At 42.9% G+C, this 340,959-nt stretch carries 317 protein-coding genes, 7 tRNA genes, 2 rRNA genes, 1 other RNA gene, 3 pseudogenes and 1 riboswitch (2 of these 331 running past the window's edge); of the genes and pseudogenes, 210 read left to right on the top strand and 120 right to left on the bottom strand.

The window, feature by feature from the left end; translation table 11 throughout:
* From DK428_RS03900 to slyD, 10 genes are all read left to right on the top strand, one after another.
* A 23S ribosomal RNA gene (locus tag DK428_RS03900) occupies window positions 1-2,177 on the top strand; it begins 720 nt to the left of the window's first position.
* Between the two features lie 199 nt (window positions 2,178-2,376).
* Window positions 2,377-2,492 (top strand): 5S ribosomal RNA (gene rrf / locus DK428_RS03895).
* 113 nt (window positions 2,493-2,605) lie between these two features.
* The gene (def, locus tag DK428_RS03890) at window positions 2,606-3,118 is read left to right on the top strand and encodes a peptide deformylase (RefSeq protein WP_050692935.1); all 513 of its coding nucleotides are present in this window, start codon (window positions 2,606-2,608) and stop codon (window positions 3,116-3,118) included.
* A 69-nt stretch (window positions 3,119-3,187) separates the two neighbouring features.
* Complete coding sequence (gene fmt, locus DK428_RS03885) at window positions 3,188-4,144, top strand: methionyl-tRNA formyltransferase (protein WP_109064623.1); 957 nt, start codon at window positions 3,188-3,190, stop codon at window positions 4,142-4,144.
* Complete coding sequence (gene rsmB / locus DK428_RS03880) at window positions 4,144-5,499, top strand: 16S rRNA (cytosine(967)-C(5))-methyltransferase RsmB (protein WP_109064624.1); 1,356 nt, start codon at window positions 4,144-4,146, stop codon at window positions 5,497-5,499. The genes fmt and rsmB overlap by 1 nt, the downstream gene beginning before the upstream one ends.
* 23 nt (window positions 5,500-5,522) lie before the next feature.
* Window positions 5,523-6,899: a Trk system potassium transporter TrkA gene (trkA, locus tag DK428_RS03875; RefSeq protein ID WP_109064625.1), complete on the top strand. Its 1,377-nt coding sequence runs from the start codon at window positions 5,523-5,525 to the stop codon at window positions 6,897-6,899.
* A 119-nt stretch (window positions 6,900-7,018) separates the two neighbouring features.
* Entirely contained in the window at window positions 7,019-7,408 is a 390-nt protein-coding gene (gene mscL, locus DK428_RS03870; protein ID WP_050692939.1) for a large-conductance mechanosensitive channel protein MscL, read from the top strand.
* A gap of 100 nt (window positions 7,409-7,508) precedes the next feature.
* Window positions 7,509-7,955: a ribonuclease E inhibitor RraB gene (gene rraB, locus DK428_RS03865; protein WP_109064626.1), complete on the top strand. Its 447-nt coding sequence runs from the start codon at window positions 7,509-7,511 to the stop codon at window positions 7,953-7,955.
* 47 nt (window positions 7,956-8,002) lie between these two features.
* Window positions 8,003-8,722 (top strand): SIMPL domain-containing protein, encoded by a 720-nt coding sequence (locus DK428_RS03860; RefSeq protein ID WP_109064627.1) that lies wholly within the window; start codon window positions 8,003-8,005, stop codon window positions 8,720-8,722.
* A gap of 96 nt (window positions 8,723-8,818) precedes the next feature.
* Window positions 8,819-9,469 carry a peptidylprolyl isomerase gene (slyD, locus tag DK428_RS03855; protein WP_109064628.1) on the top strand — a complete coding sequence of 217 codons (651 nt, stop codon included), beginning with the start codon at window positions 8,819-8,821 and terminating at the stop codon, window positions 9,467-9,469.
* A gap of 58 nt (window positions 9,470-9,527) precedes the next feature.
* Here the strand turns inward: slyD and DK428_RS03850 are convergent, their stop codons facing one another.
* From DK428_RS03850 to rimO, 4 genes are all read right to left on the bottom strand, one after another.
* Complete coding sequence (locus DK428_RS03850) at window positions 9,528-9,746, bottom strand: HP1242/YdcH family protein (RefSeq protein ID WP_109064629.1); 219 nt, start codon at window positions 9,744-9,746, stop codon at window positions 9,528-9,530.
* Between the two features lie 127 nt (window positions 9,747-9,873).
* Window positions 9,874-10,347 (bottom strand): low molecular weight protein-tyrosine-phosphatase, encoded by a 474-nt coding sequence (locus tag DK428_RS03845; protein WP_109064630.1) that lies wholly within the window; start codon window positions 10,345-10,347, stop codon window positions 9,874-9,876.
* Between the two features lie 48 nt (window positions 10,348-10,395).
* Window positions 10,396-12,261: a UDP-glucose:protein N-beta-glucosyltransferase gene (locus tag DK428_RS03840; protein ID WP_109064631.1), complete on the bottom strand. Its 1,866-nt coding sequence runs from the start codon at window positions 12,259-12,261 to the stop codon at window positions 10,396-10,398.
* 18 nt (window positions 12,262-12,279) lie between these two features.
* Window positions 12,280-13,611: a 30S ribosomal protein S12 methylthiotransferase RimO gene (rimO, locus tag DK428_RS03835; RefSeq protein WP_109064632.1), complete on the bottom strand. Its 1,332-nt coding sequence runs from the start codon at window positions 13,609-13,611 to the stop codon at window positions 12,280-12,282.
* A 210-nt stretch (window positions 13,612-13,821) separates the two neighbouring features.
* On the opposite strand from rimO, the gene DK428_RS03830 reads away from it, so the two are divergent.
* The 3 genes from DK428_RS03830 (at window position 13,822) to DK428_RS03820 (ending at window position 19,325) form a co-directional block, all read left to right on the top strand.
* Window positions 13,822-14,106 carry an alternative ribosome-rescue factor A gene (locus DK428_RS03830; protein ID WP_109064633.1) on the top strand — a complete coding sequence of 95 codons (285 nt, stop codon included), beginning with the start codon at window positions 13,822-13,824 and terminating at the stop codon, window positions 14,104-14,106.
* Between the two features lie 16 nt (window positions 14,107-14,122).
* On the top strand, window positions 14,123-14,419 hold the full coding sequence (locus DK428_RS03825) for a DUF5377 family protein (RefSeq protein ID WP_204352461.1): 297 nt from the start codon (window positions 14,123-14,125) through the stop codon (window positions 14,417-14,419).
* Window positions 14,420-14,720: 301 nt separating this feature from the next.
* Window positions 14,721-19,325, top strand: coding sequence for a YadA-like family protein (locus tag DK428_RS03820; RefSeq protein ID WP_109064635.1), 4,605 nt, complete (start codon window positions 14,721-14,723; stop codon window positions 19,323-19,325).
* Between the two features lie 93 nt (window positions 19,326-19,418).
* Here DK428_RS03820 and arsC read toward each other — a convergent pair whose 3' ends face one another.
* Window positions 19,419-19,769 carry an arsenate reductase (glutaredoxin) gene (gene arsC, locus DK428_RS03815; RefSeq protein ID WP_109064636.1) on the bottom strand — a complete coding sequence of 117 codons (351 nt, stop codon included), beginning with the start codon at window positions 19,767-19,769 and terminating at the stop codon, window positions 19,419-19,421.
* A 73-nt stretch (window positions 19,770-19,842) separates the two neighbouring features.
* On the opposite strand from arsC, the gene DK428_RS03810 reads away from it, so the two are divergent.
* Window positions 19,843-20,904 (top strand): AI-2E family transporter, encoded by a 1,062-nt coding sequence (locus DK428_RS03810; RefSeq protein ID WP_109064637.1) that lies wholly within the window; start codon window positions 19,843-19,845, stop codon window positions 20,902-20,904.
* A gap of 76 nt (window positions 20,905-20,980) precedes the next feature.
* On the opposite strand, the gene udp is transcribed toward DK428_RS03810, so the two are convergent.
* Complete coding sequence (gene udp, locus DK428_RS03805; RefSeq protein ID WP_109064638.1) at window positions 20,981-21,739, bottom strand: uridine phosphorylase; 759 nt, start codon at window positions 21,737-21,739, stop codon at window positions 20,981-20,983.
* 16 nt (window positions 21,740-21,755) lie between these two features.
* Window positions 21,756-22,208, bottom strand: coding sequence for a transcriptional regulator AsnC (gene asnC / locus DK428_RS03800; RefSeq protein WP_109064639.1), 453 nt, complete (start codon window positions 22,206-22,208; stop codon window positions 21,756-21,758).
* A gap of 171 nt (window positions 22,209-22,379) precedes the next feature.
* Between asnC and asnA the strand changes: the two genes are divergently transcribed.
* The gene (gene asnA, locus DK428_RS03795; protein ID WP_109064640.1) at window positions 22,380-23,372 is read left to right on the top strand and encodes an aspartate--ammonia ligase; all 993 of its coding nucleotides are present in this window, start codon (window positions 22,380-22,382) and stop codon (window positions 23,370-23,372) included.
* Between the two features lie 56 nt (window positions 23,373-23,428).
* On the opposite strand, the gene dusA is transcribed toward asnA, so the two are convergent.
* Both dusA and DK428_RS03785 read right to left on the bottom strand, forming a co-directional pair.
* The gene (gene dusA / locus DK428_RS03790; protein WP_109064641.1) at window positions 23,429-24,412 is read right to left on the bottom strand and encodes a tRNA dihydrouridine(20/20a) synthase DusA; all 984 of its coding nucleotides are present in this window, start codon (window positions 24,410-24,412) and stop codon (window positions 23,429-23,431) included.
* Between the two features lie 3 nt (window positions 24,413-24,415).
* A complete protein-coding gene (locus tag DK428_RS03785) occupies window positions 24,416-25,807 on the bottom strand; it encodes a chloride channel protein (protein WP_109064642.1) in 1,392 nt (463 codons plus the stop codon).
* Window positions 25,808-26,036: 229 nt separating this feature from the next.
* On the opposite strand from DK428_RS03785, the gene DK428_RS03780 reads away from it, so the two are divergent.
* From DK428_RS03780 to rpsQ, 15 genes are all read left to right on the top strand, one after another.
* Window positions 26,037-27,041 (top strand): ornithine carbamoyltransferase, encoded by a 1,005-nt coding sequence (locus DK428_RS03780; protein WP_109064644.1) that lies wholly within the window; start codon window positions 26,037-26,039, stop codon window positions 27,039-27,041.
* Between the two features lie 10 nt (window positions 27,042-27,051).
* Window positions 27,052-27,984 carry a carbamate kinase gene (arcC, locus tag DK428_RS03775; RefSeq protein WP_109064645.1) on the top strand — a complete coding sequence of 311 codons (933 nt, stop codon included), beginning with the start codon at window positions 27,052-27,054 and terminating at the stop codon, window positions 27,982-27,984.
* A gap of 129 nt (window positions 27,985-28,113) precedes the next feature.
* Window positions 28,114-29,643, top strand: a complete 1,530-nt coding sequence (locus tag DK428_RS03770) for a YfcC family protein (protein WP_109064646.1) — start codon at window positions 28,114-28,116, stop codon at window positions 29,641-29,643.
* Between the two features lie 95 nt (window positions 29,644-29,738).
* On the top strand, window positions 29,739-30,206 hold the full coding sequence (locus DK428_RS03765; RefSeq protein WP_109064647.1) for an Lrp/AsnC family transcriptional regulator: 468 nt from the start codon (window positions 29,739-29,741) through the stop codon (window positions 30,204-30,206).
* Between the two features lie 311 nt (window positions 30,207-30,517).
* The gene (rpsJ, locus tag DK428_RS03760) at window positions 30,518-30,829 is read left to right on the top strand and encodes a 30S ribosomal protein S10 (RefSeq protein ID WP_001181005.1); all 312 of its coding nucleotides are present in this window, start codon (window positions 30,518-30,520) and stop codon (window positions 30,827-30,829) included.
* Between the two features lie 16 nt (window positions 30,830-30,845).
* Window positions 30,846-31,472, top strand: a complete 627-nt coding sequence (gene rplC, locus DK428_RS03755; RefSeq protein ID WP_005545484.1) for a 50S ribosomal protein L3 — start codon at window positions 30,846-30,848, stop codon at window positions 31,470-31,472.
* 14 nt (window positions 31,473-31,486) lie between these two features.
* Window positions 31,487-32,089, top strand: coding sequence for a 50S ribosomal protein L4 (gene rplD / locus DK428_RS03750; RefSeq protein WP_109064648.1), 603 nt, complete (start codon window positions 31,487-31,489; stop codon window positions 32,087-32,089).
* On the top strand, window positions 32,086-32,388 hold the full coding sequence (gene rplW, locus DK428_RS03745) for a 50S ribosomal protein L23 (protein ID WP_109064649.1): 303 nt from the start codon (window positions 32,086-32,088) through the stop codon (window positions 32,386-32,388). The genes rplD and rplW overlap by 4 nt, the downstream gene beginning before the upstream one ends.
* A gap of 20 nt (window positions 32,389-32,408) precedes the next feature.
* Window positions 32,409-33,230 carry a 50S ribosomal protein L2 gene (rplB, locus tag DK428_RS03740; protein ID WP_109064650.1) on the top strand — a complete coding sequence of 274 codons (822 nt, stop codon included), beginning with the start codon at window positions 32,409-32,411 and terminating at the stop codon, window positions 33,228-33,230.
* Between the two features lie 25 nt (window positions 33,231-33,255).
* Window positions 33,256-33,531 (top strand): 30S ribosomal protein S19, encoded by a 276-nt coding sequence (gene rpsS / locus DK428_RS03735; protein ID WP_109064651.1) that lies wholly within the window; start codon window positions 33,256-33,258, stop codon window positions 33,529-33,531.
* Between the two features lie 10 nt (window positions 33,532-33,541).
* Entirely contained in the window at window positions 33,542-33,874 is a 333-nt protein-coding gene (gene rplV / locus DK428_RS03730) for a 50S ribosomal protein L22 (protein ID WP_050692961.1), read from the top strand.
* 16 nt (window positions 33,875-33,890) lie between these two features.
* Window positions 33,891-34,598, top strand: a complete 708-nt coding sequence (gene rpsC, locus DK428_RS03725) for a 30S ribosomal protein S3 (protein WP_005701881.1) — start codon at window positions 33,891-33,893, stop codon at window positions 34,596-34,598.
* A 13-nt stretch (window positions 34,599-34,611) separates the two neighbouring features.
* Complete coding sequence (gene rplP / locus DK428_RS03720) at window positions 34,612-35,022, top strand: 50S ribosomal protein L16 (RefSeq protein WP_005539359.1); 411 nt, start codon at window positions 34,612-34,614, stop codon at window positions 35,020-35,022.
* The gene (rpmC, locus tag DK428_RS03715) at window positions 35,022-35,213 is read left to right on the top strand and encodes a 50S ribosomal protein L29 (protein ID WP_005701880.1); all 192 of its coding nucleotides are present in this window, start codon (window positions 35,022-35,024) and stop codon (window positions 35,211-35,213) included. The genes rplP and rpmC overlap by 1 nt, the downstream gene beginning before the upstream one ends.
* Entirely contained in the window at window positions 35,213-35,470 is a 258-nt protein-coding gene (rpsQ, locus tag DK428_RS03710) for a 30S ribosomal protein S17 (RefSeq protein ID WP_005539352.1), read from the top strand. Before rpmC ends, rpsQ begins: the two co-directional genes overlap by 1 nt.
* A gap of 86 nt (window positions 35,471-35,556) precedes the next feature.
* Here the strand turns inward: rpsQ and DK428_RS03705 are convergent, their stop codons facing one another.
* The gene (locus DK428_RS03705) at window positions 35,557-36,207 is read right to left on the bottom strand and encodes an IS1595 family transposase (RefSeq protein ID WP_109092121.1); all 651 of its coding nucleotides are present in this window, start codon (window positions 36,205-36,207) and stop codon (window positions 35,557-35,559) included.
* A 271-nt stretch (window positions 36,208-36,478) separates the two neighbouring features.
* Between DK428_RS03705 and rplN the strand changes: the two genes are divergently transcribed.
* The 17 genes from rplN to rplQ all read left to right on the top strand — a co-directional run bounded on the left by rplN (window position 36,479) and on the right by rplQ (window position 45,001).
* Window positions 36,479-36,850 carry a 50S ribosomal protein L14 gene (gene rplN, locus DK428_RS03700; protein WP_005619403.1) on the top strand — a complete coding sequence of 124 codons (372 nt, stop codon included), beginning with the start codon at window positions 36,479-36,481 and terminating at the stop codon, window positions 36,848-36,850.
* 10 nt (window positions 36,851-36,860) lie between these two features.
* Window positions 36,861-37,172, top strand: a complete 312-nt coding sequence (gene rplX, locus DK428_RS03695) for a 50S ribosomal protein L24 (protein WP_005548785.1) — start codon at window positions 36,861-36,863, stop codon at window positions 37,170-37,172.
* A gap of 20 nt (window positions 37,173-37,192) precedes the next feature.
* Window positions 37,193-37,732, top strand: a complete 540-nt coding sequence (gene rplE / locus DK428_RS03690) for a 50S ribosomal protein L5 (RefSeq protein WP_005548784.1) — start codon at window positions 37,193-37,195, stop codon at window positions 37,730-37,732.
* A 12-nt stretch (window positions 37,733-37,744) separates the two neighbouring features.
* Window positions 37,745-38,050: a 30S ribosomal protein S14 gene (gene rpsN / locus DK428_RS03685; RefSeq protein WP_109064652.1), complete on the top strand. Its 306-nt coding sequence runs from the start codon at window positions 37,745-37,747 to the stop codon at window positions 38,048-38,050.
* 36 nt (window positions 38,051-38,086) lie between these two features.
* Window positions 38,087-38,479, top strand: a complete 393-nt coding sequence (gene rpsH / locus DK428_RS03680; protein WP_109064653.1) for a 30S ribosomal protein S8 — start codon at window positions 38,087-38,089, stop codon at window positions 38,477-38,479.
* Between the two features lie 15 nt (window positions 38,480-38,494).
* The gene (rplF, locus tag DK428_RS03675) at window positions 38,495-39,028 is read left to right on the top strand and encodes a 50S ribosomal protein L6 (RefSeq protein ID WP_109064654.1); all 534 of its coding nucleotides are present in this window, start codon (window positions 38,495-38,497) and stop codon (window positions 39,026-39,028) included.
* Between the two features lie 13 nt (window positions 39,029-39,041).
* Window positions 39,042-39,395, top strand: a complete 354-nt coding sequence (gene rplR, locus DK428_RS03670) for a 50S ribosomal protein L18 (protein ID WP_109064655.1) — start codon at window positions 39,042-39,044, stop codon at window positions 39,393-39,395.
* 15 nt (window positions 39,396-39,410) lie between these two features.
* A complete protein-coding gene (gene rpsE, locus DK428_RS03665) occupies window positions 39,411-39,911 on the top strand; it encodes a 30S ribosomal protein S5 (RefSeq protein WP_109064656.1) in 501 nt (166 codons plus the stop codon).
* 6 nt (window positions 39,912-39,917) lie between these two features.
* Entirely contained in the window at window positions 39,918-40,097 is a 180-nt protein-coding gene (gene rpmD / locus DK428_RS03660; RefSeq protein ID WP_109064657.1) for a 50S ribosomal protein L30, read from the top strand.
* 3 nt (window positions 40,098-40,100) lie between these two features.
* A complete protein-coding gene (gene rplO, locus DK428_RS03655; RefSeq protein WP_109064658.1) occupies window positions 40,101-40,535 on the top strand; it encodes a 50S ribosomal protein L15 in 435 nt (144 codons plus the stop codon).
* Between the two features lie 3 nt (window positions 40,536-40,538).
* On the top strand, window positions 40,539-41,864 hold the full coding sequence (gene secY, locus DK428_RS03650; RefSeq protein ID WP_109064659.1) for a preprotein translocase subunit SecY: 1,326 nt from the start codon (window positions 40,539-40,541) through the stop codon (window positions 41,862-41,864).
* 24 nt (window positions 41,865-41,888) lie between these two features.
* Complete coding sequence (gene rpmJ, locus DK428_RS03645) at window positions 41,889-42,002, top strand: 50S ribosomal protein L36 (RefSeq protein WP_005548767.1); 114 nt, start codon at window positions 41,889-41,891, stop codon at window positions 42,000-42,002.
* A gap of 138 nt (window positions 42,003-42,140) precedes the next feature.
* Entirely contained in the window at window positions 42,141-42,497 is a 357-nt protein-coding gene (gene rpsM, locus DK428_RS03640) for a 30S ribosomal protein S13 (protein WP_109064660.1), read from the top strand.
* Between the two features lie 15 nt (window positions 42,498-42,512).
* Window positions 42,513-42,902: a 30S ribosomal protein S11 gene (gene rpsK / locus DK428_RS03635; RefSeq protein ID WP_005701868.1), complete on the top strand. Its 390-nt coding sequence runs from the start codon at window positions 42,513-42,515 to the stop codon at window positions 42,900-42,902.
* Window positions 42,903-42,931: 29 nt separating this feature from the next.
* Window positions 42,932-43,552 (top strand): 30S ribosomal protein S4, encoded by a 621-nt coding sequence (rpsD, locus tag DK428_RS03630; protein WP_109064661.1) that lies wholly within the window; start codon window positions 42,932-42,934, stop codon window positions 43,550-43,552.
* Between the two features lie 28 nt (window positions 43,553-43,580).
* Entirely contained in the window at window positions 43,581-44,570 is a 990-nt protein-coding gene (locus tag DK428_RS03625) for a DNA-directed RNA polymerase subunit alpha (RefSeq protein WP_109064662.1), read from the top strand.
* A 41-nt stretch (window positions 44,571-44,611) separates the two neighbouring features.
* Complete coding sequence (rplQ, locus tag DK428_RS03620; protein WP_005701863.1) at window positions 44,612-45,001, top strand: 50S ribosomal protein L17; 390 nt, start codon at window positions 44,612-44,614, stop codon at window positions 44,999-45,001.
* Between the two features lie 90 nt (window positions 45,002-45,091).
* Here the strand turns inward: rplQ and DK428_RS03615 are convergent, their stop codons facing one another.
* Window positions 45,092-45,853 carry a glycosyltransferase family 2 protein gene (locus DK428_RS03615; RefSeq protein ID WP_109064663.1) on the bottom strand — a complete coding sequence of 254 codons (762 nt, stop codon included), beginning with the start codon at window positions 45,851-45,853 and terminating at the stop codon, window positions 45,092-45,094.
* 98 nt (window positions 45,854-45,951) lie between these two features.
* On the opposite strand from DK428_RS03615, the gene waaA reads away from it, so the two are divergent.
* From waaA to DK428_RS03560, 11 genes are all read left to right on the top strand, one after another.
* Window positions 45,952-47,226 (top strand): lipid IV(A) 3-deoxy-D-manno-octulosonic acid transferase, encoded by a 1,275-nt coding sequence (waaA, locus tag DK428_RS03610; RefSeq protein ID WP_109064664.1) that lies wholly within the window; start codon window positions 45,952-45,954, stop codon window positions 47,224-47,226.
* Between the two features lie 9 nt (window positions 47,227-47,235).
* Window positions 47,236-47,712, top strand: coding sequence for a pantetheine-phosphate adenylyltransferase (gene coaD / locus DK428_RS03605; protein ID WP_109064665.1), 477 nt, complete (start codon window positions 47,236-47,238; stop codon window positions 47,710-47,712).
* Window positions 47,713-47,796: 84 nt separating this feature from the next.
* Window positions 47,797-48,333, top strand: coding sequence for a bifunctional pyr operon transcriptional regulator/uracil phosphoribosyltransferase PyrR (gene pyrR / locus DK428_RS03600; protein ID WP_109064666.1), 537 nt, complete (start codon window positions 47,797-47,799; stop codon window positions 48,331-48,333).
* A 71-nt stretch (window positions 48,334-48,404) separates the two neighbouring features.
* Window positions 48,405-49,331 (top strand): peptidylprolyl isomerase, encoded by a 927-nt coding sequence (locus DK428_RS03595; RefSeq protein ID WP_109064667.1) that lies wholly within the window; start codon window positions 48,405-48,407, stop codon window positions 49,329-49,331.
* 75 nt (window positions 49,332-49,406) lie between these two features.
* Entirely contained in the window at window positions 49,407-50,270 is an 864-nt protein-coding gene (rsmA, locus tag DK428_RS03590; RefSeq protein ID WP_109064668.1) for a 16S rRNA (adenine(1518)-N(6)/adenine(1519)-N(6))-dimethyltransferase RsmA, read from the top strand.
* Window positions 50,271-50,284: 14 nt separating this feature from the next.
* Window positions 50,285-51,112: a bis(5'-nucleosyl)-tetraphosphatase (symmetrical) ApaH gene (gene apaH, locus DK428_RS03585; RefSeq protein WP_109064669.1), complete on the top strand. Its 828-nt coding sequence runs from the start codon at window positions 50,285-50,287 to the stop codon at window positions 51,110-51,112.
* 8 nt (window positions 51,113-51,120) lie between these two features.
* Window positions 51,121-51,753, top strand: coding sequence for a glucose-6-phosphate 1-dehydrogenase family protein (locus DK428_RS03580; RefSeq protein ID WP_109064670.1), 633 nt, complete (start codon window positions 51,121-51,123; stop codon window positions 51,751-51,753).
* Window positions 51,754-51,874: 121 nt separating this feature from the next.
* Window positions 51,875-54,463, top strand: coding sequence for a leucine--tRNA ligase (gene leuS, locus DK428_RS03575; protein ID WP_109064671.1), 2,589 nt, complete (start codon window positions 51,875-51,877; stop codon window positions 54,461-54,463).
* A gap of 62 nt (window positions 54,464-54,525) precedes the next feature.
* A complete protein-coding gene (locus DK428_RS03570; protein WP_109064672.1) occupies window positions 54,526-55,029 on the top strand; it encodes an LPS-assembly lipoprotein LptE in 504 nt (167 codons plus the stop codon).
* Window positions 55,029-56,069: a DNA polymerase III subunit delta gene (holA, locus tag DK428_RS03565; protein WP_109064673.1), complete on the top strand. Its 1,041-nt coding sequence runs from the start codon at window positions 55,029-55,031 to the stop codon at window positions 56,067-56,069. Before DK428_RS03570 ends, holA begins: the two co-directional genes overlap by 1 nt.
* Window positions 56,070-56,169: 100 nt before the next feature.
* On the top strand, window positions 56,170-56,430 hold the full coding sequence (locus DK428_RS03560; RefSeq protein ID WP_032998009.1) for a DUF5339 domain-containing protein: 261 nt from the start codon (window positions 56,170-56,172) through the stop codon (window positions 56,428-56,430).
* 61 nt (window positions 56,431-56,491) lie between these two features.
* Here the strand turns inward: DK428_RS03560 and mutT are convergent, their stop codons facing one another.
* The 3 genes from mutT to secM form a co-directional block, all read right to left on the bottom strand.
* On the bottom strand, window positions 56,492-56,890 hold the full coding sequence (gene mutT / locus DK428_RS03555) for an 8-oxo-dGTP diphosphatase MutT (RefSeq protein WP_109064674.1): 399 nt from the start codon (window positions 56,888-56,890) through the stop codon (window positions 56,492-56,494).
* An 83-nt stretch (window positions 56,891-56,973) separates the two neighbouring features.
* On the bottom strand, window positions 56,974-59,673 hold the full coding sequence (gene secA, locus DK428_RS03550) for a preprotein translocase subunit SecA (protein WP_032995311.1): 2,700 nt from the start codon (window positions 59,671-59,673) through the stop codon (window positions 56,974-56,976).
* A 77-nt stretch (window positions 59,674-59,750) separates the two neighbouring features.
* Window positions 59,751-60,068 (bottom strand): secA translation cis-regulator SecM, encoded by a 318-nt coding sequence (secM, locus tag DK428_RS03545; RefSeq protein WP_109064675.1) that lies wholly within the window; start codon window positions 60,066-60,068, stop codon window positions 59,751-59,753.
* A 91-nt stretch (window positions 60,069-60,159) separates the two neighbouring features.
* Here secM and DK428_RS03540 point away from each other — a divergent pair, with 91 nt between their 5' ends.
* Both DK428_RS03540 and DK428_RS03535 read left to right on the top strand, forming a co-directional pair.
* Window positions 60,160-60,471: a DciA family protein gene (locus DK428_RS03540; RefSeq protein ID WP_005701842.1), complete on the top strand. Its 312-nt coding sequence runs from the start codon at window positions 60,160-60,162 to the stop codon at window positions 60,469-60,471.
* 37 nt (window positions 60,472-60,508) lie between these two features.
* Window positions 60,509-60,925 (top strand): MerR family transcriptional regulator, encoded by a 417-nt coding sequence (locus DK428_RS03535; RefSeq protein WP_109064676.1) that lies wholly within the window; start codon window positions 60,509-60,511, stop codon window positions 60,923-60,925.
* 68 nt (window positions 60,926-60,993) lie between these two features.
* Here DK428_RS03535 and uvrA read toward each other — a convergent pair whose 3' ends face one another.
* Window positions 60,994-63,825 carry an excinuclease ABC subunit UvrA gene (gene uvrA, locus DK428_RS03530; protein ID WP_109064677.1) on the bottom strand — a complete coding sequence of 944 codons (2,832 nt, stop codon included), beginning with the start codon at window positions 63,823-63,825 and terminating at the stop codon, window positions 60,994-60,996.
* Between the two features lie 169 nt (window positions 63,826-63,994).
* On the opposite strand from uvrA, the gene DK428_RS03525 reads away from it, so the two are divergent.
* Both DK428_RS03525 and ygiD read left to right on the top strand, forming a co-directional pair.
* Window positions 63,995-64,471 (top strand): single-stranded DNA-binding protein, encoded by a 477-nt coding sequence (locus tag DK428_RS03525; RefSeq protein WP_109064678.1) that lies wholly within the window; start codon window positions 63,995-63,997, stop codon window positions 64,469-64,471.
* Between the two features lie 489 nt (window positions 64,472-64,960).
* The gene (ygiD, locus tag DK428_RS03520; protein ID WP_109064679.1) at window positions 64,961-65,746 is read left to right on the top strand and encodes a 4,5-DOPA-extradiol-dioxygenase; all 786 of its coding nucleotides are present in this window, start codon (window positions 64,961-64,963) and stop codon (window positions 65,744-65,746) included.
* Between the two features lie 278 nt (window positions 65,747-66,024).
* Here the strand turns inward: ygiD and DK428_RS03515 are convergent, their stop codons facing one another.
* From DK428_RS03515 to DK428_RS03455, 13 genes are all read right to left on the bottom strand, one after another.
* Window positions 66,025-66,393 (bottom strand): rhodanese-like domain-containing protein, encoded by a 369-nt coding sequence (locus tag DK428_RS03515; RefSeq protein WP_109064680.1) that lies wholly within the window; start codon window positions 66,391-66,393, stop codon window positions 66,025-66,027.
* A gap of 436 nt (window positions 66,394-66,829) precedes the next feature.
* Entirely contained in the window at window positions 66,830-67,180 is a 351-nt protein-coding gene (locus DK428_RS03510) for a hypothetical protein (RefSeq protein ID WP_109064681.1), read from the bottom strand.
* A complete protein-coding gene (locus DK428_RS03505) occupies window positions 67,181-79,222 on the bottom strand; it encodes a two-partner secretion domain-containing protein (protein WP_109064682.1) in 12,042 nt (4,013 codons plus the stop codon).
* A 69-nt stretch (window positions 79,223-79,291) separates the two neighbouring features.
* Entirely contained in the window at window positions 79,292-81,055 is a 1,764-nt protein-coding gene (locus tag DK428_RS03500) for a ShlB/FhaC/HecB family hemolysin secretion/activation protein (RefSeq protein WP_109064683.1), read from the bottom strand.
* A 592-nt stretch (window positions 81,056-81,647) separates the two neighbouring features.
* Entirely contained in the window at window positions 81,648-82,352 is a 705-nt protein-coding gene (locus tag DK428_RS03495; RefSeq protein WP_109064684.1) for a DUF6882 domain-containing protein, read from the bottom strand.
* A gap of 223 nt (window positions 82,353-82,575) precedes the next feature.
* Window positions 82,576-83,430, bottom strand: coding sequence for a Dam family site-specific DNA-(adenine-N6)-methyltransferase (locus DK428_RS03490; protein ID WP_109064685.1), 855 nt, complete (start codon window positions 83,428-83,430; stop codon window positions 82,576-82,578).
* A gap of 5 nt (window positions 83,431-83,435) precedes the next feature.
* Complete coding sequence (gene aroB, locus DK428_RS03485; RefSeq protein WP_109064686.1) at window positions 83,436-84,524, bottom strand: 3-dehydroquinate synthase; 1,089 nt, start codon at window positions 84,522-84,524, stop codon at window positions 83,436-83,438.
* Window positions 84,525-84,545: 21 nt separating this feature from the next.
* Complete coding sequence (aroK, locus tag DK428_RS03480; RefSeq protein WP_109064687.1) at window positions 84,546-85,073, bottom strand: shikimate kinase AroK; 528 nt, start codon at window positions 85,071-85,073, stop codon at window positions 84,546-84,548.
* A gap of 215 nt (window positions 85,074-85,288) precedes the next feature.
* Window positions 85,289-86,713, bottom strand: coding sequence for a type IV pilus secretin PilQ (locus DK428_RS03475; protein WP_109090066.1), 1,425 nt, complete (start codon window positions 86,711-86,713; stop codon window positions 85,289-85,291).
* A gap of 9 nt (window positions 86,714-86,722) precedes the next feature.
* Entirely contained in the window at window positions 86,723-87,118 is a 396-nt protein-coding gene (locus tag DK428_RS03470; protein ID WP_109064689.1) for a competence protein ComD, read from the bottom strand.
* Window positions 87,118-87,651: a competence protein gene (locus DK428_RS03465; RefSeq protein WP_109064690.1), complete on the bottom strand. Its 534-nt coding sequence runs from the start codon at window positions 87,649-87,651 to the stop codon at window positions 87,118-87,120. The genes DK428_RS03470 and DK428_RS03465 overlap by 1 nt, the downstream gene beginning before the upstream one ends.
* Window positions 87,648-88,166, bottom strand: a complete 519-nt coding sequence (locus tag DK428_RS03460) for a PilN domain-containing protein (RefSeq protein WP_109064691.1) — start codon at window positions 88,164-88,166, stop codon at window positions 87,648-87,650. The genes DK428_RS03465 and DK428_RS03460 overlap by 4 nt, the downstream gene beginning before the upstream one ends.
* A 13-nt stretch (window positions 88,167-88,179) precedes the next feature.
* Window positions 88,180-88,983 (bottom strand): type IV pilus biogenesis protein PilM, encoded by an 804-nt coding sequence (locus DK428_RS03455; protein ID WP_165819761.1) that lies wholly within the window; start codon window positions 88,981-88,983, stop codon window positions 88,180-88,182.
* Between the two features lie 128 nt (window positions 88,984-89,111).
* Here DK428_RS03455 and DK428_RS03450 point away from each other — a divergent pair, with 128 nt between their 5' ends.
* From DK428_RS03450 to gorA, 3 genes are all read left to right on the top strand, one after another.
* A complete protein-coding gene (locus DK428_RS03450; protein ID WP_109064692.1) occupies window positions 89,112-91,673 on the top strand; it encodes a penicillin-binding protein 1A in 2,562 nt (853 codons plus the stop codon).
* A gap of 107 nt (window positions 91,674-91,780) precedes the next feature.
* Entirely contained in the window at window positions 91,781-92,626 is an 846-nt protein-coding gene (locus DK428_RS03445) for a 23S rRNA (adenine(2030)-N(6))-methyltransferase RlmJ (protein WP_109064693.1), read from the top strand.
* Between the two features lie 107 nt (window positions 92,627-92,733).
* Entirely contained in the window at window positions 92,734-94,104 is a 1,371-nt protein-coding gene (gorA, locus tag DK428_RS03440) for a glutathione-disulfide reductase (RefSeq protein WP_109064694.1), read from the top strand.
* 121 nt (window positions 94,105-94,225) lie between these two features.
* On the opposite strand, the gene crp is transcribed toward gorA, so the two are convergent.
* From crp to coaBC, 5 genes and pseudogenes are all read right to left on the bottom strand, one after another.
* On the bottom strand, window positions 94,226-94,870 hold the full coding sequence (crp, locus tag DK428_RS03435; protein WP_005701806.1) for a cAMP-activated global transcriptional regulator CRP: 645 nt from the start codon (window positions 94,868-94,870) through the stop codon (window positions 94,226-94,228).
* A gap of 37 nt (window positions 94,871-94,907) precedes the next feature.
* The gene (locus tag DK428_RS03430) at window positions 94,908-95,126 is read right to left on the bottom strand and encodes a YheU family protein (RefSeq protein WP_109064695.1); all 219 of its coding nucleotides are present in this window, start codon (window positions 95,124-95,126) and stop codon (window positions 94,908-94,910) included.
* Window positions 95,127-95,149: 23 nt separating this feature from the next.
* Window positions 95,150-95,734 (bottom strand): annotated as a pseudogene (gene slmA / locus DK428_RS03425) (nucleoid occlusion factor SlmA); the annotation flags it as partial.
* A 14-nt stretch (window positions 95,735-95,748) separates the two neighbouring features.
* Window positions 95,749-96,204: a dUTP diphosphatase gene (gene dut, locus DK428_RS03420; RefSeq protein WP_109064697.1), complete on the bottom strand. Its 456-nt coding sequence runs from the start codon at window positions 96,202-96,204 to the stop codon at window positions 95,749-95,751.
* A 153-nt stretch (window positions 96,205-96,357) separates the two neighbouring features.
* Entirely contained in the window at window positions 96,358-97,557 is a 1,200-nt protein-coding gene (gene coaBC / locus DK428_RS03415) for a bifunctional phosphopantothenoylcysteine decarboxylase/phosphopantothenate--cysteine ligase CoaBC (RefSeq protein ID WP_109064698.1), read from the bottom strand.
* 177 nt (window positions 97,558-97,734) lie between these two features.
* On the opposite strand from coaBC, the gene radC reads away from it, so the two are divergent.
* From radC to mutM, 4 genes are all read left to right on the top strand, one after another.
* Window positions 97,735-98,394: a RadC family protein gene (gene radC, locus DK428_RS03405; protein ID WP_109090065.1), complete on the top strand. Its 660-nt coding sequence runs from the start codon at window positions 97,735-97,737 to the stop codon at window positions 98,392-98,394.
* A gap of 210 nt (window positions 98,395-98,604) precedes the next feature.
* Window positions 98,605-98,841 (top strand): 50S ribosomal protein L28, encoded by a 237-nt coding sequence (gene rpmB / locus DK428_RS03400; RefSeq protein ID WP_005542826.1) that lies wholly within the window; start codon window positions 98,605-98,607, stop codon window positions 98,839-98,841.
* Window positions 98,842-98,852: 11 nt separating this feature from the next.
* A complete protein-coding gene (gene rpmG / locus DK428_RS03395; protein ID WP_005544948.1) occupies window positions 98,853-99,023 on the top strand; it encodes a 50S ribosomal protein L33 in 171 nt (56 codons plus the stop codon).
* 69 nt (window positions 99,024-99,092) lie between these two features.
* Window positions 99,093-99,908, top strand: a complete 816-nt coding sequence (gene mutM, locus DK428_RS03390; RefSeq protein WP_109064700.1) for a DNA-formamidopyrimidine glycosylase — start codon at window positions 99,093-99,095, stop codon at window positions 99,906-99,908.
* A gap of 20 nt (window positions 99,909-99,928) precedes the next feature.
* Here mutM and DK428_RS03385 read toward each other — a convergent pair whose 3' ends face one another.
* From DK428_RS03385 to rpmE, 4 genes are read right to left on the bottom strand one after another with little or no spacing between them, the layout of a single operon-like run.
* Entirely contained in the window at window positions 99,929-100,966 is a 1,038-nt protein-coding gene (locus tag DK428_RS03385) for a glycosyltransferase family 9 protein (protein ID WP_109064701.1), read from the bottom strand.
* Window positions 100,967-100,968: 2 nt separating this feature from the next.
* A complete protein-coding gene (locus tag DK428_RS03380; protein ID WP_109064702.1) occupies window positions 100,969-101,994 on the bottom strand; it encodes a glycosyltransferase family 9 protein in 1,026 nt (341 codons plus the stop codon).
* Complete coding sequence (locus DK428_RS03375) at window positions 101,991-102,686, bottom strand: glycosyltransferase family 25 protein (protein ID WP_109064703.1); 696 nt, start codon at window positions 102,684-102,686, stop codon at window positions 101,991-101,993. The genes DK428_RS03380 and DK428_RS03375 overlap by 4 nt, the downstream gene beginning before the upstream one ends.
* A gap of 60 nt (window positions 102,687-102,746) precedes the next feature.
* Window positions 102,747-102,959 (bottom strand): 50S ribosomal protein L31, encoded by a 213-nt coding sequence (gene rpmE, locus DK428_RS03370; RefSeq protein ID WP_109064704.1) that lies wholly within the window; start codon window positions 102,957-102,959, stop codon window positions 102,747-102,749.
* 255 nt (window positions 102,960-103,214) lie between these two features.
* On the opposite strand from rpmE, the gene DK428_RS03365 reads away from it, so the two are divergent.
* The gene (locus DK428_RS03365) at window positions 103,215-104,063 is read left to right on the top strand and encodes a glycosyltransferase family 25 protein (protein WP_109064705.1); all 849 of its coding nucleotides are present in this window, start codon (window positions 103,215-103,217) and stop codon (window positions 104,061-104,063) included.
* A gap of 8 nt (window positions 104,064-104,071) precedes the next feature.
* Window positions 104,072-105,076 (top strand): capsular polysaccharide synthesis protein, encoded by a 1,005-nt coding sequence (locus tag DK428_RS03360; RefSeq protein WP_109064706.1) that lies wholly within the window; start codon window positions 104,072-104,074, stop codon window positions 105,074-105,076.
* A gap of 6 nt (window positions 105,077-105,082) precedes the next feature.
* On the opposite strand, the gene yibB is transcribed toward DK428_RS03360, so the two are convergent.
* Window positions 105,083-105,946, bottom strand: coding sequence for a protein YibB (yibB, locus tag DK428_RS03355; RefSeq protein WP_109064707.1), 864 nt, complete (start codon window positions 105,944-105,946; stop codon window positions 105,083-105,085).
* Between the two features lie 164 nt (window positions 105,947-106,110).
* On the opposite strand from yibB, the gene priA reads away from it, so the two are divergent.
* The 11 genes from priA (at window position 106,111) to DK428_RS03300 (ending at window position 120,373) form a co-directional block, all read left to right on the top strand.
* Window positions 106,111-108,309 carry a primosomal protein N' gene (gene priA / locus DK428_RS03350; RefSeq protein ID WP_109064708.1) on the top strand — a complete coding sequence of 733 codons (2,199 nt, stop codon included), beginning with the start codon at window positions 106,111-106,113 and terminating at the stop codon, window positions 108,307-108,309.
* A 103-nt stretch (window positions 108,310-108,412) separates the two neighbouring features.
* Window positions 108,413-109,255 (top strand): cell division protein FtsN, encoded by an 843-nt coding sequence (ftsN, locus tag DK428_RS03345; RefSeq protein WP_109064709.1) that lies wholly within the window; start codon window positions 108,413-108,415, stop codon window positions 109,253-109,255.
* Between the two features lie 202 nt (window positions 109,256-109,457).
* The gene (locus tag DK428_RS03340; protein ID WP_109090069.1) at window positions 109,458-110,024 is read left to right on the top strand and encodes a TetR/AcrR family transcriptional regulator; all 567 of its coding nucleotides are present in this window, start codon (window positions 109,458-109,460) and stop codon (window positions 110,022-110,024) included.
* A 36-nt stretch (window positions 110,025-110,060) separates the two neighbouring features.
* A complete protein-coding gene (gene acrA / locus DK428_RS03335) occupies window positions 110,061-111,257 on the top strand; it encodes a multidrug efflux RND transporter periplasmic adaptor subunit AcrA (protein WP_109064710.1) in 1,197 nt (398 codons plus the stop codon).
* 13 nt (window positions 111,258-111,270) lie between these two features.
* Entirely contained in the window at window positions 111,271-114,369 is a 3,099-nt protein-coding gene (gene acrB, locus DK428_RS03330) for a multidrug efflux RND transporter permease subunit AcrB (RefSeq protein ID WP_109064711.1), read from the top strand.
* 147 nt (window positions 114,370-114,516) lie between these two features.
* The gene (locus DK428_RS03325) at window positions 114,517-115,317 is read left to right on the top strand and encodes a class I SAM-dependent methyltransferase (protein ID WP_109064712.1); all 801 of its coding nucleotides are present in this window, start codon (window positions 114,517-114,519) and stop codon (window positions 115,315-115,317) included.
* Window positions 115,318-115,738: 421 nt separating this feature from the next.
* A complete protein-coding gene (gene corA, locus DK428_RS03320; RefSeq protein WP_109064713.1) occupies window positions 115,739-116,686 on the top strand; it encodes a magnesium/cobalt transporter CorA in 948 nt (315 codons plus the stop codon).
* Window positions 116,687-116,700: 14 nt separating this feature from the next.
* Window positions 116,701-117,261, top strand: coding sequence for a YggT family protein (locus DK428_RS03315; RefSeq protein ID WP_109064714.1), 561 nt, complete (start codon window positions 116,701-116,703; stop codon window positions 117,259-117,261).
* Window positions 117,262-117,270: 9 nt separating this feature from the next.
* Entirely contained in the window at window positions 117,271-117,582 is a 312-nt protein-coding gene (gene yggU, locus DK428_RS03310; RefSeq protein WP_109064715.1) for a DUF167 family protein YggU, read from the top strand.
* Between the two features lie 88 nt (window positions 117,583-117,670).
* Entirely contained in the window at window positions 117,671-118,330 is a 660-nt protein-coding gene (locus tag DK428_RS03305) for an NAD(P)H-dependent oxidoreductase (protein WP_109064716.1), read from the top strand.
* A 69-nt stretch (window positions 118,331-118,399) separates the two neighbouring features.
* A complete protein-coding gene (locus DK428_RS03300; protein WP_109064717.1) occupies window positions 118,400-120,373 on the top strand; it encodes an LTA synthase family protein in 1,974 nt (657 codons plus the stop codon).
* Between the two features lie 172 nt (window positions 120,374-120,545).
* On the opposite strand, the gene pgeF is transcribed toward DK428_RS03300, so the two are convergent.
* Window positions 120,546-121,283 (bottom strand): peptidoglycan editing factor PgeF, encoded by a 738-nt coding sequence (gene pgeF / locus DK428_RS03295; RefSeq protein WP_109064718.1) that lies wholly within the window; start codon window positions 121,281-121,283, stop codon window positions 120,546-120,548.
* A 1-nt stretch (window position 121,284) separates the two neighbouring features.
* Window positions 121,285-122,259: a 23S rRNA pseudouridine(1911/1915/1917) synthase RluD gene (gene rluD / locus DK428_RS03290; protein WP_109064719.1), complete on the bottom strand. Its 975-nt coding sequence runs from the start codon at window positions 122,257-122,259 to the stop codon at window positions 121,285-121,287.
* Between the two features lie 106 nt (window positions 122,260-122,365).
* Between rluD and DK428_RS03285 the strand changes: the two genes are divergently transcribed.
* Window positions 122,366-123,160 (top strand): outer membrane protein assembly factor BamD, encoded by a 795-nt coding sequence (locus tag DK428_RS03285; protein WP_109064720.1) that lies wholly within the window; start codon window positions 122,366-122,368, stop codon window positions 123,158-123,160.
* Window positions 123,161-123,199: 39 nt separating this feature from the next.
* On the opposite strand, the gene DK428_RS03280 is transcribed toward DK428_RS03285, so the two are convergent.
* The 3 genes from DK428_RS03280 to DK428_RS03270 form a co-directional block, all read right to left on the bottom strand.
* Complete coding sequence (locus tag DK428_RS03280) at window positions 123,200-123,778, bottom strand: 5-formyltetrahydrofolate cyclo-ligase (protein ID WP_109064721.1); 579 nt, start codon at window positions 123,776-123,778, stop codon at window positions 123,200-123,202.
* A 15-nt stretch (window positions 123,779-123,793) separates the two neighbouring features.
* A non-coding RNA gene (gene ssrS, locus DK428_RS03275) (6S RNA) lies at window positions 123,794-123,977 on the bottom strand.
* Window positions 123,978-124,068: 91 nt separating this feature from the next.
* On the bottom strand, window positions 124,069-124,377 hold the full coding sequence (locus DK428_RS03270; RefSeq protein ID WP_005701766.1) for a cell division protein ZapA: 309 nt from the start codon (window positions 124,375-124,377) through the stop codon (window positions 124,069-124,071).
* A 130-nt stretch (window positions 124,378-124,507) separates the two neighbouring features.
* Here DK428_RS03270 and DK428_RS03265 point away from each other — a divergent pair, with 130 nt between their 5' ends.
* The 8 genes from DK428_RS03265 (at window position 124,508) to rplS (ending at window position 131,151) form a co-directional block, all read left to right on the top strand.
* Window positions 124,508-125,056 (top strand): YecA/YgfB family protein, encoded by a 549-nt coding sequence (locus tag DK428_RS03265; RefSeq protein WP_005701765.1) that lies wholly within the window; start codon window positions 124,508-124,510, stop codon window positions 125,054-125,056.
* A gap of 12 nt (window positions 125,057-125,068) precedes the next feature.
* On the top strand, window positions 125,069-126,370 hold the full coding sequence (gene pepP, locus DK428_RS03260; RefSeq protein WP_109064722.1) for a Xaa-Pro aminopeptidase: 1,302 nt from the start codon (window positions 125,069-125,071) through the stop codon (window positions 126,368-126,370).
* Between the two features lie 14 nt (window positions 126,371-126,384).
* Window positions 126,385-127,590, top strand: coding sequence for a 2-octaprenyl-6-methoxyphenyl hydroxylase (ubiH, locus tag DK428_RS03255; RefSeq protein WP_109064723.1), 1,206 nt, complete (start codon window positions 126,385-126,387; stop codon window positions 127,588-127,590).
* A 1-nt stretch (window position 127,591) separates the two neighbouring features.
* The gene (locus DK428_RS03250; RefSeq protein WP_109064724.1) at window positions 127,592-128,836 is read left to right on the top strand and encodes an FAD-dependent monooxygenase; all 1,245 of its coding nucleotides are present in this window, start codon (window positions 127,592-127,594) and stop codon (window positions 128,834-128,836) included.
* A 221-nt stretch (window positions 128,837-129,057) separates the two neighbouring features.
* Entirely contained in the window at window positions 129,058-129,306 is a 249-nt protein-coding gene (rpsP, locus tag DK428_RS03245) for a 30S ribosomal protein S16 (protein WP_005701759.1), read from the top strand.
* Between the two features lie 24 nt (window positions 129,307-129,330).
* A complete protein-coding gene (gene rimM / locus DK428_RS03240; protein ID WP_065294751.1) occupies window positions 129,331-129,858 on the top strand; it encodes a ribosome maturation factor RimM in 528 nt (175 codons plus the stop codon).
* 64 nt (window positions 129,859-129,922) lie between these two features.
* A complete protein-coding gene (gene trmD, locus DK428_RS03235) occupies window positions 129,923-130,675 on the top strand; it encodes a tRNA (guanosine(37)-N1)-methyltransferase TrmD (RefSeq protein WP_109064725.1) in 753 nt (250 codons plus the stop codon).
* 125 nt (window positions 130,676-130,800) lie between these two features.
* Window positions 130,801-131,151, top strand: a complete 351-nt coding sequence (gene rplS / locus DK428_RS03230) for a 50S ribosomal protein L19 (protein WP_005701755.1) — start codon at window positions 130,801-130,803, stop codon at window positions 131,149-131,151.
* A 154-nt stretch (window positions 131,152-131,305) separates the two neighbouring features.
* Here rplS and mreD read toward each other — a convergent pair whose 3' ends face one another.
* From mreD to DK428_RS03215, 3 genes are all read right to left on the bottom strand, one after another.
* Window positions 131,306-131,797 carry a rod shape-determining protein MreD gene (mreD, locus tag DK428_RS03225; RefSeq protein ID WP_109064726.1) on the bottom strand — a complete coding sequence of 164 codons (492 nt, stop codon included), beginning with the start codon at window positions 131,795-131,797 and terminating at the stop codon, window positions 131,306-131,308.
* Window positions 131,797-132,852, bottom strand: coding sequence for a rod shape-determining protein MreC (gene mreC, locus DK428_RS03220; protein WP_109064727.1), 1,056 nt, complete (start codon window positions 132,850-132,852; stop codon window positions 131,797-131,799). Before mreC ends, mreD begins: the two co-directional genes overlap by 1 nt.
* Before the next feature lie 65 nt (window positions 132,853-132,917).
* On the bottom strand, window positions 132,918-133,973 hold the full coding sequence (locus DK428_RS03215; RefSeq protein WP_109064728.1) for a rod shape-determining protein: 1,056 nt from the start codon (window positions 133,971-133,973) through the stop codon (window positions 132,918-132,920).
* Between the two features lie 259 nt (window positions 133,974-134,232).
* Between DK428_RS03215 and rnr the strand changes: the two genes are divergently transcribed.
* The 5 genes from rnr (at window position 134,233) to glpQ (ending at window position 141,230) form a co-directional block, all read left to right on the top strand.
* Window positions 134,233-136,623, top strand: coding sequence for a ribonuclease R (rnr, locus tag DK428_RS03210; protein ID WP_109064729.1), 2,391 nt, complete (start codon window positions 134,233-134,235; stop codon window positions 136,621-136,623).
* Window positions 136,616-137,353 (top strand): 23S rRNA (guanosine(2251)-2'-O)-methyltransferase RlmB, encoded by a 738-nt coding sequence (gene rlmB, locus DK428_RS03205; RefSeq protein WP_109064730.1) that lies wholly within the window; start codon window positions 136,616-136,618, stop codon window positions 137,351-137,353. The genes rnr and rlmB overlap by 8 nt, the downstream gene beginning before the upstream one ends.
* A 307-nt stretch (window positions 137,354-137,660) precedes the next feature.
* Window positions 137,661-139,103 (top strand): glycerol-3-phosphate transporter, encoded by a 1,443-nt coding sequence (gene glpT / locus DK428_RS03200; protein WP_109064731.1) that lies wholly within the window; start codon window positions 137,661-137,663, stop codon window positions 139,101-139,103.
* A gap of 114 nt (window positions 139,104-139,217) precedes the next feature.
* Window positions 139,218-140,129, top strand: coding sequence for a hypothetical protein (locus tag DK428_RS03195; RefSeq protein WP_109064732.1), 912 nt, complete (start codon window positions 139,218-139,220; stop codon window positions 140,127-140,129).
* Between the two features lie 18 nt (window positions 140,130-140,147).
* Window positions 140,148-141,230, top strand: coding sequence for a glycerophosphodiester phosphodiesterase (glpQ, locus tag DK428_RS03190; protein ID WP_109064733.1), 1,083 nt, complete (start codon window positions 140,148-140,150; stop codon window positions 141,228-141,230).
* A gap of 142 nt (window positions 141,231-141,372) precedes the next feature.
* Here the strand turns inward: glpQ and ilvC are convergent, their stop codons facing one another.
* Window positions 141,373-142,851 (bottom strand): ketol-acid reductoisomerase, encoded by a 1,479-nt coding sequence (gene ilvC, locus DK428_RS03185; RefSeq protein WP_050693070.1) that lies wholly within the window; start codon window positions 142,849-142,851, stop codon window positions 141,373-141,375.
* Window positions 142,852-143,530: 679 nt separating this feature from the next.
* Between ilvC and ilvY the strand changes: the two genes are divergently transcribed.
* Window positions 143,531-144,409, top strand: coding sequence for an HTH-type transcriptional activator IlvY (gene ilvY, locus DK428_RS03180; RefSeq protein WP_109064736.1), 879 nt, complete (start codon window positions 143,531-143,533; stop codon window positions 144,407-144,409).
* A 27-nt stretch (window positions 144,410-144,436) separates the two neighbouring features.
* Window positions 144,437-145,318, top strand: coding sequence for an EamA family transporter RarD (gene rarD, locus DK428_RS03175; protein WP_109064737.1), 882 nt, complete (start codon window positions 144,437-144,439; stop codon window positions 145,316-145,318).
* On the opposite strand, the gene aroE is transcribed toward rarD, so the two are convergent.
* The 3 genes from aroE to DK428_RS03160 are packed head-to-tail and all read right to left on the bottom strand — an operon-like array spanning window position 145,313 to window position 147,221.
* Window positions 145,313-146,113 carry a shikimate dehydrogenase gene (aroE, locus tag DK428_RS03170; protein WP_109064738.1) on the bottom strand — a complete coding sequence of 267 codons (801 nt, stop codon included), beginning with the start codon at window positions 146,111-146,113 and terminating at the stop codon, window positions 145,313-145,315. The two genes, rarD and aroE, sit on opposite strands and share 6 nt — an antisense overlap.
* 3 nt (window positions 146,114-146,116) lie before the next feature.
* Window positions 146,117-146,668, bottom strand: a complete 552-nt coding sequence (gene tsaC, locus DK428_RS03165; RefSeq protein WP_065294739.1) for an L-threonylcarbamoyladenylate synthase type 1 TsaC — start codon at window positions 146,666-146,668, stop codon at window positions 146,117-146,119.
* A 4-nt stretch (window positions 146,669-146,672) separates the two neighbouring features.
* Entirely contained in the window at window positions 146,673-147,221 is a 549-nt protein-coding gene (locus DK428_RS03160; protein WP_109064750.1) for a DNA topoisomerase family protein, read from the bottom strand.
* Between the two features lie 165 nt (window positions 147,222-147,386).
* Between DK428_RS03160 and DK428_RS03155 the strand changes: the two genes are divergently transcribed.
* Window positions 147,387-149,003 carry a DNA recombination protein RmuC gene (locus DK428_RS03155; protein WP_109064739.1) on the top strand — a complete coding sequence of 539 codons (1,617 nt, stop codon included), beginning with the start codon at window positions 147,387-147,389 and terminating at the stop codon, window positions 149,001-149,003.
* A 33-nt stretch (window positions 149,004-149,036) separates the two neighbouring features.
* Here the strand turns inward: DK428_RS03155 and DK428_RS03150 are convergent, their stop codons facing one another.
* Genes DK428_RS03150 through DK428_RS03135 form a run of 4 tightly spaced genes read right to left on the bottom strand, consistent with a single transcriptional unit; the run spans window position 149,037 to window position 155,801 of the window.
* The gene (locus DK428_RS03150) at window positions 149,037-150,272 is read right to left on the bottom strand and encodes an MFS transporter (RefSeq protein ID WP_109064740.1); all 1,236 of its coding nucleotides are present in this window, start codon (window positions 150,270-150,272) and stop codon (window positions 149,037-149,039) included.
* On the bottom strand, window positions 150,229-152,025 hold the full coding sequence (locus DK428_RS03145) for an ABC transporter ATP-binding protein (RefSeq protein WP_239493791.1): 1,797 nt from the start codon (window positions 152,023-152,025) through the stop codon (window positions 150,229-150,231). The genes DK428_RS03150 and DK428_RS03145 overlap by 44 nt, the downstream gene beginning before the upstream one ends.
* Window positions 152,010-153,734, bottom strand: coding sequence for an ABC transporter ATP-binding protein (locus DK428_RS03140; protein WP_109090064.1), 1,725 nt, complete (start codon window positions 153,732-153,734; stop codon window positions 152,010-152,012). Before DK428_RS03140 ends, DK428_RS03145 begins: the two co-directional genes overlap by 16 nt.
* A gap of 3 nt (window positions 153,735-153,737) precedes the next feature.
* Entirely contained in the window at window positions 153,738-155,801 is a 2,064-nt protein-coding gene (locus tag DK428_RS03135; RefSeq protein ID WP_109064743.1) for a TonB-dependent receptor, read from the bottom strand.
* Between the two features lie 170 nt (window positions 155,802-155,971).
* Here DK428_RS03135 and DK428_RS03130 point away from each other — a divergent pair, with 170 nt between their 5' ends.
* Both DK428_RS03130 and glpE read left to right on the top strand, forming a co-directional pair.
* Complete coding sequence (locus DK428_RS03130; protein WP_050693081.1) at window positions 155,972-156,568, top strand: TetR/AcrR family transcriptional regulator; 597 nt, start codon at window positions 155,972-155,974, stop codon at window positions 156,566-156,568.
* A 302-nt stretch (window positions 156,569-156,870) separates the two neighbouring features.
* Window positions 156,871-157,197: a thiosulfate sulfurtransferase GlpE gene (gene glpE, locus DK428_RS03125; protein ID WP_109064744.1), complete on the top strand. Its 327-nt coding sequence runs from the start codon at window positions 156,871-156,873 to the stop codon at window positions 157,195-157,197.
* Here glpE and DK428_RS03120 read toward each other — a convergent pair.
* The gene (locus tag DK428_RS03120; protein ID WP_005701735.1) at window positions 157,194-157,508 is read right to left on the bottom strand and encodes a DUF5389 domain-containing protein; all 315 of its coding nucleotides are present in this window, start codon (window positions 157,506-157,508) and stop codon (window positions 157,194-157,196) included. The genes glpE and DK428_RS03120 overlap by 4 nt on opposite strands.
* A gap of 41 nt (window positions 157,509-157,549) precedes the next feature.
* Between DK428_RS03120 and DK428_RS03115 the strand changes: the two genes are divergently transcribed.
* The 4 genes from DK428_RS03115 to DK428_RS03100 all read left to right on the top strand — a co-directional run bounded on the left by DK428_RS03115 (window position 157,550) and on the right by DK428_RS03100 (window position 163,489).
* Window positions 157,550-158,419: a rhomboid family intramembrane serine protease gene (locus tag DK428_RS03115; protein ID WP_109064745.1), complete on the top strand. Its 870-nt coding sequence runs from the start codon at window positions 157,550-157,552 to the stop codon at window positions 158,417-158,419.
* 65 nt (window positions 158,420-158,484) lie between these two features.
* Window positions 158,485-159,240 carry a DeoR/GlpR family transcriptional regulator gene (locus tag DK428_RS03110; RefSeq protein WP_109064746.1) on the top strand — a complete coding sequence of 252 codons (756 nt, stop codon included), beginning with the start codon at window positions 158,485-158,487 and terminating at the stop codon, window positions 159,238-159,240.
* Window positions 159,241-159,560: 320 nt separating this feature from the next.
* Window positions 159,561-162,335: a TonB-dependent receptor domain-containing protein gene (locus tag DK428_RS03105; protein ID WP_109064747.1), complete on the top strand. Its 2,775-nt coding sequence runs from the start codon at window positions 159,561-159,563 to the stop codon at window positions 162,333-162,335.
* Between the two features lie 47 nt (window positions 162,336-162,382).
* Window positions 162,383-163,489: a DNA primase family protein gene (locus DK428_RS03100; RefSeq protein WP_109092120.1), complete on the top strand. Its 1,107-nt coding sequence runs from the start codon at window positions 162,383-162,385 to the stop codon at window positions 163,487-163,489.
* Window positions 163,490-163,653: 164 nt separating this feature from the next.
* On the opposite strand, the gene DK428_RS03095 is transcribed toward DK428_RS03100, so the two are convergent.
* The 5 genes from DK428_RS03095 to rpsU form a co-directional block, all read right to left on the bottom strand.
* Window positions 163,654-164,850 (bottom strand): tyrosine-type recombinase/integrase, encoded by a 1,197-nt coding sequence (locus DK428_RS03095; protein ID WP_109064321.1) that lies wholly within the window; start codon window positions 164,848-164,850, stop codon window positions 163,654-163,656.
* 198 nt (window positions 164,851-165,048) lie between these two features.
* Window positions 165,049-165,125 (bottom strand) — tRNA-Ile (locus DK428_RS03090).
* Window positions 165,126-165,264: 139 nt separating this feature from the next.
* Window positions 165,265-167,136 carry an RNA polymerase sigma factor RpoD gene (rpoD, locus tag DK428_RS03085; protein WP_109064320.1) on the bottom strand — a complete coding sequence of 624 codons (1,872 nt, stop codon included), beginning with the start codon at window positions 167,134-167,136 and terminating at the stop codon, window positions 165,265-165,267.
* A 71-nt stretch (window positions 167,137-167,207) separates the two neighbouring features.
* Window positions 167,208-168,986: a DNA primase gene (dnaG, locus tag DK428_RS03080; protein WP_109064319.1), complete on the bottom strand. Its 1,779-nt coding sequence runs from the start codon at window positions 168,984-168,986 to the stop codon at window positions 167,208-167,210.
* A gap of 122 nt (window positions 168,987-169,108) precedes the next feature.
* Window positions 169,109-169,324 (bottom strand): 30S ribosomal protein S21, encoded by a 216-nt coding sequence (gene rpsU, locus DK428_RS03075; RefSeq protein ID WP_005701713.1) that lies wholly within the window; start codon window positions 169,322-169,324, stop codon window positions 169,109-169,111.
* A 224-nt stretch (window positions 169,325-169,548) separates the two neighbouring features.
* Here rpsU and tsaD point away from each other — a divergent pair, with 224 nt between their 5' ends.
* The 3 genes from tsaD to DK428_RS03060 all read left to right on the top strand — a co-directional run bounded on the left by tsaD (window position 169,549) and on the right by DK428_RS03060 (window position 171,463).
* Window positions 169,549-170,577: a tRNA (adenosine(37)-N6)-threonylcarbamoyltransferase complex transferase subunit TsaD gene (gene tsaD / locus DK428_RS03070; RefSeq protein WP_109064318.1), complete on the top strand. Its 1,029-nt coding sequence runs from the start codon at window positions 169,549-169,551 to the stop codon at window positions 170,575-170,577.
* Window positions 170,578-170,648: 71 nt separating this feature from the next.
* The gene (locus tag DK428_RS03065) at window positions 170,649-170,882 is read left to right on the top strand and encodes a hypothetical protein (protein WP_032995431.1); all 234 of its coding nucleotides are present in this window, start codon (window positions 170,649-170,651) and stop codon (window positions 170,880-170,882) included.
* Window positions 170,883-170,884: 2 nt separating this feature from the next.
* Window positions 170,885-171,463, top strand: a complete 579-nt coding sequence (locus DK428_RS03060; RefSeq protein WP_109064317.1) for a thymidine kinase — start codon at window positions 170,885-170,887, stop codon at window positions 171,461-171,463.
* 186 nt (window positions 171,464-171,649) lie between these two features.
* On the opposite strand, the gene ligA is transcribed toward DK428_RS03060, so the two are convergent.
* Together ligA and zipA are read right to left on the bottom strand one after the other, a co-directional pair.
* Window positions 171,650-173,665, bottom strand: a complete 2,016-nt coding sequence (gene ligA, locus DK428_RS03055) for an NAD-dependent DNA ligase LigA (RefSeq protein WP_109064316.1) — start codon at window positions 173,663-173,665, stop codon at window positions 171,650-171,652.
* Between the two features lie 104 nt (window positions 173,666-173,769).
* The gene (zipA, locus tag DK428_RS03050; RefSeq protein ID WP_109064315.1) at window positions 173,770-174,786 is read right to left on the bottom strand and encodes a cell division protein ZipA; all 1,017 of its coding nucleotides are present in this window, start codon (window positions 174,784-174,786) and stop codon (window positions 173,770-173,772) included.
* 144 nt (window positions 174,787-174,930) lie between these two features.
* Between zipA and cysZ the strand changes: the two genes are divergently transcribed.
* Window positions 174,931-175,761, top strand: coding sequence for a sulfate transporter CysZ (gene cysZ, locus DK428_RS03045; protein WP_109064314.1), 831 nt, complete (start codon window positions 174,931-174,933; stop codon window positions 175,759-175,761).
* A 117-nt stretch (window positions 175,762-175,878) separates the two neighbouring features.
* The gene (gene cysK, locus DK428_RS03040) at window positions 175,879-176,826 is read left to right on the top strand and encodes a cysteine synthase A (protein ID WP_109064313.1); all 948 of its coding nucleotides are present in this window, start codon (window positions 175,879-175,881) and stop codon (window positions 176,824-176,826) included.
* 73 nt (window positions 176,827-176,899) lie between these two features.
* Here cysK and DK428_RS03035 read toward each other — a convergent pair whose 3' ends face one another.
* From DK428_RS03035 to pth, 4 genes are all read right to left on the bottom strand, one after another.
* On the bottom strand, window positions 176,900-177,481 hold the full coding sequence (locus DK428_RS03035; protein ID WP_109064312.1) for a uracil-DNA glycosylase family protein: 582 nt from the start codon (window positions 177,479-177,481) through the stop codon (window positions 176,900-176,902).
* 196 nt (window positions 177,482-177,677) lie between these two features.
* A complete protein-coding gene (gene ychF, locus DK428_RS03030; RefSeq protein ID WP_005705014.1) occupies window positions 177,678-178,769 on the bottom strand; it encodes a redox-regulated ATPase YchF in 1,092 nt (363 codons plus the stop codon).
* A gap of 25 nt (window positions 178,770-178,794) precedes the next feature.
* Entirely contained in the window at window positions 178,795-179,388 is a 594-nt protein-coding gene (locus tag DK428_RS03025; RefSeq protein WP_109064311.1) for a hypothetical protein, read from the bottom strand.
* A 10-nt stretch (window positions 179,389-179,398) separates the two neighbouring features.
* The gene (gene pth, locus DK428_RS03020) at window positions 179,399-179,983 is read right to left on the bottom strand and encodes an aminoacyl-tRNA hydrolase (protein WP_050693098.1); all 585 of its coding nucleotides are present in this window, start codon (window positions 179,981-179,983) and stop codon (window positions 179,399-179,401) included.
* 387 nt (window positions 179,984-180,370) lie between these two features.
* Between pth and DK428_RS03015 the strand changes: the two genes are divergently transcribed.
* Window positions 180,371-181,735: a diaminobutyrate--2-oxoglutarate transaminase gene (locus DK428_RS03015; protein WP_109064310.1), complete on the top strand. Its 1,365-nt coding sequence runs from the start codon at window positions 180,371-180,373 to the stop codon at window positions 181,733-181,735.
* 95 nt (window positions 181,736-181,830) lie between these two features.
* The gene (gene ddc / locus DK428_RS03010) at window positions 181,831-183,366 is read left to right on the top strand and encodes an L-2,4-diaminobutyrate decarboxylase (protein WP_109064309.1); all 1,536 of its coding nucleotides are present in this window, start codon (window positions 181,831-181,833) and stop codon (window positions 183,364-183,366) included.
* 94 nt (window positions 183,367-183,460) lie between these two features.
* On the opposite strand, the gene DK428_RS03005 is transcribed toward ddc, so the two are convergent.
* Window positions 183,461-183,952, bottom strand: coding sequence for a YajQ family cyclic di-GMP-binding protein (locus DK428_RS03005; protein WP_021616827.1), 492 nt, complete (start codon window positions 183,950-183,952; stop codon window positions 183,461-183,463).
* 10 nt (window positions 183,953-183,962) lie between these two features.
* Entirely contained in the window at window positions 183,963-184,907 is a 945-nt protein-coding gene (serB, locus tag DK428_RS03000; RefSeq protein ID WP_109064308.1) for a phosphoserine phosphatase, read from the bottom strand.
* A gap of 76 nt (window positions 184,908-184,983) precedes the next feature.
* Between serB and DK428_RS02995 the strand changes: the two genes are divergently transcribed.
* A complete protein-coding gene (locus DK428_RS02995; protein WP_109064307.1) occupies window positions 184,984-185,661 on the top strand; it encodes a YtjB family periplasmic protein in 678 nt (225 codons plus the stop codon).
* 97 nt (window positions 185,662-185,758) lie between these two features.
* Here the strand turns inward: DK428_RS02995 and rpsT are convergent, their stop codons facing one another.
* On the bottom strand, window positions 185,759-186,022 hold the full coding sequence (gene rpsT, locus DK428_RS02990) for a 30S ribosomal protein S20 (protein ID WP_109064306.1): 264 nt from the start codon (window positions 186,020-186,022) through the stop codon (window positions 185,759-185,761).
* A 268-nt stretch (window positions 186,023-186,290) separates the two neighbouring features.
* On the opposite strand from rpsT, the gene murJ reads away from it, so the two are divergent.
* The 3 genes from murJ to ileS all read left to right on the top strand — a co-directional run bounded on the left by murJ (window position 186,291) and on the right by ileS (window position 191,827).
* On the top strand, window positions 186,291-187,862 hold the full coding sequence (murJ, locus tag DK428_RS02985; protein ID WP_109064305.1) for a murein biosynthesis integral membrane protein MurJ: 1,572 nt from the start codon (window positions 186,291-186,293) through the stop codon (window positions 187,860-187,862).
* Between the two features lie 83 nt (window positions 187,863-187,945).
* Window positions 187,946-188,965, top strand: coding sequence for a bifunctional riboflavin kinase/FAD synthetase (gene ribF / locus DK428_RS02980; protein WP_109064304.1), 1,020 nt, complete (start codon window positions 187,946-187,948; stop codon window positions 188,963-188,965).
* A gap of 39 nt (window positions 188,966-189,004) precedes the next feature.
* Window positions 189,005-191,827 (top strand): isoleucine--tRNA ligase, encoded by a 2,823-nt coding sequence (gene ileS / locus DK428_RS02975; protein ID WP_109064303.1) that lies wholly within the window; start codon window positions 189,005-189,007, stop codon window positions 191,825-191,827.
* 68 nt (window positions 191,828-191,895) lie between these two features.
* Here ileS and DK428_RS02970 read toward each other — a convergent pair whose 3' ends face one another.
* From DK428_RS02970 to DK428_RS02955, 4 genes are read right to left on the bottom strand one after another with little or no spacing between them, the layout of a single operon-like run.
* The gene (locus tag DK428_RS02970; protein ID WP_109064302.1) at window positions 191,896-192,843 is read right to left on the bottom strand and encodes an ABC transporter substrate-binding protein; all 948 of its coding nucleotides are present in this window, start codon (window positions 192,841-192,843) and stop codon (window positions 191,896-191,898) included.
* An 18-nt stretch (window positions 192,844-192,861) separates the two neighbouring features.
* Window positions 192,862-193,509: a thiaminase II gene (gene tenA / locus DK428_RS02965; protein ID WP_109064301.1), complete on the bottom strand. Its 648-nt coding sequence runs from the start codon at window positions 193,507-193,509 to the stop codon at window positions 192,862-192,864.
* Between the two features lie 8 nt (window positions 193,510-193,517).
* A complete protein-coding gene (locus DK428_RS02960) occupies window positions 193,518-194,264 on the bottom strand; it encodes an ABC transporter permease (RefSeq protein ID WP_109064300.1) in 747 nt (248 codons plus the stop codon).
* Window positions 194,261-194,983, bottom strand: coding sequence for an ABC transporter ATP-binding protein (locus DK428_RS02955; protein WP_109064299.1), 723 nt, complete (start codon window positions 194,981-194,983; stop codon window positions 194,261-194,263). Before DK428_RS02955 ends, DK428_RS02960 begins: the two co-directional genes overlap by 4 nt.
* 70 nt (window positions 194,984-195,053) lie before the next feature.
* Window positions 195,054-195,141, bottom strand: a riboswitch (TPP riboswitch).
* Window positions 195,142-195,318: 177 nt separating this feature from the next.
* Here DK428_RS02955 and lspA point away from each other — a divergent pair.
* The 9 genes from lspA to serA all read left to right on the top strand — a co-directional run bounded on the left by lspA (window position 195,319) and on the right by serA (window position 202,152).
* Window positions 195,319-195,810: a signal peptidase II gene (lspA, locus tag DK428_RS02950; protein ID WP_109064298.1), complete on the top strand. Its 492-nt coding sequence runs from the start codon at window positions 195,319-195,321 to the stop codon at window positions 195,808-195,810.
* Window positions 195,810-196,754, top strand: coding sequence for a 4-hydroxy-3-methylbut-2-enyl diphosphate reductase (ispH, locus tag DK428_RS02945; RefSeq protein ID WP_065294703.1), 945 nt, complete (start codon window positions 195,810-195,812; stop codon window positions 196,752-196,754). Before lspA ends, ispH begins: the two co-directional genes overlap by 1 nt.
* A 285-nt stretch (window positions 196,755-197,039) precedes the next feature.
* The gene (locus DK428_RS02940) at window positions 197,040-197,366 is read left to right on the top strand and encodes a helix-hairpin-helix domain-containing protein (protein WP_109064297.1); all 327 of its coding nucleotides are present in this window, start codon (window positions 197,040-197,042) and stop codon (window positions 197,364-197,366) included.
* A 109-nt stretch (window positions 197,367-197,475) separates the two neighbouring features.
* A complete protein-coding gene (rdgB, locus tag DK428_RS02935) occupies window positions 197,476-198,075 on the top strand; it encodes an RdgB/HAM1 family non-canonical purine NTP pyrophosphatase (RefSeq protein ID WP_109064296.1) in 600 nt (199 codons plus the stop codon).
* Between the two features lie 55 nt (window positions 198,076-198,130).
* Entirely contained in the window at window positions 198,131-198,454 is a 324-nt protein-coding gene (locus DK428_RS02930; RefSeq protein ID WP_005701684.1) for a YbjQ family protein, read from the top strand.
* Between the two features lie 13 nt (window positions 198,455-198,467).
* Window positions 198,468-199,625: a radical SAM family heme chaperone HemW gene (hemW, locus tag DK428_RS02925; RefSeq protein ID WP_109064295.1), complete on the top strand. Its 1,158-nt coding sequence runs from the start codon at window positions 198,468-198,470 to the stop codon at window positions 199,623-199,625.
* 148 nt (window positions 199,626-199,773) lie between these two features.
* Window positions 199,774-200,067 carry an Imm40 family immunity protein gene (gene imm40 / locus DK428_RS02920; protein ID WP_109064294.1) on the top strand — a complete coding sequence of 98 codons (294 nt, stop codon included), beginning with the start codon at window positions 199,774-199,776 and terminating at the stop codon, window positions 200,065-200,067.
* 172 nt (window positions 200,068-200,239) lie between these two features.
* Window positions 200,240-200,896 (top strand): ribose-5-phosphate isomerase RpiA, encoded by a 657-nt coding sequence (gene rpiA / locus DK428_RS02915; protein WP_109064293.1) that lies wholly within the window; start codon window positions 200,240-200,242, stop codon window positions 200,894-200,896.
* A gap of 23 nt (window positions 200,897-200,919) precedes the next feature.
* The gene (gene serA, locus DK428_RS02910) at window positions 200,920-202,152 is read left to right on the top strand and encodes a phosphoglycerate dehydrogenase (RefSeq protein WP_109064292.1); all 1,233 of its coding nucleotides are present in this window, start codon (window positions 200,920-200,922) and stop codon (window positions 202,150-202,152) included.
* A gap of 56 nt (window positions 202,153-202,208) precedes the next feature.
* On the opposite strand, the gene ypfJ is transcribed toward serA, so the two are convergent.
* A complete protein-coding gene (gene ypfJ, locus DK428_RS02905; RefSeq protein WP_109064291.1) occupies window positions 202,209-203,036 on the bottom strand; it encodes a KPN_02809 family neutral zinc metallopeptidase in 828 nt (275 codons plus the stop codon).
* 138 nt (window positions 203,037-203,174) lie between these two features.
* Between ypfJ and lysM the strand changes: the two genes are divergently transcribed.
* Window positions 203,175-203,618, top strand: a complete 444-nt coding sequence (lysM, locus tag DK428_RS02900; protein ID WP_109064290.1) for a peptidoglycan-binding protein LysM — start codon at window positions 203,175-203,177, stop codon at window positions 203,616-203,618.
* Window positions 203,619-203,700: 82 nt separating this feature from the next.
* Here the strand turns inward: lysM and plsY are convergent, their stop codons facing one another.
* Window positions 203,701-204,297, bottom strand: coding sequence for a glycerol-3-phosphate 1-O-acyltransferase PlsY (plsY, locus tag DK428_RS02895; RefSeq protein WP_109064289.1), 597 nt, complete (start codon window positions 204,295-204,297; stop codon window positions 203,701-203,703).
* 99 nt (window positions 204,298-204,396) lie between these two features.
* On the opposite strand from plsY, the gene folB reads away from it, so the two are divergent.
* The 3 genes from folB to DK428_RS11625 are packed head-to-tail and all read left to right on the top strand — an operon-like array spanning window position 204,397 to window position 206,358.
* On the top strand, window positions 204,397-204,756 hold the full coding sequence (gene folB / locus DK428_RS02890) for a dihydroneopterin aldolase (protein ID WP_083016327.1): 360 nt from the start codon (window positions 204,397-204,399) through the stop codon (window positions 204,754-204,756).
* 14 nt (window positions 204,757-204,770) lie between these two features.
* Complete coding sequence (gene mltF, locus DK428_RS02885; RefSeq protein ID WP_109064288.1) at window positions 204,771-206,243, top strand: membrane-bound lytic murein transglycosylase MltF; 1,473 nt, start codon at window positions 204,771-204,773, stop codon at window positions 206,241-206,243.
* Complete coding sequence (locus DK428_RS11625; protein WP_165819760.1) at window positions 206,212-206,358, top strand: hypothetical protein; 147 nt, start codon at window positions 206,212-206,214, stop codon at window positions 206,356-206,358. The genes mltF and DK428_RS11625 overlap by 32 nt, the downstream gene beginning before the upstream one ends.
* Before the next feature lie 47 nt (window positions 206,359-206,405).
* Here the strand turns inward: DK428_RS11625 and dsbB are convergent, their stop codons facing one another.
* Window positions 206,406-206,945 carry a disulfide bond formation protein DsbB gene (gene dsbB / locus DK428_RS02880; RefSeq protein WP_109064287.1) on the bottom strand — a complete coding sequence of 180 codons (540 nt, stop codon included), beginning with the start codon at window positions 206,943-206,945 and terminating at the stop codon, window positions 206,406-206,408.
* Between the two features lie 42 nt (window positions 206,946-206,987).
* Complete coding sequence (gene nhaB / locus DK428_RS02875) at window positions 206,988-208,538, bottom strand: Na(+)/H(+) antiporter NhaB (RefSeq protein WP_109064286.1); 1,551 nt, start codon at window positions 208,536-208,538, stop codon at window positions 206,988-206,990.
* A gap of 204 nt (window positions 208,539-208,742) precedes the next feature.
* Here nhaB and fadR point away from each other — a divergent pair, with 204 nt between their 5' ends.
* A complete protein-coding gene (gene fadR, locus DK428_RS02870) occupies window positions 208,743-209,468 on the top strand; it encodes a fatty acid metabolism transcriptional regulator FadR (protein ID WP_109064285.1) in 726 nt (241 codons plus the stop codon).
* Between the two features lie 108 nt (window positions 209,469-209,576).
* On the opposite strand, the gene DK428_RS02865 is transcribed toward fadR, so the two are convergent.
* On the bottom strand, window positions 209,577-210,791 hold the full coding sequence (locus DK428_RS02865; RefSeq protein ID WP_109064284.1) for a pyridoxal phosphate-dependent aminotransferase: 1,215 nt from the start codon (window positions 210,789-210,791) through the stop codon (window positions 209,577-209,579).
* Between the two features lie 116 nt (window positions 210,792-210,907).
* On the opposite strand from DK428_RS02865, the gene DK428_RS02860 reads away from it, so the two are divergent.
* The 8 genes from DK428_RS02860 to DK428_RS02825 all read left to right on the top strand — a co-directional run bounded on the left by DK428_RS02860 (window position 210,908) and on the right by DK428_RS02825 (window position 219,857).
* Window positions 210,908-212,215 carry an isochorismate synthase gene (locus DK428_RS02860; RefSeq protein WP_109064283.1) on the top strand — a complete coding sequence of 436 codons (1,308 nt, stop codon included), beginning with the start codon at window positions 210,908-210,910 and terminating at the stop codon, window positions 212,213-212,215.
* Complete coding sequence (gene menD, locus DK428_RS02855; RefSeq protein WP_109064282.1) at window positions 212,206-213,912, top strand: 2-succinyl-5-enolpyruvyl-6-hydroxy-3-cyclohexene-1-carboxylic-acid synthase; 1,707 nt, start codon at window positions 212,206-212,208, stop codon at window positions 213,910-213,912. The genes DK428_RS02860 and menD overlap by 10 nt, the downstream gene beginning before the upstream one ends.
* 51 nt (window positions 213,913-213,963) lie before the next feature.
* Window positions 213,964-214,713, top strand: coding sequence for a 2-succinyl-6-hydroxy-2,4-cyclohexadiene-1-carboxylate synthase (gene menH / locus DK428_RS02850; RefSeq protein WP_109064281.1), 750 nt, complete (start codon window positions 213,964-213,966; stop codon window positions 214,711-214,713).
* Between the two features lie 96 nt (window positions 214,714-214,809).
* Window positions 214,810-215,079, top strand: coding sequence for a 30S ribosomal protein S15 (gene rpsO / locus DK428_RS02845; protein ID WP_005540508.1), 270 nt, complete (start codon window positions 214,810-214,812; stop codon window positions 215,077-215,079).
* Between the two features lie 207 nt (window positions 215,080-215,286).
* Window positions 215,287-216,441, top strand: a complete 1,155-nt coding sequence (gene metK, locus DK428_RS02840) for a methionine adenosyltransferase (protein WP_005701662.1) — start codon at window positions 215,287-215,289, stop codon at window positions 216,439-216,441.
* Between the two features lie 64 nt (window positions 216,442-216,505).
* The gene (locus DK428_RS02835) at window positions 216,506-217,006 is read left to right on the top strand and encodes a SprT family zinc-dependent metalloprotease (protein WP_109064280.1); all 501 of its coding nucleotides are present in this window, start codon (window positions 216,506-216,508) and stop codon (window positions 217,004-217,006) included.
* Window positions 217,007-217,165: 159 nt separating this feature from the next.
* Window positions 217,166-218,404 carry an HAAAP family serine/threonine permease gene (locus DK428_RS02830; RefSeq protein ID WP_109090010.1) on the top strand — a complete coding sequence of 413 codons (1,239 nt, stop codon included), beginning with the start codon at window positions 217,166-217,168 and terminating at the stop codon, window positions 218,402-218,404.
* A gap of 88 nt (window positions 218,405-218,492) precedes the next feature.
* Entirely contained in the window at window positions 218,493-219,857 is a 1,365-nt protein-coding gene (locus DK428_RS02825) for an L-serine ammonia-lyase (RefSeq protein ID WP_109064278.1), read from the top strand.
* Between the two features lie 98 nt (window positions 219,858-219,955).
* Here the strand turns inward: DK428_RS02825 and ansB are convergent.
* A pseudogene (ansB, locus tag DK428_RS02820) lies at window positions 219,956-221,006 on the bottom strand (L-asparaginase 2).
* A gap of 301 nt (window positions 221,007-221,307) precedes the next feature.
* Between ansB and rlmN the strand changes: the two are divergent.
* The 7 genes from rlmN to DK428_RS02785 all read left to right on the top strand — a co-directional run bounded on the left by rlmN (window position 221,308) and on the right by DK428_RS02785 (window position 227,831).
* Window positions 221,308-222,462 (top strand): dual-specificity RNA methyltransferase RlmN, encoded by a 1,155-nt coding sequence (rlmN, locus tag DK428_RS02815; protein ID WP_162616588.1) that lies wholly within the window; start codon window positions 221,308-221,310, stop codon window positions 222,460-222,462.
* Between the two features lie 21 nt (window positions 222,463-222,483).
* Window positions 222,484-223,038, top strand: a complete 555-nt coding sequence (gene pilW, locus DK428_RS02810) for a type IV pilus biogenesis/stability protein PilW (protein WP_109064276.1) — start codon at window positions 222,484-222,486, stop codon at window positions 223,036-223,038.
* 218 nt (window positions 223,039-223,256) lie between these two features.
* Window positions 223,257-224,282 carry a RodZ domain-containing protein gene (locus tag DK428_RS02805; protein WP_109064327.1) on the top strand — a complete coding sequence of 342 codons (1,026 nt, stop codon included), beginning with the start codon at window positions 223,257-223,259 and terminating at the stop codon, window positions 224,280-224,282.
* 10 nt (window positions 224,283-224,292) lie between these two features.
* A complete protein-coding gene (gene ispG, locus DK428_RS02800) occupies window positions 224,293-225,396 on the top strand; it encodes a flavodoxin-dependent (E)-4-hydroxy-3-methylbut-2-enyl-diphosphate synthase (RefSeq protein WP_005703458.1) in 1,104 nt (367 codons plus the stop codon).
* A gap of 24 nt (window positions 225,397-225,420) precedes the next feature.
* Window positions 225,421-226,698 carry a histidine--tRNA ligase gene (gene hisS, locus DK428_RS02795; RefSeq protein ID WP_109064275.1) on the top strand — a complete coding sequence of 426 codons (1,278 nt, stop codon included), beginning with the start codon at window positions 225,421-225,423 and terminating at the stop codon, window positions 226,696-226,698.
* A 10-nt stretch (window positions 226,699-226,708) separates the two neighbouring features.
* Complete coding sequence (locus DK428_RS02790) at window positions 226,709-227,323, top strand: YfgM family protein (RefSeq protein ID WP_109064274.1); 615 nt, start codon at window positions 226,709-226,711, stop codon at window positions 227,321-227,323.
* Between the two features lie 55 nt (window positions 227,324-227,378).
* Complete coding sequence (locus DK428_RS02785; RefSeq protein ID WP_109064273.1) at window positions 227,379-227,831, top strand: methyltransferase family protein; 453 nt, start codon at window positions 227,379-227,381, stop codon at window positions 227,829-227,831.
* A gap of 9 nt (window positions 227,832-227,840) precedes the next feature.
* Here DK428_RS02785 and hda read toward each other — a convergent pair whose 3' ends face one another.
* From hda to DK428_RS02755, 6 genes are all read right to left on the bottom strand, one after another.
* Window positions 227,841-228,545: a DnaA inactivator Hda gene (hda, locus tag DK428_RS02780; protein ID WP_109064272.1), complete on the bottom strand. Its 705-nt coding sequence runs from the start codon at window positions 228,543-228,545 to the stop codon at window positions 227,841-227,843.
* Window positions 228,546-228,660: 115 nt separating this feature from the next.
* A complete protein-coding gene (locus tag DK428_RS02775; protein WP_065294675.1) occupies window positions 228,661-229,908 on the bottom strand; it encodes a nucleobase:cation symporter-2 family protein in 1,248 nt (415 codons plus the stop codon).
* Between the two features lie 125 nt (window positions 229,909-230,033).
* Window positions 230,034-230,660, bottom strand: coding sequence for a uracil phosphoribosyltransferase (upp, locus tag DK428_RS02770; protein WP_050332721.1), 627 nt, complete (start codon window positions 230,658-230,660; stop codon window positions 230,034-230,036).
* A gap of 107 nt (window positions 230,661-230,767) precedes the next feature.
* Window positions 230,768-232,615: a peptidylprolyl isomerase gene (gene ppiD, locus DK428_RS02765; protein ID WP_109064271.1), complete on the bottom strand. Its 1,848-nt coding sequence runs from the start codon at window positions 232,613-232,615 to the stop codon at window positions 230,768-230,770.
* Between the two features lie 127 nt (window positions 232,616-232,742).
* Window positions 232,743-235,160 (bottom strand): endopeptidase La, encoded by a 2,418-nt coding sequence (lon, locus tag DK428_RS02760; protein WP_420837005.1) that lies wholly within the window; start codon window positions 235,158-235,160, stop codon window positions 232,743-232,745.
* Window positions 235,161-235,365: 205 nt separating this feature from the next.
* Window positions 235,366-235,455, bottom strand: a tRNA-Ser gene (locus DK428_RS02755).
* A gap of 162 nt (window positions 235,456-235,617) precedes the next feature.
* Between DK428_RS02755 and dauA the strand changes: the two genes are divergently transcribed.
* Both dauA and DK428_RS02745 read left to right on the top strand, forming a co-directional pair.
* Window positions 235,618-237,363 (top strand): C4-dicarboxylic acid transporter DauA, encoded by a 1,746-nt coding sequence (gene dauA / locus DK428_RS02750; RefSeq protein WP_109064270.1) that lies wholly within the window; start codon window positions 235,618-235,620, stop codon window positions 237,361-237,363.
* Window positions 237,364-237,399: 36 nt separating this feature from the next.
* Entirely contained in the window at window positions 237,400-238,035 is a 636-nt protein-coding gene (locus tag DK428_RS02745) for a bifunctional 4-hydroxy-2-oxoglutarate aldolase/2-dehydro-3-deoxy-phosphogluconate aldolase (protein ID WP_162616587.1), read from the top strand.
* 64 nt (window positions 238,036-238,099) lie between these two features.
* Here the strand turns inward: DK428_RS02745 and DK428_RS02740 are convergent, their stop codons facing one another.
* Together DK428_RS02740 and DK428_RS02735 are read right to left on the bottom strand one after the other, a co-directional pair.
* Window positions 238,100-238,747, bottom strand: a complete 648-nt coding sequence (locus DK428_RS02740; protein ID WP_109064269.1) for a Fe-Mn family superoxide dismutase — start codon at window positions 238,745-238,747, stop codon at window positions 238,100-238,102.
* Window positions 238,748-238,894: 147 nt separating this feature from the next.
* Window positions 238,895-241,159, bottom strand: a complete 2,265-nt coding sequence (locus tag DK428_RS02735; RefSeq protein ID WP_109064268.1) for an NADP-dependent malic enzyme — start codon at window positions 241,157-241,159, stop codon at window positions 238,895-238,897.
* 227 nt (window positions 241,160-241,386) lie between these two features.
* Between DK428_RS02735 and rsuA the strand changes: the two genes are divergently transcribed.
* The 21 genes from rsuA (at window position 241,387) to DK428_RS02630 (ending at window position 260,988) form a co-directional block, all read left to right on the top strand.
* A complete protein-coding gene (gene rsuA / locus DK428_RS02730; RefSeq protein WP_109090009.1) occupies window positions 241,387-242,088 on the top strand; it encodes a 16S rRNA pseudouridine(516) synthase RsuA in 702 nt (233 codons plus the stop codon).
* A 4-nt stretch (window positions 242,089-242,092) separates the two neighbouring features.
* Complete coding sequence (locus tag DK428_RS02725; RefSeq protein ID WP_109064266.1) at window positions 242,093-243,286, top strand: Bcr/CflA family multidrug efflux MFS transporter; 1,194 nt, start codon at window positions 242,093-242,095, stop codon at window positions 243,284-243,286.
* A gap of 207 nt (window positions 243,287-243,493) precedes the next feature.
* A complete protein-coding gene (gene ccmA, locus DK428_RS02720) occupies window positions 243,494-244,129 on the top strand; it encodes a cytochrome c biogenesis heme-transporting ATPase CcmA (RefSeq protein WP_109064265.1) in 636 nt (211 codons plus the stop codon).
* A 4-nt stretch (window positions 244,130-244,133) separates the two neighbouring features.
* Window positions 244,134-244,799 carry a heme exporter protein CcmB gene (gene ccmB, locus DK428_RS02715; protein WP_005701623.1) on the top strand — a complete coding sequence of 222 codons (666 nt, stop codon included), beginning with the start codon at window positions 244,134-244,136 and terminating at the stop codon, window positions 244,797-244,799.
* A 10-nt stretch (window positions 244,800-244,809) separates the two neighbouring features.
* Window positions 244,810-245,550, top strand: coding sequence for a heme ABC transporter permease (locus tag DK428_RS02710; protein WP_005701621.1), 741 nt, complete (start codon window positions 244,810-244,812; stop codon window positions 245,548-245,550).
* 15 nt (window positions 245,551-245,565) lie between these two features.
* Window positions 245,566-245,772 (top strand): heme exporter protein CcmD, encoded by a 207-nt coding sequence (gene ccmD / locus DK428_RS02705; RefSeq protein WP_005701619.1) that lies wholly within the window; start codon window positions 245,566-245,568, stop codon window positions 245,770-245,772.
* Entirely contained in the window at window positions 245,769-246,287 is a 519-nt protein-coding gene (gene ccmE, locus DK428_RS02700; RefSeq protein WP_050693156.1) for a cytochrome c maturation protein CcmE, read from the top strand. The genes ccmD and ccmE overlap by 4 nt, the downstream gene beginning before the upstream one ends.
* Window positions 246,287-248,245 (top strand): heme lyase CcmF/NrfE family subunit, encoded by a 1,959-nt coding sequence (locus DK428_RS02695; protein WP_109064264.1) that lies wholly within the window; start codon window positions 246,287-246,289, stop codon window positions 248,243-248,245. The genes ccmE and DK428_RS02695 overlap by 1 nt, the downstream gene beginning before the upstream one ends.
* A 31-nt stretch (window positions 248,246-248,276) precedes the next feature.
* On the top strand, window positions 248,277-248,822 hold the full coding sequence (locus DK428_RS02690) for a DsbE family thiol:disulfide interchange protein (protein WP_109064263.1): 546 nt from the start codon (window positions 248,277-248,279) through the stop codon (window positions 248,820-248,822).
* Window positions 248,822-249,307, top strand: coding sequence for a cytochrome c-type biogenesis protein (locus DK428_RS02685; protein WP_109064262.1), 486 nt, complete (start codon window positions 248,822-248,824; stop codon window positions 249,305-249,307). The genes DK428_RS02690 and DK428_RS02685 overlap by 1 nt, the downstream gene beginning before the upstream one ends.
* Window positions 249,304-250,224 carry a c-type cytochrome biogenesis protein CcmI gene (gene ccmI / locus DK428_RS02680; protein ID WP_109064261.1) on the top strand — a complete coding sequence of 307 codons (921 nt, stop codon included), beginning with the start codon at window positions 249,304-249,306 and terminating at the stop codon, window positions 250,222-250,224. The genes DK428_RS02685 and ccmI overlap by 4 nt, the downstream gene beginning before the upstream one ends.
* Window positions 250,225-250,453: 229 nt before the next feature.
* Complete coding sequence (locus DK428_RS02675; protein ID WP_109064260.1) at window positions 250,454-251,071, top strand: DUF8095 domain-containing protein; 618 nt, start codon at window positions 250,454-250,456, stop codon at window positions 251,069-251,071.
* A 13-nt stretch (window positions 251,072-251,084) separates the two neighbouring features.
* Window positions 251,085-251,372, top strand: coding sequence for a DUF5018 domain-containing protein (locus DK428_RS02670; RefSeq protein WP_109064259.1), 288 nt, complete (start codon window positions 251,085-251,087; stop codon window positions 251,370-251,372).
* Window positions 251,373-251,848: 476 nt separating this feature from the next.
* Window positions 251,849-253,372, top strand: coding sequence for an ammonia-forming nitrite reductase cytochrome c552 subunit (nrfA, locus tag DK428_RS02665; protein ID WP_204352440.1), 1,524 nt, complete (start codon window positions 251,849-251,851; stop codon window positions 253,370-253,372).
* Between the two features lie 72 nt (window positions 253,373-253,444).
* The gene (nrfB, locus tag DK428_RS02660; protein ID WP_109064257.1) at window positions 253,445-254,101 is read left to right on the top strand and encodes a cytochrome c nitrite reductase pentaheme subunit; all 657 of its coding nucleotides are present in this window, start codon (window positions 253,445-253,447) and stop codon (window positions 254,099-254,101) included.
* The gene (gene nrfC, locus DK428_RS02655) at window positions 254,098-254,775 is read left to right on the top strand and encodes a cytochrome c nitrite reductase Fe-S protein (RefSeq protein WP_109064256.1); all 678 of its coding nucleotides are present in this window, start codon (window positions 254,098-254,100) and stop codon (window positions 254,773-254,775) included. Before nrfB ends, nrfC begins: the two co-directional genes overlap by 4 nt.
* Window positions 254,772-255,737 carry a cytochrome c nitrite reductase subunit NrfD gene (gene nrfD / locus DK428_RS02650; protein ID WP_109064255.1) on the top strand — a complete coding sequence of 322 codons (966 nt, stop codon included), beginning with the start codon at window positions 254,772-254,774 and terminating at the stop codon, window positions 255,735-255,737. Before nrfC ends, nrfD begins: the two co-directional genes overlap by 4 nt.
* A 563-nt stretch (window positions 255,738-256,300) precedes the next feature.
* Window positions 256,301-258,211 (top strand): heme lyase NrfEFG subunit NrfE, encoded by a 1,911-nt coding sequence (gene nrfE / locus DK428_RS02645; protein ID WP_109064254.1) that lies wholly within the window; start codon window positions 256,301-256,303, stop codon window positions 258,209-258,211.
* The gene (locus DK428_RS02640) at window positions 258,204-258,734 is read left to right on the top strand and encodes a DsbE family thiol:disulfide interchange protein (protein ID WP_109064253.1); all 531 of its coding nucleotides are present in this window, start codon (window positions 258,204-258,206) and stop codon (window positions 258,732-258,734) included. The genes nrfE and DK428_RS02640 overlap by 8 nt, the downstream gene beginning before the upstream one ends.
* Window positions 258,731-259,780, top strand: a complete 1,050-nt coding sequence (nrfF, locus tag DK428_RS02635; RefSeq protein WP_109064252.1) for a heme lyase NrfEFG subunit NrfF — start codon at window positions 258,731-258,733, stop codon at window positions 259,778-259,780. The genes DK428_RS02640 and nrfF overlap by 4 nt, the downstream gene beginning before the upstream one ends.
* Window positions 259,777-260,988, top strand: a complete 1,212-nt coding sequence (locus DK428_RS02630) for a BaiN/RdsA family NAD(P)/FAD-dependent oxidoreductase (protein WP_109064251.1) — start codon at window positions 259,777-259,779, stop codon at window positions 260,986-260,988. The genes nrfF and DK428_RS02630 overlap by 4 nt, the downstream gene beginning before the upstream one ends.
* A 24-nt stretch (window positions 260,989-261,012) precedes the next feature.
* Here the strand turns inward: DK428_RS02630 and DK428_RS02625 are convergent, their stop codons facing one another.
* A complete protein-coding gene (locus DK428_RS02625) occupies window positions 261,013-263,040 on the bottom strand; it encodes a BCCT family transporter (protein ID WP_109064250.1) in 2,028 nt (675 codons plus the stop codon).
* Window positions 263,041-263,348: 308 nt separating this feature from the next.
* Here DK428_RS02625 and DK428_RS02620 point away from each other — a divergent pair, with 308 nt between their 5' ends.
* The 6 genes from DK428_RS02620 (at window position 263,349) to DK428_RS02595 (ending at window position 271,362) form a co-directional block, all read left to right on the top strand.
* Entirely contained in the window at window positions 263,349-265,892 is a 2,544-nt protein-coding gene (locus DK428_RS02620; protein WP_109064249.1) for a TonB-dependent receptor plug domain-containing protein, read from the top strand.
* 69 nt (window positions 265,893-265,961) lie between these two features.
* Window positions 265,962-268,727, top strand: a complete 2,766-nt coding sequence (locus tag DK428_RS02615; RefSeq protein ID WP_162616586.1) for a M16 family metallopeptidase — start codon at window positions 265,962-265,964, stop codon at window positions 268,725-268,727.
* Window positions 268,728-269,079: 352 nt separating this feature from the next.
* Complete coding sequence (locus DK428_RS02610; RefSeq protein ID WP_204352441.1) at window positions 269,080-269,418, top strand: DUF4189 domain-containing protein; 339 nt, start codon at window positions 269,080-269,082, stop codon at window positions 269,416-269,418.
* Window positions 269,419-269,614: 196 nt separating this feature from the next.
* Window positions 269,615-270,724, top strand: coding sequence for a transglutaminase-like domain-containing protein (locus tag DK428_RS02605; RefSeq protein WP_109064247.1), 1,110 nt, complete (start codon window positions 269,615-269,617; stop codon window positions 270,722-270,724).
* Window positions 270,696-271,058: a hypothetical protein gene (locus tag DK428_RS02600; protein WP_050693170.1), complete on the top strand. Its 363-nt coding sequence runs from the start codon at window positions 270,696-270,698 to the stop codon at window positions 271,056-271,058. The genes DK428_RS02605 and DK428_RS02600 overlap by 29 nt, the downstream gene beginning before the upstream one ends.
* A gap of 10 nt (window positions 271,059-271,068) precedes the next feature.
* A complete protein-coding gene (locus tag DK428_RS02595; RefSeq protein ID WP_109064246.1) occupies window positions 271,069-271,362 on the top strand; it encodes a heavy-metal-associated domain-containing protein in 294 nt (97 codons plus the stop codon).
* 73 nt (window positions 271,363-271,435) lie between these two features.
* On the opposite strand, the gene sodC is transcribed toward DK428_RS02595, so the two are convergent.
* Window positions 271,436-272,005 carry a superoxide dismutase family protein gene (gene sodC, locus DK428_RS02590; protein ID WP_109064245.1) on the bottom strand — a complete coding sequence of 190 codons (570 nt, stop codon included), beginning with the start codon at window positions 272,003-272,005 and terminating at the stop codon, window positions 271,436-271,438.
* Between the two features lie 182 nt (window positions 272,006-272,187).
* Here sodC and DK428_RS02585 point away from each other — a divergent pair, with 182 nt between their 5' ends.
* Window positions 272,188-272,943, top strand: a complete 756-nt coding sequence (locus DK428_RS02585; protein ID WP_109064244.1) for a class I SAM-dependent methyltransferase — start codon at window positions 272,188-272,190, stop codon at window positions 272,941-272,943.
* 44 nt (window positions 272,944-272,987) lie between these two features.
* Here DK428_RS02585 and recF read toward each other — a convergent pair whose 3' ends face one another.
* The 3 genes from recF to dnaA are packed head-to-tail and all read right to left on the bottom strand — an operon-like array spanning window position 272,988 to window position 276,540.
* Entirely contained in the window at window positions 272,988-274,064 is a 1,077-nt protein-coding gene (recF, locus tag DK428_RS02580; RefSeq protein ID WP_109064243.1) for a DNA replication/repair protein RecF, read from the bottom strand.
* A 3-nt stretch (window positions 274,065-274,067) separates the two neighbouring features.
* Window positions 274,068-275,168 carry a DNA polymerase III subunit beta gene (gene dnaN, locus DK428_RS02575; protein ID WP_005701589.1) on the bottom strand — a complete coding sequence of 367 codons (1,101 nt, stop codon included), beginning with the start codon at window positions 275,166-275,168 and terminating at the stop codon, window positions 274,068-274,070.
* Window positions 275,169-275,178: 10 nt separating this feature from the next.
* Window positions 275,179-276,540: a chromosomal replication initiator protein DnaA gene (gene dnaA / locus DK428_RS02570; protein ID WP_109064242.1), complete on the bottom strand. Its 1,362-nt coding sequence runs from the start codon at window positions 276,538-276,540 to the stop codon at window positions 275,179-275,181.
* Window positions 276,541-276,970: 430 nt separating this feature from the next.
* Here dnaA and rpmH point away from each other — a divergent pair, with 430 nt between their 5' ends.
* The 5 genes from rpmH to mnmE all read left to right on the top strand — a co-directional run bounded on the left by rpmH (window position 276,971) and on the right by mnmE (window position 280,891).
* A complete protein-coding gene (gene rpmH / locus DK428_RS02565; RefSeq protein WP_005539760.1) occupies window positions 276,971-277,105 on the top strand; it encodes a 50S ribosomal protein L34 in 135 nt (44 codons plus the stop codon).
* Between the two features lie 12 nt (window positions 277,106-277,117).
* Complete coding sequence (rnpA, locus tag DK428_RS02560) at window positions 277,118-277,486, top strand: ribonuclease P protein component (RefSeq protein WP_065294648.1); 369 nt, start codon at window positions 277,118-277,120, stop codon at window positions 277,484-277,486.
* Window positions 277,441-277,704 carry a membrane protein insertion efficiency factor YidD gene (gene yidD, locus DK428_RS02555; RefSeq protein WP_109064241.1) on the top strand — a complete coding sequence of 88 codons (264 nt, stop codon included), beginning with the start codon at window positions 277,441-277,443 and terminating at the stop codon, window positions 277,702-277,704. Before rnpA ends, yidD begins: the two co-directional genes overlap by 46 nt.
* A complete protein-coding gene (yidC, locus tag DK428_RS02550; protein ID WP_109064240.1) occupies window positions 277,704-279,335 on the top strand; it encodes a membrane protein insertase YidC in 1,632 nt (543 codons plus the stop codon). Before yidD ends, yidC begins: the two co-directional genes overlap by 1 nt.
* Before the next feature lie 200 nt (window positions 279,336-279,535).
* Entirely contained in the window at window positions 279,536-280,891 is a 1,356-nt protein-coding gene (gene mnmE, locus DK428_RS02545; protein WP_109064239.1) for a tRNA uridine-5-carboxymethylaminomethyl(34) synthesis GTPase MnmE, read from the top strand.
* Between the two features lie 142 nt (window positions 280,892-281,033).
* On the opposite strand, the gene nrdG is transcribed toward mnmE, so the two are convergent.
* From nrdG to DK428_RS02530, 3 genes are all read right to left on the bottom strand, one after another.
* A complete protein-coding gene (gene nrdG / locus DK428_RS02540) occupies window positions 281,034-281,561 on the bottom strand; it encodes an anaerobic ribonucleoside-triphosphate reductase-activating protein (protein ID WP_109064238.1) in 528 nt (175 codons plus the stop codon).
* A gap of 483 nt (window positions 281,562-282,044) precedes the next feature.
* Window positions 282,045-284,171, bottom strand: coding sequence for an anaerobic ribonucleoside-triphosphate reductase (gene nrdD, locus DK428_RS02535; protein ID WP_109064237.1), 2,127 nt, complete (start codon window positions 284,169-284,171; stop codon window positions 282,045-282,047).
* A gap of 274 nt (window positions 284,172-284,445) precedes the next feature.
* Window positions 284,446-286,233, bottom strand: coding sequence for an AMP-dependent synthetase/ligase (locus DK428_RS02530; RefSeq protein WP_109064236.1), 1,788 nt, complete (start codon window positions 286,231-286,233; stop codon window positions 284,446-284,448).
* A 280-nt stretch (window positions 286,234-286,513) separates the two neighbouring features.
* Between DK428_RS02530 and dnaE the strand changes: the two genes are divergently transcribed.
* Complete coding sequence (gene dnaE, locus DK428_RS02525; protein WP_109064235.1) at window positions 286,514-289,990, top strand: DNA polymerase III subunit alpha; 3,477 nt, start codon at window positions 286,514-286,516, stop codon at window positions 289,988-289,990.
* An 83-nt stretch (window positions 289,991-290,073) separates the two neighbouring features.
* On the opposite strand, the gene DK428_RS02520 is transcribed toward dnaE, so the two are convergent.
* From DK428_RS02520 to DK428_RS02485, 8 genes are all read right to left on the bottom strand, one after another.
* Complete coding sequence (locus DK428_RS02520; RefSeq protein ID WP_109064234.1) at window positions 290,074-290,904, bottom strand: class II glutamine amidotransferase; 831 nt, start codon at window positions 290,902-290,904, stop codon at window positions 290,074-290,076.
* 201 nt (window positions 290,905-291,105) lie between these two features.
* Window positions 291,106-292,455, bottom strand: a complete 1,350-nt coding sequence (gdhA, locus tag DK428_RS02515; RefSeq protein WP_109064233.1) for an NADP-specific glutamate dehydrogenase — start codon at window positions 292,453-292,455, stop codon at window positions 291,106-291,108.
* 274 nt (window positions 292,456-292,729) lie between these two features.
* Window positions 292,730-294,103 (bottom strand): argininosuccinate lyase, encoded by a 1,374-nt coding sequence (gene argH, locus DK428_RS02510; RefSeq protein ID WP_109064232.1) that lies wholly within the window; start codon window positions 294,101-294,103, stop codon window positions 292,730-292,732.
* Window positions 294,104-294,214: 111 nt separating this feature from the next.
* Window positions 294,215-295,003, bottom strand: coding sequence for a glycosyltransferase family 32 protein (locus tag DK428_RS02505; protein WP_109064231.1), 789 nt, complete (start codon window positions 295,001-295,003; stop codon window positions 294,215-294,217).
* A gap of 111 nt (window positions 295,004-295,114) precedes the next feature.
* Window positions 295,115-295,190: transfer RNA gene (locus DK428_RS02500), tRNA-Val, on the bottom strand.
* 37 nt (window positions 295,191-295,227) lie between these two features.
* Window positions 295,228-295,303: transfer RNA gene (locus DK428_RS02495), tRNA-Val, on the bottom strand.
* 37 nt (window positions 295,304-295,340) lie between these two features.
* A tRNA-Val gene (locus DK428_RS02490) sits at window positions 295,341-295,416 on the bottom strand.
* A gap of 37 nt (window positions 295,417-295,453) precedes the next feature.
* Window positions 295,454-295,529 (bottom strand) — tRNA-Val (locus DK428_RS02485).
* 172 nt (window positions 295,530-295,701) lie between these two features.
* Between DK428_RS02485 and gltX the strand changes: the two genes are divergently transcribed.
* From gltX to cspE, 3 genes are all read left to right on the top strand, one after another.
* The gene (gltX, locus tag DK428_RS02480) at window positions 295,702-297,135 is read left to right on the top strand and encodes a glutamate--tRNA ligase (RefSeq protein ID WP_109064230.1); all 1,434 of its coding nucleotides are present in this window, start codon (window positions 295,702-295,704) and stop codon (window positions 297,133-297,135) included.
* A gap of 87 nt (window positions 297,136-297,222) precedes the next feature.
* Window positions 297,223-297,298 (top strand) — tRNA-Ala (locus DK428_RS02475).
* 310 nt (window positions 297,299-297,608) lie between these two features.
* Window positions 297,609-297,818 carry a transcription antiterminator/RNA stability regulator CspE gene (gene cspE, locus DK428_RS02470; RefSeq protein ID WP_005701571.1) on the top strand — a complete coding sequence of 70 codons (210 nt, stop codon included), beginning with the start codon at window positions 297,609-297,611 and terminating at the stop codon, window positions 297,816-297,818.
* Window positions 297,819-297,915: 97 nt separating this feature from the next.
* On the opposite strand, the gene rbsK is transcribed toward cspE, so the two are convergent.
* From rbsK to rbsD, 5 genes are all read right to left on the bottom strand, one after another.
* Window positions 297,916-298,848, bottom strand: coding sequence for a ribokinase (gene rbsK, locus DK428_RS02465; protein WP_109064229.1), 933 nt, complete (start codon window positions 298,846-298,848; stop codon window positions 297,916-297,918).
* A 161-nt stretch (window positions 298,849-299,009) separates the two neighbouring features.
* Complete coding sequence (gene rbsB / locus DK428_RS02460; protein ID WP_109064228.1) at window positions 299,010-299,882, bottom strand: ribose ABC transporter substrate-binding protein RbsB; 873 nt, start codon at window positions 299,880-299,882, stop codon at window positions 299,010-299,012.
* A gap of 22 nt (window positions 299,883-299,904) precedes the next feature.
* Complete coding sequence (rbsC, locus tag DK428_RS02455) at window positions 299,905-300,870, bottom strand: ribose ABC transporter permease (RefSeq protein WP_109064227.1); 966 nt, start codon at window positions 300,868-300,870, stop codon at window positions 299,905-299,907.
* A 12-nt stretch (window positions 300,871-300,882) separates the two neighbouring features.
* Window positions 300,883-302,373, bottom strand: coding sequence for a ribose ABC transporter ATP-binding protein RbsA (gene rbsA / locus DK428_RS02450; RefSeq protein WP_109064226.1), 1,491 nt, complete (start codon window positions 302,371-302,373; stop codon window positions 300,883-300,885).
* A gap of 12 nt (window positions 302,374-302,385) precedes the next feature.
* Window positions 302,386-302,805 (bottom strand): D-ribose pyranase, encoded by a 420-nt coding sequence (gene rbsD / locus DK428_RS02445; RefSeq protein ID WP_109064225.1) that lies wholly within the window; start codon window positions 302,803-302,805, stop codon window positions 302,386-302,388.
* A gap of 229 nt (window positions 302,806-303,034) precedes the next feature.
* Between rbsD and rppH the strand changes: the two genes are divergently transcribed.
* The 8 genes from rppH to hemN all read left to right on the top strand — a co-directional run bounded on the left by rppH (window position 303,035) and on the right by hemN (window position 309,301).
* Window positions 303,035-303,631, top strand: a complete 597-nt coding sequence (rppH, locus tag DK428_RS02440) for an RNA pyrophosphohydrolase (RefSeq protein ID WP_050693191.1) — start codon at window positions 303,035-303,037, stop codon at window positions 303,629-303,631.
* A gap of 2 nt (window positions 303,632-303,633) precedes the next feature.
* Window positions 303,634-304,431, top strand: coding sequence for a sulfite exporter TauE/SafE family protein (locus DK428_RS02435; RefSeq protein WP_109064224.1), 798 nt, complete (start codon window positions 303,634-303,636; stop codon window positions 304,429-304,431).
* Between the two features lie 8 nt (window positions 304,432-304,439).
* Window positions 304,440-305,237, top strand: coding sequence for a prolipoprotein diacylglyceryl transferase (gene lgt, locus DK428_RS02430; protein ID WP_109064223.1), 798 nt, complete (start codon window positions 304,440-304,442; stop codon window positions 305,235-305,237).
* Window positions 305,234-306,085 (top strand): thymidylate synthase, encoded by an 852-nt coding sequence (locus tag DK428_RS02425; protein WP_109064222.1) that lies wholly within the window; start codon window positions 305,234-305,236, stop codon window positions 306,083-306,085. The genes lgt and DK428_RS02425 overlap by 4 nt, the downstream gene beginning before the upstream one ends.
* 191 nt (window positions 306,086-306,276) lie before the next feature.
* On the top strand, window positions 306,277-306,801 hold the full coding sequence (gene tadA / locus DK428_RS02420; RefSeq protein WP_109064221.1) for a tRNA adenosine(34) deaminase TadA: 525 nt from the start codon (window positions 306,277-306,279) through the stop codon (window positions 306,799-306,801).
* A 101-nt stretch (window positions 306,802-306,902) separates the two neighbouring features.
* Window positions 306,903-307,463, top strand: coding sequence for a Der GTPase-activating protein YihI (yihI, locus tag DK428_RS02415; RefSeq protein WP_109058820.1), 561 nt, complete (start codon window positions 306,903-306,905; stop codon window positions 307,461-307,463).
* A 15-nt stretch (window positions 307,464-307,478) separates the two neighbouring features.
* On the top strand, window positions 307,479-307,913 hold the full coding sequence (locus DK428_RS02410; protein WP_005701561.1) for a DUF2489 domain-containing protein: 435 nt from the start codon (window positions 307,479-307,481) through the stop codon (window positions 307,911-307,913).
* Between the two features lie 20 nt (window positions 307,914-307,933).
* Complete coding sequence (hemN, locus tag DK428_RS02405) at window positions 307,934-309,301, top strand: oxygen-independent coproporphyrinogen III oxidase (protein ID WP_109092119.1); 1,368 nt, start codon at window positions 307,934-307,936, stop codon at window positions 309,299-309,301.
* 110 nt (window positions 309,302-309,411) lie between these two features.
* Here the strand turns inward: hemN and DK428_RS02400 are convergent, their stop codons facing one another.
* Window positions 309,412-309,855 (bottom strand): GNAT family N-acetyltransferase, encoded by a 444-nt coding sequence (locus DK428_RS02400; RefSeq protein WP_109064219.1) that lies wholly within the window; start codon window positions 309,853-309,855, stop codon window positions 309,412-309,414.
* Window positions 309,856-310,028: 173 nt separating this feature from the next.
* On the opposite strand from DK428_RS02400, the gene tpiA reads away from it, so the two are divergent.
* The 8 genes and pseudogenes from tpiA (at window position 310,029) to DK428_RS02365 (ending at window position 316,708) form a co-directional block, all read left to right on the top strand.
* Complete coding sequence (gene tpiA, locus DK428_RS02395) at window positions 310,029-310,820, top strand: triose-phosphate isomerase (protein WP_005704363.1); 792 nt, start codon at window positions 310,029-310,031, stop codon at window positions 310,818-310,820.
* Window positions 310,821-310,931: 111 nt separating this feature from the next.
* Entirely contained in the window at window positions 310,932-311,789 is an 858-nt protein-coding gene (menB, locus tag DK428_RS02390) for a 1,4-dihydroxy-2-naphthoyl-CoA synthase (protein ID WP_005701557.1), read from the top strand.
* 103 nt (window positions 311,790-311,892) lie between these two features.
* Window positions 311,893-312,183, top strand: a pseudogene (locus tag DK428_RS11770) (nucleotidyltransferase domain-containing protein); the annotation flags it as partial.
* A 21-nt stretch (window positions 312,184-312,204) separates the two neighbouring features.
* Complete coding sequence (gene menC, locus DK428_RS02385) at window positions 312,205-313,206, top strand: o-succinylbenzoate synthase (RefSeq protein WP_239493777.1); 1,002 nt, start codon at window positions 312,205-312,207, stop codon at window positions 313,204-313,206.
* 104 nt (window positions 313,207-313,310) lie between these two features.
* Entirely contained in the window at window positions 313,311-313,787 is a 477-nt protein-coding gene (gene aroQ / locus DK428_RS02380) for a type II 3-dehydroquinate dehydratase (RefSeq protein WP_109064217.1), read from the top strand.
* A gap of 124 nt (window positions 313,788-313,911) precedes the next feature.
* The gene (gene accB, locus DK428_RS02375) at window positions 313,912-314,382 is read left to right on the top strand and encodes an acetyl-CoA carboxylase biotin carboxyl carrier protein (protein WP_065294631.1); all 471 of its coding nucleotides are present in this window, start codon (window positions 313,912-313,914) and stop codon (window positions 314,380-314,382) included.
* A gap of 41 nt (window positions 314,383-314,423) precedes the next feature.
* On the top strand, window positions 314,424-315,770 hold the full coding sequence (gene accC / locus DK428_RS02370; protein ID WP_109064216.1) for an acetyl-CoA carboxylase biotin carboxylase subunit: 1,347 nt from the start codon (window positions 314,424-314,426) through the stop codon (window positions 315,768-315,770).
* A 215-nt stretch (window positions 315,771-315,985) separates the two neighbouring features.
* Window positions 315,986-316,708, top strand: coding sequence for a Slam-dependent surface lipoprotein (locus DK428_RS02365; protein WP_109090006.1), 723 nt, complete (start codon window positions 315,986-315,988; stop codon window positions 316,706-316,708).
* A 66-nt stretch (window positions 316,709-316,774) separates the two neighbouring features.
* Here DK428_RS02365 and era read toward each other — a convergent pair whose 3' ends face one another.
* The 5 genes from era to grcA all read right to left on the bottom strand — a co-directional run bounded on the left by era (window position 316,775) and on the right by grcA (window position 321,747).
* Window positions 316,775-317,683 (bottom strand): GTPase Era, encoded by a 909-nt coding sequence (gene era, locus DK428_RS02360; protein WP_109064214.1) that lies wholly within the window; start codon window positions 317,681-317,683, stop codon window positions 316,775-316,777.
* Entirely contained in the window at window positions 317,680-318,360 is a 681-nt protein-coding gene (gene rnc, locus DK428_RS02355; protein WP_109064213.1) for a ribonuclease III, read from the bottom strand. The genes era and rnc overlap by 4 nt, the downstream gene beginning before the upstream one ends.
* Window position 318,361: 1 nt before the next feature.
* The gene (gene lepB / locus DK428_RS02350; protein ID WP_109064212.1) at window positions 318,362-319,384 is read right to left on the bottom strand and encodes a signal peptidase I; all 1,023 of its coding nucleotides are present in this window, start codon (window positions 319,382-319,384) and stop codon (window positions 318,362-318,364) included.
* An 11-nt stretch (window positions 319,385-319,395) separates the two neighbouring features.
* Window positions 319,396-321,192 carry a translation elongation factor 4 gene (gene lepA, locus DK428_RS02345; RefSeq protein ID WP_109064323.1) on the bottom strand — a complete coding sequence of 599 codons (1,797 nt, stop codon included), beginning with the start codon at window positions 321,190-321,192 and terminating at the stop codon, window positions 319,396-319,398.
* 171 nt (window positions 321,193-321,363) lie between these two features.
* Entirely contained in the window at window positions 321,364-321,747 is a 384-nt protein-coding gene (gene grcA, locus DK428_RS02340; RefSeq protein WP_083016468.1) for an autonomous glycyl radical cofactor GrcA, read from the bottom strand.
* Window positions 321,748-322,030: 283 nt separating this feature from the next.
* Here grcA and ung point away from each other — a divergent pair, with 283 nt between their 5' ends.
* From ung to pfkA, 5 genes are read left to right on the top strand one after another with little or no spacing between them, the layout of a single operon-like run.
* A complete protein-coding gene (ung, locus tag DK428_RS02335) occupies window positions 322,031-322,699 on the top strand; it encodes a uracil-DNA glycosylase (protein WP_109064211.1) in 669 nt (222 codons plus the stop codon).
* Between the two features lie 27 nt (window positions 322,700-322,726).
* The gene (gene yaaA / locus DK428_RS02330; protein ID WP_109064210.1) at window positions 322,727-323,506 is read left to right on the top strand and encodes a peroxide stress protein YaaA; all 780 of its coding nucleotides are present in this window, start codon (window positions 322,727-322,729) and stop codon (window positions 323,504-323,506) included.
* Complete coding sequence (locus tag DK428_RS02325) at window positions 323,503-324,063, top strand: hypothetical protein (protein ID WP_109064209.1); 561 nt, start codon at window positions 323,503-323,505, stop codon at window positions 324,061-324,063. Before yaaA ends, DK428_RS02325 begins: the two co-directional genes overlap by 4 nt.
* On the top strand, window positions 324,063-324,986 hold the full coding sequence (locus DK428_RS02320; protein WP_109064208.1) for a cation diffusion facilitator family transporter: 924 nt from the start codon (window positions 324,063-324,065) through the stop codon (window positions 324,984-324,986). Before DK428_RS02325 ends, DK428_RS02320 begins: the two co-directional genes overlap by 1 nt.
* 56 nt (window positions 324,987-325,042) lie before the next feature.
* Entirely contained in the window at window positions 325,043-326,008 is a 966-nt protein-coding gene (pfkA, locus tag DK428_RS02315; protein WP_109064207.1) for a 6-phosphofructokinase, read from the top strand.
* Between the two features lie 74 nt (window positions 326,009-326,082).
* Here pfkA and DK428_RS02310 read toward each other — a convergent pair whose 3' ends face one another.
* From DK428_RS02310 to DK428_RS02285, 6 genes are all read right to left on the bottom strand, one after another.
* Window positions 326,083-329,097, bottom strand: a complete 3,015-nt coding sequence (locus DK428_RS02310; protein ID WP_109064206.1) for a TonB-dependent siderophore receptor — start codon at window positions 329,095-329,097, stop codon at window positions 326,083-326,085.
* A gap of 229 nt (window positions 329,098-329,326) precedes the next feature.
* Complete coding sequence (gene rlmC, locus DK428_RS02305) at window positions 329,327-330,502, bottom strand: 23S rRNA (uracil(747)-C(5))-methyltransferase RlmC (protein ID WP_109064205.1); 1,176 nt, start codon at window positions 330,500-330,502, stop codon at window positions 329,327-329,329.
* 13 nt (window positions 330,503-330,515) lie between these two features.
* Entirely contained in the window at window positions 330,516-331,643 is a 1,128-nt protein-coding gene (gene nagZ / locus DK428_RS02300; RefSeq protein WP_109064204.1) for a beta-N-acetylhexosaminidase, read from the bottom strand.
* 6 nt (window positions 331,644-331,649) lie between these two features.
* Entirely contained in the window at window positions 331,650-332,003 is a 354-nt protein-coding gene (locus DK428_RS02295; protein WP_109064203.1) for a YcfL family putative periplasmic lipoprotein, read from the bottom strand.
* Window positions 332,003-332,353, bottom strand: coding sequence for a purine nucleoside phosphoramidase (gene hinT / locus DK428_RS02290; RefSeq protein WP_109064202.1), 351 nt, complete (start codon window positions 332,351-332,353; stop codon window positions 332,003-332,005). Before hinT ends, DK428_RS02295 begins: the two co-directional genes overlap by 1 nt.
* Window positions 332,354-332,473: 120 nt before the next feature.
* Window positions 332,474-333,421 carry a helix-turn-helix domain-containing protein gene (locus tag DK428_RS02285; protein ID WP_109064201.1) on the bottom strand — a complete coding sequence of 316 codons (948 nt, stop codon included), beginning with the start codon at window positions 333,419-333,421 and terminating at the stop codon, window positions 332,474-332,476.
* Window positions 333,422-333,522: 101 nt separating this feature from the next.
* On the opposite strand from DK428_RS02285, the gene DK428_RS02280 reads away from it, so the two are divergent.
* The 5 genes from DK428_RS02280 to pflB form a co-directional block, all read left to right on the top strand.
* A complete protein-coding gene (locus tag DK428_RS02280; protein WP_109064200.1) occupies window positions 333,523-335,547 on the top strand; it encodes a TonB-dependent receptor in 2,025 nt (674 codons plus the stop codon).
* A 105-nt stretch (window positions 335,548-335,652) separates the two neighbouring features.
* Entirely contained in the window at window positions 335,653-337,386 is a 1,734-nt protein-coding gene (locus DK428_RS02275; RefSeq protein WP_109090005.1) for an ABC transporter ATP-binding protein, read from the top strand.
* 43 nt (window positions 337,387-337,429) lie between these two features.
* Complete coding sequence (locus tag DK428_RS02270; protein WP_162616585.1) at window positions 337,430-339,142, top strand: ABC transporter ATP-binding protein; 1,713 nt, start codon at window positions 337,430-337,432, stop codon at window positions 339,140-339,142.
* A gap of 356 nt (window positions 339,143-339,498) precedes the next feature.
* Entirely contained in the window at window positions 339,499-340,350 is an 852-nt protein-coding gene (gene focA / locus DK428_RS02265; protein WP_109064197.1) for a formate transporter FocA, read from the top strand.
* An 85-nt stretch (window positions 340,351-340,435) separates the two neighbouring features.
* A protein-coding gene (gene pflB, locus DK428_RS02260; protein ID WP_109064196.1) for a formate C-acetyltransferase crosses the window boundary here: on the top strand, window positions 340,436-340,959 show its 5' end (the start). It continues 1,789 nt past the right edge of the window; the window shows 524 of its 2,313 coding nt (coding positions 1-524); it begins with the start codon at window positions 340,436-340,438; its stop codon lies off the right edge, out of view.

Below are 340,959 nucleotides of genomic sequence, written 5' to 3'. Positions count from 1 at the left end.
CTGGAGGACCGAACCGACTAATGTTGAAAAATTAGCGGATGACTTGTGGCTGGGGGTGAAAGGCCAATCAAACCGGGAGATAGCTGGTTCTCCCCGAAATCTATTTAGGTAGAGCCTTGAGCGGACACCTTCGGGGGTAGAGCACTGTTTCGGCTAGGGGTCCATCCCGGATTACCAACCCGATGCAAACTGCGAATACCGAAGAGTGATACTCAGGAGACACACGGCGGGTGCTAACGTCCGTCGTGGAGAGGGAAACAACCCAGACCGCCAGCTAAGGTCCCAAAGTCTATATTAAGTGGGAAACGAAGTGGGAAGGCTTAGACAGCTAGGATGTTGGCTTAGAAGCAGCCATCATTTAAAGAAAGCGTAATAGCTCACTAGTCGAGTCGGCCTGCGCGGAAGATGTAACGGGGCTCAAATATAGCACCGAAGCTGCGGCATCAGTAGCAATACTGTTGGGTAGGGGAGCGTTGTGTAAGCGGAAGAAGGTGAATCGAGAGGTTTGCTGGACGTATCACAAGTGCGAATGCTGACATAAGTAACGATAAAACGGGTGAAAAACCCGTTCGCCGGAAGACCAAGGGTTCCTGTCCAACGTTAATCGGGGCAGGGTGAGTCGGCCCCTAAGGCGAGGCTGAAAAGCGTAGTCGATGGGAAACGGGTTAATATTCCCGTACTTGGATAAACTGCGATGTGGGGACGGAGAAGGTTAGGTTATCGACCTGTTGGATATGGTCGTTTAAGTTGGTAGGTGGGGAGTTTAGGCAAATCCGGACTTCCTTAACACTGAGAGATGATGACGAGGCTCTACGGAGCTGAAGTAACCGATACCACACTTCCAGGAAAAGCCACTAAGCTTCAGGTTTATCTAAACCGTACTGAAAACCGACACAGGTGGTCAGGTAGAGAATACTCAGGCGCTTGAGAGAACTCGGGTGAAGGAACTAGGCAAAATAGCACCGTAACTTCGGGAGAAGGTGCGCCGGCGTAGATTGTAAGGGCTTGCCCCTGAAGGTTGAACCGGTCGAAGATACCAGCTGGCTGCAACTGTTTATTAAAAACACAGCACTCTGCAAACACGAAAGTGGACGTATAGGGTGTGATGCCTGCCCGGTGCTGGAAGGTTAATTGATGGTGTTATCGCAAGAGAAGCACTTGATCGAAGCCCCAGTAAACGGCGGCCGTAACTATAACGGTCCTAAGGTAGCGAAATTCCTTGTCGGGTAAGTTCCGACCTGCACGAATGGCATAATGATGGCCAGGCTGTCTCCACCCGAGACTCAGTGAAATTGAAATCGCCGTGAAGATGCGGTGTACCCGCGGCTAGACGGAAAGACCCCGTGAACCTTTACTATAGCTTGACACTGAACATTGAATTTTGATGTGTAGGATAGGTGGGAGACTTTGAAGCAGTCACGCCAGTGATTGTGGAGTCGTCCTTGAAATACCACCCTTTAACGTTTGATGTTCTAACGAAGATTACGAAACGTGGTCTCGGACAGTGTCTGGTGGGTAGTTTGACTGGGGCGGTCTCCTCCCAAAGAGTAACGGAGGAGCACGAAGGTTTGCTAATGACGGTCGGACATCGTCAGGTTAGTGCAATGGTATAAGCAAGCTTAACTGCGAGACAGACAAGTCGAGCAGGTACGAAAGTAGGTCATAGTGATCCGGTGGTTCTGCATGGAAGGGCCATCGCTCAACGGATAAAAGGTACTCCGGGGATAACAGGCTGATACCGCCCAAGAGTTCATATCGACGGCGGTGTTTGGCACCTCGATGTCGGCTCATCACATCCTGGGGCTGAAGTAGGTCCCAAGGGTATGGCTGTTCGCCATTTAAAGTGGTACGCGAGCTGGGTTTAGAACGTCGTGAGACAGTTCGGTCCCTATCTGCCGTGGGCGTTGGAGAATTGGTTGGGGCTGCTCCTAGTACGAGAGGACCGGAGTGGACGCACCGCTGGTGTTCCGGTTGTGTCGCCAGACGCATTGCCGGGTAGCTAAGTGCGGAAGAGATAAGTGCTGAAAGCATCTAAGCACGAAACTTGCCAAGAGATGAGTTCTCCCAGATTATAAATCTGTAAGGGTTGTTTAAGACTAAGACGTAGATAGGCATGGTGTGTAAGTGGTGCGAGCCATTGAGCTAACATGTACTAATTGCCCGAGAGGCTTAGCCATACAACGCTCAAGTGTTTTTGGGGAGACCTGAGGCATGAGAGCGGAATTGGGTGGGTAGCAGTTAAGAGAGAATAAAGAGAGACTGTAGGTGATTCACCGGGAATAGAGGTGATGATACTAAGAGAAAGTTGAGAGTCAGCTTGTTTTGGTTTGAAGGATAGAGAATACGAGAAGACGGAAGTAAAGTCATCGACCGAATTTTGGCGGCGATAATGCGGTGGGCCCACCTGAATCCATACCGAACTCAGAAGTGAAACGCCGTAATGCCGATGGTAGTGTGGGATATTCCCATGTGAGAGTAGGTCACCGCCAAGCTGAATATAGACCCCTGATGTGCATGCATCGGGGGTTTTTGTTTATTTTGCTCGTATGAATTTCTATGAAAAAAAGCTACAATAGCGCACTTATTTAAGATTAAAAGAGAAACTATGACTGCACTTAATGTATTAATTTATCCTGAAGATCATCTTAAAGTTGTTTGCGATCCGGTTGCTGAAGTTAATGACGATACGCGAAAAATTATTGATGATATGTTCGATACTATGTATCAAGAAGAAGGCATTGGTTTAGCTGCACCACAAGTGGATATTTTACAACGTATTATCACAATTGATATTGAGGGCGACAAACAAAACCAGTTAGTATTGATTAATCCGGAAATTTTAGAGTCTGAGGGCGAAACCGGTATTGAAGAAGGTTGTTTATCAATTCCGGGTTTTCGAGCCTTGGTTCCGCGTAAGGAAAAAGTCACGGTAAGAGCGCTTGATCGTGATGGCAAGGAATTTACGTTAAAAGCAGACGGCTTATTGGCGATTTGTATTCAACATGAAATTGATCATTTAAACGGTATTCTTTTTGTTGATTATCTTTCTCCATTGAAACGTCAACGTATTAAAGAAAAGTTAATTAAAGTGAAAAAGCAGCGAGAAAAGCAAAAATAATTGTGAATCCATGAAAAGTGCGGTAATTTTTGACCGCACTTTGTTTATTTATCCATAACGTAGAACATTATGAAACCATTAAATATCATCTTCGCCGGCACGCCGGACTTTGCTGCACAGCATTTACAGGCTTTAATTGACTCTCCGCATAATGTGATTGCCGTGTACACCCAACCGGATAAACCCGCCGGTCGTGGTAAGAAATTACAAGCCAGTCCCGTGAAACAATTGGCTGAGCAATATCAGATTCCCGTCTATCAACCGAAATCCTTACGCAAGCCTGAAACACAAGCAGAATTGACCGCACTTCATGCCGATGTCATGGTTGTAGTCGCTTATGGCTTAATCTTGCCACAAGCCGTGTTAGATGCGCCGACCTATGGTTGTTTGAATGTGCATGGTTCGCTACTGCCACGTTGGCGTGGTGCGGCGCCGGTTCAACGGGCGATTTGGGCGGGAGATAAACAAACCGGCGTCACTATTATGCAAATGGATGCCGGATTGGATACCGGCGATATGCTACATAAAGTCTTTTGTGATATTGACTTGCAAGACACATCGGCCGATTTGTACCATAAATTAGCTGAAATCGCGCCAAATGCGTTGATTGAGGTGCTGAATCATTTAACCGATGGCACTTTCATTGCCGAACCTCAGGATGATATGCAAAGTAATTACGCCGAGAAATTATCAAAAGAGGAAGCAAAACTGGATTGGCAATTATCGGCAGCACAGTTGGAACGCAATATTCGCGCCTTTAACCCTTGGCCGATGGCATATTTGCAGTTAACTGATGAGCAAGGTAATCCGCAAACATTAAAAGTATATCAAGCTACCGTGTTGCCATCGGTCTCTCAAACACCGGGGACGATTATCAGCGCCGATAAAAACGGTATTCAAATTGCCACAGCAGACGGCGTATTGAATTTATTACAGCTGCAACCGGCAGGCAAGAAACCTATGTCGGCACAAGATTTATTGAACGGTCGCGCCGATTGGTTTGCAGTGGGTAAGGTGTTGGCGTAATGAATAAGGGCGTAAAAAAAACATCGCAAAAAAATACCGCACTTTCTGTGAGAACCGTTGCCGTACAGATTATTTTTCAGGTCTTGGAGCAAGGTAAATCCTTATCTGTTTTATTGCCTGAAGCCCAATCTTCTTTGAAAGCGCAAGACTTGCCTTTATTGCAGGAAATCTGTTTCGGTGTGTGTCGTGTGTTGCCGCGTTTGAAACAGATTGTGGCGCAGTTAGTGGACAAGCCGTTGCGTGGTAAAAAACGCATTGTGCATTGTTTGTTATTGGTCGGCTTGTATCAGATTCTATATACACGCATTCCGGCTTATGCGGCCGTGGATGAAGTGGTAAGTACTGCCAAATCTCTTCAATTACAAAGTTTTCAAGGCCTGGTGAATGCTGTGCTACGTCGTTTCTTGCGTGAACAAGATGGCATTTTGGCCAAAGTCGACAAACATTGGCAGACGCTCCACCCCGATTGGTTGGTGAATAAATTAAAGAAAGTGTATGCAAACTGGCGTGACATTATCGACGCCAATAACCAAAAGCCACCTATGTGGTTACGCGTGAATTTACAAAAAAACACGTTGGAAACTTACCGTACTTTATTGACGGAGCAACAAATTGACTCGCAAGCCACATCTCATCCGCAAGCACTGGGATTGGCTCAACCTACAGCGGTGCAACATTTGCCTTGTTTCGCTGATGGCGGTGTAACGGTACAGGATTTGCATGCGCAATGGGCCGCTTTATTGTTACAACCGCAAAATGGTGAGTTGATTTTAGATGCTTGCGCTGCACCGGGGGGCAAAACCACGCATATTTTAGAACTGGCACCACAGGCTGAGGTGATCGCTTTAGATGTGGAAGAAAGCCGTTTACAACGAGTGAAAGAGAATTTAGCCCGTATGCAACAACAAGCGACCGTGATTTGTGGTGATGCTACGCAACCGCAGGAATGGTTAGCGAAATTAGGCAAAAGTGCGGTGCGTTTTGACCGTATTTTATTAGATGCGCCTTGTTCTGCCACCGGGGTCATTCGCCGTCATCCTGACATTAAATGGTTGCGAAAAGAAACGGATATCGATCAGTTAGTGGCGTTACAAGAGCAGATTCTGCACGGATTATGGCAATATTTAAAACCTAACGGTGTGTTGTTATATGCCACTTGTTCTGTGTTAGCGGAAGAAAATAGCCAGCAAATTAGCCGTTTCTTGCAACAAACAGCGGATGCGGAATTGGTCGAGTTGGCCTTACCTGCAGAGGTGTTAGCGCAAAATCAAAGTGCGGTGGGTTTTCAGTTTATTCCGCAAGCAGACGGCGGTGACGGTTTTTATTATGCGAAATTGGTTAAGCGTCAAAGTTAACTTTTCGCTATGGAGAGAATCGAATGAAAATAATTATTTTGGGTGCAGGACAAGTGGGTTCGACGCTTGCGGCAAATTTGGTAAGCGAAGATAACGATATTACTTTGGTGGATAATGAGTCCGTCCGTTTGGAACATTTGCAGGATAAGCATGATTTGCGCGTCATGAAGGGGTCTGCTTCGTCGCCGAACGTATTGCGTGATGCGGGCGCATCGGACGCAGATTTATTAATTGCAGTTACCAGTTCTGATGAAATTAACATGGTGGCTTGCCAGATTAGTTATACGTTGTTTAACACCCCCACAAAAATTGCGCGGATTCGCAATAGCGAATATTTGAAAGAGAAAGATAAGTTATTTAATCAGGATGTGATTCCTATTGATCATATTATTTCGCCGGAAAATTTGGTTACGCAAGATATTGTGCGTTTGGTCGAGTATCCCGGCGCGTTACAAGTGGCCCATTTAGCTAAAGATAAAATCAGTTTGGTCGTGGTGAAAGCCTACTATGGTGGGCCATTAGTGGGGTATTCAATTTCAACCTTGAAGGAACACCTTCCGCATGTTGATTGTCGTATTGTGTCTATTTTGCGACAAGATAAAGTGATTCGTCCGCAAGGCTCTACGATTATTGAAGCCGGCGATGAAATTACCTTTATTTGTGCCACGGTGCATATTAAAGCGGTGATGAGCGAGCTTCAGCGTTTAGAAAAACCATATAAACGCGTAATGATTGTCAGTGGCGGGAATATCGGCGCCGGCGTGGCAAAGCATTTGGAAGAGCATTGCACGGTAAAATTAATCGAGCGCAATGCCGAGCGTGCAGCGACATTAGCAGAGAAATTGTCAAAGACCTTAGTGTTTCACGGTGATGCGTCCGATCAAGGTTTATTATTTGAAGAACATATTGAAAATATTGATGTGTTTTTGTCTCTGTCCAGTGATGACGAAGCCAATATTATGTCCGCCTTGTTAGCCAAGCGTTTAGGGGCGAAGAAAGCGATGGTGTTGATTCAACGCATGGCGTATATCAACCTAATTCAAGGTGGCACTATTGATATTGCAATTTCGCCGCAGCAAGCAACGATTTCTGCGTTACTTGGACATGTGCGTAAAGGTGATGTGGCCAATGTGGTGTCTTTACGTCATGGCTTAGCAGAAGCCTTAGAGATTATTGTCCATGGTGATGAAAACACCTCCAATGTGATCGGTCGCGAAATTGGCGAATTGAAATTACCTACCGGCGCGTTAATCGGGGCTGTTTTACGTGGTAACGATGTGCTTATCGGCAATAACCAAATGACTATTCAAGAAGGCGATCATGTTGTGGTTTATTTAAGTGATAAGAAATACATTTCTGATTTAGAGAAGCTATTTCAACCAAGTGCATTCTTTATTTAAGCAAGAAAAAATTGTGCTGCTTGCATAAACTGTCTATAATATGCGGTCTTTTTAAGCAGAAATGCAGTTTTTATGCATTATCTAACAAGTCAATCTTAACTTTTAATTAGGAGAGCTTTATGAGTTTCATTAAAGAATTTCGCGAATTTGCGATGCGTGGCAATGTTGTTGACATGGCAGTCGGTGTGATCATCGGTGGTGCATTCGGTAAAATTGTTAGCTCATTGGTAGCAGACGTTTTCATGCCGGTATTAGGTATTTTAACCGGCGGTGTTGATTTCAAAGATTTGAAAATCACGTTAGCTCAAGCCGTAGGCGAAACACCAGCGGTGACCTTAAATTATGGTGTATTTATCCAAAACGTATTTGATTTCATCATTATTGCTTTTGCGATTTTCATGATGATTAAAGCGTTAAACAAATTGAAAAAACCGGTAGAAGAAGCGCCGGCAGAACCTTCAGTAGAAGAAAAATTATTAACTGAAATTCGTGATTTGTTGAAAAAATAATATCGATTAAGCAAAAATCTTCTCCTTGTGAGAAGATTTTTCTTTTTATTCCTGTATCATATCCGCATCTGTCCCCTCTCACTTTTAGCAAGGAAACATTATGAGTCATTTAGACGAGTTAAAAGCCGAAACCCGCGAAATTATTGCCGATTTGTTAAATGACGGTAGCGATCCGAATGCGTTGTATATTATTGAACATCACATTTCTCATCGTAATTTCGATAAGTTAGAAAAAATTGCCATGGATGCATTTAAAGCCGGCTATGAGGTTTCTGAGGCGGAAGAATTTGAAGAGGAAAACGGCAATGTATTGTTCTGCTGCGATATTATCAGCGAAGTGGAGCTTAAACCGGAAATCATTGATGCCCAACAAAAAGAATTACTGCCGTTAGTGGAAAAATATCAAGGCAGTTATGACGGTTGGGGAACCTATTTTGAAGATCCGAATGCGGATGACGATGAATATGGTGATGACGGTGAATTTTTTGATGAAGACGATGACTTAGACGATGGCTTAGATGATGACGAGGATATCGTTAAACATTAAAAAAACGATCTGAAAATCGACCGCACTTTTATTTGTAGGAGATACTTATGAAATTAAAACATTTTGCTTTATTACTTTTGCCTTTAAGTATGGCCTTGACTGCCAATGCGGAAACAAAACCCGCTGCTGATCCGGAAAAAACGGTGATCTCTTTTAGTACGGAAGTGACTAAAGAAGTAGATTATGATGTCATGGAAGTGACGCTTTTCATCAAAGATGAAAATAAAAATTTAAAAGAATTAAACCAAATCATTAATCAGAAAGCGAATGCCGCGCTAGAGGTGATTAAAAAACAAAGTGCGGTGGAAATTAAGAAAAATACACGTAGCACACAAGTGCGTTATGATAGCAAAGGTAAGCAATCCGGATGGATTGAGCGTGCCGATTTAGTGTTGGAGAGCAAGGATTTTGTGGCGCTATCTCAAGTGATTTCCGATTTAAATGACACTTTCGCGATTGCCGATGTGGTTCATAAGCTATCTAAAGAAGCCACAGCAAAATTTGAAGATGAAATGATTAAAGACGTCTTGGCTCAATTCCAACATAAAGCGCAGTTGATCCAAACTTCCCTGAATGCGAAAGGTTATGAAGTGGTAAATTTGAATCTGGATAGCAAAAATGAGATACCGTATTTGTATGAAGGTATGAAATCGGTTCCTAAAATGAAATCTTTTTCTTCAGTGGTGGCTGATGAAGTGAATCTGGATAATAACGGTAAAGTGGAATTAAAAGCCTCGGTGAGTGCACAAATTCACTTATTAAACTAATCACTTTTTCCCGAATGAGATTTTTTATAAAATGACAACGCTTTTCTGCGGTTAAGATTGACGCAGAAATTCTCTTTTGAACAAATGAGGTAAACAATGAAAGTTGCAAAAAATGTGGTGGTAAGCATCGCTTATCAAGTTCGTACCGAAGATGGCGTGTTGGTAGATGAAGCACCGGCAAATCAACCGTTACAATATTTACAAGGTCATAATAACCTTGTGATCGGCTTAGAAAATGCCTTAGAAGGCAAATCTGTGGGCGACAAATTTGAAGTCCGTGTAAAACCGGAAGAGGGTTACGGCGAATACAACGAAAATATGGTACAACGCGTGCCAAAAGATGTGTTTGTCGGCGTAGATGAATTAACGGTGGGGATGCGTTTTATCGCCGACACCGATATGGGACCGTTACCTGTGGTGATTACCGAAGTGGGTGACAATGATGTGGTGGTTGACGGTAACCATATGTTGGCCGGCCAAGAATTACACTTCATTGTGGAAGTGGTCGATACCCGCGAAGCAACGCTGGAAGAAATTGCACACGGTCATTTGCACCAAGAAGGCGGCTGTTGTGGCGGTCATGATCATGATAGCGATGAAGCAGGACACTCTTGCTGTGGCGGTCACCACCATCACCATCATCACGACCACGATCATCACCATGAAGGTTGCTGTGGCGGTCATGATCATGATCACGAGCACGACCATCACCACGGAGGTGGTTGCGGTTGTGGCGGCAAACACTAAAAACATCAATAAAAAAGACCGCACTTCAATGCGGTCTTTTGTTTTTATGTCACTTTATTTATTTTGCACTTGCCTTTTTTAGTACATCATACATCGCATCTTTTAAACGTAATTTTTCCTTTTTTAACACTTCCACTTCACTGGGTGTTCCCAATTCAATATTGGCTTCAATGTTTTTGATACGTTGGTCCAGCTCGTTATGTTTATCAAATAAATTGACGAAATAAGCATCTTCGGTTTTAAGTTTAGTAATTAGGTCTCTAAATTCTGGAAACATGGAAATACCTCATAATAAGTGAATAAAGTATAACGAAAGTCACACTGCCGTTATCTTATCGAATTTACGTCCGCAGAAATGTGCGAGAGATCACAAAATGCATTATGCATAAAATTTAACATTGATGTTACAGGCTGTGTTCTTGTTTGATTTTGTTTAATAATGCATCACAGCATTTATCCAATAACGCGTAAGTTTGATTGAAGTCTTTGGTGTACCACGGGTCAGGAATATGATCGACGCCTAAATCGGGACAAAGTGCGGTGATTTGAAATAACTTTTTCCGATGTTGGCCAAACAGCTGTTCTAAATCCCGTAAGTTTTCGTTGTCCATGGCGATGATATAATCAAAATCCGTCCAATCTTTTGACCGCACTTTTCGGCTAACAAAATCGTTAGAGGCGATACGGTGTTGGTCTAACATATCGGCCGTGCCACAGTGCATTCCTTCGCCATCATGCCAGCCTGACGTGCCTGCGCTGTCGGTGCGTATGCGGTTTTGTAAGCCTGCCAGTTTGATTTTTTCCCGCATTAAATATTCTGCCATCGGGGAGCGACAGATATTGCCTAAACAAACAAAAAGGATGTTAATAGATTGCATGATTTTTCCTCACGTGAAATGAAAAATCCTCATAACGAGGATTTTCGTTTAAATTCCGTTAGCTTGTCGCCATTCGGTTAATTTGGCAAAGAGCGTTTTGCCCATTGGGCTTGGATCGCCGCTGAATAAGGTTTTTAACCCGTTATTTTCAATAATATGACGACGTAATGCCAGGCGTTCTTGGTGATTTTCTGCCAAGCGAATGGCGCGTTCGATATAATCCTCCACGCTGCCGGCGATGAGCCATTCCGGCAATCCTAAGCGCTTGAACAGACCTTCATCAATGTGCTCATGTACTTCCGGCCCGGTTTTACATACGCCTACCAAGCCGAGCGTGACCATGTCGATAATGCCATTGGTGTTGCCGAATGGGAACGGATTGAGCATCATGTCGCAGTTGTGCAGAATGTCTAAATACCGGTTGTAAGGTGAATGCGGATGTGCCGTTGCATCATCGCCCAAATAGGTGCGGATAAAACGCTCTATATAAGGATGCGTGATGCCGCTGGATTGACCAAGCGCGAAGTGGAAATGGATTTTCACCTTGGCGCGATCACGAATAACTTTGAGTGCTTCCAAGAAATACGGATTCAATTTCATGGTGGTGGCGGCAATACCAATATTCACAACTTCAGGGTTTTCCCGTAAGACATATTGCACATCGGTTGGCGCTAGTGAAGACGGCACATAAGGCAAGGCATCTTTTGGTAAACGGAGTAAGGTTTCGCTAAAGCAAGACTCCAAACCCACATAATCATCTTCCACAATCACATATTCAATAAATTCTGAATGGGTGGTGGCAGGATGACCTAAAGCGACGACTTGAATTGGCGCAAAGCGGGCGTTACTTACGAAAATATTCAGCAAATCCATACCAATGCTTGGCATATATAAAATGGCCGCACCATTTTTTTCACAAATCGTTTTTAATAACTCTAATTTTTCTAAAATATTGGTACCGTCAAATTCGTGGAATTCATCAAATACATCCCGTCCGGCTTGATCTACAACACTATTGCCGAAGCCAATTAAATAGAATTGTTCACGTGCGGCGATCATGGATGTGGAGTGCGTACGATAGATGGAGTGAGAGGAGTGGAAATGCTCTAAAACAACCACCATTACCGGTTTGCCGTTGCGCGTGCCGATGTGAGAAATTTGTCTGTCCTGCCAACCGCATTTTAAGAGGTGGCCACGAATAACTTGATTGAGCGCTTTCTTCACGTTGTGTTTGTTTTCTGCCGTGTCATAGCTGCAATGCATATACACATCGTGTGAAATACTACTCGGTAGGTTATCTAACGTTTCAAATTGCTCAAGTTTTGCAGGGAACCATTGCAGAATCGCACTACGCTTGGAAAATGCCGCCGGAGTACCGATAAAACGAGGTGCTTGCAAAGCAAAGCATAAGGAGCCACAAATGTCTTTATCGGCTTCCCACATGGCATCTAAGTTAAGGTTTACATTGGCCTCCGGGAGATAAAGCACGGCGAATTTCATTAGCGCATTTTTATTCGGTTCCAAGTAAATATCATAAATGGAATCACGTTCCGGGTTGCAATTATAGGTTTGCAAAATATGGTCGGCGTTAATGTAAGGCGAGCTGGCGAAAATTAAGTTTAACCAACGTTGTGCGACGAAGAAACGATTGGCGCCGGATTCCGATAAAGAAAATTGCGGGTCGCAAAAGAGTTGCGTAACAGCATTGGCCATGCGGGTGCAAAAATACACAATGAGGTCTTGCGTTAGCGTTTCCAATTGTTGCGGATAATCAAAGTCAATGCCCTCGATGCCACCGAAGTTGATATCGATTTTATGTAGAATATCTAATAATTCGGTGCAGGCCGCTTCGTAATCTTTTTCCGCAACGGCTTTTTCAAATTGTATTACGCTTGGATTTTTCTTTTCGGACATAAGTCCTCTCCTCTTGCTTTAACAGGTTCCCCACAAGTCGTATTCGTCTGCTTCAGTGATGGTGACGGAAATAATGTCGCCAATATTGACCGCACTTTGGCTTTGATTGTCCACATACACTAGGCCGTCGATTTCCGGCGCATCTGCCATGGAGCGGGCAATAATGCCTTGCTCATTGACTTCATCCACAATCACTCTAAGGGTTTTGCCGATTTTTTGTTGTAAACGGGCGGCAGAGATTTCTTGTTGCACTTGCATGAAGCGGTGGTACCGTTCTTCTTTCACCTCTTCCGGCACTTGATCCGGCATATCTGTCGCCGGTGCGCCTTCCACCGGGCTGAATTTGAAACAACCCACGCGATCCAATTGCGCTTCTTCTAAGAAATCCAACAACATTTGGAAATCTTCTTCCGTTTCGCCCGGGAAACCAACGATAAAGGTGGAACGCAATGTCAATTCAGGGCAAATCTCACGCCATTGTTTAATACGCTCTAAAGTGCGGTCGATTTTGCCGGGTCTTTTCATGGCCTTAAGGATTTTCGGGCTGGCGTGTTGCAGTGGAATGTCTAAATAAGGTAACAATTTGCCTGCCGCCATAAGTGGAATGAGTTCATCCACATGCGGATACGGATAAACATAATGTAAACGTACCCAAACACCCAGATTACCTAATTGTTGGCACAGGCTGATTAAATTATTTTTAATCGGCATACCGTTCCAGAACACGGTTTTATTTTGGTTTTCTTTCGTTTGATCTAAGGCGTAAGCGGAAGTGTCTTGCGATACGATTAACAGCTCTTTCACGCCGGCATCTACAAGACGTTTGGCTTCGTCTAACACTTGGGTAATCGGACGGCTATCCAAATCACCGCGCATAGACGGAATAATGCAGAAAGTGCAACGATGATCGCACCCTTCGGAAATTTTTAAATAGGCATAATGTTTTGGCGTGAGTTTCACACCTTGCGCCGGCATTAAACTTTCATACGGATTATAAGCCGGTTTTGGCACATATTTATGCACTTGCGTCATCACGGTTTCGTAGCTATGCGGGCCGGAGACTTCCAACACTTTAGGGTGTACTTGGCGAATTTGATCTTCTTTGGCGCCAAGGCAACCAGTGACAATGACTTTGCCGTTTTCTTCCAAGGCTTCACCAATAGCCTCTAAGGATTCTTGTACGGCGCTATCAATAAAGCCGCATGTATTAACAATAACCAAATCGGCGTTTTCGTAGCTTGGAATAATGTTATAACCATTGGAACGTAATTCGGTCAGAATACGCTCTGAATCTACTAAATTTTTTGGGCAACCAAGGCTGACAAAGCCGATGTTTGGGGTAGAACTCATAAATTTTCTCAAAAAGTCTATTACGGGTAATAAAAAAGGGGCTAATTCTACCTTTTTTTGTATAAAAAGGCGACAGTGAAATGCCAATAAAATCCTGCGTTGAATCCTGCGTTTTGGTACAACGACTTTTCATTTTAGCGAAATCCGCTATAATGTGTGCCGTTTTTTAGCCCTTAAAAAGCAATATTTTCATTCACAAGAGGAAAAAACATGGCAAAACACAAAAGCGCCTTGCAAACACCGTCTCAACATGTGCAGGGGACGCTGATCTATCAGCATCAACGCGGTGTCATTAAAGATAACGCCATTCATGCGTTATTGCACGATAAGCTATTCCGCCAGCGCGTAGAGCGCAACAAAAAAGGCAAAGGCAGTTATCAACGTAAAGCAAAACATATCAGTCGTTGGTGCGAAAAGCCCGATAATAAGATTTCTGTGATAAGAGATTTTATTATCGGGCTTTTTTCTATTCGTTTAGTTTGTGGAATATATTGATATTAATGAGGTTATTATGACAGTAAAAACAGAAGTCTTATTTAACAATACATGGAACGTCAGAATCAGCGATCCGGGTGAAGAAGGGGCAAAAAGTCATTTCTTTGAAACCATTTACATTACCTTGGAAGCGCATATCGATGGCGATGACGTGCAATATGAATTTACCCGCAAAGTGGAAGATCAAATTAAAATCAAAAAAATCTTCATCGAGTTAGACGAATTATTCATTTATCTTAGCGAACAGATTTCCCCTTTGGCACTGGGACATTTAGGCATTAAAATCGGCAATTTGGGCCTTGCCAAAGAGTAGAAAGTGCGGTCAAAAATATCCACGTTTTTTTATTGTTTTTATCTTTTAAAATTCCTCTTTTTAGGGGAATTTGGGGTTTCATCGATTGAATCGAATTAGCTCCTTTGATTCAAGAATATATAAATAATCTTCAAGTTATGTAAATTTTATCCCTGTAGCCTTCCCTTCCGATTTTCTTTTGTATTAAAATCCATCTGTTTTTCTATGGGGAAATGCTGTAAATCCCTTTCATTAAGTCACATCAAGTTTAGATTATCGTGGCTGTACTAATCTTGTTTTTATTCCTTAGAAGGTAATCAATATGAATAAAGTTTTTCGCGTAGTTTGGCATCATGCAACACAATCTTGGATCGCTGTATCAGAATTATCCCGTCAAAAAGGCAAAACTGCTGCAAGTGCGGATGAGCGAGCAGATATTTCTTCAAAAGGTATTCTAGCCTCTACAGTGGCTACCGCTTTGTTGGTGTTAGGTTCGGCTATGCCAGGTACTGTGATGGCAGCACCATCTAAAGCAAGCGATATTAAACCAAGTAATGAGCATTTCGTTAGTGTTGCAGCAACGCATAGTGATACCAATATTAGCGGAGAAGCAAATTATAATAATGATGCAGCCAAAGCGCCGGGTTCCGTTGCTATTGGAACAGGCGCTTCAGTGGCCTTCCAAGATGAGAATGGTGTGGGTTATGGTGCTCGTGAAGCGATTGCCATCGGTCAAAATGCAACGGTTAAATTAAAAGGTAAGATTTGTACCGATTGCACACCGGTGGAAGATCCTGCTTCTGAAGCCGCGATCGCCATTGGTCGTGATACGGTTGCTGCGGGTAAAGGCGCTACTGCATTAGGTGTTGGAGCAAATGCAGAAGCTCATGCTATTTCTATTGGTATGAATGCCTCAACAAATTTTAGTTCTATTGCCATTGGTGTTGAAGCCAAGTCTTCTGGCAAGAATGCGGTTGCTATGGGTAGTTCGGCGAAAACCGAAGCAAATAATGCGATTGCCATTGGTAACGGGGCTTCCGCAAAGAAACAATCTGATTTAGCCGTGGGTGATGGTGCAAAAGCATCAAATGGACAAGATGCGGCGTTTGGTGTGTCAGCGAATGCGAGTGGTAATGGTGCAACCGCAATTGGTGGATTAACCGGAGCATCTGGTTGGTTATCCACGTCTGTCGGTTATTTAAGCCAATCCGCCGGAAGTGGTTCCTTTGCCGGTGGTGCAAGAGCCAATGCGAATGGCTCAGGTGCAATTTCTATTGGTATGAATTCTACCTCAACAAATACCAATTCAACCGCGTTAGGTGCTTTTGCCAATGCAGCGGGGCCTCATTCAACCGCATTAGGTGTCAATGCAAGTACCGCCAGTGATGCATGGTATTCCTTAGCAAGTGGATCTTCGGCTAAAGCGAGCGCAAATTATACAATGGCAAGCGGTCATACTGCTAATGCTTCTGCCGAAGCGGCTATTTCCCTTGGTGCAAACACCACTGCAAGCCAGATTAATGCCGTTGCTTTGGGGGCAAATGCTACCGCAAGTCATATTAATGCTGTTGCTTTAGGCTCAAACTCTTCGACAAAAGAGGCGGTTGCCAGCAATGAAGCCACCGTCAACGGCGTTTATTATTCCGGCTTTGCTGCGAATAATGCGGCTAGCGTGGTCAGTTTAGGCGATGCAGGAAAAGAGCGTCAGTTAGTAAATGTTGCTGCCGGTCAAATTAGCGCAACCTCTACTGATGCTATCAATGGTAGCCAATTACACTTAGTTGCAAGCGGTTTGCGTGATCAAATGCCGGTGGTGTATACCACAGTAAATGGCAAAAAAGCGGTGAAAAAACCGGATGGCAAATTCTATGAGTTGGATGATAAGGGTAATGTTACTTCAACCGTTGTGCCAAATGGAGATGTGATTGCGTCCATGAATGATGGAAGCAATTCTGTGACTTCTCCTATGACATTGGCGAATATTAAAAGTACGTTGCCGGATACATTCAATACTACAATCAATCCGAAAGATGGTACTGCAGCAACGATCACCACGGCTCAACCTGCGCCACTCTTAACCGCAAATCAATATAATCATGCTGCGACCCTTGGTGATGTTTTAAATGCCGGTTGGAATTTGCAAGCAAATGGAAGTGCGGTGGATTTTGTAAAACCTTATGATAAGGTGAATTTTGCTAGCGCAGATGGCACGGTTGAAATTACACCAACCACAGATGGTTCAGCCAGTACGCTTGATTTCAAAGTAAAACACACTGACCTAACGGTAACTGATGGCAAAGTGGTTACTCCGGATAACACAAATGGCAGTAAATTTGTCAATGCTACGACAGTTGCAAACACAGTTAATAATTCCGGTTGGAAATTGGGTGGCAACGATAAGGCTATAGCCGGAAATTTAGTGAAACCTTCCAATAACGTGAATTTTATTAACGGAAAGGGCACTGAATCTGCAGTCGTTCATGATGCGACAACAGGTGATTCCACCGTAACCTTTAATGTGAAGCCAAATGGCACAAGCATTAATGTGACGAATGATGGCATTTCTGTGAATACCGGTAACATTACGGCCGCGCCAACAACCGGTAACGAAGCAGGTAAAGTGACTGTAGCTGCTGCTGAAACAGGCAAAGTGGCAACAGTAGACAATGTTGCGAAGGCGATTAATTCAGTATTCTGGAAAGTCGGCGATAACGAGGGAACGGTAAAAGCCAATGTTGGTGCGGGCAATCAGGTGAATTTCATAAATGGTGATGCAACCACTGCAACTGTTAAATCTGAAGGCGGTGTGACGAAGGTTGCCTATGATGTAGCTTACGATAACGATACGATTGTGAAAGATGCCAACGGTAAATTATCGGTGAACAAGTCTGCATTGCCTTCCGTGAAAGTGGAAAATACGGATAACACCATTACTGTGGCACCAACCGCCAATGGCTTTGGCGTTAAAGTGAATACCACGGAATTAAGCAATACTGATGGTAAGGTTAACACTCCGACAGATGGCGATAAATTAGTCAATGCAACAACCGTGACCAATGCTATTAATAATTCCGGTTGGAAATTAGGTGGCAACGATAAGACTGCTGAAGGCAGTTTGGTGAAACCTTCCAATAAAGTGAACTTTATTAACGGAATGGGCACTACATCTGAAGTTAAAACCGATGCGGCAACAGGTGATTCCACTGTGACCTTTAATGTGAAACCAAAAGATGCAACCATTAACGTGACGGATGAAGGCGTTTCAGTCAATACCGGTAACATTACGGCAGCGCCAACAACCGGTAACGAAGCGGGTAAAGTCAGCGTAGATGCTGCCGAAAAAGGCAAAGTGGCAACAGTAGACAATGTTGCGGAGGCGATTAATTCTGCAGGCTGGAAAGCTACTGCAACGAAAGATGGTGGTGAAGTTGAAGGTACATCCGAGCAATTAGTTAAACCAGGTGAGACCGTTAATTATATCGCCGGTAAAAATATTAAATTAAAACAAAACGGTGCAAATTTCACTGTTTCTACTACAGAGAATGTAACGTTTACTAATGCTAATGTGAATAGCGCATTAACTGTTGGTGAGGGCAATAACGCAACGCAAATTACGTCTTCGGCAGATGGCATGAAGGTGGCTAAAGCGGATGGCTCTGCAGCCCGCATTACTAACATCGCTGCCGGTGAGAATCCAACCGATGCTGTCAATGTTTCTCAGCTTAAAGCAGCGAAAACGAAAGTTGTTGCAGGAAATCAGGTTAATGTAACGTCTTCAATTGGAGACAATAAGCAAGAAATTTACACCGTAAATGTAAATACTACAGCGTTACCTGCAACGGTGACAGATGCTAATAAGCCGGCTGAGGACGGTAAATTGGCGGTGCCGACTGAAGGTGGTTTAGTGACAGCTTCTGATGTAGCAAATGCGATTAATGCCACTTATTGGAAAGTTGGTGATAATGCCGGTGTAGTACAAGGCAAGATCGGTGCCGGTAATCAGGTGAATTTTGTCAATGGTAATGGTACTACGGCAAATGTAGCGGTTGAAAACGGACAAACCAACGTTTCTTATGATGTCAATGTTGATGGTAGCACGGTAGTGATGAAAGAAGTTACCGATCCAAACAACCCGAATAAGAAAATTAAACAAATTGCCGGTAATTACGTCGGTCAAAATGGTGTTACTGTTAAGGGTAATGTGATTGAGGCTAAAACTGACGGTAAAACCGTTACGGTCAATAATGACGGTGCATTAACGGTTAGCGATGATGTCATGAACAACCTTACCAATTTTGAGGTGACCACCGGTGAACATGTTGATCAGTTTGTGACTAATACTGCAGCAAACAGCAAAAAAACGAGAGTGAAACCGGGCGATGTCGTTACTTATGCATCCGGTAAAAATATTGCTATTAAACAAGAAGGTACAACCTTTACGATTTCTACCACAGAAAATGCAACCTTTACCAATGCTAATGTGGGTAATACGTTAACGGTTGGTGAGGGCAATAATGCAACGCAAATCACCTCTTCGGCAGATGGTATGAAGGTGGCGAAAGCGGATGGTTCTGCAACCCGCATTACTAACGTCGCTGCCGGTGTGAATCCAACAGATGCTGTGAATGTAAGCCAATTGGGCGGGTTGAAAAATGATATTCATAATATGAATAATCGCCTTGGTAAGGTCAATCGTGAAGCTCGTGCCGGGGTTGCCGGTGCTAACGCCGCGGCAAGCTTACCGCAAGTATACATTCCGGGTAAATCCATGGTGGCGGCAGCCGGCGGTACCTTTAAAGGACAAAATGCATTTGCGGTGGGATATTCCCGTTCAAGTGATAATGGTAAATTGATCTTGAAACTACAAGGTAACGCCAATACCCAAGGTGATGTGGGTGGTGGTATTGGTGTAGGCTATCAATGGTAATTTACAACAACCTATAAAGATGAAACCCGACATGATGTCGGGTTTCTTTTTTGCTTTGAGGTGGTAAAAGTGCGGTCGTTTTTTCGGATATTTTTATAAAATCGTCAACACGGATTCCGGTGGGCGCCCGATTTTGGCCTTGTTGCCATGAATGACAATCGGACGCTCCAACAACGCAGAATGCTGGGAAATGGCTAGTAGTAAATCTTTTGTGCTAAGTGTCGGATTGTCTAAGCCAAGCGATTGGTATAACTCGTCTTTGGTGCGCATCATTTGGCGAATATCGGTAATGCCTAATTTATCGGCAATTTCTTGTAATTTCTCTACGCTATAACGCTGTTGTAAATAAAGCTCAACTTGCGGTTGAATATGGTGACTTTCCAATAATGCCAAGGTTTCACGGCTTTTGGAACAGCGTGGGTTGTGATAGATAATAACAGACATACAAATTCCTCTTGGTGTGTGATTTAACCTGATTTTACCTTATAATCAGCCAAGTTTTATAGAGGTATTCACTATGATTGAAATGTTAAAAAATTGGTATAACCGACGCTTTAGCGATCCGCAAGCCATGGGGTTGGCGGCGATTTTGCTATTCGGGTTTATTGCCATTTACTTTTTTAGCAACCTAATTGCTCCCTTATTGGTGGCGATCGTGTTGGCATATTTATTGGAATGGCCGGTGCGTTTATTAAATGAAAAGCTGAAATGCCCGCGTTTATTGGCAACGACCTTAGTCATCGGCACGTTTACCGGTTTGGTGTTTTTGGTGGTGTTGGTGCTGATTCCAAACTTATGGACGCAGATGGTCAATTTATTAAGTGATTTGCCACACATGTTTAATAAGTTTAACGAATGGCTGTTATCCTTGCCACAACGCTATCCTGATCTCATTGACACAAAAACCGTAGAATCGATTTTCGGCACGGTGAAAGAGAAAATTCTAGGGCTCGGCGAGTCTGCCTTGAAGCTGTCTTTGGCCTCTCTCATGAACTTGGTAACGCTAGGAATTTACGCGTTCTTGGTGCCTTTGATGGTGTTTTTCCTGTTGAAAGATAAACGTCAATTAATGGATGGGGTAAGTCGCTTCCTGCCGCGTAATCGCACCTTGGCATCGGCAGTTTGGGTGGAAATGCAACAACAAATTGCCAACTATATTCGAGGTAAGTTGGTGGAAATTTTTGTTGTGACGGCAGTGACTTATGTGATTTTCTTGATTTTTGGCTTGAATTATCCGTTATTATTGGCCGTTGCGGTCGGGATTTCCGTGTTGGTGCCTTACATCGGTGCCGTGTTGGTCGCTATTCCTGTGGTGTTGGTGGCGATTTTCCAATTCGGTGATACCTCCACATTTTGGTATATCGTCATTGCCTTTGTGGTGAGTCAATTATTAGACGGAAATTTACTCGTGCCGTTTTTGTTCTCTGAGGCGGTAAACTTACACCCTTTAGTGATTATTATTGCCGTACTCATCTTTGGCGGTTTGTGGGGGTTTTGGGGCGTGTTCTTCGCCATTCCGTTGGCAACGTTAGTTAAGGCGGTTGTTAACGCATGGCCTTCGAATGAAACCAACGGATGAAAAACATTATAGAAAATAACCGCACTTTGAATGATGAACTCAAAGTGCGGTTATTTTTTTAGGCATTTTTTCTTTGTTAAACCAACAATCCTGCCGCTTTCACCACCGCATGAATGGCTTTTTCTTCCGTTGACTTAATAGTTTCTTCATTCGGAATTTCCTGTTGGGTGCGGTTAACGATCGCGCCCGCAATCATACCCGCACGCAAACCAAGGGCGGAACACATGGTAAATAACGTGGCGGATTCCATTTCATAGTTCATTACATGGAGTTCTTGCCATTGTTTGAGCGAGCCTTGGAAGTGGCGATAGATTTTACCGGTGAATGTGTCGTAGCGCTCTTGCCCCGGATAGAAGGTGTCGGATGAGGCGGTGATGCCCACATGGACTTTATTGCTTGCGTCTTCTGAGGCCACCTTATAGAGCGCATTGGTACATTCGAAGTTAGCCACTGCCGGATATTCCAACGGTGCAAAATGGCGGCTTGCCCCATCTAAGCGCACTGCAGCGGTGGTAATCAGTAAATCGCCCACATTAATGTGCGGTTGAATGGCGCCGGTGGTGCCGATGCGTAAAAACGTGTGCACACCGAGCTGTGCCAATTCTTCTACCGCAATAGACACGGACGGACCACCGATACCGGTGGAACAAACAACGACGGCCTGTTCATCAATATAACCGAGCCAAGAGGTAAATTCACGGGTAGAGGCAAGGAATTTCGGACGATCCAACAAGCGTGCGATGCGTTCAACCCGTTCAGGCGCACCGGGAACGATGGCCAGTTTGGCTCCATCTAACATAGCTTTGGTTAGGCCAAGGTGAAATACTTCAGACATACTATTCTCCTTTTATTTAAGGTTTAATATCACGCAAAATCGGATTTTGCATGGAAATTAAGGTTTCGGTGGATTGAATCTCATCAATCAATTGAATCTTGGCTGAAAGCACCAAATGCAATTCTGCAATGGTATGCGTCATGACTTTAATGAAAATTGAATAATTACCCGTAGTGTAATAGGCTTCTACAACTTCATCAATGGCTTCCAGTTTCTTAATGACTTTCTCGTAATCTTTGGCGGATTTCAAAATAATGCCGATAAAACCACATACATCATAACCCAGCTTACGTTCGTTAATTTTAACTTTTGTCCCTTCAATAACGCCCGATTGACGCATTTTTTCCACGCGAACATGAATGGTACCGGGGCTAACGCCGAAGTTCTTCGCCATTTCAGCATAAGGTGTACGGGCATCCTTGGTGAGTACACGCAATATCTGCTGGTCTAAATTATCAATATTATGCATAACATGCTCCTTGCTTGAAAATTTTCCAATAAATGCGATTGGTTTTTGTATTTTTTGTAAATTATATCGAGTTTTATTTGAATTGTATCGAATAATGTTGCGCTAAATTTAAAAAATATGCAGAATTTGCCGCATTCAAGCCAACGTATTAAATAATATAGGATTAAAACAATGAAAAAGTCATTTATTTTGCAACAACAAGAGATTAGCTTTGTAAAAAACACATTTACCCAAAACCTCATCGAACAACTTGGCATCATTGAAGTTCAAGGTCCAATCTTAAGTCAAGTAGGCAATGGTATGCAAGATAACTTATCGGGTATCGAAAAAGCGGTACAAGTTCATGTAAAACAAATTCCAAATGCCGTGTTTGAAGTGGTGCATTCTTTAGCCAAATGGAAACGTCACACCTTGGCGCGTTTTCATTTTAAAGAAGGCGAAGGCTTGTTTGTACACATGAAAGCCTTACGCCCTGATGAAGATTCTCTTGACCCAACCCACTCCGTGTATGTGGATCAATGGGACTGGGAAAAAGTGATTCCGGAAGGTCGTCGCAACTTTGCTTATTTAAAGGAAACCGTTAATGCGATTTATCGTGCAATCCGTTTAACCGAATTGGCGGTAGAAGCGCGTTTTGATATTCCGTCTGTTCTGCCGAAACAAATCACCTTCGTACACAGTGAGGATTTGGTAAAACGCTATCCTGATTTAAGCAGCAAAGAGCGTGAAAACGCCATTTGTAAAGAATACGGCGCGGTATTTTTAATCGGTATCGGCGGCAAGTTGTCTGACGGCAAACCACATGATGGTCGTGCGCCGGATTACGATGACTGGACAACCGAGTCGGAAAACGGCTACAAAGGCTTGAACGGTGATATCTTGGTTTGGAACGACCAACTCGGTAAAGCCTTTGAGCTTTCTTCTATGGGTATTCGCGTTGATGAAGCCGCATTACGTTTACAAGTTAGCTTAACCGGCGATGAAGATCGTTTAAAAATGGACTGGCACCAAGAATTGTTGCAAGGCAAATTGCCGTTAAGTATCGGCGGCGGTATCGGTCAATCTCGTATGGCGATGTTGTTATTACGCAAAAAACATATCGGCGAAGTGCAATCCAGTGTCTGGCCGAAAGAAATGTTGGAACAATACCAAAACATTCTTTAATCTAAAATAAACAAGTGCGGTGGGTTTTAGAAACGTTTTTAAAACCTACCGCACTTTTACTCTTCCACAAAGCCTAATGCGGTTTCCACCACCTCAATTCCCGCACCTTCCTTATAAGCATTTTCACTTAAATACCGACGCCATTGACGGGCGCCTTTGCAGTTTTGGAAAGCCCCGAGCATGTGACGGACGATGTGGTTGAGATAGACGCCCTGGCTGAGTTGGCTTTCAATGTAAGGCAACATCCTTGCTACGGCTTGGCGCGGCGTAATTATCGGCGCGTTAGGATCAAACAGTGCCTGATCGATATGGCCGAGTAGCGATGGATTTTGATAGACCTCGCGTCCCACCATAACACCGTCCACGTGCTGCAAGTGCTGTTGTATTTCCTCAATCGTTTTGATTCCCCCGTTAATGCTGATAAGCAAATCGGGGAAATCCCGTTTTAGTTGATATACCCGTTCGTAATCCAACGGTGGAATTTCGCGATTTTGTTTTGGGCTTAGGCCGGAAAGCCAGGCTTTACGCGCATGGACGATGAATTCTCGGCAACCGACCTGTTTGACGGTTTGTACAAAATTATAAAGAAAATCATAGCTGTCAAAATCATCAATACCGATACGGGTTTTCACGGTGACGGGAATTTGCACCGCACTTTGCATTTGTTGGACGCATTCGGCAACTAAATTCGGTTTTGCCATTAAGCAAGCGCCGAACATGCCGTTTTGCACACGGTCGGAAGGACAACCAACGTTGAGGTTGATTTCTTGATAGCCGCGCTGTTCCGCCAATTGGGCGCAATGTTTCAGTTGTGCAGGGTCGCTACCGCCGAGCTGTAATGCCACGGGATGTTCTGCCGCATCAAAGTCAAGGTGATCATATTTGGCGTGAATGATGGCCTGTGCAGTCACCATTTCCGTGTAAAGCAAGGCGTGGCGGGAAAATTGGCGATGAAAATAACGGCAATGGCGCGTTGTCCAATCCAACATAGGGGCGACGGCAAAGCGGCCGCGATAAAAGTGCGGTTGATTTTGGGGCATTTTTTATGAACTTTCCTTCCTGTCTTTTTGCATTTCTTCTTGAATCCGATGGCGAAAACGCCCCGCCGCAAAATGGTAGAACGGCTTTGGACTAAATTGGCGTGAAATAATGGAGGAAATCAGACAGCAAATCAATAGCCAAATAAGCACCGGTTGGCAGCCCGTCATTTCCATCACGATGACGCTGGCGGTGACCGGTGATTGGGTAGCACCGGCTAAAAAAGCTGCCATGCAAAGCAACACGAGTAACCGTTGGTCTATTAAGCCGTCGCTGAAGGAGGCCACTTGTACGCCTAAGCCTGCACCGATGGTTAAGGAAGGGGTGAAAATCCCCCCTGCGATACCCGTCCAATAAGAGCCTACCGTGGCGAATAATTTCATGATACCGATATCTGGTTGTAGCGCTTCTCCGTCCAAAGCTTGGGTAACAACATGATAGCCTGTGCCGTAGGTTTGTCCTTGAGTGTAAACACCAAGTGCGGTCAAAATCAGACCTAAAATAAAAGCGGTAATAATTGGGTGGCGATGAACGCCATGACGGAAAATAGCAGGCAATGTACCGGCAATGCCTTTTGCCAATAAACGGGCGAAGATACCGCCGGAAACACCGCCGACTAAGCCGCACAGCAAGACCCATAAATATAGGTAAGGAATATCGGTGGCACCGTGATATTTCGGAAAGTAAGGGTTGTTGCCGTCGATGGCTACTAAAATAAAGCCCGCCGCCAGCACGCCTAATAATACGCGCCGTTCCCAGCGTAGTAATACACCACGTCCCAGTTCTTCAATTGCAAAAATGACACCGGCCAGGGGCGCGTTAAATGCAGCAGCCAAACCGCCGGCAGCTCCCGTTGCCATGAGCTCGTTGGCCGTTAATCCGTTAAATGCGATACCGTATCGACGACAAATATTACCCCACCATAACATTACTGCCGCACCCACTTGTACGGACGGCCCTTCCCGCCCAACAGACGCACCAATGAGCATGGCAAGAAAAGTTAGGGGAATTTTCCACAGGGTTTGTCCGAAGGCGACTAAGCGATGTTTATCGGCATGATTGGGCAAGCTGATAGAGGCGATGACTTGCGGGATACCGCTGCCTCCTACATAGGGTGTGTACTTCGCTATAAACCATGTCAACAATGCCAAGCCGCTTGGCAAAACGAACCACACAGCAAGCGGGTAGCGCTGTGTCCAATAGGCGTTCCATGCCAATCCTAAATCAGCCAATTTGGCAAAACCTAAGGAAAATAAGGAGACGAGCGCCGCGCCGATTAGTAGGCAGGAAAATTCAACGGTTTTGTGAGAGATTCGGTAACTTTGGCGTAATTTCTTGTGTAAAACATACCGCACTTTGGCGGTTGTATGGCGTAAAAAGGTGATGAAAGCGTCCATTACGTTCGATCTTTCCTCATTGAGGATTTTTGTTGCTTATAAATTGCTAAAGCAGAATTTTATACCAATAAAAAGGGAGTTGTTAGCTATAAATTCAAAATCTTTACACTTGAGTAGAAAATTAGCAACTATATTTCTTGGGGCTTCTCTTAAAATAATGGCATTCGCAATGCTGTAGGTCGTATGTCGAATAAACATCAATAAATTCATCACATTCAAGGAGATTATTATGGCTTTCAATCTTAAAAATAGACACTTATTAAGTCTTGTCAATCACTCAGAACGTGAAATCAAATATTTGTTAGATTTATCCCGTGATTTAAAACGGGCGAAATATGCCGGCACTGAACAACAAAAATTAAAAGGTAAAAATATTGCGTTAATTTTTGAAAAAACTTCCACGAGAACCCGCTGCGCTTTTGAAGTTGCTGCTTATGACCAAGGCGCGCAAGTGACCTACATCGATCCAAACTCTTCTCAAATCGGCCATAAAGAAAGTATGAAAGACACTGCCCGAGTGTTAGGCAGAATGTACGACGCCATTGAATATCGCGGTTTCAAACAAGAAATTGTGGACGAATTGGCCGAATATGCCGGCGTGCCGGTATTTAATGGCTTAACTGACGAATTCCACCCGACCCAAATGTTGGCAGACGTGTTAACCATGATTGAAAACTGCGATAAACCATTAAGTGAAATCAAATATGTGTATATCGGTGATGCGCGTAATAACATGGGGAATTCCTTATTATTAATCGGCGCTAAATTAGGCATGGATGTCCGCATTTGTGGACCAAAAGCCTTATTGCCGGATGCGGAACTTGTAGACATGTGTGAAGGCTTTGCAAAACAAAGTGGCGCACGTATTACCGTCACCGATGATATTGATAAAGCAGTGAAAGGTGTAGATTTCGTGCACACCGACGTATGGGTTTCCATGGGTGAACCGCTAGAAACGTGGGGCGAACGTATTAAATTATTATTGCCATATCAAGTTACCCCTGAATTGATGAAACGTACGGGTAATCCAAAAGTAAAATTTATGCACTGTTTGCCGGCATTCCATAACAGCGAAACCAAAGTGGGTCGTCAAATTGCGGAAAAATACCCTGAGTTGGCAAACGGTATTGAAGTCATCGAAGATGTCTTTGAATCTCCGATGAATGTGGCGTTTGAACAAGCGGAAAACCGCATGCACACCATTAAAGCCGTGCTTTATTCCAGCTTAATTTAAGAGGTGGCATATGAGAATTGTTATTGCATTAGGCGGAAATGCCTTATTGCGTCGCGGCGAGCCGCTGACTGCTGAAAACCAGCGATTAAATGTGCGTATTGCGTGTGAACAAATCGCCAAAATTTATCCTAATAATGAATTGGTCATTGCACACGGCAACGGCCCGCAAGTAGGTCTGTTAGCGCTACAAGGGGCAGCTTATAAAGATGTTCCGACTTATCCGTTAGACGTGTTAGGGGCGGAGTCTGTGGGCATGATTGGTTATATGATTCAACAAGAACTGGGAAATCTAGTTCCTTTTGAAGTGCCATTTGCGACTTTGCTTTCACAAGTAGAAGTAGATATTAATGATCCGGCCTTTAAAAATCCAACCAAACCGATAGGCCCGGTATATTCCAAAGAAGAGGCAGAACGGTTGGCAAAAGAGAAAAACTGGAGCATAGCACAAGACGGCGACAAGTATCGTCGCGTTGTGCCAAGTCCATTGCCAAAACGGATTTTTGAGATTCGTCCGGTTAAATGGTTGTTGGAAAAAGGCAGTATTGTTATCTGCGCCGGTGGTGGCGGTATTCCGACTTATTATGATGAACAACATAATCTGCAAGGCGTAGAGGCGGTTATCGATAAGGATTTATGTTCCGCGCTATTAGCCGAAAACTTGGATGCGGATTTATTCATTATCGCCACCGATGTGTCTGCCACCTTCGTGGACTGGGGGAAACCGACACAAAAAGCCATTGCATTAGCACCACCGGATGAGATTGAAAAGATGGGCTTTGTGGCCGGTTCTATGGGACCGAAGGTGCAAGCAGCGGTTAACTTTGCACGCAACACGGGCAAAGATGCTGTGATCGGTTCGCTTTCCGATATTGTGGACATTGTGAAAGGCAAGGCGGGTACCCGTATTACGCAGAAGGCGACGGAAATTTCCTACTATTCATAACGATGTACACAATAAGTAAAATACTTTGAGAATGTCAGCAGTTCAAAGTAGAATGCGCGGTCGGTATAACGGCATAATGTGTTATGCCGACTTGCCAAACAAAAACTGTTGTATCGAAAGGAGTCTGTTATGGAAGCGTCTAATCAAAAAAAGACCTTTAATTTCCCATCAGCGTTTAGCATTTTATTCCTTATTTTAATCCTTGCTGTGGGATTAACATGGGTCATCCCATCAGGTTCATATTCTAAATTGACTTATAATATGACCGATAAAGTATTTGTGGTAAAAACCTACGGCGAGCAAGACAAAACTTATCCGGCCACTGAAGAAACCCTCAATAATCTCAATATCAAAATTAAACTGACGAATTTCACCGAGGGTGTAATCAAAAAACCTATCGCTATTCCGGGTACTTATCAACGTATTGAACAACATTACAAAGGTATCAAAGATATTCCTATCAGCATGGTGGAAGGAACCATAGAAGCCGTGGATGTGATGGTGTTCATTTTCGTGCTGGGCGGTATGATAGGGGTCATTAATAGAACGGGCTCGTTTAACGCGGGGTTAATGGCTTTAGCGCGGCGCACGAAAGGCAATGAATTTATGATTGTATTCAGTGTTTCCGTGTTGATGGTGTTAGGGGGTACCACTTGTGGTATCGAAGAAGAAGCGGTTGCATTTTACCCTATTCTGGTCCCGGTATTTTTAGCCTTGGGGTATGATGCCATTATTTGTGTTGGGGCCATCTTCTTGGCTTCCTCCATGGGAACGGCGTTTTCCACCATTAATCCATTCTCTGTGGTTATCGCTTCCAATGCTGCCGGTATTCAATTTACCGAAGGGATTGGGTTCCGTGCCATTGGGTTAGTATTAGGGGCAACTTGCGTTATTGCTTATTTATATTGGTATGCTAAGAAAGTGAAAGCGGATCCGAGTTTTTCCTATACTTATGAGGATAGAGAAGAGTTTTATCATCGTTATATGAAAAACTTTGATCCAAATACGGTACTTGAGTTTACCTTAAGAAGAAAACTTATCTTAATTCTCTTCTGTATTGCCTTCCCAATCATGATTTGGGGGGTAATGGCAGGTGGCTGGTGGTTCCCGCAAATGGCGGCTTCATTCTTGTCCATCACCATTATCATCATGTTTATCAGTGGGTTGAAAGAAAAAGACATTGTGGAATCCTTTACCGAAGGGGCTTCTGAATTAGTTGGCGTATCCTTAATTATCGGTTTGGCACGTGGTGTTAACTTAGTACTTGAACAAGGCATGATTTCCGACACCATTTTGGACTATATGTCTAACTTGGTCAGTGGCATGCCGGGTAGCGTCTTTATTCTCGGTCAATTGGTAGTCTTTATATTCTTAGGTCTTATCGTGCCGTCTTCCTCCGGTTTGGCAGTGCTTTCCATGCCGATTATGGCTCCGCTTGCCGATGCTGTAGGCATTCCGCGTGACATTGTGGTTTCCGCCTATAACTGGGGACAATACGCCATGTTATTCTTGGCGCCGACAGGTTTGGTATTGGTTACCTTGCAAATGTTACATATTCCGTTTAACAAGTGGGTGAAATTCGTTATGCCGATGATTGGTTGCTTGCTAGTGATTGGATCAATCCTATTGGTTATTCAAGTTTCTTTATATAGCGTTTAAATACCTCTGTCATAAAGACCACTTATAACACAGACTTTTATAGGTGGTCTTGTTATAATTGCCACGTTTTTGTTCTTTCTAAAAAAGGATTTTTTATGCTAAAGAAACTATTTGATAACATTGATACGCGCATCTTGAAAGCTCTGCAGCGTAATGGGCAGTTACAAAATAACGAATTAGCAAAAGAAGTTGGCCTTTCTAACTCCGCCTGTTTGCGCCGTGTGAATAGTTTAGAAGAAAATGGCGTGATTGATGGCTATGTTGCTTTATTAAATCCGAAGAAAGTGAATTGCAATTTAACCGTTTATGTTCAAGGAACATTTTTTGAAGAGGATCCGGAACTAAAAGAGCGGTTCATTTTTGAGATAAAATTAATCCCGCAAGTATTGGAATGCCATTTAATGGCAGGGAGCTATGATTTTCTGTTAAAAATGTGCGTTGCCGATTTAGACCAATTTAATACCATCAAAAACACCTACCTCACCAAAAATATCGGCATCAAAACCCTCAAATCCGAAGTTTCCCTAAAAACCATCAAAAACACCACCGAGTTACCCTTATAAGACGCTAAAAGTGCGGTTGTTTTGGGGCGCGTTTTTATTGAGCAAACTGACCGCACCTTTTAGGTGATGATAAATATAGAGAAAATACTTGCAAAGCCTAATGGGTTTCGGTAGAATTTGCAGGCTTTTTATAGAAGCCGTTTAGTGTAATCATTTATTAAACGGGTGTTGCGATAGGTAACACTAACAATGTTCCCGATTTGGGGACTATATAAACAGGTAGCTTGCACCTCCTTTTCTTGTTGTTCTGATGTAAGAATTGTGATGGTGTTAGTTTTTTTATTAGCTAAATTTATTGGAGCTCTGGTCTCATGCAGAACCAAAGAATCCGAATCCGTCTTAAAGCATTTGATCATCGTTTGATCGATCAATCTACAGCGGAGATCGTTGAAACAGCTAAACGTACTGGTGCACAAGTTCGTGGCCCAATTCCTTTACCAACCCGTAAAGAGCGTTTCACAGTATTGATTTCTCCACACGTAAATAAAGATGCGCGTGACCAATATGAAATCCGTACTCACAAACGTTTAGTTGATATTGTTGAGCCAACAGAAAAAACTGTTGATGCATTAATGCGTTTAGACTTGGCTGCCGGCGTTGACGTGCAGATCAGCCTAGGTTAATTAAGAGGTTATTACAATGATTGGTTTAGTCGGTCGTAAAGTCGGTATGACCCGTATCTTCAATGAAGATGGCGTGTCTGTACCGGTTACTGTTATCGAAATCGAAGCCAACCGCGTAACTCAAGTTAAAACTCTTGAAAACGATGGCTATACTGCAGTTCAAGTTACTACTGGTTCTAAAAAAGCCAGCCGTGTAACTAAGCCTGAAGCTGGTCATTTCGTGAAAGCCGGTGTTGAAGCCGGTCGCGGTTTATGGGAATTTCGTACCGAAGGTGAAGAATTCACTTTAGGTCAAGAAATCAATGTTGACATCTTCGCAGATGTTAAAAAAGTCGATGTTACCGGTACTTCTAAAGGTAAAGGTTTCCAAGGTGGTGTTAAACGTTGGAACTTCCGTACTCAAGATGCTACCCATGGTAACTCTTTATCACATCGTGTCCTTGGTTCTATTGGTCAAAACCAAACTCCGGGTCGTGTGTTTAAAGGTAAAAAAATGGCAGGACACTTAGGTAATGAACGTGTAACCGTTCAATCACTTGAAGTTGTTCGTGTAGATGCTGAGCGTAAATTACTACTTGTTAAAGGTGCTGTTCCTGGCGCTACCGGTAGTGATGTTATCGTTAAGCCGGCAGTTAAAGCATAGTCTGGGAGATAGAGATGGAATTACAAGTTGTAGGTGCTAATGCACTCACTGTTTCTGAAACTACCTTCGGACGTGAGTTTAACGAAGCGTTGATTCACCAAGTTGTTGTTGCTTATGCAGCAGGTGCCCGTCAAGGTTCTCGTGCACAAAAAACTCGTGCTGAAGTGTCCGGTTCAGGTAAAAAACCTTGGCGTCAAAAAGGTACAGGTCGCGCTCGTTCAGGTGATATTAAGTCACCAATCTGGCGTTCAGGTGGTGTCACTTTTGCAGCGAAACCACAAGATCACAGTCAGAAAGTGAACAAGAAAATGTACCGTGGTGCAATTCAGAGCATTCTTTCCGAATTAGTTCGTCAAGATCGTTTAGTGGTTGTTGAGAAATTCGAAATTGATGCACCAAAAACTAAAGTTTTAGTACAAAAATTAAAAGAATTAGCACTTGAAGATGTGTTAATTATCACAGCAAGTTTAGATGAAAACCTATTCTTGGCAGCACGCAACTTATACAAAGTAGACGTTCGTGATGCTCAAGGTATCGATCCGGTAAGTTTAATTGCTTTCAATAAAGTAGTTGTAACTGTGGATGCTGTGAAGCAAATTGAGGAGATGTTAGCATGAGTCAAGAACGTTTGCTAAAAGTGCTTAAAGCACCACATGTCTCTGAGAAAGCAACAAATAACGCTGAGAAGTCAAACACTATCGTTTTCAAAGTGGCTTTAGATGCAAATAAAGTAGAAATTGCTAATGCAATAGAGCAACTTTTTGAAGTGAAAGTGGATTCTGTTCGTACCGTTGTGGTGAAAGGTAAAACTAAACGCCGTGGTGCTAAGATTGGACGTCGCAGTGACTGGAAAAAAGCTTATGTTACACTTCAAGAAGGCCAATCTTTGGACTTTGTTGAAGGCGCAGCAGAGTAATTACGGAGGAGTAGAAGATAATGGCTATCGTTAAATGTAAGCCGACCTCCGCTGGTCGTCGTCATGTTGTTAAAGTTGTTAACCCTGAATTGCACAAAGGTAAACCTTTCGCTGCACTTTTAGATACTAAATCTAAAACCGGTGGTCGTAACAACTATGGTCGTATTACTACTCGCCACATTGGTGGCGGTCATAAACAACACTATCGTTTAGTTGATTTTAAACGTAATAAATTAGATGTTCCTGGTGTTGTTGAGCGTTTAGAATACGATCCGAATCGTTCTGCAAATATTGCTTTAGTGCTTTATAAAGATGGTGAACGTCGTTATATCTTAGCACCTAAAGGTTTGTCTGCAGGTGATCAAATCCAAGCGGGTGCACATGCGCCAATTAAAGTTGGTAACTCATTACCAATGCGTAATATCCCGGTTGGTTCTACCGTACATAACGTTGAATTAAAACCTGGCAAAGGCGGTCAAATTGCCCGTTCTGCCGGTGCTTATGTACAGATCATTGCCCGTGAAGGTAACTATGTGACTTTACGTCTTCGTTCTGGTGAGATGCGTAAAGTATTAGCTGAGTGTTCTGCAACCATCGGTGAAGTAGGCAACTCTGAACATATGCTTCGCGTATTGGGTAAAGCTGGTGCTAGTCGTTGGAGAGGCGTACGCCCTACAGTTCGTGGTACAGCAATGAACCCGGTAGATCACCCACACGGTGGTGGTGAAGGTCGTAACTTTGGTAAACACCCAGTAACACCTTGGGGCGTTCAAACCAAAGGTAAGAAAACTCGCCATAACAAACGTACCGATAAATTTATCGTACGTCGTCGTGGTAAATAATTTTAATTAAATAAGAGGATAAGCCATGCCACGTTCTCTCAAGAAAGGTCCTTTCCTTGACCTACACTTGTTGAAGAAGGTAGAGAAGGCGGTGGAAAGCGGGGATAAAAAACCAATTAAAACTTGGTCCCGTCGTTCAATGATCATTCCTTCAATGATCGGATTGACCATCGCAGTCCATAATGGTCGTCAGCATGTTCCTATTTATGTATCTGATGAAATGATTGGTCATAAATTAGGTGAATTTGCACCGACTCGTACTTACCGCGGTCACGCTGCGGATAAGAAAGCTAAGAAGTAAGGGGTAAAAGATGGAAACTATAGCAAAACATCGTTACGCTCGCACTTCAGCGCAAAAAGCTCGTTTAGTTGCGGACTTAATCCGTGGTAAGAAAGTTGCTCAAGCACTAGAAATTCTTACTTATACTAATAAAAAAGCAGCAGCTTTAGTGAAGAAGGTTCTTGAATCCGCTATTGCCAATGCTGAGCACAATGACGGTGCAGATATCGATGATCTTAAAGTTGCGAAGATTTTCGTAGATGAAGGTCCAAGCATGAAACGTGTTATGCCACGTGCTAAAGGTCGTGCAGATCGTATTTTAAAACGTACAAGCCACATTACTGTGGTTGTGTCAGATCGTTAATCGTAGAGGAATAACAATGGGTCAAAAAGTACATCCACATGGTATTCGCCTAGGTATTGTAAAACCTTGGAGCTCTACTTGGTTTGCGAATACACAAGATTTCGCCAACAATCTTGAAGGCGATTTCAAAGTACGTCAGTTCTTAAATAAAGAATTAGCGAATGCTTCAGTTTCACGTATCACTATTGAGCGTCCTGCAAAAAGTATTCGTGTTACTATTCACACAGCTCGCCCGGGTATCGTAATTGGTAAGAAAGGTGAAGATGTTGAGAAATTGCGTAATGCAGTGGCAAAAATTGCCGGTGTTCCTGCTCAAATCAACATCGCTGAAGTGAAAAAACCTGAATTAGATGCAAAATTAGTTGCAGATAGCATCGCTTCACAATTAGAACGTCGTGTAATGTTCCGTCGTGCTATGAAGAAAGCGGTACAGAATGCAATGCGTTTAGGCGCTAAAGGTATCAAAGTTGAAGTTAGCGGTCGTTTAGGCGGTGCTGAAATTGCTCGTTCTGAATGGTATCGTGAAGGTCGTGTGCCTCTACATACATTGCGTGCGGACATCGACTATAACACTGCAGAAGCTCATACTACATACGGCGTAATTGGCGTTAAAGTATGGATCTTCAAAGGTGAGATTCTTGGTGGAATGGCTGCGCTAGCGCAACCGGAACAACAACCTGCCGACAAGCCTAAAAAGGCTCCGCGCGGTAAAGGTCGTAAGTAAGGAGAATCGCTAAATGTTGCAACCAAAACGTACAAAATTCCGTAAAGTTCACAAAGGCCGTAACCGTGGTATCGCGGGCGGTACAGAAGTTAGCTTCGGTACTTTCGGTTTAAAAGCAGTTGGTCGTGGTCGTTTAACTGCGCGTCAAATTGAAGCCGCTCGTCGTGCGATGACTCGTGCAGTAAAACGTCAAGGTAAAATCTGGATTCGTGTATTCCCAGATAAACCAATTACTGAAAAACCATTAGAAGTCCGTATGGGTAAAGGTAAAGGTAACGTTGAGTACTGGGTAGCCTTAATCCAACCGGGTAAAGTTCTCTATGAAATGGATGGTGTGTCTGAAGAGATCGCGAGAGAAGCGTTTGCATTAGCAGCTGCTAAATTGCCAGTTAAGACCACTTTCGTAACTAAGACGGTGATGTAATGAAAGCTCAAGAATTACGTACAAAAAGTGTTGAAGAGCTGAATGCTGAATTAGTAAACCTTTTAGGTGAACAATTCAAGTTGCGTATGCAAGCAGCCACCGGTCAGCTTCAACAAACCCATCAGTTAAAACAAGTGCGTCGTAGCATTGCACTAGTAAAAACTGTTCTAACCGAAAAGGCGGGTGAGTAATGACTGATAAAATTCGTAGCGTGCAAGGTCGTGTAGTAAGCGACAAGATGGAAAAATCTTTCGTTGTTGCGATTGAACGTAAGGTTAAACACCCACTTTATGGTAAGTTTATCCGTCGTACAACCAAGTTACATGTGCACGATGAAAATAACGAGGCTAAATTAGGTGATTTAGTAGAAGTTCGCGAATGTCGCCCAATTTCTAAAACTAAGTCATGGACTTTAGTTCGTGTAGTTGAAAAAGCAGTAATTGCTTAATTAATTACAAAGAATAAATTAAAAGCCAACAGTGCAAACTGTTGGCTTTTTGTTTTCTAAAATAATTTAGGGGCTGTACTAGATAACTAGACTAGAATCTCTTTAACCAATTGTTTTAGAATGGAAATTTGAGATTTTATTTCACTATTGTTAAAGCGCCATTCGCATTCCTTCAAATACAGCTCAAAATGCGCTTTTGGAATGCCATTAAACTTGCGCAAATGACGTTTTGCTTGGTTCCAAAAATTCTCAATTCCGTTTATATGGTTATGATTTTCAGCAAAATGCGTACTGTGATTGATGCGGAAATGACTAAATTCGCTGACATCAAGCACATCATAACTACGGTAAGTGTCAGTGTAAACAATGCTGTCAGGCTTAACTTTCTCACGAATAATTGGCAATAGTATTGCTGATTGAGCATTTGGTACAACTACGGTATAAACTTTACCATTTCTCTTGAGAAGTCCGAATACCGCGACTTTGCCTGCTGCGCCACGACCACGCTTACCTTTGCGAATACCGCCGAAATAGCTTTCATCGGCTTCAATTTCTCCTTCAAACATTTCCAAATGCAGGCTTGTTTGATAAATGAGTAAACGTAATCGGTGAAAGTAATAAGCGGCTGTATTTTTGTTTACATTTACCAACTCACTTGCTGTTCTAGCCGTAACACCTGCGACAAACAATTCAATGAGTTTATTTTGTTTATGCTGACTTAAGCGACTTTTTCTCATTTAAGCATTCTAATCTAAATGAAAGATTTAGTCGTTATCTAGTACAGCCCCATAATTTAAATTTTGACCGCACTTCCCTCTAAGGAAGTTGTTATCAAATCATTCATAAGAATTTTAATCTTATTAAGATAAACTCCCTTGTTATAAGCAAAATTTCATTGCTTTTCATTTATAATTTTGCTAAACTCCGCCACCTCTCCGTCATACACTTTATGTGTTACGGATAGGTTCGTCCCGTAAGGGTGGTTTTTTAATTTAACGGAGCACTAATATGATCCAAGAACAGACTATGCTGGATGTTGCTGATAATTCAGGCGCTCGCAGCGTAATGTGTATCAAGGTTCTAGGTGGATCGCACCGTCGTTATGCTGCTATTGGCGACATCATCAAAGTTACTGTAAAAGAAGCAATTCCACGCGGTAAAGTTAAAAAAGGTGATGTATTAAAGGCAGTTGTTGTGCGCACCAAGAAGGGTGTTCGTCGCCCAGATGGATCAGTTATTCGTTTCGATGGTAACGCTTGTGTAATTTTAAACAATAATACCGAGCAACCAATCGGTACTCGTATTTTTGGACCAGTGACTCGTGAACTTCGTTCTGAGAAATTCATGAAGATCATTTCTTTAGCTCCAGAAGTACTGTAAGGAGAATGTAATGGCTGCAAAAATCCGTCAAAATGATGAAGTAATTGTGCTTACCGGCAAAAGCAAAGGTAAGCGCGGTAAGGTAACAAAAGTGTTATCTAATGGTAAAGTGATTGTTGAAGGTGTGAATATCATCACTAAACATGAAAAACCGGTACCTGCTTTAGGTAAAGAAGGTGGTTTAGTGAAAAAAGAAGCTGCGATTGATGTTTCAAACGTTGCGATCTTTAACCCGACAACAAATAAAGCTGACCGTGTAGGTTTTAGATTTGAAGATGGTAAAAAAGTACGTTTCTTCAAATCTAATAATGAAATTATTTAATAATAAACTGGAGTAATGCGATGGCGAAACTGCATGATTACTACAGAGATCAAGTAGTAAATGAATTGAAAACTAAATTCAACTACTCATCTGTCATGCAAGTCCCACGAATCGAAAAGATAACCCTAAATATGGGTGTGGGTGAAGCATTGACTGACAAAAAATTGCTAGATAATGCGGTTGCTGATCTGGCAGCGATTAGTGGTCAAAAACCTTTAATTACTAAAGCTCGTAAATCTGTTGCCGGCTTTAAAATCCGTCAGGGATATCCAATCGGTTGTAAAGTGACACTACGTGGCGAACGTATGTGGGAGTTTTTAGAACGTTTAATTACAATTGCTGTTCCACGTATTCGTGACTTCCGCGGTTTAAGTGCGAAATCATTTGATGGTCGTGGAAATTACAGTATGGGTGTACGTGAGCAAATCATCTTCCCTGAAATCGACTATGATAAAGTAGATCGTGTACGTGGTTTAGATATTACTATTACCACTACAGCTAAGAATGATGAAGAAGGTCGAGCACTATTGGCTGCCTTTAATTTCCCATTCCGTAAGTAAGGCAGGTTACAAATGGCTAAACAATCAATGAAAGCACGCGATGTGAAGCGCGTGAAATTGGCTGAAAAATTCTATGCTAAACGTGTGGAGTTGAAAAAGATTATTTCTGACGTTAATGCCTCTGACGAAGAACGTTGGAATGCAGTGTTAAAGTTGCAAACTTTACCACGTGATTCTAGCCCTAGTCGTCAACGTAACCGTTGTCGTCAAACTGGACGTCCTCATGGCGTTCTTCGTAAGTTTGGTTTAAGCCGTATTAAGGTTCGTGAAGCTGCTATGCGCGGTGAAATCCCGGGTCTTAAGAAAGCAAGTTGGTAATTTACCACTTTAATTTGGAATCGGAGTAAAAGCACAATGAGTATGCAAGATCCTATCGCAGATATGTTGACCCGTATTCGTAACGGTCAAGCTGCGAATAAAGTTGCGATCAGTATGCCTTCATCCAAGCTAAAAGTGGCAATTGCCAATGTATTAGCTGACGAAGGTTATATCGAGAGCGTTAAAGTAGTTGAAGGTGTAAAACCTGAACTGGAAATTACATTAAAATATTTCCAAGGAAAACCGGTTGTAGAAAGCATTCAGCGTATCAGCCGCCCTGGTTTACGTATTTATAAACGTAAAGACGAATTACCAAAAGTAATGGGTGGTTTGGGTATTGCTATTGTATCTACATCCAAAGGTGTAATGACTGACCGCGCAGCTCGCCAGGCTGGTTTAGGCGGTGAGATCATTTGTTATGTAGCTTAATAGAGAGGTAGGAAAATGTCTCGTGTTGCAAAAGCACCTGTTAGTATTCCTGCCGGCGTTGAGGTAAAACTTAACGGACAGTTACTAACAATTAAAGGAAAAAATGGTGAGTTATCTCGCTCTATTCATCATTCAGTAGAAGTTAAACATGAAAACAATGAATTAACATTTTCACCACGTGAAGGTGTTGAAGGTGGTAATGCACAGTCAGGTACTGCTAGAGCACTAGTTAATTCTATGGTTATTGGTGTTACTGAAGGATTTACAAGAAAACTACAGTTAGTAGGTGTAGGTTATAGAGCTCAAATTAAAGGAAATGCTGTTGCTTTAAGTCTTGGATTTTCTCACCCCGTTGAGCATGTTTTACCTGCAGGGATTACTGCTGAGTGCCCTTCTCAAACTGAAATTGTTTTGAAAGGTTCAGATAAACAGTTAATCGGTCAAGTTGCTGCAGATATTCGCGCTTATCGTCGCCCAGAACCATATAAGGGTAAAGGGGTACGTTACGCTGATGAAGTGGTACGTATGAAAGAAGCTAAGAAGAAATAATTAAGGTAACACTATGGATAAGAAATCAGCTCGTATCCGTCGTGCAGCTCGTGCGCGTCACATGATGAGAGAGCAAGGTGTAACTCGTTTGGTTGTTCACCGTACTCCACGTCATATTTATGCACAAGTAATCGCACCAAACGGTTCAGAAGTGCTTGCTGCTGCTTCAACTGTTGAAAAGGCAATTAGTGAGCAAGTGAAATATACCGGTAATAAAGATGCTGCGGCTGTTGTAGGTAAAATTGTAGCAGAAAGAGCATTGGCAAAAGGCGTTAAAGATGTCGCTTTTGACCGTTCCGGTTTTAAATATCATGGCCGTATCCAGTCTTTAGCGGATGCTGCTCGTGAAGCTGGTCTACAGTTCTAATTGAGGTAATTTGAGATGGCAAACATCGAAAAACAAACTGGTGAACTGCAAGAAAAGCTAATTGCGGTAAACCGCGTATCTAAAACTGTAAAAGGTGGTCGTATCATGAGTTTTACTGCATTAACTGTAGTAGGCGATGGTAATGGTCGTGTGGGTTTTGGATATGGTAAAGCACGTGAAGTTCCAGCGGCTATTCAAAAAGCAATGGAAAAAGCACGTCGTAACATGATTAATGTGGCTTTAACCGAAGGTACATTACAACATCCTATTAAAGGTGCTCATACTGGTTCACGTGTTTTCATGCAGCCAGCTAGTGAGGGTACCGGTATCATCGCCGGTGGTGCAATGCGTGCAGTGTTAGAAGTAGCAGGCGTCCGCAATGTATTATCAAAAGCGTATGGTTCAACTAATCCAATCAACGTTGTTCGTGCTACGATTGATGCTTTAGCGAATATGAAGTCACCAGAAATGGTTGCTGCTAAACGTGGTAAATCTGTTGATGAAATTTTGGGGTAATTAATAATGGCTAAAACTATTAAAGTAACACAAGTTCGTAGTTCTATTGCTCGTTTACCAAAGCATAAAGCTACGCTACGTGGTCTTGGTCTTCGCCATATGCATCATACTGTGGAGTTAATTGATACTCCAGCAGTACGTGGAATGATTAACCAGATTTTATATATGGTTAAAGTGGAGGAGTAATAGATGCGTTTAAATACTCTATCTCCGGCTGAAGGTGCTAAGCATAGTGCTAAACGTCTTGGTCGTGGTATTGGTTCAGGTTTAGGTAAAACTGGTGGACGTGGTCATAAAGGGCAAAAATCTCGTACTGGTGGCGGTGTTCGCCGTGGTTTTGAGGGTGGTCAAATGCCTTTATATCGTCGTTTGCCAAAATTTGGTTTTACCTCAATGAAAGCGGCAGTTACAGCGGAAGTTCGTTTAGACGATTTGAATAAAATTGAGAATGGCATTGTAACTTTAGAAGCATTAAAAGAAGCGAATCTTCTAACTAAGGATATTCAGTTTGTTAAAGTTATTTTAGCAGGTGAAGTTAAAACTAAATTAGTTATTCGCGGTTTACGTGTAACTAAAGGTGCGCGCGCAGCAATTGAGGCCGCTGGTGGTTCAATCGAGGAATAGTTAATGGCTAAACAACCAGGTTATCAAGCTAGAAGTACTCAGAGCGGTACAGGTGAACTTAAGCGCAGATTGTTATTTGTTTTAGGTGCACTTATAGTTTTCCGAATTGGGTCATTCATTCCGGTTCCTGGTATAGATGCCGCTGTATTAGCTCAATTAATTGAACAGCAAAAAGGCACCATCATTGACATGTTTAATATGTTTTCTGGTGGTGCGTTGAGCCGAGCCTCAATTTTTGCATTGGGGATTATGCCTTATATTTCGGCGTCAATTATTATCCAATTATTAGCAACGGTTCATCCGGCGCTTGCAGAATTAAGAAAAGAAGGTGAGTCTGGTCGTCGTAAGATAAGTAAGTATACACGTTATTCAACGGTTTTACTTGCTACATTACAGGCCGTAGGGATTTCAACTGGGTTACCTAACATGTTACCTGATCTTGTTCCAAATTTAGGATTCGGGTTCTATTTTACGGCAGTGGTTAGCTTAGTGACGGGAACGATGTTCTTAATGTGGTTAGGCGAGCAAATTACTGAACGAGGTATAGGTAACGGTATATCTTTAATTATTTTTGCAGGTATTGTAGCAGGGTTACCTGCCGCAATTGGTCAAACAATTGAGCAAGCGCGTCTTGGTCAAATGCATGTTCTAGTTCTTCTTTTAATCGCTGTTATTGTATTTGCGGTAACTTACTTTGTCATCTTCGTTGAGAGAGGGCAAAGAAGAATTAAAGTTGAATATGCAAAGCGTCAGCAAGGTAGACAAATTTTAGGTGGCCATTCAACTCATCTACCATTAAAAGTCAATATGGCAGGCGTTATACCGGCAATTTTTGCGTCTAGTATAATTCTTTTCCCTGCAACGTTGACTCAATGGGTTGGGCAAGGTTCTAGCTTGGAATGGTTAACTGATTTATCAATGCTATTACATCCGGGGCAACCTTTGTACTTGGTTGTATATGCTGCAGCAATTATCTTCTTTAGTTTCTTTTATACTGCCATGCAATATAATCCTCGAGATACTGCGGATAATTTGAAAAAATCTGGTGCATTTATACCTGGAATTAGACCAGGGGAGCAAACATCTCGATATATTGATAAAATCATGACTAGACTTACGTTAATTGGTGGTCTTTATGTCACATTTGTATGTTTGGTTCCTTATGTTATGACATCAGCTTGGAATGTGCAGTTTTATTTTGGTGGCACATCTTTACTGATTGTTGTAGTGGTAATTATGGATTTCATCGTTCAGATTCAGAGTCATTTAATGTCGACAAAATATGAGTCTGCGCTGAAAAAAGCAAACCTTAAGGGGTTTGGGCAATAGCCCATTTATATAAAAGGATAAGCAATGAAAGTTCGTGCGTCCGTTAAGAAATTATGTCGTAACTGTAAAATTGTAAAACGCGAAGGTGTTGTTCGTGTACTTTGTAGCGATCCTAAGCATAAACAACGTCAAGGTTAATTGATATTTTTCTTGCAAAGAACCGGTTGGGTAATTATACTACTCAGCTCATTTATTTCCTTGACACTCTGTTTGAGTATCCTGAAAACGGGCTTTTCAAGATCAGAGTGTCAAACTAGTTAACAATAGGAGTGCATAGTGGCCCGTATTGCAGGCATTAACATTCCTGATCATAAACATGCTGTAATTGCTTTAACTGCAATTTATGGTGTTGGTAAGACTCGTTCAAAAAGCATTTGTGCTTCTGCGGGTATTGCTGAAGATGTTAAGATCAGCGAATTGTCTGAAGAGCAGATTGATAAACTGCGTGACGAAGTTGGTAAATTTACTGTTGAAGGTGACTTACGTCGTGAAGTAACACTTAACATCAAACGTCTATTAGACTTAGGTTGTTATCGTGGTTTGCGTCATCGTCGTAGTTTACCGGTACGTGGTCAACGTACTAAAACTAATGCGCGTACCCGTAAGGGTCCTCGTAAGCCGATCAAAAAATAGTCGGGGTAAATTAAGATGGCAAAAACACCAGTTCGTGCACGTAAACGTGTAAAAAAACAAGTTGTAGATGGCGTTGCACACATTCACGCATCTTTCAATAATACAATCGTTACTATTACTGACCGTCAAGGTAATGCCTTAGCATGGGCAACTGCCGGTGGTTCAGGTTTCCGTGGTTCTCGTAAATCTACTCCGTTTGCTGCACAAGTTGCTGCAGAACGTTGTGCTGAAGTTGTAAAAGAATTCGGCTTAAAGAACTTGGAAGTTATGGTAAAAGGACCGGGTCCGGGCCGTGAGTCAACTATCCGCGCATTAAATGCGGCTGGTTTCCGTATCACGAATATTACCGATGTGACTCCGATTCCTCATAACGGTTGTCGTCCACCGAAAAAACGTCGTGTTTGATGACGTCATAGGATAGTTGGAGAAAGAAAATGGCAAGATATTTGGGTCCTAAACTCAAGCTCAGCCGTCGTGAAGGTACTGATTTATTCCTTAAATCAGGCGTTCGTGCGATTGATTCAAAATGTAAAATTGATACCGCACCAGGTCAACACGGTGCTCGTAAACCACGTTTATCTGACTATGGTAGTCAGTTACGTGAGAAACAAAAAGTTCGCCGTATGTACGGTATTTTAGAGCGTCAATTCCGTAACTATTACAAAGAAGCGAACCGCCTAAAAGGGAATACCGGTGAGAACTTATTGGTATTATTAGAAGGTCGATTGGATAATGTTGTTTATCGTATGGGATTTGCAGCAACTCGTGCTGAAGCTCGTCAGTTAGTGAGCCATAAAGCAATTGTTGTAAATGGTCGTGTGGTAAATATCCCATCTTTCCAAGTTTCAGTTGATGATGTAGTTGCTGTTCGTGAAAAATCTAAAAAACAAGCACGTATTAAAGCATCATTAGAATTAGCAGAACAAAGAGAAAAACCAACTTGGTTAGAAGTTGATACTGCTAAAATGGAAGGTGTATTCAAACGTGTTCCTGAACGTTCTGATTTATCAGCAGACATTAATGAACATCTGATCGTTGAGCTTTATTCTAAATAATAGAGCTTAGAAGCAAAGAGAGGATAAAATGCAGGGTTCTGTTACAGAATTTTTAAAACCACGCTTAGTTGATATTGAACAAATTAGTTCTACACAAGCTAAGGTAGTCTTAGAACCATTAGAGCGTGGTTTCGGTCATACTCTAGGAAATGCATTGCGCCGTATTCTTCTATCTTCAATGCCAGGTTGTGCTGTAACTGAAGTGGAAATTGATGGTGTGTTGCATGAATATAGTAGTAAAGAAGGTGTACAAGAAGATATTCTTGAAGTGCTTTTAAATCTAAAAGGTTTAGCTGTAAAAGTGCAAAATAAAGATGATGTTCTTCTAACGCTTAACAAATCTGGAATTGGCCCTGTTGTTGCTGCAGATATTACCCACGATGGTGATGTTGAAATTGTAAATCCGGAGCATGTAATTTGCCACTTAACTGACGAAAATGCATCCATTAATATGCGTATTCGTGTACAGCGTGGTAGAGGATATGTGCCTGCATCAGCTCGTACTCAAAATCAAGATGAAGATCGTCCGATTGGTCGTTTATTAGTAGACGCTTGTTATAGTCCTGTTGACCGTATTGCTTACAATGTTGAAGCGGCACGTGTTGAACAACGCACCGATTTAGATAAATTGGTTATTGAACTAGAGACAAACGGGACTATTGATCCTGAAGACGCGATTCGTCGTGCAGCAACAATTTTAGCAGAACAACTAGATGCATTCGTTGATTTGCGAGATGTTCGTCAACCTGAAATTAAGGAAGAAAAACCAGAATTCGATCCGATTCTGCTTCGTCCTGTTGATGATTTAGAGTTGACAGTTCGTTCTGCTAACTGTTTGAAAGCAGAAACAATTCACTATATCGGTGATTTAGTACAACGTACAGAAGTTGAGTTATTAAAAACGCCTAATCTAGGTAAGAAATCACTTACTGAAATTAAGGATGTACTCGCTTCAAGAGGCTTATCACTAGGTATGCGCCTTGAAAATTGGCCACCAGCAAGTATTGCTGAAGACTAGTTTGGTCGTAGGTTTAAGATTTTTCTGAGAAGGATAAGGTTATGCGCCATCGTAAGAGTGGTCGTCAACTCAACCGTAATAGCAGTCATCGTCAAGCGATGTTCCGTAATATGGCAAGTTCTTTGATTGGTCACGAGATCATTAAAACAACTTTGCCAAAAGCAAAAGAATTACGTCGAGTAGTTGAACCGTTAATTACTTTAGCAAAAGTTGATAGTGTGGCAAATCGCCGCTTAGCTTTTGCTCGTACACGCAACACTGAAACTGTTGCTAAATTATTTAATGAATTAGGTCCACGTTTTGCACAGCGTGCTGGTGGTTACACCCGCATCCTTAAATGTGGTTTCCGTGCAGGCGACAATGCACCAATGGCTTACATTGAATTAGTTGATCGTCCGGAAGTTTCTTCTGAAGAAGCAACAGCGGAATAATCGTTAATTTAGTTAAACTTAAAAAGGCTGAATATTTTCATATTCAGCCTTTTTGTTATCAATACTAAGGAGAATTCTTAGTAAATAAAATTATCTATTTCTTGTTCTGACCCATAAGTCAGCATATTTTATAAAAGTAGAATGTGCTGAAAGTATAGCCAGTAATAAGCCTGCTTTACCATCTAAGAATCCCAGACGAATAAAATACATTTTTACAAAACAGCCTATAGCATGGCTGATTCCTTGCCATAATGTCGCTTTTTTACCTGCTTTTTCTCGTTGGTCCGCCCACGCTTTGGCATATCCGGCAGATTTAACTAAGTAATGATGAATATTTTGGTAAGTATAATGTAATAAATCACCATTCAGTTTTTGAATATTGGTGTTTATAGGCAGTTCTACTTTCTCATGAACCAGTTGCTCGCCATACTGAGTAAAGTCCTTACGATATAAACGAATAACATAATCGGGGTACCAACCGGAGTAGCGAATTTTACTTCCAAAAATTTCACTTAATCGCGGAATTTTGTAGACGGTATTGGGCGTATCTTGAGAAATTGCTGTCAGAATGGATTGACGTAGCTTAGGCGTTACCCGTTCGTCCGCATCTAGCCATAAAACATAGTCAGAGGTCACATACTGCTGTGCTAATTGCCGCTGTTTGCCAAATCCAGGCCAATCGGTATTTTGGTAGAATTTTGCGCCGTATTGTTCGGCAATTTGTTGGGTTGCATCGGTGCTACCGGAATCTAAAATAACAATTTCATCCACCCAATCTTTTATAGTATCCAAGCATTGTGCAAGGTGGTGCGCCTCATTTTTAACAATCATTGCAACGCTGAGAGTCGGCATATTTTTATCCTTTGTGAATCAGTGACAAACGCTTATACTAGGCGCTTGTTTGTCTTTATTAATTTTTTGCAATTCTAACATAAGCCGACACATTTTCTATGTTACGTTTTTTCTATACCTGTTTGATGTATTTTGTTCAGCCAATGCTATGGCTTTCAGTGTTTTTGCGTGGCTTTAAAGCACCAAATTATCGTAAGCGTCTGGCTGAGCGCTATGGCTTTTATGGCAATATCCGACCTCCGCAGCCCAATGGTGTCTTAATTCATGCCGCCTCTGTTGGTGAGGTGATTGCCGCCGTTCCTTTAATTAAGCGGATTCAGCAAGATTATCCGCAACTGGCTATTACCGTAACGACGATGACGCCTACCGGTTCCGATCGCGTAAAAGCTGTTTTCGGCGACAGTGTGACACATGTGTATTTGCCTTATGATTTGCCTGATGCCGTTTCCCGTTTTATTGGATTTGTAAGACCACGCTTAATCATTGTCATCGAAACTGAAATTTGGTTTAACCTGATTCACCAATTTGCACTGCGAAACATCCCCTTTATTATTGTAAATGCCCGCTTATCTGCACGTTCTGCTACACGTTATGGTTGGTTTAAAGATCAGTTAAAACCGGTATTGGATAACATTACGTTAATTGCCCCACAAGATGAGGTCAGTTGGCAACGTTATGCGCAATTAGGCATTGCGCCCGAACGATTAATATTAACCGGTAATATTAAATATGACTTAAATGTGAGTGATGGATTACTTCATAACATTGCAACATTAAAAGCACAATGGAATACACAACGATCTATCTGGATTGCCGCCAGCACACACGAAGGCGAAGATGAAATCATTTTAAAAAGTCACCGCACTTTATTGCAGCAATATCCTGATTTATTGCTGATTTTGGTGCCGCGTCATCCGGAACGTTTCAATTCGGTGGCTCAACTGATTGAACAAGAAGGCTTTTGTTTTATCCGGCGTAGCAGCCATGAGATACCTGCAGAAGAAACACAAGTCTTGCTTGGTGATACGATGGGTGAACTTATGTTGTTATACGGTATGGCCCATGTAGCGTTGGTCGGCGGCAGTTTAGTGGCGCATGGCGGGCATAATCCATTAGAACCTTTGGCGTTCAAATTGCCGGTTATCAGTGGGAAGCATACGTTTAACTTTCCTGAGATTTTCGCTAAATTAATTGAACGGCAAGGCGTGTTAATAACGGAAGACACTCCACAGGCCTTGGCTAAAGCGGTGACAACCTTTTTGCAGTCAGCCGAACTTGGTGAACGTTATGGCCAGGCCGGTTATGTCGTGTTAAATGAAAATCGTGGCGCGTTGCAACGCGTGATGGATTTATTAAAACCTTATTTGAACTAGGATAAAACAATGACAACGGTAATCTATCCCGGTACATTTGACCCGCTAACGAACGGGCATTTGAATATTATTGAACGAAGTGCGGTGCTTTTTTCAAACGTTTTGGTGGCGGTGGCCGAAAGCCCAAGTAAAAAGCCTTTATTTTCTTTAGACGAACGGGTCGCGTTGGCGCGTCAAGCCGTGACACATTTACCGAATGTTGAGGTTATCGGGTTTAATAATTTGCTTGCCCATACCATTGCCGAATATGAGGTCAAAGCGATTATTCGTGGTGTGCGTAGCACGACGGATTTTGAATATGAAGTACAGTTAGCTCATCTTAACCGGCTCCTCACTTACGGTGTAGAAAGTTTGTTTTTCCCGCCGGTGGAACAATGGTCTTACGTTTCTTCAACCATGATCCGTGAAATTTATCTACACAACGGCGACATGAGTCAACTCGTCCCGCCGGTGGTGTTAAAGGCGTTGCAAGAGAAACGGAAATAGCATTCCTTAGCAGAGAACAGTAACAACAATAAGGCATTTGTGCTATTTTAGTCCTACATTTCCTTAACTCGAGAACAACAACGTATGGAAAAAATCATTATTGACGAGAATCAGTTTTTAAGAACAATTTCCCGCATTTCTCATGAAATTATTGAAAAACACCAAACTTTGGATAATTTAGTCATCGTTGGTATTAAGCGTCGTGGCGCAGAAATTGCTGAGCTGATTAAAAATAAAATTAAAGCCCTAACGCAAACGGATATTCCGGCCTTTGATTTGGACATTACGTTTTATCGTGATGATTTGCAACCTGCACAGGCGGCACAAACACCGGTTTATCGCGGTGCTTCCGATTTTATCAACATTCAGCATAAAGATGTTATTTTGGTGGATGATGTATTGTTTACCGGCCGTACAATTCGGGCAGCATTGGATGCGCTAGTGGATTTCGGACGGGCGGCAAAAGTGGAGTTGGTGATTTTTGTTGATCGTGGGCATCGAGAGCTTCCCATTCGAGCCGATTATGTGGGTAAAAATGTGCCAACCAGTCGTAGCGAGAGCATTCAAGTGCGTACAATGAAGTTTGACCAATGCTATGAAGTGGCTTTGTTGTCTAAATAAAGTTTGTGAACCTTCGTCAAAATTGATAATCTAACCAGTAATTTCAATCTTATAACGGAATATTAGCGAATATGAATCTGAAGTCAGTTTTCTTTGCCGTAGTCGGTGTTTTGGCGCTTGTTGCGAATGTGCAAGCCGAGGAAAAAGTCGTTGCGACAGTGAATGGCATTCCTGTGTTGGAAAGCCAAGTGAGAGGGGCATTAAATAAGAAAACCAACGATCGCCAAGCGGCATTAAATAAAGTCATTGATGATATTTTGGTTGATCAGGCTGTGAAAGAATCCGGTGTGAAAGTTAACAACGCCCAAGTGGATCAAATCATCGAAGGTATTGCCGCGCAAAATGGCTTAACCTTCGGTCAGTTATTAGATGCTCTCGATTATCAAGGCATTAGTTATCGTGCTTATCGCCAACAAATTGCACAGCAAGTAATGATGTCTGAAGTACGTAATCATGCGATTAGCCAAAGTGTGGATGTTTCCCGCGAGCAAGTGGAAGCGCTCGCCAAGAAAATGTTAGATGAGGCTAAAGCGAAAGGCTCTGTGGCGAAAGTCTCTGATACACAATATGAAGTTCGTCATATCTTATTGAAATTAAATCCATTATTGAATGATTCGCAAGCTAAAGCACAACTTCAGCAAATTCGTGCAGATATTATCGACGGTAAAACGACCTTCGCCGATGCTGCATTGAAATATTCCAAAGACTATTTGTCCGGCGCCAATGGCGGTAATTTAGGTTATGCCTTCCCGGAAATGTATGTCGGCCCGTTTAATCAAGCCATTCGTACTACCAAACCGGGCGTTATTAGCGTTCCGTTTAAAACAGAATTCGGTTGGCATATTTTAGAGGTCACCAATACCCGCCAAGGGGATCGTACGGAAGATGCTTATCGCCAAAAAGCTTATGAGCAAATCGTGAACCAACAATTGCAAGATTCTGCCCGCGATTGGGTGCAAGCGTTGCGTAAACGAGCAGACATTAAATACTTAAATTAATCATCATCCCGGCCCAATGGTCGGGATTTTGCTTTATAATATGACCGCACTTTTTATTTTTATAAGACAGCATCAATGAATTCAAAAAAACACTTGGGCCATACGGCGCGTAAACGGTTCGGGCAAAATTTCTTGCACGACAACAATGTGATTCAAAATATCGTGGCGGCAATTTACCCGCAGTCTAACCAATTTTTAGTGGAAATCGGCCCGGGTTTGGGCGCGTTGACCGAACCGGTGGCGGAGCAGGTGGAGCGCCTGACCGTATTAGAGCTTGACCGTGATTTGGCGGAGCGTTTACGCCACCACCCGTTTTTGCATCAAAAATTAAATGTCATTGAAACCGATGCTATGCAGTTTGATTTTTCCGGCCTTTATGAACAAGAACATCTGGCCGAGAAAGGCCAAAAAATGCGTGTGTTCGGTAACTTGCCGTATAATATTTCCACGCCGTTAATGTTCCACTTGTTTAAATATCACCACATTATTCAAGACATGCACTTCATGTTGCAAAAAGAAGTGGTGAAACGCTTGTGTGCAGCCCCGAACAGCAAGGCATACGGAAGATTGACCATTATGGCGCAATATTTCTGCCAAGTGATGCCGGTGTTGGAAGTGCCGCCGAGTGCTTTTAAACCTGCACCGAAAGTGGATTCTGCTGTAGTTCGGTTAATTCCGCACACCACATTGCCACATCCGGTGAAAGATTTATATTGGCTGAATCGCGTCTGTTCGCAGGCATTTAATCAGCGTCGCAAAACGCTACGTAATGCATTGTCGGGTTTATTTTTACCGGAAAATCTGACCGCACTTAGCATCGATTTAAACGCGCGAGCGGAAAATCTCAGCATCGCCGATTATGCCCGTTTGGCGAATTGGTTGGCAGATAACCCGCCGGCGGATGTGAACAAAGATGATGTGATGGATTCGGAAGCATAAAAGAGCGGTCAAAAATGGCGACATATTTAGTGGGCGACCTACAAGGTTGTTATGACGAATTACAAATATTATTGGATCGAGTGAACTTCGACCCGGCGCAGGATACGCTTTATTTAACCGGTGATTTGGTGGCGCGCGGCGATAAATCGTTGGAATGCCTTCGCTTCGTAAAATCTTTGGGGAGTTCGGCTTATACTGTGTTGGGCAATCATGATTTACATTTAATTTCTACCGCACTTGGCATTAAAAAAATTAAATCCTGTGATCGGGTTGCACCGATTTTTTCCGCGCCCGATTTTTTTGAATTAATTAATTGGTTACGTGAACAGCCTTTACTTATCCATAATGAACAGCTGAATTTCGTCATGACGCACGCCGGTATCTCGCCCGATTGGGATTTAGCAACCGCCAAAGCCTGTGCTAATGAAGTGGAAAATGTGTTGCGCCATGGCAATTATCGCTATCTCATTGAAAATATGTATTCAGAGCAGCCCGATCGTTGGTCGCCAAATTTACAAGGGCTCGATCGTCTACGCTATATTATTAACGTCTTTACCCGTATGCGTTTTTGCTATTGGGATCATCGTTTAGATTTTGCGTGTAAACTGACTCTCAAGGATGCGCCGAAGAACCTTGCACCCTGGTTCTCCTTGGATAATCCGCTGTATCAAACAAAAAATCTCGTTTTTGGCCATTGGGCAAGTTTAGTAGATGAAACCACCCCATCGAATATTTATGCCCTCGACACAGGTTGCGTTTGGAACAACCGTCTCACTATGCTGCGCTGGGAAGATAAGCGCTATTTCACCCAAAGTGCGGTCAAAAATTACAGTGATTTTTAGGAATACCAATGAATTTAATTAACGCCGATACGTGCGATCTCTTCAACATTCCCTTTTTTCAATTCGCCCAAATGAAGAAATTTTGCCCGCAGGACATTCCTCGTATTAAGGCCGATTACAAGGCCCATTGGGATACGTGGAAAGCCACGATTTTACAGGTTGCCGCCGAGTTAGGTGCGCCATTTGCCAAGCCGCATATTGAAAGTTGGACGAACGGTTGGCAAGTGCGCGGGCATTTCTTTGCCTATTTCAAATATGAATATAACCTCAATTCCGCGGCGATTTTGTCGGTGTTGTTAAATCGCCGTCGTTTATCCGTAAGTTTGGATTGGCATTGTTATCGTGCCGATCGGTCGCAAATTAACGTGCAACAATATAACCAATGGTTGGAAAATTTTGATTTTGCGCGTTTTGCCGAGCTGGATATTTGGCGAGGTGATGAAAGTGAATACGATGATTTCCGTAAAGTCAGTGAACTCACGCAACAGGATTTAACGTTGCGTTCGGACGACGATTTTTGGTGTATTGGACGAAACGCGGAAAAAACCGAGTTGGATAAGCTGGATGCCACCCAATTTATTGCGGAGAGTATTCGTGGCTTATTGCCGTTATATGAGACTTGCCATCAGGTTAAGCCGTAAAAAATATCCGAAATTCCCACCGCACTTTCTGTTATTTTTCCCTATTTTACGCTATTCTATGCCGTATTTTCTAAGCTAAAACCCGCTATAAAGTGCGGTCTATTTTTAAGGTGATTTTTTTATGCAAGAACAATATCGTCCTGATTTACTTGAACCGGAAGTGCAAAAATTCTGGCAGGACAATAAAACTTTTAAAGCAGTACAAGATAACAACAAAGAAAAATACTATTGTCTTTCAATGTTCCCTTATCCATCAGGCCGTTTGCATATGGGACATGTGCGTAATTACACCATCGGCGATGTGGTTTCCCGTTATCAACGAATGAAAGGAAAAAATGTGTTGCAACCTTTTGGTTGGGATGCTTTCGGTTTGCCGGCAGAAGGGGCGGCAGTGAAAAATAACACCGCTCCGGCTAAGTGGACGTATGAAAATATTGCCTATATGAAGAAACAACTTCAACTTTTAGGCTTTGGTTTCGACTGGGATCGTGAAATCGCTACGTGTAAACCGGAATATTATAAATGGGAACAATGGTTTTTCACGGAGCTTTATAAAAAAGGCTTAGTCTATAAAAAAACCTCTACTGTGAACTGGTGTCCAAATGATGAAACGGTGTTGGCGAACGAACAGGTGCACGAAGGTTGCTGCTGGCGTTGTGATACCCCAGTGGAACAAAAAGAAATTCCGCAATGGTTTATTAAAATCACTGATTACGCTGAGCAGTTGCTAAATTGCTTAGATGATTTACCACAATGGCCGGATCAAGTAAAAACTATGCAACGCAACTGGATCGGCCGTTCCGAAGGGGTAGAAATCACTTTTGATATTAAAGATACCAATGAAAAATTAGCGGTTTATACCACCCGTCCGGACACGTTCTACGGCGTGAGTTATGTAGCGGTGGCGGCTGCTCATCCACTGGCAACACTTGCGGCGCAAAATAATCCTGAATTAGCAGAGTTCATTCAAGAAGCGAAAAACACTAAAGTTGCGGAAGCGGACATTGCCACCATGGAGAAAAAAGGCATGCCGACGGGGCTTTATGCCATTCATCCGTTAACCGGTGAACAAGTACCGGTGTGGGTGGCGAACTTTGTGTTAATGCACTATGGTACCGGCGCGGTGATGGCAGTACCGGCGCACGATCAACGTGATTTTGAATTCGCGCAAAAATATCATTTACCGATTAAACAGGTTATCGAACCGATTAACGGCGAAGCGATCGATTTAACCAAACAAGCTTTTACCGAACATGGCAAACTGGTTCATTCCGGCGAATTTGATGGCTTGGCATTTGACGCCGCGTTTAATGGCATTGCCAATAAATTGGAGTCCATGGACAAAGGCAAACGCCAAGTAAATTATCGCTTACGCGACTGGGGTGTTTCCCGTCAACGTTATTGGGGTGCACCAATTCCTATGCTAACCTTGGAAAACGGCGATGTGGTGCCGGTGCCAATGGAAGATTTGCCGATTATTCTGCCGGAAGACGTGGTGATGAACGGTGTGAACAGCCCGATTAAAGCGGATCCTGAATGGGCGAAAACCACATATCAAGGCAAACCGGCATCAAAAGAAACCGATACCTTCGATACTTTCATGGAATCTTCTTGGTACTACGCCCGCTATACTTGCCCGCAATATCAACAAGGCATGTTAAACAGCGAAGAGGCGAACTATTGGCTACCGGTGGATCAATATATCGGCGGTATCGAGCATGCGACCATGCACTTATTGTATTTCCGCTTCTTCCATAAATTATTGCGTGATGCAGGCTTGGTAAATAGCGATGAACCGGCCAATAAATTATTGTGTCAAGGCATGGTGTTAGCGGATGCTTTCTATTACACCAGCCCGACTAATGAACGTATTTGGGTCTCTCCGACTAAAGTCACATTGGAACGTGATGAAAAAGGTCGTATCGTGAAAGCTGTGGATGATGAAGGCCATGAATTGGTACACACCGGCATGACTAAAATGTCAAAATCCAAAAACAACGGTATTGACCCGCAAGAAATGGTGGAAAAATACGGCGCGGACACCGTACGTTTATTTATGATGTTCGCCTCCCCTGCAGAAATGACGTTGGAATGGCAGGAGTCCGGTGTTGAAGGGGCAAAACGTTTCTTGGCTCGGGTGTGGAATTTGGTGTTTGAATACAACAAAAATCCGACAAAAACAGCTGTAAATCCGACCGCACTTTCAGACTCACAAAAAGCCTTGCGCCGCGATGTGCACAAAACTATTGCGAAAGTAAGCGATGACATCGGTCGTCGCCAAACGTTCAATACCGCCATCGCTGCGGTCATGGAATTAATGAACAAATTGACCCGTGCGCCGTTGGATGACGAGCAAGATCGCGCCATTATGGCGGAAGCGCTGAGCGCGGTAGTCAGAATGTTATATCCAATTACGCCGCATATTTGTTTCCGTTTGTGGCACGAATTAGGCAATCAAGATGTCATTGATTTTGCCCCATGGGTAGAAGCCGATGAGCAGGCCATGGTGGACGATGAAAAACTGATTGTGGTGCAAGTCAACGGCAAAGTGCGTGGCAAGGTCACCGTGGCGGCAGATGCTGATGAAGATACGGTGAAAACCATGGCCTTCGCCGATGAGAATGTAAAACGCTTCCTCGACGGTATGCAAGTGGTGAAAGTGATTTATGTAGCTGGTAAATTGCTCAATGTTGTGGTGAAACCACAGTAATTTAATGAAGAAAATGACCGCACTTTGGTGTAAAAGTGCGGTCGGTTTTTAAGGTGAATTTTATGCTAAAACCCATCAAAACCTTATTGTTGACCGCCGGTGTGTTGGCGCTTTCCGCGTGTGGATTTCATTTCCAAAACGGCGAACTGATTCCTCAAGAATTACAAACGTTAAAATTGGAAAGTAGCGATCCTTATAGCGATATGACGTTATCCATGCGTCGTCAGTTACAGCTCAATAACGTGAATTTAGTGGAAGACAAGGCCGATGTTCCGGTGTTGCGTTTAAATAAAATTTCGAGCAGAGATCAAGTGGTATCGATTTTTAAACAAGGCCGTGAGGCGGAAAAACAACTGATTTTGGAGGTGGAAGCCAGCGTGAAATTACCAAATAAAGACAGTTTCCCTATCAGTACCAAAGTCAGTCGCACATTCTTCGACAACTCCCGTGCGGCATTGTCAAAATCAGCAGAAAAAGACGTGATTTGGCAAGATATGCGTGAGCAGGCTGCGCGTCAGTTAATTAACAAAATGGTTGCCTTACAGCACCAAATCCAAGCGAAATAATGAATCGTTTATTTCCTGAGCAGCTTACCCATTCGTTAGAGCGCAAATTAGCTGCGCTCTATTTTTTAGTGGGGGAAGATCCTTTATTAATTGAAGAAAGTCTGGATGCCATTCAACAAGCGGCAATGAAAGCGCTATTTGATGAAAAAATAGGGCTGGAGATTAACGCCTCCACTGATTGGAATGACTTGTTCGAGCGGGTGCAATCTATGGGCTTATTTTTCAATAAGCAGATTATCGTATTAGATTTACCTGAAAATTTGACCGCACTTTTACAAAACAAACTATCAGAGTTTATCTCTTTACTGACGCCTGATGTGTTGCCGGTGTTTCGTTTTGCTAAGTTGACCAAAGCCATGGAAAAACAAGCATGGTTTGTGGCGGCTAATCAATATGAACCGCAAGCTGTCGTCATTAATTGCCAAATACCAAGTGCGGAACAACTGCCTCGCTGGGTGGTTAATCGGGCAAAATTGTTGGGGTTAAGTATTGAGCAGGAAGCGGTGCAGTTGCTTTGTTATAGTTATGAAAATAATCTGTTGGCACTCAAACAAACGCTGCAATTACTGGATTTATTATATCCTGATCGTAAATTGACCTTTGCTCGTGTTAATAGTGTGGTGGAGCAGTCTTCGGTGTTTACCCCGTTTCAATGGGTGGATGCCATACTGGCAGGGAAAGCAAGTCGTGCTTGTCGGATTTTAAATGGTTTAAAAGAGGAAGATGTTCAGCCGATTGTTTTATTACGCACTTTGCAGCGGGATTTAATGACATTATTGGAGCTTAGCAAACCGGAGCAATCTACCAAACTTGATGAACCATTGCCGACCGCACAACTGCGCGAACACTTTGATCGTCTTAAAGTGTGGCAAAATCGCCGTCCGTTATTTAGCCAAATCATACAACGTTTAACCTATCGTAAACTCTATCTTTTTTTTCAGGAACTCGCCGATGTAGAACGCTGCGCCAAGCAGGAATTTAACGATGATATTTGGCAACAACTGGAAGCGTTGACTATTGAGTTTTGTGCTACCTCATAATGCCTAATGGTTATTATTTTTTCTCTTTTATCGCTAAAATTCGTATAATAGACCGTCGCCTGACTTGAGGCGATATTTTCAAACCATTATGGAGAAAAAAATGAAAAAACTATTAGTTGCAGTATTATTATCCGGTTTTGCAATGTCCGCATCTGCAGGCTTATCTAAAAGCTGCGAAGCATATTTTGCTGAAATCGATTCTTTTGTGAGTGCAGCACCTGCAGCACAACAAGCGATGTTGAAACAACAATATGACGCAAGCAAACAACAATTATCTGCTTTGCCAGAAGCTGCACAAGAGCAAGCTTGCTCCCAAGCAACTGAACAATTAAAACAAGTTAAAGCGGCAATGGGCAAATAATCCAGCTTTTTGTTTTTTTTCAAAGACCCGACATGTGTTGGGTCTTTTTTATGGGCGAGAGTTAGGATTCGGCTAATAAACGTTGAATGAGTTTGGCATTTGCCGGTGGAAATTGTCCCGCATCCAATTCATTTTGCGGTAGCCAAAAACCTGCCTGACCTTCCCGCCCAAAGGGTTCGCCCACCCATTCGTTAACCAAATAAAAATAGAATGAAATCACTTTTGTCGGGTATTCAAATTCAAAGCGTTCAAATAAACTTGCCTGTAATACCATAATGCCGATTTCTTCTTCCAATTCGCGTTTTAGCGCCTGTTCGGGCGTTTCATGTTTATCGACTTTACCGCCCGGAAATTCTAAGGATTGCGCGAAATCTTGCCCTTCCAAACGTTGGGTTAAGTAAAGTTGTCCGAATTCATTACGAATAATCCCTGCTGCGACCTGTACAAGCGGTTTCTTCATTTTGTGTCCTTTTAGCGACGTTGAATAGCAAAAGTGCGGTCGAAAAACGAATTATTTTCTGACCGCACTTAGGTTACCTCGGATTAGTGTTTGGCACGACTGCCGTGGCAATGTTTATATTTCTTGCCTGAACCGCATGGACAAGGCTCGTTACGGCCGATCTTATGATGCCCTTCCGTATTGCTTTGATTGCCCTGAGATTCCTCATTATTATATTGCATGGTAGCGGCTTCCCGTTGCGCCAACTCCTGACGGATTCTTTCCGCTTCTTCCATTTCCTCTTGGGTGCGGACTTGAACACGGCTTAAGGTGGTAATCACGCTTAATTTCAAGGCATCCAACATTTCTGTGAACATTTGGAAGGATTCTTTTTTGTATTCCTGTTTCGGATCTTTTTGTGCATAACCGCGTAAATGAATACCACGACGTAAGTGATCCATTGCGGATAAATGTTCTTTCCAGAGTTCGTCCAAGGTTTGCAACATCACGCCTTTTTCGAAATTACGCATGGTTTGCGCACCGGCCAGTTCTTCTTTACGTTTATATTCATCAGTTGCCGATTGAATAATGCGTTCACGTAAGGTTTCTTCATGCAGATGATTGTCTTCATCCAACCATTTGGTAATTGGCAAATCTAACGCAAAATCTTGTCTTAAGCGTTGTTCTAATCCCGGTACATCCCATTGTTCTTCAAGAGATTGCGGCGGAATATATTGATCGATAATGCTGTTGAATACGTCTTGACGAATGACTTCGATAGTGTCTGAAATATCATCGTTTTCCAATAATTCATTACGTTGTTCGTAAATGGCATGACGTTGATCATTCGCCACATCATCGAATTCAAGCAAGCTCTTACGACCATCAAAGTTATGGGCTTCCACTTTCGCTTGGGCGGAGGCAATCACTTTGGCCAATAATTTGGATTCCATGGCCTCACCGGGTTGGCTGAAGGCTTTGCGCATCATATTTAATTTGCCTTCGTTGAGGTAAATACGCATTAAAGCATCGTCTAAAGACAAATAGAAGCGGGACGAACCCGGGTCACCTTGACGGCCGGAACGACCGCGCAATTGGTTATCGATACGACGGGACTCGTGGCGTTCGGTACCGATAATGTGCAAGCCACCGGCTTGTTTCACAATATCATGACGTTCTTGCCATGCCGCTTTGATGGCATCAATTTGTTCCTGTGTCGGATTTTCTAATTTATCTATTTCCGCTTTCCAGTTGCCGCCCAACACAATGTCGGTACCACGGCCTGCCATGTTGGTGGCGATGGTAACGGCGCCCGGGTAGCCTGCGTTGGCCACAATTTCCGCTTCCTGTGCGTGGAATTTAGCGTTCAACACGTTGTGCTTGATACCGGCGCGCTCTAAGGCTTTAGAGAGTAGCTCGGATTTTTCAATGGAGATTGTCCCGACCAAAACAGGTTGGTTCCGTGCCACGCAATCTTTGATGTCGTCAATAATGGCGTTGAATTTGTATTCTTCCGTTTCAAACATCACATCGGTACGATCATCACGAATCATCGGACGGTTGGTTGGAATTACTACGGTTTCTAATCCGTAGATTTTTTGGAATTCAAAGGCCTCCGTATCCGCTGTACCGGTCATTCCCGCTAATTTTTCGTATAAACGGAAATAGTTTTGGTAAGTAATGGATGCCACGGTTTGGTTTTCGCTTTGAATACGCACGCCTTCTTTGGCTTCGATAGCTTGGTGTAAGCCGTCGGACCAGCGACGACCGGCCATCGTACGGCCGGTGTGTTCGTCCACAATGACGATTTCGCCGTCTTTTACAATGTAATCCACATCACGTTCAAATAAGGTATGGGCGCGCAATGCCGCCATCACGTGGTGTAACAAGGTAATTTTAGACGGTGAATAAAGGGATTCGGTGTCTTTCATGAAACCGTGTTGAATCAACCATTGCTCGCATTTTTCCTGACCACGTTCGGTTAAGTGCGCTTGTTTGGTTTTGAGATCTAAAGTGTAATCGCCGGTGCCCTGATATTCTTCGGTGTCTTCCTTATCTTGCTTAATCAGATTCGGAATGAGCTTATCAATGGCAATATAAAGCTCGGAACTGTCTTCCGCCTGACCGGAAATAATTAACGGCGTACGCGCTTCGTCGATTAAGATGGAGTCCACCTCATCCACCAACGCATAGTAAAGATCTTTTTGGAAACGTTCTTGCGGTGCGTGTGCCAAGTTGTCACGCAAATAGTCGAAACCCAACTCACTGTTGGTGGCATAAGTAATGTCTGCTGCGTAAGCTGCGCGTTTTTCTTCCGGTGACATGCCCGGCACATTGACACCGACAGTCATGCCTAAAAATTCAAATAACGGACGATTGGTTTCCGCATCGCGGCGGGCAAGGTAGTCATTCACGGTAACCACGTGCACCGCTTTACTCGGTAGAGCGTTTAAGTAACATGGCAAGGTGGCGGTTAAGGTTTTCCCTTCACCGGTACGCATCTCCGCAATACAACGACTGTTTAATACCATCCCGCCGACTAACTGTACGTCAAAGTGGCGCATACCAAGTACACGCTTACTGGCCTCACGTACCGTGGCAAAGGCTTCCGGAATTAGGCTTTCTAAGGTTTCGCCTTGCGCCAAACGCGCACGGAATTCTGCGGTTTTTGCTTTTAATTCATCATCACTCAAAGCTTCAAAGGTCGGTTCTAATTTATTGATTTTTGAGACGGTTTTATTTAAACGACGTAAGATACGATCATTACGACTACCAAAAATTTTGGTTGCAATAGTTCTAAGCATAATTTCTTCTTTTTAAAAACGGATAAAAGGGAATCGTTTAATATTCATTAAACGACGATAGCTATAAGGTTGTGAAATTAAATGAGCTCAGGGCCTGCGCGGATTGGCGCGTTAATGATGAAATACGAACGCACAAAGTGCGGTTCGTTTTTCGCAAGAATTTCAGCCTCAATCGGCGCATTTTGCGGTTGGAATTGCTGCTGTTGGGTTTGTTTGAGTAAGGAGACCGCGGTTAAAATCTGCGGCACATTTTGTTGTTGGGTGTTTTGATAATTTTCGTTAGCCACGTTTGCTTGGTATTGCCATTCCTGTGAGGCAGGTAAAGCAAAAATCGCAATCATACTGAGTAAGAGTTGCGACCAGAAACTGTGTTTGCTTTTATTTGAAATCATCATAACGGAATTGAATCTAAAAAATTGTCGGTATTGTAGCGGAAATTCGCTACAATGTCATAAATATTAGGGCGAAAAGGCGGAAAACAAGGCGATGCAATACAATCGGACAGTGAATATCAGCGAATTGTTACAAGATTCGGCACTCGCGAAAGTCATGCAAAAAGGCATTTGGTTGAATGAATTAAATCAGCAATTCAAGCGTCTTTTCCCGTCGCAATTTGAGGGATTGTATGGCATTGCGAATATCGACCAAACTACCTTGAGCATTGAAGTCGCCAATTCAGCTGTACGCCAAGGGCTACTTTTCAAACAGCAGGAATTGCTTAAATTAGTTCAACGACAACTGCCGCAAGTGACACAATTAAAGATTTACGTTAACCCGGAATTTAGCGCAAAACGTTAAAAGTGCGGTCATTTTTTGGGGCGTTTAGGGAGAACACATGAAAATAGGGAAGTTAGCTGACGCAGTAGGGTGTAGCGTAGAAGCCATTCGGTTTTACGAGCAAAAAGGACTGATGCCTCGACCGTCACGTTCCCTTGGGGGCTTTCGCTTATATAACGATGACCACTTGCAACGCTTATCTTTCATTTGTTATTGCCGATCGTTGGATATGTCCCTTGAGGAAATTAAATTACTGTTAAGTTTGGAAAGTGCGGGCGTTCAACAAAAAATCGAAATTAATGCTCTTATTGATCGTCATATTCAAGATATCGCCAAGCGAATCCACCATTTACAGCATTTGCGCATGAATCTGTTGCAATTGAAACAGCACTGCGGTGAAATCAACCCGCAACAAAGTTTGTTCCAAATTTTGCAACGCAGCCATGCCAAATTCAGACCGATAAAAACGTCGTAAAAAAACACCGCACTTTAGATTCAGGTTTAAAGTGCGGTGATTTTTCTCGGTGTTTTCCTTGTAGCTTTTTAGCCTTTTGCCAAAATACCTTTCAGGAATCGCGCGGTATGCGAGCCTTCCAGTTTAGCGACCTGCTCCGGCGTACCGGTGGCGATAATTTGTCCGCCGCCGCTACCGCCTTCCGGGCCGAGATCCACAATCCAATCGGCGGTTTTAATCACGTCTAAATTGTGCTCAATGACCACGATGGTATTACCCTGATCGCGCAAGCGGTGCAACACGGAAAGCAGTTGTTTGATGTCGACAAAATGTAGCCCGGTGGTGGGTTCATCCAGAATATACAGGGTTTTTCCCGTATCCCGTTTGGAGAGTTCCGTCGCCAATTTTACCCGTTGCGCCTCACCACCGGAGAGGGTGGTGGAGGATTGGCCCAAGCGAATGTAAGACAAGCCTACGTCCATTAGGGTTTGCAGTTTGCGTGCGATCATCGGAATCGCATCGAAAAATTCCCGCGCTTCTTCCACGGTCATATCCAACACTTGATGAATGGTTTTGCCTTTGTAGCGAATTTCTAAGGTTTCGCGGTTGTAGCGTTTGCCCTTACATTGGTCGCAAGGCACGTACACATCCGGCAGGAAGTGCATTTCCACTTTGATTACGCCGTCGCCCTGACAGGCTTCGCAACGTCCACCGCGTACGTTAAAACTGAAGCGTCCTGGGTTGTAGCCACGTGCTCGGGCTTCGGGTACGCCGGCGAACAGCTCACGAATCGGGGTGAACACGCCCGTGTAGGTTGCAGGGTTAGAGCGCGGTGTACGGCCAATCGGGCTTTGGTCAATATCAATAACTTTGTCGAAAAATTCTAAACCTTCGATAGATTTATACGGCGCTGCTTCGGCATTTTCCGCACGGTTTAACGCGTTTTGGGCAATCGGGAACAAGGTATCGTTAATCAACGTAGATTTACCCGAACCGGAGACGCCGGTGATACAGGTGAACAAGCCCACCGGAATTTCTAGGTTAACGTTTTTCAAATTGTTACCTGATGCGCCAAATAACTTGAGTGTTTTTTTCTTATCAAGTGCGGTGCGTTTTTTCGGTATTTCGATTTTTTCTGCGCCGGATAAAAACTTACCTGTAAGCGAGTTTGGATTTTGCATGATTTGTTGCGCTGTACCTTCGGCAATGACGTTGCCACCATGCACACCCGCGCCTGGGCCAATGTCGATAATGTGGTCGGCGCTTAAAATGGCATCTTCATCGTGTTCTACCACAATTACGGTGTTGCCGAGATTTCGTAAGTGAATCAAGGTATTGAGCAAGCGTTCGTTATCCCGTTGATGCAAACCAATGGACGGTTCGTCTAATACATACATCACACCGACCAAGCCTGCGCCGATTTGGCTGGCAAGGCGAATGCGTTGCGCTTCACCGCCTGAAAGAGTTTCAGCGGAGCGGGAAAGGGAAAGATAATTCAAGCCTACATTCACCAAAAATTGTAACCGCTCTTTAATTTCTTTCAGAATCTTCTCGGCGATTTGTGCTTTTTGCCCACTCAGTTGTAGCTCTCCAAAAAAGCTCAAAGCTTCCCCGATGCTTTTCTCCGATACATCAGGCAGATTGGTTTGCTCAATATAAACGTTGCGTGCTTCTGGGCGCAGACGCGAACCACCACAATCGGCACAAGGGCGATTGCTGATATGTTTCGCAAGTTCTTCCCGTACTGACATGGATTCCGTTTCTTTATAACGGCGCGTCATGTTGTTCAAAATGCCTTCGAATACATGGCGACGCAACACCACATCACCGCGATCGTTCATGTATTGGAATTCGATTTCTTCCTTGCCGGAACCGTGCAAAATAATCTGTTGAGTTTTTTTCGGCAGTTCTTCAAAAGGCGTTTCAATATCGAAATGGTAGTGTTTCGCCAATGACGTGAGCATTTGGTAATAATAGAAATTGCGACGATCCCAGCCTTTAATTGCGCCATTGGCAAGGGAAATACTCGGATTTTGTACTACGCGTTTTTCATCGAAATATTGTTGTACGCCCAAACCGTCACAAGTCGGGCACGCACCGGCGGGGTTATTAAAGGAGAAGAGACGAGGTTCCAGTTCCGGTATGGAATAGCCACAGTGCGGACAGGCAAAGTTGGCAGAGAACACCAATTCTTCCGCTTTCGGATCATCCATATACGCGACGACCGCCGTGCCGCCGGAAAGCTCGAGCGTGGTTTCAAAGGATTCCGCCAATCTTGTGGCTAAATCCGACCGCACTTTAAAGCGATCCACCACCACTTCAATGGTATGTTTTTTCTGTAATTCCAGTTTTGGCGGATCGGATAAATCACAAATCTCACCATCAATACGGGCGCGAATGTAACCTTGCGCGGCAATTTGTTGCAATAATTTAACGTGCTCACCTTTGCGCTCTTTTACCACCGGCGCCAACAACATCATTTTGCTTTCTTCAGGCAGAGAAAGCACTTTATCCACCATTTGGCTGATCGTTTGCGCTGTGAGTGGCACATTGTGATGAGGACAGCGCGGCTCGCCCACGCGAGCAAACAACAAGCGCAGGTAATCGTGAATTTCGGTAATGGTACCCACCGTTGAACGGGGGTTGTGCGAGGTGGATTTTTGCTCAATAGAAATGGCTGGTGAAAGCCCTTCAATATGGTCTACATCGGGTTTTTCCATTAATGACAAAAATTGACGCGCATAGGCGGACAAGGATTCCACATAACGGCGTTGCCCTTCCGCATACAGTGTGTCAAAAGCCAAAGAAGATTTGCCAGAGCCGGATAAGCCGGTGATTACAATCAGTTTATCGCGTGGAATGGTTAAGTTAATATTTTTCAGATTGTGGGTTCGCGCCCCACGAATATCGATGGTATCCATAATAGATTTTATAAATGAAAGAAGTATAAATTTGCGATAATTATCGCATATTCCTAAATAACTGTGCAAATATCCAGTTAATTTTGTTGAAGGCGTGGATTTATTCCGAATTTTCAGGCAGAATAGAGCAAATTTTTTTACAGCAAAATTGAATAAAGAAGAGGATATTATGGCTGGAGTAAATAAAGTCATTATTGTTGGTAACTTAGGTAACGATCCTGAAATTCGTACCATGCCGAACGGCGAAGCGGTTGCCAACATTACCGTTGCCACCAGTGAAAGCTGGAATGATAAAAACACCGGAGAACGTCGTGAAGTGACCGAATGGCACCGCATTGTGTTCTATCGTCGTCAGGCGGAAGTGGCGGGCGAATACCTGCGCAAAGGTTCTAAAGTTTATGTTGAAGGGCGTTTAAAAACCCGCAAATGGCAAGATCAAAACGGCCAAGATCGCTACACCACGGAAATTCAAGGCGATGTTTTACAAATGTTAGACAGCCGCTCTGACCGCCAATCTGGTGGTTATGCACCAGCCGCTCAACCAACTTATCCAAGCCAAGCACCAAGTGCGCCACGTGCAACACCGGCAAGCAAACCGGTAGCCGAAGCACCGATGGATAATTTTGATGATGATATTCCGTTCTAACGAATAAAGCACAAAAATGATAAAGGGTCTGATGTGATGTCAGACCCTTTATTTTTTGTTGTAGAGAATGAGGATATCTTCTTGCGCAAAAGTGCGGTCATTTTTCTGTGCGTTTTTCCAACTTGAATATCGCAAATTTTGACCGCACTTTTTTATCATAATAAGAAAATAGGGCATTTTAGGACGCAATTACTGGATACTACGACATTTCCAACGTAAGAGGGTTTTGGTAAGGCGTTTGCTCATTGATTAATCCTTAGGAAAACTGGCACAAGCGTGGACGCTTGCGCCATCGGAGCTAAAAAATACCAATTAAATAAGCAAAGGTCGTTTGAAACCATTTTCAGACGACCTCTTTTTTAATTTTGTAGTAAATCCAAAGAATATTTCATTGTTTCCTATTTGGAAAATATGTTGTTCATGAAGTGAGATTTATTGCTGAATAATTTATCCGTACAATCCGCCTCATTAGATATTGAGGAGAAAATGATGAAAAAAATGCCTGTATTGTTTGTTGGGCATGGTAGCCCGATGAATGTGTTGGATAAGGAAAATCCTTTCAACCAAAATCTTAGCCTAATCACACAAAAATTTGCCAAGCCAAAAGCGATCTTGATGATTTCGGCGCATTGGTACAGTAGCCGTTTGCAGGTGACATCGGGTGAGCATCCTGAAATAATTTACGATTTCTACGGTTTTCCTGAAGAACTCAGCCAAGTGCAATATCCGGCACCCGGTTCGCCTGAGTTGGCAGAACAAGTGTGGTCGTTATTACAACCGGAAAATGTCGAGCTGAATCCGACGCGTGGTTTTGATCATGGCGCATGGGCGGTGTTGAAGTTTCTGTATCCCGATGCGGATATTCCGGTAGTGCAACTCAGTCTTAACCGTTTGCAATCGGCGGAGTGGCATTTCAATTTAGCGAAAAAGTTGTCTGCTTTACGCGAACAAGGCGTGTTGATTATCGGCAGCGGCAACATTGTGCATAATCTAAGAGTGATAAGCTGGGAACATATAGATCAAATCGGTGCGGGTTATGATTGGGCGTATGCGTTCCGTGATCAAATTAATCACGCAATGACCACGCAAAATGACGAGGAATTGGTGCATTATGAGCAATTTGGTGAAAATGCGGCACTTTCTGTACCAACGCCTGATCATTATTTGCCGCTTTTGTATGTGGCGGCACTACGAGAGCCTGATGAAAAGGTGGAGTTTTTCAATGATAATTTGATTGCAGGCTCATTGAGTATGACTTCAATTTTAGTAGGATAAAAAGGCAAAATCACAGTGATTCAAAAATGCTTTCGAATCTGACCGCACTTTATTGTTCAAAAGGCCTAGGAATTTGATATAAAAGGCTATCTGACTTTTTCATGGCTATGGTGTGCAGTTTTGGGGATTATAGTCTTCCGCATCGGTATGAAAATATTGTGTTTACCCGGTATTTAGCGGTTTATTGAAAGAAAGTATATATGAAAAATCCCCTAAATATTCCGATTGGAGATTTAGGGGATTTTACAAAAGTCTAGAGTTTTTAGATTAGGTAATGTTTATTTTAACCCTTTTTTGAGCAAGTCTTCATAACCGCCATGGTTGGTGACATTAGTGTAGCCTGCTTTTTTCAGCTCGGTCAGAGCAACTTCTGCACGGCGACCGCTACGGCAATAAAGGTTGATCGGAGCATCTTTGTCCGGGCTAACCGCTTTGATACGTTCAACAATTTGGTCGTGCGGAATATTGATTGAATCTTGTAAATGGCCATCGTTAAATTCTTCGGCAGAACGTACATCAATCCAAATGCCTTTTGCTTTTTGCGCTTGAACTGCACTTTGTTCAGCCTTAGGCGTGGAGTCCGCAGAGACAGCTAAGGGCGCCGTAATGGCAGCAACGGAAAGGACAGCAGTTAATAATTTTTTCATTATTTAAATTCCTATTAGATAGTAATGAGTTTGAGGGTTGTATTCGATGAGTGGTTATATTACTCATAAACATGAAGATAATAAACTGTAAATTAAGCAAAAAGTGAGAAATCCTTTAAATTCTCGAAGTCTCCCAACGATGGCGCGCGTCTCCTAACGCGAGCCTAAAACATCAATTTCGTTTAATTCAGATTTTTACTATTTTCATGAATAACTTCAGTTTGTTGATTTTTAGTTAGATATAAGCACGCGTTAAGAAACGCGCGCTATCTAGGGGGTTTTTAAATTCACTAAAAATTGACCGCACTTGAGACCTAGATATTTCAAATTATGTGTCACACAGATATTTCATAAATTAGTATTTAGGTGGAACTAAAGGTTCACACTTGAATAAACAAAAATATAAAACTTGCGAGGTTTCTCCCGACTTTACTAGTTATGAAATTTCATCTTTTAAAATATCATCCATACAAGACTGAATATCATAGATAAATTGTGTTTTTGCTTCTCCTTTCTCATTGAGCGTTAAAATAAACTTTCGCCAATCACCACCTGTATGATTTTGCATTTCATCATGTAATTGCTGACATAAATCCATGATTCTATCTTCATCCTGTTCAGCTAATGTTATATATACAACTTTCCCTTGGAGCGTAGTTCCTAGTTTTGTTCCAACCCAATCCTCTTCAGGATTAAATTTATATTCATATTCTAACGAATCAAACTTTTCAGGTACTGAAAAAAATATTGAACAGATTTCATTTAATAAATCAAATTGCTTTTGCATTTATTTACCTCCACCATACTGGTTTTTAAATACATTAACATATCTATACTTACTGCCTTCTACCCCAATCGTAACTCTCAGTTTATCTGGTCTTGGTGAGTTAGGTGCTGAACGCTCGAATTTAATTACAACATCAACTGCTTTACCTTTATCTACAGCTTTTTTTACGATATTTTCAAAATATACTTTATAAGCTGAATTATTAAAGTTTCCATTTTGTGGAAATAAATTATAGCGGTCACATGTTCCACCATATCTACAAGCTTGAATATGCCCTCCAACATCACCAATTTCCCCCAAGTAGCCTATCGCTGTTTGCTGTGATGTTCTTGGCATCTTTTCATCTATTGGCTTAAAGGAAATTTCTTCAACATAACCGTAATCATTAGTTTTAAATTTTGTACCGTTACTTAATTCATAACGTGTATTTACATCTAAATTATTTACTATTTTATGTGCCTCACTATTTTTTATTCTAGTTTCATCAAAATCAACTTTAATAGTCTTTGTTTGAGAACCATTTAATGTTGGATCTAGTGCTTTTGGTTGATCTAACGTTTCAAAACGACGTTCTCCTGTTTGAATAACTGTTTTTGTTTCTCCATTTTCTGTAAATGTATAGGCTTTATACCCATTTATTTTACCAGCTTCCTTTGCCTCTTTAGGAATACCAATATAGCATTCATTATGCACCCAAACCCCATCAGAATCACTATTAGTTCCTTTAATAAAGTAAGTATGATCATTTTCAACCGTCAAGTTATATGCACTCAACTTCTCAGCTTTGATGCTCACTCCTTTGACTGTCTGCCAATGATTATTTTCTGACAATAGCTTATAACCAGATTTCAGATTTTGTGCATCTACCCACTGAGCATTTTGAATTTCACCTTTATAGAAATGCCCTTCCGAACTTGGCACTAATTCACCTTGACTTACTTGTGTAAAGAATGGGTGAATTTTGTTTGAAATAATCGTTTGCTGTTTTCCTTGCTCATTCATTACCTCAACATACACGGTAGAATCGTATAGATTATTATAATGCGCCTGCACACGCTGATAACTCATCCGTCCTGTCTGTTCATTTTTTGCATAAACTTTATCACCAACTTTAATAGACTGAATTGGCTTATAACCTTGCTCGGTTTTTACCTCCATATCTCCACGGAAAGAACAAGTTTTAAAATGTTCTGTTGCTTTAGCTGCATCTCCCCCACCTCGCACTCGATTTGGATTAGGAATACTGTAGTTAGCTAAATTCCCATCTTTATCAACTGGAATAGCGCCTAAAACTTGGTTTCCTGGAACAGGACCAGGAATAGCAATTTCTTTATCTGAAGGATACGGTGATTTAGCTCCTAATACTTTATTTACATCAACGCCATTTTCAGGTCTTCTAATGATATAAGCATGCCCATCACCCATTATATTTGTCGCATAATTAGCGGCAACATCACATGAAGTTGATGTACACACATATTTGCTTGGAGGAGAAGTGTTATCTACTGCATGCTTATAAATATCTTCCCCCTTTCCCCTAGGATTGAACCCTTTGTCAAAAGCATCTTCAGGTCGTTTATTAGTACCTCTATACACGACCTCAGGATAATCAGAATCACCAATCTTTCCACGTTGATAGTTATCCATGCCTGTTGATGGATAATCAACATTATTATGATTAAGGTTAACACCTGGATGAGTACGTCTTGATTTTTCTACGTTTTTTGATGCCACTATAACATTATCAACCGTATTGTTGACTTTAGTACCACTGGCTTTAGTATTATTGGCTAAAATACTACCTGATTTATTTGATAATCTTACGGCATTTGCTTTACTTTGCGTATTATTTACTGATTGGACAACATCTGTTGCATTACCTACCTTATTCGTAGCTTTAACACTATTAACTGAAACATCAGCAACGGCTCTATTTGATAGGTCTGTAATATTTGTTGCATTACCTATTTTATTTGTGGCTTTAGCTACATTTATACCAGAGGAACTACGTTGAATAGTTTTACTAAATATTGCCGCCCCACCTAAAGCTGCATCAGAAAGAGAATCTGCTATTCTAGCTGTTTCTGGAGACATCCCTAATTTTTGTAACCCCTTAACAGTATAGGTATCATTTTGCTCAGAGGGATGTTTACCGTAATTGGTAAATCCAGTTACTACATTGTCTAGACCTTTTGCTGCTGCTGCAATTCCAAGCCCACATCCTAAACCTGCAGAGGCAAAACATTCAATTACACCACCAGTAACTTCTGTTCCTCCAGAAATCACCTGAATTGCAGGTCTAAGTTTTCTGTCATCACGATCTTTCTCCGCAGATGTATAACCTGTCACAGTGATGTGATGCTTTCTATCAATATCCACTACCGAACGATAATTAGCAAAATCGTTACGTTCAGGATAGTTAGTATCATATATTTTTCCTTTAGGGACGCCTCGAGACACTGTAACTTGCGGTTTTTCAGCCAAGATACCTTGTGCCATTTTAAGATCATGTTCAGCCAAACCTCGTAGTGTTTGTAACATCTTACCTTCTTCAGAATAAGTCCATTCTGGATGTTTAGTTTGTTCTTCAATGTAGTAATATCTTGCTTCTTTCAGCATTCCAATATAGAACTTACATTGCTCAGCACTTACTTTACAAGCATCTCTAATCGCAAGACTATGTCTAGTACTTTCTGCACCCATTTCTCGAAGTAAGCGGTTTTTAGCTTCTGGATACTTTTTAATTTTTTGTAATTGCGCTAAATAATGCTCTCCTCTTGCTTTAAAGACCGCATTATTCTCCACAGCATTTTTCGCAATATTTCCGCTAATATCACTATTTTTAGATATAGCGTAAGTATCTCCGCCTTTAGCTGCGGATGTAATACCACCTATAGCCTTGCCAATTACACCACTTAATGCAATAACACGCTGCTTTTCAGATGAAGTTAACTCATTTGGCGCTTTGTCATAAAGCACTTTAGCAATCTGTGGTGCCACTAATTCAGCGCCACTTGCAGATAAAGCACCTGCTGTACCGCTTCCCCCAAGCGCATTACTTTCCACTGCACCCCATAGTGCATGGGCAGCAATGTTAGTGACTTTATTCACTTTACCTGTCTGTTCATCTGTTGTTGCATTTTTAATTGCTTGGTTAACGTAAGGTGAAGCTGCAGTCACCGCAATACCTTGTGCTGATTGCCCAGTTAATGCGGCTACGCCAGCTGATGTAATTGCATCCAGAGCACGACGATATTTACCTTCATTACCCCATTCTTCAGATTCTTTAAGAAGCGTTATTAATTTCTCATCAACTTTAGCTAATGCAACTTCATCATTGCGTTTAACCAATTCCTCTCTTTCTGCTTGTAATGCCGCCATTTCTTTTATTGCTGCGTTCTGTTGATTTGCCATGTATGTATTTACTGCATCACGAATATGGTCTGCAGCGGCAGAAATTTGGCGTTGTTCGCTCAATTGCTGTTTCACATCTTTTGGTGCATTCACTTGACTATTAGCTTGATTAATATCTGTATTAATGCCCAAAGCTTGTGCTGTGGTTTGAGTTGGTTCACTATCTTTATTTAAGGTAATTTTTCCTTCACTTAAGGTTGCTCGAGTAACTGAATTATCTGAATCAGATTCATTTATCGGCAATCCACCACCAAAGCTTGTAGAATTAACCTTAGACCCTTTTCCTTTTGCATTAGCACTAACCGAACCACTCATAGCGTTACTACTACTTTCGTTTTGAATATCTGCAAAAGTAAAGCTATTGGTTTTAAGTTCATTTGCTTGTGAATTAGTACCGGTAATGGCACCACCATTTAAGTGAACATTTTTAGCATCAACGTGATAACCGCCTTCTTCGGCAAAAATCCCTGCTTGTTCATTTACTTGTTTACGATGACTTTCACCTTTTTCACTATTGCCATAACCACCTACACTCCAGTTATTACCAAAACCAAATTCGACTTCAAGACCACCGCCTGAAGATTTAGTTTTGAAGTGCTCTTCATCTTGTAAACTTTCAATATTGAGATTACCACCAACATTGGCATTCACTGTTTTACCTTTAACTTGACTGCCAATAATATTAGTATCACCTTGGCTATTAAGAGTCACAGTTTCTGCATTTAGTTGGCTACTCTGATAAGTCTTACTTTCCCCATCTTCTTTGCCCGAGCTTCCACCAACTCTTGCGTAAATGCCTACGCCAGTTTGCGCCCCAACTGTTGCAGCAACACCAACCTCAACCCCCATACTAGAGTTTCGACCTTTAAACTGGGTATGATTCTCACCAGCTTTAATATTCAACTCATTGCCAGTTAACGTAATTCGGCTATCTTCAAGGCGTTTGCCTGTTTCATCTCGAGATGTAAGCTCGGCATGTGTTAAGTTGATATTACCTAACTTACGCTCACCTTTTTCATTCAAACTACCGTCGCCACGTGCGACAAGGTTAATCTCTTTCGCATTGATTCGGCTACCTTGACTAATATCTGATAACCCTTCTTGGCTTTGACGGCTATGAGCAATACCGCTACCAGATTCCGCTCTAAAGAGATATGTACCCGATTTTGGATCTTTTAGTTTGCTAATAGAGTTATATAAATTATAGCCCTGCGCAGCAATACTCATAGCATTTGCCGCTTTCAAGCGATCAGATGCTTTATCATTTTTTACGGCGCCTTCAATAGTATTAATTAAGTCGATTATCGGTGATTTAATTCGGCTAAATTGTCCAATTTTTAAATCGCTTTCACTATAACTATTCTCTTGATGATTAAGTGCATTATTAATAGTGATATTTTGTGCATTAATATCCACTTTCTCTTTCGCCAACACTTCACTTGCTGTTTGTTGGTAATCTTTACCTGCATATACCTCAACTTTGTTATTAAGGCTGGCTAGTTGGCTTCCGTCATGACTTACTTTAGTCCCATCTTGATTCATACGTGTACGATTATAGCCAAAGAATCTCTCTGTATCAGAGATGACAGCCTCTCCTACACCATGACCTTTACGAACTTGCAGGCTATTATCTGTCGTTTCGGCAGTCATCAACTTAACATTACCTTCATTAGCTTGAAGTCTGTTTTTACCTCCCGAAACAAACGTTGTACCTTTTAAAGTAACATCACCTTTCTCTGCGATGGTTGTACTGTTACCAGCAATAGAAATTTGGCTTCCAACCTCTTGGCTAAGACGAGTATCTCCATTTTCTCGCTGCGTGTGTCCTCCGACGACATATTTTGCTAATCCATCAATGCCCACTCCTCTTTGTCTAGAGGATGCTTGCTGAGATTGTTCGTGTACAGCTACTCCGAAATCAACATTTTGAGCCGCAATAAATTGCGCATCACCTTCAGCGCTGATACGACTACCTTGTGCACGAATATCTCCTTCTCGAGCTTGAATATTAAGCTTTCCTCCAGACTCAAGTGCGGTTGTTTTTGCCAGTGATTTTTGATTGTATTTATGTGATTCACTCCGATTGTGATTAGCATAAGGCTGAAGACCGCGCATCATTGATTCTGCTGAATCTACAACAGCATCTGATGCGGCCGTAGATTTACCAATAATGGATTTTGTTCCTCCTTGGGCTTCTTTTTGACGATAATTTTCTTTTGCTCTCGCTACAGGATCGTATACAAAACCCATTCCAATACCGGTTGATTTTTGGCTCTGATGACGTTCACTATTATGCTGCTCATTCACCGCATTCAAGTTCACATTTTTACCCTCAAGCACCATATCGCCACCCGAGGCCAAACGGGAGCCATTCACATTGATATTATCCTTCGCATTAAGCACTAAGGCACCGTTCTCTGCCACGAGTTGACTACCTATTACGTTCTCGTCATAACCTGTCATGTCTCGATTTGATTTATTGCGTTGATAACCAATTTGTGCAGTTCCATGAGAGAAAGAAGCACTTAAACCAGATCTTTTATGCTTATTCCACTTAATTTGTTCGTGACTATTTGTCACTGTTCCTACATCAAGTTCACCACCGGCTAAAGCTGTTATTGTCTGTGTCGCATTAGCCTGGGTTGCCTTCATACTCACATTGCGTCCAGCTGTCACCTCTATTTGCTCACCTTTTAGCTGAGCCACTTCATGAGCATTAAGTTTGTCATATGAATAACGCTCAGAAGAACGGGAAGATATGAGATTACGTTTTTTGGTTTTTGCATATTCCTCTAGACTTGCTGTTTTACCCGCTGCATCTAATACCAAATCATTTTCTGCGACTAATGCTAAACGTTTTTCAGATTCAAGCTTACCGCCATTAGCATGAATATCTTTGGCTTGTAATTGTACATCGCCACCACCTTTTACCGTTGAAGCGACCACATCCTGTAAATTTGCATTACGATAAGCATTAGAGTTCCCTAATTTCTCATCATACCCCACAGAAAGTGCGGTCAAATTTAAGTTATTTTTAGCATCAAGTAAGGTAAGCCCTTTACCATCATTACGCACTTCTGAGCCTTCAAGCGTCATGTTATTAGCACTTACGCTCAATAGGCCATTCTCACCTTTAACATGTAAAAGTGCTTTGCGATCAAGATTAGTTTCATGACGAGTTAAGCCATTAGCTTTAATATCGCTTGTTTGAGTGGTAGAACGATGATTAAAATCGCCTGCCACCTTCAATAACAAAGCCTTATCTGCTTCAAGTACACCACCGATATTATTGGCATTACCAGATACATTCGCACTCAATATCTCACTACTTAGAGTACCGCTATTTTTTAGGTTATCCACATCAATTTTGGCAATTTGTCTACCAGAAAGAGTTCCCTGGTTCTCAAACTCACTACCTTTTACATACAATTTCTCACCTGAAATCAATGTGCCAGTCCCGTTTAAATCACCTTTTTTCACCACGGCATATACTCGTGGAACTAATGCCTCCACCACTTTACCACTTGGTAGTGTTACCTTTTGTTTTTCTATCCATACAATATCAGAGGTCAGCTGAGCTACCTGTTCAGGTGTTAAGCTTACCCCTACAGTGAGATTAAATTTTTTCGCAAAGGTTAGTCCCGCATCCATTAAAGATTTATATTGCTCTTCAAAGGTCTGGTTATTCCCAGTAAAATGATGTCCAGTAAGACGATTCATTTGCTCACGTACAAGACGTTGCTCATAGTACCCATCTCCCAAACGCTTCATGGTAGCTTGCGGATTTATATGTAAAGAATTGAGGATATAATCCGAACTTAACCAGCGATTTTTATTTGTAAAATCAGAATCTGTTTCAACTAATACATGACTTTCTGCCGTCGGATTAATTTTATATAAACTTTGTGTTGGTAAACGGGTATCCGGTTGTATAGTACGAACTTCCAACTGATTATTAAACTGACTTTCAATTGTTTGCAAAGTCGGTGATTTACGGATCGCCTGCGTATCTATTTTACGAGTATCAATTGTGCCTAATACACTACTTTCTACTCCATTTCCTAGTTTAACTTTATGGGCACTTTGATCTTGGTAAAATGGATTATCTACTGTTTTATTTGCCTGAGATAATTCTGTAAAAATATTCATATCAAAGGTTGTATTTGTCTCACGGCGTTTGATTACGTCATTAAAACTTTCACCGTACCAACGCCAACCTTTTCTGTGACCACGCCATCTTGGTTCTACCCAACTAGCAGTACCGTAAATTTGATGAGACACCGTACCTTTCTCATCTAAATTTTTCAGTTCACCCTGTGCTTTATGAATAAGCCCACCAGATATTATGGTGCTCTTATCATTTTCTAAATAGCTATTACCTAGATCAATATCAGTGCCAGCAAGAATTTGTCCTGGCAATGATTTAGTCACGACACTTTTTGCCACTTTTTCTTCTGTTACATTCATAACCCAGCGTTCACGATAATGTCCTGGTAACAAGTCGTTGTTCGCCTTAATACGTTGGTTTAATTCTGTAAAAGAATCAGCATGCTTGTTCGCCCAGTCAGTATATTCCTTAATTGCTTTATTATAATTAGCAACATCTTGTTTATAAGCCTCAATCTCTATATCATACTGACGCAAAGCTTCTTCATGTCGGGCTTTAAGCCCTGGAAACTCAGAGTATCGCATCGGCAGTTTTCCTGGTTTACTAGGCTCTTTTCTTATCGTTGGTAAATTTTCAAGAGATGGTGCGTTTTGAGGCGCTTTAAGACCAAAACGTTCCCACACGCCATAATCCGTACCATAGAGAGTTGTTGGATAAATATAACAAAGCGATGGATCTACAGTTGAACATACCTTTTGATTTGCTAAAGGAATATAACCAACTTTCAACTCATCATTGTCTAATTTACGATGAAGTAATGTTTTCCAGACGAGATCATATACGCCCGGCTCATTTTTATCTGAGAGAACTCGCTGTTCGAAACGATCGCTTTTGACTTGTCCACCGGTATTAAAATCAATACCATTCGTCCCGATCATGACATATTGAATATTCTGTTTTTTCCCTTCTTCAGGAACCTCAATCTTTTCAGTGACAAAATGTTCATTTGTGTTAAAAGTTTTCTTAACACCACTTAGACCAATTCCGCCCTCAGCTTCAATGATACCGCTCTTATTACGTAAAACGTCAGCTTTCCCTTCAGCTTGATCCTGGGTATTTAAACGTTCGCCAAATTCAATATTCCCCCCACTGTAAAGAGTTGAACCACCTTTTTTGTCTTTCTCATAAAAAGCGGTACTATTAACGATTTCTTTTCCAGTAAGAGAAAGGCGATGACGAGCAGCAATAGTTGCCGACTTCACTTCACCGGCTATATTTTTCCCATCATGATTTTCAATTTTATCGGCTTGAAGTGCCACATGGTCACCATAAATACGCCCACTTCCTACATTATCAATATGGGTTGCTTTTAATACCGTTTTACTGTCGTTATTTTCTGTAAAAGAATTTATTAGCCCTTGGTTAGTAATCTTTCCACTTGCAGTAATGCGAGTTTCTGCACTGCTTAATCGTCCAGCTTCTTGGTTATCTACATTTTGAGCTGAAATAGTGAGACGTTTACCGGCTGAGAGTTTATTGCTATTAATTACACTACCTGAAGTCTCAATATTCAATTCAGTAGCCGCATTGATATCATTCGTAGAGTGAAAATCACTTTGTAGACCTAAATGTAATTTATCAGCTTCTAGATGTCCCTTTCCTGTTAATGATAACGAGTGCGTATGAATATCTAATGCATGGCTTGCTTGTAATCGTCCAAAGTCATTATCAATTGACAAATTAGAGCCAGAAATCTCTGTATCCTTCCAACTTAAAACTTCACCTTTTTGATTGTTTAAAGTACCGTTAATATGGAGTTTCGCTTTATCTTCTACATAAATCCCCCCTTCTACGTTATCAATATCTTGGGCATTTAAAAGTAATGTTTTCGCTGCAATTCCTTGTTGAATCGCTCCATTTGATTTATCAACTGTACCTTGATTATCAATCTTCTTCGCGTCAATCGTCAGTTTATTAGCCTGAATAAATGAACCATCTTTACCTGTTTTATTATTCAGAATTGTTGGAACAGTTAAAGCCAACTGTTGTGCAACTTGAGTAACTCCACCACGATTATCTAATTTTTCCGCCTGGAGCGTCATATCCCCTAAGCTAATTACTTTTCCATTATTTTGATTATCTAATTGGTTACTGACTTGAATCTGGCCAAGGTTTTGAGCATAAAGTACCCCTGAATTATTATTGATATCTTCTGCTTTAATAAAAGTTTTGGTACCTTTAATAATGCCCTGAGTATTATTAAGCATTGAAGCCACATTCAATGACAAACTTTCTGCAGAAAGTAGCTCACCTTGCCCACTATTATCAATTTGGTTAGCGCGGATCTGGCTATCTACTCCGCTAATACGACCTTGACGATTATCAATATCTTTCTGAACACTAACTTTTTGATGTGTTTGAGAAGAAACAATCCCATTGTGATTGTTTAATTGAGTTGCTTGGATAGATTGTTTCTCACCTGAAACAATATTCCCATCTTGATTTATTAATGTAGTACTTGAAATTTGCTGCTCACCACGACTCAGCACTTTTCCTTTTTGATTATCCAAAAGACCAGTGTTAATAATCGCACTCTTACCACTTTGAATTAAGCCATTACGATTAACGATGTTCTGGCTTGAAAGTGTCACGTTCTCGTCCGAAGCGATTACACCATCTGTAGAATCAAGTTGTTTAGTATCTAATTGAAGTGCTTTTCCACTTAACAGCGTTCCTTTGCTATTATTCACATTATTCGCTTCAATAAGCATGCGACCTTTAGTACTTATTCCGCCATCTTGATTATTTAACGTATTAGTATGAATCGTCAAATCATCACTACCACGTTGCGTCCAATGCCCACCTTTATTATCAAGTTCAGATTGAGATGTCTTAATAGTCTCAGCGCTTAACTCACTACCTTGTGTAGAAAGTAATCCTGACGATGAAAGAGAAAGTCCATTTGTCGCATAAACATTCGCTTGATTAAGTTGAATATCTCGTTGATCTGAAGATAAGGAAACATTATATCCCGTTGCTTGGCTTCCATCTAAATTTAACACGCCACCTTGTACTGCAATATGACCTGATGCAACCTGTTTCCCATGCATCGTGACACTATTATGGCCTTTTAAGGTAATACCACTTCCTTCAACATGAGCGGCATCTAAAGTACGAACAACTTTACCTTTATCTTCTGTAATATTCACACCAGCAGCAATAAATGCCGTTTTATCTGCGACAATTGATTTTGCATCATAGTCTACCCGACCTTTTGCAACAGTTTCACCTTTTTGACGAACAACATCGCCTTTTAAAGAAACATTCCCTTTACGGGCAATCACTGAACCATCTTGTGTAATGCTCTTAGCATTTAAATCAATCTGGCCTTGTTTAGATTCAATTTTGCCTGTATTAGTCGCAACAGCTGTATGGAGATGAATATTATCAACCCCATTAATCACGCCCTCATTGACAATCTTACCTTGACTATCAATCTTCACACTGCCCGCAGATGCACCAATATGGCCCGCATTGCGTACACCAAGACCTTGGCCATTATCCACTAAATGGATTTTTTCAGCATACATCCCACCCAATTGGCTCACATCGACACTGTAGCTTTGGTTTTCGTCTTGCGCGTCAGAAGTGTGGTCAGTTTTATCTGTATTTTTATCGCCAACATAAACCACTGAATCATTGGTGCGGTCAACGTTGTTTTTTCCAGTAGTCACTTTTACTTGTTTAGCCCATACGCCACCTTTGATTTCTGCTTTTTCCGCAATGATGTCAGTATAATCAGCTTTAGAGGTATCCATACCTTTTTGACCAACAGTCACTTTTCCGCCTCTTACGCGATAGCCTTTCAACTCACCATTTTCCACTTCCGCTTTACCGGTTGTCAGCGTTGTACGTCCAGCATTAATCACACCACAGCCATCACATTGAATACCATTTGGGTTGGCAATTACGACATCTGCTTTTTGGCCTGCAACTTCTAGATAACCTTTTAAATGGCTTGGGTTAGTTGAGTTTACTTCATTCAGAATCACTTTTGCTTCACCGTGAGCAAGATTCGGGTTACCTTGCACCCAACCCGCCATTTGCGTTTGTGTAGCTTGGCGTGCGTTGTTAAGAATCGCCCCTTTTTCAGCCACATCAAATTGTGAATACTGGTTACGTGATACCCCACCTGCACTTGGTGTTTGAATATTTACTTGCGGTAAACCATTCGCTGTTTGGAGTACAGTTGGTTGTTGATTATTCGGCGCAGATTTATCGGCTCTAATTGCCATATCTTCTGCATGAGCAGAAGGCGATAAGAAGACAAAGCCTAATGCTAACATTAAGCTAAAATGAATAGGATTAAGTGAAAGTGCGGTTGAAAATAGCCCTGTTTTTTCTTGTTCTGCGCTCACATTTTCACTTTGTGCTTTACCTTGAGATTTTGCCAGCTCAGATACTACGACAAGCTGGTTTAATACACGGCTAAAAATAACTTTATAGTGACGTTTATTCATTTTTTAATTTCCTTTAAATTTTAAATTCGGTTTGGGTTTAATCAATTTATTCATCTAAAAGCGTGAGCATTAAAAACGGTAGCTCACATTAAATCCGGTTGTCACATGACTGGTTTTAAATCCTTCCGGCTTTTTAATCGGAGTACCCACAAAATAATCATAATTTAATCCCCATAAATTACCGCGAAGCCCAACAACACCACCTATCAATGTATTACTAATATTCATTTCTTTTTGACTGGAATTAACTCTACCTTGGTCAATCCCTAAATAAAGCTCATGTCCCTTATTGGCGATATTCCAACCGAGCTCATTTCGCCATAACCAACCTTTTTCACCGGAAAGTGATAGCTCGCCATCAAATCCACGTACGGTATAACGACCACCAATACTAAATTTATCTTGTTGTGTTAAAGGTGTACCATTCCATTGTCCATTCAACGCTGTATTAAAACGGAAAGGTTGATTGCCAATAGTGAAAGGATAGGTAAAATCAACACCTGCAGTAAAAATTTGCATACGGGAAGTTCCTTCGCCAAACTCTTCTTCTGGAGCTGGTAAGGCATTATTACCCCCCGTACCACGTTTATAGTTCGCAAACAGTTGTAACACTGTTTCACCAATGTATTGGGTGTGATTAAGTCCCACTTCCCAACCCGCTGTACGACGACGTTGTACTTCTACCTCTGTGTCATTAATATAGTTATGTGATTTTTTCGTCCATAACGCTGCATTAACATAGGTTTTATGAAGACTTCCACGAGATAATAAGCGACTTAAATTCGCTTTCATTTGTTGGCTTTCACCGGAATACTCATAGGATTCAAAGGCACCGGCAACGGTTTGGTGATAGGTATAACGGGAGCCGGAAAGCGTCAGTAAATAGTTTTTCCACGGAATTGAATAATACAAACTCAGATTTTGGCTACCATAATCACCGTCGGCTGCATCGCTATGGCGTTTAAAACTACGGGTGCCACTAATATAAAACATATCGTTTAAATGAAACGGATTATCCAAAGAAAAAGTCGCGGAGCCCTGCATGCGACCAGTGGCTTTGGAACCCGAATCATCCACCCCTAAGGTTAAATGAAAGGGTATTTGTTGTTTATATGTTACCACTACATCCGTTTCTCCCATGGCTTCGCCCGGCTGAAGTTCAATATTAGCATCCGCCGTTGGTACTCGTTTGAGGTTTTCTAATCCTTGCTCAATGTCGCGTATATTCAATAAATCTCCTTGCGCCATCGGCATAGAAAACCAGAGCATACCTCTCGTTGCAAATGGAGTGACACTTTGATCTCGTAATTGGATGTGTCCAACTTTACCGGGAATTACCGTCAGTTTCAGTATGCCCGTACGCAAATCCTGTGGTTCGGCAACCACACGTGTAGTCACATAACCCTGCTCAATCAAGCGATTTTGAATTCGGCGTAATAGCACGTTAATTCCTTGCGCACCAACACAAGCAGGCAAAGCAAAATCGCCCTCAGAATAGACCGCACTTTTTGCCCAGGAAAATTGGCTTGGGGAAAATGGTATGGATTCTGAAACTGTATGTTGATAATCGGTTAGAACAAGCTGATGAATGGGAAAGCATTGCGCTTCATTTGCGGGGAAAGCGGTCGATTGGGTTTTTTCCGCTTCAAGACGCACATTCGGGGCTTGTACTTGTTGAGATTGAATAGCGGAATTTAATTCGGATTGCTGTTGTTGCTGACGAGTGGTAATTTGTTTTTCTGTCGCACTAGGTTCATAGTTAGGGTTTGCATAAAGCGATAATGGGAGGCTTAGGCTAAACCCAAAGGTCAATAAAGAAAATAGATGTTTCATAAAATAAAAGTTCTATACTACACAATGTGTTATTTGAAATTGAGGGATATATCATTAACAAAATAAACTAAAAAATCAATATTTATGACAACATTTATGAACGATTTTCTAAAAATGCTATTCTTTATATCACTACAAGGTATCCGTAATTGATTGACCTTATTCAAATATCTAAATGAAGGGCCGTGTCAAACTATTTATCTATCAAAGATACACATTTAAAATGTTTTTGATTTAAGCGGATTTTGGCTGTGCTCGGTTTAAGTTGTTGTAAATAAGTGTATTTATAATGGGTAAGGTAAGGCTAAATACATCTTATGTGCAAAATTTTATTGATAAAGCAGGCTAATGCTTTGGGTTTTCTATCGATGAAAATATGAATGAAAATCTTGTGTTGGAATGTAAATATAGTTATATGGAACCAAACGTTCTAACGAATATAAAATAAATAAGAAAGGGGCTGATGTAATATCAGCTCTTAGTTTTTTGGTAATATAAGGTCAGTGTATTTTTAACGTAAAAGTGCGGTCATTTTTTCGTGCGTTTTTTCGCTTTAAATATCGTAAAATTTGACCGCACTTTAAATGTGGAATTATCCTTTTAACTGAGTTAATCGGTCTTCTTCGTCAAAAATGCCGATAATTTCCTTTTCTCCACGGCGGGCGATTAAATGGGTTTCCGTATTTTCGATAATGCGATATTCCTTTGCTGTTACATAATTTTGGAGCACTTTTTTCTGTGCTTTAATTTCAAATAATGAAATGAATTGCGGATAAACAGACAAGATTTTCAAATGCGCCTCTTCCAAAGATGAAGCTTGGCGCAAACTGCGATCTTTCACTGTCACCAACAATGCGCCTGCGCCGAAGTTTCCTACATAATACCCGTCGGCCTCAAACATGCCCAATGCGACTAAGCCAAAACTATGCACATCATTCAAGGCTAATTCTCGACTTGCTTTTGTGAGTTCGTCAATTTTGTATTTTTTGCCGTAAGCGCGAAATTCCTTTGCCAGTTCCAACAACTTCGCAGGAATATTGGCGGCTTTATTCGCCCAACTCCAAAGCCAGGTTTTGTTTTCGAAAGAGAAAGACCCCAGCACCTGAACCGGGTAAGTGTATTGCTCGCCGAAGGTGATTTTTCCTGCTTTCAAATCCACGTTCCAATCTAAATTTTCCACCTGTTCGGCAAAATTAAGCTGTTTTTCAAACCCAAGAATCGCATAGTGATCATACAAACTTGAAAAACTTTTATAGCCGCTAAATTGGATCATGCCGAATAATTTTTTTAATAACACGAAGAGTTCTCCTTAAGAGTTAATAAAGTGCGGTGCATTTTTAAGTTGTTTTTGAATTCCGATGAAAACACCGCTTCAATTTGTCGTTATTTTATGTTTTCTTTAGTCAGATACAAGCGCGCGTGAGGAAATGCACGCTACTTTTAGCAACATATCATTCTCTATGCTCAAACTGATTGCGTTTGCCACTTTTAAACGGGGTAAAGTGCGGTCGATTTTCGGATTATTTTTTTGTTTTAAACAACGCAATTAATTCTTTCACCTTAATTCGCTTATGCGGCGATTGGCTGATAGAGCGTTGCACTTTTAGGCGACGGATTTTGGCGCCTTGGTAGATTTCGCGGGTGAAAGGGGTGTCGTGGTTGGAGATCAGCACTTGAATGTTGCGCTGTTCCGTGGTGTGTTTGGCAAGCGCGGCAAGTTCCTGTTGGTGATTGATGGAAAATAGCTTGCCGGAATAATTGGTAAAGTTGCTGTCTTGTGAGAGTGGGGCATAGGGTGGGTCGCAGTAGATGACGGAATTTTCATCTGCCATTTGAAAGGTTTGTTGAAAATCGGCGCAAATAAAGACCGCACTTTGCGCTTTAGCGGCAAAGAAACGTAATTCTTCTTCCGGGAAATAATGGGTTTTGTAATCACCGAAAGGCACGTTAAATTCGTTTTTAGAGTTGTAGCGACATAAGCCGTTAAAGCCGAAACGGTTTAAATACAGAAACAAGACGGAGCGTTGGAAAATATCCGTGCTTTGATTAAATTCATCCCGTTTGGTGTAGTAGTAGTTTTCCGTGTTGGCTTCAGGGTGAAAGAAAATCGGTTTGGCTGCCAAAATGTAGGCATCAACGTCTTGTTTTACGATGTTAAACAAATTGATTAAATCGGGGTTGATATCCGCCAGAATATAACGTTTGAAATTGCTGTTGAGAAATACCGCACCGGCTCCTACAAAAGGTTCTACCAAGCATTGTTTTCTTTTGGGCAATAATCGGTTGATCTCATCGGTGAGCCGAAATTTTCCCCCCGCCCATTTTAGGAAAGGGCGGCTTTTGGTTTTCACAACGGGTTTGGCGGGTTCAGGCATGTTGATTAGTCAAATTGGGAACAACAATGAATGGCGTCAACCACAAGATCTTGGTCTATTTCGGTGGCAACGTAGGCCTGTCCAAGGGCTTTTAGTAAGACAAAACGGAGTTTGCCGTTCAATACTTTTTTATCGCGCATCATAAGTGGCAAATAATCCTGTGCGGTCATGCCATCCGGTGAAACAGTAGGTAAATTGGCGCGTGCTAAGAGCTTTTCTAAACGCGCCACATCAGCCGGTGTTAAATCACCTAATTTTTCCGATAACACTGCGGCCATCATGCAACCTGCTGCTACCGCTTCACCGTGTAACCAGTTTCCATAACCTAGGTGGGTTTCAATGGCATGGCCGAAAGTGTGGCCGAGATTTAGTAAGGCGCGATCGCCTTTTTCCGTTTCATCTCGGGCGACAATATCGGCTTTTAGTTGGCAACAACGGGCAATACATTGTTTCAAGGCTGTTTGGTCTAACGCTACCAGTTCATCAATGTGTTGTTCCAGCCAGTCAAAGAAAGGTAAATCTAAAATTGCGCCGTATTTAATCACTTCCGCCAACCCGGCATTGACTTCCCGTTTCGGCAATGTGTTTAGGGTTAGCGTATCGATGATGACGGCCGTTGGTTGATAAAACGCACCGATCATATTTTTGCCGAGTTCATGGTTTACCGCAGTTTTGCCGCCGACGGAGGAATCCACCTGCGCCAATAAGGTCGTTGGGATTTGAATGAAGCGTACACCGCGTTGATAGCTTGCCGCCGCAAATCCGGCAACGTCACCGATCACGCCACCGCCTAGGGCGACAATAGTGGTATCGCGGCCGTGATTCGCTTTTAAAAGTGCGGTAAAAATGAGATTTAAAGAGTCGAGGGTTTTGTATTGCTCGCCATCGGGTAAGAGAACATATTCAACGATACAACCGATTTTTTCCAATGTTTCGGTAACGGTAGCCAAATAGTAGTGTGCAACGGTTGGATTGCTGACGATCATTACCTTATTGCCTTGTTTTAGTGGATAACAATCGGTATTTGTTAATAAACCTGCGCCGATATAAATCGGGTAGCGACGTTCTTTCAGTTCAACATTTACACACAGCATTTGATAGGCCTTTTACGTTATTTAACCGTTGTAGTTATCGATAAGATCAATAATTTGGGTTGCCATCACTTTAGCGCTTTGTTCATCTGTCGGGAGAGTAATGTCGGCCACTTCTTCGTAGAGTGGGTTGCGGATTTTTGCCAAGTCTTCCAACACTTGACGCGGATCTTCGGCATCTTGCAATAACGGGCGTTTTTTGTCCCGTTGGGTGCGTTGATATTGTTTTTCTACTGTGGTTTCCAAATACACGACAATGCCGCGTGCGGAGAGGTGATTGCGGCTTTCCTTAGATAAAATTGCGCCACCGCCGGTGGATAGCACAATACCTTGACGCTGGGTCAATTCGTTGATGATACGTTCTTCTCTTTTACGGAAACCGGCCTCGCCTTCAACATCGAAAATCCAGCCGATATCCGCACCGGCGCGTTCTTCAATTTCGGCGTCGGTATCAACGAAATCCATGCTTAATAATTGTGCTAACTGGCGACCTATAGTGCTTTTTCCTGCGCCCATTGGTCCCACCAAAAAAATATTACGTTTTTCTGCCATTGTTATCGTCTTAAACTTATATGGTCGGAAAGAATGTGATCTTTTATAAAATAAGAAACGACCGCAAATAATACAATGTGGCCGCATGAGAGTTTTTTTTTGAATAGAGTTGAAAAGATCACCCCAAAATTGTCGAGATTATCTCAATAAACGCCCCTCTTTTTCAACCTAAACAGGATATTTATTTCGCCTATTAATAGGAAATGCCAAATTAACTACGATTTTGTTGGATTTTTATGCGTGTTTTGTGTGGGGAGCATTTTAGTTTGCTGTGTTATGCCCTGTTCTTGTTTAAAGGATTCTAAGGTTTCTCCTTGGCGTAAAATATGCGGTGTGACGAAAATCACCAATTCCCGTTTTTGATGACGTTCGCTTTCTTTGCTAAACAAGTATTTTACGCCCGGAATGTCTCCCAACAAGGGCACTTTGTCCACGTTTTTAGTGATGGTATCGTGAAATACACCGCCCAACACGATGGTTTCTCCGTCTTTAGCAAAGACTTGGGTGTTGATTTCCTGTTTATCAATGGAGACGACTTCGCCCAAACCATGTGCTACCCGGCTACCGGGTGCATTTTGACTGACCACTAAATCCAACAGAATTTGTTTATCTTGTGAAATATGCGGTGTCACTTCCAAGCCTAACACGGCCTCACGAAATTCCACGCTTTGTGAGCCGCTTTTTTCATTCACCAAAATATACGGCAATTCCGTTCCTTGCTTGATGCTGGCGGCTTTTTTATTGGTTGTGAGCAATCGCGGGCTGGCAATAATTTCTACATTATTTTCCCGTTCAAGTGCGGTCAATTCTAAGTCCAAAAGTCGTCCGTTGATTTTCGCCACCTGCAGTGCGACGGATCCGGCAGGGGTGGTGGCTGTAGGAAAGTTGACGTTTAATTGGTTGGTGATATTGTCAAAGCCGTTACCCGCCAAACTTCCGCCGATACGATGTGCATTTTCGGTGGGGTTAAAAATGCCCCAGCGTACGCCCAATTCTTTTAGACTTTCGCCGTTCATGGTGACAATTCTGGCTTCAATGGCGATTTGTTCAATGGGCTTATCTAATTCTTTAATCAGCTTTTTCAGGTTAGCGATGGATTTCGGTTCGTCTTGAATTAACAACAAGTTACTGCGATCATCAAAAGTGAGGCTACCGTTTGGGGAAAGTAACGAACCGCTACCGCCGGTGAGTGATTTCATCACTTCCGAGGCTTTAGCAAAATTCAATTTAATGGTAGCGGTGGTGAGTCGCGTCGGTTCTTCCGTCATCACGGCAGGAAGGATAAAGGATTCGTCCATTTTGGTGGCAAATTTAGCGGAAGTATCGAGTTTGCTTAAATAATAAATCCCATTTTCCTGCCACAAATCCAACTGCTTAATTTTAGCAACGGAGCGAAACAGCTGATCTAAATCCACATTTTCCAGTTGGAGCGAAACCGTGCCTTGCAATTCATCATCAATAATCAAATTGACATTTTGCGCCAACGCCAATTGTTGCAGAGTGAGTACCAAGGGCGCTTGTTTCAGCCGAATGGAAAATACCTGATTTTGTTCCGCATGAACGGAAAGGCTCATGGCAAAACTCAAAAAACAACTGAAAAACAGACCGCACTTTACGCGGTAGAGCAGAGGTAATTTCATAAGGATTCCTTAAAACTTAAGCTGAAATGGGGTGGTCGCTTTGCAATGGGGATCATTGTCCCAACGTAAAAAATCGATGTGTTGTTTGCCGATTTTTTCAATTTGAATGTGTTCTGCCGCGATAACATCCCCCGCTTTGGCGAGGCTGACTTGATTCTCGGAAAATAACATGAGCTGCCAATCGGTTTTATGTTGTAGCACGCCGATGACTTGAATTTGTGCAAATGCGGTTTGCGGAAAAATCGTTGAATGTGTGGGGTGACACGCTTGGCTTGGCGCGCGGTCTTGTTTTTCCGCAGATGTTTGGGGGATAGCCTGACGGCGGGCTTTATCAAAGGGATCATTGGCGATGCCCGTATGACTTAATATCAGTCCCATCAGTAACCATAAAATTCGTCTTAACATTAGTTTTCCTTGGTATTTAATTGCAATAACAGTTCGCTGGAAATGGTGTTGCCGTTGTTTTGTCCGCTGAGTTTTTGAATTTGCCATTCCACCAATTCCAGTTCGTCGTTAGCGTTTAAAAGTGCGGTCAAAAATTGGCGTAAATCGTTAAAATGTCCTTCTAGGTGTAGTGTCAGCAAGGGCTTTTGACGAAAGTCCCATTGGCTATGTTCAATATGTAATTGTTGGGCAAGTTGTTGTATTTGTTGGTTTATGGGGGGGAGTTTGCCCGCCAATTGCGGCGTGAGTAACTGCTTAGCTGCTTTTTCTTTCAGCGCCGCTAAGATTTTTTGTTGATGACTTAACGTTGCCTGCTGTGTTTGCTGTTGTGTCATGAGATGTTCTAATTGTGAGCGCTGTTGCCAATAATGTTTCGCGGGAAGATAGAGCAACAATGCACCTAGAGCGCATAGCAACGCCATTTGCTGTCGGGACGAAAGTTGGTACCAATGGTTTAACGCATTGGCTAGTGCGGTTTTATCAATCAATTTCATGGCTGTGCCTGCAATGTGAGATCAAACTGAAACCGCATTTCTTGTTGTTGCGGTTTAAATTCTGTGAGTTTCACCTCTCGAAACAAGGCTTGGTCACTGAGAAAGCGGTTAAGCCGGGAAAATTCCTCTTGGTTGACGCTGTGACCGGTAAGCGTTAAATGCTGTTCCGAGAGGGATAATGCAGATAATTCACCTTGTGTGAGTGGTAACTCAGCTAATTGATTTAACAGTGAAAAAACGATTTCCTTAGCAATGGGTTGAGATTCCTTGTCGCTGTTTTGATGATCTCTTGCCTGCTGAATGTGTTGCTGTGTAAGTTGTAGCTCACGTTGCAACGCACGGTGTTCCAGTTGCAATTTTTCCGCTTGTTCTGCATGCTGTTCGGCGACATGATGTAGTGCCAGCCACCCGCCGGTGCAAATTACCGCCCCTACGGCAAGTGTTGTGAATAACGCCTTGGTTTGTTGGCGGCGTTGTTGAACCCGCCACGGCAGTAAATTAATGTCTTTTTTCATTCGTAAGTCCGCACTAAGAAAACGAACGAAAAAGTTCATCATCTTCTTTATGTATTTCTTGTTGCCATAAGGCATTGCCGAGCGCAATTAGCGGCAAATGGGTTTCCACCGGGCGCCAATGTTTTGGGACCACAGAATCATTTCGGACCATTTGATAATAGAAAAGCTGTTCCGGCTGTTCGTCATAACGTTGGCAATATTGCGCTAAAAGTGCGGTCAAATTTTTATCCGTTTGGAATAGGGTTTGGGTTTGCTGCAATTTATGTTGCACCGCCAATGCACCTAGTGCGTCCTGATATAACAACACAGCATTTGCCGGGAACGGTTTGCCCAGTACATATTCCGTTGCACGCAATATCGCCTTGGCGGTGTTGTCCAACACGTCAATTTGTAAAGGCGCAAATTGATGCAAATAATCTTTCGCGATTTGTTGTCTAATGGCAAAAATCTCTAGCCGAAAACCTTGTTTTAACGGCGTGGCGGCGTAGTCATACCAAATTTCATTAATGGGAATCGGTAGCTCGTTGGTTAAGGTGAAATGACATTGTTGTTCACATTCCGCCGGCGTGAGATTGTGCGGCAGAATTAACGTTTTCTGCCAAATTTGGTGCGGCATGATGGACGTTATGTATTTATACGACGCACTTCTGCGTAAATAATTTGAGTGGCGAGTTAAGGCGCCGGGTAAATCCAACAGGTCCACGTCATCGAGATGTAAACATTGTGCTTGGTTTTGTTTATCGAACCACACGATATCCACATTTTGGTTGTGATACCACAAGCCGATTTGAATAGAAGGTGTATGTTTTATGAACATAATTTTTATCCTAATTTACAATATTTCCGATAGTTTTCGCTTTTGATTTGATTGAGTAATCTTTATACTTACAAGCTAACTCTATTTTTAATTCCCTTAATTACCTTTAAGTAAGTGAGAAATTTTCGATGCGGATCGCAAAATTAATATTAAGTACCCTGTTAACCTTATTTATTTTGGGGTGCATTGCCATGGGGGTAGTGTATATCCAACTCAAATCCGACCTGCCCGATGTGGAAAGTTTGAAAACCGTAGAATTACAGCAGCCAATGCAAATTTATACGTCAGATGGCAAATTAATTGGTGAAGTGGGCGAACAGCGTCGTATCCCGGTGAAGTTGGAAAATATTCCTAAGAAATTGATTCAAGCCGTGTTGGCAACGGAAGATAGCCGTTTTTATGAGCACCATGGTCTCGACCCGATTGGGATCGCCCGTGCATTGATGGTGACGATTAACAAAGGTGGTGCATCCCAAGGGGCGAGTACCATTACGCAACAATTGGCACGTAATTTCTTTTTAACGCCGGAAAAAACGTTGATTCGTAAAGCGAAAGAAGCCATTTTGGCGATTGAAATTGAAAACGCGTTAAACAAACAAGAAATTTTAGAGCTGTATTTAAATAAAATTTATCTTGGCTACCGTTCTTACGGCGTGGCCGCAGCGGCAAAAACCTATTTTGGCAAAGAATTAAACCAATTAACCTTATCTGAGATAGCCGTCATTGCCGGCTTGCCAAAAGCGCCTTCCACGATGAACCCGCTATTCTCACCAAAACGTGCATTAGAACGTCGTAATGTCGTATTAGCCCGTATGTTGGATCAGAAATACATTACCAAAGAAGAATATGATGCAGCGCTTAAAGAGCCTATTGTCGCCAGTTATCACGGTGCGCAAATGGATTTCCGCGCAGATTATGTTACGGAAATGGTACGTCAGGAGATGGTGAAACGCTTTGGTGAGGAAAATGCCTATACCAAAGGCTATAAAGTGTATACCACCGTGCTTTCTAAAGATCAGGAAACCGCACAAAAAGCGGTGCGTGACAATTTAATCGCTTACGATATGCGCCATGGTTATCGCGGTGGTGCGCCATTATGGAAAAAAGATGAAGCTCCTTGGGATAACGAAACTATTATTGGTTTCTTGAAAAAATTACCGAATTCCGAACCTTTTATTCCGGCGGGTGCTGTAGCGGTGAGTAAAAGTGGGGTAGAGTTATTATTAGCCTCCGGCGAAAAAATGACATTGCCAAGCAGCGCTATGCGTTGGACGGGACAAGCCAATCCGGTGAAAGTGGGTGAGCAAATTTGGATTCGTAAAAATGACAAAGGCGAATGGGTTTTAGGACAGATCCCTCAAGCCAACTCCGCTTTGGTGTCATTAAATAGTGATAACGGTGCCATTGAAGCGATTGTAGGCGGTTTTAGTTTTGAACAAAGTAAATTTAATCGAGCCACTCAATCTTTGGTGCAAGTCGGCTCCTCCATTAAACCGTTTATTTATGCGGCAGCCTTAGAAAAAGGCTTAACCCTATCCAGCGTGCTACAAGATACGCCGATCATATTGAAAAAACCGGGACAAAAAGAATGGCGTCCGAAAAACTCGCCAGATCGTTACGATGGTCCGTTACGTTTACGCGTGGGATTAGGTCAATCAAAAAATATGATTGCGATTCGTTCCATGCAAATGGCCGGTGTGGATTTCGTAGCGGATTTCCTACAACGTTTCGGCTTCAAACGGGATCAATATTTTGCCAGTGAGGCCTTAGCGCTTGGCGCCGCCTCTTTCACACCGCTTGAAATGGCGCGTGCCTATGCGGTGTTTGATAACGGCGGTTATTTAATCGATCCTTATATTATCAATAAGATCTTAGATAATGCCGGGAAAGAAATTTTTGTGGCAAACCCAAAACTGGCTTGCCCAAGTTGTGATAACGTTCCGGTAATTTACGGCGAAACAGAAAAATTAGACGGCTTTAAAAATACCGATTTAACGCCGGCTGACGAGTTTGCCAAAACCGATGATTCTACCAACGGTGAAGAAACCGACCAAGGCGAAAGCGTGCCGGATATTCCGGAATTACAGCCGAGAGTGGATGCCGTAAAAGAAGATAATCCAAATCTTATGGCAGATGCGAAAACCAATTCTTCCGAAACTCAATATGCACCTCGTGTAATTAGTGGTGAGTTGGCGTTCTTGATCCGTAGCGCATTAAACACCGCTATTTATGGTGAACAAGGCCTTGGTTGGAAGGGAACCAGTTGGCGTATGGCAAATGAGATCAAGCGTAAAGACATTGGCGGTAAAACCGGTACAACCAATAACTCCAAGGTGGCGTGGTATGCCGGCTTTGGCGCGAATTTAACCACAGCCGTTTATATTGGTTTCGATGATAATAAATTCAGTTTAGGTAGTGGTGAAGCCGGTGCAAAAAGTGCAATGCCAGCGTGGATTAGCTACATGAAAACCATCTTAAAAGATACGCCTGAACGTGAATTGCCAACGCCGGCGAATATCGTTGAAAAACATATTGACTTGCGTTCCGGTCTATTGGCCAACGGCGGACGGGTGGAATACTTTATCAAGGGCACCGAACCGACCCGTGCTTATGTAGAAGAACGCGGCTATTATGTGCCAAGTGAGTTATTGGACGGTTCAACAGGCGGACAACCGGAAGAATTATTCTAGTCCGATTCATTACCACTAGGCCCGGCAAGCGTCGGGCTTAGTCTTTTTCCGCTAAAAGTGCGGTGCTTTTTACCAACGTTTTTTTAAGACTATTATAAGTAGGATTTATGCTAAGTTATCGTCATAGTTTTCATGCCGGCAACCATGCGGATGTGTTGAAACATATCGTGTTAATGCTGATTATTGAAAGTTTACAACAAAAAGAAAAAGGCTTTTATTATTTGGATACGCACGCCGGTGCAGGGCTTTATCGCTTGTTTAGTCAAGAGGCGGAGAAGACCGCCGAATATGCGGAAGGCATTGGGCGTTTATGGCAGCGCGATGATTTGCCGACAGAAGTTGACCGTTATGTTAAGCTGATTCGAAAGCTTAATTATGGTGGGAAAGAATTGCGCTATTATGCAGGCTCACCGTTATTGGCCGCCAATTTGTTGCGCCCACAGGATCGAGCGTTGATGATGGAATTGCACCCAAGCGATTTTCCTTTGTTACGCAATAATTTCAAAGAATTTGAGAATGTTACCGTGAAAATCGGTGATGGTTTTCAGCAAGTTAAAGCTACATTGCCACCGAAAGAGCGTCGTGGCTTGGTGCTGATTGATCCGCCTTATGAATTGAAAGAAGACTATGATTTGGTCGTGAAGGCCATTGAAGAAGGCTATAAGCGATTTGCTACGGGCGTTTATGCCATTTGGTATCCGGTGGTGCTACGACAACAAACTAAACGAATGATTAAGGGGTTGGAAGCCACCGGTATTCGTAAGATTTTGCAAATTGAACTGGCGGTGCGTCCTGATTCTGAACAACGTGGTATGACAGCGAGCGGCATGATTGTGATTAACCCGCCGTGGACGTTGGAAAAACAAATGAAATCCATTTTGCCTTATTTATCCACCGCACTTGCCCCTCAAGGCACGGGCAGTTGGTCGGTGAATTGGATTACTCCGGAATAATTCCGTTGACTGAGATAATACCGATTAAACCGATTTATTTATTCAGTTTGCGTGAAAAACGCGGTTTATTAGAGAATAAGCCGCATTTTATTGATTAAGGACAGACTATGACAAAACATTATGACTATATTGCCATCGGTGGTGGCAGCGGTGGTATCGCTTCTGTTAATCGTGCCGCAAATTATGGCAAAAAATGTGCCATTATTGAAGCAAAACATTTAGGTGGAACCTGTGTCAACGTGGGTTGCGTACCGAAAAAAGTGATGTTTTATGGCGCGCAAATTGCTGAAGCTATCAATCATTATGCGCCGGATTATGGCTTTGATGTGGATGTGAAAAAATTTGATTTCGCCAAGTTGGTGGAAAGCCGACAAGCCTATATTTCCCGCATTCATACTTCATACGATAACGTGTTGGCAAAAAATAACGTAGATGTGATTCGTGGGTTTGCCAAATTTGTCAATAAAAATACCCTTGAAGTGACTTTCGCTGATGGCACCACCGAACAGGTAACGGCAGATCATATCTTGATTGCCACAGGCGGACGTCCAAGTATTCCTGCAGTACAAGGCGCGGAATACGGTATTGATTCTAACGGCGTTTTTGCTTTAACCGAACTTCCAAAACGTGCAGCTGTTGTCGGCGCAGGTTATATTGCCGTGGAGTTGGCAGGCGTCTTGAACAGCCTCGGTGTGGAAACCCATTTATTTGTGCGTAAACATGCGCCGTTGCGTAATTTTGATCCAATGATGGCAGAAACTTTGATTGAATCCATGCAACAAGACGGCATTACGTTACACACCCATGCGATTCCAAAAGAGGTGGTGAAAAATGAGGATGGCTCGGTGACGATTAATTTAGAGGATGGTCGTGAGCAAAGGGTAGATTGCCTGATTTGGGCCATTGGACGTGAACCGGCTACCGATAAAATTAATTTACAAGCGGTTGGTGTAGAAACCAATGAGCGCGGTTTTATTAAAGTGGATAAATACCAAAACACCAATGTGCCGGGCATTTACGCTGTAGGCGATATTATTGAAGGCGGTATTGAACTCACTCCGGTGGCGGTCGCAGCAGGACGTCGTTTATCCGAACGCCTGTTTAACAATAAACCGAACGAACATTTGGATTATCGTTTGGTGCCATCCGTGGTGTTCAGCCACCCGCCAATCGGCACCGTCGGATTAACTGAACCGCAAGCCATCGCGCAATATGGTGCGGAAAACGTGAAAGTGTATAAATCCTCCTTTACCTCGATGTACACTGCGGTTACCCAACATCGTCAAGCTTGTCGCATGAAATTAGTATGCGTTGGCAAAGAGGAAAAAATCGTAGGCTTACATGGTATCGGTTTTGGCGTGGACGAAATGATCCAAGGTTTTGCTGTTGCTATTAAAATGGGCGCGACAAAAGCTGATTTCGACAACACCGTTGCCATCCACCCGACCGGTTCGGAAGAATTCGTCACAATGCGTTAATTGATGCTTATTAAATAAAAAAGGTCTGAATTTTCAGACCTTTTTTGTATTCTTAATTTGATATTTTTAATGCAAACTTCAGCGATTCAGCTAAAGTGCGGTCATTTCTCACCACATTTTTTTAACGGGTGCCGTAAACGACAATAGTCTTGCCGTGAGCGGATATGAGATGTTGATCTTCCAACATTTTTAAAATTCGGCCAACGGTTTCGCGGGAGCAACCTACCATTTGGCCAATTTCCTGACGGGTGATTTTAATTTGCATCCCATCCGGGTGTGTCATAGCTTCCGGCATTTTGGCTAAATTTAATAAGGTTTGCGCGATACGGCCGGTAACATCTAAGAAAGCCAAATTACTCACTTGGCGCGAGGTATTTTGCAAGCGTCGGGCAAGTTGCGCAGTTAAATACATTAAAATTTCAGGGTTAGCCTGAATGAGTTGGCGGAATTTGCGATAAGAGATTTCGGCCACTTCACAGGCGCTTTTAGCTTTGATCCATGCGGAACGGAGCTGACCTTCTTCAAATAAGCCTGCTTCACCAAAGAAATCCCCTTGGCCTAAATAAGTGAGAATCATCTCTTTTCCATCCTCGTCTTTCACCATAACGGAGACGGAACCTTGAATTAAATAATAAAGCGTTTCGGCTTTTTCGCCGGCGTTGATTAATGTGCTTTTAGATGGATATTTATGAATATGGCAATGTGATAAAAACCAGTCCAACGTTGGATCTGTGGGTTGTGTAGCTTGTGCGTTTTGTTCCTGCACGTGAAACCTCCATCTAAATAGGGAAAAACCAAAAAGCTTATCTGAAAAAGTCCGTTTTATCTTTTATATCAATAGATTCGTGTAGTTCTGACCAAACGATCACCGCGCTTCCTTGGCGGATTCTGTTGAGTAACGCTTTCTTTTTTTGTTCGAAAGTCTGTTCATGTAAACCGTAATCGGTTCCTTCGCGCAAGATAACACTCTCTATAATATTGATTAAAGTTTGTTCTTCCAATTCTTGCCAGGGAATAATCATGTCATCTTACCTAAATAAATAAATTATGCAAATAAGCTTTCAATAAGCTGCCATTGTTGATTAAATCCTTGATTTGGTGAGTGTCGGAAATTGGATCGTACATAACGCATAAATTGCCCTTCGCATAAGGTTACCAAATGGGCGGCAATAATACGTTCGTCAATGTGAAAACCGCGTCCTTCACGCAATTTTCGCATTTGCAAAATATTTACGAATTGTAATTCCAAACGGTCGAAAAATTTTGCTACGCGCGCCTGCAGTTGTGCATCTTCAAACATTAAGGCGTGACCGGTTAATACGCGGGTTAAGCCGGGGTTTTTACGGGCAAAATCCAAGATCATTTGCAGAATATCTTTCACCCGTTGCATGGTGTTGGTTTCGTTTTTCATGGATTGTGAAATACGATTAAGTAGGGTGCTTTCAATGTTGTCGATTAAGGCTTCAAAGATCTTGGTTTTGCTAGGGTAATAACGGTATAGTGCCGCTTCCGACACACCCACTTCCGCTGCCAGCCGTGCAGTGGTCATACGCTCCATACCGCGTTCGGAATGCAACATATGCGTGAGTACCGTCAACACTTGTTGGCGACGTTCTTTGATACTGCGTTTGTTTGCCTGTTCCATTAGTGTTTACCTGAATGGCCAAAACCACCCTCGCCACGATCGGTAGCGTTAAACTCGCTAACGATATTGAATTCTGCTTGCACCACCGGCACGAAAACCAGTTGAGCAATGCGATCACCCACTTCAATTTTGAACGGTTCGCTACCACGATTCCACACGGAAACCATGAGCGGGCCTTGATAATCGGAGTCGATTAATCCCACCAAATTGCCCAACACAATACCGTGTTTATGCCCTAAACCGGAACGTGGCAAAATTACGGCCGCTAAATTCGGATCGGCAATATAAATGGAAAGCCCCGTTGGAATTAATTTCGTTTCGCCCGGTTGAATTTCAACTCCTTCATCAAGTAACGCGCGTAAATCCAAACCTGCAGAGCCTTCGGTGGCGTAAGTTGGAAGCGGAAATTCTGTGCCGATACGGTTATCTAAAATTTTTACGTCAATTTTTTTCATGTGTCATGTTTTCCTTTAAAGAAATCTGTCATTTTTTTGCTATTTAAGTGCGGTCAAAAAATCCAACGGATTTTGAACGTTGGCTGTGCCAACGATCCCATTGGGCGAATAATCGAGCTTGATTCGATTGTGGGTAATTTTTGGTGCATTTTTTTATTGGCGATAACGCGCAACAATTTCACTCACCAATGCATCCGCTAATGTGTTTTTTTCTGCAAGCGGTAAGGTCTTCTCACCATTTTCCCAAAAGAGTTGTAACGCATTGTGATCCTGGCCGAACACCTGCCCGCCGGAGACATCATTGGCGCAAATCATATCCAAATTTTTGCGTTTAAGTTTGTCCTTGGCGTAATCGGCAACATTCTGCGTTTCGGCGGCAAAACCAACGGTGAATGGGCGATTTTCGGTTAAATGACCGACATCGGCAATAATGTCGGGATTTTTAATGAGTGTTAACGTCATTTCCTCGCCGGATTTTTTGATTTTTTGCTCGGCGACTTCCGCTACACGGTAATCTGCCACAGCGGCACAACCAATAAAAATATGATTTTTAACCGCACTTTCTAAGGCGGTTTGCCACATTTCTTGCGCGGAAGTGACATCAACGCGGTTGACATTGTTAGGTGTGGCAAGGTTTACCGGACCGGCAATCAAGGTGACATTCGCCCCGCGTTTTGCGAAGGCATCCGCAATGGCAAAGCCCATTTTGCCGGAGCTGTGATTGGAGATGTAGCGCACCGGGTCAATGGCTTCGCGGGTCGGGCCTGCCGTGATAGCGACATTCAGGCCGGCTAAATCTTGTTGCGTAGCAAAATGGTGACAAAGTGCGGTGAAAATTTCCGATGGTTCGGACATTCGTCCGGCGCCCACATCGCCACACGCCTGTTCGCCGCTATTTGGCCCGATGGTTTGAATACCACGGGATAAAAGTGCGGTCAGATTTTGCTGTGTTATGGTTTGGCGATACATTTGTTGGTTCATCGCCGGTGCCAGCAAAATCGGCGCGTTGGTGGCAAGGCAAATCGTAGAAAGTAAATCGTTCGCCATGCCGACAGTTAAACGGGCAATAAAATCTGCACTTGCAGGGGCAATAAGCACCGCATCCGCCCATTTCGCCAATTCAATATGCCCCATCGCGAGTTCGGCTTGCGGATCTAACAGGGATTGCGCCACCGCATTGCCGGAAATGGCTTGCAAGCTGAGCGGTGTGACAAATTCCGCTGCGGCAGGGGTGAGAACCACTCTGACTTGCGCCTGGGCTTTGCGTAATAAACGGATTAATTCGATTGTTTTATAAGCGGCAATACCACCTGTAATGCCTACTACAATACGCTTATTTTCTAGGTTAAACATAATGAAATCCCATGATTTGGCCAAGTCGGAGATGAACCGGGCTATTTTACTTGAATTATTATTTAATAAAAAATCTTATTTTGCGATCCGTCTTCCAACTTTAGCGTGTTATTTCACCATGAGGTTTAACATTATGAATTAATTGTCAATCCATAGGTTATGAGACGAAATAAAAAGATGAATGAACCATTAATGCCAAGAGAAAAATTATTGCAATACGGCGCGGCGGCGTTAAGCGATGAGGAGCTATTGGCCATTTTTTTACGTACGGGCATTAAGGATTGCCCCGTCATGCAATTGTCCCGCAATGTGTTGCAATATTTTGGCTCTTTACGCGGCTTAATTACGGCAAGTCAAAAGCAATTTTGTGCCGTAAAAGGCATTGGTGTTACCCAGTTTATTCAGTTACAGGCTTGTACCGAAATGACTAGGCGTTATTTGCTGGCGGAATTAAAGGAAGAACATTGTTTCACTTCAAGCGATGCGGTGAAAATGTATCTACAAACCGAGATGGAAGGCTTGGAACGAGAGGTCTTTTTAGTGTTATTTTTGGATACGCAACATCGTTTAATCAAGCAGGAAAACCTTTTCCTCGGCACCATCAATCAGGCCATGGTGTATCCGCGGGAGATCATTAAAGAAGCCTTAGCCTGTAATGCGGCGGCGCTTATTTTGGCACATAATCATCCCTCGGGCGTGGCTGAACCGAGCTTTTCCGATCGAAATATTACACAGAAAATCAAGCAGGCGGCTGAGTTAATGGAAATTCGGGTATTGGATCATTTTGTGATTGGTCGCGGCTGTTATTTTTCCTTTGCGGAACAAAATCTTCTCTAAAACCGACCGCACTTTTGGATAAATTTTGGATTTAATGCAAGCAAATTCAGTATTTAGGCTTGAGAATACAAGATAAAGTGAGTATAATGCACGACCTTTAATATAGTATGCGGGTCGGGTTATGCGACCTGACGAGGTCATTCAAAAAGTTTATTTTTGAAGTATTCCGAACCGTAAGCTCGAGCTTATATTTCATTATTGGAGATTAATATGTCTAGAGTCTGTCAAGTAACAGGCAAGCGTCCGGCAGTGGGTAACAACCGCTCACACGCAATGAATGCGACTCGTCGTCGTTTTCTTCCTAACCTTCACACTCACCGTTTCTGGGTTGAGAGTGAGAACCGTTTTGTAACATTACGCTTAACCGCAAAAGGTATGCGTATTATCGATAAAAAAGGCATTGATGCAGTTTTAGCTGAAATCCGTGCTCGTGGCGAGAAAATCTAAGGAGCTAACAAATGGCAGCAAAAGGTGCTCGTGAGAAAATCCGTTTAGTTTCTACCGCAGAAACAGGTCATTTCTACACAACAACAAAAAACAAACGTAATATGCCTGAAAAAATGGAAATCAAAAAATTTGATCCGGTTGTGCGTAAACACGTTGTTTATAAAGAAGCAAAAATCAAATAATTTTGCACGAATTGAAAAACCCGACATTGTTCGGGTTTTTTTGTATTCTGCGAATGCTGGAGGAAGATAATGCCGGAACTACCCGAAGTCGAAACCGCGCTGCGTGGTGTGAGCCCTTATTTAAAAGATTATGTTATTGAAAAAATTGTGGTGCGTCAGCCGAAACTTCGTTGGGCGGTGTCACCGGAATTAACGGAATTTCATCATGTAAAAATTTTAGATCTCACTCGTCGCGCCAAATACCTGATTATTCATAGCGAACAAGGCTATATTATCGGGCACTTAGGGATGTCGGGGACGGTGAGAATCGTACCGCATGACAGCCCTATTGATAAACACGATCATTTGGATATTGTGATGAACAACGGCAGATTATTACGTTATAACGATCCGCGCCGTTTTGGGGCTTGGTTGTGGACGAAGAAATTGAACGAATTTCATTTATTCCTAAAGCTCGGCCCTGAGCCATTATCTGATGAATTTAACGCAGACTATCTTTTCAAAAAATCACGCAAAAAAACGACCGCACTTAAAACCTTTTTAATGGATAATGCCGTGGTGGTTGGAGTTGGCAATATTTACGCCAATGAAAGTTTATTTTTATGTGGACTGCATCCTATGAAACTTGCCGCCAATCTAACGCGCAGGCAATGTGAACGCTTGGTAGATACCATAAAATCCGTGTTAGCCAAAGCCATAGAACAGGGTGGAACCACACTCAAAGATTTTCTACAACCTGATGGCAGACCAGGTTATTTCGCCCAAGAATTGTTGGTTTACGGCAATAAAGACAAACCTTGTCCAACGTGCGGGACAAAAATTGAAAGTTTAATCATCGGACAACGAAATAGCTTTTATTGTCCGATGTGTCAAAAGAAAAGTTAGGGGATATTATTTTCCATATTTTAGAATAAGCCATTTACCCATTCTGCTGCTTTATCCATGGGAAAATCACAGGTGTGATTATTTGAATTACTTTCTGTGTTGCTTAGAATGGCTTTGTAAGGAATATGGCTATTTCCTCTTGGTTGCCAACGGAAAAAATTCTGCATGTTTCGTGCATAAAATGCTAATACTTTTTTCTGCAACGCTGTTGCAATATGAATGCTTCCTCCATCAACTCCGATAATTAAATCTGCGGATGACGCGAGTTGAATATATTCTTGAATTGATGTCTTAGGTGATAGCTGAATTTTAATCTTATCTGAACAATGGGATATTAATTCTTCAAAATAAATATTACTGTCAATGGTATTGGTTAATACAAAAATAGCTCGTTCTAATAGATCCGGAGCCAGTTGATTAAGTAGCTCAGCAAGTTCTTTTGCCGGAATTTGTCTAGTACTTCCCTGTGGGGCCAGTAAAATTCGGGGTTTATCTCCCCCCCACAGAACATCAAATCTTATGCTTTCCTGATTTTCTAATACATATTCAGCTTTTTTAGGATCTAAATAATTAGAAAGAATAGTATTATTTAAGTAATCAGAGATATGTGTCGTATCATTTTGCGGGCAAGCAAAATTGTAGTTTTTTACTGTTTCGATATTATAGTGTTTTTTGTCTTTTTTATTGAAGATAACAATATATTTAGGTGACAGTAACTTCTCTAAAATAACAGATTTAGTTGTATATGTTGGCTGAAAATCTAAATATAAATCCCATTTATTATATTGAGTAATATAAGTAGAAGGTTTATCTTCAAGCAGTTGATCCACTAAACCGGAATAAGCAAAAATATCTCTATTTCTCTCTGTTACAATGACACCAATCACCAGATCTGGATTTGCTGATTTTAGTTGATTTAAATGGGCGGTATGTGCAATAGCATCACCAATAGCGTCCCCAATAGGTTTTAATAAAACAGATTTAATAGCCATTAAATCTATTGTCTGTGCAGAACGCTTACCTGCCAGTTTTGCAATGATTTTTTTTATGATTGACATAGTTAGTGAGTAATCCATTCTAATTCGATATCATCAGCAGATATTTCATTTACACTTTCAATGAAACTTAGTATATGTGTTTCATTTTTAGAGTTAGGATGCCAGTGTATAAAGTTTTCCTTATCTTCTAATTTATAAAATCCAATAATTTTTTTGTTTAATCCTGAAGCTATATGAATGATTGATGTATCAGGAGATATAACAACATTTGCATAACGTAGCAATTCAATTGTATCAAAAATATCTTGCGTATTTTCATAAATAAATGCATTAGAAAAATCTACAACAATATCTTTTAATAACGGTGTCATTTCAGGGTAGGTGAGTAACAAAACTTTTTTATTAAAAACCTTAAATCTTTCTATAAATTTTCTGATATTCTTCTCTGTAAACTTACGTGATCCTGCAGCCCCAAAGAAATTAATAGCAATATGGTTTTCAAGTTGGTTATCTTTGATGAAATTTCTGATTTCTTCTTTCTGCTGGCTATTATCAGGAATATCATATTCTGAATTAATATTCATAACACCACACTTTTTAATAGAATCAGCATAAATCTGTGAGAAATGAAGTTGTCCACCTAGGATATCGAGGTTAAATATTTTATAGTGTTGTTTTTGATAGCCAATATTATTCTTGGCATTAATTAAACGTGTTAGCCATAAATCACGATTTCTTAGTTGTATGGGCAAATTGATTAATACATCATAATTTTCTTTTGCTAGTTTTTCCCCCATCTTTGTATAAGCACATGGTGCTTTTTTATCAAGAACAAAAAAGTGGTCAATAAAATGATTTGTCTTAAATAAATTTTCATTTTTAGGTGAGCAAATGACATCTACTTGAGCTAGCGGATTATGTTTTTTTAACTCTCTAAAAATAAATGAACTGATAATATAATCCCCAATTTTCCCATCTTGCTGTAACACAATAATTTTAGGGTTTGTAGGTAATGGTTTACCTGGAATCTTTTTATCTAAGATTAACTTACCTAATGTTAAACGGATTTTTCTCAGTAGCGCTTTCATTTATGCTTTTTGTATCTATCTTCGATGGAGTTAATTTCGCTTTCAGTGGCCAATCCCTCAAAAACGCAAGATGGCTCAATGCCGTAAGCATGAATACGAGTTTTTTGTATAAATCCCGTGACAAAATCTGCCGGCATTCGCACAGGGTAAGCATAATTGAGTAATTTTTCTACTCCGGCTAAATTCACCATATATGCTGTTGCTTTCATAATTGAACGGCGAGAATTTGGGGATGGATAGCGATAACGTACTAATTTATAGCCTTCAGGTAAGTTTTTTTTAATTAACGGATAAGACTTAGCTTTGCCATGATCGAAAAATAGAATCTCATAGCGGGAAGGTAATTTTTCAAGTGTTGATTGTAAAATAGCTTTGAAATGGGTAGAAACAATTGCATCGTCTTCCAAGATAATTGCTTCGGGAATATGATTTTTTTTGATATGTTCATATACTCGAATGTGGCTTAAAGAACAGCCTATCTCACCAAGAGTTAAGCGTTTGTTATCAAAATCCTGGTAATATTGATAATCTACTTTAGCTAATTCAACCTCAGAGAGCTCTTTTCCATAAACCGCATCAAAAAATTCAAATTGCAATCCAAGCCCATTTAAGCGCTTTGCTATGAATTCACGACGGGAAGAGTTTTTTAAGCTGATAACGAAGATTGGTGGGAGATTGTATGCGCTATTCATAACACATTACCTTAAGTTGAATAGAAGTAACCCCCGCAATTGCGAGGGCTAAGATTCAGATTACTTTGTACCTGGAATTTTGAAACGGCTGTTAAAGCGTTCAACACGACCACCGGTATCAACAACACGTTGTTTACCTGTGTAGAACGGGTGGCAGTTACCGCATACATCAAGGTTGATGTCTTTACCTAAGGTAGAGCGAGTTTTGATCACGTTACCGCAAGAACAAGTTGCAGTAACTTCTTTATATTCAGGATGAATACCTTGTTTCATAGAAAACCTCAAATTTGAAGCCATGCCGCTATCAAGCCAATCGCAGAAGCAATCCCTGACACCGCATGAGATTAATATTACGCCATTACAAAATGGCACGCTTGTGTGTAAGGTTGCAAATTTTACAGAAAAAATTAGCGTAGTTCAAGCTGTGAGCCGGTCTGCCACTTTGATTTTTTGTGCATATTAAGATTCATTTCATTGCCTCAAAATAGTAAGATAACCCGTAACTTAAGACTAACTTAATATCTCCGTATGCATTTCATTGAAAATAAAAATTTTGTTATTAGCATTCCCACTGCGGATAAACGTCGAAATCACATCATCCAACAATTTGGCCAGAAGAAAATTCCATTTGAATTTTTTGACGCGTTTACACCTTCTGAGCGACTCAATGATCATTTACAGCGTTATCTTCCCAATGTTGCTGGAACATCCAAGCTCACCATGGGAGAAAAAGGCTGTTTGATGAGTCATTTCATGTTGTGGAAAAAGTGTGTTGATGATGATTTAGATTTCATCACGCTTTTTGAGGATGACATTTTGCTTGGTGAGAATGCCGAACAGTTTCTTGCTGAAGATGAATGGCTAAAAGTGCGGTTCAATTTTCAAGAGATTTTTGTCTTGCGTTTAGAAACCTTTTTGATGCCCGTTAAGATTGAAAAACAGCAAGGAATTTTACCTTTTCAACAGAGAGAAATTGATATTTTGAAATCAAAACATTTTGGTACGGCGGGATATGTGATTTCTCATGGTGCAGCTAAGTATCTAATGGAAGTGTTTGAAAAATTTTTCTCAGAAGAGATTAAACCCATTGATGAAATTATATTTAATCAGCTGATTGATGTTCCTAGATATCGGGTATATCAACTAAATCCGGCAATTTGTGTGCAAGAATTGCAGTTAAATCAAGAAAATAGTGTATTAGAGAGCGGGCTTCAGAAAGAGCGCAAAAAGAATACAGTCAGCCACACAAAGAAAACGTTAAAACAACGCTTTATTCGAATAAAAGATAATATCATACGGGCAATAAATAAAGAAAAATGGGAAGAAAAACAAAATGTTAATGAAAATCTGGGTAAAGAAATCGTTCGTTTTATGTAGATGATCTTATGAAAGAAAAATATTCCTCACTCTCAAATTTATTTTCAACTAACTCAACATTTTTTAATTTTATTACTAGGATAAGTAGTAAGCCTTATAAAATATTTTATACAGGTTTAATTCCCAAGCCTATTCGTAAATGGCTTGCAAGAAAAGCAGATTTATCTCAACAAAATCATGTTGCTAATTGTTGGAAGAAAATTATTTCTCTTTATATTAATGATGAATTGGATGAAATAATTATTACACCTAAAAAGGACTTAAAGGATAAAAAGATTATTTGGCAATATTGGGGACAAGGTTGGAATAGTGAGTCACTGCCTGACGTTGTTAAAATCTGTAGCCGTTCGGTTCAGATGAATAAAGGTGATTATGAGGTTATTTATTTGGATGATCAAAATGTAAGTGAATATATTGAGTTCCCTAATTTTATTAATCAAAAGAGAAAGAACCCTGAGTTTCGTCATGTTTTTTTCTCTGATTTACTTAGATTAGCTTTACTAAAAGTTTATGGCGGGGTGTGGGTTGATGCTACATTTTTATTTACGGCTCCTATTTCTGCTCATTTTAGTACAATGGAATTTTTTGTATTCCAACGTTCTATACAAACTAAATATAAAGAAAAATGGCAGAAATTAAATGGTAATTATTTTTCTTGGAAAGAAAATCATAGAGTAAATTTCTTAAGTAGCATTATGTTTTCAAAAAGAGAAAACAATACCGTAAATAAATTACTCCAATTAATGTTATTCTTTTGGAAAACCCAAGAATGCATCCCACACTATTTCTTCTTTCAAATTTTATTTGATGAATTAAAGAGAGAAGGGTTGATTTATGAATTTGAGATCATCGATGACACCTTACCGCATTTGCTATTTGCCGAGTTAAATAATCCTTTTGATAAAGATAAGTTAGACGAAATTTTAGCTCAATGTAACCAACACAAGCTAACCTATGTTAAAGATTGCTTGCCGAATAGTTTCTATGATTACTTAAAAGAAAAATATCGTTAGTATATTTTAGATAAAAAAGTCTTTTATTTTTTCTTTTAATGATATTTTACTGGTTTTATCAAATTTCTTAAATAGATGAAACCATCTTTCTTTTCCTAAATAATGAAGTTCGTAGAGATTTTTATGATTAAATAAGCTTAGTAAATATACTCCTTGATCATCGTCAATCATATTTTCTCTAAATAGGTGGTTTTGTGTGGATAGAATATTCTTAAAGAATGTTTTCCAATTTTCTTTAGTGCCTACTATTACACCACCAATAATAAAAGTACTATTATTAAAAATAGCGTGGTAAACATCATATTTAGAGTTTATCTTATATTTCCTTCTTATTGTAAATAGATGAATTTTATTGGGGTTGAAGTAATATCTCCATGTTTTTACATGATTTAATGTCTCCATTTTTCTTACATATCCAAAATCAACCCATGATACAAATTGAGTATTCACCAATCCTAACCTTATTGCTTTATAAACAAAAAAAGACTTTAGATTATTTACTAAAACATATGAGGGATGCCAATATTCGATATTTTTTAATAGATCTGGCCTTACTTTAGAAATGAATTCTTCACTATTTTGAATTTCCTGAATTCGTTTTAATGTTTTCTCAAATTTTTTAATATTAAACGGAATAATCATAGTGGGCTTATTTCCTCTGATATTCTTTATTCTTTCAATATGTTCATTATCAGAAAAAATAACCATTGGGTTATCTAGTGTTGCTAAATTAGAGAAATACTCAAAATAGGTGTCATTTGTTCTAGTCATATAGTCAGGTAATTCTTCTTTTGATTGAAGATTTCCTCTACCTATATCGAAAAATGCCGTTACGATGGTAATAAGATCATTGTTACTGGATGTGGTCATTGGGAATTACTCAGGCTAATAAATTGGAGTAATTATAAAGTTTTTTCAGTTTTCTCGTAATATAAAGTAGCGATTTTATTCTCTAGGCCAATCAATAATGATTTGTGTCTCAGCTACATATATAATGAACGCCAATAATTTTCATCCTAACAATTCTTGATCTTATGCCATTTGCCCGAATCGCACTTCCGGTGCCGCTACATCGCTATTTTGACTATGTCTTCCCTGCGTCAATGAAGGTTGTTGTTGGGGGGCGGGTGCTTGTGCCGTTTGGGACGCAGAAGCGAGTTGGCGTTGTAGTTGACGTAGTGGAACAGACGGAAGTGCCTGAAGAACAGTTGAAGCCTGTGTTAGCTTGTCTTGATGATACTTCATTGTTTTCAGCGGAAAGTTGGCAGTTCTTAAGTTGGGCGGCGAATTATTATCATGCGCCTTTGGGAGAAGTGTTGTCCCAAGCATTGCCGGTGAAGCTACGTCAAGGTGAAAGTGCGGTGGAGAAACAAAAAATTTTTTGGAAACCGACTGCACTTGGTGAGCAAGCGTTGGAGCAAGGCTTGTTAAAACGCTCGAAGAAACAGCTTGAAGCATTACAGGCGGCAAATGATGGGATGGAAAAAGGCAACAACCCATTTGGTAGCGGCATTTGGTCGGCGTTGAAAGCTAAAGAATACATTACCGAAATCGCTCAAGAACCGGAAATTCAAACCTGGCAACAGCAATTAGTTGATAAACCTATCGTCAATAAAGCTGATCGATTAACACTCAATAAACAACAAGCGTTGGTATTCAGCCAATTGAAATTTACCCAAGGGTTTGTCGCGTGGTTGTTGGACGGCGTGACGGGTTCCGGCAAAACGGAAATTTATTTGCAATTTATTGAAGAAATTTTAAATCAAGGCAAACAAGTGTTGCTCTTGGTGCCGGAAATCGGGCTAACGCCACAAACGGTAAGTCGTTTCCAAGCCCGTTTTAACGTGGTGATTGATGTGTTGCATTCCAATTTAAATGACACGCAACGATTACAAGTGTGGCAACGTGCGCGTAGTGGACAAAGTGCGGTCATTATTGGTACGCGATCAGCGCTGTTTACGCAATTTGCCGATTTAGGCGCGATTATTATTGATGAAGAACATGACGCGTCTTTTAAGCAACAAGACGGTTGGCGTTATCATGCCCGCGATTTGGCGGTGGTGTATGCAAAACAACTCAATATTCCTATTTTAATGGGATCGGCAACGCCTTGTTTGGAAAGTTTGAATAACGTGCAACAGGGAAAATATCAGCGCTTGTGCCTATCAGAAAAAGCCAATCAGTCCACCGCACTTCAACAACACGTCATTGATTTAAAACATCAGTCAATGCGTAACGGTTTATCGGAAATCCTGATAAAACGCATGCAGGCGCATTTAGAAAAAGGCAATCAGGTGTTGTTGTTTCTGAATCGACGCGGTTTTGCACCGGTTTTGCTGTGCCATGAATGCGGTTGGATGGCGGAATGTCGCCATTGTGATAAACCTTACACGTATCATCAACAACATAATGTCTTGCGTTGTCATCATTGTAGTGCACAAAAGCCAATTCCGCGCCAATGCGGCAATTGTGGTTCCACCCAATTAATCACCACGGGCTTAGGCACGGAGCAGTTGGAAGAAACCTTAAAAGCGGTTTTCCCAAATTACGGCATTGCCCGTATTGATCGTGATACGACAGCGCGCAAAGGCAAATTGGAAGGTTATTTAGCGGATATTCAACGGGGCAAAAGCCAAATTCTCATCGGGACGCAAATGTTGGCGAAAGGACACCATTTCCCGAATGTCACCTTAGTTGCATTGGTAAATGTGGATAGTGCGTTGTTTTCATTGGATTTTCGTGCGGAAGAACGGCTGGCTCAACTTTATATGCAGGTGGCAGGCCGTGCGGGGCGAGGGGCGCAGCAGGGGGAAGTGTTATTGCAAACCCATTATCCCGAGCATCCGCTATTACAAAGTTTATTGAAGCATGGCTATGATAATTTTGCCCAACAGGCATTGTCGTTGCGTCATAAAATGGGATTGCCGCCTTTTAGTTCGCAAGCATTATTTAAAGCCCAAAGTCGCCATAGCGAGGAGGCGGAACAGCTATTGGCGCAGTTTGCCGAGTATTTTTATGGCGTTAAGCAACATACTGCGCCCGAGTTACAAATTCTCGGTCCTATCACTGCGCCGTTCAGCAAAAAAGCGGGGCAATATCGTTGGCAATTATTGTTGCAACATCCTTCCCGCCTCATCTTGCAACAAGTGTTAAACGAATTTCAGACAAGTGGTTTAAATAAGCCCGTTCAAGTGCGGTGGGTTTTAGACGTAGATCCGCTAGATTTAGGCTAGTTTTGGCTTTGCTGTAGTCAATAAAGCAATTTTTCAGTAGAATTAGCGGAATTTTTTATTGTCATATAGTTAATTATTTTAGTTAGATTAAACAGGTTTTATTGTGGCTCAACGTGATTACGCCGCCCGTGGCGGTGCAAAGAAAAAGAAGAAACAGAAAAAAAATAACAAATCCTTGCTATTTATTATTGCGGCCGTTGTGGTAGCAGCTTTTGGTCTTGGGCTTTATTTATTAAAAGAAAAAGCGCCGGATCCTGTGGTTCAGCCTGTTGAAACGACAGAAAAAACGCAACCGAAAAGCGTGTTGCCAAATCGTCCGGAAGAAGTGTGGAGCTATATTAAAGCCTTAGAAACCCGCACTGTGCCGATTGATGATAATCCGAAGTCGTTAGATAAAAATATGCGTCTGACAGAAGAACAACGCAAGATTTTATCGCTCATGGAAGAAGAACAAAAACAAGCGGAATTGGCGCGTAGCAAAGCAGCCGAAGCTCAAGCAACCGCGCAACAACCCGCACAGCAGCCGACTCAGCAAGTCACACAGCAGGCGGTTCAACCACAAGCAAAACCGCAAGTGGTAGAGGCCAAAAAAACGACACCGCCAAAAGAAGAGAAGAAAGCGGAGCAAACCGTAAAAGTCGAGCCTCAGAAGAAACCTGAGCCGGTACCACAACCTCAGCCGCAGCAACAGGCTCCACAACCGGTGTCACAACAAACCACGAATAATGGGGAACGACGTTATGGCTTGCAATGCGGTGCATTCAAAAATAAAGCACAAGCCGATACATTACAGGCTAAATTAAGTGCTCTCGGTTTAAATGCTCGAGTTAATGCAAGTGCTGATTGGAATCGCGTGATAGTCGGTCCTGCAGGTGATCGAAATGCGGCAGTGAAAATGCAGGAAAAAGCCAAAAGCGTGATTAACTGCGTTGTCATTGGAATGTAATGAATGGGATTGCTATAAAAGTGCGGTGAAAAATCACCGCACTTTTTTATTTTTAACTTGCCAAAAGATAAAAAAACAATAAAATGAACGAACGTTCATTCAGTGGTATTGTATTTACTGTATGTGACCTACCTAAATGTGCAAATTAAAAGAAATTTTAACCGCACTTCTAACAATTAACCCAGTTTTATTAGTAACTTATATGAATCAGTCAGAAACCGATATGATCAAGCGGATTTTTACTGCTACGAATGACTTGATGGCGACAGTTGGCTTGCCAAACTTGTCCATGCACAAGATTGCCAAAGAAGCCAAGATTTCGCCGGGAACAATTTATATTTATTTCAAGAATAAAGATGAATTATTGGCACAGTTCGCACGGTATATTTTTAAATCTTTCCAAGAAACCTTGGGAAAAGATTACGATGAAAGCCAATCGTTTTTCCATCGCTATCGGCGAATGTGGTGGAATATTTGGCATTTTTTGGAACAAGATCCGACGATTGTTGCCAACATGGGAAAATATCAATCCCTACCCGGCTTTCACGAAATTTGCAGAGAATGGGAAAGCCAAGGCATTTGGCATGATTTTTGTACAAAAGCCGCAGAGGTAGATGAGGTCTGCGATTTGCCGCCTCACTTACTGTTTGCCATCTCGTTGGAAAGCTCGCTCAATATTGCATTTAAGTGCAAACAATTTGCTCAACGGGTTTCAATGGATATGCTGGAGTCGATTATCGAACGTACTTGGCGTGCCATTCAAAAATAATAACTTTAGTTACAGATAATATTCACGGAGTTTTTTATGAGTCAAACTCAAACCAATAGACCAAAGCGTTCTCACGTTTTTTTGTTGAAACTGACTTTAGGTATATTTGTACTCATTTTTATCGCAATGATTGTGATGAATTATATGAAATCAAAAGGCATTGCGGATTTCTTGGCAAATCAAGGTGAAACTCCCTCACCGGTAACGGCAATGACCATTACCACCCAACAATGGACGCCTGTGATTGAAACCACCGGTTTGGTTCGTCCTAATCAAGGTGCGATGTTAAGTGCGCAAAGTGCGGGTACGATTTCAAAAGTTTTGGTGACAAATGGCCAAAATGTGAAAAAAGGCGATTTGTTGGTTGAGTTGGATAGTTCCGTAGAACGTGCCAGTTTACAAGCTGCCGAATCGCAAGTGATTTCATTGCGCCAAACTTACCAACGTTATGCCAATCTGGCGAAAAGCGGCGGTGTTTCCCGTCAAGAGTTAGACAATGCGAAAGCGGCCTATGATGCGCAAGCGGCTAACGTGGAATCCTTAAAGGCTACCATTGAACGTCGTCAAATTGTTGCGCCCTTTGATGGTAAAGCCGGTATTGTGAAAGTTAATGTCGGTCAGTATGTGTCAAACGGCACGGAAATTGTACGTGTAGAAGATCGTAGCTCCATGAAAGTAGATTTTTCTATTGCGCAGAATTTATTGGATGAGTTGCGTATTGGTCAAAAAGTTACTGCGACCGCAGATGCCCGTTTAGGGGAAACCTTTGCGGCAAAAGTCACAGCCATTGAGCCTGCTATCAGCTCTTCAACGGGGTTGGTGGATGTTCAAGCGACGTTTGAGCCGGAGGACGGTGCAAAATTATTGTCCGGTATGTTTACCCGTTTGAATGTGGCATTGTCGACGGAATATGACCAAATCGTCGTGCCGCAAGTGGCGGTGAGCTATAACATGTATGGTGAATCACTTTATATTTTGACCGCACTTTCTGATGAGGAAAAAGAGAAATTTGCTAAACAAGGCGATGTGAACAAAATGTATCGCGCCAAACAAATTACTGTATTTACGAAAGACCGCCAAGGTATTTACGCCCAGTTAAAAGGCGATGAAGTGAAAATCGGCGATAAAATCATCACCGGCGGTCAGCAAAACTTAAGTAATGGCGCACTCGTTATTGTGAGTGATGAAGAGGGCGTTGGCACCACGCAACCGGCAAGTAAAACCAATCTCTAATTAGGAACAGCGAATGAAATTTACCGATATATTTATTCGACGTCCTGTTCTCGCAGTTTCGATTAGCTTGTTAATCATTATTTTAGGATTACAGGCAATTTCGAAACTGGCAGTGCGTGAATATCCTAAAATGACCACTACCGTAATTCAGGTTTCAACCGTCTATCCCGGTGCCGATGCAAACTTGATTCAGGCGTTCGTGACGTCCAAAATCGAGGAAGCGGTGGCTCAAGCGGACAACGTGGACTATATGTCTTCCAGCAGTAGCCCAAGTAGTTCAACTATTACGGTAAAAATGAAATTAAATACCGACCCGAATGCGGCACTTGCCGACGTGTTGGCGAAAGTGAACTCTGTGCGTTCCGAGTTACCGAGCGGAATTGAAGATCCATCGGTGACCTCTTCAACCGGCGGTTCGGGGATTATGTACATTAGTTTCCGTTCCAATAAATTGGATGCCAGCCAGGTGACCGACTATATTCAACGTGTGGTGAAACCGCAATTCTTTACCGTTGAAGGGGTGGCAAGCGTGGATATTTTCGGTGCGTCCGAATATGCCTTACGCATTTGGTTGGATCCGAAAAAGATGGCAGCACAAAACTTATCTGCCGCCACTGTTAGGTCTGCCTTATCCGCCAATAACGTGCAAACGGCGGCGGGTAACGACAATGGTTTTTATGTGGTATATAAAAACAAAGTGGATACCACCACAAAATCGGTAAATGAACTCGGCAATCTGATTGTTTCTTCCGATGGCGATAAACTCGTACGTTTACGCGATGTTGCGGATGTCGAGCTAAATAAATCAAGCGATACTGCCCGTGCAGTAGCCAATGGTTCCGATTCGGTGGTGTTGGGTATTAATCCGACCTCTTCAGCTAACCCGTTAACCGTGGCGGAAAAAATCCTTCCGTTATATGAAAGCATCAAAAATAACTTACCGGATGCTATTCAAACAGATATTTTATATAACAGTACCATCGCCATTAATAACTCCATTAATGAAGTGGTGAAAACGATTATGGAAGCAACCCTGATCGTATTGGTCGTGATCACTATGTTTATCGGTTCCTTCCGTGCGATTTTGATTCCGGTGATTACCATTCCGATTTCCCTTATCGGGGTAATCATGATGTTGCAGTCCTTGGATTTCTCCATCAATTTAATGACCTTGTTGGCCTTGATTTTGGCGATTGGGTTGGTGGTGGATGATGCCATTGTGGTGTTGGAAAACGTTGACCGCCATATTAAGCTGGGTGAAACGCCATTCCGAGCAGCGATTATCGGTACCCGCGAAATTGCCGTTCCGGTTATTTCCATGACCATCGCCTTGATTGCAGTATATTCTCCGATGGCATTAATGGGGGGAATTACCGGTACGTTATTTAAAGAATTTGCGCTAACGCTCGCCGGTGCGGTATTTATTTCCGGTATTGTGGCGTTAACCCTTTCTCCGATGATGACCAGTAAGTTGCTGAAAGATCACGATAAACCAAGTAAATTGGAAGAACGTGTTAACAACACATTAACCAAAGTCAACAACGCATATTCTTATGTCTTGGATTTGGTGATGGCGAATCGTAAGTGTATGTTGGCATTTGCGGGTGTTATTTTTGCCACATTGCCGGTGTTGTTTAATTCGCTCTCTACCGAACTTACGCCGACGGAAGACAAAGGCGCCTTCTTAGCTATCGGTTCTGCACCGTCTAACGTGAACGTTGATTATGTACAAGCGGCCATGGCACCGTATCAAAAAATCTTAACGGATACGGAAGAAGTACAATTTGCGATGACCATTTCAGGGGTGCCAAGCACTAACCAGTCCTTAAACGTGGTGACGTTGAAAGATTGGAGTGAGCGTTCCAGAAGCCAAACAGACGTGTTGAAAGAGTTAAACACCAAAGCTAAAGCCATTCCGGAAGTGTCCGTCAGTGGTTTCGCTTTCCCGGAAATTGATACCGGGGAACAGGGCCCGCCGATTGGTTTTGTGATTAGCACCTCAAAAGGCTATGAAGATTTGGCCAATGTTGCTGGCAAGTTTTTAGATGCTATGCAAAAGTCAGGCAAATTCGTTTATACGGATTTGGATTTGAAATTTGATACAGCACAAATGCACATCAAAATTGATCGTGAAAAAGCAGGGACTTACGGCATTACTATGCAACAAATTAGTGCTACGTTAGGGAGCTTCTTATCTGCCGCCACGGTCGAACGTGTAGATATTGACGGTCGTGCGTATAAAATTATTTCACAGGTGAAACGCGAAAACCGTTTATCGCCGGAAAGCTGGAATAGTTACTATGTTTCCGCTTCGAATGGAACTTCTGTGCCGCTCAGCAGCTTAGTGAGCATGACGTTAGAGCCACAACCAAGCTCTTTGCCGCGTTTCAGTCAGTTGAACTCTGCGGTGATTAGTGCCGTACCAATGCCGGGTGCTTCCATCGGGGATGCGATTCAATGGCTACAAGACAATTCAAAAGAATTGTTACCACAAGGCTATAACTACGACTTCAAAGGTGAAGCGCGTCAGTTGGTACAAGAAGGCAACGCGTTAGCGGTGACTTTCGTGTTGGCGGTGGTTATCATCTTCTTGGTGTTGGCGATTCAGTTTGAATCCATTCGTGACCCGATGGTAATTATGATTTCCGTGCCGTTGGCGATCAGTGGCGCATTATTGGCGTTAAACGCATTCGGTTTTGTCGGCAAAGCCGGTGCTACACTGAATATTTACTCTCAAGTAGGCTTGATCACACTGGTCGGCTTAATCACCAAGCACGGTATTTTAATGTGTGAAGTGGCAAAAGAAGAGCAGCTCAATCACGGCAAAAGCCGTATTGAAGCCATTACCGAAGCGGCCAAAGTGCGTTTACGTCCGATTCTAATGACGACTGCAGCGATGATTGCCGGTCTGATTCCGTTGCTTTATGCCACAGGCGCAGGCGCGGTGTCCCGTTTCAGTATCGGTATCGTGATTGTTTCAGGCCTGGCGGTTGGTACGTTGTTTACCCTGTTTGTGTTGCCGGTCATTTATTCCTATGTTGCAAGCGAACACAAACCGCTACCGGAATTTGATGAAAACATTAAACCGATTGAAGGTGAAATTAACCATTAATCCCGAATGTTTGTAGAACTTACCGCACTTTTGAGCAATCAAAGTGCGGTTTTTTTCTGCGTTAAATCTTTTTAACGTTATATTTCAAAGCATATAACATTGCAGTAAAATCTATCACCAAAATCAACCACATTTTTAGGATATGCCATGACCATTTACGACATTGATTTCAACCAGCTTTACAAACAACATCTCATTGCCTGCAACCATTACAATTTGCCACCTGAAAAATGGGACAAGAAAGCAGCCAAGATGGCGGAAAATCTGGTGGGGAAAGCCAGCCGTTATAATCAACAACTATTGGAAACTATGCAGGTGCAACCTGACGAAACCGTGCTTGATATCGGTTGTGGACCAGGCACGTTCACCATTCCTTTGGCACAGCAAGGCAGCCAAGTATATGCCTTGGATTATAGCACGGGGATGTTGGATGTATTGGCGGAATATAAACAAAAACTGCAACTGGCGAATTTAAATCTGATTCGTCGTTCTTGGGCCGAGGATTGGAACGATGTGCCGCAAGTGGATGTGATTTTAGCGTCGCGTTCCACCTTGGTGGACGATTTAGACGACATGATCGAGAAACTCTGTGCCAAAGCAAAAAAACGGGTGTATCTCACTTCCGTGACGCAACGTCATTTTTTGGATGAGGGCGTATTTGCCGCGATCGGACGCGAAGACATCGGTTTTCCGACCTATATTTATTTGCTGAATCGACTTTATCAAAAAGGCATTCAAGCGAACCTGAGCTTCATTGAAACGGAATCCGGTCGCTTTATGGGAGAAACCTATGAGGATTTGCTCGGTTCCGTAGAATTTTCTCTTGGCCCGTTAAATGAAAAAGAAAAGCAGGGCTTAACGGCATTTTATCGCCAAAAACAACAAAATAACGAACCTATTAAACACGGCCAGCGCAAATGGGCGTTGATTTGGTGGAATATCGATTAAAAGTGCGGTGAGATTTTGCGGTATTTTTTGAACCTGAACGTGTTATTCGGCGAAGGTGATTTTTTCTCCTTCGCCTTGACGAAGTAGCCTTTCAGGCGTAACATTGCGCGCGATTTAGTAACAAGAGGACACACACTTTGGACAGTCACAGTCGATACCGAATAGAGTTTTCACTGTAACTATCGCCCGTCTCACTTATCGGCGATGGTTTCGTTGGTAAGTTTCGTTTACCTTTCTCTTTTTCGGCATCTTTTCCGTCAGACGAAAATTTGCAATACCTTTATCATTACCGCTTTCTTTTTAGTCGTTGAAAAACACGCGTAAAAACGACCGCACTTTTGATCGCCAAACTTGGTAATGATTTATTCGTTTGATTGTTTGTTCATTGCGTTGTGCGTAGTCCAATCGGGAGTATGACAAAATGATAAATGCCTTTGCCCTTGAAGATGCTCGCTTAGTTCGTATCGACGAATCTGCCGAGCCGTTAAACACCGCCATTTGGCTTGATTTAATTGAACCGACCGTAGAAGAACGGGAAACCTTGCAGGAAAGTTTAGGCCAAAGTTTGGCCTCTTTCTTGGAATTAGAAGACATCGAAGCATCCGCGCGTTTTTTTGAAGACGAAGACGGTTTGCACTTGCACTCTTTCTTTTATTGTGAAGATGAAAACGATTATGCGGATTTGGCCAGCGTAGCGTTCACCATTCGTGACGGACGTTTGTTCACTTTGCGTGATCGCGAATTACCAGCGTTCCGTTTGTATCGGATGCGTTCCCGTAATCAGCGTTTAATCGAATGTAATTCATACGAACTATTGCTGGATTTATTTGAAACCAAAATTGAGCAGCTGGCGGATGTAATTGAAAACGTGTATGCGGATTTGGAAAAATTAAGCCGCGTGGTGTTAAACGGAACCCAAGGGGAAGCCTTTGATGAAGCCTTGGCGACTTTAACAGAACAAGAAGACACCAGTTCCAAAGTGCGTTTGTGTTTGATGGATACGCAGCGAGCGCTCAGTTTCTTGGTGCGTAAAACCCGTTTGCCGGCAAATCAGTTAGAACAGGCACGTGAAATTTTACGAGATATTGAATCTTTGCAGCCGCATAATGAATCCCTGTTCCAAAAAGTGAACTTCTTGCTCCAAGCGGCCATGGGTTTTATTAATATTGAACAGAACCGCATTATCAAAATCTTCTCCGTTGTGTCGGTCATTTTCCTACCACCGACGTTGGTTGCCTCTAACTACGGCATGAACTTTACCGATATGCCTGAACTTGGGTTAAAATTCGGCTATCCAATGGCGTTGGGGTTAATGGCGCTGGCGGCGTTTGCGCCGTACTGGTATTTCAAACGTAAAGGTTGGTTATAATTTAAGGAAACATAATGAATTCAATCCAATTTCTGATTTCTACCGCAATTAGCGTGTATAGCTTTATTTTAATTTTACGTGTGTGGTTTCAAGTGGCTAAAGTGGATTTCTACAATCCGTTATCGCAAACTTTAGTGAAAGCCACCCAACCGGCGATTAGCCCGTTAAGTAAATTTGCTCCGACCATAAAAGGCATTAATACCGCCGCGTTATTGGCGTGTTTTATTTTAGGCGTGGTGAAATTCCCTCTGTTAAATTTGTTTGGCACCCTTCTCGGCGCGTCCTTGTTTGAATATGCCATTATCGGCGCATTAAGCGTGGTGCATAGCATCGGCGAAGCAATTTTTTATGTGTTGTTGGTGGGGGCGATTTTAAGCTGGTTTAACCGTGGCGCAGGCCAGGCGCAATATATTTTGTATCAACTGAGCGAACCCGTATTAGGTCCCGTTCGTAAAATTTTGCCAAACACCGGCATGATCGATTTCTCGCCGATGGTTGTTGTCTTCGTGCTGTATTTGCTCAACCGCGTGTTATATGACATTTTTGGCGACCTTTGGGCCGCCGCTGCTTTTTAAGGACACATGATGGTGGCCGTAGAACAAATCGGTGCGGATTTGCGCCTGAGAATTTTTTTACAACCCAAAGCCGCCAAAGATCATATTGTCGGTTTGCATGATGACGAATTAAAAATCAGCATTACCGCCCCGCCTATTGATGGGCAGGCCAACGCCCATCTTCTCAAATTTTTAAGTAAACTCTTCAAAGTGCCGAAAAGTAGCATTGTGTTGGAAAAAGGCGAACTTAATCGCCATAAACAGATTCTAATCCCTAGCCCTAAGATCATTCCGTCCCAAATTGAATCCTATCTTGAGATCATAAAGCGTAGTGAACAATGAGGGTGTTTTTTTACTGGACAAAATAATAAATAAGCGGACAATCTAGCCGTTTATTTTTAGTCCTATAATTCATTACAAGGAGAATTCAATGAGCGTCACCAAGCAACAAGTATTAGATGCCTTCCATTTTCGTTGTGCCACAAGGTATTACGACCCTGCCCGTAAAATCAGCAAAGAAGATTTTGACTATATTTTAGAACTTGGTCGCCTGTCGCCAAGCTCTGTAGGGTCCGAGCCATGGCAATTTTTAGTGGTACAAAATCCTGAATTACGCCAAGCCTTAAAGCCTTTCTGTTGGGGCATGGCAACGCAGTTGGACGATGCCAGCCATGTGGTGGTGATTTTGGCGAATAAAAATATGCGTTATGATTCCGAGGATTTTCGTGCCAACCTTGTACGTCGCGGTTTAACTGAAGAACAAATTCAAGCCAATATGGCCATTTATCAACGCTTCCAAACAGAACACATAAACGTTTTAGAAAACGACCGCACTTTATTTGATTGGGCAAGCAAACAAACCTATATCGCACTTGCCAACATGATGACGGGGGCTGCCTTGATCGGCATTGATAGCTGCCCAATCGAAGGCTTTAATTATGCGGAAGTCAACCGTATTTTGGCGCAAACCGGTGCTTACGATGCCGACAAATACGCAGTATCTGTGGCCGTGACATTTGGCTATCGCGCTAAGGATATTCGTCCGAAAGGCCGTAAGCCGCTTAACGAAATCGTTCATTGGATCGAATAATCTTTCATCAAATCTGCTCGTCACTTTAATAGCCTAAAAGAGCGGATTTTTTACATTTTGGAGACTGAAATGTCACGACATTTATTTACGACAGGTAAACCTCGTTCGCTACTGTTCCCGATTTTTTTCTTTTCCTTGATTAACCTTATTGTGTTTACCTTGTCCCGTCTTGGTCTGTCTTTATGGCAACTGGAACGTGTCAATGCGGTCGAGGGCTGGAGCCAGTTATTCTTACAAGGCTTGCGCATGGATGTGGTGTCCCTGTGTTATTTATTTGGTGTACCGGCATTATTGACTGTATTGCTTTATCATCAAAACGCGTTAGGGCGCATTTGGCAGAGCATTTTACGCTTCTGGTTGACCGCTGGCAGTGTATTCATTTTGTTTATGGAACTGGCCACTCCGGCGTTTATTGAAACCTATGATTATCGCCCGAACCGCCTGTTCATTGAATATTTGATTTACCCTAAAGAAGTGTTCTCCATGCTGATGGAAGGGCATTTAAGTGCGGTCATTTTTAGCCTCGTTTTTACGTTCATTGCTGTGGTGGTGTATTGGAAACTGGCCGGTTGGGCGGTACGCAATATCACGCCAATGCGTTGGACGTGGCGCCCTGTGGTGGCGTTATTGGTGATTGCCTTGAGTTTTCTCGGTGCGCGTTCTAGTTTTCAACACCGCGGAATCAACCCGGCCATGGTGGCATTTTCCTCTGATGCCATGGTGAACTCTTTGGTGCTGAACTCAGGTTATTCTGTGATTTATGCGGCGCAACAATTTAAAGACGAAGGTACCTCGTCTGAAGCCTACGGTAAGATGGATGTGGAAGAAATGTTCTCCATTGTGAAAAATAGCGGAAGCCGTCCGGCGGAGGCCTATGTTTCCAAGGAAATTCCAACCTTGACCCGTAACCAGGCTACCTACCAAGGCAAACCGAAAAATATCGTGATTATTTTGGAAGAAAGTCTCGGTGCGCAATTTATCGGTACCTTAGGTGGTTTGCCGCTGTCACCAGAATTTGACAAGTTGGCACAGCAAGGTTGGTTGTTTGATAATTTATACGCCACCGGCACCCGTTCCGTACGCGGTATTGAAGCGGTTACCGCTGGTTTCACTCCAACGCCGGCACGTGCTGTGGTTAAACTTAACAACAGCCAACGCGGTTTCTTCACCTTGGCGCAATTATTAAGTCAACGGGGTTACGATACGTCCTTTATTTATGGTGGGGAAAAGCATTTTGATAATATGGCAGGCTTTTTCTACGGTAATGGCTTTAAACGTATTATCGACCAAATGGATTATCAAAACCCGAGCTTTACCGGGACTTGGGGGGTGAGTGACGAAGACTTGTTCACTAAAGCCAATGAGACCTTTACCCAATTACACAAAGAAGGCAAACCATTCTTCAGCTTGGTATTCAGCTCCAGCAACCATGATCCATTTGAGTTTCCGGACGGCAAAGTCGATCTGTACGAACAGCCTAAAGCCACTCGTAACAATGCGGCAAAATATGCGGATTATGCGATTGGACATTTCTTCAAATTGGCGAAGGCATCCAATTATTGGCAAGACACTATTTTCTTAGTGATTGCCGACCACGACTCCCGTGTTGCCGGCGCCAGCTTGATGCCGATTAAGCATTTCCACATTCCGGCATTGATTTTGGGCGAAGGCATCGAACCACGTCGTGATAACCGTTTGGTTAGCCAATTTGATATGCCGACTACTTTGCTTTCCTTGGCAGGGATTAGTGGCGATTACCCGATGATCGGTTATGACCTCACTAAACCAAACAATCCAAACCGCGCCATTATGCAGTACGACCAAGTACAGGCACTTATGCGCGGCAATGATGTGGTGATTCAATTTCCGAAAGTGGGCGCCAAAACCTACCGCTACGACAAAGCCACTGAAACCTTAACGGAAGCGGAAGTGCCGCAAAGCATGGTCAAAGAAGCCTTGGCTCACGCGCTGTTGGGTAGCTATTTGTATAAGCACCGCTTATACACAACGCCGGAAATTAAACAGGCGGAAAGCAAGCGCTAATTTTGAAATGAAAAGTGCGGTTGAAATTCACGATGGATTTTGAAATTGCCGTGGGTAATTTATTACCCACGGTTACGCATGGCTCAGCCCCTTTGGGGCTGTTTTCAATTTTCTAAGGGAGAATGATGACTTAATCCGAGCTAACTCATCACCCTGATCAAAAATGAGGATTTTATTCCTCAATCCAAATCACTGACGCCATTCTTCCTGTTGCATTATCTCTTCGATAAGAAAAGAAGTTTTCCGTTTCAAGATAGGTGCAGTGTTCGCCACCGCTGATTTGGGTGATGCCAAGGGCGTTGAGACGTTGAGTGGCGATTTGGTAAAGATCGCCGAGGAATTTGCCTTCGGCTACAGGATCAGCGATGAAGGCGGATGCTGCTTGGGGATCTTGCGCAACAAATTGATCGATAACCTCTTGTCCCACTTGGAAGGCTGTTGGGCCAATAGCCGGTCCAAACCAAGCTAAGATGTCTTCATGCGGGCATTCAAATTTAGCGATGGTTTGTTCCAATACGCCATCGCATAATCCGCGCCAACCGGCATGGGTAGCAGCCACTTCCGTGCCCTGTTTATTGGTGAATAATACGGGCAGACAATCGGCAGTCATCACCAAACACACTTGATTTGGTTGGTTGGTGTAAACCGCATCGGCATTGAAACTTTCTCCGTCATAAGGCAGGGTTAATACGCGCGTGCTATGAGTTTGGTTTAAGAACAACGGCATTTGTGGCAAATGGAATTTCTCCACCAATAAAGTGCGGTTGATTTTCACGGCGTTTTTATCGTCCCCTACATGATCACCCAAATTAAAACTGTCATAAGGCGCAAGGCTCACACCGCCATGGCGCAGGGTAGTGAATGCCTGAATCTGTTGAGGTGCGTTCCAGCTCGGTTTGATGGCTTGCATATTAATAATCCAATTCGTCTTTGTGTAACACGTAATCCGCTTTCAGCGCGGTGATTAATTCCACAAAATCTTCCGGTAACGGCGCGTACCATTCCATCATTTCACCACTGATTGGGTGTTGTAAACGTAACATTACGGCGTGTAATGCCTGGCGCTTAAAATTACGCAGGACGTTCATTAGCTCTTCGCTTGCATTTTTCGGGGGGCGCGGGCGGCCGCCATAGGTTTGATCACCTAATAACGGATGGGCGAGATGCGCCATATGCACACGGATTTGGTGGGTACGTCCGGTTTCTAAACGCAAACGTAGGCGGGTGTAATCGCGGAAGCGTTCCATAATACGATAGTGGGTGACGGCAGGTTTACCCATCGGATGTACCGCCATGTGCGTGCGTTTGGTAGGGTGGCGTGCCATAGGTTCATCCACGGTACCGCCTTTGGTCATAATGCCGCAGGCAACGGCTTCATATTCGCGGGTGATTTTGCGTTTTTGCAAATCACGTACCAACTGCGTTTGCGTGGGAATGGTTTTTGCTACCACCATCAAGCCCGTGGTGTCTTTATCTAAGCGATGCACAATGCCCGCGCGCGGCACTTCGGCAATTTGCGGGTAATGATAAAGCAGAGCGTTGAGCACCGTACCTTTGGGGTTGCCTGCGCCGGGGTGAACCACCAGATCTTTCGGTTTGTTAATGACGAGAATATCATCATCTTCATAAACGATATTTAACGGAATATTTTCCGGCTCGAAACGGGTTTCATCTTCAATTTCTACGGTAATTTCAATGTGTTCATCGCCGTAAACTTTGGTACGCGGCACATTTTGCACGGCACCATTGACCAGCACCAAGTCGTCTTCGATCCACGTCTTCAAACGGGAGCGGGAGTAGTCGGGGAACAATTCCGCCAAGGTTTGGTCTAAGCGCTGTCCCATTTGCTGCGGTTGCACGGTTGCCGAGAGAGTAATTTGTGCCATAAATAAAAAATCCGTTAATCAAGTTTGCTTATTTAGCAATGTTCTATACAATATCGGGCAATTGTAACTCATTTCTCATTTTTCGTAAAAATAAGGATTCTATTCAATGCGTAAACTTAAATCCTTTGCATTGCTTACCGCTATGGCGTTGGCGGTGACCGCATGTTCCGGTTCCAAGCAAGATGTAGAACAAGCGCCGGAGCAAACCTTATACAGTATCGGGCAAAACTATTTGCAAGAAGGGGATTATAGTCAAGCAATCCGTTATTTAACGGCGGTAAACAATCGTTTCCCGGGTAGCTCTTATAGTGAACAGGTGCAATTAAATTTGATTTATGCTTACTATAAATCACAAGATTACACCGAAACGTTAGTTACCGTTGACCGATTTATTCAACGTTTTCCTAACAGTCGCCATTTAGATTACGCCTTGTATATGGCGGGGTTAACCAATTCCGCGTTGGGCGATAATTTCTTCCAAGATTTCTTCGGTGTGGATCGTGCAACCCGTGAGAATACGTCTATTAAAACCGCATTTGCCAATTTCCAAACCTTGGTGCAACACTTCCCGAATAGCCCTTACACGCCTGATGCGTTGGCGCGTATGGCGTATATTAAAGCCAGCCTTGCGCGTCATGAACTGGATATTGCGAAGTTTTATTTCAAACGTGATGCTTACGTGGCGACAGCCAACCGCGTGGTTTCTATGTTGAAGCTATATCCGGACACACAAGCCACATTAGATGCGTTGCCGTTAATGAAAGAATCTTATGAAAGAATGAATTTAAAACAGCTGGCAGATCAAACCGCGAGAATTATTGCCGCCAATGAAGGCAAAAAATTTGATGAGCCGGAAAAACCAAAAGAGCCGGATCTCAAAGCGCCTAGCGCAGTGCAATAATCCAATCAAAAAACCTCTGACAAGTCGGAGGTTTTATTTTTAGCCCACAAAGATTCGCTCTAACGGCATATCCCAGCTTTCAACGGGTAAAGCATCCACCTGCTGACATTGATGTGCTAAACCTACCGGAATGAAACGTTGCTGTTGCCAATGTTGCAACGTGCGATCGTAAAATCCCCCTCCCATGCCTAGACGGTTTCCCTGCTTATCAAAGGCGACCAATGGCGTGAAGATCACATCCAATTGCTCAAGCGGAAGCACATTTTGTACGTTTAAGTGCGGTTCAAAAATCCCATATTTATTTTGTTTCATGGGGGTGTCGGGCAAATAATGCAAAAATAGCAAATGCCCTTTACAAAATGGATGAAGCACCGGCAAATAAACGTTTTTTCCCTGTTGCCATAATTGTTCAATGAGCGGTTGTGTAGCAATTTCGCCGTCCACGGCAAGATACAAGGCAATATTGCGTGCTTGATGTTGTTCAATGAACGAAAGGGCTTGTTGGGTAATGCGTTGGGCGGCTTGTTGTTGCTGAAGTGCGGTCAAATTTTGACGCGTTTTTCGAATGTGTTGGCGAAGTTGCTGACGCAGTTCAGTGGTTGAGGGCAGTGTCTGCATAGATGTTGTATCGGAGAGGAACCCGAGGTGCCGTTGTAGGTGGTCGGTCCTTGAACCCTACGGTTCAAGGGAATTAGTTGAAATCATTTTTAGGCTTCTTAGTCGAGCTAAGCCTGCACACCAATGACAGGAAACCAATTCATAAAATTAAAAGTATCGGCTCAGGGACGTAACCCACTGGCGAACACCTCAGGAAATTCTTTTATTTAATACTACTCGAAATTACACTTAATGACTAGCAATAATTCATTTTGTCACATTACTTTTAGTTATCCGAAATGCCTATAAAATCAATAGGAATTGAGCTTTTGACCGGTGATATTTTCAAGTGAATGATCGAGTGGTCGGAGGATTTTATTTTTCAAGACATCTTCAATCAAATGCGTTTTTTGTTGTTCTTGCATCAACTCAAAACTTAAATTTAAGGCAACGATGGAAAGCACTTTGTCAACTTGCAAAATTCCGGTACGTTCTTTCATTTCTGACACGCGTTGATCTAATTCGCGGGCGGCATTGCGCAATGCTTCGTGTTGTTCTTCCGGACAATTTAAGCGTAACAACTGCCCTAATACGGATAATTCAATACTTTTAGATGACATTTTTTGCCCCAAACTCGTTAATTAAAACTGTGCGCATTATGCCATAGGCGGGAAAACTTGCCAATTTCTAAACTGGTTGCCTACCGTGAAGAGTGATAAACTAAGGGCAATTTCAACAAGGATAATTTCAATGACAACAATTTCTTATCAAAATCTGAATCAACAACTCCAACAAGCCGGCATCCCGCTTTCTGCTGCTGAATTACACGGTTTTTTAAGCGGCTTAATTTGCGGTGGGATTCAAGATCAAAGTTGGCAACCGTTGCTTTATCAATTCACGAACGATAACCACGCCTATCCAACCACACTTTTAACGCAAATTACCGACATTTATCAGCAAACCCGCCGAGATTTGGCCGATAACGAAAGTTTTGATTTCGAACTTTGCCTGCCGGAAACGGATAATGTGTTTGAATTGGCGGATGGCTTGGCGGAATGGTCGAACCACTTTTTGCTCGGTTTAGGATTGGCACAACCGCATTTGGATAAAGAAAAAGGCGACATTGGTGAAGCGGTGGACGATTTACATGACATTTGCCAGTTAGGATACGAAGAAGATGATGATCCGGAGGAACTGGCACAAGCGGTGGAAGAGATCGTGGAATATGTACGTACCATCGCCACCTTGTTTTTTACCCATTTCACCAAACAAGAAGATAAACAACCGACGTTACATTAATAAGGACACAATATGGATCTCGCATACATGGCGGCGTTACCTAAGGAAGAATTTGCTCAACGCCGAGCCAAGGTTTTTGAACAAATGCAGGACGATTCCCTGTTTTTAGTATTTTCCGATATTGAACGCCGCCGCAATGACGGCTGTGATTATCCTTTCCGTCAGGACAGTTATTTCTGGTATTTAACCGGTTTTAATGAGCCGAATTCAGCATTGTTATTGCGTAAACAGCTAGGTGAACAGCAGGCGATCATTTTTGTACGCCCGTCCGATAAATTACTGGAAATTTGGAACGGACGCCGTCTTGGCGTGGACAATGCGCCGCAAACCTTGTTGGTGGATACCGCTTACGCCATCGAAGAGTTTGTACCGCAGTTTAAAAATTTAGCGCAAAAACAGACCGCACTTTATTACGCACCGAAGCAACAGCCTTGGGGCGATGCCTTGCTGGAACAAAGTGCGGTGGAATTTTTGAGTGTTTTTAATTGGAAGCCGATGCTCGGTGAGATGCGCCTGTTCAAATCGGAAAATGAAATTGCGCTCATGCAACAAGCGGGGCAAATCAGCGCGCTTGCACACATTAAAGCCATGCAACAAACCCGCCCGAACCGTTTGGAATATGAGGTGGAAAGCGATATTCTGCATGAATTTAATCGCTTCGGCGCGCGTTATCCTTCCTATAACAGCATTATTGCCGGTGGTGAAAACGCCTGCATTTTGCATTATTCGGAAAATGATATGCCGTTGCGCGACGGCGATTTGGTGCTTATTGATGCGGGCTGCGAATTTGCCATGTATGCAGGCGATATTACCCGTACTTTCCCGGTAAACGGTAAATTTAGCGAGGCGCAAAAAGCGATCTATGAGATTGTCCTACAAGCGCAAAAACGCGCCATTGAATTGTTGGTACCGGGCAGCTCCATTGCGAAAGCGAACGAAGAAGTCATTCGTATTAAAACCGAAGGTTTAGTGCGTTTAGGCATTCTGAAAGGCGACGTAGATGAATTAATCGAACAAAAAGCGTATCGTGAATTTTATATGCACGGTCTAGGGCATTGGCTCGGCTTGGATGTACATGATGTGGGCGAATATGGTGAAAATCGTAACCGCACTTTGGAACCGGGCATGGTGATCACTGTAGAGCCGGGATTGTATTTATCTAAAGACGCCGATATTCCGGAGCAATACAAAGGCATTGGCATTCGTATTGAAGACGATTTGTTGATCACCGACTACGGCAATAAAAATCTCACCTCTGCGGTGCCGAAAGAAATTGCCGACATTGAAAAATTAATGGCGGATGCGCGGGCTTAAGGAAGGATGAGGCGATGAAGTATGATGTGATGATTGTTGGCGGGGCGATGTCCGGTGCAACTTTAGCATTGGCGTTGGCATCACTGACGCGAGGTCAAATGCACATTGCGGTGATTGAAAAACAGCCACTACAGTCTCCGTCACAAAGCGGGCAAAAAAACGGTTTTGATGCCCGTCATATCGCCTTATCTGCCGGTAGTTGTCATCATTTCAGCCATATTCAATTACCGTCCCAACATTCTCTGTGGGATTACATTCAACCTATTACCACGCCTATTAAGCAAATTCACATTTCCGACAAAGGCCATAGCGGCATCGTAGAATTTAACGCGTCGGAATTCCAGCTTGAACAGTTGGGCGCCACGATTGCTTTAAATCAAGTGGGGCAATATCTACTCAATGCCATTGGACAATATGTCAACATTGACTATTTTGCGCCACATTCCGTACAGCAGATTGAACGTTGTGCGGAGCAGGTTGAGATCACCTTAGATAACCATCAAAAATTAAGTACGAAATTAGTTGTTGGTGCAGACGGAAGTCGTTCGGCGGTGGCAAGTACGGTCAATATTTCACAAGAAATTTTGCATGACTACGGTCAAACCGCCATTATTGCCAATGTGGAAACGCAACAACCTCATCACCATCGCGCTTTTGAACGTTTTACTGCCGAAGGCCCCATTGCATTGTTGCCGATTGGCGATAATTTGATGTCATTGGTATGGTGCGTTCGTGATCCGGAGCCTTTATTGGCACTCGATGATAAGGCATTTTTAAATGCCGTACAACGTACGTTTGGATGGCGTTTAGGTAAATTTACCCGTTGTAGCCGCCGTTTTAGTTATCCGCTGAGTTTATCGCGCGCTTCACAACACATTCAGGAGCGTGTTGCCTTAGTGGGCAATGCCGCGCAGACGCTACATCCGGTGGCGGGACAAGGGTTTAATTTGGGTATTCGCGATATTATACAGTTGGCCAATATGCTAAGTGGCGCCTTTATAGCGGAACAAGACCTGGGTGCCTATTCGGTTTTGCAAGCCTATGAACAACATCGTCAACAGGATCAGCGTCAAATGATTCATTTCACTGATAATCTGTTATCAATTTTTGCCAATAACTTATTGCCGTTACAAATTGCGCGTAATTTGGGGTTAATGGCGCTTGCTCAATCTTCTTGGTTACGTCAGGCCTTTGCAAAACCGACGCTAGGGTGGATTTAATATGAAAACATTTGATGTGGTGATTATTGGCGGTGGCATGACAGGCTTGGCACTTGCTGCCGCATTGCAATCAAGCGGGTTAAGTATTGCAATTATTGAGTCTAATCCGCCAAAAGGGTTTTCTCTTGAGCAATTCAGCCCGCGTGTCAGTGCGTTAAATCTTGCCAGCAGCCAATGGTTGGAGGAATTGGGCGCATGGCAACGTATTACACAACAACGGGTTGCGCCTTATGATGCTATGTATGTGTGGGAACGGGATAGTTTCGCCAAAATTGAATTCAATACACAGGGTTTAGGTGTACCACAACTGGGACATATCGTAGAAAACGAGTTAATTCGTCAGGCGTTATGGGAGCGGATGGCACAACAAAAAACACATGACATTTTACTTACAACCGAATCCGGTTTGGTTGTTCGCACCGTTAGCAGAGCTGATGTTCAAAAACCGGTGGATTTTGTGACCGCACTTCCGCGCAGTTTAGGCGTCACTGATCGTAATGCTATTCTGACCTTGGAAGATGGACAAATGTTGTCGGCAAAATTAGTGGTGGGCGCAGATGGTGCGAATTCTTGGGTACGCAAGCAGGCGGATATTCCGCTGACGTTTCGTGATTATGGGCATTCCGCGTTGGTGTGTCATGTGCAAACGGAGCAACCGCACACGCATTGCGCGCGCCAAGTGTTTAGCTCAGATGGCGTGTTGGCATTTCTGCCTTTGGCTCAGGATAATTATTGTTCTATCGTGTGGTCGTTGCCACCGGAACAGGCGGATTATTTGCTACATTGTGAGACATCCGAATTCAATAAAAAACTTACTGTTGCTTTCGATCATAAATTGGGTTTGTGTCAGCTACAAAGTAAGCGCTACACGTTTAAATTAACCGCTCGCTATGCCCGTAACTTCGCGCAAAATCGGATCGCATTGATTGGCGATGCCGCGCATACCATTCATCCGTTGGCGGGGCTTGGCGTAAATTTAGGTTTTCAAGATGCGAAAATGTTGGCGCAAGCTATTTTAGCCAATGAACAATTAGGCGTGGATTTTGGCGAATACCGTTATTTACGCCATTATGAGCGCAACCGAAAGGTTGAAGCGGCCAAGATGTTACTTGTTATGCAAGGCTTAAAAGACTTATTTAGCGGCGATCATCCGCTGAAAAAATTGGTTCGCGGTTTAGGGTTGAGCGCAACCGATAAAATGGGATTGGTAAAAGAGCAGTTGATTAAGCAGGCATTGGGGTTGTAAAAACGTCATAAAAAATGACCGCACTTTATCGCCGATTTGCGTTAAAAATTTCCCTTCCTAATAAAGCCTAAACATGGATTTCATCTTGCTTTTTACAGGGAAAAGAGTACAATCCACAGGCTTTTTGTCTATATATACAGAGAAAAAAGTAAGTTTAACTCTCATTTAACTTTCGATATTTGAGGGTTTTCTTTTTGTAATCAAATTATTAGAGGAAGGTTATGGTAACCATTCGTTTATCTCGTGGCGGAGCTAAAAAACGCCCATTTTACCAAATCGTAGTTGCTGACAGCCGTTCACCACGTGACGGTCGTTTCATTGAGCGTGTTGGTTTCTTCAATCCAATCGCACAAGGCAATGCAGAACGTGTTCGTATCAATTTAGACCGTGTTAACCACTGGGTTAGCCAAGGTGCTTCATTGTCCGATCGCGTTGCGAGTTTAGTAAAAGAAGCGCAAAAAGCCGCGTAATTTTACTTTTTTGAGGTGATGAATATGCAACAACAAAGAATCGAAACTGTCGGCAAATTAGGATCGACTTATGGTATTCGCGGTTGGTTACGTATTTACTCATCCACAGAACAAGCTGAAAGTATCTTTGATTATCAACCTTGGTTTTTGAAAATCAAAGGGCAGTGGCAGCCGACCGAACTGGAAAACTGGCGTCATCATAATCACGAACTTATCGTCAAGTTAAATGGTGTCGATGATCGTGAGGCGGCGCAAATCCTGGCCAATGTGGAAATCGGTGTCGATTTATCGGTATTTCCGCAACTGGAAGAAGGGGATTACTACTGGCACGATTTAATCGGTTGTGCGGTGGTGAATCTGGAAGGTTATGCCATGGGAACCGTAACCGAAATGATGGAAACCGGTTCTAATGATGTATTGGTGGTAAAAGCCAACGTAAAAGATGCTTTCGGGAAACAAGAGCGGTTAATTCCGTTTTTGTATGAACAAGTAGTTAAAAGAGTCGATCTCGCCACTAAGACAATTACAGTGGATTGGGACGCTGGTTTCTAATCTCAGGTATGCCGTAGCGCTTTGCGGTAACATTAACATAAGGCTCAAAAGTTAAGGCTAAATTATGTGGATTGGGGTAATAAGTCTGTTCCCTGAAATGTTTAAAGCAATTACGGAATACGGGGTAACCGGCAGGGCTGTTAAGCAAAGTCTGTTGCAAGTGCAGTGCTGGAATCCAAGAGATTTCACACACGATAAGCACAAAACCGTGGATGACCGTCCTTATGGCGGAGGCCCGGGAATGCTGATGATGGTGCAACCGTTAAAGGGTGCTATTGATTCGGCGAAGGCTGCGGCAGGCGAAGGTGCAAAAGTGATTTATCTCTCGCCACAAGGTCGTAAACTCGATCAGCAAGGCGTAGAGGAATTAGCGCAGAATCAGAAATTGATTTTGTTATGCGGCCGATATGAAGGCATTGACGAGCGTTTGATTGAAACGGTTGTTGATGAAGAATGGTCGGTAGGTGATTATGTCCTCACCGGCGGTGAATTACCGGCAATGACGTTAATTGACGCAGTTGCCCGTTTTATTCCCAGTGTACTCGGTAAACAGGCTTCCGCAGAGGAAGATTCGTTTGCTGACGGGTTACTGGATTGCCCGCATTATACGCGTCCTGAAGTGCTTGACGGATTAACCGTGCCATCCGTGCTGATGTCGGGACACCATGAGGAAATTCGCAAATGGCGGTTAAAACAATCGTTATTGAGAACATGGTTACGACGCCCTGAGCTACTGGAAGGCCTAGCTCTGACTGACGAACAACGTAAGCTGTTAAAACAGGCGCAAGCCGAATATCAGCAGTCTTTTGCAAAATAGTTTAATCAAGATACAAGTGGCAAGCTGAAGGCAGTACATCTAGTACGACGAAGCGTAGCCACGCAGTAAATTGATTAAAATATGAAGCAAGATATCAGTTAATTCTAGGATTAAGGATTATTAAAATGTCTAACATCATTAAACAACTTGAACAAGAACAATTAAAACAAAACGTACCTAGCTTCCGTCCGGGTGACACATTAGAAGTTAAAGTATGGGTTGTTGAAGGTAGCAAACGTCGTTTGCAAGCGTTCGAAGGCGTGGTTATTGCAATTCGTAACCGTGGCTTGCATTCCGCATTTACTGTGCGCAAAATCTCCAACGGTGTTGGCGTTGAGCGTGTATTCCAAACCCACTCTCCGGTTGTAGAGAGCATCGTTGTGAAACGTAAAGGTGCTGTACGTAAAGCGAAACTTTACTACTTACGCGCGCTTTCCGGTAAAGCGGCTCGTATCAAAGAGCGTTTGGGCGAATAATTTCGCAAACCAAAAGAAAAGGCTTGGGTTTCCAAGCCTTTTTTGTTTGTAAATAAAAGTTGCCTTAAGGAGCGTGATTAGGAAAGTCTGATTGGGGATAAAGTGCGGTCAAAAAATTAATTGGATTTCAAAAAATGCTAAGCCGGGACAGGACTTATTCGCCTAAATTCAATTGACGGCGGACTTTTCTCAGCAATAAGAAAACCCAAGGCCATAACACACCGCTAGCCAGTGAACCAAAGATTTCCTGCCAGTTAAAAGTAGCGCTATGAAGCAGAAATTCGATGAAGAAGATACTTAAGCGAATGGTGAAGACGAAAGCGACAATCAATAAACTTTGCATCCATAAAGACATATTACGCAAAATTAAGTGGCCGGCAGTGATTAAGTAAGCAAACATGGACATCACTAAGGCGTGCACACCAAGGGTGGAACCGAGAACCATATCCCAAATAATACCGATAATAAACGCCCATCCAATGCTGACTTTATGGGGGATGGATAACGCCCAGTAAGTGAAAACCAACACGATCCATGCCGGTTTGAAACTTTGGAATCCTACCGGCCAAGGGGCAATTTCCATAACCAAGGCGATAATAAAAATGGAGCTAAGCACGAAGCATTGAAAGATAAAACGACCTTGCATTAGTCTTCCTCTTTATGTTGTTCGTTAGGCATGACGGGCGCCGGTACATTTATTTCACCATCCGCCGGCGTATCTTGTGCCCCATCGTCTGTTGGTGGAGGATTATTGTTATCGTTGTCTTCCGGTACCACGGTTTTTTTCACTTTATTTGCCTCATTTCCTTGATTATCGATGCGTTGTTGTACTGCTTTGCGCACATCTTCCGGTGTAATGGAGTTCACTTTGCGCATATCTTCATTGGTTGGCCATAATAAGAGTACATAACGTAATTTATCAATGGATGCCAACGGCTTTGCCGTTACTGTAGCAAAATAATTTTTTCCGTCTCTGGAAACCGATTCCACAATCGCTACAGGATACCCCTCCAAGAAGCGCCCGCCTAAACCGGAAGTCACTAATAAATCACCTTTTTCAATATCAACAGAACGCGGAACATTATCTAACGTCAATTCGTCACTATGTCCCGTTCCGCTGGCGATTAAACGCACATCGTTGCGTAACACCTGGACCGGAATGGCGTGAGTAACATCGGTAATTAACAGAATGCGGCTGGTGTTTTCGCCTACGGAAATAATTTGTCCCACCACACCTTTTTCATCAATTACCGGTTGGCCGACATAAGCACCGTCTTTTTGACCTTGGTTAATCACCACTTGTTGACGATAAACATCCGTTTCTGCCGTGAGAATTTCGGCGATTTTTTTATATTCATCAATGCGTAACGGTGAGTTTAATAAAAGACGTAGGCGTTGATTTTCAACTTTAAGCTGATCCAACAACAACAAATCTGCGTTTTTTTCGCGTAATTGTTCTTTTAATACTTTATTTTCGATTTGCAGTTTGTTGGTGTCCACCAAGTTGTCGGAAAATCCATCGAGTACGGTGCGAGGCGTATTGGCAAGATAATAAAGGTTACCCACCGCCGTTTCGAGAAAACCGCGGGTTTGGATCATGGTGTTGGTTTGGCCGTCAGACAGGATTAAGCCAATGGATGCGATGATTGCAAGAAAAAGTTTTAATCCTAGAGGAGGGGTTTTGCCAAAAATAGGTTTCATTTATCGCGAATTCCGAAGAAATAAAAGTGCGGTGGAAATTGACCGCACTTTTATGCTTAGCTTAATTAGATTTCATCGCTGAAAATATCGCCACCGTGCATATCGATCATGTCGAGGGCTTCACCACCCCCACGAGCCACACAAATTAACGGATCTTCCGCAACAATCGCCGGTACACCGGATTCTTTGGTTAACAATACGTCAATGTTGCGTAATAACGCGCCACCACCGGTTAATACCATGCCACGTTCGAAAATATCGGCGGCGTGTTCCGGCTGACATTCTTCTAATGCGGTGCGCACTGCCGCGACAATGCCGCTTAACGGTTGTTGGATGGCTTCTAACACATCGCGGGAGGTTAAGGTGATAGAACGAGGAGCTCCCTCGGCAATATTGGAGCCGTGAATTTCCATTTCTTTGATTTCATCGCCTTCTTGAATGTAGGCGATACCGATTTCTTGTTTAATACGTTCGGCAGTCGGTTCACCGATAATGGAACCAAAGTTTTTACGCACATAAGACACGATGGCTTCATCGAAACTGTCACCGCCGATGCGTACGGAAGAAGAATACACAATGCCGTTTAAGGAAATCACCGCGACTTCTGTCGTACCACCACCGATGTCGATAACCATGGAACCTATGGCAGTGGAAACCGGTAATCTTGCACCAATTGCCGCGGCCATCGGTTCTTCAATTAAATACACTTCGCGAGCGCCGGCACCGATTGCAGATTCTTTAATAGCACGACGTTCCACTTGGGTGGCTCCGGCAGGAACGCAGATTAACACGCGCGGACTAGGGCGCATGAAGTTGCCGCTGTGAACTTGTTTGATGAAATATTGCAACATTTTTTCGGTAACGAAGAAGTCGGCGATAACACCATCTTTCATCGGACGAATAGCCTCAATGCTTTTCGGTGTACGGCCTAACATCTGTTTGGCTTCTTTACCTACGGCAGCAATGCTTTTGAGGGAGCCGGTGCGATCGCGACGAATAGCCACAACGGACGGTTCATCAAGTACAATACCTTGGCCTTTTACATAAATTAGCGTATTCGCCGTACCAAGGTCGATGGAAAGATCATTAGAAAATAAACCGCGAATTTTTTTAAATAACATAGGAATTCCGTTAAACTGAATTGAACAAAGAATGCTCACTTTTGAGCGTCAAAAAATTGTGCTAAATGTACCAAAAAATGAGAGGTTATAACAGAAAATTTTGCCTGAATATGGCAAAAAATCCGCTTGGTAATGCTGAAATGGCATTGAATTTTCGGATTTTTCCCTTTGATTTACATGAGTTCGCCACATCATTTCCCTTGCTTTAGTCAAAACAGGGTGTAAACTGACCGCACTTTAATTTTAATGATCGAAAAATATGGCGAGAAAAACCCGAAAGTCCCCTCCAAAAGACCCGAATTACGCAAAAGAATTAGCGAAATATGACAATCCGATCCCAAGTCGTGAATTTATTTTGCAGATTATCCGTGAGCAAAATTCTCCTATGAGCAAAGAGGAGATTTTTGCTGCCTTGAGTATTTCCGAAGAAGAGCAACAAGAAGCCATGCGTCGTCGTTTACGCGCCATGGAAAACGACGGGCAGTTGGTGTTCACCAAACGCAAATGCTATGCCTTACCGGAAAAACTGGATTTGCTTAAAGGTATGGTGATTGGGCATCGGGAAGGTTTCGGTTTTTTGCAAGTAGAAGGAAAAAAGGAAGACTTTTTCATTCCTAACGTGCAAATGCAGAAAGTCATGCATGGCGATTATGTGTTGGCACAAGCAAATGGATTTGACCGTAAAGGTCGTCCGGAAGTACGCATTGTGCGGGTGTTAGAAGCGAACAAAAAACAAATTGTCGGTCGTTTTTTCCTTGAGCAGGGCATCGGCTATGTAGTGCCGGACGACAGCCGCATTACACGCGATATTTTAATTCCCGATAATGCCCGTCTTGGCGCACGTATGGGACAAGTGGTCGTGGTGGAACTCCACTCGCGCACGGCACCATTCTTTCAACCGATTGGCAAAATTACGGAAATTCTCGGTGAAAATATGGCGAAAGGCATGGAAGTGGAAATTGCCATTCGCAAGCATGACATTCCTCATGTATTCCCAAGTGCGGTGGAAAAACAACTTAAAAAATGGGCTGAAGAGGTACCGGAAGAAGCTAAACGTGGCCGTGTAGATTTGCGTGACTTGCCGTTAGTGACCATTGACGGCGAAGATGCACGTGATTTTGACGACGCGGTATTTTGCCAAAAACAAGGCAAAGGCTGGAAGCTTTGGGTGGCCATTGCCGATGTGAGCTATTATGTACGTCCGAAAAGCGCATTGGACACGGAAGCCTATAATCGAGGCAATTCTGTTTATTTCCCGAATCGCGTCGTGCCGATGTTGCCGGAAAAACTCTCCAATGGTTTATGTTCGTTAAATCCGCAAGTGGATCGCTTATGCATGGTGTGTGAAATTACGCTCTCTGCTAAAGGCAAAATGACAGATTATCGATTTTACGAAGCGGTGATGAATTCCCACGCCCGTTTAACTTATAACAAAGTGGCAAAAATACTGGAAAAAGACACCGCACTTTGTGAACGTTACGCCTCGTTAGTGCCTCATTTGCAAGATCTGCACGACATGTATCAGGCATTGGTGAAAGCACGCCAGCAGCGTGGTGCCATTGAATTTGAAACCATTGAAAGTAAATTTATTTTCAATGCCTTAGGTCGCATTGAACGTATTGAGCCGGTCGTGCGTAACGATGCCCATAAAATCATTGAAGAATGTATGATTTTGGCAAACATTGCGTCTGCCAACTTTATGGCGAAACATCAAGAACCTGCGCTATATCGCATTCATGCCGTACCAAGTGAAGAAAAACTCACGGCATTTCGCAGTTTCTTGGCGGAATGTGGCTTGAGTCTATCCGGTGGGAATAAACCGACACCGACCGATTATGCGCAGTTGCTTGAACAGATTAAACCACGCCCGGATCACGAATTGATCCAAACCATGTTGCTACGTTCTATGAGCCAAGCGGTTTATAGCGCCGACAACATCGGGCACTTTGGTTTGGCGCTAGAAGAATATGCCCATTTCACCTCGCCGATTCGCCGTTATCCGGATTTGACGTTACATCGTGGCATCAAATATTTATTGGCGAAACAAAAGGGTTCTAAACGTAAAACGACCGACACCGGCGGATATCATTATCAACTTGAGGAAATGGATGTCTTTGGCGCGCATTGTTCTTCTACAGAACGCCGTGCCGACGATGCCACCCGTGAAGTCGCCGATTGGCTAAAATGCGAATATATGCAAGATCATGTGGGGGAAGAATTTGAAGGCGTGATTTCTTCCGTCACCGGTTTCGGCTTCTTTGTCCGTTTGAATGATCTGTTTATCGACGGCTTGGTGCATATTTCCGGTTTGGCGAATGACTACTACTTATTCGATATGCCGAAACAACGTCTGATCGGTGAAAACAGCGGCATGATTTTCCGTATCGGTGATGCGGTGAAAGTGCGCGTAGAAGCGGTGAGTTTAGAGCAAAAACAAATTGATTTTTCTTTAATTTCAAGTGAACGTAAGCCAAGACGTAGTGGCAAAACGGCACGAACCAAAGCAAAGAAAACTGAAGTAAAGCCTTCCAAAAAGACTTCGGCCAAGAAAAAGGCAAAAGCAGAAAAAAGTGCGCTCAAAAAAAGTCACGTTTCTAAAATGAAACCGAAAGCTGCCAAAACGAAAAAGGTAAAGAAAAAGCATGAGTGAAACAATTTATGGTATCCACGCAGTAAAAGCGTTTGTCTCTAATCATCCGGAACGTTTAATTGAAGTGTTGGCGTTAAAAGGCCGAGACGACCAACGTTTGCAACCCTTAATTAATGAAATTCAACGACTTGGTATTTCCGTTCAGTTTTTGAATCGTCAAACGTTGGACAAAAAAGCGGAGGGTGAAGTGCACCAAGGCATTATTGCCCGCATTCATCCGTTAAAAGAGCTAAATGAAAACGACTTGGATCAGATTCTCCAACAACAATCTTCTCCGCTATTATTGGTGTTGGATGGCATCACGGATCCGCACAATTTAGGCGCTTGCTTGCGCACTGCCGATGCGGCGGGCGTAAGTGCAGTGATTGTGCCGAAAGATAAATCTGCGCAACTCAATTCTACTGCGCGAAAAGTAGCATGTGGCGCAGCGGAAAATGTGCCGTTGATTCGTGTTACTAACCTTGCCCGCACGTTACGTGATCTACAAGAGCGACACAATGTGTGGGTTGTAGGCACCGCCGGTGAAGCCACCGAAACCCTCTATCAAACCAAACTCACGGGGGCGTTGGCGTTGGTCATGGGGGCAGAAGGAGAAGGCATGCGCCGCTTAACCCGTGAGCATTGTGATCAATTGGTGAGCATTCCAATGGCGGGAACGGTATCATCGCTAAATGTGTCTGTAGCGACCGGTGTTTGTTTATTTGAAATTGTTCGCCAACGATTAGGTTAATTTAGCCAAGGCAACGTTGAAAAAAAACGTTGCTTTTTTTGACCGCACTTTTACTTTTTATAGAGAAATAAGTGTTTGGAAAGCCGCTTATTTTTCCATTAAATCCCTAAAGTTTGTGAGCGAAAAAGAACATTAATGCGCATTTTCTATGCGTTGATATTTCGCATTCAACCAAAAGTGCGATATTTTTTGTGATATTTCTCACAAATTCACATAATTCTCCTTCCTTGTTTTTGTATTTCCCTTATCATTCCTTATGTTTTTTATTAAAAGACATTATGACTAATATTAACCTCTGGAGAATGATATGTTTGGTCCATTTAAACCGGCTCCGCACATTGCAGAGCTGCCGGCTGACAAAATTGATTCCACCTACAAACGCCTACGTTGGCAAGTATTCGCAGGGATCTTTTTTGGTTATGCCGCTTATTATTTTGTACGTGCAAACTTTGACTTGGCACAACCTGGCTTAATTCAAGCCAACTTATATTCTAAAGCGGAATTAGGGGTCATCGGCTCCGCCGCAGGTTTGGCTTATGGTCTATCCAAATTCGTGATGGCCGGGATGTCCGACCGTTCTAACCCACGCGTATTCTTACCGTTCGGTTTATTGCTTTCCGGTCTTTGTATGACCATGATGGGTTTATTCCCATGGGCAACCTCCGGTATCGCGATTATGTGGGTGATGATCTTCTTAAACGGTTGGTTCCAAGGTATGGGTTGGCCTCCATGCGGTCGTACCATGGTGCACTGGTGGTCTAAATCCGAACGCGGGACTATCGTGTCTATTTGGAACACTGCACACAACATCGGCGGTATGATGCCGGGAGCAATGGTGTTATTAGCCAGTGCGATTTTCTTTAGTACTCACGGCGTTGAAGCACAAGCAAAAGACATTTGGCAACAATCTCTTTACTATCCGGGTATTGCAGCAATGCTCTGTGCTATTCCTGTATATTTTGTCATGCGTGACACACCGCAATCTTGTGGTTTACCATCCATTGAAAAATGGCGTAATGACTATCCGGATGACTATAACGAAAAAACTTACGAAAACGATTTAAGCACAAAAGAAATCTTCGTTACTTACGTGTTGAAAAACAAATTGTTATGGTACATCGCAATTGCTAACGTGTTTGTTTACTTAATTCGTTATGGTGTATTGAAATGGTCACCGGTTTACTTAAGTGAAGTAAAACACTTCAACATTAAAGGTACCGCGTGGGCATATACGATCTATGAATTAGCAGCAGTACCGGGCACATTATTGTGTGGTTGGGTTTCTGACCATGTGTTCAAAGGTAAACGTGGTTTAACCGGTTTCATCTTCATGATCCTAACCACAGTAGCCGTTGCCGCTTACTGGATGAACCCGGCTACACCGGAAGCCGAATTAGCAAATTATGCTGCGTGGTATGAAAACCCATATCAATTAACCGACTTCATCTTAATGACTTTGATCGGTTTCTTAATCTACGGTCCGGTTATGCTTATCGGCTTACATGCTCTTGAACTTGCACCGAAAAAAGCGGCAGGTACGGCAGCAGGGTTTACCGGCTTGTTCGGTTACTTAGGTGGTACCGTGTCAGCTTCCGCCGTTATCGGTTGGGCTGCTCAACATTACGGTTGGGACGGCGGTTTCTACGTCATGATCGGTGGTGGTATTATCGCGGTGATCTTGCTCTTTATCGTAATGATTGAAGAAGGCAAACACAAAGCGAAACTAGGTGATACTTACGGCACCAAATAATTAATCAATTCAAAGGCGCAGGCGAAAGCTTAGCGCCTTTTTTGTTCGATTTTTTGGTAGGGGCAAATCAAAAAACACCCTCAAAATCAACCGCACTTTCAAGGAGAAATGCTTATGAAATTATCATCAATTGCTATTGGATTAAGTTGTTTCCTTACCGCAATTTCGGTATCTGCTAATCAAACTTGCGAAGAGCCTTACCGTTCGGCATTGCCGGCCTATACTTATACATTAAATAACGTGTTGGAAGTGAATGGTCGCCAAGGCATTACCACCGACGGTAAATATCTCTATGTTTCCGGCAGTAAAACTTTGGCGAAATATGATATGCAGGGCAAGTTAATTGCTGAGAATAAGGATCCGTTTGTCGGTTACCAAAAAGAGGCCAACCATATTGGCGATATCGATATTTATAACAATGAATTGTATGTTTCCTCCGAATGGTTTGAAGATGGCGTAGGTAAGAATATTCAAATTGCGATTCACGATCCTGACACATTGGCACTAAAAAGAGCGGTGGATTTTAATCCCGAATCGGGTCAACTCGAAGTTTCCGGCATTACGGTGGATAAAGTACATAACAGCGTTTGGATGGCCTCTTGGGTTGGAGAGGAAAGCGGACGTTATCTCTATGAATATGATTTAACCAGCGGTAAATATAAACGTAAAGTGCATCTACAACCGGTACCGCAATGGATTCAAGGGGTATTGGCGCATAACGGACAACTTTATGTCACCGCCGATGATGGTACGGCTGATGAGAAAGAACCCGATCATATTTATCGGGTAGAAATTTCTGATAAAACCAATGCCGCCCGTGTGGTACTTGAAAAGACACTTGATGATATTAAAGATGTTGGGGAAGTGGAGGGGCTGGCCGTTAATCCGCAAACCAAACAATTATTGGTACATGCTAATCGTGGCAAACAAATTGTACTGGGAATGCCTAAAGGTTTTTATCCGGGGTACGATCGTGAAATTAGCGAAATCTTTTTTTACGATATGAAACCTCGATGTGACAAATAATCTCAACAGGAGAGTTCTATGAAATTAAAACATTTGGCCCTTGGCTTAATTGCAGTAACAGTATTAGCCGGTTGTAGCGCAAATCATCATAAAGGTTCCGATATGGATAAAATTATTATTGCCCACCGTGGTGCAAGCGGTTATTTACCGGAGCATACGTTGGAATCCAAAGCCCTTGCCTTTGCTCAGCATGCGGATTATTTGGAACAAGACTTAGCAATGACAAAAGACGGTCGCTTAGTGGTGATTCACGACCACTTCTTAGACGGGTTAACCGATGTCGCGAAAAAATTCCCGAATCGCCACCGTAAGGACGGTCGCTACTATGTTATCGACTTTACGTTGAAAGAAATTCAAAGCTTAGAAATGACGGAAAACTTTGAAACCAAAAATGGCAAACAAGTTGCTGTTTACCCGGGACGCTTCCCACTTTGGAAATCTCATTTCAAAATCCATACGTTTGAAGATGAAATTGAATTCATTCAAGGTTTAGAAAAATCTACCGGTAAAAAAGTGGGGATTTACCCTGAAATCAAAGCGCCTTGGTTCCATCACCAAAATGGCAAAGACATTGCAGTTGAAACGCTTAAAGTGTTGAAAAAATACGGTTACGATAAGAAAACCGATATGGTTTACTTACAAACCTTCGACTTCAATGAGTTAAAACGCATCAAAACTGAATTGTTACCCAAAATGGGCATGGATGTAAAACTGGTTCAGTTAGTGGCATATACCGATTGGCATGAAACTGAAGAAAAAGATGCGAAAGGTAAATGGGTGAACTACGATTACGACTGGATGTTCAAACCGGGTGCAATGGCTGAAGTGGTGAAATATGCCGATGGTGTTGGACCGGGCTGGTATATGTTAATTGACAAAGAAAAATCCAAACCGGGCAAAATCGAATATACGCCTTTAGTGAAAGAGTTGGCGCAATATAAGGTTGAATTGCACCCATACACCGTGCGTAAAGACGCGTTGCCTGAATTCTTTACTGATGTGAATCAAATGTACGACGCGTTGCTCAATAAATCCGGCGCTACCGGTGTGTTTACCGACTTCCCGGACACCGGCGTGGAATTTTTGAAAAAACAGAAATAATTCAAGATTGAATGAAACAATGAAAAGAACGGATCCATAAGATTCGTTCTTTTTTTATAAGAAAAACCGACCGCACTTTTATCGAATTAAGGGTATAAAAAAGCCGACAATGCTGTCGGCTTTCTTGTTATGAATGTTTCAATTAACCTTGTAATGAAACGCGTTTCATATCTTTCATGTAACCACGCAATTCTTGACCGATTAATTCTACCGGATGATTACGGATTTCATCGTTCACATCGCGTAAGGTGATGTTGTCGATTTCCACGGTTGGTGTTGGTTCACCGATGTCGCCTTTGCGTAAGGTTGGCACCAATTCTTTTTGCATAATCGGGCCGGCAACATTAGCGAATAAGTAGTTACCGTATTCTGCGGTGTCGGAAATCACCACATTCATTTCATATAAACGTTTACGCGCAATCGTGTTGGCAATTAACGGCAATTCGTGTAAGGACTCGTAGTAAGCGGACTCTTCGTAAATGCCGCTGGCCACCATAGTATCGAATGCCAATTCAACACCGGCTTTAACCATCGCAATCATTAACACGCCATGGTCGAAATATTCTTGCTCGCTGATTTTGCCATCGTATTTCGGTGCGTTTTCAAAAGCGGTTTTGCCGGTTTCTTCACGCCATTTCAATAGGTTGGCATCGCCGTTTGCCCAGTCTTCCATCATCACACGGGAGAATTCGCCGCTGATGATATCGTCCATGTGTTTGGCAAATAAGAACGCCAATTCTTCTTTGATTTGTTCCGCTAACTCGAACGCACGCAATTTTGCGCTGTTGGATAAGCGATCCATCATCAACGTGATACCGCCTTGTTTTAAGGCTTCGGTGATGGTTTCCCAACCGTATTGCACTAATTTGCCCGCATAAGCCGGATCTTTGCCGTCAGCCACTAATTTGTCGTAGCAAATGATAGAACCTGCTTGCAACATACCGCAAAGGATGGTTTGTTCACCCATTAAGTCGGATTTGACTTCCGCCACAAAAGAGGATTCCAACACGCCTGCACGATGACCACCTGTTGCCGCCGCCCAAGCTTTGGCAATTTCTAAACCTTCGCCTTGTGGGTCATTTTCAGGGTGAACAGCGATCAACGTCGGCACGCCAAAACCACGTTTGTATTCTTCGCGAACTTCTGTACCCGGGCATTTTGGTGCCACCATCACGACGGTGATGTCAGGACGGATTTGTTCGCCCACCTCAACAATGTTTAAACCGTGGGAATAGCCCAATGCCGCGCCTTTTTTCATTAACGGCATAACATCAGCAACCACTTTGGAGTGTTGTTTGTCCGGGGTGAGGTTAATCACTAAGTCGGCGGTTGGAATCAGTTCTTCATAAGTGCCCACTTTAAAGCCATTTTCACTGGCACGTTGGAATGACGCACGTTTTTCTGCGATAGCTTCGGGACGTAATGCGTAGCTGATGTCTAGACCTGAATCACGCATATTTAACCCTTGGTTTAACCCTTGTGCACCGCAACCTACGATAACGATTTTCTTGCCTTTCAAGAAATCTGCTTCAGTTGCGAACTCACTGCGATCCATAAAACGGCAACGACCTAATTGATCTAATTGTTGGCGTAAGTTTAAGGTATTGAAATAATTAGCCATGATGTTTTCCTTTTGTATGGGAGTGTTTGTTTAGGTTTGGGTGATTATAGAGTGTTTTGGTGTTGCGTAAAGTGATATTATTGGGATTGTATGTTGCGGTTTTTGCAATTACTCACATTTAGAAGAATCGGTTTCGCCGATGGCGACCTTCTTTCTTTTGCTTGCCCAAAAGAAAGAAGGCAAAGAAAAAGGCACTCCGACTAAGCCGCTTATCCTTATTCCAATGCAATTTTTTTCACGCTAAATTTCGAACTCGCTTCGCTCAAACAAAGCGAAATTTAGCTAAAAATTGCATTTCCATAAGGGCGTCTTACACGGAGGAAATAATTTGTTTTTTTTTAAAGTGCGGTTGAATTTTTAGATCTTTTTTATTTCAAAAAACATTTTTAGAAATGACCGCACTTTTGAATCTATTGACAGAATACACTTTAAGTAGCGCTCGAATAAAATGGGGGCCCCATCTGAACCGTCTGAGCGATTTGCAATTTTTAGGAAATTTTCGTTTGTCTGAGCCGCTGGCGGCGAGTTCGAAAATTTTCGTAAAGAAAATTGCAAGTGAGTGAAGATAAGCGGTGAAGCTGGGGTGTGTTTTCTTTTGCCTACTTTGCTTTGCACAAGCAAAGAAAAGTAGGTCATTCTCAATGAAATTGAGAATGAAACCTAACTTAAGATTAAAAACATGACTTTTAACGATCTCAAAATCTTCATCACCCTCACCCAAACCCAAAACTTCGCCAAAACGGCGGCGTTACATCATATGTCGCCGTCAACCTTGTCCCGCCAAATTCAAAAAATCGAAGAGGAATTGGGGCAACAGCTTTTGTGGCGGGATAATCGCCAGGTGTCGTTGACGCCGAATGGTGAGGTGTTTTTGGCGTTTGCACAGCAGCAGTGGCAGAATTGGATGCTATTTCAACAGCAGCTGCATACCCAAGGGGAAGAGCTTAGCGGGGAGTTAAAACTGTATTGCTCGGTGACGGCGGCGTATAGCCATTTGCCGGGGATTTTGGAGAAATTCCGTGCGCGTTATCCGAAAGTGGAAATTCAACTGACCACAGGCGATCCGGCGCAGGCGGTACATTTGGTGCAGGCGCAACAGGTGGATTTGGCGTTGGCGGGGAAACCGCCGGTATTACCAAGTGCGGTGACGTTTCATTATATCGATGATATTGCGTTGTCGATGATTGCGCCTCGTGTGGCATGTTCGGCGACACAGTTATTGCAGCAAGATCCCATTAATTGGCAGCAGGTTCCCTTCATTTTACCCTTAGATGGTATGGCTCGGCAGCGGATCGAAGAATGGTTTAAACAAAAAGGCATTAAACACCCGAAAATCTATGGCACCGTGGCGGGGCACGAAGGCATTGTGTCCATGGTGGCACTCGGGTGTGGTTTAGCCTTATTGCCCGATGTGGTGATTAAAAATAGCCCGTTGAACAGCCAAATTTCTACCTTGCAGTTAGAGGAGCCGATTACCCCTTTTGAACTCGGCGTGTGTGCTTTAAAACCTGCCTTGGAACGCCCTTTAGTGCGTGCATTTTGGCAGTTGTTGGAGTAAAGTGCGGTCATAATTTAAGGAGTTTTTATGCTAAAAGGCGTCGCGTTTTCATTATTTGCCTCTCTGCTATTTGGCTATATGTATTATTTTTCTACCTTGCTGTTGCCTTTGAGCGGAACGGATATTTTCGGCTATCGCATTGTTTTTACATTGCCTTTTGTCGCAGCTGCCGTGGTGTTATTTAAGCAGAAAGCAGCGCTCATCGCCCATTTAAAACGCATTCAGGAACGACCGCTCTTTGTTTTGGCGTTTATCTTCACCAGTGCCTTAATGGGCTTTCAAATGTGGTTGTTTCTGTGGGCGCCGAATAACGGCAGTTCAATCAGCGTTTCCTTCGGCTATTTATTGTTGCCGTTGGTGATGGTGGCGGCAGCGCGGATTATCTTTAAAGAACGCATCTCCCGCATTAAATTTCTGGCGGTGTTGATCGCTGCCGTCGGGGTGATTTCGAATATTGTCTTGAAAGGGGAAATTTCCTGGGAGGCGTCGGTGATTTGCGTGGGTTACACGACTTACTTTGTGGTACGTCGGATTCTGAATATGACCGATCTCGCCGCATTTTTCTTAGAAATGCTACTACTTTTGCCTTTTTGCATCTATTTTGCGTGGCAGGTGGATATTGCGCAAGTGCAACAAAGCAATCCGAATATTTTGGTTTTATTACTGATTCTTGGTTTAATCAGCGGCACTGCACTTAATTCCTATATTCTCGCCAGTAACCATTTGCCGATGAACCTGTTGGGGTTGCTAGGCTATGTGGAGCCTTGTTTGATGGTGGGTGTTTCCTTTTTAATCGGCGAAGAAATCGATGCGCAAAGTTACCCGCTGTTTATTTGTTTGGTCATCGCCATGTTATTGATTATCGCCGATGGTGTGTGGCACACCAAACATAGTCCGATCCGCTTATAAGGCTTCAAATAACGGCGCAATGTTCGGCATCACGCCACGCCATAAATGGAAAGCATGCGCCGCCTGCGCCAATAACATGCCGAAACCGTCGCTTCGGTTTTGTACGCCTAACGCACGACAGCGTGCTAAAAACGGCGTGTCTTTTTGTCGGTCATATTGCATGTCGTAAACCGCTTTTGCTACACGTAGAATCTCATCGTTAATCGCTACTGTGCCACCATGCAGACCTGAGGAGGTCGCATTGATAATCACATCAAAGGATTGCGCGGGAAGTTGACCAAGTTCGACGGCACGAATATTGCCGTAAGGCGAAAATTTCTCTGCCAGTTGTTGCGCTTTGGCTAAAGTGCGGTTGGCAATCACAATGTTTTGCTGTGCATGTAAAAGCGGTAACAATACGCCTTTTGTGGCACCGCCTGCGCCTAAAATAAGTAGGGTTTGATTCGGCTGAAGCCAATTCAACCGTTGCAAATCCGTCACCAATCCTGCGCCGTCAGTATTGTCCGCATACAGCGTGCCATCGTCTAATTTTTTCAACGTGTTACAGGCTTCCGCCATCAGACAACGCTCACTATGTGCATCTGCCAGCTTGAATGCGCGTTCTTTGAAAGGCGAGGTGATATTACATCCCGCCGCACCCTGCGCAAAAAACGCCAATAATTGCCGTTCAAAATCCTGTTCGTCGCCTAACATGGCATCGTATTGCACGTCTTGTGCGGTTTGTTTGGCAAAAATGCGATGAATTTGCGGCGATTTGCTTTGAACAATTGGGTTGCCCCAAACGGCATATAACATGATTTATCCTTGACGAAAAACTTGGTTGGTGAAAATGTCGCGAATTTCGGACGGATTCACTGCGCCGCCCACAGGCATATCCAGCACCGGGAAATTCGTGCCGAATTGTTGTGTCACTTCTTGTGCTGTGCGGCAAGGCGGCTGTCCGGTTAAGTTGGCGCTGGTGGAGGTGAGAGCAAAGCCCGCCTGTTCGCATAACAGCTTAACGGCAGGGTGTTGGCTGATGCGCACCGCAATACTGTCAAAATCACCGGTAAGAAATTTTGGCGTCGTCGTTTTTGCAGGTACGACCCATGTCGTTGGCCGATCATATTGCGTGGTTAAACGTTGCCAATGTTCTTCCATCAAACGGCGTTCATCCATAAAAGGCAACAAAAAATCCAAACTCGGCGCAATTAAAATCAGCCCTTTTGACATCGGGCGTTGTTTTAAAACTAGTAAATTTTCCACCGCACTTTGGCTGTTTGGATTACAACCTAATCCAAAAACCGCTTCGGTAGGGTAGGCAACGACTTGCTGATTTTTTAAATGGTTAACAATCTCTTGTAAATTCATGAGGTTACTCGGTTGTAAAAATATGGCGGCAGGTTTTATTCACACATAGCCAAGTGCGTTGTTCGCCCTGTTGTTTTTTTAATAAGGCTAAATTGCCATGGCATTGCGGGCAATCCACTAAATAGGGTTTGGTTGGCACGGAAAACTTGCAATGCGGAAAACGGTTGCAGGCGTAAAATAGCTTGCCGGCACGTCCGCGCCGCGCCACTAACTGCCCTTCTTTACATTCCGGGCAAGGTACGTGTTCTTCCGTTTCCTCTTCTGTTTCCTCATGCACCACAAAATGACACTCAGGATAATTGCTACAACCGATAAACATGCCGAAATGCCCTTGTTTTAACGCCAATAAATAGCCGCATTGGGGACAGGTTTGTTCCAATATTTTGAGGGTTTTTACCTCAAGGGAGGCTTGTAACGGTTTCAAATAATCACATTGCGGATAGGCAGAACAGCCGAGAAACAGCCCTTTTTTGCCTTGCTTTATTTGCAATAACGCACCGCACTGTGGGCAGTGTTCCTCGTGTTTGGTAGGCTGAAATAAAGGTTGGTTCATGGCATGCCCTAAAAGTGCGGTGATTTTTCTCGACAAATATTCAAACGCTTCAAGCGCCATTCTACCGTAAGTTTTGCGCCTTTTGCCACCCATGAAATGAAAAAGCGAAAGGTCGGCAAAGGCCAGGGATTTCCTTTATACTAACGCCCAACATCAGGAGGGAACATGTTTGCATTGGATATTGATTTAAATCTGTTATTGGGCGTTTGCGTCGCATTGGGCGTGCTTTGCCTTATTTTGCTTTTTATCAGCGCCCGCCGGAAACGGGATAGCTTGGAATTACAACAGGATTTAAATAAAAACATTGAGGATTTTAATCATTTATTAGAAAAATTTGATGCCGTTACTGCCCGTAAAAATCAATTAGAACAAGAGGTAGTGAAAGCGCAAACTACGGCGGATGGATTACAAATTCGCTTAAACGAACGGGATGAAAAAGTACAGTATCTGCAAACGGAACTGAATGAAGAACAGGCGCGCCATTCTGCTATTGCAGAACAAATGACGACGTTGAAAGAACGTTTTGGTGTGGCATCGGCACAGGCGGAAAGCTTGCGCGGACAACTTGCACAAAGCCAAGCGCAGATTGTCCGCAAAGAAGAATCGCTGACAAATTTAACGGAAAAACACACCGCACTTTCCCAGGAATTGGCGGAACTCAAAACCACGTTAACAGAAAAAGAAAAGCATTTTGTCGAGCAGCAACAACATGTTGAACAAACCAAACAGCAGCTCAATACGGAATTTCAAAACCTCGCCAATCGTATTTTGGAAGAAAAAAGCCAGCGTTTTCAGCAAACGAACCAAGCATCGATGGACAGCCTGTTAAAGCCTTTCCGTGAGCAAATTGAGAGTTTCCAAAAGCGGGTGAATGAAATTCATTCGGAATCCCTTAAGGGCAACGCAGGCTTGGAAGCGGAAATTAAGAAAGTGTTGGAAATCGGTTTGAGTATGTCACAACAAGCGAACAATTTGACTTCCGCTCTGAAAGGGGAAAAGAAAACCCTTGGTAACTGGGGGGAAATGCAGTTGGAGCGGGCGTTGCAATCTGCCGGCTTGGTGGAAGATGAACATTACACCGCACAGGCGCATTTTAAAAACGAAGAGGGCAAACGCAATTATCCCGACTTTATTCTTAACCTACCGGATGAGAAACATTTGATTATCGACAGCAAAATGTCGCTTAACGCCTATGAAAGTGCGGTCAGTGCTGAAGATGAAATAGAGCGTCAGGCGTTTCTGCGCGAGCACATTAAGGCGTTGCGTAATCACATCGACGACTTATCCCGCAAAGATTACAGCAACCTTATCGGCATACGTAGCCCGAATTTCGTGTTGATGTTTATTGCCGTGGAACCGGCTTACATTGAAGCCTTAAAAATGGATCCGAGCCTGTTCGGTTATGGTTATGACAAAAACGTCATTATGGTGTCACATACCACGCTCATGCCAATTTTGCGTACTGTAGCGAACCTGTGGCGGGTGGAACGCGGTAATGCGGAGGCGCGTGAAATCAGCGAAAAGGCCGGTGACATTTACAATCAAATCTGCTTGCTTGCAGAGCGCTTAGCGAAAGTGGGAAACAGCCTTTCCACCGTCAGTTCGCACTACAACAGCACCGTCACCGCGCTAGTGGGGCAGCAAGGTCTCATGGGCAAAGTGGAACGCTTCAAGGACCTCTCAGCCAAAGCCATGAAAACCATGCCCGATGTTGAACCGCTATACCATGATTTTGAGGTGGAACGCTTGTTGGCACATCAAGAGAATAGCGAAGAAGAGTAAGTTTAGTACGTCTTATTGTGGTGCTTTATGAGCCTATGATAATTCTTCTTTTCGATATCCAAAAAATCTCCACATTCCAACAGCAATGAAAGTGGCGGTGAGGTAAACCATTAGGTAACCTAAAGCGTAGGCAAGGCGAAGAGATGCAAAACCGGCCAGATAAGCGCCTAAGAGGGCGACGGAGAATTGCAACGAGCTGTCGAGCGTGGCGTAAGTTTGAGTGGATTTGTCCATGATGATGGCGAGCAAGCACGGCACAAGTAATGCGTAAGTCATACTTAATAATAAGATGGGTACGGCGATAAGATAAGGAAAATCCGTGCCGACATATTCAAATAAAATAAATAAGCAGAAGGCAAAAATTTGGCTAAATAATACCCATTGGGTGACAGAAACCCGAGAATATTTTTTGAGTAATAGACCACTGAGCGGAGCAAAGGCGATAGCACAAAGGGGTTCGAATACTGAAAGTAATAGCCCAATGTGTTGGCTGCTCCAGCCCAAGGCATTTAGACGCGGAACGAAACTACTGACCACCATGCCGCTAGGCATAAACACAAATAACAATAAAATCAACCAACGAAATGAAATGTGCGGTTGTTGCCAAAAGTGGAAAAAGCGTGTGAATAAAAAACGCAATGGCGGATTTTGCGGTTCAGCGGCAACTGTGGGTTCGGAATATAGGCTAATTTGTAGAATCAACAATAGTGCAAAAACACTGATTAAATCCACCGCACTTTGCCAGCCATAATGATGATAAATCAGTAACACCAAACCGCCGCCAAGCATTTTACCCACGCGTCCTGCGATCACCTGAATGACACCGCCAAAGCCACGTTGCTCAAAAGGCAGGATGGCACACGTCAGCCCCAACGCCGCACAACCGAAAAATAGACTGCTTAGGTTCAATAGCACACACGCCACCATAAGCTGTGTAAAATCCCGTTGCGGTTGGATGAAATGCAACATGAATAAGGCAATAAAAATGATTAGCGAGGAAAGGCATAGCCAGCCGCGAAATTGCCCGATACGCTTGAGACGATAGCGTTCAATTAACGGCGAGACGATGAATTTCGCCATTTCCATTCCACCAAGCAAATAGAACCAACTAAGCTGTTTAAGATCGAACCCCATCTCTTTTAACATGGTGATGAGACCAATCATATAAAACGCCACTATGCAGAATTTAAAACCGGCGGTCGTGGCAAGGATTGCCCAATCCTGCTTAGTGAGTGATGTTGCCTTGTTGGCATTGCCAAAACGCTGCATAACGTCCTTTTTGTTCTAAGAGTGTTTGATGCGTGCCTTGTTCGGCAATGTTGCCGTTTTCCAACACATAAATGCAATGCGCGCCCACAATGGTGGAAAGTCGGTGAGCTATAATCAACACGGTTTTGTCTTTAACCAGCTGATCCAACGCTTTTTGCACTGCCAGCTCATTGCGGGTATCCAACGATGCTGTCGGTTCATCTAAAATGAGAATCGGCGCATCTTTTAAAATCGCTCGGGCAATCGCAAGTCGTTGCTTTTCACCGCCGGAAAAATTACTCCCAATTTCATTAACTTGCGTTTGATAGCCTTGTGGTAATGCCTGAATAAAATCATGGCATTGGGCAAGTTTGCAGGCGTGAATCACCTCTTCATCGGTGGCATTGGGTTTTGCCATTCGGATGTTATTTAATACGCTGTCTTGGAATAAATACACGTCTTGAAACACCACAGAAATTAAGCGCATGAGCTGTTCTTGGCTAATATCCCGAATATTGACACCGCCGATCGTAATTCTCCCTGATTGAGGATCAGCATAACGCAACAACAAGCGAAGTAATGTTGTTTTACCACAACCGCTGGTGCCCACAAAAGCATTGAGGCTGTTAGGTTTTATGTCTAGATTAATGTCGTTTAGGATGGTTTTTTCAGCATTATAACCAAAGCGGACATGCTCATAGCGAATACGATAATCTGTGGGTAATCTGCTGCCATGATTTTCCGCCAATTCAGGCAATGCCATCAGTTTTTCAAATTTTTCACAGCTAATCACAAAAATTTCTAAGAGCGAAGACATTTGCACAAAGAAGTTCAATACATCTGAAATTCGCGCAATTAAAATCAGCACTGTGGCTAACAATACCCAATGAGCGCTACCGGAAATCACCCAAAATGTGCCAACAATTAATACCGCAATAAGACTTAATTGAATGCTTGAGGTAATAATCAAATTCGGACGTTCGCCTTTTTTTGTGCCGATGCGTTGAATGTTTGCCACATCTTCAATCACACGGTTGAAAATATGTTGTTTGTTTTCAGTCTGCCCTGTTGATTTCAGAATTTCCAAACCTTGCACAAACTCAATGGTTTCGCCTTTAAGTCGCTGATTAGCTTCTGCCAAAATACTAAATCCACGACGGAAAGCTTTTCTCCGCCATAAATAAAGTGGCACGATAAGCGGAAAAATAATGAAGATCAGCAGCCCAAAGCGGTAATCAAAGAAACAAAGACAAAGGGCGGTAGCCACCGGTGTCACGATGCCGTAAATCAGAATGCTGATTAAACTGAATGCGTAATTCGTCGCTTCATTAATACTTTGGATGGCAACGGCACTGAGTTCGCCTGCACGAAATCCACTGAGGACAGCAAGAGATACTCGGCGAAGTTTTTCGCCCAGTTGACGTCTCAATTGATATGTCGCCAAAAATGAATCGCCTTTAGTGTCATAATATTCCGCCCAAATGCGGAAAAGGAGGCTGGCGACTAAAAGTCCGCCACACAAAACACTCCAAAAAATGACCGCACTTTGCCCTGCTTCAGTTTGTTCTAATGCCAAAAGCAGTGGATACAGCAAACCGATAGCCACGCCGAATAAGGTTGCAGACAGTGCCGCAAAAACGAGACAGCGTAAGAATGCGCTTCGTTGCTGTTGGGCGGCGGCAAATAAGGCGTGATAAGTTTGCCACAGGCTTTTTACGCGTTGAGTTTCGGGATTAAAGTAAGATTGCATAACATTCTCTAATGTATCGTCCAAGATTTTGCCTGTTGATATTCCGCCCAAAGGATTTGATAGGCAGCATTGGTTTGCAACAAGGCTTGGTGGTTGCCTTGAGCGATGATTTTGCCATTCTCTAAATAAATAATTTGATCGGCTTGGGTAATGCTAGACAGGCGATGTGCCACCATGATCACTGTTTTATTTTGCATCAGCGCATGAAATGCCTGCATTAAATCCGCCTCGTTTTTTGCATCGGAAAAGGCAGTGGGTTCGTCTAGCAATAAAATCGGGCGATTTTGTAAAAAGGCGCGGGCTATACTGATACGTTGTTTTTGTCCGCCTGACAATAATTGTCCGCGTTCACCTACTTTCGTTTGATATTGCTCCGGCAAGGTCATAATAAAGTCGTGAATACGGGCTTGTTTGGCGGCATTGATAATGGCTTCTTCCGTTACATTTTCTATGCCGTAAGCGATGTTTTCGGCAATAGAGCAAGAAAATAAGAAATTATCCTGAAACACGACCGAGCAATACTTCATCAATTGGTCATTTTCCATATGGCGAATATCAGCACCACCCAAGGTGATTTTTCCGCTATCGATATCCCAAAAACGCAACAGCAAATTGAGCAAGGTGGTTTTGCCGGAGCCTGAAGTGCCAATAATGGCAGTAAAACTATTTTGCGGCACAATAAAGTCAATATCTTGTAGCGTGGTTTTGTCGGCACCATAACTGAAATTGACCTGTTCAAATTTAACGGTATAACCATTCGGCGTTTGTCGTGGCAAAAGTGCGGTGGCATTTTCCAACGTTTTTATTTCGTTAATGCGTTCAATGGCGGCACGGGAGCGTTCCAACAAATGAAACAGCCCCATGTACGGATGCATGGTTTCAATTAACCCAGCAGCTAACACTAAAAAAGCAAAAAAGCCAAAGGTGGAAAGCAGCGCAAGCGAGTGTAAATACACGCCTAACACGATCAAAAATAACATGATCGGCATTGGCGTAAAGAGCGAACGGGCAAGACGTGTTGGTGCCCCTACTTTGGCTAAAAAAGCGAAGATGACCTGATTAAAATTTTCTAATGCAGTGCTAAAACGACTGTACGAACTTTGTCCCGCATCAAAGGTACGAATCGTGCTCATGCCTTGAATATATTCAATAATCGCGCTATTGACTCGGCTCACAGCAGCACCGTAATCACGATAATTCAACCGACTTTTTTGCATTAAATGTTGCAGAATCGTAAACAACACGACAAGGAAAATCACCACAGCCAATGCCATTTGCCAATTTAACCAAAACAATGCCGCCAACACGAAAATCGGTGTGGAATAAGCCTCCGCTTTAAGGGGCGGTGCATCGGCAACAAAGGTGTGCAATTCGTTTACGTCATCGCACAGTATTTTGGTTAAACCGCCTGACCCGATTTCATTGACTTTGCCTAACGATAATTGACTGATTTTTTTTGCAAGCTGTTGACGTAGAATTTTTTCCAATTCAAAGGCAGCATAATGAGATTTATCGTGTGCTTTAATTTTGCAGGTGTAATACAAAATGGAAATGGCAAGCAGCGAGAAAATCTGCCAATAAGGAAACGTAAGAGATTGGCTGACGGTGAACACAATGTGGATCATCAAAAGCCAAATCCCGATTTTTAAGCCTTGCGCGAAGGTTGCCAACCACATTGAGGCGCGTAATTGCGCGGCAACAGGTTGGCAAATTTGTTGGTGTTGCTGACTCATTGCTTAGAATCTTAACTCGGTAGAAAGTCCAATTTGACGTTCCGGCTGACGGGTAATGTCGCCTGAGCGCGGTACAAGTAAGATATCTTTGCGTGAGTTAAGCACGTTGTCGGCATAAAGCGTGATTCTGGCATGCTTAAAGTCATACGCTAAATAAACATCAAGTTGGTCATAATGCCCTACTTTACCATTGGCTAAGTTGTCGGCAGTGGAATAATAACTGCTGTTGTAGCTGTAATTGGTGCCAATTTCTAGGTGGTCAAGAAGACGATAATTGGCCCCCACTTTTCCACTAAAACTTGGTGCACGAGCGAGTTTATTCCCTTCAATGCCGCTGTTTGGATAACGTTTGATATCGGTTTTTAATATCCCGATGCCCGCGTTGAGTGCCAGTTTCTCCGTGGCCTGCCATTCGGTATTGATTTCCGCACCATAGGTAACGACTTTATCGGCATTGCGGATCACGATGGAATTTGGACCAAGAGTGAACGGTAACTGCATGTCCTTGTAGTCGTTATAGAATAGGTTGCTGTTAATGCGTAGGCGTTTATCTACGGATGTCCAACGATGATAAAGTTCGTAGTTCCAGACATATTCCGCGTCATATTCATAGCTGGTGTACGGCACACCGAAAGTTACACCGGCACCGCCCGGATTATAACCTTTACCTACTTTAAAGCCTAAGCGTTGATCATCGTTAATTTTCCATGCAATGTCTGCTTTTGGCAGGAAGACATTGTATTTCTTATCCCGGTTGATGGAAAACATCGCACTTTTGCCTTTACGCTGATGATGTTCCTGTTCATAGCGAGCAGAAAGCGTCAATTCAAACGGAATATCCGGCGTAAAGGTAATTTCACCAAAGGCCGCCTTGGTTTTCGTTTTATCATTAAAATTTGTCGTAATCGGCGTGCGAGCAATGCGTCCGTTGAGCATCGTAACACTTTCATCTTGTTTCGCATTGAAATAGAACAAACCGAATAAACCACGGTATTTTTCGCTTTCGTATTTTACAATGGGTTCAATTTGGAATTCATTGCCATCAACGCGAGCCGGAACACCTCGACGATTTGGCGGCAATGCGGTGTTGAATGGCGAAGTTGTTTTTCTATCGTGAATAAAGTGTGTATAAACCAATTTATTTTCCCATTTCCAATGCTCTGAGAGTTGATAACCAATGTCCCAAATAGTGCTGGCAGAGCGTGTTTGGAATACCGGGCGTTCCGGCGTGTAACGTGGTGAATTAGGTTGTAACTCTGTTTCGCTTTGTGGTGCTCGCGCGTTTAAATGATTGAATGTTAAACGGCTATAGAGATCTGGCAATGCAGACGGCGTCCACAGTAATTTGGCGCGGGTATTGGTGGCTTTAAACCAACGCGGGTTGCCGACGGGATTATAATGCGGTAAATCAACAGAGGTTTCCCGTTGTTGATGATCCACGCTTAAACGAAAAGCCAGTTCATCTTTTATTAACGGGCCGGAAATCATGGCCGAGGTTTGCGCCAATCGATGATTACCCATATTCAATTTGGCCGCCCCTTCCCAATCTTGTGTCGGATCGTTGCTGGTCATCACCACGGCGCCGGCAATAGCATTACGCCCTTGGGCATAGCTTTGTGCGCCACGATAAATTTCTACCTGTTTCATATCCCACAGGGATTTTGTACCGAATGCCAATTCGTTATAACTGGAGGTTCTGCCGTCAATTTGCATATTCAAACGTGGGCGCGAACCCGCAAAAAATGCCACCGCACCTACTGCAGGGCCTGACCCGTCAACGCCGCGCACAGTGGGTAAGTCATTGCCTAAGCCGGTATCTAAAATATTCACATCACGTTTTAATAATTGAATAGCGGACATTAAATTGGCTTCTCGTTTGAATTGATCACCAGTTACCACAGTTGTGCTTGAACCAGTCGAAGATTGACTACGTTCAAATTTCTCACCGGTCACTGTGATTTCGCCTAGTACCGTGGTCTGTTTACTTTCTTCGGCATGAATAGAAAAAGAATAGGCACTCATCAGGCAAAGGCTAATGAGGCTGAGTCGTGGGGATAACTTGTTCATGGGTTCTCCTAGGCTTCATTTTAGTTTAAAGTTTACACTTTTATCATTAATTGATTAATAATGTAAACCTAACACAATCACAATACGAAAGTAAATAAGAATTTTTCTCAAATTTGATGTTTGACAATTAAAGGCTTTCGGCTATGTTATTGCCTCTTAAGGAGCGGACCATGAAAAAAGATATTTTTTTGAAACAGGTTGCCACTGAACTGTTTTATCAACAAGGCTGGAGATTAACTTCTGTCGCAGAAATTTGTCGGGCAGCAGGGGTGAGTCGAGTGACGTTTTATAAATATTTCTCCACCAAGCAAGATTTAGTGAAATGTATTTTTGAAGAACAAAAAAATAATATGCGGTGGGAATTTGACAGACTGTTAGCCACGGAGGCAGATTTAACCACGGTGATTCAGCAAATTTTGACTATGCAGCAAGAATCCATGGCCACGTTGTATTCTGCCGCCGTATTACATGATTTAAATCATGATCAAGATGAAACCTTACAGGCTTTTTTTCGGCAAATGGCACAAGAAAAATATCACTATATGCACTATTTTTTCAGTACGTTACAAAAACGCAAAAGCGTACGTGATGATTTTCCTGTGATTTTAATTGATGTGTTGATTCAAAAAATGGATGAAATGATTCATTCTTCCGTCTTGCAACAGCATTATGTCGGCAAGGAACAACAGCTCTTTAAAGATGTGTTGCAGCTTTTTATGCATGGTATTGCCTATCAACAAAAAATGCAGCCTGACACCTTTAATTAAAAAACATTCTCAAAACCGACCTTACTTTAACTATCGGTCTTATGTTACACGAAGTGCGGTCAGTTTTTTCCATGTTTTTTTGTATTTTATGAATAGTATAAAAAAACGTTGAAATTTCAGCGGGAAATGGTTAATTTTGCATCCCTTTTTAGCTATTTATTTTTATCTCTCTTTGGAAAAAACTATGATGTGGCCGTTCTCGTTGCACTGGTGTTTCTTGGCATCGGCGATTGCCATAGCATATGCAGATAAATATTTTTATAGTGTCGGGCATAAAGCCCACTAAGTTTACTGAATAAAAAATGACAGAATTTATTGAAATTACACCGCAACAAGCATGGGAAATGCTTCAAAATGATGAAGATGCTGTGCTGGCGGACGTGCGTGATGCACAAACCTTTAGTTATGCCCATCCCAAAGGCGCGTTTAATTTAACGGAGCTCAGTTGGCCAAATTTTGAGGCCTCGTATAATTATGATCAGCCGATTATTCTCAGTTGCTATCACGGCATTAGTAGTCGTAATGTGGCTGCGTTTTTATTGCGCCACGGCTATGAAAAGGTTTATAGCCTGCAAGGTGGCTTTGCGGCTTGGGAAAAGGGAAAACTGCCGTTGGATACGGGCTATTAGTTAAATCCAACGGTGGCTACGTAGTATAAAACGCCGTAAAAAATGACCGCACTTAGGGCTAAACCCTTGCGAGCCAGAGCAGGGCGGCGTTGATGGAGTTTATAGAAAATTCGCGCCACGATGCCAAGAACGAAGGGATAGCCCCAAAGAAAGACTGACATGGCGGTAATTTGATTGTCGCTTAGGTTTGGATTGTTCAATAAATTAGGTGAAATTAACAGCGCCAACGGCCACAATAATATCGGTAAGCAAAAGCCGGCAATCGCCCAAGTGAAAGGGCTGAAGCCCGATGGCAAATTTTGATTTCTCATTTTTTCTCCGTGCATGAAATTTTGGAAAAGGAATATAACAAATGCAGCATTTGTTTGGTAGTGAAATCCCGTTGTTAGCGCAGCATTTTCGTGATTATGTTGCTGAAAAATACCAAGTTGAGTTGGTGATTCAGGAAAATCAAAATGCACAAAATAATGTGGTTTATGATGTTTTTCTTCCGGAAAATTCACCGCACTTTGACGAAATTATGGCGGAAAGAGAAAGTTTCTTACAGGCGTGGTTGGAACAACAAAACGCCCGCGCGTGGCAACAAGGTCCCCGTGGCATTCAGGCTCAATCTACAGCGCGCACGTCCTCTCATGTGAACAAGGCTTCCGTTTTTTCTCATATTCAACAGCAAAAAATTACTGTCATCGTGACCGCACTTTGTGTTGTAGTTTATCTTCTCATGCTTTTCGGTTTTGCCGAGCCGATTTTGTTGGCAGCACATTTCCCCGAAGATACTACCCAAGAAGGCGAAATTTGGCGTTATTTAACACATACTTTGGTGCATTTATCCAATATGCATATTCTATTTAATCTGACTTGGTGGTGGGTTTTTGGTGGTGCTATCGAGCGCCAATTGGGGTCTTTAAAACTCCTGCAAATTTATCTGTTCTCCGGGGTAATAAGCGGCATTGCGCAGAATATTGTCAGCGGCCCCGCGTTTTTCGGTTTATCCGGCGTTGTCTATGCCGTGCTGGGCTATGTGTTCGTGTTGGATAAAGTCAATAAACAAACCCATTTTGAATTACCGGACGGTTTCTTCAATATGTTGGTTGTAGGGATTTTGCTTGGATTTGCCGGTCCGTTAATAGACATTCAAATCGGCAATACCGCCCATATTTCAGGTTTATTGGTAGGGATGTTACTGGCGTTTATGGATCGAAAAATTCGCGTTAAATCGTGATTTCATTAATAAAATGCGCTACATTAGCAAGCAAAAGTCTTGTTAATAAAGAAGGAAAAGTGGTTATGAAACAATCTATTCGTCATCAGAAAATTGTTGAATTAGTAAAACAAAAAGGCTATTTGAGTACAGATGAATTGGTTGATTTATTTGGAGTGAGTCCGCAAACCATTCGGCGCGATTTAAACGAACTGGCGGAAACCAACTTTATTCGCCGTCACCACGGTGGCGCAGCATCGCCTTCCACGGCAGAAAATAGCGATTATCACGATCGCAAACACTTTTTTTCTCAAGAAAAAAATCGTATCGCAAAACAGGTTGTACAGCTCATCCCAAACGGTGCTTCGCTGTTTATTGACATCGGCACCACCGCCGAGGCAGTTGCCTTCGCGTTATTGGGACATCAAAGATTACGTATTGTTACCAACAATCTCAATGCTGCGCACATTCTTATGCAAAATGATTCCTTTGATATCACCATGGCGAGCGGTTCCTTGCGCCGAGATGGGGGCATCATCGGCGAATCAACTGTCGAATTTTTATCGCAATTCCGTTTAGATTTCGGGGTGTTGGGAATCAGTGCCATTGATTTGGACGGCACATTACTCGACTATGATTATCATGAAGTGCAAGTCAAACGTGCCATTATCGATAATTCCCGTAATACGTTGTTAGTGACCGATCATTCCAAATTTAGTCGCCGCGCTATGGTAAAATTGGGGTCTATTACGGATGTGGAATATGTCTTCACCGACTCGGATGTCCCGCCAAGTATTGATGAATTATTAAAAAATAAGAATGTGAACCTTGTGGTTTGCTAGATCTTAAACACCTTTTCCCTTCATGTTCGGCATAAAAGTGCGGTGAAAAATCACCGCACTTTTTTTTGTCTTTTCTCTTCTTTATTTTTTGTTTGCGCGATACTTATTTTTTGGAATAAAATAAGATGTCTTGTTAAATAGATAAATATGTGTATTTATTAATCATCTATGCATTCAAAGATTTTTATCTTTTTGATTTTGTTGCAAATACGTTTTAGCAAAAAACTTAATATGATGATGTTGTATTTGCCCATAAATTGATTAATAATGATAACGCTTATCATTTGATAAAATTATAATGAAGAACCTGAGGAGAAAAAATGCAGAAATCTATCAAATTGAACTTGATAACATTTTGTCTTTTAAATGTTATCAATATTGCCTATGCCGAAGAACAATTAGACCAAATCGATGTGGTTGAAAAAATCATTGCCAACGAGAAAAAACCATTTACCGAAGCGCAAGCAAAAAGCACGCGGGAGCACGTTTTTAAAGAAACGCAAAGCATTGATAACGTGGTACGGAGTATGCCGGGGGCGTTTACCCAACAGGATAAAGGCTCCGGTGTGTTGTCGTTAAATATTCGTGGAGAAACGGGATTTGGCAGGGCAAACACCATGGTGGATGGCATTACACAAACATTTTATTCCACATCGATGGACTCCGGGCAAGCCGGAGGGAATTCGCAATTTGGGGCATCATTAGATCCGAATTTTATTGCCGGCATTGATTTAACGAAGGGGAATTTTAGCGGGGCAAACGGTGTGAACTCCTTGTACGGTTCGGCGAATTTCAGAACGTTGGGTGTCAACGATGTGATTTCAGGGGATAAGAGTCTAGGCTTTATTATCAAAGGGATGACCGGAACTAATGCAACAAAATCCAACTATATGGCGATGGCAGCCACCCGAAAATGGTTGGATAACGGCGGTTATGTAGGTATGTTATATGGATATAGCCGTCGAGAAGTGTCGCAAGATTATAAAATCGGCGGAGGTGGTCAGAAAATCGCTGATGTCGGTGATGACTTTTTGCAACAACAAAAAAATAAACAATTTACTGAGGCTGGGTTTGTTTTTGATCAAGCCAAAGGGCGCTGGATGCCCGACATGAATAAAAATATGTGGGCTTGTAACGCACCGACCCCATCTCAACCGGAAGCTTACCCTTGTCGTTATTATCGTAACGCGGAACGTAGAAGAATTTTACAGAATCCGGAACATTCACCTGAATTACAAAAGCAAATTGATGAAACCAACGCGGCTTTTGAGCGCAATAACGAGCAATATCGTTTGGCCCCATTGGATCCAAGCAGTGTTCGTCAAAGCTCTCATAGTCATTTGGTCAAATTGGAATATGGCGATGATCGTCATGCATTGAATCTGCAATTGCGAGCTCTAGATAACGCTATCGGTACCCGTAAAATTGAAAATCGTAACTATCAACTGAACTATAATTTCAATAATAATGGTTATATTGATATGAATGTATTGCTGGCGCATAACGTGGGTAAATCAAAATATCCTAAAGGTTCACGTTTTACCGGCTGGGAAGTATTGAAACATTTAGAAACGAAGAATGCCGCCGATATTTTTGATATAAGCAATAGTTATACTTTTACTCTGCCGAAAGAAGTGGACTTAAAAACCACGTTGGGCTTTAACTTCTTCAAAAATGAATATAGCAAAAATCGATTCCCTGAAGAGCTTAGTTTATTTTACGACGGTTCTTCACAGCAGGGCGGTTTATACGATTTCCTAGGACGTTATAAAGGTTCAAAAGGGCTATTGCCACAAAAATCGAGTATTTTGCACCCTTCCGGCGAACAAAAATTTCATACGTTTTATTTAGATACGTCACTGACTCGCGATATCTATCGATTGGATTACAGCGTGAATTTGATCAAGTATAAATTTAACGGGGAATACGCGGGTTACTATAATTCTCCTGAAGATTTTGAAAAAGCCTTTGGCAAGGATTCTCAAATTTATAAAAAATATTGTGATCCTAACGGCGGTTGTCAAATTTATGAACCTTTAGAAAGAAGAGCAGGCCACAAAACAGAAATGAACCATTCCGCGATTTTCAGTGCTCATCTTCATGACTACTTTACGCCTTTCGTGGGATATGCCAGAACGCACCGCATGCCAAATATTCAAGAGATGTATTTTTCTCAAGTCTCTGATGCAGGCGTCAATACCGATTTGAAACCAGAGCGCGCTTCGACTTATCAATTAGGTTTTAATACCTTTAAGGAAGGTATTTGGAAAAATGATGATGTGTTGGGAATAAAAGTCGTCGGGTATCGTAGTTACATTAAAAATTATATTCATAATGTTTGGGGCGACTGGTGGCAAGGCGGTGCGCCTACTTGGGCAGACAGCAACGGTTTTCAATTTACCATTGCACACCGTAATTATGCTAAAACGGTGAAAAAGAGCGGTGTGGAATTAGAGTTAAATTATGATATGGGCAGATTCTTTACGAATCTATCTTACGCTTATCAACGAACCAATCAGCCAACTAATTATAGTGATGCCAGCCCTCGTCCGAATAATGCTTCAAAAGAAGATATTTTAAAACAAGGTTACGGTTTGACTCGAATTTCAGCTCTACCAAGAGATTATGGTCGCCTTGAACTTGGTAGCCGTTGGTTTGACCGAAAATTAACGGTTGGCGGAGCGGTTCGTTATTATGGTGAAAGTAAACGGGCCTCCATTGAGGAAAAATATATTGATGGTACAACGTTTGAGAAGAATGCATTAAGACGTCATCATCATGCAATTAAAGAAACGGAAACCATTGAAAAACAACCGTTAATTTTTGATTTATATGTTAGCTATGAGCCGACTGAAAACTTGATTTTGAAAACGGAAATTCAGAATCTGTTTGATAAGAAGTATATTGATCCGCTGGATGCCGGTAACGATGCGGCAACACAACGTTATTACAGTAGCGTAAATAGCGCACCATCACAGCCATGTGAGGCCGGAGAATTGTGCCATACGGATGGCCATGGCGGAAAAACACAGTCTATTTTAAATAACTATGCCAGAGGGCGAACCATTGTGTTTAGCTTGAGTTATAAGTTTTAGAGGAAGTTAAGAATGGTGCCTCAGCAGCGAAGATTCAAGCGGCCAAAATGGGTGAGCAATCCAAGGAGCTATTAGCCTTTAAAAACGGCGTATTAAATCGTTCGACCTTGGAATTTTACCCGCATTGTCGGGAAAACTGGCTAACCTCTTTTATTCCGCACGATTACACGAATCAGGAAGAAAATACACCGCACTTTGATAGTTGGTTGAATTTTGTTGCTGATAGCAAGGAAGATAAAAAGCAAGCAATCTTGGGCGCACTTTACGCGATTTTAACGAATCGCCACAACTGGCAATTATTCTTTGAAGTAACCGGCGATGGTGGCAGCGGAAAATCGGTATTTGCGCAAATTGCCACAATGTTAGCAGGCGAACAAAACACGGAAAGTGGGCGATTAGTCGATTTAGACGAACCGCATGGCCGTGAAAACTTTGTGAATAAAACGCTCATTCTATGCCCGGAACAATCCCGCTATGGCGGTGATGGTGGTGGACTAAAAAGCATTAGTGCGGGGGATTTAGTCAATATCGATCCGAAGCATAAAAGCAAGTTTAAAGCGATCATTCCTGCGATCGTGCTAATCGTAAACAATGAGCCGACACGCTTCACAGAAAGAAACGGAGGTATTGAACGCCGCCGAGTGATTTTTCATTTTGATAAGGTGGTGCCGGAAAGTAAACGCGATCCGCACTTAATGGATAAGATAGAAGCCGAAGCCGGAGGAATTATTTATAAACTGATTCAGGCTTTTAAAAATCCGTTGGACGCGAAAAAAGCGTTAATTCAACAACAGGAAAGTGCCGAAGCGTTAGAAATAAAAATGAACTCAGATCATTTAACGGTGTTTTGTAGTTATTTCCTAACCTCCCAAGAAAGTAACGGGCTAGGAATTGGCAATACGAAAACCGGATTTCCAAGAACGCACCTTTACCCTGCTTACTTGGTATTTACTGAAGCCAATAATATTCAAAATGCTTTAACACTGAATAACTTTACCGAATCATTAAGACAAGGATTGGCACAACATAAAAATAAATATCCATACACCCGCAGGCGAATTACTTCCGGTGCGGAAAAAGGAAGATATATCACTAACGTACACTTTAAAGACTTTGACGAGTTTTATAATGAGTACATAAAATCAAATAGATAGTGAAAGGCGCGGCATAAAAACCGCGCTTTTTTTACCTAAAAAGGTGAATGCCAAGGTGAACAACACCGACTTCCCCTTCACCTTGTAACCAATTGAAAAACAAAGGAAAAGCAATCGGTGAACGAGTGAAGGCAGTTTTTAAATATTTTCCACGCACATCACTTTTAACGTTCACATTGTTCCACATAATCGCCCCAAAGTTGCATCACCGGCTTGCGTTGTTCAAGGAAATCAGCCCTATCGTAAATCTTGCCTGTTTGCGTACCCGTCTTATGAGAAATACACATTTCAGCCACTTCATAATCAATACGCTGATCGGCTAAATAAGTGCGTCCGATTGTTCTTAATCCATGAGCAGTTTGTTTATTCTTGTAGCCCAAATCGACTAGCATTTTATTGATTGTTTGACTGCTCATTGGTTGGTTAGACTTAATCCAACTTTGAAAAACATATTCGCTTTTCACAGATATACTTTTCATTTTGTTTAGAATTGCCATAGCTTGGGAAGAAAGGGGAATTACAAAAGGATGTCTTTTCTTCATTCTGTTAGCCGGGATAGTCCATAAAGATTTTTTAAAATCAATTTCAGACCATGTAGCGTTACTTGCTTCAGCAGGTCGTACCATGGTTAATAACTGAAATTTGAATAATAACTTTGTTTGAATGGCCGCACTGGAATACATCACGGCTTTTATTAATTCCGGTAGTTCTTTTGGTGTTATTGCCGGGTTGTTGGTGGATTTTCCAAAGTTAAATACTTCATTGATTCGTAAGCAAGGATTAAAGGCAATTAGGCCGTAGTTTACAGCGAAATTAAGTACTTCATTCAATAGCCGAATAGTGCGCTTTAATGTATCGCCCTTGCCTTGGTTATAGAGTGATTCTAATGCTTCAATAACAACTTTTGGCAAGATTTCATTTATCGGCATATCACCAATAAAAGGAAACAAATAGATTTCCATGCGGCGCCAATCTTTTTTTAATGTTTCAGCTTCAACTTTTTGAACCTTTTTGGCTTTCCAACGATTAGCGACAGATAGCAAACTATTTTCTATATGCTCAATAGCGGCTTTTTGTTCTTGTTCTTTATGTTCTTGTGGGTCTATGCCTTGAGCCAACAAAGAGCGATATTCTTCACGAATAGAACGGGCTTGAGCTAAAGATAAAGCGGGATAAGTTCCTAAAGAAACTTTAGTACGTTTTTTAGTAAGTGGGCGGATATAGTTAAAACGCCATGATTTAACGCCGGTAGGCAAGACTAATAGAAATAATCCGTAGCCATCAGTAAGGGTATATTCTTTGGCTTTTGGCTTAGATCTTTCTACTTCGGTATTGGTTAGAGGTTTAGTAATTTTAGGCATATTTGGTAACCATTTAGCAATTTTATGTAACCACGAAAAAGGGATATTAGCACATGGTTACAATCGTGGTTACAAAAAAGAGCGGTTAAGGGCGATTATTTACGAGGGAGTACGATAGGGTAAAATGCTATAAAGTCTTATAAGTACTGGCTTTTATTGGTGTTTTTGATGAGTTGCGAGGGGTTATGATAAGTTTTTTGGTGCCCCCAACAGGACTTGAACCTGTGACCAATCGATTATGAGTCGACTGCTCTGACCGACTGAGCTATGGGGGCGGTGAGCATTGATTTGAGGTGCAGATTATAGGGAAATCTTAGGCTAAAGTCTAGTTATCATCATAATTATGTATTTCTTATTTAAACAAAAAAGGATAAGTCATGACGGCTTATCCTTTTTGTTATAGATTTGCTTCGACTATTCGTCTAAGAAACTGCGCAATGTTTCGGAGCGGCTTGGATGACGCAATTTGCGTAATGCTTTGGCTTCAATCTGACGAATACGTTCACGGGTAACGTCAAATTGTTTGCCCACCTCTTCTAACGTATGGTCGGTGTTCATGTCGATACCGAAACGCATACGAAGCACTTTTGCTTCACGTGGCGTTAAACCTTCCAACACTTCATGTGTGGCCGCTTTTAAGCTTTGTGCAGTGGCGGAATCTAACGGAAGCTCTAAGGTGGAGTCTTCAATGAAATCACCTAAATGGGAATCATCGTCATCTCCGATAGGGGTTTCCATAGAAATCGGTTCTTTCGCAATTTTCAGTACTTTACGGATTTTATCTTCCGGCATACCCATACGCTCCGCCAATTCTTCCGGTGAAGCTTCACGTCCCATTTCTTGTAACATTTGGCGGGAAATACGATTTAGCTTGTTAATCGTTTCAATCATGTGTACCGGGATACGAATTGTCCGCGCTTGATCCGCAATGGAGCGGGTAATCGCCTGACGAATCCACCAAGTGGCATAAGTGGAGAATTTGTAACCGCGACGGTATTCAAATTTATCTACCGCTTTCATTAAGCCGATATTGCCTTCTTGAATTAAATCTAGGAATTGCAATCCTCGGTTGGTATATTTTTTGGCAATAGAAATCACCAAACGCAAGTTGGCTTCCACCATTTCTTTCTTCGCACGACGTGCTTTTAACTCACCTTGCGCAATACGTTCGCAGATTTCTCTAATTTGCTGAATAGTGAGATGAGTGTCTTGCTCAATTTGCACTAAATTTGCGATGGCTTGGCGCAAATCATTTTCATATTGCACGAGTTTTTCAGACCATGCTTTGCCGGCGCTCAAGGCTTTAATCAACCAAGTGTCGGTAGTTTCATGTCCGATGAAACTCTTTTGGAAACCTGATTTAGGCATTTTTGCATTATCGACTACGATTCGCTGAATAAAGCGTTCTTGCGCACGCACGCGTTTCATCATGTCGCGCATGGATAGCACAAGAATATCAAACTGTTTTGGCACTAAACGGAATTGAGTGAAAATATCTGACAAGGCTTGAATTTCATCTTTGGTTTTTTTCGATGTGCGACCATGTTTTTCAATGCTTGCCAAGGTTTTTTGATGCTGTTCTTTAAGTGCGGTGAATTTTTCGCGTGCAACTTCAGGGTCGATGCTGTTATCGCTATCGCCATCATCGCTGCTGTTTTCTTCGCCATCTTCTTCATCTTCGCTTTCATCATCTAACCCATTTTCGCCGACATCTTCTTCATTTTCTTCGTCGGAATCAAAATTTTCATCTAAATGGGTGTTATCGGATTCACTCAATACGTTTGGATCGACAAAGCCGGTAATTAAATCAGCTAAGCGAACACCGCCATTTTCTACTGATTCGTATTGTTCAATTAAATAAGTGATCGCTTCAGGATAAGCGGCAACAGCACTTTGTACTTCATTGATACCTTCTTCAATACGTTTGGCAATATCAATTTCGCCTTCGCGGGTAAGCAATTCCACACTGCCCATCTCACGCATATACATGCGCACAGGGTCGGTTGTACGGCCTAACTCGGCCTCAACGCTGGATAACACCTGTGTTGCTTCTTCAACGACATCTTCATCGGTAATCGTTTCATTGAGCATCAGATCATCGGCATCCGGTGCAGTCTCCAACACCTGAATCCCCATGTCGTTGATCATTTGAATGATATCTTCAATTTGATCGGCATCGACGAGTTCTTCGGGCAGGCTGTCATTGACTTCGGCATACGTTAAATAGCCTTGCTCTTTCCCTTGGGCGATGAGTAGTTTCAATTGAGATTGTGGATTGTGATCCATATTTGATATCCGCCTTGCTTACTTAATTTAGTGAAGATAAAACGCCAAGATTTTAGCATTCTTCCTTCGGTTTAACTATTTCTTTCGTGTTCTTTTTCGCGTTTTTTTACCAATAACAACGTTGAAAGTTCTTTTTTCTCATTAAGATTTAATCCTTCGCTACGATCCTTAGCAATTAGCCAATTTATTCGTTTATCAATGATTTGTAGATAAAAATAACGTAATGTTTCGCGGAAGGTATCTTCAATCTTGTCTTCTTCAACCAAATGGTTCCATGTGGCCAGTTTTTCAAGCGTATTTTGTTGAGGTGTATCGCGCCAGTGTTCCAACAGTTGTCCGGAACTAATACCCACTTTTTCACGGCAAAGTGCGGTCATTTCTGCAAACAAATCGTAGCCCGGCTCATTTAACGAACGAAAAGATTCCAAATCGGGTACAAATTTCACCAATTCCGGATTTTGTAACAACAAGGCGATCAGCACACGCATTGGGGTTCGCTTAAATTGTATCGGTTGGGCTGTCGGTGTGTTTTCTGTTTTCTGTTGATTTGGAATAAGGCTTTCTAGCTGCGTCGGATCGAGAACCCCCAGTTTTTTGGCTAACGTGTTACGCAAATCCAAACGTAGTACATCGCCTGGAATTTGCTTAATTAACGGTATTGCTAATGCCGCCAGTTTGTTTTTCCCTTCTTTGCTGGAGAAATCCACTTGTGGCGTCAAATGAGCAAATAAAAATTCACTTAAAGATTGTGCGTTATTGAGATATTCCTCGAATCCCTCTTTGCCAAATTGGCGAATAAAGGTATCGGGATCCTCGCCGTCAGGTAAAAAGATAAATTTGAGCTGACGGCCGTCTTCCAAATAAGGCAGTGCATTTTCTAAGGCTCGCCATGCGGCATCACGTCCGGCGCGATCGCCGTCATAACAGCAGATCACTTGTTCTGTTGAGCGAAAGAGTAATTGAATTTGCTCCGAGGTTGTTGATGTGCCAAGAGAGGCCACGGCATAATCTACACCGAATTGGGCCAACGCCACCACATCCATATAACCTTCAACAACCAGTAATTTTTGTGGTGAATCGTCAGCTTGTAGGGCTTCAAATAAACCGTACAATTCACTGCCTTTGTGATAGGTCACGGTTTCCGGCGAGTTCAAATATTTCGGTTTCTCATCAGTTAACACGCGTCCGCCGAAAGCCACGGTGCGGCCTCGACGATCGCGAATCGGAAACATAATCCGATTGCGAAATTTGTCATAAATATTGCCACGATCATTGCGTGATAGCATGCCTAAATCGAACAGTTTTTGTTGCTCTTCTCGGGTTTTACCGAATTGGCGATAAACGGTATCCATGGCATTCGGCACATAACCGATTTGAAAACGCTCAATAATTTCCGCTGATAAACCACGTTGTTGCAGATAACTTTGCGCAGGAATATTTAACGGCAATTGTTGCTGATAAAATTTGGCGATTTCCTGCATTAATTCATACAGATTACGTTTGGTTTGATAGCCGACTTGCTTGCCGCTCTCATTAAAGTGCGGTCGTTTTTCGTAGGGAATTTCCAACCCAAGAAAACCGGCCAGTTCTTCCACCGCTTCCACAAATTCCAGCTTGTCATATTCCATCAAAAAGGAAATCGCGTTGCCGTGCGCACCACAACCGAAGCAATGATAAAACTGCTTTTTATCACTGACGGTAAAAGAAGGGGTCTTTTCATGGTGAAACGGGCAGCAGGCTTGATAATCGCGGCCGGCTTTTTTCAATTTGACTCTGGAATTGATCAGATCAACGATATTAACTTTAGTTAAAATATCGTCTATAAATGTACGTGGAATGGTGCCTTTCATCGAGTATTCTGCCTCTTATTGTGAACGAAATATGAGCCTAACTGATGAGATTGAGAGAAAATAAAACCGTGAGCCTCGGAAGATTCACGGTTTTTATAACTCGAGTTAAAAAATACTGTTAATTAGTATAAACGTGTGTTGCGTGCGTTTTCACGAGCTACGCGTTTAGCGTGGCGTTTTGCGCGGGTTGCATTTTCACGTTTACGAATCGTTGTTGGTTTTTCGTAGAATTCACGAGCACGAACTTCTGCTAAGATACCAGCTTTTTCGCAAGAGCGTTTGAAACGACGTAATGCTACGTCAAAGGATTCATTTTCACGAACTTTAATTACAGGCATAAGCCAATCACCTCAATGAGTTTAATTAATTTAATTGCAATTTAAAATTTATTTGTTGCCACAAGTCGTGGCAGATTCAATAAAGGTCGCAATTTTAATCCAAAGTCACCATGAAAGTAAAGGAAAGATTCGCCTTTTCCGCAAATACCCGTTTGAAAACTGGTTAAATCCTTGTAAAAAAGGTAAAATTCAGCCTCATTGAACAGAGTAAAAAGAGATTCAAAATGCGAATTTTAGGCATTGAAACGTCCTGTGATGAAACGGGCGTTGCCATTTATGATGAAGAAAAAGGCTTAATTGCCAATCAGTTACACACGCAAATTGCGTTGCATGCCGATTATGGCGGCGTTGTCCCGGAGCTAGCATCACGCGATCATATCCGGAAATTAGCGCCATTATTACAAGCCGCCTTACAAGAAGCCAATCTTACCGCCAAAGACATTGACGGCGTAGCTTATACCTGCGGTCCGGGTTTAGTCGGTGCGTTGTTAGTTGGCTCTACGGTGGCGCGATCCTTGGCTTATGCGTGGAATGTACCGGCGATCGGCATACATCACATGGAAGGGCATTTACTGGCGCCAATGTTGGAAGAAAATCCACCGCACTTTCCTTTTATGGCATTGTTGGTGTCCGGCGGGCATACTCAATTGGTGCGTGTGGACGGCGTCGGACGCTACGAATTATTAGGCGAATCTATTGATGATGCTGCAGGGGAAGCGTTTGACAAAACGGCAAAATTGCTCGGATTAGATTATCCCGGCGGAGCGGCATTAGCCCGTTTAGCATTAAATGGTACGCCGAATCGTTTTGTTTTTCCACGCCCGATGACTGATCGTCCAGGTTTGGATTTCAGCTTTTCCGGCTTAAAAACCTTTGCTGCCAATACGCTTCATCAAGTGATGCAAGAAGAAGGGGAATTAGCCGAGCAAAGCAAGGCGGATATTGCTTATGCGTTCCAAGAGGCTGTGGTGGATACGCTAGCAATCAAATGCAAGCGTGCGTTAAAACAAACGGGATTGAAGCGTTTAGTGATTGCCGGCGGCGTGAGCGCTAATAAACAGTTGCGCCAAACCTTGGCGGAGCTGATGCAACAATTAGGTGGTCAAGTGTTTTACCCGCAACCGCAATTTTGTACCGATAACGGCGCCATGATTGCCTATGCCGGTTTTCTACGTTTAAAACAAGGACAGCAGCAAGATTTGGCCATCGAAGTGCGTCCGCGTTGGGCAATGACCGAATTAACCGCCGTTTAACCCGATGCAAAATCAAAGTGCGGTCAAAAATTTAAACGTTTTTTTGACCGCACTTCATTCAAGGAAATATTATGGACAACATTAAATTCAGAGCAATGCGTGCCGCCGGAATCGGCTGCTTCGTTATGTTGGCAATTATTGGCTTTTTTGTGTTTACTACGCCGACAGACGTCCTCATCGATTTCTTAACGGAGGTAGGGAAGATGGTTGGTGCACGCACCACTATCGGTGTTTTTATTCTCGCCTCGTTACCGCCGTTAACCGGTTTTATCTGCTATTACTTTTGGAAATGGGCGCTTAAATAATTATGGCCAAGCTGTATTTTTATTATTCCACCATGAATGCAGGAAAATCGACAACTTTGCTGCAATCTTCCTATAACTACCGTGAACGCAATATGAACACGCTGGTTTATACGGCTGCCATTGATGATCGTTTTGGCGCCGGACGCGTTACTTCCCGTATTGGTATCAGTGAACAGGCGAACACCTTCGCACGTGACACGGATTTATTTGCGGAAATTCAACAACACTTAACGAAAGAGCCGTTGCATTGTATTTTGGTGGATGAAGCACAGTTTTTAACCAAAGCTCAAGTGTATCAACTGAGCGATGTGGTAGATAAACTGAAAATTCCTGTTTTATGTTATGGCTTGCGCACCGACTTCCAAGCAGAACTTTTTGAAGGGAGTCGCTATTTACTGGCATGGGCGGATCAACTGGAAGAGCTTAAAACCATTTGCTATTGCGGACGTAAAGCCAATTTCGTATTGCGTTTAAATGAGCAAGGCGAGGTCGTCAAACAAGGGGATCAAATTCAAATTGGTGGCAACGACAGTTATTTATCGGTCTGCCGATTGCATTATAAAGAACGGATTGCCGAATAGGGTCACTGAAAAGTGCGGTCACAAAATCCAACGGATTTTAAACGTTAGCTTTGCCAACGGCCCCTTCTGGGCGAACAACCGAACTTGATTTGATTGTGAGTCATTTTTTTATATGTTTTGTAGGGACAGGCTTTATGCCTGTCCTTATTTTTTGCTTTGGGATAAATGGATTTCTGTCTTTACACTTTATCCATTAACCCACGCCAAAAACTCCTCCTCACTCAACACCTGCACGCCTAATTCTGCTGCTTTGCTGAGTTTGGAACCTGCCGCTTCACCGGCGATAACATAGTCGGTTTTGGCTGAAACACTGCCGCTGACTTTGGCACCGAGTTGTTGTAAGAGCGCTTTGGCGTCGTTGCGTCCCATTTGGGAAAGTGTGCCGGTGAGCACCACGGTTTTGTCTTTGAACGGATTTTCTTTCACGTCCTGTACTTCAACAGTTTCCCAATGTACGCCTTGGGCGATGAGATCATTTACTACCGCAACATTGTGTTCTTCGCGCCAGAACACAAAAATGCGATTCGCGACCACTTCGCCCACATCAGGTACTTGTTGCAACTGTTCTAAATCGGCATTTTGTAACGCTTCTAAGGTTTTGAAATGGTTTGCCAGATTTAATGCCGTGGCTTCACCCACATCACGAATACCCAACGCAAAGATAAAACGGGCGAGGGTCGTGTGTTTGGCTTTTTCTAAGCTGGCTAACGCGTTTTCAGCCGATTTCGGCCCCATGCGTTCTAAGCGGGTGAGTGTGGTTAAATCCAACTTAAACAAATCTGCGGGGGTATGAACCAATTCGCGATCCACCAGTTGCTCAATCAGTTTGGCCCCTACACCGTCAATGTCCATGGCTTTGCGTGAGACGAAATGTTTTAGTGCTTCTTTGCGTTGTGCCGCACAGAATAACCCGCCGGTGCAACGTGCCACCGCTTCGCCTTCAATGCGAACAATTAAGGAATCGCATACAGGACAGTGCGTTGGAAAGACAATTTGGCGCGCATTGGCCGGGCGGCGATCATGTACGACGCCAATAATTTGTGGAATCACATCGCCGGCGCGACGAATAATCACCGTGTCGCCGATAGCAATGTTGAGACGCTCGATCTCGTCGCCATTATGTAAGGTTGCGTTACTTACCGTCACACCGGCAACGAATACCGGTTGCAACTTGGCTACAGGCGTGATGGCACCTGTTCGACCGACTTGGAATTCCACGTCATTTAATACTGTCAGTTCTTCTTGGGCAGGGAACTTGTAAGCAATTGCCCAACGCGGTGCTTTGGAAATAAAGCCCAGTCTTTGTTGCAATTCAATGTCATTGACTTTTAATACCGTGCCGTCAATGTCATAACCCAAGGAACTACGTTTTTCCATTATAGTGCGGTAGAAATTCAGCACGTTTTCAATGCCATCGCATAAACGGATCTCGCTATTTACCGGCACGCCGATGGATTTCAACCATTGTAGGCGTTCAAAATGAGTCGGCGGTAAATCTACGCCTTCGGCAATGCCAATGCTGTATGCATTAAGCATTAATGGACGTTGGCTAGTGATTTTCGGATCCAATTGGCGTAAGGAACCTGCTGCCGCATTACGTGGGTTAGCAAAGGTTTTTTCTCCTTGTTCCAAGGCGCGTTCATTTAGGCGCTCGAACCCCTCTTGCGGCATAAACACCTCACCACGCACTTCCAAGCGTGCTGGCGGATTGTCCGTCAGTAGCTGCAAGGGAATGTTACGAATGGTACGAATGTTTTGTGTGATGTCTTCGCCTGTTGTGCCATCGCCACGGGTTGCCGCTTGGGTTAGCACGCCATTCACATACAAAATACTGACTGCCAATCCGTCCAATTTAGGTTCGCAACAAAATGTCAATGGTTCTGGCACAAGTCCTAAACGATCTTGAATACGTTTCACGAACGCCAAAAATTCCTCATCAGAAAAGGCGTTATCTAACGAGAGCATCGGAAGTTCATGTTTAATTTGTGCAAATTCTGATAATGGTCGCGCGCCCACTCGTTGGGTCGGCGAATCGGCGGTGATCAGTTCGGGGTGTTGTTGTTCTAAGGCTTTGAGCTGATGAAACAAGCGGTCGTATTCGCTGTCGGGTATTTGCGGCTCGTCTAACACATGATATTGATATTCGTGATAACGCAGGGTTTTTCTGAGATCGTCAATTTGTTGTTGGGTTGAAGTTGTCATTGTTATTCCATAAAAATAATCGAAAAAACGACCGCACTTTTTAGGTGCTCAGTGAGCCGAAAGTGCGGTCATTTTTGAAAACGTTTTTAAGCTGTTGCGATGGATTAAGCCACCTTGGACAAATATTCCTGTTCAGCGTGATCGTTAAAGATTTCTTGTTTATCCGTTAACACGAAGCCGCCCAGTTCATCCGCTAAATTGCGGGCGGCACGAATCATGGTTTTCAAGTTCACGGTGTCATTACCCGGAGACGGTAGTTCCATAAATAGCACAATGCCGACGGTGAAGAAGTTTTCCATGTCATAAGGATTAAAGGTATTTGGTTGGCGTAAGTTTGCCAAGCTAAACAACACCGGACTGGAAGGGGTTAAATCTAAGTGACGATGGTAAATGTGACGATCACCGAAAATAAAACCAAGACCTTCCAACGCTTGTGCTAAGTGAGCACCGTGAAATTCACGGTTTTCCGGCGCCACCACATACAACATAATAAACGGCGGTTTACCGCCTTTCTGGGCTTTGTTTTCAGTCTCTTCCGCAACACTGTTTTGTGATGCTTCTTCATGAGATGGTTCTGTTTCGACCGGCGTTAAAGATACGGTCGGCGTTTGATATTCTTCTTCCATTTGCGTCATGGAAACTCTGTTTGTATCCATATAAGATTGGAATTGCACGCCACTTTGCACCGTTATGCTTGATGTTTCGGACGGTTGTTCAGGTTGGGCGAAAGCTGTCGGTTGCGTCGGCTGTGGGGTTTGGTATTGGGTTTCAACACTGTTGGAGCCACTGTTTGGCAAAGTAATTTTAATTTCATCCACCGCGCGTTCAATGGATTGGCTTTCAGTGTTGCTTGTCGCTGTTGCATCGAAATCTAAGTTTTGCTGTTGTGGCGGGTTTTCTTCCACAAAACTGTGTGCGGGTTTATTGGCAATCGGCGGTTCTGCAGACGGTTTGGCCGCTTGATTTGGCGCAGTGAAACGATTCGGTTGGCGATTTTGTGAGAATGTATTGGCATTTTTAAAATATTGGGATTTTTCGCGGCGATTTGACCAAATGCCATGTGCAACTAAGGCGAGCAGGGCAATTACCCCTAAAATAATCAAAATTGTATTTAAATCCATTGCCGATTCTCCAATCATACAAAATTAACGCAATTGGGCGTAAGTTTATCATGTTTTTACGAAATTGATGATAGGGTCTGCTTATTTATTGATTTTTTCTACCGCACTTTGTATTCTGAGCCTCTTTTCTGTGAGGGGAAATTTATGTTAAATCAACAGGAAATCAAACTGGGTTTTGAATATTTTGTGACCGGTTGGCATTTGATTCAGCAAAAAGGCTTGCGTCGTTTTGCCGTCATGCCGGTGTTGTTAAATGTCCTATTATTAGGTGGCTTATTTGTTGCTTTTGTCTTCCAAATTAAAGACGTTGTTAGCAATCTTATGGATTATGTGCCTTCTTGGTTAAGTTGGCTGGGAAGCATTTTACCGATACTCATTATTGGCATGATTTTAGTACTGTATTATTTCATTTTTGCCACTTTATCCGGTTTTATCGCCGCGCCATTTAATGGGTTATTGGCAGAAAAGGTCGAGAAAATAATGACCGGCGAAGAGGTTTCCAATGATTCCTTGTGGGATTTTGTGAAGGACACGCCGCGTATGTTGGCACGGGAATGGCAAAAATTGGTTTATAGTCTGCCAAAAATTATTGCTTTGTTTTTATTAAGTTTTATTCCGTTAATCGGGCAGACGGTGATTCCTGTGGTCACTTTTTTATTTTCCGCATGGATGATGGCCATTCAATATTGCGACTACCCTTTTGATAACCATAAAATTCCTTTCGGATTAATGAAAAACGAGCTGGCGATGAAACGCAATATGACGGTGACTTTCGGCGGCTTGGTGTCTTTATGTATGTTGGTGCCGATTGTTAACTTGGTAGTGATTCCCGTGGCGGCATGTGGGGCAACGGCTATGTGGGTGAAAGAATATCGCCATTTGTTTAAATTTGCACAAGCGCCACAAAGCGGTGTGGGAGCGAATATGCCGTTGGAGAAACCGTCTAAAAGCAACGGACAGATCGTGTCTAAATAGCTTTTGGTTATTAAATAGAATAATTCGGTATTTTTTGAGAACAAAATCTTGTGATAAAAATACCACCACTTTCGGCCTTAAACTACTTAAGTAAGATCATTGGGAGAACAAAATAATATGACGATTCATAACGATAATTCTTATTCTATCGGTAATACGCCATTAGTGCGTTTAAAACATTTCGGTAACGGCAACATCGTTGTCAAAATCGAAGGTCGTAACCCAAGTTACAGCGTGAAATGCCGTATCGGTGCCAACATGGTATGGCAAGCGGAAAAAGACGGGGTTTTAACCCAAGATAAAGAAATCGTGGATGCGACCAGCGGTAACACCGGAATCGCTTTGGCGTATGTGGCGGCTGCTCGTGGGTATAAAATCACCTTAACCATGCCTGAAACCATGAGCACCGAACGTAAACGTTTATTGCGCGGCTTGGGTGTAAATTTGGTGTTAACCGAAGGCGCTAAAGGTATGAAAGGCGCTATTGCCAAGGCAGAAGAAATTGTGGCGTCCAACCCGAATCGTTATGTGATGTTAAAACAATTTGAAAATCCGGCAAACCCTGACATTCATCGCAAAACAACCGGTCAAGAAATTTGGAAAGATACCGAAGGCAAAGTTGATGTTGTCGTTGCTGGTGTTGGCACAGGCGGTACTATTACCGGTATTTCCCGCGCCATTAAATTGGATCACGGCAAACAAATTACCTCTGTTGCGGTTGAACCCGCCGAATCCCCGGTGATCACACAAACCCTTGCCGGTCAAGAAGTTAAACCGGGTCCGCATAAAATCCAAGGGATCGGCGCCGGCTTTATTCCGAAAAATCTCGATCTTTCATTAATTGACCGCGTGGAAACCGTTGATAGCGATACCGCCATTGCAACAGCCCGCCGTTTAATGGCCGAAGAAGGCATTTTAGCGGGGATTTCCTCCGGTGCTGCGGTAGCTGCAGCAGATCGTTTGGCAAAATTATCTGAATTTAAGGACAAATTAATTGTCGTAATTTTACCATCTGCATCAGAACGGTATTTGAGTACCGCATTGTTTGACGGTATCGAGATCTAATCGAATTGTTCCAAATTTGGCCTGTCGTGTGACAGGCTTTTTTTGTTTCTTAGAAAATGATGTGAAATTACAATTAGCGGGATAAGATTTCTTGTACCCGTTGTTGTAATCTTGGCACGACTTTTTGCTCAAACCACGGATTTTTCGCCAACCAAAGCTGATTACGCGGCGAAGGGTGAACTAACGGCAAAAAGTGCGGTAGAAATTTTATGTAATTTTTTACGGTTTCCGTTACGTTTAGCGTGTTTTCCGGTAAGTAATATTTTTGTGCATATTGGCCGATCAAAATAGTCAGCTCGATATTCGGTAAGTCTGCCAAAATGAGCGGATGCCATTTCTCCGCAAAACCTTTGCGTGGCGGCAAATCTCCCGATTTACCTTTGCCAGGATAGTAAAAATCCATCGGAATTACGGCAAATAAATCGGAATGATAGAAGATTGCACGATCCACACCTAACCACTCACGCAGGCGGTCGCCGCTTTTGTCGTTCCAATATAAACGGGTTTGTTCTGCTTTTACGCCAGGCGCTTGCCCCACAATGTTAATTTTGGCGCCGGTTGGCGCGGCAAATAGCGGTTCTATACCACGTTCGGTGAAGGGTTGATTTTGCAGATCCGCCATAATGGCGTTTTTGATTTGGGAGAGGGTAGGCATGGGACATCCTTATATTTCTAGGGAGGCTAGCGGGCATTTGCATTTTTCATCATTATTTCAACGCTCCTGTCAACCGATTGGCTACATCCGCCATACTTGTATTGCTCGTATGAAAGCGTTGCTTGATATCGAATGCTTTTTTAATTACATAAAAAAATACCGCACTTAAAAAGTGCGGTCAATTTTTTGAATGTTTTTATACATTAAATCTAAAGTGCATAACATCGCCATCTTGCACGATATAATCTTTCCCTTCCAACCGCCATTTGCCGGCATCTTTGGCACCGTTTTCACCTTTGTATTGGATGAAATCGTCGTAGGCAATGACTTCAGCGCGGATAAAGCCTTTTTCAAAGTCGGTATGGATTACTGCAGCGGCTTTCGGTGCGGTGGCGCCAACAGAAACCGTCCATGCGCGTACTTCTTTCACGCCGGCAGTGAAGTAAGTTTGTAAATTTAAAAGAGCATAACCGGCACGAATGACACGGTTTAAGCCCGGCTCTTCAATGCCGAGATCTTGTAAGAACTCGAGTTTTTCATCATCATCCAGTTCTGCGATTTCCGCTTCGATTGCGGCACACACCGGCACCACGACAGAGCCTTCTTTTTCAGCAAATTCACGGACTTTGTCGAGGTATGGGTTATTCTCAAAACCGTCTTCGTTCACGTTAGCGATGTACATGGTCGGTTTTAAGGTTAAGAAATTATAGCTTTTGATTGCTAGTAATTCGTCTTTGTCCAACGGCACGGAACGAATCATGCCTGCTTCAGAGAGCACCGGTAAGATTTTTTCCATCACGGAAAGCTCAAATTTCGCATCTTTATCGCCGCCTTTAGCACGTTTTTGTAAACGTTGAATCGCACGTTCACAGCTGTCTAAATCGGCTAACGCCAGTTCGGTGTTAATGGTTTCAATATCATTTAACGGATCGATTTTGCCCGCAACGTGTACGATATCATCGTTTTCAAAACAACGTACGACATGGCCAATGGCGTCCGTTTCACGGATGTTGGCGAGGAATTTGTTACCCAAACCTTCGCCTTTACTTGCACCTGCAACCAAACCTGCGATATCCACAAACTCCATGGTGGTTGGTAATACGCGTTCAGGTTTAACGATTTCTGCTAAGGCGTCTAAACGCGGATCCGGCATTGGCACTACGCCGGTATTTGGCTCGATGGTGCAAAACGGATAGTTTGCCGCTTCAATGCCGGCTTTGGTTAAGGCGTTGAAAAGTGTGGATTTGCCCACATTCGGCAGGCCCACGATACCACATTTGAATCCCATAATTTTTCCTATTTTGACTTAAATATTAGTGAAGATCGCATTTTTTGTATCGAACTTCTTTTCCTAGATGTGCTTGAATTTTTGTATCTTTTTGATTTGATAATGGCTCGATCTCATGAATAAACATTCTGCAATATTTACTGTCAGAACCGTATTGAATTTCATAGTCTTTTCCCGCTTGAGGTGTGAATTCTCCAATAATTTGACAGCTGGCGATGAAATACTCGCTTCCTCGTATAATGGTGGGCACGTTGGCAGGAATGACTTGTTCAATAAAAGAATCTGTCTCAAAATAGCTTGAACGTTCTAGTGCTTTTGCGCTTTGTTCTGTGAGGGGAATGCCTACACTCACACTTTTTAAGGTTCTTTTTGGTAAACCATTATGTCTATTGTCACGATGGAAAGGGTTTTGGCTGACTGCTTTTTTTCTATCGTTTTGTACATCTTTGCACGTTAAATCACTAACAACTTTGGTTGTTCCATTTCCATTAGATTGATATACACGAACTCGAGCTTCTTCTTTAGGGTCGTAACTAACCTTTTTCTGAACAAGTACCGCTTTGGCAGAACATCCTGATATAACAATGCTTGCGATGATGACTAAAGTACTTTTTTTCATGGTTTTTCCCCTAAATTTTAAAACTATTCAGTCGATTAGTGGCTTTGACGATGCCGTCTTTGAAAAGCAGTTCCACGCAATTTGCCGCTTCATCCAAGGCTTTTTCAAGAGCTTCGCGTTCACTTGGTGACGGTTTGTTTAATACATAACCCGCCACTAAATCACGATGTCCCGGGTGACCGATTCCAATGCGCAGACGATAAAAGTTGTTGTTATTGCCCAATGCGGCAACGATATCTTTTAAGCCGTTGTGGCCGCCATGTCCGCCACCCAATTTCAGTTTAACGCTACCGGGCGGTAAATCTAACTCATCATGCAGGACTAAAATTTCTTCGGGTTTGATACGATAAAAATTCGCCAATGCGCCTACCGCTTTGCCGCTTAAATTCATAAATGTCATCGGCACCAAAAAGCGGATTTCTTTGCTATTAATCAGTGTTTTTCCCACATAACCGGAAAACTTATTCTCCGCATTTAATGTGATATTAAACCGCCGTGCTAAGCGTGCAATTAACCATTCTCCGGCATTGTGGCGGGTGTCTGCGTATTTATCGCCGGGATTGCCAAGTCCAACGATTAACTTAATTTCTGACATAGTCTGTTTACGTGAATAAAAATAGTGGCGTATTGTAGCGAAAAAGGTAGAAAGGCTCAATGCGTGTGCTAAGATTGCTATCACATTATCAAAGTGATACAGGTCTGATCTGTCGTGTAGAAAAGGTTGTTTGGTTTAGACGTATTTCCTTTTCGTTAAAGGAATGTAAAATGACCCAGTTTTGTTATAACCCTATATCAAAACTGTTTCCAACCTAGCCCATTCTTTACGGGCAATTAGGGTAAAAACAAAAAAAGCTGAAACGCTTTTTTTTATAAGTAGCGAGTCAAATGCCCCATGATCTCTGTTGTTTACGGCAGAAAGCTTAGGCTTCCCGCAAGGCACCCGACTTATTTTTTTCACCTCTTTTAGAAGGTTTTATCTTAAATGACTATTACTACCCCTGTGAAAGCAGTTCTTGCTTCAAATCAATATTTCTTAGATCGTCAAGATGTGATGGAATCCAATGTGCGTAGCTATCCGCGCAAATTGCCTTTTGCCTATGCTAAAGCCCATGGCTGTTGGGTGACGGATGTTGAAGGTAATGAATATCTGGATTTTTTGGCCGGTGCGGGTACGCTTGCCTTAGGTCACAACCACCCCGTGTTAATGCAATCAATTCAAGATGTGTTAGACAGCGGATTACCTTTGCACACTCTAGATTTAACAACACCGTTGAAAGATGCGTTTAGTGAAGAGTTGTTATCATTTTTCCCACAAAATAAATATATCCTGCAATTTACCGGTCCTTCCGGTGCGGACGCCAATGAAGCGGCCATTAAATTAGCCAAAACCTATACCGGGCGCGCTAATGTGATTGCGTTCTCCGGGGGATTTCACGGCATGACTCATGGCGCGCTTTCCGTTACCGGTAATTTAGGCGCAAAAAATGCCGTGCAAAATCTCATGCCCGGTGTGCAATTTATGCCGTATCCGCACGAATATCGTTGTCCATTTGGTATTGGTGGCGAAGCCGGTGCAAAAGCAGTTGAACATTATTTCGAGAATTTCATTGAAGATGTCGAAAGCGGCATGGTAAAACCTGCGGCGGTGATTCTTGAGGCTATTCAAGGGGAAGGAGGTGTTGTACCGGCACCTATTTCATTTTTGCAAAAAGTACGTGAAGTAACACAAAAACACGGTATTTTAATGATTGTGGACGAGGTTCAGGCAGGTTTTTGTCGTTCCGGTAAAATGTTTGCCTTTGAGCATGCAGGTATTGAGCCTGATATTGTGGTGATGTCCAAAGCGGTTGGTGGCAGTTTGCCGTTAGCGGTGCTTGCCATCAAGAAAGAATATGATGCTTGGTTGCCGGCAGGACATACGGGGACATTTCGCGGCAATCAACTGGCCATGGCGACAGGTTATGCCTCATTAAAAATTATGCGGGATGAAAACCTTGCACAAAACGCGAAAGAGCGTGGCGAATACTTAACCAATGCGTTACGTGAACTGGCTAAAACTTATCCTTGTATCGGTAATGTACGTGGCAAGGGCTTGATGATGGGAATCGATATTGTAGATGAACGTCAGGCGCAAGATAGTACAGGGGCTTATCCACAGGATGGTGAACTTGCAGTGGCTATTCAGAAGGCCTGTTTTAACAACAAATTATTGTTAGAGCGCGGTGGCCGTGGCGGTAATGTGGTGCGCGTGCTGTGCGCCGTCAATATTAACCAAGCGGAATGCGAAGAGTTCATCAAACGCTTCACGAAATCTGTAGCCGAAGCATTAAACACGGTGCGTGGTTAATCCCTATTTGTTGTAAGGGCGGGCTATGATGTTCGCCTACTTTTTGTCAATGTTTTCGGCGGATATGTTGCTCCGCCCCTTACGGGAAATTAAAAATGACAACTCTTTCAAAACACAAACAATCCCTTTTTTGTAGTGATCCACAATCTATTGCCGACTACGAAAATGCTATGGAAAAGGCCGTAAGTGCGGTCAGTTTTTGGCTTAAAAATGAGAAAATGTACACCGGTGGTTCAATAAAACAGATGCGAGCCTTAATTGATGGTTTTCATCCTACAGAGCAGGGCGTGGGCATAGAAAATGCGTTAGCACATTTGGTAGATATTTTCTTAACTCCAAGTTTGAAAGTGCATCATCCGCATTCGTTGGCGCATTTGCATTGCCCGACCTTGGTAACCAGCCAAATTGCTGAGGTACTGATTAATGCAGCCAATCAATCTATGGACTCTTGGGATCAAAGCCCGGCGGGGTCTATTATGGAAGAGCATTTGATTAACTGGCTTCGCCAAAAAGTGGGGTATGACAAAGGGACATCGGGTGTGTTTACCTCAGGTGGTACTCAATCTAATCTCATGGGAGTGCTATTGGCGCGTGATTGGGCAATTGCCAAGCATTGGAAAAACGCCGATGGCAGTGAATGGTCGGTACAGAAAAACGGTATTCCGCCAGAAGCCATGGTAAAGGTGAAAGTGGTGTGTTCCGAAAATGCACACTTTTCCGTACAAAAAAATATGGCAATGATGGGCATGGGCTTTCAGTCTGTGGTGACGATGCCGACAAACGATAATGCTCAAATGGATATAGTTGCTCTTGAACAAACCCTCGCCAAACTTAATGCAGATGGCAAAATTGTGGCCTGTATCGTGGCCACTGCAGGCACCACAGATGCGGGGGCTATTGATGATTTAAAGGCGATTAGTCAACTTGCCGACCAATACCAAACCTGGTTGCATGTAGATGCCGCATGGGGAGGGGCGTTATTGCTCTCCAAGCATTTTCGACATTTGTTGGATGGTATTGAACTTGCCGATTCCATCACTCTTGATTTCCATAAACATTTCTTCCAAAGCATTTCTTGTGGTGCATTTTTGCTGAAAGAGGAGACTAATTATCGCTTTATCGATTACAAGGCGGATTACCTCAATTCCGAATATGACGAGCAGCACGGCGTGCCGAATTTAGTGGCAAAATCATTACAAACTACCCGCCGTTTTGATGCTTTGAAATTGTGGTTTACGGTAGATGCTTTGGGAGAAGCATTGTATGCGTCAATGATTGATCATGGTGTGTATCTTTCTAAGCAGGTGGAAAATTATATCAATGCCACAGAGGGGTTGGAAATGTTAGTGCCGACTCAATTTGCCTCAGTGTTATTCCGAGTAAATCCAAAAGATTATCCGGCAGAATTTGTGGATGCGTTAAACCAAAATGTGGCGGATGAGCTTTTTGCTCGCGGTGAGGCCAATATTGGCGTAACTAAAGTGGGCGATAAGCAGTCGTTAAAAATGACTACACTTAGTCCTATTGCTACATTGGAAAATGTGCAAGCCTTGCTGTCACAAGTACTGAACGAGGCTGAGCGTATTAAAGATGAAATTAAAAACGGAACTTATGTGCCACCGATTGATTAGCGAAAAGGCTAACCAAAATACATAAAAATAAGACCGCACTTTGAGGCGGTCTTATTTTTTTATGATTAAAGTGCGGTCGTTTTTGAAGGCGTTTTTAATCGCGGAAATTATTGAATTGGAATGGTTGTCCCAGTTCGGCGGTTTTGACGAGTTGAATCACGGCTTGTAAATCATCACGGGATTTGCCGGTAACGCGGACTTGCTCGCCTTGGATTTGGCTTTGGACTTTGATTTTGGAATCTTTGATAAGCTTAGTGATCTTTTTCGCCATGTCGGTTTCAATGCCTTGTTTCAGCTTGATTTCTTTGCTGTAGGTTTTGCCGCTGTGTTCATAGTCGGCAGGAATATCCAAGGAGGTAGATTCGATGTTACGTTTAATACACGCGTTACGTAAGATGTCGATGAGTTGCTCCACTTGGAAATCCGATTCGCTGCTCACTTTAATAGTTTCGTTTTTTTCGTTAAATTCAATTGCGGCTTGTACGTTACGGAAGTCCCAACGGTTAGTGAGTTCGCGGTTAGCGTTTTCCACGGCGTTGCGAATTTCGTGTCCGCTGATTTCGGAAACAATGTCGAATGATGGCATGGTTTTCTCCTTATTTAATTTTGTCGTTTGCACTTAAAATACATAAAAGTGCGGTTAAATCGGTGAAATTGACGATAACTTGCGCCAATTGTTGTACTTTTGGTTTAGCGTGATAAGCCACGCCGACATCGGCAACTTGCATCATGGCGAGATCGTTGGCGCCGTCGCCGATGGCAACGGTATTTTCAGTGGCGATGTTAAATTGTTGTGCCAACTGTTGTAAGGTTTGCGCTTTGTATTGCGCATCCACAATGGTGCCTTGTACGTTGCCTGTAAGTTTGCCGTCAATAATCTCGAATTGATTGGCAGCAATAAAATCTAAGCCGAGTTTTTGTTGTAATACTTCGGCAAAATAGGTAAATCCACCGGAAGCAATGGCTACTTTCCAGCCGTGATTTTTGAGTTCTTTGACCGTTTCGACCAATCCCGGCATCAGCGGTAAATGTTGTTTGACCTCTTGCAAAATGCCTTCCGGTGCATCTTTTAAGGTAGCAACCCGTTGGCGTAGACTTTGACTAAAATCGAGCTCGCCACGCATGGCACGTTCCGTAATGGCGGAAACCATGTCACCGGTGCCGGCAAGTTTGGCGATTTCATCGATACATTCAATTTGGATGGCGGTGGAATCCATGTCCATCACCAATAATCCCGCTTGCTTCAAACTGGCGTGAAAGTTTAGCAGCGCAATATCCAGTGCTAATTCATGGGCAATACCAATCCATTCCGTTTTCCACTCGCCTTTGAGCAACACCACGGTGTTATGCAACAGATTCCACGCGGCAAAACACAAAAAATTTTCACCGCACTTTTGCTGAAAAGCCTGTAACTTTGTGAGATTTAGGTTGTCGGAGTAGAGAATAAACGCCTGCGCCGACTCACAAGGTTGGTCGGCAAACAATGGTGCCGGGAGAGACGGAAAGTGATTGAGGATATCGGTCAGATTTTGTGTTTGCATAAAAATCCTGTAAATTGTAGCGGTTTTCAAAAGGCGGTTTATTCTAGCTTACTTATTCACCTTTGGGGAAAATAACTTGCATTTAGTAAAAGAAAAAATGATTAAATTTATGATGTTCTTTGGCATTGTTTTGTTATGCGCGGGCATCATGGCAGTCATTTTATTTGGCGTAAAACAGTTCAAAATCGGTTCACAACTTTCTAGCGTAAACCAAGTGGCGAATGTGTCCCATTTACTGACGCGTCAACAAGCCAGTTTGTTCTCGATGTTATTGGTCAATAACGCGAAAACCGAACGACTGGTGGAAAATTTGGATAACTTTGTGAAAGAAGAATTTGTGTTAGATGCCGCCCTCTATGCGCGTAATGGTGAGTTATTGGCGCAAAGTACGAATTCGCCTGATATGCGAAGTTTATTGGGATTGGATAAACAGGAAGACAAAGAGGCGGACTCACAACAAATCGTCGAACCGATTTATTCGTCTAACGGTGTAGAAGGCTTTCTACGCGTGACTTTTGATGCTAAATACGGGCAATCGACAAAAAGCAAGATTAATCAGATTTTTCATCGTTTATATGGCGAAATTATTATTGTGTTTTTAGTGGGCGTGTTGTTTGCCAGCAGTCTACATTATTTCCTCAGCCACTACCGCCGTAGCCATATTCATGTGGTAGAAAAAACGCCTGTATTGAGAAATAAGACCACGCAATCGAGAAGTAAATTATTTCATCAGCGGCGTAGGAGAGTGAGATAGGCAAAGTGCGGTGGTTTTTACCGACATTTTTTACCATTTCAATGAAAACAAAAAACCGCTCATTTTAGCGGTTTCTCTTTAAATTATAAGGCAAAAATTAGGCTAATTTTTTAATTTGTGCAGCTAATTTAGATTTGTGGTTGGCTGCTTTGTTAGCGTGGATTAAGCCTTTAGAAGCCATGCGGTCAACAACTTTTTGCATTTCAACGAATGCTGCTTCAGCTGCTACTTTCTCGCCCGCTGCTACTTGAGCATAAACTTTTTTGATGTAAGTACGCATCATAGAGCGTTGGCTTGCGTTGTGTTTACGGCGTTTTTCAGATTGAATCGCACGTTTTTTTGCTGACTTGATATTAGCCAAGGTCAAACTCCTAAAAATTTCTGTTAGTTAATAGTGACAAAATAGGGGCGTAAATATGCCGATTTCTTATACATTTGTCAACGGGAATTTTGTGTTGATTTCGGTGAGACACAACCGAAGTAGGCATCGTTATTCTTAACAAGCTCTTTCTAAATAGGCTCACCAAACGATGTGCGCGGGATTTTAACAGTTTTTTCCCTTAGAATATAGCGTAAAAACGAAATTTCTATACAATTAGGCAAATTTTATTTTTATAGAGTGCAGTATTTTGAGTAAGAGGTTATTAAAATCGGGCATTATCGTGAGCGCCATGACGTTGGTATCCCGTGTATTGGGGTTGGTTCGCGATGTGGTGATTGCCAATTTAATCGGTGCCGGTGCAGCGGCGGATGTGTTTTTGTTCGCTAATCGTATTCCTAATTTTCTCCGTCGATTATTCGCCGAAGGGGCGTTTTCACAAGCGTTTGTGCCGGTGTTGGCGGAGTATCAAAAATCCGGTGATTTATCCAAAACCCGTGAATTTATCGGCAAAGTGTCCGGCACCTTGGGAGGCTTGGTCACGGTCGTTACGTTATTAGCGATGATCGGCTCGCCGGTGGTCGCGGCCATTTTCGGAACAGGTTGGTTTGTGGATTGGTTGAATGACGGGCCAAATGTGGAAAAATTCACGCAAGCCTCGTTGTTACTTAAAATCACCTTTCCTTATTTATGGTTCGTGACCTTCGTTGCGCTGTCCGGTGCGATTCTCAATACCATCGGCAAATTCGGCGTGATGTCGTTCTCGCCGGTGTTGCTCAATATTGCCATGATTGCCACCGCACTTTGGCTGGCACCGCAGTTGGAAAATCCGGATTTAGGCTTGGCTATCGGGATCTTTCTCGGCGGTTTATTACAATTTCTGTTTCAACTGCCTTTCTTATATCAAGCCAAATTATTGGTGAAGCCAAAATGGGCGTGGCATGACGAAGGCGTGAAGAAAATCCGCACGCTGATGATCCCCGCCTTATTCGGTGTTTCCGTGAGCCAAATCAACTTGCTGCTTGATACCTTTATCGCCAGCTTCTTAATGACGGGTTCCATCAGTTGGCTGTATTATTCCGACCGCTTGTTAGAGTTTCCTCTTGGCTTGTTCGGTATCGCCATTTCTACGGTGATTTTGCCGACCCTTGCCCGTCATCATGTGAACCGTGACGATAATGCCAAAAGTGCGGTAGATTTTCGCAACACAATGGACTGGGGCGTACGCATGATTTTATTGCTTGGCGTGCCTGCCATGATCGGCATTGCCGTGTTGGCGCAACCGATGTTGCTCGTGCTGTTTATGCGCGGTAGCTTTACCTTTAACGATGTTCAGGCCGCCTCTTATTCCCTGTGGGGCTTTAACGCAGGGCTTCTGAGCTTCATGTTAATCAAGATTTTGGCCAACGGTTATTACGCCCGCCAAGATACCAAAACGCCGGTGAAAATCGGCATCATCGCCATGGTGAGCAACATGGCGTTCAATCTGTTAGCAATTCCTTTTAGCTACGTGGGCTTGGCAATTGCCTCTGCCATGTCGGCGACGTTAAACGCTTTCTTGCTTTATCGTGGCTTGGCGAAAGCGGATATCTATCATTTCAGCCGTCAAAGTGCGGTGTTTTTTCTAAAAGTTTTTTGCGCTGCCGCTATGATGGGGCTGTTGGTTTGGTATAACAGCCCAAGCTTGATCGAATGGAATGCCATGAGCTTTTTCAACAGGGTATATTGGTTGGCTTGGTTGATTGTTTTAGCCGCGATAGTTTACGGTGGAATGTTGCTGTTGTTGGGTATTCGGAAACAGCATTTAAGCGGGGCTAATTAGCCGCAAATTAGTTTTTGTGGCGCATGGATTTATGCGTATAATACCGAAATATTTTTTGATTGAAATTTAATGGAACAGATGTAATGCAACTCTTTCGTGGCTTGGGAAATTTACCGCACAATTTGCAAGGTTGCACATTGACAATTGGCAATTTCGACGGGGTGCATTTAGGGCATCAAGCGATTTTGCGCCATTTACGCCAAAAAGCGGACGAGCTGAACTTGCCTATGGCGGTTATGTTGTTTGAACCCCAGCCGCGAGAATATTTTCTGGGTGAAAAAGCCCCCGCGCGCTTAATGCGTTTGCGTGACAAATTGCATTATCTCAAACAAGCGGGCGTGAACATTGTCATCGTGGCAAAATTTGACCGCACTTTTGCGGGCATGCCGGCCGAGCAATTTATAGAAGATTGGTTGGTGCGCACATTAAACGTTAAGTTTTTGAGTATCGGCGATGATTTCAAATTCGGCGCCAAACGCCAAGGCAACTTTGCTATGTTGCAACAAGCCGGTGAAAAGTTTGGTTTTACCGTCGAAGATAACCGTAGCTTTTGCTTGGATGAGCTGCGAATCAGCAGTACAGCGATTCGCGAAGCGTTGGCAAATGATGATTTAACGTTAGCGGAAAAATTACTTGGGCGTCCTTATCGTATTTTAGGCCGCGTGATTCATGGCAATCAGCTTGGTCGCACCATCGGCTTTCCTACTGCGAACATTCGCTTGCATCGTCAGGTGAATCCGGTCAAAGGGGTTTACGCGGTTAGAGTATTCATAATCGAGCCTAGCTCGATTATTCACCCCTCCGGGGCCGTCGAACAAGCCGACGTTCAAAACGCTTCGCGTTTTGTGCGGTTAAAATCCGGCGCGTTTTTTAATGGGGTCGCGAACATCGGCACCCGCCCGACCATCAATGGCGTGAATCAATTATTAGAAGCACATTTATTTGATTTTCAAGGCGATATTTATGGACAATGGTTGGAAGTCGAGCTATGCCATAAAATCCGCAATGAAATGAAATTTGCGTCTTTTGACGATTTAAAAGATCAAATTGCGAAGGATGTGGAAACAGCGAAAAACATCTTTAAAACCGACCGCACTTTTTAGAACACAAATTTTAATTTTTACATAACACTGGAATATAAAATGACTGATTATAAAAATACCCTTAACCTTCCCGAAACGGGCTTTCCGATGCGTGGTGATTTAGCCAAGCGCGAGCCCGTGATGTTAAAAAACTGGTATGAAAAAAACCTTTATCAAAAAATTCGTGAAGCCTCAAAAGGCAAAAAATCCTTTATTTTGCACGATGGCCCTCCGTATGCGAACGGTAGCATTCATATCGGCCATGCGGTGAATAAAATTCTGAAAGATATTATTGTTAAATCCAAAACCGCATTAGGTTTTAACTCTCCTTATATTCCGGGTTGGGACTGTCACGGTTTGCCAATTGAATTGAAAGTAGAAGGCTTAGTAGGTAAGCCAAATGAGAAAATTTCGGCAGCGGAATTCCGTCAAAAATGCCGCGAATATGCCGCGGAACAAGTTGAAGGTCAGAAAAAAGACTTTATCCGTTTAGGCGTGTTGGGCGATTGGGATAACCCTTATTTGACGATGAACTTTGATACTGAAGCGCATATCATTCGTACGCTTGGCAAAGTGATTGCTAACGGCCACTTATACAAAGGATCCAAGCCGGTGCACTGGTGTTTGGACTGCGGTTCTTCTTTGGCTGAAGCGGAAGTGGAATACGAAGACAAAGTTTCTCCGTCTATTTATGTGCGTTTCCCGGTAGTAAGTGCGGTGGAAATTGAAGAGAAATTTAATGCAGTAGGAAAAGGTCATGGCAAATTATCTGCAGTAATCTGGACAACCACGCCTTGGACCATTCCGTCTAACCGAGGTATCGCTTTGAATGCGGAATTGGAATATAACCTCGTGCAGTTAGGCGATGAACGCGTGATTTTAGCCGCTGAATTAGTTGAATTCGTGGCGAAAGCAGTTGGCGTGGAACAAGTTGAAATTTTAGGCTCAGTGAAAGGTCAAGAGCTTGAGTTAGTGCGTTTTAACCATCCGTTCTATGATTTCACCGTGCCGGTGGTTTTAGGCGAACACGTCACTACCGATGGCGGTACCGGTTTAGTACATACCGCACCGGATCACGGTTTAGACGACTTTATCGTGGGTAAACAATATGACTTACCGATGGCTGGCCTTGTATCTAATGACGGTAAATTTATTTCAACGACTGAATTCTTTGCAGGCAAAGGCGTATTTGAAGCCAATCCATTGGTTGTTGAAAAATTGCAAGAAGTGGGCAACTTATTAAAAGTTGAGAAAATCAAACACAGCTACCCACACTGCTGGCGTCATAAAACCCCGATTATTTTCCGTGCGACTCCGCAATGGTTTATCGGCATGGAAACACAGGGTTTACGCCAACAAGCATTAGGCGAAATCAAACAAGTTCGCTGGATTCCGGATTGGGGTCAAGCGCGTATCGAGAAAATGGTTGAAAACCGCCCTGACTGGTGTATTTCCCGTCAACGTACTTGGGGCGTACCGATGACCTTGTTCGTGCACAAAGAAACCGAAGAACTTCATCCGCGTACTTTAGAGTTACTTGAAGAAGTGGCGAAACGTGTAGAGAAAGCCGGTATTCAAGCATGGTGGGATTTAGACGAAAAAGAATTATTAGGTGCGGACGCAGAAACCTATCGCAAAGTGCCGGATACCCTTGACGTATGGTTTGACTCAGGATCAACCTATTCTTCTGTTGTGGCGAACCGTCCGGAATTTAACGGTCAAGATATCGATATGTATTTGGAAGGTTCCGACCAACACCGTGGTTGGTTTATGTCTTCTTTAATGCTTTCTACTGCAACAGACAACAAAGCGCCATACAAACAAGTATTAACCCATGGCTTCACCGTGGATGGTCAAGGCCGCAAAATGTCAAAATCCATCGGCAACATCGTGACGCCACAAGAAGTGATGGATAAATTCGGTGGCGACATTTTACGTTTATGGGTGGCCTCTACTGACTATACCGGTGAAATGACCGTTTCTGATGAAATCTTAAAACGTGCAGCGGACAGCTATCGTCGTATTCGTAACACGGCACGTTTCTTGTTAGCGAACTTAAACGGTTTTGATCCACAACGTGATGCGGTGAAACCGGAAGAAATGATTAACTTAGATCGTTGGGCGGTGGCTTGTGCATTAGACGCTCAAAACGAAATCAAAGACGCGTACGATAACTATCAATTCCACGCCGTAGTGCAACGCTTAATGCGTTTCTGTTCTGTGGAAATGGGCTCGTTCTACCTTGATATTATCAAAGACCGTCAATACACCACCAAAGCGGACAGCCTTGCGCGCCGTAGTTGCCAAACAGCGTTATGGCACATTGCCGAAGCGTTGGTACGTTGGATGGCACCAATCCTTTCCTTTACCGCGGATGAAGTGTGGGGCTATTTGCCACAAACGGCGACGGCACGTGCAGAATTCGTCTTCACTGAAGAATTTTACGAAGGCTTATTTGGCTTAGGCGCGAACGAAAAATTAGACGATGCTTACTGGCAACAACTGATCAAAGTACGTTCTGAAGTGAACCGCGTATTAGAAATCGCCCGTAACGACAAAGTGATCGGCGGCGGTTTGGAAGCGGAAGTCACCGTTTACGCTAACGATGAATATCGTGCCTTATTGGAACAATTAGGCGATGAATTACGTTTCGTATTAATTACCTCAAAAGCAGAAGTGAAAGCATTGGCGGATAAACCGGCGGATGTGGCGGCAGGCGAGTTAGAGGGGATTGCGGTAAGTGTTGCTCGTTCTCAAGGCGAAAAATGCCCACGTTGTTGGCATTATTCCGACAAAATCGGCGTGAATCCGGAACATTCGACACTTTGCCCGCGTTGTGTAGAAAACGTTGCAGGTAACGGCGAAGTGAGACGTTTTGCTTAATCATGTAGTAGAGCCTAAATAAAAGTGCGGTCAAAATTGACCGCACTTTTTGATCGTAAAGCATTTACTTATTTTTTCAGCTCCGTGGCGTAATGTTCTACTGCTGTTTTGGATTTCAATAACCCTTGTTGCAACATAAAGTCCGCCATTTTTTCATAGTTTGCTTTATTAAAGCTACCCGGCTGTTTACTCAAATAAGGCAGCGTGTCTTTCCAAGCACGGCGATTGAGTTCGTTATCCAATTCTGTCGGTTTATAGCTGACAAAAAGCTGCCAACTTTCTTCCGGATGTGAATTGAGGTACTCGGTGGCTTGTTGTAGTGCACCGACAAAATCTTTGTATTTCGCTTCATGAATCTTGTCTTTATTGGCGACGATAATTAATTCATCATAGGTCGGCACGCCATGCTGTTCAGGGAAAAACGCCTTGCCCTGATAACCTTCAATGGCTAATTGATTCAATTCAAAATTGCGGAATGAACCAATAACCGCATCCACTTGTTTGCTAATTAAAGAAGGGGAGAGAGACCAATTCACATTAATCAGTTGAACATCTTTATTACTTAAATTGGCAGACTTCAACATGGCATCCAACAGCGCTGTTTCAAAGCCACTAACGGAATAGCCGATTTTCTTTCCTTTCAAATCCGCTAAGGTTTTGATGCCGCTGTTTTCCAACGTGACCAAGCTGTTTAACGGAGAATCTGCCAATGTCGCAATGCGCACCAAAGGCAGTTTTTCATCCACTTGAATATGCAGTTGCGGTTGATAATCTACGGCTAAATCTGTTTTGCCGGCGGCGACCAATTTAGGCGGCAGAGATGGATCGGCGGGTTCAATAATATCTACCTCCAGATTATGCTCGGCAAAAAAGCCTTTTTGCTGTGCGACGATCAATGCAGCGTGATCCGGGTTGACAAACCAATCCAGCATTAAAGACAGTTTTTGTTTTTCTGCCGCCTGAACGCTAAGCGAAAGCGCGCCGATAATTAATGTTGAAAGAATGTGTTTTTTCATTGTAGCTCCTTTTTGTGGTTAAGCGAGATCCAGCCCCATTTGCCAAAAGGCAATTTCCATGCGGGTGGCCGTCGTAAAGATGTGTTGAATATGATTTTGTTGGGTTGGGGTAAAGTCGGTACAAAGTGTGGTCAAAAAGGCGGATGTTTCTTCCGCTTCTTTCTGAAAAGCCTCCGAAGCATAGGTGTCGATCCACGTTTGATACGGATTATTGGCTAAGCGTGGGTAGTTTTCTGTGATATAGCGTGCAATTTGTGCATAGCCTACGGCACAAGGCGTAATGGCCGCATAAATTTCCGCTAAACCACCGGTAGCACCGCAATCCAATAAATAGCGGGTATAGGCAACACAGGCAGCGCTTTCTTGGGTGGCAAATATTTCCGCTTCACTGATGCTCCATTGTCGGCAATAGGCCAAATGCAATTGAATTTCCTGACAAATACTTTCAAGACTTTTTCGAGGTATTTCCATTTGGCTAAAGTTTTTGGCTTTAAAGATAGCTAACGCAAAAGCGCGGCTGTAATGGAACAGGTAAAGGTAATCCTGCTTTAAATAATGACGAAAGCATTCGGGCGGCAAGGTGCCGCAGGCCAATTGTTTGACAAAGTCATGTTCTACATACTGTTGCCAATAAGGTTGAGCGTTTTTAATGAGTTGGTTGAGCATTTTTCCTCCTAATGCACATAACTGACCCACGGCAGGGCTTTGCGCAGTAATTTATCCACGATGAAATAAAGGCAAAGCGCCATGAGCAAAAGTAAAAATAGCGCCGCAAACATCAAGTCGATTTGCATTCGGGCATTGGCTTGCAGCATTAAATAGCCCAATCCTTCCGAAGAACCGACCCATTCCCCCACAATGGCGCCAATGGGCGCAATGGAGACGGCAATGCGTAATCCTGACGCTAATGCAGGCAACGCCGCCGGTAAACGGACTTTCAATAGCATCGCAGCAGGTGAAATACGCAAGGTTTGGGCAAGTTGAAGCCAGGGTTTCGGCGTGTTGCGTAGGCCGTCATAGCAGGCTGCCGTGACGGGAAAATAGATAATCAAAATCGCCATGGTGATTTTGGATGCCATGCCATAACCAAGCCATAATATGAGCAATGGTGCGATGGCAAACACCGGAATGGCTTGTGAAATCACCAATAATGGCATTAAGAAAGCCGAGATTTTACGGGAAAGAGTAAGTAGTAGCGCAGAAGATAGCCCGAATAGAAAACCGAAAATTAAGCCTAACAAAATTTCCAACAACGTAATTTGGGCATGCATGAAGAGCAAGTCTGCTTGAGTCATTAATCGTTGCCATACGGAGAATGGGGCAGGCAATAAGTAGGGCGGCACATCAAACAGACTGATAATGCCTTGCCATAACGCAATTAACAGGGCGCTTAATAAAACGAGACGGGCTATTTTCTTCATGTTGGCTCCGCCATTAATTGTTCGATAAGCCTATTTTGCAGCGCCCACAGTGCCTCTTGGTGAAGCTGATGGGGCTTTATGGGATTTAATTGAGCAACCTGTTTTATTTGCACCGGTTGTCCTTGTAATACATAAATTTTTTCCCCTAAACGAATGGCTTCTTGCGGATCATGGGTCACCAAAATCACAGTTTTCTCTTTCAGTAGTTCACAGGCGAGATTTTGTAACTGTAAACGGCTGACCGCATCCAGTGCAGAAAAGGGTTCGTCCATTAAAATTAGATCGGCATCTTGCATTAAGGTACGCGCCAGTGCCACCCGTTGGCGTTGTCCGCCGGAAAGCTGATAACAAGGTTTATGCCAATGATCCGCCATGCCGACGGCATGTAATAGTTCTTTGGCTTTCTCTTGGGTTTTAGCATTTTTCTGACCCTGGAGGTGCTGCGCCAACTGCACGTTATCCAACACGGAAAGCCATGGGAATAAACTGTCTTGCTGTGCCAACCAAGCCGCTTTGATGTGGTGGGCAAATTGGATATGGCCTTGGGTAATTGCGGTTTGTTCCAAGCCTGCAATGGCGCGTAATAAAGTGGATTTCCCCACACCGGAGCGCCCGAGCAACACAACCCATTCCCCTTGTTCTACGCGAAAATGAAGATCGACAAATAGCGGCTTGCGATCGAATTGCAAGCATAGATGTTGGATATCAAGGCAAGGCATCGCAGGCTAACTTAGCGAGGGAGGCAAAAAGTGCGGTGGATTTTAAGAATGTTTTTAAAAAGAATGGCAATATAGACATGATTTAGTTTCCTACGTCAGTGTTAACTGTTTCAGGTTCACGGGTATTATCTCAGCCAATGGCACCCCGACTAATGATTGTGCAGAGTCTATCGAAAAAAATGTGAAAAAACAAATTACTCTGTTGAATTTTGTGATCTCTGTCATAGAGAAATCCTGCCTTTTCGTTGTGTTTCAAATCACTTTTTCTTTATAAAGTCTTACCTTGTGCTAGAATGGCGACCTAATTTTTATGATGGTTTTATTTAGGAAAAACTATGTCCCAACAAAAATCCGGACTCTCTTTTCTCTGGCTAAGTGCGGTCGCTTTTGTGCTTGATTTACTGACGAAGTATATTGTGGTACAAAAATTTGCTTTGTATGAAAGTGTGAACATTCTGCCTGTCTTTAATCTCACTTATGTGCACAATACTGGCGCGGCATTTAGTTTTTTAGCAGATCATGATGGTTGGCAGAAATTCTTTTTTATCGGTTTAGCGGTCGTCATTTCAAGTATGTTGATTTATTTTATGGCGAAAAGTGAGGCCGCCCAGAAATTGCAAAATGCGGCTTATGCGCTGATTATCGGCGGGGCGTTGGCGAATGCGGTAGATCGTGCTTATAACGGTTACGTAATCGATTTCTTCGATTTTTATTGGCGGGATTGGCGTTATCCTGTATTTAACGTGGCGGATATTGCCATTTGTGTGGGGGCCGCGTTGATTGCTTTAGATGCATTCAAGCAGGGTAAAAAACAGGAACAGAAATAATGAAAATTATTTTAGCTAATCCGCGCGGTTTCTGCGCCGGCGTTGATCGTGCGATCAGTATTGTGGAATTAGCGTTAGAAATTCACGGGGCGCCTATTTATGTGCGTCATGAAGTGGTGCATAACCGTTTTGTTGTGAACGGCTTGCGTGAGCGCGGCGCCATTTTTGTGGAAGAATTAAACGAAGTGCCGGATGGTGCCATTGTGATTTTCTCCGCCCACGGCGTGTCTCAAGCGGTGCGTCAAGAAGCCAAAGACCGCAATCTCAAAGTATTTGACGCCACTTGCCCATTGGTGACGAAAGTGCATATGCAAGTGGCCCGCGCCAGTCGAAAAGGCACTAAGGCGATTTTAATCGGGCATAAAGGTCACCCTGAAGTGGAAGGCACCATGGGGCAATATGGCAACCAAGAGGGCGGCATTTATTTAATCGAAAGCGTGGAAGACATTGCGCATTTGCCGGTGCAGCAGGATGATGATTTAACTTTTATGACGCAAACCACGTTGTCTTTAGATGACACGGCGGAGACTATCACCGCTTTAAAAGAAAAATATCCTGCGATTCAAGGTCCGCATAAAAATGACATTTGCTATGCCACAACCAACCGTCAACAGGCGGTGCGCGAATTGGCGAAACAATCGGATTTGGTTGTCGTGGTCGGCTCTAAAAATTCCTCGAACTCTAACCGATTGGCGGAACTGGCTTCGCGCATGGGCGTGGCATCAAAATTGATTGATGACCCGAATGACATTCAAGCCAACTGGTTTGACGGCGTGCAAACTATTGGTGTTACCGCCGGTGCTTCTGCCCCGGAAGAACTGGTGCAATCGGTTATTTCCCGCCTAAAAGAATTCGGCGTCACCACCGTGGAGGAACTGCAAGGTCTTGAAGAAAATATGTTCTTTGAAGTGCCGAAAGAGTTGCGGGTAAAAGAGGTGAACTGAGTTCGTTCTGATGTTCGTTTGTAGGAAGGAGCACTCTTCTGTCTAATATCTCGATGGCGCGCGTTTCCTTATGCGTGCCTTTTTGTTTCTATCTGCACGTTATGACGCGTGCACGATCAACTAAATCCTCTCAAAAACATTCCAAATTTCTACCGCACTTTTCTTTATTTTGCGATCCGACTCCCAAAAGTGCGGTCATTTTCTCGTGCGTTTTTTTCTTTTCAGCAAAATACGCCCGTTGATTGATTCAACGCGTGTTTAACTTCAGTTAGAAAAGGAATCATTATGAAAGCAATGAAGCATCTTTTAGCCGCCGCTTTTGTGTTCGGTTCGGTGTTTGCGGGTTCTGCGATTGCCGCAGAAAAAACGGCTGAGCCGGTACAACTTGAACAACCGGCGGTGCAAAACAGTGTCGGTGATAAAGTGAATATTAACACCGCTACAGCAGCAGAAATTCAGAAAGCGCTTGTAGGCATTGGTGCGAAAAAAGCGGAGGCGGTTGTGCAATATCGTGAAAAACACGGTAATTTCAGCGCAGTGGAACAATTATTGGAAGTACAGGGGATTGGTAAAGCGACATTAGAAAAGAATCGCGATCGTATCGCATTATAATTTTTTCTTTTAGGTTAGTTTATGTGAAGACGAGGCAATGTTCCTCGTCTTTTTTATTGGGCATGGTTATAATATTCGGCATTTTTCCACCGCACTTAAGAGAGCAAAAATGAAACAAAAAATTGTATTGGCGACGGGCAACAAAGGCAAAGTCAAAGAAATGGCGGATGTATTGTCTGATTTCGGCTTTGAGGTTGTCGCACAAACGGATTTAGGCATCGACAGCCCGGAAGAAACGGGGTTAACCTTTGTGGAAAATGCCATCCTAAAAGCGCGTTATGCCGCCGAAAAATCCGGGTTACCGGCGATTGCCGATGATTCCGGCTTGGTGGTTGACGCGTTAAACGGCGCTCCGGGGCTGTATTCTGCCCGTTATGCAGGTGTGGATGGTGAACAAGCCGATGCTAAAAATCGTGAGAAATTATTAGCAGAATTAGCTAATGTGCCTGCTGAGCAGCGCAAAGCCAAATTCGTTAGCACTATCGTATTATTGCAACACCCGACTGATCCGTCGCCGATTATTACTCAAGGCGAATGCCACGGCGTGATCGCTTTTGAGGAAAAAGGCGATAACGGCTTTGGTTATGATTCGCTCTTTTTCAGCCCGGAGACAGGTTGCACCTTTGCCGAGCTGGAAACCGTTGAGAAAAAGAAAATTTCTCACCGCGCCCGTGCATTAGCGATGCTTAAAACAAAATTAGGCGCATAAAAGTGCGGTCAGTTTTTACAAAGAATTTTTACAGAGAATTTTTTAAGGACACAACATGATTATTACCACAACCAACACCATTGAAGGCAAGCAAATCGTCGAATATAAACAGTTAGTTTTTGGCGAAGTGGTTGCCGGCTCAAACTTTATTCGTGATTTCTTCGCAGGGATTACCGACATCATCGGCGGCCGTTCAGGCATGTATGAATCACGCATTACGAAAGCGCGCAAAGAGGCTTTAGAAGAGTTGGAGAAAAATGCCGCCGCATTGGGTGCCAACGCCGTTGTGGGGGTAGAGGTGAATTACACTACCATTACTTCCGATTCTAAAAGCATGTTTATGATTGTGGCCAGCGGCACGGCTGTCGTTGCTCGCTAATGTCGAGGATATTTTGAATCCGTTGGTTTTGCCTCCCCTGAGTTTATACATTCACATTCCGTGGTGCGTACAGAAATGCCCGTATTGCGATTTTAATTCGCATGCGCAAAAAGGCGCGATTCCCGAACAGGATTATGTGCGCCATTTAATTGCCGATTTAACGGCGGATTTAGCGCATTATCAAGAAAGCGTGCAACAACGCCCACTCCATTCGATTTTTATCGGTGGTGGCACGCCAAGCCTGTTTTCAGCAGATACCATCGCTTATTTATTACAGCAAATCGAACAGCGCATTCCCTTTGCGCCCAATATTGAAATTACCTTGGAAGCTAATCCCGGCACCGTAGAAGCCGAGCGTTTTTTAGGCTATGCCCAAGCGGGTGTGAATCGAATTTCTATGGGCATTCAAAGTTTTTCGGATGAAAAATTGCAAAAGTTAGGGCGGATTCATAACGCGGCCGAGGCCAAAAGTGCGGTCAAATTGGCGAGCGTTTCTCCTCTACGTAGTTTTAATCTGGATTTAATGCACGGCTTGCCGAATCAAACCTTAAACGAAGCCTTAGAGGATTTACGTCAAGCCATTGAACTGGCGCCGCCACATTTGTCTTGGTATCAGCTCACGATCGAACCGAATACCATGTTTGCTTATCGCCCACCGAAACTACCCGACGACGATGAATTGTGGGATATTTTCGAGCAAGGACATCAATTATTAACAGCGGCAGGTTATCAACAATACGAAACGTCTGCTTATGCCAAACCGGGGTTTCAATGTCAACATAACTTGAATTATTGGCGTTTTGGCGATTATCTGGCCATTGGTTGTGGGGCACATGGGAAACTCAGTTTTCAGAATGGCAACATTTTGCGTTACAGCAAAACGAAGCATCCGAAAGGTTATATGCGCGGGGAGTATAGGTATGAAGAGCGGGAGGTTAGCGTGCAAGATCGCCCTTTTGAATTCTTCATGAATCGCTTCCGTTTATTGGAAGCCGTGCCTAAAATAGAATTTGAACAATTCACAGGTTTGCCTCAAAGTGTAGTAGAAAATCAGATGATTTTTGCGCTTAAGCAATGTTATATCACCGAAAATACGGAAAGTTGGCAAATCACTGAACATGGTAAATTGTTTTTGAATGAACTGTTAGAACTCTTTTTGGAGAATGAATAATGGAATAATAATTTTTCTAACTTGTAAAAATAAGCATTCAAAATATCAAGCTGAAAATGTTTTTAAAGATATTAAATATTAAGACAGAGATAGAAAAATATTTATATTATGTTTGGTTATAATAAATGCTCTCGGAGTACGCAACTTTATGAATGAATTGATAAATATTTATATTAATTATGGGGTTAGTTTATTTGAGGAAGGAGAGGATACAGTAATTATTCCAATAAATTTTTCCATTAGCATTGTAAGTATCTTAGAAAGTTTAAATTTATTTATTTTAGGGGGAGATATCTATAGAAAAAATGATGATAAATTTGAACATACTTATGATAATTGGTACTACGAGGGAAATTTTCAAAGCGAAAGTATTAGAAGTGCTAGAAAATATTTAGAGAATCTAAATGATCAAAATTTATATGTGTCATTTGTTATTAAATAAAAAATAGAGCATTTGTAACAAATTCTATTTTCCTGAAGCATAAGATAAAAGATAGTATAGTGTGAATGCGTAGCAAAACATAAATGAGTTGGTGGCTACAATTACGCTTGTTTATTCTCCCCATTAATATTAAAGTGAAGTAGGTGATTTCCCGCCAATTGAGGACAAAAAAATGAATCAACTTGAAATGAAAAAAATCGCCGCACAAGCGGCTTTGCAATTTGTGAAGCCGGAGATGATCGTAGGCGTGGGTAGCGGTTCTACCGTAAATTGCTTTATTGAAGCACTTGGTTCAATGAAAGATGAAATCAAAGGTGCTGTAGCAGCTTCTAAAAATTCGGAAGAATTACTGAAAAAACATGGTATTGAAGTATTTAGCGCAAATGATGTGACGAACTTAGATATTTATGTTGATGGCGCTGACGAAATTAATCCGCAAAAAATGATGATCAAAGGCGGCGGTGCGGCGTTGACACGTGAAAAAATTGTGGCTGCACTTGCAAAAAATTTCATCTGCATTGTGGATAGTAGCAAGCAAGTTGATGTGTTAGGCTCTACATTCCCGTTACCGGTAGAAGTGATCCCGATGGCGCGTTCACAAGTGGCGCGTAAATTGGTGGCACTCGGCGGAGCGCCGGAATATCGTGAAGGTGTAGTAACCGATAACGGCAACATCATTTTAGATGTGCATAATTTTGAAATTCTTAACCCGGTAGAAATGGAAAAAGAATTAAATAACATCGCGGGCGTCGTGACCAACGGCATTTTTGCCTTACGCCCTGCCAATACGGTGATTGTCGGCACACCGAACGGTGCAAAAATAATCTAAAAAATAATAAATGGAGAGCAAGCATGACATCAAAAGTTTCATTAGATAAATCTAAAATTAAATTTGTGTTACTCGAAGGCGTGCACCAAAGTGCCGTAGACACCTTACATGCCGCAGGTTATACCAATATTGATTATTATGAAAAAGCGTTGGATGGCGACGATTTAAAAGAGGCTATTAAAGAAGCCCATTTTGTCGGTTTGCGTTCCCGTACTCATTTGACTGCAGAAATGATTGCCGCCGCACCAAAACTTATTGCGATCGGTTGTTTCTGTATCGGTACCAACCAAGTGGATTTAAATGCCGCTAAAGCACGCGGTATTCCGGTGTTTAATGCGCCATTTTCCAACACCCGTTCCGTCGCGGAATTAGTGTTGGGCGAGATCTTGTTATTAATGCGTAACATTCCGAAAGCCAATGCGGAAGTGCATCGTGGTTTATGGAATAAATCTGCCGTGGGCTCACACGAAGTGCGTGGCAAAAAACTGGGTATCGTTGGTTACGGTCATATCGGTTCGCAGCTCAGTATTATTGCAGAATCATTGGGTATGGATGTGCATTTTTATGATATTGAAAACAAACTTCCTCTTGGTAACGCCAAGCAAGTACGTAGCTTAGAAGAATTACTCGGTTCTTGTGATGTGATTTCCCTGCATGTACCGGATTTGCCTTCCACCCGTAATTTAATCAGTGCAGAACGTATTGCCCAATTAAAACAGGATTCTATTTTGATTAATGCGGCGCGCGGTACGGTGGTGGATATTGATGCCTTGGCAAAAGCCCTAGAAGAAGGCAAATTGCACGGTGCGGCCATTGACGTGTTTCCGAACGAACCGGCGTCCATTAAGGAAGAATTCATTTCGCCGTTGCGTAAATTCGATAATGTATTGTTAACTCCGCATATCGGCGGTTCAACAGCGGAAGCGCAAGAAAATATCGGTGCTGAAGTGACGGGTAAATTCGTGAAATATTCCGATAACGGTTCAACGCTGTCTTCCGTCAACTTCCCTGAAGTGTCTTTACCGGAACACGAAGGCTCGAAACGTTTATTGCATATTCACGAAAACCGTCAGGGTGTGTTGAATAGAATCAACCAAATTTTTGTGGAGGCCAACATTAATATTGCGGCACAATACCTGCAAACCGATCCGAAAATCGGTTATGTGGTGATTGATGTGGAAACGGATGACGCCACGCCATTATTGGCAAAATTGCGAGAAATTGACGGCACGATTCGTACAAGAGTGTTGTTTTAATGTTGTAAATGAAAAGTGCGGTCAATTTTGACCGCACTTTTTATTTCTTTCAATCGTTAAAAAGTATTACATTGGGCCGGATTAGCACTAGTTAAACCCACTTTAAACCATTGCAAACGTTGCGCTGAAGTGCCATGAGTGAAACTGTCGGGAACCACATAACCCTGACTGCGTTTTTGCAGGCGATCATCGCCTACCGATTCTGCCGCATTAAAGGCTTTTTCAATATCGCCCCTTTCAAATAAACCGCTTTTCACCGCTTGTGATGCCCACACGCCGGCATAGCAATCTGCTTGTAGTTCCAATTTCACCGAGAGTTGATTAGCTTCCGCTCGGGACGCTCGACTTTGCAGGCGGTGCACCTGTGTCAGCGTGCCTAATAAATTCTGTACGTGATGTCCCACTTCATGGGCGATAACATAGGCAAAGGCAGATTCGCCTGCAGCGCCGAGTTTATTTTTCATATCGTTATAAAACGACAAATCCAAATAGACCCGTTCATCGTTCGGACAGTAGAAGGGGCCCATAGCAGATTGTCCTGTGCCGCAAGCGGTCGGGGTTACTCCGTTATAGATGACCATTCGCGGTTCCACATATTGTCTGTTATTTTTGGAAAAGTACGCCGTCCAAACCTCTTCGGTGTCGCCCAGAACCACTTTAGAAAGTTTAAACAATTGATCTTCTTGCTGTGATTGTAACGGCGTACTTTGTGTGGTTTCCACACCAACTCTGCCCACTAAGCCCGATAAGTCCACACCATAGTAAGCGCCCACCAAAATAATAATCAGTCCCAAAATACCGGTAGGTTTGCCTCCGCCGAAGCCGCCTCCGGATGAACGTCTGTCTTCCACATTTGAACTTTCTCTACGACCTTGCCAACGCATAATATTTCCTATCTTTAAGTTAAATTAGCGTTATTCTAATCTATAACCAATTTTTCCGTCTAACATTTTATTCCTAGACTTATACGGCCGAATTAGTTATTTTGTTGATTCCCTCAATGAATCAATAAGGAGATGAAAATGGGATTATTTGATTTTGTCGGCGATATCGGAAAAAAAATCTTTAGCAAAGAAGAAGAGGCTTCCGCCGCAGTGACCAAGCACATTAACGAAGATAATCCGGGTGTTGCGGATGTAGATGTGAAAGTTGAAAACGGTGTCGCTAAAATTTCCGGTGTAGCCAGTTCTGCCGGCGCTTTAGAAAAAGCGGTGTTAATGGCAGGTAATATCGTTGGTATCAGTAATGTAAACATTGATGACGTTACCGTGCAAAACGGCGAAAGCCTTGCCGGCGATGATGAATTTTATGTGATTCAAAAAGGTGATACTCTTTGGAAAATCGCCGAAAAACATTATGGCAACGGCAGCAAATACACGGCAATCGTGGCGGCGAATAAGGAAGTGATTAAAGACGCAGATAAAATCTTCCCGGGACAAAAAATTCGCTTGCCGAAAGGATTATAGTTTCGCCTTAAAAAAACGTTTAGAAAAATGACCGCACTTAAAACCAAAGTGCGGTCATTTTTTTCGGTATTTTTTAAGCGAGTTACTTTTTAAATTTGCTCCACATTTTATCTTCCTGTCCACGCCAGAGACGTTGGATGTTTTCATGGTGGCGGTAGATGAGCAGGCAACAAACTAAAGCGACTGGGAAGGTGAATTCGGGTTTGAACCACCAAACATAAAACGGCACTAACAAGGCAGTGACGACAGCGCTGAGAGAAGAGTAGCCGCTGATCAAGAAAACCATAAGCCATGTGCCTAACATGGAAAAAAGTACGCCCCAAGCAATAGGCGCAATGGCACCAAACGCCGTGGCAACGCCTTTGCCGCCTTTAAATTTAAAGAAAATTGGGAAGATATGACCTAGACAAGCACCGAGTGCCACCATGCCTAATTCAAATTGGGTTAAGCCGAGATAATAACCAAACCAGACGGGCAATGTACCTTTTAACATATCGCAAAGTAACACGGCTAATGCTACCCAACGCCCACCGATGCGTAGTACATTGGTTGCTCCGGGGTTATTTGAGCCAGAGGTTCGTGGGTCGGGCAAGCCGGCAAGTCGGCATAATAAAATCGCACTGGAAACTGAGCCGAGTAGGTAGCTCAATAGCATGTAAAATAGGGCGAAAAGGCTCATGGGATTTCCTATGGCTTAACAAAAATAGTTCGTCTATTGTACCCAAAGTTGGTAGTATAAGCCCACAAAAATTTTAGCCATTAACTGCATAGGAACCCCATGCAAGATTTGATTTTTATTGAAGGTTTGACGGTATTCGCGCAAATCGGCGTGTATGACTGGGAACAACAAATTAAACAAAAACTTATTTTTGATGTCGAAATGGCGTGGGATACCCGCCAAGCGGCGACTGCCGATGATGTAAAATTGACGCTAAATTATGCTCAGGTCAGTGAATTTATCATTGATTACGTGCAGTCCAAACCCTTTCTATTGATTGAACGGGTCGCAAATGAAGTGGCGGAACAATTACAACAACGATTTAAAATAACATGGCTTCGACTCAAATTAAGCAAACCGAAAGCAGTAGCACAAGCGAGCAATGTGGGTGTAATTATTGAGCGAGGTCGTGACAGGTAAGAGAAAAAGACGATTTGAAAGGTTTATTTTTACGCATTGTTGCGGGCTTATGTTTATTACTTTGGGCAATTGATATGGTGTTTCCGTGGCACCAAATCATGCATTCGGAAGAAAACCCTTATCACGCAATTCAAGAGCGCGGCAAATTGGTGGTCGGCACGATTAATCATCCTATTTCTTATTTTATTAATGGAGAAGGTGAATCAGGCTTGGAATATGAATTAAGCAAAGCCTTTGCCAACTATTTGAATGTGGATCTTGAAATGCAGCCAATGGAAAGTACCGATGCTCTGTTTACTGCGTTAGATGAACACAAAATCGACATCGCGGCTGCCAATCTTTTTTATCACACGGGTAAAGCAGAACATTTCCAACTTGGCCCATCTTATTATTCCGCTTCTTGGCAACTTGCATATCGTAAAGGCGAAAACCGCCCCCGTTCTTTAGCACAAGTTAATGGGACATTGGTGATTCCCGACAGCTCCGAATTAGAGCAAATTTTAAAAGAAGCTCAACTTAAACACCTGAAACTCAGTTGGACCGTGGATAAAAAACTCACGCAGGAAGAATTATTATTGCAAGTGGCGGAAGGCAAAATTGCTTATACCATCGCCAATTCTTTGGATATTTCTGCTACCCAACAAATTAAACCGGAAGTTGCCGTGGCTTTTGATTTAACCGATGAGATGAGTGTGCATTGGTATTTGCCGGATAATTCCTCCAGTGAATTGCAGTCGGCTTTACTGGATTTTATGAATACTTCGATTGATTCAGGGTTAATTGCCAGTATTGAAGAGAAATATTTTAATCATTTCCGTCAGTTTGATTATGTGGATACCAAGTCGTATTTGAATTCTATTGAGACGATTCTCCCGAAATTTGAACCGCTCTTTACTAAATATAAAGGTGATTTAGATTGGCGTTTATTGGCGGCCATTGCATATCAAGAATCTCATTGGAATCCTGATGCTACTTCGCCCACGGGGGTTCGTGGCATGATGATGTTGACCAAAGATACTGCCGAACGCATGAAAATCAGTGATCGCACCGACCCCGAACAAAGCATTAAAGCAGGTTCCGAATATTTGCATTGGTTGATTGAGCAGATCCCCGACAGTATTAATAGCGAAGATCGTATTTGGTTTGCCTTGGCAGCTTATAATATGGGACTAGGACATTTATTAGATGCGCGTCGTTTAACCAAAAGTTTAGGTGGTAACCCGGATAATTGGTTGGATGTGAAAAAGAACTTACCGTTATTAGCGGAAAAACGTTACTATTCCAACTTGAAATATGGTTATGCACGAGGGTACGAAGCCTTTCAATATGTGGAGAATATTCGTCGCTATATGAATAGCATTATGAATTATTACCGCGTGCAACAAAGCCAAAATGATAAAAACAATGAAATGAGCAATAATTCAGCTACCAATTTACCCATGGAGGGAAATAATCATGCACAAGAGAAGATTCTTAAAACCAACTAAAAAGAAATTCTTCCACCAACAACAAGCCCGTGCCTTACGTTTAAAACATTTAAAACAGCGCAAGGCTAAATTATTTGCCCGCCATGCCTTGCAGTTTGTGGTGCAGGATATTTAAACCAAAAAAATGGTGTAGTTGAGAGACTACACCATTTTTGTTTATGCTTAGTTAAACAAGCGTCTTCTACCACGGGTTTCAAGACGTTTAAATTGGCTAACCAACACTAATACTAATACCAACAAATACACCGCAAACATTATGACAATCCACTGTGCCATGGAAAGTCCTAGCCAAGACCAGACTTCATCACTGCAAGAACCCGTCGGGTGGAACAGTACCGGAAACCATTTATCTAATGGCAAGGTTTGTGGAAACTCCGGCAGGTAAGAACATTGATTCCAAGGGGCCGGATGTAATTGATAGTCAACGTGTTTGATAGAAATAAGTAACCCTTTGACCGCACTTACAAAAGCAATGAGCAACGCCAATAAACGCATTATTAAGAAACGCGGGGCAATTAAGCCGACTAAGCCGGCAAAGGCAATACCGAATAATGCCACGCGTTCATAAATACACATCACGCAGGGTTGCAACTCCATGCCATACTGAAAATAAAGTGCTGCGCCTTCTAACGCTAATGCTGAAATCAATAACAACAACCAACCTGAACGTTGGACGGAAAGTGTTTTGAAAAAATGTAGCATAGCGTTTTATCCCTCTCTATTGTTGATTAATCTTCAAATCCATTAAATCGGCATAATTAAGCCCAGCTCTGCTAACCAAATAGTCATCGGCGGTAAAATATATTCTACGGCAAGCAAACCTACCAAGGACAACACTATAGTATAAGGCAATGCCATATAAACCATTCTACCATAAGATAGGTTAATTAGGGGGGCGAGCGATGATGTCAACAAGAACAAGAAAGCAGCTTGGCCGTTTGGTGTCGCGACAGAAGGCAAGTTAGTTCCGGTATTAATTGCCACAGCCAACAATTCAAATTGATGTGGTGGGATAATATTGGCCGCTAAGGCATTTTTCGCTTCGTTAATATACACTGTTGCAACGAATACATTATCAGAAATGGCAGAAAGTAAGCCGTTGAAAGCGTAGAATAAAGTGAGCTGAGTACTTTTTTCTGCAGACAATACATAATGAATAATCGGTGCGAAAAGTTTTTGGTCAATAATCACTGCAACAATTGTAAAGAATACGACTAAAAGTGCAGTAAACGGTAAGGATTCTTGGAACGCTTTACCCAACGTATGTTCGCTGGTGATTCCGCAAAGTGAAGTACATAATATGATGATGCTTAATCCGATTAAACCTACAGAAGCTAAATGAAATGCCAAGCCAATAATTAGCCAAACTCCAACTATCGCCTGCATGATGAGTTTTAAACGTTCTTGTTTGGTGAGTTTTTTCATGTTGGCTTTATCGAATTCGGCTAAAACCGTCCATACTTTGTTTGGTAATTTTGCACCGTAACCAAAGAGATGAAATTTTTCTACCAATACGCAAGTTAACATACCGCATAAAAAGACCGGAATAGTTACCGGCGCCATTCTGAAAAAGAATTCCACAAAATTCCAGCCTGATTGTTCAGCAATAATCAAGTTTTGTGGTTCCCCGACCATGGTCATTACGCCACCTAATGCAGTTCCCACTCCTGCATGCATCATTAAACTGCGTAAAAAGGCGCGGAATTCTTCTAAGGTTTCATGGTGACTACCAATTTTTTCATCATTAGTGATATCCGTGGAGTCATAGAACGTCCCGCCGGAAGCTACTTTGTGGTATACGCCATAAAACCCCATTGCTACGCTGATAATTACCGCTACTACGGTTAATGCATCCAAAAACGCCGATAAGAAGGCTGCACTGAAACAAAAAGCCAAGGAAAGTACTAACTTAGAATGGATGTTAAGAAGAAGCTTCGTGAAGACAAAAAGTAATAATTGCTTCATGAAGTAAATACCTGCCACCATAAACATTAATAGCAAAATTACTTCAAAGTTAGCCAATACTTCCGCTTTAATATGCTCGGGGCTTGTCATGCCAATAATGGTCGCCTCAATAGCAAGCAACCCTCCGGGTTGTAATGGATAGCATTTTAGCGCCATGGCTAAGGTAAAAATAAATTCGATAACCAATAACCAACCGGCCCAAAAGGGTGTGATGAAAAATAAGATAGGGTTGATAATGAGAAATACGACAATGGTGATTTTGTACCAATCTGGACTGGAGCCCAAAAAGTTTTTAAGAAATGCTTGTGTATAATTACTATTATTGTCCATAAAAGATGCCCCTTACGTTTAACTCCAAACAATTCTAAGTTACTCTATTTTAGGTAACTTAAGGTTAAACTGTGTCAAAAATCATAAATGATGTCAATCTTGATTTAAAAATAATTATGTAATTGTAATGCATAGCCGTTTCAACGATAATAGACCAGTTATATTATTGGATACTTACTAAATTTATATAAAAACGCTATTACTATGAATAATGATTCAACCCTTCTGAAAGCGCAAAGCCCGGCAGCTTTGGCGGAAGAATATATTGTCAAAAGTATTTGGAATAATCATTTCCCTCCAGGGTCAGACTTGCCGGCAGAACGAGAATTGGCCGATAAAATCGGGGTTACCCGCACCACATTGCGCGAAGTATTACAACGTTTAGCACGGGATGGTTGGTTAAATATTCAACACGGCAAACCCACTAAAGTGAATGATATTTGGGAAACATCCGGCCTCAATATCTTGGAAACAATGATTCAATTAGATGGCACTCGTCTGCCTTCACTCATTGCGAATATGCGCTCAGCGCGTACCGATATTTCCATGATTTACATTCCGAAAGCCTTTAAACGCGCACCGGAGCAATCTTTAAGTATTTTACAGTCCTTAGAACAATTAAAAGATACAGCGGAAGATTACACTAAGTTTGACTATGACGTGTTCCGTAAGCTTGCCTTTGCATCTGATAATCCTGTATATGGTTTAATTCTTAACAGCTTTAAAAGTTTATATATCCGGATTGGGATGTTTTACTTCAAAAATGCCGAAGCGCGAGCCTTGGCTAAGCGTTTTTATGCCAATTTGATTGAGATTTGCCAACGTCAAGCCATTGATGAAGTAGCGCCTTGCGTATTGCAGTATGGAAAAGAAAGTAGCGCTATTTGGGCAAGCATGCAGGATCTTTTTCCGAAAGATTTCAGTGAATAAAAAATCATAATAGAAATAAAATGCGGTCATAAAATTTAACGAATTTTATGACCGCACTTTTCAAATATAAGCAAAAAAAGTCCCGATGATTCGGGACTTTTTGTTGCGTTACTGATGATAATGCGACAAGAATCTGGCAAACTTGCCTAAGGCTTCTTCTATTTGATGAGCATAGGGCAACGTCACGATACGGAAGTGATCCGGTGAATGCCAGTTAAAACCCCGTCCATGCACCAACAGTACTTTTTCTTGTGCCAATAAATCACACACCATTTTTTCATCATCGTAAATATTGAATTTTTTAATGTCGACTTTGGGGAACATATACAACGCGCCCATCGGTTTAGTGCAACTAATCCCCGGAATTTGATTAATTAATTCATAGGCTTTATTGCGTTGTTCCAATAATCGCCCACCCGGCAGAATAAATTCGTTAATGCTTTGATAGCCACCAAGTGCGGTTTGAATAGCATGTTGCATTGGCACGTTGGCACACAAACGCATAGATGCCAACATGTCCAAGCCCTCAATGTAACCCTGTGCGTGTTTTTTCGGGCCATTGAGAATCATCCAACCTTGACGGAAACCGGCTACCCGATAGGCTTTAGACAGGCCGTTGAATGTCACGGTTAATAAGTCCGGCGCCAAGGCCGCAATGTGATGATGTACGGCTCCGTCATATAAAATCTTGTCGTAAATCTCATCGGCAAAAATAATCAAATTATGTTGACGTGCCACTTCCACAATATCTAGCAGTAATTCTTTGCTATATACCGCGCCGGTCGGGTTGTTCGGGTTGATCACTACAATCGCTTTGGTGCGCGATGTCACTTTGCCTTTGATGTCTTCCACATCAGGGAACCAATCGGCCTGCTCATCACATAAATAATGCACGGCTTTACCGCCTGCCAGGGTTGCGGCGGCTGTCCATAGCGGGTAATCCGGCATTGGAATCAGCACTTCGTCGCCGTCATTAAGCAATGCCTGCATAGACATGGTAATTAATTCAGAAACACCGTTGCCGATGTAAACATCATTAACGGTGACGTTACGAATATCTTTTGATTGATAATATTGCACGATAGCTTTACGGGCAGAATAAAGCCCTTTGGAATCGCAATAACCTTGCGCAGAAGGAAGATTGCGTAATACATCGACGAGAATTTCATCAGGCGCTTCAAAACCAAAAGGCGCGGGGTTACCGATATTCAGTTTTAAAATTTTATGCCCTTCTTCTTCAAGGCGCAGTGCCTCTTTGTGCACGGGTCCGCGAATATCGTAACAAACGTGCTCTAATTTATCTGATTTTGGAAAGCGTTCCATAGTTTTGACCTTAGTGATTAAGACGTGAAATATTTTATGAAAAATTCCCGCAAAGTGCGGTAGAATTGCAACTTATTTTTAACTTATTTTTCCGATAAAGACAATGCTTTTTCAAAATGGATAGTTTGCAATCAATAAAAACGCAATTAATCAATCAAATTAATGCATTACAATTCGATCAAAATCAGAAGATTGCGGTTTGTTCGGCGCAAGTTAAGTGCCACATGAATGTGTTGGGCTGGCTAAAGGCACAACAACACTATCCTCAATTCTATTTCAAGCTACAAGACACCGAGCGCACTTTCGTCGGTGTGGGGGCGGTTCGTACATTTACACAGTTAGACGCCGCGCAAGCATTTGTCAATCAATATCAATTGCCGTTATTCGGTGGGATGAAATTTTACGGTGAAACCTATTTTTTCCTACCACAAATATTATTGGAACTGGATGCACAGCAACTCACCGCAACGGTTTTTATTGATCAAGCCGATTCGGCCAACAGTCAATTACGTGCCTTGGAAGGTTTAAAAACATTTGAAAAAATGACCGCACTTTTAGATGTGCAAGCGCCGCTGACTTTAGTTAATCAACAGGCTGATGAGTCTCTATGGTGTAATTGGGTAACTCGGGCGTTAGCGGAAATTCGGCAAAAGCAGGTCAGCAAATTGGTTTTAGCCAATGCGGTCACTTTTAGCGCCCCGCACAGACTAAATGGTAAAGATTTTTTAGCGAAAAGCGAAAGTTATCACACAGGTTGTTATCATTTTTTATTGGCGGAAGATGAACAGGGTTGTTTCCTTGGTTCTACGCCGGAGCGCTTATATGCCCGTCAGGCGCGCCAACTAAACACCGAGGCCTTGGCCGGCACCGCCTTGGTTAGCGATAATCCGGAACACAATCGCGCACAGGCGGATTGGTTGCTTCAAGATGAAAAGAATATTTATGAAAATCAGCTTGTTGCTGATGGTATTTGCACCAATTTGCAACCTTTTGTCGACAAGATTTCAGTGGGGAATGTCGGGCTCAAACCGTTACGCCAGGTACAACATTTGCGTCGGGAAATTACCGCACTTTTAAAAGCGCAGTGCAGTGACAAAGATTGTTTGCTGGCTATTCATCCTACCGCGGCGGTGGCGGGCTTGCCGCAACAAAAAGCCAAGGCCTTGTTACGTCAAATTGAAAACTATGATCGTGGTTGGTATGCCGGCACATTAGGTTTCTTTGATCATCGACAGGCGGAGTTTTGCGTGACCATTCGCTCTGCCCTACTCGAAGAAAACAAAATTCGTATTTTTGCCGGCGCCGGTATTGTTGAGGGGTCTGTTCCCTTGCTAGAATGGCACGAAATTGAGCGTAAGGCCGCCGGTTTAATCTCATTGTTACAAATAATAGAATCTAAAAACGGAGAGAAAAAATGTCAGTAAGCGTATTTAATCGTTGTTGGTCAAAAGTGATTTTGGAAACCCTTGTGCGTCAAGGCGTTGCTCACTTTTGTATCGCACCCGGTTCACGTTCTACGCCGTTGACATTGGAAGCTGTCCGTTTACAAGATACCGGTCGGGCGACTTGTCACACGCATTTTGATGAACGTGGTCTCGGTTTTTTTGCCTTAGGTTTGGCAAAATCCACGAAAAAACCGGTGGCGATTATTGTCACGTCAGGTACCGCTGCTGCCAATTTGTATCCTGCTATTGTTGAAGCCCGCCAAAGTCATATTAATTTAATCGTACTCACCGCCGATCGTCCGCCTGAATTATTGGAATGTGGCGCTAATCAGGCCATTTTGCAAGAAAATATGTTCGGCGTATATCCGTTAGCCAATATTAATTTGCCACGCTCAGGCCAAGATTATTCCGCGCCATGGTTGATTTCTAAAATTGAACAGGCCTGTCATAAGCAAACGGAAGTCGCTGGTGTCGTGCATATTAACGTCCCTTTTGCCGAGCCGTTGTACGACGCCAATATAGAAGAAATCGATGCACACCCTTGGTTAGCGCAGGTTCAACGTTGGTTAAGCCAAAATAAGAGTTGGACAAATTATCCCAAGCTACATCAAGAAGTGTTAATTCATGAGCACTGGGATCATTGGCGTACTAAGCGCGGGATTATTGTGGCAGGCAGAATGCCTGCCGAACAGGCAATGGGCATTGCAGCATGGGCAAATACCATGGGATGGGTGTTGCTCACGGATATTCAATCCGGCGTTGAAGCTGCGTTGCCTTATGAGGATATTTGGCTTGCCAATCAAACGGTGAAACAAAAAATGTTGCAGGCGGACATTGTCATTCAACTTGGCAACCGTTTTATTAGCAAACGTATTAATCAATTCCTATCTGAATTTAAAAACGAATTTTGGATTGTGGATGAAAGCCCACAAGCAGTGGATCCTTATCATCACCCACACACCCGTTTTACGGCAAAAATCCATCATTGGTTGCGTGCGCATCCTCCGTTAAGACAAAAACCATGGTTATTGGAAGCTTTGGCGCTTTCTAAATTCTGTGCCACCTTTATTGAACAACAAGTGGGCGGCAATTTGAACGAAGCCTCTTTAGCCCACCACATTGAACGTTTATTGCCAAATAACGGTGTGCTTTTCCTTGGTAACAGTTTATTTGTGCGTTTAGTTGATGCTTTAACCAAATTGCCGGAAGGTTACCCGATTTATACTAACCGCGGTGCCAGCGGTATTGATGGCTTACTTGCTACTATTGCAGGTATTGGTATTGGTTCTAACCAACCTGTCGTTGCGCTAGTGGGCGATACTTCTGCGCTCTATGATTTAAATTCGTTAGCGTTATTTAAAAAACTCAATCAGCCGACCATTTTATTCATTATTAATAATAACGGCGGCGCAATTTTTGATATGTTGCCGGTCGATTCGGAAGTCAAAGATAAGTTCTATCGTATGCCACACCACACGGAGTTCTCTCAAGTGGCGTCTATGTTTGATCTTAAATATGCCCGCCCTTACACTTGGGCAGACTTAAGTTCCGTATTAAAACAAGCCTATTTACGCCGTGAAGCAACGATTATCGAAATTAAAGTGGCGCCGAATGACGGCAGCAATATCTACAAACGCCTGATTGAACAAATCAGCTATGCGGTGGTAGGTGAATAAACCGAAATATCAAAAGCAAATTATTTCACGATAGTTTGCTTTTTTAATGCTATGAAAACCACACTCGTCTTTTTACATGGTCTATTAGGCACTCAAGCCGATTGGAAAAAACTCTCGGAAAATCTACCGCACTTTGATTGTATCGCCTTGGATTTACCCTGGCACGGCAGCGCAAAAAATTACCCGGTGCAAGATTTCGATGAAACCTGCGCTTATGTGGCAAAACAAATTCAACGAGCGGTGGGAAATCAGCCTTATTTTTTAGTGGGCTATTCCCTCGGAGGAAGAATTGTCCTGTATTACGCCCTTTACAGCCAGCAAGAGAAATACAACCTGCAAGGCTTGATCATTGAGGGGGGCAATCTCGGTCTTTGTGATGAAGAGGAGAAAAAAGTGCGGTGGAAAAATGATGTGTTTTGGGCACAACGTTTTAGCCGCGAAACGGCGAAATCCGTACTGAATGACTGGTATCAACAAGCTGTATTTGCTCATTTAACGGAAGGCCAACGCAGGGCATTAATCGAACAACGTCAAGCCAACTGTGGCGATAATATCGCTCAAATGTTATTGGCAACCTCCCTTGCCAAGCAACCTGATTTGCGTCCTTACGTCAAAAATAGCCCTTATCCGATTTATTATTTCTGCGGTGAGCGGGATCATAAGTTCAAACAAATGGCGCTAGATAATCAGCTCAACCTAAGCGTTATTCCCAATGCAGGTCATAATGCGCATCAAGAAAATCCAATGGCATTTGCCGCGCAATTAAATGCGCTGTTACGGGATAAATTCATTGCTTTTTAGCCTCACAAGGGCTAGAATCTGCACTCCTTAATTGTCGTCGCTGAATTAGAGATCGGCTAACGATGTATCATTAACCACTTCATATTAGGAGTTATTATGTCTCTAAGTACTGAACAAAAAGCAAAAATTGTTGCTGAATATGGTCGTGATGGTAAAGATACCGGTTCTTCCGAAGTGCAAATTGCTTTATTGACTGCACAAATTAACCATTTACAAGCTCACTTTGCAGAGCACAAAAAAGACCACCATGGTCGTCGCGGTTTATTACGCATGGTTTCTCGTCGTCGTAAACTTTTAGATTACTTAAAACGTACTAATCTTGAACTTTACAGCAGCTTAATCGCTCGTTTAGGTTTACGTCGCTAATCTTTTTAGTTGTGTTAATCGAAAACCCTCAGCGTTTGTTGGGGGTTTTTCTTTTTTATTGATGCCATTATTTACTGAAAACAGACAAAATTCCCTGTCTTAGCAACTTGCATTTTAGGGCTAAAAGCGTATGATTAGCCGTCTAGATGGAAATACTTCCAAATATCCTTACATTTACTCTGTATTAAAATTATTCCGGAGAATAACATGAGCCAGTATTTATTTACGTCCGAGTCCGTTTCTGAAGGGCATCCGGACAAAATCGCCGATCAAATTTCCGATGCGGTGTTAGATGAAATCATCAAACAAGACCCAAAAGCCCGCGTTGCTTGCGAAACCTATGTGAAAACCGGGATGGCATTAGTAGGCGGTGAAATTACCACATCTGCATGGGTGGATATTGAAAATTTAGCGCGTGAAGTGATTTGCGACATCGGCTATACCAGTTCCGAAATGGGCTTTGATGGCCGTTCTTGCGCGGTGTTAAACGCCATCGGTAAACAATCTTCCGACATCAATCAAGGCGTGGATCGTGAAAATCCGCTCGATCAAGGCGCGGGCGACCAAGGCATTATGTTCGGTTATGCTACCAATGAAACTGAAGTATTTATGCCGGCAGCCATTACTTACGCGCATCGTTTAATGGAACGCCAAGCGCAGGTACGTAAAAGCGGAAAACTAGATTGGTTACGCCCTGACGCGAAAAGCCAACTTACCTTTAAATATGAAGACAACAAGATCATCGGCATTGATGCCGTGGTGCTTTCCACCCAACATGCCGAAAGCATTAGCCAAAAAGATTTGCATGAAGGCGTGATGGAAGAAATCATCAAGCCGGTATTGCCGGCGCAATGGTTGTCTAAAGACACGAAATACTTCATTAATCCAACCGGTCGTTTCGTTATCGGTGGCCCTATGGGGGACTGCGGTTTAACCGGTCGTAAAATTATCGTGGATACTTACGGCGGTGCGGCACGTCACGGTGGTGGTGCGTTCTCCGGTAAAGATCCGTCTAAAGTTGACCGTTCTGCTGCTTATGCAGCCCGTTATGTGGCGAAAAACATTGTTGCCGCCGGCCTTGCGGATCGTTGCGAAATTCAGCTTTCTTACGCTATCGGTGTTGCCGAACCGACATCAATCATGATTGAAACTTTCGGCACAGGCAAAGTGGCGAATGAATTGTTGGTAAACTTAGTACGTGAATTCTTTGATTTACGTCCGTACGGGTTAATTAAAATGTTAGATTTAATCCAACCGATTTATCGTCAAACCGCCGCTTACGGTCACTTCGGTCGTGAACAATTCCCTTGGGAAAAAATTGATCGCGCAGCAGAGTTACGCGCGGCGGCCGGATTAAAATAATTTTTTAAATCATCAATTTGTGATAAAGTGCGGTTAAAAAATAAAGCGTTTTTTGACCGCACTTATGCAAACAGAAAATAATTTTCGCATTGTAAAAATGCAGCTTCTCCGTCGCATTCATTACGGCTTGCAACTGGCAGAAGAACACTTTAAACACTCTTTTAGTCTTCCGCAAATTAATTACGAGTTAAAAGGCATTAAAGCCGGTGTTGCTTATCTACAAAGAAACGTCATCAGTTTTAACCGCACTTTAATGCTGGAAAATAGCGAAGATTTCATTCGACAAGTGTCCTTACACGAACTGGCTCATATTATTGTTTATCAAGCGTTTGGCCATGTTCAACCTCACGGTAAAGAGTGGCGATTTGTCATGAAAGAGATTTTTCATTTGCCGGCCGACACCTGCCATCAATTCGATCTTTCCTCGGTACAAGGCAAAACCTTTACTTACCGTTGCGCCTGCCAAACCCACCAGTTAAGCATTCGCCGACATAATAAAATCCAACGTGATGGCGCGGTATATTTTTGTCGCAAATGCAAAACCCAGCTCAACTTAGTTGTGTAAATTTTCACAAACTATATTAAAAACTTGTTACAAAAATCACATTTTTCAAGGAAAAAGTTATACACCGATCACAAATCTACGAAATTCTCTTTGAAAGCCTTTTATAACGGATCTACCATGCGCGCAGAATGAATATCACTGTTTATAAAAGGAGACAGTATGTCTAATCAAAATGATAAATGGCGTAAATTTGACATTGTTTGGATGTTAAATCTGTTTGGCACCGCAGTTGGTGCGGGTGTGTTGTTTTTGCCAATTAATGCCGGGATGGGAGGATTCTGGCCATTAGTTGTGATGGCACTTTTAGTAGGACCAATGACTTATTTGGCGCACCGTGGGCTTTCTCGTTTTGTATTATCTTCTTCTAAACCGGGTAGCGACATTACGGAAGTGGTGGAGGAGCATTTCGGTAAAACCGCGGGAAAATTAATTACATTATTGTATTTCTTTGCAATTTTCCCGATTTTGTTAATTTACGGTAACGGCATCACCAATACCGTAGATTCGTTTATCGTAAACCAATTAGGTATGCCGTCGCCGAACCGAGTGTTACTGTCATTTGTGCTAATTGCGACATTAATTTCCATTATGTTGATGAATGAGAAAGTCATGTTGAAAATCACGGAATTATTGGTTTATCCATTAGTATTGATTTTATTTGTACTTTCCATTTATTTAATTCCGCATTGGAACACATCCGTATTATTAGAAGCACCAACAGCAAAAGGCTTTCTGGTCACATTGTGGCTGACGATTCCGGTGTTGGTGTTTTCATTTAACCATTCTCCGGCAATTTCTGCTTTTTCTTTATCCCAACAACGGGAATATAAAGATCCTGAATTAGCAGAAAAACATGCCAGCAAAACCTTAAAAGGTACCGCTACCACACTATTGTTGTTCGTTATGTTATTTGTGTTCAGTTGTGTGTTGACCTTAACACCGGTAGAACTTGCAGAAGCAAAAGCGCAAAATATCAGTATCTTGTCGTATCTTGCCAATAAATTTGACAATCCGTACATTTCTTACTTCGGTCCGTTGGTAGCATTTTTGGCGATTACCAGTTCATTCTTCGGTCATTATTTAGGTGCTCGCGAAGGTTTGGAAGGGTTATATTTAAAAATGACGGATAACAAAACCATTAACCGTAAAAAATTAAATTATGGCACCGCACTTTTCTTCTTATTAACCCTTTGGGCGGTGGCGGTCATCAATCCAAGTATTTTAGGTTTGATTGAATCCCTTGGCGGTCCAATCATTGCGATGATTCTATTTATCATGCCAATGTATGCCATTCATAACGTTCCTGCTATGCGTCGTTATAAAGGCAAGCTGAGCAATATTTTTGTCGTGGTGATGGGCTCCATTGCAATTTCCGCTGTGGTCTATGGATTATTTTAAAAATAAGCGTAGAATGCGCTTCCTTTGTCCTGATTCTAACGAAAGTGCCTTATGCCTTTGGGGCGTAAGGCACGGTAGTGAGTAAAATATGATTAGCGTTTTTGATATGTTTAAAATCGGTATCGGTCCCTCGAGTTCGCATACCGTTGGGCCGATGAAAGCCGGCAAGCAATTTATTGATGATTTAATTGAGCGTGAGCTACTAAAAAAAGTCACTCAAATTCAAGTGGATGTTTACGGTTCATTATCCATGACAGGTCACGGTCATGGTACCGATATTGCGATTATCATGGGTTTAGCCGGTTACTTACCAAATAACGTTGATATTGAAGGCATTCCGGGTTTTATTGCCAATGTAAATGAAACCGCCAAATTAGCTCTGGCCGAAGGGAAGCACGTTGCCAAGTTTGATCCGGCAACAGACATGATTTTCCATCAAACTTTCTTGCCATTACATGAAAACGGCATGAGTATTACCGCATTGGCCGACAAAGAAGTATTGTACAAGCAAACGTACTATTCCATTGGCGGCGGTTTTATTGTTGATGAAGCGCATTTCAACCAGCAGGAAGAAAATAAAATTGAAGTGCCTTACCCTTATCGTAATGCAGCTGATATTTTGCGTCATTGTCAAGAAAGCGGGCTTTCCTTGTCCAGTTTGATGATGAAAAATGAACTGGCTTTACACAGTAAAGCAGAATTGGAAGCGCATTTACATCAAGTATGGAAAACGATGAAAGATTGTATTAATCATGGTTTGCATACGGAAGGGGTGTTGCCGGGGCCATTAAAAGTCGCCCGACGTGCCGCTACCTTATATCGAATGCTAAAAGCGAACAACGAGTTATCTAACGATCCGATGCGGGTTATCGATTGGGTTAATATGTTTGCCTTAGCGGTGAATGAAGAAAATGCAGCTGGCGGACGGGTGGTCACTGCACCGACGAATGGAGCCTGCGGCATTGTTCCGGCAGTGTTGGCTTATTACGAAAAGTTTGTCGGCCCATTGACTAACGAAATTGTTGAACGTTATTTATTAACCTGCGGCATGATCGGGTCTTTATATAAAATGAACGCTTCCATTTCCGGTGCGGAAGTGGGTTGTCAGGGAGAAGTTGGTGTAGCTTGCTCCATGGCGGCCGCCGGTTTATCGGAAATTCTTGGGGGAAGCCCGGAACAAGTGTGTATCGCCGCAGAGATTGCTATGGAACACAACCTTGGCCTTACCTGCGATCCGGTGGGCGGGCAAGTTCAAGTGCCTTGCATCGAACGTAACGCCATCGCCTCGGTTAAAGCCATTAATGCCAGTCGCATGGCTTTACGTCGTACTACCACCCCGCGCGTGACTCTTGATAAAGTTATCGAAACCATGTATGAAACGGGTAAGGACATGAACGCCAAATACCGTGAAACCTCCCAAGGAGGCTTAGCGATTAAGGTGGTGTGTTCATAAAAAAATGACAACATAAAGTGCGGTTATTTTTACAAAAGTTTTCAATCCCATACAAATTTGTATGGGGTTGTTTTATTTGTGATGATGGTAGGCTGGTTTTAGAAATCCTCAAAATACTGCTGAATTTCCTTCACATCTTTGGTTTGGGTTAACGCGAGTTGCAACAGTACACGAGCTTTTTGCGGGTTTAATGTGCCGGATGTAATAAAACCATATTTGCTGTCATCCACTTCTGCGTCACGGGTAGTGTAACCGGTTGGTACACGGGAAGAACGCACTACCGTTACACCATCTTTAGCGGCTTTTGCCAATAACTCCAAGTTTTCCGTATTGACGTTACCGTTGCCTACCCCTGCACTAATAATGCCTTGATAATCAGCGTCTAATAAGGCTTTTAAAGGTTCAGTCGGCATATTGGAATAAGCATACACAATACCGACTTTCGGCAATGCCTCTAAATTGGTGACATCAAACGGCGTGTTCGTGGTGTGTTTGCTTTCCGGCGAACGTTCATAATCCACTTTACTGTTATGAATGTAACCTAACGCGCCAAAATTTGGTGAAACAAAGGTTTGTACGGCGGTTGTACTCATTTTGGAGACATCACGCGCGCCCAGCACTTGATCGTTCATTGCTACCAATACGCCACGACCGGCTGATTTTTTATCCACGGCAACCACTACCGCGTTGTATAAATTCATCGGACCATCGGCACTTTTTTCTGTTGCCGGACGCATTGCGCCGACTAATACCACCGGTTTTTCACATTTTACGGTTAAATCCAGAAAATAGGCGGTTTCTTCCATCGTATCCGTGCCATGAGTAATGACAGAAGCCATCTGTGTCTGCACATTGCTTATTAATCGTTTTCGCTAATGTTAACCACACCTTATCATTCATATCTTGTGAACCGATATTCACCACCTGCTCACCGGTAATATTGGCGATGTCTTTCATTTCCGGTACGGCTTCAATTAAGCGCTCAACTGTAAGTTGACCGGCTTTATAAGCAGAGCTGACCGCAGTTTCGCCGCCGCCGGCAATGGTTCCGCCGGTGGCCAAAATAGTAATATTCGGCAAATCCGATGCATAAGCGGAAGACATAGCTAAACTCAAAACGGTTAACGCCGTTAATTTTTTTAATGTCATAATCCCTCCTTGAGTGAATGCCAAAATCATTTGTCGATAAAAACAAATGCTTAAAAATTAGACGCATGATTTGGGTATCTATTGCAAAAATATCGTACTTTTTTAATGGTTATTCGATCGGGATCACAAAAAAGTGCGGTCGTTTTTCCAAACGTTTGTGAGATAACCGCGAAATTGCTAGATTAATGAAAACGAAATCAGTACAATCGCAGCCTATTTTTATCCGGTCATCCATTCCAATAAAATGGCCATAACCTAAAAAATTTCGGTTTCTGCCGTAATGTGTAATAACGAGGCTCCTATGTTAGAACAACCTATTGCCAATGCTGCCAGTGCAGATGTGGCAAAAAAAGTCAATTTAATGAATTTAACCCGTGCGCAAATGCGTGAATTTTTTGCCGAATTAGGTGAAAAACCGTTCCGCGCCGATCAATTGGTGAAATGGATTTATCATTTTGGTGAAGATAATTTCGATAATATGACCAATTTAAACAAAAAGTTACGGGAAAAATTAAAATCCGTGGCAGAAATTAAAGCCCCGGAAGTGGCGGTGGAACAACGTTCTGCCGATGGCACGATTAAATGGGCGATGCAGGTAGGTGATCAACAAGTAGAAACCGTGTACATTCCGGAAGCGGATCGTGCCACATTATGTGTTTCTTCGCAGGTTGGTTGCGCGTTGGCCTGTACTTTTTGTTCTACCGCCCAACAAGGGTTTAACCGCAATTTAACGGTATCGGAAATTATTGGGCAAGTGTGGCGCGCATCGAAAATCATCGGCAATTTTGGGGTTACAGGCGTGCGTCCGATTACCAATGTGGTAATGATGGGCATGGGCGAACCGTTATTAAACGTGGCGAATGTGGTGCCGGCCATGGAAATTATGTTGGACGATTTCGCCTACGGACTATCCAAACGTCGCGTGACTTTATCCACCTCAGGTGTTGTGCCGGCGTTAGATAACTTGAGCAAAATGATTGATGTGGCGTTGGCGATTTCCTTGCATGCACCAAACGATGAATTGCGTGATGAAATCGTGCCGTTAAACAAAAAATACAATATTAAAACCTTGATTGATTCGGTGAATCGTTATTTAAGCGTCTCCAATGCCAACCATGGCAAAGTGACTATCGAATATGTGATGTTGGATCACATTAACGATCATGTGGAACATGCTCATCAATTAGCGGAAGTATTAAAAAATACACCGTGTAAAATCAATTTGATTCCATGGAACCCGTTCCCGGAAGCACCTTACGCGAAAAGCTCCAACACGCGTATTGACCGTTTCCAGAAAACATTGATGGAGTATGGTTTGACGGTGATTGTGCGCAAAACCCGAGGCGATGACATTGATGCCGCTTGCGGACAATTAGCCGGTGATGTCATTGACCGTACCAAGCGTACTACACAGAAAAAACGTTTCGGTCAAGGTATCGCCGTTCAAGTACAATAATTCCATAACAGAGGAAAAATTATGGTCAATATTCAGTTTCTTTTTTATCGTTTTGTACCATTTATTTTTCCTTTTCTGTTTTCTGCCTGTGTTGTTCATTCCGATGCTCCGGATTTTGATAAACAAGCGGCGGCTAAAGCCCGTGTGGAGCTGGCATTGGGCTATTTACAGCAGCAAGATGGTAGCCAAGCCAAATTAAATTTGGATAAAGCCCTTTCTTATGCTCCGAAATATTATTTGGTGCACGCCGCGTTAGCGTATTTTTATCAGCAACAAGGGGATGTTGAACACGCCAAACAATCGTATTTAACGGCGATTAAGCTGGATGATAAACAAGGGGATGTATTCAATAACTTCGGTGCGTTTCTTTGTTCGCAAGGGGAATATCAGGCCGCCTATGAACAATTTAAACAGACATTAAAAAGCCCGAATTATTATCATCAAGGCGACACTTACGAAAACCTTGCGCTGTGCGCGTTATCGGCGAAAGATCATCAAATTTATCGGGAGAACCTTGCCGCCCTTGAAAAAATCGAACCGATGCGAGCCAAGAAATTGGCTCAACTCGCCAAATAGCGTGACCAATCACACGAAAAGTGCGGTTGATTTTTCTAATATTTTTTGACTCTTCTGAATTCGTCAATCTATCCGAGTATTTTCAGCATTTATTATTTGTTTAAAAATGTTTAACAATTTCACCAAAGGCGCAGAATAAGGCTATATAACAGTTGCAAAACACGCCTGACAACCTTAAACTTTACCACTCAATTTTTAGCGAAAAATACCATCCGTTTATGAACACACAAACAGCTTCACCAGAACCGCAGACAAACACTCGAGAAACCTCATTAGGCGATAAATTTCGTCAGGTGCGAGAAGCCTTAAATCTCACCGTTGAACAAGTCTCTAAAGAGATCTCATTACGTCCCGCCGTATTAAGAAGCATTGAAAATAACCAATTTATTAGTGATACCATCCCATCAACCTTTATGCGCGGGTATGTGCGTAGTTATGCCAAGTTCTTGAAAATTCCGGATAGCGATTGGGTGAATACCATTAATTTCGGTCATGTGCAGAAAAATGACTTGGGCAAAAACGCCCGTGCCACCCGTGCGGTTAATCAGTATTCATCTCATAATAACTGGGTGGGGTATTTAAGCGTAATCGTTGTTTTGATCGTAGTTGGCATGACCGGTATGTGGTGGTGGGAGAGCCATCAACAATCTAATGTGGAACGGGATATTTTAGTTAATACTTACACCAATAGCGTTGCTGAAACCACAACTAGCAAACCAATAACTAATGAAGTTGTTGTACCACAACCGACGAAAATCGAAAACACCTTAACGGATACCGCGCCGAAGGGCACAAATATTGAAATTGAAACGAAGCCGTTGGTTGAGCCTCAAATAGCGGGTTCATCCACGCCAAGTGAACCGACACAAAGCTCCGGTAATGTCTTGCAGTCGGAGATGAATAAAATCAGCGGTAACGAGCAGTTAAGCATGACACAAACTGCTGCACAGGCTTCCGGAGAACAGCAAAGTGCGGTGGAAAATTCAAACGTTTCGACTGCTGATGCGTCGAAAGATAATTTACACATTGAAGTTATCGGCAATTGTTGGATTAGCGTGAAAGATAAAAATCGTAAAGTCTTAGCGCAAAAAGAATATAAACAAGGCGATGTATTAAGTTTTAACGAAGAAGAACCTTATTCTTTAATTATCGGTGCACCGGGCAATGTCAGAATTACTTACAAAGGTGAAGCCTTCCCGTTAACCGTTGATGGCCGTGTAGCGAAATTTAAACTACCTCAATAATGAGCAAATAATGTTAGAAAGACCAAAAATTCAGCGTAGAGAATCGATTAAAATTTATGTAGGAAAAGTCCCTGTGGGGGGAGATGCACCAATTTCTGTGCAGTCAATGACCAATACACGTACTACCGATGTGGAAGCGACAGTTGCCCAAATTAAAGCTTTGGAGCGCGTGGGCGCCGATATTGTGCGTGTTTCCGTGCCAACCATGGATGCCGCAGAAGCCTTTAAGCTCATCAAACAACAAGTGGATGTGCCGTTGGTGGCCGATATTCACTTCGACTATCGTATTGCCTTAAAAGTAGCGGAATATGGTGTAGATTGCTTGCGCATTAATCCGGGTAATATCGGGCGGGAAGATCGTATTCGTGCGGTGGTAGATTGTGCCAAAGATAAAAATATCCCGATTCGTATCGGGGTGAATGCCGGCTCACTGGAAAAAGACATTCAGGAGAAATATGGCGAACCAACACCTCAGGCGCTGTTAGAGTCTGCGTTACGTCATGTTGAAATTTTAGATCGACTCAACTTTGATCAATTTAAAGTGAGTGTGAAAGCCTCCGATGTCTATTTGGCGGTAGAGTCTTACCGTTTACTTGCAAAAGCCATTAAACAGCCGTTGCATTTAGGCATTACTGAGGCTGGTGGCGCCCGCTCCGGAGCGGTGAAATCTGCCATTGGCTTAGGCATGTTATTATCGGAGGGGATCGGTGATACGTTACGTGTTTCTTTAGCGGCCGATCCGGTAGAGGAAATCAAAGTCGGTTTTGATATTCTAAAATCTCTGCGCATTCGTTCCCGAGGCATTAATTTTATTGCTTGCCCGACCTGTTCCCGTCAAGAATTTGATGTTATCGGTACAGTAAACGCTCTTGAACAGCGCTTAGAAGATATTATTACGCCGATGGACGTGTCTATTATCGGTTGTGTCGTCAATGGCCCCGGTGAGGCGTTGGTTTCTGATTTAGGCGTGACCGGCGGCAACAAGAAAAGCGGTTATTATCTTGCCGGTGAACGCCAGAAAGAACGTTTTGATAACGAAGATTTAATCAATCAATTAGAAGCTAAAATTCGCGCCCGCGTGGCACAACAAGATCCGAAAAATCGTATTCTTTAATTTTTATAAACACAGGAATTTATTGTGGCAAAAACAATTCAAGCAATTCGTGGCATGAATGATTGCTTACCGACAGACACCCCGTTGTGGCAATGGGTCGAGAATAAAGTGCGGTCAGTTTTGAGCGCGTATGGTTATGCCGAGATCCGTATGCCGATCGTAGAAAGTACACCGCTTTTTGCGCGTGCGATTGGGGAAGTCACTGACGTTGTCGAAAAAGAAATGTTTACTTTTGACGACCGTGATGAAGAAAGTTTAACTCTTCGTCCGGAAGGCACGGCCGGTTGTGTGCGTGCCGGTATTGAACACGGTTTGCTGTATAATCAGGAACAGCGTTTGTGGTACATGGGACCGATGTTTCGTTATGAACGTCCGCAAAAAGGCCGTTATCGCCAGTTTCATCAAGTGGGTGTAGAAATTTTCGGTATTCCGAACCCGGAAATTGATGCGGAACTGATCGCATTGACTGCACGTTTATGGAAAGATTTGGGCATTTTTGACCACGTTACTCTTCAACTGAACTCTATCGGTTCGTTAGATGCGCGTAAAAATTACCGTCAGGCGTTAGTCGATTTTCTGCAAAATCACATCGATATTTTAGATGAAGACAGCAAGCGCCGTTTAACCACCAATCCGTTACGAATTTTAGACAGTAAAGATCAACGGGTACAAGAGGTGTTAAATGATGCGCCGAAATTACATGATTACCTTGATGACGAGTCCCGTGAACATTTTGCCCAATTATGTGCTTTATTAGACAGCCTCGGCATTCAGTACGAAATCAATCAAAAACTGGTGCGCGGTTTGGATTACTACAATAAAACCGTTTTTGAATGGGTGACTTCTGCATTGGGTGCGCAAGGCACGGTTTGTGGTGGCGGCCGTTATGATGGTTTGGTGGAACAGTTGGGCGGTCATGCCACTAGCGGCGTTGGCTTTGCCATGGGCTTGGAACGTTTGGTGTTGTTGGTACAAGAAGTGAATCCGCACATCGAATTACCAAGAGCGGTGGATCTTTATGTTGTTTATCAAGGTGAAGACACAACTATTGCCGCATTTAACTTGGCTGAAAAACTTCGCTCGGAATTACCGCACTTACGCACGATGCTGCATTGCAGTGGCGGTAACTTTAAGAAACAGTTTAAACGTGCCGATAAAACCGGTGCGAAGTTGGCTTTAGTGATTGGTGAAGAAGAAGTGAAGAACCAACAAGTGGTGGTGAAAGACTTGTTGCAACAGGGGGAGCAAACCGCCGTTGCATTCGCCGACATTACATCACATATTAAAAATACACTTAAATAAGGAAAGAAAAATGGCTTATACCATTGAAGAAGAACAAGAATTGAGTGCTATCAAAGCATGGTGGAACGAAAATTATAAATTTATTATTGTTTGTTTTGTCATTGCCTTTGGCGGTGTATTCGGTTGGAATTATTGGCAGTCGCATCAAATCCAAAAAATACATTCGGCTTCCGCAGAGTACGAACAGGTGTTATTTAATTACGCAAAAGATCCGAAAGCACAAGCAGAGCAGTTTAGTCAGTTTATTAAAAATCATGAAAAAACTAGCTATGCGGTGTTGGCTTTGTTAGATAAAGCTAAAATTGCTGTAGAGAACAATGATTTCACTCTGGCAGAAGACGCTTTAAAACAAGCTATGGCGCAATCCACTGATGATATTTTATCTTCTATTACAGCGTTGCGTTTGGCTTCCGTGCAATTCCAATTAGGACAGTTCGATCCGGCGTTGGATAGCCTGAAATTGGTGAAAGAGCAGGCTTGGAGCGGGGCGAAAAACATTTTAGCCGGTGACATTCAATTAGCCAAAGGCGATAAAGAGGCAGCCAAGGCGAGTTATCAACAAGCACAACAACACGCCTCTCCGTTAGAACAGCAACTTATTCAAGTGCGGTTAAATAATTTATAGTTTTTAAGGCTTGGTTCTCCAAGCCTTTCTTTTAATAATTTCAATGAGGAACATCATGGCTACTAATCAACGCAAAATCCCTATTCCGCCTCCATTAATTTTTGTCTTCTGTGCTTTGTTAATGAAAATTCTCCCACCTATTTGGCAATTTTCGATGCCGTGGTGGTTGGTAATTCTCTTAGGCGGGATTGGTTGTGTTATCGGCATGGCGAGCGTCTTACAATTTTTATTAGCCAAAACCACAGTTGACCCGCTAAAAGTCGAAAATGCTTCACACTTAGTGACTAATGGAATTTATAAATACAGCCGTAATCCGATGTATCTAGGCTTGGTGTTTGTTTTATTGGCGTGGAATTGTTATCTTGGCTCGTTGTCAGCAATATTAGGTGTGTTGCTATTTGTGTGGTATATCACCGAGTTTCAAATTAAGCGGGAAGAGGAAAGTTTGCGAAAGATTTTCGGTGATGCATTTACGGCGTACTGCCAAGATACCCGCAGATGGTTGTAACATTGGCTGTTATAAGGACAAAATTTCTTTGACGAAAGGGATGGTTAATTTGCGTTGTGCTTGTAACGAGGCTTGATCGAGTTTTTCCAACGCATTAAACAAGGTTTTCATATCCCGTTCCAAGCGCTTAAACAAAAAATTAGCCGTTTCATCAGGCAACTCGATACCGCGCTGATAAGCGGCTTTTTGTAACACGTCTATTTTTTGCTTATCGTTTAACGGCGCAAGCTGATACACCTCTCCCCAGGTTAATCGGGAAGCCAAATCAGGTAGTTGCACCGATAAATTGGCAGGGGATTGATCGGCGCTCATTATTAACAATGTTCTTCCGGTTTCCCGTACGCGATTAATTAAATCAAAAATGGCGACTTCCCATTCGGCATTGCCGATGACTGCCTGCAAATCATCCAAACAAACTAACGCTTGCTGTTCAAGGTTCTCTAATACGGCAGGAGAGAAATATTGGGCTTTGTTTAACGGGACATATAATGCCGGACGCTGTTGCGCAAGATAATGCTGACAAACACCTTTTAGTAGGTGGCTTTTTCCGCTCCCTTTATTACCCCAAAGATAGAAAAATTGCTGATGAAGTTGTAAGAAATTTTTTTGTAGTGAATTAAGGAGTAGCAGATTATTTTCTGCATAGAAGTTTTCTAACGTTTCATCATCCGATTGATGAATAGGCAAAGGAAGTTGGAAATGCGGTTCGGCCAAATCAGACACCTAAGGTGTGGTTATCAAAGTGCGGTAAGAATAAACGAAATTTTTCAATTTAGAAAGTCATTAGCGGATATTTTTCCTACCCGCTAATGACGGTTAAGTATTCATACTATGCAATTTCGTTTTTGGCTTTTGGTAACACCAAATTCAAAATGATGGCAACAACGGCGCATAAGCTGATGCCTTTTAAGGAAACACCGCCCACATCAACGAACATATTGCCGATCCCAAACGTCATCACAACGGCGATGATACATAAGTTTCGGGCTTCGGTGACATCCACTTTCGCACGAATGAGTGTGCTCATCCCCACCACGGCAATAGAGCCGAACACCAACATCATAATCCCACCCATGACAATAGTCGGAATGGTGGAGAGAAATGCGCCGACTTTACCGCAGAAGGAAATAGCAATTGCCCAAACAGCCGCCCATGTCATGATATTTGGATTAAAGTTGCGGGTCAGCATGACTGCGCCGGTAACTTCAGCATAGGTGGTATTCGGTGGTCCGCCTAACAAAGATGCTGCGCTGGTGGCAATGCCGTCACCGAGTAAGGTGCGGTGTAATCCGGGTTTTTTAAGAAAATCTTTGCCGGTGACTGAACTAATGGCCATAATACCGCCAACGTGTTCTACTGCCGGTGCAATGGCGATTGGTAGCAAATATAAAATGGCTTCCAGTTTAAATTCAGGCGCGGTTAGATTTGGTAAACTAAACCATGGAGCATCTAAAACAGGTTGGAAATTAATCAATCCCATGAAAAGACATAGAATATAACCCACAGTGATGCCGAACATGATTGGAATTAATTTCATTATGCCTTTTGAGAAAACGGCTACACACAGGGTGGTCACTAAGGTCACCATGGAGACCAATACCGCGTCGTTATATTGATAAGCGCTATTTTTACCTAATGCCATATCCACGGCCACAGGGGCTAATCCCATACCGATGATGATAATGACCGGACCGACGACCACCGGTGGAAAAATACGTTCTAATGCTGCTGCGCCGCGAATTTTCACTAACGCGCTCAAGGCGACATAAACCAAACCCGCAAAGGCCAAACCGCCCATGGTGACAGGAATGCCCCACGTGGCTACGCCATATTGAATAGGTGCGATAAATGCAAAAGAAGAAGCGAGGAAAATCGGCACTTGCTTGCCTGTACAAAGTTGGAATAACAGGGTGCCGACACCGGCGGTAAGCAGTGCGGTATTTGCATCAAGACCGGTAATTAACGGTACTAAAACTAAAGCGCCAAACGCTACAAAAAGCATTTGTAGTCCTACGAAAGCTTGTTTAACGCGGCTTTGTTGTTCCTCAATAGGAAAATTTTGTGTTGTATTTGTCATGTAAGTTTCAACTCTCTGTCTGAATTAACTTAAAAAGTGCGGTCAAAATTTCAAGTGTTTTTTCTTGTCATTTTCCCGAAAAAGAGGCGGATAAAATCCGCCTTACCTTGTGAAAAAGCGAACGATTACTTGGTACCGAAAATTTTATCGCCTGCGTCACCTAACCCAGGGATGATATAACCATTTTCATTTAAGTGATCGTCAATAGAGGCGGTGTAAAGCTCAATGTCCGGATGGGCTTTTTCTAACGCTGCCAAGCCTTCCGGTGCAGCCACCAAAACCAGGACTTTAATATGCTTACAGCCTTTTTGTTTTAACAAATTAATGGTTGCAACCATAGAGCCACCAGTGGCTAACATTGGGTCAACCACAATGGCTAAACGCTCTTCTAAATCGCTGGCTAATTTTTGGAAATACGGTACGGGTTCTAATGTTTCTTCGTTTCGATACATCCCGACCACGCTAATTCGCGCACTCGGAACGTGCTCCAAAACACCGTCCATCATGCCTAGACCTGCACGCAGAATTGGCACAACGGTAACTTTTTTACCTTTAATTTGATCAATTTCAACGGGGCCACACCAGCCGTCGATAATGACTTTTTCCGTTTCCAAATCGGAGGTAGCTTCATAAGTTAAGAGACTTCCCACTTCTGTCGCTAACTCACGAAATTTTTTAGTATCGACATCTGCAGCACGCATTAAACCTAATTTATGTTTGACTAATGGATGCTTAACTTCAACTAATTTCATCTTAATCTCCTTTGTTAGATGTTAGGTGCGAACATTAAATCGCAGAGTAATAAACCATGCCGCAACGGGCAAAAATAATGCCTATGGTCATAGGCATTATGCGTTAATTATTGTTCCTGATTAATAAACGAATCGTTTATTTCAATTTTGGCTTTCGCGCGTAAAGCATTCAATAAGCTATTTTGCAAGCCGACTTGAGCGGCTTGTTCAATTTGAACGGCAAATTGTTTTTGTTCCTCTTCGCTCAATTTGCCATCGGTCACTTTATCCAATGCAATGATAACCACATCGCCTTTAGTGTCTTTGGCCGCTTTATAGGTAGTTTTGCCTTCTGTCGGTTTCGTCATCGAAAATACCTGATTATTTAAAGCTGGATTTTTATTTTCAGCAAATACCCAGGTTTGCTCGGCTCCGAATTTCACACCATCAACGGTTTTGCCTGACGCTAATTCTTGTACGAATTTATCGGCTTGGGCTAACACAACGGTTTCCGCTTTTTGCTGTTTTAGCGTTGCAATAATTTCTGCTTTCGCCTCTTCTAAAGATTTTGTTGATTGCGCTTTATGTTCAAGTACACGCACCACTAAAGAGTGTTGTTCTCCTATGCTCATCGGCTCAGAATTGCTACCGCCTTGGGATATTTCGGAATCAAAAATGGCTGATGCCACATTCGGGTAATTTAGTGCGGCAGGAATGTTGTTACGGGAGAAATAGCCGGTTTCTTGCACTTTAACACCAGCTTCATCGGCAGCCGCTTTTAGTGAAGAAGGATCTTCAAAGGCTTTTTCAGCCACACGTTTTTCAACAGAGAAGAATTGGTTGTTGATCAAGTTTTGACGAATTTGTGCAGCAATTTGCGCTTTCACATTTTCTAACGGCAATACGCCCGCTTCTTTGCGTTCTTCTACCAAAATAATGTGATAGTTATTATCCAGTTTGACCGGTTGACTGTATTGACCCACAGCTAAAGCATTCGCTGCATCTTCAAAAACTTTCGGAAATTCACCCGAACTTACCCAACTTAAATCACCACCTTTCTCCGCACTGGTAGGATCGATAGAGTGATTTTTGGCTAAGTCGGCAAATGCCGCACCATTTTGTAATTGATTGTATAAATCTTGTGCCTGTTGTTCGGTTTTCACTTGGATATGGGCTAAACGTTGTTGTCCCTGCGTAGTGAATTGGGCCTTTTTGTCTTGGTAGTACTGTGCAATTTCCACATCGCTAATATTGATGCTTTTTTCCATATTTGCACCAGATAAATCAAGATATTGCACTTTCACGGATTCAGGAATAGTAAAGTCAGCCTTGTGGGCATCGTAGTAAGCTTGAATTTCGGCATCAGTGACGGTTTGTTTCGAAATTTCATCGGCTAAAGATAAATTTGCCAATCGAATATTGCGGCTTTGGAAGAATAATTTTGCCAAAGCGTCCCGTTGCGCCGGTACGTTGAATGCGGTAATTGCCAAACCGCCTTGAAGTTGTTCTAAGCGTAATGCTTCACGCACATAACCTGCATAGGTTTCGGCAGAAATACCATTGTTTTGTAGCACTTGTTGGTATAACGCATTATCAAATTTGCCGTTATTTTGGAAATTCGGGCTGGTAACAATTTCTTGTTTAATTCGTTCATCGCTTACGCCTAATTTCAATTCATTGGTGTATTGGCGTAGCAATTCCTGATCAATTAGGGACGATAAAATTTGTCTTTTGAGATTAGCGACTTGAGCCGGGGAATCGGCTTCTTGCGGGCTTAAATTGCGGGAGGCGATGTTGTATTGATTTTGGAAAGCGTGCTGTGAGATTTCTTCTCCATTCACTTTCGCGGCAGAGTTGTCTGTTCGGGTGTAAAGATAGCCTGCCATAGAACTGATAACAAAGGTTACCGAAATAAAACCAAAAAGAAACTTAGAAGCCCAGTTGTTTGAGGCTCCGTTCAGTTTTTCCATTACCATTAAAATTTATCCTATAAAAATGATACAAAAATTTGCACGATTATAATCTAAAGCGCCTGAGGACGCACTATCAAAATAAAAATAAGCCAAATTATGTTGGATAATTTGGCTTATTAAAAACACTTAATTAATTGACCGCACTTCTGGATACGGCTTTTTTACGACGGGGCGCTTTTACTGCAGAAACCGGATCAAGTTTCACAAATTCAACGCCGGTCGGCGGATTCTCCAATGCAATGGTTAGCACTTCATCAATGGTCTCCACGGCATGGATAACAAGATCACGTTTTGCATTTTCCGGAATGTCTTCCAAATCTTTCACGTTTTCCTTCGGAATAACCACGGTTTTAATACCGCCTCGATGGGCTGCTAGCAATTTCTCTTTTAATCCGCCAATTGGTAACACTTTGCCACGCAAGCTGATTTCTCCCGTCATGGCTACTTCCGACTTCACCGGATTACCGGTTAAGCAGGACACTAATGCTGTACACATAGCAATCCCTGCGCTTGGACCATCTTTTGGTGTTGCACCATCCGGGACGTGAATATGAATATCCCGTTTTTCATGGAAATCGGAATTGATGCCTAATTTTTCCGCACGGGAGCGGACTACGGTCATTGCTGCTTGAATGGATTCTTTCATCACATCGCCAAGAGAACCTGTATAGCTGAGTTTGCCTTTGCCTGGCACAGAAGCCGTTTCAATGGTGAGTAAATCACCACCTACTTCTGTCCATGCCAAACCAGTCACTTCGCCGACACGATTTTGTGTATCCGCACGACCAAATTCAAAGCGTTTTACACCAAGATAGTCATGCAAGTTTTTCGCGTTGACTTTAATGGACTTTACTTTCTTGTCTAGCAACAATGTTTTGACTGCCTTACGACAGATTTTTGAAATTTCACGCTCTAAGTTACGCACCCCGGCTTCACGGGTGTAATAGCGAATAATATCCACAATCGCGCTATCATCAATAGTTAATTCACCGGCTTTTAGTCCGTTACGTTCCATTTGTTTGTTGATCAAATGGCGAGTGGCGATATTCAGTTTTTCATCTTCCGTATAACCGGATAAACGAATCACTTCCATACGATCCAATAACGGTGTTGGAATATTCATGGAGTTGGAGGTCGCTACAAACATGACATCAGATAAATCATAATCCACTTCCAAATAATGATCGTTAAAATGAGCATTTTGTTCAGGATCCAACACCTCTAATAATGCAGAGGCAGGATCACCCCGCATATCGGAAGTCATTTTGTCAATTTCATCTAGTAAGAAAAGCGGATTTTTCACACCGACTTTCGCCATTTTTTGAATCAATTTACCCGGCAACGAACCAATATAGGTTTTACGGTGACCACGAATTTCTGCTTCATCACGCACGCCACCTAGCGCCATACGCACATATTTACGACCGGTCGCATTAGCTATAGATTGCCCTAATGATGTTTTACCAACTCCCGGTGGCCCCACTAAACAGAGAATAGGACCTTTGATTTGATTTAAACGGGTTTGTACGGCAAGGTATTCCAAAATACGTTCTTTCACGCGTTCTAAACCGTAATGATCCGCATCTAAAATTTCTTGTGCTTTGGACAGATCTTTTTTCACTTTGGTGCGTTTATGCCAAGGCACTTGAATCATCCAATCAATATAGCTACGCACAACCGTTGCTTCCGCCGACATCGGGGACATCATTTTCAGTTTTTGTAGCTCGGATTCCGCCTTCTCACGAGCTTCCTGCGGCATTTTGGCATCTTCAATTTTTTGGCGTAATTGTTCAATTTCACTTACCGTATTTTCTGTTTCGCCAAGTTCTTTTTGAATTGCCTTAATTTGTTCATTCAAATAGTAATCGCGTTGGCTTTTTTCCATTTGTTTTTTCACGCGACCACGAATGCGTTTTTCCACTTGTAACAGATCTGCTTCTGACTGCATTAAACCCAGCAAATATTCAAAACGCTCAACCACATTGGTCATTTCCAATACGGCTTGTTTCTGCGCAACGGAAACCGGTAAATGGGAAGCCATCGTATCGCTTAATTGTTCTAAATTATCGATTTGTTGTAAGGCAGAGAGAATGTCAGGCTGTACTTTTTTGTTCAAATTAATATAGCTTTGAAACTCATCTAAGACAGCTTTATGAGCCACTTGTAATTCTTTTTCATTACCTAAAGTAGTTAGTAACGGTTCGGCAACGGCCCATAAATATTCACCGTTATCTTCAACTTTTCTGATTTTGGCGCGTTGTTGACCTTCCACCAATACTTTGACCGTACCGTCAGGCAATTTTAATAATTGAATAATATTGGCAATGGTTCCAACGTCATATAAATCATCAATAGACGGCTCCTCCAAATCTGCCTGTTTCTGTGACACCAATAATAATTTCTTATTGTTCTGCATTGCGTCATCAAGGCTACTAATTGATTTTGGACGACCGACAAATAACGGCATTACCATATAAGGAAATACAACAACATCGCGCAGTGGCAATACCGGTATTATTTGTAATTCTGGTTTTTTTGATCTCATCATATACTCTCTTAATCTAAAATCCGATGATTGCCTGTATATTGGGGTAGTTTATTTAAATTCAAGACTTAAAAAACTCCGCCAACAGGCTAAAAGTGCGGTGGGTTTTTCACGTGTTTTTGATACAATTTTTCTTGTAAGAATAGAAATTAGTATAACTGAATTAGGCTGTGGTAAGACAGAAAATAAAAAGAAAATTCGTTAAGAATGGCGGTGAGAGAGGGATTCGAACCCTCGATGCAGTTTCCCACATACACGCTTTCCAGGCGTGCTCCTTCAACCACTCGGACATCTCACCGTGATTAGGACGTGCGAACTATAAGGATTTCATTGAGCTTCGTCAAGTATTTTTGTAATTTCATTGTTCATAAGATAAAAATTTCACCAAAAGTCAGGTAAAATAGCCATTATCCATAAGGTTATTCATTTCAATTACACATCTCATCTTATTTATATTTTTATGTTAAAAAAATGGTTTCTTACTAAAAATGTCTTTCTGTCAGTTAAACCTTTCAGTGCATTAAAAGACAGCCTCAGAGACGGCTATACTTCCCGTCATTTGGTAAAAGATATTATTGCCGGATTAACTGTCGGTATTATCGCCATCCCGCTTTCCATGGCGCTTGCTATTGCCACCGGCGTACCACCGCAGCACGGTTTATACACCGCCATTGTTGCGGGGATTATCATCGCGTTAACGGGCGGTTCACGCTTTAATATTTCCGGTCCAACAGCTGCCTTTGTGGTGATTTTATACCCTGTTACCCAGCAATTCGGTTTAAGTGGTCTGCTTATGGCCACTTTGCTTTCCGGTATCATTTTGGTACTTATGGCGTTGTTCCGTTTGGGGCGGCTTATTGAATATATTCCGCTACCCGTCACGCTCGGCTTTACATCGGGTATCGGCATCGTTATTGCTACCTTACAAATTAAAGATTTCCTTGGCTTGAGTATTGAAAAGATGCCGTCTCATTATCTTGAAAAAGTGCAAGTAATTTTGACCGCACTTCCAAGCATCAATTGGGCGGATACTATTGTTGGTGTTATTACCCTCATTGTTTTAACGCAATGGCATAAGCTACGTCTGCCCATTCCCGGTCATTTGCCGGCAGTGATCATCGCAACATTGTTATCTTTATTGCTGACACACTTCGGTTATTCTGTCGCGACCATCGGTACCGAATTTCAATACACACTTTCTGACGGTACGACCGGCTACGGTATTCCGAGTGTTTTGCCTGAATTTTCCTTGCCATGGAATATTCCTGATCCGCAAGGCAATCTGATTAACTGGAATTTCGACACCATTCAACGCCTATTGCCGGCCGCTTTTTCCATGGCAGTCTTGGGCGCGATCGAATCTTTATTGTGTGCAGTCATTTTAGACAATATCACCGACACTAAGCATCATTCCAATAACGAATTATTAGCGCAAGGCCTTGGTAACATTGCCTCTCCGTTTTTTGGCGGTATCACTGCCACCGCTGCCATCGCGCGTTCTGCAGTAAATGTTAAATCCGGTGGTGTATCACCGATTTCAAGTGTCGTACACGCCTTACTAGTGCTTTTTGCCTTATTGTTTTTTGCTCCGGCACTGTCTTATTTGCCGTTATCTTCTATGGCTGCACTCTTGCTGGTCGTGGCTTGGCATATGGCGGATTTACCACAAATTATTCAGCTTACCCGTCGTTCCGGACGTAACGAAATTGCCGTATTACTGGTTTGTTTAATCCTTACTGTGTTATTTGACATGGTGATTGCTATTTCTGTGGGTGTGTTATTGGCCAGTTTGCTGTTTATCCGCACCATCGCCGAAATGACCAAATCCATCAATATCGCTGTGCCGGAAGATTTGGATGATGTGTTAATTTATCGTATTAGCGGACCGCTCTTTTTCGCAGCTGCCGATAATCTCTTCGCCGACTTGCATGATAAAACCGTCCACACCGATCACGAAATCAAACATATTGTTTTACAATGCGATGCCGTGACCGTGCTTGACACAGGGGGCATTCATGCACTTACCCGCTTCGTACAACATATGCTGCCTCATCAACAGCTTTATATGTGTAACATGCAGTTCCAACCACTACGAACTATCGTTAAATCCGGTTCACTGCCTGAAATCAAAAAAATTACTTTCACCTCTGATTTAACCGAAGCATTGAATAAAATTCGGGAATTTGAGGGGATTGAGCCGAAATAATTCATTTGTGATATTAACGGGTTAAAAGGAGAAACTATGCTGAATCTAACGACAATCACAACACAACTTCATCAACTCAAAGTCGTTCCTGTTATCGCGTTGGATCATGCTGAGGATATTTTACCGTTGGCAGATACGCTGGTACAAAATGGGTTGCCGGTAGCGGAGATTACTTTTCGTTCTCCGGCGGCTGAAGAGGCGATTCGGTTGTTGCGCCAAAAGCGACCTGATTTTCTGATTGCGGCGGGTACGGTTTTAACCTCAGAACAGGTTTTTCAAGCGAAAAATGCCGGTGCGGATTTTGTCGTGACGCCGGGGTTTAACCCTAAAATTGTGCAATTATGCCAAGACTTAGGTTTACTGATTATACCGGGCGCGAATAATCCGATGGCTATTGAAGCAGCGTTAGAGCTAGGCATTGAAACTGTGAAATTCTTTCCGGCGGAAGCCTCTGGTGGTGTGAAAATGATTAAAGCGTTATTAGGCCCTTACACGCAATTGAAAATCATGCCAACGGGTGGGATTGGGTTGCAAAATATTCAAGATTATTTAGCCATTCCAAATGTGGTAGCCTGTGGTGGTTCTTGGTTTGTCGAGAAAAAACTGATTAATGACAAAAACTGGTCGGAAATCGGTCGATTAACGAAAGAAGTGGTTGAACTGGTTAAGTAGGTTTTGAATATAAAAGTGCGGTCAAAAAAAGCAGTGTTTTTTGACCGCACTTTTCAATGGAAGATTAGTGGTGGTGTGCACCGGCTAACACTTTCTCAAAGCGTTCGTTAGCAAAATCCCAGTTCAGCACGTTCCAGAATTCTTTAATATAGTCCGGACGGCGGTTTTGGAATTTTAAGTAATAAGCGTGTTCCCAAACGTCTAAACCGAAGATTGGGGTTCCGGAACAACCGGCAAATTCTTTGCCCATAATTGGGTTGTCTTGGTTGGCAGTAGAGGCTACATAGAGTTTTCCGTTTTCTAATACTAACCATGCCCAACCTGAGCCGAAACGGGTAGCCGCGGCTTTTTCAAATTCCGCTTTGAAGTTTTCAACGGAACCAAAATCACGCACGATAGCGTCTTTCAATGGACCTTGTAAGGTTGTACCTTTTTTCAGACTTTTCCAGAATAAGCTATGGTTTAAGTGGCCGCCTACATTGTTGCGTAGCGCAGGGCGTTTTTCTGGTGCAACTTCATGTAAGTGCGCCAATAATTTACCCGGGCAACCGCTGGCGAGTTCTTGTAATTCAGGAGAGTTTTCTAATACCGCGTTAGCGTTGTTTACATACGCTTGGTGGTGTTTGCTGTGGTGAATTTCCATGGTTTGCGCATCGAAATGGGGTTCTAATGCGTCATAGGCGTAGCCTAATTCAGGTAAAGTATAAGCCATAATTTTTTCCTTTTGTTAGAGTCAATCACGTTTAAAAAACGGTCTAAATCATAGCACGAAAATTGATTAAGATCATTAAAGGCTGTGATTGGTTAATAAAAAAGAAGATGGCAACTAGCCATCTTCTTTATTTTCTGCCAGGGGCAATTATTGTGCTTTTACTGCGGCAATCGCCACCATATTAATGATACGACGAACTGAAGCGACAGAAGTCAAAATATGCGCCGATTTATTCAAGCCCATTAAAATTGGGCCGACGGTGATTGGTGTTGCGGTGCCTTGTAATAGATTTAAGCTGATACGCGCCGCTTCCATATTTGGCATCACCAACACGTTTGCTGCGCCTTTTAATGGGCTGTCAGGCATAACGTCATCGCGTAAGCGTTGGGATAAGGCAACATCACAGTGCATTTCGCCATCAATGGAGAGTTCAGGTGCTTTTTCTTTTACTAAGGTTAAAACGTTGCGCATTTTGACCGCACTTGGGCTGTTGTTACTGCCATAGTTTGAGTGTGAAATTAACGCAATTTGCGGTTCAATACCAAATAGACTCACTTCTTTCGCCGTCATTAGCGTAATTTCCGCTAATTCTTCCGCTGTCGGATCATTGTTCACGAAGGTATCGGCAAGAAATAGGTTGCCGGCCGGTAGCACTAAGCCATTAACGGTCGCGGCAGTATGTACTCCCTCTTGCAAGCCAATCACGTTTTTCAGGGTTTTTAAGTGAGTGGCGTAGTGTCCCACTAAACCACACAACATGGCGTCGGCGTGACCTAAATGCAACAACACGGCACCGATAGCCGTTGGGTTGTTAAACATTTCACGTTTGGCAATGTCCGGCGTTACGCCCGCGCGTTTAAGCATGTCGTAGTAAGTTTTGCAACATTCTTGGTAACGGGGATCGTTTTCGATGTTAATTAACTCGAAATCACGGCCTTCTTTAATGTGTAACCCAAGTTTTTTAATGCGTTGTTCAATCACGCTTGGGCGACCGAGTAAAATCGGATAAGCGATGCCTAAGGTCGAGATTTCTTGTACAGCATGTAAAATTCGGGTTTCTTCGCCATCGGTTAATAGCACGCGTTTTTTATCTTGTTTGGCTTGTGCAAACACCGGTTTCATAAACAAGTTGGTTTTATATACGAACTGGGTGAGTTGCTCGATATAAGCATCAAAATCTTCGATCGGACGGGTTGCTACGCCGGAATCTATCGCCGCTTTCGCGACGGCAGGGGCGATACGCACAATCAAACGCGGATCGAATGGTTTTGGAATAATGTATTCCGGGCCGAAAGACAATTCGCTGTCACCGTAAGCGGAGGTAACGACATCGCTTTGCTCTGCTAAGGCTAAGTCGGCAATAGCGCGCACCGCAGCAAGTTTCATTTCCTCGTTAATGGTGGTGGCGCTGACATCCAATGCACCACGGAAAATGAACGGGAAGCAAAGTACGTTGTTGACTTGGTTTGGGTAGTCGGAGCGGCCGGTACACACAATGGCATCCGGACGGGCTTCTTTTGCCAATGGCGGTAAGATTTCCGGTTCCGGGTTGGCGAGTGCCAAAATTAACGGATGTGCCGCCATGGTTTTAACCATCTCTTGCGTTAACGCGCCCGCAGCGGAACAACCCAAGAAAATATCGGCATTCGGAATGACCTCGGCTAACGTGCGTTTGCCGTTATCATCGATCGCATACAGTTTTTTGGTTTCATCCATGCGATCATCGCGATTTTTGTAGATCACACCTTTTGAATCACATACGGTAATATTTTCCCGTTTCATGCCAAGGGAAACCAACAAATTCAAGCAAGCGATAGAAGCCGCACCGGCACCGGAGGCAACGAGTTTCACGTTTTCAATTTTTTTATCAACAATGCGTAAGCCGTTTAGCACCGCTGCGGCAGAAATAATCGCTGTGCCGTGTTGGTCATCGTGGAAGACCGGAATTTTCATTCTTTCGCGCAATTTTTGTTCAATGTAAAAACATTCCGGTGCTTTGATATCTTCTAAGTTAATCCCACCGAAAGTCGGTTCCAATGAGGCGATAATTTCTACTAATTTGTCGGGATCATGTTCATTAATTTCAATATCGAATACGTTTACGCCGGCAAATTTCTTAAATAAAACGCCTTTTCCTTCCATGACCGGTTTTCCGGCAAGCGCACCGATATTCCCTAAACCAAGCACCGCCGTACCGTTAGAAATTACCGCAACTAAATTGCCGCGAGAGGTATATTTATAGGAGTCGGCCGGGTCTGCCTGAATGGCTAAACATGGCGCCGCAACACCCGGCGAGTAAGCCAAGGCTAAATCGCGTTGCGTGGCAAGCGATTTGGTTGGGGTAACTTCAATTTTTCCCGGAATCGGAAATTCGTGGAAATCGAGAGCTGCTTTTTTAAGTTGTTCATCCATAAAAATATCCTCTTTTGAATAACTAAATTGAGAAAAGTGGCGAGCATTATAATTAAAATTAAAAAGAATTCTGTGACACTTCACACATTATTAACAATTTTTTTGCAGCATGAAAAAGTTCTTTGATTACGTTCTAATAAAGTGCGGTTATTTTTTGCTGTGTTTTTCCGCGGGCAGAGCAGCAAAATTAGCGATATAATGCCCTATAATTTTTATAAGGGATTTCTATGCGCTTAGATAAATTTTTAGCGGAAACAACCGGTTTAACCCGTTCGCAGGCAACAAAAGTGTTGCGTCAAAGTGCGGTCACTATTAACGGTAAAATTGAGAAGAGCGGGGCGGCAAAAGTCGGCCCGGATGATGAGATTTGTTATGATGGTGAGCGGTTGGCTTGGGTGGCGGAAGGACAGTATATTATGCTAAACAAGCCACAAGGTTATATTTGTTCTCATGAAGACGGTGATTATCCGACAATTTATCAGTTCTTCGATTATCCGTTGGCCGGAAAATTGCATGGTGCAGGGCGGTTGGATGTAGATACTACGGGGTTAGTGTTGTTGACTGATGACGGGCAGTGGTCACACCGAATTACATCACCAAAATTCCATTGTGAGAAAACCTATTTAGTGACTTTGGCGGATCCTGTTGAAGCTAATTATGTGCAGGCTTGTGCCGAAGGTATTTTATTGCGCGGTGAGAAAGAACCGACCAAACCTGCTACACTTGAAATTTTAGATGATTACAACGTCAATTTAACCATTAGTGAAGGACGTTACCATCAGGTTAAACGGATGTTTGCCGCGTTGGGTAATAAAGTTGTCGGATTGCATCGTTGGAAAATCGGTGCATTGGTGCTTGATGATAGCTTGGAGGAAGGCGAATATCGTGCCTTAACGGCAGAAGAAGTCGCTTATTTTAACGGAGAATAATCCATTGAATACTGATAAAACGAGACAGACCGGTTTTCTTTTTGTCGTTGCGTTAGGCATTTTGTCTATGTTGCCTCCGCTGGCAGTGGATATGTACTTGCCGGCATTTTTGAATATTGCGCAGGATTTTCAAGTAACGAACGATCAGGTGCAACATACGTTAACATCGTTTGCGTATGGCTTGGCGCTAGGGCAATTATTTTGGGGGCCGTTCGGCGACAGTTTTGGGCGTAAGCCGATTATTTTGTTAGGCGTGGTAATTGCTGCTTTTGCCGCGTTGATTTTGACGCAAATACATTCAATTGGAAATTTCACCGCACTTCGTTTTATCCAGGGCTTTTTTGGTGCATCGCCGGTAGTGTTGGTAGGTGCGTTGTTGCGTGATTTGTTTGATAAAAACGAACTCTCCAAAATCATGTCAACCATCAGCTTGGTGTTTATGGTTGCGCCGTTGGTAGCGCCAATAATTGGCGGTTACATTGTTTATTTCTTCCATTGGCACGCCATTTTTTATGTGATTGCGGGAATTGGCTTTCTCAGTATTTTATTAGTCTTTTTTATCGTGCCGGAAACCCATCGTAAAGAAAAACGCATTCCTTTACGATTAAACATCATTGCCCGTAATTTTATGGCGTTATGGAAGCAAAAACCGGTGTTGGGCTATATGTTTTCCACGTCTTTTGCCTTTGGCGGGTTGTTTGCTTTCGTCACGGCAGGTTCCATTGTGTATATCGGCATTTATGGCATTAAGCCTGAAAATTTCGGTTACTTCTTTATGTTGAACATTGGCATTATGACCTTAAGTTCGTTCTTAAACGGGCGTTTAGTTGCCAAGCTTGGGGCGGAAACCATGTTGCGTTGTGGGTTAGGCGTCCAATTTTTGGCGGCGGCTTGGTTGTTACTGGTGGTGTTATTCGATTTAGGCTTTTGGCCGATGGCCTTAGGGGTTGCTGTTTTTGTGGGGCAAAACCCGTTGATTTCCTCCAATTCCATGGCGTCTATTTTGGAAAAATTCCCTAATGCCGCCGGTTCGGCGAACTCTATGGTTGGTAGCGTGCGGTTTGGTATTGGTGCAAGCGTCGGCTCCTTGGTTTCCTTATTGCCGACAAATTCTGCTGTACCGATGTTATTAGCCATGGTGATTTGCTCCGTTATTGCAGTGGTTTGCTACTACTTTTTAACAGTTAAAAGCCGCTAATAACCGATTGATTAACTCAGTTATATCAAGGTTTTGCCGATTTATGAGAGTTATTCGTATTCGTAACGAAGGGTTAAACTTGTTCTAAGTCAAAAAGAGGTTAAACTACCGCTAAAGAGTTATGTGATTTAATCCCTTCTTAACTACGTCATTCAATTTCCTTATGATAGAATGCCCCGCAAAAAATAAGTCTATCTTCATTGAGTTATGCATCATCAATTAATTATCGAAAATCTGGCCTGCCAACGTGGCGATAAAGTGCTATTTCATCACTTGAATTTACAAATTCAGGCGGGCGATTTTGTGCAAATTGAAGGACATAACGGCATTGGAAAAACCAGTTTGCTACGTATTGTTGCCGGGCTTGCCATACCGTTAGAGGGCAAAGTGCGGTGGAATTCTGAAGAGATTTTTAAGCAGCGCGAAGCCTTTAATTATGATTTGTTATATTTAGGGCATCAGAGCGGAATTAAACCGGAATTAAACGCGTGGGAGAATCTGCGTTTTTATCAGCAGATCAGCCATTGCCGTCAAGGGGACGAGATTCTGTGGAATGTGCTGCAAACCGTTGGGTTGTTGGGACGTGAAGACATCCCTGCCGTACAGCTTTCTGCCGGGCAGCAAAAACGTATTGCCTTGGCGCGTTTGTGGTTATCGGAAGCTCCGTTGTGGATTTTAGATGAACCTTTTAACGCCATTGATAAAAAAGGCGTGGCGGTTTTAACCGCACTTTTTGAGCAACACGCACAACGAGGCGGCATTGTGATCTTAACCAGCCACCAAGAAGTGCCGAGTGCACAATTGAAAAAAATTAATTTAGAACAGTTTAAATGTGCAGAGTGACGGCATGATCTTTTGGAATATTATTAAACGCGAATTACAAATTGCCATGCGCAAACAAGCGGAAATTTTAAATCCGCTCTGGTTTTTCCTTATTGTAATTACGTTATTCCCGTTGGTGATTGGGCCGGATCCGAAATTGCTATCACGTATTGCGCCGGGCGTGGCTTGGGTAGCAGCATTGTTGTCTGCGTTGCTGTCCTTTGAACGATTATTTCGTGATGATTATATCGATGGTTCTTTAGAGCAGTTAATGCTCACCTCACAACCTTTGGTTTTAACGGCACTGGCCAAAGTATTGGCTCATTGGCTATTGACAGGGTTGCCGCTGATTTTGTTGTCGCCTATCGCGGCATTATTGCTGTCATTGGAAATATCAATTTGGTGGGCGTTGGTGCTGACATTATTATTAGGCACACCGGTGTTGAGTTGCCTTGGTGCCATTGGTGTGGCGTTAACGGTGGGCTTGCGCAAAGGCGGTGTATTATTGAGTTTATTAGTCGTGCCGTTGTTTATTCCCGTGCTGATTTTCTCTGCTTCCGTGTTGGATGCGGCAGGATTGAACCTGCCCTATAGCGGGCAATTGGCTATTTTAGGCGCTATTTTGGCGGGTGTGATGACATTATCGCCGTTCGCTATCGCCACGGCATTACGCATTAGTTTAGATCAATAGAGGATTATCTATGTGGAAGTGGTTGCATCCTTATGCAAAATCAGAAACACAATATCAATTGTGCGGTAAATTCAGCCCTTCTTTTGCGATTCTGACCGCACTTTTATTAGGCGTAGGCATCGTTTGGGGACTTGCCTTTGCGCCTGCGGATTATCAACAGGGTAATAGCTTCCGCATTATGTATGTGCATGTGCCGACGGCCATTTGGTCTATGGGGATTTATGGTTCCATGGCGGTAGCGGCATTGGTTGCCTTAGTATGGCAAATTAAACATGCTCAGTTAGCCATGATTGCCATGGCACCGATTGGCGCATTATTTACCTTCTTGGCATTGATTACCGGTGCCATTTGGGGCAAGCCGATGTGGGGGACTTGGTGGGTTTGGGATGCCCGTTTAACGGCTGAATTAATTCTATTTTTCTTATATTTAGGCGTATTAGCCATTTATTCCGCTTTTCAAGATCGTAATGTGGGGGCAAAAGCGGCGAGCGTGTTATGCGTGGTTGGCGTGGTAAATCTACCGATTATCCATTTCTCGGTGGAATGGTGGAATACTCTGCATCAAGGGGCAAGTATTACCAAATTGGAACGCCCGTCAATTGCAACACCAATGTTGATTCCGCTAATTTTATGTATCTTTGGTTTTATGACTTTATATATTTGGCTAACCTTAGTGCGTTATCGTACAGAGTTATTAAAAGAAGATAGTAAACGCCCTTGGGTTAAGGCGTTGGCGGAAAAAATTAATTAATTGGGGAGAGGGAATATGTTCTTTCAAAGTTGGAGTGATTTAATTCATATGGGCGGCTACGGTTTTTATGTGTGGCTGTCTTATGGTTTAAGTTTTATAGCCATCGTGGCGTTAATCATTCAAAGTCTAATGGGGAAAAGTGCGGTGTTAAAATCCGTTAAACGTGAGCAACAGCGAGAATCCCGCCTACAACAAGTACAACAAAAAGGAGAGACGCTATGAATCCAAGACGCAAATCCCGTTTATCTATTATTATTTTAGTGTTGGCAGGCGTGGTGATTGCAACAACATTGGTATTATATGCGTTGCGCCAAAATATCGATTTATTTTATACCCCATCAGAAGTGGTTTACGGCAAAGAGGATAAAGCCGATTTAAAACCGGAAGTGGGCCAGCGTATTCGTGTCGGCGGCATGGTAGTGGCCGGTACGGTACAACGCGATCCGAAAAGTTTGAAAGTGCGGTTTGATTTAAATGATATCGGCCCGTCTATCAGTGTTGAATATGAAGGCATCTTGCCGGATCTATTCCGCGAAGGACAAGGCATTGTGGCACAAGGTGTGTTAAAAGAACCGACATTATTGGAAGCCACCGAAGTGTTGGCAAAACATGATGAAAACTATGTACCGCCGGATTTAGAAAAACAAATGCAAAAAGTTCATAAACCGATGGGCGTTTCTGATCTGAAAGGCGAGAGTGAGCGTGATCGTCAAGCCAAAGGACAAGAAGGTCGTTAATGATTGCAGAATTAGGAAATTATGCGCTTGCTTTGAGTTTGGCAATCGCCGTACTGTTGGCCATTTTCCCGTTGTGGGGGGCAGAAAAAGGTAATGCGCAGCTCATGGCATTGGCGCGCCCAATGACTTACGGTTTATTCATCGTATTAAGCGTGTCTTTCAGCGCGTTATTTTATTTATTCGCCGTTAATGATTTCAGCGTGCAATATGTGGTCAACAACTCGAACACTACGTTGCCGATTTATTACCGCTTATCCGCAGTTTGGGGTTCTCATGAAGGCTCTTTGCTGTTATGGATTTGGTTATTATCCTTGTGGAGCGCGGCAGTTGCATTATTCAGTAAGCGTTTACCGCAAGAAGCTGCCGCCCGTGTACTGGGCATCATGGGCATTATCAGCATCGGTTTCCTGCTTTTCGTGTTATTTACTTCGAATCCGTTTGCCCGTACTTTCCCTGATTTTCCGGTGGATGGCAAAGAACTGAATCCGTTATTGCAAGATGTCGGCTTAATTTTCCACCCGCCGTTGTTATATATGGGGTATGTAGGTTTTTCCGTAGCGTTTGCTTTTTCCATCGCCTCTTTAATGACCGGTAAGTTAGATACTGCTTGGGCGCGTTGGTCTCGCCCTTGGACGATGGCTGCGTGGATCTTCCTCACCTTAGGTATCGTTTTGGGGTCTTGGTGGGCATATTACGAATTAGGCTGGGGCGGCTGGTGGTTCTGGGATCCGGTAGAAAACGCCTCTTTCATGCCGTGGTTAGCGGGAACCGCATTATTGCATTCTTTGGCTGTAACGGAAAAACGCGGCTCCTTTAAAGCTTGGACGGTGCTTCTCGCTATCTTGGCTTTTTCCTTGTGTTTGCTCGGTACCTTTTTGGTGCGTTCGGGGATTTTGGTTTCCGTGCACGCGTTTGCTTCCGATCCAACCCGCGGCTTATATGTCTTAGCCTATTTAATCGTGGTGATTGGTGGCTCACTAACTTTATATGCCTACAAAGGCAGTCAAATTCGTTCACGCGATAATGCGGAACGTTATTCCCGCGAAAGCCTATTGTTACTAAATAATATTTTATTAATGACCGCACTTTGTGTGGTCTTGCTCGGCACATTGTTGCCGCTTGTGCATAAGCAATTGGGGTTAGGGTCAATTTCCATTGGTGCGCCGTTCTTTGATCAAATGTTCCTGATTATTATGACGCCGTTTGCCTTGTTATTGGGAATTGGGCCATTGGTGAAATGGCGCCGTGATCAGTTCTCTGCCATTCGCACTCCGGTTGTGGTGAGCGTCATTATCATGTTAATTGCAGGCTTTGCTTTGCCGTATTTATTACAAGACAAGATTACTGTCAGCGCGGTATTAGGTACCATGATGACAGTAATTATTGTATTGCTTAGTCTTTATGAAATGCACCAACGGGCAACGCACCGCGACAGTTTCTTACAAGGTATCACGAAATTGTCCCGCTCCCACTGGGGCATGGTCTTGGCGCATTTGGGTGTTGCTATGACAGTTTGGGGCATTGCCTTTAGCCAAAATTACAGCGTTGAACGTGATGTACGAATGAATGTGGGTGATTCGGTGCAAATTGCCGATTATCATTTCACGTTCAAGGGCATTAGCGATGCTAACGGGCCTAACTATATTGGCGGTAAAGCGCAAATTGATATTACCCGGCATGGTCAACCGGAAGCGACATTGTTTGCCGAAAAACGTCTTTATACCGTTAGTAAAATGCCGATGACCGAAGCGGCCATTGATTGGGGCTTTACCCGTGATTTATATGTCGCCCTAGGTGAAAAATTAGATAACAATGCTTGGGCGTTACGCTTATATTACAAACCGTTTATCCGTTGGATTTGGCTAGGTGGTCTGTTTATGGCGCTGGGTGGTTTATTGTGTATGTTCGACCGTCGTTATCGGTTTAGCAAAATCTTAGAGAAAAAAGAAGCTGCGTAGTCAATCTGCGCAGACTGAGTAGAGTATTTCAATGAAAAAGAAATTATATCTTCCATTAATTGTTTTTTTTGCGTTAGTCACTGCTTTTCTAGTGCAATTACAACGCAATGCACAAGGCGATGATCCAAAAACTTTGGAGTCCGCTTTGGTAGGTAAACCGGTACCCGCGAAAACGTTGACGGATTTATTATCAACGAAAACATTTGACGAAAGCTTGTTTAAACAAGGTAAACCACTTCTGCTGAATGTGTGGGCAACATGGTGCCCGACCTGTTATGCGGAACATCAATATTTGAATCATCTCGCCAAACAAGGCGTGCCGATTATTGGTTTAGATTATAAAGATAACAGTGAAAAAGCTGTTAAATGGTTACATGATTTAGGAAATCCTTATCAAGTGGTGTTGAAAGATGAAAAAGGATCTTTTGCCTTAGATTTAGGCGTGTACGGCGCACCGGAAACCTTTATTGTGGACGGCAAAGGTGTAATTCATTATCGCTATGCCGGTGATGTAAACGAGCGGGTTTGGCAGGAAAAACTACAACCGATTTATCAAAAATTAGTTGGGGCGCACTGATGAAAAAAACACTTTTATTTTCTACCGCGCTTTTATTTAGCGTTACCGCATCCGGCGCTATTGATGCGTTGAATTTTAGTTCGCCGCAGCAGGAAGACGACTATCATTCTTTAACCCAAGAGTTACGCTGCCCACAATGTCAAAATAATAACATTGCCGATTCTAATGCGACTATCGCGGTAGATATGCGTGGCAAAGTATTTGAATTACTCCAAGAGGGTAAGTCCAGAGAAGATGTGGTGCAGTATATGATTGAACGATATGGTAATTTTGTGACCTACGATCCGCCACTAACGCCGGCAACAGTGATTCTTTGGGGCGCGCCGATTGTCTTAATTTTATTAGGCATGTTATTGGTTTTTCGTCGTAAGCACCCGCAACCTATTTCTACGGCAACAAAACATGAAAGTCTCACAACAACATCGTTAAGCGAAGAGGAACAGCAGCGTTTAAACGACTTATTAAACAAGGAGAATGACAAATGAGTTTATGGTTAAGCATTCTCACCTTAACGCTCATGGCTGCCTTGGTTTGCTTCTTTCCGTTGTTGAAAAAAAATGTGCAAAAACCGTCGGTGCAACGAGATACTTTAAACAAAGCCTTTTATTTTGAACGTTTAAAAGAAATTGAGCGTGATGAAAAACAAGGTTTGTTAGAAAATGCCGAACAGCTCAAGGTGGAGCTACAACAATCGTTATTGGAAGACATCCCCCAACAAGCAGCCGAGCAAATCAACGAGGACAAAAATTACGGCAAATTGTGGTTTGTGTCCGGTTTATTGGCTTTAGGTATTATCGCTGTTCCCGCCTATTTTTCGGTGGGCGCTTGGCAGACGGAAATCATGTTAGAAAAATCCGTTGAAAAATTACCGCACTTTTTTGAACGTATGCAAACGGAGGAGACCAATCCGTTAAGCGAAAGCGAAATGCAACAGTTTGCTACGGCGTTACGCTTAGATTTACAAAAAGATCCGAATAATGCAAAAAATTGGTGGTTGTTAGGACAAATCGGTTTGAATTTGGATAAACCGCAAATGTCCTTAGATAGCTTTGCCCGTGCCAATAAATTAGATCCGAAAAATAATTTATATAAGTTGGCCTATGCCCGTATTTTGATGTTCTCTGAAGATACAACAGATAAATTAAAAGGAAGTAATTTACTGCGTGAAGTGATTCGTGAGGATCATACCAATATTGATGCATTAAGTTTGTTGGCTTTCAGCTATTTTGAAACGGAAGATTATAAAATGGCGGCAGTGACTTGGGCGATGATGTTAAAACTGTTGCCGAAAGATGATCAGCGTGTGCCGGTTATTGAACGCAGTATTCGCTCTGCACGTGATGCGTTAGATGCGCAAGAGCAGGAAAAACGTCAACAAATCACACCTAGTAAGGATAAATAGCGACGCGTAACGTCAATGAATTACGCCATTTGGTATTTCAGATAATGATATTTTAAAGTGCGGTGGATTTTTTCATTAAAATTAATGTACCTTGTAAGTCAATCTGAATGGATGAATTGATGGGAAGATAATTTACTTTTTTCTGCGATCCTGATAATTTGCTAGTTGAGATTTATACAATTCTATTATTTGTTTTTACTTGGCTATTATGCTTTAAGAGGTCTTTATCATGATTTTAAAAAAACTTACTGTAGGGTTGGCGTTTATCTTTTGTTCTCATGTTACCCTTGCTGACTCTTGGAGTATGCATATTTCGGAAGAGGGTGTCACTAAAAAAGTTGCTGAGCAATCTAACCAATCAAGACAAGCAGGTACGTCAGAACAATATTTTTCCTTTTCCGATAATAATGAAAAAGGAAAAACGACCTTTATTAATAAAACCAATAATAAAAAATTAGATCCAAGTAATACGGCAGATGTGAGCGAATTAGGCAAAAGTATTTCATTTGAAGTATTTGAAATTAAAGAAAATAAAGACTCACATTCGGTGTTTGAGTCAGGTGCCGGAATTTGTTATGGTTTTAAATCTAAGGAAGGCGTAGCATTTACTGATTCGACGACCTATTATTTGGATAAAAGCAAGCAACAATATTATGCTAGCATTATCGGCGCAACGGTGTCTTCCGGTGTAGAGCCGCAAAATGTGCAATATGCACCGGTATTTAATATTCAGGATCCGAATTTAGATCGTGAGGTTAAGTCGGAAGAACAACGCAATGGCAAAACTTTGCTGAATAAAAAATTAAAGAAAAACAAAGAGATTTTATCTAACGTAGTGTGTAAATAAGTAGAAGGCAATTATGCAAAAATTACTCTCCATTGTGTGTGTCACTTTATTTTTGAGTGCGTGCACTTCACCGAAACAAACAACAAATAATGCTCCTTTAGATATGCAGGCAGTGAATGCTTATCAGGCAAAAGTTCATAGTGGTAATACGGTTTCTGCAAAATATAAAGTTGTGAATCCGAAGCCTACAGATAATGTTTTGGATGCCAGTGATTCGACGCCAAAAATGAAGGTTTATTATAAGCGTCAACCAAGCGTTATTGTGGAACCTAGTTTCGGTTATTACCGTGGTTGGTATTGATAATAAAAAACATTTTATTTTTTGACCGCACTTTTTGTGTGTTTTATTAGTAGAAGGCTAAATTTCAGTTGATGAAATTTAGCCTTTGCCATTTTTCTTTTCCGCTTTTTATGTTACATATTTTGGGGTGTTTATACCTAAAAATTGTTAACTGTAATTTATTCTTTTTGACTTGAACAAAATTACGATAATATACTCATAAATAGGTATATAAAAATTTCCATTGTATTAACCTACCTAACAAAACTATCACAAAATAATCAGTTAAATTTAAAAAATTGATCAAACGCAAAGAAACGTTAAATACCCATAGAGAAAATGCAGTTATTTAGATATGGTACAGCCGTTATTTAGACTTTTTTAGTCTTATATCATATTGTTTTTAATGATAAAAATTCTCATTATTAACACTATGGTGGTAGGCCTTTATAACCTTCTATTTTTCAGAAGCATTTAACTTTACTGGAGTGATTATCGTGAACGCATTGAGAAAAAGCCTGATTGTGGCAGCTTCTTTCGTCGCTTTTGGCGTGTTTAACTCGGCCATGGCAGAATTGGTTTATAAACCATTGGAGCAACCTGTAGAAGCCCCTAACCCTAATTTAAAAATCGAAGCGGTGAATGAAAAATTCGCTGAGAAATATCCTAGTCAATTCAATTCGTGGAAAGCGACTGAAAAAGGCGACAAAATCATCTATGCAGATGAGCAAAACCCACGTCTTATCGTATTATGGGGCGGCTATGCGTTTGCGAAAGAGTATAACGCACCTCGTGGTCACGCTTATGCGGTCAAAGACGTACGCGATATTTTACGTACTGGCGCACCAAAAACAGCAAACGATGGCCCACAACCAATGGCGTGTTGGACGTGTAAAGGTCCGGACGTTCCACGTTTAATCGCGGAATGGGGTGAAGATGGCTACTTTGGTGCTAAATGGGCTAAAGGCGGCGCAGAAATTGTAAACTCAATCGGTTGTGCCGACTGTCACGATACGACCTCTAAAGACTTTGCTGAAGGCAAACCGGCATTACGTATTGCTCGTCCACACGTACTTCGTGCTTTGGATCATCTAAATAATGCGCTTCAAGCCAAAGCGAAAGCTGCAGGCAAAGAGCAAGTAGATTTAAGTTTCAATACAGCAGCACGTACTGAAAAACGCGCTGAAATTTGTGCTAACTGTCACGTTGAGTACTATTTCGCAGGCGATCTAAAACAAGTGACCTTCCCTTGGAACAACGGTCAAACTGTAGATGACATCGAAAAATACTACGATGACATCGGTTTCACCGACTGGACTCACTCTCTTTCTAAAGCACCAATGTTAAAAGCACAACACCCTGACTTTGAAATCTGGTCTTTAGGTATGCACGGTAAAAACGGCGTAACTTGTATCGACTGCCATATGCCTAAAGTGCAAGGTGCGGACGGTAAAGTTTACACCGATCACCAAATCCAAAACCCATTTGATGCCTTTGATACCACTTGTGCGAACTGTCACGATCAAAGCAAAGAGAAGTTAAAAGACATTGTTGCCTCTCGTAAGAAAGAAGTGAAAGACATCATGGGTCGTTTAGAAGATCAAGTTGTTCGTGCCCACTTTGAAGCGAAAGCCGCATGGGATGCCGGCGCAACAAAAGAAGAAATGGAATCGGCTTTAATGGATATCCGCCACGCACAATGGCGTTGGGATTACTCAGCAGCAAGCCACGGTGGTCACATGCACGCACCTGATGTCATGCTTCGCGTGTTAGGTTCTGGTTTAGACAAAGCTGCTGATGCTCGTACTAAACTTGCCACAATCTTAACTAAACATGGCGTGAAAACTCCGGTTGAAGTACCTGATATTTCTACTGCAGAAAAAGCATGGAAAGTCATGGGTATTGATATTGAGAAAGAACGTAAAGCGAAAAAAGAATTCTTAGAAACTGTTGTACCTCAATGGGTTAAAGAAGCTAAAGCCAATGGCAAATTAGCTGAAGATTCCGCAACAAAACAATAGAAAAACGTACCGCACTTTTGTGCACTTTATAAAAGTGCGGTCATTTTCAAAAACAAATTTGAGGTAATCAGAATGAATTTAACGTCTCTATTCCGCAAACCGGCAAAAGCCCTTACATTGCTTGCAGTATTGGTCGCCGCACCGATGCTCGCACAAGCAGAAGGTCAGCCGTCTGCAGCGGACAAGTTTACTTACGAACCGCAATTGGATAATCAACGCGATCCAAACCAATATTGTGCTAAATGCCATAAATTCGACAAAGTCGATAAAAATCAAACCTTGGATCAATCCGGTGGTGAATTACACTTCGGTAAGTTTCATGGTGCGCACTTAAATCAGAAAAATCCGAATAACGGTAAACCAATTAATTGTGTGAACTGTCATGGCAATATTTCTGAAGATCACCGTCGTGGTGCAAAAGACGTGATGCGTTTTGACGGCGATATTTTCGGTGAGAAAAAACCGATGTATAGCGCACAAGAACAAAACCAAGTCTGTTTCTCTTGTCACCAACCGGACAAACTTCGTGAAAAACTTTGGGCGCATGATGTTCATGCAATGAAATTGCCTTGTGCAAGTTGCCACACATTACACCCGAAAGATGATGCGATGAAAGGTATTGCACCGAAAAATCGTGTGAAACTTTGTGTGGATTGCCATGGTGAACAACAAAAACGTAAAGCACAAAAAGAACAAACCCAATCAACCGAACAAAAGGATAAACAATGACAACTTGCTCACGCCGAAACTTTGTTTCCGGCATGGGGGCGTTGATCCTTATGACGGGAATATCAGTGACCTCTTTAGCGAAAGAGGAAAAGGCGGATAAACCGAAACGCTACGCGATGGTGCACGATGAAACTGCGTGTATCGGCTGTACTGCGTGTATGGATGCTTGTCGTGAAACTAACCACGTGCCTGAAGGCGTTTCACGTTTGGAAATCCTACGTAGCGAACCTTATGGGGAATTCCCGAATCAAGAGTACGAGTTTTTCCGTCAATCTTGCCAACATTGTACGAATGCACCTTGTGTGGCAGTTTGTCCAACCGGGGCATCATTCATCGATCCTGAAACCGGTATCGTGGATGTGAATAAAGATCTTTGCGTCGGTTGCCAATATTGCATTGCCGTCTGTCCATATCGCGTACGTTTCATTCATCCGGTACACCGTACTGCAGATAAATGTAACTTCTGTCGTGATACAAACTTAGCAGCTGGTAAACAACCGGCTTGTGTAGAAGCCTGTCCAACCAAAGCATTAACCTTTGGTGATATGAATGATCCGACAAGCGCAGTGGCACGCAAGGTAAAACAAAGTCCTGTTTACCGCACGAAAGTGGAATTAGGTACACAACCGAATCTTTACCATATTCCATTCCAACACGGAGAACCAAGAAGATGACATTAGATTATCCTGTTCCGTTTCACACACCTAACTTGGTGTGGGATTCAACAATCGCTATCTACTTGTTCTTACTTGGTATTTCTTCCGGTGCGGTACAATTAGCGATTGCGTATAAACGTAGTAACAAACTTGAAAATCCAAACAAAAACTGGATTATTCGTGCCGCTGCCGTATTGGGGAGTGTGCCGACATTAATCGGTTTAACCTTGTTGATTTTCCACTTGGCGCGTCCTTGGACATTCTGGAAATTGATGTTTAACTATCAATTTAATTCCGTGATGTCTATGGGGGTTATGTTATTCCAAGTGTATATGCTCTTCCTCGTGTTATGGTGCGCAGTGATCTTCAAAGATGATATTGCTGCCTTGCTCAACCGTTTCATGCCAAAATTAGGTTTCTTAGTGAAATGGATTGGTGCGTTTGAACGCTTGGTTGGTGCATGTGAGGTTATCCTATTCGTTTTAGCTGCCGTGTTAGGGGCTTATACCGGCTTCTTACTTTCCGCGTTGATTAGTTACCCGATGTTGAATAACCCGGTATTACCGGCGCTATTCCTAGCCTCCGGTACATCATCAGGTATCGCAGCCACCTTCTTATTTATCCTTATTGCAGGTAAATTAAAAGGTGATTCCCATGAATCTCACTTCATTCATAAATTTGAAGTGCCGATTATGGTTACCGAGCTTGGTTTATTAGTATGTTTCTTCGTTGGACTTTACTTCGGTGGCGGTCAAAAAGTCGTTGCATTAGAGAATGCGTTATCCGGTTTCTGGGGCGCGGTCTTCTGGATTGGGGTATTCTTTATCGGTATCTTAATCCCACTGGTTGCTAATATGTTTGTTAGTGATCGTTGGAAATTCAACAAGAACTTTATCATCCTAGTGTCGATTTTCGACTTAATTGGGGTATTGTGTTTGCGGTACTTTATTTTGTACGCAGGACAGATGACCGTAGCGTGATAAAGGTTTTTATTTATACTAAAAGGCGTAGTAAAATACGCCTTTTTGTTTGTCGTTACTTTTCTTTGCTTTGCCAAAGAAAAGTAATGAAAAGAAGGCAACCCTGCTTTGCCTTGTTTATTCGCAACTCAGCATAGCTGACTTGCTCACCCCTTCGGGGGCGTTGGCTATGCCAACGCTCAAAATGCGTTGCATTTTGTCCTTTGTTCCATTGAATTTGCTTCACGGAAATTTTCGAACTCGCCACCTGGGCGGTTCAAACAAAGCGAAAATTTCCTACAAATTCAACTCCACAAAGGCGGCAAAGAAGGGAACCTGATTTGTTCTTTCTGCGAGTAAAGTGCGGTTAAAATTTTAAACGTTTTTATCTAACTTTCCCCTCTTTAGCAAAGAGGGGAAGGGGAGATTTGGCAGAAGTGATTTCAACCTTATAGGTTATTCAATATCGTCAAAATCTCCTCCTAGCCTCTTCTTTGTTAAAGAGGAGGTATAAAATGCAGGCGAAACCTGAAGTGATCATCCACAAAACCAACATAACAACCTAAAACACACGAGATTATTTTATGATCCCCGAACTAGGCTTTATCTCTCTTCTTCTCGCTATGATGAGCGCGCTTCTTCTCGCGGTCGTTCCACAACTCGGGCTTTGGTTTCGTAAGCCCGCATTGACCCAATTAGCTTGGGGATTAAGCTATTGCTTCGGCTTATTTACGTTAGCCGCCATTTCTATTTTGGCGTATTCCTTTGCGGTGGATGATTTTACGTTGGAATATGTCGCGGCCCATTCGAATTCTCAATTGCCGACTTTCTTCAAAATTGCGGCAACTTGGGGCGGGCATGAAGGCTCCATGTTGTTTTGGTTATTTTCACTTTCTGTTTGGGTTGTGCTGTTTGCATTATTTAATCGAAAAAATGACCGCACTTTTGTGGCGCAGAGTTTGGTGATTTTAGGCTTAATTTGTTTTAGCTTTGCTGTCTTTATCGTTTTCTTTTCTAATCCGTATGGACGTCTCTTTCCCGCACCGTTGGAAGGACGTGATCTGAACCCGATGTTGCAGGATGTGGGGCTGATTTTTCATCCGCCGTTGTTGTATCTCGGTTATGTTGGTTTTGCAGTGAATTTTGCGTTGAGTATTACTGCATTGTTGCATCAACATTTAGAAAGCCAAATTGCCCGCGTGATGCGGGTTTGGGTATTGGTCTCTTGGTTGTTTTTAACATTAGGTATTGTGCTAGGGGCATGGTGGGCATATTACGAACTTGGCTGGGGTGGTTGGTGGTTCTGGGACCCGGTAGAAAACGCGTCATTAATGCCTTGGTTATTAGGCTTAGCGCTGTTACATAGTTTAATTGTCAGTGAAAAACGGGGCATCTTTAATTATTGGACAACGCTTTTCTCACTGTTAGCATTCGCTTTCAGTGTGCTCGGCACCTTTATTGTGCGCTCAGGTGCATTGACTTCTGTACATGCTTTCGCAGTCGATAGCCAGCGTGGTACGGCATTGCTTGTGATTTTCTTCCTGTTGGCTGTCGGGGCGCTCGGTTTGTTTGCTTTCAAAGCGAATATGCAGCAACAACCTGTGAAATTAAAGTTGCTTTCCAAAGAAAGTGCGGTGCTTTTTTTGAATGTTTTATTGAGCATCGCGACCGTCAGCACGTTTCTCGGCACTTTCTATCCAATGTTATTCCAAGCCATGAATTGGGGTTCTATTTCTGTTGGTGCTCCTTATTTCAACAGTATTTTCCTTCCGCTGATTGTGTTAGTGTTAATTGCCATGGTGATTTCCCTCGGCTTGCATTGGGCAAAAGCGGATAAACGCATTTTATTAAACCGTGCCGTGTTATTGTTGCCGTCTTTGTTGCTTTCCTATTTGGCCATTCACCACTTTATGCAAAATGACGCTGCGTTACAGTTTAAATGGACAGCCTATTTCCTACTAACCTTAGCGATTTGGTTGTTATTGGCAACATTATGGCAAAACTGGCGTAAGTTAGGTCTTTCTCACTATGCGATGATTTTTGCACATAGCGGTGTGGCCATTGCAACGATGGGCGCCGTCATGAGCAGTTATTTCGGTAGTGAAATTGGTGTACGTTTATCGCCACAACAAAGCCAACAACTTGGTGCCTTTAATTTTCAATACGAACGGTTTTCCAATGAAATCGGACCAAATTTTACGGCTGAAGTGGCGACCTTTAGCGTGACGGAAAACGGCAAGCCGTATGCCGATTTACAACCGGAACGCCGTTATTATGATGTACGCACCATGACCATGAGTGAAGTGGGACTTGCGGGGGGAATTTTGGGTGATTTGTATGTTGTGATGGGCGATCCGCTTGGCAAAGGTGAGTTTACTTTCCGGTTACATTACAAACCGTTGATTCGTTGGTTGTGGTTCGGTGGTGTATTGATGGCATTGGGTGCATTGTGTTCTGTACTGACGACGAAGCGAAGAGGAAAACGCGATGAATAGAAAAGTAATTTTCTTCCTGCCATTAGCATTGTTACTTGGAGTATGCGTTTTATTGTTGGCGGGATTGAATCAAGACCCGAAAAAAATCGCTTCTGCGTTAATTGATAAGCCTGTGCCTGAATTTTATCAGGCAAATTTATTGGATAATCGTCAAACGCTCAGTCCAAAAGATTTTCCGAAGCGTCCATTTTTGATCAATATTTGGGGAAGCTGGTGCGGTTATTGTCAGCAAGAACACCCATTATTGCTTGAGTTAGCAAAAGAGATTCCTATCGTGGGTGTGGACTATCGTGACAAACCGCAAAATGGTATTGCGATGCTGCAACACATGGGCAATCCTTATACTTTAGTCATCGATGATAGCCGTGGTGAATTGGCGTTAAAACTCGGTGTAGATGGTGCGCCGGAAACCTATCTAGTGGATGCCAACGGCATTATTCGTTATCGTCATTCCGGCTTATTAGATCGGGAAACTTGGCAAAAAACTTTCGCGCCTCAACTTAACCAGCTATTACAACCATGAAACGATTTTTCGCGTTAATTTTTTTATTTATCAGTGTCAATGCCATTGCTGAAATGGTGGATACCTTTGAATTTCATAACCAAGCGGATCGTACCCGCGCCGTGGAATTGGCGAAATCTTTGCGTTGTCCGCAATGTCAAAACCAAAACTTAGTAGAGTCTAATTCACCTATTGCCTACGACTTGCGTATTGAGGTGTATAACATGGTGAATGAAGGCAAAACGAACCAGCAAATTATTGAGTCCATGACATCGCGTTTTGGTAACTTCGTCAATTATAAGCCACCGTTCCAATGGAATACCGCATTGCTTTGGTTATTACCGGTAGGCTTGTTGCTGGCAGCATTTGGGTTGATTTGGTATTCCAGTCGCAGTTCATCACCGCTTGAACCAGAAAAACAGGCGGAAAATTTACCGCACTTTCAATCCTTAAAAGAGAAAAGTGCGGTCAAATTTGAGCTTAAATCGACGCTCCTGGTTTTCGCTTTATTACTTGTCATTCCTTTCGCGTATTATTTTTCTCTGGAACGCTTTTCTCGCGTACAGCAAGGTGAGCAGGAACAAATTGCACAACATAATCAGCAACTCGAAACGCCGGAAGAAAATAAAACCGAGGCGATTATCGGCAAAATTCAGGATAAATTGCGCCAAGATCCGAATAGCGCGGAAAACTGGATTACGCTGGGTGACGCGTATATGCAGAATAACGATTTTGATAGCGCTCTTGTTTGTTATGGCAATGCCGAAAAAATTGATGGTCGCAAGCCGACCACGCAAGGCTTGATGGCGATGGCATTATATCTTCAGGCAAATCAACAGATTACACCACAAGTTCAACAATTCTTGGATGAGGCGTTAGCACAAGATCCGAAAGAAGTCTCTGCTTTATCGTTGTTGGCAGCAGAAGCGTTCAAAACGCGCGATTATTCCACCGCACTTGATTATTGGCAGCAAATTTTAGATTCAGGCAACTCTGCGGTGGATCGTCGTGCCACCATTCAGAAAATGAAAATGGTTGATTTTATGCAGAAGGGAGAGTTGCAGTGAGCCAGCATGCCATTGAAACGCTGATTATCGGCGCGGGCGCGGCAGGCTTGTTTTGTGCGGCGCAATTGGCAAAGTGCGGTGGCAAAGTCAGAATTTTAGATAACGGTAAAAAAGTTGGGCGAAAAATTTTAATGTCCGGCGGTGGTTTTTGTAATTTCACCAATATAGAGCTTTCTTCAGATCGTTATCTCAGCCAAAATCCGCATTTTGTGAAATCTGCCTTAAAACGTTTTACCCAATGGGATTTTATCGGTTTAGTGGCTGAGTATGGCATTCCTTATCACGAAAAAGAGCTCGGTCAGCTGTTTTGTGATAACGGCGCGGAAGATATCGTCAATATGTTACTAGCGGAATGTCAAAAATACGGCGTGGAGATTGCCTTACGACAAAGTATTTCTGCTGTGGCAAAAACAGAAAACGGATTTTCTGTTGTGGCAAACGGCGAAACCTTTGATTGCTCTCATTTAGTCGTTGCTACCGGCGGTTTGTCTATGCCGGGCTTGGGCGCAACGCCTTTGGGTTATCAAATCGCTGAGCAATTTGGCATTCATGTGATTGCACCACGGGCAAGTTTAGTGCCTTTTACTTGGCGTGAGTGCGATAAGTTTTATGCCGCGTTATCCGGCATTTCCTTAGATGTTGCAGCGACTAATCAACACAAAACCTTTACCCATCAAATGCTGTTTACTCATCGTGGGTTATCCGGACCGGCGATTTTGCAAATTTCCAACTATTGGCAACCGGGTGAAAGCATTCATCTTAATTTATTGCCTTATAACGATATTCGTCATCATTTAAACGAACTGCGCCAATCTTCACCGAAATTACAGTTAAAAACCGTATTAAGCCGTTTATTACCTAAAAAATTAGTGGAGTTATGGCTTGAAAAAGGCTTTATACAAGATGAAGCCATTGCCCAATTAAGTAAAGTGCGGTTAGAAAATTTGGTGAATTTAATCCACCACTGGCAGTTTGTACCGAATGGTACGGAAGGTTATCGCACTGCCGAAGTGACTATGGGGGGCGTGGATACTCATGACATTTCCTCCAAAAACATGGAAAGCAATAAAGTACAAGGCTTGTATTTTATCGGGGAAGTGTTGGACGTTGCCGGCTGGCTTGGCGGTTACAATTTCCAGTGGGCGTGGAGTTCTGCCTATGCCTGTGCGCAGGCGATTGGCTTGAAAAGAGAAGAAATGCCGTCATAATTGACGGCATTGCTGTATTTAAGGTTATTCGGCAAGCTCCGTTTGCTGATGAGACATCAATTCTTGTCCCACATCGGCTAATAAACTCAAATAACGTTCATATTGCTTCAAAATATCGGCAATCAATTCCGAGCTATTCATATATTGCACGTCATAACCCGTCCGTCCGTCAAAGAAGTAGGTGTAAGGCTCGTAGGTCATGTTGTGTTGAATATGTGGCAGGTGATCGTCGTTAATTAATTGTGCGGACACCTCGCGCCCCACGGATTTAATGCCATACATAAAATCACGCAGCGATTCTTTCTGAATAATGAACTCTACGGCAGGTTCGGTTTGTTCAAAATAGGTGTTGATATGTACGCTTAACCCATATTTACCAATCAGTTCCTGACGCAATTCACGCATTGCCGGGAGTGCGGTACGTTTAAGAAATTTCAAAATATCCTGTTCTTGGGTTTGATTAAGAATCTGTTCCAATCGTTCTTGCCAATTCTCACCGCTCCAATACACACTGGTCGGCGTCACTTTGGTGGTGAAGTATTTTTGATCGGCATTCAAACCTTTCCATAAGCTCACGCACATGATGAGCATTAATAACATGAAAGGTAGTACCACAATGAGTGTCATGGTTTGCAATATCGGAAGTCCGCCCGAGCGCATCAATACAATGGCCACAATGGACATTAATAACCCCCACATAATGGCTTGCCAGCGGGGCGCCGATAAACTTTTATCCCGTGAGGCGATATTGTTTAACACATAAATACCCGAATCCGCCGAAGTAATGAAAAACAGCGAGATGACCACCAGGCTAAATAAGCCGGTGAGAGTTGGTAGCGGTAGGTAATTCAGGAATTTAAATAATAGTTTTTCCGGTACGTTAATTAATTCGCTTAATGCGCCATTAGCCAAACGCTCGTTAATCCAAATAGCGGTATCACCGAAAATAGTGAACCAAATTACACAAAAAAGAGACGGAACCGCCAACACGCCGAAGATAAATTCACGAATGGTACGACCGCGTGAAATACGGGCGATAAATAATCCTACAAATGGTGCCCAAGAACACCACCATGCCCAGTATAAAACCGTCCAACCGCTAAACCATTCGGTGTTGTTCTGTTCATACACATAGGTTTTAAAGCTAAGTTGGAGTAAATTACTTAAATAAGTACCGAGATTGTCATTAAAGGCGGAAAGTAAGTACAGTGTCGGGCCGCTAAGCAACACAAATATCATTAAGAGTAGTGCCAAACTGAGGTTTATTTCACTCAATATTTTTACGCCTTTTCCTACGCCGGAAATCGCTGAGGTCATGGCCATCGCCATGACGACAAAAATAATTGCAATTTGAATCAGGAAGCTATTTTCTGTAATCCAGCCTAATTGTTCTAAGCCTGCGCCCAATTGTGCCGACCCGAAACCAAGGGTAGTGATAATTCCAAAGAGCGTTGAAATTAAGGCTAAAATATCAATAATATCGCCCATTTTTCCGTTAATGCGATCTTTTAACAGCGGGTAAAAGCAAGAACGTAACGCCAAAGGTAATTTATAGCGGAAAGCAAAATAGGCCAACGCCAAGGCAATAACCGCATACACTGCCCACGCATGAATCCCCCAATGGAATACCGTATGTAACAGGGCTTCCTGCTGTTTATGTTCGCTTGCGCCCGTAGTGATAGAAGATAAATAATGCGTGAGTGGCTCTGTCACCCCAAAGAACATCAGTCCCACGCCCATCCCGGCGGCAAATAGCATCGCAAGCCATGCCCAAAAACCGAATTCCGCTTCTTCCTCATTCATGCCTAACTTGATACTGCCAAAACTGCTGATGGATAAGGTCAACAAAAAGAATAAAAAAATTGAAAAACCGAGGATATAAAACCAACTGAAGTTCTTAAAAATGCTACTTTTGACCATATTCAACAACATATTGACCTGCTCAGGCATTACCAAGGTGATGCCGACCACCAATAAGACAATGAGTAACGTTACGCAAATCACTAAGGGATTAAACGAGGAGTTCTGTTGTAAAAATCGTGACAAAGCCAAAGCATACTCTCCTACAAAAAGTCAAAATAACAAAAATAAGTCGTTAAAATTGGTATAAAAAATAAACGTTAATGCTAACGAATGGATAGCTCATGGAATGAGCAATTTGAGAGAAATAAATTGTGGAATATAAAGGATTATTTCTTTTAATTGAGGTAATTCTATCAAAATATACGAATTGTTTCAATTTGGAAAATATTGGGTGATTTTACCTACTTAATGTGAGCTAATGAATATTGCTTAAAGTATTTAGCTAGTAGATAATTAAATGCGAACTATTCTTATTTCATTTTGTCTGAGGCGCGCTTATGAAACCACCTTTCCTCCAAACTCGGATCGCATTATTTATCACCACCACTTTTTGCCTGCCATTAATGGCATCTGCTGATGAATCAGCAGATAACCTCCCCAGCGAAACATTAGAGACGATTGTGGTGTCGGGAACCCCTTTTAGTCAGCAGATCGGGACACAGAAAATAACCGAAGATGAGATTGCTCATCGTCCTGCAACAAACCCGAGTATCACCAGTTTATTAAAAACGAATCCTGCCGTTAGATTTTCCAACAAAGACGATACTTCCTTATCTGCCGGTGAAATTTCTCCTCCCGAAATCTCATTTCATGGCGAAAAATTCTACAATAATAATTACACCATCGATGGATTTTCCAATAATGACAATATTAACCCGGGTTCCGGTGCGGGGAAAAATGATGATGTCAACCCGGACGGCGTAAACCCGTGGGAACTGCCGGCAGGCGGTACGCAATCCTTATGGATTAACCCTGATTTATTGAAAAATGTAGAAGTATTCGACAGCAATATTTCGGCAAAATACGGGCGTTTTACCGGTGGTGTTGTCAATGCGGAAATTAAAGATCCTGATTTAGAAAAAATGAAAGGCAAAGTGTATTATCGAACAACCCGTGATAATTGGGCGAAATACCATATTTATGAGCCTGATCAAGAGACATTTGAACAGGCTAACCGTTTTGTCGATCAACCTCAGTTCACTAAACATTTCTATGGCGTACAACTAAACCAACCGTTTGCCGATAAAAAAGGCGGGATTTTATTTGCCTATGATCGGGCGGAATCTTCCATTCCTTTTAATCATTCCGTTTTACGTGATGCCAATGTTGCAAGAGCAACCGACGGCACTTATTCCGCTAAACAAAAAAGAAAAAGCGAAACCTTTTTATTAAGTGCGGTTTATCTTCCTGATAACGGTGATCTATGGCGGGCAAAAGTCATTTATGCGCCCCATGAATCTTTTTATCCAAAACGAAACGTCTATAACGGCGGAATGACTAATAAGGGCGGTGGCATTCAAACAAGTTTGGAATGGGAAAAAGAATTAAGCTGGGCGAAAATGAAAACGGCTGTGGGCTATAAGAAAACCGGTAATGAGGTTGAGCATGACGGTGATGTTTATCGTATCTATCGTTTAACGCCAAGTATTCCTTATCGTGCTAACGGCACCACGGTAAATAGTGGCGGTTATGGGACGACCGAGACAGAAAGTGAAAGCTATACGTTAAAGCAAAATTATGAATTATTGCCGTTCACGACGGGAAGTGTTGATCATAAAGTTATTTTTGGCTGGCAAATTGACCGCACTTCTTCCAAATATGAGCGAAAAACAGCAACGGCAGGCTATAACTACGTTACTACGGGCATTAATAATCTCACGGAATGTGCAGATGAATGTATTCTTGGTGAACAGTACGCAAATCGGAGAACGGTTTATGATGCGCGTAGTGTGAAAGTTAACGATTCAACATATTCCGTCTATGTTCAAGATAATTTGAAATGGAAAAATTTAGAAACGACCGTCGGGTTACGTTTTGATCGTAATCAGTATCTTAAAAATAATGATATTGCCCCACGTTTTTCTGTTACTTATGACGTGTTTGGTGATTCAACAACCCGCCTTTTTGGTGGCTTGAATCGTTATTATGCAGGTTCTATGATTGCTTATAAATTACGCCAAGGCATCGGCTCTAACTATACGCAAACCCGTTCCATTCAAAACGGTAGGTTAACCGAATGGGGAAATCCAACGGAAGGCACCGGTGGCTCAACCCGTTATGATGCCTCCCATGTGAAAACACCATATAGCGATGAAAAAGTGCTTGGTTTGGCGCAAAAATTCCAAGGGATGCTTTGGACGGTGAAATGGGTTCATCGAGATGGCAAAGACCAATTTACCCGCACAAAACGGGAAGATAATGTTCGGGTATTAAGTAACGACGGTTGGAGTAAAAACGATACGTTCACGTTATCCGTTTCACCGTTAGAACCTTATAACTTTAAATATGCTACCGTCAGATGGGATTTAGGGTTACAGGCAAGCCGCAGCAAAACCAATAATACGTATTATGATCAATCCACCGTTGCGGAAGAAGAACGCGTGGATAAAGTCATTTATCGCGGAAAACTGATCGATATTGACGACTTGCCGCCGAGCGATTTCAATCAACCTTGGCGCGGAACGTTAACGATTGATACGACATTCCCACAACTTCGATTAAATTGGACGCAGATTTTAAGTTATACCGCAGGACAATATTCCAGAGTCGGAAAAAGTGACGTCGTTTGCCCGGGAGGTCATGAATTATGCGGTGGTCATGTGGGTAATATTATTGAATATAATGATGAAAAACATAGCGGCGCGTTGCTGTTGGATTGGCGTTTTTCTTATAAGCAGCCTACCTTTAAAGATCAATATTTAGAATTCACCTTAGATGTCAACAATGTGTTGAATAAACGTATATCCGTATCTTCAACCAGTCGAACCAAAACTTACAAAATGGGTCGCAACTTCTGGTTCGGCGTGAGTTACAACTGGTAAAAACACCGATAAAATCCACTGCACTTTTTCCAAAAGTGCGGTTTCCTTTTCTCTTATTTCGGAGCCATGATGACATTTCGAACTTTTATTTTTTTAGCCTTTTCCGTGCTTGCATTGAACGCCGGGGCGCAAGAAACACCACAACAAGAAGCGCCGAAAATTGTGCAGGGTAAGCTGGGAAATGGCTTGCGTTACAGCCTTGTGCCGTTGCATGAGCAGAAAAACCGTATCGATATTCGCCTGCGGGTAAATGCCGGTTCGGTGGACGAAACGGAAGCGCAAATGGGCGGCGCGCACATGGTGGAGCACATGGTGTTTCGCGGCACAACGCAATATCCGCAAGGCGTGATGAAAATGTTGCTGGATGCTGGTTGGAAGCGGGCGCAAAGTTATAATGCGGTAACCAATGCGGACACCACCACCTATATGTTCAGCCCGCCGAAAGGGGCGCAAGATCTTGCCTTTACCTTGAATGTACTGGATCAAATGATGTTCCATGCCACGATGAGCCAAAAAGATTTGGATGATGAACGCAAAATTATTCAGGAAGAATGGCGTTCGGGGCAAGGCGTTGGCGCACGCATGAACATGCAACGCACCGCCAGTATTCGCGCCGATTCCCGTTATGCGCGTTGGCCGGTCATCGGTTCGCAACAAAGCATTGAAACCATGCCGGCAGAAGCACTGCAAACGTTCTACCGCACTTGGTATCACCCCAATAATATGCACCTGATGATTATCGGCGATGTGCAGCCTAACGAAGCCGAGGCGCTGATTAACGCGGTATTTTCGCAGGAAAAAATGACCGCACTTCCGCCGCAAAATTACCGTGATCCGCAACTAACCGAGCGTATTCAATTTAATCAGCTGGGCGATGAAAAAAGCGCTGTAAGCCAAATCGCCTACATTTTCCGTTTTAACGAAAACGCCGCCCGTCAACATGACGAAAAAGGGCGTAAATTGCGTTTGCTGGAACGTTTGGCACTTTCCGCGTTAAGCCATCGTTTACAAAATCAGAAAAAAGATTTTCCACAGGGCGTGAATGCGCTGGTGGTACGCAAATCGGACATCGGCACAAACACCGCTGCCGTAGGGTTGTTTGCCGGCGTGGAGGGGGATGCCCACCAGTTGGGTTTGCAACAGATTCTGATTGAAATTGCCCGCTTAAACGCCTTTCCCCTTACGCAAAAAGAATTGGACGCAGAGAAAAAAACGCTTTATGAACAGCTGGATTTCGCGTTAAAAGGCGGCAAACATCGTCAGTTTGAGGAGTGGGTGAATGTGATGAATAGCACGCTGTTGATGGATAAGCCCTATTTATCCCAACCGCAAATTGCCAAGCGTTCTAAACCGATTTTAGATGCCATCACGCCGCAAGACGTGCAGCAATTATTGGAACAGTGGTTCAGTGCCACGGATCGCATCGTGCAATATCAATCGCCGCGCATGGCAAAAATAGCGCCTATCGATCAAACGGTATTTAATCGGGTACAACAACAGGTCGCGCAGCTCAACATTAGCGCACCCATTGAAAAAGAGACGCTACCGCCCATGGAATTATTACCGATAGAAAATGCGCAGGCGGGCAACATCGTCAAAGAGCAGAGATTCCCGGCGGAAAATGTGGTGTATTGGCAACTGGAAAACGGTGATAAGGTGGTTTGGTTAAAATCCGCCTTGGAAAAAGACCGCACTTTATTCCGCGCCGTGAATTCCGGCGGCTATATGGCACAAGGCTTATCGCCGTGGCAAAGCCAAATGGCGGTGCAAATGATGGCGCAATCCGCGCCGGAAAATTGGCAAATTGAGCAACTTACGCAGTGGAAGAAAGATCGCAAAGTCAATTTAAATCTGGAGCAAAAAGCCGATCATCTCATCTTCAACGGCGAAACGGATAACGCCAATTTAGCGGATTTGTTGCGCTTATATTATGCCCTTGAAATCGACATCGTGATTAATGACGGTGTGGATGAAACTGTGGAAGATATGCAGAAAATGCTGAAAGTGCGGTCAAAAAATGTGGCGGATCGCGAAATTAGCGATGCCCGCCAAACGCTACGTTTCGGCAACATTAACGACGCCACCTTGCCGACGGAGCAGGCGCTGGCACAGGTTACAGCAGATTCCCTCAATCAACAATGGCAGAGCATTCGCGAATTACCGACCACCTATTATTTTGTGAATGATTTGTCTGCCGACCACATGAAAAAACTGGTGCAAACCTATCTTGCGCCACTGCCCCGCAACACCGCGTTGACGGCAAAATTAGACACGCTGCTGAGCGGTTCGCACCGGGCGGTCATCAAAGCCAATGTGGAACCGCGCACGGATTTATACCTTGATTTTTATTCGCCGCACCCATGGAAAGGCGAAGACGCCATGTTGGTCGCTCTTATTCGTCCGATTATGGCAAATAAACTCAAAGCGGGCTTGCGTGATGAATCTCTGGGCATTTATCGCCTGCGCCTCGAAAGCACGTTGGATCCCACTGCAAACCGCATTGAAAGCCAGCTCTTTTTCGGCGCCAAACCGGAAAATATGCCGAAGCTGATGGCGCAAGCGAAACAAATTCTTGCGGATTTACCGCAAAGCATTACCCAAGCGGATATTGACCAAGCCAAACAAGGTTTTGCGCAACAAGAAAAAGCCCGCCAAAATGACGCACGCACGCAGCTTAACCGCTTGATATTAAGCGAAACCCACTACGGCAACCCAAGTTATCTTTCCGAAAGCAAAAAACTGCTCGATAGCATCACCTTGGAAAACGTCAAAACCATGGCGAAAAAAGTGTCGGATTTAACCCATTCAGCTGAATTGGTGGTGGAACCGAAATAATAAAACATCGTCTTTTTTGACCGCATTTTATGGCGTGGCATGAAAAGTGCGGTCGTTTTTCCGCGTGTTTTTTTAGCCCACGCGTTCCAACAAAAAGGTATTGCAATAAGTATGCCTAAAATATACTATCCTCCACCTATTTTGGAAGCAGATAAAAAAACAACGAAAAAGAGCAAAAATAATGATGAAGAAACTGCTTTTTATCGTATTGGGGCTGGCAAGTTTTAATGTCTATGCCTATGACGCAACCAAAGGCGCGTTGCAGAACGATCCGACTTTATGTTAGTACGGCTACAATCCCAAGTGTTCATCCCGTTCGTCTCGCCAACAGCAACAACCGGAGGTTGTCAACATCGATGTTCCTTCCAAATACGGTGCATGGGCGGTCAATCTTAAAACCGGTATCTCAGCCGGTGCACTCAATATGGATTCGTGTGAGGCAGCAGAAAAATTGGCTGTTAAAACCTGTGAACAGGACGGACGCAATGCGCCCTGTGTAGTTGGTGCCTGGGTCAGAAATGGCTGTATCGCCGTTGCCCAAGGGAAATCCGGCAAAAAGTTGAAGACTTTCTACGGAAACGAAGCCCACCCCGGACAGGCGGAACCGGCAGCTTTAGGAAAATGTCAGGCTTCGGGATCTACGCAATGCAAGATCACCACCCTTGAAGGCTGTTCGTTACCTGTATATTAACAGACAAAGGTTGTCTGAAAGTTTTCAGGCAACCTTTGAGTTTTTAAAGTGCGGTCGAAATCCCAAACGTTTTTCTCCTGAAAAAAATAATCTTGGAATACATTGAGCTTGTGATGGAAATTCATTAGTATAGCGCCATTCACTTCGGTGAATTTATGTTAAGTTTAACTATAATTTCAAATAAGGAGTCTTCAGGATGAAGCATCTTATCGCCACCGCGGTACTTTCCGCGTGTTCAATGGCTTATGCCAATACCCACATTTCAAATTACAACACCGATTCCCATCTGTATGAATTTACCCAAACCTACGATTTAATTGCGCCGAAAGGTTCGCAAGGTCAGGCTAATTTGTGGGTGCCGTTGCCGTTTAACGGGGAATATCAACAAGTTAAATCTATTCGCTTTGAAGGCAATTATTTGGATGCCTATGTGACGGAAAACAACAAATACGGCGCAAAAACCTTGTTTGTAACTTGGGATAAAGAGACACAAAAACGTGATTTAAAAGTCACTATGGTGATTGAAACCAAAGATCGCGAGCCGATGGCAAAAGGTGCGTTGGATAATTACAACCCACCGAAAGACATTCAGTATTCTGTGGATGTGCAGGAATATTTGAAACCGACGCAACACATTAAAACCGATGGCATTGTGACACAATTCGCCGATAAGATTGTGGGCGCAGAAACGAATCCGTTGAAAAAAGCCGAGCTGATTCACCAATGGATTGTGGGTAACATGGAACGGGATAATTCCGTTTTAGGCTGTGGTGATGGCGATGTGGAAAAAATCTTAACCACCGGTGTATTAAAAGGCAAATGTACCGACATTAACTCCGTTTTTGTGGCACTTGCCCGTGCAGCGGGGATTCCTGCCCGTGAAGTTTTCGGTATTCGCTTAGGTGCGGCGGAGAAAATGGGTAAATATTCTAAAAGCGCATTCGGTAGCGCAGATGAACATGGCGTAGCGAATGTGAGTGGCGGTCAACACTGTCGTGCAGAATTCTACCTTGCTGGCTTCGGTTGGGTGCCGGTGGATTCTGCCGATGTGGCAAAAATGCGTTTAGCAGAGAAAAAATCCGTGGAAGATAAAGATACCCAAGCCGTGGCGAAATATTTATTCGGTAACTGGGAAAATAACTGGGTAGGCTTTAACCACGCACGCGACTTCGAGTTGTATCCACAACCGGAATTGGCGCCAATCAACAACTTTGGTTATCCGTATGCCGAAGTGGGTGGCGATCCGTTAAATTCCTTTGAACCGAAAGAATTTAAATATGACTATGTCTCTAAAAAGCTCCAATAAATCCTTTTGGATTGCCATTGCCACCGCGCTGAGTGCTGCGGTGGCTTCTACCTTGTGTTGCATTGCACCTTTGATTTATTTGCTCTTTGGTGTGTCATCTACATGGTTGATTGGTTTTGGCGAGTATGATTATTTACGCATTCCAATGCTGATTATTTCACTATGTGCCTTTGCCTATGGTTTTTGGTTACTGATGTTTTCCAAAAGAATTATTTGCAGCAAATACATTTCCCGTAAAAAGCTCATTGTTTTATATTGGGTCGTATTTATCGTGATGTTATTTTTCTTAACCTACCCAACACTGTTGCCGTGGATATTAGAATTAACTGATTAGGAACAAAAAAATGAAAAAATTATGCACCGCACTTGTGTTTTCTTTGTTTGCCCTGTCTTTTGCGCATGCGGAAGAGGCACCTGTACAAGCAGAAAAGAAAATTGTCTTGAAAGTGAAAGAAATGAATTGCCAGCTTTGTGCTTATTTGGTGAACAAAGAATTGCGTAATATTGAGGGCGTGATTTCAACTAAAGCTTCCATTAAAGATGGTACGGTTACTGTGGTGGAAGATCCTAAAGTGCCTGATGAACAGTTGATTAATGCGATTCATAAATTGAATTACACGGCGGAAGTGGTGAAGTAAATCCTTTGAAAATAAAAGTGCGGTTAAAATTCTCAACGTTTTTTAACCGCACTTTTTGTTTCTAACAATCAACTTATTTAATCACACCACACGCCATACGTGCACCGCCACCGCCAAGTGGAGCAGGGTGGTCAGAATGGTTGTCGCCACCGACATGGATCATGATGGAATGACCACGAACTTCATCAAGGTGTTTGATACGTGGTGCAAGAACCGGATTGGTGGCTGTGCCATCGTGTAATACGGTTAATGCAGGTAAATCGCCTAAGTGTGCGTCATCTTGCCATGGGAAGCCGTGTTTTTTAGTCTCTTTTGGATCCCAGTGACCGCCGGCGCCTAAGCCTGCAGTAAGTTTACCGTCTTTTTCTTTCGGCTCACAGCTTGGGTTTTGGTGGATGTGGAAGCCATGTAAGCCTTCAGCTAATCCGCTTAAGTTTGGTGTAAAGACCAACCCGTAGTTGGATTCGGTAATCGTTACGATACCTACATCTTTATTACCATTAACCGGGTCAAGTTGTTGCACTTTCACTTCAATGGAAGCACCGGTAGGTGCCATATGGTCATGTTTGTGTTCATGCGCATTGACCATTCCTGCAGCACAGATTGCACTGATGCTAACAGCTAAGAGTGTTTTAAATTTCATTTATTGACTCCTTTTTTGTGTTAAAAAATCTCTTTTATTCTAATCAAAATAGGGAATAAAGCGAGTATTTTTAGGATGTTATTAGCTATTAAAGTCATTTGAATTTTTTATCTTTTTTTCTTTAATCGAAATAATATTTATTTATAATAGGAATCGTTACTGTTTTATTAAGGAGAAATCAGATGGGTAAAGAAGAAGTCGGTCATAATTTTTTGGCACGTTTAGGCAAAACCCGCTTGCGTCCGGGCGGTCGTAAAGCCACGGATTGGTTAATTGCGAGCGGTGACTTTAATAAAGAGAAAAAAGTGCTCGAAGTGGCTTGCAATATGTGTACCACCGCCATTGGTTTGGCAAAGCAATATGGTTGTCAGATTGAAGGTGTTGATTTAGATGAAAACGCCTTGGAAAAAGCCAGAGCCAATATTGCTGCAAATAATTTACAGGATAAAATCCATGTGCAACGCGCCAATGCGATGAAATTACCTTTTGAAGATAATACGTTTGACATTGTGATTAATGAGGCGATGCTCACCATGTTGCCTATTGAAGCCAAAATGAAGGCCGTTGCCGAATATTTTCGCGTATTGAAACCGGGTGGCTTTTTGCTGACTCATGATGTGATGTTAGTGGGGGATGACCATAAAACCATTTTGGAAAATATGCGTAATGCCATCAATGTGACGGTCACGCCATTAACCAAAGACGGTTGGAAACAAGTGTTTTTAGACAGTGGTTTTCGTAATATCGAAACCTTTTCCGGTGAGATGACACTGTTGTCGCCAAAAGGAATGATTTATGACGAAGGCGTGTTAGGCACATTGAAAATCATTAAAAATGCCATGAAAGCGGAAAATCGCGAGCAGTTTAAGAAAATGTTTAGAACCTTTAATGACCCTGAACGTAAATTGCATTTTATTGCGGTTTGTAGTCAAAAATAACCGATTTTCTTATGATTAGCCTCCAAATTGGAGGCTAATTTCTTTTATAATGATTCAATTTTGCCTGACTCGATCTTAAAAGTGCGGTGCTTTTTCGGTTGCATTTCGTTGAGCTGATTTTGTGTAATGGCAGTGACAAAAACTTGTGATCCGTTGTTTTGTAGGCGTTCGGCGAGAAGACTACGTTTAGTTTGATCCAACTCGGAGGCAAAGTCGTCAATGAGGAAAATACAATGGCGCTGTTTTTGTTGCATCAAATGCTCGCCCTGAGCCAAACGTAATGCACACATTAATAATTTCAGTTGACCGCGTGATAAAATATCTTCCACCGGTAATCCGTTAGCTTTAAAGCGAAAATCGGCTTTTTGCGGACCGGAAACCGTATAGCCTAATGCACGATCACGTTCAAAATTACGCGCCAATAATTCGGCATAATTTTGATCTTTTTCCCACCCTTGATGAAAACTTACGCTAATGTCTAATTCCGGCAGGAATAAACGGCAGGTTTGTTCAATTTCCGGTTGTAAGGCTTGCGCATATTCGGCTCTTAGCAGGCTTACCTGTTCTGCAAGTTTTACCAATTCTACGTCCCAAATTTTCATTTGTTGATAACCGGAAACTTGCTGTAAGGCCGCATTTCGTTGTTTGAGTAAACGACTTAAACTCGCCCACAGATTATAAAAACTCACGTGATGATGAAATAAGCCCCAATCCAGAAAGGCGCGACGATAGCTTGGGCCGCCATTGAGCAAATTTAAACCTTCCGGCGTGATGATTTGCATGGGTAACAGGTGTGCGAGGTTGGAAATTTTATTGCCGTCTTCGCCGTTGATTTTCACGAGCGTGTTGCCTTGGCGTAGTTTTTGCAAGCCTACTGACCATTGGTGTTGCTGTTCTTGAATTTGTCCGAAGAGGGTAAAGTGCGGTTGTTCGTAAGAAATAATCCGATTACTGACCGCACTTTTAAAAGAGCGTCCGTGACCTAAATAGAAAATGGCTTCCAGCAAGCTGGTTTTGCCGCTACCGTTGTTGCCAACCAAAAAGTTAAAGCCGTGATCCAATTCCAGATCCACGGCTTGTAAATTACGAAAATTTTCAACGGTTAAACGTGAAATCGCCATAGATTATAAGCGCATCGGCATAATCACATATTCTGCGCTGGCGTCTTCACAATCTTCAATTAAACAACTGGAAGAGGCATCGGTTAAGCGCATACGCACTTGGTTGCATTTCAATGCATTCAACACGTCGAGAATATAGCTGACGTTAAAGCCCACTTCCATTTCTTCGCCGCTGTAAGAAACATCGATGATTTCTTCCGCCACTTCTTGTTCCGGGTTGGTGGCGGTGATTTTCAGTTGGTTTTCACTGAGTTGTAAGCGTACGCTACGGAAACGTTCGTTAGATAAAATTGCCGCGCGTACAAAGGCTTGTTTTAAGGTTTCCCAACCGGCTTCAACGATGCGGGTTGCATTGCGTGGCAACACACGACGGTAATCAGGGAAACGGCCATCAATGAGCTTTGACGTGAATGTGATGTTATTTAATTGAATACGTAGGTTATTGGTGCCGATTTGCAAACGCGCTGGTTGGTCGCTTGGTTCCAATAAACGTGCCAGTTCTAACACGCCTTTACGCGGTAAAATCACAGAATGGGTTTGTAAATCTTGTTCTAATGGAATAGTACAAACTGCCAAACGGTGGCCATCGGTTGCGACGGTGCGTAATAAATTACCTTCCGTTTCAAATTTCATACCATTTAAGAAATAGCGCGCGTCTTGATTTGCCATGGAAAATTGAGTGGCTTCAATTAAACGGCGTAGCGTCGCTTGCTCAAGCGTGAAATCCACTTCTGATTGCCAATCTGTGAGGTTCGGATAATCTTCCGCGGGCAACGTGGATAAATTAAATTTACTGCGATCAGAACGCACAATAGCGCGATCTTCTTCAAATGTGACGGTAATTTCCGCATTTTCCGGCAAACTACGACAAATATCTAAGAATTTTTTTGCCGGAATCGTGAATTTGCCGTCTTGTTCTGCATGAAGCAATGGCGTTTTGGTGGAAAGCTCCACTTCTAAATCCGTGCCGGTAATGTTTAATTGATTATTTTCAATTTGCAATAAGACGTTATTTAACACAGGAATATTCGGGCGACTATTTAATACGCCACACACTTGCTGTAATGGCTTTAATAAATTTTCTCTAGAAATAATAAATTGCATCGCATGACTCCTATACGGATAAAATTCGAATTAAATTAGCCCAATCTTCTTGGATATCCGGCTCTGTTTCTCGTAATTCTACAACTTTGCGACAAGCGTGTAATACCGTGGTGTGATCGCGATCACCGAAGGATTTACCAATTTCCGGTAGGCTGCGGTTAGTCAATTCTTTGGCTAATGCCATAGAAACTTGACGAGGGCGTGCGATAGAGCGGGAGCGGTTTTTGGATTTCAAATCAGACACTTTAATGCGGTAATATTCAGCGACCACTTTTTGAATATTATCTACGGTCACTAACTTATCTTGTAACGCTAACATGTCTTTGAGTGTTTCGCGTACAAAATCAATCGTAATTGGTTCGCCTTTAAACTCCTGCATAGCTTTTACCCGGTTTAACGCGCCTTCCAATTCACGCACATTAGTGCGTAATTTCTGACCGATAAAAAACGCAACATCGTGTGGCAATTCAATGTTATTTTCATCCGCTTTTTTCATTAAAATGGCGACGCGGGTCTCTAAATCAGGCGGCTCAATAGCCGTGGTTAATCCCCAGCCAAAACGGGATTTTAAACGTTCTTCAATTTTTTCAATTTCACGCGGATAACGGTCAGAAGTCAGAATGATTTGGCGCCCGCGTTCAAATAAGGTATTGAAAATATGGAAAAACTCTTCTTGGGTTTTTTCTTTATCGCTGAAAAATTGAATGTCATCGACTAACAATGCATCTAAAGAGCGGTAGAATTTTTTGAATTCCTCCATTTTATTGTCGCGGATGTAAGTAACGACTTGTTGTACGAAACGCTCGGAGTGAATATATACCACGCGCGCATCGGGGTTATTCGCTATGATGCCGTTGCCAATAGCGTGTAACAAGTGGGTTTTACCTAAGCCTGTGCCACCGTATAAAAATAACGGGTTGGCCGTTTGTTCACCTGGGTTATCCGCCACTTTTTGTGCTACCGCGCGGGCAAGTTGGTTAGATTTCCCTTCTACGAAATTATCAAAAACTAATTTAGTATTAAGATTTGAGTTGTAGGTGGATTTATTCGAATTCGCGCTTTTTTCTTCAGGTGGCGTATTAGTTGCTTTAGATTTTGCGACCGCTTTTGGAGTTTCAGGCTTAATGCCTTCGATAATCGATACGGTCAGGTTCGGGTTTGCACTGGTTTGTTGGGCAATATCGGTAATTAACGGCAAATAATTATCGATAACCCATTTTTGCACAAAAGCATTTGAAGCATAAAGTAAAATACTATTTGCCGTCACATCAGCCTGCAATGGATAAAGCCAAATTTTGAAATCGTCAGCAGGAATTTTGTCTTGAATTTGCAGCAGGCAGTTTTGCCAGAGAGAATTAGGCCGATTTTCCACTTTACGTATCCCTTGTATATTGGTTTATGATTTTCCGTAGGTTACTTGCCAACCGGCTATATCTTTGTTTTTTATATAATTTAAATCGTAGGAAAAGATCGTAAATATTAGATCTTTGGCTAAAAGTGCGGTTGGAAAGGCGATCATTTTACAATAAAGGAAAAAAAAGATCTTTAGCCCGTAACCAAAAAAAGCAAAAAAGGTTGCTTGCCATTTTTAACCAAAAACGTATAATTCCGTCGCTTTCAAATGCGGCAGATGAGGAAAAATTAAGCAGATTTCCAAGTTTTTTCCTTATCTCATTTGACGAACGATGAATTTATGATTACAATTCCGTTCCTTATTTTCTGATAATCCTTGTTTTTTTGAACGTTTTAGAAAACGTTTAAAATAGAAACAGTTAGTTAACTATTTTCTTAGGTACACTATAATGAAACGCACATTTCAACCTTCTGTATTAAAACGTAGCCGTACTCACGGTTTCCGCGCTCGTATGGCGACTAAAAATGGCCGTCAAGTTTTAGCCCGTCGTCGTGCTAAAGGTCGTAAAAGTTTATCTGCCTAATCGCATATTAATGTGGTTAAGCTAAACTTTCCTAGGGAGTTACGTTTGTTAACTCCCGAACATTTTAAATACGTCTTCCAACAGCCGTTCCGTGCTAGTTCACCTGAAATTACAATTCTTGCCCGTAAAAATAATCTTGAGCATCCACGTTTAGGTTTAACTGTCGCTAAAAAGCACTTAAAACGAGCGAATGCGCGTAATCGCATTAAACGTTTATGCCGTGAGTCTTTTCGTTTGAGCCAACATCGTTTACCGTCTTATGATTTTGTCATTGTCGCGAAACAAGGAATCGGTCGTTTAGACAACCGCACTTTATGGCAAACCCTTGATAAATTATGGCTACGTCACATTCACTTGGCGCAAAAATTCTCATCGGATTAATTCGCGTTTATCAAGTTGTTATTAGTCCGTTAATCGGCCCTCGTTGTCGTTTTACACCAACGTGTTCCTGCTATGGTGTTGAAGCGTTAAAAAACCACGGCCTGTTAAAAGGTGGTTGGCTTACGATAAAACGTATATTAAAATGTCATCCTTTAAGTGAGGGTGGATACGATCCCGTTCCACCAAAGATCAATAATAACAAAACAGAGAATAAATAATGGATTCAAGACGCGGCCTGTTGGTCATCGCATTACTCTTCATGTCTTTTATTGTTTATCAGCAATGGCAGCTTGATTATCACACACCAAAACCGGTTGTTACCGAACAAGCAAAAACAGTCGTTTCTGATGTTCCGTCTTCTGCAAATTCTAATGCCAACGCAGTAGTCAACGAAACTCAAACCAAAGGTAATGTTATTACTTTAGAAAATGATGTATTTCGTTTGCAAATCAATACTGTCGGTGGTGATGTTGTTGGTTCCGAATTGTTAAAATATGACGCCGAATTGGATTCCAAAACACCATTCGTGTTATTACAAAACACACCACAACATACTTATGTCGCACAAAGCGGTTTAATCGGCAAAGACGGTATCGACACCAAATCCGGTCGTGCCGTGTATCAAGTGGAAGGGTCTTCTTTCAAATTAGAGGAAGGCCAAAATGAATTGGTTGTTCCTTTCACTTTCCAACGCGATGGTGTGACTTATCGTAAAGTGTTCGTTTTAAAACGTGGTCAATATGATGTTGTGGTTAACTATGAAATTAATAACCAAAGCGATAAAGCCATTGAAGTTGAGCCTTATGGCCAATTAAGACACTCTTTAGTGGATAGCTCCGGTAGTGTGGCGATGCCAACTTACACCGGTGGTGCTTATTCTTCTTCTGAAACTAATTACAAAAAATACAGTTTCAGTGATATGGAAAATGCAAATTTATCTATCAACACAAAAGCAGGTTGGGTAGCGATCTTACAACACTATTTCGTGTCTGCTTGGATCCCGAATCAAGATGCGGATAACCAACTTTATACATTAACAGATAAAGCCAATAATATTGGTTCTATTGGTTATCGTGGTCCGGTTACCGTTATTCAACCAAATACCACTGAAACCTTGACCAGCAAGTTATGGACCGGTCCAAAACTGCAAAATGAAATGGGTGAAGTGGCAAATCATTTAGATTTAACGGTTGACTATGGATGGGCTTGGTTTATTGCGAAACCACTTTTCTGGTTGCTTACTTTCATTCAAAAATTAGTACACAACTGGGGCTTGGCGATTATTTGTGTGACTTTAGTGGTAAAAGCGATTTTATATCCACTGACCAAAGCGCAATATACTTCCATGGCCAAAATGCGTATGTTGCAACCGAAATTGCAAGAGATGCGTGAACGTTTCGGTGAAGACCGTCAACGCATGAGCCAAGAGATGATGAAGTTGTATAAAGACGAAAAAGTAAACCCCTTAGGCGGTTGCTTGCCGTTGTTATTACAAATGCCGATTTTCATTGCCTTGTACTGGACGTTTATGGAGGCCGTTGAATTACGTCACGCGCCATTCTTTGGTTGGATTCAAGACTTGTCTGCGCAAGATCCGTATTACATCCTGCCGATTTTAATGGGCGCCTCCATGTTCTTGTTACAAAAAATGTCACCAACACCGGTTGCTGATCCAATGCAACAAAAGATCATGAACTTCATGCCGTTAATCTTCATGGTGTTCTTCCTTTGGTTCCCGGCAGGATTGGTACTTTACTGGTTGGTGTCCAACTTAATCACGATTATTCAGCAACAATTGATTTATCGTGGTTTAGAGAAAAAAGGGTTACATACCCGTCATAAAAAATAGTGAAATTTAGAGAATTAAAAGGCACGCATTGTGCCTTTTATTTTAGTTAAAAAATGCATGAAAAAATGACCGCACTTTTGCGTCATAAAGTGCGGTCACAAAACGCAACGCTTTTTGAATGTTGGCTCTGCCAACGGTACCGTAAGGGATGAACAAGCGAGCTTGTGAAGAAAAAAATCAAACGTTTTGAGAGCAGACTTATGAAAGAAACAATCGTAGCTCAAGCCACAGCCCCGGGTCGAGGTGGTATTGGCATTTTACGTGTATCAGGCCCCAAAGCTATTGACGTAGCGCAAGCGGTGTTAGGGAAATGTCCAAAACCGAGAATGGCAGATTATTTGCCGTTTAAAGATGAAGACGGCACTCTGCTCGATCAGGGCATTGCACTGTATTTCAAAAGCCCGAATTCTTTTACCGGTGAAGATGTGCTTGAACTCCAAGGGCACGGCGGACAGGTGGTATTGGATTTACTGCTAAAACGGATTTTGCGTATCGACGGCATTCGTTTGGCACGGCCGGGCGAGTTTTCCGAACAGGCCTTTTTGAACGATAAATTAGATTTGGCGCAAGCGGAAGCTATTGCCGATTTAATCGATGCCAGCTCCGAACAGGCGGCACGTTCCGCATTGAAATCCTTGCAGGGCGAGTTTTCCAATAAAGTGAATCAGTTAGTAGATTCTGTTATTTATTTGCGTACTTATGTGGAAGCCGCGATTGATTTCCCTGATGAAGAAATTGATTTTTTGGCCGATGGCAAAATTGAAAGCTATTTGAACGACATTATTGCGCAACTGGATGGTGTTCGAGCCGAAGCAAAACAAGGTTCCATTTTGCGGGAAGGCATGAAAGTGGTTATTGCAGGCCGTCCAAATGCGGGCAAGTCCAGTTTGTTGAATGCCCTTGCCGGACGTGAGGCTGCCATCGTGACAGACATTGCGGGTACGACGAGAGATGTATTGCGTGAACACATTCACTTAGATGGCATGCCCTTACACATTATCGATACCGCAGGTTTGCGTGAAGCCACTGATGAAGTAGAACGCATAGGGATTTCCCGTGCATGGAGTGAAATCGAGCAGGCAGATCGTATTTTATTGATGCTTGATGGTAGTGATACGGAGCAAGACTTAAGCAAAGTGCGGTCGGAATTTTTAGCAAAATTACCAAACCATATTCCTGTCACGATTATTCGTAATAAAGCAGACTTAACTGGTGAGCAAGAGGGGCTGTATGAGGAGCAGGGATATACAGTGGTGAGCTTGTCGGCAAAAACGCAACGTGGCGTGGAAATATTACGCAATCACTTAAAACAATCCATGGGCTATCAAACCGGTATGGAAGGCGGTTTCTTGGCCCGTCGTCGTCATTTGGAAGCCTTGGAACAGGCGGCACAGCATTTGCAAATTGGCCACGTCCAACTCACAGAATTCCATGCCGGTGAATTGTTGGCGGAAGAACTCCGTTTGGTACAAAGTGCTTTAAGCGAAATTACCGGGCAATTTACTTCCGATGATTTATTGACGAATATCTTCAGTTCGTTTTGTATCGGTAAGTAATTTACTACATCAAGTGCGGTCGAAAATATGGTTATTTTTCACCGCACTTTCGAAAATAAAAACACCGCAGGAGACTTCTCTGCGGTGTTTTTTATCTATATAAAAACTATGTAAATTCCACAATACTTTGAAATAGCTGTATTTAAATTTTAAACCGTTGAATGAGATCCTGTGTTTGATTGTGAGCCAATCGGCTTGGGTTGACCTGTTTAAAGCGATGTATCACTTGATTAGCTGAACCACGCCAAACCAAGCTGGGATCCGCCTGTTCTTGAATAAACTTGCCATCAATTAACACATCAATATAAGGCAACATTTGACGTTGATATTCATCCAACTCCTCTAATTTGTAGCCAGTCCAGACCCAAATGTCTTTGTCGGGACATTCCCGTTTTACCCGTTGAACCAAAGGAAGCAGGGCTTCTACGTTTCTTGGATGCAAAGGGTCACCACCGGAGAGGGTCAAACCTTGGCGTTTAATACGGGTGTCTTTGAGATCCTTGAGAATTTGTTCTTCCATTTCACTACCAAACGGCACCCCGGCGCTAAACGACCAGCTTTTTTGGTTATAACAACCCTTACAGCCGTGAGTGCAGCCGCTAACAAAAAGCGTACAACGCGTGCCTTCACCGTTGACGATGTCGACAGGATAGTATTGGAGGTAGTTCATTTTTGTTTTGTTTAAATCAAATTCGCTTTTTTAAATATCGGATTTCGCCGATGGCGACTCACTTTCTTTTGCTTGCACAAAAGAAAGTGAGCAAAGAAAAGTGCACCCGGATAAGCCGCTGTTCTTCGCTTTATTGCAATTTCCTAAAAATTGCAAGTCGCTCAGGCGTCTTATACGGGACCCCATTTTATTTGAGCGTTGCAGAAAGTGCGGTCAGGTTTTTTCGTGTTTTTAACGGTATTATGTAGCAAATGCACAAAACGCTTGCTGAGCTTGTCAAAGCATTTGTTTTGTGTATCGGAGAAGCTGAAATGACTTACACTTCGACAAGCTCAGTGACCGTCATTTCAGCTTTGTGCAACTACGATATAATTTCAGTTTTAAATTGAAAATCTCCCGCAAAAATGACCGCACTTTATCATGATAACGGCCCCAAATCCCCTCTTTAGCAAAGAGGGGGGGAGATTTGGCATAGCCTTAAGATTACATGTGTTTAACCCGACGCTTAACCTCTTCCTGTTTCCCTGCATTAAACGGACGGGCATCCGGGCTACCGAGATAGCCGCAGACGCGGCGGGTAACAGAGACTTTTTCACTGTCGTGGTTACCGCATTTCGGGCAGGTGAAACCTTTGCTGGTGCATTCAAATTCACCGGTGAAACCGCATTCGTAGCATTCGTCGATTGGTGTGTTGGTGCCGTAGTAAGGCACGCGGTCGTAGCTATAATTCCACACATCTTCCAATGCTTTCAGGTTGTGTTGAATGTTCGGGTATTCGCCGTAGCAAATAAAGCCGCCGCTGGCGAGTGGCGGGTATACCATTTCAAAATCCAGTTTGTCGTATGGATTGACTTTTTTCTCTACGTCCAAGTGATAGCTGTTGGTATAGTAGCCTTTGTCGGTGACACCATCGATCACGCCGAACTGTTTGGTATCGAGACGGCAGAAACGATCGCACAGGTTTTCACTTGGCGTGGAGTATAAACTGAACGCATAACCCGTTTCGGCGCGCCATTGTTTCGCAACCTTGCTCATATACTCCACGATAGCCTGGCCTTTTTCACGTAGTATCTCGTCATCGTAAATATGTCCTTGGCGATACAACGCATTGATGGTTTCGTAAATTCCGATATAGCCGAGAGAAATAGAGGCGCGCCCGTTTTTGAAAATTTTTGCCACATTGTCATCCGCTTTCAAACGCACACCACAGGCGCCTTCCATATAGAGAATCGGCGCTACGCGGGCTTTGGTATGTTCCAAGCGGGCGATGCGGGTCATCAGGGCTTTTTTCACTAAGGCTAAGCGCTGATCCAAAATTTCATAGAAACGTTTTTCATCGCCTTTGGCTTCAATGGCAATACGCGGTAAATTGAGACTTACCACGCCGAGGTTGTTGCGTCCCTCATGGATTTGCTCGCCATGCTCTTCGTATGCACCCAAGAAACTGCGACAACCCATCGGCGCTTTAAAGGAGCCGGTGACTTTGACGACTTGGTCGTAGTTCAGGATATCCGGATACATACGCTTGCTGGCACACTCCAACGCAAGCTGTTTGATGTCGTAATTCGGATCGTTCGGCTCTAAATTTACGCCTTTACGTTGGGTGAAGACCAGTTTCGGGAACACCGGTGTTTTGTGGTTTTTACCCAAGCCACGAATCCGATTTTGTAAAATGGATTTTTGAATCAAACGTGCTTGCCAACTTGTACCGAGGCCGAAACCAAAGGTAACAAACGGTGTTTGACCGTTGGCGGTGTGTAAGGTATTCACTTCATATTCAAGAGACTGGAACGCATCAAAACATTCTTTTTCAATCAATGCTTGTGCATATCCTTGCCCATCGGGAACATTCCATTTTTCGGCGTTTTTCAAGTGTTTTTCATAGCTTAACTGTACATAAGGCGAAAGTACTTCATCAATTCGGTTAATGGTGGTGCCGCCGTAAATATGGCTTGCCACTTGCGCAATGATTTGCGCTGTAACGGCAGTGGCGGTGCCGATGGATTTCGGCGGTTCGATTTCCGCATTGCCTATTTTAAAACCGTGGGTCAACATGCCTTTTAAATCTACCAGCATACAGTTAAACATGGGGAAGAACGGCGCATAATCCAAATCATGATAGTGAATTTCGCCTTTTTCATGGGCTTCAACGACATCGCGTGGCAGAATGTAACGTTTGGCATAGTGTTTAGCCACGATGCCTGCTAATAGATCGCGTTGTGTTGGGATCACTTTGGCGTCTTTATTGGCGTTTTCGTTGAGTAATTCCACGTTGCTTTGTTCAATCAGCCCCTCAATTTCTTTTGTCAATTGGCTACGTTTCTCACGCGCCATATCACGCTCGTGACGATATTCAATATAAGCGCGGGCAATTTGCGGATATCGGCTCGCCATCAAGTGATCTTCTACAATCTTTTGAATGTGGCTAATATCAATTTCCTGCTGATGACGTGCAAAAATGTCATTGCTAACTTTTTGTGCAATGTCATGACAAAAGCGTTCATCTTGAATGCCCACTGCCTGTGCCGCTTTTTTAATGGCGTTAATAATGCGTTGAATTTCAAACCCAATGCGTGAACCATCACGTTTAATGACGAAAAATGTACCCATGTCAGCCACCCATATTTAGTGTGTTATTAAAGTAGATAATACTATATATAGACATTTTTGCAATTTCAACACACAATATGTAGTGTTTTTGTGGGTTTTGATGGAGTCGAAATATGATGAGAACAGTTAGTGATTGGTTTTACTGAGTATTCGTAAGAAAATAAAAAATTTTGTTGTTTTGTGATTTTGATCACACTTCGGATGTTTGATGTTCAATATAAAAAAGAGCGGTCAAAATATAAATATTTTTGACCGCTCTTTTTAGCATCACCGTTTAATCATACATTGCTTCAATTTGTTCCTTATAACGTTGCAAAATGACTTTTCGGCGTAATTTTAGGGTGGGTGTGATTTCTTCCAACTGCGTACTGAATGCTTGGGGTAACAGCGTGAAACGTTTGATTTGTTCCCAGCCGGCTAATTCTTTTTGTAGATCATTAATTCGACGCTCCAACATTTGGATAACCTCTGAATTTTTTAACAATTCTAAGCGATCCTGATATTTGATATTGACTTGTTTGGCGTATTCTTCCAACGCGGTATAGCAAGGCACAATAAGGGCGGAAACGTATTTTTTCGCATCAGCGATGACGGCGATTTGTTCGATGAATTTATCTTTGCCGATTTTGCTTTCCAACACTTGTGGTGCGATGTATTTGCCGTTGGATGTTTTCATCAACTCTTTAATACGGTCGGTGATGTATAAATTGCCGTTGGCATCAAATTCGCCTGCGTCACCGGTTTTCAAAAAACCATCGGTGGTGAAAGCCTCGGCGGTTTCTTGCGGTTTTTTGTAATAACCTTTCATGACCATACCGCCGCGTACGAGGATTTCGTTATTTTCGCCGATTTTGACTTCTGCCCCCGGCATTAAGCTGCCGATAGAATTGGCGTTAAAGTTGACGTCGTCCCAGCAGGAGACGGTCGCGGTGGTTTCCGTCATGCCATAGCCCAGTTTAATGTTCAGTCCAATGCTGTGGAAGAACAAGCCGATAGTCGGTTCTAATTTGGCGCCGCCACATGGCATCATGCGAATGCGCCCACCGAGTAGAGCGCGCAATTTGCCAAGTACCAGTTTGTTGGCGAGGGAATATTGTTGTTTTAACAGAAAACCAATTTTTTGTCCTTTTGCAAGGGCATCGAAATGTTGACGTCCGATGGCCATCGCCCAATGGAAAATCCATTGACGTAATTTTGGTGCGTTGTGCACTTTGTCTAAAATTGCCGTATAAATTTTTTCGTAAAAACGCGGCACGGCACACATTAACGTCGGACGAATCTCCGTCAAAGCCGACCGCACTTGATTGGTGTCTTCAATATAACAGTTGGTGGCACCACGATGGAGCACGTAAGCCACCCAAGCCCGCTCAAAAATATGAGATAGCGGCAGGAAGGAAAGGGACACATCGCTATCATCTACTTTCAGCGCCTGATCGTGCGCTTTTAGTTGATGTGCCAAATTGGCATAATCCAACATGACGCCTTTCGGCTCGCCGGTGGTACCGGAGGTGTAAATGAGTGTAAATAAATCCTCTAAGCACTTGCTATCCAACCGTTGTTGTAATTCCGCCTGATATTGCTCGTCGGCCATCTCAATAAATTCTTGCCAGTGGCAGGCTTTGGCGTGTTCATGCAAATGAATGGTGTTTTTCATCGCCACGATTTTCTGCAATTTTGGGCATTCATCGGCAATGTCGATGACCTGATCATATTGTTCTTGATCCCCCACAAAAATGATCTTCATATCCGCATTATTAATAATAAATTGCGCTTGTTTTGCCGTGTTGGTGGCGTAAATCGGCACAGTGACGGCGCGCACTTGCAATGTACCGATGTCGGTAATCGTCCAGCGCGGCATATTGTGCGCGAAAATACCAATTTTATCTTGAATATCAATATGATTAGCCAACAATGCGAGAGAGATTTGATCGATTTGTTGTTGCAGTTCCGCCCAGGAAATATCTAGCCAGTTATTGTCTTTGAAATAGCGAAGTGCGGTGCGATTTGCCAACGTTTTTGCTTGGCTACGAACGCGGTGAATAAAATGAAAATTGAGGTCCATGGTTAAAAATCCAAAATCAGCTAACAGTTGTGCGCTAATATAGCCGATTGAAAATCAAAACTCTAGCAATAAAGCTGTGTTTTGTGGGGATTTATTATACGTTTGCTCAATCTGATAAACAGCGGCAAATTATCCCTATAATTCCCCTAAAAATACCGCTAAAATTACGCATAATCGCTGAGACGATTATTTATGGTTTTGCTACCGTTAGTTAGTGAAGCCAACGTTCAAAATCCTTTGGATTTTGTGACCGCACTTTTTTGTTATCTTAAGGATTTTTATGTCGCAGCCACGTTTTGTTCATTTGCAGGTTCATAGTGATTTTTCCATGATTGACGGTATCGCCAAGGTGAAACCGTTGGTGAAAGCCTGTGTAGAAAACAACATGGTGGCGATGGCGTTGACGGATTTCACCAACTTTTGCGGTTTGGTGCGCTTTTACGGCGAAGCGTTGTCTTCGGGGGTGAAACCGATTATCGGTGCCGATGTGTTGGTGAAAAGCGAACTATGTGGTGATGAGCCTTTCCATTTAACCTTGTTGGCAAAAAATAACGAAGGCTATAAAAACATCACATTATTACTTTCCCGTGCGTATGAGCGGGGCTATTCCGATTTGCCATACATCGATCAACAATGGTTGGTGGAGCACAAAGATGGCATCATTATTTTATCCGGCGGTGTTCGTGGGGATGTGGGCAGAAAACTGTTAAGAAATAATGCCGACGAACTGAAAAGTGCGGTGGATTTTTACCGTGAATTTTTCCCCGAACATTTTTATTTAACGCTCACCCGTACCGGTCGCCCGGATGAAGAAGAATATATCCAAGCGGCATTAACCTTGGCGGAGCAAACCGATCTTCCCGTCGTGGCCACCAATGATGTGTGCTTTTTGCAGGCGGATGATTTTGAAGCCCATGAAATTCGCGTGGCCATTCATGATGGCTATACCTTAGAAGATCCGAAACGTCCTAAAAATTATACCGGCCAACAATATTTCCGTTCCGAACAAGAAATGTGCGATTTGTTTGCCGATGTGCCGAGCGCACTGGAGAATACGCTACTGATTGCACAACGCTGTAATGTCACTATTCGATTGGGTGAATATTTCTTGCCACAATTTCCAACCGGTGATTTAAGCACCGAAGATTATCTGATTAAGCGTGCCAAAGAGGGCTTGGAAGAGCGCCTTAAGGTGTTATTCCCTGATGAAAAGGTGCGTGCAGCACGCCGTCCAGAATACGATGAACGCTTGCAGGTGGAACTGGATGTAATCAACCAAATGGGCTTTCCGGGTTACTTTTTGATCGTGATGGAGTTTATCCAATGGTCAAAAGATAACGATATTCCGGTGGGGCCGGGACGGGGCTCCGGGGCAGGATCATTGGTGGCTTATGCGTTAAAAATTACCGATTTGGATCCGTTGGAATTCGATTTGCTTTTTGAGCGTTTCCTCAATCCTGAACGGGTTTCCATGCCTGACTTTGACGTGGACTTCTGTATGGATGGGCGCGACCGCGTGATTGAACACGTCGCCGAAATGTATGGACGTGGTGCGGTGTCGCAAATTATTACGTTCGGTACCATGGCGGCAAAAGCGGTGATCCGCGATGTGGGGCGGGTGCTGGGACAACCTTATGGCTTTGTGGATCGTATTTCTAAGTTGGTGCCGCCTGATCCCGGTATGACGCTCGCCAAAGCGTTTGAAGCCGAGCCAAAACTGCAAGAAATTTACGATGCCGATGAAGAAGTCCGCGCCATTATTGACATGGCACGCAAGCTGGAAGGCGTCACACGAAATGCCGGTAAGCATGCCGGTGGAGTGGTGATTTCGCCAACGCTAATTACAGATTTCTCGCCGCTGTACTGCGATTCGGAAGGCAAACATCCGGTGACCCACTTCGATAAAAATGACGTGGAATATGCGGGTTTGGTGAAGTTTGACTTCTTAGGCTTACGTACCTTAACCATCATCAAATGGGCGCTGGATATGATTAACGCGCGCATGGAAAAAGAAGGCAAACCGTTGGTGGATATCAACACTATCCCATTGGATGATCACCAATCTTTTGAAGTGTTGCTCAATGCTGAAACCACGGCAGTGTTCCAGTTGGAATCGCGCGGCATGAAAGATTTGATTAAGCGCCTCAAGCCGGACTGTTTTGAAGATATTATCGCGTTGGTAGCCTTGTTCCGCCCCGGCCCATTGCAATCGGGCATGGTGGATAACTTTATCGACCGTAAACACGGGCGCGAAGAAGTGTCTTACCCGGATGCCAACTATCAACATGAATCCCTTAAACCAATTTTAGAGCCAACCTACGGCATTATTTTGTATCAAGAGCAGGTCATGCAAATTGCCCAAGTGTTGGCGGGTTATACGTTGGGTGGTGCGGACTTATTGCGCCGTGCGATGGGTAAGAAAAAACCGGAAGAAATGGCGAAACAGCGTTCTGTATTTGAAGAGGGTGCCATCAAAAATGGCATCGACGGCGATCTTTCCATGAAAATCTTTGATTTGGTGGAAAAATTTGCGGGGTATGGCTTTAACAAATCGCACTCTGCCGCCTATGCGTTGGTTTCTTATCAAACCCTGTGGCTAAAGGCGCACTACCCGGCCGAATTCATGGCCGCAGTCATGACTTCGGAAATGGATAATACCGATAAAATCGTTGGCTTGTATGACGAATGTATGCGCATGGGATTGAAGGTCGTTCCGCCTGACATTAACACCGGGAAACATCATTTTAGCGTCAATGAAAACGGCGAAATTGTGTATGGTATCGGTGCCATTAAAGGCGTAGGCGAAGGGCCAATTGCGGCGTTAGTGGAAGCCCGTGAGAAAGACGGTATTTTCAAAAATCTGTTTGATTTATGTGCCCGCGTGGATTTAAAGAAAATCAATCGACGCACGTTTGAAAGCCTGATTAAATCCGGTGCTTTCGATAAACTCGGTCCACATCGCGCTGCCTTGCAGCGAAATCTGGAAGATGCACTACGTGCCTCCGATCAACATGCCAAAGATGAGGCTTTAGGGCAAACGGATATGTTCGGCGTGTTGACGGAAACCAATGAGGAAGTGGAACATTCTTATGCCAACATTGCGCCTTGGACGGAAAAGACCATTTTAGACGGTGAACGGGAAACTCTAGGATTGTATTTGAGTAGCCATCCGGTGAGTCGATATTTGAAAGAATTGTCCCATTACAGTCCGGTTCGCCTGAAAGAATTAACACCGAATTATCGTGGACAAATGAGCACCGCCAGCGGTTTAGTGGTGAATACCCGTATCGCCGTGACCAAAAAAGGCAACCACATTGGCATTGCTACCATTGATGATCGTTCCGGTCGTTTGGATTTGACCTTGTTCGGCGAAGCGTTGGATAAGTTTGGCGAAAAATTGCAAAAAGACACGGTGATCGTGGTGTCGGGGCAAGTCAGTTTTGATGATTTCTCGCAAGGCTTAAGAATGTCTGTGCGGGATTTGATGACGATTGACGAAGCCCGTGCGCGTTATGCCAAGAGCTTGGCGATTTGTCTGAATCAAGAGCAAATTAACACGACATTTATTAAACAGTTCAAGGCCATTTTAGCGCCTTACAGCGGCAACACACTTCCCGTCCACATTTACTATCTCAGCCCGCAAGGCCGCGCTTTAGTAAAAATGGGCGTGCAATGGTCGGTCAATCCTACCGATGAACTCCTCGGCGAGTTGGTCGAGTTTTTAGGTGAAAGTGCGGTGGAATTGGAGTTTGAATAAACGATAAATCGGAAGAAGAAAAAGTGCGGTGAAATTTTACCGCACTTTTTTTTGTATCATTTTATGTATTGATTAGCCGAGATTTAAGCCGCTTTACTTTCACCTAGTGTGCCGTCATCAATGATTTCCGTTCTCGGCGTGCCGATGATTTCCCAAATTTTGTCGCCGTTTTTGAAAAAGACGAAACCGCCGTTTTCCATTTTTGTCCACACTTCGTCTTTGGTGAGCGGCGCTGTGGTGATGATGGTGACCTTGTCGCCGTCTTTAGCGTAATTACTAAAATCAATCACGCCGTCGTCATCAATGCGTTGCGCCTTGCCGAAAGGCGCTTGGCGGGTGATGTAATGTAAGTTGGTAGAACAACGGGCGATCATCCATTCGCCGTTGGATAAAATAAAATTAAATGTGCCGCGTTCCGCCAGTTGATTAGTGATTTCTTGGATTGTGGCGAAAATTTGTTCTTCGCTTGGTTTTTTACGAAAGCGACTTTTCAATTGTTCCGCAATATAGCAAAAGGCGGTTTCGGAATCGGTGGTGCCGATTGGTTGGCATATGGATTCGCTCATATCGGGCAATTCGGTTAAGTTGCCATTGTGTGCGAACACCCAGTTCTCGCCCCAAATTTCGCGAATAAACGGATGTGTGTTTTCGATATTCACATCGCCTTGGGTCGCCTTGCGAATATGGGCAATGACATTGAGGGATTTGATGTTGTATTGTTTGACACAATCGGCGATAGGGGAAATATAACCCGGTTTGTTGTCGCGAAAAACGCGTATGCCTTTGCCTTCAAAAAAAGCAATCCCAAAACCGTCGGAATGGGTATTGGTTAAACCGGCACGATGGCGGAAGCCTTCAAAGGAAAAAACGATATCTGTCGGGACGTTACAGTTCATTCCTAATAATTGGCACATGATTTTTTTACCTGATATTTATAACCTTAGATTTAGTGACGATTTAACACGATAATCGAACAAAATTCAATATGGAAGCGCCTGCATTTTTAGAACAAAATGTTTGGTTTAATAACAAATTTCACTGAAAAAATAACCGCACTTTCATCTTGATTCGACAGAAAGTGCGGTGGGATTTTATGATGTTTTTTCTATACGATTTTAGTATACGCCTTGCGCCAACATGGCATCGGCAACTTTCACGAAACCGGCTACGTTTGCACCGACAACATAGTTGATATTGCCTTTGCCGTCAGAACCGTATTTTTTACAGTTCTCGTGAATGGCCAGCATGATGTGGTGCAGTTTTGTATCCACTTTTTCACGGCTCCAGCTTAAACGTTGGGCATTTTGTGACATTTCCAAACCGGATGTTGCTACACCACCTGCGTTGGCGGCTTTGCCCGGGCCGAATAACACACCGGCTTCAATAAAGGCGCTGGTCGCTTCAATAGTGGTTGGCATATTCGCACCTTCCGCCACCACTTGTACGCCATTAGCGATAAGAGTTTGGGCATCGGCTAATTCTAATTCGTTCTGGGTGGCGCATGGCAGGGCAATGTCCACTTTCAAATACCACGGGCGTTTGCCTGCAACATACTGCAAACCGAATTTATCTGCGTAATCTTTCACTCGACCACGTTGTGCGTTTTTGATGTCCATTAATGCAGCTAATTTTTCCGGCGTGAAACCTTCTTCATCCACTACTGTACCGTTGGAGTCGGAACAGCTAATCACTTTTGCGCCAAGCGCCATCGCTTTTTCAATGGCATATTGTGCTACGTTGCCGGAGCCGGAAACTGCTATGGTTTTGCCTTTTAGATCCAGGCCTTTTTCTGCCAACATGGCTTGTACGAAATACACTAAGCCGTAGCCGGTGGCTTCGGGACGAATTAAGCTACCGCCAAAGCTCAACCCTTTGCCGGTAAACACACAGCCGGTTTGATTGGAGAGTTTTTTCATCATGCCGGTTAAATAACCCACTTCACGCGCGCCAACGCCGATATCGCCTGCCGGCACGTCGGTGTCCGGACCGATGTGGCGATAAAGTTCGGTCATTAAGGCTTGGCAGAAGCGCATAACTTCCGCATCACTTTTGCCTTTCGGATCAAAGTCGGAACCGCCTTTGGCACCGCCCATTGGCAATGTGGTTAAGGCATTTTTGAAGATTTGCTCAAAGCCTAAGAATTTTAAAATGGATTGGTTGACGGACGGGTGGAAACGCATACCGCCCTTGAAGGGGCCAATAGCGCTGTTAAATTGGATTCGGAAGGCTCGATTGACTTGCACTTGGCCTTTGTCATCAGTCCATGCTACACGGAATTGAATGGCGCGTTCAGGTTCAACTAAGCGTTCCAATAAGGCTTCGGAGCGGTATTTCGGGTTTTTCTCAAGGAATGGCCAAATGGAAGTTAATACTTCACGTACGGCTTGTAAAAATTCCGGTTGGTGACCGTCACGTTGTTCGATTTTTGCTAAGAATTCTTCAAGGGAGGCAACTGCGTTCGACATAAGAATATCTCCTGTTGGTAGTGTGTTTGTGTCTGCATTATTTGTTTTCGCTTGGCTATATTGCTAAGTCAGAATTACTATGCAACAGGAAATCATACGGTTTCAAATATTTTTACAAAAAAATAATGAAATTTTTTCTTTTTTTTGTTCTATTTTATATTTTTTCTAAAAAAACGCTTTTTTAGTTATATGGAATTTATTTCATTTGGGGTTTTTGAAAGAAAAGTGCGGTCATAAAAATAAACTTTTTTATGACCGCACTTTAGAAGAGGTGTTAGGCGAATCTTGTTTTTGCTTCTGCAATGGCTTCCGCGATACGTAACGGTGATACCCCGCCTTTGGCGGCGCGTTTATCTAAGCAAGATTGTAAGGAAAGAATGTCGTATACATCGTCCGACACTTTTTCACAGAATTGACGAAATTCAGGAATCGTCAATTCTTCTAAGGCTTTGTGTTGCTTGATGGCATACACCACGGTTTCGCCCACAATATGGTGAGAATCGCGGAACGGTACGCCTTTGGCAACCAAATAATCGGCCAGTTCGGTGGCGTTGGAATAGCCTTTGAGGGCAGATTCACGGGTGCGTTCCACGTTCACTTTGATGTCGTCTAACACCAATGACGCCATATCTAAACAATCTTGCCAAGTGTCCAATGCGTCGAAAATGCCTTCTTTGTCTTCCTGCATATCTTTGTTATACGCCAACGGTAATCCTTTTAAGGTCATTAACATACCGTTTAGTGCACCAATGACACGTCCCGCTTTGCCGCGAATCAATTCGCAAGCATCAGGGTTTTTCTTCTGCGGCATGAGGGAGGAACCGGAAGTCACGCGATCGGAGAGTTCCACGAAATTAGATTCGCCACTGTTGAAAATAATCATATCTTCGGCGAAACGGGATAAATGCACCATGCTCAGCGAGGCGGCAGAGAGTAGTTCAACGATATGATCGCGGTCGGATACGCTGTCCAAACTGTTACGGGTAGCAAAGGCGAAATCGAGATCTTTGGCGAGCTGTTCGCGATCGATAGGATACGCCGTGCCGGCAAGGGCACCACTGCCTAGCGGACAGCTGTTCATGCGGCGGTAAGCATCGGCTAAACGGGAATAATCGCGATCCAACATTTCCACATAGGCCATGCACCAATGCGCAAATGTGATCGGTTGGGCACGTTGCAGGTGCGTGTAGCCCGGCATCACGGCATCTTGGTTATTTTCTGCGGTGAGCACTAATTTGCGTTGTAATTCGCGAAGGGAATGTTGCAATTCGGCCACCCGTTCTTTACACCACATTTTGATGTCGAGCGCCACTTGGTCATTACGGCTACGACCGGTGTGCAGTTTTTTACCCAAATTGCCTACTTTATCAATGAGTTTACTTTCCACCCAACTATGAATGTCTTCGGCATCATCTTGCAAAATCGCCTGAGAATTTGACCGCACTTCGATCAATAATTCGTTCAGTGCCTGTTCTAATTGTTGTTGTTCCTGTACCGTTAAAATATTGACAGAAACCAAGGCTTTCGACCAACCTATGGAGCCTTCAATATCTTGCTCGGCAAGGCGATAATCAAAACGTAATGAATCGTTAAAATGTTTAAAACGTTTGTCCGCCGCCTGTGTAAAGCGCCCACCCCAAAGTGCCATATTATCCTCTGATTGAAATTACAAAAAATTGGTGAAAAATATATCACATAACGAAAAAATGCGATCAACAAAAATTCGTTTTGCGATCGCATTTTTTCATTTCATTGACGATTATTTTAATAAATCTTCGTTTTTGGCGTGAATCCATTTACCGCGTTTTTTATCCATATATTGGAAATATTCATTGGCAAAGGTCCCTTGAGCGCAAGTAAGTTTATCGCGGCGGGTATTTACTTCCTTGTTTTCTAAGGCTTTATTTAATGTATCCGGACCGGTTAAAACAAACACCCCCCTATCAACGCGACGATTCTCGATATTGTCCACGATAATATCCAAGGTTTCTTTCAAAAACGGATTGCCTTTGCGACTGGCTAAAAAGAAGTTGGTGTAACGCCCGCGACGGGTGATGAGGACTTCGTCATCTTCCGGGTCGATCATATTATCCAAACAACCCACGAGATGTCCGTCAATATCCATATAAATGCCGCCGTCTTGGTAGAGCGTGAATAAGCGCCAAAAATCCGCTTGTGCGGCGCCATCCGTGAGTTGGCTATAAGCGGCGAAGGTGCGTGGATCGGCATATTTTTCAATATAGTCGCTACGCGCTTCAGTGCTCACATAGCGATAATCATAACTTAAGGAAAATAAGCGGTTGACCAAATAGTTGCAGTAAATCGGCAACGTCACTTTATTGCTGTAGTTGGTTTGCCAAATGACGCGATTAATTTTGCTTGGTTTGTCGGATTGGCGTTTGGCCGGGCTGAATTCAGGAATCGTAAAGCGCTTTTTGGGGAAAAGGGCGTGGAAAGGGTAACTTAAGGTTTTGACAATGTTCCCGACTAAACGTAATAGGCCGTTTGAAATTAAAAGTGCGGTCTGATTTTTAACTGTTTTTTGCATTAAATGAATCCGTTTATTCCATTGAAAAAAGTTGCTGTACTTTATCACTTTATATCAAAAGAATAAACTTTCGGAAGTCTTTGAAAGAAAAATCATTAATGGAAAATAGAGTGGTGGGCGATACCGGTCTCGAACCAGTGACCCCCTCCTTGTAAGGGAGGTGCTCTCCCAACTGAGCTAATCGCCCACGTTAGAATCTTAAAATAGGGAAGTATTTAAAGAAGTGGTGGGCGATACCGGTCTCGAACCAGTGACCCCCTCCTTGTAAGGGAGGTGCTCTCCCAACTGAGCTAATCGCCCACGTTAGAATCTTAAAATAGGGAAGTATGTAAAGAAGTGGTGGGCGATACCGGTCTCGAACCAGTGACCCCCTCCTTGTAAGGGAGGTGCTCTCCCAACTGAGCTAATCGCCCACGTTAGAATCTTAAAATAGGGAAGTATGTAAAGAAGTGGTGGGCGATACCGGTCTCGAACCAGTGACCCCCTCCTTGTAAGGGAGGTGCTCTCCCAACTGAGCTAATCGCCCTCAATGTTGTGAGCGTGCATTATAATTGCTCAATGATTTCAGTCAACAAATTTTTGTCAAAAATCCGTCGGTTGTTTCAAAAATAGGCACAAGCCGTGATTTTTCCTTATGAATTCAAACAACTCGTAGTACAATACCGCACAATTATTTTGCACATAAAAAAGGTTATAACATGAAATTAGAAGCATTATTTGATTTGGATCCAAGCGTGAAAGTGCGCACCCGTTTTGCACCGAGCCCAACCGGTTATTTGCACGTTGGTGGCGCGCGTACTGCACTTTATTCCTGGTTATACGCCAAACACAATCACGGTGAATTTGTGTTGCGTATTGAAGATACCGATTTGGAGCGCTCCACACCGGAAGCTACACAAGCCATTTTAGAAGCGATGGAATGGTTAGATTTGGCTTGGGAGCACGGTCCATATTATCAAACCAAGCGCTTTGACCGTTATAATCAAGTTATTGATCAAATGATTGAGCAAGGTTTGGCATACCGTTGTTATTGTACCAAAGAACGTTTGGAAACATTACGTCATACACAAGAACAAAATAAAGAAAAACCGCGTTATGACCGTCATTGTTTGCACGAACACAATCATTCTGCTGACGAACCGCATGTGGTACGTTTTAAGAACCCAACAGAGGGTTCTGTGGTATTTGATGACGCGGTACGTGGACGCATTGAAATCAGCAACAGCGAATTGGATGACTTGATTATTCGTCGTACTGACGGCTCACCGACTTATAACTTCTGCGTGGTGGTGGATGATTGGGATATGGGCATTACTCACGTCGTACGCGGTGAAGACCATATTAATAACACCCCGCGTCAAATTAATATTTTAAAAGCCCTTGGTGCGCCGATTCCTGTATATGCACACGTTTCCATGATTAACGGGGACGATGGGCAAAAACTTTCCAAACGTCACGGCGCCGTGAGCGTGATGCAATACCGTGACGAAGGTTATTTGCCGGAAGCGCTTATCAACTATTTGGTGCGTTTGGGCTGGGGCCACGGTGATCAGGAAATTTTTACCCGCCAAGAAATGATTGATTTATTTGATTTACACTCCGTGAGTAAATCTGCCAGTGCCTTTAACACCGAAAAATTATTGTGGTTGAATCATCACTATATTCGTGAATTGCCAGCGGACTACGTCGCGAAACATTTAGCATGGCAATATCAGGATTTAGACATTGACACTTCCAACGGGCCGGCATTAACGGAAATCATCACCATGCTTGCGGATCGTTGTAAAACCTTACGTGAAATGGCGCTTGCCAGTCGTTATTTCTTTGAAGAATTTGAAGCTTTCGATGAAGCCGCAGTGAAAAAACATTTCAAAGCGGGCGCGGTAGAAGCGCTTGAAAAAGTAAAAGAAAAACTGACCGCACTTTCCACTTGGGATTTGCATTCTACTCACGAAGCTATTGAACAAACCGCTGCCGAATTAGAGGTTGGCATGGGTAAAGTCGGTATGCCGTTACGTGTTGCGGTGACCGGTGCAGGGCAATCGCCTTCTATGGATGTAACCTTAGTGGGAATCGGACGTGAGCGCGTATTAAGCCGAATTCAACGTGCTATTGATTTTATTAACGGTTAAAATGCTTAATATTTAATCTGATAGCGACGAATTGAAAATTTAATATTGACAGACCAAGGGGCGGAATTTATCATAGCCGCCACTTACGGGGATATAGCTCAGTTGGGAGAGCGCTTGAATGGCATTCAAGAGGTCGTCGGTTCGATCCCGATTATCTCCACCAAATTCCAAAATCCTATCAATGTAAATTGATGGGATTTTTTCTTTTGGGTGCATATAGTTATATAACCCGCTGATCGGACAAGAGACGATATTTCCTAAAATAGGTTGTTTTCCTTGGCCGGGCGTGTTCTAATGCGCACCAAGCTAGACAATCACTTCAGTAAGTTAGTTATTTCGGTTCTTCCTCATTCAAGTTTTTAATTTGTACTTCGAAGATTCTATATATATCCATCTCTGTTTAAGTTAAATACCTAGTGTTTCGTGCTTGTTGAAAGCACATAATTTCATTATTTAAGAAGAAGGAAGACAACATGTCTAAATTAAACGGCACCGTAAAATGGTTTAACTCAACTAAAGGTTTTGGTTTTATCGCTCCGGCGGACGGCACTAAAGATGTTTTCGTGCATTTTTCCGGTATTGTCGGTAACAATTTCCGCACCTTAAATGAGGGTGACCGTGTGGCGTATAACGTGCAGGACTCTCAACGCGGTCCGACAGCGGTTGAAGTTGAAGTGATTTAATCAATCTTTTCCCAATAAAATAAGCCCTTTAGTTAAAGGGCTTATTTTTTATCTACGGTTTTTAATATTAAAAACGCAACGAAAAAGCACCGCACTTTTATCCTTGTTTTTCCAAGAAATCTAACGTTTCCGCACGATTTGGAATAGACGGTTGCGCGCCGGCACGGGTGACGCTAATGGCTGCTGCGGCATGGGCAAAACGGATGGCGTCCGAGAGGCTTTTGCCTTCTAATAAACTCACCACTAATGCACCGTTGAATGTATCGCCTGCCGCTGTAGTGTCTTTGGCGGTTACACGAAAGCCTTCGATAATTTGTCCTTGGTTGTTTTCACTGACATAAACGCCTTTGGCGCCAAGGGTAATGAGCACAATTTGTACTCCCCAATGATGCAATTTCTCTGCTGCCCGTGCTGCACCGGCTTCATCTTCCACTTTAATTCCCGTCAGGATTTCCGCTTCTGTCTCATTTGGGATAATCATGTATAAATTAGCAAGTAACGTTTGCGGTAACGTGTTTGCCGGGGCGGGGTTTAGAATCACTTTAGTGTGATGTTGTTTAGCAATGTCGGCAGCGTAACAAATGGCGGCGAGCGGTGTTTCCAGTTGTATTAATAAAGCATCTGCCTGCCGAATATTTTCAGCTTGTTCTTCCACCAACGACTCATCTAAATAAGCATTGGCGCCGGCGGCAATAACAATGCTATTTTCCCCACTCTCTGCCACTTGGATCATGGCTATCCCGCTCATTTCATTTTCAATTTGGCGAATAGGCGTTACATTGATGCCGTCTTGCGCAAAGGCATTTTTCATGGCCTTACCAATATCATCATGGCCAATGCAAGCAATAAAATCTACCTGCGTGTTTTGCGCTTTTAAGCGTGCCGCAGCCACCGCCTGATTCGCCCCTTTTCCACCATAAGCAATGCGATAATGGGATCCGCTTAAGGTTTCACCGGCTTTTACGAAGCGCGGTACTTGAATAACATGATCGACGTTAATGCTGCCGAGAACAACGAGTTTGGCGCACATATTTCCTCCTGAGCAAAAGGAACGCATTTAGCGTTCCTTAAAACGTTTGTAAAATTATTCGCAAGTTCTCCGGTTCACTTGTTCAGCCCCAACGAGGTTGTCGCTAGAGCCGATATTCAAAATCCATTGGATTTTATGACCGCACTTTTGTGCGGAAAGCATTACTCGCTAATCACTTTCAAATCAACCGGAATTTTGGCCTCGACTTTTTCGCCTTTTACGAGCTTGTCGGCAGTGACCACGCCAAGCTCACCGATTAATGCAGGCTGTTGTGCAATCGTGGCGGCCATTTTGCCGCTTTTTACGGCTTTAATACCATCATCGGTACCGTCAAAACCTACAACCAGAACCTTTTTATTGGCTGCAGAGAGTGCGCGTAGGGCACCTAACGCCATTTCGTCATTTTGTGCGAAGACGGCTTGTACCGCGCCTTTTGAGGCGAGTAAGTTTTCCATCACGTTCAAGCCTTTAGTACGGTCGAAATCTGCCGGTTGGCTGGCGAGTACGTCAAATTTATGTTCGGTAACGGCTTGTTTAAAACCTTCTCCACGTTCACGGGCTGCGGATGTGCCGGCTAATCCTTCCAATTGAATCACTTTGGCATTGCCACCTAATTTTTGGGCAATAAAATCGCCTGCCATTTTGCCGCCGGCAACGTTATCGGAAGCAATGTGACTTACTACATCGCCTTTCAGTGCACCACGATCTAAGGTGATAACCGGGATTTTATTGCGATTGGCAATCGCCACCGCATTACTGACGGTCTCGGAATCTGTCGGATTGATTAACAGTACTTTCGCGCCGCATACAATTAAGTCTTCTACGTTAGCCAGTTCTTTGGCTGGGTCGTTTTGTGAGTCCAATACCACCAGTTTATAGCCTAATTCATCGGCTTTTTTTTGTGCGCCGTCTTTTAAGGATACGAAGAACGGATTATCTAAGGTTGAGATGGTTAACGCGATAGTGTCTTTGGCCATGGCGTTTGTACTTAACGCGAGTAATAACGCTGTTGCTAAGGTAGTTAATTTTTTCATTAAATTCTCCTTGAATATAAAGTTAGAGTTTTTTACTGCCTAAATAGTTATCTGCTAAGACCGCCACCAGAATAACCAATGCTTTTGCTATCATTTGATAGTAAGAAGAAATATCCAATAAATTCAGTGCATTATTTAAGAATCCGATGATCAATGCGCCGATTAATGTTCCCATTACACGCCCTTTTCCCCCCATTAAACTGGTACCGCCTACGACCACAGCGGCGATAGCATCCAGTTCATAGGTAACGCCTGCGGTAGGTTGGGCGGAAGATAAACGGGAGGTGACAATTAAGCCGGCAAGGGCGGAGAGAAACCCACTGACTGCGAAGACAAAAATTTTGACTTTGTCCACGTTAATGCCGGAAAGCTGGGTTGCCGCTTCGTTGCCGCCTAAGGCATAAATATAGCGTCCCATTTTCGTATTCTTTAACACATACCAAGAGATTAAAAAGACGATCGCCATTAACCAAATCGGCACCGGAATGCCGAATAAATAGCCCGTACCAAGGAAGGCAAAAGCATCCGCCGTATCGGAAAAGCCGGTACTGATAGGGCGCCCGTCGGTGTAAACCATGGTGACGCCCCGCAACAATGTCATGGTGACTAAGGTGGCGATAAATGCCTGTACTTTACCTTTTGCGACAATAACTCCGCTGAGGGTGCCGAGTAATGTGCCGATCAGTAACACGGCGGGAATCACTAATAAAATGGACAATTCCGTGCCGACCATGCTGGCTGCAAAGGCTCCGGTGAGGGCCAAAATTGAACCGACGGATAAATCAATGCCGGCAATTAAAATGACAAATGTCATGCCTACTGCAATAATCGCATTGACGGAGGTTTGGCGCAGAATGTTCAGAATATTATCCACGGTAAAAAAATTGGGATTAATTGCCGACACCACGCCAATTAACACCAATAGCGCAATGATTGAACGCTGTTCCAATAAAAATTTGCCTAATGTGACATTACGTTGTGCATTCATGTTGACCTCTTATCAATGTGATTTGCCGATAGCGGCGGCCAATAATTTTTCTTGCGTGGCGTCGGCGCGACTAAACTCGGCGCGGATTCGCCCTTCATGCATGACTAAAATGCGATCGCTCATGCCCAATACTTCAGGCATTTCGGAAGACACCAAAATAATGCTCATGCCTTCTCCTTTGAATTTGTTTATTAGCTGATAAATCTCCTTTTTGGCACCGACATCCACGCCGCGTGTAGGCTCATCTAAAATCAACACCTGTGGGCGTGTCATCAAACCTTTGGCGATAGCGACTTTTTGTTGATTGCCACCGGAAAGCAAACCGATAGGTTGCTCACGGCTTGGCGTTTTTATATTGAATAGTAAAATAAAATCGTCGACCGCCATGCGCTCTGCTGTTTGATTAATGTGCAGGTGTTTGGCGAAATAATCTAACGCGGTAAGGGACATGTTTTCTTTTACCGACATCCCTAAAATCAGGCCGTCACCTTTGCGATCCTCGGAAATATACACAATGCCGTTGCGTAATCCGTCTTGCGGGCAACGATTAAAAATCTCCCGATTATTTAACCGCACTTCGCCCGATTCGCGTGGCAATGCACCATATAAGACTTTCATCAGTTCGCTACGGCCTGCTCCCATCAAACCTGAAATACCAAGAATCTCGCCGCTACGCAACGTAAACGACACATCATGTACGCCGCTTCCGTTAAGATTTTTCACCGCCAAACGAATGTCGCCCGGAGGCTGTTCCAAATGTGGGTATTGTTCTTCCAAGCGACGACCGACCATCATTTCAATCAAGCGATTTTCATCTAAATTTTCTACCGCACTTTCGCCAATAAATCGGCCGTCACGTAATACAGTCACATCATCGCAGATATCGAAAATCTCCTTAATTCGATGAGAAATATAAACGATGCCTCGATTTTCTGCTTTGAGTTCACCAATGACATTAAACAGCGCGTCTGTTTCCGTATCGGTTAAGGCATCGGTCGGCTCATCCATAATGATCACTTTCGATTCAAAACTGAGCGCTTTGGCGATTTCTACCATTTGTTGTTCGCCAATGGAGAGTTCGGCGCAAAGTGTGTGGCTACTGTGGGTGACGCCTAAACGGGCGAGAAGTTTATCCGCTTCCCGATACATTTTAGGCCAGTCAATGGCGCCCCAAGGGTGGGTGAATTCCCGGCCAAGAAAAATATTTTCCGCAATAGTCAAATTGCCCACTAAGTTTAGTTCTTGATGAATAATGCTAATACCGGCCTCTTGTGAGGCTTTGGGTCCATTGAATGAAACTACCCGACCAAGGTATTCAATCGTGCCGGTGTCTTTGTCATAAATCCCGGTGAGGACTTTCATTAAGGTGGATTTACCGGCGCCATTTTCACCCATTAGAGCCATCACTTTGCCGGGATATACGTTTAAACAGGCATGACTTAAGGCCTTGACGCTGGGGAAGGATTTGTCCACATCCTTAATGCTTAAGAGAGGTTGTTCCATAAAAAACACTCCTTAAAATGGCACGCCGGAATATAAAATGATATTGGCATAAGGTGAGCATTCGCCGCTGCGCACAATGGCTTTGCTGTGCTTCGTTGCTTGTTTGAAGGCTTCGTGGCTGACGTATTCAACGGGAATTTGATTGCCTTGTTGTTGCTCAAGTTCGGTAAGGCGGGCTAAAAGTGCGGTCAAAATTTGGGGATTTTTTAATTTAATCTCTTGAGCGAGCAAGACCCGTTCTACAAACATTTCGCTGAGTATGGCATTCAGGCAGTCAAGAAATGTGGGAATATTTGGCGTGAGTGCAAGGTCGATGCGTTCAATATCATGCGGAATCGGTAGCCCCGCATCACAAAGCGTTAAGCCGTCAGTATGACCGAGCGTGGCGATGCAGTGAGAGAGCCGTGCATTGAGAATGGCAGTTTTTTTCATTATTCCTCCTCGTTGGTAATGTGATTGTCGAACCGTTCGATGAGTAAAAACAGTGTAGAAGAAAACGTTATAAAGGGGAAAGAAATAAAGTCGGTTTTGTGAAGCGGATCAACAAATCACTCTTTTGCTTTAAAGGTATTAAGCAGAATAAAGTTGTGCTAAGGGTCAGTTTATGAAACAATTTGCCGTTATTTAGCATGAAAAATGAGACAGATTAAGGGATACGATAGTGATCGATTTCGATGGCTACCGTCCGAATGTAGGCATTGTCATTTGTAACGACAAAGGGCAAGTGCTGTGGGCGAAGAGATACGGACAGAATTCTTGGCAATTTCCGCAAGGGGGAATTAATGATAACGAAACACCCGAGCAGGCCATGTTTAGAGAATTATTTGAAGAAGTGGGGCTGACGCGTAAAGATGTGCGTGTGCTATATGCGTCTAAACACTGGTTACGTTATAAATTACCAAAGCGCTTATTGCGCCATGATTCCAAACCTATGTGTATCGGGCAGAAACAACGTTGGTTTTTATTGCAACTGGTTGGCGATGCCAAGAATATCAATATGCAATGCAGCAAAACGCCGGAGTTTGACGGATGGCGTTGGGTGAGTTTTTGGTATCCGGTGCGTCAAGTGGTGTCTTTTAAAAAAGAGGTTTATCGTAAAGCCATGAAAGAGTTTGCTGCGGTGTTATTTGATGAAAATAATAAAGCGTTGTTGCATAGCGAAACAGAGACTTACGACGAAAAGAAATCCACCTTCTCATCTCATAAACAACATTATTCTAAACAGCCGAAACGCGCGCCGCACAAATACAAAGGATAATTATGTTAACCTTCTTTCTTTTCTGCTTGCTTGGCGGTTGCGCCGCCGGTTTCTTAGCCGGATTATTCGGCATTGGCGGTGGCATGGTAATTGTGCCGATGATGGTTTATCTACTGCCGATTGTGGGCGTGCCGGATTCACTGCTCATGTCCACCGCACTTGGCACGTCTTTTGCGACCATAGTGATTACCGCATTTTCTTCCGCACAACGACACCACAAACTCGGCAATGTGGTTTGGTCAACGTTGAAATATTTTGCTCCTGCCTTAATGATTAGCGCATTTATTTCCGGACAATACATCAGTAAATTACCCCCTGAAATTTCCGGTAAGTTATTTGCCTGCTTGGTCGTTTATTTGGCGGTTAAAATGATTTTATCTATTAAGCCGAAAAACGTCGATCCGAACAAAAAAATTACACCGTTATCATCTATTATTGGCGGTTCTTTAATCGGCATGATATCAAGTGTTGCCGGTATTGGCGGCGGCGGATTTATCGTGCCGTTTTTAAATTCACGCAATGTGGACATTAAAAAGGCCATCGGTACCTCCGCATTTTGTGGAATGTTAATGGGCATTGCCGGTATGTTGAGCTTTATGGTGAGCGGTTGGGGGACGCCGGGAATGCCGAATTATTCCATCGGTTTTGTGTACCTTCCTGCCGTGTTAGGCATTACCATCACCTCATTTTTTACCTCCAAACTCGGCGCCAATATGACCAACCGATTACCGGTGTCGACCTTGAAGAAAGGGTTTGCTGCCTTTTTAATTGTGGTGGCGATTAATATGTTATTGAAATAAGGAAAGTTATGAATTCAGGCTATTTGGTTTTACCGCAATTTAATCCGGCTATCTTTGAATTTGGCCCTATCGGTTTGCGTTGGTACGGCTTAATGTATTTACTTGGTTTTATTTTTGCCCGTTGGCTCGGCGTGCGTCGTGCTAAGCAACCAAACAGCGGCTGGACGGTAGAACAAGTAGATTCCTTATTATTTAACGGCTTTATGGGCGTCTTTTTAGGCGGTCGAATTGGGGATGTTTTCTTTTATAATCTTGATCGTTTTTTACAGGATCCGCTGTATTTATTCCGCGTTTGGGAAGGTGGAATGTCCTTTCACGGCGGTTTAATCGGTGTGATTATCGCCATGATCATCACATCGAAGATACAAAAACGCAACTTCTGGGCGACAGCAGACTTTGTGGCACCGTTAATTCCGTTTGGTTTGGGGATGGGACGTATTGGTAATTTCATTAATCTGGAGTTATGGGGGCGTCAAACCGATGTGCCTTGGGCGATGATTTTCCCAACGGATCCTCTGCTATTGCCACGCCATCCGTCCCAATTATATGAAGCGGTATTGGAAGGTTTGGTGTTATTCCTCATTCTCAATTGGTTTATTCGTAAACCACGTCCAATGGGGGCCGTGTCAGGCTTGTTCCTAATGGGTTACGGCATTTTCCGTTTTATGATTGAATATGTGCGCGAACCTGATGTGGAGCTTTTCCTTGATGTCATAACGCGCGGTCAATTACTTTGCTTGCCAATGATTCTCGGCGGCATGTTCATTATGCTTTGGGCATACAACAAAAGTGCGGTGAAAAAATGAAACAATATTTAGACTTGTGCCAACGCATTGTTGATGAAGGCGTTTGGATAGAAAATGAACGCACCGGAAAGCGTTGCTTAACGGTGATTAATGCGAGTTTAACCTACGATGTGGCAAACAACCAATTCCCGTTGATTACCACCCGTAAAAGCTATTGGAAAGCCGCTATTGCCGAATTTCTTGGTTATATCCGCGGTTATGACAATGCTGCCGACTTCCGCAAACTTGGCGCCAAAACCTGGGATGCTAATGCCAACGAAAATCAGGTTTGGCTTAATAATCCGCACCGCAAAGGCACCGATGACATGGGACGCGTATATGGTGTGCAGGGCAGAAATTGGCGCAAACCGAATGGCGAACATCTCGATCAGCTACGCAAAATCGTCAATAACCTCAGTAAAGGCATCGACGATCGTGGCGAGATTCTCACCTTTTACAATCCCGGTGAATTTGATTTGGGTTGTTTGCGTCCTTGCATGCACACGCATACGTTCTCGTTATTAGGCGACACCCTCTATCTCACCAGTTATCAACGTTCCTGCGATGTACCGCTTGGCTTGAATTTTAATCAAATCCAAGTATTTACGTTTTTGGCGTTAATGGCGCAAATCACCGGTAAGAAAGCCGGGCAAGCGTTCCATCACATTGTGAATGCGCACATTTATGAAGACCAGCTGGAACTCATGCGTGATGTGCAATTAAAACGCGAACCGTTCCCGTCACCGCAGTTAGAAATTAACCCGGACATTAAATCCTTGGAAGACCTGGAAACTTGGGTCACGATGGATGATTTTAAAGTAACGGGTTACCAATGCCACGAACCGATTAAATATCCGTTTTCCGTATAACGAAAGTGCAGTCGTTTTGGGGACTGTTTATTTTCTTTCCTTCCCCTGCTTGCGGGGGAAGGTGCCCGAAGGGCGGAAGGGGGCAAAATTCTCCCCTGCTTTTTGTCGTTCGCCTCGTAAACGGAGACAGAAAGGCTTTATACAATGAAAATATTTCAAAAAATAACCGCACTTTAACCTCAAACCAAACAATGACCGAATCCCAAAACATCCTCGATGAAAAATTCATGCGCCACGCCTTAATGTTGGCGGACAAAGCCGAAGCCTTAGGGGAAATTCCTGTTGGCGCGGTGTTGGTGAGCGCTGAAGGCGAAATCATCGGCGAGGGTTGGAATTTATCTATCATTGATTCCGATCCTACGGCGCACGCCGAAATTGTTGCTTTGCGTCAAGGCGGGCAACGCTTGCAAAATTATCGTCTATTGAACGCCACGTTATATGTCACCCTTGAGCCTTGTACTATGTGCGCCGGCGCGATTTTGCATAGTCGCATTAAGCGCTTGGTGTTTGGCGCGGCCGATTATAAAACCGGTGCGGTAGGTTCCCGTTTTCATTTTTTTGATGATTATAAAATGAACCATGTCATCGAAATTACCGGCGGTGTGCTGCAACAGGAATGCAGCGAAAAACTCAGTGCCTTTTTTCAAAAACGCCGCGCTCAGCAGAAAGAAGCAAAATTGGCGTCATCCTCTATTCAGGAGCAACCCGAGGCATAAAAAGTGCGGTTGTTTTTGTGAACGTTTTTAATACTTCTCGTTAAATCCCTTGCAGAGTGGTACAATCGCCGGTCAATTTGATTCATCACAAGAGATAAGTTATGTCCCGTCAGAAAAAGACCCGTCGCGTGACGGATATTATGCCGACCCGTAAAACCGATAAAAAACCGTCACCACCGCGTTCAGGCCGTCAGGCAACCCGTTATGAACTCGATGCTAAAGCGCGTGAAGAGAAGAAAAAACGTAAACACAAAGGGTTAGCTTCAGGCTCCCGCCACAGTGCGGTGGATGCCAAAACCGAAAACCAAGCGTTGGATGTAAAAGATCCGCGTATTGGTAGCCGTAAAAAAGTGCCGTTAATGGTGGAATTTGTCAATAAACCGGAAAAAGGTCAAACTATTCCGGTTCCGCAAACCGAGTCAAAAGCCAAATTGGATCCGATGGTGGAATTGGAACAATTGGAAAATAACGAATGTTTGAATCAATTATTGGATCAGTTGGATGAAGGCAAAAAATTATCTGCCGAAGATCAACAATTTGTTGATGAGTGCTTGGCGCGTGTTGAACAATTGATGACCGAATTGGGTATTGCGGAAGAGGACGAAAACGACGAAGATTTATACCGCACTTTCGAGAAAATCGACATCAATCAATTCAAATAAACACCTTATTTATCTATGTGGAAGACAATTTTATTCATTGCGGCAGTTTGTATCATTGTGGGGATGGTCGGCTATGCCGCATATTTATTGCTTGCCTTGCAAAAGCAAAAGAAGGCTTTGCAACAAGCCCGTCGAAATCGAATCAATCGCATTAAGGAAAGTATTGAAATCATTGCAAAAGCCATGTTGAACGGCGATTGCAACTTTTCTGAAGGCGTGTTGCGTCTGAAAATGTTGTTAGAACCGGTGGGGATGAGCATCAAAAACTACGTTACCATGCTGCAGTTGTATGAAGTGGTGGAAGATATGCCGACCCATGAAGCGCGTAAATCATTAAAAAAGAACGAACGTATGCGTTTGGATTTGCGCCGTGAAAGTGCCGAAGCGGAACTTGAAAAAAACATTAAGTTGGAGTTACGTCAGCTGTTGGCTGATATTGAAAAGTTATAAAAATATTTAGGGGAAGTTGAATGTCCGAAATTATTTGGGATTTGGCATTAATTCAGAAATATAATCAATCCGGCCCGCGCTATACGTCTTATCCGACTGCGTTGGAATTTAATGAAAATTATACAAACGACGATTTTATCGCCGCCACGCAACGTTATCCCGCCCGCCCGTTGTCTTTATATGTTCACATTCCGTTCTGTCACAAACTTTGTTATTTCTGTGGCTGTAATAAAGTGATCACCCGTCATCAGCACAAGGCGGATATCTATTTGGATTTTCTTGAAAAAGAAATCAAAGAGCGGTCGAAATTATTTACAAATCGCGTAGCGACCCAAGTGCATTGGGGCGGTGGCACACCGACCTATTTAACGGAAGAACAATCTGCCCGTTTAATGAATATGCTGCGTGAACACTTCAATATCGCCGAAAATGCAGAAGTGAGTATCGAAATGGATCCGCGTGAAATCGAGCTTTCCATGCTGGATCATTTGCGCAATATCGGTTTTAACCGTATTAGCATGGGCGTGCAAGATTTCAATAAAGACGTGCAAAAAGCGGTAAATCGCGAACAAGATGAAGCATTCGTCAATACCTTATTGATGCGCGCCCGTGAATTGGGTTTCCAATCTACCAATCTGGATTTAATTTACGGTCTTCCGTTGCAAACCGTAGAGAGCTTTATGTTCACGTTGCAAAAAGTGATTGAGCTTAATCCCGATCGTTTAAGTATTTTTAACTATGCCCACCTGCCAAGCCGCTTTGCCGGACAGGCGAAAATCAAAGACTGGCAATTACCAAAACCGGAAACTAAGTTAGACATTCTGCAAAAAACCATCCAAACCTTGGGAAATGCAGGTTACAAATTTATCGGTATGGATCATTTCGCCAAACCGGATGATGAACTTGCCATTGCCCAGCAAAAAGGCATTTTGCATCGTAATTTCCAAGGCTACACCACGCAGGAAGAATGCGATCTATTAGGGTTGGGCGTGTCTGCCATCAGCTTGCTAGGCGACACTTACGCACAAAATCAAAAAGATCTGAAAACCTATTATGCTAACGTGGATGAAACCGGCATTGCTTTACACAAAGGCTTGGCCATGACGGAAGAAGATTGTCTGCGCCGTGATGTGATCAAGCAATTGATTTGTAACTTTAAATTAGCGTATGCCCCATTGGAAAAACAATATCACATTGATTTTAAACAACACTTTGCAGAAGATTTGGCATTGTTAGCGCCTTTGGCAGCCGACGGTTTATTAGAGATTGGCGACGAGCAAATGGTTGTTTCCGCTAAAGGTCGTTTGTTGATTCGTAATATTTGTTTGTGTTTCGACACGTATTCCCGCGCACAAGCAAAACAACAGCAATTTTCGCGGATTATTTAATTCATACTGATGGCGTGCATCTTCCGATGTGTGCCAGCCGGTTATCGTAGAACAAACAAAAAGTGCGGTTGAAATTCACAACAAATTTCAACCGCACTTTTTTATTCTTATTAATCGGCCAAATTCAATTCAAACACCGATTTCTTCGGATTCAATTTAAAGCCTTCATTTTCCAACAAATGATGTCGTTGAATGTCCTGTTCTACAGTTAAACGGGTGGATTGCGTGTAGCTGACGAACTCTTTGGCTTTGGAGATAAGCGCCGTGTAAACGTCATTTTTTTGGCTGATATTACGCACGAAAATATCCGTTAATTGCCAGTAGCGTTGCAGTTGCAATGAGGAAAGGCGAGGGTAGAGCTGAATGAAACCAACGGCTTTTTTGTCCTCATCTAACGCTAAGAAAAAAATGCTTTCGCTAAAACGGATTCGGTTGGTTAGGAAGGTTAAGGTGCGCTCGGGATTTTCCGCCATGCTGTGAGAAAGGCGATATTCTTCAAATAACGGCAGGAGAATGTCTAAATTCCATTGTTCTGCTTTAAAAATTTTTATCATGAGGCAATCGGTTATTTTTTGTTAAATTTATACAGTAGATTGTATCTTTTTACCCCAAAATAATCATCTGTTGCAAAGAAAATTTTTTACGACGATGATTTTTTACCGAAAAAGAGTGATTTTTTTGTTATAGTAATAGCAATTTTTATTCAATCATATTAAGGAGAAACAAAATGGCTCGTCGTCCTTTAGTTATGGGTAACTGGAAATTAAACGGTAGCAAAGCCTTCACTCGTGAATTAATCACCGGTTTAAAAGAAGAATTGCACGGTGTGACCGGCTGTGACGTGGCAATTGCCCCACCGGTAATGTATTTGGCGGAAGCAGAAAAATTATTATCCAACTGTGGTTGCAGCTGTGGCGGTGAAAATATCATCCAATTAGGTGCACAAAACGTGGATGTGAACGTGAAAGGCGCCTTCACCGGAGACATTTCCACAGAAATGTTAAAAGATTTCGGCGCGAAATATATTATTATCGGTCACTCCGAGCGCCGTACTTATCACAAAGAAAGCGATGAATTCGTGGCGAAAAAATTCGGTGCGTTAAAAGAAGCGGGCTTAGTGCCGGTGTTGTGTATCGGTGAATCTGAAGCGGAAAACGAAGCAGGCAAAACCGAAGAAGTCTGTGCGCGTCAAATTGATGCTGTAATCAACCTATTGGGCGTAGAAGCCTTCAACGGTGCGGTTATCGCTTATGAACCAATTTGGGCTATCGGTACCGGCAAATCTGCGACTCCGGCACAAGCGCAAGCCGTACACGCATTCATTCGTGGTCACATTGCGAAAAAATCCCAAGCGGTTGCTGATCAAGTGATCATTCAATACGGCGGTTCTGTTAACGATGCTAACGCGGCAGAATTGTTCACTCAACCGGATATTGACGGTGCATTAGTGGGTGGCGCGTCCTTAAAAGCCCCTGCCTTTGCGGTGATCGTAAAAGCAGCGGCAAAAGCGAAAAACTAATTTTATTTTGTCTTTGAGGGTCGGTGAATACCGACCCTTTTCGTTTTCAGATTTCAGAAACTTCCGCTATAATGACCGCACTTTTTTAACCTTAAATTAAAGGAATTTCTCATGCAAAATCCAAAAGATGATGTTTTATATGCGCCGGTTGAGTGGGTTGATCACAGTGCGGGTTACACCGACATTCGTTATCACAAATCCACCGACGGCATTGCCAAAATCACCATCAATCGCCCGGAAGTGCGCAATGCTTTCCGTCCGCAAACCGTTAAAGAAATGATCACCGCTTTTGCTGATGCCCGTTTTGACGAAAAAATCGGTGTTATCGTGCTAACAGGTGAAGGCGAAAAAGCCTTCTGTTCCGGCGGTGACCAGAAAGTACGTGGCGATTACGGCGGCTATAAAGACGACAGCGGTGTGCATCATCTCAATGTGTTGGATTTCCAACGTGATATTCGTACTTGCCCAAAACCGGTGGTGGCGATGGTGGCAGGTTATGCTATTGGTGGTGGTCATGTGTTACACATGATGTGCGATCTTACCATTTCCGCAGACAACGCCATTTACGGCCAAACCGGCCCGAAAGTAGGTTCTTTTGATGGCGGTTGGGGTGCAAGCTATATGGCACGTATCGTCGGTCAGAAAAAAGCGCGTGAAATTTGGTTCTTATGCCGTCAATATAATGCACAAGAAGCCTTAGACATGGGCTTAGTGAACACAGTCGTGCCTTACGCTGAGTTAGAAAAAGAAACCGTACGTTGGTGCCGTGAAATGCTACGTAACAGCCCGATTGCTTTACGTTGCTTGAAAGCCGCATTAAATGCCGACTGCGACGGTCAATCCGGTCTTCAAGAACTTGCCGGTAATGCTACCATGTTGTTCTACATGACAGAAGAAGGCCAAGAAGGTCGCAATGCCTTCAATGAAAAACGCGCGCCGGATTTCGGTAAATTTAAGCGCAATCCTTAAGATAAAAAGTGCGGTCGTTTTTAAAAATGTTTTTTAAATCGACCGCACTTTTGCCATTTCGCACACAACAATTTCTTCTCTGCAATTGATATAGGTAAAGACAATGGATTTCGGTTTAACAGAAACAATGATTAAAAAAATTGGTTGGCATTTGCGCCATTTTCCGAATGTTGAAACAGCGATTTTGTTTGGCTCACGCGGGAAGGGAAATTTTCGTGAAGACTCGGACATTGATTTAGCCTTAAAAGGCGATGGCATTACCGATGACATGTTGCACGACATTCAGCAAACCCTGTCGCAAACTACCATTCCGTATAAATTCGATGTAGTCATTCATAACAAGATTACCGATCCTGATTTACTGGAACATATTCAACGGGTGGGCAAAATCTTCTATGAAAAGAAAAATTGCGCTATTCAACATCGTCGCTATCAACTTTTCCGTTATTCCATTCCGGTAGATTCACAGCTGATTTTGCGCAATCGTTTTTTGAAAAAGCGCGAAGGCCTTTTGGTGAAAGTGTGCTGTGGGCAAAATGAAGGTTGGGGCGAAATTGCGCCATTGCCGGAGTTTAGCCATGAAACCTTAGACCAAGCGCAAGCCCAAGCGATCGAATGGCTGGAAAAATGGGATCAATCCCGCAGTTGCAATGTGAAATTGGATTTAACGGCGGATTTATATCCTTCTGTGGCGTTCGGGCTCAGTTGTGCATTGATGGAAATGAAAGGTCGCTTGGATGATGAAGGCAATTATCGAACCGCGCCTTTATGTTATGGCGACCCGGATGAGCTTTATGAACCGCTGGATCAAATGCTGGGTGAAAAGGTCGCGAAAGTGAAAGTAGGCATGTATGAAGCCAATCGTGATGGTCTCATTGCCGATATGCTGTTAGAAGCGATTCCGGATTTGCAATTACGGCTAGATGCTAATCGCAGTTGGACGCCTGCTAAAGCGCAAATGTTCGCCAAATATGTGAAACCTGAGCATCGTGCGCGTATTCAATTTATTGAAGAACCTTGCAAAACCCGTGAGGAAAGCCGTCAATTTGCGGCAGAAACCGGCATTAACATTGCCTGGGATGAAAGTGTACGCGAGCCGGATTTTCGTGTAGAAAAAGAACCGCACTTGGCGGCGATTGTGATTAAACCGACGTTGGTGGGCTCTATTGAACGTTGCGCTGAGTTGATTGCGCAGGCGCATGCGTTAGGTATTAAAGCGGTTATCAGTTCCAGCATTGAAAGTAGCTTCGGTTTAACTCAACTGGCCCGCATGGCGCAACAATATACGCCAAATGTCACGCCGGGCTTAGACACACTCGATTTAATGGATTATCAAGTCGTCAGAACCTGGCCGGAGTCGGAGTTACCTGTCGTTGGCTTGGATTCGGAATTCATTACCGAAGTTATTTTAGATTAAAAGTGCGGTCTTTTTTTCTGATGTTTTTTATAGTTTAGTGTTTACAGATTAGACCAGCCGAAAGCGAAAAATCATTATAATGCGCGCAATAAAAGGAATGTGATATGTCATCAAAATACAACATTTTGCTGTTAAATGGCCCGAACTTGAATATGTTAGGCGTGCGTGAGCCAGGTCATTACGGGCATTTATCCTTGGGCATGATAGAGGCCAAAATGCATCAATTGGCCGGGCCGCAAGGCGTTGAATTAACGTGTTTTCAGGCCAATAGCGAAGAAAAGCTTATTGAACGAATTCATCAGAGTTTTGAAAAAGTCGATTTTATCATTATTAATCCCGCCGCTTATACCCACACCAGTGTGGCGTTGCGTGATGCGTTACTTGCCGTTGGCATTCCTTTCGTTGAAGTGCATTTATCCAATATTCATAAACGAGAACCGTTTCGTCATCATTCCTATTTTAGCGATGTGGCGGAAGGGGTGATTTGTGGTTGTGGCGCGCAAGGTTACGAGTTTGCTTTGCAATTTGCGCTGAATTATCTGGCAGAAAAGCGAAATTCAGCGAAAATTGACGAAAAATAACAGAATTTTATCGCCAAAATGATTATTTTCAGGTAATCTCTCGTGCGAAAATTTAAAGTTAATCCGTACCGCACTTTTTCTCAAAAAAAGTGCGGTTAAAATTTGAGTCTTTTAGGAAACAATTATGGACATTCGTAAAATTAAAAAATTGATCGAACTTGTAGAAGAATCCGGCATTATGGAACTTGAAATTTCCGAAGGGGAAGAGTCCGTTCGCATTAACCGTGGTTCTCCGGCGTCTGTTCAATACACCGTACCAATGGCAGCGCCTGCTCCGATTGCCAGCGCACCTGCACCGGTAGCCGCCCCGGCTGTTGCCCCTGCACCAAGCGTTGCCGCATCGGTAGCGGAAGATGTCTCCGGCCATAAAATCCGTTCTCCGATGGTAGGTACGTTCTACCGTAGCCCAAGCCCTGAAGCAAAAGCCTTCGTTGAAGTGGGGCAAAGCGTGAAAGTGGGCGATGCACTTTGTATCGTTGAAGCGATGAAAATGATGAACCGCATTGAAGCGGATAAAGCAGGTGTGGTTAAAGCTATTCTGGTAAATGATGGTGATCCTGTTGAATTCGACGAGCCGTTAATTGTTATCGAATAATTAACATCTAAACCATAATTTAAGCAAAGAATGGATTTATTATGTTAGAAAAAGTTGTTATTGCCAATCGCGGTGAAATTGCACTGCGAATTTTGCGTGCTTGCAAAGAATTAGGCATTAAAACCGTTGCGGTGCATTCTACCGCCGACCGTGAACTGAAACACGTTCTGCTTGCCGATCAAACTGTGTGTATCGGCCCTGCTCAATCTGCCAAAAGCTACTTAAATATTCCTGCCATTATTGCTGCTGCGGAAGTGACCGGCGCTGATGCAATTCATCCGGGATATGGATTCCTTTCCGAAAACGCCGATTTTGCCGAGCAAGTTGAAAGCTCAGGTTTTATCTTTATCGGACCGACTGCGGATGTGATTCGTTTAATGGGTGACAAAGTATCTGCCATTAACGCCATGAAAAAAGCCGGTGTGCCTTGTGTGCCAGGGTCTGATGGTCCGTTAAGTTCCGACATTGCGAAAAATAAAGAAATTGCCAAACGAATCGGCTATCCGATCATTATCAAAGCCTCCGGTGGCGGTGGTGGTCGTGGTATGCGCGTAGTGCGTAGCGAAGACGCTTTGGAAGAATCCATCGCAATGACAAAAGCCGAAGCCAAAGCGGCGTTTAATAACGACATGGTTTATATGGAAAAATATTTGGAAAATCCACGCCATGTAGAAATCCAAGTGTTAGCCGACACCCATGGTAATGCCGTTTATCTTGCTGAGCGCGATTGCTCCATGCAACGCCGCCACCAAAAAGTGGTGGAAGAAGCTCCGGCGCCGGGTATCACCGAAGAAGTTCGTTGCGACATCGGTTCCCGTTGTGCGAAGGCTTGCGTTGAAATCGGTTATCGTGGTGCGGGTACGTTCGAATTCTTATATGAAAACGGCGAGTTCTATTTCATTGAAATGAATACCCGTATTCAAGTGGAACATCCTGTTACTGAAATGATTACCGGCGTGGACTTAGTCAAAGAGCAACTACGCATTGCCGCAGGCTTACCGATTTCTTTTAAACAGGAAGATATCAAAGTAAAAGGTCACGCGATTGAATGTCGTATCAATGCGGAAGATCCAAAAACCTTCTTGCCTTCACCGGGTAAAGTTGCACATTTGCATTCCCCGGGTGGCTTAGGTGTGCGTTGGGATTCCCATATTTATGCGGGCTATAGTGTTCCACCACATTATGATTCTATGATTGCTAAGCTCATTACTTACGGTGATACCCGTGACGTAGCGATTCGTCGTATGCAAAATGCGCTAGCCGAGACGATCATTGATGGTATTAAAACCAATATTCCGTTGCATGAGCTCATTCTAGAGGATGAGAATTTCCAAAAAGGTGGTACGAACATCCACTATTTGGAGAAAAAATTAGGCATGCATGAATAATAAAAGCGTCAATAATTAATAAACTTATTAAAAAAGTGCGGTAGAAATTTAAGATGTTTTTACCGCCTTTTTAATTGCTTTCAATAAAGGCGGATGTCCGTTTATTGTAAGTTACCGTGCAAGCGGTTATTTCCACTTGAGTTTAGTTTAATAAAAAATGAGTGGTTTTTTTGGTATTTTTATACCATTTTCTTTTATCTTAAGGAGTATTTTTTATGAGTCATTTTAAAAGCTCAATTTCAAAATTAAGTCTTATTGTATTAACTTCATTGGCCATTACGGCTTGTGGGAGTGGTGGAAATGGAGGTAATTCTTCTGAACAACCACAGCAACCACAGCAGCCACAACCACTGCCAAATAACAATGCTGTGGGGGCAGCGTTAGCTTTTTCAGTTGGCAATGATGGTGAACAAGTTATTAAACATCTTACAATAACGGATTCAAATCTTGCCGAGTTAAATGTTGACGGACAAAAGATCAGTCTTAGTTCGGAATTAGATCAGCTAGTGTGTTGTCGTGATCATTCTGATTCTAGATTTGGTGTCATTAGTGGAAATCACGGTACTGATTATGCGTTTTATTATGGAAATCCAACGAAGAAAATGCCAATTAGTGGAACTGCTGAATATTTGGGAGGCGCTGTCTTGTTAGGCGCCTCTGAAAATGTTGAAACAGGAAAAGCCTCATTTAAAGTTGATTTCGAGAATAAAACATTAACGGGTACGCTTAATGTTCCGAGATTTGCCATTGCAGTAGATGGCCATATTGCAAATAATAGTTTTACCGGAACTGCAACACCTAAAGATTCTGCAGTTTTGCCCGGTGTTGCTAAGGTAGAAGGAAAATTTTATGGTGATCAAGCAAAAGAAATGAGCGGGTTATTTAACACCGATGATGGTACTTGGGGTGGCGTATTTGGTGCACAGAAACAAAATTAATCAGGTTTATTGATATTTTGTGTAGTAAAAAAGTGAGCATTAAGCTCACTTTTTTTATTCGCTTGGTTAATCTTCCATATACCCCAAACTGCGCAAGGCGCGTTCATCATCAGCCCAACCGGATTTTACTTTCACCCAAAGTTCCAGGTGTACTTTATTATCAAATAAGCGTTCCATGTCTAGGCGGGCTTCGGTGCCGATTTTTTTCAGCTTTTCACCTTTGCGTCCGATCACGATTTTTTTCTGACCATCACGTTCTACTAAAATTAAGCCATTAATTTCGTAAGTGCCACGTTCGTTAACTTTAAATTGTTCAATTTCAACGGTAACGGAATAAGGCAATTCTTCGCCCATAAAACGCATAAGTTTTTCACGGATAATTTCTGAGGCCATAAAACGTTGGGAGCGATCGGTGACATAATCTTCCGGGAAATGGTGAACACCGGGGCGCAAAGATTTTCGCACGATTTTTTCAATAGCGTCCAAATTATTCCCTTTTTCGGCAGACATCGGCACGATATCGGCAAAATTAAATTTTTGGCTAATTTCGGTGATGAATGGTAGTAAGTCATCTTTGTTTTTGATGTTATCGATTTTATTGATGGCAAGTACCACCGGCACTTTGGTTTTGCGTAGTTTGTTTAACACCATTTCATCGTCATCATTCCAATGGGTACCATCTACCACGAAAATCACCAAATCTACATCAGTAATCGCACTGCTGGCGGCACGGTTCATTAGACGATTGATGGCACGTTTTTCTTCAATATGAAGCCCCGGGGTATCCACATAAATCTCTTGGTATACCCCTTCCGTTTTTATACCAACAATGCGGTGGCGGGTGGTTTGTGCTTTGCGCGATGTGATGGAGATTTTTTGTCCGAGGATTTTATTGAGTAACGTTGATTTCCCTACATTCGGGCGCCCTACGATAGCAATAAAGCCGCAATAGGTTTCGGTTTGTTGTTCTGTCATTTAATTTTCAGCTCTTGAAGAATTTGTTCTGCCGCGGCCTGTTCCGCTTTACGACGGCTGGAGCCTTTGCCGATAAAAGTGCGGTCATTATTTTGAATGGAACATTCCACAGTAAATAATTGGTTATGGGCTTCCCCTTGAATATCCACAATATTATAGGTTGGCACCGGCAGGCGATTGCCTTGTAAATATTCTTGTAAACGGGTTTTAGCATCTTTTTGGTTATCGCCCGGCTGGATATCTTTTAATAATGGTTGATACCAACGGGTGACAATTTCGGTGGCATTGGCAAGGCTACTATCTAAAGAAATAGCACCAATAAGGGCTTCTACACAATCTGCCAAAATAGACTCACGACGAAAACCACCGCTTTTTAATTCGCCCTGACCAAGGGAAAGATAATCGCCTAGTTGGAAATCACGCGCTAAAATCGCTAATGTCGGCTCACGGACTAAGGTTGCCCGCATTCGACTTAGCTCGCCTTCATTGCACTTTGGGAATTGATGAAATAAGGCTTCGGCAATCGTTAAATTTAGAATTGCATCTCCTAAAAATTCTAAACGTTCGTTATGTTTATGTCCCGCACTGCGGTGGGTGAGGGCTTGTTTAAGAAGCCCTGTATCTTGAAATTGGTAGTCAATTTTTCGTTGTAAACGATCTAAATTATCTGTTCGCATATCATTGAATTTTTTGGAACAAACGTTCGGTACGAACACCTGTCGGCCATTCGTCCTGTTCTTTCTTTAAGCTAAGCCAAATGTAAGAGGCTTTGCCTACAATATTTTGTTCCGGTACGAAACCCCAGAAACGGCTGTCTTCACTGTTGTTGCGGTTGTCTCCCATAACAAAATAGTGTTTTTCCGGTACAACCCATTCGGTAACATAATTGTCTTGTTTATCATAGGCTTTGTAACGGAAGCCTTCGTATCGACTTTCCGGTGCCCAATGGATGTGGTGCGTTACATCACCGCTTTCAATTGTTTCTAACGGCGACGGACCATAGACTATTTTACCGCTGTAATCACGCCCTAAAATAAAGCGAAAGTTTTCATTCGGTTGTGGTTGGGTGTAGCTAAACTCTTTGATTTCACAGTCAGTTAAGCATTCTTTTCCGTCTTTCCCATAAACAAGGGTTAAGTGGCGATTCACATCATTATAGATCACGCGATCGCCGGGTAGCCCGATAACCCGTTTAATATAATCTTTGCTCGGCTCTTCCGGTGCTTTGAAAACGATAATATCGCCCCGTTTAGGTTGATTAACCTTGATGAGGGTATTTTGAAAGACAGGATCTTTAATGCCGTAATCGAATTTATTTACCAAAATAAAATCGCCGATGCGCAGGGTAGGCTCCATGGACGAAGATGGAATCTGGAACGGTTCAAAAACAAAAGAGCGAATTACTAAGACGAATGCCAACACCGGAAATAAAGAGGAAATAAATTCGGAACTTTCGGAAATCGGTTCGATTTTGCTTTTTTCTTCATCCGTTAATGACTTGCCACTACGTTGTTCCAAACGGGCAATTTGTCTGGCGCGTTTCGGTAACACGCCAAAGCGCAAATAACACCAAACGGCACCGGAAAGTGCGGTGAAAATAATGAGCAAAATTGAAAAGGTATTAGGCAATTGAAAATGATCCAATACTTTCCACAAACCATATCCGACAGCGATTAAAATAATCGTAAATAAGTTCGACATGAATACTTTCCTTACTTGTCTTTTCCTACGTGTAAGATAGCTAAAAACGCTTCCTGCGGCACTTCAACGTTGCCGAGTTGTTTCATTCGTTTTTTACCCTCTTTTTGTTTTTGTAACAATTTCTTCTTACGGCTTACGTCACCGCCATAGCATTTTGCCAACACGTTTTTACGCAATTGCTTCACTGTAGAACGGGCAATAATGTGGTTGCCGATCGCGGCTTGAATCGCAATATCAAATTGTTGGCGAGGAATCAGCTCACGCATTTTTTCTACCAATTCACGGCCGCGATACGGTGCGTTGTCTTTGTGTACAATTAACGCAAGGGCATCCACACGTTCGCCGTTAATCATAATATCCACGCGTACCATATCCGCTGCTTGGAAACGTTTGAAACCGTAATCTAAAGAAGCATAACCGCGAGAAGTGGATTTGAGGCGGTCGAAGAAGTCCAATACTACTTCACCCATTGGAATTTCATAGGTCAACGCCACCTGGTTGCCGTGATACACCATGTGGGTTTGCACGCCACGTTTTTCTACACAAAGAGTGATCACGTTGCCCAAATAGGGTTGCGGTAACAACATGTTACATTCTGCAATTGGTTCACGAATTTCTGCGATATTGTTTAACGGTGGTAGTTTCGATGGGCTATCTACATAAAGAACTTCACCATTGGTCAATTCGACTTCATAAACTACCGTCGGTGCAGTAGTAATTAAATCTAAATCATATTCACGTTCTAAACGTTCCTGAATAATTTCCATGTGCAACAGCCCAAGGAAACCACAGCGGAAACCAAAGCCAAGTGCGGTGGAATTTTCCGGCTCATAGAACAAGGAGGCGTCATTCAGACTTAATTTACCGAGCGCGTCACGGAAGGCTTCGTAATCGTCAGAGCTGATTGGGAATAATCCCGCGTAAACTTGTGGCTTCACCTTTTTAAAGCCCGGTAAGACAGAGCTTGCCGGATTATTGTGTTGAGTTAAGGTATCTCCCACCGGTGCACCTAAAATATCTTTGATAGCACAGACTACCCAACCTACTTCACCACAGTTTAATACCGTAGTATCCACTTGTTTCGGAGTAAAAATCCCCAAACGATCCACGTTATAAGATAGACCGGTGGACATCACTTTAATTTTGTCGCCTTTGCGTAACGTGCCGTTTTTAATACGCACCAAAGACACCACGCCTAAATAATTATCGAACCAGGAATCGATGATTAAGGCTTGTAACGGTGCATTCGGAGCACCTTCCGGTGCCGGGATTTTTGCCACGATTTCTTCAAGCACATCGTCAATCCCTAAACCTGTTTTGGCAGAGCAACGCACCGCGTCAATGGCATCGATACCTACAATGTCTTCAATTTCTTCCGCCACGCGTTCCGGTTCGGCGGCAGGCAAGTCGATTTTGTTTAAAATCGGCACGACTTCCAAGTTCATTTCAATAGCGGTATAACAGTTCGCCAAGGTTTGCGCTTCCACGCCTTGCCCTGCATCAACCACTAATAACGCACCTTCACAAGCGGCAAGGGAACGGGACACTTCATAAGAAAAGTCAACGTGTCCCGGCGTGTCGATAAAGTTAAGTTGATAGGTTTCGCCATCTTTGGCTTTATAGTTCAGGGTTACGCTTTGCGCTTTAATGGTAATTCCACGTTCACGTTCTAGATCCATGGAATCTAACACTTGTTCGGCCATTTCACGGTCGGACAAGCCGCCACAAGTTTGAATTAAACGATCCGATAAGGTGGATTTACCATGGTCAATATGGGCAATAATAGAAAAGTTGCGAATATTCTTCATAAATAAATAGTTTTTGCTCATTAAAAATCATTAAATTTAACTGGCGGATTGTACCTGAAAAGCACGGGAATCGCTAGAAAAGAAAAGGAAAAGTGCGGTCGTTTTTTCCAACGTTTTATAAAAAACAAAACCCCGAATTGCTTCGGGGTTTCTTTTTCATTCAACTTGAAATTATAGGCTTTCAGTGAAAGTACGGGTAATAACGTCGCGTTGTTGTTCCGGTGTTAAAGAGTTGAAACGCACAGCGTAACCGGAAACACGGATAGTTAATTGCGGATATTTTTCCGGATGTAATACAGCATCTTCCAATGTTTCACGACGTAACACGTTCACGTTTAAGTGTTGACCGCCTTCAACTTTAACGGTTGGTGCAACGCTTACCGGTAACTCGCGGTATTCGATTTGACCTAATTCGCTTACTGCTACGATTTGATCTTCCGCATAATCACCTTTTGCACATAAACAACGTGCTTCACCTTTTTCGCTGTCCAACAACCAGAAAGAGTTAAGTAGATTGTCGTTAGCTGCTTGGGTAATTTGAATACCTTTAATCATAAATGCCTCCTAAATTTGGCGCTTTTGTATATTAATTAAACTGCGAGGATTTTATCAAAAATTTTGAAGTTTTCAAATAAATTTGACATAGAACCAAACTCTTTTTTTAATTAATTTGAGGTATTTGATTTTAATCAATGATATTCTGAAGTTTAGTTTGTTAATTTAATAATATAGATACATTTTCGTTACCATTGAGAAGCAAATGGGGTAACTTATGACTATGAATTTTGCCCTAGGTTCTTTATAATTTCCTCAATTCAAAATTGATTGGGATCCCATGATGAAAACTTGGACAGATGTTATCGGACAAGAAAAACAGCAACCTTATTTTCAGCAGGTTTTGCAGCGTGTACATGCTGAACGGGATGCGGGCAAAGTTATTTATCCGCCGGCTCATGATGTGTTTAATGCCTTTAAATTGACGGAATTTGATCAAGTAAAAGTGGTGATTTTAGGACAAGATCCTTACCACGGGCCGAATCAGGCGCATGGTTTGTCCTTTTCCGTCAAACCGGGCGTGAAGCCACCACCATCGTTGCTTAATATGTATAAAGAACTTTCCACTGATATCGCCGATTTTCAAATTCCAAATCACGGTTACTTAGTGGAATGGGCGCAGCAAGGCGTGTTATTGCTCAATGCGGTGTTAACCGTACAGCAAGGCTTGGCACATTCTCACGCCGGTTGGGGCTGGGAAATTTTCACTGATAAAGTCATTGAAGCATTGAATCAACATCGGGAAAATTTGGTGTTTTTATTGTGGGGTAGTCCGGCACAAAAGAAAGGACAATTTATTGATCGTCAAAAGCACTGTGTTTTAACATCGGTGCATCCATCGCCTTTATCGGCACATCGAGGCTTCTTCGGTTGCCGTCATTTTTCTAAAGCAAATGCATACTTACAACAACATCATATTGAGCCGATTCATTGGCAATTAAGCGCAATTTAGCTTTATTTTACTGATTAGGAAATTTTTATGTTAGCTATTATTTCTCCTGCGAAGACATTGGATTTTGAAAACGCAGCACCTAAAAAACTCCCGAATTTTCAACCGCACTTTTTGAAGCAGAGCCAACAGCTTATTGATATTTGTCGCGAACTTACACCGGTAGAAATTGCATCGTTAATGTCTATCAGCGACAAACTGGCAGGCTTGAACGCGGCGCGCTTTGCCGAATGGCAACAAACACATAATGAACAAAATGCCAAAGTTGCCGTTTATGCGTTTAAAGGAGATGTTTACACCGGCTTGGACATTGAATCGCTAGGTGATGATGACGTGTTATTTGCTCAACAGCATTTACGCATTTTGTCCGGGTTATATGGATTGTTGACGCCTCTTGATCTTATTCAGCCTTACCGTTTGGAAATGGGCACAAAATTGGCTAATCCTAAAGGTAAAGACTTGTATGCTTTCTGGCAGGGTGTGATTACCCCTGTTTTGCAACAAGCGATTGATGAACAAAATGGCATTTTAATTAATTTAGCCTCTGATGAATATTACAAATCGGTGCAAGAGCAAAAGTTAAAGGCGCAGATCATCAAACCGATCTTCTTAGATAATAAAAACGGACACTATAAAGTGATTAGTTTTTATGCCAAAAAAGCTCGCGGGTTAATGTGTCGCTATTTAATTCAAAATCGGGTTAGCGAAGTGGAGCAGTTGAAAGCATTTGATTTCGGCGGCTATTGGTTTGATAGTGCCTCTTCTACAAACACGGAATTTGTCTTTAAACGGGATTTGGTGGACGCATGAAAAAAACACTCGTCATTTTGACCGCACTTTTTTTGTCGGCTTGCGTCAGTCAGCCGCAGCTTAATGCACCGACAAGCGTAACACATAATAAGAAAACCTATCATTTGGCGACAGAGCAGGATCTTGGCTCGGTCGTGCGTTATCTTTATGTGTTACCGGGCGAAAATACACAGAACTGGCAAAGTGCGGTGGAAATTTTGTTAGATCGTAATAAACAAAATCGCACCTTGCAGGAACGCATTGATTGGCGTAAACAAGTTTATAACAATAGTGGTGTGAAAAATTTCAAGTTATATGACAAGAAAGACACCTTGTATTCCTACGTGATTTATGAACCCACCGCAGGAAATAAAAATTGGCAGGTAGATGTCGCAAAGGGCATGAATGTGCCGTATTGCGGATTTGTGCAATATCAATATTCCGTAAAAATCCCGAAAAAGCATAAATTCACTAACATGAGCAATAAGAAAGTGCTTAGCCATTTGAAAAAATATCTGATTGATAAAGAAATCAACAAGCTCGGCAAGGCAGATTGGGCGTTAGGATGTAAACATTAATGGTAGAATCTGTCGCTTATTCCGTACAGGTAAAAAAAGCCTCTCATTTCGCCATTATTACCGCGTTTAGCTTAATCATTGTGAAAGGCGTTGCGTGGTGGCAAACCGGTTCGGTGAGTATGTTGGCCTCTATCACCGATTCCATGTTGGACTTATTGGCTTCTTTTATGAGTATGTTGATTTTGCGGTTTGCATTGATGCCTGCCGATCACAACCACTCTTTTGGTCACGGCAAGGCAGAATCACTGGCTTCATTGGTGCAGAGTGCGTTTATTTCCGGTTCGGCGATTTTCCTGCTATTACAAGGTATTCATCGTTTTAATTCTCCGCAAGCATTAAGCAATACGGCTCTTGGCATTGCGGTAACGGTGTTTTCAATTTTTGCCACCTTATTATTGGTGTGGTATCAGGGACGAGTGATCAAAGCAACGGACAGCCCGGCGATTAAAGCGGATCGGCTGCATTATCAAACCGACTTGCTAATGAACGTGGTCATCATGATTTCATTAGGTTTGAGTGCCAACGGCATTTTATTAGCGGACGCCATTTTTGCGATTTTAATTTCCCTTTATATTTTATTGAATGCCGTTAAAATGCTGTTTGAATCCGTGCAATTGTTACTCGATAAAATGTTGCCGGAAGATGAAATTGCCTTGCTTAGTCGCGTGTTAAATAACGAAATTGCCAAAGATCCACGGGTTGTCGGTTTTCATGCTTTACGAACCCGTCGTTCCGGGGCCATTCGTTTTATTCAATTCCATTTGGAATTGACTGATGAGCTTTCTTTTATTGAAGCTCATGACATTACCGAACATTTAGAAGATTGCCTGCGCAAGACTTTTCCGCGTAGTGATATTGTGATTCATCCCGAACCCACATTTGTTGTGCAACAGGAAATGCAGTCAGGCAAAAAAGTGATATAATTCGCTCATTTTCTAAAATCAATCGTCTTAAATTTTAAACTTTATAGGAATAACTCATGATTAAAAAAATTGCAGTGCTAACCAGTGGCGGAGACGCACCGGGAATGAATGCGGCAATTCGTGCAGTAGTACGAGCGGGCTTGTCGGAAGGATTGGAAGTTTATGGTGTCTATGATGGCTACCATGGCTTATATCATAATAAAATCAAACAATTAACCCGCTATAGTGTGTCCGATATTATTAACCGTGGCGGTACATTCTTAGGTTCTGCACGTTTTCCGGAATTTAAAAATCCTGAAGTACGTGCCAAATGTGCCGATATTTTACGTTCTTACGGTATTGACGCTTTAGTGGTTATCGGCGGGGACGGTTCTTACATGGGGGCAAAATTGCTTACCGAAGAGCACGGTTTCCCTTGCGTGGGGATTCCCGGCACTATTGATAATGATGTTGCAGGCACCGATTACACAATCGGCTACCAAACCGCCTTGCAAACTGCTGTTGAAGCTATCGACCGTTTACGCGATACCTCAAGTTCCCACCAACGTATTTCTATCGTTGAAATCATGGGGCGCCACTGTAGTGACCTTACTATCTCCGCAGGGATTGCCGGTGGTTGTGAATACATCGTGGCATCGGAAGTAGAATTTAACCGTGAAGAACTCATTCGCCAAATCGAGCGCAGTATCATCAAAGGCAAACGCCACGCCATCATTGCCATCACTGAATTGATTTGTGATGTTAATGAGTTAGCGAAAGAAATTGAAGATCGTGTCCATCATGAAACCCGTGCAACCATCTTAGGCCACATTCAACGCGGCGGTTCCCCATGCGCCTTTGACCGAATTTTAGGCTCCCGTATGGGCGTATATGCCATTGACTTGTTACTTCAAGGCAAAGGCGGTTACTGTGTAGGTATCCAAAATGAACACTTGGTTCACCATGATATCATTGATGCCATCAACAATATGCGCCGTGAATTTAAAGCGGACTGGTTAACGATGTTCAAACGCTTAGACTAAATCATCCTTTCTCAAAATAAAAAGTGCGGTCAAAATTCATTGTGTTTTTTGACCGCACTTTTTTATTTATTTCGTTAGAACTGCCAATCAAATTTCATCATGACAGTACGCGGACGTCCGTAGAAATTATTCATCCCGCGAGTACGATTATAGTTATTTTCAAAGTAAGTTTTATCCGCTAAATTCGTTCCAATCAAACTGAGTTTGGCGTGGCGATTAAACTCGTACTGAATATTGGCATCAAACAGAGCATAGCCTGCTTGTTTAATGCCATATAAGCTACTTGTCGGGCTCTGTGCAGAGATACCGGCACCAATCGTCCATTTGCTACTTGGAATTCGGTAACTGGTGGCAAGTCGAAACATCTGAACAGGTGTAAAATTACTAAAGTTGTAAGGATCTTTAGCGCCTTTTGCCCGTTCATTATTAATTTCTTCTGCATTTTTATATTTACTTTTATTGTAAGTATAGCCTGCAAAAAGTTGCCAATTTTCTGTTATATTTCCAGCCAACTCCAATTCAAACCCCTTGCTAACAACGCGTCCGATTGGTTTTGCGATGGTCTGGAATGATCCAACAGCACCATTTTTGCCCGGTATATATCCAAAATCGACAACAGTACGATTTTTTTGCTCAACAGAAAATAAAGCTAAAGAGCTATTTAATTGATTATCAAAGAAGGAGCCTTTCCAACCGATTTCATAGTTTGTACCAATTAACGGAGGTAATACCGTTTTACTGGTAATATCTACGTTGTCTTGCTGTTTAAAAATCTTAGTATAACTTGCATAAAGGCTCTGCTCATTCGTCAAATCATAAGTAATACCGACATACGGTGTAAAATGATGCCCCTTCATTTTGGCAGTATAGTGCTCATTATCCTTATCAATATTTGATTGCGATTGATAGCGCGTCGCTGGCTCACCATTATAAACAGGCGTTTCTTTGCGTTGTGAGGTCTCAAAATGGGTAAACTGCACACCACCTAATAAATGGAGGCGTTCCGTTGCATTAAAACGAGTGCTCAAAATAACTGCATGCGTTTCATTTTTATTGAAATATTTAGCATAGTTATAACGAGCTAAAACATGGTCATCCGGCTCCTTCAACATCTTATAAACAATTTCATTTGGATTTCCATAAGCACCATTTTTATACTTAATGTCACCGTTGCTGTCACGTTCCGGAATTTTTTGCCCATTTTTATCTAATTCATACAAAATATGACCGTCTTTATCGACTTTAATTTTATAAGCATGTTGGCAATCTGGTGTATAAAGCATATGGTCACCTTTTTCATCATGCTTGTCCCAATCCGGTTCAGGAAGATTTTTATCGGTTGGAGAATAATAATTTCCTTGCTCATTAGGAACACAACGACCGGCTAAATGCTGATGCACTTGACCAACCTCATCAATAGTACTTATACGATAACGTTTCTGAAAAATTTCAACAAAATCTGATTGAATATTTTCATGGTTATAAGCATAACCTACATAAAAATCATGGTCTCGTTCAAAAAGATTATAGTGCCCAGTTAAATTCAATTTAATCCCGTATTGTTCGTCCTTTTTAATATGTCGAATTGGTGCGAATGTAAATTTTCGATTAGTTGTACCTTTATTGTTATAAGCCCTATTATAGAGATAGTTTGAAAAACGGTTTTCTGCGTCGTTAGCAATACCTGCTTCTTGTAGTTTTTTGTCAATATATTCTTGTTTATCTTTATCAATACCAGGATCTGCCCAGTCATTACATAAAAAATCAAGACCAATATCATTCATGCATTGATCAAACCCTTTTTTACGGGCAGCAAGCCGATCGTTTCTATATTGATTAAAGTCGCCTTGGTTAAATTGATTTTGAGCATAATCTGCCTTACGTTGCTCGTATTCTTTCGTTGCTTGATCACGATATTCTTTTAATTTTTTAAGTGCTTGGTCTTTTGGCTCAAAAGGAATAATTTCACCTTTCTCGGTTAGAAATCCTTGCGCGTCAGAACCGGACAAACCGGCAGCATGTTCATCTTTGATAAAAAATTGCCCAACTTTTGCATCTGAATTATTTTTTGTATAGGACGCCTCAATACTAAACTCCCAATCGTTATCAAAAACAAATTTGGTATTAGCAAATAAGTTATATTTATCACCCTTCAAACGAGACCAACTCTGTCCTAAATAGGTATTTCGAGGAAGTTTTACTGGATTATTACATGCCGGGCGGGAGGCAAAAGGAGCAACTTGGGGATTTTCACAAGGTAATATCACGCCAGAAAAATCCGGCACTTCATTAATTTTCTGATACATACCACCTAAAGTTAACACGCCAACATTGCCTAAATCTACGTCAGCGGCACCATAAATTAGCCCTTTTTTACCATGCACATTATCTTTAAAAGACTTTGCTTTTTCCCCTACACCAACTAAACGGGCACGAATACTATTATCTTGATTTACGCCTCCGGAAACGTCCAGTACCGTACGGGTACTGCCTCGGTGATCGACCGTTATTTCGCCTAGGTGTTGGAATTTGTCTGTAGGCCGTTTTCGAATCAAATTAATTGTGCCGCCAGGCTCAGAGTTAGACTGGGTCAATCCTGTCGCACCACGCACAACTTCAATATGATCATAAATAGCTAGATCAGTGCTAGGAGAAACGTCTATTTTGGCGGTATAACCTGAACGCCCACCTACATTAGTCGTAATACCATCTTCACCAATTTGATCTACATAAAAACCACGGGAAAGAAAACGAGTTTGTAACCCTGAATCACGTACAACATTAACACCTGTGGTATTCTTCATTGCTTCTTCAAGAGTATGAATAGCTTTGTCATCTAATTGCTTTTTGGTAATCACACTAACAGATTGTGGCGTATCCTTACTGGAAACTTTTAGTCCAGTAGCTGTTTTCATCGACTTAATTGTATAGCCACGGCTACCCTCAGTGGTATTAGTATCAGTTTCTTCAATAACATTAATCTGCTCTAAACTGTCCTCCGTATACGCGGTTTGGCAAGTACAAAATAAAGAAATAGAAAGTAGGCTAAGGCGAAAATAAGATGGGGGTGAAAGACGAGATTGATGCATTTTTGGCTCCTAAATAAGAATTATTTTTGTTAAATAATAACAATTATTATTCTTATAGAAAAGAAAAAGATAACCAAATGACTATTTATAAAATATCTTTTTTATATAAAAGGACAGTATGGCCTATAGAGCAAAAATATAGCTAAAAGTACCTGCAACCTCCACTTGTGAGCCTAAAAACGGTTTATTTTTTCAGTAATACTAATAGTCAAATCAACAAAACATTACGTTAAGGCATCAATCTCAACAACACCAACACTTCATAATGCGAAGTATGCGGGAACATATCGAACAATTGGATTTTTTTCATGTGATAATGGGTCAGGGATTGCAAGTCTTTGCCCATGGTTTCAGCGTTACAGCTGGAATACAGGATAAAGTGCGGTTGCATTTGATTGAGAAATTCGGCGAGTGATTTGCCTATGCCGCGACGGGGTGGGTTAACAATAACCAAATCCGGCTTGTCCGCGTGGTTTAAGGCAAAATTGGCGGCATCCAGGGATTGGAAATTCACTTGTTCGTGTAAACCTAATTCTTCGGCGGATTGCGTAGCGGCCGCAATGGCGGAAGCGGAGATTTCAATGCCGGTAAGGCGAATGGTTTTTTGCTGATTTTGCTGTTGCAACGCTTGTAGGCAATGTAGCCCGAAACCGCCTACCCCGCAGAATAAATCCCAAAGACTCTCGATTGGCAGATGTTTTATCCATTGTTGTGCCGTGCCGTATAACCCTTCAGCGACCTGCGGGTTGGTTTGAAAGAACCCCTGCGGACGAATAAAAAGCGGAATGTTATTAAACTTTTCGGGTAAGGTGTGTTGTTCCGTCAGGAAAATCTCTTTTGAACCTTCCAAAATCGCGGCATTTTGCGGTTGAATATTGACGCTGATGACGGCAAGTTGTGGCAATTTTTTGCGCAATTCGGGCAATTCCCGTTGAATCAACGGCAGTTTGTTTTCCGAACGTAACACAAAGCGTAGCATGAGTTGGTGACTGTGTTGACTTTCCGTGAGCAGAATATGTTTTAATTCGCCTTTTTGTTTTGCCACGTTGTACGGTACAAGACCGGCGCGGGCAATGAAATCTTTGAGAATGGGAAAGAGGGCTTGGAAACGTTGCGGATAGAGCGGACAATCACATAAATCTACCGCACTTTGCTGATCTAACGGATTCGGCAAGATGCCGAGAATCGGGCGTTCTACTGCGCCACTTACCACCATTTTCGCTTTGTTGCGAAATTGGGCGACAGGCGATTGGAAGGGCTCAAACCACGTTAAATGGGACTCATCCAAACCGTGCAGTTGCTGTTGCAGATGCACGGTTTTTTGCTCCAGTTGAATGGCGTAAGGCGTTTCGAGCCACTGACAGGAGCGACACTCCCCCCGTTGATAATGTTCGCAATGAATCATGCTAGCGCATATCCTAATCTTTGGTTGCCAACCATTGCTGTTGAAGTGCGGTCAGTTTTTTACGATTTTCTAACCAACGTGGGGCACATTCCAGTTCCGACCAAGTAAGGTTTTTGCGTTTGAATAGGCTTTGTAGGCGCTGTTGGCGTAATAAAAAGGACTCACAATCAAGACTAGCTTGATTGTTCACCCCTACGGGGCTGTCGGCATAGCCTATGTTCAAAAAGCGTTGCTTTTTGTGCGGTTGTTTTTCCAAGAGTTTTAAGTTATCCAATACCTGAATCACACCGTCCCGTTCGTTACAAAGCAACAATAAGTCACAGCCGGCATTTAAGGCTTGTTCGCTGCGTGCCACAAAATCCCCCATGAATCCCGCTCCTTTCATGCCGAGATCGTCAGAGAAAATGGCGCCGCTGAAATTTAGTTGACGGCGTAAGACGTCCTGTAACCAATATTTGGACCCACTTGCCGGTTGGTTGTCGCATTGCGAATAAATCACATGTGCCGGCATAATGGCTTGCAACAGATTTTGTTCGATAAGTTGTTGGAACGGCTGAATATCCTGATTGAAAATGTCTTCTTGGCTTCGTTCGTCATAGGGCGTTTCCAAATGAGAATCTGCAATCACATGCCCATGCCCCGGAAAGTGTTTTCCTGTCGCCGCCATGCCGGCTTGGTGCATACCGCGAATGAAATTAGCCGCCAAATCCACCGCACTTTTTACTTCGCAACCAAAACTGCGATCGCCGATGGCTTTGCATTGGTGTCCCAGATCCAACACGGGCGCAAAGCTCAAATCAATATCAAGTGCGGTCATTTCTGCCGCCATTTGCCAGCCGGCTTCAAATGCCATTTCTTGTTGTTGAACAGGGTCTTGAATTAGCGCAGAAAATGCCTGCATAGCAGGTAATTGGGTGAACCCTTCGCGGAAACGCTGTACCCGACCGCCTTCTTGATCCACGGTAATCAGCAACGGTTTTTTGACTTTTTGTCGCACGGATTGAATTAACGCTTGCAATTGAGCTCGGTCGTGAAAGTTTCGGCTGAATAAAATTAACCCCGCAACCAAGGGGTGTTCAAGCAGTTCAATTTCTTCCTGCTCAAGGGTTAAACCGGCTAAATCAATGAGTAAGGTGGACATAGGGCGTTAGTTCAAACGTAAATATAAACGGTAGTTCACGCTATCGGCGCTAGGGCGGGTAAGCGTTAATATTTGTTTTTGTTTCGGTTGCAATGACAGGCGGTGCCAAGTCGGTTGTTCTTGCGAAAACGAGGTAACCCCGTTTTTGTCATACCAAAACAGGCTGTAAGCCAAGTTTAAAGATTGTTCGGTTTTATTTTTCACCCACGCGCTATCGGCATTCACCCCCGCATCGGCAACCGCTGTTACAGGCGCTTCGATATTTAGGATAGGGCGTTGCGTATCCAATAAATTTGGCACTTTTGCGCTACATGCGGCTAAAAGCGCGCTCACAAAAAAGAGAGAAATAGATTTTTTCATTATTTACCCAACATTTTGCCGAGGGGTTCTCCACCCACAAGGTGCATATGTAAATGGAACACTTCTTGTCCGCCGTGTTTGTTGCAGTTGACGATCAAACGATAACCGTCTTGCGCAATGCCTTCTTGTGCGGCGAGTTTGGCGGCAACGGTAAACAAGCGACCTAATGTCACTTCATCTTGTTCGGTCACATCATTTACGGTTGGAATGAGCTTGTTCGGAATGATCAAAATGTGGGTTTTCGCTTGCGGTGAAATATCACGAAAAGCGGTAACCAGCTCATCTTGATAGACGATATTGGCGGGAATTTCTTTGCGAATGATTTTGCTGAAAATAGTTTCTTCTGCCATGGGAACCTCAAAAAGTCACGTTAAAATCATGCGCGGCCAAAACATAAAATTCGTTTCCCTCCCCGTGTTGGGTTCCGCGCGCCATTAAGTGCGTTTAGTGTAACTTGAATAGGTCGATTATTATAGCAATAAATGCGATCGATATAGTTGCCATTTTTTCGGTGCACAACCGGTCAGCTGTTTAAACAGTTTGGCGAAATGGCTGGGGCTGTTAAAGCCAAGTGCGGTGGAAATTTGGATTATTTTTTCGCCTTGTTCCAATAGGCGGCAAGCGTGTTCAATGCGGATTTGGTTACGGTATTGGCTTACGCTTTGATTAAATAATAAATGAAAGCCCGATTGTAATTTTTTCTCGCTTAACCCGCTGATTTTGCATAAGGTTTTAATGCCACAGTCGTAGCCTTTTCTTTCTTGAATAGTTTGCTGTGCCTGCAATAGTTTTTGGCGATCGAGGGCAATGGGAAGCTGATGCTCTTGATGTTCCAAATGAAATTGCTCGAGCGATAACGCCAGCACTTCTAACGCTTTGGCTTCTAAAAATAGTCGTTTGACTTCTTGATTTTTCATTTTGCACTGCAGAACTTGATTGGCAATGCGTAACAATTCAAGGGTGGCGGGCAGTTTCCCCATGAATTCATTACACTGATAGCGGCTGCAATCGGAAAGCAATTTTCCTTTGAAATTGAATTGCGTGCCGATTAGGCGGTTAAACATACCCGGGCTAAAGCGAAAATCGACAATCCGAATGGATTGGTTTGCCGCAAAATAATTAAAACCGTTTACTTGCCCGTTATTTTGCATAAACACCACCGTATTCGGGGCTAGGGTTAAATAGGCCCCTTGCGCAAATCTTACTTCGCCTTTGCCTGCTAAAATAATGCTCACCGAAACGGAAGATTGCCCCTGAATTTTGCTTTGTAAGGCTTGAGTTGGTGTGCCGTCTAAACAAGAAATGAGTAAATTATCATTAATTTGATGCAGTTGCGTTATCGCTTGCCATTCCGGCGGCACTTGTGCCAAGAGCTGTTGATAATGTGCGAGTGGCGTATTTTGTTCCGTTGAGATCATAGAGAATTACCTAAAATCATTCATTTTTTCCGAAAATCGGGCGTTTTAGCCTAGCAATGTTTTATATGATAAGCAATATCATTTGTTAAAAGGAGAATAAAATGAGTGTTAAAACAAGATATTATTTCACCGGGTTGGCCTTGTGTTTATTTACGCCCGTATTAATGGCGGGAACCGAGCTTGATCCCATTGTCGTGAGCGGTAAACGGGTCGAGAAACTGGATCAATTTAACGGTTCGGTCAGTGTAGCGGATCGTCAGACCTTATCCGATAAACATATTCTCAACAGTTATCATTTGGATCGAATTTTTCCGAATTTGCATATCGCCTCGGCTTCCAGTCGGCTATTTCCGACGCTCAGTTTGCGTGGCGTCACCTCGGCAAATGATTTTTATACGCCGGCGGTTACGCTTTATGTGGATGGTGTGCCGCAATTGCCGGTTGCCGCAATGCAATCTTTATTAAATGTCGAACGGGTTGAGTTATTAAAAGGTTCGCAAGGTACGCTGTATGGCAAAAGCGCCATTGGCGGCGTGTTAAATGTGATAAGCCAAGTACCGGACAACCAAACCAAAGGCAGCATTCAAGCAGGCCTAGGTAATAAACACGTTTACAATCTACAAGGCAATATTAGCGGCGCTTTGCTAAAGGATTTGTTGTACGGCACGTTGGCGTTAAGCGGCGATAATCAAGCGGGGGGCATGACCGGCCGTTATGTGTCGGACAAAACCCTCGGCGGCATGCGAAATCGGGCGGTGAATGCCGGTTTATTGCTTGCGCCGAGCCATCAACCTTGGAAAGTGCGGTTGAATTTTACGCAGGATCGGAGTTTCGGCAAACAATATGCCTTTGTTAATTTTGCGCAAGAAACACGGGAAGCGATAACGCTCGATCCTTCTCTTTTACCTCATGTGCGATTTCGGCAGGGGCGTGATTTAAAAGCGTTTTCGTTATCCGCCGATTACACCTTTGAACATTCCATGTTAAGCCTTATCTTAAATCAGCAAAAAGCCAACATCGATAACTTTATTCCGTATTACAATTTTTACAGTACACAGCCTGAAACATGGCGACAAAATAGCCAAGAACTCCGTTGGCAAACAATAGGCGAAAATAACAATATCGATGCCGTATTCGTGCTTTATCGCCAGCAGTTAACACGCGATCGGATTTATTTGTTCTTAGGTAATATTCCGACCAATCCGACGGCTTATGCAGACATCGAATCCCGTCACAAAACCCTTGATTATGCCGCTTATGCGAATTTGACGTGGCATATCACACCGCATTTTGATTTAGGCGGCGGCGTGCGCTATGGACGGGATCACGCCAAGGTGCGTTATGCACATAATGTGCAAGGCGAGAATAAGAAAACGCAATCCGTCGTATTAGGCAATTTAACCGCCGGTTGGCAAATTACGCCGAATTTGCGTTGGTTTGCCAATATCGCGCAAGGCTATAAACCGCACGGTTACAATTTTGCCCCGACCAATGCCGAAGATATAAACGGTTTTCAACAGGAAAAATCTATTAGCTATGAAAGCGGGTTGCGTTTTAACACCGATAACCTACTGGCGAACCTCGCCGTATATCAAATTCGTAGTCGCAACGTACAACTTTATGACGGTGTGCCGCCGACCTTAATCATTCACAATGTAGGCAATAGCCGCTCGCAAGGCGTCGAGTTCGATATAAATTGGCAACCGATTGAACAACTTGCAGTCGGTTTTGCCGGGTTTGTGAATCAGGCGAAATTTACCCGATACGACGCTACGCAACATTGTGCGGATTGCAACCATAACCGCGTGCCGTTTTCACCGAAATACGGCGCAAGCCTAACTTTAACCGGAAATATTGTCTTGGGTGAGCAATTAATTCGCCCGAGTGTGAGCGTAAAACGGGTGGGGGCGCACTATTTCGATGTGGAAAATAAACTGCTCCAAAACGCCTATACGCTACTTGACGCACAAGTCGGTTATAGTCCGTTGGCGCGCACGGAAATTCACTTTTATGTGCATAATTTAACCGATAAATATTACCGCACTTATGCCTTTAACAATGCGGTGAGCTATGCCCAACCGGGTGTCGGACGAACATTTGGGGTGAATGTGAAATATGAATTCTAATTTTAGCCAAAATCATATTGGTTAAATATTGTCCATTTGCCGATTAAAGCGTACACTGCGTTTAGCACGCGAAAAGTGCGGTCAAAAAATGAAAAGGATTTTGCGATGGCAGAGACTTCTTCACATTGGGCGATTATTCGTCCTGTTCGTCGTCAGATTTATGGGGCGATCGGCTTATCTTTCATTTCTTCAACGGCAAGCGTCGGTTTTCTTTTTTTATTAAGCGAAACCCTGATTGCGCTTGCGCAACATCAATCTTGGCAGTGGTTTGCCATCGGTGCGGCGGCTTGTTCGTTCGTGGCGCTGTTCGCCCGGCGGGCGGCGTTTAACCAATCCCATTATGCTTCTTTTCGATTAGAACGTTTGTTGCGCACCGAATTAAGCGAGCGGGTGGCCTTCGCGCCGCTTGGCATTATGCAGGAATTGGGCAGCGGGGCGGTGGCGAAGATTTTGCAGGAAGACGTGCGTAATTTGCATATTTTCGTGGCCGATAGCACGCCTTTATACGCGCGGGTTTATGCCGTTCCGCTTTTGGTCTTTTTGGCGTTGTTGGCGTTAAATCCGTTTTTTGCTTTTGTGCTGCTCGGTTTTTCCGTGGCCGGTTGGCTGGTGTTGGGCTGGGTGTTGAATAATCTTCATCGCCCCGAATTAACGCAGCAATATCATCTTTCGCAAGAGCGGGTAAGCAATAAAATCATTGAATTTATGCGCACCATGCCGGCGATTCGCGCCTTTGGCGAAACGGAATATGCCCAGCGACAATATCGACAACTTCTTACCGCGCAAAGCGATTTTTTAACCCAATGGTATCAACTGGCGGGCAGTTCGGCAAAACTGGCGATGTTGTGGCTTAATCCGTTAACCACGTTGTTATTGATTTTGTGGGTCGGCGTGCTGTTTTTGCCTTATGATTTTTTCACGCTGACGCAATGGCAAGCGGTTTTATTATTAGGCACGGGCATGGTAGAAACCTTAATGCCTTATGTCAGCCTGTTCCATTTGATTGATAAAGCGAAACTTTCCATCGAGCGGATTCAACGCTTACGGCAAATTGAGCCGTTGCCGCAAGCCGCCGAGCCGCAAACGCCCGTCCGTTATGATGTGGATTTCCGGCATGTCACGTTTACTTATCCCGCGCGACAAAGTCGAGCGTTGGACCATCTTAATTTTCATCTGCCGCAAGGTTCCTTTAGCTTGGTGGTGGGGCAATCGGGGTCGGGCAAGAGCACCTTATTACGGCTATTGCTGCGCTTTTGGGATCCGACGCAAGGCAGTATTTGTATCGGCGGGGTTGATCTTCGCCGGATCGCCACGACCGATTTGATGTCGATGATGTCCGTTATGCAACAAGAAAACGTGCTGTTTTCCGGCACGGTGCGGGAAAATTTGTGTTTGGGGTTGGCGGAAATTGATGACGACACCTTGGTGAATGCGGCGAAAACCGCCCAAATTCACGATTTTATTCAAACCTTGCCGCAAGGTTACGACAGCCCGATAAACGAACGGGGAAACAACTTTTCCGGCGGGCAAATTCAGCGTTTAGCCATTGCTCGGGCCATTTTACAAAACCGCCCGATGATTTTGTTGGACGAACCCACCGCCTATTTTGATTACGACACCGAACGCAAACTCATTCACGCCATCGGGCAATTAGCGCAACACAAAACCGTGATCATGGTTGCTCATCGCTTAAGTTTCGCCGAGCAAGCCGATCAGATTTTATATTTGGAACAAGGCAAATTGGCGGAATTTGGCTCTCATCATGCGTTGTTGCGGCAACAAGGCAAATATGCCGCGTTATGGCAGGCCTACCAACAAGCCCGAGCGTGGCGCTATTAACAAGCGCGTCAAAGTGCGGTCAAAATTTAAGGAGTTTTTGCACATGTCTCAATTTTCCTTATTTCACCTGTTTAAAAGCATCGTTTCCCTTGCCGACGACTTGCGTAAGCCGCTCATTCGCAGTTTATGTTTGCTGGCGTTTGCCGCGCTGTTGCAAGGCGTGGCGTTTGCCTTGTTGGTGCCGATTTTTGTTGCGTTGGCGGCAGGCAACGTGCCTTATTTGTGGCTTATCGCCTTGACGGCGTTGTTGCTATTGGTGAGCGTTTGCCGTTGGTTCGGGCAGAATTTCGATTATAAAGGTTACGCCGCAAGGCTGAATCTTGCCTTACAAATTCGCTTGGGCGAACAACTGTGTCAAATGCCGCAAAGCGAGCTTGCGGCATTTCATTCGGGGGATATTAATTACAAGCTGTCGAGCAATGTGCAACAAGCCTTATCTTATTTCGGCACGATTTCTATTATGTTGTGCAATGCGGTATTAACGCCGCTTGCCTGTATGCTTGCCTTATTATGCTTTGAATGGCGCTTTGCCTTGTTGCTGGCGGCGCTGTTGTTGTTATTGATACCGTTTTATTTCCGCCGAAAAACCGCCGTCAGCCAAGTGGTGCGACAGTTGGCGGACGCCGAAAACCGGCTTAATCGGGAATTGATTGAATTTAGCCAAGGGTTAACGGAATTGCGCACGGCACAAGCGATTAGCGGAAAATTTAGCCGTATTGAAAATGCCTTTCGTTATTTGGAAACCTTTCAACGGCAAACCCAACAACACAGCAATAAACCGGAGTTAATTTTAGGCGGCACGGTCGAGTTGGCGTTGCTCGTGAGTTTTGCGGCGGGCTTGATGTGGGTGTTGGGCGGTTCGTTACCGCTCATTGTGTTGGGCGCTGTCATGACCATTATCGTGCGCTTTAATGAGCCGTTAAGCGGGTTGATTTCCATGTTCGCCATTTATCAACTCATTCATGAAAGTTTGCAACAAATCACGCAATTTTTAGCCATTCCGCCGTTGCCGCAAGGCACGCCGGAACAATTACCGAACGGGGCGGATATTGCTTTTGAACGGGTGACGTTTCAATACCCGCAGAGTGCGGAACCGGCAATCAGCGAGTTTTCTTTGCAGATTCCGAGCAACAGCCTGTTTGCCATTGTCGGGAATTCGGGCTGCGGCAAAAGCACCTTAATTCGGCTGCTGACACGTTATGCCGACCCGACGCAAGGGGTTATTCGGGTCGGCGGTGCGGATATTCGGCATATTCCGCCAAAAACCTTGAGCCGAATGTTTTCGCTGGTTTTCCAAGAGGCTTATTTGCTGCAAGACAGCATTTACAATAATTTATGTATGGGCGAAACCTTTTCGCAGGAAGCGATTGTGGCGGCGTGCCAAAAAGCCAACTGCCACGATTTTATCAGCAAGCTGCCGCAGGGCTATCAAACGCAAATCAGCGAACTCAGTAGCAACCTTTCCGGCGGCGAAAAACAACGAATTGCCATTGCGCGTGCGTTGTTGAAAAATGCCCCGATTATTATTTTAGACGAACCCACCGCCGCGCTGGATGTGTTTAGCGAGCAGGCGGTGCAACAAGCCTTAAGCCATTTGGTAAAAAATAAAACGGTGATTGTGATTGCCCATCGTCTTAGCACGATCGTCAATGCCGATTGGATTGTCTTACTGGAACACGGGCGGCCAGTGGAACAGGGAAATCATCAGACGTTGTTGGCGTTAAACGGTAAATATAAGGCGCTATGGGGACATTAGTTTGCTGTTGTTTCATGGCATTAGACGTTCCTTCGTTTTGCAAAATCCAATGAAAAAAACGTTGTTATTTTAACCGCACTTTGCCGCCGAAAAGCAAGGCAATCGCGCGTTCGACGTGCGTTTTGAGGACGCGCGTTGACTTGTTGCCAACTACTCCTATCTAATTATTGACAAATAACAAAGTTCTCTCGTGAAAACCAAGAAATATTTTTACTTTGCTATAGAAAGAAAATATAATTAACAAAAATTATAAATTTTCAAATTTTTTTAAGTTTTTTTGCTGCTATGCAGTGTACTACCTGTTGTAAATTAGCATATTTACGAGGCAAAAATTGTAAAAAAAGGGGGATTTTGACATGGATACCGAAACTTCCAAAACAACTTGTATGGTCTCTCCGGCAGAAATGAGTCAAATCGGTGAAGATGTTGGGGTATATAAGGCATCTAAAAGACAGATTTTATCGTTTTTTTCGGCGATTCCGGCGGGCGCGTTTATTGCTTTAGCGTTTGTTTTTTATACCACGACGCAAACAGGAAATGTAGGGGCTTCGTGGGGCTTAACCAAGCTGGTCGGCGGTATTGTATTCTCGTTGGGTGTGATTATGGTTGTCGTCTGTGGCTCCGAGTTATTTACATCTTCCACGATGACAACAGTGGCACGGGCCAGTGGTCGAATTAGTACTTTTCAAATGTTGCGAAATTGGGTAGTGGTTTACTTTGGTAATTTCGTCGGCTCAATTTTTATTGTTCTCATTATTTGGTTTTCAGGTCAGACAATGGCGGCTAACGGTCAGTGGGGCCTCACCATTTTAAAAACCGCCCAACATAAGATTCATCATATGTGGTTTGAAGCTTTTTGTTTGGGTATTTTGTGTAACATTATGGTGTGTATTGCCATTTGGATGACTTACGCAGGAAAAACCTTGACAGATAAAGCTCTCATTATGATTTTACCGATAGCTTTGTTTGTTGCGTCAGGATTCGAGCACAGTGTGGCGAATATGTTTATGATTCCAATGGGTATCATTACCGCACACTTTAGCACAGCGGAATTTTGGCAAGCGATTAATATCGATCCTCAACAATTTGCAGATTTAGATCTTTATCATTTTTTTGTGAAGAATTTAATTCCGGTGACGTTGGGGAATATTGTTGGCGGTGGTTGTTGTATTGCATTGACCCTGTGGTCAATTAACCGACCTCATTAATCGGTTTGTGTGGGAAGGAAACCAAAGCCGTTCGTTTCTTTCCTAAAAAGGCTTATTTTTATCAATAATCTAAAAGAGGAATGTTATGACTCAATTAACAGAAGCTCAACAAAAAGCTTGGGAAGGTTTTGTCGGTGGAGATTGGCAAAATGAAGTTAACGTACGTGACTTTATCCAAAAAAACTATACGCCGTATGAAGGAGATGAATCTTTCTTAGCTGATGTAACGCCTGCAACAACAGCGTTGTGGGATAAAGTGATGGAAGGCATCAAAATCGAAAATAAAACGCACGAGCCGTTAGATTTTGATACGGATAACCCATCAACAATCACTTCTCACAAACCGGGTTATATCAACAAAGATTTAGAAAAAATCGTTGGTCTTCAAACCGATGCTCCGTTAAAACGCGCCATTATGCCATTTGGCGGTATCAAAATGGTCAAAGGTTCTTGCGAAGTTTACGGTCGTCAATTAGATCCGGAAGTAGAACATATTTTCACCGAATATCGTAAAACCCATAACCAAGGTGTGTTCGATGTTTATACACCGGATATCCTTCGTTGCCGTAAATCAGGCGTGTTAACCGGCTTACCGGATGCTTACGGCCG

The organism is Aggregatibacter kilianii, assembly GCF_003130255.1.
Classification (GTDB): domain Bacteria; phylum Pseudomonadota; class Gammaproteobacteria; order Enterobacterales; family Pasteurellaceae; genus Aggregatibacter; species Aggregatibacter kilianii.
This window is presented reverse-complemented; position numbering and strand designations above follow the sequence as displayed.

Coding starts and splice junctions, on each gene's coding strand:
- def (WP_050692935.1), top strand. CDS start 2,606: ATGACTGCACTTAATGTATTAATTTATCCTGAAGATCATCTTAAAGTT.
- fmt (WP_109064623.1), top strand. CDS start 3,188: ATGAAACCATTAAATATCATCTTCGCCGGCACGCCGGACTTTGCTGCA.
- rsmB (WP_109064624.1), top strand. CDS start 4,144: ATGAATAAGGGCGTAAAAAAAACATCGCAAAAAAATACCGCACTTTCT.
- trkA (WP_109064625.1), top strand. CDS start 5,523: ATGAAAATAATTATTTTGGGTGCAGGACAAGTGGGTTCGACGCTTGCG.
- mscL (WP_050692939.1), top strand. CDS start 7,019: ATGAGTTTCATTAAAGAATTTCGCGAATTTGCGATGCGTGGCAATGTT.
- rraB (WP_109064626.1), top strand. CDS start 7,509: ATGAGTCATTTAGACGAGTTAAAAGCCGAAACCCGCGAAATTATTGCC.
- DK428_RS03860 (WP_109064627.1), top strand. CDS start 8,003: ATGAAATTAAAACATTTTGCTTTATTACTTTTGCCTTTAAGTATGGCC.
- slyD (WP_109064628.1), top strand. CDS start 8,819: ATGAAAGTTGCAAAAAATGTGGTGGTAAGCATCGCTTATCAAGTTCGT.
- DK428_RS03850 (WP_109064629.1), bottom strand. CDS start 9,746: ATGTTTCCAGAATTTAGAGACCTAATTACTAAACTTAAAACCGAAGAT.
- DK428_RS03845 (WP_109064630.1), bottom strand. CDS start 10,347: ATGCAATCTATTAACATCCTTTTTGTTTGTTTAGGCAATATCTGTCGC.
- DK428_RS03840 (WP_109064631.1), bottom strand. CDS start 12,261: ATGTCCGAAAAGAAAAATCCAAGCGTAATACAATTTGAAAAAGCCGTT.
- rimO (WP_109064632.1), bottom strand. CDS start 13,611: ATGAGTTCTACCCCAAACATCGGCTTTGTCAGCCTTGGTTGCCCAAAA.
- DK428_RS03830 (WP_109064633.1), top strand. CDS start 13,822: ATGGCAAAACACAAAAGCGCCTTGCAAACACCGTCTCAACATGTGCAG.
- DK428_RS03825 (WP_204352461.1), top strand. CDS start 14,123: ATGACAGTAAAAACAGAAGTCTTATTTAACAATACATGGAACGTCAGA.
- DK428_RS03820 (WP_109064635.1), top strand. CDS start 14,721: ATGAATAAAGTTTTTCGCGTAGTTTGGCATCATGCAACACAATCTTGG.
- arsC (WP_109064636.1), bottom strand. CDS start 19,769: ATGTCTGTTATTATCTATCACAACCCACGCTGTTCCAAAAGCCGTGAA.
- DK428_RS03810 (WP_109064637.1), top strand. CDS start 19,843: ATGATTGAAATGTTAAAAAATTGGTATAACCGACGCTTTAGCGATCCG.
- udp (WP_109064638.1), bottom strand. CDS start 21,739: ATGTCTGAAGTATTTCACCTTGGCCTAACCAAAGCTATGTTAGATGGA.
- asnC (WP_109064639.1), bottom strand. CDS start 22,208: ATGCATAATATTGATAATTTAGACCAGCAGATATTGCGTGTACTCACC.
- asnA (WP_109064640.1), top strand. CDS start 22,380: ATGAAAAAGTCATTTATTTTGCAACAACAAGAGATTAGCTTTGTAAAA.
- dusA (WP_109064641.1), bottom strand. CDS start 24,412: ATGCCCCAAAATCAACCGCACTTTTATCGCGGCCGCTTTGCCGTCGCC.
- DK428_RS03785 (WP_109064642.1), bottom strand. CDS start 25,807: ATGGACGCTTTCATCACCTTTTTACGCCATACAACCGCCAAAGTGCGG.
- DK428_RS03780 (WP_109064644.1), top strand. CDS start 26,037: ATGGCTTTCAATCTTAAAAATAGACACTTATTAAGTCTTGTCAATCAC.
- arcC (WP_109064645.1), top strand. CDS start 27,052: ATGAGAATTGTTATTGCATTAGGCGGAAATGCCTTATTGCGTCGCGGC.
- DK428_RS03770 (WP_109064646.1), top strand. CDS start 28,114: ATGGAAGCGTCTAATCAAAAAAAGACCTTTAATTTCCCATCAGCGTTT.
- DK428_RS03765 (WP_109064647.1), top strand. CDS start 29,739: ATGCTAAAGAAACTATTTGATAACATTGATACGCGCATCTTGAAAGCT.
- rpsJ (WP_001181005.1), top strand. CDS start 30,518: ATGCAGAACCAAAGAATCCGAATCCGTCTTAAAGCATTTGATCATCGT.
- rplC (WP_005545484.1), top strand. CDS start 30,846: ATGATTGGTTTAGTCGGTCGTAAAGTCGGTATGACCCGTATCTTCAAT.
- rplD (WP_109064648.1), top strand. CDS start 31,487: ATGGAATTACAAGTTGTAGGTGCTAATGCACTCACTGTTTCTGAAACT.
- rplW (WP_109064649.1), top strand. CDS start 32,086: ATGAGTCAAGAACGTTTGCTAAAAGTGCTTAAAGCACCACATGTCTCT.
- rplB (WP_109064650.1), top strand. CDS start 32,409: ATGGCTATCGTTAAATGTAAGCCGACCTCCGCTGGTCGTCGTCATGTT.
- rpsS (WP_109064651.1), top strand. CDS start 33,256: ATGCCACGTTCTCTCAAGAAAGGTCCTTTCCTTGACCTACACTTGTTG.
- rplV (WP_050692961.1), top strand. CDS start 33,542: ATGGAAACTATAGCAAAACATCGTTACGCTCGCACTTCAGCGCAAAAA.
- rpsC (WP_005701881.1), top strand. CDS start 33,891: ATGGGTCAAAAAGTACATCCACATGGTATTCGCCTAGGTATTGTAAAA.
- rplP (WP_005539359.1), top strand. CDS start 34,612: ATGTTGCAACCAAAACGTACAAAATTCCGTAAAGTTCACAAAGGCCGT.
- rpmC (WP_005701880.1), top strand. CDS start 35,022: ATGAAAGCTCAAGAATTACGTACAAAAAGTGTTGAAGAGCTGAATGCT.
- rpsQ (WP_005539352.1), top strand. CDS start 35,213: ATGACTGATAAAATTCGTAGCGTGCAAGGTCGTGTAGTAAGCGACAAG.
- DK428_RS03705 (WP_109092121.1), bottom strand. CDS start 36,207: ATGAGAAAAAGTCGCTTAAGTCAGCATAAACAAAATAAACTCATTGAA.
- rplN (WP_005619403.1), top strand. CDS start 36,479: ATGATCCAAGAACAGACTATGCTGGATGTTGCTGATAATTCAGGCGCT.
- rplX (WP_005548785.1), top strand. CDS start 36,861: ATGGCTGCAAAAATCCGTCAAAATGATGAAGTAATTGTGCTTACCGGC.
- rplE (WP_005548784.1), top strand. CDS start 37,193: ATGGCGAAACTGCATGATTACTACAGAGATCAAGTAGTAAATGAATTG.
- rpsN (WP_109064652.1), top strand. CDS start 37,745: ATGGCTAAACAATCAATGAAAGCACGCGATGTGAAGCGCGTGAAATTG.
- rpsH (WP_109064653.1), top strand. CDS start 38,087: ATGAGTATGCAAGATCCTATCGCAGATATGTTGACCCGTATTCGTAAC.
- rplF (WP_109064654.1), top strand. CDS start 38,495: ATGTCTCGTGTTGCAAAAGCACCTGTTAGTATTCCTGCCGGCGTTGAG.
- rplR (WP_109064655.1), top strand. CDS start 39,042: ATGGATAAGAAATCAGCTCGTATCCGTCGTGCAGCTCGTGCGCGTCAC.
- rpsE (WP_109064656.1), top strand. CDS start 39,411: ATGGCAAACATCGAAAAACAAACTGGTGAACTGCAAGAAAAGCTAATT.
- rpmD (WP_109064657.1), top strand. CDS start 39,918: ATGGCTAAAACTATTAAAGTAACACAAGTTCGTAGTTCTATTGCTCGT.
- rplO (WP_109064658.1), top strand. CDS start 40,101: ATGCGTTTAAATACTCTATCTCCGGCTGAAGGTGCTAAGCATAGTGCT.
- secY (WP_109064659.1), top strand. CDS start 40,539: ATGGCTAAACAACCAGGTTATCAAGCTAGAAGTACTCAGAGCGGTACA.
- rpmJ (WP_005548767.1), top strand. CDS start 41,889: ATGAAAGTTCGTGCGTCCGTTAAGAAATTATGTCGTAACTGTAAAATT.
- rpsK (WP_005701868.1), top strand. CDS start 42,513: ATGGCAAAAACACCAGTTCGTGCACGTAAACGTGTAAAAAAACAAGTT.
- rpsD (WP_109064661.1), top strand. CDS start 42,932: ATGGCAAGATATTTGGGTCCTAAACTCAAGCTCAGCCGTCGTGAAGGT.
- DK428_RS03625 (WP_109064662.1), top strand. CDS start 43,581: ATGCAGGGTTCTGTTACAGAATTTTTAAAACCACGCTTAGTTGATATT.
- rplQ (WP_005701863.1), top strand. CDS start 44,612: ATGCGCCATCGTAAGAGTGGTCGTCAACTCAACCGTAATAGCAGTCAT.
- DK428_RS03615 (WP_109064663.1), bottom strand. CDS start 45,853: ATGCCGACTCTCAGCGTTGCAATGATTGTTAAAAATGAGGCGCACCAC.
- waaA (WP_109064664.1), top strand. CDS start 45,952: ATGTTACGTTTTTTCTATACCTGTTTGATGTATTTTGTTCAGCCAATG.
- coaD (WP_109064665.1), top strand. CDS start 47,236: ATGACAACGGTAATCTATCCCGGTACATTTGACCCGCTAACGAACGGG.
- pyrR (WP_109064666.1), top strand. CDS start 47,797: ATGGAAAAAATCATTATTGACGAGAATCAGTTTTTAAGAACAATTTCC.
- DK428_RS03595 (WP_109064667.1), top strand. CDS start 48,405: ATGAATCTGAAGTCAGTTTTCTTTGCCGTAGTCGGTGTTTTGGCGCTT.
- rsmA (WP_109064668.1), top strand. CDS start 49,407: ATGAATTCAAAAAAACACTTGGGCCATACGGCGCGTAAACGGTTCGGG.
- apaH (WP_109064669.1), top strand. CDS start 50,285: ATGGCGACATATTTAGTGGGCGACCTACAAGGTTGTTATGACGAATTA.
- DK428_RS03580 (WP_109064670.1), top strand. CDS start 51,121: ATGAATTTAATTAACGCCGATACGTGCGATCTCTTCAACATTCCCTTT.
- leuS (WP_109064671.1), top strand. CDS start 51,875: ATGCAAGAACAATATCGTCCTGATTTACTTGAACCGGAAGTGCAAAAA.
- DK428_RS03570 (WP_109064672.1), top strand. CDS start 54,526: ATGCTAAAACCCATCAAAACCTTATTGTTGACCGCCGGTGTGTTGGCG.
- holA (WP_109064673.1), top strand. CDS start 55,029: ATGAATCGTTTATTTCCTGAGCAGCTTACCCATTCGTTAGAGCGCAAA.
- DK428_RS03560 (WP_032998009.1), top strand. CDS start 56,170: ATGAAAAAACTATTAGTTGCAGTATTATTATCCGGTTTTGCAATGTCC.
- mutT (WP_109064674.1), bottom strand. CDS start 56,890: ATGAAGAAACCGCTTGTACAGGTCGCAGCAGGGATTATTCGTAATGAA.
- secA (WP_032995311.1), bottom strand. CDS start 59,673: ATGCTTAGAACTATTGCAACCAAAATTTTTGGTAGTCGTAATGATCGT.
- secM (WP_109064675.1), bottom strand. CDS start 60,068: ATGATGATTTCAAATAAAAGCAAACACAGTTTCTGGTCGCAACTCTTA.
- DK428_RS03540 (WP_005701842.1), top strand. CDS start 60,160: ATGCAATACAATCGGACAGTGAATATCAGCGAATTGTTACAAGATTCG.
- DK428_RS03535 (WP_109064676.1), top strand. CDS start 60,509: ATGAAAATAGGGAAGTTAGCTGACGCAGTAGGGTGTAGCGTAGAAGCC.
- uvrA (WP_109064677.1), bottom strand. CDS start 63,825: ATGGATACCATCGATATTCGTGGGGCGCGAACCCACAATCTGAAAAAT.
- DK428_RS03525 (WP_109064678.1), top strand. CDS start 63,995: ATGGCTGGAGTAAATAAAGTCATTATTGTTGGTAACTTAGGTAACGAT.
- ygiD (WP_109064679.1), top strand. CDS start 64,961: ATGAAAAAAATGCCTGTATTGTTTGTTGGGCATGGTAGCCCGATGAAT.
- DK428_RS03515 (WP_109064680.1), bottom strand. CDS start 66,393: ATGAAAAAATTATTAACTGCTGTCCTTTCCGTTGCTGCCATTACGGCG.
- DK428_RS03510 (WP_109064681.1), bottom strand. CDS start 67,180: ATGCAAAAGCAATTTGATTTATTAAATGAAATCTGTTCAATATTTTTT.
- DK428_RS03505 (WP_109064682.1), bottom strand. CDS start 79,222: ATGAATAAACGTCACTATAAAGTTATTTTTAGCCGTGTATTAAACCAG.
- DK428_RS03500 (WP_109064683.1), bottom strand. CDS start 81,055: ATGAAACATCTATTTTCTTTATTGACCTTTGGGTTTAGCCTAAGCCTC.
- DK428_RS03490 (WP_109064685.1), bottom strand. CDS start 83,430: ATGCCTGAACCCGCCAAACCCGTTGTGAAAACCAAAAGCCGCCCTTTC.
- aroB (WP_109064686.1), bottom strand. CDS start 84,524: ATGCTGTGTGTAAATGTTGAACTGAAAGAACGTCGCTACCCGATTTAT.
- aroK (WP_109064687.1), bottom strand. CDS start 85,073: ATGGCAGAAAAACGTAATATTTTTTTGGTGGGACCAATGGGCGCAGGA.
- DK428_RS03475 (WP_109090066.1), bottom strand. CDS start 86,713: ATGAAATTACCTCTGCTCTACCGCGTAAAGTGCGGTCTGTTTTTCAGT.
- DK428_RS03470 (WP_109064689.1), bottom strand. CDS start 87,118: ATGTTAAGACGAATTTTATGGTTACTGATGGGACTGATATTAAGTCAT.
- DK428_RS03465 (WP_109064690.1), bottom strand. CDS start 87,651: ATGAAATTGATTGATAAAACCGCACTAGCCAATGCGTTAAACCATTGG.
- DK428_RS03460 (WP_109064691.1), bottom strand. CDS start 88,166: ATGAAAAAAGACATTAATTTACTGCCGTGGCGGGTTCAACAACGCCGC.
- DK428_RS03455 (WP_165819761.1), bottom strand. CDS start 88,983: ATGTTCATAAAACATACACCTTCTATTCAAATCGGCTTGTGGTATCAC.
- DK428_RS03450 (WP_109064692.1), top strand. CDS start 89,112: ATGCGGATCGCAAAATTAATATTAAGTACCCTGTTAACCTTATTTATT.
- DK428_RS03445 (WP_109064693.1), top strand. CDS start 91,781: ATGCTAAGTTATCGTCATAGTTTTCATGCCGGCAACCATGCGGATGTG.
- gorA (WP_109064694.1), top strand. CDS start 92,734: ATGACAAAACATTATGACTATATTGCCATCGGTGGTGGCAGCGGTGGT.
- DK428_RS03430 (WP_109064695.1), bottom strand. CDS start 95,126: ATGATTATTCCCTGGCAAGAATTGGAAGAACAAACTTTAATCAATATT.
- dut (WP_109064697.1), bottom strand. CDS start 96,204: ATGAAAAAAATTGACGTAAAAATTTTAGATAACCGTATCGGCACAGAA.
- coaBC (WP_109064698.1), bottom strand. CDS start 97,557: ATGTTTAACCTAGAAAATAAGCGTATTGTAGTAGGCATTACAGGTGGT.
- radC (WP_109090065.1), top strand. CDS start 97,735: ATGAATGAACCATTAATGCCAAGAGAAAAATTATTGCAATACGGCGCG.
- rpmB (WP_005542826.1), top strand. CDS start 98,605: ATGTCTAGAGTCTGTCAAGTAACAGGCAAGCGTCCGGCAGTGGGTAAC.
- rpmG (WP_005544948.1), top strand. CDS start 98,853: ATGGCAGCAAAAGGTGCTCGTGAGAAAATCCGTTTAGTTTCTACCGCA.
- mutM (WP_109064700.1), top strand. CDS start 99,093: ATGCCGGAACTACCCGAAGTCGAAACCGCGCTGCGTGGTGTGAGCCCT.
- DK428_RS03385 (WP_109064701.1), bottom strand. CDS start 100,966: ATGTCAATCATAAAAAAAATCATTGCAAAACTGGCAGGTAAGCGTTCT.
- DK428_RS03380 (WP_109064702.1), bottom strand. CDS start 101,994: ATGAAAGCGCTACTGAGAAAAATCCGTTTAACATTAGGTAAGTTAATC.
- DK428_RS03375 (WP_109064703.1), bottom strand. CDS start 102,686: ATGAATAGCGCATACAATCTCCCACCAATCTTCGTTATCAGCTTAAAA.
- rpmE (WP_109064704.1), bottom strand. CDS start 102,959: ATGAAACAAGGTATTCATCCTGAATATAAAGAAGTTACTGCAACTTGT.
- DK428_RS03365 (WP_109064705.1), top strand. CDS start 103,215: ATGCATTTCATTGAAAATAAAAATTTTGTTATTAGCATTCCCACTGCG.
- DK428_RS03360 (WP_109064706.1), top strand. CDS start 104,072: ATGAAAGAAAAATATTCCTCACTCTCAAATTTATTTTCAACTAACTCA.
- yibB (WP_109064707.1), bottom strand. CDS start 105,946: ATGACCACATCCAGTAACAATGATCTTATTACCATCGTAACGGCATTT.
- priA (WP_109064708.1), top strand. CDS start 106,111: ATGCCATTTGCCCGAATCGCACTTCCGGTGCCGCTACATCGCTATTTT.
- DK428_RS03340 (WP_109090069.1), top strand. CDS start 109,458: ATGAATCAGTCAGAAACCGATATGATCAAGCGGATTTTTACTGCTACG.
- acrA (WP_109064710.1), top strand. CDS start 110,061: ATGAGTCAAACTCAAACCAATAGACCAAAGCGTTCTCACGTTTTTTTG.
- acrB (WP_109064711.1), top strand. CDS start 111,271: ATGAAATTTACCGATATATTTATTCGACGTCCTGTTCTCGCAGTTTCG.
- DK428_RS03325 (WP_109064712.1), top strand. CDS start 114,517: ATGACCATTTACGACATTGATTTCAACCAGCTTTACAAACAACATCTC.
- corA (WP_109064713.1), top strand. CDS start 115,739: ATGATAAATGCCTTTGCCCTTGAAGATGCTCGCTTAGTTCGTATCGAC.
- DK428_RS03315 (WP_109064714.1), top strand. CDS start 116,701: ATGAATTCAATCCAATTTCTGATTTCTACCGCAATTAGCGTGTATAGC.
- yggU (WP_109064715.1), top strand. CDS start 117,271: ATGGTGGCCGTAGAACAAATCGGTGCGGATTTGCGCCTGAGAATTTTT.
- DK428_RS03305 (WP_109064716.1), top strand. CDS start 117,671: ATGAGCGTCACCAAGCAACAAGTATTAGATGCCTTCCATTTTCGTTGT.
- DK428_RS03300 (WP_109064717.1), top strand. CDS start 118,400: ATGTCACGACATTTATTTACGACAGGTAAACCTCGTTCGCTACTGTTC.
- pgeF (WP_109064718.1), bottom strand. CDS start 121,283: ATGCAAGCCATCAAACCGAGCTGGAACGCACCTCAACAGATTCAGGCA.
- rluD (WP_109064719.1), bottom strand. CDS start 122,259: ATGGCACAAATTACTCTCTCGGCAACCGTGCAACCGCAGCAAATGGGA.
- DK428_RS03285 (WP_109064720.1), top strand. CDS start 122,366: ATGCGTAAACTTAAATCCTTTGCATTGCTTACCGCTATGGCGTTGGCG.
- DK428_RS03280 (WP_109064721.1), bottom strand. CDS start 123,778: ATGCAGACACTGCCCTCAACCACTGAACTGCGTCAGCAACTTCGCCAA.
- DK428_RS03270 (WP_005701766.1), bottom strand. CDS start 124,377: ATGTCATCTAAAAGTATTGAATTATCCGTATTAGGGCAGTTGTTACGC.
- DK428_RS03265 (WP_005701765.1), top strand. CDS start 124,508: ATGACAACAATTTCTTATCAAAATCTGAATCAACAACTCCAACAAGCC.
- pepP (WP_109064722.1), top strand. CDS start 125,069: ATGGATCTCGCATACATGGCGGCGTTACCTAAGGAAGAATTTGCTCAA.
- ubiH (WP_109064723.1), top strand. CDS start 126,385: ATGAAGTATGATGTGATGATTGTTGGCGGGGCGATGTCCGGTGCAACT.
- DK428_RS03250 (WP_109064724.1), top strand. CDS start 127,592: ATGAAAACATTTGATGTGGTGATTATTGGCGGTGGCATGACAGGCTTG.
- rpsP (WP_005701759.1), top strand. CDS start 129,058: ATGGTAACCATTCGTTTATCTCGTGGCGGAGCTAAAAAACGCCCATTT.
- rimM (WP_065294751.1), top strand. CDS start 129,331: ATGCAACAACAAAGAATCGAAACTGTCGGCAAATTAGGATCGACTTAT.
- trmD (WP_109064725.1), top strand. CDS start 129,923: ATGTGGATTGGGGTAATAAGTCTGTTCCCTGAAATGTTTAAAGCAATT.
- rplS (WP_005701755.1), top strand. CDS start 130,801: ATGTCTAACATCATTAAACAACTTGAACAAGAACAATTAAAACAAAAC.
- mreD (WP_109064726.1), bottom strand. CDS start 131,797: ATGCAAGGTCGTTTTATCTTTCAATGCTTCGTGCTTAGCTCCATTTTT.
- mreC (WP_109064727.1), bottom strand. CDS start 132,852: ATGAAACCTATTTTTGGCAAAACCCCTCCTCTAGGATTAAAACTTTTT.
- DK428_RS03215 (WP_109064728.1), bottom strand. CDS start 133,973: ATGTTATTTAAAAAAATTCGCGGTTTATTTTCTAATGATCTTTCCATC.
- rnr (WP_109064729.1), top strand. CDS start 134,233: ATGGCGAGAAAAACCCGAAAGTCCCCTCCAAAAGACCCGAATTACGCA.
- rlmB (WP_109064730.1), top strand. CDS start 136,616: ATGAGTGAAACAATTTATGGTATCCACGCAGTAAAAGCGTTTGTCTCT.
- glpT (WP_109064731.1), top strand. CDS start 137,661: ATGTTTGGTCCATTTAAACCGGCTCCGCACATTGCAGAGCTGCCGGCT.
- DK428_RS03195 (WP_109064732.1), top strand. CDS start 139,218: ATGAAATTATCATCAATTGCTATTGGATTAAGTTGTTTCCTTACCGCA.
- glpQ (WP_109064733.1), top strand. CDS start 140,148: ATGAAATTAAAACATTTGGCCCTTGGCTTAATTGCAGTAACAGTATTA.
- ilvC (WP_050693070.1), bottom strand. CDS start 142,851: ATGGCTAATTATTTCAATACCTTAAACTTACGCCAACAATTAGATCAA.
- ilvY (WP_109064736.1), top strand. CDS start 143,531: ATGACTTTTAACGATCTCAAAATCTTCATCACCCTCACCCAAACCCAA.
- rarD (WP_109064737.1), top strand. CDS start 144,437: ATGCTAAAAGGCGTCGCGTTTTCATTATTTGCCTCTCTGCTATTTGGC.
- aroE (WP_109064738.1), bottom strand. CDS start 146,113: ATGTTATATGCCGTTTGGGGCAACCCAATTGTTCAAAGCAAATCGCCG.
- tsaC (WP_065294739.1), bottom strand. CDS start 146,668: ATGAATTTACAAGAGATTGTTAACCATTTAAAAAATCAGCAAGTCGTT.
- DK428_RS03160 (WP_109064750.1), bottom strand. CDS start 147,221: ATGAACCAACCTTTATTTCAGCCTACCAAACACGAGGAACACTGCCCA.
- DK428_RS03155 (WP_109064739.1), top strand. CDS start 147,387: ATGTTTGCATTGGATATTGATTTAAATCTGTTATTGGGCGTTTGCGTC.
- DK428_RS03150 (WP_109064740.1), bottom strand. CDS start 150,272: ATGCAGCGTTTTGGCAATGCCAACAAGGCAACATCACTCACTAAGCAG.
- DK428_RS03140 (WP_109090064.1), bottom strand. CDS start 153,734: ATGAGTCAGCAACACCAACAAATTTGCCAACCTGTTGCCGCGCAATTA.
- DK428_RS03135 (WP_109064743.1), bottom strand. CDS start 155,801: ATGAACAAGTTATCCCCACGACTCAGCCTCATTAGCCTTTGCCTGATG.
- DK428_RS03130 (WP_050693081.1), top strand. CDS start 155,972: ATGAAAAAAGATATTTTTTTGAAACAGGTTGCCACTGAACTGTTTTAT.
- glpE (WP_109064744.1), top strand. CDS start 156,871: ATGACAGAATTTATTGAAATTACACCGCAACAAGCATGGGAAATGCTT.
- DK428_RS03120 (WP_005701735.1), bottom strand. CDS start 157,508: ATGAGAAATCAAAATTTGCCATCGGGCTTCAGCCCTTTCACTTGGGCG.
- DK428_RS03115 (WP_109064745.1), top strand. CDS start 157,550: ATGCAGCATTTGTTTGGTAGTGAAATCCCGTTGTTAGCGCAGCATTTT.
- DK428_RS03110 (WP_109064746.1), top strand. CDS start 158,485: ATGAAACAATCTATTCGTCATCAGAAAATTGTTGAATTAGTAAAACAA.
- DK428_RS03105 (WP_109064747.1), top strand. CDS start 159,561: ATGCAGAAATCTATCAAATTGAACTTGATAACATTTTGTCTTTTAAAT.
- DK428_RS03100 (WP_109092120.1), top strand. CDS start 162,383: ATGGGTGAGCAATCCAAGGAGCTATTAGCCTTTAAAAACGGCGTATTA.
- DK428_RS03095 (WP_109064321.1), bottom strand. CDS start 164,850: ATGCCTAAAATTACTAAACCTCTAACCAATACCGAAGTAGAAAGATCT.
- rpoD (WP_109064320.1), bottom strand. CDS start 167,136: ATGGATCACAATCCACAATCTCAATTGAAACTACTCATCGCCCAAGGG.
- dnaG (WP_109064319.1), bottom strand. CDS start 168,986: ATGAAAGGCACCATTCCACGTACATTTATAGACGATATTTTAACTAAA.
- rpsU (WP_005701713.1), bottom strand. CDS start 169,324: ATGCCTGTAATTAAAGTTCGTGAAAATGAATCCTTTGACGTAGCATTA.
- tsaD (WP_109064318.1), top strand. CDS start 169,549: ATGCGAATTTTAGGCATTGAAACGTCCTGTGATGAAACGGGCGTTGCC.
- DK428_RS03065 (WP_032995431.1), top strand. CDS start 170,649: ATGGACAACATTAAATTCAGAGCAATGCGTGCCGCCGGAATCGGCTGC.
- DK428_RS03060 (WP_109064317.1), top strand. CDS start 170,885: ATGGCCAAGCTGTATTTTTATTATTCCACCATGAATGCAGGAAAATCG.
- ligA (WP_109064316.1), bottom strand. CDS start 173,665: ATGACAACTTCAACCCAACAACAAATTGACGATCTCAGAAAAACCCTG.
- zipA (WP_109064315.1), bottom strand. CDS start 174,786: ATGGATTTAAATACAATTTTGATTATTTTAGGGGTAATTGCCCTGCTC.
- cysZ (WP_109064314.1), top strand. CDS start 174,931: ATGTTAAATCAACAGGAAATCAAACTGGGTTTTGAATATTTTGTGACC.
- cysK (WP_109064313.1), top strand. CDS start 175,879: ATGACGATTCATAACGATAATTCTTATTCTATCGGTAATACGCCATTA.
- DK428_RS03035 (WP_109064312.1), bottom strand. CDS start 177,481: ATGCCTACCCTCTCCCAAATCAAAAACGCCATTATGGCGGATCTGCAA.
- ychF (WP_005705014.1), bottom strand. CDS start 178,769: ATGGGATTCAAATGTGGTATCGTGGGCCTGCCGAATGTGGGCAAATCC.
- DK428_RS03025 (WP_109064311.1), bottom strand. CDS start 179,388: ATGAAAAAAAGTACTTTAGTCATCATCGCAAGCATTGTTATATCAGGA.
- pth (WP_050693098.1), bottom strand. CDS start 179,983: ATGTCAGAAATTAAGTTAATCGTTGGACTTGGCAATCCCGGCGATAAA.
- DK428_RS03015 (WP_109064310.1), top strand. CDS start 180,371: ATGACTATTACTACCCCTGTGAAAGCAGTTCTTGCTTCAAATCAATAT.
- ddc (WP_109064309.1), top strand. CDS start 181,831: ATGACAACTCTTTCAAAACACAAACAATCCCTTTTTTGTAGTGATCCA.
- DK428_RS03005 (WP_021616827.1), bottom strand. CDS start 183,952: ATGCCATCATTCGACATTGTTTCCGAAATCAGCGGACACGAAATTCGC.
- serB (WP_109064308.1), bottom strand. CDS start 184,907: ATGCAAACACAAAATCTGACCGATATCCTCAATCACTTTCCGTCTCTC.
- ribF (WP_109064304.1), top strand. CDS start 187,946: ATGCAACTCTTTCGTGGCTTGGGAAATTTACCGCACAATTTGCAAGGT.
- ileS (WP_109064303.1), top strand. CDS start 189,005: ATGACTGATTATAAAAATACCCTTAACCTTCCCGAAACGGGCTTTCCG.
- DK428_RS02970 (WP_109064302.1), bottom strand. CDS start 192,843: ATGAAAAAACACATTCTTTCAACATTAATTATCGGCGCGCTTTCGCTT.
- tenA (WP_109064301.1), bottom strand. CDS start 193,509: ATGCTCAACCAACTCATTAAAAACGCTCAACCTTATTGGCAACAGTAT.
- DK428_RS02960 (WP_109064300.1), bottom strand. CDS start 194,264: ATGAAGAAAATAGCCCGTCTCGTTTTATTAAGCGCCCTGTTAATTGCG.
- DK428_RS02955 (WP_109064299.1), bottom strand. CDS start 194,983: ATGCCTTGCCTTGATATCCAACATCTATGCTTGCAATTCGATCGCAAG.
- lspA (WP_109064298.1), top strand. CDS start 195,319: ATGTCCCAACAAAAATCCGGACTCTCTTTTCTCTGGCTAAGTGCGGTC.
- ispH (WP_065294703.1), top strand. CDS start 195,810: ATGAAAATTATTTTAGCTAATCCGCGCGGTTTCTGCGCCGGCGTTGAT.
- DK428_RS02940 (WP_109064297.1), top strand. CDS start 197,040: ATGAAAGCAATGAAGCATCTTTTAGCCGCCGCTTTTGTGTTCGGTTCG.
- rdgB (WP_109064296.1), top strand. CDS start 197,476: ATGAAACAAAAAATTGTATTGGCGACGGGCAACAAAGGCAAAGTCAAA.
- DK428_RS02930 (WP_005701684.1), top strand. CDS start 198,131: ATGATTATTACCACAACCAACACCATTGAAGGCAAGCAAATCGTCGAA.
- imm40 (WP_109064294.1), top strand. CDS start 199,774: ATGAATGAATTGATAAATATTTATATTAATTATGGGGTTAGTTTATTT.
- rpiA (WP_109064293.1), top strand. CDS start 200,240: ATGAATCAACTTGAAATGAAAAAAATCGCCGCACAAGCGGCTTTGCAA.
- serA (WP_109064292.1), top strand. CDS start 200,920: ATGACATCAAAAGTTTCATTAGATAAATCTAAAATTAAATTTGTGTTA.
- ypfJ (WP_109064291.1), bottom strand. CDS start 203,036: ATGCGTTGGCAAGGTCGTAGAGAAAGTTCAAATGTGGAAGACAGACGT.
- lysM (WP_109064290.1), top strand. CDS start 203,175: ATGGGATTATTTGATTTTGTCGGCGATATCGGAAAAAAAATCTTTAGC.
- plsY (WP_109064289.1), bottom strand. CDS start 204,297: ATGAGCCTTTTCGCCCTATTTTACATGCTATTGAGCTACCTACTCGGC.
- folB (WP_083016327.1), top strand. CDS start 204,397: ATGCAAGATTTGATTTTTATTGAAGGTTTGACGGTATTCGCGCAAATC.
- DK428_RS11625 (WP_165819760.1), top strand. CDS start 206,212: ATGCACAAGAGAAGATTCTTAAAACCAACTAAAAAGAAATTCTTCCAC.
- dsbB (WP_109064287.1), bottom strand. CDS start 206,945: ATGCTACATTTTTTCAAAACACTTTCCGTCCAACGTTCAGGTTGGTTG.
- nhaB (WP_109064286.1), bottom strand. CDS start 208,538: ATGGACAATAATAGTAATTATACACAAGCATTTCTTAAAAACTTTTTG.
- fadR (WP_109064285.1), top strand. CDS start 208,743: ATGAATAATGATTCAACCCTTCTGAAAGCGCAAAGCCCGGCAGCTTTG.
- DK428_RS02865 (WP_109064284.1), bottom strand. CDS start 210,791: ATGGAACGCTTTCCAAAATCAGATAAATTAGAGCACGTTTGTTACGAT.
- DK428_RS02860 (WP_109064283.1), top strand. CDS start 210,908: ATGGATAGTTTGCAATCAATAAAAACGCAATTAATCAATCAAATTAAT.
- menD (WP_109064282.1), top strand. CDS start 212,206: ATGTCAGTAAGCGTATTTAATCGTTGTTGGTCAAAAGTGATTTTGGAA.
- menH (WP_109064281.1), top strand. CDS start 213,964: ATGAAAACCACACTCGTCTTTTTACATGGTCTATTAGGCACTCAAGCC.
- rpsO (WP_005540508.1), top strand. CDS start 214,810: ATGTCTCTAAGTACTGAACAAAAAGCAAAAATTGTTGCTGAATATGGT.
- metK (WP_005701662.1), top strand. CDS start 215,287: ATGAGCCAGTATTTATTTACGTCCGAGTCCGTTTCTGAAGGGCATCCG.
- DK428_RS02835 (WP_109064280.1), top strand. CDS start 216,506: ATGCAAACAGAAAATAATTTTCGCATTGTAAAAATGCAGCTTCTCCGT.
- DK428_RS02830 (WP_109090010.1), top strand. CDS start 217,166: ATGTCTAATCAAAATGATAAATGGCGTAAATTTGACATTGTTTGGATG.
- DK428_RS02825 (WP_109064278.1), top strand. CDS start 218,493: ATGATTAGCGTTTTTGATATGTTTAAAATCGGTATCGGTCCCTCGAGT.
- rlmN (WP_162616588.1), top strand. CDS start 221,308: ATGTTAGAACAACCTATTGCCAATGCTGCCAGTGCAGATGTGGCAAAA.
- pilW (WP_109064276.1), top strand. CDS start 222,484: ATGGTCAATATTCAGTTTCTTTTTTATCGTTTTGTACCATTTATTTTT.
- DK428_RS02805 (WP_109064327.1), top strand. CDS start 223,257: ATGAACACACAAACAGCTTCACCAGAACCGCAGACAAACACTCGAGAA.
- ispG (WP_005703458.1), top strand. CDS start 224,293: ATGTTAGAAAGACCAAAAATTCAGCGTAGAGAATCGATTAAAATTTAT.
- DK428_RS02790 (WP_109064274.1), top strand. CDS start 226,709: ATGGCTTATACCATTGAAGAAGAACAAGAATTGAGTGCTATCAAAGCA.
- DK428_RS02785 (WP_109064273.1), top strand. CDS start 227,379: ATGGCTACTAATCAACGCAAAATCCCTATTCCGCCTCCATTAATTTTT.
- DK428_RS02775 (WP_065294675.1), bottom strand. CDS start 229,908: ATGACAAATACAACACAAAATTTTCCTATTGAGGAACAACAAAGCCGC.
- upp (WP_050332721.1), bottom strand. CDS start 230,660: ATGAAATTAGTTGAAGTTAAGCATCCATTAGTCAAACATAAATTAGGT.
- ppiD (WP_109064271.1), bottom strand. CDS start 232,615: ATGGTAATGGAAAAACTGAACGGAGCCTCAAACAACTGGGCTTCTAAG.
- lon (WP_420837005.1), bottom strand. CDS start 235,160: ATGATGAGATCAAAAAAACCAGAATTACAAATAATACCGGTATTGCCA.
- dauA (WP_109064270.1), top strand. CDS start 235,618: ATGTTAAAAAAATGGTTTCTTACTAAAAATGTCTTTCTGTCAGTTAAA.
- DK428_RS02745 (WP_162616587.1), top strand. CDS start 237,400: ATGCTGAATCTAACGACAATCACAACACAACTTCATCAACTCAAAGTC.
- DK428_RS02740 (WP_109064269.1), bottom strand. CDS start 238,747: ATGGCTTATACTTTACCTGAATTAGGCTACGCCTATGACGCATTAGAA.
- DK428_RS02735 (WP_109064268.1), bottom strand. CDS start 241,159: ATGGATGAACAACTTAAAAAAGCAGCTCTCGATTTCCACGAATTTCCG.
- rsuA (WP_109090009.1), top strand. CDS start 241,387: ATGCGCTTAGATAAATTTTTAGCGGAAACAACCGGTTTAACCCGTTCG.
- ccmA (WP_109064265.1), top strand. CDS start 243,494: ATGCATCATCAATTAATTATCGAAAATCTGGCCTGCCAACGTGGCGAT.
- ccmB (WP_005701623.1), top strand. CDS start 244,134: ATGATCTTTTGGAATATTATTAAACGCGAATTACAAATTGCCATGCGC.
- DK428_RS02710 (WP_005701621.1), top strand. CDS start 244,810: ATGTGGAAGTGGTTGCATCCTTATGCAAAATCAGAAACACAATATCAA.
- ccmD (WP_005701619.1), top strand. CDS start 245,566: ATGTTCTTTCAAAGTTGGAGTGATTTAATTCATATGGGCGGCTACGGT.
- ccmE (WP_050693156.1), top strand. CDS start 245,769: ATGAATCCAAGACGCAAATCCCGTTTATCTATTATTATTTTAGTGTTG.
- DK428_RS02695 (WP_109064264.1), top strand. CDS start 246,287: ATGATTGCAGAATTAGGAAATTATGCGCTTGCTTTGAGTTTGGCAATC.
- DK428_RS02690 (WP_109064263.1), top strand. CDS start 248,277: ATGAAAAAGAAATTATATCTTCCATTAATTGTTTTTTTTGCGTTAGTC.
- DK428_RS02685 (WP_109064262.1), top strand. CDS start 248,822: ATGAAAAAAACACTTTTATTTTCTACCGCGCTTTTATTTAGCGTTACC.
- ccmI (WP_109064261.1), top strand. CDS start 249,304: ATGAGTTTATGGTTAAGCATTCTCACCTTAACGCTCATGGCTGCCTTG.
- DK428_RS02675 (WP_109064260.1), top strand. CDS start 250,454: ATGATTTTAAAAAAACTTACTGTAGGGTTGGCGTTTATCTTTTGTTCT.
- DK428_RS02670 (WP_109064259.1), top strand. CDS start 251,085: ATGCAAAAATTACTCTCCATTGTGTGTGTCACTTTATTTTTGAGTGCG.
- nrfB (WP_109064257.1), top strand. CDS start 253,445: ATGAATTTAACGTCTCTATTCCGCAAACCGGCAAAAGCCCTTACATTG.
- nrfC (WP_109064256.1), top strand. CDS start 254,098: ATGACAACTTGCTCACGCCGAAACTTTGTTTCCGGCATGGGGGCGTTG.
- nrfD (WP_109064255.1), top strand. CDS start 254,772: ATGACATTAGATTATCCTGTTCCGTTTCACACACCTAACTTGGTGTGG.
- nrfE (WP_109064254.1), top strand. CDS start 256,301: ATGATCCCCGAACTAGGCTTTATCTCTCTTCTTCTCGCTATGATGAGC.
- DK428_RS02640 (WP_109064253.1), top strand. CDS start 258,204: ATGAATAGAAAAGTAATTTTCTTCCTGCCATTAGCATTGTTACTTGGA.
- nrfF (WP_109064252.1), top strand. CDS start 258,731: ATGAAACGATTTTTCGCGTTAATTTTTTTATTTATCAGTGTCAATGCC.
- DK428_RS02620 (WP_109064249.1), top strand. CDS start 263,349: ATGAAACCACCTTTCCTCCAAACTCGGATCGCATTATTTATCACCACC.
- DK428_RS02615 (WP_162616586.1), top strand. CDS start 265,962: ATGACATTTCGAACTTTTATTTTTTTAGCCTTTTCCGTGCTTGCATTG.
- DK428_RS02605 (WP_109064247.1), top strand. CDS start 269,615: ATGAAGCATCTTATCGCCACCGCGGTACTTTCCGCGTGTTCAATGGCT.
- DK428_RS02600 (WP_050693170.1), top strand. CDS start 270,696: ATGACTATGTCTCTAAAAAGCTCCAATAAATCCTTTTGGATTGCCATT.
- DK428_RS02595 (WP_109064246.1), top strand. CDS start 271,069: ATGAAAAAATTATGCACCGCACTTGTGTTTTCTTTGTTTGCCCTGTCT.
- sodC (WP_109064245.1), bottom strand. CDS start 272,005: ATGAAATTTAAAACACTCTTAGCTGTTAGCATCAGTGCAATCTGTGCT.
- DK428_RS02585 (WP_109064244.1), top strand. CDS start 272,188: ATGGGTAAAGAAGAAGTCGGTCATAATTTTTTGGCACGTTTAGGCAAA.
- recF (WP_109064243.1), bottom strand. CDS start 274,064: ATGGCGATTTCACGTTTAACCGTTGAAAATTTTCGTAATTTACAAGCC.
- dnaN (WP_005701589.1), bottom strand. CDS start 275,168: ATGCAATTTATTATTTCTAGAGAAAATTTATTAAAGCCATTACAGCAA.
- rpmH (WP_005539760.1), top strand. CDS start 276,971: ATGAAACGCACATTTCAACCTTCTGTATTAAAACGTAGCCGTACTCAC.
- yidD (WP_109064241.1), top strand. CDS start 277,441: ATGGCTACGTCACATTCACTTGGCGCAAAAATTCTCATCGGATTAATT.
- yidC (WP_109064240.1), top strand. CDS start 277,704: ATGGATTCAAGACGCGGCCTGTTGGTCATCGCATTACTCTTCATGTCT.
- mnmE (WP_109064239.1), top strand. CDS start 279,536: ATGAAAGAAACAATCGTAGCTCAAGCCACAGCCCCGGGTCGAGGTGGT.
- nrdG (WP_109064238.1), bottom strand. CDS start 281,561: ATGAACTACCTCCAATACTATCCTGTCGACATCGTCAACGGTGAAGGC.
- nrdD (WP_109064237.1), bottom strand. CDS start 284,171: ATGGGTACATTTTTCGTCATTAAACGTGATGGTTCACGCATTGGGTTT.
- DK428_RS02530 (WP_109064236.1), bottom strand. CDS start 286,233: ATGGACCTCAATTTTCATTTTATTCACCGCGTTCGTAGCCAAGCAAAA.
- dnaE (WP_109064235.1), top strand. CDS start 286,514: ATGTCGCAGCCACGTTTTGTTCATTTGCAGGTTCATAGTGATTTTTCC.
- DK428_RS02520 (WP_109064234.1), bottom strand. CDS start 290,904: ATGTGCCAATTATTAGGAATGAACTGTAACGTCCCGACAGATATCGTT.
- gdhA (WP_109064233.1), bottom strand. CDS start 292,455: ATGTCGAACGCAGTTGCCTCCCTTGAAGAATTCTTAGCAAAAATCGAA.
- argH (WP_109064232.1), bottom strand. CDS start 294,103: ATGGCACTTTGGGGTGGGCGCTTTACACAGGCGGCGGACAAACGTTTT.
- DK428_RS02505 (WP_109064231.1), bottom strand. CDS start 295,003: ATGCAAAAAACAGTTAAAAATCAGACCGCACTTTTAATTTCAAACGGC.
- gltX (WP_109064230.1), top strand. CDS start 295,702: ATGAAATTAGAAGCATTATTTGATTTGGATCCAAGCGTGAAAGTGCGC.
- cspE (WP_005701571.1), top strand. CDS start 297,609: ATGTCTAAATTAAACGGCACCGTAAAATGGTTTAACTCAACTAAAGGT.
- rbsK (WP_109064229.1), bottom strand. CDS start 298,848: ATGTGCGCCAAACTCGTTGTTCTCGGCAGCATTAACGTCGATCATGTT.
- rbsB (WP_109064228.1), bottom strand. CDS start 299,882: ATGAAAAAATTAACTACCTTAGCAACAGCGTTATTACTCGCGTTAAGT.
- rbsC (WP_109064227.1), bottom strand. CDS start 300,870: ATGAATGCACAACGTAATGTCACATTAGGCAAATTTTTATTGGAACAG.
- rbsA (WP_109064226.1), bottom strand. CDS start 302,373: ATGGAACAACCTCTCTTAAGCATTAAGGATGTGGACAAATCCTTCCCC.
- rbsD (WP_109064225.1), bottom strand. CDS start 302,805: ATGAAAAAAACTGCCATTCTCAATGCACGGCTCTCTCACTGCATCGCC.
- DK428_RS02435 (WP_109064224.1), top strand. CDS start 303,634: ATGTTAACCTTCTTTCTTTTCTGCTTGCTTGGCGGTTGCGCCGCCGGT.
- lgt (WP_109064223.1), top strand. CDS start 304,440: ATGAATTCAGGCTATTTGGTTTTACCGCAATTTAATCCGGCTATCTTT.
- DK428_RS02425 (WP_109064222.1), top strand. CDS start 305,234: ATGAAACAATATTTAGACTTGTGCCAACGCATTGTTGATGAAGGCGTT.
- tadA (WP_109064221.1), top strand. CDS start 306,277: ATGACCGAATCCCAAAACATCCTCGATGAAAAATTCATGCGCCACGCC.
- yihI (WP_109058820.1), top strand. CDS start 306,903: ATGTCCCGTCAGAAAAAGACCCGTCGCGTGACGGATATTATGCCGACC.
- DK428_RS02410 (WP_005701561.1), top strand. CDS start 307,479: ATGTGGAAGACAATTTTATTCATTGCGGCAGTTTGTATCATTGTGGGG.
- hemN (WP_109092119.1), top strand. CDS start 307,934: ATGTCCGAAATTATTTGGGATTTGGCATTAATTCAGAAATATAATCAA.
- DK428_RS02400 (WP_109064219.1), bottom strand. CDS start 309,855: ATGATAAAAATTTTTAAAGCAGAACAATGGAATTTAGACATTCTCCTG.
- tpiA (WP_005704363.1), top strand. CDS start 310,029: ATGGCTCGTCGTCCTTTAGTTATGGGTAACTGGAAATTAAACGGTAGC.
- menB (WP_005701557.1), top strand. CDS start 310,932: ATGCAAAATCCAAAAGATGATGTTTTATATGCGCCGGTTGAGTGGGTT.
- aroQ (WP_109064217.1), top strand. CDS start 313,311: ATGTCATCAAAATACAACATTTTGCTGTTAAATGGCCCGAACTTGAAT.
- accB (WP_065294631.1), top strand. CDS start 313,912: ATGGACATTCGTAAAATTAAAAAATTGATCGAACTTGTAGAAGAATCC.
- accC (WP_109064216.1), top strand. CDS start 314,424: ATGTTAGAAAAAGTTGTTATTGCCAATCGCGGTGAAATTGCACTGCGA.
- DK428_RS02365 (WP_109090006.1), top strand. CDS start 315,986: ATGAGTCATTTTAAAAGCTCAATTTCAAAATTAAGTCTTATTGTATTA.
- era (WP_109064214.1), bottom strand. CDS start 317,683: ATGACAGAACAACAAACCGAAACCTATTGCGGCTTTATTGCTATCGTA.
- rnc (WP_109064213.1), bottom strand. CDS start 318,360: ATGCGAACAGATAATTTAGATCGTTTACAACGAAAAATTGACTACCAA.
- lepB (WP_109064212.1), bottom strand. CDS start 319,384: ATGTCGAACTTATTTACGATTATTTTAATCGCTGTCGGATATGGTTTG.
- lepA (WP_109064323.1), bottom strand. CDS start 321,192: ATGAAGAATATTCGCAACTTTTCTATTATTGCCCATATTGACCATGGT.
- grcA (WP_083016468.1), bottom strand. CDS start 321,747: ATGATTAAAGGTATTCAAATTACCCAAGCAGCTAACGACAATCTACTT.
- ung (WP_109064211.1), top strand. CDS start 322,031: ATGAAAACTTGGACAGATGTTATCGGACAAGAAAAACAGCAACCTTAT.
- yaaA (WP_109064210.1), top strand. CDS start 322,727: ATGTTAGCTATTATTTCTCCTGCGAAGACATTGGATTTTGAAAACGCA.
- DK428_RS02325 (WP_109064209.1), top strand. CDS start 323,503: ATGAAAAAAACACTCGTCATTTTGACCGCACTTTTTTTGTCGGCTTGC.
- DK428_RS02320 (WP_109064208.1), top strand. CDS start 324,063: ATGGTAGAATCTGTCGCTTATTCCGTACAGGTAAAAAAAGCCTCTCAT.
- pfkA (WP_109064207.1), top strand. CDS start 325,043: ATGATTAAAAAAATTGCAGTGCTAACCAGTGGCGGAGACGCACCGGGA.
- DK428_RS02310 (WP_109064206.1), bottom strand. CDS start 329,097: ATGCATCAATCTCGTCTTTCACCCCCATCTTATTTTCGCCTTAGCCTA.
- rlmC (WP_109064205.1), bottom strand. CDS start 330,502: ATGATTCATTGCGAACATTATCAACGGGGGGAGTGTCGCTCCTGTCAG.
- nagZ (WP_109064204.1), bottom strand. CDS start 331,643: ATGTCCACCTTACTCATTGATTTAGCCGGTTTAACCCTTGAGCAGGAA.
- DK428_RS02295 (WP_109064203.1), bottom strand. CDS start 332,003: ATGAAAAAATCTATTTCTCTCTTTTTTGTGAGCGCGCTTTTAGCCGCA.
- hinT (WP_109064202.1), bottom strand. CDS start 332,353: ATGGCAGAAGAAACTATTTTCAGCAAAATCATTCGCAAAGAAATTCCC.
- DK428_RS02285 (WP_109064201.1), bottom strand. CDS start 333,421: ATGATCTCAACGGAACAAAATACGCCACTCGCACATTATCAACAGCTC.
- DK428_RS02280 (WP_109064200.1), top strand. CDS start 333,523: ATGAGTGTTAAAACAAGATATTATTTCACCGGGTTGGCCTTGTGTTTA.
- DK428_RS02275 (WP_109090005.1), top strand. CDS start 335,653: ATGGCAGAGACTTCTTCACATTGGGCGATTATTCGTCCTGTTCGTCGT.
- DK428_RS02270 (WP_162616585.1), top strand. CDS start 337,430: ATGTCTCAATTTTCCTTATTTCACCTGTTTAAAAGCATCGTTTCCCTT.
- focA (WP_109064197.1), top strand. CDS start 339,499: ATGGATACCGAAACTTCCAAAACAACTTGTATGGTCTCTCCGGCAGAA.